This window comes from Marinobacter sp. LQ44, assembly GCF_001447155.2.
Taxonomy (GTDB): Bacteria; Pseudomonadota; Gammaproteobacteria; order Pseudomonadales; family Oleiphilaceae; genus Marinobacter.
The window spans coordinates 340,203-798,928 of sequence record NZ_CP014754.1; the positions used below are offsets into that span (position 1 = coordinate 340,203).

408 protein-coding genes, 13 tRNA genes, 3 rRNA genes and 8 pseudogenes (2 of these 432 cut by a window edge) are annotated in these 458,726 nt (G+C 56.6%); 181 read left to right on the forward strand and 251 right to left on the reverse strand.

The features are described 5' to 3' along the window. Nucleotides 1-195 (forward strand): annotated as a pseudogene (locus tag ASQ50_RS01620) (transposase); its annotated part reaches 102 nt to the left of the window's first position; the annotation flags it as partial. 106 nt (nt 196-301) lie between these two features. On the opposite strand, the gene ASQ50_RS01625 reads toward ASQ50_RS01620, so the two are convergent. From ASQ50_RS01625 to ASQ50_RS01690, 16 genes and pseudogenes are all read right to left on the reverse strand, one after another. Beyond that, nucleotides 302-1,405: an ABC transporter permease gene (locus tag ASQ50_RS01625; RefSeq protein WP_058091967.1), complete on the reverse strand. Its 1,104-nt coding sequence runs from the start codon at nt 1,403-1,405 to the stop codon at nt 302-304. Continuing rightward, the gene (locus ASQ50_RS01630; protein ID WP_058091966.1) at nt 1,405-2,499 is read right to left on the reverse strand and encodes an ABC transporter permease; all 1,095 of its coding nucleotides are present in this window, start codon (nt 2,497-2,499) and stop codon (nt 1,405-1,407) included. Before ASQ50_RS01630 ends, ASQ50_RS01625 begins: the two co-directional genes overlap by 1 nt. After that, nucleotides 2,496-4,226 carry an ATP-binding cassette domain-containing protein gene (locus tag ASQ50_RS01635; RefSeq protein ID WP_058091965.1) on the reverse strand — a complete coding sequence of 577 codons (1,731 nt, stop codon included), beginning with the start codon at nt 4,224-4,226 and terminating at the stop codon, nt 2,496-2,498. The genes ASQ50_RS01630 and ASQ50_RS01635 overlap by 4 nt, the downstream gene beginning before the upstream one ends. A gap of 6 nt (nt 4,227-4,232) precedes the next feature. Next, the gene (locus ASQ50_RS01640) at nt 4,233-5,195 is read right to left on the reverse strand and encodes an HlyD family secretion protein (protein WP_058091964.1); all 963 of its coding nucleotides are present in this window, start codon (nt 5,193-5,195) and stop codon (nt 4,233-4,235) included. Nucleotides 5,196-5,370: 175 nt separating this feature from the next. After that, nucleotides 5,371-6,726, reverse strand: coding sequence for an MBL fold metallo-hydrolase RNA specificity domain-containing protein (locus ASQ50_RS01645; protein WP_058091963.1), 1,356 nt, complete (start codon nt 6,724-6,726; stop codon nt 5,371-5,373). Beyond that, nucleotides 6,723-7,643 (reverse strand): ribose-phosphate diphosphokinase, encoded by a 921-nt coding sequence (locus ASQ50_RS01650; RefSeq protein WP_058091962.1) that lies wholly within the window; start codon nt 7,641-7,643, stop codon nt 6,723-6,725. The genes ASQ50_RS01645 and ASQ50_RS01650 overlap by 4 nt, the downstream gene beginning before the upstream one ends. Then, nucleotides 7,640-9,154, reverse strand: coding sequence for a thymidine phosphorylase family protein (locus ASQ50_RS01655; protein ID WP_058091961.1), 1,515 nt, complete (start codon nt 9,152-9,154; stop codon nt 7,640-7,642). The genes ASQ50_RS01650 and ASQ50_RS01655 overlap by 4 nt, the downstream gene beginning before the upstream one ends. Nucleotides 9,155-9,200: 46 nt before the next feature. After that, complete coding sequence (locus tag ASQ50_RS01660) at nt 9,201-9,659, reverse strand: hypothetical protein (RefSeq protein ID WP_058091960.1); 459 nt, start codon at nt 9,657-9,659, stop codon at nt 9,201-9,203. Between the two features lie 169 nt (nt 9,660-9,828). After that, complete coding sequence (locus ASQ50_RS01665; RefSeq protein ID WP_058091959.1) at nt 9,829-12,183, reverse strand: heavy metal translocating P-type ATPase; 2,355 nt, start codon at nt 12,181-12,183, stop codon at nt 9,829-9,831. A 178-nt stretch (nt 12,184-12,361) separates the two neighbouring features. After that, nucleotides 12,362-12,647, reverse strand: a pseudogene (locus tag ASQ50_RS01670) (mercuric reductase); the annotation flags it as partial. A 156-nt stretch (nt 12,648-12,803) separates the two neighbouring features. Further along, nucleotides 12,804-13,526, reverse strand: coding sequence for a cytochrome c biogenesis CcdA family protein (locus ASQ50_RS01675; RefSeq protein WP_008173719.1), 723 nt, complete (start codon nt 13,524-13,526; stop codon nt 12,804-12,806). A 784-nt stretch (nt 13,527-14,310) separates the two neighbouring features. Continuing rightward, nucleotides 14,311-14,532: pseudogene (locus ASQ50_RS21295) on the reverse strand (transposase domain-containing protein); the annotation flags it as partial. A 24-nt stretch (nt 14,533-14,556) separates the two neighbouring features. Then, nucleotides 14,557-14,754, reverse strand: a complete 198-nt coding sequence (locus ASQ50_RS01680) for a hypothetical protein (RefSeq protein WP_058091958.1) — start codon at nt 14,752-14,754, stop codon at nt 14,557-14,559. Between the two features lie 211 nt (nt 14,755-14,965). Beyond that, nucleotides 14,966-16,204, reverse strand: a complete 1,239-nt coding sequence (locus tag ASQ50_RS01685; RefSeq protein ID WP_227513242.1) for an alginate export family protein — start codon at nt 16,202-16,204, stop codon at nt 14,966-14,968. 459 nt (nt 16,205-16,663) lie between these two features. Further along, nucleotides 16,664-16,816, reverse strand: a complete 153-nt coding sequence (locus tag ASQ50_RS21300) for a hypothetical protein (protein ID WP_227513243.1) — start codon at nt 16,814-16,816, stop codon at nt 16,664-16,666. Further along, nucleotides 16,791-17,768: an OprO/OprP family phosphate-selective porin gene (locus ASQ50_RS01690; RefSeq protein ID WP_227513244.1), complete on the reverse strand. Its 978-nt coding sequence runs from the start codon at nt 17,766-17,768 to the stop codon at nt 16,791-16,793. The genes ASQ50_RS21300 and ASQ50_RS01690 overlap by 26 nt, the downstream gene beginning before the upstream one ends. 281 nt (nt 17,769-18,049) lie before the next feature. Between ASQ50_RS01690 and ASQ50_RS01695 the strand changes: the two genes are divergently transcribed. The 3 genes from ASQ50_RS01695 to ASQ50_RS01705 all read left to right on the forward strand — a co-directional run bounded on the left by ASQ50_RS01695 (nt 18,050) and on the right by ASQ50_RS01705 (nt 21,812). Beyond that, nucleotides 18,050-18,778: a TorF family putative porin gene (locus ASQ50_RS01695; RefSeq protein WP_058091072.1), complete on the forward strand. Its 729-nt coding sequence runs from the start codon at nt 18,050-18,052 to the stop codon at nt 18,776-18,778. A gap of 383 nt (nt 18,779-19,161) precedes the next feature. Next, nucleotides 19,162-21,027, forward strand: coding sequence for a copper resistance system multicopper oxidase (locus ASQ50_RS01700; protein ID WP_076657112.1), 1,866 nt, complete (start codon nt 19,162-19,164; stop codon nt 21,025-21,027). Nucleotides 21,028-21,047: 20 nt separating this feature from the next. Further along, nucleotides 21,048-21,812 (forward strand): copper resistance protein B, encoded by a 765-nt coding sequence (locus ASQ50_RS01705; RefSeq protein ID WP_197492716.1) that lies wholly within the window; start codon nt 21,048-21,050, stop codon nt 21,810-21,812. Nucleotides 21,813-23,000: 1,188 nt separating this feature from the next. On the opposite strand, the gene ASQ50_RS21600 is transcribed toward ASQ50_RS01705, so the two are convergent. The 5 genes from ASQ50_RS21600 to ASQ50_RS01725 all read right to left on the reverse strand — a co-directional run bounded on the left by ASQ50_RS21600 (nt 23,001) and on the right by ASQ50_RS01725 (nt 25,970). Beyond that, nucleotides 23,001-23,132 carry a hypothetical protein gene (locus tag ASQ50_RS21600; RefSeq protein ID WP_264754029.1) on the reverse strand — a complete coding sequence of 44 codons (132 nt, stop codon included), beginning with the start codon at nt 23,130-23,132 and terminating at the stop codon, nt 23,001-23,003. Between the two features lie 74 nt (nt 23,133-23,206). Continuing rightward, complete coding sequence (locus tag ASQ50_RS01710; RefSeq protein WP_053113939.1) at nt 23,207-23,509, reverse strand: hypothetical protein; 303 nt, start codon at nt 23,507-23,509, stop codon at nt 23,207-23,209. 660 nt (nt 23,510-24,169) lie between these two features. Then, on the reverse strand, nt 24,170-25,327 hold the full coding sequence (locus ASQ50_RS01720) for a porin (RefSeq protein WP_176443068.1): 1,158 nt from the start codon (nt 25,325-25,327) through the stop codon (nt 24,170-24,172). 195 nt (nt 25,328-25,522) lie between these two features. After that, nucleotides 25,523-25,624, reverse strand: a complete 102-nt coding sequence (locus tag ASQ50_RS21765) for a hypothetical protein (protein WP_227507882.1) — start codon at nt 25,622-25,624, stop codon at nt 25,523-25,525. After that, the gene (locus ASQ50_RS01725; RefSeq protein ID WP_053113947.1) at nt 25,587-25,970 is read right to left on the reverse strand and encodes a di-heme oxidoredictase family protein; all 384 of its coding nucleotides are present in this window, start codon (nt 25,968-25,970) and stop codon (nt 25,587-25,589) included. The genes ASQ50_RS21765 and ASQ50_RS01725 overlap by 38 nt, the downstream gene beginning before the upstream one ends. Nucleotides 25,971-25,994: 24 nt before the next feature. Here ASQ50_RS01725 and ASQ50_RS01730 point away from each other — a divergent pair, with 24 nt between their 5' ends. The 4 genes and pseudogenes from ASQ50_RS01730 (at nt 25,995) to ASQ50_RS01745 (ending at nt 30,292) form a co-directional block, all read left to right on the forward strand. Beyond that, nucleotides 25,995-27,311, forward strand: a complete 1,317-nt coding sequence (locus ASQ50_RS01730) for an IS1380 family transposase (RefSeq protein ID WP_053113071.1) — start codon at nt 25,995-25,997, stop codon at nt 27,309-27,311. A 238-nt stretch (nt 27,312-27,549) separates the two neighbouring features. Further along, nucleotides 27,550-28,899 (forward strand): annotated as a pseudogene (gene hxsB, locus ASQ50_RS01735) (His-Xaa-Ser system radical SAM maturase HxsB); the annotation flags it as partial. Between the two features lie 2 nt (nt 28,900-28,901). Further along, a complete protein-coding gene (gene hxsC / locus ASQ50_RS01740) occupies nt 28,902-30,107 on the forward strand; it encodes a His-Xaa-Ser system radical SAM maturase HxsC (protein ID WP_058091026.1) in 1,206 nt (401 codons plus the stop codon). Next, on the forward strand, nt 30,107-30,292 hold the full coding sequence (locus ASQ50_RS01745) for a hypothetical protein (RefSeq protein ID WP_058091027.1): 186 nt from the start codon (nt 30,107-30,109) through the stop codon (nt 30,290-30,292). The genes hxsC and ASQ50_RS01745 overlap by 1 nt, the downstream gene beginning before the upstream one ends. Nucleotides 30,293-30,597: 305 nt before the next feature. Here ASQ50_RS01745 and ASQ50_RS01750 read toward each other — a convergent pair whose 3' ends face one another. Both ASQ50_RS01750 and ASQ50_RS01755 read right to left on the reverse strand, forming a co-directional pair. After that, on the reverse strand, nt 30,598-32,313 hold the full coding sequence (locus ASQ50_RS01750) for a protein adenylyltransferase SelO (protein WP_058091028.1): 1,716 nt from the start codon (nt 32,311-32,313) through the stop codon (nt 30,598-30,600). Nucleotides 32,314-32,382: 69 nt separating this feature from the next. Further along, nucleotides 32,383-32,922 carry a pyridoxamine 5'-phosphate oxidase family protein gene (locus ASQ50_RS01755; RefSeq protein WP_227513245.1) on the reverse strand — a complete coding sequence of 180 codons (540 nt, stop codon included), beginning with the start codon at nt 32,920-32,922 and terminating at the stop codon, nt 32,383-32,385. A 169-nt stretch (nt 32,923-33,091) separates the two neighbouring features. Here ASQ50_RS01755 and ASQ50_RS01760 point away from each other — a divergent pair, with 169 nt between their 5' ends. Further along, complete coding sequence (locus tag ASQ50_RS01760) at nt 33,092-34,519, forward strand: PLP-dependent aminotransferase family protein (protein ID WP_058091030.1); 1,428 nt, start codon at nt 33,092-33,094, stop codon at nt 34,517-34,519. Here the strand turns inward: ASQ50_RS01760 and ASQ50_RS20355 are convergent. Then, nucleotides 34,516-34,737, reverse strand: coding sequence for a WYL domain-containing protein (locus ASQ50_RS20355; protein ID WP_082888428.1), 222 nt, complete (start codon nt 34,735-34,737; stop codon nt 34,516-34,518). The two genes, ASQ50_RS01760 and ASQ50_RS20355, sit on opposite strands and share 4 nt — an antisense overlap. A gap of 137 nt (nt 34,738-34,874) precedes the next feature. On the opposite strand from ASQ50_RS20355, the gene ASQ50_RS01765 reads away from it, so the two are divergent. Continuing rightward, entirely contained in the window at nt 34,875-35,510 is a 636-nt protein-coding gene (locus tag ASQ50_RS01765; protein ID WP_058091031.1) for a glutathione S-transferase family protein, read from the forward strand. A gap of 37 nt (nt 35,511-35,547) precedes the next feature. On the opposite strand, the gene ASQ50_RS01770 is transcribed toward ASQ50_RS01765, so the two are convergent. Continuing rightward, nucleotides 35,548-36,468 (reverse strand): LysR substrate-binding domain-containing protein, encoded by a 921-nt coding sequence (locus ASQ50_RS01770; protein WP_058091073.1) that lies wholly within the window; start codon nt 36,466-36,468, stop codon nt 35,548-35,550. A 163-nt stretch (nt 36,469-36,631) separates the two neighbouring features. Here ASQ50_RS01770 and ycaC point away from each other — a divergent pair, with 163 nt between their 5' ends. The 3 genes from ycaC (at nt 36,632) to ASQ50_RS01785 (ending at nt 38,864) form a co-directional block, all read left to right on the forward strand. Continuing rightward, nucleotides 36,632-37,252, forward strand: a complete 621-nt coding sequence (gene ycaC / locus ASQ50_RS01775) for an isochorismate family cysteine hydrolase YcaC (protein WP_058091032.1) — start codon at nt 36,632-36,634, stop codon at nt 37,250-37,252. Between the two features lie 90 nt (nt 37,253-37,342). Beyond that, the gene (locus tag ASQ50_RS01780; RefSeq protein ID WP_058091033.1) at nt 37,343-37,915 is read left to right on the forward strand and encodes an antibiotic biosynthesis monooxygenase; all 573 of its coding nucleotides are present in this window, start codon (nt 37,343-37,345) and stop codon (nt 37,913-37,915) included. 34 nt (nt 37,916-37,949) lie between these two features. Next, nucleotides 37,950-38,864 (forward strand): pirin family protein, encoded by a 915-nt coding sequence (locus ASQ50_RS01785; RefSeq protein WP_058091034.1) that lies wholly within the window; start codon nt 37,950-37,952, stop codon nt 38,862-38,864. 10 nt (nt 38,865-38,874) lie between these two features. On the opposite strand, the gene ASQ50_RS01790 is transcribed toward ASQ50_RS01785, so the two are convergent. Both ASQ50_RS01790 and ASQ50_RS01795 read right to left on the reverse strand, forming a co-directional pair. Further along, nucleotides 38,875-39,336 carry a methyltransferase family protein gene (locus tag ASQ50_RS01790; protein ID WP_156509969.1) on the reverse strand — a complete coding sequence of 154 codons (462 nt, stop codon included), beginning with the start codon at nt 39,334-39,336 and terminating at the stop codon, nt 38,875-38,877. 21 nt (nt 39,337-39,357) lie between these two features. Beyond that, complete coding sequence (locus ASQ50_RS01795; protein WP_058091035.1) at nt 39,358-40,821, reverse strand: malate:quinone oxidoreductase; 1,464 nt, start codon at nt 40,819-40,821, stop codon at nt 39,358-39,360. A gap of 155 nt (nt 40,822-40,976) precedes the next feature. On the opposite strand from ASQ50_RS01795, the gene ASQ50_RS01800 reads away from it, so the two are divergent. The 7 genes from ASQ50_RS01800 (at nt 40,977) to ASQ50_RS01830 (ending at nt 47,542) form a co-directional block, all read left to right on the forward strand. Beyond that, nucleotides 40,977-41,258, forward strand: coding sequence for a YebG family protein (locus ASQ50_RS01800; RefSeq protein WP_058091036.1), 282 nt, complete (start codon nt 40,977-40,979; stop codon nt 41,256-41,258). A 137-nt stretch (nt 41,259-41,395) separates the two neighbouring features. Then, the gene (locus ASQ50_RS01805) at nt 41,396-42,451 is read left to right on the forward strand and encodes an NAD(P)-dependent alcohol dehydrogenase (protein ID WP_058091037.1); all 1,056 of its coding nucleotides are present in this window, start codon (nt 41,396-41,398) and stop codon (nt 42,449-42,451) included. Nucleotides 42,452-42,583: 132 nt separating this feature from the next. After that, nucleotides 42,584-43,552, forward strand: a complete 969-nt coding sequence (locus tag ASQ50_RS01810; protein ID WP_058091038.1) for a beta-ketoacyl-ACP synthase III — start codon at nt 42,584-42,586, stop codon at nt 43,550-43,552. A gap of 122 nt (nt 43,553-43,674) precedes the next feature. Next, nucleotides 43,675-44,679 (forward strand): thiosulfate ABC transporter substrate-binding protein CysP, encoded by a 1,005-nt coding sequence (cysP, locus tag ASQ50_RS01815; RefSeq protein WP_058091039.1) that lies wholly within the window; start codon nt 43,675-43,677, stop codon nt 44,677-44,679. Nucleotides 44,680-44,688: 9 nt separating this feature from the next. Continuing rightward, nucleotides 44,689-45,561 (forward strand): sulfate/thiosulfate ABC transporter permease CysT, encoded by an 873-nt coding sequence (cysT, locus tag ASQ50_RS01820; protein WP_058091040.1) that lies wholly within the window; start codon nt 44,689-44,691, stop codon nt 45,559-45,561. After that, complete coding sequence (gene cysW, locus ASQ50_RS01825) at nt 45,562-46,419, forward strand: sulfate ABC transporter permease subunit CysW (RefSeq protein ID WP_058091041.1); 858 nt, start codon at nt 45,562-45,564, stop codon at nt 46,417-46,419. 1 nt (nt 46,420) lies between these two features. Then, complete coding sequence (locus tag ASQ50_RS01830) at nt 46,421-47,542, forward strand: sulfate/molybdate ABC transporter ATP-binding protein (protein ID WP_058091042.1); 1,122 nt, start codon at nt 46,421-46,423, stop codon at nt 47,540-47,542. Nucleotides 47,543-47,545: 3 nt separating this feature from the next. Here the strand turns inward: ASQ50_RS01830 and ASQ50_RS01835 are convergent, their stop codons facing one another. Together ASQ50_RS01835 and ASQ50_RS01840 are read right to left on the reverse strand one after the other, a co-directional pair. Further along, nucleotides 47,546-49,939: a YbcC family protein gene (locus ASQ50_RS01835; protein ID WP_058091043.1), complete on the reverse strand. Its 2,394-nt coding sequence runs from the start codon at nt 49,937-49,939 to the stop codon at nt 47,546-47,548. Beyond that, the gene (locus ASQ50_RS01840; protein ID WP_058091044.1) at nt 49,936-51,546 is read right to left on the reverse strand and encodes an NADH-quinone oxidoreductase subunit L; all 1,611 of its coding nucleotides are present in this window, start codon (nt 51,544-51,546) and stop codon (nt 49,936-49,938) included. The genes ASQ50_RS01835 and ASQ50_RS01840 overlap by 4 nt, the downstream gene beginning before the upstream one ends. Nucleotides 51,547-51,662: 116 nt before the next feature. Here ASQ50_RS01840 and ASQ50_RS01845 point away from each other — a divergent pair, with 116 nt between their 5' ends. The 4 genes from ASQ50_RS01845 to ASQ50_RS01860 all read left to right on the forward strand — a co-directional run bounded on the left by ASQ50_RS01845 (nt 51,663) and on the right by ASQ50_RS01860 (nt 55,885). After that, nucleotides 51,663-52,571 carry a LysR family transcriptional regulator gene (locus tag ASQ50_RS01845; RefSeq protein ID WP_058091045.1) on the forward strand — a complete coding sequence of 303 codons (909 nt, stop codon included), beginning with the start codon at nt 51,663-51,665 and terminating at the stop codon, nt 52,569-52,571. 74 nt (nt 52,572-52,645) lie between these two features. After that, complete coding sequence (locus ASQ50_RS01850) at nt 52,646-54,130, forward strand: flavin-containing monooxygenase (RefSeq protein ID WP_058091046.1); 1,485 nt, start codon at nt 52,646-52,648, stop codon at nt 54,128-54,130. Between the two features lie 79 nt (nt 54,131-54,209). Further along, nucleotides 54,210-54,890, forward strand: a complete 681-nt coding sequence (locus tag ASQ50_RS01855) for a FadR/GntR family transcriptional regulator (protein ID WP_058091047.1) — start codon at nt 54,210-54,212, stop codon at nt 54,888-54,890. After that, nucleotides 54,887-55,885, forward strand: coding sequence for a bile acid:sodium symporter family protein (locus ASQ50_RS01860; RefSeq protein WP_058091048.1), 999 nt, complete (start codon nt 54,887-54,889; stop codon nt 55,883-55,885). The genes ASQ50_RS01855 and ASQ50_RS01860 overlap by 4 nt, the downstream gene beginning before the upstream one ends. Here the strand turns inward: ASQ50_RS01860 and ASQ50_RS01865 are convergent. After that, nucleotides 55,862-56,536 (reverse strand): J domain-containing protein, encoded by a 675-nt coding sequence (locus ASQ50_RS01865; protein WP_058091049.1) that lies wholly within the window; start codon nt 56,534-56,536, stop codon nt 55,862-55,864. The genes ASQ50_RS01860 and ASQ50_RS01865 overlap by 24 nt on opposite strands. Before the next feature lie 123 nt (nt 56,537-56,659). Here ASQ50_RS01865 and ASQ50_RS01870 point away from each other — a divergent pair, with 123 nt between their 5' ends. From ASQ50_RS01870 to ASQ50_RS01880, 3 genes are all read left to right on the forward strand, one after another. After that, the gene (locus ASQ50_RS01870) at nt 56,660-58,879 is read left to right on the forward strand and encodes a TonB-dependent receptor plug domain-containing protein (protein WP_058091050.1); all 2,220 of its coding nucleotides are present in this window, start codon (nt 56,660-56,662) and stop codon (nt 58,877-58,879) included. Nucleotides 58,880-58,995: 116 nt separating this feature from the next. Then, the gene (locus tag ASQ50_RS01875; protein ID WP_058091051.1) at nt 58,996-59,910 is read left to right on the forward strand and encodes an ABC transporter substrate-binding protein; all 915 of its coding nucleotides are present in this window, start codon (nt 58,996-58,998) and stop codon (nt 59,908-59,910) included. Beyond that, on the forward strand, nt 59,907-61,838 hold the full coding sequence (locus tag ASQ50_RS01880) for a response regulator (RefSeq protein ID WP_058091052.1): 1,932 nt from the start codon (nt 59,907-59,909) through the stop codon (nt 61,836-61,838). The genes ASQ50_RS01875 and ASQ50_RS01880 overlap by 4 nt, the downstream gene beginning before the upstream one ends. 13 nt (nt 61,839-61,851) lie before the next feature. On the opposite strand, the gene gorA is transcribed toward ASQ50_RS01880, so the two are convergent. From gorA to gspE, 11 genes are read right to left on the reverse strand one after another with little or no spacing between them, the layout of a single operon-like run. Continuing rightward, nucleotides 61,852-63,213, reverse strand: coding sequence for a glutathione-disulfide reductase (gorA, locus tag ASQ50_RS01885; protein WP_058091053.1), 1,362 nt, complete (start codon nt 63,211-63,213; stop codon nt 61,852-61,854). 26 nt (nt 63,214-63,239) lie between these two features. Next, the gene (locus ASQ50_RS01890) at nt 63,240-63,917 is read right to left on the reverse strand and encodes a GNAT family N-acetyltransferase (RefSeq protein WP_058091054.1); all 678 of its coding nucleotides are present in this window, start codon (nt 63,915-63,917) and stop codon (nt 63,240-63,242) included. Nucleotides 63,918-63,965: 48 nt separating this feature from the next. After that, nucleotides 63,966-64,499 (reverse strand): type II secretion system protein GspM, encoded by a 534-nt coding sequence (gene gspM / locus ASQ50_RS01895; RefSeq protein WP_058091055.1) that lies wholly within the window; start codon nt 64,497-64,499, stop codon nt 63,966-63,968. A gap of 4 nt (nt 64,500-64,503) precedes the next feature. Further along, the gene (gene gspL / locus ASQ50_RS01900; protein WP_058091056.1) at nt 64,504-65,811 is read right to left on the reverse strand and encodes a type II secretion system protein GspL; all 1,308 of its coding nucleotides are present in this window, start codon (nt 65,809-65,811) and stop codon (nt 64,504-64,506) included. A 2-nt stretch (nt 65,812-65,813) separates the two neighbouring features. After that, complete coding sequence (gene gspK, locus ASQ50_RS01905) at nt 65,814-66,824, reverse strand: type II secretion system minor pseudopilin GspK (protein ID WP_058091057.1); 1,011 nt, start codon at nt 66,822-66,824, stop codon at nt 65,814-65,816. Beyond that, the gene (gene gspJ, locus ASQ50_RS01910) at nt 66,821-67,582 is read right to left on the reverse strand and encodes a type II secretion system minor pseudopilin GspJ (protein WP_076657117.1); all 762 of its coding nucleotides are present in this window, start codon (nt 67,580-67,582) and stop codon (nt 66,821-66,823) included. The genes gspK and gspJ overlap by 4 nt, the downstream gene beginning before the upstream one ends. Further along, the gene (gene gspI, locus ASQ50_RS01915; protein WP_058091058.1) at nt 67,582-67,959 is read right to left on the reverse strand and encodes a type II secretion system minor pseudopilin GspI; all 378 of its coding nucleotides are present in this window, start codon (nt 67,957-67,959) and stop codon (nt 67,582-67,584) included. Before gspI ends, gspJ begins: the two co-directional genes overlap by 1 nt. Next, nucleotides 67,953-68,489 (reverse strand): type II secretion system minor pseudopilin GspH, encoded by a 537-nt coding sequence (gene gspH, locus ASQ50_RS01920; protein WP_374786585.1) that lies wholly within the window; start codon nt 68,487-68,489, stop codon nt 67,953-67,955. The genes gspI and gspH overlap by 7 nt, the downstream gene beginning before the upstream one ends. Continuing rightward, nucleotides 68,490-68,942, reverse strand: a complete 453-nt coding sequence (gene gspG, locus ASQ50_RS01925) for a type II secretion system major pseudopilin GspG (protein WP_058091059.1) — start codon at nt 68,940-68,942, stop codon at nt 68,490-68,492. It abuts the gene before it with no gap. A 54-nt stretch (nt 68,943-68,996) separates the two neighbouring features. Then, nucleotides 68,997-70,211: a type II secretion system inner membrane protein GspF gene (gspF, locus tag ASQ50_RS01930; protein ID WP_058091060.1), complete on the reverse strand. Its 1,215-nt coding sequence runs from the start codon at nt 70,209-70,211 to the stop codon at nt 68,997-68,999. A gap of 3 nt (nt 70,212-70,214) precedes the next feature. After that, nucleotides 70,215-71,705, reverse strand: coding sequence for a type II secretion system ATPase GspE (gene gspE, locus ASQ50_RS01935; protein ID WP_230714764.1), 1,491 nt, complete (start codon nt 71,703-71,705; stop codon nt 70,215-70,217). A gap of 237 nt (nt 71,706-71,942) precedes the next feature. Between gspE and ASQ50_RS01940 the strand changes: the two genes are divergently transcribed. The 7 genes from ASQ50_RS01940 (at nt 71,943) to ASQ50_RS01970 (ending at nt 79,383) form a co-directional block, all read left to right on the forward strand. Beyond that, entirely contained in the window at nt 71,943-72,608 is a 666-nt protein-coding gene (locus ASQ50_RS01940) for a type II secretion system protein N (RefSeq protein WP_058091061.1), read from the forward strand. 8 nt (nt 72,609-72,616) lie between these two features. Continuing rightward, complete coding sequence (locus tag ASQ50_RS01945; RefSeq protein ID WP_058091062.1) at nt 72,617-73,276, forward strand: transglutaminase-like cysteine peptidase; 660 nt, start codon at nt 72,617-72,619, stop codon at nt 73,274-73,276. Between the two features lie 109 nt (nt 73,277-73,385). Continuing rightward, entirely contained in the window at nt 73,386-74,990 is a 1,605-nt protein-coding gene (locus tag ASQ50_RS01950; protein WP_058091063.1) for an FAD-binding oxidoreductase, read from the forward strand. Nucleotides 74,991-74,997: 7 nt separating this feature from the next. After that, nucleotides 74,998-76,584, forward strand: a complete 1,587-nt coding sequence (locus tag ASQ50_RS01955) for a glycerol-3-phosphate dehydrogenase/oxidase (RefSeq protein ID WP_058091064.1) — start codon at nt 74,998-75,000, stop codon at nt 76,582-76,584. Nucleotides 76,585-76,589: 5 nt separating this feature from the next. Next, nucleotides 76,590-78,149, forward strand: coding sequence for an FGGY-family carbohydrate kinase (locus ASQ50_RS01960; protein ID WP_058091065.1), 1,560 nt, complete (start codon nt 76,590-76,592; stop codon nt 78,147-78,149). A gap of 77 nt (nt 78,150-78,226) precedes the next feature. Continuing rightward, entirely contained in the window at nt 78,227-78,592 is a 366-nt protein-coding gene (locus ASQ50_RS01965; RefSeq protein WP_058091066.1) for an MbcA/ParS/Xre antitoxin family protein, read from the forward strand. After that, on the forward strand, nt 78,589-79,383 hold the full coding sequence (locus tag ASQ50_RS01970) for an RES family NAD+ phosphorylase (RefSeq protein ID WP_058091067.1): 795 nt from the start codon (nt 78,589-78,591) through the stop codon (nt 79,381-79,383). The genes ASQ50_RS01965 and ASQ50_RS01970 overlap by 4 nt, the downstream gene beginning before the upstream one ends. Here the strand turns inward: ASQ50_RS01970 and ASQ50_RS01975 are convergent. The 4 genes from ASQ50_RS01975 to ASQ50_RS01990 all read right to left on the reverse strand — a co-directional run bounded on the left by ASQ50_RS01975 (nt 79,361) and on the right by ASQ50_RS01990 (nt 86,349). Beyond that, nucleotides 79,361-80,779: an efflux transporter outer membrane subunit gene (locus ASQ50_RS01975; protein ID WP_068351323.1), complete on the reverse strand. Its 1,419-nt coding sequence runs from the start codon at nt 80,777-80,779 to the stop codon at nt 79,361-79,363. The genes ASQ50_RS01970 and ASQ50_RS01975 overlap by 23 nt on opposite strands. Nucleotides 80,780-80,783: 4 nt before the next feature. Beyond that, nucleotides 80,784-82,724, reverse strand: a complete 1,941-nt coding sequence (locus ASQ50_RS01980) for a MacB family efflux pump subunit (protein ID WP_058091068.1) — start codon at nt 82,722-82,724, stop codon at nt 80,784-80,786. After that, nucleotides 82,721-83,872, reverse strand: a complete 1,152-nt coding sequence (locus tag ASQ50_RS01985; protein ID WP_058091069.1) for an efflux RND transporter periplasmic adaptor subunit — start codon at nt 83,870-83,872, stop codon at nt 82,721-82,723. Before ASQ50_RS01985 ends, ASQ50_RS01980 begins: the two co-directional genes overlap by 4 nt. Before the next feature lie 104 nt (nt 83,873-83,976). Then, nucleotides 83,977-86,349: an EAL domain-containing protein gene (locus tag ASQ50_RS01990; protein ID WP_058091070.1), complete on the reverse strand. Its 2,373-nt coding sequence runs from the start codon at nt 86,347-86,349 to the stop codon at nt 83,977-83,979. 436 nt (nt 86,350-86,785) lie between these two features. Between ASQ50_RS01990 and ASQ50_RS01995 the strand changes: the two genes are divergently transcribed. Continuing rightward, nucleotides 86,786-86,992, forward strand: coding sequence for a cold-shock protein (locus ASQ50_RS01995; protein ID WP_058091071.1), 207 nt, complete (start codon nt 86,786-86,788; stop codon nt 86,990-86,992). Between the two features lie 96 nt (nt 86,993-87,088). Here ASQ50_RS01995 and ASQ50_RS02000 read toward each other — a convergent pair whose 3' ends face one another. Together ASQ50_RS02000 and ASQ50_RS02005 are read right to left on the reverse strand one after the other, a co-directional pair. Further along, nucleotides 87,089-88,573 (reverse strand): IS1182 family transposase, encoded by a 1,485-nt coding sequence (locus tag ASQ50_RS02000; protein WP_076657121.1) that lies wholly within the window; start codon nt 88,571-88,573, stop codon nt 87,089-87,091. A 108-nt stretch (nt 88,574-88,681) separates the two neighbouring features. After that, entirely contained in the window at nt 88,682-89,482 is an 801-nt protein-coding gene (locus ASQ50_RS02005) for an SDR family NAD(P)-dependent oxidoreductase (RefSeq protein ID WP_058091141.1), read from the reverse strand. Nucleotides 89,483-89,585: 103 nt separating this feature from the next. Here ASQ50_RS02005 and ASQ50_RS02010 point away from each other — a divergent pair, with 103 nt between their 5' ends. Continuing rightward, entirely contained in the window at nt 89,586-90,950 is a 1,365-nt protein-coding gene (locus ASQ50_RS02010; RefSeq protein ID WP_058091142.1) for an NAD(P)/FAD-dependent oxidoreductase, read from the forward strand. Between the two features lie 186 nt (nt 90,951-91,136). Here ASQ50_RS02010 and ASQ50_RS02015 read toward each other — a convergent pair. Together ASQ50_RS02015 and ASQ50_RS02020 are read right to left on the reverse strand one after the other, a co-directional pair. Beyond that, nucleotides 91,137-91,210: transfer RNA gene (locus tag ASQ50_RS02015), tRNA-Cys, on the reverse strand. Between the two features lie 54 nt (nt 91,211-91,264). Beyond that, nucleotides 91,265-91,340 (reverse strand) — tRNA-Gly (locus ASQ50_RS02020). Nucleotides 91,341-91,580: 240 nt separating this feature from the next. Here ASQ50_RS02020 and ASQ50_RS02025 point away from each other — a divergent pair. Continuing rightward, on the forward strand, nt 91,581-92,285 hold the full coding sequence (locus ASQ50_RS02025; protein ID WP_058091143.1) for an START domain-containing protein: 705 nt from the start codon (nt 91,581-91,583) through the stop codon (nt 92,283-92,285). Nucleotides 92,286-92,291: 6 nt separating this feature from the next. On the opposite strand, the gene ASQ50_RS02030 is transcribed toward ASQ50_RS02025, so the two are convergent. Next, nucleotides 92,292-93,023, reverse strand: coding sequence for a murein L,D-transpeptidase catalytic domain family protein (locus tag ASQ50_RS02030; protein ID WP_058091144.1), 732 nt, complete (start codon nt 93,021-93,023; stop codon nt 92,292-92,294). A 302-nt stretch (nt 93,024-93,325) separates the two neighbouring features. On the opposite strand from ASQ50_RS02030, the gene ASQ50_RS02035 reads away from it, so the two are divergent. Genes ASQ50_RS02035 through ASQ50_RS02050 form a run of 4 tightly spaced genes read left to right on the forward strand, consistent with a single transcriptional unit; the run spans nt 93,326 to nt 96,842 of the window. After that, complete coding sequence (locus ASQ50_RS02035; protein WP_082888532.1) at nt 93,326-94,456, forward strand: MlaE family ABC transporter permease; 1,131 nt, start codon at nt 93,326-93,328, stop codon at nt 94,454-94,456. Nucleotides 94,457-94,459: 3 nt separating this feature from the next. Further along, nucleotides 94,460-95,284 (forward strand): ABC transporter ATP-binding protein, encoded by an 825-nt coding sequence (locus ASQ50_RS02040; protein ID WP_058091146.1) that lies wholly within the window; start codon nt 94,460-94,462, stop codon nt 95,282-95,284. Then, nucleotides 95,284-96,222 (forward strand): MlaD family protein, encoded by a 939-nt coding sequence (locus ASQ50_RS02045; RefSeq protein ID WP_058091147.1) that lies wholly within the window; start codon nt 95,284-95,286, stop codon nt 96,220-96,222. Before ASQ50_RS02040 ends, ASQ50_RS02045 begins: the two co-directional genes overlap by 1 nt. Continuing rightward, nucleotides 96,219-96,842: an ABC-type transport auxiliary lipoprotein family protein gene (locus tag ASQ50_RS02050; protein WP_058091148.1), complete on the forward strand. Its 624-nt coding sequence runs from the start codon at nt 96,219-96,221 to the stop codon at nt 96,840-96,842. Before ASQ50_RS02045 ends, ASQ50_RS02050 begins: the two co-directional genes overlap by 4 nt. 11 nt (nt 96,843-96,853) lie before the next feature. Here the strand turns inward: ASQ50_RS02050 and pgsA are convergent, their stop codons facing one another. From pgsA to ASQ50_RS02075, 5 genes are all read right to left on the reverse strand, one after another. After that, a complete protein-coding gene (gene pgsA / locus ASQ50_RS02055; RefSeq protein WP_058091149.1) occupies nt 96,854-97,408 on the reverse strand; it encodes a CDP-diacylglycerol--glycerol-3-phosphate 3-phosphatidyltransferase in 555 nt (184 codons plus the stop codon). A gap of 7 nt (nt 97,409-97,415) precedes the next feature. Beyond that, complete coding sequence (uvrC, locus tag ASQ50_RS02060) at nt 97,416-99,275, reverse strand: excinuclease ABC subunit UvrC (protein WP_058091150.1); 1,860 nt, start codon at nt 99,273-99,275, stop codon at nt 97,416-97,418. Beyond that, nucleotides 99,259-99,918, reverse strand: a complete 660-nt coding sequence (gene uvrY, locus ASQ50_RS02065) for a UvrY/SirA/GacA family response regulator transcription factor (protein ID WP_058091151.1) — start codon at nt 99,916-99,918, stop codon at nt 99,259-99,261. The genes uvrC and uvrY overlap by 17 nt, the downstream gene beginning before the upstream one ends. A 109-nt stretch (nt 99,919-100,027) precedes the next feature. Continuing rightward, nucleotides 100,028-100,288: a hypothetical protein gene (locus ASQ50_RS02070; RefSeq protein ID WP_058091152.1), complete on the reverse strand. Its 261-nt coding sequence runs from the start codon at nt 100,286-100,288 to the stop codon at nt 100,028-100,030. An 85-nt stretch (nt 100,289-100,373) separates the two neighbouring features. Then, nucleotides 100,374-101,981, reverse strand: coding sequence for a methyl-accepting chemotaxis protein (locus tag ASQ50_RS02075; RefSeq protein ID WP_058091153.1), 1,608 nt, complete (start codon nt 101,979-101,981; stop codon nt 100,374-100,376). Nucleotides 101,982-102,138: 157 nt separating this feature from the next. On the opposite strand from ASQ50_RS02075, the gene ASQ50_RS02080 reads away from it, so the two are divergent. Both ASQ50_RS02080 and ASQ50_RS02085 read left to right on the forward strand, forming a co-directional pair. Further along, nucleotides 102,139-102,843 (forward strand): AzlC family ABC transporter permease, encoded by a 705-nt coding sequence (locus tag ASQ50_RS02080; RefSeq protein WP_058091154.1) that lies wholly within the window; start codon nt 102,139-102,141, stop codon nt 102,841-102,843. Continuing rightward, on the forward strand, nt 102,836-103,171 hold the full coding sequence (locus tag ASQ50_RS02085) for a branched-chain amino acid transporter permease (protein ID WP_058091155.1): 336 nt from the start codon (nt 102,836-102,838) through the stop codon (nt 103,169-103,171). Before ASQ50_RS02080 ends, ASQ50_RS02085 begins: the two co-directional genes overlap by 8 nt. Nucleotides 103,172-103,212: 41 nt before the next feature. On the opposite strand, the gene ASQ50_RS02090 is transcribed toward ASQ50_RS02085, so the two are convergent. Both ASQ50_RS02090 and ASQ50_RS02095 read right to left on the reverse strand, forming a co-directional pair. Beyond that, the gene (locus ASQ50_RS02090; RefSeq protein WP_058091156.1) at nt 103,213-103,617 is read right to left on the reverse strand and encodes a DUF1330 domain-containing protein; all 405 of its coding nucleotides are present in this window, start codon (nt 103,615-103,617) and stop codon (nt 103,213-103,215) included. Between the two features lie 163 nt (nt 103,618-103,780). Further along, nucleotides 103,781-103,871 (reverse strand) — tRNA-Ser (locus tag ASQ50_RS02095). A gap of 167 nt (nt 103,872-104,038) precedes the next feature. Between ASQ50_RS02095 and ASQ50_RS02100 the strand changes: the two genes are divergently transcribed. Beyond that, the gene (locus ASQ50_RS02100) at nt 104,039-104,569 is read left to right on the forward strand and encodes an isochorismatase family protein (RefSeq protein ID WP_058091157.1); all 531 of its coding nucleotides are present in this window, start codon (nt 104,039-104,041) and stop codon (nt 104,567-104,569) included. A 94-nt stretch (nt 104,570-104,663) separates the two neighbouring features. Here ASQ50_RS02100 and ASQ50_RS02105 read toward each other — a convergent pair whose 3' ends face one another. The 5 genes from ASQ50_RS02105 to ASQ50_RS02125 all read right to left on the reverse strand — a co-directional run bounded on the left by ASQ50_RS02105 (nt 104,664) and on the right by ASQ50_RS02125 (nt 109,009). Beyond that, nucleotides 104,664-105,029, reverse strand: a complete 366-nt coding sequence (locus ASQ50_RS02105; protein WP_058091158.1) for a hypothetical protein — start codon at nt 105,027-105,029, stop codon at nt 104,664-104,666. A gap of 94 nt (nt 105,030-105,123) precedes the next feature. Further along, complete coding sequence (locus ASQ50_RS02110; RefSeq protein WP_058091159.1) at nt 105,124-106,020, reverse strand: LysR family transcriptional regulator; 897 nt, start codon at nt 106,018-106,020, stop codon at nt 105,124-105,126. A gap of 9 nt (nt 106,021-106,029) precedes the next feature. Beyond that, nucleotides 106,030-107,211 carry an MFS transporter gene (locus ASQ50_RS02115; RefSeq protein WP_058091160.1) on the reverse strand — a complete coding sequence of 394 codons (1,182 nt, stop codon included), beginning with the start codon at nt 107,209-107,211 and terminating at the stop codon, nt 106,030-106,032. Between the two features lie 3 nt (nt 107,212-107,214). Then, complete coding sequence (locus tag ASQ50_RS02120) at nt 107,215-108,042, reverse strand: CheR family methyltransferase (RefSeq protein WP_058091161.1); 828 nt, start codon at nt 108,040-108,042, stop codon at nt 107,215-107,217. A 37-nt stretch (nt 108,043-108,079) separates the two neighbouring features. Beyond that, entirely contained in the window at nt 108,080-109,009 is a 930-nt protein-coding gene (locus ASQ50_RS02125) for a chemotaxis protein CheV (protein ID WP_058091162.1), read from the reverse strand. 192 nt (nt 109,010-109,201) lie between these two features. Here ASQ50_RS02125 and flgA point away from each other — a divergent pair, with 192 nt between their 5' ends. The 3 genes from flgA (at nt 109,202) to ASQ50_RS02140 (ending at nt 110,836) form a co-directional block, all read left to right on the forward strand. Continuing rightward, nucleotides 109,202-109,903, forward strand: coding sequence for a flagellar basal body P-ring formation chaperone FlgA (gene flgA / locus ASQ50_RS02130; RefSeq protein WP_227513246.1), 702 nt, complete (start codon nt 109,202-109,204; stop codon nt 109,901-109,903). A 128-nt stretch (nt 109,904-110,031) separates the two neighbouring features. After that, complete coding sequence (gene flgM / locus ASQ50_RS02135) at nt 110,032-110,358, forward strand: flagellar biosynthesis anti-sigma factor FlgM (RefSeq protein WP_058091164.1); 327 nt, start codon at nt 110,032-110,034, stop codon at nt 110,356-110,358. 7 nt (nt 110,359-110,365) lie between these two features. After that, on the forward strand, nt 110,366-110,836 hold the full coding sequence (locus tag ASQ50_RS02140; protein WP_058091165.1) for a flagella synthesis protein FlgN: 471 nt from the start codon (nt 110,366-110,368) through the stop codon (nt 110,834-110,836). Nucleotides 110,837-110,907: 71 nt separating this feature from the next. Here the strand turns inward: ASQ50_RS02140 and ASQ50_RS02145 are convergent, their stop codons facing one another. Further along, on the reverse strand, nt 110,908-111,654 hold the full coding sequence (locus tag ASQ50_RS02145) for a hypothetical protein (protein ID WP_058091166.1): 747 nt from the start codon (nt 111,652-111,654) through the stop codon (nt 110,908-110,910). Nucleotides 111,655-111,856: 202 nt separating this feature from the next. Between ASQ50_RS02145 and ASQ50_RS02150 the strand changes: the two genes are divergently transcribed. The 3 genes from ASQ50_RS02150 (at nt 111,857) to ASQ50_RS02160 (ending at nt 115,076) form a co-directional block, all read left to right on the forward strand. Then, nucleotides 111,857-112,453: a peptidylprolyl isomerase gene (locus tag ASQ50_RS02150; protein WP_058091195.1), complete on the forward strand. Its 597-nt coding sequence runs from the start codon at nt 111,857-111,859 to the stop codon at nt 112,451-112,453. A 5-nt stretch (nt 112,454-112,458) separates the two neighbouring features. After that, complete coding sequence (mnmC, locus tag ASQ50_RS02155) at nt 112,459-114,330, forward strand: bifunctional tRNA (5-methylaminomethyl-2-thiouridine)(34)-methyltransferase MnmD/FAD-dependent 5-carboxymethylaminomethyl-2-thiouridine(34) oxidoreductase MnmC (RefSeq protein ID WP_058091167.1); 1,872 nt, start codon at nt 112,459-112,461, stop codon at nt 114,328-114,330. 113 nt (nt 114,331-114,443) lie between these two features. Next, nucleotides 114,444-115,076 (forward strand): CBS domain-containing protein, encoded by a 633-nt coding sequence (locus tag ASQ50_RS02160; RefSeq protein WP_058091168.1) that lies wholly within the window; start codon nt 114,444-114,446, stop codon nt 115,074-115,076. 18 nt (nt 115,077-115,094) lie between these two features. Here ASQ50_RS02160 and ASQ50_RS02165 read toward each other — a convergent pair whose 3' ends face one another. From ASQ50_RS02165 to ASQ50_RS02185, 5 genes are all read right to left on the reverse strand, one after another. Then, nucleotides 115,095-117,782, reverse strand: a complete 2,688-nt coding sequence (locus tag ASQ50_RS02165; protein ID WP_058091169.1) for a hypothetical protein — start codon at nt 117,780-117,782, stop codon at nt 115,095-115,097. A 149-nt stretch (nt 117,783-117,931) separates the two neighbouring features. Further along, nucleotides 117,932-119,968 (reverse strand): NAD-dependent DNA ligase LigA, encoded by a 2,037-nt coding sequence (ligA, locus tag ASQ50_RS02170; RefSeq protein ID WP_058091170.1) that lies wholly within the window; start codon nt 119,966-119,968, stop codon nt 117,932-117,934. A gap of 24 nt (nt 119,969-119,992) precedes the next feature. Continuing rightward, nucleotides 119,993-121,045 (reverse strand): cell division protein ZipA, encoded by a 1,053-nt coding sequence (gene zipA, locus ASQ50_RS02175; RefSeq protein WP_058091171.1) that lies wholly within the window; start codon nt 121,043-121,045, stop codon nt 119,993-119,995. Nucleotides 121,046-121,166: 121 nt separating this feature from the next. Further along, entirely contained in the window at nt 121,167-124,658 is a 3,492-nt protein-coding gene (gene smc / locus ASQ50_RS02180; RefSeq protein ID WP_058091172.1) for a chromosome segregation protein SMC, read from the reverse strand. A 1-nt stretch (nt 124,659) separates the two neighbouring features. After that, nucleotides 124,660-125,340 (reverse strand): GntR family transcriptional regulator, encoded by a 681-nt coding sequence (locus ASQ50_RS02185; protein WP_058091173.1) that lies wholly within the window; start codon nt 125,338-125,340, stop codon nt 124,660-124,662. A gap of 284 nt (nt 125,341-125,624) precedes the next feature. On the opposite strand from ASQ50_RS02185, the gene ASQ50_RS02190 reads away from it, so the two are divergent. Then, complete coding sequence (locus ASQ50_RS02190) at nt 125,625-126,551, forward strand: GGDEF domain-containing protein (protein WP_058091196.1); 927 nt, start codon at nt 125,625-125,627, stop codon at nt 126,549-126,551. Nucleotides 126,552-126,566: 15 nt separating this feature from the next. On the opposite strand, the gene rluB is transcribed toward ASQ50_RS02190, so the two are convergent. From rluB to sdhC, 13 genes are all read right to left on the reverse strand, one after another. After that, nucleotides 126,567-127,589 carry a 23S rRNA pseudouridine(2605) synthase RluB gene (rluB, locus tag ASQ50_RS02195; protein ID WP_058091174.1) on the reverse strand — a complete coding sequence of 341 codons (1,023 nt, stop codon included), beginning with the start codon at nt 127,587-127,589 and terminating at the stop codon, nt 126,567-126,569. Nucleotides 127,590-127,627: 38 nt separating this feature from the next. After that, nucleotides 127,628-128,296, reverse strand: coding sequence for an SMC-Scp complex subunit ScpB (scpB, locus tag ASQ50_RS02200; protein WP_058091175.1), 669 nt, complete (start codon nt 128,294-128,296; stop codon nt 127,628-127,630). A 14-nt stretch (nt 128,297-128,310) separates the two neighbouring features. Further along, the gene (locus ASQ50_RS02205; RefSeq protein WP_058091176.1) at nt 128,311-129,138 is read right to left on the reverse strand and encodes a segregation and condensation protein A; all 828 of its coding nucleotides are present in this window, start codon (nt 129,136-129,138) and stop codon (nt 128,311-128,313) included. A gap of 37 nt (nt 129,139-129,175) precedes the next feature. Beyond that, complete coding sequence (locus tag ASQ50_RS02210; protein ID WP_076657123.1) at nt 129,176-130,390, reverse strand: tryptophan--tRNA ligase; 1,215 nt, start codon at nt 130,388-130,390, stop codon at nt 129,176-129,178. Between the two features lie 195 nt (nt 130,391-130,585). Beyond that, the gene (sucD, locus tag ASQ50_RS02215) at nt 130,586-131,458 is read right to left on the reverse strand and encodes a succinate--CoA ligase subunit alpha (RefSeq protein ID WP_058091178.1); all 873 of its coding nucleotides are present in this window, start codon (nt 131,456-131,458) and stop codon (nt 130,586-130,588) included. Beyond that, nucleotides 131,458-132,624, reverse strand: coding sequence for an ADP-forming succinate--CoA ligase subunit beta (gene sucC / locus ASQ50_RS02220; protein WP_058091179.1), 1,167 nt, complete (start codon nt 132,622-132,624; stop codon nt 131,458-131,460). The genes sucD and sucC overlap by 1 nt, the downstream gene beginning before the upstream one ends. 195 nt (nt 132,625-132,819) lie before the next feature. Further along, nucleotides 132,820-134,262, reverse strand: coding sequence for a dihydrolipoyl dehydrogenase (gene lpdA, locus ASQ50_RS02225; protein WP_058091180.1), 1,443 nt, complete (start codon nt 134,260-134,262; stop codon nt 132,820-132,822). Nucleotides 134,263-134,297: 35 nt separating this feature from the next. Beyond that, entirely contained in the window at nt 134,298-135,515 is a 1,218-nt protein-coding gene (gene odhB / locus ASQ50_RS02230) for a 2-oxoglutarate dehydrogenase complex dihydrolipoyllysine-residue succinyltransferase (RefSeq protein WP_058091181.1), read from the reverse strand. A gap of 25 nt (nt 135,516-135,540) precedes the next feature. Continuing rightward, a complete protein-coding gene (locus tag ASQ50_RS02235; RefSeq protein WP_058091182.1) occupies nt 135,541-138,378 on the reverse strand; it encodes a 2-oxoglutarate dehydrogenase E1 component in 2,838 nt (945 codons plus the stop codon). Between the two features lie 317 nt (nt 138,379-138,695). Then, entirely contained in the window at nt 138,696-139,400 is a 705-nt protein-coding gene (locus ASQ50_RS02240; RefSeq protein WP_058091183.1) for a succinate dehydrogenase iron-sulfur subunit, read from the reverse strand. Between the two features lie 15 nt (nt 139,401-139,415). Next, on the reverse strand, nt 139,416-141,188 hold the full coding sequence (gene sdhA / locus ASQ50_RS02245) for a succinate dehydrogenase flavoprotein subunit (protein ID WP_058091184.1): 1,773 nt from the start codon (nt 141,186-141,188) through the stop codon (nt 139,416-139,418). Between the two features lie 3 nt (nt 141,189-141,191). Further along, complete coding sequence (gene sdhD / locus ASQ50_RS02250) at nt 141,192-141,536, reverse strand: succinate dehydrogenase, hydrophobic membrane anchor protein (protein WP_058091185.1); 345 nt, start codon at nt 141,534-141,536, stop codon at nt 141,192-141,194. Continuing rightward, nucleotides 141,530-141,904 carry a succinate dehydrogenase, cytochrome b556 subunit gene (sdhC, locus tag ASQ50_RS02255; RefSeq protein WP_058091197.1) on the reverse strand — a complete coding sequence of 125 codons (375 nt, stop codon included), beginning with the start codon at nt 141,902-141,904 and terminating at the stop codon, nt 141,530-141,532. Before sdhC ends, sdhD begins: the two co-directional genes overlap by 7 nt. A 477-nt stretch (nt 141,905-142,381) precedes the next feature. Between sdhC and gltA the strand changes: the two genes are divergently transcribed. After that, on the forward strand, nt 142,382-143,656 hold the full coding sequence (gene gltA / locus ASQ50_RS02260) for a citrate synthase (protein ID WP_058091186.1): 1,275 nt from the start codon (nt 142,382-142,384) through the stop codon (nt 143,654-143,656). 33 nt (nt 143,657-143,689) lie between these two features. Next, nucleotides 143,690-144,631, forward strand: a complete 942-nt coding sequence (locus ASQ50_RS02265; RefSeq protein ID WP_227513311.1) for an NAD(P)-dependent oxidoreductase — start codon at nt 143,690-143,692, stop codon at nt 144,629-144,631. Nucleotides 144,632-144,668: 37 nt separating this feature from the next. Here the strand turns inward: ASQ50_RS02265 and topA are convergent, their stop codons facing one another. The 3 genes from topA to fadB form a co-directional block, all read right to left on the reverse strand. After that, nucleotides 144,669-147,308 carry a type I DNA topoisomerase gene (gene topA, locus ASQ50_RS02270; RefSeq protein ID WP_058091188.1) on the reverse strand — a complete coding sequence of 880 codons (2,640 nt, stop codon included), beginning with the start codon at nt 147,306-147,308 and terminating at the stop codon, nt 144,669-144,671. 264 nt (nt 147,309-147,572) lie between these two features. Further along, entirely contained in the window at nt 147,573-148,748 is a 1,176-nt protein-coding gene (gene fadA / locus ASQ50_RS02275; RefSeq protein WP_058091189.1) for an acetyl-CoA C-acyltransferase FadA, read from the reverse strand. A 32-nt stretch (nt 148,749-148,780) separates the two neighbouring features. Continuing rightward, on the reverse strand, nt 148,781-150,928 hold the full coding sequence (fadB, locus tag ASQ50_RS02280; RefSeq protein WP_058091190.1) for a fatty acid oxidation complex subunit alpha FadB: 2,148 nt from the start codon (nt 150,926-150,928) through the stop codon (nt 148,781-148,783). Nucleotides 150,929-151,242: 314 nt separating this feature from the next. Between fadB and ASQ50_RS02285 the strand changes: the two genes are divergently transcribed. Together ASQ50_RS02285 and ASQ50_RS02290 are read left to right on the forward strand one after the other, a co-directional pair. Next, the gene (locus tag ASQ50_RS02285) at nt 151,243-152,061 is read left to right on the forward strand and encodes a hypothetical protein (protein WP_058091191.1); all 819 of its coding nucleotides are present in this window, start codon (nt 151,243-151,245) and stop codon (nt 152,059-152,061) included. Between the two features lie 130 nt (nt 152,062-152,191). After that, complete coding sequence (locus tag ASQ50_RS02290) at nt 152,192-152,623, forward strand: universal stress protein (RefSeq protein WP_058091192.1); 432 nt, start codon at nt 152,192-152,194, stop codon at nt 152,621-152,623. A gap of 49 nt (nt 152,624-152,672) precedes the next feature. Here ASQ50_RS02290 and ASQ50_RS02295 read toward each other — a convergent pair whose 3' ends face one another. Genes ASQ50_RS02295 through ASQ50_RS02305 form a run of 3 tightly spaced genes read right to left on the reverse strand, consistent with a single transcriptional unit; the run spans nt 152,673 to nt 156,078 of the window. Next, a complete protein-coding gene (locus ASQ50_RS02295) occupies nt 152,673-153,341 on the reverse strand; it encodes a DUF6901 family protein (protein ID WP_058091193.1) in 669 nt (222 codons plus the stop codon). Then, nucleotides 153,338-155,275 (reverse strand): ATP-binding cassette domain-containing protein, encoded by a 1,938-nt coding sequence (locus ASQ50_RS02300; protein ID WP_058091198.1) that lies wholly within the window; start codon nt 155,273-155,275, stop codon nt 153,338-153,340. Before ASQ50_RS02300 ends, ASQ50_RS02295 begins: the two co-directional genes overlap by 4 nt. Before the next feature lie 5 nt (nt 155,276-155,280). Further along, nucleotides 155,281-156,078: an MOSC domain-containing protein gene (locus ASQ50_RS02305; RefSeq protein ID WP_058091194.1), complete on the reverse strand. Its 798-nt coding sequence runs from the start codon at nt 156,076-156,078 to the stop codon at nt 155,281-155,283. Between the two features lie 198 nt (nt 156,079-156,276). Between ASQ50_RS02305 and ASQ50_RS02310 the strand changes: the two genes are divergently transcribed. Next, the gene (locus ASQ50_RS02310) at nt 156,277-157,761 is read left to right on the forward strand and encodes an IS1182 family transposase (RefSeq protein WP_076657121.1); all 1,485 of its coding nucleotides are present in this window, start codon (nt 156,277-156,279) and stop codon (nt 157,759-157,761) included. 87 nt (nt 157,762-157,848) lie between these two features. On the opposite strand, the gene ASQ50_RS02315 is transcribed toward ASQ50_RS02310, so the two are convergent. Both ASQ50_RS02315 and ASQ50_RS02320 read right to left on the reverse strand, forming a co-directional pair. Continuing rightward, a tRNA-Gly gene (locus ASQ50_RS02315) sits at nt 157,849-157,924 on the reverse strand. A gap of 107 nt (nt 157,925-158,031) precedes the next feature. Then, nucleotides 158,032-158,634: a DUF924 family protein gene (locus ASQ50_RS02320; protein WP_058091079.1), complete on the reverse strand. Its 603-nt coding sequence runs from the start codon at nt 158,632-158,634 to the stop codon at nt 158,032-158,034. A gap of 92 nt (nt 158,635-158,726) precedes the next feature. Here ASQ50_RS02320 and ASQ50_RS02325 point away from each other — a divergent pair, with 92 nt between their 5' ends. The 3 genes from ASQ50_RS02325 to ASQ50_RS02335 all read left to right on the forward strand — a co-directional run bounded on the left by ASQ50_RS02325 (nt 158,727) and on the right by ASQ50_RS02335 (nt 160,199). Next, nucleotides 158,727-159,104, forward strand: a complete 378-nt coding sequence (locus ASQ50_RS02325; RefSeq protein WP_058091080.1) for a sirohydrochlorin chelatase — start codon at nt 158,727-158,729, stop codon at nt 159,102-159,104. 28 nt (nt 159,105-159,132) lie between these two features. After that, the gene (locus ASQ50_RS02330) at nt 159,133-160,038 is read left to right on the forward strand and encodes a TIGR01777 family oxidoreductase (RefSeq protein ID WP_058091081.1); all 906 of its coding nucleotides are present in this window, start codon (nt 159,133-159,135) and stop codon (nt 160,036-160,038) included. 85 nt (nt 160,039-160,123) lie between these two features. Then, nucleotides 160,124-160,199: transfer RNA gene (locus ASQ50_RS02335), tRNA-Glu, on the forward strand. A gap of 33 nt (nt 160,200-160,232) precedes the next feature. On the opposite strand, the gene ccoM is transcribed toward ASQ50_RS02335, so the two are convergent. Further along, complete coding sequence (gene ccoM, locus ASQ50_RS21770; protein WP_172972268.1) at nt 160,233-160,382, reverse strand: cytochrome c oxidase subunit CcoM; 150 nt, start codon at nt 160,380-160,382, stop codon at nt 160,233-160,235. A 256-nt stretch (nt 160,383-160,638) separates the two neighbouring features. On the opposite strand from ccoM, the gene ASQ50_RS02340 reads away from it, so the two are divergent. The 3 genes from ASQ50_RS02340 to pta are packed head-to-tail and all read left to right on the forward strand — an operon-like array spanning nt 160,639 to nt 166,449. Further along, nucleotides 160,639-163,059, forward strand: coding sequence for an EAL domain-containing protein (locus tag ASQ50_RS02340; protein ID WP_058091138.1), 2,421 nt, complete (start codon nt 160,639-160,641; stop codon nt 163,057-163,059). A gap of 21 nt (nt 163,060-163,080) precedes the next feature. Further along, entirely contained in the window at nt 163,081-164,268 is a 1,188-nt protein-coding gene (locus ASQ50_RS02345) for an acetate/propionate family kinase (protein ID WP_058091082.1), read from the forward strand. 27 nt (nt 164,269-164,295) lie between these two features. Beyond that, on the forward strand, nt 164,296-166,449 hold the full coding sequence (gene pta / locus ASQ50_RS02350; RefSeq protein ID WP_058091083.1) for a phosphate acetyltransferase: 2,154 nt from the start codon (nt 164,296-164,298) through the stop codon (nt 166,447-166,449). Between the two features lie 36 nt (nt 166,450-166,485). Here the strand turns inward: pta and der are convergent, their stop codons facing one another. The 13 genes from der to trmJ form a co-directional block, all read right to left on the reverse strand. After that, nucleotides 166,486-167,907, reverse strand: coding sequence for a ribosome biogenesis GTPase Der (gene der, locus ASQ50_RS02355; protein WP_058091084.1), 1,422 nt, complete (start codon nt 167,905-167,907; stop codon nt 166,486-166,488). A gap of 63 nt (nt 167,908-167,970) precedes the next feature. Then, entirely contained in the window at nt 167,971-169,134 is a 1,164-nt protein-coding gene (gene bamB / locus ASQ50_RS02360; protein ID WP_058091085.1) for an outer membrane protein assembly factor BamB, read from the reverse strand. Continuing rightward, complete coding sequence (locus ASQ50_RS02365; RefSeq protein WP_058091086.1) at nt 169,134-169,790, reverse strand: YfgM family protein; 657 nt, start codon at nt 169,788-169,790, stop codon at nt 169,134-169,136. Before ASQ50_RS02365 ends, bamB begins: the two co-directional genes overlap by 1 nt. A 42-nt stretch (nt 169,791-169,832) precedes the next feature. After that, the gene (gene hisS / locus ASQ50_RS02370; RefSeq protein ID WP_058091087.1) at nt 169,833-171,086 is read right to left on the reverse strand and encodes a histidine--tRNA ligase; all 1,254 of its coding nucleotides are present in this window, start codon (nt 171,084-171,086) and stop codon (nt 169,833-169,835) included. 71 nt (nt 171,087-171,157) lie between these two features. After that, a complete protein-coding gene (gene ispG / locus ASQ50_RS02375) occupies nt 171,158-172,276 on the reverse strand; it encodes a flavodoxin-dependent (E)-4-hydroxy-3-methylbut-2-enyl-diphosphate synthase (protein WP_058091088.1) in 1,119 nt (372 codons plus the stop codon). A gap of 33 nt (nt 172,277-172,309) precedes the next feature. Next, nucleotides 172,310-173,293 (reverse strand): RodZ domain-containing protein, encoded by a 984-nt coding sequence (locus ASQ50_RS02380; RefSeq protein ID WP_058091089.1) that lies wholly within the window; start codon nt 173,291-173,293, stop codon nt 172,310-172,312. Further along, nucleotides 173,283-174,053 (reverse strand): type IV pilus biogenesis/stability protein PilW, encoded by a 771-nt coding sequence (gene pilW, locus ASQ50_RS02385; RefSeq protein WP_058091090.1) that lies wholly within the window; start codon nt 174,051-174,053, stop codon nt 173,283-173,285. The genes ASQ50_RS02380 and pilW overlap by 11 nt, the downstream gene beginning before the upstream one ends. A 72-nt stretch (nt 174,054-174,125) precedes the next feature. Beyond that, entirely contained in the window at nt 174,126-175,235 is a 1,110-nt protein-coding gene (gene rlmN, locus ASQ50_RS02390) for a 23S rRNA (adenine(2503)-C(2))-methyltransferase RlmN (RefSeq protein WP_058091091.1), read from the reverse strand. 62 nt (nt 175,236-175,297) lie between these two features. After that, a complete protein-coding gene (ndk, locus tag ASQ50_RS02395) occupies nt 175,298-175,726 on the reverse strand; it encodes a nucleoside-diphosphate kinase (RefSeq protein ID WP_058091092.1) in 429 nt (142 codons plus the stop codon). A 66-nt stretch (nt 175,727-175,792) separates the two neighbouring features. Beyond that, nucleotides 175,793-176,941 (reverse strand): IscS subfamily cysteine desulfurase, encoded by a 1,149-nt coding sequence (locus ASQ50_RS02400; protein WP_058091093.1) that lies wholly within the window; start codon nt 176,939-176,941, stop codon nt 175,793-175,795. 19 nt (nt 176,942-176,960) lie between these two features. Further along, nucleotides 176,961-177,458 (reverse strand): Fe-S cluster assembly transcriptional regulator IscR, encoded by a 498-nt coding sequence (gene iscR, locus ASQ50_RS02405; RefSeq protein ID WP_058091094.1) that lies wholly within the window; start codon nt 177,456-177,458, stop codon nt 176,961-176,963. A gap of 78 nt (nt 177,459-177,536) precedes the next feature. Continuing rightward, a complete protein-coding gene (cysE, locus tag ASQ50_RS02410; RefSeq protein ID WP_058091095.1) occupies nt 177,537-178,316 on the reverse strand; it encodes a serine O-acetyltransferase in 780 nt (259 codons plus the stop codon). Further along, nucleotides 178,309-179,169, reverse strand: coding sequence for a tRNA (cytosine(32)/uridine(32)-2'-O)-methyltransferase TrmJ (gene trmJ / locus ASQ50_RS02415; protein WP_058091096.1), 861 nt, complete (start codon nt 179,167-179,169; stop codon nt 178,309-178,311). The genes cysE and trmJ overlap by 8 nt, the downstream gene beginning before the upstream one ends. Before the next feature lie 191 nt (nt 179,170-179,360). On the opposite strand from trmJ, the gene ASQ50_RS02420 reads away from it, so the two are divergent. Next, nucleotides 179,361-180,161 (forward strand): inositol monophosphatase family protein, encoded by an 801-nt coding sequence (locus ASQ50_RS02420; RefSeq protein WP_058091097.1) that lies wholly within the window; start codon nt 179,361-179,363, stop codon nt 180,159-180,161. 91 nt (nt 180,162-180,252) lie between these two features. On the opposite strand, the gene secF is transcribed toward ASQ50_RS02420, so the two are convergent. The 18 genes from secF to ASQ50_RS02510 all read right to left on the reverse strand — a co-directional run bounded on the left by secF (nt 180,253) and on the right by ASQ50_RS02510 (nt 198,139). Then, nucleotides 180,253-181,206 carry a protein translocase subunit SecF gene (gene secF / locus ASQ50_RS02425; protein WP_058091098.1) on the reverse strand — a complete coding sequence of 318 codons (954 nt, stop codon included), beginning with the start codon at nt 181,204-181,206 and terminating at the stop codon, nt 180,253-180,255. Then, nucleotides 181,199-183,073 carry a protein translocase subunit SecD gene (secD, locus tag ASQ50_RS02430; protein WP_058091099.1) on the reverse strand — a complete coding sequence of 625 codons (1,875 nt, stop codon included), beginning with the start codon at nt 183,071-183,073 and terminating at the stop codon, nt 181,199-181,201. The genes secF and secD overlap by 8 nt, the downstream gene beginning before the upstream one ends. Before the next feature lie 93 nt (nt 183,074-183,166). Then, nucleotides 183,167-183,529 carry a preprotein translocase subunit YajC gene (gene yajC, locus ASQ50_RS02435; RefSeq protein WP_058091100.1) on the reverse strand — a complete coding sequence of 121 codons (363 nt, stop codon included), beginning with the start codon at nt 183,527-183,529 and terminating at the stop codon, nt 183,167-183,169. A 42-nt stretch (nt 183,530-183,571) separates the two neighbouring features. Next, nucleotides 183,572-184,693 (reverse strand): tRNA guanosine(34) transglycosylase Tgt, encoded by a 1,122-nt coding sequence (gene tgt, locus ASQ50_RS02440; protein ID WP_058091139.1) that lies wholly within the window; start codon nt 184,691-184,693, stop codon nt 183,572-183,574. A 14-nt stretch (nt 184,694-184,707) separates the two neighbouring features. Continuing rightward, nucleotides 184,708-185,793, reverse strand: a complete 1,086-nt coding sequence (gene queA, locus ASQ50_RS02445) for a tRNA preQ1(34) S-adenosylmethionine ribosyltransferase-isomerase QueA (protein WP_058091140.1) — start codon at nt 185,791-185,793, stop codon at nt 184,708-184,710. Between the two features lie 40 nt (nt 185,794-185,833). Next, nucleotides 185,834-185,920: transfer RNA gene (locus ASQ50_RS02450), tRNA-Leu, on the reverse strand. Between the two features lie 82 nt (nt 185,921-186,002). Next, entirely contained in the window at nt 186,003-187,274 is a 1,272-nt protein-coding gene (gene flgL, locus ASQ50_RS02455; protein ID WP_058091101.1) for a flagellar hook-associated protein FlgL, read from the reverse strand. A gap of 16 nt (nt 187,275-187,290) precedes the next feature. Next, complete coding sequence (gene flgK, locus ASQ50_RS02460; protein ID WP_058091102.1) at nt 187,291-189,321, reverse strand: flagellar hook-associated protein FlgK; 2,031 nt, start codon at nt 189,319-189,321, stop codon at nt 187,291-187,293. Nucleotides 189,322-189,327: 6 nt separating this feature from the next. Continuing rightward, entirely contained in the window at nt 189,328-190,323 is a 996-nt protein-coding gene (gene flgJ / locus ASQ50_RS02465; RefSeq protein ID WP_058091103.1) for a flagellar assembly peptidoglycan hydrolase FlgJ, read from the reverse strand. A gap of 8 nt (nt 190,324-190,331) precedes the next feature. Continuing rightward, nucleotides 190,332-191,426, reverse strand: a complete 1,095-nt coding sequence (locus ASQ50_RS02470; protein ID WP_058091104.1) for a flagellar basal body P-ring protein FlgI — start codon at nt 191,424-191,426, stop codon at nt 190,332-190,334. Beyond that, a complete protein-coding gene (gene flgH, locus ASQ50_RS02475; protein ID WP_058091105.1) occupies nt 191,423-192,124 on the reverse strand; it encodes a flagellar basal body L-ring protein FlgH in 702 nt (233 codons plus the stop codon). Before flgH ends, ASQ50_RS02470 begins: the two co-directional genes overlap by 4 nt. A gap of 3 nt (nt 192,125-192,127) precedes the next feature. After that, complete coding sequence (flgG, locus tag ASQ50_RS02480; protein ID WP_058091106.1) at nt 192,128-192,916, reverse strand: flagellar basal-body rod protein FlgG; 789 nt, start codon at nt 192,914-192,916, stop codon at nt 192,128-192,130. A 78-nt stretch (nt 192,917-192,994) separates the two neighbouring features. Then, nucleotides 192,995-193,747 (reverse strand): flagellar basal body rod protein FlgF, encoded by a 753-nt coding sequence (locus ASQ50_RS02485; RefSeq protein ID WP_058091107.1) that lies wholly within the window; start codon nt 193,745-193,747, stop codon nt 192,995-192,997. A gap of 73 nt (nt 193,748-193,820) precedes the next feature. Further along, nucleotides 193,821-195,722, reverse strand: coding sequence for a flagellar hook protein FlgE (locus ASQ50_RS02490; protein ID WP_058091108.1), 1,902 nt, complete (start codon nt 195,720-195,722; stop codon nt 193,821-193,823). A 28-nt stretch (nt 195,723-195,750) separates the two neighbouring features. Then, entirely contained in the window at nt 195,751-196,428 is a 678-nt protein-coding gene (locus tag ASQ50_RS02495; protein ID WP_058091109.1) for a flagellar hook assembly protein FlgD, read from the reverse strand. 17 nt (nt 196,429-196,445) lie between these two features. Beyond that, nucleotides 196,446-196,898 (reverse strand): flagellar basal body rod protein FlgC, encoded by a 453-nt coding sequence (gene flgC, locus ASQ50_RS02500; RefSeq protein ID WP_058091110.1) that lies wholly within the window; start codon nt 196,896-196,898, stop codon nt 196,446-196,448. 32 nt (nt 196,899-196,930) lie between these two features. Next, nucleotides 196,931-197,329, reverse strand: a complete 399-nt coding sequence (flgB, locus tag ASQ50_RS02505) for a flagellar basal body rod protein FlgB (RefSeq protein WP_058091111.1) — start codon at nt 197,327-197,329, stop codon at nt 196,931-196,933. A gap of 234 nt (nt 197,330-197,563) precedes the next feature. Then, complete coding sequence (locus ASQ50_RS02510) at nt 197,564-198,139, reverse strand: nitroreductase (protein WP_058091112.1); 576 nt, start codon at nt 198,137-198,139, stop codon at nt 197,564-197,566. 222 nt (nt 198,140-198,361) lie between these two features. On the opposite strand from ASQ50_RS02510, the gene ASQ50_RS02515 reads away from it, so the two are divergent. Then, nucleotides 198,362-199,801, forward strand: coding sequence for an adenylate/guanylate cyclase domain-containing protein (locus ASQ50_RS02515; RefSeq protein WP_058091113.1), 1,440 nt, complete (start codon nt 198,362-198,364; stop codon nt 199,799-199,801). Here ASQ50_RS02515 and queF read toward each other — a convergent pair whose 3' ends face one another. From queF to ASQ50_RS02530, 3 genes are read right to left on the reverse strand one after another with little or no spacing between them, the layout of a single operon-like run. Next, nucleotides 199,802-200,620, reverse strand: coding sequence for an NADPH-dependent 7-cyano-7-deazaguanine reductase QueF (queF, locus tag ASQ50_RS02520; RefSeq protein WP_058091114.1), 819 nt, complete (start codon nt 200,618-200,620; stop codon nt 199,802-199,804). It abuts the gene before it with no gap. Between the two features lie 18 nt (nt 200,621-200,638). Then, the gene (locus tag ASQ50_RS02525; protein WP_058091115.1) at nt 200,639-201,412 is read right to left on the reverse strand and encodes an ABC transporter permease; all 774 of its coding nucleotides are present in this window, start codon (nt 201,410-201,412) and stop codon (nt 200,639-200,641) included. Next, nucleotides 201,409-202,359, reverse strand: a complete 951-nt coding sequence (locus ASQ50_RS02530; protein WP_058091116.1) for an ABC transporter ATP-binding protein — start codon at nt 202,357-202,359, stop codon at nt 201,409-201,411. Before ASQ50_RS02530 ends, ASQ50_RS02525 begins: the two co-directional genes overlap by 4 nt. A gap of 259 nt (nt 202,360-202,618) precedes the next feature. On the opposite strand from ASQ50_RS02530, the gene ASQ50_RS02535 reads away from it, so the two are divergent. Next, nucleotides 202,619-203,737 carry a hypothetical protein gene (locus ASQ50_RS02535; RefSeq protein WP_058091117.1) on the forward strand — a complete coding sequence of 373 codons (1,119 nt, stop codon included), beginning with the start codon at nt 202,619-202,621 and terminating at the stop codon, nt 203,735-203,737. On the opposite strand, the gene ASQ50_RS02540 is transcribed toward ASQ50_RS02535, so the two are convergent. The 3 genes from ASQ50_RS02540 to ASQ50_RS02550 all read right to left on the reverse strand — a co-directional run bounded on the left by ASQ50_RS02540 (nt 203,727) and on the right by ASQ50_RS02550 (nt 206,160). Further along, nucleotides 203,727-205,034 (reverse strand): HD-GYP domain-containing protein, encoded by a 1,308-nt coding sequence (locus tag ASQ50_RS02540; RefSeq protein WP_058091118.1) that lies wholly within the window; start codon nt 205,032-205,034, stop codon nt 203,727-203,729. The two genes, ASQ50_RS02535 and ASQ50_RS02540, sit on opposite strands and share 11 nt — an antisense overlap. Nucleotides 205,035-205,211: 177 nt before the next feature. Further along, nucleotides 205,212-205,808, reverse strand: coding sequence for a hypothetical protein (locus ASQ50_RS02545; protein WP_058091119.1), 597 nt, complete (start codon nt 205,806-205,808; stop codon nt 205,212-205,214). A 73-nt stretch (nt 205,809-205,881) separates the two neighbouring features. Further along, complete coding sequence (locus tag ASQ50_RS02550; protein ID WP_058091120.1) at nt 205,882-206,160, reverse strand: PilZ domain-containing protein; 279 nt, start codon at nt 206,158-206,160, stop codon at nt 205,882-205,884. Between the two features lie 180 nt (nt 206,161-206,340). Here ASQ50_RS02550 and ASQ50_RS02555 point away from each other — a divergent pair, with 180 nt between their 5' ends. Both ASQ50_RS02555 and ASQ50_RS02560 read left to right on the forward strand, forming a co-directional pair. Next, a complete protein-coding gene (locus tag ASQ50_RS02555; protein ID WP_058091121.1) occupies nt 206,341-207,354 on the forward strand; it encodes a Fe(3+) ABC transporter substrate-binding protein in 1,014 nt (337 codons plus the stop codon). Nucleotides 207,355-207,534: 180 nt separating this feature from the next. Then, nucleotides 207,535-209,223 carry an ABC transporter permease gene (locus ASQ50_RS02560; RefSeq protein ID WP_058091122.1) on the forward strand — a complete coding sequence of 563 codons (1,689 nt, stop codon included), beginning with the start codon at nt 207,535-207,537 and terminating at the stop codon, nt 209,221-209,223. Between the two features lie 87 nt (nt 209,224-209,310). On the opposite strand, the gene ASQ50_RS02565 is transcribed toward ASQ50_RS02560, so the two are convergent. Then, nucleotides 209,311-210,978 (reverse strand): AMP-binding protein, encoded by a 1,668-nt coding sequence (locus ASQ50_RS02565; protein WP_058091123.1) that lies wholly within the window; start codon nt 210,976-210,978, stop codon nt 209,311-209,313. Nucleotides 210,979-211,231: 253 nt separating this feature from the next. On the opposite strand from ASQ50_RS02565, the gene ASQ50_RS02570 reads away from it, so the two are divergent. From ASQ50_RS02570 to ASQ50_RS02580, 3 genes are all read left to right on the forward strand, one after another. After that, nucleotides 211,232-212,206: an ABC transporter substrate-binding protein gene (locus ASQ50_RS02570; protein ID WP_058091124.1), complete on the forward strand. Its 975-nt coding sequence runs from the start codon at nt 211,232-211,234 to the stop codon at nt 212,204-212,206. Nucleotides 212,207-212,272: 66 nt separating this feature from the next. Continuing rightward, entirely contained in the window at nt 212,273-213,175 is a 903-nt protein-coding gene (locus ASQ50_RS02575) for an ABC transporter permease (protein ID WP_058091125.1), read from the forward strand. A 9-nt stretch (nt 213,176-213,184) separates the two neighbouring features. Further along, a complete protein-coding gene (locus tag ASQ50_RS02580) occupies nt 213,185-213,979 on the forward strand; it encodes an ABC transporter ATP-binding protein (protein ID WP_058091126.1) in 795 nt (264 codons plus the stop codon). 63 nt (nt 213,980-214,042) lie between these two features. Here ASQ50_RS02580 and ASQ50_RS21605 read toward each other — a convergent pair whose 3' ends face one another. Then, on the reverse strand, nt 214,043-214,171 hold the full coding sequence (locus ASQ50_RS21605) for a hypothetical protein (protein WP_264754030.1): 129 nt from the start codon (nt 214,169-214,171) through the stop codon (nt 214,043-214,045). A gap of 455 nt (nt 214,172-214,626) precedes the next feature. Between ASQ50_RS21605 and ASQ50_RS02585 the strand changes: the two genes are divergently transcribed. From ASQ50_RS02585 to ASQ50_RS02595, 3 genes are all read left to right on the forward strand, one after another. Beyond that, the gene (locus ASQ50_RS02585) at nt 214,627-216,765 is read left to right on the forward strand and encodes an adenosylcobalamin-dependent ribonucleoside-diphosphate reductase (RefSeq protein WP_058091127.1); all 2,139 of its coding nucleotides are present in this window, start codon (nt 214,627-214,629) and stop codon (nt 216,763-216,765) included. Between the two features lie 30 nt (nt 216,766-216,795). Further along, complete coding sequence (locus ASQ50_RS02590) at nt 216,796-217,494, forward strand: NrdJb (RefSeq protein ID WP_058091128.1); 699 nt, start codon at nt 216,796-216,798, stop codon at nt 217,492-217,494. 299 nt (nt 217,495-217,793) lie between these two features. Beyond that, complete coding sequence (locus ASQ50_RS02595) at nt 217,794-218,348, forward strand: hypothetical protein (RefSeq protein WP_058091129.1); 555 nt, start codon at nt 217,794-217,796, stop codon at nt 218,346-218,348. A gap of 352 nt (nt 218,349-218,700) precedes the next feature. Here ASQ50_RS02595 and ASQ50_RS02600 read toward each other — a convergent pair whose 3' ends face one another. Continuing rightward, complete coding sequence (locus tag ASQ50_RS02600) at nt 218,701-219,726, reverse strand: IS110 family transposase (RefSeq protein WP_058091130.1); 1,026 nt, start codon at nt 219,724-219,726, stop codon at nt 218,701-218,703. Nucleotides 219,727-219,844: 118 nt separating this feature from the next. Between ASQ50_RS02600 and ASQ50_RS02605 the strand changes: the two genes are divergently transcribed. From ASQ50_RS02605 to ASQ50_RS20750, 5 genes and pseudogenes are all read left to right on the forward strand, one after another. After that, a complete protein-coding gene (locus ASQ50_RS02605) occupies nt 219,845-220,774 on the forward strand; it encodes a hypothetical protein (protein WP_058091131.1) in 930 nt (309 codons plus the stop codon). Between the two features lies 1 nt (nt 220,775). After that, a complete protein-coding gene (locus ASQ50_RS02610) occupies nt 220,776-221,270 on the forward strand; it encodes a hypothetical protein (RefSeq protein ID WP_058091132.1) in 495 nt (164 codons plus the stop codon). A gap of 28 nt (nt 221,271-221,298) precedes the next feature. Next, nucleotides 221,299-222,252 (forward strand): hypothetical protein, encoded by a 954-nt coding sequence (locus ASQ50_RS02615; RefSeq protein WP_058091133.1) that lies wholly within the window; start codon nt 221,299-221,301, stop codon nt 222,250-222,252. Nucleotides 222,253-222,360: 108 nt separating this feature from the next. Next, nucleotides 222,361-222,903, forward strand: coding sequence for a DinB family protein (locus ASQ50_RS02620; protein WP_058091134.1), 543 nt, complete (start codon nt 222,361-222,363; stop codon nt 222,901-222,903). A gap of 528 nt (nt 222,904-223,431) precedes the next feature. Then, nucleotides 223,432-224,818: pseudogene (locus tag ASQ50_RS20750) on the forward strand (IS5 family transposase). Nucleotides 224,819-224,895: 77 nt separating this feature from the next. Here ASQ50_RS20750 and ASQ50_RS02635 read toward each other — a convergent pair. Both ASQ50_RS02635 and ASQ50_RS02640 read right to left on the reverse strand, forming a co-directional pair. After that, nucleotides 224,896-225,939 carry an IS110 family transposase gene (locus tag ASQ50_RS02635; protein WP_058091137.1) on the reverse strand — a complete coding sequence of 348 codons (1,044 nt, stop codon included), beginning with the start codon at nt 225,937-225,939 and terminating at the stop codon, nt 224,896-224,898. A gap of 395 nt (nt 225,940-226,334) precedes the next feature. Beyond that, nucleotides 226,335-227,636: an IS1380 family transposase gene (locus tag ASQ50_RS02640; protein ID WP_068351333.1), complete on the reverse strand. Its 1,302-nt coding sequence runs from the start codon at nt 227,634-227,636 to the stop codon at nt 226,335-226,337. Nucleotides 227,637-227,774: 138 nt separating this feature from the next. On the opposite strand from ASQ50_RS02640, the gene ASQ50_RS02645 reads away from it, so the two are divergent. The 10 genes and pseudogenes from ASQ50_RS02645 to ASQ50_RS02685 all read left to right on the forward strand — a co-directional run bounded on the left by ASQ50_RS02645 (nt 227,775) and on the right by ASQ50_RS02685 (nt 234,202). After that, on the forward strand, nt 227,775-228,272 hold the full coding sequence (locus tag ASQ50_RS02645) for a hypothetical protein (protein ID WP_058090590.1): 498 nt from the start codon (nt 227,775-227,777) through the stop codon (nt 228,270-228,272). Between the two features lie 161 nt (nt 228,273-228,433). Beyond that, a pseudogene (locus tag ASQ50_RS21705) lies at nt 228,434-228,667 on the forward strand (IS1182 family transposase); the annotation flags it as partial. Between the two features lie 57 nt (nt 228,668-228,724). Next, entirely contained in the window at nt 228,725-229,258 is a 534-nt protein-coding gene (locus tag ASQ50_RS21710; RefSeq protein WP_058090597.1) for a GNAT family N-acetyltransferase, read from the forward strand. Between the two features lie 60 nt (nt 229,259-229,318). Further along, nucleotides 229,319-229,705: a tautomerase family protein gene (locus tag ASQ50_RS02655; RefSeq protein WP_058090589.1), complete on the forward strand. Its 387-nt coding sequence runs from the start codon at nt 229,319-229,321 to the stop codon at nt 229,703-229,705. Nucleotides 229,706-229,837: 132 nt separating this feature from the next. Next, nucleotides 229,838-230,563: a hypothetical protein gene (locus ASQ50_RS02660; protein ID WP_058090588.1), complete on the forward strand. Its 726-nt coding sequence runs from the start codon at nt 229,838-229,840 to the stop codon at nt 230,561-230,563. A gap of 18 nt (nt 230,564-230,581) precedes the next feature. Further along, nucleotides 230,582-231,484 carry a class A beta-lactamase gene (gene bla, locus ASQ50_RS02665; RefSeq protein ID WP_412535702.1) on the forward strand — a complete coding sequence of 301 codons (903 nt, stop codon included), beginning with the start codon at nt 230,582-230,584 and terminating at the stop codon, nt 231,482-231,484. Between the two features lie 102 nt (nt 231,485-231,586). Then, nucleotides 231,587-232,048 carry a hypothetical protein gene (locus ASQ50_RS02670; protein WP_058090586.1) on the forward strand — a complete coding sequence of 154 codons (462 nt, stop codon included), beginning with the start codon at nt 231,587-231,589 and terminating at the stop codon, nt 232,046-232,048. Nucleotides 232,049-232,103: 55 nt separating this feature from the next. Continuing rightward, the gene (locus tag ASQ50_RS02675; RefSeq protein WP_058090585.1) at nt 232,104-232,646 is read left to right on the forward strand and encodes a DinB family protein; all 543 of its coding nucleotides are present in this window, start codon (nt 232,104-232,106) and stop codon (nt 232,644-232,646) included. Nucleotides 232,647-232,717: 71 nt separating this feature from the next. Beyond that, on the forward strand, nt 232,718-233,608 hold the full coding sequence (locus ASQ50_RS02680) for a glycosyltransferase (RefSeq protein WP_058090584.1): 891 nt from the start codon (nt 232,718-232,720) through the stop codon (nt 233,606-233,608). 57 nt (nt 233,609-233,665) lie between these two features. Continuing rightward, nucleotides 233,666-234,202 (forward strand): zf-TFIIB domain-containing protein, encoded by a 537-nt coding sequence (locus tag ASQ50_RS02685; protein WP_058090583.1) that lies wholly within the window; start codon nt 233,666-233,668, stop codon nt 234,200-234,202. A 55-nt stretch (nt 234,203-234,257) separates the two neighbouring features. Here ASQ50_RS02685 and ASQ50_RS02690 read toward each other — a convergent pair whose 3' ends face one another. The 3 genes from ASQ50_RS02690 to ASQ50_RS02700 are packed head-to-tail and all read right to left on the reverse strand — an operon-like array spanning nt 234,258 to nt 235,498. Beyond that, entirely contained in the window at nt 234,258-234,494 is a 237-nt protein-coding gene (locus tag ASQ50_RS02690) for a tautomerase family protein (RefSeq protein WP_058090582.1), read from the reverse strand. 3 nt (nt 234,495-234,497) lie between these two features. Continuing rightward, nucleotides 234,498-234,872 (reverse strand): nuclear transport factor 2 family protein, encoded by a 375-nt coding sequence (locus tag ASQ50_RS02695; protein ID WP_058090581.1) that lies wholly within the window; start codon nt 234,870-234,872, stop codon nt 234,498-234,500. Further along, nucleotides 234,869-235,498: a glutathione S-transferase C-terminal domain-containing protein gene (locus tag ASQ50_RS02700; RefSeq protein WP_058090580.1), complete on the reverse strand. Its 630-nt coding sequence runs from the start codon at nt 235,496-235,498 to the stop codon at nt 234,869-234,871. Before ASQ50_RS02700 ends, ASQ50_RS02695 begins: the two co-directional genes overlap by 4 nt. A gap of 124 nt (nt 235,499-235,622) precedes the next feature. Between ASQ50_RS02700 and ASQ50_RS02705 the strand changes: the two genes are divergently transcribed. From ASQ50_RS02705 to ASQ50_RS02760, 11 genes are all read left to right on the forward strand, one after another. After that, nucleotides 235,623-235,985 carry a winged helix-turn-helix transcriptional regulator gene (locus tag ASQ50_RS02705; protein ID WP_058090579.1) on the forward strand — a complete coding sequence of 121 codons (363 nt, stop codon included), beginning with the start codon at nt 235,623-235,625 and terminating at the stop codon, nt 235,983-235,985. Nucleotides 235,986-236,106: 121 nt separating this feature from the next. Further along, nucleotides 236,107-236,850, forward strand: a complete 744-nt coding sequence (locus tag ASQ50_RS02710; RefSeq protein ID WP_058090578.1) for a hypothetical protein — start codon at nt 236,107-236,109, stop codon at nt 236,848-236,850. Between the two features lie 72 nt (nt 236,851-236,922). Continuing rightward, nucleotides 236,923-237,606, forward strand: coding sequence for a DUF899 domain-containing protein (locus tag ASQ50_RS02715; RefSeq protein WP_058090577.1), 684 nt, complete (start codon nt 236,923-236,925; stop codon nt 237,604-237,606). Between the two features lie 530 nt (nt 237,607-238,136). After that, nucleotides 238,137-238,757 carry a hypothetical protein gene (locus ASQ50_RS02725; protein WP_197492717.1) on the forward strand — a complete coding sequence of 207 codons (621 nt, stop codon included), beginning with the start codon at nt 238,137-238,139 and terminating at the stop codon, nt 238,755-238,757. 166 nt (nt 238,758-238,923) lie between these two features. Beyond that, entirely contained in the window at nt 238,924-239,382 is a 459-nt protein-coding gene (locus ASQ50_RS02730; RefSeq protein ID WP_058090575.1) for a carboxymuconolactone decarboxylase family protein, read from the forward strand. 115 nt (nt 239,383-239,497) lie between these two features. Further along, nucleotides 239,498-240,148: a helix-turn-helix domain-containing protein gene (locus tag ASQ50_RS02735; protein WP_227513249.1), complete on the forward strand. Its 651-nt coding sequence runs from the start codon at nt 239,498-239,500 to the stop codon at nt 240,146-240,148. 90 nt (nt 240,149-240,238) lie between these two features. Next, the gene (locus tag ASQ50_RS02740; RefSeq protein ID WP_058090574.1) at nt 240,239-240,733 is read left to right on the forward strand and encodes a hypothetical protein; all 495 of its coding nucleotides are present in this window, start codon (nt 240,239-240,241) and stop codon (nt 240,731-240,733) included. 154 nt (nt 240,734-240,887) lie between these two features. After that, nucleotides 240,888-241,331 carry a hypothetical protein gene (locus tag ASQ50_RS02745; protein WP_058090573.1) on the forward strand — a complete coding sequence of 148 codons (444 nt, stop codon included), beginning with the start codon at nt 240,888-240,890 and terminating at the stop codon, nt 241,329-241,331. Between the two features lie 206 nt (nt 241,332-241,537). Next, the gene (locus ASQ50_RS02750) at nt 241,538-242,485 is read left to right on the forward strand and encodes a serine hydrolase domain-containing protein (protein WP_227513250.1); all 948 of its coding nucleotides are present in this window, start codon (nt 241,538-241,540) and stop codon (nt 242,483-242,485) included. 3 nt (nt 242,486-242,488) lie between these two features. Then, complete coding sequence (locus ASQ50_RS02755) at nt 242,489-243,400, forward strand: histone deacetylase (RefSeq protein ID WP_058090571.1); 912 nt, start codon at nt 242,489-242,491, stop codon at nt 243,398-243,400. Nucleotides 243,401-243,578: 178 nt separating this feature from the next. Next, nucleotides 243,579-244,064: a GNAT family N-acetyltransferase gene (locus ASQ50_RS02760; protein ID WP_058090570.1), complete on the forward strand. Its 486-nt coding sequence runs from the start codon at nt 243,579-243,581 to the stop codon at nt 244,062-244,064. 51 nt (nt 244,065-244,115) lie between these two features. On the opposite strand, the gene ASQ50_RS02765 is transcribed toward ASQ50_RS02760, so the two are convergent. After that, nucleotides 244,116-244,994 carry a metal-dependent hydrolase gene (locus ASQ50_RS02765; RefSeq protein WP_058090569.1) on the reverse strand — a complete coding sequence of 293 codons (879 nt, stop codon included), beginning with the start codon at nt 244,992-244,994 and terminating at the stop codon, nt 244,116-244,118. Nucleotides 244,995-245,122: 128 nt separating this feature from the next. Continuing rightward, nucleotides 245,123-247,177 carry a dehydrogenase gene (locus ASQ50_RS02770; protein ID WP_058090568.1) on the reverse strand — a complete coding sequence of 685 codons (2,055 nt, stop codon included), beginning with the start codon at nt 247,175-247,177 and terminating at the stop codon, nt 245,123-245,125. 147 nt (nt 247,178-247,324) lie between these two features. Between ASQ50_RS02770 and ASQ50_RS02775 the strand changes: the two genes are divergently transcribed. Then, on the forward strand, nt 247,325-248,344 hold the full coding sequence (locus tag ASQ50_RS02775; RefSeq protein WP_058090567.1) for a class I fructose-bisphosphate aldolase: 1,020 nt from the start codon (nt 247,325-247,327) through the stop codon (nt 248,342-248,344). Nucleotides 248,345-248,350: 6 nt separating this feature from the next. Here ASQ50_RS02775 and ASQ50_RS02780 read toward each other — a convergent pair whose 3' ends face one another. The 8 genes from ASQ50_RS02780 to ASQ50_RS02815 all read right to left on the reverse strand — a co-directional run bounded on the left by ASQ50_RS02780 (nt 248,351) and on the right by ASQ50_RS02815 (nt 257,169). After that, nucleotides 248,351-249,157 carry an MBL fold metallo-hydrolase gene (locus ASQ50_RS02780; RefSeq protein ID WP_082888431.1) on the reverse strand — a complete coding sequence of 269 codons (807 nt, stop codon included), beginning with the start codon at nt 249,155-249,157 and terminating at the stop codon, nt 248,351-248,353. Nucleotides 249,158-249,251: 94 nt separating this feature from the next. Next, complete coding sequence (locus ASQ50_RS02785) at nt 249,252-250,229, reverse strand: tRNA dihydrouridine synthase (protein ID WP_058090566.1); 978 nt, start codon at nt 250,227-250,229, stop codon at nt 249,252-249,254. A gap of 133 nt (nt 250,230-250,362) precedes the next feature. Then, nucleotides 250,363-252,534 carry a catalase/peroxidase HPI gene (gene katG / locus ASQ50_RS02790; RefSeq protein ID WP_058090565.1) on the reverse strand — a complete coding sequence of 724 codons (2,172 nt, stop codon included), beginning with the start codon at nt 252,532-252,534 and terminating at the stop codon, nt 250,363-250,365. A gap of 387 nt (nt 252,535-252,921) precedes the next feature. Continuing rightward, nucleotides 252,922-253,140, reverse strand: a complete 219-nt coding sequence (locus ASQ50_RS02795; protein WP_058090564.1) for a DUF2835 domain-containing protein — start codon at nt 253,138-253,140, stop codon at nt 252,922-252,924. 13 nt (nt 253,141-253,153) lie between these two features. Beyond that, nucleotides 253,154-255,046, reverse strand: a complete 1,893-nt coding sequence (gene htpG, locus ASQ50_RS02800) for a molecular chaperone HtpG (RefSeq protein ID WP_058090594.1) — start codon at nt 255,044-255,046, stop codon at nt 253,154-253,156. Nucleotides 255,047-255,508: 462 nt separating this feature from the next. Beyond that, nucleotides 255,509-255,943, reverse strand: a complete 435-nt coding sequence (locus ASQ50_RS02805; protein ID WP_058090563.1) for a PaaI family thioesterase — start codon at nt 255,941-255,943, stop codon at nt 255,509-255,511. Beyond that, nucleotides 255,940-256,410: a PaaI family thioesterase gene (locus tag ASQ50_RS02810; RefSeq protein ID WP_058090562.1), complete on the reverse strand. Its 471-nt coding sequence runs from the start codon at nt 256,408-256,410 to the stop codon at nt 255,940-255,942. The genes ASQ50_RS02805 and ASQ50_RS02810 overlap by 4 nt, the downstream gene beginning before the upstream one ends. A gap of 18 nt (nt 256,411-256,428) precedes the next feature. Beyond that, the gene (locus ASQ50_RS02815; RefSeq protein ID WP_058090561.1) at nt 256,429-257,169 is read right to left on the reverse strand and encodes a DUF599 domain-containing protein; all 741 of its coding nucleotides are present in this window, start codon (nt 257,167-257,169) and stop codon (nt 256,429-256,431) included. Nucleotides 257,170-257,398: 229 nt separating this feature from the next. On the opposite strand from ASQ50_RS02815, the gene ASQ50_RS02820 reads away from it, so the two are divergent. The 4 genes from ASQ50_RS02820 (at nt 257,399) to ASQ50_RS02835 (ending at nt 261,481) form a co-directional block, all read left to right on the forward strand. Next, nucleotides 257,399-258,634 (forward strand): M48 family metalloprotease, encoded by a 1,236-nt coding sequence (locus ASQ50_RS02820; protein ID WP_058090593.1) that lies wholly within the window; start codon nt 257,399-257,401, stop codon nt 258,632-258,634. Between the two features lie 161 nt (nt 258,635-258,795). After that, nucleotides 258,796-259,341 (forward strand): hypothetical protein, encoded by a 546-nt coding sequence (locus ASQ50_RS02825; RefSeq protein WP_058090560.1) that lies wholly within the window; start codon nt 258,796-258,798, stop codon nt 259,339-259,341. Continuing rightward, nucleotides 259,341-260,528: an iron-containing alcohol dehydrogenase gene (locus ASQ50_RS02830; RefSeq protein WP_058090559.1), complete on the forward strand. Its 1,188-nt coding sequence runs from the start codon at nt 259,341-259,343 to the stop codon at nt 260,526-260,528. The genes ASQ50_RS02825 and ASQ50_RS02830 overlap by 1 nt, the downstream gene beginning before the upstream one ends. Nucleotides 260,529-260,701: 173 nt before the next feature. Beyond that, on the forward strand, nt 260,702-261,481 hold the full coding sequence (locus ASQ50_RS02835) for a substrate-binding periplasmic protein (protein WP_058090558.1): 780 nt from the start codon (nt 260,702-260,704) through the stop codon (nt 261,479-261,481). Between the two features lie 4 nt (nt 261,482-261,485). On the opposite strand, the gene ASQ50_RS02840 is transcribed toward ASQ50_RS02835, so the two are convergent. Together ASQ50_RS02840 and ASQ50_RS02845 are read right to left on the reverse strand one after the other, a co-directional pair. Next, complete coding sequence (locus ASQ50_RS02840; RefSeq protein WP_058090557.1) at nt 261,486-263,972, reverse strand: ABC transporter permease; 2,487 nt, start codon at nt 263,970-263,972, stop codon at nt 261,486-261,488. Further along, nucleotides 263,972-264,691: an ABC transporter ATP-binding protein gene (locus ASQ50_RS02845; RefSeq protein WP_058090592.1), complete on the reverse strand. Its 720-nt coding sequence runs from the start codon at nt 264,689-264,691 to the stop codon at nt 263,972-263,974. The genes ASQ50_RS02840 and ASQ50_RS02845 overlap by 1 nt, the downstream gene beginning before the upstream one ends. A 69-nt stretch (nt 264,692-264,760) precedes the next feature. On the opposite strand from ASQ50_RS02845, the gene ASQ50_RS02850 reads away from it, so the two are divergent. Beyond that, a complete protein-coding gene (locus ASQ50_RS02850) occupies nt 264,761-265,420 on the forward strand; it encodes an arylesterase (protein ID WP_058090556.1) in 660 nt (219 codons plus the stop codon). On the opposite strand, the gene ASQ50_RS02855 is transcribed toward ASQ50_RS02850, so the two are convergent. Then, nucleotides 265,363-266,241, reverse strand: coding sequence for a YheT family hydrolase (locus ASQ50_RS02855; protein WP_076657128.1), 879 nt, complete (start codon nt 266,239-266,241; stop codon nt 265,363-265,365). The two genes, ASQ50_RS02850 and ASQ50_RS02855, sit on opposite strands and share 58 nt — an antisense overlap. 168 nt (nt 266,242-266,409) lie before the next feature. Between ASQ50_RS02855 and ASQ50_RS02860 the strand changes: the two genes are divergently transcribed. After that, a tRNA-Asn gene (locus ASQ50_RS02860) sits at nt 266,410-266,485 on the forward strand. Between the two features lie 53 nt (nt 266,486-266,538). Here ASQ50_RS02860 and ASQ50_RS02865 read toward each other — a convergent pair. After that, nucleotides 266,539-267,828 (reverse strand): M18 family aminopeptidase, encoded by a 1,290-nt coding sequence (locus ASQ50_RS02865; protein WP_058090554.1) that lies wholly within the window; start codon nt 267,826-267,828, stop codon nt 266,539-266,541. A 115-nt stretch (nt 267,829-267,943) separates the two neighbouring features. On the opposite strand from ASQ50_RS02865, the gene ASQ50_RS02870 reads away from it, so the two are divergent. Both ASQ50_RS02870 and ASQ50_RS02875 read left to right on the forward strand, forming a co-directional pair. Continuing rightward, nucleotides 267,944-268,429 (forward strand): hypothetical protein, encoded by a 486-nt coding sequence (locus ASQ50_RS02870; RefSeq protein ID WP_058090553.1) that lies wholly within the window; start codon nt 267,944-267,946, stop codon nt 268,427-268,429. A 105-nt stretch (nt 268,430-268,534) separates the two neighbouring features. After that, nucleotides 268,535-269,140 (forward strand): outer membrane beta-barrel protein, encoded by a 606-nt coding sequence (locus ASQ50_RS02875; protein WP_058090552.1) that lies wholly within the window; start codon nt 268,535-268,537, stop codon nt 269,138-269,140. Nucleotides 269,141-269,312: 172 nt separating this feature from the next. Here ASQ50_RS02875 and rlmKL read toward each other — a convergent pair whose 3' ends face one another. Next, a complete protein-coding gene (rlmKL, locus tag ASQ50_RS02880) occupies nt 269,313-271,493 on the reverse strand; it encodes a bifunctional 23S rRNA (guanine(2069)-N(7))-methyltransferase RlmK/23S rRNA (guanine(2445)-N(2))-methyltransferase RlmL (protein ID WP_058090551.1) in 2,181 nt (726 codons plus the stop codon). A gap of 325 nt (nt 271,494-271,818) precedes the next feature. Between rlmKL and rmf the strand changes: the two genes are divergently transcribed. Beyond that, nucleotides 271,819-272,031: a ribosome modulation factor gene (gene rmf, locus ASQ50_RS02885; RefSeq protein ID WP_058090550.1), complete on the forward strand. Its 213-nt coding sequence runs from the start codon at nt 271,819-271,821 to the stop codon at nt 272,029-272,031. Between the two features lie 179 nt (nt 272,032-272,210). On the opposite strand, the gene ASQ50_RS02890 is transcribed toward rmf, so the two are convergent. After that, nucleotides 272,211-273,236 carry a quinone-dependent dihydroorotate dehydrogenase gene (locus tag ASQ50_RS02890; RefSeq protein ID WP_058090549.1) on the reverse strand — a complete coding sequence of 342 codons (1,026 nt, stop codon included), beginning with the start codon at nt 273,234-273,236 and terminating at the stop codon, nt 272,211-272,213. Between the two features lie 403 nt (nt 273,237-273,639). Here ASQ50_RS02890 and ASQ50_RS02895 point away from each other — a divergent pair, with 403 nt between their 5' ends. Further along, nucleotides 273,640-274,803, forward strand: coding sequence for a cation diffusion facilitator family transporter (locus tag ASQ50_RS02895; protein ID WP_058090548.1), 1,164 nt, complete (start codon nt 273,640-273,642; stop codon nt 274,801-274,803). A gap of 13 nt (nt 274,804-274,816) precedes the next feature. Here ASQ50_RS02895 and ASQ50_RS02900 read toward each other — a convergent pair whose 3' ends face one another. Continuing rightward, entirely contained in the window at nt 274,817-276,316 is a 1,500-nt protein-coding gene (locus ASQ50_RS02900; RefSeq protein WP_058090547.1) for a RimK family protein, read from the reverse strand. 198 nt (nt 276,317-276,514) lie between these two features. Here ASQ50_RS02900 and rimI point away from each other — a divergent pair, with 198 nt between their 5' ends. Beyond that, entirely contained in the window at nt 276,515-277,630 is a 1,116-nt protein-coding gene (gene rimI / locus ASQ50_RS02905; protein WP_058090591.1) for a ribosomal protein S18-alanine N-acetyltransferase, read from the forward strand. On the opposite strand, the gene uvrB is transcribed toward rimI, so the two are convergent. Then, a complete protein-coding gene (uvrB, locus tag ASQ50_RS02910) occupies nt 277,631-279,688 on the reverse strand; it encodes an excinuclease ABC subunit UvrB (RefSeq protein ID WP_058090546.1) in 2,058 nt (685 codons plus the stop codon). Nucleotides 279,689-279,879: 191 nt separating this feature from the next. Between uvrB and ASQ50_RS02915 the strand changes: the two genes are divergently transcribed. Next, nucleotides 279,880-281,064: a pyridoxal phosphate-dependent aminotransferase gene (locus ASQ50_RS02915; RefSeq protein ID WP_058090545.1), complete on the forward strand. Its 1,185-nt coding sequence runs from the start codon at nt 279,880-279,882 to the stop codon at nt 281,062-281,064. A gap of 71 nt (nt 281,065-281,135) precedes the next feature. Next, a tRNA-Asn gene (locus tag ASQ50_RS02920) sits at nt 281,136-281,211 on the forward strand. 521 nt (nt 281,212-281,732) lie between these two features. On the opposite strand, the gene pyrF is transcribed toward ASQ50_RS02920, so the two are convergent. From pyrF to purU, 12 genes are all read right to left on the reverse strand, one after another. After that, nucleotides 281,733-282,443 carry an orotidine-5'-phosphate decarboxylase gene (pyrF, locus tag ASQ50_RS02925; protein WP_058090544.1) on the reverse strand — a complete coding sequence of 237 codons (711 nt, stop codon included), beginning with the start codon at nt 282,441-282,443 and terminating at the stop codon, nt 281,733-281,735. A 30-nt stretch (nt 282,444-282,473) separates the two neighbouring features. After that, nucleotides 282,474-283,643, reverse strand: coding sequence for a lipopolysaccharide assembly protein LapB (lapB, locus tag ASQ50_RS02930; protein ID WP_058090543.1), 1,170 nt, complete (start codon nt 283,641-283,643; stop codon nt 282,474-282,476). Further along, the gene (locus ASQ50_RS02935; RefSeq protein ID WP_058090542.1) at nt 283,643-283,945 is read right to left on the reverse strand and encodes a LapA family protein; all 303 of its coding nucleotides are present in this window, start codon (nt 283,943-283,945) and stop codon (nt 283,643-283,645) included. The genes lapB and ASQ50_RS02935 overlap by 1 nt, the downstream gene beginning before the upstream one ends. Nucleotides 283,946-284,015: 70 nt before the next feature. Continuing rightward, a complete protein-coding gene (locus ASQ50_RS02940; protein WP_058090541.1) occupies nt 284,016-284,312 on the reverse strand; it encodes an integration host factor subunit beta in 297 nt (98 codons plus the stop codon). Nucleotides 284,313-284,444: 132 nt separating this feature from the next. Beyond that, nucleotides 284,445-286,136, reverse strand: a complete 1,692-nt coding sequence (gene rpsA, locus ASQ50_RS02945) for a 30S ribosomal protein S1 (RefSeq protein ID WP_058090540.1) — start codon at nt 286,134-286,136, stop codon at nt 284,445-284,447. Between the two features lie 131 nt (nt 286,137-286,267). Continuing rightward, on the reverse strand, nt 286,268-286,948 hold the full coding sequence (gene cmk / locus ASQ50_RS02950; RefSeq protein WP_058090539.1) for a (d)CMP kinase: 681 nt from the start codon (nt 286,946-286,948) through the stop codon (nt 286,268-286,270). Then, a complete protein-coding gene (locus ASQ50_RS02955) occupies nt 286,948-289,176 on the reverse strand; it encodes a bifunctional prephenate dehydrogenase/3-phosphoshikimate 1-carboxyvinyltransferase (RefSeq protein ID WP_156509970.1) in 2,229 nt (742 codons plus the stop codon). The genes cmk and ASQ50_RS02955 overlap by 1 nt, the downstream gene beginning before the upstream one ends. Nucleotide 289,177: 1 nt before the next feature. Then, entirely contained in the window at nt 289,178-290,302 is a 1,125-nt protein-coding gene (gene hisC, locus ASQ50_RS02960; RefSeq protein WP_058090537.1) for a histidinol-phosphate transaminase, read from the reverse strand. 32 nt (nt 290,303-290,334) lie between these two features. After that, nucleotides 290,335-291,432: a prephenate dehydratase gene (pheA, locus tag ASQ50_RS02965; RefSeq protein WP_058090536.1), complete on the reverse strand. Its 1,098-nt coding sequence runs from the start codon at nt 291,430-291,432 to the stop codon at nt 290,335-290,337. A gap of 2 nt (nt 291,433-291,434) precedes the next feature. After that, nucleotides 291,435-292,517, reverse strand: a complete 1,083-nt coding sequence (gene serC / locus ASQ50_RS02970) for a 3-phosphoserine/phosphohydroxythreonine transaminase (protein WP_058090535.1) — start codon at nt 292,515-292,517, stop codon at nt 291,435-291,437. Beyond that, nucleotides 292,514-295,087, reverse strand: coding sequence for a DNA gyrase subunit A (gene gyrA / locus ASQ50_RS02975; protein WP_058090534.1), 2,574 nt, complete (start codon nt 295,085-295,087; stop codon nt 292,514-292,516). The genes serC and gyrA overlap by 4 nt, the downstream gene beginning before the upstream one ends. Nucleotides 295,088-295,213: 126 nt before the next feature. After that, nucleotides 295,214-296,068, reverse strand: coding sequence for a formyltetrahydrofolate deformylase (purU, locus tag ASQ50_RS02980; RefSeq protein ID WP_058090533.1), 855 nt, complete (start codon nt 296,066-296,068; stop codon nt 295,214-295,216). 215 nt (nt 296,069-296,283) lie between these two features. Here purU and ggt point away from each other — a divergent pair, with 215 nt between their 5' ends. Genes ggt through ftsH form a run of 3 tightly spaced genes read left to right on the forward strand, consistent with a single transcriptional unit; the run spans nt 296,284 to nt 300,163 of the window. Continuing rightward, nucleotides 296,284-297,972 carry a gamma-glutamyltransferase gene (gene ggt / locus ASQ50_RS02985; RefSeq protein ID WP_264754040.1) on the forward strand — a complete coding sequence of 563 codons (1,689 nt, stop codon included), beginning with the start codon at nt 296,284-296,286 and terminating at the stop codon, nt 297,970-297,972. Between the two features lie 44 nt (nt 297,973-298,016). Next, on the forward strand, nt 298,017-298,265 hold the full coding sequence (locus ASQ50_RS02990) for a YkoF family thiamine/hydroxymethylpyrimidine-binding protein (protein ID WP_058090531.1): 249 nt from the start codon (nt 298,017-298,019) through the stop codon (nt 298,263-298,265). Continuing rightward, complete coding sequence (ftsH, locus tag ASQ50_RS02995; protein WP_058090530.1) at nt 298,262-300,163, forward strand: ATP-dependent zinc metalloprotease FtsH; 1,902 nt, start codon at nt 298,262-298,264, stop codon at nt 300,161-300,163. Before ASQ50_RS02990 ends, ftsH begins: the two co-directional genes overlap by 4 nt. Before the next feature lie 14 nt (nt 300,164-300,177). On the opposite strand, the gene ASQ50_RS03000 is transcribed toward ftsH, so the two are convergent. The 3 genes from ASQ50_RS03000 to yghU are packed head-to-tail and all read right to left on the reverse strand — an operon-like array spanning nt 300,178 to nt 304,306. Further along, nucleotides 300,178-301,035 carry a universal stress protein gene (locus ASQ50_RS03000; RefSeq protein ID WP_058090529.1) on the reverse strand — a complete coding sequence of 286 codons (858 nt, stop codon included), beginning with the start codon at nt 301,033-301,035 and terminating at the stop codon, nt 300,178-300,180. After that, the gene (locus ASQ50_RS03005) at nt 301,025-303,424 is read right to left on the reverse strand and encodes a Lon protease family protein (protein ID WP_058090528.1); all 2,400 of its coding nucleotides are present in this window, start codon (nt 303,422-303,424) and stop codon (nt 301,025-301,027) included. The genes ASQ50_RS03000 and ASQ50_RS03005 overlap by 11 nt, the downstream gene beginning before the upstream one ends. Nucleotides 303,425-303,433: 9 nt before the next feature. After that, nucleotides 303,434-304,306 carry a glutathione-dependent disulfide-bond oxidoreductase gene (gene yghU / locus ASQ50_RS03010; protein WP_058090527.1) on the reverse strand — a complete coding sequence of 291 codons (873 nt, stop codon included), beginning with the start codon at nt 304,304-304,306 and terminating at the stop codon, nt 303,434-303,436. A 161-nt stretch (nt 304,307-304,467) separates the two neighbouring features. On the opposite strand from yghU, the gene ASQ50_RS03015 reads away from it, so the two are divergent. The 3 genes from ASQ50_RS03015 to ASQ50_RS03025 are packed head-to-tail and all read left to right on the forward strand — an operon-like array spanning nt 304,468 to nt 308,805. Beyond that, on the forward strand, nt 304,468-305,193 hold the full coding sequence (locus ASQ50_RS03015; protein ID WP_058090526.1) for an ABC transporter ATP-binding protein: 726 nt from the start codon (nt 304,468-304,470) through the stop codon (nt 305,191-305,193). After that, nucleotides 305,156-307,576 (forward strand): ABC transporter permease, encoded by a 2,421-nt coding sequence (locus tag ASQ50_RS03020; RefSeq protein ID WP_227513252.1) that lies wholly within the window; start codon nt 305,156-305,158, stop codon nt 307,574-307,576. Before ASQ50_RS03015 ends, ASQ50_RS03020 begins: the two co-directional genes overlap by 38 nt. A gap of 23 nt (nt 307,577-307,599) precedes the next feature. Continuing rightward, nucleotides 307,600-308,805, forward strand: a complete 1,206-nt coding sequence (locus tag ASQ50_RS03025) for an efflux RND transporter periplasmic adaptor subunit (RefSeq protein ID WP_058090524.1) — start codon at nt 307,600-307,602, stop codon at nt 308,803-308,805. Between the two features lie 125 nt (nt 308,806-308,930). On the opposite strand, the gene ASQ50_RS03030 is transcribed toward ASQ50_RS03025, so the two are convergent. Together ASQ50_RS03030 and ASQ50_RS03035 are read right to left on the reverse strand one after the other, a co-directional pair. Further along, the gene (locus ASQ50_RS03030; protein WP_156509971.1) at nt 308,931-309,143 is read right to left on the reverse strand and encodes a hypothetical protein; all 213 of its coding nucleotides are present in this window, start codon (nt 309,141-309,143) and stop codon (nt 308,931-308,933) included. Between the two features lie 129 nt (nt 309,144-309,272). Then, a complete protein-coding gene (locus tag ASQ50_RS03035; RefSeq protein ID WP_058090522.1) occupies nt 309,273-310,232 on the reverse strand; it encodes a calcium/sodium antiporter in 960 nt (319 codons plus the stop codon). 471 nt (nt 310,233-310,703) lie between these two features. Here ASQ50_RS03035 and ASQ50_RS20360 point away from each other — a divergent pair, with 471 nt between their 5' ends. Then, nucleotides 310,704-310,859 carry a type II toxin-antitoxin system CcdA family antitoxin gene (locus ASQ50_RS20360; RefSeq protein ID WP_264754041.1) on the forward strand — a complete coding sequence of 52 codons (156 nt, stop codon included), beginning with the start codon at nt 310,704-310,706 and terminating at the stop codon, nt 310,857-310,859. Next, nucleotides 310,859-311,176, forward strand: coding sequence for a CcdB family protein (locus tag ASQ50_RS03040; protein WP_058090521.1), 318 nt, complete (start codon nt 310,859-310,861; stop codon nt 311,174-311,176). Before ASQ50_RS20360 ends, ASQ50_RS03040 begins: the two co-directional genes overlap by 1 nt. A 66-nt stretch (nt 311,177-311,242) precedes the next feature. Here ASQ50_RS03040 and ASQ50_RS03045 read toward each other — a convergent pair whose 3' ends face one another. Both ASQ50_RS03045 and ASQ50_RS03050 read right to left on the reverse strand, forming a co-directional pair. Then, complete coding sequence (locus tag ASQ50_RS03045; protein WP_058090520.1) at nt 311,243-311,545, reverse strand: type II toxin-antitoxin system RelE/ParE family toxin; 303 nt, start codon at nt 311,543-311,545, stop codon at nt 311,243-311,245. Next, complete coding sequence (locus tag ASQ50_RS03050) at nt 311,533-311,790, reverse strand: type II toxin-antitoxin system Phd/YefM family antitoxin (RefSeq protein ID WP_058090519.1); 258 nt, start codon at nt 311,788-311,790, stop codon at nt 311,533-311,535. The genes ASQ50_RS03045 and ASQ50_RS03050 overlap by 13 nt, the downstream gene beginning before the upstream one ends. Before the next feature lie 185 nt (nt 311,791-311,975). Between ASQ50_RS03050 and ASQ50_RS03055 the strand changes: the two genes are divergently transcribed. The 5 genes from ASQ50_RS03055 (at nt 311,976) to ASQ50_RS03085 (ending at nt 315,026) form a co-directional block, all read left to right on the forward strand. Beyond that, entirely contained in the window at nt 311,976-312,287 is a 312-nt protein-coding gene (locus ASQ50_RS03055; protein ID WP_058090518.1) for a BrnT family toxin, read from the forward strand. Further along, nucleotides 312,280-312,534: a BrnA antitoxin family protein gene (locus tag ASQ50_RS03060; RefSeq protein WP_227513253.1), complete on the forward strand. Its 255-nt coding sequence runs from the start codon at nt 312,280-312,282 to the stop codon at nt 312,532-312,534. The genes ASQ50_RS03055 and ASQ50_RS03060 overlap by 8 nt, the downstream gene beginning before the upstream one ends. Nucleotides 312,535-312,668: 134 nt before the next feature. Next, on the forward strand, nt 312,669-312,920 hold the full coding sequence (locus ASQ50_RS03065; protein ID WP_058092924.1) for a type II toxin-antitoxin system Phd/YefM family antitoxin: 252 nt from the start codon (nt 312,669-312,671) through the stop codon (nt 312,918-312,920). Next, a complete protein-coding gene (locus tag ASQ50_RS03070) occupies nt 312,917-313,171 on the forward strand; it encodes a Txe/YoeB family addiction module toxin (protein WP_008938367.1) in 255 nt (84 codons plus the stop codon). The genes ASQ50_RS03065 and ASQ50_RS03070 overlap by 4 nt, the downstream gene beginning before the upstream one ends. Before the next feature lie 829 nt (nt 313,172-314,000). Beyond that, nucleotides 314,001-315,026 carry an IS110 family transposase gene (locus ASQ50_RS03085; protein WP_068351341.1) on the forward strand — a complete coding sequence of 342 codons (1,026 nt, stop codon included), beginning with the start codon at nt 314,001-314,003 and terminating at the stop codon, nt 315,024-315,026. A 336-nt stretch (nt 315,027-315,362) separates the two neighbouring features. Here ASQ50_RS03085 and ASQ50_RS03090 read toward each other — a convergent pair whose 3' ends face one another. From ASQ50_RS03090 to ASQ50_RS03105, 4 genes are all read right to left on the reverse strand, one after another. Continuing rightward, nucleotides 315,363-315,626: a Txe/YoeB family addiction module toxin gene (locus tag ASQ50_RS03090; RefSeq protein WP_058092927.1), complete on the reverse strand. Its 264-nt coding sequence runs from the start codon at nt 315,624-315,626 to the stop codon at nt 315,363-315,365. Further along, entirely contained in the window at nt 315,623-315,865 is a 243-nt protein-coding gene (locus tag ASQ50_RS03095) for a type II toxin-antitoxin system Phd/YefM family antitoxin (RefSeq protein WP_058092928.1), read from the reverse strand. The genes ASQ50_RS03090 and ASQ50_RS03095 overlap by 4 nt, the downstream gene beginning before the upstream one ends. Nucleotides 315,866-316,016: 151 nt before the next feature. After that, nucleotides 316,017-316,451, reverse strand: a complete 435-nt coding sequence (locus ASQ50_RS03100) for a competence protein ComJ (RefSeq protein ID WP_058092929.1) — start codon at nt 316,449-316,451, stop codon at nt 316,017-316,019. Between the two features lie 169 nt (nt 316,452-316,620). Then, a complete protein-coding gene (locus tag ASQ50_RS03105) occupies nt 316,621-316,908 on the reverse strand; it encodes a hypothetical protein (RefSeq protein ID WP_058092930.1) in 288 nt (95 codons plus the stop codon). Nucleotides 316,909-317,028: 120 nt separating this feature from the next. On the opposite strand from ASQ50_RS03105, the gene ASQ50_RS03110 reads away from it, so the two are divergent. Then, nucleotides 317,029-318,054, forward strand: a complete 1,026-nt coding sequence (locus ASQ50_RS03110; RefSeq protein WP_068351341.1) for an IS110 family transposase — start codon at nt 317,029-317,031, stop codon at nt 318,052-318,054. Between the two features lie 391 nt (nt 318,055-318,445). On the opposite strand, the gene ASQ50_RS03115 is transcribed toward ASQ50_RS03110, so the two are convergent. Then, nucleotides 318,446-318,679: a hypothetical protein gene (locus tag ASQ50_RS03115; protein ID WP_058092921.1), complete on the reverse strand. Its 234-nt coding sequence runs from the start codon at nt 318,677-318,679 to the stop codon at nt 318,446-318,448. Nucleotides 318,680-319,622: 943 nt separating this feature from the next. Between ASQ50_RS03115 and ASQ50_RS03130 the strand changes: the two genes are divergently transcribed. Together ASQ50_RS03130 and ASQ50_RS03135 are read left to right on the forward strand one after the other, a co-directional pair. Beyond that, nucleotides 319,623-319,874, forward strand: a complete 252-nt coding sequence (locus ASQ50_RS03130) for a type II toxin-antitoxin system Phd/YefM family antitoxin (RefSeq protein ID WP_058092924.1) — start codon at nt 319,623-319,625, stop codon at nt 319,872-319,874. Beyond that, nucleotides 319,871-320,125 (forward strand): Txe/YoeB family addiction module toxin, encoded by a 255-nt coding sequence (locus ASQ50_RS03135; protein ID WP_058092925.1) that lies wholly within the window; start codon nt 319,871-319,873, stop codon nt 320,123-320,125. Before ASQ50_RS03130 ends, ASQ50_RS03135 begins: the two co-directional genes overlap by 4 nt. A gap of 679 nt (nt 320,126-320,804) precedes the next feature. On the opposite strand, the gene istB is transcribed toward ASQ50_RS03135, so the two are convergent. The 7 genes and pseudogenes from istB to ASQ50_RS20935 all read right to left on the reverse strand — a co-directional run bounded on the left by istB (nt 320,805) and on the right by ASQ50_RS20935 (nt 327,108). Then, nucleotides 320,805-321,560: an IS21-like element ISSpu5 family helper ATPase IstB gene (gene istB, locus ASQ50_RS03145; RefSeq protein WP_058092926.1), complete on the reverse strand. Its 756-nt coding sequence runs from the start codon at nt 321,558-321,560 to the stop codon at nt 320,805-320,807. Nucleotides 321,561-321,571: 11 nt separating this feature from the next. Then, a pseudogene (locus tag ASQ50_RS03150) lies at nt 321,572-322,480 on the reverse strand (Mu transposase domain-containing protein); the annotation flags it as partial. Nucleotides 322,481-322,567: 87 nt separating this feature from the next. After that, nucleotides 322,568-323,584 (reverse strand): tyrosine-type recombinase/integrase, encoded by a 1,017-nt coding sequence (locus tag ASQ50_RS03155; protein WP_058092803.1) that lies wholly within the window; start codon nt 323,582-323,584, stop codon nt 322,568-322,570. Then, nucleotides 323,581-324,570 carry a tyrosine-type recombinase/integrase gene (locus ASQ50_RS03160; protein ID WP_058092802.1) on the reverse strand — a complete coding sequence of 330 codons (990 nt, stop codon included), beginning with the start codon at nt 324,568-324,570 and terminating at the stop codon, nt 323,581-323,583. The genes ASQ50_RS03155 and ASQ50_RS03160 overlap by 4 nt, the downstream gene beginning before the upstream one ends. Next, entirely contained in the window at nt 324,567-325,829 is a 1,263-nt protein-coding gene (locus ASQ50_RS03165) for a site-specific integrase (protein ID WP_068351350.1), read from the reverse strand. The genes ASQ50_RS03160 and ASQ50_RS03165 overlap by 4 nt, the downstream gene beginning before the upstream one ends. A 165-nt stretch (nt 325,830-325,994) precedes the next feature. Next, nucleotides 325,995-326,633, reverse strand: a pseudogene (gene istA / locus ASQ50_RS03170) (IS21 family transposase); the annotation flags it as partial. Between the two features lie 70 nt (nt 326,634-326,703). Next, nucleotides 326,704-327,108, reverse strand: a complete 405-nt coding sequence (locus ASQ50_RS20935; protein ID WP_068351353.1) for a hypothetical protein — start codon at nt 327,106-327,108, stop codon at nt 326,704-326,706. A 385-nt stretch (nt 327,109-327,493) separates the two neighbouring features. On the opposite strand from ASQ50_RS20935, the gene ASQ50_RS03180 reads away from it, so the two are divergent. Beyond that, entirely contained in the window at nt 327,494-328,480 is a 987-nt protein-coding gene (locus ASQ50_RS03180) for an integron integrase (protein WP_058090291.1), read from the forward strand. On the opposite strand, the gene ASQ50_RS03185 is transcribed toward ASQ50_RS03180, so the two are convergent. Beyond that, nucleotides 328,477-328,812, reverse strand: coding sequence for a 4a-hydroxytetrahydrobiopterin dehydratase (locus ASQ50_RS03185; RefSeq protein WP_058090292.1), 336 nt, complete (start codon nt 328,810-328,812; stop codon nt 328,477-328,479). The genes ASQ50_RS03180 and ASQ50_RS03185 overlap by 4 nt on opposite strands. Nucleotides 328,813-328,938: 126 nt before the next feature. Here ASQ50_RS03185 and imuA point away from each other — a divergent pair, with 126 nt between their 5' ends. From imuA to ASQ50_RS03200, 3 genes are read left to right on the forward strand one after another with little or no spacing between them, the layout of a single operon-like run. Next, nucleotides 328,939-329,628 (forward strand): translesion DNA synthesis-associated protein ImuA, encoded by a 690-nt coding sequence (gene imuA, locus ASQ50_RS03190; protein WP_058090293.1) that lies wholly within the window; start codon nt 328,939-328,941, stop codon nt 329,626-329,628. A gap of 5 nt (nt 329,629-329,633) precedes the next feature. After that, nucleotides 329,634-331,052, forward strand: coding sequence for a Y-family DNA polymerase (locus ASQ50_RS03195; protein ID WP_058090294.1), 1,419 nt, complete (start codon nt 329,634-329,636; stop codon nt 331,050-331,052). Beyond that, nucleotides 331,052-334,168 carry an error-prone DNA polymerase gene (locus ASQ50_RS03200; RefSeq protein WP_058090295.1) on the forward strand — a complete coding sequence of 1,039 codons (3,117 nt, stop codon included), beginning with the start codon at nt 331,052-331,054 and terminating at the stop codon, nt 334,166-334,168. Before ASQ50_RS03195 ends, ASQ50_RS03200 begins: the two co-directional genes overlap by 1 nt. 351 nt (nt 334,169-334,519) lie before the next feature. Here ASQ50_RS03200 and ASQ50_RS03205 read toward each other — a convergent pair whose 3' ends face one another. The 4 genes from ASQ50_RS03205 to dbpA all read right to left on the reverse strand — a co-directional run bounded on the left by ASQ50_RS03205 (nt 334,520) and on the right by dbpA (nt 339,524). Next, complete coding sequence (locus ASQ50_RS03205) at nt 334,520-335,842, reverse strand: sodium ion-translocating decarboxylase subunit beta (RefSeq protein WP_058090296.1); 1,323 nt, start codon at nt 335,840-335,842, stop codon at nt 334,520-334,522. Between the two features lie 13 nt (nt 335,843-335,855). Beyond that, a complete protein-coding gene (oadA, locus tag ASQ50_RS03210; RefSeq protein WP_058090297.1) occupies nt 335,856-337,634 on the reverse strand; it encodes a sodium-extruding oxaloacetate decarboxylase subunit alpha in 1,779 nt (592 codons plus the stop codon). A gap of 41 nt (nt 337,635-337,675) precedes the next feature. Next, nucleotides 337,676-337,927, reverse strand: coding sequence for an OadG family protein (locus ASQ50_RS03215; RefSeq protein ID WP_058090298.1), 252 nt, complete (start codon nt 337,925-337,927; stop codon nt 337,676-337,678). 223 nt (nt 337,928-338,150) lie between these two features. After that, nucleotides 338,151-339,524, reverse strand: coding sequence for an ATP-dependent RNA helicase DbpA (dbpA, locus tag ASQ50_RS03220; protein WP_058090299.1), 1,374 nt, complete (start codon nt 339,522-339,524; stop codon nt 338,151-338,153). A 104-nt stretch (nt 339,525-339,628) separates the two neighbouring features. On the opposite strand from dbpA, the gene ASQ50_RS03225 reads away from it, so the two are divergent. Beyond that, nucleotides 339,629-340,165, forward strand: a complete 537-nt coding sequence (locus tag ASQ50_RS03225; protein WP_058090300.1) for a DUF2058 domain-containing protein — start codon at nt 339,629-339,631, stop codon at nt 340,163-340,165. Nucleotides 340,166-340,275: 110 nt separating this feature from the next. Here the strand turns inward: ASQ50_RS03225 and ASQ50_RS03230 are convergent, their stop codons facing one another. From ASQ50_RS03230 to alaS, 7 genes are all read right to left on the reverse strand, one after another. Continuing rightward, a complete protein-coding gene (locus ASQ50_RS03230; RefSeq protein WP_058090301.1) occupies nt 340,276-340,467 on the reverse strand; it encodes a hypothetical protein in 192 nt (63 codons plus the stop codon). A gap of 190 nt (nt 340,468-340,657) precedes the next feature. Continuing rightward, a tRNA-Arg gene (locus tag ASQ50_RS03235) sits at nt 340,658-340,734 on the reverse strand. A gap of 20 nt (nt 340,735-340,754) precedes the next feature. Then, nucleotides 340,755-340,831: transfer RNA gene (locus ASQ50_RS03240), tRNA-Arg, on the reverse strand. Nucleotides 340,832-340,889: 58 nt separating this feature from the next. Beyond that, nucleotides 340,890-340,979 (reverse strand) — tRNA-Ser (locus tag ASQ50_RS03245). A 125-nt stretch (nt 340,980-341,104) separates the two neighbouring features. Then, nucleotides 341,105-341,302, reverse strand: a complete 198-nt coding sequence (gene csrA, locus ASQ50_RS03250) for a carbon storage regulator CsrA (protein WP_022989559.1) — start codon at nt 341,300-341,302, stop codon at nt 341,105-341,107. A gap of 171 nt (nt 341,303-341,473) precedes the next feature. Further along, nucleotides 341,474-342,712, reverse strand: a complete 1,239-nt coding sequence (locus ASQ50_RS03255; protein WP_058090302.1) for an aspartate kinase — start codon at nt 342,710-342,712, stop codon at nt 341,474-341,476. Nucleotides 342,713-342,819: 107 nt separating this feature from the next. Next, nucleotides 342,820-345,450 carry an alanine--tRNA ligase gene (gene alaS / locus ASQ50_RS03260; protein ID WP_058090303.1) on the reverse strand — a complete coding sequence of 877 codons (2,631 nt, stop codon included), beginning with the start codon at nt 345,448-345,450 and terminating at the stop codon, nt 342,820-342,822. A gap of 159 nt (nt 345,451-345,609) precedes the next feature. On the opposite strand from alaS, the gene ASQ50_RS03265 reads away from it, so the two are divergent. Further along, complete coding sequence (locus ASQ50_RS03265; RefSeq protein WP_058090304.1) at nt 345,610-346,167, forward strand: RDD family protein; 558 nt, start codon at nt 345,610-345,612, stop codon at nt 346,165-346,167. Between the two features lie 19 nt (nt 346,168-346,186). Here the strand turns inward: ASQ50_RS03265 and lptG are convergent, their stop codons facing one another. Further along, nucleotides 346,187-347,248 carry an LPS export ABC transporter permease LptG gene (gene lptG, locus ASQ50_RS03270; protein WP_058090305.1) on the reverse strand — a complete coding sequence of 354 codons (1,062 nt, stop codon included), beginning with the start codon at nt 347,246-347,248 and terminating at the stop codon, nt 346,187-346,189. Continuing rightward, nucleotides 347,241-348,344 (reverse strand): LPS export ABC transporter permease LptF, encoded by a 1,104-nt coding sequence (gene lptF / locus ASQ50_RS03275; RefSeq protein WP_058090306.1) that lies wholly within the window; start codon nt 348,342-348,344, stop codon nt 347,241-347,243. The genes lptG and lptF overlap by 8 nt, the downstream gene beginning before the upstream one ends. Before the next feature lie 226 nt (nt 348,345-348,570). Between lptF and ASQ50_RS03280 the strand changes: the two genes are divergently transcribed. The 5 genes from ASQ50_RS03280 (at nt 348,571) to ASQ50_RS03300 (ending at nt 355,193) form a co-directional block, all read left to right on the forward strand. Continuing rightward, a complete protein-coding gene (locus tag ASQ50_RS03280; RefSeq protein ID WP_058090307.1) occupies nt 348,571-350,061 on the forward strand; it encodes a leucyl aminopeptidase in 1,491 nt (496 codons plus the stop codon). Beyond that, nucleotides 350,051-350,560 carry a DNA polymerase III subunit chi gene (locus tag ASQ50_RS03285; RefSeq protein WP_058090308.1) on the forward strand — a complete coding sequence of 170 codons (510 nt, stop codon included), beginning with the start codon at nt 350,051-350,053 and terminating at the stop codon, nt 350,558-350,560. The genes ASQ50_RS03280 and ASQ50_RS03285 overlap by 11 nt, the downstream gene beginning before the upstream one ends. Before the next feature lie 310 nt (nt 350,561-350,870). Further along, nucleotides 350,871-353,723: a valine--tRNA ligase gene (locus ASQ50_RS03290; RefSeq protein ID WP_058090309.1), complete on the forward strand. Its 2,853-nt coding sequence runs from the start codon at nt 350,871-350,873 to the stop codon at nt 353,721-353,723. Between the two features lie 4 nt (nt 353,724-353,727). Further along, nucleotides 353,728-354,612, forward strand: coding sequence for a ketopantoate reductase family protein (locus ASQ50_RS03295; protein WP_058090367.1), 885 nt, complete (start codon nt 353,728-353,730; stop codon nt 354,610-354,612). 23 nt (nt 354,613-354,635) lie between these two features. After that, on the forward strand, nt 354,636-355,193 hold the full coding sequence (locus tag ASQ50_RS03300; protein WP_058090310.1) for a cob(I)yrinic acid a,c-diamide adenosyltransferase: 558 nt from the start codon (nt 354,636-354,638) through the stop codon (nt 355,191-355,193). Nucleotides 355,194-355,224: 31 nt separating this feature from the next. Here ASQ50_RS03300 and ASQ50_RS03305 read toward each other — a convergent pair whose 3' ends face one another. From ASQ50_RS03305 to ASQ50_RS03320, 4 genes are all read right to left on the reverse strand, one after another. Continuing rightward, the gene (locus tag ASQ50_RS03305; protein ID WP_058090311.1) at nt 355,225-357,255 is read right to left on the reverse strand and encodes a methyl-accepting chemotaxis protein; all 2,031 of its coding nucleotides are present in this window, start codon (nt 357,253-357,255) and stop codon (nt 355,225-355,227) included. 116 nt (nt 357,256-357,371) lie between these two features. Next, the gene (locus ASQ50_RS03310; protein ID WP_058090312.1) at nt 357,372-358,259 is read right to left on the reverse strand and encodes a hypothetical protein; all 888 of its coding nucleotides are present in this window, start codon (nt 358,257-358,259) and stop codon (nt 357,372-357,374) included. Beyond that, nucleotides 358,260-358,808 carry a 1,6-anhydro-N-acetylmuramyl-L-alanine amidase AmpD gene (ampD, locus tag ASQ50_RS03315; RefSeq protein ID WP_227513315.1) on the reverse strand — a complete coding sequence of 183 codons (549 nt, stop codon included), beginning with the start codon at nt 358,806-358,808 and terminating at the stop codon, nt 358,260-358,262. Between the two features lie 168 nt (nt 358,809-358,976). Then, nucleotides 358,977-361,298 carry a DUF1631 domain-containing protein gene (locus ASQ50_RS03320; RefSeq protein WP_058090369.1) on the reverse strand — a complete coding sequence of 774 codons (2,322 nt, stop codon included), beginning with the start codon at nt 361,296-361,298 and terminating at the stop codon, nt 358,977-358,979. Between the two features lie 224 nt (nt 361,299-361,522). Between ASQ50_RS03320 and nadC the strand changes: the two genes are divergently transcribed. After that, complete coding sequence (nadC, locus tag ASQ50_RS03325) at nt 361,523-362,362, forward strand: carboxylating nicotinate-nucleotide diphosphorylase (protein ID WP_058090313.1); 840 nt, start codon at nt 361,523-361,525, stop codon at nt 362,360-362,362. Nucleotides 362,363-362,383: 21 nt separating this feature from the next. Here nadC and ASQ50_RS03330 read toward each other — a convergent pair whose 3' ends face one another. Genes ASQ50_RS03330 through ASQ50_RS03350 form a run of 5 tightly spaced genes read right to left on the reverse strand, consistent with a single transcriptional unit; the run spans nt 362,384 to nt 366,066 of the window. Then, entirely contained in the window at nt 362,384-362,719 is a 336-nt protein-coding gene (locus tag ASQ50_RS03330) for a YqcC family protein (protein WP_058090314.1), read from the reverse strand. A 10-nt stretch (nt 362,720-362,729) separates the two neighbouring features. Next, a complete protein-coding gene (locus ASQ50_RS03335) occupies nt 362,730-363,527 on the reverse strand; it encodes a ParA family protein (RefSeq protein WP_058090315.1) in 798 nt (265 codons plus the stop codon). Between the two features lie 39 nt (nt 363,528-363,566). Next, nucleotides 363,567-364,265, reverse strand: coding sequence for a DnaA regulatory inactivator Hda (gene hda, locus ASQ50_RS03340; RefSeq protein WP_058090316.1), 699 nt, complete (start codon nt 364,263-364,265; stop codon nt 363,567-363,569). Further along, nucleotides 364,262-364,822 (reverse strand): CDP-alcohol phosphatidyltransferase family protein, encoded by a 561-nt coding sequence (locus ASQ50_RS03345; RefSeq protein ID WP_058090317.1) that lies wholly within the window; start codon nt 364,820-364,822, stop codon nt 364,262-364,264. The genes hda and ASQ50_RS03345 overlap by 4 nt, the downstream gene beginning before the upstream one ends. 20 nt (nt 364,823-364,842) lie before the next feature. Beyond that, nucleotides 364,843-366,066, reverse strand: coding sequence for a DUF2066 domain-containing protein (locus ASQ50_RS03350; protein WP_227513255.1), 1,224 nt, complete (start codon nt 366,064-366,066; stop codon nt 364,843-364,845). Nucleotides 366,067-366,335: 269 nt separating this feature from the next. Between ASQ50_RS03350 and purM the strand changes: the two genes are divergently transcribed. From purM to ASQ50_RS03365, 3 genes are all read left to right on the forward strand, one after another. Beyond that, complete coding sequence (gene purM / locus ASQ50_RS03355; protein ID WP_058090319.1) at nt 366,336-367,400, forward strand: phosphoribosylformylglycinamidine cyclo-ligase; 1,065 nt, start codon at nt 366,336-366,338, stop codon at nt 367,398-367,400. Beyond that, nucleotides 367,397-368,059 carry a phosphoribosylglycinamide formyltransferase gene (gene purN / locus ASQ50_RS03360; RefSeq protein ID WP_058090320.1) on the forward strand — a complete coding sequence of 221 codons (663 nt, stop codon included), beginning with the start codon at nt 367,397-367,399 and terminating at the stop codon, nt 368,057-368,059. The genes purM and purN overlap by 4 nt, the downstream gene beginning before the upstream one ends. 72 nt (nt 368,060-368,131) lie before the next feature. Continuing rightward, on the forward strand, nt 368,132-368,881 hold the full coding sequence (locus ASQ50_RS03365; RefSeq protein ID WP_058090321.1) for a DUF3108 domain-containing protein: 750 nt from the start codon (nt 368,132-368,134) through the stop codon (nt 368,879-368,881). 25 nt (nt 368,882-368,906) lie between these two features. On the opposite strand, the gene ASQ50_RS03370 is transcribed toward ASQ50_RS03365, so the two are convergent. The 4 genes from ASQ50_RS03370 to apbC form a co-directional block, all read right to left on the reverse strand. Further along, the gene (locus tag ASQ50_RS03370; RefSeq protein WP_058090322.1) at nt 368,907-370,178 is read right to left on the reverse strand and encodes a valine--pyruvate transaminase; all 1,272 of its coding nucleotides are present in this window, start codon (nt 370,176-370,178) and stop codon (nt 368,907-368,909) included. 65 nt (nt 370,179-370,243) lie between these two features. Beyond that, entirely contained in the window at nt 370,244-370,843 is a 600-nt protein-coding gene (locus ASQ50_RS03375) for a YjaG family protein (protein ID WP_058090323.1), read from the reverse strand. Next, nucleotides 370,840-371,406 (reverse strand): dCTP deaminase, encoded by a 567-nt coding sequence (gene dcd, locus ASQ50_RS03380; protein WP_011784457.1) that lies wholly within the window; start codon nt 371,404-371,406, stop codon nt 370,840-370,842. The genes ASQ50_RS03375 and dcd overlap by 4 nt, the downstream gene beginning before the upstream one ends. A 315-nt stretch (nt 371,407-371,721) precedes the next feature. Continuing rightward, nucleotides 371,722-372,822: an iron-sulfur cluster carrier protein ApbC gene (gene apbC, locus ASQ50_RS03385; protein WP_058090324.1), complete on the reverse strand. Its 1,101-nt coding sequence runs from the start codon at nt 372,820-372,822 to the stop codon at nt 371,722-371,724. Between the two features lie 180 nt (nt 372,823-373,002). Here apbC and metG point away from each other — a divergent pair, with 180 nt between their 5' ends. Genes metG through nth form a run of 8 tightly spaced genes read left to right on the forward strand, consistent with a single transcriptional unit; the run spans nt 373,003 to nt 381,213 of the window. After that, on the forward strand, nt 373,003-375,039 hold the full coding sequence (gene metG / locus ASQ50_RS03390; protein WP_058090325.1) for a methionine--tRNA ligase: 2,037 nt from the start codon (nt 373,003-373,005) through the stop codon (nt 375,037-375,039). 24 nt (nt 375,040-375,063) lie between these two features. Further along, on the forward strand, nt 375,064-375,645 hold the full coding sequence (gene rsxA / locus ASQ50_RS03395) for an electron transport complex subunit RsxA (RefSeq protein WP_058090326.1): 582 nt from the start codon (nt 375,064-375,066) through the stop codon (nt 375,643-375,645). Nucleotides 375,646-375,660: 15 nt separating this feature from the next. Next, nucleotides 375,661-376,239 carry an electron transport complex subunit RsxB gene (gene rsxB / locus ASQ50_RS03400; RefSeq protein ID WP_058090327.1) on the forward strand — a complete coding sequence of 193 codons (579 nt, stop codon included), beginning with the start codon at nt 375,661-375,663 and terminating at the stop codon, nt 376,237-376,239. Further along, nucleotides 376,239-378,056, forward strand: coding sequence for an electron transport complex subunit RsxC (rsxC, locus tag ASQ50_RS03405; protein WP_058090328.1), 1,818 nt, complete (start codon nt 376,239-376,241; stop codon nt 378,054-378,056). Before rsxB ends, rsxC begins: the two co-directional genes overlap by 1 nt. Before the next feature lie 21 nt (nt 378,057-378,077). Beyond that, nucleotides 378,078-379,130: an electron transport complex subunit RsxD gene (rsxD, locus tag ASQ50_RS03410; protein ID WP_058090329.1), complete on the forward strand. Its 1,053-nt coding sequence runs from the start codon at nt 378,078-378,080 to the stop codon at nt 379,128-379,130. 3 nt (nt 379,131-379,133) lie between these two features. Next, entirely contained in the window at nt 379,134-379,835 is a 702-nt protein-coding gene (rsxG, locus tag ASQ50_RS03415) for an electron transport complex subunit RsxG (protein WP_058090330.1), read from the forward strand. A 2-nt stretch (nt 379,836-379,837) separates the two neighbouring features. Beyond that, nucleotides 379,838-380,554, forward strand: coding sequence for an electron transport complex subunit E (locus ASQ50_RS03420; protein WP_058090331.1), 717 nt, complete (start codon nt 379,838-379,840; stop codon nt 380,552-380,554). 20 nt (nt 380,555-380,574) lie between these two features. Then, nucleotides 380,575-381,213 (forward strand): endonuclease III, encoded by a 639-nt coding sequence (gene nth, locus ASQ50_RS03425; RefSeq protein WP_058090332.1) that lies wholly within the window; start codon nt 380,575-380,577, stop codon nt 381,211-381,213. Between the two features lie 56 nt (nt 381,214-381,269). Here nth and ASQ50_RS03430 read toward each other — a convergent pair whose 3' ends face one another. The 17 genes from ASQ50_RS03430 to ASQ50_RS03510 form a co-directional block, all read right to left on the reverse strand. Next, on the reverse strand, nt 381,270-381,845 hold the full coding sequence (locus ASQ50_RS03430) for a chalcone isomerase family protein (protein WP_058090333.1): 576 nt from the start codon (nt 381,843-381,845) through the stop codon (nt 381,270-381,272). A 196-nt stretch (nt 381,846-382,041) separates the two neighbouring features. Then, nucleotides 382,042-383,040, reverse strand: a complete 999-nt coding sequence (rpoS, locus tag ASQ50_RS03435) for an RNA polymerase sigma factor RpoS (RefSeq protein WP_058090334.1) — start codon at nt 383,038-383,040, stop codon at nt 382,042-382,044. Nucleotides 383,041-383,233: 193 nt separating this feature from the next. Next, the gene (locus ASQ50_RS03440; RefSeq protein WP_082888535.1) at nt 383,234-383,986 is read right to left on the reverse strand and encodes a peptidoglycan DD-metalloendopeptidase family protein; all 753 of its coding nucleotides are present in this window, start codon (nt 383,984-383,986) and stop codon (nt 383,234-383,236) included. A gap of 312 nt (nt 383,987-384,298) precedes the next feature. After that, nucleotides 384,299-385,276 (reverse strand): DUF368 domain-containing protein, encoded by a 978-nt coding sequence (locus ASQ50_RS03445; protein WP_058090335.1) that lies wholly within the window; start codon nt 385,274-385,276, stop codon nt 384,299-384,301. Continuing rightward, nucleotides 385,276-385,932 carry a protein-L-isoaspartate(D-aspartate) O-methyltransferase gene (locus ASQ50_RS03450; RefSeq protein WP_058090336.1) on the reverse strand — a complete coding sequence of 219 codons (657 nt, stop codon included), beginning with the start codon at nt 385,930-385,932 and terminating at the stop codon, nt 385,276-385,278. The genes ASQ50_RS03445 and ASQ50_RS03450 overlap by 1 nt, the downstream gene beginning before the upstream one ends. Then, the gene (surE, locus tag ASQ50_RS03455; RefSeq protein WP_058090337.1) at nt 385,929-386,699 is read right to left on the reverse strand and encodes a 5'/3'-nucleotidase SurE; all 771 of its coding nucleotides are present in this window, start codon (nt 386,697-386,699) and stop codon (nt 385,929-385,931) included. Before surE ends, ASQ50_RS03450 begins: the two co-directional genes overlap by 4 nt. Before the next feature lie 11 nt (nt 386,700-386,710). Continuing rightward, a complete protein-coding gene (gene truD, locus ASQ50_RS03460; RefSeq protein ID WP_058090338.1) occupies nt 386,711-387,775 on the reverse strand; it encodes a tRNA pseudouridine(13) synthase TruD in 1,065 nt (354 codons plus the stop codon). Further along, entirely contained in the window at nt 387,772-388,251 is a 480-nt protein-coding gene (gene ispF / locus ASQ50_RS03465; protein ID WP_058090339.1) for a 2-C-methyl-D-erythritol 2,4-cyclodiphosphate synthase, read from the reverse strand. Before ispF ends, truD begins: the two co-directional genes overlap by 4 nt. 45 nt (nt 388,252-388,296) lie before the next feature. Beyond that, nucleotides 388,297-388,998, reverse strand: a complete 702-nt coding sequence (gene ispD, locus ASQ50_RS03470; protein ID WP_058090340.1) for a 2-C-methyl-D-erythritol 4-phosphate cytidylyltransferase — start codon at nt 388,996-388,998, stop codon at nt 388,297-388,299. 144 nt (nt 388,999-389,142) lie between these two features. Beyond that, on the reverse strand, nt 389,143-389,415 hold the full coding sequence (locus tag ASQ50_RS03475) for a septum formation initiator family protein (RefSeq protein WP_022990067.1): 273 nt from the start codon (nt 389,413-389,415) through the stop codon (nt 389,143-389,145). Between the two features lie 199 nt (nt 389,416-389,614). Next, nucleotides 389,615-390,910, reverse strand: coding sequence for a phosphopyruvate hydratase (gene eno, locus ASQ50_RS03480; RefSeq protein ID WP_022990066.1), 1,296 nt, complete (start codon nt 390,908-390,910; stop codon nt 389,615-389,617). Between the two features lie 206 nt (nt 390,911-391,116). Beyond that, nucleotides 391,117-391,962, reverse strand: a complete 846-nt coding sequence (gene kdsA / locus ASQ50_RS03485; RefSeq protein WP_058090341.1) for a 3-deoxy-8-phosphooctulonate synthase — start codon at nt 391,960-391,962, stop codon at nt 391,117-391,119. A gap of 2 nt (nt 391,963-391,964) precedes the next feature. Then, nucleotides 391,965-393,593: a CTP synthase gene (locus ASQ50_RS03490; protein WP_058090342.1), complete on the reverse strand. Its 1,629-nt coding sequence runs from the start codon at nt 393,591-393,593 to the stop codon at nt 391,965-391,967. 88 nt (nt 393,594-393,681) lie between these two features. Then, entirely contained in the window at nt 393,682-395,019 is a 1,338-nt protein-coding gene (gene tilS / locus ASQ50_RS03495; protein ID WP_058090343.1) for a tRNA lysidine(34) synthetase TilS, read from the reverse strand. Then, nucleotides 395,003-395,956 carry an acetyl-CoA carboxylase carboxyl transferase subunit alpha gene (accA, locus tag ASQ50_RS03500; RefSeq protein ID WP_058090344.1) on the reverse strand — a complete coding sequence of 318 codons (954 nt, stop codon included), beginning with the start codon at nt 395,954-395,956 and terminating at the stop codon, nt 395,003-395,005. Before accA ends, tilS begins: the two co-directional genes overlap by 17 nt. Nucleotides 395,957-396,058: 102 nt before the next feature. Further along, nucleotides 396,059-399,541 (reverse strand): DNA polymerase III subunit alpha, encoded by a 3,483-nt coding sequence (gene dnaE, locus ASQ50_RS03505; protein WP_058090345.1) that lies wholly within the window; start codon nt 399,539-399,541, stop codon nt 396,059-396,061. Between the two features lie 2 nt (nt 399,542-399,543). Further along, nucleotides 399,544-399,975, reverse strand: a complete 432-nt coding sequence (locus ASQ50_RS03510; protein ID WP_227513256.1) for a TlpA disulfide reductase family protein — start codon at nt 399,973-399,975, stop codon at nt 399,544-399,546. Nucleotides 399,976-400,104: 129 nt separating this feature from the next. Here ASQ50_RS03510 and arsC point away from each other — a divergent pair, with 129 nt between their 5' ends. Genes arsC through ASQ50_RS03530 form a run of 4 tightly spaced genes read left to right on the forward strand, consistent with a single transcriptional unit; the run spans nt 400,105 to nt 403,318 of the window. Then, on the forward strand, nt 400,105-400,458 hold the full coding sequence (gene arsC, locus ASQ50_RS03515; protein ID WP_058090347.1) for an arsenate reductase (glutaredoxin): 354 nt from the start codon (nt 400,105-400,107) through the stop codon (nt 400,456-400,458). Between the two features lie 19 nt (nt 400,459-400,477). Further along, a complete protein-coding gene (wrbA, locus tag ASQ50_RS03520) occupies nt 400,478-401,083 on the forward strand; it encodes an NAD(P)H:quinone oxidoreductase (protein WP_058090348.1) in 606 nt (201 codons plus the stop codon). Between the two features lie 41 nt (nt 401,084-401,124). Further along, entirely contained in the window at nt 401,125-401,484 is a 360-nt protein-coding gene (locus ASQ50_RS03525) for a DUF2069 domain-containing protein (RefSeq protein ID WP_058090349.1), read from the forward strand. A 28-nt stretch (nt 401,485-401,512) separates the two neighbouring features. Continuing rightward, nucleotides 401,513-403,318: a GspE/PulE family protein gene (locus tag ASQ50_RS03530; RefSeq protein ID WP_058090350.1), complete on the forward strand. Its 1,806-nt coding sequence runs from the start codon at nt 401,513-401,515 to the stop codon at nt 403,316-403,318. 7 nt (nt 403,319-403,325) lie between these two features. Here ASQ50_RS03530 and ASQ50_RS03535 read toward each other — a convergent pair whose 3' ends face one another. The 8 genes from ASQ50_RS03535 to smrA form a co-directional block, all read right to left on the reverse strand. Continuing rightward, entirely contained in the window at nt 403,326-404,387 is a 1,062-nt protein-coding gene (locus ASQ50_RS03535; RefSeq protein ID WP_058090351.1) for a DUF3080 domain-containing protein, read from the reverse strand. A gap of 11 nt (nt 404,388-404,398) precedes the next feature. After that, on the reverse strand, nt 404,399-405,091 hold the full coding sequence (gene mtnC / locus ASQ50_RS03540; RefSeq protein ID WP_058090352.1) for an acireductone synthase: 693 nt from the start codon (nt 405,089-405,091) through the stop codon (nt 404,399-404,401). Beyond that, the gene (locus ASQ50_RS03545) at nt 405,088-405,648 is read right to left on the reverse strand and encodes a 1,2-dihydroxy-3-keto-5-methylthiopentene dioxygenase (protein ID WP_058090353.1); all 561 of its coding nucleotides are present in this window, start codon (nt 405,646-405,648) and stop codon (nt 405,088-405,090) included. The genes mtnC and ASQ50_RS03545 overlap by 4 nt, the downstream gene beginning before the upstream one ends. Then, a complete protein-coding gene (locus ASQ50_RS03550) occupies nt 405,645-406,271 on the reverse strand; it encodes a methylthioribulose 1-phosphate dehydratase (RefSeq protein WP_058090354.1) in 627 nt (208 codons plus the stop codon). Before ASQ50_RS03550 ends, ASQ50_RS03545 begins: the two co-directional genes overlap by 4 nt. Nucleotides 406,272-406,359: 88 nt before the next feature. Continuing rightward, the gene (locus ASQ50_RS03555; protein WP_058090355.1) at nt 406,360-408,558 is read right to left on the reverse strand and encodes a xanthine dehydrogenase family protein molybdopterin-binding subunit; all 2,199 of its coding nucleotides are present in this window, start codon (nt 408,556-408,558) and stop codon (nt 406,360-406,362) included. A gap of 1 nt (nt 408,559) precedes the next feature. Then, nucleotides 408,560-409,048, reverse strand: a complete 489-nt coding sequence (locus ASQ50_RS03560; protein WP_058090356.1) for a (2Fe-2S)-binding protein — start codon at nt 409,046-409,048, stop codon at nt 408,560-408,562. 39 nt (nt 409,049-409,087) lie between these two features. After that, nucleotides 409,088-409,291 (reverse strand): hypothetical protein, encoded by a 204-nt coding sequence (locus tag ASQ50_RS03565; protein ID WP_227513257.1) that lies wholly within the window; start codon nt 409,289-409,291, stop codon nt 409,088-409,090. Between the two features lie 45 nt (nt 409,292-409,336). Continuing rightward, entirely contained in the window at nt 409,337-409,918 is a 582-nt protein-coding gene (gene smrA / locus ASQ50_RS03570) for a DNA endonuclease SmrA (protein ID WP_058090357.1), read from the reverse strand. A 197-nt stretch (nt 409,919-410,115) separates the two neighbouring features. Between smrA and ASQ50_RS03575 the strand changes: the two genes are divergently transcribed. The 9 genes from ASQ50_RS03575 to ASQ50_RS03615 all read left to right on the forward strand — a co-directional run bounded on the left by ASQ50_RS03575 (nt 410,116) and on the right by ASQ50_RS03615 (nt 422,394). Next, nucleotides 410,116-412,032, forward strand: a complete 1,917-nt coding sequence (locus tag ASQ50_RS03575; RefSeq protein WP_058090358.1) for a putative nucleotidyltransferase substrate binding domain-containing protein — start codon at nt 410,116-410,118, stop codon at nt 412,030-412,032. A 14-nt stretch (nt 412,033-412,046) separates the two neighbouring features. After that, nucleotides 412,047-412,754: a PolC-type DNA polymerase III gene (locus ASQ50_RS03580; protein ID WP_058090359.1), complete on the forward strand. Its 708-nt coding sequence runs from the start codon at nt 412,047-412,049 to the stop codon at nt 412,752-412,754. A 210-nt stretch (nt 412,755-412,964) separates the two neighbouring features. Further along, entirely contained in the window at nt 412,965-413,228 is a 264-nt protein-coding gene (locus ASQ50_RS03585; RefSeq protein WP_058090360.1) for a DUF4212 domain-containing protein, read from the forward strand. Between the two features lie 6 nt (nt 413,229-413,234). Next, a complete protein-coding gene (locus ASQ50_RS03590; protein ID WP_058090361.1) occupies nt 413,235-415,004 on the forward strand; it encodes a sodium:solute symporter family protein in 1,770 nt (589 codons plus the stop codon). A gap of 103 nt (nt 415,005-415,107) precedes the next feature. After that, nucleotides 415,108-415,614: a hypothetical protein gene (locus tag ASQ50_RS03595; protein WP_058090362.1), complete on the forward strand. Its 507-nt coding sequence runs from the start codon at nt 415,108-415,110 to the stop codon at nt 415,612-415,614. Between the two features lie 27 nt (nt 415,615-415,641). Next, nucleotides 415,642-419,160, forward strand: a complete 3,519-nt coding sequence (locus tag ASQ50_RS03600; protein ID WP_058090363.1) for a PAS domain-containing hybrid sensor histidine kinase/response regulator — start codon at nt 415,642-415,644, stop codon at nt 419,158-419,160. Further along, on the forward strand, nt 419,157-420,800 hold the full coding sequence (locus tag ASQ50_RS03605; protein WP_058090364.1) for a response regulator: 1,644 nt from the start codon (nt 419,157-419,159) through the stop codon (nt 420,798-420,800). The genes ASQ50_RS03600 and ASQ50_RS03605 overlap by 4 nt, the downstream gene beginning before the upstream one ends. Then, nucleotides 420,797-421,477 carry a sensor histidine kinase gene (locus tag ASQ50_RS03610; RefSeq protein ID WP_058090365.1) on the forward strand — a complete coding sequence of 227 codons (681 nt, stop codon included), beginning with the start codon at nt 420,797-420,799 and terminating at the stop codon, nt 421,475-421,477. The genes ASQ50_RS03605 and ASQ50_RS03610 overlap by 4 nt, the downstream gene beginning before the upstream one ends. A 164-nt stretch (nt 421,478-421,641) precedes the next feature. Next, nucleotides 421,642-422,394: a response regulator gene (locus tag ASQ50_RS03615; protein WP_058090366.1), complete on the forward strand. Its 753-nt coding sequence runs from the start codon at nt 421,642-421,644 to the stop codon at nt 422,392-422,394. 57 nt (nt 422,395-422,451) lie between these two features. Here the strand turns inward: ASQ50_RS03615 and rrf are convergent. From rrf to ASQ50_RS03660, 9 genes are all read right to left on the reverse strand, one after another. Beyond that, nucleotides 422,452-422,565, reverse strand: a 5S ribosomal RNA gene (rrf, locus tag ASQ50_RS03620). A 106-nt stretch (nt 422,566-422,671) separates the two neighbouring features. Next, nucleotides 422,672-425,563 (reverse strand): 23S ribosomal RNA (locus ASQ50_RS03625). A 297-nt stretch (nt 425,564-425,860) separates the two neighbouring features. Further along, a tRNA-Ala gene (locus ASQ50_RS03630) sits at nt 425,861-425,936 on the reverse strand. A 96-nt stretch (nt 425,937-426,032) separates the two neighbouring features. Further along, nucleotides 426,033-426,109 (reverse strand) — tRNA-Ile (locus tag ASQ50_RS03635). Between the two features lie 111 nt (nt 426,110-426,220). Beyond that, a 16S ribosomal RNA gene (locus tag ASQ50_RS03640) occupies nt 426,221-427,761 on the reverse strand. The 16S, 23S and 5S rRNA genes sit together here with 2 tRNA genes alongside, the layout of an rRNA operon. A gap of 496 nt (nt 427,762-428,257) precedes the next feature. Next, nucleotides 428,258-429,460, reverse strand: coding sequence for a formate-dependent phosphoribosylglycinamide formyltransferase (purT, locus tag ASQ50_RS03645; protein ID WP_058090200.1), 1,203 nt, complete (start codon nt 429,458-429,460; stop codon nt 428,258-428,260). A 22-nt stretch (nt 429,461-429,482) separates the two neighbouring features. Continuing rightward, complete coding sequence (locus ASQ50_RS03650; protein WP_058090201.1) at nt 429,483-429,665, reverse strand: DUF1289 domain-containing protein; 183 nt, start codon at nt 429,663-429,665, stop codon at nt 429,483-429,485. 2 nt (nt 429,666-429,667) lie between these two features. Next, complete coding sequence (locus tag ASQ50_RS03655; RefSeq protein WP_058090202.1) at nt 429,668-430,195, reverse strand: gamma carbonic anhydrase family protein; 528 nt, start codon at nt 430,193-430,195, stop codon at nt 429,668-429,670. Nucleotides 430,196-430,212: 17 nt separating this feature from the next. Continuing rightward, nucleotides 430,213-430,794, reverse strand: coding sequence for an NUDIX hydrolase (locus tag ASQ50_RS03660; protein ID WP_058090203.1), 582 nt, complete (start codon nt 430,792-430,794; stop codon nt 430,213-430,215). Nucleotides 430,795-430,889: 95 nt separating this feature from the next. Between ASQ50_RS03660 and ASQ50_RS03665 the strand changes: the two genes are divergently transcribed. After that, nucleotides 430,890-431,438: an NUDIX hydrolase gene (locus ASQ50_RS03665; RefSeq protein ID WP_058090204.1), complete on the forward strand. Its 549-nt coding sequence runs from the start codon at nt 430,890-430,892 to the stop codon at nt 431,436-431,438. On the opposite strand, the gene ASQ50_RS03670 is transcribed toward ASQ50_RS03665, so the two are convergent. Beyond that, nucleotides 431,439-431,750 (reverse strand): YqfO family protein, encoded by a 312-nt coding sequence (locus ASQ50_RS03670; RefSeq protein ID WP_058090205.1) that lies wholly within the window; start codon nt 431,748-431,750, stop codon nt 431,439-431,441. 435 nt (nt 431,751-432,185) lie between these two features. Beyond that, the gene (purL, locus tag ASQ50_RS03675) at nt 432,186-436,091 is read right to left on the reverse strand and encodes a phosphoribosylformylglycinamidine synthase (RefSeq protein ID WP_058090206.1); all 3,906 of its coding nucleotides are present in this window, start codon (nt 436,089-436,091) and stop codon (nt 432,186-432,188) included. Between the two features lie 253 nt (nt 436,092-436,344). Between purL and mltF the strand changes: the two genes are divergently transcribed. Next, nucleotides 436,345-437,877 (forward strand): membrane-bound lytic murein transglycosylase MltF, encoded by a 1,533-nt coding sequence (gene mltF / locus ASQ50_RS03680; protein WP_058090285.1) that lies wholly within the window; start codon nt 436,345-436,347, stop codon nt 437,875-437,877. A 22-nt stretch (nt 437,878-437,899) separates the two neighbouring features. On the opposite strand, the gene ASQ50_RS03685 is transcribed toward mltF, so the two are convergent. Continuing rightward, nucleotides 437,900-438,394, reverse strand: coding sequence for a regulatory protein RecX (locus tag ASQ50_RS03685; protein ID WP_058090207.1), 495 nt, complete (start codon nt 438,392-438,394; stop codon nt 437,900-437,902). Nucleotides 438,395-438,538: 144 nt separating this feature from the next. Here ASQ50_RS03685 and ASQ50_RS03690 point away from each other — a divergent pair, with 144 nt between their 5' ends. Next, nucleotides 438,539-441,004, forward strand: a complete 2,466-nt coding sequence (locus tag ASQ50_RS03690) for a DUF349 domain-containing protein (RefSeq protein ID WP_058090208.1) — start codon at nt 438,539-438,541, stop codon at nt 441,002-441,004. A 2-nt stretch (nt 441,005-441,006) separates the two neighbouring features. On the opposite strand, the gene ASQ50_RS03695 is transcribed toward ASQ50_RS03690, so the two are convergent. Next, the gene (locus ASQ50_RS03695; protein WP_058090209.1) at nt 441,007-441,270 is read right to left on the reverse strand and encodes a late competence development ComFB family protein; all 264 of its coding nucleotides are present in this window, start codon (nt 441,268-441,270) and stop codon (nt 441,007-441,009) included. Nucleotides 441,271-441,460: 190 nt separating this feature from the next. On the opposite strand from ASQ50_RS03695, the gene ASQ50_RS03700 reads away from it, so the two are divergent. The 4 genes from ASQ50_RS03700 (at nt 441,461) to ASQ50_RS03715 (ending at nt 448,056) form a co-directional block, all read left to right on the forward strand. After that, a complete protein-coding gene (locus ASQ50_RS03700; protein ID WP_058090210.1) occupies nt 441,461-442,669 on the forward strand; it encodes an acetyl-CoA C-acetyltransferase in 1,209 nt (402 codons plus the stop codon). Nucleotides 442,670-442,700: 31 nt separating this feature from the next. Further along, nucleotides 442,701-444,851, forward strand: coding sequence for a 3-hydroxyacyl-CoA dehydrogenase NAD-binding domain-containing protein (locus ASQ50_RS03705; protein ID WP_058090211.1), 2,151 nt, complete (start codon nt 442,701-442,703; stop codon nt 444,849-444,851). Between the two features lie 266 nt (nt 444,852-445,117). Continuing rightward, the gene (locus ASQ50_RS03710) at nt 445,118-447,292 is read left to right on the forward strand and encodes a carboxy terminal-processing peptidase (protein WP_058090212.1); all 2,175 of its coding nucleotides are present in this window, start codon (nt 445,118-445,120) and stop codon (nt 447,290-447,292) included. A 5-nt stretch (nt 447,293-447,297) separates the two neighbouring features. Then, a complete protein-coding gene (locus tag ASQ50_RS03715) occupies nt 447,298-448,056 on the forward strand; it encodes a helix-turn-helix domain-containing protein (RefSeq protein ID WP_058090213.1) in 759 nt (252 codons plus the stop codon). Here ASQ50_RS03715 and mtnA read toward each other — a convergent pair. Then, a complete protein-coding gene (gene mtnA / locus ASQ50_RS03720) occupies nt 448,045-449,100 on the reverse strand; it encodes an S-methyl-5-thioribose-1-phosphate isomerase (protein WP_058090214.1) in 1,056 nt (351 codons plus the stop codon). The genes ASQ50_RS03715 and mtnA overlap by 12 nt on opposite strands. Before the next feature lie 194 nt (nt 449,101-449,294). Between mtnA and ASQ50_RS03725 the strand changes: the two genes are divergently transcribed. From ASQ50_RS03725 to rdgC, 8 genes are all read left to right on the forward strand, one after another. Next, complete coding sequence (locus ASQ50_RS03725; RefSeq protein WP_058090215.1) at nt 449,295-450,623, forward strand: TRZ/ATZ family hydrolase; 1,329 nt, start codon at nt 449,295-449,297, stop codon at nt 450,621-450,623. 23 nt (nt 450,624-450,646) lie between these two features. Continuing rightward, the gene (ubiG, locus tag ASQ50_RS03730; RefSeq protein WP_058090216.1) at nt 450,647-451,363 is read left to right on the forward strand and encodes a bifunctional 2-polyprenyl-6-hydroxyphenol methylase/3-demethylubiquinol 3-O-methyltransferase UbiG; all 717 of its coding nucleotides are present in this window, start codon (nt 450,647-450,649) and stop codon (nt 451,361-451,363) included. Next, nucleotides 451,353-452,018: a phosphoglycolate phosphatase gene (gene gph, locus ASQ50_RS03735; protein ID WP_058090217.1), complete on the forward strand. Its 666-nt coding sequence runs from the start codon at nt 451,353-451,355 to the stop codon at nt 452,016-452,018. The genes ubiG and gph overlap by 11 nt, the downstream gene beginning before the upstream one ends. Before the next feature lie 65 nt (nt 452,019-452,083). Continuing rightward, nucleotides 452,084-452,836 carry a YciK family oxidoreductase gene (locus tag ASQ50_RS03740; RefSeq protein ID WP_058090218.1) on the forward strand — a complete coding sequence of 251 codons (753 nt, stop codon included), beginning with the start codon at nt 452,084-452,086 and terminating at the stop codon, nt 452,834-452,836. Continuing rightward, complete coding sequence (locus ASQ50_RS03745; RefSeq protein WP_058090219.1) at nt 452,836-453,069, forward strand: glutaredoxin family protein; 234 nt, start codon at nt 452,836-452,838, stop codon at nt 453,067-453,069. Before ASQ50_RS03740 ends, ASQ50_RS03745 begins: the two co-directional genes overlap by 1 nt. 12 nt (nt 453,070-453,081) lie before the next feature. After that, on the forward strand, nt 453,082-453,852 hold the full coding sequence (yaaA, locus tag ASQ50_RS03750) for a peroxide stress protein YaaA (RefSeq protein WP_058090220.1): 771 nt from the start codon (nt 453,082-453,084) through the stop codon (nt 453,850-453,852). A 26-nt stretch (nt 453,853-453,878) separates the two neighbouring features. Further along, nucleotides 453,879-454,079 (forward strand): DUF2788 domain-containing protein, encoded by a 201-nt coding sequence (locus tag ASQ50_RS03755; RefSeq protein WP_058090221.1) that lies wholly within the window; start codon nt 453,879-453,881, stop codon nt 454,077-454,079. 99 nt (nt 454,080-454,178) lie between these two features. After that, the gene (gene rdgC, locus ASQ50_RS03760) at nt 454,179-455,105 is read left to right on the forward strand and encodes a recombination-associated protein RdgC (RefSeq protein ID WP_058090222.1); all 927 of its coding nucleotides are present in this window, start codon (nt 454,179-454,181) and stop codon (nt 455,103-455,105) included. Nucleotides 455,106-455,119: 14 nt separating this feature from the next. Here the strand turns inward: rdgC and ASQ50_RS03765 are convergent, their stop codons facing one another. Next, on the reverse strand, nt 455,120-457,867 hold the full coding sequence (locus ASQ50_RS03765; protein WP_058090223.1) for a GNAT family N-acetyltransferase: 2,748 nt from the start codon (nt 457,865-457,867) through the stop codon (nt 455,120-455,122). Between the two features lie 207 nt (nt 457,868-458,074). On the opposite strand from ASQ50_RS03765, the gene ASQ50_RS03770 reads away from it, so the two are divergent. Beyond that, nucleotides 458,075-458,726 carry the 5' portion of a histone deacetylase family protein gene (locus ASQ50_RS03770; protein ID WP_058090224.1) on the forward strand. Its footprint extends 275 nt past the window's final position, so the window shows 652 of its 927 coding nt (coding positions 1-652); its start codon is at nt 458,075-458,077; the stop codon falls past the right edge of the window.

Sequence of the window (458,726 nt, forward strand, 5' to 3'; positions counted from 1 at the left end):
GACGTGGTCGAGGAACTGGATCTGAGTGCCTTCTACGCTCGGTATGAAGGGAGCGGTCGGCGCAACTCGCCTTTCGATCCGCGGATGATGTTGAAGGTGTTGATCTATGCGTACGCGACCGGCGTGTTTTCATCACGAAAGATCGCCCGGAAGTTGGAAGAAGATGTCGCCCTTCGGGTCCTGGCGGCTGGCAATGATTCAGGTTACTGATGAAAATGAATAATCACGGTAATCCTGATGCCTATGCGCCGTATCCTCTTGGCCGCGTAGCGACAAACGTCAGGCACTCACCCAACCGATCTCATTGTACCCGGCGTCGAAAGACCCAAAGGGAGAAAATAAACAGCGTGACACCGATTACCAGCAAGGCGAGAGCCTCATCCCAGAGAACCGCCAGGCCGGCGCCTTTGAGGAAAATACCGACGATGATATCCATGTAATAACGCAGTGGACTCAGCAGGGAGAGGCTTTGCAGGAAAGGCGGCATGGTTTCTACCGGTGTCAAACCGCCCGACAGGAACATCAGCGGGAAAAGTCCGAAAAAGGAGAGCAGCAACGCCTGCTGAAGGGTCCGGCTGTAGGCGGCAATCAGTACGCCCAGCGCAATCGCACTGAGCAAAAAGATGGCGGTCAGCACCAGAAATAAAAGCAGACTGCCCTGAAGGGGCACATCAAAGACTCTAACAATCACCAAACTCGGAAAGATGGACAGTACGCCCATGATCAGCGTGGGTGTGACCTTGGCCAGGAACAGTTCCAGGGTGGAAATGGGCGTCACCAGCAGCTGCTCGATAGTGCCTCGCTCCTTTTCCCGGACAATAGAGGCGGCCGGGTGAATAACGCCCACCATCATACCGGCCAGAGCAATCATCGATAACACGATAAAACCCGATGTTGTCAGATCGGGGTTATACCAGATACGGATCAGGGGTACCGCGACCCCCTTCTTCCCGGCAGCAGGGAGTGCTTCGCGCTCCTGGCGCTGGACGATCTGCAGAGCATCATTGACGGCATTGGCGGCAATGTTGGAATTGGTGCCGTCCTGGAGCAACTGGAGCTGAGCACTCTTGCCAGCGAGAAGAGCACCTTCGAACCCGGCGGGAACGACCAACACCATGGTGGCATCACCTTTCTCCAGGAGGTCAGTGGCGGTTGCCACACGGGTTTCCTGAAATTTCAGGTCGAAGGTTTCGCTCACCGCAAATTTCTGGATCAACGAGCGACTCAAGGCGCTGCGATCCTCGTCCACCACCGCCAGGGGCAGGTGGCTTACATCAAAACTGAGCGCAACGGCACAGATGACGACTTCAATGGTGTAAAGCCAAAGTATCAGGGTCAGTATCAACCGGTCACGAAAGAACTGCACGAGCTCCTTGCGCAACAAACCAAATAAGGCAATTCCCATCAGGCCACCTTCTGCTTCATTCGCCAGGCCGCGAAGACAAATACCAGGACCGTATAGACGATCAACATCATCAGATTTGGCAGAACGGCTTCAAGGCCGGCTGATTTCAGTACGATGCCCCGGGAGATTTCCATAAAATAACCGGCAGGGAAAAGCCAGCTATACAGTTGCAGGGCAAGAGGCATGGTGAACAGAGGGAACAGAAAACCGGAAAACAAAAACGACGGCATCAAGGTGACAATCAGCGTTATCAACATGGCCGCCAACTGGGTACGGACCAGGGATGAGACCAACAGGCCGATACCCACCGTGGTCAGCACATAAACGAAAGCGGACGTCAGCAGCAGTATCGGGCTGCCGGCAATGGGGACCTGAAACCAGGCAAACCCCACCACCATGACCATAAGAATCTCCAGGAAAGCCACCAGACCGTAGGGCACCAGCTTGCCAACAACAAACTCGGTTGAGGTGACCGGCGATGCATAGATCTGCTCAATCGTACCGGTCTCTTTCTCACGCACGATCGCCAGGGCGGTCAGCAGGGGTGGGAACGCCATCAGGATCACGGCAAATAACCCGGGGATGACGAAATTGACGCTGCGCAGGGAGGGATTGAACCAGACCCTGGCCTGGACCCGGACGGCGCTCTGACGCGGGGCGGGGAAATTTGCGATTACCGCCTCGGCATAGGCCGATGCCAATCGACCCAGAACAGGATAGCCGCCGTCCACGATCACCTGGACAGGCGCCTCGTCGCCTCTGAGCAGTTGCCGGGCCAAGCCGGCTGGAATCACCACGCCCATGCTGATGGTCGAGCTTTGCAGTGCCGACTCCAGATCGCGGAGATCGGTCGTTTTCTGCTCTAATTGAAAATACCGCGAGCTTTCGAAACGGGCTGACAGGTCGCGGCTTGCCGGCGTGTTGTCCAGATCGTAAATGCCCACGGCAACCTGTTCCACATCCAGATTGACCGCATAGCCGAACAGAAAAAGCATGATCAGCGGCATGATCACGGCCAACGCTATGGTAACCGGGTCGCGAATCAGCTCGCGACTTTCCTTGACGATGAGGGCTCCAAGCCGATGAGCCTTCATGGTCCCAACGCCCGGGAATTGGCCGTTCCCGCCTGTTCTATGGCCGCCGTGAAGAGCATCTCCACCGTGGCGTCGGCTTCGAGGCCGAGCGAATGATTCAGCGATGATCGGCTACCGTGTGCAAGCAGCCGCCCGTCCAGCATTAACGCCAAACGATCACAATAGGCCGCTTCCTCCAGGTAGTGGGTAGTGACCAGCACGGTCATACCGCTGGCGGCCAGCTCACGGATAACCCGCCAGAAACGGTACCGGGCGACGGGATCGACACCCGAGGTGGGCTCATCAAGGAACAAGACCCGGGGCCTGTGAAGCAGGCTGCAGGCCAGCGCCAGACGCTGGCGCAAGGCACTTGAAAGATCACCGGTGAGCTTGTCGGGAATATCTGTCAGCCCCGTTACTTCCCTGGCCCAGTCGATCGCAGCCCGCGCCGCGCCTCCGGCCAGGCCGTAGGCATTGGCAAAGAAGCGGAGATTCTCCCAGGGGGTCAGTTCCAGATAGAGTGAAAACCGTTGTGACATATAACCAATTTGCCGGCGCAATGCGGTGCTACCCCCGCCGGAGCTCACCCCGGCCACCCGGGCGTTGCCCTCATCGATGGCCACCAGCCCGCACAAGGCCCTGATCAGGGTTGTCTTGCCCGCCCCGTTGGGCCCCAGCAACGCAAGCAGTTCGCCAGATGGCGCCTCGAAACTCACCCGGTCAACGGCCTTGAAATGTCCGAAGCGGACGCTCAGGCCGGTGGCCACCAGCCCTTCCTCTTTTCCCCTGTCTTGCCGGGCCAATTCCGGAAACTGCTGCTCGCCGGCCCTCCTGTCCGTCCGCAGCACAAACAGATCCTCGAGCCGGGGCTCGGCCGCCGCCAGGTGGGTTCCCTCGGGCAATAACTCGGCGAGCTGGTTTTCAGCGATGTCCGCGTTCATCACCAGTCGCAGGTGATCCGGCAACCACTGCACTGAATGGACGCTGTCAATTTGAGCCAGGATGCCGGACAACTCCCGCAAGCCTCGTCCGGTATCTCCAGCATTTACAGTGAACACCCTTCCGGCGGCGGGCCTCAGCAGCTCTTCCAGCGACCCATCCGCAAGAACGCGGCCCTGTTCCAGCAGCAGTATCCTGTCGCAGCGCTCCGCCTCGTCCATGTAGGAGGTAGCCACAACCATGGTCAGGCCCTGCGACCGGAAGCGGTCGAGCATGGTCCAGAGATGGCGCCGGGACAGGGGGTCGACGCCGAGCCCCGGTTCGTCAAGGATCAGCAGCTCCGGTTCATGGACCAGATTGGTACATAGCGACAACTTTTTCTGCATGCCACCGGACAGTTTGGCGGCGGGCCTGTCAGTAAAGCGGCCAAGCCCCGACATGGATAGCAACCTTTCTGAACGCTCCCGATAGAGTTCGTCGGGCACATCCCGGATGCGAGCGGCAAAGCTCAGGTTTTCCTTGACGCTGAGTCGATCGTAAAGCGTAAATCCCTGGGACATATAGCCAATCTGGGCAGCAACCTGCTTGGCCTCACGACGGGTATCGAAGCCCAGGACCCGGCATTCCCCCACAGTGGGGTCCAGGATGCCAGCCAACATCTGTAACAGCGTCGTCTTGCCAGCGCCATCAGCACCGACAATGCCCACTCGTTGGCCGCGATCAACGGAAACATCCAGTGGCTCGATGACAACATTGTCTCCGAATTGGCGGCCAAGGCCTTTGGCGACGATGGGTTCCGGGGAAGACATGACGGCTCAGCGCGCCGGAACCGAGAGGGTCGCTGGCCACTCGGCGTCCGGATCCCAGCGAATCCAGGCATCTGCCGGCATACCCGGTTTCAGAGCATCGGCCGGATTATCCAGCACCAGGGTAACGCCATAGACCATCCGAACTCTCTCGTCGGGCATGTGGACATCGCGGGGGGTGAACTGGGCGAAATCGTCAATCCTGCCGACTTTGGCGGAAAAGTCCCCGGGCAAACCGTCCACGCGGATTCTGGCGGGATCCCCCAAGCTGATCCGGTTGAGGATATCACCGGGGACATAGACCTTGAGTTCGAGCTGCTGCAGATTCACCATCGTGGCCAGCGGCTGGCCGGTATCGACAACCTCTCCCGTCTCCACCGCCCGGATCAGGATGGTTCCGGAGAGCGGCGCGGCAACCTCCGCTTTGTCCAGTTGCGATTCAGCCAGTGCCACCTGCGCCGCCCTTGCAGCCACCTGTTCTTCGGCGGCATCCTTCTGCCGCTGGAGAGACTCAAGTCGGCCCCGGGCCTCACTGACGGCATTTTCCGCCTGATCCAGATCACTCGAGCTGGCCAGATTGCGGGACCGCAAGTCCCGGATCCGCTGCCGTTGTTTCTCGGCATTCTGGAGATGATGACGCCAGGTGGTGATTTGGCTGTCGAAGCCGTCACGGACTTCCCGCGCCGAGGCCAGCTCGGCCTGTGCCGAGCGCAGGCGGTCTCTGGCATCGGCGGGGTCGATCACGGCTACCGTGTCGCCAGCCGAAACCTTGCTGCCTTCCGCGAGATGGTGCTCGATGACCCGACCGGCCACTTCGGCCGCGATCCGCACTTCCCGCCCCTCAATATGGCCATTGCCATAGACGATTCCCTGCGGCAAGGGCTCTTCCCCAAACAGAACAAAAACCCCATAAGAACCGCCGGCGAGCACCAACACCGCTATCAGAGACCAGAGCCAGGATTGGGATTTCACCAAACACTCCTTATGACATTACTGTTCAGGTTGGAGCTGGGATCAGGGCCACTGCCTCTCACTCCAGCCAATGAGATCGCCCACTCTAGCACTCGGCAGCCGCCGCGACCAAGGTCGTTGCCGGATCTTAAGCGGCTCATTCAGGTCGCCCTCGAAGATGGCCGTCAGGGCATCGTCAAAGAGGCAAAATGGATTGGTAGCTTGCCACCTCCACCTCAAACCGGGTGTTCTGACGCAAGTGATCCTTCATGGCCTCCAGCGCATCAGGGTCTCCATGAATCAAGTTGATCGGCGTTTCGGGGGCTAAGTCACTTTGAGCCAGCCACTGTTCGATCTCTGTGAAATCTCCATGTCCGGAAAGCCCACTCAACACCTCCAGCCGGGCCTTGACCGGAATCCAGTCGCCGTGGATCTTGATCCTTTCCGCTCCATCAACCATTTTGGCGCCTCGTGTCCCCCCTGCCTGATAACCGGCAAAGATAACGGTTGTACGGTGCTGGCCGAGGAGACGTTTGAAGTGATGAAGAATGCGACCGCCCGTTGCCATACCGCTGCCTGCAATAATTACGTGCGGGTAGGCCTGGTCAGCCAGCGCCTTGGAGTCCTGGACGCTGCGGCTATAATGAACGGTGCTGCACATTTCGTGGCATTCTGAACTGCTCAACCGATGCTGATCTTCGTAGCGGCAGTAAATCTCAGAAACATCAATCGCCATGGGGCTATCCAGATAAACTGGCAACCTTGGAATTCGTCCCGCCTTCATCAGGTCGGTGAGCATATGCTGCAAGACCTGCGCTCTGCCCACGGCAAAGGCCGGAATCAGTATATTGCCCCCTTTGTCGACGGTTTCATTAACGATGTCTGCCAACTGCGACAACGGGTCCGCATCGTCGTGGCGACGATTGCCATACGTTGACTCCAGCATCAGCATGTCCAGAGCTGGCAGAGGCGCAGGTGGCCTCATGAAAATATCATTGAGGCGGCCCACATCGCCGGAAAAACCGACGCGTTTACCTTCCGCCTCGATGATGACACAGGCCGCCCCGAGAATGTGCCCGACCGGTCGCAGATGAAAGCGTATATCACCGAGCTGGATCACTTGGTGAAAGTCCACCGACTGAAACAGCTCCATGCAGGCTTCTGCATCCTCCTGATCATACAGGGGCTCCGGATTCTCATGCCTGCTCAGCTTATGGCGGCCGAGGTAATGTGCCTCCTCTTCCTGAAGATGGCCGCTATCGGCCAGCAATATGCTGCATAGCTCTCGGGTGGCATGATGGGTATAAACCGCCCCCCGGAATCCCTGCTTGTACAACACGGGGATGTAGCCTGAATGATCCAGATGGGCATGGGTCAGAAGCACGGCATCCAGCGAGGCAATATCGAGCGGCAACGGTTGCCGGTTGCGCTTTCTCAGCCACTTGTACCCCTGAAACAGGCCGCAATCGACCAATACACGTGTCTGGCCGGTTTCAACCAGGAACTTGGAGCCGGTCACGGTTTCCGTGCCACCCAGAAATGTAATGTTCATCGGCGCTCACCCTCCACCTGATTGAGAAAATGCCTGACCGGCGGCACCAGCAACTCGCTGACATCGATCTCATTGCTGCTGTGTGGAACCGTGTTGGTGGTCACCAGCGTCTGCAGGCCGGTACCCAGAAGGTAGGTGTCCGAGGCCTCCGCAAAAATGCCATGCACCGCCGCACACAGGATGGCCTCCGTGCCTTGCGCCTTAAGTGCCCTGACACACTCGCCAATGGTGCGTCCGCTGGAAATAACGTCATCAATGATGACGGCTTTCCGGCCGTTATACGCCGAGATATCCGGCAAGGTGACTTCAACGCGCCGGTCACCCAGACGCTGCTTGGTGCCAATGACATAAGGATGGTTACTGGCCTGCGCGATACTTGATACCCATTGCTCACTTTCCGCGTCCGGACCTACCAGCAACAGACCGTTTTGCCCCCGTAGCCAATCCGCCAGCGCCGGTGCTCCCTGAACAACTTGCGTGGGTATGCTGTAGATTTCGTCAAGAGACTGGTACCTGTGCAAATGTGGATCAACAGTGATCAGCCAGTCGATATGTAAAGACAAAGACTGGGCAAACACCCTGGAGGTGACCGCCTCCCCTTCTTCGAAGCGTCGATCCTGGCGCATATAGCAAAGATAGGGCGCCACCAACCCAATCGACCTGGCACCGAGTTCCCGGAGAGTTTCAAAGAGAAACAGGAGAGCAAGGTATTTGGTGTCTGGATGCGTTAGGTCGGCCAATATTACGCAGTTCGCACCTTTGACTGATGTGAGCACACGTAAGTAGGACTCACCATCAGGGAACCTCCGCACCTCCAAACTTCCCGGCTCCAAGTTAAGCTGATCACAAAGCTTCTCCTGTAATGGGTGCGGGGTGAGGCTAAACAGCACATTTTTTTCAATAATGCCCACAGTCATTCCTCTTGCGATACAGTGAAGATTGCCGGCCCCATATCGTTAAACGCCAGCGCATAATCCTGCTGTCCCGGACTGTCACTGAGCAATTCATAGAGAGGCTCTCCCTTAGTGACTCTATCACCGACGGTCGCCAGTAGCCGCAGCCCTGCGGTAGAGCTGGCAGGTGCGCCTGCCAGCTTGGCGACACGGGCAAGCCGACGATTGTCGATAGACACGATTGTTCCGGATTCCGAGCACAGAACTGGGCGCCTAAAACGGGCTTCACCTAAGCTCTTCAGTCCCCCCTGAGCCTTTGTTATGCGCTTGAACTGCTCCCAGGCAGAGCCGTCTTGAAGTAATCGCTCTGCTTTGATCATCCCCTCTTTCACGCCAAGACCATCGGCCAGATCGAATAAATGGCCAGCCAGCAAGATGGCGCGGCTCCGTAGATCCTCTGGCGCACCCCGCTTTCCCTGCAACACGGCCAAAACATCACGGGCCTCCTCTGTCGGCCCGATCCCTGCACCAACCGGCTTGCTGCCGTCTGTCGCGATGCAGCGTACCTTCAGCCCACAGGCCGCCCCAACGCTTGTGAAAAGAGAGGCCAGCCGGTCGGCATCGCCGGGCGTTCGAACCTTGGCCGTCTCCCCCACCGGAATGTCAATCACCGCATGGGTGGAACCGGCAGCAATCTTCTTGGACAGCACCGAGGCCACGAGCTGGCCCTCACCATCAAGGTCCAGCGCTCTCTCGATGCGAATCAACAGGTCATCAGCCGGGCTGAGGTTCATCGCCCCACCCCAGGCGAGACAGGCACCGGTTTCTCTGACCACACGGCGAATCTCGTTCAGCCCAAGCCTCACATTGGTCAGCGCTTCCATGGTGTCCGCTGTTCCCGCCGGTGAGGTGATGGCACGGGAGGAGGTTTTAGGCATTACTAAGCCTGCTGCGCTGACGATCGACACAACCAGCGGCGTGGTCCGGTTGCCCGGCAGGCCTCCAACACAGTGTTTGTCGAACACACGATCCACGCCTGGCCAATCGAGCTGTTGTCCGCAATTCACCATCGCCTGGGTCAAAGCAACAATCTCATCGAAACCTAATCTGCCACCCGCACAAGCGCTCAGGAAACAGGCTATTTCGACATCGCTGTATTTGTGTGCGGAGATATCGGAGACAATGCGGGCCATCTCAGCCGGAAGCAAGCTGTGTCCGAATACTTTCCGACGAACCAGACTCAAGGATTCGATATAGGGCGCATGATGTACTGAAACCAGGTCAGACTGAGCCACCCCGAGCCGCTCTATGGCGATATCTGAAAGCCCCGCATACCCTTTGGGAACCGTTTCATCAGACGAAATATTGAGAGTTGCGATGATGGAACGTCCCTGCGAGGAAATTCCCACCCTGGAACTGGCGGCGAATCCTTCTGAAAGGCACACATCACAATCATCACGCATGTAGACGACAGGCTCCTGATGAGTATTGATACCCATCTTGAAAACCCGTAACTGACTGGAAGACGCCACCATGTATCAACATCCTTTTCTGCGTCGAAGAATAATTTCAGTGCTCTGATCAGAGGTCGTTCATACGCCCTACCTGCCTGGCCAATCGCATAGCTTCGTTCTCTTCCATGGTTAGCAACGATTGCAGTAATTCTTTCGCCTCGGGAATCTCGGCTTTGTCGGCCATGGTGCGATAAAGGTCCTCTATCTGATCATGGAAATCGAATACTTCTCTGCATATGCCCTCAAAATCCAGCTGTGCGTAGGGCTCATCGCAGGTTCTGTGGGTCTTAATGGGATGGTGAGACAGGTAGTCGTAGACCCTTGTCTCCAATGCTTTGAAATCGCCCTGCGACTTGAATTCATTCACGATACGTTCCATTTCCGATTCATGGGTCGCCAGATAGTCCAGCAGCGCCCGTGCTCGCTCCTCTTCATTCTTCGTAGCGCAATGTGACATACACCTTGCAAGGTGAGCATGCAAATCCCGTGTCCAGCTAATAAGTTCTCCAAAGGTTTTGATGTCCATTTACCCGTTCCCCCTTGTTGTCATTAATCATGTCAGCAAACAGCAATTACCTACCACTTAAACTCATAAGCCTGAATTCACACTGAAAAACCCCAACAAAAGATGCAAAAAGAGTCGCTCAATAGCGTGGGCTTGATGAACATCAATTTTTCCAATTGGAAGTGTTCGTCTACCCTAAGCCGTCCAGTTGGGTGCGCTTTAACAGGAGTGCATTTACCGCAACAAGAGCGGAGCTTCCAGACATTGCGAGCGCCGCTACTTCTGGGCTTATCACCAACGGATAGAACACGCCTGCCGCCGCGGGAAAGGCGATGACGTTATAGCCCACCGCCCAGAACAGGTTCTGGTGCATCTTGCGCAGGGTAGCGCGCGACAGCTCGATGGCTCCCAGCACATCGTAGGGGTCGCTCTTCATCAGCACCACGTCAGCGCTCTCAATGGCCACATCGGTGCCGGCACCGATGGCGAAACCCACCTCCGCCTGGGTCAGTGCCGGGGCGTCATTGACACCGTCGCCCACCATGCCAACCTTCTTGCCCTGAGCCTGGAGCTCCTTGATCTTGTCTGCTTTCTGCCCCGGAAGGACATCGGCGATCACCATCTCAATGCCGAGTTCCCGGGCGATGCGCTCGGCGGTGGCCTGGTTGTCGCCGGTGAGCATCGCCACCTCCACCCCGCGTTCACGCATCTTTTTGACCATTGCAGTAGCGGTGGGGCGCGGCGCATCGGCAATGGCGATAAGGCCGACCAGCTTCCCGTCCTGGGCGACGTGCACCACGGTCTGCCCCGCACTCTGCAGACGCGCGGCCTCGTCCTTCAGGCTCGCCATGTCGACCTTCTCTTCGTCCATCAGCCGGCGGTTGCCGAGCAGCACGGTCTTGCTGCCAATCTCCGCCCGCGCGCCCTTGCCCTCGATGTTGGTGAAGCCGGTCAGCGGATCAAGCTGCAAGCCTTCGGCCTTACTTTGTATCGCCTGGGCCAGAGGATGGTCCGAGCCCTGCTCCACCGTCCCCGCCAGTGCGAGGACCGCCTCCTCGGTGCTGCCCGCCACCACGACCACCTCGACCACCTGCGGCTCGCCCATGGTCAGGGTGCCGGTCTTGTCGAAGACCACAATATCCAGCCGGGTGGCATCCTCAAGTGCAGAGGCATTCTTGAACAAGATGCCGTTCCTGGCACCGAGGCCGGTGCCCACCATCACCGCCATGGGCGTTGCAAGGCCCAGGGCGTCCGGGCAGGCGATCACGAACACGGTGATAGTCAGGGTCACGGCAAGCAGCAGGCTTTGGCCAATCCACCAGAACCAGACGGCGAAGGTGAGCAGGCCGATTACGATGGCAATCACCACCAGCCACTGTGACGCTTTGTCCGCCAGCAGCTGCGCCGGGGCCTTGGAGTTCTGCGCCTCCTGCACCAGCTTGACGATCTGCGCTAACGCGGTGTCGGAACCTACCTTGGTGGCGCGATACCTGAAGCTGCCGCTCTTGTTAATGGTGGCCCCGATCACCTTATCGCCGGGCTTTTTTTCCACCGGCATGGACTCGCCAGTGAGCATGGACTCATCCACCAGGGACTCGCCCTCCAAGACCTCACCGTCCACCGGAATCTTATTGCCGGGGCGGATCACGACGATGTCGTCCTTCAGAACCTCAGCGGTGGGAACCTCCCGTTCCTGGCCATCACGCAACACAGTGGCCTTGGGCGGCGCGAGATCCATCAGCGAGCGGATGGCGTCCGAGGCACCGGCACGGGCGCGCATCTCCAGCCAATGGCCGAGCAGGATGAACACCAGCAGCACCGCCACCGCCTCGAAAAACTGCACACCCGGGAAAAAGAGCGTGGAACCGACGCTGAACAGGTAGCCAGTACCCACCGAGAGAACGACCAGCACAGCCATGTTGAGCACGCCGTTTTTCAGCGCGCGCCAGGCGGCAACAAAGAACGGCCAGCTTGGCCAGAGCACCGCGATGCTTGCCAGTAATAGCAACCACAGGTCTAGCCGCAGCCCGAAGGGCGGTGCTGGCGGTTCGAACAGCCCACCCATGGGCGAATAAATGAAAATCGGGAGGCTGAAGATCAGGCAGACCCAGAAACGGTTGCGCATGTCGCGCACCATTGCCTGCATGTCCATGCTGCCGCCGTGGCCCATCTCGTGAGCCATCTCGTCCTTTGCGCCAGTATGTTCGCCGTGTTCAGCAGGATGCGCGGTATCGTCGTGGCCGGTGTGGGAGGCATGGCCATCGTGGACGGGCATGGACACAGCCCCGGCTTCGGTCGGCGGGTCCCCCGGGTCGCAAACGTGCCTGGGCAACTGTTCTCCGGAACAGTGATAGCCGCACTCGTGTATCCGGGCCTTGATAGCCTCAAGGTCCACCGTCGCCTCATCATAGGTGACGGTCGCGCTGCCGGCCACATAGTTGACCTCGGCCTTCTTAACGCCGGGCAATCTCAATAGCTGTTTCTCTACGCCCCGGGCACTCAGTGCCGATAGCAAGCCGCGGATCTCCACGACGGTATTTTTCATTCCTTGGTCCCCTTTCCTTAATTGGCCAACCGGAGCTTTTATCAGGCAGAAGAACACCCAGCATAAGCGCCACCCAGATCATCAGAGCATATCTACCTGAATCCAAAATGAATCACCGGCTTAAACCGAATCAGATTGTGATCTCGGTCAAGAAACCCCAGAGCCGCGTTCAAATCATTTATCCGGCACAGCATGACAACTGTTTTACATCCTTGGTGAACGTTTGCGCACAGAGTTTGAGTCCTTCAACCATGGTCAGATAAGGGAACAAGTCATCGCCGATTTCCTGAACGGTCAAACCTGCTCGTAACGCCATCACCGCCGTTTGGATAATTTCACCGCCTTCCGCTGCGACAACCTGCACCCCGAGCAACTGCTTCGGCTTCAGAGAGGCCAACGGTGGCGACTTGAGGATCGGTAAACATGACCGCGGGCATGGCACTGAGGTCGAGCCTGGCCTCGCCTTCCTTACAGGAATATCCCATCTAACACGTAATCCTGAACACCGGCAGACTCGCTCAGCGCCCAGGGCCGGATAGGCTTTTTACACTCAGCTACACTGGCTGCGTCAGGATAGCACCCACTGAAACGATCCCCACAAATTAAAGAATTAGAGAGGATCAGCCAAGCCTTCCAAGAACTGGAAACGTCGACAACATCCACGAGGCGAATAGAGTCATCTGACCGGTGAGCACCAACACGCCCATGACAACGAGTACCAGGCCTGCAAACACTCTCAGCAGTCGACTCCAGCGACTGAACCAGCGCACTCGTCGGCGAAAGTGCTCAATGAATAGGGCAGTTCCCAGGAAGGGAAGAGCCAGCCCTAACGAATAGGCAGCAAGATACAACATACCTGCCTCGGCGTTGGCATGGGTGGAGCTGAGCGCCAATATAGCCCCGAGTATGGGACCTATACAGGGTGTCCAGCCGATGGCAAATGCTATCCCCAGAAGAAAGGCGGCAGTGGGACGTCCGCCTTCGAGTGACTGTCCAATGCGCCATTCGCGCTGCAACGCCGGCATGCTCCACCAACCCAGCATAAACAGACCCATTAGAATGATGAGCACGCCGGCCACCAGGTTGGCCTCTTCACGATAGGCCATCAACCATTGTCCTAAAGCACTTGCGCTTGCTCCCAGGGCAATAAAGATCAGACTGAACCCCATCACAAAACACAGGCTCAGCCAAAGGGCCTTCAACCGATTCGAAGCCTCGGTCAGGGCACCTCCAGTCACGACCGACAGGTAGCCGGGAACCAGAGGTAGCGTGCAGGGTGAAAAAAACGATATGAGACCACCGGCAAACGCGGCGGCAATTCCCCAAGTTGCAAGATCAGGCATTTAGCCCTCCAAGTTCGGTGAGTCTGTCAAATTGCCCAGAAATCGAATTTGATGCCTTCCCTGGACCTGCCGTTATTGATAATGGCCCGTGCCCGCCATAGCATCTTGCCAGTACCGCACCGTGGCGGAGTTCAGGCGAAAAGGCATCACTTTCACAGAGCTGACCTCAGTAATCCTTGTGTTCGCGGAAAACACGCTGCTGGCCGTTGGCGTTGAAGGCGATGACCTGATAATCGTCCTTCCGGCCCGTTTCCATGCCCCTGCATCATTTTCATGCACGCCTCAGTCATGGCTTTACGGTCTTCGGGGGACATATCAGACATCATATTCATCATCCCCCTCATGCCTTTTCCTTCGTCCTCGTGGGCCAATGCAGAGAAGGATCCAATGGTTCCGGCCAGAAGAATCGCTGTGATGGTGAGCCTGGTTTTTGAATTGCGCATTTGATTCACTCCATATAAAGCCCCGTTACGAATGAACCGAAGGACGAGACTTTGTTGCAAGAACTAACGTTAATGAGTTTGCCGCGATGGGCAAAAACCGGTTAAGACTCAGGAGTAATGTTCTGGAGGGGGTGTAATAGAAGCCAGGAAGGGATCCTGGTAGTGGGCCGCCTGTGCGGCAAAAATCAGCTGGGAACCGGTATCGGTAAAACTTGTGAAGTTCCCCGGCGGCAAGGCAAAGCAAACGCAGGCCCGCTGAACACCAAAAGCAGTGACAGCAACACAACAATAGTGGGGCGATTCTTTGCGGACATCCTGCTTTCAAGCACCAGTCTGTGACATTAACAAATTAAGGCATACGATCGACCGATACGTTCCCAACAGACCAACACTATTTTATTCCGTTGTAAGCGTCCGCCGATGGCGCTGCTCTTCTGTGTCGGCAGTCGGGTTAGAACATCCCTTGGATACCCATAGGGATCATGCCCTTTCCGCATAGCCGACTGGATCAGCGTCATGACCGCAGCCGCGCGTTGACCACTGCGGAGTGATCCCAGGAACAGCCCAACGCACAGGGCCACGAGCCTTCACTTATACCTGACGCCGTGTCGATCGAAGATCTCATAAACTTCCCCGGCCTCCTCCTGCGGCAACATCACCCGGATCGTCTGCTCTTCCTTATCAATAAAGATCACTTCCTGTGGGATTTCGCTGCCAATAAGATCGTCTCGCGTATTGCGTGCCTGATCCATGTTCTCGAACTTACCATTAATAGCTTTACCCATCGTGCTTCTCCTTGTTGTTTAGATTCCATCCAAAGCATAGCTAACACATCAATTTCTGTAAATTTACGACGTTTCCAAGAGCCAAACGCTGCCTGAGACCTCCTCAACCGCAGCGTTCGTCAGCGACCCTTATCCTTCGGATTGTCTACCCCCGGTCGGGGCGACCCGCCCTCTATCAGGCGAATGTCTGTTCACCGCAACAGTGATAAGGTCAGAACTTGACCTCTCCCCACAACCAGGCCTTGTCCGTATCCACGCCACGACCATCGGCGGCATAGCTGGCGAACTTGGCACCCACCGTGTAGTGCTTGTTGATCGGGTAGACAGCCAGCAGCCCCAGCTCGGAGCCATAGCTCAGGCTATTGATGTCACTGCTGTAGTCATGATAAACGGCCAGCCACTTGACCCCCTTTGCTGAGGCACCCGCCGATACGTATAGATCCTGCAGGCCATCGTCCGGGGTGACCAGGAACTGGTCGGCCCAACCGTTCATCGCGTGAAGCGTCGCCAGAGGCGTCTGGAATGACCGGCCGTCGTCCGACTCCAGAGTCTCCATACCCACCTTAAAGGTCAGGCCGTAGACTGCGAGCCCCACTTCCGCCAGCCAATAAGCGGCCTCAAAGCTTTGCGGGTTGTCTGCATAGTCTTTCTGGATTGCGTACTCCAGGGTGTACAGGACCCTGGCGTCTTCCGATACATCGGTGCCACCTGCGAACCGCAAACCAAAATTCTGGGTTGAGTTGACGTCTGCGTTGGTAAAGTCGAAAAGATAACCGTAAGTGGTCAGGGTTCCGGCAGCCAAGCCATGATACTGTGCGTTGAAAATCGGCGACTGCATTGGGAAATTGCCATTAGGGCTGGCATCCGAGAACACCCGGTTAGCATTGTAAAGATAGCCCGCTGTGATCTTCGTGTCCGGAAGCGACTCGTTGGTGCCGACAAAGGCATCGAAGGTTTGTTCATTCTGGCGCCAGCCAACCGTACCGATAAACCGGTGATTGTCCAGAGCAAAGCGCTGACGGCCGTAGGTCAGGCTGGTATCCGAAAAACCTTTGTAACGCACGTAAATTTGGTTGACTTCGGTTTCCGTCGGATCAGCGACTACTGAGTGATCGGTTATGCCATTGATGGTGCTATTGTAGTTCTCATTCCCCACAGCGGACACATCTTCCGCCTCGGCAAACACCTCAAACCCCTTAAAATCACCAGTCCGGTACCCCAGTCGGGTTCGAACGGTAGAAGCATGGGCTTGATCAAGAGGGTTGTCCTGATCCACAAATTCGTAACGGTAACGAACATCAAGCGAAACCTTTCCCCCGGTTAAGGCTTCGGTAAAGGTCATGGACAGGACAGGCGTTGCGGCAGAGGCCAGAACCGAACCAATGGCAAAGACAAGCAACGACTTCTGGTTTTTTTGGCCATTCCTGGCAGTGAGCGGAGTTAGCATCATTTTCATCCTCGAGTGGTACCTTCAGCGGCCGTATAAACGGTTGAATGGAGTCAATATTTCATCGATAAGTCGCTCGTTCAGTTTAGGGCGCCAATGTCAGCGACAACCTTGATATCGGTCAGATTGAACCTGACTCTCAAGGGGTACCTCCATAGGCTCACAGGCAAAAAGAGCTGAACAACGCGCCACCACCTTATACGTCTCGCAAAGCCGTCCATACGGGTCTCATTTTTTCAGGAATACAGCCGGATCAGAGCTTAACTGCACCTTCAGGCTGACCAACTGATGGGTGTCCACCTCAATGTACACCAGAAACCTCAGATGAACTTTAACTTAGGGGGTGGGGGCGGGGGGGGGCGGGGGGGGGGGGGCAGACAAAAGCAATGGGCAGATTAATATCTGCCCAAAACCTGAGTATTTCATAACTCTCAAGAACTATATCAAAACCGCAAAACTCATTCAAGCGACCTCCATGCGGTCAAAATGCATATTGTAACCTCGCACGCACTTCATCTCCGCTAGCGCCATGGCTTCTTCGCCATCCATGTAGCTCATTCCAAGTCGAACATTCTTGTTGGCGTAATAGTTAACGCCCAGTGTTTGTTTGCTCACCGTCGGTCGTGGCCAGCCCCACATCACTGTATTTTCCGTCACCATCCTCAAAGCGGGCAACAACTTCCCAGGCCCCTTTGGGCGATGCCGGTTTTACCCGCTTGAATGCTCCGGCTTTGTAAGGACGGCTTTCGCCGGTGATGATCCAGCCAAGCTGTACGTAATAACCATCAACATCCACCTGGCCTTCCTCGGAATCGAAATATTCGGCCTGGGCATGGAAGGGCCCGGAAGCGCCGGCGAGCTCCAGATTAAACGTATCGACCTCATCGGCCTGAGTGTCGGCATCACGCGTGGTATAACCCGCACCAAGATGAACAACCATATTGTTCGTTTGAATCGGTGCAACCGTGCCCCGTGCGGTTACTGCCGTGTTATTGAAGTCGTCGCTGCCATTGCCGCCTGCCTCGAAGTAGCCGATACCGTAGGTCCAGTTGCTGCCTTTGCCGCTGAGCTGGATGCCGCCGCTGCGACCGGGGGCATAACGCTCGGTCATGGCAGATCGCTCAAGCGCTGAGATGTCTTTTGAGCTCGTTAATTCTTCCAGGCCGAATGGCTCTTTCTGTTTACCGATAGTCACGGTTGCAGCTGAGCCAAATCCCATGTAACGAATGTACAGGTCTTCAGCAGTACCGCCGTCGGCGCCATCACTTTCAGCCACGTTGAACTGGGTCTTGTACGCCCAGTCGCCAAAGTGGCCCTTGGCGTAGAGGCGTGCCCGGCGCACATCGAAATCGGTAGTGTCAACACCGTTGTCGTCAGACTGCGTGGCGTCGTAATCCCACTGAATGCGCCCGCCGAGCTGAAAAGACGCAGAGTTATCCGACACTTTCACTTTGATACCGCTGTCGGTATCGATCACAAGGTCTTCGCCGCTGGTCGTAACGTTTCCGGCCTGTGCAGCAGAAGCGGCAGAAATCGCCAAAGCCAAGCCCAAATATTTCTTGCTCATGATCTGTCTCACCTTTTTCGGTTTGCTTGTGTGTGTTGAAGCGCTATTAAAGTCTATTTGGCAAAGATTACAGAATGGTTACAGAGAATGCATCAAAACAGGGCGCTGGTCCGGGCCGGTGACAGGTTCTGGGGCGCTAGGTGTTGCGGTCGTTTTTCGGGGGCAAGCTCAGAATGTGCCGATTTGTCTCTATAATTATGATAAACAAGAATAAATAAGATATGGCAAGACTTTTGCTGAATCATATTTGGAGCAATGAAACCCAACCGAAGGTATCCATTATGAAGAAGCAGTTTTTCACCAAATCCGGATTTATCAGTATCACTTTGCTTGCAGCACTTCAGGCTGCGCCCGCCATTGTTAGCGCTGACGTCAGCTCAAATGTGAGCGCCAGCAGCAACTATCTGTTCCGGGGCGTCACCCAGACAGACGGGGCTGCGGCTGTCCAGGGAGGGTTGGATTATGAGCATGCGTCGGGCTTTTACGCCGGTGGTTGGGGCTCCAATGTCGATTTTGGTGACGGCACCAGCTATGAGCTTGATCTTTATGCCGGATTCTCCGGCTCTGTGGAAGAACTGGGTTATGACGTTGGGTACATTTATTATGCGTATCCTGACGCGCCGGACTCCATTGATTTCGGCGAACTTTACGGCGAGATCAGCTATGGCATTGCTGCTGTAGGCCTAGCCTACACGATCAACAGCGACACCAGTGGTGATGGGGTGTTCGTGCAAGGAGATGCCTATTACTACGCCTCTGTTGGGGTGCCTCTGCAGGACAGCTACAGTGCCGGTGTTACGCTTGGCTATTATGACTTCGCTGATGACGGCAAGGCTTCTGTCGGTGAGGCAAGTTATTCACACGTCGCCGCCAACGTTACAAAGGATGCGGGAAACTTCGGTTCCTTCAGTGTTAACGTGGAGTACGCGGACATTGAGTCAACCGACGCGCTTGGCTCTGTCAACTCGGATGACCCGAAGTTCTGGCTGGGTTGGAACAAGAGTTTTTGATCGGCCTAGCGATGGTTAGCTGCTCAATTTGAGTATTGTAAAGCTGGTTCCGTGACGGGCCAGCTTTTTTTATCTGTAATTGTCTCGTCAAAATCCACAATTGCACGCCTGTAGATAAAGCGGATGAATCGCCATCTTCATTCTCGCCATCGCCCTTCCCTTCTTTATCGCAGGACTTGCAACCGTTCTTGCTAATCCGCACTCACTCGCCCAAAAGGGAGGCTGGCGTAGGGCCATTGCGCCTCTCCCCCCCTGCCCGCCAAACAAATGGTGATAGAAAGGCGGATACAGACTTTTCAGTTTGATTTCAGTTACACCGGGTAGGATCAATAATCGAGTCACGAACGCAAGAAGCTGTATATACATGGTTTTAGGAGCAACCTATGAGCGATAGACATTTCTATGCAGGTGTGTCCAGGCGGCGCCTTATCCAAGGAGCTGCCACGATGGGACTTCTTGCCGGTTTCGACAGCTTGTTGCCGGCCTATGCTAGAGGACAACTGGACAACACGAACGCATTTCACACCGTGCGTAATGGCGCTGACATCTACGACCTGACCGTCGCGAGAACACCTCTCAAGATAGGGGGCACAGTCTCGGAACAGCCCATCACCATCAACGGCACTCTGCCAGCGCCTCTGGTGCGCCTCAAACAGGGGCGCGAGGCAATCTTGCGTGTCACCAATACGCTACCGGAGGCAACATCCATTCACTGGCACGGTCTGATTCTGCCGTACCAGATGGATGGCGTTCCTGGCGTCAGCTTTCCCGGCATCATGCCCGGCGAAACGTTTGAGTACCGTTTCCCGGTCGAACAGCATGGCACCTACTGGTACCACAGCCACTCTGGCCTTCAGGAACAGCTAGGCCACTATGGGCCGATTATCATTGATCCTGCCGAGCCCGAATCGGTGGCCTATGACCGCGAATACGTTGTGGTTCTATCTGACTGGACCTTTGACTCTCCCGAGGACGTATTCCGCAACCTGAAAGTGGCAGAGGGCTACTATAACTACAACCAGCGCACCGTTAGCGACTTCTTCAAGGATGTTGAAACCATGGGCTGGGATGCCGCGTGGAGCAAAGCCGGCATGTGGGGCAGAATGCGAATGAGCCCCCGGGATATCCTGGATGTAACCGGTTCTGAATACACCTACCTGATGAATGGATCGCCTTCCGCCAGCAACTGGACCGGGCTGTTCCGTCCCGGCGAGAAAATTCGCCTGAGATTCATCAACGCCTCGGCGATGACCTACTTTGATGTCCGTATCCCGGGACTTCCGATGACGGTTATTTCCGCTGACGGCCAACCAGTGCAACCCGTTGAAACGGATGAATTCCGCATTGGCGTGGCGGAAACCTACGACGTGATTGTACAGCCAACCGACACGGCTCACACCGTGTTTGCCCAGTCACAGGATCGGTCGGGGTATGTGCGCGGAACGTTGGCTACCCGCAAGGGAGTGGAGGCGCCAGTGCCGCCCATGTATCCGCGAACCGAGCGCGGTATGGCCGCCATGGGCATGGGCGCGATGAGCATGGGCGCCATGGGCAAGGACGGCGATATGAACATGGAGAGCGGCATGGACATGGGTGGCAAGATGGAAATGATGTCAGGCAGCAACGACAAAGCCCATGGCCAAATGATGATGAATGGCGCCGACTCGGGAATGAACAAGATGAGCTCGGACAAAGCAACGATGAATGAGGTCCCGACGGCGGGTCGGCCGATATCCCATGGCCCTGATAATCACGGTCCCGGGGCGGCCATGGTGGCTTCCAGCCCGCAATCGCGTCTGGATGACCCTGGTGTAGGCTTTGAAACAGCCAACCATCGGGTGCTGACTTATTCCCAGTTGCAGAGCATTGAGGGCTGGCCCGACAAGCGCCCGGCCGAACGCGAGGTGGAACTGCACCTTACCGGCAATATGGAACGTTACATGTGGTCGTTCGACGGCAAAAAGTTCTCTGAAGTCGATGGCCCGGTCAAGTTCTACCATGGCGAGCGCCTGCGATTGATCCTCGTCAACGACTCGATGATGGATCACCCCATTCACCTGCATGGCATGTGGATGGAACTGGAAACCGGTGCAGGTGAATATCGTCCACGCAAACACACGATTTCCGTCAAACCCGGCGAGCGTGTATCCGCGCTGATCACAGCGGATGCACCGGGTGACTGGGCTTTCCATTGCCACCTTCTGTACCACATGGACGCAGGCATGTTTCGTGTCGTGTCGGTCGTTTAACGGGATAGGGGATGAACATTATGATGAATCGCATCAAGTGGGTTGTGGGTGCCTCAGCCTTAACGCTTGCCTCGGGAGCCGGCGCCGCTGGTACTGGCGTTCAGGCCGAACCGGACTGGACACTGCCAATACATGACAACCAGGTGTTTGGCCAGGTTCTGTTTGACCGGCTGGAATACCAGCGTGACGGCAACAACGAAATGGCCCTGTGGGATGCCCAGGGATGGATTGGCAAAGATCGCAATCGGCTCTGGGTCGAAACGGAAGGTGAGACCGATCTATCCAGCGACAGCGGCGACATCGAAAATTTTGATGTGCAGTACAGCTATCGCTTCGATCGCTTCTGGGATATACAGACAGGATTGGGTGCCCAGACAACGTTTGGCCCCAGCCCTAATAAGGAACGCTATTCTGCCATCGTTGGATTGCAGGGACTTGCCCCGTACTGGTTTGAGGTAGACACCAACTTCAGAGTGACCGACGACGGTGACGTGTCATACGATCTTGAAGCCGAGTACGACTGGCTGCTGACCCAAAGGCTCATTTTGCAGGGCCGCGGCGAAACGCTCGTCGCCTTCAGCGATGTCGAGGAATGGGGCGTCGGTAGTGGCATCAACAATGTGGGCCTGGGGCTCCGCCTGAGATACCACTTTTCGAGGGAGTTTGCACCCTACGTGGGTGTTTCTTACACCCGCTTTCTCGGCAATACAAAGGACCTTCGTGAGCGCGAGGGAGAAGACGTCGAGTCCTCCAGCTTCGTGGCAGGCGTCCGGTGGTGGTTTTAACACCATAAAGCCCTAATCGGGATAGGGGGGAGCCACTAGGCTCCGCCCCTCCCACACCACCCGGCAAGCGGGTCCGCACCGGGCGGTTCGCGACGTTGAGGTATCACGAGAGACGCGGCACGCCCAACCGATCAAAGTAGGCAATCGTCAGCACGTTGTGAATGGCAGACCGACTGTTATGCCACCAGCGACGGCTCAGGGCCGCCACGGATTCCACAACCCAGGGACTCGCGCCAAGGCGCAGCAGTTCCCGTTCACTTCCGTCCGGTTTCGGGATGCCTACCCGCCGCTCCCTTGTTGGCCTTCACGCGCTTCCATGCCCGTTGCATATTCTCTCGTGCGAATACCTGCTCAAGCAGGCCTCGCCCTGCGCCCTCCGATTCTCGTCGCGGGAGTCCTGTTTCATCGCTGGTCACATCTGGCAAGGCTTCACCTTTCCGCTCCGTGTTGCCACGTTGCCCTTTCAGGCATAAGGCGAGATATCCCCGGGTAAGAACACACTCCTTCACCGCACAACCGCCGGATTTACGCCGCATCGCCTTGGCCACAAGAGCTTCGCGGCTTCTGGCCCGCTCGCCCTGCTCGGCAGTGCCTCATATCCGATTCTTGTTCATCGGCTCACGGTTTACGCTCCACGCTTCCTCTCAACAGTTGCTCGCCCTTCCGCAGTTGCGCTTCACTTCGTTCGCTGTGGCCAGCTTACGGGAGGACTTGCACCTCCAGGAGTGCGCCCCTGCCGGGCGCACAAAAAAAGGGGCAGAGTGTTCTGCCGTCGCCTCTGGTTAACCATCAAAAGACATACTGGACTCTTCCGCGAAGTTCGTCGCCGCCATTGTTATTCGCGTCTTCGCCGTCCATGTAATTTATACCAAGACTGGCCAACTGTAAGGTAAATCGCTTTTGAGCCCTTGATGTCGGACTGCAGCTCATCAATCAGCTTTATGCTTTCAGAGGTGACTGAGCCCAGCACCAGTTTTGCATCGAAGAGAAAAACCAGCCGGCCGGGGTTGTCCTGCGCTGATGTAGGCAAGGACGACACCCTCTACGGATTGAAACCCGATGGCAGAGGCAGAATCCTTCGCGGGGATGTAGCAGTATCGAACGCGGGCTTCGTATCAGCAACCCGCTCGACCTCTCCGGCCTTATCAACCAGTGTTGAAAACAGGTATTTCCGGGAGTCAGCGGATTTCATGGAGATGGCGAGATTGACGCAAGGTTGCCGGAGCTTCCGACCGAAAGCATGATCTGCCCCGGGTTGTTACCGGTACCGGCGTTGGAGATCGCACCATAACCGGCTCCGTCCAGGGCCCGGACGTTCATAACTCCAATGTTTCCAATGTACTCGACACCGAAATAGGTCGCCTGCGCGGTCTGCTGTTGGTTATCGCTATAGGTCAGGATGGGGAAACCCGGCTGTCGTTGCCAAGGTCAGTATCAAATTTCGATGCGTAAACGTCCCTGTCGGGTTCCCCGTTTGCCACGTTCGCAGTCGGCCGGCTCGGGTCGGTAGAGTTTGAAATCAACCCATCGTTAATTGGCATCCAGTAAACATCGTAGCTACCGAACGAAGTCTCGCCGGTGGCAGCGTCTTCTTTGCTGCTGTCCAGATCGAAGTTTCCGAAGTATGTGGGCTGAAACTTGCCCTGGGTGATTATGTCCAGTCTCACTCCCGATGCCGTGGTAACCTCAACAGCCATGGCGGCGGGTACGCCGTTTACAGCGATCAGCGCTCCCAGGCATCCCTAACCAATGCACTTTGGTATTGTTTTCATTATTCCTCCGACGTCTCTGATTTGAGATTTTTTGTAGGTATCGTCGACCAAGCCAATCCAGCGACAAGTAGTTATAGCAGAGATGGCAGAAAAGCGACAAGCATCTACCAGATAAAGGAAAGTTGAGCGGGGCTTGGTCATAACAGTCGGCACGGGGCACGGTAGAGTTTTTCACCCCCGAGCCTCATTGCTGCCGGGATTTCCACTGGCGAAACTGTTTCCATTCCAGCCATTTCTGAAATTCCCTGTATTCTTGTGAGTCTGGATCCATCCGCCTGAAGGCTTCGAAGCTTCTGTAGGTGTCAGAGTCCGGGGCCGCCTTCCCTCCGGCGCGTTGACTGGTCGCACAATCCGAGCAACGACCCGACAGGATAGAATATCCCTCCCGGGCGCTGTCATCGGGACTGCTGGCAAACAGGCCTGGTCCATCAGGCAGGCGGTCTTCTCCCGGCATCGTCGTCGTGTCAGCGGGTCGGACCACATTAAGTCCGCAGCCCGACAGAGCCACTACCAGCACGGGAATTATCCATAACCGCAGTTTGTGCATATTTTATTCCTGTCCGTTATTCAGGTCAGACCCGTTGGTTAAAAGGCGACCCGGATACCGGCATAGAGCTGGCTGATATCGTTGGCATCGCCCCATCCTTCAGCGGTCTTGACCGACGAAGGCAGGTCAAGCGAATACAGGTGATACGAGGAGAACAAGCGGACCGCGCTCGACCAGTCGTACACGTATGCCAGACCAATCTGGCTTCCCTTGGTTCCCTCAACAATCAGATCTTTGGTCTCGCCATAGTTGACTGCAAAGTGATGGGCGCCAGTCAAGTAGCCTACCTGACCGAATAGGTTGGTCGCATCAAAGCCTTCTTGATTAGCCTGCCCCGCATTGGCCATTGCGTCGGTTTTATCATTACCGTAGGAGACGGTAAAGTTCAGGCCACCGTCCAGCAACAAAGACGCCGAAGCACTAAGGACTTGCTTGGCTTTGAATTCCGAACCGGGGGTGAGTGGCTGACCATTGGTGGGCGAGGCCTCAATATTCAGATCATTAGTATCAACCCAGCTCAGCCCCGTGGCCAGTTTGGCTCCCGGCAAATCTACGTGGTAGCGGGCCGCCAGTTCATAGGCATTGCCGTTGTCGAGACTGGTCGACAGCACCAGACCGCCGATCGACGGGCTGTCGTAGCGGATACGCTCTTGTCGACCAACGGCATTGAAGACGCTGTTGGTTTGACCAATTTTGTAAAGTTGGTTGCCGTTATCATCGACAAAACTGATGCCGGAAGAATAAAGGGTATACCAGGCACCGCCACCGTAGTAGAGCGTTCCGGAGTAATCCATCATGTTGGCGTAGTAGCCAGCACCATCGCCTTTGCCGAAGCTCACCTTACCAAAGTCACCCTCGAGATAGATGTCAATTTTCCGGGTATCCAGGTTAACGTCACCCCCCCCGGAATTTTTGCCGATATCGAACTCCGTGGATCCGAACTGAACAACTGACATTTCATAGATAAAACCGACGTTCATGCCGTTGGCCATCTTCTCATTGCCAGTGAACCGGAAACGTGAGTTGGAACCGATGTTGTCGACACTCGCGTAATCAGTCTCATTCCCGTTATCCGCGACGGTGAACGCACGATCCAGCTGGCCGGACACCTTGAACTCCATGGCGTGACCCGGCGAAGATAACCCCGCCATCACCAGTGCGAGCGCTGAACTCAGTGCCGCTTTTCTATTTGTCATTAGCATCATAAACCCCTAATTATTATTGATTTATTACTGAACGTGTCATGCGTACTACGTCCATTATCATAAAGTGCTGCGCCCTCTTGTCCCGAAACTCAAGTGGCTTCAGGTCTTGCGTCAGCGCTGGGCACAGCAACAATATTAACCACACTGATCGTAGCACAAGCCCGATGACTGAGAAGCCAATTAACATTAGACTTTAGTGCAACCGGGAGCCTCTTCAGGCACTTTCAGGAAGGCAATCAGCACCGCACGTTCAGTCCTGAATCGTGCCTTGAACTGTTCCCTGGATATCTCGGCTTCGCCCCCGTGCCACAAAATGGCTGGGCCAGATCGTCTGGTCGCTGAGGTCTGGCCGGTCAGCGACCAGACCGGTCGTGTGCTTTGGTGTGTGGCAGGCGGCACACCCCGTGTTGCTAACGAGTCTGGCGCCTTGCTGCACTTCCGGGTTTTCCATGGCGCGACGGGCGGGAACTGCAAGGCTGCTGGCGTAGAAGGTGATAAAGCCTGCCACTTTGTCGCTGACTTCGGGGTCGCCGCCATTAGCAAACTCCTGAATCCGTGAGTTCAACCGGCTGAAACTGTATCCAAAGCCTGCAATAACAAAGCCTTGGGCGATATAATAGCACCTGACATCCATTCACCCAGTCAGTGCATTTAGCTCATGCGTACTTTCACTCTCCAGCAATCCCGAACCGAAGTCTATACACCCCACGGCGGACTGGCCCTGGTGGGCCACTGCCTGAACCGGCACACGTCGCTGATCAAAACCGCTCGCACAGTCGTCAAGCGGCACGGTATTCCGAACATTGAGCTGATCCGCACCTACCTGGGCCTGATCACGCTGGGCAAGAGCGATTTCGAGGCGGCCGAGCCGGTACGAACAGATCCGTTCTTCAAATCGGCGATGGGCATCAAGCAGTCGCCATCTTCAGCCCGTTTGCGCCAGCGATTTGATGAAGATGCCCAAGCCCTGACGCCATTGCTGGAGGATGCCAGCGTTGAATTTCTTCAGTCCGTCGAAGCGCCGGTGTCACCACTGGCGATGGGCCATGTTGCCCTGGATATGGATGTCTTTCCCATGGACAACAGCCAGACCCATAAAGAGGGTGTCAGCTACACCTACAAGGGTTACGACGGCTATGCACCCATTGCCGCGTATCTGGGCCAGGAAGGCTGGTGCCTGGGTTGCGAGCTACGCCCTGGCAGCCAGCACGCCAATAACGGTTTTCTGGATACCCTCAAACGGGTTTTGCCCCGGGCCCGGTCACTGACGGACAAGCCCATCCTGCTGCGTCTGGACAGTGCACACGATGCCCGTGACAATCGCGACTTCCTGCGCGAGCAGGACCAGATCGACTTCCTGATCAAGTGGAACCCTCGCAAGCAGGATCCCTTGGCTTGGGCAAACAAGGCCCAGGCCAAGGAAGTCTGGTCGCTGGACCGCGACGGCAAGATGGAAGCGGTTCTGTCAGAAGACCTTCCCGATGAACCCGGCCTGCGTCGCATCGTCAAGGTCACCGTTCGCACCAGCGATGCCTCCGGTCAGCTGTACCTGGAGCCAGAAGTTAGCATCGAAGGCTGGATTACCTCCTTGCCCGCTGACGTGGCCAGTGAGCAACACATCATGGCGCTGTACAGCGACCATGCCACCAGTGAACAATTTCACAGCGAGTTCAAGACCGACCTGGACCTGGAGCGCCTGCCCTCCGGCAAGTTCGACACCAACAACCTGGTCATGGCCTTCGCCACCATGGGTTACAACGTGCTGCGCTGGATGGGCCTGAGACTGACCGCCCCAGATGCGCCAGTGCGCCATCCGGCCAAGCGCCGCCGCCTGAGAACGGTGATGCAGGAACTGATGACCATGGCCTGCCGCCTGGTGCACAGCGGCCGGCAGTGGATTCTGCGCTTTGGTCGGCACTGTCCGGGCTTTGCCGTTTACCGCGACCTCTATGGAAGCCTTGCCGCCTCCGGTTAAGCAAGTCCGACAACAGCCGCTACCTTAAAGCCACCCGGAAAACCAGCCCGGGGCAACCCGCTATTGCCTGACGACCAGAAGTTGATCAAAACGCGCCCAAATTTGGCCGCTGATCGACGTCAGACTGCACGTTCCGGCATTATCAACCTGCTTTTGACCAAGTGATGGCTCCCGTTAGCGCCGATGGCGCTTTGCGGAGTATACTGGCCTGCAAAGTCACTGATTCAGGTACCTATTAACAAACGAGGTCGGGGAATATCTCTTTATCAGCGGAGAGGACTTACACTCTCTCGTCCACGAGACGCTCGACCCGAAGTCTGATGTCTACAGCTCACTAAAATCCCGCCATTTCTTATACGAAGTTGGTTCTGAGAGTGCAATTGAGCTTTTATCACTGAAATTGCGAACGAAACACGCAGTTTTTCGCCAATTCACCTCGCTTCATATCTTCGTTGTCTCACTGAGGTGCGACTATTCATGCCCATATTGTCAAGTCTCTCGACAGACTGAAGATGCCGATAGATATGACATGGATGAAGAGACAGCGCTGCGCTCCCTTGACTTTGTTTTTCGAACCCCGTCAGAGCATATTAAGATAGAGTTTCAGGGGGGCGAACCTCTGCTCAATTGGGAAATCATTGAATTTACCATTCTTGAAGCTGAGAAAATAAATAAAACAGAGAAAAGAGATTTAGCTTTTGTCATTGCCACCAATTTAACTTTGATATCTGACGAAATATTAGAATTTTGTTATCAGCACGATGTTTTCATTTCGACCTCGCTCGATGGGCCAGCCCATGTTCATAACCGCAATCGCCCGAGGCCGGGGAAAGACGGACACCAAATTGTACGAGACCAGATTGAACGGGTTCGTGAAAAGTTGGGTCCGGATCGCATCAGTGCCCTTATGACGACCTCTGAGTTAAGCCTGTCTCATCCACGCGAAATCATTGATGAATACCTAGATGCCGATTTTAAAGGCATTTTTCTCCGCCCCCTCTCGCCATATGGGTTTGCGGTAAAAACTCATCAGATTGAAAAGTACGACTTCGAGAGATTCTTCGAGTTCTACCAGGATTCAATGGAGTACATCTTTGAAATCAATGAAGCTGGTATTCCGTTTGTAGAGGAATTCTCCGCGCTTTTACTGCGAAAGATCTCCTTGCCCTACCCGACCGGCTATGTAGACCTCCAATCTCCGGCGGGAGCGGGAGTATCGGCCATCGTTTTCAACTATGATGGTGACGTTTATGCGTCAGATGAGTCACGCATGCTTGCTGAGATGGGCGACCATAAATTTAGACTAGGCAATATTCTTTCTAATACTTATGAAGAAATTTTCCTCGAATCTGGATTGCTTGAAATTCTTGAGGAAACCTTAACCGACAGCGTTCCTGAGTGTTACCAGTGCGCCTACAAGCCTTTTTGTGGAAGCGAACCGGTGTATCACTATGCAACCCAGAAGGACCCTGTCGGCAATAAAGCTCTCAGTGGTTTCTGCACGAAGACCAAGACGATCACAAATTACCTATTGGACATCATGGAAAATGATCCCGCTAGACGGCAAATTTTGCAGAGCTGGATATAAAAATGATTAGTCTCTACTCCAAAACCTGTGAGTTTATTAACTGGGAAGAAGGGGCTGAGCCGCTCATCTTGCCCGTTACGGAGAATCCAAGTCTGCCAAAGGTGGTTGCAAAAAAATACGCCCTCGTTTGCGATCGAATTCCAGACAAACCCACTGACTCCTTGGCCAGTTATGGGGCCATCCTGAGTCGAGGTTCGGTAAAAAGTGGAAGTTTGTATAGAGTTATTCAGCTTCCTGCTGAGTTGTCTTACGTAAAAAGCTCTGACGTCGTCCGCCTGAATCCAGTGGGCGGGGAGGTTCGAATGCTCTTTAGATCGGACTCGGATCACAACAGCATTCTAGTAACAGAACGATGCAACAGTTTTTGCCTCATGTGTTCGCAGCCTCCCAGGGAAATTGATGACAGCTATCTTATCGAAGATGCATGCGAGGTTATCAAGAATGTGCCAAGAGGCACTGCATCTTTGGGAATCACGGGCGGAGAACCAACACTTTTAGGCGACGGTTTTCTGCGCATAGTTCGAAGTGCAGCACGTTACTTGCCCGAGACCCACCTACACGTTCTTACCAATGGCCGTTCATTTTCAGAGCGGGCTATTTCAGCCGCTCTGAAGGATGTTGGGCACCCCAATTTAGTCTTGGGCATTCCTTTGTATTCCGACCTCCCCGAACGACACGATTTCGTGGTCCAGGCAGCAGGAGCGTTTGAGGAAACCATTCGCGGAATTGTGAACTTACGGCGTGATGGACAGAAGGTTGAACTACGGGTGGTAATCCATAAGCAAACTTATGCAAGGCTGCCCGAATTGGCGCGCTTCATTGTTCGAAATTTAGCCTTTGTGGAACATGTCGCGTTCATGGGGTTAGAGCTCACGGGATTTACAAAGGCTAATTTTGGTGCTTTATGGATAGACCCTTATGAGTATAGGAGCGAGCTAGACGAGGCTTGCCGAATTCTGCAATCCGCACGCGTTAAAACAATGGTCTATAACCATCAGTTGTGTGTTTTGTCACCTTTTGTTCGAGAACTTTCTGTTAATAGCATCTCTGACTGGAAAAATGATTACTTGGAGAAATGCACCCCTTGCGAGCGGAAAAACGATTGCGGTGGTTTCTTTAGTACAGGCTTTAGCTTAGAAAAAACAAGCGATCATATTTCTCCGTTTGTCTCTTCCAATAGAATTATCCCCTCTGAGGAAATCGCGTAATGAGCACAGCTGATAGAGACGATGCTGGTATTTACCGTGTACTAGATTCGGCTCTAGCCCAAGAGATCATCACCATTAACGAATTCCGGAGTAAGCTCGGTCTCCCGGATGTTATGGGCGGTGACGTTACTATTAAGGGAAACTCCATTGAGTCAGTTCTACAAAAAAAGAAAGAAAAACGCTGAAGCCTTCTTCATGCCTTTTTAAAGGAATGCGTAAAACAGCCTTCCTTCCTCAGGGGCTCTGTTGACCCTGACCCCGTATTAGGTCCACCCACAGTTCGGAAATCCCGGCTCTTGAGCTGGACGACAGATTTAGTACTTTGTGTGGACGCCCAGGCCAGCGCCCTATTCTAGAATCTACTTTAAGTTTGTTTAGCACTTTGTGTGGAAATCGTACTGTAACCTATTGATTCGTAGTCGGGCTGATTTAGCACTTTCTGTGGTCGTCCATATGGACAGTCCCAATAAATGGCGAGGCTGGCCCCCCATCACGACGAGCAGCTATAGTGTGACCATCCACCAACCGCGAAAAGCTCCAGCGGCTTCAGCCGGTAGTATTTGTTCTCCACGTCTTTCGATTGCTCGGCATATGGCTGGGTCATAATGTCCTGCAGTTCTCGCAGCAACTCGTAATTTCCTTCCGCCGCTTGCTGATAGGCAGGTACAACGTACCACTCCCGCAAACTGTACTTCGGATTGACGAGTTTCATCCGGCGGGAAAGCACCTCACGGTCAACAGATCCAGTGAGCGATCTCCAGTTTGCGAGCCATGTTGACCAGCATTGTTCCAGTCCCTCGGGATCCGCACCATTGGTCACGTTTCTATAGAAGCTTTTCTTAAGTGGCACGATATCGTCAGGCACTGAAGACAGCTCCCGAAAGAACACCGTGTAATCGACGGGCGTGTGCACCATCAAGGTTGCGAGCTCCCGGAACAAGCCCTCGTCGAAAGCCTCTAGCCCAAGTTTGGCCGCCCACATCTTTTCTATTTCTGCCTGCATGACCAGCGGAAAATCGCTTTGGATTTTGTCGAGTTGCTGCAAGCAATCCGGATGCGCCTCTAACAACGGCCGCAACGCCGTGCAGAACGAATGAAAATTGCGCTCTGCCGCCGCTGGTTGGTTGAGGAACGAAAAGTGCTGCCCGCCGCCGGTCCAAGGCTGGTATTGCGGGTTGAATAGATCGATGAATCCAAAGGGACCATAGTCGAGGGTGAATCCGCCGGCTGCACAGTTGTCGCTGTTGAAGTTGCCCTGGCAGTAGCCAACGCGAATCCAGCTCGCCACCAGCGACGTCAGGCGGCCGCGGAACTCACGGGCAAGCAACACGACCTTTTCGGCGGTGGGTAATGTCTGGTCGATAAGGCCACCGTACTCACGATCGATCAGGTGCAAGACGATCTTTTCTAGTTCCTCCATGGCCTTAGGGTGTTCGTTCTTACGGGCCCGGCGCCCGAAGAGTTCGAGTTGCCCTACCCGGATAAACGACGGTGCAACGCGGGTGGAGATGGCAACGGGCTCGGATACAAGCACGTCCGGGTCAATCGAGCCCGAGCCCTCAGAATACCAAGGGCGCCGAACTTTCTCGGTTTTGGACACGTACAGGCTCAAAGACCGTGATGTGGGCACACCCAACGCCCGCATGTGTTCCTGAGCCAGGAACTCACGAACGCTGGAGCGAAGAACGGCCCGGCCGTCTGCGCCACGGCAGTAGGGTGTGCGCCCTCCCCCTTTGAGCTGCATTTCCCAGCGCTGGCTGTTGATGACGGCTTCAAGCACGGAGATGGCGCGTCCGTCACCGTATCCGTTGCCAGTCTGGAACGGGCATTGCTGGTAGAACTCGGTGCCGTAGATAGAAAGTGCGTAGCCACACGCCCAACCGACGTTGCGCATCGGCTCTGGAACCTGCGTTAAGTCGCCGGAAAACATCCGCACAAAGTCTTGTGACTGCGCCAGAGTGTCGGCGAAGCCCAGTTCGCGAAACAGACTCTTGCTGTGGGCCACGTATTCCGGGTGTTCAATGGGCGTGGGGCTGACCGGAACATAGTGTCCTGAAAACACCTGCCGGGGCGCATGGTCATCACCATTCGCTTTTCCCTCAGGATCGCAGTTGAGGGTGTCCATGAGCGAATAGTCCGCCATTGCTGCGAGATCGTTTAGGTTCGTGATCATCGGGGCTGTGTGGCGGGGTGTTCGCTTTGGCATAGGGGCTCCTCATGCGTGGATTGGGGTTGGGAAACAACGCTGACAGAGGGCGCGTTCCGTAGCAACAGTTTAAAGGCGAGCGGGGAGCACTCCATGCCAAACAGGCAAAGCCAAATCCTCCGGGTCGTCATTCGGGCCACCGGTCCGCCTCTTGAATGAACCTTCCTCAATGGGGATCCGGTATAACGCAGTCGCCTTACGCTCTTTGTGGTTGGGCGCGCGAACCTGTTCCCAGCGCCCTGGCTCAATCTGGTTGATGATGGCCCGAAACGCGGCATCAAACTCGGCGTCTTCCGTCACCGGTGAAGCCTTCCCGAACAATACCAGCGATTCGTAGTTCGCACTATGATGGAAGGCGGACTTGGTCATCACCCATTCATTTGTCACCGCAAATGATATGCATAAGAGGTCCCCTGCATTCAGGCGTTTTGACAAACGCCCTCCGTTCAGCGTGTGCAGGTAGAGGTTATCACCCATCCGCCAAACCGTTAGTGGCACAATGCGTGGTTCACCTTGCTCCACAAACGCCACGTGGGCCGTTTTCAGGCGATCAATCAGCGCATAGGCCGGAGCGCGTTCATAGCTTGCCCGCTTAGGTGCGCGCTTCACCTGGCTGCGAGGGCAGCACGTTAGTAGGGATGAGTTTATCGTCGGTTCGTTTGTTGCCGTCATCGTCTGCTCCTGAAGGGCTGTGCGTCCAAAAAGTACCCCGCTATTGAAAGCCACTTCTGATACCATCAGAAGAGCCAGATTATGATTTTTGTTAGGACCAGTTGGTATGATCGATGATATTCGCCTGACCAGTGAGGCACCGCTCCAAAAGCAGCTTTACCTGCAACTGTCCGAGCGCATTCTGACGCAGCGATTTCCAGCTGGGAGCCGTCTCCCTTCTAGCCGACAGATGGCTCTGGATCCTGGGATTAGCCGGAACACCGTGAACGCCGTGTATGATCAGCTCAAGGCTGAGGGATTCCTTACAAGTTCTGCTGGCAGGGGTATCTTTGTACATGAAGACATCAAGGCCGCGGTAAAACCGGCTGGACCAGGGCTGAAACAGCCAATAAAAAATGCTACTTCCCTTCCCCCATTGCCCGCTGTTCCTCGCAACAGGCTCAAAGCAGTGGAAGACGCAAGCCTGCCGTTTCAGCCGGGGCTACCTGATCTGGATGCCTTCCCCATTCGAGCCTGGAACCGGATTCTCCATCATCAGGAGAGCCGTCGTGCCCTGAGAGGTTATGACACCATTCAGGGATATCAGCCACTTCGGAGTGCCATCGCCAGCTACTTACGGGCCTCTCGGGGCGTTCGCTGCGAAGAACATCAGATAATCATTACCAATGGTGCCCAGCAAGCGCTGTCCCTCATCGCCGATGTGTTTCTGCAACCTGGCGATCGTGTCTTTTGCGAGAACCCTGGATACAGGGGCGCCCGTAACGCACTGAGTCGTCACAACAATCCCTTGGTTCCGGTCCCTTTGAGGAACCAGGTTCTGGATGTAAACGCACTCTCTGACCTGGGTCCTGCGAAACTTTTCTTTTGTACCCCTACTCATCAGTATCCGATGGGTGGCATCCTCGACCTGTCCCAGCGCATAGCGCTTGTACGGTGGGCGCAGCAAAATAACTGCTGGATTATCGAAGACGACTACGACAGCGAGTTCCACTTTTTCAACAAACCCTTTGCCGCCATTCAGGGGATGTTCGACAACGCCCCGGTGCTCTATGTGGGTAGCTTCAGCAAAACGCTGATGCCCTCCCTGCGGGTAGGCTACCTGGTGGTGCCAGAGTCCGTTGTCGAACCCTTGCTCTGGGCAAAACAAATTAATGGCGGGGAATCCCCGTTGATGACTCAGGCCACCATCGCCGAGTTCATCGAAAGCGGTCAGTTCACGCGGCACCTGCGCCGCATGCGCCAGCTTTACCGGGACAAATGGCAGCTTTTCCAGAAGCGATTAACGCAGGAACTGGGAGGCCTGGTGCAACCTGTGGCGGAAAGCGCCGGCATGCATCTGGTGATTGAAGGAGATTTCGACGATGTATCCCTCAGCCAGTGGCTGAAAACCCGAGGGTTTGGCAGCACGCCCCTGAGCGCCCACTTCATCGGACAACAATCCCGGAGTGGCCTGGTGATGGGGTTTGCCAGCGCCAATGAGCACCAGATTGAGGAGTGTGTGGTGGCGTTAAGAGCGGGATTGGCGAACTTCTAGCCGCCCCAGGACCGCAAACTCTCAGTCAGGAAATCTGCAGCATCGAAATCCGGTGGCCGCTGGAAGGTGGTATCCAGTAATTGCACGTCGCTGATGCGGTCCAGCCGGAACGAACGCATGGCCTGCCTGAGGTGGCAGAACCCGGTGACATACCAACGCCCCTGCTCCGTCGTTATCGGGATTCCGAGTTCTTCTAATACCGTGATGTAGCGCCGGATTGTCCGCCGGTTCCGGTGTTTGCATTAAAGATGCATTGTCAGGTTTATTTAGGACAGTTTCTCGCCTACATATAAATTAATCTGGCCCTGCTGTAACTCACATTACCTGCAATACTGACTTGAGAAGGAGATCAAACATGTCAGAACTTACCTTTTACACCCACCCTATGTCCCGCGGCCGGGTAGTACGCTGGATGCTGGAAGAAGTTGGCGTTCCCTACACGGTAGAGACCATGCAATTCGGCCCGGAGATGAAAACCCCGAAGTACCTGGCCATCAACCCCATGGGTAAGGTGCCTGCGATCAAACACGGCAACACCGTCGTTACCGAAGTGGCGGCCATCTGCGCCTACCTGGCGGACCAGTTCCCCGAGAAGAATCTGGCGCCACCGCCGCACTCGATGGAACGCGGCCCCTACTACCGCTGGCTTTTCTTTATGGCAGGGCCCTTTGAAATGGCCACCAGTGCGCTGGCCTACGGCTGGAAAATCGATAGCAGCAACCTGCAGGCTGTCGGCTGTGGCCGCGTGGAGGACAGTGTCAATACCCTGGAAAAAGTACTCGGCCAAAGCCCTTACATCTGCGGCGATCACTTCACCGCGGCGGATGTGCTGGTCAGCAGTTACCTGTGGTGGGAAACGATGCAGAAAAATATTCCGCAGAATGAGGTATTTCAGGACTACATCAAACGCACGGAAAACAGGCCCGCCGCCCAACGTGCCAATGAACTGGACGATGCGCTGGCAGAGCAGATGGGCGTCACGCCGGTGTAGGATCAGGCGAAGGGCTCGGCTAGGTTGAGCCCTTCGTTTATGACTGATCCATCAGTGCGAAGTCCACCTCATCCATGGATTCTCCGAGGAAGTCCAACAGTGCCCTGACCGCAGGCAACAATCCCCTGCGGGACGGAAATACCGCGTGAAGTATTCCGCCCCTTGGCTGCCAACCCGGTAGCACATTAATTAATCGCCCTTCGACCAGGTCCCGACCACCTACAATCAACGGCATACGCACCACTCCCAAGCCCTCCAGGGCCGCCTGTCTGAGTGTAAACACATCGTCAGTGACAAGCCTGGGCGAATGCCGCACCTGCGCCGTGGCGCCACCCGGTCCATCCAGGCACCAGATGTGTTTGCCGTCGGATTGTTCAAAATCCAGGCTCGGCAGATTTGCCAGCTCATCCGGATTCTCAGGTTTGGTGTAATGGTTGAAGAAATCCCTGGACGCCATCAGACATTGCGGGCTTTTCGACAGCACCTTCATGGTTAGCCCGCTGTCTTCCAACGGAGGAAATCGGACCCGTAGCGCCAGGTCCAACCCCTCTTTCAGGACATCCACCCGGCGGCTGGTGGCGTCAATCTCGACTTTCACCTCCGGGTATTTGGCCATAAAGCGCACTAACAGCTGGCCAACATGAAAATAGATCAAGCCTGGCGGGCAACTCATCCGGATTACCCCCCTGGGCTCCGCCCGTGATCGATCTATCACCTCCTGGGCCGCCTCTGCCTCCACCAACATGGCCACACAGTGACGGTAATACTCCTGCCCCAGCTCTGTGATGGTAAAGCGTCGTGTAGAGCGATTGATCAATCGGGTGTCCAGGCGGTCTTCCAGCATCGGGATGCGACGGCTCAGTTTCGATTTGGGCACGCCTAGTGCCCTTCCCGCCGGCGCGAAACCACCGTGGTCCACCACCTTGACGAAGTAAAAGAGATCGTTGAGGTCCTGCATATCGGCCATCGTCCTGAAATTGGAACGGTGAGTATAGATTTACAACCTACTCAGGCCAAAGGGCCCGGACTATTCTGGCACCTCACGACAACATTGGCATAGACCCCAAGGTATCCGGGGCAACCGATGCTTATGTGCCGAAAACTAAAACAGGAGAATGGATATGGCGTTTAAATACAATCGTTTGAACAAGGACGATGTTGCTCTGCTCATGGTAGACCACCAGTCCGGCCTGTTGTCGCTGGTTCGGGATTTCTCGCCAGACGACTTCAAGAACAATGTGCTGGCGCTGGCAGACATTGCCAAGTTCTTTGATATCCCGACCATTCTGACCACCAGTTTCGAAAATGGGCCTAACGGCCCGCTGGTGCCGGAATTGAAGGAAATGTTCCCGGATGCGCCGTATTTTGCGCGGCCCGGTCAGATCAACGCCTGGGATAATGAGGACTTCGTGAAGGCGGTAAAAGCCACCGGCAAGAAACAGCTGTTGATTGCCGGCGTGGTGACCGATGTGTGTGTTGCTTTCCCCACGCTCTCAGCCCTGGAAGAAGGCTACGAAGTGTTTGTGGTAACCGACGCCTCCGGCACCTTTAACCGGACCACCCGTGATGCTTCATGGAGCCGAATGGAACAGGCCGGCGCACAACTGATGAACTGGTTCAGCGTTGGCTGCGAACTGCATCGTGACTGGCGCAATGACATCGAAGGCTTTGGTGGCATCCTGGCCAAGCACCTGCCCCATTATGCCAACCTGATGCAAAGCTACGGCGCCCAGCAGGGGTAATCGCCTGAAATTACAACCCACAGGGATCGTGGGTTTGGGTTGGCCCACCTGATATTGCCAACTGACTGAACCGCGCTGCGGGGTACCCCCATGTCTGACGCCACACCCAACGTGCACTATAGTAGCGGGAGAACGATTTATATTCGGCACTCTGTTAAGGCCGACCAGAGAGACCGTTATGAAACCTGGCTAAGACAGATCATCAATGCGGCAGCCGAGTTTCCAGGTCATCAAGGCGTGCATATCGTTCGCCCGCCTACAGGGCGACACACTTTTGAAATTTCTGTACGATTTTCTGGCCGGGCCGAAGCTGAAGCGTGGTTAGATTCTGATATTCGGAAGGAATTGATCAGTGAGATACGTACGGCGCTCGAATCTCAGGAGCAGGTTGAGATCAAAACGGGTATCGATTTCTGGTTTACGCCACCAGCATCCACTGCGCCACAGCCTACGCGCTGGAAACAGTGGGCACTGACCACTGCCGTGATCTGGCCACTAACCATGGTTGTTCCCGCCGTTTATAGACCAGTATTTGATTTAATACCGGTTCTGGGGGCCTGGGGCGTACGACATGGTATCGTAGCCGCCACCATTGTCGGTCTCGTTGTTTATCTGATTATGCCAAGGCTGGTTCGCCTGGTGGCGGGCTGGTTGTTCCGCTAATCACTCACAATACATTTATAAACTGGAGCCGATTATGAGCAATCTCTCACCACAAACCGAATTCGACTGCCCAATCACCAAAGAATGCGGCGCTCTGGTTCAACTCCTGCAACCTCGTGAACGAGACCTCGGCGGCTTTTCAGTGCGGCGAGTACTTCCGGTAGTGGGGCAAAAGATGATCGGGCCGTGGATTTTCTTTGATCATATGGGGCCTGCACACTTTCCTGCCGGCGACGGCATCAATGTGCGCCCTCACCCGCATATTGGCATTGCTACCGTCACTTACCTGTTTGAAGGCGAAATCCTGCATCGTGATTCCCTTGGGAGCCTGCAAGCCATCCGCCCGGGCGATATCAATCTGATGGTGGCCGGGCACGGTATTGTGCATTCAGAACGGGAACGCCCGGAGATCACGGCAACTGACCACACGCTCCATGGCTTGCAGCTATGGCTGGCGTTGCCTGAGGCGGAAGAAGAAACAGATCCCGCCTTTTACCACTACCCGGAGAGCACCGTGCCCTCCGTGTCGGTAGGTGATGTGCCAGTTCGCGTGATGATGGGGACTGCCTATGGTGAGACCTCACCGGTGAAGGTGTTTGCCGACACCCTGTATATAGAGGCCTGGCTGAAGCCTGGTCAGAAGCTGACCTTGCCGGACGCCCAGGAACGCGGTCTCTATGTGGCGAAGGGGCGGCTTCTGGCAGGCGGAACGGAGATTCCCGAGTTCTCCATGGCCGTTCTGTCAGAGCAGCAAGGCGTCATCGTTGAAGCCTTGGAAGAAACGCGGCTCGCACTGATTGGTGGCGAGCCTCTTGGCAAACGGTTTATCGAGTGGAACTTCGTTTCCAGTCGCAAGGAGAGAATTGAAGAGGCTAAACGCGATTGGGAAAACGGCCAATTTCCCTCCGTCCCTGGCGATGAGGATGAGTTTATCCCTCTCCCGGGCTAACCAGAGGTTCTTACAACCAGCGCCGAACTCTCTCAACGTAATGATTGAACTGGTCTCCAAACAGGTCCCGCATATTGCGCTCCTCAGGCTTGATCTGGAAACGGTTCATATAAAGCACATAAAGCGGAAGCAATAACGCAGCGAAGACGCTGCCGAGATATAACCACCAGGCTGCCAGAATCATCAGGAACCCCAAATACATGGGGTTTCTGGTGTGGCGATACACGCCATTGACCACCAGAGTTGTCGTCTGGTGTGGCGTGCGAGGGTCCACCGTTGTGCCTGCGCGCCTGAAAGCGAGAACGCCCATTAGTGCGATGACCACACCGGCAACCAAAACAACGGCAAACAACAGAACCCTTCCAGGAAACGCGAAGTATCCGGAAGGCAGCAGCCGGGACACTGCCCACATGACAGCCCCAAAGAGTAGCGTCAGGATAACCGGTGGAACCTTTAGCTCGAGCGCTTTCACTTGTTTTTCCCTTCCACATTCTTAGCTGGACAGTTTTGAACTGATGCCAAGGGATTTGTTGGCAGCATCCCGCACTTCCCGATACCGTTCCGGGTTGTTGATCAGCGTGTCCAGATTATCCTCCGGGAACATGGCTTTCAGTTTCGTTTTGGCGTCTTCGTTGTCAACGATGGCGGGCATTAACTGCTCAAGCGCCCGCAGCATCGCCTCCGGAGATACCGAAGCGCCCGGGGATGCCCCCAGGATGGTGCCGTAGGTTTTATCGGAAGACACGATAATCTCTGTACCCATCTGCAGATCGCCGTCCTTGATGATCTGAACCCGCTGCCCCGCCTCTATCGGCTTCCAGTCAAATTTCTTGCTCAGGCCGGGGGCAAACTTGTCGAGGGCCTCCAGCATGCTTTTGTCGCCTTTGAAGGTTTCGGAGATCAGATACTTGACCAGCGGGAAGTGCTCAAGGGCCACATTCAGCAGTCCCGGAATATCGTGCAGCCGCATGGCCCGGACGTAATCGACAAAGCCCCTGCCTTTTTCCAGTACTGGTTTAAACGAGGCAAACGGGCCGAACAAAAGGTAGTGCTGGCCGTCGGCCACCCGTAAATCCAGATGCGGTACCGACATCGGCGGGGCCCCAACCTCGGCTTTGCCATAGGTCTTGGCCCGGTATTGATCCGCCTGTTCCGGAGTGATCCTGGCTTGCAGAAATCGTCCGCCGACGGGAAACCCGGTAAACCGGCGAGCGAACGGTAGATGGCTCTTCTTCAAAATCGGAAAGGCTCCCCCGCCGGCACCCACAAACAGAACGTCCGCCCGGTGTTGTAGTGGCGCGCCCCGGGTTTGGGTTTCCACCAGCCAGCTCCCTGCCGGGCTGCGACGCACTCGCTTAACATGGACGCCATATTCGATCTTTACACCCAGCTCATTCACGGCGTACTCAGCCATAAGCTCGGTCAAGGCGCCAAAGTTGACGTCCGTACCAGTCTCGATAACGGTAGCGGCCATTTTCTCATGGCGAGCGCGACCTTCCATGGTGAAGGGAATCCAGCTTTTGATTTCATCGAAGTCTTCGGAGTACTGCATATGATCGAAAAAATGATGGGCAGACATTTCTTTGAATCGCAGTTTCAACTCCTCGATGGAGGGTTCAGAGACAATGGTGCAATGTTTGGTCTGGTTGATGAAGCTGGTCGGCTCTCTAATGGCACCCTTGTTGACCAGGTACGCCCAGAACTGTTTGGCAACGTTGAACTGGGCGTGAATTTTCAGCGCTTTCTCAACGGAAATAACCTCTTCGTCCACCGGGGTGTAATTAAGCTCACAGTTGGCTTCGTGACCGGTGCCGGCATTGTTGAAGGCCCAGGAGTTACCCGCACCCGCCCGCTCAAGGCGCTCCAGAATGGTGACATCCAGTTCCGGGGCCAGTTCCTTTGCCAGTATGGCAAACGTCGTCCCCATAATACCTGCGCCGATGATGGTTACTTTCATAGAGATAGCCGCCAGTGTCCGTTTGAGTGTCTTTAACTGAAATATCTTCCTCAGAACCTAACATAATTCCAGAGGGCTCGATAACGACATCAGAATAGGCTACTATTAGCCTGTATATTTATACAGTCATCCATAAACAGCGAGGAATCTTCTTAATGGCTGTTCAATCTTTGTTCTACTCAGACCGCGACGGACTCGAAATGGCACTCAAGAATCCCGACTCGATGCTTTTCACTTCCAAAGCCGAAGCTGATGCCCGCGATAAAATGCTGGAGCTCTCGGAGAACATCCAGCTCTGGTTTGAGAAGAAGATCCCTGACATGCCTGAGCAACTGGCGGAGCAATGCGCCCTGCTGATTGCCGAGAACAAGGACCTGTTCCAGAAAGCACTGAAGAAGCCAGAGATCCTGGCAGAAGCGGAGATTCCGGCTGACTAGAAACGAACGCCTGGGCCGCCCCCAGTCAGGAATTCCCTATTTTTCCTCAGTTGGTATTGATTCGTACACTGGTCTGAAAATCGATGGTAACGTAACAACTCCCGTACCTCGGAATACCATTCATCAAGGAGTCTCTAATGGCCAACACCCGCGCATACGCTGCCACAAGCCCTACTTCCGGCATGGCGCCCTACTCCTTTGACCGGCGCGAGCTGAGACCAGACGACGTCGCCATTGAAATTGATTACTGCGGCGTTTGCCACAGTGACCTGCATACCGTCGAGAATGACTGGGGCGGCTCTCAGTATCCCGTTGTTCCTGGCCACGAAATCATTGGCCGTGTCACTGCCGTAGGCCGTGATGTTACCCGCTACCAGCCAGGCGACCTGGTGGGAGTAGGTTGCATGGTTGATAGCTGCCGCACCTGTTCCGCCTGCGATTCCGGGCTGGAGCAATACTGTATTGAAGGCTCCACCATGACGTATGGCAGCCTGGATCGCCACGATGGCACCGTCACCCATGGCGGTTACTCCGAGAAAATCGTGGTAAGCGATCGTTTCGTGGTCAGGGTACCGGCAAACCTGGACCCGGCCAGCGCGGCACCGCTGCTGTGTGCCGGCATCACCACGTACTCACCGCTTAAACACTTCAACGTTGGCAAGGGCCATAAAGTGGGCGTTCTTGGTATGGGTGGCCTTGGCCATATGGGTGTGAAGCTGGCCAAGGCTATGGGTGCAGAAGTCACCATCTTCACCCGTTCGGAAAGTAAAGTGGCAGAGGCGAAGAAGCAGGGTGCTGATCACGTCATCATTTCCACAGACAAGGCCCAGATGAAGGCCGCTGCGGATTCATTCGACTTCCTGCTCGACACCATTCCCGTGGCCCACGATCTCAACCCTTACCTGAAGTGCCTGAAATACGATGGCACCCATATTCTGGTAGGGCTGCTGACGCCTGTGGAGCCCGCACTCCAGGCAGGCCTGCTGGTAACCAAGCGGCGGGTGGTTGCCGGTTCGTTGATCGGCGGCATGCCGGAAACCCAGGAAATGCTGGATTTCTGTGCGGAACACAACATTACCTGTGATGTAGAGATGCTGGACATCCGCAACATCAATGACGCCTACGAACGACTAAAAAAGAGCGACGTGAAGTACCGCTTCGTGATCGACATGGACACGCTCAAGCAAGGCTGATTGCACCTCATCCAAGACCCCGGGCTGGCATTGTGTCGCCCGGGTGGTCTTTGACAATCCGCTAATAACCATTCCGGTTGCAAAGGGTTAGCATGGGTCTATTGTTATCGTAATCGACCCTGGATACAGCGCATGACCTTTGCACGCATTGCCGGAACCGGTTCCTACCTGCCGGACAACATCGTTACCAATCGCGACCTGGAGCAGAAGGTGGACACCTCTGATCAATGGATTCGCGAGCGCACCGGCATTGAACAACGTCACATCGCCCTGCCCGGCCAGTCCACCGTGGATCTGGCCGAGCAAGCCGCACTGCGGGCCATCGAAGCCGCCGGCATTGAGGTAACGGATATTGACCTTATTGTCTTCGCCACCACCACTCCGGATAAGGTTTTTCCGAGCTGTGCATGCATTCTCCAGGCCAGGCTGGGTATTCAGGGTTGCCCGGCCTTTGATATCCAGGCGGTATGCAGCGGTTTTGTCTATGCCCTGGCAACCGCTGAGAAGTTCATAAAAACTGGCTCCAGCAAGAAGGCACTGGTCATTGGCGCTGAAGTATTCTCCAGAATCATCAATTGGGAAGACCGCGGCACCTGCATCCTGTTCGGTGATGGTGCCGGTGCGGTGATTCTAGAGGCCAACGAAGAGACCGGAATTTTGTCCACTCACCTGCACGCCGATGGCCGCTACGAGGACCTGCTACACGTTCCTTGCGGCGTATCTAACCACTTCGATGCCATCAAGGCAGGCAATGCGTTTGTAGAAATGAAAGGCAACGAGGTGTTCAAGGTTGCGGTAAACACCCTTGGCCAGATTGTGGATGAAACCCTGCAGGCCAACCAGATGCGAAAGTCCGACATCGACTGGCTGGTACCGCATCAGGCAAACCTGCGTATCATCGCTGCCACGGCCCGGAAACTGGATATGTCCATGGACCAGGTTGTGGTGACCGTTAATCGCCATGGCAACACCTCGGCCGCGTCCATTCCGCTGGCGCTGGATGAAGCGGTTCGGGATGGTCGAATCAAACGGGGTCAAACCGTGCTATTGGAGGCCTTTGGTGGAGGATTCACCTGGGGTTCAGCGCTTCTTCGGTACTGATCAGTCACGGCGTCGAAATTACCTGAAGTGCTATTATTATTTTCTTTTAGTATTTTTGGTTCTTAAAAAATTTTGTTAGATTGCTTCTCAGATTCACAATTTCTGGTTCTGAGGAGTGTCTGATGAAACAACTGCTTAAAGGGTTTGCACTGGGCGCAGCCCTGCTTTCCGCCCAGCCTGCGCTGGCCGCCGACAGAGAGCTTCTCAATACCTCCTACGATATCGCCCGGGAACTGTTCGCGGCCTACAACGTGGAGTTCCAGAAACACTGGCAGGAAAAAACCGGCGAAACGGTCAACATTCGCCAATCCCACGCAGGCTCCTCTCGCCAGGCTCAAGCCATTATCCAGGGTCTCAAGGCTGATGTGGCAACCTTTAACCAGGTCACCGATATCGACATCCTGCATGAACGCGGCGGCCTGATCCCGGAAAACTGGGCCGAGCGTTTGCCGAACAACAGTTCTCCCTACTATTCCACCATGGCTTTCCTGGTACGAAAGGACAATCCCAAGAACATCCAGAACTGGGATGATCTCGTTCGTGAAGGTGTGTCTCTGATCATGCCAAACCCGAAAACGTCTGGTAACGGCCGCTACACCTATCTGGCAGCCCTGGGCTATGCCCAGGATACCTATGGTGATGATGAAGCGAAAATCGACCAGTTTATGGCCGATATGCTCGGCCAGGTTCGAGTCTTTGACAGTGGCGGCCGTGGCGCCACTACCACTTTCGTTGAACGCGGCATTGGCGATGTGCTGCTTACCTTTGAATCCGAGGTTCTGAACATCGCGGATCGTTTCGAAAACGGCGAGTATGAAGTGGTCACGCCCAAGGTCAGCTTCCTTGCAGAATTCCCGGTCACCTGGATTGACGATTACACCCGCCAGAATGGCACCGAAGAACTGGCAAAAGAGTACCTGAGCCATCTTTATGCTGAAGAATCCCAGCGCTTGCTCGCCGGGTTTAACTACCGGGTTCACAACGAAACGGTGATCGAAGAAAACGCAGACCGGTTCCGTGAACTGAAGTTGAAATCCATCGACGAGATTGCCGGTGGCTGGGAAAACGCCATGAGCAAACATTTCAGCAGCGGTGGCAAACTCGACCAGTTACAACGGCGTCGGTAAGAAGCTGAGATGTCTGCTCCCGCTCAAGTGAGCGCCGCCCCAGCGCGGCGCTTTTCAGGTCGTAGCAAACGGGTATTGCCGGGGTTCGGTTTGAGCCTCGGCATTTCGCTGTTTTTCGTCAGTCTGGTTTTACTACTCCCGTTATCTGGCCTGGTGGTGGAAACATCCGGCATGACCTGGGATCAGTTCTGGTTCACGATCACCGATCCGCGGGTGGTCGAATCCTACAAAGTGACCCTCTGGACGGCTCTGGCGGCGTCGCTCTTTAACGGCGTCTTTGGCTTGTTGCTGGCTTGGGTCCTGGTGCGTTATGACTTCCCTGGCAAGCGTATCCTTGATGCCTTTGTAGACCTTCCATTTGCTTTGCCTACTGCGGTTGCGGGTATCACGCTGGCTACCCTGTTTGCTCAGAACGGCTGGTACGGCCAATGGCTGGCCAAGCTGGGCATTGAAGTAGCGTTCACCCCGTTGGGCATTGTTGTTGCCATGGCGTTCACCAGCATTCCCTTTGTGGTGCGCACAGTGCAGCCGGTACTCGAGGAATTGTCACCGGCGGACGAGGAAGCCGCGGTCAGCCTTGGGGCCTCCGATGGCCGGGTGTTCCGCAAGGTGATTTTTCCGTCATTGTGGCCTGCACTGGTCACCGGTATTGCGCTCTCCTTCACCCGCAGCCTGGGTGAATTCGGTGCCATTATCTTTATCGCAGGCAACACCCCATACGTGAGCGAAGTCACCAGCCTGATGGTGTTTATCCGGTTGCAGGAGTACGACTACGCCGCGGCCAGTGCCATTGCCTCGGTTGTACTGTTGGCCTCACTGGTACTGCTGTTTGCCATCAATCTCTGGCAGGGCCGATACCTGCGCCGCCTGGAGGGCCGATAGATGGCTGCCGAACATCATCGTGTTGGCGACCAGCCCTGGGTCCGTCGCCTGCTGATTGGTACCGCAGTTCTGGTGTCGCTCGTTCTACTGGTGATTCCAGTGGTGGTCATTTTCTTCCAGGCCCTGAGTGCCGGCTGGAGCACCTTTACCGGTAACGTGCTGGACCAGTTCACCCTGCATGCCATCGGGCTGACCTTGCTGGTTGCGGCGCTGACAGTACCACTCAATCTCATCTTCGGTACTGCCCTCGCCTGGGCCGTTACCAGGTTTCGGTTTCCAGGCCGGAAACTGCTGGTTACCCTGATCGACATTCCCTTTGCCGTGTCACCGGTAATCGCCGGCTTGCTGTATCTGCTGCTCTACGGCCGGAACGGCTGGCTCGGCGGCTGGCTGGCCACCCACGATGTCCAGTTGATGTTTGCCTGGCCGGGCATTGTCATGGTCACCGTGTTTGTCACCTGCCCGTTTGTTGCCCGCGAGCTGATCCCGCTGATGCAACAGCAAGGCAGTGAGGAAGAAGAAGCCGGCGTGGTTCTGGGCGCTTCTGGCTGGCGTATTTTCCGGAAGATTACCCTGCCTAACATCAAGTGGGCGCTGATCTACGGCGTAGTACTGACCAATGCCCGTGCCGTGGGTGAGTTTGGTGCTGTGTCGGTTGTCTCAGCCAATATTCGCGGCGAAACCAATACCTTACCGCTTCATGTTGAACTGCTTTATCAAGATTATAACGTGGTAGGCGCCTTCGCCAGTGCCGCCCTGCTGGCAACCATTGCCATCCTGACGTTAGTGGTTAAAGCCTTTGTAGAGTGGCGCCAATCCCGCCCAACGATCCTGACCCCCGAGAAAGGAGGTGCCTGATATGAGCATCACTATCGACCAGATTTCCAAAACCTTCGGCCGTTTCCAGGCGCTGAAAGACGTTTCTCTGGAGATTCCTGAGGGTAAACTGACCGCGCTTCTGGGCCCATCCGGCTCGGGCAAAACCACGCTGCTGCGGATTATTGCCGGGCTTGAATCTTCGGACTCTGGCCGAATCCTGTTTGGCGGCGATGACGTCAGCAACCTGCACGTTCGGGATCGTAATATTGGCTTCGTGTTTCAGCACTACGCCCTGTTCCGTCATCTTACCGTGGCCGAGAACATCGCATTTGGCCTTGAATCGCTGCCCCGCAAACAGCGGCCGACAAAATCCGAGATACGCCAGCGGGTGGCCAAACTGCTGGAGATGATCCAGTTACCGCAACTGGCCGACCGATATCCGGCGCAATTGTCCGGTGGCCAGAAGCAACGGGTGGCCCTGGCCAGGGCCCTGGCAACTCAGCCCCGTATACTGCTGCTGGATGAGCCCTTTGGCGCCCTGGATGCGAAAGTGCGCAAAGACCTGCGTCGCTGGTTACGGGCGCTGCATGACGAGTTTCATTTCACCAGCATCTTTGTCACCCACGACCAGGAAGAAGCCCTGGAGCTGTCCGATCAGGTGGTGGTCATGAGCCAGGGACAGGTGGAACAGGTCAACGAACCTACCGATCTGTATGCACGGCCCGAAAGCCGGTTTGTGTTCGACTTCCTGGGCCATGTCAATGTGATCTCCGGCGTCGTGAAAAATCATAAGCTGGTTCAAGGGGATGCCTGGGTGTCTCTGCCCGGGCAGAAGTCTGACCAGGAAGCCCAGCTGTACTTGCGCCCCCATGAGGTCCACCTTGCCCGGGCGCCAGCGATTCATGCCCGTTTACCGCTCCGTATCGAAGCCATCAGTCTGATCGGCTCAGAAGTGCGGATAGAGCTCGTGCCGGTGGGCTGGAACAGTGACGAGATCTGGGAAGTTGGCATGAGCCACAACGAATTCGCCCGCCACAACCCAAGCCGGGGTGAACTGTGGTACGCGGTACCAGACATCGGCCACCTGTTCGTTGCCGATAGTGCCCAGCCACGATCCGTCGACTGGGCCTATACCACAGCGGCTAACGCCAGTAATATGTAATTCTCAGGCCGCCACCCAGCGGCCGTCGGAATAGTGCTGCAAGCCGCTGTCATCCACCCGCCATAGCCAGAGCCACCGGTTTTCAACCAGGGCTCTGACGTCTTCCTGGGCCTGCAGTACTTGCTCAATTCGCTCTGCTGGCGCGTCGATCACCACGGTCAACCGCATCGGTTCGTGGCGCAAACGTTCACCATCGTGAACGGATTGCCAGGGTAATCCGATGCGCAGATCGGTGCCGTTGCCCTCAACAACCCCAATGTTGCCTCCCACCACCGAATGCAGCAGTTTGTTGCCCGCGCCATAGAGCGATGGCTGGGTAACCGATCCGAAATACTGCAGGTTAATCCAGTTAGCCACCACCATCGGGGCCGACATCAGCGCAGACAACACCGAACCTGTGTCGTCCAGTTCTGGTCTGTATTCGTGAAGGAAACACCGGCCGGCAAGATTGGTTGAACGGCTGCGGTGCCGGGGCGCAATAATCATGGCGGCGTTGTTTGCCAGCCCCCATTCGGGCCTGACTTCCGCCCAGTTATGGGTACGCTTGGTGAGTTCTTCCAGAAGAGCCTCATCGGAGTAACCATTCAAGCCGAGTGTTCCAGCCCGTTCGCGACGAGTGGCCGCCGAGGCTTTTTCAAAGCTCTGCAATAGTTCATTGGCAATCCGTTGATGGCTTGCCGGTATGGCCGTGTCCCCCAGCAGGCGCACCTGGTCCGTCACTGTGCAGTGCTCCGCGGCCACCACCAGGGTGCTTTCGGGCAAAACAATGCCCCGCTCTGCCAGCCCTACGCGCACACTGCGGTCGTTAAGCAACTGTGCGGCAATGCTGGCATTAACGTCGCCGTTTTTACCACCGCAGGCTCCGCAGGCAAGTCCAGCCTGGTTCGGATTGTTATCGGTGTGAGCGCCGTGGCCGACCAGCACCAGCAATGGTGCAAAATTGCCTGTCAGGGACATGGATCTCAGCAGCCCCTCAGCAAGGTTAACCCGCTCTGGATCTGATAAGGGATCTCCACCATAGCGGTGGAACAGGCGACCTTCCGGAGTGGTCTCTCTGGTTTTTCGGTTCTTGTGCAAGCCATCTCGAATGAGCTTCCATGCCCATGCCAGACCGGTGGTTTCCACCAATGTAAAGGTTGAAAGGCTACCGTATTTCGAATGTCGAACCGTTTCCCGCACCTGTTCCCGCCCATCCAGCCGCCTGTTGCGATCCAAGTCCGCCGATAGACTGCCGAGGGTATCAACATAGCGATAGGCGGGGGCGAGCAAGCCCGGCAACCGGGCTTCATCGTCTGACGGGCCAAGTTTTTGATGCATCACGGGCAGCCCAAAGAACCCGGCAACACCCAGGGTGTCTATCTGCGAAGAAGCATTTTCCAGATGCCGCCTTAGCACTTCTGACCGGACATCAATGCAGAACGCCGCCTGGACTTCAGGGATTCTGCTTGCCGATTCTTCCGGTTGTTCCGCCGGGCGCCGCAAGCAGTCCCTGAACTGGCGCTGCCATGCCATTTCATAGGCGCGATGCCAAACCCAAACCAGCGCATCATCACCATGAGCGTGCCTCGCCAGCTGCCCACCAGAGACCGCCTGTTGCCATTTAGCCCGCTCATCGGCCGACAGAGCAGACGCAGCCATCCACTCACAGGCCAGTAAAACCGTAGCCAACTGGTCGCACAAGTGGGATGGCTGGCCATCAAGGGCCGCTCGCCAATCTTCGCCGCGGCACCATGACGCCCAGCCCGGAAAATGCAGCAACAAGGAGTGTACCGCCGCCGTGAGCTGATCTGGGGTATAGGGCAGAGCTTGAGCAAGGAAATCGGCCGCACTCTGCCAATCATCCGGAAGTTGTGCCGCCAGCGCTTTTGAAACCAGGCCCCTGGGACCGGCCATGGATAACCAGTAACAATACAGGTCGATTTCCTTGGTATTCGTCAGCCATTGTCCCTGCCGATGATCAAAATACCGACCACAGAGCAGTCCAAGGAATTGCGTGGCTTCTGACAGCGCATCACCGTCACCCGATGGCTTGAACCGTTGTAACGCCAGCCCCGGTTTTGCATCACGTGGCCGTAAGCGGGACAACTGCTCAAGTAATAATTCCGCCGGCCTGTCTAGCCCCTGCGCCCGGGCTGCAGCTATCAAGTCGCCTTCCTGAATACGGCCCCCGTGCCAGGCCTCCAGATAGAATTCCGGCGCCATTAACATGCCCTGCCCCCTGCGGGAAACCAGTTCGATGGCGGCTTCCTCGATACCTTGATGCCTGTGGCCCCACCAGGGATTCACCGCTATCCACCGGTCCAGAGGCCAGCTGGGAGCAATCCGCTCACAGGCGATGGAAACCTGATCAACAGCCTGGTTCTGATCGACATCCGGCACGCGTAAAGTGGCACTCATGATGGTTCTCCTGAAGACAGAACGTAACGGGCATTCTTCGTTTCTTCGGTGCCATCCTGAAGCCATTGCCTGGCCCACCGTCGGGTAACCCGTTCGAACGGTTGATCAAGATACAGGCCCTGGCTGAGCGGCAGGTTCAACCGCTGCAACCAGGCCCAATCCGGCCGGAAAAGCACAAGTAGTGACATCCCGGCCAGAAGACCCAGCATTACCCAGGCCACCGCAGTGGCCGCCGGCCAGAGCACAAAATTATCTGCGCCCGCAACCGAAGGCCCCAGTACCAGGTGGAGAAGACCATATAGCGGTACCAGACTGATCGCCATGACGACAACCAATACCCGGGCACGGGCCGTGCTACCCGATGGAAGTCCGAGAACCGATGCGGCAACTGCCAGCACCAGTAACGCCGCCAGTATCGCTTTGCCCTCCACAAGCTCAGGCAGCATCCACAGCATGGCTGCCGCCAAACCTGATGCCACGCCGGCAAGCACCAGCTGCGATGCCCCCGGGCAACCGGAGAAGTAGACCGCCGTGGCCTTTACCGTCCGGCCAGACGCCAGCAATGAGTGCGCTTTGTACAGTGAGTGGGCAAGCAAATGTAGTAATGCCAGGGTGTAGGCGCCCAACGCAATCTCAAAGAGCATAAAACCCATCTGAGCGTTTGTGGACCAGACCAGCGCGTGTTTTACCGAGCTCTGAGTCATCATGGCAAACACTGCCACGATGGCGGTCACGCCGCCAGCGACAAGCAACAGGAGGTGACCCGCCGTAAAACCCTCAAACACCGGGAATAACCGCAGCCAGAGGAACCCGCCGAGGTTGATCACGCCAGCATGAAGCAGTGCCGATACCGGTGTAGGCGCTTCCATCACCCGGATCAACCACCCGTGAAATGGAATCTGTGCGCATTTGAGCACAGCGGCAACGGCAAGCAGTACTGACGCGGTCGTCAGCTCGGGGGACGAGCCACCTATTTCCCCGGCCAATGCGTAGATTTCGGGAATGTGAAAACTGCCGTAATGGCGCCAGATAGACACTACTGCACCAATAATCGCCAGATCACCCAGGCGACTGGTAATGAACTTCTGTGCAGCGGCCAACCGGGCTTCCGACCGTTCCGGGTAGAGTGTCAGCAACTGGTGTAAGGCCAGGCTGACACCAATCCAGGCAAATGCCATAACCAGAAGATGATTGGTGAATACCAACACCAGCACACTGGCCACTGTGGTGAGGAACCAGGGCAAGAACACCGGGAAGGCGGCATCGCCGCGCAGATAATCCCGGGAATAACGTAGAATCACCCAGGAGACAAAACTGACCATCAGCGCCATCCATACCGACAATCCATCGGGATACAGCCCAAGGGGTGCACCTAATTCCGGCAATCGCGTATCCAGCCCGGCCGACTTCTGCAAAAGCAAAATGCCCACCACACCGGTGACCACAATCAGCGTTTTCAGCAAAAACTCCGCCAGGCGCCAACAATGGGCAATTTTGGTTTTTGATCGAGTCCAGTTGACGAAGCCGGCCAGCGCCAGGAGCAGGATAGGCAAGGCCAGCCAGGTAGCCAGGACGGAGGTAGAAACTACGCTGGTGATTGTCGGCATAACGAACTCCTTTTGCGAACAGAGCTACTTTGCCGATTATGAATTCATAGATAAAATGGTTTATAAAGATTAAATTGTTCGCCAAAAGAGAACAAAGGCAAATCCGGGGAATATCCATGCGCCTGAACTATCATCATTTATACTATTTCTGGAAAGTAGCCAGCACAGGCCATTTGACCCGCGCAGCGGATGCGCTGCATATCTCCCAGTCTGCGCTGTCCGGTCAGATCCGGAAACTCGAGGACAGTCTTGGCCATGAACTGTTCATCCGGGAGGGGCGACGGCTAAAACTATCCGAAGCCGGCCGCGTTGCCTTTACCTATGCGGAAGATATTTTTCGCCAGGGCGCGGAACTGGAAGCCCTTTTCCGAACCGGGCGCCAGACCAATCGGGAGGTGCTCAAGGTTGGCGCGGTAGCAACTCTGTCAAGGAACTTCCAGGAAGGCTTCCTTCGGCCATTGCTCGGCCGCCAGGATCTGGGGCTCAAGCTCCAGAGCGGTAGCCTGGAAGATCTGCTACGAAGATTATCAGCCCACCGTTTGGATCTTATTCTGTCCAATCAACCCGTTCACGGTGACGACGAAACTCCCTGGCTGTCCCGGCGTATTGCCAGGCAACCTGTCAGCATTATCGGGCCGGCGACCGCCGAATCCCGGGTCGGCTTTCCTGACATGCTGCGTGACCAACCATTGATCGTGCCGGGCCAGGACAGCAATATCCGGCAGGCTTTTGATCAGCTGTGTGAGTATCACCAGATTCACCCGATTATTCTGGCTGAGGTGGACGACATGGCGATGATGCGCCTGCTGACTCGAGACAGCGGGCATTTCGCCATCCTGCCCCCGGTGGTTGTGCGTGACGAACTGCGCAAAGGCGAACTCAGGGATTACGGTGCGTTGCCGGGCGTGTTCGAAGAATTCTATGCCATTCGTATTCGCCGGCAATTTGAGTCTCCGGCCCTGCAGGAGCTAATGGCTCAACCTCCGGAACGACTATTGACCTTTCCGGACAATGATTCTGGTTGAACTGGTCTTTTGATGCGGCGCCGGGGCCGTTATAGTCATAGGGAGTAAAAATACAACAAGATCAGGAAGTAGCCATGACATCACGCGCCCCTCAAAAACCTTCTGTCATCATAATCGGCACCGGATTTGGCGGGCTCGGCATGGCTATTCAGCTAAAAAAAGCCGGCTATGAGCACATCACATTGCTGGAAAAAGAAGGTGCAGTTGGCGGAACCTGGCGAGACAACACCTACCCCGGCGCGGCCTGTGATGTTCAGTCGCACCTTTACTCCTACTCCTTTGAGCCCAAACACGACTGGAGCCGGAAGTTTGGCCTCCAGGCCGAAATACTCGGGTACATGGAGCATTGTGTTCACAAGTACGACCTGGCGCGCCATATTGAGTTCGACCGTGCCGTAGCCACGGCCAGCTTTGACAGCCAGTCGAATGAGTGGGTAGTGGGTACAGAATCGGGCCATGAATATCGCGCTGATGTGCTGATCACGGCTACCGGGCAGTTGAACCGCCCTGCCATACCCGCCATCCCCGGCATTGACCGTTTTAAGGGCACCTGCTTCCATTCTGCGCGCTGGAACCACGATTATGATGTGACCGGCAAGCGGGTTGCGGTGATCGGCACCGGCGCCAGCGCCATCCAGTTTGTTCCGGAAATTACTCCAAAAGTTGCAGCGCTGGACCTGTATCAACGCTCCGCTGCCTGGGTTCTGCCGAAAGCCGACCGCCCATTTACCGCGCTTGAGCAATCACTGTTCCGGAAACTGCCGGCCTGGGACAGGCTCTACAGGGCCATGATCTACTGGAAGAACGAGTCACGCGGGCTTGCCTTTACCAGGTTCAACCGGCTACTGGATATCTTTGCCCGACAGGCCAGGAGGGAAGCACAGACATGGGTGACCGACCCCCACAAACTGGAGCACATCATTCCGGACTATCGTATCGGCTGTAAACGGATTCTGATCTCCAACGACTGGTACCCGGCCATTAACCAGCCGCACCTGAATCTGATCACTGAAGGAATTTCTGAGATCGATGAAACCGGCGTTGTGACCGCCACCGGAGAACACCGTCCCGTCGACGCCATTATTTTCGGAACCGGCTTCAAGGCGACGGAGTTTTTGTCACCCATCAAGATCACTGGTCGACAGGGTGTTGCGCTGAACGAAGCCTGGGCAGACGGCAGCAAAGCATTCAAAGGCATTACCGTGAATGGCTTTCCGAATCTGTTCATGCTGTATGGGCCCAACACCAATCTGGCCCACAATTCGATTCTGTTTATGCTCGAATCCCAGTTCCGCTATGTCATCAGCTCACTTGATTCCCTGGCCAGATACCCCGGGGCTGCCATGGAGGTGCGGGAAGATCGGCAATCCCGCTATTGCCAAGTGGTCCAGCACAGCCTTGAGAACAGCGTCTGGGATTCCGGATGCACCTCATGGTATCTGGATGAACATGGCCGTAACACCATCAACTGGCCAGGGTTCACGTTCAGTTATCGCTTCTCTACCCGCGCTGCAGACACCGCTGATTACCAGTTTCTAGAGCCTGAAGCAGGCCGTTAGTCCTCTGCTGTAACCAATCGGTTGCAGTTCAAGGCTAATCATAGGATGATTGGTTCATCATTTGTCTGGGTGATCGGAAATGTTAAAGCCAATCAAAAAAGGCTCCCTGGTGGAGACCGCTATCGAAAGCCTGAGGGGCGCCATCGAAAACGGCCAATGGCCTGTTGGAAGCCGACTTCCGATCGAAGCCGAGCTGTCTGAAGCCCTGGGAATCAGCCGCAACACCATCCGCGAGGCTGTGCGGGTGCTAGTGCATGTGGGTATGCTGGAAACCCGCCAGGGTGATGGCACCTATGTAAGAGCCAATCGTGATGCAGGCGAAACCCTGAGACGTATCGCCCGCAGCCAGCTGGCGGAACAGCTCGAGGTGCGACTGATGCTGGAAACCGAGGCGGCGAGATTGGCGGCCACCCGACGCACAGATAGCGATCTGAAAGCGATGAGCGACGCGCTGGATGCACGGGCAAGCGCTGGCGACAACCTCACCGATCGAATCCACCATGATGAATGGTTCCACCATGCCCTGGTGCGCGCTTCCCACAATTCAGCTCTGATCGAGCTCTATGATTATTTTTCGCACGCTGTCAGCCAGACAATCGAACGTACGGAGCGCGATGACGACCTGCCAGAACCCAGCCAGGAGGACCACGAGCTCCTTTTGGCGGCTATTCGCCGTAAAGATCCGGCCAGGGCGGAAGCGCTTTCACGCGCCCTGCTCTCCCCTAGCCTTGACGTGATTAACCGGCAGAATCAGCCATGAAATTCCGTCTCGATACGTTCACCCTTCTATTGCTCGGTGCCATCGTCCTGGCATCGTTCCTGCCGGTTACCGGGCAAGCCGCGGACCTGCTTGCCACCACCGGTACCATTGCTGTAGCCCTGTTGTTCTTTTTCCATGGTGCAGCCCTATCCCGGCAACAGATTATCGACGGCGCCACCCATTGGCGCCTGCACATCCTGATTACCGCCCTGACCTTCGTGTTCTTTCCCCTGGCAGTATTGCCCATTAATGGTCTCAGCAACCTGGTGCCGGAATGGATGCCGAGGGATCTGGGATTGGGATTTCTCTATCTGGGCGTACTTCCTTCAGCGGTGTCGTCATCCATTGCCTACACCGCCATGGCCAGAGGCAATGTGCCTGCCGCCATATGCAGCGCTGCAGCGTCCAATGTGTTTGGAATGATGCTCACTCCGTTCTTGCTGCTTTTGCTGGTTTCGACTTCGGGAACCGGGGAGTTTGCAGTGGCTGAGGCATTGAAAGACATTGTTCTGCAACTGTTGCTGCCCTTTGCTGTAGGGCATGCCTTCAGGCCCATGCTGGGAGGTTTTCTTTCACGCAATGAATCATTGATGGCCCGGTACGACCAGTGTGTCATCTGGATTATCGTCTATTCGGCATTCTCACACTCGGTGGTCAGCGGCCTATGGCAGAACCTGCCGCTTCAGGCCGTGGTGTTGACCATTCTTCTATGCGTCGGTTTGCTTGGATTGTTCATGCTGGTGGCGATGGTGATGGTCAGAAAGCTGGGCTTCAGCCTGGAAGACGAAGCTGCGGTGGTGTTCTGTGGCTCGAAGAAAAGCTTGGCATCCGGTTTGCCAATGGCCAAAGTGCTGTTCTCTGGCCATCCGGGCTTCGGCATGATTGTGCTGCCGATCATGTGCTACAACCAGATTCAGGTCATCGTCGGAGCCATCCTGGCCCAGAAGTATCGAGCGAAAATCGATCGGGCGTCAGCCGCCCATGCCTCCGAATAGGGTTGCCAGGATAACCAGGCCGACGATCCACCCAATAACGGCAGGCCAGAAATTCACCATCTGCGGTGGCTGGTCTGCCTGATCGGCACTGGCCTGCTCCCTGGACACCTCTTCATCCGGGTAATTTCGTGGGTCTGGCTCATGGCTTGCTTCCCGAACGCTGAACCAGTCAAACCAGTCACCCAGAAACTGCGCCACCGGACGGGGAAAACTGCCGTTCTCTGCCATCGGGCGGATCTGGGGCTCAAGGCTTTTGGCGATTTCCCTGCGTAGCGGCAACTGGTCTGCAGGCGGTTCGCACAAGATGGCCTTCCAGATACCAGCATCCTGCTGGCGCTGGTTGTCGTTCATCAGGGCTTTAATCTGAATCACCACTTCGCGGACAACCTGGGCTTCGTGGGCGTCCAGCGCCCGCTCTGCGTTGCTCTCAACCCCGGATTCCTCAGTCTGCTCTCGGCGGACTTCTCGGGCGACTGGCTCAGGTTGGGCGGCAACGCTGGCAGCCGGCATGCCACCGGTCGCCTCCCTGAAAGCCTGCTCCAGCGCCTGGGCCTCGTTGTCCGAGGCAAATTTCATCTGTCGCTCGTAAGCCTGCCGAATGCGTTCGCGATCTCCGGTTGGCTCGATGCCAAGGATGTCCCAGCAATTCATAAAACAGTCACTCCGGATCTGTAAAATATGTAATCTTTATAGAGACAAATCAATCGTTCTCCCCTAGGATTCAGGGAGAATCACAAAAAATCAGTCCGCTCGGCAAATTATAGAACGACACCCATGCGCATTACGAATTACCTGTCAGAAAATCGCGCTAACCGGCTCCGCATGCGCAGAACCTTCGGGCATTCCCTGCTTGCCTCAGCTATTTTCGCCCTGTCGACCAGCACTGCCGGTGCAGACACCAGTGTTCCTGAATTCAGCAATGGACTGGTGGCGTTTGGCGATGACATTCCAGAGGTGCTAACCACCTCCCGGCTGCGCCAGCCCAAAACCCGGGTTCCCGGAAGTACCACCGTGATCACCGGTGATATGATTCGGGACCTTGGCATCCAGAACCTGTACGAGGTGTTCCGCCTGGTTCCGGGCATGGTGGTCAATTTCGTTGGTAGCCACCAACCGGTTACCACCTACCATGGCACTGTGCATTATGAACAGCGCCGTATGCAGGTCCTGGTAGACGGCCGAACTGCGCATAAGGCAACCCTGTCTGATATGGACTGGGAAACCATGCCGGTGCCTCTTGAGATGATTGAACGCATCGAAGTAGCCCGGGGGCCGAACTCGGCTGCCTACGGCATTAATGCCTTCCTGGGCACCATCAATATTATTACGCGGGACCCGGCCGATACCGCAGGCGTTGAGGCGCGAGTGGTTCGGGGCTCCCGGGGTCACGTACGTACCTTTGGCTCCGTGGGCAACGCCGACCCGGATATGGATTGGCGATTAACCTATGAAAAGCGCAAGTTCGATGGCTTCGACTACCAGGTAGACGGCGGCGAGCGCTTTCCATTTCACGACGGCCACGACATCAACTCCTTTACCTATGATTCCCGCGTCAAGATCAACGACCGCACGGATGTTGAGCTGCGGGGCGGCGTTGTGGATGGCATCAATTACCAGGACAAGGGCAAAAGCGGCGAGCTGAATCCAAACGAGAATCCGGATATTGATGTTCGGGACTACTATCTGCAATCCAAACTGAACGTGATTGCGTCCGAGCGCCATTTTTTCCATGTTATGGCCAGTGTGCAAAATTTTGACCGTCGGCAACAGTACACCGTTGGCTTTCCGGATAGCACTGTGCAGTGCCTCAGAGACAACACACCGCTGTATCGGTACACCTATTTCCCGGATGGGAGTCGAGAACGGCTCTGCTTTGTTGACGGGGGTGGCGCGCCCGCCATTGCCCAGGTAGACGCGAATTCAGAGGATACCCGCCTGGAACTGGAGTTTCAGGACACCATTCTGCTCAGCGACGACCTGAGAATTGTGTCCGGCGCGGGATTCCGGAAAGATACCTTCCGCTCTGAAACCTATTTCAACGGCCGCGGTAACAATTACCAGTCCCGCTTCTTCGGCAACGTGGAATATACGCCGATCAACTGGCTGACCCTTAACGCAGGCGGTAACTGGGAACGAACAAGCACAACAGACGATCACTACTTCTCACCTCGGTTGGCTGCTAATTTCACGCTCAACAGCCGGCACGCCCTCCGCTTTGTCTATTCCCAGGCGGTGAGAACCCCGGATGGTTTCGAGCAGAATCCGGACTGGGGCTACACCCTCCGCAATGTCCGCCCTGCTATTTATTCCGATCTTGAGGGGCGCAGGGTAACAACCGCGGATGCATACGAAGACCTGGGGTGGCTTACGCTCGGCAAAGACCTGAGGGAAGAACGAATCATTTCCCGGGAAGTCAGCTACTTCGGCCAGTTCCCGCTGGAGCGGGCCATGCTGTCTCTGGAAGTACGGGGCTTCAAGGATGAAATGCGGGACATGATCAGCGGTGTCATCCAGCTCAAGGACTGGAGCATCGACAACAACGTTGCCGTGGATCAGCAAGGTTTTGAAGTGGAAGCGATGATTGAATACCCGGGCACAACCTTCCGTGCCAGCTACGGCTACCTGGATCAGGATACCTGGTACACCGGTCGGCCAATCATCAATCAGGACGGCGAACTTGATACCGGAAAACAGGAGCAGGCTGTCAGCTTACTAACTCGGCTTTCGATAAGACACTCCGGCAGTCTGGCGCTGATTCAGGATCTGCCCTGGGGTCTCAAGGCCTCATCGGCTTTCTACTGGGCGGACGAATTCAGGCGCAGTCAATTCGAGCGCATTGATGCAAGAGTTGCCAAGCGCTTTTATCAACCGCGTTATACGGCGGAAGTTGCCCTTACCATGCAACACTATCTGAACCGGGAACCGGAACTGAGCCCTGATAACAACATCAAAGACCACAACCAGTTCTTTGTGGAGGCGGGAGTCCGGTTCTGACACTATGCTAAAAGGATTGACCAACGGGATAGCACACCAATTGGGACGGTATGATCTCATCCAGACACTCTGTTACTGACCAGCCACGATTCCAGCAACGGTTCAGTGGATGCCTGATGGCGCTGGCACTGATACTGTTGTTGCCATGGCCCAGCATTGTCTTCGGGCAAAACGGTCAGCCCGCGCTACCGAGTGTGTACATTGCCGGTTCCGGTAACACCGCCCTGGATCAACACGTGACCCGACTATTACGTTCAGAACTCGGAGAATCGGTTGAACTGGTATTTCTGTCAGAGGGCCAGGAAACTCTTGTATCGGCCAGCCCAGTGATCACCATTGGCCCGGCCGCATTCACTCGTATTCGTCAGATCAACAGAAACGCACAGATACTGGCATTGCTGGTAGAACGCAAGTTTATCCAAGGCTATGTTAACCGCTCCCCTGGGCTGGTGTCTGCGGTGTTTTATGACGTTCCCCTGTTGCGGCAGGCACTGACCGGTAAAGCGATACTGCCTCAGTCCAAGCGCATTGCCTTGCTGGCTTCCACGGAGTCTGTCGAGATCTATGAAGATTTGATGGATCAGCTGGCGGAGTACAGTCTCGAAGCGCGCGTATTCGTCACGGATAGCGACGACCAGTTGATTCCTACCCTTATCAGGGCCCTGAACTACGGTGATTTTCTGCTCGCCGGCCCTGACGACGTCATCTACAACCCAAGAAATATCAAACATATTCTGCTGACCGCCTATCGGCGAAACCGTATCGTCATCGGGCCAAGCCAGGCCTATGTGAAAGCCGGAGTGCTGGCCTCAGGCTATGCCCCCTTCCCGGCCATGGCGGCGAAGGCTGGCGAGTTACTTCAGACATACTTTGATACAGGTAGTTTTCCTGAACCCGTCTATCCGAATGAGTTTCGTGTCGAGGTCAACGAACAGGTGGCCCGATCACTCAATATCCCACTTCCCAGCCGTGAATGGATATCGCAATACCTGGACGACCTGATGCTTTCCAGCCAGGAGGATTCCGAATGAACAGGCAGAATGCATCCCTGTCCAGAAAACTTCTGTTGCTTGGCGCCCTGCCTGCGGTTGTCATGTTTGTTGCCCTAATGGCGTTTTTTACCTCGGCCCGGCTGGAGGACGCGCGTACCGACCTGGCTGAAAGCAGCCAGATGCTGGCGGACAGCCTGGCCCCGGCACTCGAGTACGCTGTGGTTTCCGGCAATATCGCGGCCCTTGAGCAGACACTGAATCAGTCGCTACGGCGTAGCAAAGCCGAGTGGATACGCGTAACCGATGTGATCGGAAAAGAGCTCGGCTTTGTCAGCAATAGTCTTGACAGCTCCTCACAGCGACACCACAACTTCGATATTTACTCTGCGGAAATCCTTCAGGAACCCCTGGAACTTGGAGCAGGCACTGACTGGTTTAACCCCGGCTATGGGTTCAGTTCTGGTTCCTTGCGGGTTGGTGCAGTTGAAGTCGGTGTTGAACCGCGCGTGCTGGCTGATCGCCAGCAGAGTATTCTGTGGTCATCTAGCGCAGTTGGTGTCGCCATGCTGCTGTTCACCATCGTTCTGGTTAACCATTTCCTCAATAATATCCTGCAGCCCATTCGCAGGGTGGCAAGCCGGGTTGATCAACTGATTACCGGTGATTATGACGCCCAGCCCGTGACCACCAAGGGAAACTCCAAAGAGATCGTCGCCATACAGAAACAACTGAACGAGCTGGGGCACCATCTGGAGAAGCTCAGAACCACCCGCGACCAGACCCTGGCGGTGTCGGAAGAGGCCCGGGAAAAGGCCGAACTGGCAAGCCATGCCAAATCTGAATTCCTTGCAACCATGAGCCACGAGCTCAGAACTCCGCTCAATGGGGTACTGGGAATGGTTGAGTTGATCCAGGAGGAACCGTTAACCAAGCGACAGCGGGATTACCTTGGCACTGCCCGGCAGGCAACAGAGGACCTGCTTACCGTCATCTCCGATATTCTCGATTATGCCCGTATGGACAGCGGCACTCTGGAGCTGGAACACCAGGAGTTTGATCTAAGGTCCATTCTGGCCAACTGTGCGGCTTCCTATCGCCATGCAGCAGAGCAGCAAGGCCTGGCACTGGACATCAATTTTCTGGGGGACTGGCCAGACAAACCGGTGGTGGTTGGCGACGCACCTCGAGTCCGACAGATTCTGGCAGGGCTACTGGATAATTCGATTAAATATACCACGAACGGTTTTGTCAGTGTTCGCGCAAGTTGGCTGTCGCTTGAAAGCGGTTGCGTACTGTTCGGCTGTTCCGTCAGTGATTCCGGAGCGGGTATTCCCAGTGACCGCCTTCACAATATTTTCCACACATTCGAACAAGTTGACTCAGGCAACACCCGCGCCCATGACGGCGCAGGACTTGGGCTCTCCCTGATTCAGCGGTTGGTGGAGCTGATGGGTGGGCATATTCAGGTGGAATCGGACCTCGGCGAGGGATCATCGTTCCGCTTTGAACTGCCATTTGAGCTGTCGGATGCCCCGGCCCAGGTTCAAACGGAGCTCCCGGATATCCCGCGGGAGCAGTTGGGACGAAAGTCCTGGGCCCTGGTGGTCGAGGATAATGAGGTAAACCAGAAGGTCTCCACCACGCTACTGAACAAGCTCGGTTTTGAAACCGATACCGCGAATAACGGCCAGGAGGCGGTCGACAAAGTAAAAAACAAACACGAAGGCTACGATGTCATCCTGATGGATTGCCAGATGCCAGTGATGGACGGCTATCAGGCAACCCGAATGATTCGCGAATGGGAACAGGGGAATGGGCAATGCGGTACGCCGATCATCGCCCTGACGGCTGATGTCTCAACAGAAACCGAGGCCACCTGCCGGGCCAGCGGCATGAATGATTACATACCCAAACCGGTACGCCGCGAGACCCTCAGGGAAGTACTAAGCCGCTGGATTCGATTGTAAAGAACCGGAAAGCTTACGCTACCGGTTCACGCATGGTGACAAATTCTTCCGCTGAGGTCGGATGAATACCCATGGTTGAGTCAAACTGCGCCTTAGTGGCGCCGGCCTTGATGGCAACGGCCAGCCCCTGAATAATCTCGCCGGCGTCTGGCCCGACCATATGAGCGCCGAGCACCTTGTCGGTCTCATCGTCCACCACCAGTTTCATCAGGCATCTCTCGTCCCGTCCGCTCAATGTGTACTTCATCGGCCGGAACTCTGAACGGTAAATGCGCAGCCTGTGACCCGATTCCCTGGCCTCTTCCTCAGTCAGACCAACGGTACCGATATTCGGCTGGCAAAACACAGCGGTCGGAATAGCGCTGTAATCCATATCGCCCTGACCGTCACCAAACAGCCGACGCGACAGCACCATGGCCTGGGCCAGTGCCACTGGAGTGAGCTGCGGTGTGCCGATAACATCGCCCAGCGCGGTGATTGAGGGTACCGAGGTCTGGAAATGGTCGTCCACAACGATGTGGCCCGAAGCGTTGAGTTCAATACCCAGCTCCGTCAGGCCAAGGCCGTCAACCAGGGCTCTCCGTCCGGTTGCTGCCATGACAAGACCGGTCTCCAGGCGTTCTCCGTCAGACAACATGACCTGATAGTGGGCGCCTTGAGTCTCAATGGATTCGATGGTGGCGTTGAAACGCAAGTCGACGCCCTTTTTGCGCATCTCCTGCTCGGTGAACCGGCGCACATCGTTATCAAAGCCCCGCAGGAACAAATCACCCCGGTACAACAAGGTGGTTTCCACACCAAGCCCGGCCAGTATGCCGGCGAACTCTACCGCGATATACCCGCCACCCCAAACCACCGCATGACGGGGTAATTGCGGAAGGTAGAACATTTCATTGGAGGTAAGGATGCAGTCTTTACCGGGAACATCCGGCACTACCGGCCAGCTTCCCGTAGCGACTGTGATGTGTTTTGCGCTATAGCTCCGCTCGCCTACCGTAACGGTATTGGCATCGCTGATGGTTGCCGTGCCATTGATGATCTCAACTCCGGCATTCTCGAGCAGGCGACCATAGATGCCATTCAGGCGCTCAATCTCAGCGTTTTTGTTTGCCACCAGAGTGGGCCAGTCGAAGCTGACCTGATCCAGGGGAACTCGCCAGCCATAGCCTGCGGCATCTTCCAGCTCATCATGAACATGGGCGCCGTACACAAACAGTTTTTTCGGAACACAGCCAACGTTAACACAGGTGCCCCCCAGGTAGCGGGACTCCACCACGGCAACCTTCGCGCCCCGCTGTGCCGACATTCTAGCCAGGCGGACCCCACCGGAACCGGCACCAATTACGATCAAATCAAAATCATGGCTGTCTGACACATTCACTCCTGATGACAAATACTGTGTTAATGCGGCGCTGCCTCGTTCCGGGCGTCATTAGCTCCAGATCCAATTTCCCGGAACAGGACATGATCTTCAAAATCACCCAGGCGTATCTTACCCAGGCTGCGGAAGCCCTCGGATTCGTAAAACGGCAGGTATCGGCTGTTACCGGTATCCAGTACCAGCCCCTTGCCCCGGGGATTTTCCTCACAAAGCTTCTCGACCGCCTTTAGCAAAATCCGACCATACCCCTGATTCTGGTATTTCGGGTTGACCCCCATCAAAGGCAACTGATGAGCCTGCGGGTGCGGCAACAAGTCGCGGATTTTCTGATGGTAATCCAGGTATCGGCGAGTCGAGGCAAACCCCGCCGTCAGCACCATGCGAATCCGCCAGCTAAGCTGCTCGGCGAGGTTCATCCGGAGTTCCGGGTCGCCGATGAAGGCCACGGCAATCAGGGTATCCTCTTTCATCACACCAACGGCGTCCTGATTGAGCTCAAGGTACAAGTCAATCAGCTCTCTCACCGTGGCTCTTACCCGCTGGTCATAACCGGCCCTGCGATGATCAAAGAGGTACTGGAACGTTGGATCTTCCCGGTACGCATGGCAAAGAATTGACTGGGCCTCGTTGCGGGCAGTCTCATCAAGACGAACCACGACAGCATCAGAATTATTATTATTTTCCTGCTTATCACGCATTTACTCGCGCTCCTCCGGAATGACCGGTCAGCTTGGGGCATGCCCCTTTCAAATCGTCAGTGTCAGCCGCACGGATACCCGCCCCGGCTCATTTCCCCTGTCCATGGCAGCCTGATCTACAATCACCCCATGCCGGGCATCAAGCTGCTCCAGCCAGGCCGCCACCTCTGCGAACGGTGCCGCTTCAAGCCATACCCGGATGGCAGACTCACCGCTTGGCTCAAATCGCTGCAGCGAAAGCCCCGCTTCGCCTGCGGAGCGGGTAACCAGGGCCATCAGAGCCCGTCCGTCCTCGGGCTTTTCAACGCCGGCCCCCGCCGATGAACCGGAACCTGCGCCACCAAGGCGACGAATGGTTGCCTGGTTTGCCTGCATCCAGGCCAGAAGTTGCTCGGCATTTTCACGACTGGCTTCCGCCTGGTTGCTGAAATCAGCCACAGGCCGCCAGATGCCAAAATAGAGAATGGCCAACAGCAAGGCAATGCCCAGCATCACCAGCGCCTGTCTATCCCGCACCGGCAGTTGATCGTATCTCGCGATAAGCTTGCCGACCGCCGGCTGGTCTTTGATTCGTGCCCACATGGCGTTAGCCTCCCGAAACCGTCAACCGGCCACGGGAGCCGGAGCTTTCATTAACCACAGACCCAATCTGCGCACGCAGTCCCTGATTGGCCAGGCCATTTCTCAGATTACTCATCCGTTCATAACTGTCGGCCCGGACGTCTACCACCAGCTCTCCCCTGTTCCGGCTGTAGTTAATGGAATTAAAGGTAACCGCCTGGGCATTCGCAACCCGGCTGTACTGATCTCCGGTGTATTTCATAAGGGTGATGAAATCCAATTCTTCCTGGCCAGCGCCGGCCACCCTCAACTGGCCCTCAATCACCCGGCGCACATTGCCCGCGTGGGTACGGCGGTCAGCGGGAAAGGCGTCACGGTAGATGGCCATGGCCTGGCTTTGCAGCTCCTCGGCCTCCTGGTTGTGATACACACCCATACCAATCTCAAGCCCCAGCTGAATCACAAACCAGACGGACGCAACTGCAATCAGTGGCTTCCAGGGCTTCAACGGGCTGCTGCCGCTCGTTTTAACGGAGAAGGCGCCCTGGCATAGATTGACCGGGTGACACATATGATGATGGTGGGACCACGCCAGCAGCTCCAGCGCCGTAAATTCCAGGGGCTTCTGCGCCAGATGTACCCGGCCATCGGCACCGCTCAGTTCCAACAATGCCGGCTGCCAGAGTTCCAGCTCGGGCTCGGTTCCATAAACTGTGACCGGTATCTCCGCGACCACCTCTTCAGTGGCTGGCGCGGCCAGGGTAACCCCCAACATGCCTAGATTGGCGGTCTGCAGTCGCAGCCACTCGCCTCGATGACTTACCAGCATGGCCCACTCGCCGTCGAGGCAAGCGGTCCAGCCGTTATCAGTTGTCGGCAACAGGGAGGCATCCGGGTAAATGGCATCCAGGCGCACATGCTCCCAACCTGTAAACAGCTCTAACCACTGCCCCATTTGGGATTGATCTATTGCCGCGACATGGTATCCATCCGAGGTATGACGGCCAAGCGCCAAGTGCACGCTCTCGATGTCCTGGGCAATCTGTTCTTCCACCGCGTATGGCAGCGCCTGGTGTACGAACCGGCTTTGCTTGGCGGGAATGTCAGCCAGGCAAAACAGGGCTTCGTCACCCGGAATAAGGCCAATCAGCAGCACTTTTTCCAATGCATTCTGGCCCAGGGTCTGCTCAATCGCATCCCGGGTATCTGCCGCACCACTGGCCTGGGTATCGCCACTGGCATCCTGTAATAGCCAGCTGAACAGCTGTGATTCCGGGTTCTGGTCCAGGTCTGCGAAGGGCGGGACCGGCCGAACAAAAAGGCGGTAAGACATGGCTATCCTTCTGAGAATGTATATGGCTCTTTGGTGATGCGATTCTTTTGCCCGGAATCCCTGTGCACCGTCCGGACTTCACCCTCCGGACTCCTGAATACCGTGCTGACCATATTAACGACACGATTATCGTAGGTAATCCGTGAAACAACTTCAAAAAAACGGGTTTGCAAGGTCAACCCGGTGGTTTTCAGCCCCATGCCGGAAAACTCGGGCAAAGCGAGGAAATCCTGCAAATTCTCAAACCGCTCTTCTTCTCTCTTGGCCAGAACTGACTCTGCCTGAGCTTCCGTCATGTCATCGTGCAACGACATCAACACCGCGCCAGTGGCGGTATTCACGTTGATCCCGATACCACTGACCGGCAGCGTACTGACATGAGGCCGGAGCGCCACATAGATTTCCTCGGTCATCCCATCGATCAGGCGTAATTCGGTGATTGACACAAACGGCTGATTGGCCGCCCGATACGCCGGCTCCGCTATCAGGTACTGGCCATCTTCGGCGCCATAGGCACTGATGGTCTGGTCATCTGCATCAATCCAGTCAATCAGTGCGTCGACTGAAACAGCGGTAATGCCGAGAGCCCGGAACAGCCGCACCAGTCTGTCGCGGGTCAAAGGGTCTACCTGGCCGTTTGGGGTAACCAGATCATTGAGATTGATGCGCCCTGCAAGGTCATCTATCTGAACCTCCGCCACGCCGTTGTCGTCCAGTGGCAGGATGGCAGCATATTGAGCCCAGAATTCATCGGGGCTGTCCACCATCACGCCGTCCTCCCGGTCCTGCTCAAAATCGCGTACCAGAATCCGGCGGGCGAACTCTTCGGCGCCCAGTGCAATGCTGTGCCCCTGCTGCTGCGCCAGGTAATGCCCGGCCTTGAACACCTGAACACTTTGTTGCCTGCTCATGCCTGTGGCCAGCATCACCACCAGAGCCATGGCCAGCAGCACCATGATCAGCGCTACGCCCTGCTGTCCGGACGGTTTACTCCTGACCGGTTGCCGTTTCATGTGCCGGCCCCTTGCTGGGTATCCTGAACTTCCTGAGATTCTTCTTCATCGGTATCCGAGTTGCCCGTCGCCCCCTGCTGCTGGTTAACCACGGCCTGTGCCTGGGCAAGGTCAAAGTCAGCCAGGGCAAAGGTTCTGACCAGTTCTCCGAACAGTTCATGCTCCAGAGTAATTTCAATGCCCCTCGGCATGGGCAGGACTGGCCTTGCACCGGGCGACAGGCTGGCGAGGTCCTGATCTGACGGCCAGTCGTCCTGCCAGTTCAGTTGACTGTTCAGAAAGCGAATTTCGAGCGACACCACGTTGTCCAGTAACAGCAGATCCTGGCTGTTATCTTCCTGCCCCTGGTCAACCGTCGGCCAGTAGCGGCGCCGGAGCTCGGTCCCGGTGTATTCCCAGGCAACCCGTTGCAGCCCACTGCGCCTCAGGCCAAGGGGGTTGCGCCAACCCTGGCGGGTTAATACCAGTTCAAAAGCGTCCTCACGACTGCTGAGTGCGGGCCGGAAGTCGCCGTAGACATCCCGAATCGGCCGGTTAACCAATTGGTTCAGGTCCCTCTCCAGCAGTAACATGGTTTTCTGGAGGTTTTCGAACTCGCCAGACACATCATTTACCCGGTCCCGCGCAGTCACCACGCCATTGATCACCTGCCATACGCCGAGGCCGATAACAGCGGTGATGGTCACCGCAATCAACACTTCCATCAAGGTAAAACCGGAACTGGTGTGAAGACCTGAATAGCCTGAACGGGAGCGCATCACTTCTCCCCAAGAAATGCTGACAGGGTATGCACCGGAACCGGGTCGCCCCCACTGTCAGTGTAGCGGGCAACGGTTACTTCCACCCGACGCATGCTCGGCTCGGCGGTGCCTTGAACAACCGTGGTGACCCGCCACCGGTACTGGCCGAAATCCTGATCATCGGAGTTTTCGGAAATGCCCGGCAACGCCTCTTGCAAACGGAGTTCATTAATCCGGTTATCGGCCACCCAGCCGGCCAGGGTTTTATCGCGAACCCGTTCGTAGCTTGCGATGTACTGGCTACCCACCTCCGCTGCGGCGGTGGCGATCAACCCGAACACCAGCAAGGCAATCAGCACTTCAAGCAGCGTGAAACCTCTGACTGTGTTTACCATGCCTCATCCTCACTGCCCGGCTTTCGCCACTGAAGCGGGGATACACCGTCAGATTCGATTACGTGCATGTCGTCGGTGTTGTTGCCGATGGTGAACTCAATAATAAAGGGTGTGGTTTCGCCACTGGAGAAAAACACCACATCCGGGCGCAGACGATCTTCTGCCGAGGTCAGGCGGGGCGCGTCGTTCTCAATGTAATCAGTGAGGGTTAGCCATTCAGGCAAGGGCCTGGCACGGAACAGCCGCTCCCCGGACAACTTCCATTCACCGGTGTCATCCTGATACGACACGAATCGGTAGTTGTCGTCCTCAATTAACAGCCCAAGCTCCAGATTGTTCAGGATCGCCTGTTCCGATGCGGTTTGCATCAGCAGGAACAGGTCCTGAACGGTATTCTCCAACTCTCGCTTCTGGGAACTTCCGGCCATGTTGAACACCGCCAACGCGGCCAGAAGCCCGACAATAATCAGGACAACCAGAATTTCAATCAGCGTAAAACCGATTTGGTTCGCCCTGCGTTTCACAATCAATCAGTTCCCGGTATTCCAGACGCTGATATCGGCGGCATCGCCTTCACCACCTTCCTGGCTGTCAGAGCCGAAGGAGTAAAGATCGTAGGGACCCTCCGTTCCGGGGCTCACGTACTGGTACTCGTTACCCCAGGGATCTTCCGGGACGCTTTTCAGGTAGCCGTCTGCGTTCCAGTTACGGGGTTCGGGTGACCCACTGGGCCGGCGCACCAACGCTTCCAGACCTTGCTGTGTAGACGGGTAATGGCTGTTATCCAGGCGGTAGAGGTCCAGGGCATTGGCAATATTGCTGAGCTGGGTTTCCGCCACCGTCACTTTAGCCTGGTCGCTACGGCCCATGATGTTGGGTGCCACAATCGCTACCAGCAAGCCAAGGATGACCATCACCACCATGATTTCAATCAGCGTGAAGCCTTTGTTACGGGCCTGGTTCGGGTTCTGTTTCATACTCATCGTTCCACTCATCATTGACCTGGGTCTTGGGTTAGTCAGTCTTCAAGGCAGGCATCAGCCCACCAGATTGCTCATGTTCAGAATGGGCAGCATGATCGCCAATACGATGATCAGCACCACAACGCCCATCACCAGCAGCATCAACGGCTCAAACAGGCCGACAATGGCGGCAATTTTCGACTGCAGGGTGTTCTCCTGCATCCGGGCGGTGCGCTCCAGCATGCCGTCCAGCTCACCACTGGCCTCGCCGCTGGCAATCATGTGCAACATCATTGGCGGAAAATAGCCGGTCTGGTCCAGCGACCGATGCAACGAACCGCCCTCACTGACTTTACGTGCTGCATCTTTCAGCTCTTTGCGCAGGTAGTCGTTTGACAATACCTCACCGGCGATTTTCATGGCCTCCACCAGAGGTACACCACTGGTGGTCAGGATGCTCAGGGTGCTTGCATAACGCGCAGTGTTCACACCCCGAACCATGCCCGAGAACAACGGAAGATGTAACAACTGCTTGTGAAATTTCATCCGGAACCCGGGTTTGTTCAGGGCAACCCGAAAACCAACCAGTGCCAACATCAACAGGATAAAGAGATAGACACCATAAGTGCCGAGAAATTCCGACACCGATAACATGGCCATGGTCAGCCCGGGCAAGTCCTGTCCTTGCCGGACAAACACCTCGATGATATCCGGCACCACGTAGGTCAGCAGGAAGACCACGATAGCGATAGCAACCACACTGAGAATGATCGGGTAGATCGCGGCCAACTGAATTTTCTGCCGGGCTTCCTGGCGGTTTTCGGTGTAGTCCGCCAGCCGGTTCAGCACCAGGTCCAGGTGGCCGGCGTGTTCACCGGCAGCAACGGTGGATCGATAAAGCCGGGGAAATGCTCTTGGAAACTCACCAAAGCTGTCCGCCAGCGTGTAGCCTTCCATCACTTTGGCCCGAATCGCGATTAACATGCTGCGGATGCGGGGCTTGGTGGATTGCTGCGCGGCTGCACTGAGTGCCTGTTCGATGGGAATGCCTGACTGAATCAGGGTGGCCAGTTGGCGGGTTACCAGGGCGAGGTCCGCCGCACTCAGGGAGCCTCGATTACTGAACGGGTTGGTTCTGGCCTGCTGTTTGTCAACGGCTGGTTCAACGGTCAGCGGGGTTAACCCTCGCTCCCGCAATTGCTGACGAACAGCACGGGCAGCGTCTGCCTCCAGAACACCCTGCTTCTGCTTTCCCCGTTGGTCCAGCGCTTTGTAAACGTAGGCTGGCATGGATTACTGGCTCCGGTGGGTAACGCGCAGAACTTCTTCCACGGTGGTAGTGCCTTCAAGGATCTTTTTGACCCCATCCGCATGAATACTCGGGCTACGAAGGCGAGCGGCTTTCTCCAGGTCCATCTCCCCTGCCCGTTTGTGAATCAGCGTGCTGATTTCTTCGGTAATTTCCACCACCTCATAGATACCGATACGCCCACGGTATCCCAGCTGGTTGCAGTGTTCACAGCCTTTGGCCCGATAAATGGTGGGCGGATTGGCCGGGTCCTGCTGCAGGAATTCGCAATGTTCTTCGGTCGGCGTATAGGGTTCGCGACAATGGGTACACAACACCCGCACCAGACGCTGGGCAACAATACCCACCAGGCTTGAGGAAATCAGGAAGGGTTCAATGCCCATATCCATCAAGCGGGTAATGGCACCCACTGCAGTATTGGTATGCAGGGTTGAGAGCACAAGGTGACCGGTCAAACTGGCCTGAACGGCAATCTCCGCCGTTTCCAGATCCCGGATTTCACCAATCATGACCACATCCGGGTCCTGGCGCAGGATAGCCCGAAGCCCCCGGGCGAAGGTCATATCCACCTTGGTGTTGACCTGGGTCTGGCCGATACCAGGCAGGTTGTATTCGATGGGGTCTTCGACGGTCAGAATATTGCGGCTTCGGTCGTTGATCTCCTGCAATGACGCGTACAGGGTTGTCGACTTACCGGAACCGGTCGGGCCAGTAACCAGAAGAATCCCGTAAGGGCGGTAGATGAGTTTGCGCAGGATCTTGAGGTCATTTCCCGCCATGCCCAGGGATTCCAGCCGAATGGTACCCGCCTGTTTATCCAGCAAACGCAGCACCACCCGCTCGCCACTGGACGACGGCATGGTGGACACCCGGATATCCACTTCCCGTCCTGCCACCCGGAGCGCTATACGGCCATCCTGGGGTACCCGCTTTTCAGCGATATCCAGTTTTGCCATAACCTTGATGCGGGAAACCAGCAAAGGCGCCAGAGCCCGTTTCGGCTGAACCACCTCACGCAGCACGCCATCAACGCGGAAGCGCACTACCAGGTGCTTTTCATAGGTTTCGATATGCACGTCCGAAGCGTTGGTCTTCACCGCCTCAGTGAGAATGGCGTTGATCAGGCGAATGATCGGGGCGTCGTCTTCCTGCTCCAGAAGATCTTCGGTCTCCGGCACGGAATCCGCCAGCGATGCCAGGTCCATGTCATCGCCAATACCCTCCACCATCTGCATGGCTTCGGCCGAATCGTTCTGATATGCAGCGTTCAGGGCCTGGTCAAAACGGTTTGCTTCAATTGTGGTAAAGCGGGCCCGACCACCACTGATCCGGTTTGCTTCAGCAAGTGCAGAGTGGGACGCACCCGGTCGCACCAGGATAATCGCTTCACCGTCTTCATTGCGGGTAAGAATGACACCGTTGCGCTTGGCAAAGGTGAACGGAAGACGGCCCAGCGGCGCATCCTGCGGCTGCATTTCGGTTTCGGTGGTCAAGGTCTTCCTCGTTGTTTCCGTCAGATCATTCATTATTCTTCTGGGACTTTCCGGCGCTGGAAAAATCCTTTATTTCTTTAGCCATACAAAGGCACTAAAAAAGGCTACCACAGGAATGGGAACCACTGAACAACTCTATACACTATACTGCCACTAATTCATTTCAGTCTGATAACCTGTGAGCTTTTTACGCCTACGATCATTCACTCAGGAAACTCGATGCTCGCTCTTGATCAAAGGATCCCATTATTACTTGCGCTGACTGCGGTTGTAGCCATGCTAGGGCTGACCAGCTGGCAGGCATACCAGTTCTGGCAAACTGAGTCGCAGCGTGCCCTGCCCCAGATGCAGGCAGCAGGCAATAGCACCGACGCACCAAGGCAGAACGTGCCTGAAGTACAACTGGCTAACCTGACCCTGTTCGGCACAGCCGCGGACACTGGTAGCGCGGTGGAGGTGGATACCGAGAATCTTCCGGAAACCAACCTCAGGCTTTCGCTGCGCGGTGTGCTGGCTGCTGACGGCGAGTTTCCGGGCAGCGCACTTATCGAGGATGACAAAGGCAAGACCGAAGCATATCTGGTGGGCAGCGAACTCCCGGGCAACGCCAAACTCCGTACGGTCTTCCCGAACAGGGTCATCATTGAACGCGCAGGAAAGCTCGAAAACCTCTATTTCCCGGAGCTTGATGATCGCTCGGGTGTTTCACTCGCCAGTACCAGTGCAGAAGCGCTCGACCGAGAGATTCAGCAACGGCAAACACCCCAGCCCGCACAACGTGCATCGTCCAGCGGCACGGCAACGCCCGCGGGCGAACAACAACGACGAGAGGAGATCAGGCAGCGACTGGAGCAATTACGCCAACGGCTACAGAACAGTAATTGAGGCCTGATATGGCAACGGCAACCTGGTCTGCGCGTCGCCATTCGATTTTACTGCCTCTGGTATTTGCCATTTCCCTGGCAGGCGCCATAGAACTCAGTGACCGACTGATGACCTACGTCCTCAGCGAGTTCGGCCAGGAAGCTCATCAAAGGCTGCAAGACTGGCAGCGACTGCATCAATTGGCCCGTAATGCCCCCATCGACCGACAGCTTCGCCTGGTCAATTCGTTCTTTAACCGGATCCCTTTTGTCAGTGACATCCAGCATTGGGGGGAGGAAGACTACTGGGCCACGCCCGTAGAATTGCTGACCACCAACGGCGGAGACTGCGAAGACTTTTCCATCGCCAAGTACCTGACACTCCGAGCCATGGGCGTTCCCGACGAAGAGCTGCGCATTATCTATGTGAAAGCCCTGGAGCTGAACCAGGCCCATATGGTTCTGGCCTGGTACAAGACCCCGGATGCCGATCCATTGATCCTCGACAACCTGATAAACGACATTAAGCCCGCCTCTCAACGAACTGATCTTGAACCGGTTTATAGTTTCAACGGTGAAGGCCTCTGGCTCAACCGTTCTTCTGGCGAGCGGTCGAGGATTGGCGACGCCCAGAGGCTTGAACACTGGCAGGACCTTAACCGGCGGTTAACGGAGTCGATGCGGCATTAGCGTTTGGTCTGGCGGCAAATGACAAAGCCAATGTCGTACTCTGCCACTGGGTTTTGGCGCCAACGCTATAGAATGCCGACACTTTTCATGAAATCGGGAGTTGTGGTCGATGCGACGCTGGAACGGATGGGGTGATGATAAGTTCAACCTGGAGCTGCCAATGCAGGGCCAGGCATTTCTTGAACAACGAGTTGGTTCTGCCAATCCGTTGCCGGACGCCACCCTGGAGAAAGTCTGCCTGAAGGTACCGGCCACCCGCCTGCCCGCCGACGCCAAGGTTGAGGATCTGATCGATACCAGCGCGGAGGTACGAGTGCGCCACGCCCGGGGCCAAAGCCTGGTGGACTGGCTCGCGCTTCGCAGTGGTGAGATTGGCACCTTCCCTGACGGGGTTGCATTTCCAGACTCCAATTCGGATGTTCGGGCCTTGCTGCGCTACGCACAAGATCACGACCTGCATCTGATTCCCTACGGTGGCGGCACCAGCGTGGCGGGCCATATCAACCCCATCGACCAGGGCAAACCGGTGCTGACCGTCAGCCTGGCCAAAATGAACCGCCTTCTGGATCTGGACCGGGAAAGCCAACTGGCTACGTTTGGCGCCGGCACGCCAGGCCCCCTGGTTGAGTCGCAGTTACGTGCCCACGGGTATACCCTGGGCCACTTCCCCCAGTCCTTCGAGCTCTCGACCATAGGCGGCTGGGTGGCCTCCCGCTCCAGTGGGCAACAGTCCCTTCGCTACGGCCGAATTGAGCAGCTGTTTGCCGGCGGCCGAATCGAAACCCTGCAAGGTACCCTCGACCTGCCCACCCTGCCCGCTTCCAGTGCGGGGCCGGATATCCGGGAGATGATTCTGGGCTCCGAAGGTCGGCTGGGGCTGATCACTGAAGTTAAAGCCCGTGTCAGCCACCTGGCTGACCAGGAAGCCTTTTATGTGGTGTTCTTCCCAGGCTGGGACCAGGCAAAAACGGCTTGCCGAAAACTGGTTCAGAACCGGATTCCCCTGTCCATGTTACGGTTAAGCAACGCCATAGAAACCGAAACCCAACTGGCATTGGCCGGCCACCCCCAACTGATCGGTATGTTGGAGAAATTCCTGTCCTTCAGAGGGGTGCGCGAAGGCAAGTGCATGATGACCTTCGGCATTACCGGCAGCAAAGCCCAGTGCCGTTCCACCCTGGCTCAAGCCAAGAAAGTGTGCAGCGCCCATGGTGGTGTTTATACAGGCACAAAACTTGGCGCCAAGTGGGCCGAAAAGCGCTTCACCATGCCCTACTTTCGGGAGGCCCTCTGGCAAATGGGCTATGCGGTAGACACCCTGGAAACGGCTACAGACTGGGATAACGTCGATAACCTGCTCAATCGAATTGAGAGCAATCTGCGAGAAGGCCTCAGTAAGGACGGAGAAAGAACCCACGTGTTCACCCACCTGTCCCATTTCTACGGACAGGGTTGTTCCATCTACACAACCTATGTGTTCCGCGTGGCCGATACCTACCCGGAAACCGTGGCCCGATGGCAGCATCTGAAAAACACTACCTCGGAACTGATCGTCCGCAACCGGGGAACCATCAGTCACCAGCACGGGGTTGGCAAGGACCACGCCCCCTTCCTGCCGGTAGAAAAAGGCGAACTGGGCATGCGCGCCATCCGTGCGCTGACGGATAGCTTTGACCCAGACGCCCGCCTCAATCCCAAAACCCTTCTGGACTGAGGTCGGTATGACACGACAACAGATTCTCGCAGAACTGAAAAGCGGTAATGCCCGATTCGATGTGGTGATTGTCGGTGGCGGCATCACCGGCGCAGGTGCTGCCAGAGAAGCCGCGGGGAGCGGCCTGAGAACCCTTCTGGTGGAACAGAAAGACTTTGCCTGGGGCACGTCCAGTCGGTCCTCAAAAATGGTTCATGGCGGATTACGCTACCTGGGCAGCGGCCATATTGGCCTGACCCGGGATGCCGTCAGGGAGCGCCAGCGCATGATGGAGGAGGCCCCGGGTCTGGTTGACCCGCTCCGGTTTGTCATGCCCCATTACCGGGGCCAGTTCCCCGGCCCCCGACTGTTCCAGACTTTGTTATCGGTATACGACCGGCTTGCCGGTGTCCGCAGCCGGCAATGCCTGACCCCCTCACAAAGCCAGCAGTGGGCGCCCGGTCTGAGCCAGGCCGGGCTTCTGGGTGCCAGCCTGTTTACCGACGCCCTCACCGAAGACGCCCGACTGGTGCAAAGGCTGATCGCCGAGGCGAGTCGGGACGGCGCCTTCTGCCTCAACTATGTATCCGCCAACCGGATCACCCGGAATGAGGCCGGCAGGGTTAATGGTGTTGTTCTGGTTCCGGAGGGGGAACCACTGGAAGCTGGTGTTTCCGTATCAGCCAACATGGTTATCAATGCCACTGGTGCCTGGGCAGACAAACTGCAACAGCAGGGCCCGTCAGAACAACCACTGAGCATTCGCCCGCTCAGAGGCAGCCACCTTGTCGTGCCCTGGCAACGGCTACCGGTAACCTGTGCTGTGTCTTTGTTCCACCCCGAGGACAAACGCCCGGTGTTTGCCTTTCCGTGGGCCGGCACAACGGTACTGGGCACCACCGACCTGGACCATCCGGGTAGCCTGGACCAGGAACCGGTTATTAACGACCAGGAGGTTCGCTACCTGTTGCAGGTGGCTGAACACCTGTTCCCCAGCGCCAGCCTGACCGCCCAGGATGTGATCTCCACCTGGGCTGGTGTCAGGCCGGTGGTCACGGATGGTCAGGGCAAAGCCCCCTCCCGTGAGAACCGTGAACACGCCCTGCGCCGGGATAAAGGCCTGATCAGTGTCGCCGGCGGCAAACTCACGACCTTTCGCCAGATTGCCCGGGAGGCTCTGGAAGCCGCACTCGGGCCAGATGGCAGCCACAGGCTCCGGGCCGATGACCAGCCAGTGTTCACTCCACCGGACGACTTTCCGCGGCCCACTCAGGTTCGCCACCGAAGCTGGCACCGTCTCAAGGGCTACTACGGACCGGCCCTGGGCGAACTGTGCCGCGATGCGGATTTCACCGAAATCGCCGATTCCGGCGTGCTCTGGGCTGAACTGGAATGGGCCTGCCAGCATGAGCAGGTACAGCACCTGGATGACCTGTTACTGCGCAGAACCCGCCTGGGGCTTATCTGCCCCGCCGGCGCGAGAGCCCTGCTGCCAGACATCCAGAAGCGATGCCAACGCCTGCTGGAATGGACTGACGACCACTGGCAGCGGGAAGTGGAGCGTTATCTGTCGCTGTATCAGCAGGCTTATGCCCTGCCATCCGGGGGCAGGTAAACGGTATGGCCAACACACCGCTTATTCTGGCGATCGACAATGGCACCCAGAGCGTCCGGGCGCTGCTGTTTGACCAACAGGGCAATCTGCATGGCAAGGGCAAGCAGGAAATCGAACCCTATTTTTCAGAACACCCGGGCTGGGCCGAGCAGCATCCAGACTACTTCTGGGCCAATCTCGGGCTGGCCTGCGAGGCGCTCTGGCAGAGTACCGATGCAACACCGGACCAGGTCGCCGGCGTCACCGTCACGACCCAACGGGGCACGGTGATCAACCTGGACAAACACGGGCAACCGTTGCGCCCGGCCATTATCTGGCTGGATCAACGCCATGCCCGGGTGGATGGCCCGGTAAAGGGCCCCTGGGGACTTCTGTTCAAGCTGGCCCGGCTTGAAAACACCATTGAGCGTTTCCGGGAGAAAACCCAGGCCAACTGGATTGCCCAGAACCAACCGGATCTCTGGGCACAAACCCACAAATTTTTGCTGCTCTCCGGTTACCTCAATTACCGGCTGACTGGCCAGTACAAAGACTCCACCGGCAGCCAGGTGGGCTACCTGCCTTTTGACTACAAAAAACAGCAGTGGGCCGGTAACCGCGATTTCAAATGGCAGGCCATGCCCATAACCCGTGACATGCTGCCAGACCTGGTGCAACCCGGTGAAACCATCGGCCAACTGATTCCCGACGCAGCCCATCACCTGGGCCTGCCAGCGGGCCTGCCGGTAATAGCGGCAGCGTCAGACAAGGCCTGCGAAATACTCGGCTCCGGCGGGCTCAGCCCGGACATCGGCTGCATGAGCTACGGCACCACCGCGACGATCAATACCACCAATCATCGGTACGTTGAGCCCACCCGGTTCATGCCACCTTATCCATCGGCCCTGCCCGGTCACTACTCAACGGAAGTAATGATTTACCGGGGCTTCTGGATGGTCAGTTGGTTCAAGAAAGAGTTTGGTCTGCGGGAGCAAAAGCTGGCCGAACAACGGGGAATTGAACCGGAGGTCCTGTTCGACGAACTGGTCAATTCGGTACCGCCTGGTTCCATGGGTCTGATGCTACAACCCTACTGGAGCCCGGGCGTGCGCCAGCCGGGCCCCGAAGCCAAGGGGTCGATCATCGGGTTCGGCGACGTCCACACTCGGGCACACCTGTATCGCGCCATTCTGGAAGGCCTTGCCTACGCACTCCGCGAAGGCAAGGAGCGGATCGAGAAACGCGGCGGACAGAAAATTCGCCGGCTCAGGGTGGCCGGTGGCGGCTCACAAAGCGATGCTGCCATGCAGTTGACCGCCGATATTTTCGGACTGCCTGCCGAGCGACCGCATACCTATGAAACCTCCGGCCTGGGCGCGGCGATAGACGCCGCCGTGGGCCTGGGCCTGCACCCGGATTTTGACACCGCAGTGCGGGAAATGACTCGTGTCGGCCAGGTATTCACCCCGTCTGGGCAAGCGACTGAGCTCTACCAGCGCCTGTATTCCGAGGTGTATCTGGACATGTACCCGAGGTTACAACCGCTGTATCGGAAAATCAGGAGTATCACCGGCTACCCCAAGTAATGATTGACGAGCACCGAATGATGTATTTTCGCCATATTGGTATATAATGGTGAAAAATGCACAAAGGAGCCCTAGCCATGAACGAGCCGGCTACCCTGGCCGCCCAAACCAGCGACAAAGCCCTGCTGGCCAAAGCCTTGCTGAATTCCGCCAAGGCTTTTGGTCTTTCCCAGGCCGAAGCCGCCGCCATTGTTGGCCGAAATCGCAGCGGTTTGACCCGAGACGGCATTGATCCGGACAGTAAGTCCGGAGAACTGGCGCTGCTGTTCGTGCGCCTGTATCGGAGCGTTTATGCCCTCACCGGTGGCGACAACCAGGCCATGGCCCACTGGCTCAACACGCCAAACCACTACTTTGAAGGCACCCCCAGGGATATGATTCAGTCAACGGAGGGGCTGGTTCGGGTGATTCACTATCTGGATGCCATGCGGGGAAGGATTTGAACTACAGGGAACGTATTAAAAACACCCTGGGCAGCCCACAGGGCCAGCTCTTTCGGGTAGTAGAGAGTCAGGAAGACATCGCCACCACCCAAATCGTTGATAACATGCAGGAACAGGCTCGCCTGGAGCAACTGCTCGATGCCAGCAAACCGACGATCCCCGAGCAGGCCAACAAGCTGCATTACCTGCTGGCGACGCCCTTTCGATACCCGCCACTCAAATACGGCTCTCGGTTCGGCCGCAGCTTTGAGCCCAGCCTGTTCTACGGCGCCATGAGCATTCCGACAGCCCTGGCAGAAACCGCTTTTTACCGGTTTGTGTTCACCAGCCACGTGTCAGAACCGTTCAAGCGCCCTTTGACCACCCTGCACACGGTCTTTACCGCCCGCTTCCGTTCAAGTCGGGGGGGTCGGCTTCAGGCCACAGAGTGGCAAGATCTTCAGGAAATCCTCACTGATCCGGTCAGCTACCGGGAATCCCAGGCGCTGGGCAGCGACCTGCGCCAGTGCGGCGCGGAAGCGTTTCAATTTCTCTCGGCCCGGGCTCTGCAGGCCGGTTTGTACCAGCTACCCTGGCAAACCGGAAGCGGAATGGATGGACTCAACGTGGCGCTGTTCAGCCCCCGCGCTCTGCGAGACACGGCGCCAAGGTCGTACCACAAACTCATCGTTGCCACCTCAGACCAACAAGTATCCATGAGTCTGACTCTGGCGGATGGCAGCAAGCAGGTTCACAACTTCGGCCGGGAAGCTTTTCTGGTAGAGGGCGTTATTCCTCAACCGGCCCTGTAGCCACCACCTCGTCATCCCGCTGCCAACCTCCGCCCAGGGCTTTGTAGAGGTCAACAGCGGCAATCAGTCGGTTCAGGCGCATCTGGCTCAGCTGCTGGCGGGCGTCGAACACACTGCGCTGGCTCTCCAGCAAGGTCAACAAATCGTCCGCGCCCTCCCGATAACGGACTTCTGTCAGCCTGAGCGTCTCTTCAGCCCGTGCCAGGATCTCTTGCAGGCGCTGCTCCTGAAGCTCAAACAGAGAATCCCGGTCCAGGGCATCGCCCACTTCCTGGAACGCCGTCAACAGACTACCGCGATAGCTTTCCAGCAGGGCCACCCGCCTGGATTCTGAAATCGCCAGGGCGTTTCGCCGCTGGCCGCCGTCAAACAACGACTGACTTAAACCCAACAGACCACTCACGCTTTGAGTCGGATCAGCAAGGCTGAGAAAACTGTCAGTGGATAACCGCACCGCTGCACTCAGGGAAACCGACGGCAACAGCGCCGCCCTGGCCTGTTCGATATCGGCACTGGCAGCCACCAGTCGAGCCTCCTGAGCTGCCAGATCAGGCCGACGGGTGACCAGGCTGGCCGGAGCCAGGGGGCTGATCACCGGTATGCTGACCGCCGCGATGTCTGCCCCTGGCGTGTCGCCCTCAAATGGTAATTCTCCGGTCAGCACCCGTAGTGCTGCCAGCCGTTGCCGGGCCTGATATTCCAGTGGTGGCACCGCGTTGCGCAAACTCAAAACCGAGGTTTGTTGGCGTGCCAATTCAGCCCGACTGGCAGCCCCATTGCGGAAGCGGGCCTCCACCAAGGCCAGAGTGCGTTCGCCAATCGCCAGGTTGTTACGGGCAACCTCTACCCGTTGCTGCAACTCCAGCCATTCAAACCAGGTACTGGCGACCGAAGCAACCAGAGTGATTCTGGCCGTGTCGTAATCGAATCGGGTGGCCTGAAAGTTCGCCAGGGCGCCGCCTTCAACGGCAGACAACCGTCCCCAGAGATCCAGTTCATAGTCCACGGATAACCCGGCACTGGTTGAACCACCGGTGTTGGTATCGCCACCGGACACTCGCGAAGCCTGCCGCCCGGTACTGGCCGACGCCCCTACCGAAGGCAGCAGGCCAGCACCGGCGGACTGCAGCTGCAAATCGGCCTGAATGACAGACTCGGCAGCGGCCGCCAGGCCTGGGTTAGCCTCGAGGGCCTTGTCTATCAGCCGGTTCAAATTGTCATCATTAAAAGCCTGCCACCAACTGGCATCGATGCCCTGCCCCTCACCGGATTGGACCGACCATTGCTCCGGTGGAGCAACTGGCAAAGGCACCAGCTCCGGCTCCGGCGTGAACGTGGCGCACCCGGCAACCAGGAGAGCCGGCAGTAAAACCAATATTCGGGCGGTCAAAGTCATAGTCTTATTCCGACGCCAGGGCATGGACCGGGTCCAGGTGAGCGGCTTTGCGGGCTGGCAGAAAACCGAAGATCAGCCCGGTGGCAAAGGCACAGGAGAACGCTAATACCATCGGCAACACGGTCATGTGGACCGGCGTGCCAAACGAGCCGATCAATTGGGTGGCGGTGATGCCCAGCGCGACACCGATCAGCCCACCAATGGCCGAGACCAGCCAGGCCTCGGTAAGAAACTGCTGCAGGATGTTCCAGGCCCGAGCTCCTGTTGCCATACGAATACCAATTTCCCGCGTGCGTTCGGTCACGCTCACCAGCATGATGTTCATCACACCGATGCCGCCGACCAGCAGCGAAATGGCCGCAATGGAGCCAAGCAGCCAGGTCAGGGTATTCTGGGTTTCGGAGATGGTATCGATCAGCGACGCCATATTGCGGATGGTGAAGTCCTCAACACCGCCATGACGCGCCAACAGGGTTTCATGGATGATCGCTTCGATTTCATTCATCCTGCCCAGGTCAGCCACGGCCACCGTAATGTTGCGTAAGTGGGTTTGACCAAAAATACGCAAACTACCCGTTGTGTAAGGGACTAGCACAACGTCATCTTGATCCTGGCCCATGGGCGATGCGCCTTTCTCCCCCATCACGCCAATCACCTGGAACAACACATTGTTCACCATCAGGTGTTTGCCGAGCGGGCTTTCGCCGGGGAACAGTGTGTCGGCCGTCGTTTTGCCCAACACGGCTACTGCCGCATAGTTGAGCTCATCCTGTTCAGAAAAGAAGGTGCCTTCAATCACCGGCCACTGCCTGGCCACCGGAAACTGGTATGAGGTGGCGTTAATTTCTGCACGGTGGTCAAGGTTAAAGTACCGAAGCGTTTGCGAACCGGTTAATTCAGGTATCGCTGCAAGAACCCCTTCTACTTCATTGATTGCACGATAATCTTCTGGGGTTAGCGTCGTCACTGACCAGCGACCTCCACGCTGATCCGGGCCGCCGGGGCGAATCAGCAACAAGTCACTGCCCATGGTACTGATTCGATCAACCACGTCTTTCCTGGCCCCCTCCCCGATAGCCAGCATGGTAATCACAGACGCCACGCCAATCACGATGCCCAGCAACGTCAGTGCGGTTCTGAACAGATTGCTATGCAACGAGCGCATGGCACTTTTCAGGGCCTCCTGCCAGTCACTCAACACCACGCCATGGCGACCTGCTTCGATCGCCGGTGAAGACACTGCAGCGCTGTCATCCTGGCCGGTATCTCGAACCACTTCGCCGTCGGCGATATGGATTTGCCGGCGGGCAACATCGGCCACATTCTGGTCATGGGTGATCAGAATAACGGTATGCCCCTTGCCAGACAGCTCCGTCAGTAGCCGGATAACCTCTTTACTGCTTTTGCTGTCAAGTGCGCCGGTCGGCTCATCGGCGAAGATCACCTGGCCACCGTTCATTAATGCCCGGGCAATTGAAACGCGCTGCTGCTGACCACCAGACAACTGGTTGGGGCGATGGGTAAGCCGCTCTCCCAGCCCCAGTTCGGTTAACAGTTTCTCCGCCCGCTCCCGGCGTTGGGCGGGGGCCCTGCCTGCATAGATGGCCGGAATCTCAACATTCTCCCGAGCGGTCATGCCCGGCAGCAGGTTGTAGCTCTGAAAAACAAAGCCGAAAGCCTCCCGGCGCAATAACGCCAGGTCATCCCGACTGAGCGCGGAAACGTCACGGCCGTCATACCAGTATTCCCCCAAGGTTGGCTGGTCCAGGCAACCGAGGATATTCATCAAGGTGGATTTACCGGACCCGGAGGGGCCCATGATGGCAACGAACTCACCCGGATAAATTTTCAGGTCAATGCCCTTGAGTACCGGTACGGCCAACTCCCCCTCCCCGAAAGAACGGGTAATGCCTCGCAACTCGATCAGAGGCCGGCTTGCGGTCATCGCAGCATACCCCGGAAATTGCTGGTGTTACTGGAACCAGAACGTGGATCCCGGGAAACCAGCACGACCTTTTCGCCTTCTTTTACGCCGGAGACCACTTCCGTATGTACCCGGTTACTGACGCCGGCCACAATGTCCCGCCATTCAACCTGGCCTGCCTGGGTCAGCACCTGCACCCGGCCCCGTTGAACCGAGGACACTGGCACCCGCAGCACATCCAGGGCTTCGCTCTGAATAAAGAACACCTGGGCCGTCATGTTCGGTAGCAGTTTGCCTTCATCGTTATTGGCATCGAACAGGGCGTTGTACAGTACAACATTGTTGGTCACTTCCGGTGTCGGCTCTATGTATAGCAACTCGCCGTACACCTTCCGTTCCGCATCACCCAGCGTGGTGAAGTAAACGCGCATCCCAGGCTCGAGTTTGCCCACATCAGCTTCCGATACCTGTGCCCGCACCCGCATGGTGGCCAGATCAGCAATACGCATCAGAACCGGGGCTTGCTGGGTTGCATTCAGGGTCTGGCCCTGGCGGGCTTCAATGGACACGACAGTGCCCTCCATGGGTGCATAGATTCGTGCATACCCGAGGTTGGCCTCTTCCGCACGCAAGGTGGATGAGGTTTGTTCGATCTGTGCTTCCAGCATTGCCAGTTGCGCTTTGGCGGAGGCCAGTGACGCCTCGGCAGTCTGCAGCGATTCCCGTGTAGTGGCTTCTTCTTTGAACAAATTGCTCTGGCGCTGGAACTGGATTTCCGCCAGCCGCAACTGCGCCTTTCGGTCATCCAGTTGCGCCCGTTGATTCTTGAGCTGGGCCCGGGTGGCGTCGACCTTGGCCACGTATACGGTCGGATCAATCTCCGCCAGCAAGTCACCCTGGGAAACCGTTTGCCCAACCCTTACATGGATGGTTTCGAGCTGGCCTGATACCTGGGCACCAACGTCCACGTAGTTGCTGGGCTCCAGCACGCCGGTAGCGCTGACCAACTGCTGGATGTCGCCGCGGGAGACTTCGATGGTGTTCAGTGGCGGCTGTTTGTTTCCGCCGTTCTGGAAATACCACCAGCCTCCGGCTGCAAGAATCACCAGACCTGTGAAAACACCAAACCAGGTTGGCCAACGCCGGCGGTTGCGGGGAGCAAGTGCCATTCAGAAGTTCTCCATACGCTCTGATCAGCGGCAACCATAGAGAACGCCAGCGAGAAAAAAAAGAGTTTGCTCAGGGTTTTGCCAAACCTTTACATACCCCCGGTTCAGCTACCAACTGCGGTAACCGCAACCGTTTGCCAGCGGAAATTCGCGGCCCATTCATAAGCCTGTTGGTAAGGCATCGGCCTCGCATAATAGAACCCCTGCCCAAGATCGCACCCGAGTTCAATCAGACGTATGTGAGTCTCAGCATTTTCAATGCCCTCAGCCACCACCCGTCGGCCAAAGCTGCGGGCCAGGCCCAGTATTGCGGTGACCACCATCTCACTCTCCGGATCATCCAGCATGTCATTGACAAAAGAACGATCAATCTTGATCTCGTGGGCAGGAAGCTTGCGGAAGTAGTCCAGAGAGGAATAGCCGGTACCAAAATCGTCCAGCGACACCTCCACCCCCAAGTCCCGACACCGCCGAAGCGTGTCAATTACCAGGCTGGCATCATCCATGGCGGTGGTTTCAAGCAGCTCCAGAATCAGGCGGTGGCGGAGCCCGCGGGGCACACGCTCCACTGCCTGGGCCAGGTCTTCCGGGAAGGTTTTGCCCAGAAAGTGGGATGGGCTGAGGTTCACGCTCAGGGAATAGGCCAAACCCTGACTATTGAACAGCAACAGTTTGTCGATGGCTTCGTTGATCACCAGGTTGCCAACGGTGCGGGCGTATTCGGTGTACTCAATATGTTCCAGAAAGTGCCCCGGGCCCAGCAAGCCATCGTCCGGATGATTCCAGCGAATGAGCGCTTCGAAGCCTTCGATGACCCGGCGCTTGTAATCGACCTTGGGCTGGTAATACAACTCCAATTCGGCAAGACTGACGGCCTGGCCAATCTGCTCCAGAACCCTTACTCGCTCTTTCCGGGTAAAATGGGACTGCAAATCAAAGATTTTGTAGGCGTTCTTGCCGGATTCCTTGGCTGCATACATTGCCTGGTCCGCGTGGCGAAGCAGTAAATCGGTGTCGGCGTCGTCATCCGGATAAACGGTGACGCCCATGCTGCCAGACAGGTGTAAAACAAAGTGCCGGTAACTGATAGGCTGGCGGATGGCTTCCAGAATACGGGAATACACACGCTCATCGTCTACATCCCGCAGTATCGCCACAAATTCGTCACCGCCAAGCCGGGCAATCACATCGTGGCCCCGCACGGTATTCTTCAGCCGGTCTGCAATCGACCTGAGAACAGCATCGCCAACCGAGTGGCCGTGCTCGTCATTGATCTCCTTGAAACCATCGAGGTCGATAAAGCAAACCGCCACGGTGCCGCTACGCTGCTTGGCCTCAAACAGCTCCTGTTCAAACAGTTCCGTTAACCGTCGTCGGTTTGGCAACCCGGTCAGGGCATCAAAATTTGCGGCCTGTTCCAGGCTGAGTTGATGCTCACGTTTTTCCTGATAAAGACGCTTCCGTTCAATCAGGGTGCCGACGGTCTGCAACAGCGGGGCAAGGTCGTCGGCCATGCTTTCTTTGTAGCCGCCCACCCGGTTGGCCAGGCCAACCAACCCGATCAGATTCCCCCCACTGTATACCGGCAACCCGATATAACTGGCGATTGGAGGGTGACCAGGTGGCAGGCCACCGCGGCGGGCATCGTTTGCATAGTTGTTGGTAAGCACAACACCACCAGATACCATTCCTGCCCCCAAGAGGTTATCCAGCCTTTCGAACAGCATGCCCCTGCGCTCTACCTGCTGGAACAAGGCCTGGGTTTCCGGGCTCCAGGCGATGTTGGTGATGGCGCCTACCTTGAGGTATGGCGTGCCATCGTCGTGATACAGCACCTCACCAATAAACCCGAACTGGCTGCCCGTAAGAGCCAGTAGGTCCGCCAGCATCAACTCGAAGGCCGCCCGCTCGTTGTCGTTAGTCAGAAAGACATTCTGGGCCCGCTGGATGGCTCGACTGAGGTGCGACACCGTGACGTCACCCTCGTCTCCTCCGCTGAGATAAGCACATTCCAACTCGTCCTCGATGAGACTGGCCAATGTACGAAGTACATCCAGCTCTACTTCCTGGATCTGGCGCGGCTTATCATCAATGATGCAAAGGGTTCCGAGCTTGAAGCCACTGGGCTCCCGAACAGGAATGCCCGCATAAAAACGGACGTGGGGTTGGCCGGTAACCAAGGGGTTGGATTTGAAGCGGGGGTCTTTGCTGGCATCCTCGACGATAAAAGCCTTGTCCTGACGGATCGCATAATCGCAGAAAGCCACTGAGCGTGGTGTTTCCTTAGCATCGATGCCGTCTTTGGATTTAAACCACTGGCGTTTATCATCCAGAACGGTGAACAAGGCCGTTTTGACTCCATAAAACTGGCGGGCAATTCGAACCAGCCTGTCAAACCGTTCCTCTGGTGGCGTGTCCATAATCCCTAACTTCTCGAGCGCAGCGAGGCGCCTTTTCTCCATAGGGTCCAGGGGCATACAGGTTTTGCTCCGCGTAAGGAAACACCAGACCAGGCCTTTTGGGCGTATTAATTCTCCAGAAGAGGTACGAACAAATCCCTCTATCTTTCTGACATCAGTGTAGATCAAGGCAGGAATCAGAGTTACCAGATTTTAGTAACCAGACAACAATGCGTTTAGGGGCCGTACGCTGTATGTCGAATAGGCAATACCCCCTGTGGGTAAATGCCTATGAAAAAAAGCTTTCTATTCTCAACCGGCAAGAGTACAGTGACCGTCGTTGGAAAGATTTAGCAAAGCACTCATCAATAAGACGCATCTCTGTTGTAAGTTGTAACAAGTAGCTTTCGTCCTGTTTTTGATCACGCCAGTTTTTTGTTTCCGCACACCGCTGACCCAACCTCACAATGACGTTTGGCAGCAAATAAAATGATTGAATTCAGGATTTATAAATATGTCTACTGTTACCGGTACTGTTAAGTTTTTCAACGAATCAAAAGGTTTTGGCTTTATCACTCGTGAAGGCGGCCCGGACGTTTTCGTTCACTACAGCTCCATTCAGGGCGGCGGCTTCAAGACTCTGGCAGAAGGCCAGCAGGTTGAATTTACCGTTTCTCAGGGCCAGAAAGGTCCTCAGGCGGATAACGTAGTAGGTCTGTAATTTTACAGCCCTGATACGATAGAAAAAGGCAGCTTCGGCTGCCTCAGATTGCTGACGAACCCCGGTTTTTCCGGGGTTCGTTGCGTTTGGACGCTGTTAAATTCCGTTGGCGATGGATTGAGTCCAATAATCCCGACCGGATTCCCAACACTCCAGATCGGCCAGTTTTTGGGCCCATTCCCGGATGGGCCTCTGTAACCCAGGTATACCAAGGGATTTGAGCCATAAAAGACGCGCCAGGATCTGCGCGATCTTCTTCATATTCTGGGCAGCGGCGGCCAACAGGCACTGTTCACGCACTTTCGAGAGCCCTCGCAATCGAGCGTAACGATGACCATGCAACTGTTTGGCATCGGCGAACGACCGCTCCACGGTTTCCTGTCGTCGTTTGTAGAGCGCCTTGCCCCACGGGGTTAACCGGTAACTATCTGTTCGGTCTTTGCTGTCCTGCCAGACATGCCGGGTAAGCACTTTGACGTGGTTGGCGCTGCGCGTGCATTGGCTTAATAGTGGGCAGTCTTTGCAGTGAGCCGGATTGGACTTGTACTCACGGTAGCCCAGCCGATTGGTCGTGGCGTAGATCAGTTGCTGACCTTGCGGGCAGCGATACGTATTCGCTTCAGCGTCATAGGTGAAGGCCCGCTTTGGGAGATAGCCCTTGGGCTTGTTTGGTCGCCGGTAACCCATGACCCCATAGATGCCCCGGTCTTCCAGGCCCTTGCAGATACCTGCCGTGTAGTAACCCGCATCCAGGCCTACACCCCAGACATCGAAGCCAAATCGCTCACATTGTCGATCGAGCCGGTCGAGGTAGGGGCGGCTGTCGTGCAGGTTGGCCGGCGTGGCGTAGCTGTCGGTGATGATGGCGTTGCGGCCATCGACGGTGCGGTGATCAAGGTAGAAGAAGCCCTTGGGCTTGCCTTCCCGAACCATATAGCCACTGTCCGGATCGGTACGGCTGATCTTGGTGTCTTTGGTCTTGGCTGGCTGCTCGGACAGCTTCGTTTTCAAGGGCTTTTTGCCCTGGGCTTTGCGATCGCCTTCGATGGCATCTTCCAGGCTGTTCAGGTAGGCCGCCACCTTCTCCTCCGCCTGTTTCAGATCGTACTTGTTCTTGTTGGCGTTGGCCTTGAGGTGCGTGCTGTCGGTGTACAACACTTCGCCGCCCACGAGGCCATAGCCCATGGCTTGGAGCACGATCTCATCAAAGATGTCCTGATAGATGGTAGTGTCCTGGAACCGCCGCCGGCGGTTCTGGCTCAGAGTAGAGGCGTCCGGAATCTTGTCGGTCAGGTTGAAGCGCAAGAACCAACGATAGGCCACGTTAACCTGTATCTCCCGCACCAGCTGACGCTCACTGCGAATGCCGAACAGATAGCCCAGAAACAGCATCTTGAACAGCACCACCGGATCGAGTGCCGGCCGACCATTGTTCGAGCAGTACAAATGTCGAACCCGGTCACGAATAAATTCGAAATCGATGTACTGATCAATGTTGCGGAGAAGGTGGTTGTCGGGGACCAGCGATTCGAGACTGACCATCTCGAGTTCGTGTTGTTGCGGGGACGGCTCTTTGAGCATGGGGCAGCCTCTGAAAAGTCGATACCCCAATTACAACAAACCCCCGCCGAAATGGCGAGGGTTTGTCAGCAGTCTGAGGCAGCTTCGGCTGCCTTTTTTCGTTTCTGTTCACTGGCGTGCTTTCTGCCCCAACTTTTTATCCATCAGTCTGAACAACGGCTGGGTGTAACGTGTAACCGGACCAGGTAACGCCGCAAGCGCAATGCTGCCGGCAGTCCCCATCAGGCTACCAACCCGTGCCGGCCCTTCATCCACCGCCTTGACGATCCAGCCCGCGGCCTTGTCCGGAGTCATCATCGGCATGTGTTTGTAAATGCTGGTTTGCGACGACATGGGCGTGCGAACCATCGGATAGTACACCACGGTTACGTCTATCCCCTGATCACCCATTTCCGCCAACAAAGAGCGTGAGAAAGACTCCAGCGCGGTCTTGCTGGCCAGGTAAGCGGAAAACAAGGGAATCGGAACCTGGGAGGACAAGGTGGAGATGTTCACCACCTGCCCTCGGCCCTGGGCCAACATCCGCGGAAGCAGTTTCAGTGTTAAGCCTACAGCCGCAACATAGTTGATATTCATGGTGCGCTGGTAATCGTGCAGCCGGTCCAGAGCCTGGGAGATGGGGCGGCGGATGGAACGGGCGGCATTATTGACCAACACATCTACCCTATCGTGCTCGGCCAGTATCCGGTCTGCAACAGACTGCAAACCGGCTTCATCCGTCAAGTCCGCCGGGTATACCCAGGCTTTACCGCCCTCGGCGATAATCGCCTGCTGCACTCTCTTTAATTCATCCTCCCGACGAGCCACAAGGCAAAGACGCGCCCCTTTTCGGGCCAATTGATAGGCAGCCTGTTCACCAATACCGCTGGACGAGCCCGTCAGAACAATGGTCTTGCCGCTCACACTCATGAATACACCCCGGTTTCTTGTCTTGTTTTTATAACGCCACCTTGATACACCTTGGCGCACTGCCGCGCCGAAAGGCTTCAAGTATAACAACGTGATAAACGCCATGGGCATAGACTACAGCAAACTTGGCTCACCGGAGACCCGGTCTTTCTGGCTTAATCAATTTGGCCCCTACTCACCTAACCCGCCGCTAATTGAAGACCACCGGACCGACATTGTGATTATTGGCGGTGGATTCACCGGCTTGTCCTGTGCAGCGCACCTGAAGGAACTGGACCCATCAGTCGAAGTCACCGTTCTGGAAGGCAGTGCCGTTGGTTTTGGGGCCTCAGGGCGCAACGGCGGGTTTTCAATGACCCTGTTCGGCTTTGAGCCCGAGATCACCTGCCTGCTGCACGGCAAGGAAAAGGCCCGGGCCGCCCACCAGTACATGGAAGATGCCGTCGACTACGTGCGTGATTGTGTTACCCGATACGACTTCGACAGCGATTACGAACACAATGGCTTTCTGCGGATTGCACTGACCAACAAACATCGTGGGCGCCTGCAAAAACAGCAGGATCTCTACCATGAACTGGGGTTCTCAAGCTCCTTTGATTGGTGGGGCGAAGACCAGCTCTCGCAACGGCTTCACAGCCCGCTGGCTAAAGCCGGCCTGTTTGAGCAACGGTGTGGCATTCTGAACCCGGCGAAGCATGTCCGGCACTGGAAAGCCATCTGCGAACAACTGGGTGTCCATATCTATGAAGACACCCAATGCCGGGCCATCACCTATCCTCAGGGAGGGGTTACCGTGCAAACGTCCGGCGGCACCGTTAACGCCAGCAAAGTGTTACTGGCAACCAACGCATACAGCCATCTACTGCCGGAAATGGGAGCGTTTCGTCGTAATCAGACCCCCATCTGGACACATCAGATCGTCACCCAGCCCCTCACTCCAGAGCAGTGGCAAGCCATCGGCTGGGCCGGACGCTACGGTATAGAGACCAACCGGCACCTGGTTCACTACCTGAGGCCAACGGCAGACGGGCGCATTACCTTTGGCGGCGCCAACGTGGTGACCACCGCGGGCCAGAACATGAGCCTCGACCACCACAAACCAACATGGCGGACACTGGAAAAACACCTGAAAACCCTGTTCCCGCAACTGGCGGAGATTGGCATTGATTATCAGTGGGGTGGCCCGGTGTCGGTCACCCTGGACATGGTTCCCAACCTTGGATTCTACAAAGATGATCGCACGCTGTACCTGTGCGGATGCACTGGCCATGGTGTATCCCTGACGCAATACAGCGGGAAAACCCTGGCGGAGCTGGCTATTGGCCGGGAGAGTAAACGAACCCAGGCCTGGTTTGTTAATCGAACACCGGTGCGCTGGCCTTTAGAGCCATTTAGACAACTGGGTATAGCGGCGGTTAAGGGAGCTCTTAAAGCTGAGGATTATTGGTGGGAGCGGAAGCTTTGGTAGAGCCCTCACGCATTCGATGGAGTCATCTCCTCCGTTACTGAGGAACACCTATTATGGGCCAGCACGAACCGACGCTAAATTCGCTGACAGACACGAACAAACACGAAAAATATGTTCGCAGAACCTTCCCAGCACATACGCCGGTTAATGCTCTGGATCCTAAGGTACAAAAAGATATGGTAAAAATGGAGGCGCGGGTCGGAATCGAACCGGCGTACACGGAGTTGCAGTCCGCTGCATAACCACTCTGCCACCGCGCCGGGTAAGCCTGGATTCTGGCTTATGCTCTCAGGAGGCGTGAGAGACTTGGAAATTGGAGCGGGAAACGAGATTCGAACTCGCGACCCCAACCTTGGCAAGGTTGTGCTCTACCAACTGAGCTATTCCCGCTCTTCGTCTAGAGGCTTTGCCTCGTCAACGGCTGCGTATTCTACGGATTCCGCCGGGGGCGTCAACACCTTTTTTTCAAGTTTTTGTTTTTACGGCAATTGTGAACAAACTTTAGCCAAAACCACCGGTTTTTGTCATTTCCGGCCAACCCATCAGAACCGTTATCTGCGCAATGGTTTATCGCCCCCACATCTTTCAGAATCCATGACACCCAATCACATTATCAGGCAGACCAATACCATGCGCGTTCCCGCAACCGTCATCGCTACCCTCTTTACCCTGTCAACCATGGTGGCCAGCCACGCATCTGGCGAAGGATGGGCGCCCAAGCAGCAAGGCAAGGAACGGTCTGACATCAACACCTATGTCAGGACCGTTTCGGATACACCAATCAAACAGTTCCGCGGTGTGGTTGAAATCCAGCACTCTATGGTGGCTGCGCTATCGGTGATTGATGACATCTCCCTGTGCCAACAGTGGATCTACAACTGCCAGGAAGCCAACTACCACGTTACAGATGACGGTGAGCGGCTACTGTGGATGAAATTTGATGGCGTTTGGCCAGCCTCAGACCGGGATGTGGTGATGAAGTCCGTATTCCTTCAGGACGAACCGGGTGGCGCTGTCACGGTGCAATCCACGGGCCGCCCGGATGATGCCCCGCAGCAATCCGGTTACGTGCGCATCCCCATGCTGGATAACAGCTTTTTGGTAGAACCGCTTGAGGATGGCTGGATACGGGTAACATTCACCACCCATATGGATCCGGGAGGTCTCGTGCCCGCCTGGGTGGCCAATATTGTGGCTACCGATGCACCAATTCGAACACTGGAAGGGTTAAAACGGATGATGGAAACATCACCCTATCGTGACTATTCAACGAGCGCGCCGCCGAAAGAATTGGTCGAGAAGCACAACCTGCGCTTCCCGACCGGCGATTCCTGAGCTACCTCAGCTATTGCCACCACGGGCCGCGCGATTGCCTGCCACCTGGGTAGCACTGTCGCAGTTAAGGAAGCTGGAGGTCTGCAGCCAATTCTGGTCCGGGTAGTATTTGAAGACCAACTGGCCACCTTTGAGGTTGTCCACCACGGTTTGCACCACTTTCTGGTCTACCGCCGGGCAGCCATGACTGCGGCCGATGCGCCCGTATTGATCCACCCAGTTGCTGTTTACATAGTCTGCACCATGAATCACGATGGCCCGCTGCCTTGCGAGATCGTTAATGCCTGGCTCCAGGCCGTCCAGTCGCAAGGAGTATCCGTGCATACCACGATAGGATTCACTGGCCTTGAACAGCCCGATGCTAGACTGGTAACTGCCCTCAATGTTCGAGAAGGCGGTTGCCTCTTCGTTGCCTGAGTTTCTACCGTGAGCAACCAGGTCCCGCAGCAGTAAATCGCCCTGCTCCAGATCAAAAATCCACATCCGTTCCTGGCTCGAATGCAGTGAGAAATCAATCACCGCAAGCCGTTCTGGCATGGCAACGCCGTTAGCGATGGCGCAGTGTGTGGCTTTGAAGGCTGCCTCAAGCACTTCCGGGTTCAGCTTGGGTGCAACACTGGCGAGACGGGCAAGCAACTGGTCATCCAATGACTGGGCCTGGGCCGGTATGGAAATGGCTAAAGAAACCGCCAGGCCGGAAAACAATGAAAAAACGCGTCGATTGTGATGCTTGGGCATGCACGTTACCTCAGGATTCAGGAAGATAAGCTACCTGCTTGAAAAGATGCCTTATTCTAACAGAGAATTTTGAGACGCCGTTCATTCCGTACAATTTTTAACCGTTCCCATACAAATCGTGGGCGCTTGATCCTCCCTTCCCGCCGCATAACAAGACCGAAACGTGACTGGTCCGATCACCGGCAAGGTTACGGAAAACCAAAGATACTGGCAGACCTGGTCCGGAATCTTTAAGCTTGAGAGTATCTTTTCTGGATACCGGACAAGGATTAACGGCACCTGTGGCGACTGATTCCGGCTATTTGACGACAGCACACCGCGACACCCCCGGTAACCTTGACTGCAACGGTGACACCCTGACCCTATCCGGCAGTTGGACCCTCTCCCATTATTCAGTACTCAACCAGCGGGTTACCGCGGTTCAGGCCAGCGGTGCCACGATCAACAACATTCAGTTCGACGAGCTAAGCCGGGTAGATACGGCAGGGGCGGCGCTTATCGCCCGATTAACAGGCCCGGAACAGGCACTGAGGTTTCTGCAGAATGCCAACCTGCCATATGAACAGCGGGAACTTCTGATCACCGTTGCCGAGGCGATGGCAGGCGCACCCTGGCAGCCCGCCCGGAAAAACGCTCTGCTGGATTTTCTGGCCGACGTCGGAGAGAAAGTGACCGCCATTGCCCGCCTGCTCTGGATGCTTGCAGGCTTTATCGGGCAAACCCTCGCCACCCTGTTTTATATCCTGCCCCGGCCAAAGCGGTGGCGCATCACGCCGATTGTGGCTGCAGTGCATGACACCGGGCTGAATGCCCTGCCCATTGTTGCACTGCTGACCTTTCTGGTGGGCGCCGTTGTCGCCTTTCTGGGAGCTACAGTGCTGGAAGATTTTGGCGCAACGATTTACACCGTGAATCTTGTGGCTTTTTCGTTCCTGCGGGAGTTTGGCGTTCTGCTGGCAGCCATTTTGCTCGCCGGGCGCACCGCCAGCTCGTTCACCGCTCACATCGGCGCGATGAAGGTCAATGAAGAGCTCGACGCCATTCGTACCCTGGGTTTGAATCCGGTGGAACTGCTTGTAGTCCCGCGAGTTCTGGCCATGATGGTCAGCCTGCCAGTGCTCACCTTCATTGGCATGATCTCCGGAATGGTGGGCGGTGCCGCCGTCTGCGCACTGGTACTGGATATTCCACCAAGTCAGTTTATAGCCATCGTGGAGCGGGATATTGCCCTGAAGCACTTTCTGGTAGGTATTGGAAAGGCCCCTGTATTTGCCTTCCTGATTGCAGTTATTGGTTGTCTCGAAGGCTTCAAGGTGGCGGGCAGTGCCCAGTCGGTGGGCGAACACACTACCTCCAGCGTGGTTCAGTCGATCTTTATGGTGATCCTGCTGGACTCCATAGCGGCGTTGTTTTTCATGGAAATGGGCTGGTAAAACATGGCGGAAAAGAAGCCGCTCAGCGGCCGGAACTCATCGACACCCGTGATCAAAGTGCGAGGGCTCTGCAATCAGTTTGGCGACCATGTGGTTCATAAGGATCTGGACCTGGACCTGTATCCCGGCGAAATTCTTGGGGTTGTTGGCGGGTCCGGTACGGGCAAATCGGTTTTACTGCGCAGCATCGTGGGCCTCAACACGCCTTCAGACGGCCACATCCAGCTGTTTGATGTCGATCTCACAGAGCTTCCAGGCGCACAGCGGTCACTCTACGAGCAGCGGTTCGGCGTGCTTTTTCAGGGTGGCGCCCTGTTTACCTCGCTGAATCTGATGCAAAACGTTTCACTGCCACTGGTCGAGCACGCGGGTCTTACCCGAACGGAGGCCGAGGAACTTGCCCGGATGAAGCTGGCACTGACCGGGCTGCCAGCAGATGCCGCCCTGAAATACCCGGCCGAGCTTTCCGGTGGTATGGTGAAGCGAGCCGCCCTGGCCCGCGCCCTGGCGCTGGACCCGGAAGTGCTGTTTCTGGACGAACCCACAGCGGGGCTGGACCCGATCGGCGCGGCAGCGTTCGACGAACTGATCGTGACCCTGAGGAACGCCCTTGGGCTGACAGTATTTCTTGTTACCCACGATCTGGATACGCTGTACACAACCTGTGACCGGGTAGCCGTATTGTCCCGTAAACAAGTGCTGGTGGCAGACACACTTGAAAACGTAGCCAGGACAGATGACAAATGGATACAGGAATACTTTCATGGCCCCAGGGGGCGGGCCGCAATCGATGCACATAACCGGCTGACCAGACAGGAGCCCGTTTAATGGAGCCAAAGGCCCATCACGTTATTATCGGACTGTTCACGCTGGCTGCAGTGACGGCTGCTTTACTGTTTGCGCTCTGGCTGGGCAAGTCCACCGCAGACCGCGAGTGGGCGTACTACCAGATAGGTTTTGATCATCCTGTGGGCGGGCTGTCAAAAGGCAATCCAGTGTTATACAGCGGCGTTCCGGTTGGCGATGTTCTCGAGCTGTCCCTGGCACCAGACAATCCCGCCCATGTTCGGGTGCTGGTGCGTGTGGATCGCGACATCCCGGTACGGGAGAACACCCGGGCGGAGCTGGTTCTTGCCAATATTACCGGCAGCATGAGTGTCCAGTTCACCGGCGGCACAACCGACAGCCCGGTACTTCAGGGTAACCGTGATAACCCACCGCTCATCAACGCACAGCCATCGGCGTTTTCCAACCTGCTGAACAACGGTGAGGCCATGATCTCCAGTGCAGAACAACTGTTAACCAGCATGAACCGCTTGCTTGCGTCAGAGAATCTGGAGAACGTCTCGGCCATTCTGGACAACACCCGCCTGGCAACGGAATCATTGCTCGCCAATCGGGAAGAGTTACTTGCCCTGATGGCTCAGTTCGACACGGCCGCTATCCGCGCCGAGGAAGCCGCGATCAAGGTTTCTGATACATCGGACCGGGCGCGCCAAACCCTGGAGCAGGAAATTGCGCCGGTTCTGGAATCCATGACCCAGGCCCTGTCCACCTTGCAGCCTACCCTGAGCCGGTTAGACCGACTGACCGAAGACAATGAACAGGTGTTGGATGCAGGGATTCAAGGCCTGGGTGACATAACACCGGTACTCCGCGAAATGCGCAACACTCTTCGCAACCTGAATTCCTTTACCCGCAGACTCGACGCAGACCCAATAGGCACCCTTCGTGGCGGCCCCAACCTCCAGGAATTTGAGCAATGACAATCGGCCTCCGCCGGCTGGCGGTTTATATCTCCGCAGCCACGCTAACGACTGCCTGCACCGTGTTCCCAACACCAGAACCACCACGGGCTCTGGATCTCGCCCCTTACGCCTCAGAGCCCATGCAGGAAGCCCCCCGGCCGGTTTCACTAAGAATTGATACCCCACTGGCTTCAGACCCGCTGGACAGCGCAAGGGTCTTACTTAAACCTTCGCTTTATGAGTTCCAGGCGTTACCTGCAGTTCGCTGGCGTGACAGCATTCCGGTGGTGGTCCGAGACTATCTGATACAGAGTTTTCGTTTCAACGGCGGGTTTGACAATGTTGTCACTGACACCAGTCCGGCGTTCGCCAGCCATACCCTGATTTCCGAACTATCGGCCTTTCATGCAGAGAACAGGCAGGATCAGGGTGTTACGGTGGTGATGGAGTTACATGCAGAGATCATGGGCAATCGCACCCGGAGAAGCCTTTGCAGCAAAAGCCAACGGGTGGAGCAGCGAGCTGAGAGCGCCTCAGTGGATGCCTTGATGGAGGCTTTCAGTGAGAGTTCCCGGGCGCTGGCCGAAGCCGCGAATCGCTGGGCGTACGCCTGTCTGGCCGAAGCCAGACAACGCTAGTACCGGAAACGTCAGTGATCGTTATCCGGGAACAGGTCGGGCCAGGCCGCCCGCAGGTAAAGAAACATCGACCAGAGCGTCAGCACAGCCGCCAGATACAACAGCCCGATCGAAACATACGCCAGCAGCTGCCCTGGCGGGAACGCCAAAAGCCCAACAATGGCGACCATCTGGGCGGTGGTTTTTATCTTGCCGATATAGGAAACTGCAACACTGGCCCGACTACCCATTTCCGCCATCCATTCCCGCAACGCTGAAATAACAATCTCCCGCCCGATAATAATCGTAGCGGGAATGGTCATCAGCACCGCAGCATGTTCTTCAATCAATACCGCCAATGCCACCGCCACCATGAGCTTGTCTGCCACCGGGTCCAGAAACGCACCAAATGGCGTGCTCTGGTCAAGCTTTCGGGCCAGGTAACCATCCAGCCAGTCGGTAATTCCCGCCAGCGCGAAGATAACGGCACTGGCCATGTAGCTCCATTGCATGGGCAGATAGAAAACAACCACGAACACCGGAATCATAACGATGCGAGACATGGTCAGTACGTTGGGTAAATTCATGGTGTTCCTATTCATCGTGCAATGCTGCGTATATGGATTCAGCCAGTGACTTGCTGATGCCTTGCACTTTGGTCATTTCATCCACACTGGCTTTGCGAATTTCCTGTATGCCGCCAAAGTAACGGATAAGTTCCCTGCGGCGCTTGGGCCCAACCCCTTCGATACCTTCAAGGGTGGACTGCCGACGCTTTTTGTCCCGGCGAGCGCGATGGCCGGTAATGGCAAACCGGTGGGATTCATCGCGAATATGCTGAATCAGATGCAGGGCCGGTGAATCTGCCGGTACCCGAAAGACGTCGCCGGTCATGGCATCAATCAGCTGCTCCATTCCCGCCCGGCGGGTCACACCTTTGGCGACGCCAATCAGCGGAATGTCAGAGATCCCAAGTTCTTCAAACACTTCCCGGGCAATGTTCAACTGCCCTTTACCACCATCGATAAACACCAGGCTCGGGCGCTTGCCCTCACCGCTAACCAGCCGGCGATACCGGCGTGTCAGTACCTGCCGCATTGCGGCGTAGTCATCACCAGCGGTCACGCCTTCGATGTTATACAGCCGGTAATCACTCTTCAGGGGCCCATTCTCGTCGAAAACCACACAAGATGCGACGGTATTTTCCCCGTGGCTGTGGCTGACGTCGAAACACTCCATGCGCGCCGGGGTTTCTGCCAGTTCCAGCAGGTCCCGAAGGGCAAGCAATCGCCGGTACACGGTTTCTTTGCTGGCCAGGTGGGTCAGCAGAGTCTGGCGGGCATTGGTCATGGCCAGTTCCAGCCAGCGGCGGCGCTCACCACGTACATTGCCACGGATACGGGTTTCCCGATTGGCGGCCTCACTCAGGGCTTCTGCCAGCAGCGCCTCACCTTCAACCGCCACGGGCACCAAAATATCCCTTGGAATCTCCCGGCGGGTATCGCCGCCAAAATAGTACTGGCCCAGAAACGCCGCCAGCAACTCACCCTCGGACTGCTCCAGTGAAAAGCGGGGAAAATAGTCCTTGGTACCCAGAACCCGGCCACCGCGCACGATGATCACCACCACACACACCACACCGGCATCCTGGGCAATCGCAATAACATCGGCATCACCACCCTCACCGTCGACCGACTGCTGCTCCTGTACATGGCGCAGATGGTTGATCTGATCCCGGTAAGCGGCAGCTTTCTCGAATTCCAGATTCTTCGATGCCGCTTCCATGGCATTCATCAGGTCATGGATGATGGCCGGGTTCTTACCCTCCAGAAACATGCTGGCGTGGCGAATATCCTGCTGGTAGTCCTCGGGGCTGATGTACTCCATGCAAGGCGCGGTACAGCGGTTTATCTGATATTGCAGGCAGGGACGATTCCTGTTTCTGAAATAGCTTTCACTACAGGATCTTATACGAAAAACCTTCTGTAGAACATTAAGACTTTCCTTGACCGCCCCGGAGCTAGGGAACGGGCCAAACCAGGTGCCACGACCCTTCTTGGTACGCCCCCGCCGGAACGTCAGCGACGGGTAGTCACTGTGGGACGACAGATAGATATAGGGGTAGGACTTATCATCCCTGAGCAGGATATTGTAGGGCGGCCTCAGGGATTTGATCAGGTTTTGTTCAAGCAGCAGTGCTTCGGTTTCACTGCCGGTAATGGTGACTTCGATGGAGGCAATCTTGCCCACCAGGGCCTCGGTTTTCGGGGCCAGGCCGGTTTTGCGGAAATAACTGCTGACGCGTTTCTTGAGGTTGCGGGCTTTACCCACGTAGAGCACGCCGCCGGTGTCATCGTACATACGATAAACGCCGGGGCGCTCGGTCAGTTGCTTCAGGAAGTCTTTGCTGTCAAACATCCCGACGGTATCTTCGGGTTCAGACCTTGTCGGCATCCAGCAATCCAAGCCGTACTGCCATCAGCGCCAACTCGACATCGCTGGAGATCTCGAGCTTCTCGAAAATACGATAGCGGTAACTGTTGACGGTTTTCGGGCTCAGGCAGAGCTTGTCGGAAATGTCCTGCACTTTCTGGCAATCCACCACCATCATGGCGATCTGCATCTCCCGCTCAGACAACCGCTCGAACCGGGACAGCTCCCCGTCTTCCTCACGGTCACCACCCAGCGTTTTGAGTGCCATTTTCTGGGCGATCTCCGGGCTGATGTACCGCTGGCCGGAGTGGGCCTTGCGAATAGCTCGCACCATCTCCTGAATATCAGCACCTTTGGTGATATAAGCGGTGGCACCACTCTGCATGACACGGGCGGGGTATGGGTCGTCGGCACAGGCCGTTACAACAATCACCCGAATGGAATCATCAATACGCAATATTCGCCGGGTTGCTTCGAGGCCACCAATGCCAGGCATCCGAATGTCCATCAGGACAATATCCGGGCGGTCCTTGCGCACAAACTCAATCGCATCCTCACCGGATGAGGCCTGGCCAATCGCTTCAATATCGGGATTGTCAGCCAACATGCGGGTTATACCGGAGCGCACCAGCTCGTGATCATCAACAACCAGTACCCTGATCAAATGTCACCTCGCCATCAGGTATGAAAAAAAACAAACTGATTGTAACGTTTAGCAAAGCCTACGGGTAGGCACCGCAGGCAAAAGCCTGCAGACAAACCAATAAAAGCTTTCAGACTTCGGCGGAAGGGCTGCCAAGGCCAGCCGTGTTCTCGACCGGATCAAACCAGACCACCAGATCGCCCCGGCGCACGGCAGACAGTACACGCTCCCGCTCTGCCAGTGGATTCTCGGTGTCATTCAACCCGTGGTAACGCGTGCAGTACTCCTCAGCCAGCCCTTGCAGCTGGTCTTCGGTCAGCAGCCCGGCGTCCACCACAAATTTCTCTTCCCGGGGGTCCGCTTCCGGCTGCTGCGCTGCTTCGTCACTCATAAAACCTCCAATCAGTCGCTGTATGTTACGGTTTTATGGCGACGATCAGAACCCCCGTTGTTGGAGACACATGCTATTGATCCGCCTACCGGGTTCGAAAGCCGGAGGCCAGCTGCCGCATAGACACAGACTCCTGCCTGAGCGACTCACTCACCCGACGCGCATTGTCCACGTTCTCCGTCAGGGTGTCAGCGCTGGCAGACAATGAGACAGCCCGGCGGCCTACCCTGCCGATTTCTTCGTGCTGAAGGGCAATGGAACTGCGGATATGATCGCTGTGCTGCTCCAGCTCATCGAACTGGTTTTTCAGTCGCTCCAGGTGAGTTTTAAGCGCTAAGAGGTTGGTCTGGTTCAATTCCCCCGCCTCTCGCATTTCCGCCAGAAGCCCATCGACACTACCAACGCCTGTTACAAGGTCCTGCACCCACTGGCGGATGTTGCTGGTAGACTCCGCCGTCCTTCGGGACAGTGTGCGCACCTCGTCTGCCACCACCGCAAATCCCCGACCGTGCTCACCGGCCCGCGCGGCTTCTATGGCGGCGTTAAGCGCCAGCAAATTGGTTTGTTCCGCAATATCGGCAATCACACCGATTACCTGTTCGATCTTGCCCGTCGAGTCATTGAGGGCGTGAATAGACTCGGAAACCCGCGCTATCACCTCAACCGTATGCTCTGCGGCCTGCTCGCTGTTCCGCAAACCGCCCTGCACTTCCACATTGGCAACCACGGCCTGCCTGACGGTGACTGCCGAAAGCTCTGTGGCTTGCTCAATCTGTGATGCCTGATCAGCAATTGAAGTCATCGACGCACTGACATCACTGATCTGTTGCCCCGTTTCCTCTGAGGCACGCTGCAAGGCTTCGGCTCCTTCATCGAGCGCCGCAGAACGCTCATCCAGGCCGGCCGCTGCACGACGGATATCGCCAATGAAACCCTCAAATCGGCGCACGAGGCTTTCCAGCGCACCGGCAACGCCCGCCACTTCGTCGCGGCCGCTCACCTCCGGCGTTCGTGACAAGTCAGACTCGGCCTCCATTGCCATCAATTCCCGCTCCATGTATTGCAGCCGCAAAATGACCGAATGCCTGAGCCACAGGGTCATGGCCACGACCACCACAAGGAACGCCAGGGAACCCCCAAGAAGAATAACTCTCTGCCCCGAGAGGAACGCCAGCAAATCGTCCGCGCCAGCTGCCACATCGTCCCGACTGGCAGCCTGTTGCTGGTTTATGGCCTCCAGCATTGGCTCCAGCGCAGGAAACAGCTGAAAATCGACCACCTGGCCTACCCGGTAGTAACTTTTCTCTTCAATACCCTTGTCCATGTCGCCCATCAGAGCCAACACCCGATCAAACTCGCCTTGATGATCGACAGCCCAGTTGCGCAAACGCTCAGCCCCTTGCACGCGCTTCCAATGGTCACGCAAAGCGGTGTCCAGATAGTCAAACTCCGTCTCGATCTCATCCCATAACAGTAACTGCGACTTTATCTTGAAAGCCAGGTCCTGAAGCCGGCGATGATCCTGCTCAAGATCCATCAGCACCCAGGTGTCCTGAAGATTGTTGCGCATGAGATTCTCGGAGGCATCCTCGGCCTTGAGAATAATCATCCAGGAAAGAACCGCCAGGCCTGTGACGGCAATAAGAGAAAGGACAGCAAAGAACAGGATGCGGGCTCGAACGGTGGACAGCATGACAACTCCAGACGGGAAGGTACCCGTGGAGGTTATGCCTGTTTTATGACACTTTTATTTCGGATTTCGCGTCAAATACTTGATTGCGCCTTTTTGCGCACTTCAAAACCCTGTTCCAATTCACTATCATCGCCGCTTTCATAACGTTTGGATACTAATGAACCAGAACGCCTTCCGACTGACACTGCCAATCCTGTTTGGTTATCTGCCATTGGGCATGGCCTTCGGCGTGCTGTTCACCACGCAGCTGGACTATGCCTGGTGGGTCGCGCCCCTGATGGGTCTGGTTATTTATGCAGGGTCTGGCCAGATACTCGCTGTTAGCCTGCTGGCCGCAAGTGCCGGACTGCTGGAAGTGGCTGTGGCCATGTTCGTGCTTAACGCCAGGCACCTGTTTTATGGGCTTTCTCTTTTGGGGCAGTTCCGCGGTGCCGGTTGGCGCAAGGGCTATCTGATATTCGGTCTCACCGATGAAACCTACTCGCTGCTTACCAGCAGGCCGAGGACACCTGATCGCCAACACGAGCAAGCCATTGATTTCAGAATTACGCTGTTCAACCAGCTTTACTGGATAACGGGCTGCGCCATTGGTGCCCTGCTTGGTGAGCTGGTCGCTTTCGACAGCACCGGTATTGAGTTTGCACTGGTAGCGCTGTTCATCGTTCTGACCATTGAGCAATACAAGGCCTTGGGCAACACTTTTCCGCTCTGGGCGGGCGCACTGGCGGCGGGCCTGGCCATGTTGCTGGTACCGCCAGCCCATCAGTTGATTGCAGCGATTATCTTGGTCACAACCACCCTGCTGCTCCACTACTGGAAGCTACACAAACGCACAAACGGCAGTGAGGTGAGCCATGGCTGAGCAATATTATCTGGCGGCCTTCATTGCGGTGTCTGCCGGTGCAACCTTTGCAACCCGTGTGGTGCCGTTCCTGTTTTTCGAGCGCCACACCGAGCACCCCCTGGTAAAGCATATCGGGCGCTTTCTACCGGCAGCTGTCATGGCGTTGCTTGCGGTGATTTTTCTTCAGAGGTCGGCAAACTGGAGCGCCAGCGCGCCAGGGTTGGACGCCTTAGTTCCAGGGTTGTTGGTGGTCATCATTCACTTGTGGCGGCGTAACGCGCTTCTCTCCATAGCCGCGGGTACTGCCGCATACATGACCATTCAGCAAGCAGGCTGGCTTACGTAGTGTCCCGTCTGGCTAGTTCCTTAACCAGACGGGATACCAGATCAGGGCGTACCTTCAACATTGGCAACCAGCCTGGAATCTTCCAGCGCCGCCGTGCGGTGCTTGACCACACCTTTATATTCCGGGCTCTCAATCATGGCCAGAAAGGCATTGATCGACGGGTAGCGCACCAGCAAGACCTGATCCCAGGACTCATCGGGCGGAGCAATCAGCGAACCTACAGAGCGGCCCGACCAGATCACTTCAGCACCAACGGTGCGAACACATTCCGCAGCTTCTTCCATATATCGCTTGTAGGCATCACGGCCTGAACAATCGTGAGCGTCATCCTGGTAAGCAGCCCGGTCGCGAAACCGTAAAAGATTCAGCATCACAACGGGCTGATCTTTGGGGGTTTCCTGCAAAACTTTGCGGAGCTCTTCCTGAGATGGATTGATGGTCGCCATGCTTGTCCCTGTTCATGAGTGTGAAAACGTTACGGAACATCGAACCCGTGTAACGAACAGTAAACCAATTTACTGAAATTTGCACTCGTTCTGGATTAACACAGAGCTCAGGATAAACGACAGAAAAATAAAAAACCCCAGCATTTCTGCTAGGGTTTCATATTGGCGGAGAGGGAGGGATTCGAACCCTCGATACGCTATTAACGTATACACACTTTCCAGGCGTGCGCCTTCAGCCACTCGGCCACCTCTCCAATAAACTGTTTCAAATCAGCGATGTCGTCGCTCATTTGAGGGCGCAAACTTTAATGGTTTTGGGGGCGTTTGGCAACTGTCTGCTATGAGATTCCTGAAAAATTTGTTTGAACCGAGATAATTGCGCATTCTTGTAGCCAGATCCATTCAACCGGAGTGATGAATCATGCTGATGAAGGCGGAACAATCCACGCTGCTGCTCGTTGATGTCCAGGAACGCCTGATGCCCGCCATAAGCCAGGGCGCTGAAGTGGCTGATCGTTGTACCTTGCTGGCCACCATTGCGGGGTTGCTGGAGGTACCGGTGGTGGGCACGGAGCAGCTACCCGAGAAGCTGGGACCGAATGTTGAGTCAGTGCGGGAACTGTGCAACGTCACCGTGGGCAAACATCACTTTGATGCCTGCCCGGACGGTTTGATTGATCAGCTACCGGAGGGGCGCCAGCAAATTGTCATCGGTGGCTGCGAAACCCACGTATGTATGCTGCAAACGGCACTGAGTCTGCTTGATGCTGGCTATAAAGTATGGGTGGTAGCGGATGCCACCGGCTCCCGTAACGACTTCGACCGGGATGTCGCACTTGACCGCCTGCACCAGAGTGGCGCCCGGATTGTCACTACCGAGATGGTGGCCTTCGAGTGGATGGTACATTGCAAGCACCCCCGTTTCCGGGATATTCAGGCGCTGATCAAATAATCTCCCCCATGGTTGGATTTAACCAAAAGCGGCCCCTCCAGAGGGGCCGAAAAAGAGTGTTATCCCGACGACAACATGATCAGATGTTACCTGGCTAGGAGGCGAGATTGTTACGCCAACCAGACTGGCCAAACTCATCACTGCCGAATCGTTCGTGGCCATTACCAATAGCCATCCCTTCACCAGCCGGCACTTCGAATACGTGGTAGGCTTCTGGTCCGAACGGATCGAGTGCGGTATCCAGGTACTCATAGGCATCTGGCACCGGCTCGCCGGACATGGCAACCCTGAACTGCCGCTCCACCATCGGGACCGTAACACTCAGAGGCTGCTGCACCCAGAGAAAAACAGCCTTCTGGGCGACCAGATACTCGCACCGAACCACTTTGCATCCCTCACGTAGGGTCAACGTGGTCGGCTCTTTTCCAGGCTCAAGACGGAACTTGTGAATGGTTTTCATGGCGATACTCCTTCAGAGGTTGCCAGACACAATTCCATCATGCACCGCCGAAGACTTCGAGAAAACAAGATTTATTGAGCAAAAATCATCGATATTATCGAGGTAAGTCAAAGCCGCTACAGATTGCCCGCACACCTTCATGGGCAACCTTCCGGCTTCGGGTGATGGCGTACAGTTGATCGGTTACCGCTTTGACAGGCGCAATTTCCTCCACCTGATATTGGCGGCACACCTCCTCCTTGATTGCCGTTGGCGCCGCAAACACGCCCAACCCTTCCCGCCCGAACACTTTGATAAGCGCACTGTCGTCTACCCGGGCCACCAGGTCCATCCTGACATTGCTGATGGTCAGCCAGTTCATCAGCTTCTGGAAATACGGCGCGTCCGTGGCGTTGGCCAGCAAGGGCTGATGATTGAGAGAGGCCGGAAAGTCGTCCCGAAGCCGCCCAGCCATCTCCGGGGCGGCAAACAAACTGATGGTAGACGATGTCAGGGGATGAACCGCGAAGCGATCTGTGACCGCTTCGGTCTGAGGCATACGGTCTGTCAGCACGACGTCCAGTTCTTTGCGTTTAAGACTGAGCAGCAAATCTTCGGCGCGGCCTGTTCGGCAATCCATGTTGACTCGCCTGTTCAGCTTCAGGGCCGGCTGCAATAACTGAAAAGCAATCAGCTTATGAATAGACGCCGAAACGCCGGCCGCTAATCTCAGCGGGCGATCAGCGGGGGCCAGACGCAAGGTTTCAGACAGCTCCCCAGTCAGTGCAAAAATGTCGTTGGCGTAGGACTGAACCAATTGCCCCAGTTCGGTCAGGACCAGACGCCGCCTTTCCCGGCTGAACAACTGCCCTCCGACCGATTCCTCGAACGTGGCAAGCTGGCCACTCAGGGTTTGCGGCGCAAGATCAAGTAGCTCGCTGGCTTTGGCAATCGAGCCCTCACGGCTGATGACCCAGAAATAATACAGATGCCTGAGATTGAGCTGATCCATCGCGCAGACCTAGTTTGTGGTGGCACTTCGTGATCGCAGTAACCAAACCGACATCAACACACTGTGCAGCAACAATAATGGTAACGCCACCAGTAGCAGGCTTGCCCAGCCAACCGAGGCAAGCACTGCGCCGGCACTCAATGCCGCCATCGCCTGTGCGGTGAACACCATCATGTCATTCAGGCCCTGAACACGGAAGCGCTCGGACTGCTGGTAGCCCTGAGGCAACAGGGTTGTGCCGCCAACGAACAGGAAGTTCCACCCCACGCCCAGTAATAGGAGGGCCCATAGATAATGGTGAAAACTGATACCGCTGGCCGCCAGCAGAATGCACGCCAGGTAGGCCAACAATCCCACCGTCATCATCAGCGGGATACCGACAACCCGGGTCAACCAACCGGATACAAGCGACGGAAGATACATCGCCATGATGTGCAACTGGATAACGCGTTTGGCATCGTCAAGTTCATGCCCGGCCAACTCGGTCATGCTTAAAGGAGTGGCGGTCATGATGAAACTCATCACCGCATAACCGATGGCGGCACCACTGATGGCTGTCCACACCAACGGATTTGCCAGAATCTCCCTGAGCGGCCGGCCTCCGCCCACCAGGGTTTCGGGCACCAGCTCTGCCTTTGCCCGGTAGCCAAATACCAGGATAAAAAACGCCAGGACCTGCACCACAGCCAGCCCGAGCCAACTGTACAAAAACGGGTAAGACTCAGATTTTCCGCTGCCCAAGCCGGCCACTTCTGGCCCCAGCCATGCGGCAACCAGCCCACCCAGCAGCACTCTCGCTGCCGCTGAGCCGGCCATATCCTGCGCTACCGACTCCATCGCAGCAAAACGGTACTGGTGCACCACCGCCAGGCCCGCCCCGCCCAGAACGGAAGCAAGACACATCAGCGTGAAGTGCGATTGCCAGGAAGCGTAGGCCCCCAGCAAACCGGCAAGCATGCCTGTAAGGGCACCCAGAAGCATTACCTGCTTTCGCCCTATCCTCTCCATCAACCAGGTAGCCGGCTTGATAGCCAGAACCGTGCCGACCACCACCAATCCGACCGGCAAGGTGGCCAGTTCCGGCACGGGCGCCAGCAACCGTCCCTGGATGGAGCCAATGAATACGATAAACGGCGCGGTGCACATGGCCAGCGCCTGGGCCGCCACCAGCACCCAGACATTCAATGGCATGAATTATTTCTTCCTGTAGATAATGCCGGGGTGGCACTGAACCATTTCGTACAGATCAGGCAGACCGTTCAGGGATTCAGAGGCACCCAGAATGAGATAACCACCAGGGTTGAGAGCCCCATGCAATCGAGTGAGGATGTCTTTCTTTAGGTCCGCAGAGAAATAGATCAGTACGTTTCGGCACATGATGATGTCGAACTTGCCAAGCATATACCGTTCAAGCAGATTGAGTTCCTTGAACTCCACCATGGCCTTGATTTGCGGTTTTATCTGCCAGCCACCGTTGGCAGATGGCGAGAAGAACTGCTTCTGCCGCTCAGGCGAAAGTCCACGGCCGATGGCGATCATCTCATACTCGCCCCGCCGGGCCACTTCCAGAACGCTTTTGGAGATATCCGTCGCAGTAATTTTTACGTCCCGCAACTTTCCGGGCCGATTACGCCGGAACTCATCTACCACCATACCCACCGAGTAGGGCTCCTGCCCGGTGGAACAAGCGGCAGACCAGATGCGAAGTGGCTGCAGCGAATTGCGCTCGGCAAATTCCGGTAACAGCTTATCCTGCAGAATGCGAAACGGATGGTTGTCGCGAAACCAGAGGGTTTCATTTGTGGTCATGGCGTCAATGACGAGTTCTCGCAGCCCACTGCGCCCCACTCGCTTGAGGCGATCGAGAAGTTCACCCAGCGAATTCAGATTGTTTTCTTCAAGAATCCTGCGTAATCGGCTCTTCACCAGGTACTGCTTGTTGTCACCCAACAGAATGCCACAAGCGTCCTGCAGGAATGTCTTGAAGGCTTCGTATTCCTGAGGCGTAATTTCCGCTTTCATTGGATCTCTATCGTGGGTAAGTCCATGAGCCAAGGCATCAGTTCTGGTCAATAATTTCCATTACCCGCTCGGCAAGCTCGTCAGGGCTGAATTTCGCCATAAAGTCATCGGCACCGACCTTCTGAACCATCGCCCGATTAAAGACCCCGCTCAGGGACGTATGCAGCATCACATACATGCCACTCAGCGCAGGATTCTCCTTGATTCTGGTCACCAGGGTATAACCGTCCATTTCCGGCATTTCCACATCAGAAATGATCAACGACAAATGATCGCGGGCAGTGGAACCATCCCCTGTAATTTCCTTGAGATAGTTCAGTGCCTGTTTACCGTCGTTCTTTGTGACCACTTCCATGCCGATCGCGGTCAAGCAGCGCTCAATCTGGCGTCTTGCAACGGATGAGTCGTCAACCACCAGCACTGGCAAATGCCCAGGTACACGTTCGGCACTGCGAGTTTTCAGCTCTTCGGTGACATCTTCCCTGAGCGGAGAAACTTCTGCAAGAATCTTTTCTACATCTATGATTTCTACAAGTTTGTCGTCAATCTTGGTGACCGCCGTCAAATACACATCCTTGCCGGCGCCCTTGGGTGGCGGCAGGATATCTTCCCAGTTCATGTTCATGATCCGGTCGACACCGGTCACCAGAAAGCCCTGGGTTTTGCGGTTGTACTCGGTGATGATGACAAAGCTTGTTGCCAACTCTTCCTGTGGAATGCCGGCCATGCCAATAGCCATGCTCAGGTCGATGATGGGAATGGTCTCGCCACGAATATGGGACACGCCCCGAACCACCTGGCGGCTGTTAGGTATAGATGAAAGCTTGGGGCATTGCAGGACCTCTTTCACCTTAAACACGTTAATCCCGTACAACTGCCGGCCCCGCAAACGGAACAACAACAGCTCTAGCCGGTTCTGACCAACCAGCTGTGTGCGCTGGTTAACGCTGTCCAACACCCCTGCCATAACTTTCCACTCCTGGCGTGCCTTCAGTCGGCACAGAATTTGCTGAGTCACTATAGAACAGCTTGCTTACGCGAGCCTGGGCCAAAACATTGACGCCCGGTGTCCGATCAGGGTTAACGGCCTAAGTGCCGTTTTCCTTAACGGAACTCGCATAAAAATGCCTAACTGACAGCATAGGACAAAGCAGTGCAGATGCGAACCATCTTTTTAGCGACCTTTTGCCTATATATGGTGGGCCTGAATAGCGCCGCTGCGGCCACCACTGCAACTGAGATACGGGACGCCGCCGGCAGGTTTCTGGCAGCCTGGGCCGAAGAACAACGCCAGAACCAGTACGATGTCCGATTCACCGTTGGCAGCATAGACAGCCGACTGAGTCTGACGGCCTGCGAACAGCCTCTTGAAACCGCCTTTACCAATGATCCCCTGCGGACCACATCGCCATCGGTGATGGTGTCCTGTGCTGGGGAGCGCCCTTGGCGCATGTATGTTACTGCCTCGGTTGAAGTGCACGGCCCTGCCTTGGTGGCTGCTCGCCCCCTGGCCCGCGGTGAGCGCATCAGCAGTGAACTGCTGCAGGAACAGCAGGTGCAGATCAACGCCAGCCGCAGGGGTATTCTCACAGATACTGAACAAGTATCCGGCATGTTGGTGAGGCGCCCGGTTAATGCCGGATCGGTGCTCACGCCGGACCTGCTCGAAGCTCCCAATGCCGTTGAGCGGGGCGATCATGTTATCATCACCGCCAAATCCGCAGTGTTCTCGGTCAGTTCCCGAGGCAAGGCGCTGGCCAGTGCCAGTGTCGGCGAGCAAGTAATGGTTGAGAATCTGCAATCAGCACGCACGGTTCGGGCAACGGTCACGGCTCCTGGCCGGGTGGAAATTGCCATGTAACGGCAAATCCGTGCCCAGCGGCAAATTTTTTCCGTTTTATTCTAAAGGTCGGCTAAACGCTGCCGATAAACAGACATAAACTCGATTCCGCCACCTCTGAAGGTGGCCACAGGCAAGCAGGTACCCTTATGTCAGTTGACTTAAATGGAATTGGCCCCGGCCAGGTCAACACCACCAGAACCACGGCCGACAAAGCAACAGGCAGCCAGAGTGCGCCCTCCACGGCTGGAGAGCAGGCAAAGGCTCAAAGCACGGCTGCACGCGGCGACAACGTCAGTCTCAGTAATCAGGCCAAAAACCTGAAGCAGCTGGAACAGAAACTGGGCGATTACCCGGAAATGGACGACGACCGCATTGCGCAGATTCGCGCAGCACTGGAAGATGGCACCTACAAAATTGATGCAGAGAAACTGGCCCAGAAAATGCTTGAGATGGATAAAAGCATTTTCGGGTGAGTAAAACATGGCTGCAATCATTGAATTGAAGACCCTTCTCTCAGAAGACATCCGCCAGCTTGAAACCCTGGCGGATCTTCTCAACCAGGAAAAACAACTCCTGGCGTCCTCCGACATCGCTCCGCTCCAGGAAATCACCACTCAGAAAAACAACATCCTGACGGATATCCGTGAGCGTGCGAAACAAAAGATCCGCCTGTTGGTGAACATGGGGTACCGACCGGATGCCGGCGAGCCCTCCAGATTTATCCGTGCCGGTGGCATGGAAGACCTGTACCAACTCTGGAAAACCGCCGATGGGCGCCTTCGTGCTTGCCAGGAACTGAACCAGAACAACGGTCGTGTTGTCGGACACCTTCAAAAACGCCTGACGAGGCTCACGGACATCTTCCGTGGCACCTCTGCCCAACAGAAGCTTTATGGTGCCAAGGGCGAACAAACCAGTGTATCCAGCGGCAACATTCTAGCCAGCGCCTGACCGACCCGGCAAACAAAAACGCCCGGATGGGCTATCCGGGCGTTTTTCGTCAGATTCACCTTACCCGTGCATTAACGGGTGTAGATCGTCATTTGGGAATCCGGATGAAACCGTATGTTGTGAATGCTCACGTTCCCCATGGATGGACTCTGATTGCCGCTCACGCGGATGTTGTCCATCCGGATCTCCTCAATCCGTTCGGGAAACGCCAGCCTCAAGGCACCATCCTCTCGAATGGAATATCGAGGCTCACCCTCCCTGTAGTGAACACCAGAGATGGTCAGGTCGGAATCGAGGAAACTGAGCACTGGCACAAAAATGTTGGCGGCCAGTTTGATTCCCTCTACTGAATCGAGTCCGGCGAGTTCCGGATCATCAACAACGCCGCCAGCATTTCCCGGCATTGCGGCAACCGTTTCAATACGCTCCAGCAAGCCCACACTGCTTTGAGCCGTTACGCCGGCCATATCGCTGTCAGACAGGGGCGCAAAGCCCCCCTTTTCATATAACTGACCGACCTGCGCAGGCATGGATGCCGCGCTGGTATTGCCAGCCGCCAGCGACACCAACGGCTGAAACGGCAACGTCACCATGGTAACCAGCGCTGCCGCATTACGATAACGGGCCTGGTGCTTGAGAACACGATGCAGTTCCTTGTCAGTCACCCAGCCAGCGGTGATCAGCACTTCGCCCAGGCGCTGCCCGGTTTCCCGCTGCAACAACAACGCCTCGTCCAGCTGACCTTCCGACAAATAGCCGCGATTGATCAACAACCGGCCAAGCCGGGACTTTTCTTCAAACCCCTTACGGATTCTCACTAGGCTCCTCCCGCATTCAGAGTGATCACCGTACAACCAGGCCCGGTATTGATAATGATTAAAGCGTAGCCCAATCCCCTGGCCTACGCTGTTCTGATTTGCACTTATTCAGGTAAGGATCTGTTAAGATCTTCGCTAATTTTGTTCTATCCGGATTGTCTCAGGATTCCTGATAACAACTGAAACTGTGAGAGCCTCTGAAATGACAAATATCGTAAAACCCGTATCAACTGTGATGTCAGTCCTGTTTGCCGCCATCGCTGCCCTGATGCTGGCCACTCCGATTCAGGCCGAAGAACTGCCGAAGGTTCGCTTTGTGACCTCTGAAGGGGCCTTTGAGCTTGAGTTGCGCCCTGACGTAGCCCCGAAAACCGTGGAGAATTTCCTCTCCTATGTCGAAGACGGATTCTACAACGGTACGATCTTTCACCGGGTGATTCCCGGGTTTATGATTCAGGGCGGCGGATTTACCGACACCATGGCCCGTAAACAGACCAAGAACCCCATCGTTAACGAAGCTTCAGCAACCCTGCCTAATCTTCGGGGCACCGTGGCCATGGCCCGAACCAGCTCTCCAAATTCAGCAACCTCTCAGTTCTTCATTAATGTCTCTAAAAACGATTTCCTGAATGCTGGTGTGCGTGGTGCGGGCTACGCGGTCTTTGGCAAAGTCACCGAAGGCATGGGCGTGATCGACAAGATTGCCGGCGTACAAACCGGACATCGCCAGGGCATGGCGGATGTTCCGGTTCAGGCCGTCGTGATCGAGAAAGTGACTCTGGTTAACACTGAAGACTGAGCACCATGCATTCCCCCGGCCTGCCGCCGGCCATGGAGCCGGCAGAACTTGTCTGGCGCGACGGCGTGCCCGAATCCACCCGGTTTGGAGACGTATATTTCAGCAGGGACAACGGCCTGGCAGAAACCCGGTATGTTTTTATCGGGCATAACCAGTTGCCGGAGCGGTTCCAGCAGGTGCCAGACGCCGGCCACTTTGTGATTGCTGAAACCGGTTTTGGCACGGGCCTGAATTTTCTCGCCGCCTGGGCGGAATGGTTAAAGTGGCGCTCGGCCGATGACAGCGCCATTCTGCACTTTGTGTCGGTAGAGCGATTTCCCCTGCGCCGTCAGGGCCTCGAAAAGGCCCTGTCGTACTGGCCCGAGCTAACCCCCCTGGCAGCGGAGCTTATCGAACAGTACCCTCCACTGATCAAGGGCACTCATCGGCTGGTGCTGGCCGGAGGTCGGGTTCGGCTTACCCTGTATTTTGGAGATGTCCTGGACGCCTGGAAGGATCTCACTTTTACAGCCGATGCCTGGTTCCTTGACGGCTTCGCCCCGTCGTTAAACCCGGACATGTGGCTGGATGAAGCCATTGGTCTGATCACCCGCCACAGCAAGCCCGGAACGACCCTGGCCACGTTTACCGCCGTTGGCCGTGTGCGGCGCAGCCTTGCAGAGGCCGGCTTCGAGATCGCAAAAGTCCCCGGCTTTGGCCGCAAGCGGGAAATGCTTGCAGGAGTTTACCCGCCGGAGACGGCGCCTGGCCAGAAGACGAGAACTGGCACGGTTGCCGTTATCGGTGCAGGGATTGCCGGCGCCCTGCTCGCCCGTAACCTGGCGGAACGCGGCGTTCAGGTGCTGCTGCTGGACCAGGCGCCCCGCGCCGGTTCTGCGGCATCGGGCAATCCCCAGGGTGCGCTCTACGTAAAACTCGGCGTTGAGTACAACGCACAGACTGAGCTTGCTGCCACTGCCCTGAGTTTCAGCCAACGCTTTTATCGGCCATGGCAAAACTGCTTCTGGCACCCCACAGGGCTGCTGCAACTGGCAACCGGCGATCATGAAGCCGATCGCCAACGGCGGTTCTGTGAGCGCAATGATTACCCGGATGACCTTCTGGAACCCGTGGATGCAAGCCGTGCGAGCAAACTGGCAGGCATTTCCGTCAATACTGGCGGTCTCTGGTTTCCTGGCTCTGGGTGGCTTGAGCCTGCAAAGGCCTGCGAACATCTGGTGGAGCACCCGCTGATTGAAACACGATTCAGTTATCAGGTCGCCAACCTTCTGCCATGTAACAACCAATGGTGTATCCGAAATCACTCTGGCGAAGACAGCCGCGCAGACGCTGTGGTCATTGCCGGAGGTCACGAAAGCCCCGCCCTGGTGCCCGTAGGCGGGCAGCTCCGTTTGAAAGCGATCCGAGGTCAGGTTACTGAACTACCGGAGGCAGACTTCAACCTGCCTCAAGCCGTAATCTGCGGAACCAAGTATGTCAATCCGGTTCACGGCGGCCGTGCGGTTACTGGCGCGACGTTCGACTTGAAGGACGGCACCCGGCACCCTACCCGCGCCGGCCATCAGGAAAACCTCGATGAGCTGCAACGCTCACTGCCATCTGTCGTTAAAGGGTTGCTGCCCGATCCGGATCAGCTGCAAGGGAGAGTGGCCTTTCGCTGCACCACCCACGATTACCAGCCGGTCGCCGGCACCATGCTGGATACCGAGGGGAACAAACTGAACGGTCTGTATCTGCTCACCGGCCTGGGTAGCAAAGGGCTCGCCTGGGCCCCCTTGCTGGCAGAATACCTGGCAGATGTTATCAGCGGCGAACCCCGGTGCCTGCCTGCACCACTGGCGAAGAGACTGGAAACCGGGCGGCTATACCGAGCCTGACACTTACTCAGGCGTAATGAAGGTGGCCTACAGTTTTATGACATTCTGCCGTTACCATAAAAAGAGCTGCTCTGCATTGGGATGTTGCAGCAGTCAGATGGGAGAGTGAGCAAATGTCTATTTTCGTCAGTGAGCCGGGCCGCCCAATCGGAACCCGATTACCGGAAGCCTTGCGAAGTCGTCGCGTTGGTGATGTCACCGAGCTGACAGAGTCTGGCGCTATCTCACCGGGCCACAGCGAGGCCACAGACGCGGAATTTCAGCAGGCCGCCAACAGCGGCAGGCACCGTGCGCTCCAGGAGTATGGCACGGCAGCAGCCGGAGAACGGCGCGAGGAGCGCGTGTATCTGCCTGTTTCGGCAATCTGCTCACCAGCGCTGTACTCAGTGCCCGCCACGGCTTCCATGGGTGAGGCCATGTCCTGTATGGAAGATAACAATGTACACCACCTGGTTATCCTGGCCGACCACAATGTTGCTGGCCTGATCGACCTGCGCTGGCTGTTATCCTGGCTCCACGACAACCCACCGCAAGCGGTAAACCAGAGCCTGGCTCAGATTGAACTGCCAGCTTTCCTGACCGCCTCTCCGGAAACCGATGCCCACCAGCTCGCACGGCTTATGCTCGCCCATCAATTGAATGCTGCACTGGTTGTTGACGCAAAAGGTCAACCATCGGGCATTGTGACCAGCACCGACTATCTGAAGCTGTATGCCAACGCTAGCCGCCACCAAGGGTCCGTTTGAGGGCTCGCACCTGAACCTTTACGGGCCCTCGGAGGTCAATCCCCCACCCTCTGGCCCAAACAGGCGAATTGTCCGTTCACCCCCCAGGTCTACCAATGCGGTAATTTCATCATCCCGGTAATTTTTCAGCCTTAACACGCTCAAGCCCTCTTCCTCAGGCTGTAGGCGCCAGCTCCGATAAGCCGCCTCTTCCTCACCACGATTCAGCCTTGCCAGGATGGCATGCCGAGTGGAGGGATTCGCCGACGCTTCCGCGAAGATCCCATCAGTGGAGCCAGCAACGACCATATCGCCGTTAAACAGCAGGCCCTGGCTCAGCTCCACGATGGCAGTGTCATTCTCATCATTGGCCGACAACGCCGTACCAATGGCACCCGAGGTACTGTAACCGAGGGCGAACCCGGCCTGGCTGTTGACACGTGTGCGAATAAGTTCGTCAGCATCGTCGTCGTTGACTTCCACCCGATACTCAAAGGGGCCGTCACCAATCAGCCAGGCACTGCCATCACCATAAAACCCGTGCCGAAGTATCTCCGCAGACTCTTCTCCAACCTGGTAAACCGCCACCGTTCCTGTGGCGCTGCCACTGAAGAAGAAGGGACCGGTAACCGCCGTGCCGTCGATCGATGATGGCGCAAAGCCAAACAGCAGGGGGCTGAGAGCGGCCACACTGCCGCCGACCACATTGTCATCCCCCCCAGAGCCCACCTGGCGCGCCCAGGCGACCGTTGGCACCAGTACATCGCCATCGGGTATGGTATCGATTCGTGTAAGGAATGCGTCGATACCGCCGGCCGACGACTCTCCATCCCATACACCGTCGGTTTCACCAGCGATCGCAACATAACCACTGCCAGGGTTGAGCCCAATCCATCGAACACGGTCATGTCCGGCGGTGCCCACCCGGAACAGGTCGTCCCAGCGCAGCTGGTACTCGCCCTCGCTCAGTCGATAAACACCCACAATCACGTTATCACCGGCCCCGGCATCGCCTGATCCGATCAGCTCATCAGTAGTGAATGCGACGGCCATTTCATATCGGGTTACCCGGACGGTGTCCTCAGTCACCCGGCGCTCCGCCACATCCACATAGACCTCGGGGCGAGCTGAAGCATCTGCAAGATCCGCAACAACCACGGGGTCGCCAAGCAAGGCGCCAGTCTGATCATAAATCCGCACCTGCACCTGACCGTTGTGAGTCCCGGCCACAAAGTAGCGGCCGCCATGACCAATGGTAAAGTCCGTCGCGACAAACCCGTCATTCCAGACAATGGACTCTGTCAGGCGATTGAAGCTGAGTCTCAACAGATTATCGCTGGCACCTCTGGCATACCCTTCCCGGCCCGCCTGGAACCGGCTATCAACCGCCAGGTTCGAAAACCGGTCGTGCAGGTCATCCGGCGCAGCATAGCTGCCACTGGCGCGAACCTCGAAAAGCAATTCATTCTGGCCAACGGGGAAGCTTAACGTATCGTTTTCCACGCCCTCCTGTTCAATAACGAACTCGGTGCCCAGCCGTGCCGTAGAGCCTTGGGCGTGCGTTAAACGCACCTTGATGACGTCTTCCCGGTCACCGGACAGCGTGGCACGATATTGACCGGTAGTACCGGTGTTCAGTGTGTCTCGCGGGCCACCGTTGAGCGTTTCAATGGCGACCGTCGGTTCATTGTCACGAATGGTCAGGTTGGCTCGCACCCCGTTATCCGAGGCACCCAGAGCGGCAATGCCCGTGCGCACCTCGGTTAAATGAAGCTGCGCCAGTTCGGAAGGCTCAGGGATGGTGTCGTCAATGACTTCCAATGGAATGTAGCACTCAGTGATACCTGGCTCGAGGGTAATCAGCCCCCGATCCTTGATGCCGGCGTCGTTCTCGTAGTACTCGATGTACGTCAGCTCCTCGCCCTGTTCATCCACCGGGAACGCGCTGTTGCTGCCCTGCGCAACAATGTCGTTACCGATAATGGCACGGCCGAGGTTGTCACTGCTGTATTCGCACCGCTGGTGCGGCGGACTCTGCTCGTCGTCACAGTTATTCTCATCGAATTCCGAGCGCAGCTCGAACGCGATGGAAACCCTTGTCACGGAGGGTTGGTCCAAAAGAACCTTTGCAAACACGCGATTGGTTGGAGAAGTGACTGCCTTGGACTCCTTAAACGAGCCATCGTCGTTGTACAGGTCAATCTCATAGTCATGCTCGCCGACCACATCCAGGGCGGGCAGCTCACAACGGGTTCGGGAGCTGTCGGAAATGTCCGGGCTTTCGCCCTCGGTGAACGACGGCGCCTCCAGCGACACTACATTCCGTTTGACTTCAACATCGAATGGCTGGAACCCGGCCATGCGGCCATCGGTGGTGACGATGTCGATGTTGTCGTTTCTGCCCAGATCGGCCTCACCTCTCGCGCCCCCGGAAAGACCAGGAACGCCGCGCATGATGATGCCCTGGCGGGCTTTGTTGCTGGTATCCTCCAGCGCCAGCCAGGACGGAGCGTTGGTCAGCGAGTAATCCAGTATGCTCTCACCGCCATAAGCTCCCCAGTTGTAATAATACTCAACCCCCAGGTAAGCCGTGGTGGGCGGCGCACCCAGCAGCGTGGGCTGGTCGGGGTCTTTTTCGGTTTTACAGCCGGCAGACACCAGTGCAATCAGGGCCAGGCCAAGGAGACGGCCAGAGCAGAAGGTGCGGGGGAGCAGATCGGCGCGCATGCAAAAATCCGTTTCATGACGTTGTTGTTATGGCGGTGCCAGGGGGCGTAAAGCACCCCATTTACACACCGTTACAGATCAACGCCATGTTAGCCAATTTGTACGCTGCCGGATCTGCGCGAGTTCTCAGATTCACCGGCCGGGCCGCATCAGCCTTCTATGCCATGCTCCTTCAACAGAGCGAGAAGCCCATCTTCATCCAGCACAGGCACTCCCAGTTGTTCCGCCTTGGCCAGTTTGGAGCCAGCGGCCTCGCCGGCCACCACACAAGCGGTTTTCTTCGAAACACTGCCGGCCACTTTGGCCCCCAGCTTTTCCAGTTTTTCCTTCGCCTGGTCCCTTGTCATTTGTGACAGAGTGCCGGTCAGCACCCAGGTTTCCCCGGCAAGGGGTTTGGCCTCGGCAGGGACCACCTGCTCTTCCTGCCAGCTTACCCCTGCGTCTCTCAAAGCCTGCAGGGTTTCCTGGTTGTGGGGCTGGTCGAAGAAACTATGGATATGGCCCGCCACGATAGGCCCCACGTCTGGGACTGCCTGTAGGGCCTCATCGTCCGCCTCGGACACGGCTTCCAGGGTACCGAAATGTGAGGCAAGCGACTTCGCCGTAGCCTCCCCGACTTCCCGGATACCCAGAGCGTACAGAAAACGCCACAACACCGGATGGCGGGCGCGATCAATCGCGGCAACCAGATTAGCAGCGGATTTATCGCCCATCCTATCCAGGCTGGCCAACTGGAACCGGGTAAGCCGATACAGATCCGCCACGGTGTTCACCATGCCTTCATCCACCAGCACTTCAATGAGCCGGTCACCCAGACCTTCGATATCCATGGCCTTGCGGGAAGCGTAATGACGAATAGCTTCCTTGCGCTGAGCGGGGCAGTACAGCCCCCCGGAACAACGAGCGACCGCCTCCCCTTCTATCTGGACGATGTCCGAGTCACAGACCGGGCACTGGCTCGGCATAACCACTTCAACTGCGCCTTCGGGGCGTTTTTCCGGAACCACCTTCACCACTTGCGGAATGACATCGCCAGCGCGGCGTATGAACACCGTGTCGCCGATGTGCACATCCAGCCGGCGAATCTCGTCCATGTTGTGGAGTGTTGCGTTGGAAACGGTCACGCCACCCACGAACACCGGCTTGAGCCGGGCAACAGGCGTGACAGCGCCAGTCCGGCCCACCTGGAACTCCACATCTTCAATAACGGTCAGTTCTTCCTGGGCGGGAAACTTGTGGGCAATCGCCCACCGGGGCGCCCGCGACACAAAACCCAGTTGTTGCTGCAACTCCAGACGGTTCACCTTGAACACGATGCCATCTATTTCGTACGGCAGGGTGTCGCGCTTGGCCATCAACTCCTGGTAAGCCTCAAGGCAGGCTTCAACCCCCATGGCCTTACGCATTTCCGGATTAATGCGGAACCCCCAGCCTCGAACCTGCTGCAGGCTTTCCCAGTGGGTTTCTGGCAGCAGGCTTTCGTCAGTGACGGCCATGCTGTAGGCACAAAGTTCCAGGGGACGCTTGGCGGTGACCGTTGATTTCTTCTGGCGCAGGCTGCCGGCAGCGGCGTTTCTGGGGTTTACAAAGGTCTTTTCACCTTGCTCAGCGAGGCGCCGGTTCAGTTGCTCAAACCCGGCCTTGGGCATATACACCTCACCCCGGACCTCCACCAGGTCCGGGAAGTCGTCGCCTCGTAAGGTCAGGGGAACTGACGGAATGGTACGGATATTGGCAGTGATATCCTCCCCGGTATAACCATCGCCCCGGGTGGCCGCCCGAGTCAGTACACCCCGCTCATAGTGCAGGCTGACCGCAAGGCCATCCAGCTTCGGCTCACAGACATATTCCACCGGATCTTCGGTTGCCAGACGGTCACGCACGCGGCGGTCGAAATCACGGAGCTCGTCGTCACTGAACGCATTATCCAATGACAACATGGGCAACCGATGGGTAACTTCTTCAAAACTGGTTTCCGCAGCACTGCCAACCCGCCGGGTGGGCGAGTTATCTGAAGCCAGCTCCGGGTAGTCTGCTTCCAGTGTCTGGAGTTCGCGGAACAGCCGATCGTATTCGGCGTCGGGTATCCTGGGGTCATCGAGAACGTAATAATAGTAGTTATGATCGTCCAGGGCGGCGCGCAACTGTTCCACGCGCTGCTGGATATCGGCAGAAACCTGGCTCATCGGATCGAATGTCCTGATTAAGTGTTATGCCCGATGGGAACGCTGTTTACGTTCGAATTCACGGATGCGCTGCCGGCAGTGTTCAATGGTCTGTGGTGTCATGACGCTGCGGCGCTCGTCTTTCAGTTCACCACCCATGTTCCGTACAACGCACTGAGCGGTTTCGAGCATGAATTCGAAGGCCTGCATGGCATTGGATGGCCCGGGCAGGCTCATGAAGAAGCTGATTCCAGGTGTACTCAAAGCCGGCATATCCTGGGGCCGAAAGGTTCCCGGCTCCACCGCGTTGGCAACACTGAACTGTACCGGTGTGGTGGTGTCAGCGCCTTCATGGCGGTGGTAGATGTCCAAGTCACCATGTTCAAGGCCGCAGGCCTCGAACAGCTTTTTCAGGGTCGTTCCGGGGAACTGTTCTCCGTTACGGGCCAAAACGTTAATCACCAGCACTTCTCTGGCTTCCGGGCGATTGGCCCCCGCCAACGGCTGGTTCTTGCGTGGGCTTGGTGCGGCTTCCCGGCGGGCGGTGTCTTCCTCTACCTCCGTGGTCACCACCGGGGGTTCGTTCGCCCGAGCCTTGGCAGCAGGGACAGGTTCGGGCTCCAGCTCGGGTGCCGGTTCCGGTTCTGGCTGCGCCACCGGTTCTGAAGAGCTTGCGGCGAGCTCGTCTTCATCAACCTCAGGAGCCTCATCCGCCGATGGTTCCACTGAACGCTCGGTGCGGCCGCTCACTACCCTTGGCTCGCCCAGGATACCATCGTCGGTGTTGTCGTCAGTCGCGCCCCACCCCGACTCCAGCATCACGTCTTCATCATCCGAACTGCCAAACTCTTCGGATGTGTCTCTCTTCAGGTAACCCCGGGCTTCGAGGGTTCCCCTGGATACTGTCCGGGCGCCACCGTTGGGGAGTTCGGGGTTATAATCGTCATCCAGCGGGGAATCCTTCAGATCATCCGCGCCCATTCCAGAGGATATCGCCATGGATTCCTTACGGGCGCGGCGCATCCGCCGTACACCGTCAATGACGATTCCAAGAATAACCAGGGTACCTATGGCAATTAACCATTCCCTAAGTGACATAGTGCTGCTGTCCTGTTTGCAGTTCAGAACGTTGCTACTCTAAGAAAAGCCCGTAATGAATACAACGCACTCCGGGCCGAGATGGCGTTATTGTCATGGTTGACGGCTTTTTCGCCAACCCTCAGGCCTCAGCCAGCGCCGCTGCCTCGTCGACATCCACCGAAACCAGCCTCGAACAACCCGGTTCGTGCATGGTTACGCCCATCAACTGGTCCGCCATTTCCATGGCAATCTTGTTGTGGGTAATGTAGATGAACTGTACCTGTTTGGACATCTCTTTCACCATATTGGCGTAGCGGCCAACGTTGGCATCGTCCAGCGGGGCATCTACCTCATCCAGCATACAGAAAGGTGCCGGATTGAGCTGGAAAATAGAGAATACCAGGGCAATTGCGGTCAGGGCTTTCTCGCCGCCAGATAGCAGGTGGATCGTGCTGTTTTTCTTACCAGGCGGGCGCGCCATGATCGCCACGCCGGTTTCCAACAGGTCCTCGCCGGTCAGCTCCAGATAGGCGTTACCACCACCAAACACCTTCGGGAATAACGCCTGCAGGCCACCATTAACCTGATCAAAGGTCTCCTTGAAGCGCTGGCGGGTTTCACGGTCTATCTTGCGAATGGCGGTGTCCAGGGTTTCGAGGGCTTCCATCAGGTCATTATGCTGCTCGTCCAGGTAGGTCTTGCGCTCACTCTGCACCTGGTATTCCTCAATTGCAGCCAGGTTAATCGCCCCCAACCGCTGGATACGGTTACCAATCTTCTCCAGCTCTTCGGCCCAGCTTTTCTCATCAGCATCTTCCGGTAACTGGCCCAGCACTTCCTGGAGCTTTACATCCAGCTCTTTGAGCTGCTCAATCTGGTTACCTGACCGGATTTCCAGCGCCTGGGATTCCATCTTGAGTTTTTCCAGCCGGGCCCGAACCTCACCCACCACATGCTCGGTGCGGCTTCTGCCCTGCTCCCGCTCCCGTACTTCGCGGTCAATGTCCTCCAGGGCGTCCCTGGCGGCCGAAAGCTTGTCCTCCTCCGCCAACCGGCGCTCCAGAAGCCCCTCGAGCTGAAGTTGAAGGTCTTCCAGTGGCTCCTCTGCGCTCTCTCGGGTTTCCCGAAGCATATCCAGGCGCTCTTCCAACCGTTCTTTCTGCATTTGCATGCGTTCAATGGTCTGTTTCAATCCATCGCGCTGGCTTTGCAGAGATTGCAGTTGCAACTGCAACTGGTGGGCATGGTCCCGGTCGTGGCGGGCTTCCTGGCGCAGCCTGTCGAGATTCTCCCGCAAGGTATCGCGCTGTTCCAGCAGGCGCTCTTTCTCTTCATCGCTGTCTTCTGTGGAAGCCAGCGCCATGTTCCATTCTTCCCTGGCGGATTCGAGATCTTCCTTCTGCTGTTCCAGGCTTCCGACCACATCTTCAATGTCATCCCGGATGCGCGCAAGGCGGGCATCAATTTGTTCAGCCCGAGCCTTCAGACCACTGACTTTCGAAGACAGGGCACCGAGTTCTCGCTCAGCGTCACTCAGACAGCTTTGAGCTGCTTCCCTTGCAGCCTCGGCGCGCTCTCCCTGTTCCTGAAGCAACTCAAGCGCTTCTACCGCCTGTTCAAGTCGCTCTTCTGCTTCCTGCAGCTGTACCTCAAGCTCGCTCACCTTCTTCTGGCGCTCAATCACGCCGATTTGACCTGCTTCGGAATCCGGCATCAATACCCAGTCACGGGCAACCCAGACCCCCTCAGGAGTAATCACGCTGTCACCAGCGGCAAAGTGGGCCCGCTGGGCCAGTGCATCTCGGGTCGAGTCTGCCGTCCCAATACCGGCAAGCAGATGACTGATGGCATCCACGCCATCCACCTTCGCCGCCAACCCGCCAGAAGGTCTTGCTTCAGTGCCCGAAGACACCAGCGCAAGGCCTTTTGGCGCGCTGTCCAGAGCGTCAACAAGGTGGTCAAATCCCGGCAATGCAAGCCCCTGGCTGAACCGGCCAATCACCTGCTCTACCGCAAATTCCCAGCCATCTTCAATCCGCAATGCGGCGGCGACCCTGGGCGCATCCGACAAACCGTTGTCCCGCAACCAGCCCTGCAGGGTATCGTCATGACCACCCATCTGCTCATCCAGCAAGGCCGTTTGGGAGTCCAGGGCCGCTTTCAGGCTCTGAACCTGTTGCCGCCGCTCGGCAACAGCCTGCTCTGATTCCCGCAGCTTCTGGCGGCTCTGGTAAACGTCATCCCGCAGCGCCTGAATGCGCTCCGCAGCCTCTTCACGCTGTAACTGAAGGGTTTCCTGCTGTTCAAGCAGTTCGTCGAGCTCTGCCCGGTCCAGCTGCTCGTCCAGCAACGCCTGTTCGTCTATTAATTTGCCATGACGATTGTGCAGCTGGGCAATAGCGTCTTCCAGCGAACGGATTCGGGACTGGGCGAGTTCTGCCTGACGCCTGGCGTCGGATGAGCGGGTACTGAACTCCTCCCACCGGTGCTGCCAGTCACTCATGGCGTCTTCGGCCAGTTGGAGTTTTTCTCCAGACTCCTCCGAGCGCATGGCGAGGGCTTCCTGCTCCGGCTCGATCATGTCGAGTTCTTCCTGAATGCCTGCCAGCTTTTGCTCATCCTGCTCAAGCTCGCGGCCGAGCTCACGCTGGTTAGCCATGGCCTGATCCAGCTCTGCGGCGGTCTGACGGCTTCGCTCCCTCTGGTGCTCCAGGCTTTGTTCAATCCGGGCAATATCAGCGCCGGCTTCGTAGTATCGGGCCTGGGCCCGATTGAAATGTTCGGTGCGTTCGTGGTGATCTTCCCGAAGCGATTCCAGGGAGGTTTCCAGATTGACCCTTTCGGTCAGCAGCTTTTCCAACTCGAGCTCGGTGTCCCGAATCTTTCCGCGCCAGGACTGTAAGTCATTATCCAGCGCCTGCCATCTCAGCACGGTGAGCTCTGCCTTTTTCTGCCGTTCTTCCTGCTTGTAGGCCTTATACTTCTCAGCCGCGGCCGCCTGCCGCTCCAGATGTTGCAACTGGCGCCCCAGCTCTTCGCGGAGGTCGGTGAGCCGTTCCAGGTTTTCCTGCGTCCGCTTGATCCGGTTCTCGGTCTCGCGCCGCCGCTCCTTATACTTCGAGATCCCGGCGGCTTCTTCGATATAAACCCGCAATTCTTCCGGCTTGGCCTCTATCAACCGGGAAATCATGCCCTGCTCAATAATCGCATAGCTGCGCGGGCCAAGGCCGGTGCCGAGAAACAGATCGGTAATGTCCCGGCGGCGGCACTTGGCGCCATTCAGGAAGTATTCCGATTGCCCCTCACGTGACACCCGGCGCTTGACCGAAATTTCGTTAAACTTGACGAATTCACCGGGCGCGGAGCCATCACCGTTATCGAACACCAGTTCGATCGACGCCTGGCCAACAGGCTTGCGGGCACTGGAGCCGTTGAAGATGACGTCGGTCATGGATTCGCCGCGCAGATACTTGGCGGAACTCTCACCCATCACCCAGCGCACGGCGTCAATGATATTGGATTTACCACAACCGTTAGGGCCCACCACCGCCGTCATATTGGACGGGAATGGCACCGTCGTGGGATCAACAAACGACTTGAAGCCAGCCAGTTTGATGGACTTGAGCCTCATATCAGGCGCTCTCCTCCGTGAGAATGCTCAAAACCTGTGCTCTCTGGTGTTCACCGAAATCCTTGATAACCCGCTCCAGGAGAGCCGAATCGCCCTTAACCGCCGCATCCGCCAGATGCCGGAAGAAAGTGCCTGTTTCGGCGATCTCGCTTCTGAAATGCTCAAGGGCAACGTAATAGGTGCGGCTGATGGCGGGCCTGAAATTCTCAAGGGTTTCTTCAAGAAACGGATTTTCGACCAATCGGTAGGCGTAACGCATGACGCCGAAGCCGGCGTCTATGACCTGTTCTGCGGCATCGCTGGCGTTGGAATTGAGAGCATCAATGACCGCCTGTAGCTCCTTGACCTGGCTCATCACGCCACCAAGCTCGGAACCGGACCAGCGCTCCAGCACTTTTCGCCCAAGCATGCATAGCAGATCGATGTAGATATCATAAAGGGCGTTGACCGAACCCGGTGTCAGGTCAGACACTACCGCCCCCCGGCGCGGAAAGATTTCCACCAGGTGGCGGCGCTCGAGTATGAGCAGCGCTTCACGCACCGAGCCACGGCTGACATTCAGCTCGCCGGCCACCTTCAGTTCCTGAATCCGCTCCCCCGGCTTGAGATCACGAATGATGATCCGTTGCCCGATATGCTGCGCGATTTGCTCCGAAAGGCTCTCCGGTGCCTGAAATCTCATAAACCTGATGCTCTCTTGTTATGACAGGACATGGTCAAGCGCAGAAGTTTATCACAGCCTCTGGCCAGCCCCACCCCTTGTCTGACATTTTGATTGCAGGTTTTGCACCAGCGGCAATGCCCTGCCGGAAAAATGGCGCTTCCGGACAATCTGATCAGAAAAACCTCAAAAAGAAATGAATAAAGCACCATAGCGTGCTGTTTATATTGATGTTAATTCCGGTGGCATGGTTCGTGCTTATACCTCTGAAACTATACCCGATTCCAGAAGCAGAGCGAGCCATTGTGAAAAACCTGACTTCGATTCAGCAGCCAAAGACGCAGCCGGCCAGGCTTGCCGCCCTGAAGCAGTCGTTTCATGACTGGAATCAGTCCCCTGATGTTCTCACTAAGCTGTCCAAACGGCTGTCTACCACCCTGTCACTGGAAACCCAACTGGGTATCATCGCAGAGGAGATTGCCCAAACCATTCCGTTTGATGCCCTTAACTACCGGCATCGGATTGCCCGACAGGATTTTGTGTTTTCAACCGGCATGGGTGGCCCCCATCGCTGCGAATACCGTCTCACGCTGGAGGGTAGTTACTATGGCACGCTCGCCTTTCACCGCCGGCACAAATTTACCGACGAAGAACTTAATGGCCTGGAGATGATGCTCTCGGCAGCCATCTGCCCACTGCGCAATGCCTGTCAGCACATCGCCATTGAGCAAGCCGCGCTGACCGACGCCCTGACCGGCATCGGCAACAAACGAGCCCTTGACGAAGCGCTGCTGCGGGCAAGCGCCCTGGCCGACCGGCACGGCGCACCCTGGAGCCTGATTCTGTGCGACCTGGACCACTTCAAGTTGATTAATGATAACCACGGCCATGTGGTTGGGGATCATATCCTGACCAGAACCGCAGAGAAGCTGGAACAAGCCATTCGAAATTCAGACACAGTGTATCGATTTGGCGGGGAAGAGTTTGCCGTATTACTACCACACACCAATGAGCAGGAAGCAAGGGAGGTTGCCGAACGTATTCGCCTGGCGATCGAGACGATTCGAGTGGACGGTGGTGAGACGCCGCTGACGGTTACCGGCAGTTGCGGTGTGGCAACCCACCTTGTTGACGAGCCGCAGGAGCAGTGGCTGGCCCGTGCGGACGAAGCCCTCTACCGGGCGAAGGCCCAGGGCCGAAACTGCACCCGGGTTTTCGCCAGCATTTCCTGACCGAAAATCGGGTGCTTAGTCGCCCCGATTGTTACGAGCCGGCTTCTTTGCGCCTGACCTTGCTTTACGATCATCGCGCTTGGGCCTGGCGGGTGCAGAGTCACTGACCTGCCAGGTCCCCTTACGGGCACGCTGCAGGGATTTCCCGGGACTTTTTCGCCGCCTGCGATCGTGAGCCGCCTGCTCACCGGGGGTCTTTTGCGGGATATCCACCGCAGACAGCCCGACAGCCTTACTCAGGGCATCCACACCTTTCTGATCCAGCTCTTCCCATTTGCCCAGGGTAAGACGGCTTGGCAGGAAAATTGGCCCATAGCGCACCCGCTTGAGCCTGCTGACCCTAACTCCCTGGGACTCCCACAGGCGCCTGACTTCTCGGTTCCGCCCTTCCATCAGGGTCACGTGGAACCACTGGTTGATGCCGCTGCCGCCAGCGGGAGCCAGGTCGGAGAACTTGGCCATGCCGTCATCCAGCAACACGCCTTCCAGCAAACGCTGCTGCATGGCGTCGTCTACCTCACCGAATACCCGCACGGCGTATTCCCGGTCAATCTGGCTAGACGGGTGCATCAACCGGTTGGCAAGCTCGCCGTCGGTTGTGAACAACACCAGGCCGGTGGTATTGATATCCAACCGCCCGATGGCAATCCAGCGCTGGTCCTTCAGGCGCGGCAAGCGGTCAAATACCGTTGGCCTGCCTTCCGGATCTTTCCGGGTGGTGACTTCGCCCTCGGGCTTGTTGTAAATCAGCACCCTACGAACCACCTGGGCGGCGGCTGACACATCCAGCTGCTCTCCATCCAGCTCAAAACGGTCGTCCGTAGTGGCTTTCTGGCCCGGCTCCGCCGGCTGGCCGTTAACCTGTAACCGCCCGGATTCCATCCACCCCTCAATCTCCCGGCGCGACCCAACACCCGCTCTTGAGAGCAGTTTCTGAATACGTTCAGGGCCAGCGCCCAGGGATTTGTCGCCCTGTGACGCTCGGGATCTGGTACCTGGCTTTCCAGGGCCTTGTTTTCCGGGGCTAGATGCCGCCATGTAATACGTCCTTACCGATTAACCGATGTCTTCTGACATCAGTGAAGTGTCTGTTCCGATTCAGCAGTCTGGTTGTCTCCGGGTTGTCCGGGGTCGTCACTGCTGCCATTTTGGGATGATTCAAACTGAATCTCCCCCTGTATATTTCGTTCGATCTCCCGGCCAATTTCCTCGAGATCACGAACCTCAGACAGCGGTGGCAACTCATCCAGCCCTGTCAGGTTAAAGTAATCCAGAAACTGTCGGGTGGTGGCGTACATTGCAGGGCGACCCGGCACGTCACGATGGCCAACAACCCTTACCCACTCTCGCTCAAGCAGGGTACGAATGATATTGCTGCTTACCGTAACACCGCGAATATCTTCAATTTCACCCCGGGTGATTGGCTGCCGATAGGCAATCAGGGCCAGGGTTTCGAGCAGTGCCCGGGAATACCGCTGGGGTTTTTCCTCGAACAAGCGACCAACCCAGGGTGCCAGTTCTTCCCTCACCTGTAGGCGGTAGCCGCTGGCCACCTTCTTCAACTCAAAACCTCGCCCCTCGCAGGCTTTGTCCAGCTGCACCAGCACGTGCTCCATCACCTGGCGGGATGGCCGCTCGTCTTCCACAAACAATTCTCTGAGCTGTTCCAGCGACAGGGGCTTTCCAGCCGCCAGCAGGGCCGCTTCGGCAATCGCCTGAACACGCGCAAGATGTTCTTCGTTCATAATCTGGCCTTCACCTAGCTGGCAGCCCGGGCACGCACGTGAATCGGGCCCAGCACCTCTGCCTGTACAATTTCAATCAGCTGCTCTTTCACCAGTTCAAGCGTTGCGAGGAACGTCACCACCACACCAAGACGCCCTTCCTCTATGGTAAACAGGCTTTCGAACGTGACAAACCGGTCGCCCTGGAGCACCGAGAGAATGTGGGACATTCGCTCGCGGGTAGACAACCGCTCTTTCTCAACATGGTGACTGGTGAAAAGGTCTGCCCGTTTCAGAACGCCATGCAAAGCCAACAAAAGCTCCCGCATATCCACTTCCGGGTGGGGCTGAGACGAAGGCAGCTTCGGCAAGGCAGCTGACGCTGCAAAAATCTCACGCTCCATACGCGGCATTTCATCGATATCTTCGGCAGCCTTCTTGAACCGCTCATACTGCTGCAGGCGACGAATCAACTCGGCCCTTGGGTCGAGTTCCTCGTCGTCGTCTGTTTCATGGCGGGGCAGCAGCATTCGAGACTTGATCTCTGCCAACGTGGCCGCCATCACCAGATATTCCGCCGCCAGCTCAAAGCGCATGGCCTCAACGGCGCCGATGTAGTCCATGTACTGGCGGGTAATTTCACTCACATCAATATCAAGGATGTTCATGTTTTGCCGGCGTATCAGATACAGCAGCAAATCAAGGGGCCCCTCGAAAGCCTCCAGAAACACCGCCAGAGCATCAGGAGGAATGTAGAGATCCTTGGGAAGATCCACCAACGGCTTTCCGGAAACCAGAGCCAGAGGCACCTGCTCGCCGGCCTCGGCCGGGGCCCGTGTCAACTCGTCAGTCTCGTCCGTCATGGTCTCTCCAGCCGTTGGCAGTGGCAACAGGGGAAACTCAGCGGTAGCTGAGTCCCATGGCAGCGCGAACTTCTTCCAGGGTGTCGCGGGCGGCATCCCGTGCGTGTTCTCGACCTTCTTCCAGAATGGAACGAACCACATCCGGATTTTTCTCGTATTCCCGAGCCCGCTCGTGGAGCGGCCGCTGCTCTTCAATCACCGCATCAATCAATGGCTTTTTGCAATCCAGACAACCAATGCCTGCACTGCGACAGCCTTGTTGTACCCACTCACAGGTCTCGGCATCTGAGTACACTTTATGCATACTCCAGACCGGACATTTTTCAGGATCTCCCGGATCGGTCCGGCGCACGCGCTGCGGGTCGGTCTGCATGGTGCGGATTTTCTGGGAAACGCTGTCTGGCTCTTCGCGCAGGCCGATGTAGTTGTTGTAGGACTTGGACATCTTCTGGCCATCCAGCCCCGGCATCTTCGATTCCGGGGTCAACAACGGCTGGGGCTCTGGCAGGATTACCTTGCCGCCGCCTTCGATATAGCCGTACAAACGCTCCCGGTCGCCCAGGGAAATGTTCTGCTGCTCTTTCAACAGTGCCCGTGCGGTTTCCAGGGCCTCCATGTTGCCCTCTTCCTGATAGCGCTTCTTCAGATTGCGGTAGAGTTTGGCGTTTTTCTTGCCCATTTTGACGATGGCCGCCTCGGCCTGCTCTTCAAAGCCGGGCTCGCGACCATAGATGTGGTTGAAACGGCGAGCGATTTCCCGAGTAATTTCCACATGGGACACCTGATCAGCACCCACCGGTACCTTGCCGGCCCGATACATCAGGATATCCGCGGTCTGAAGCAACGGATAACCGAGAAACCCGTAAGTTGCCAGGTCTTTCTCCCGCAGCTTTTCCTGCTGATCCTTGTACGTGGGAATACGCTCCAGCCAGCCCAGCGGCGTAATCATCGAGAGCAACAGGTGCAGCTCCGCATGCTCAGGCACCTGAGACTGAATGAACATGGTCGACGACCCCGGGTTGACACCCGCGGCCAACCAGTCGATAACCATGTCCCACACGCTTTGCTGAATTCCGGAGGTGTCATCGTATTGCGTGGTCAGGGCATGCCAGTCTGCCACGAAGAAGAAGCACTCATACTCGTGCTGGAGTTTCACCCAGTTTTTCAGCACACCGTGATAGTGGCCGAGGTGAAGCTTGCCGGTCGGTCGCATACCGGACAAAACCCTTTGCTGGGAATCTACAGAACTCAAAGCACGAACTCCTTATTTCTGTTTATTAGGCGCCCGGTTTCACCACCGGAGGTGGTTCGGGAAATCAGGCTGACCGGGCATTATAGTCTTTACACCTCGCTGCGTTAAGCAAAGCGGTAGAAAACACCGGTGCCATAACGCAAAACCCCCGGAATTCTCTCGAATCCGGGGGTTTTGGTGAAGCTTATGGCAAGTTTACCAGCCAGTCACTTCCTTCAGGGCCTTGCCGATATCGGCCAGACTACGCACGGTTTTAACACCGGCATCTTCCAGGGCGGCAAACTTCTCGTCTGCGGTGCCCTTGCCACCAGAGATGATGGCGCCGGCGTGACCCATACGCTTGCCAGGAGGTGCAGTAACACCAGCAATGTAGGAAACCACAGGCTTGGTGACGTTCTCTTTGATGAACGCAGCCGCTTCTTCCTCAGCGGTACCGCCGATTTCACCGATCATCACGATGGCTTCGGTTTCCGGGTCTTCCTGCAGCAGCTTCAGAATGTCGATGAAGTTGGAACCAGGAATCGGGTCACCGCCAATACCGATACAGGTGGACTGACCGTAGCCGAAGTCCGTGGTCTGCTTGACCGCTTCGTAAGTCAGGGTGCCTGAACGGGATACGATGCCAACCTTGCCCTTCTTATGGATATGGCCAGGCATAATGCCGATCTTGCACTCGTCCGGAGTGATCACACCCGGGCAGTTCGGCCCGATCATGCGAACGCCTTTACGGTCAACGTATTCTTTGGCGTACAGCATGTCGATGGTCGGGATACCCTCAGTGATACAAACGATCAGCTGAATACCGGCATCGGCCGCTTCGATGATGGCATCTTTACAGAACGGAGCCGGAACATAGATAACGGTCGCTTCTGCACCGGTCTTCTCTACCGCTTCACGTACCGTGTTGAATACCGGCAGACCCAGATGCTCAGTTCCGCCCTTACCGGGGCTGACACCACCAACCATCTTGGTACCGTAGGCAATCGCCTGCTCAGAGTGGAAGGTGCCCTGTGCGCCGGTAAAGCCCTGGCAGATAACCTTGGTGTCTTTGTTGATCAGGATGCTCATTATTTACCCCCTGCGGCTTTAACGACTTGCTCTGCGGCGTCTGCCAGACTGGTCGCGGCGATGATGTTCAGGCCGCTGTCCTTGAGCACCTTGGTGCCCAGTTCGGCATTGTTGCCTTCGAGACGAACCACAACCGGCACTTTAACGCCCACTTCCTTGACCGCACCGATGATGCCCTCGGCGATCATGTCGCAACGCACGATGCCGCCGAAAATGTTGACGAGAACGGCCTGCACAGCATCGTCAGACAGGATGATCTTGAACGCTTCGGAAACACGCTCTTTGGTCGCGCCGCCACCTACGTCCAGGAAGTTAGCGGGCTGGCCGCCGGACAGCTTGATGATGTCCATGGTACCCATGGCCAGACCAGCGCCATTAACCATACAACCGATGTTGCCTTCCAGCGCTACATAGTTCAGTTCCCACTTTGCCGCTTCCGCCTCGCGAGCGTCTTCCTGGGAAGGGTCACGCATTTCGTGGATCTTCTTCTGACGGTAAAGCGCGTTGCCGTCGATGCCGATTTTGGCGTCCAGGCAGTGCAGATCGCCAGCCGGAGTAATAACCAACGGGTTAATCTCTACCAGTGCCAGATCACGCTCTTCAAACAGTTTGGCCAGGCCCAGGAAAATCTTGGTGAACTGCCCAATCTGCTTGCCTTCCAGGCCCAATTTGAAGGCCAGTTCACGGCCTTGGTAGGGCTGAGCGCCTACCAGCGGATCGATTTCGGCTTTCAGGATCTTCTCCGGAGTTTCTTCAGCAACCTTCTCGATTTCAACGCCACCCTCGGTGGAGGCCATGAAAACGATACGGCGGGTGCCACGGTCAACCACCGCACCCAGATACAGCTCCTGATCGATGTCAGTCAGGGATTCAACCAGAATCTTGCTTACCGGCTGGCCATTTTCGTCAGTCTGGTAGGTTACCAGCTGCTGGCCCAACCACTTCTGGGCAAACTCACGGATCTCTTCCTTATTCTTGACCAGCTTTACACCGCCGGCCTTACCGCGGCCGCCCGCGTGAACCTGAGCCTTGACAACCCATGCGTTACCGCCAATTTCAGTAGCAGCGTCGACAGCTTCTTGAGGCGTATCGCAGGCAATACCCTGGGATACTGGCAGGCCATACTCAGCGAAAAGCTGCTTGCCCTGATATTCATGCAAATTCATAGTTAATGTCCCGTCTATTGATGGAGGATAACCACGTACGGAAATGAACCCGCTGGCACGCCGCCCTTGGCATACCAATCGCGAATTCGTTCTGGCGGGCAAGGGATCGCCTGAACCCGCCGGTTACGCACACAGAAAGCTGCCTTTATGATGGCAGCGGGGCGCCGACATTGGCGCCCCGATTCCGGTGTTGCGTTACTTCTTTTTGCGACGGTTGGCGACGTGAATCGCACCGCCAGCAACAGCCAGGGCCGCCTCGTGCACTGACTCCGACAGAGTCGGATGCGCAAAGCAGGTCAGGGCCAGATCTTCTGCACTGGAACCGAATTCCATGGCAATCACGCCCTGGGCAACAATTTCAGATGCCTGAGGACCAACAACGTGGAAGCCCAGGATGCGGTCCGTCTTCGCGTCTGCGATGATCTTGACCATACCGGCGGCCGCATTCGCCGCCATGGCACGGCCGTTGGCGGCAAACGGGAAGCTGCCCACGTTGTACTCTTCACCTTCGGCCTTCAGTTGCTCTTCGGTTTTGCCGACCCAAGCCACTTCCGGGAAGGTGTAGATCACGTTCGGGATGCAATCGTAGTTTACCTGCGGCTTATGACCGGCAATGCGTTCGGCAACCATCACGCCCTCTTCAGACGCTTTGTGTGCCAGCATGGGGCCACGAACGATGTCACCTACCGCCCAGACACCCGGCGCTTCGGTTTTGCAGTTATCGTCTACGAAAATGAAGCCACGCTCATCCATGGTTACGCCGGAATCCTCGGCCAAGGCGCCGTCGGTGTAAGGACGACGACCAACAGCAACGATCAGCTTGTCGAACTTCGCTTCCTGCTTACCCTTGGAATCCTCGTAGCTGACGTTCACCAGCTTGCGCTTGACCTCAGCACCCGTCATGCGGGCACCGGTGATAATGTTCAGGCCCTGCTTCTTGAACTGCTTGAGCGCATCTTTGGCGACCTGCTGATCCACCGCCGGGAGGAAGCTGTCCTGCGCTTCCAGAACAGTTACTTCTGACCCCAGACGGGCCCAAACGCTGCCAAGCTCAAGACCAATCACCCCGGCGCCAATAACGCCAAGACGCTTGGGTACTTCAGTGAACTCCAGCGCGCCCTCGGAGTCGACGATGTATTCGCCATCAAACGGCGCAGGCGGAATTTCAATCGGCTTGGACCCCGTAGCCAGAATAACGTTGTCAGCTTCGTAGGTCTTGGTCTTGCCGTCTTTATCGGTCACTTCTACCTTGCGACCAGCCAACAGCTTGCCGTGACCATGAATGGAAGTCACGCCGTTGGCCTTGAACAGGCCGGCGATACCGCCGGTCAGCTGCTGCACGATGCCGGCCTTACGCTCCATCATCTTTGCCACATCGATATCAACACCTTTGGTCATGATACCCATGGACTCGTAATCGTGGCTGGCTTCCTCAAATTTGTGAGTCACCTCAAGCAGTGCTTTGGACGGAATACAGCCCACGTTCAGGCAGGTGCCCCCCAGAACCTGGCTTTTACCGTCTTTGCTTGTCCAGGACTCCACACAGGCCGTTTTCAGGCCAAGCTGGGCCGCCTTGATAGCTGCAACGTAACCGCCGGGGCCGGCACCAATGACAATAACATCGAACTTATCGGACATAATCTTTCCTGTTATCAAATTCGTTGAGTGTCAGCTTACACGTCCAGCAGGATACGGGCCGGGTCTTCCAGCATTTCCTTGATCGCAACCAGGAACTGCACCGCTTCCTTACCGTCGATCATACGATGATCGTATGACAGCGCCAGGTACATCATCGGCAGGATTTCAACCTTGCCGTTCACCGCCATCGGGCGCTCCTGGATCTTATGCATACCCAGAATCGCAGTCTGCGGCGGGTTCAGGATCGGCGTGGAGATCAGGGAACCGAAAATACCACCGTTGGTGATGGTGAAGGTGCCGCCGGTCATTTCTTCTATGCCCAACTTGCCTTCCTTCGCCTTGGTACCGTACTCGACAATCTTCTTCTCGATGTCGGCCAGGCCCATGGCGTCGGTGTCGCGCAGAACCGGAACCACCAGGCCGCGGTCTGTGGAAACGGCAACGCCTATGTCCTGGTAGCCATGGTAAACCATGTCGTTACCATCGATGGACGCGTTCACGGCCGGGAAGCGCTTCAGGGCTTCGGTCGCCGCCTTGGTAAAGAACGACATGAAGCCCAGCTTGATGCCGTGGCGCTTCACGAAGCTGTCCTGGTACTGCTTGCGCAGTTCCATGATCGGAGCCATGTTCACTTCGTTGAAGGTGGTCAGCATGGCCGCAGTCTGCTGGGCCTCCACCAGGCGCTTGGCGATGCTGGCACGCAGGCGAGTCATCGGAACACGCTTCTCCGGACGCTCACCATGGGCAACATTTACCTCAGGCATGGCTGCCGGCTTGGCAGCGGCACCACCGGAGGACTTGCTGCTATCCACAAAGTTCTGCACGTCTTCTTTCGTCACACGGCCGTCTTTGCCGGTGCCCTTGACGGAGGCCGGGTCAACGTTATTTTCTTCGGCCAGCTTACGGGCAGCCGGGCTCAGGATGGCGTCGCCGGAAGTTGCAGCCGGGGCTTCTTCTTTCGGCGCCTCAGCCTTGGCTTCAGGCTTGCTCTCTGCCGGCTTGGATTCACCCGCAGCACCTTCCTTGAACTTGCCGATCACCTCACCGCTTTCGCAGGTGTCGCCTTCGCCTTTGATAATCTCTTCAATCACACCATCAGCCGGTGCAACCACTTCAAGCACAACCTTGTCGGTTTCGATATCGACAATCAGCTCGTCACGGGAGCAGGCTTCACCGGGCTGCTTGTGCCAGGTCGCGACGGTGCCTTCGGCAACCGACTCAGGGAAAACGGGGGCTTTAATCTCAGTTGACATTACAAATCCTTAGTTCGGTAGCTCGTCAGATTCCAAACGCGTCGTTAACCAGTTTCTTCTGCTCTTCGATGTGAACAGACATGTGTCCACAAGCAGGAGCAGCAGAAGCTTCACGACCGGCGTACTCAAGGTGCAGTTTCGGGTTCAGGCGCTGCAGTGCGTGCCGCATGTGATGCTGACTGCAGTACCAGGCGCCCTGGTTCATAGGCTCTTCCTGACACCAGACTGCGCTCTTGAGCTTGGTGTACTGGCCCAGAATCTCGTCCAGATCGTCGGCCGGGAACGGATACAGCTGCTCGATACGTACGATAGCGACATCGTCACGCTCGTCGGCTTTCTTCTTCTCCAGAAGATCATAGTAGACTTTGCCGCTACACATGATCACCCGGGTGACTTTCTTCGGATCAGAAGGTTCTTTCTCGGGCAGCACGGTCTGGAAGGTACCTGAAGTCAGGTCGTCCAGGCCGGAGATCGCTTCTTTATGGCGCAGCAAGCTCTTCGGCGTAATGGCAACCAGCGGCTTGCGCAGCGGCCGCTTCACCTGGCGGCGCAGCATGTGGAATATCTGGGACGGCGTAGTGGGCACGCACACCTGGATGTTGTGCTCCGCACACAGCTGCAGGAAGCGCTCCAGACGGGCTGAACTGTGCTCCGGCCCCTGGCCTTCATAGCCATGGGGCAGCAGCAGCGTCAGGCCACACAGGCGGCCCCACTTGTGCTCACCACTGGTCAGGAACTGATCAATAACTACCTGGGCGCCGTTGGCGAAATCACCAAACTGGGCTTCCCAGAGAATCAGTGCGTCCGGCGTGGTGGTCGAATAGCCATATTCGAATGCCATCACGGCTTCTTCGGAAAGCAGCGAGTCGTAGATATCGAACTTGGGCTGGTCGTCTTTCAGGTTCTGCAGGGAAATGTGGGTAGACCCGTCTTTCTGGTTATGCAGAACAGCATGACGATGGGAGAAGGTGCCCCGCCCTACATCCTGACCGGTCAGGCGGATCGGGTGCCCTTCATTCAGCAAGGTGGCGTAGGCCATCATCTCGCCGTAGCCCCAGTTCAGGGAGAGTGCGCCGGCCGTCATCTTTTCGCGATCATTGACGATCTTGGAAACCTGGCGCTGAATACTGAAGCCTTCAGGCACCTCGGTGATCTTCTTACCCAGTTTCTGGATGGTCTTGAGAGGCACACTAGTCTTGCACTTGGCGGTCCACTCATGACCAAGGTACGGAGCCCAATCCACATAGAGTTCCTTGTTGGGCTCCTTCACCAGCGATTTGACCACGTGATCGCCCTTATCGAGCGCATCGCGGTAGTCGGTCTCCATCTGCTTGGCTTCTTCTTCAGTAATCACGCCAGCTTCAACCAGTTGGTCTGCGTACAGGTTGCGGGTGGTCTTGAGCTTGCGGATCTTTTCATACATGAGCGGCTGGGTAGCCGCCGGCTCATCGGCTTCGTTGTGACCGCGGCGGCGGTAGCACACCAGATCAATGACAACGTCCCGCTTGAATTCGTTGCGGTAATCCATGGCCATCTGGGTAACAAACATCACCGCTTCAGGATCGTCTGCGTTTACATGCAGAATCGGCGCCTGAACCATTTTGGCGACGTCTGTGCAGTATTCAGTCGAACGCGCATCTTCCTGCCGGCTAGTGGTAAAACCAACCTGGTTGTTGATCACGATGTGAATGGTACCACCCACGCCGAAGCCCCGGGTCTGGGACATCTGGAAGGTTTCCATCACAACACCCTGACCCGCAAACGCTGCGTCACCGTGCATGACAATTGGCACAACCTTGCTGCCGTCGGTATCGCCACGGCGATCCTGACGGGCGCGTACAGAGCCCACCACTACAGGAGATACAATTTCCAAGTGCGACGGGTTAAACGCCATGGCCAGATGGACTTCGCCACCGGGTGTCATCACGTTGGAAGAGAAACCCTGGTGATATTTCACATCACCGGAGCCCGAATCTGCGAGCTTCTTGCCCTCAAATTCATCAAACAATTCTTTCGGGTTTTTGCCGAGAGTATTAACCAGCACGTTGAGGCGGCCACGGTGGGCCATCCCCAGAACAATTTCTTTGGCGCCGTATGAGCCGGCACGCTGGATCAGCTCATCCAGACATGGAATCAGGCTCTCGCCACCTTCCAGACCAAAGCGTTTTACGCCCGGGTAACGGGAGCCCAGGTACTTCTCCAGACCTTCAGCGGCGGTCAGGCGCTCCAGGATATGCTTGCGGGTCTGAGCTTCATACTCAGGACGCGAGCGCACAGGCTCCATACGCTGCTGGAACCAACGCTTGATGCGAGTGTCTACAACGTGCATGTACTCTGCGCCAATGCTCTCGCAGTAGGTTTGGCGCAGGCCTTGCACGATGTCGCCGAGCTTCATCGTTTCGGAACCGAAGTTCAGGGAACCGGTCTGGAATTCCAGATCAAGATCCGACTCGCCCAACTCGTGGAAAGACGGCTCAAGATCTTCAACAGGCTCACGCTGCCAGACACCCAGGGGGTCAAGCTTGGATTCCTGATGTCCGCGGAAGCGGAACGCGTTGATCAGCTGAAGAACACGAATCTGCTTCTTATCGGCATCTGAGGTGACACTGGCGGGTACGCCACTGCTGGCCAGGAAGCGCTGATTGCGGGAGATATGTTCAAACTGTTCGCGGATGGTTGAGTGGACGATGTCACGGCCATGATAGCCATCAACACTGGGAAGCTTGTCGAAGTAGCTTCGCCACTCTTCAGGAACGGCGTTGGGGTCTGTCAGGTAGGTTTCAAAAAGCTGTTCAACATAGGCCTGATTGCCACCTTGCAGGTGGGAAGTCTGCCATAACTGCTCCATGATGCTTTCGTGCATTTTGAATAGCTCACCTTGGGCTGGTGCGGGGGAGCCGGTATGGTCGGCCAGGGGTAATTCACAGTCAATACGGGTTATTACGGCATGACTTTGGCCACCACACCCAGCAAGGATGTTTTCCGTCCCCAGTGATTTTTTATACTCGGCAACACTGCCCGGCATCCTGGATAAGTCAACCGAAGCAGCGGGCCTAAGTTTGCACTCCATTAAGACCTTTGACTATAAGCCTTTGGTTGAAGGCCCCGCGTAATGCGAGGCCTTCGGGGTACTAAACTGGTGCCGAAACACCAGTATAGCTGGTGCTACAGAATTTGCGCTCAGGTAGCGCGCTGCAGCAACAGGTTCCGAATGTGGCCAATTGCCTTCGTGGGGTTCAGGCCTTTCGGACATACACTGACACAGTTCATGATACCCCGACAGCGGAAGACGCTGAACGGGTCATCCAGATTGGCCAGACGCTCCGCCTGTGCGGTATCACGACTATCCGCAAGGAAGCGATAGGCCTGCAGCAGGCCAGCCGGGCCGATGAATTTGTCCGGGTTCCACCAGAACGACGGGCAGGACGTGGAACAGCAGGCACAGAGAATACACTCGTACAGGCCGTCCAGCTTCTCACGATCTTCCGGAGACTGCAGGCGCTCAATGGCGGGTGCCGGGGTGTCATTCACCAGGTACGGCATCACCTTTTCATACTGCTTGTAGAACAGGCTCATGTCGACCACCAGGTCCCGGATCACCGGCAAACCAGGCAGCGGGCGCAGAACCAGCTTGTTGTTCTTGACCACATCCGACACCGGAGTGATACAAGCCAGGCCGTTCTTGCCATTCATGTTCATACCATCAGAGCCACAGACACCTTCCCGACAGGAACGGCGATAGCTCATGGAAGGATCCCTCTCCTTCACCAGATTCAGAACATCAAGGACCATCAGGTCTTTACCTTCCGGAATCTCAACCTCTACATCCTGCATGTAAGGGGCATTATCGGTTTCCGGATTGTAGCGATACAGGCTTACCAACATTTTCAGGATACCCCCTTAGTAGGTCCGGACTTTCGGCTGGAAAGTCGGAACCGTTTTCGGTGCAAAGTTCACGTCACGCTTGCCAACACGCTTGTCCAGCGGGAAGTACATGGAGTGCTTGAGCCAGTTCTCGTCGTCACGCTCAGTGAAGTCGTTACGGGCGTGGGCACCGCGACTTTCCTTACGCTCGATCGCAGACTTGGCGGTGGCGTAAGCCACTTCGTACAGGTTATCCAGCTCGAGCGCTTCAATACGCGCGGTGTTGAATGCCTTGCTGGTATCGGCCAACTTGGTTTTGCGTACACGCTCACCGATTTCTTCCAGCAGCTTGATACCCTTCTCCATGCTGTCGCCATCGCGGAACACGCCGAAGTAGAGCTGCATGCAGTTCTGCAGATCCTTACGGACCTTGGCCACATCTTCGCCTTCGGAAGCACTATCCAGACGCTCCAGACGGGCCATGGCGCGTTTGATATCTTCTTCGCTGGCACCATCAACCTCGAAACCGCCGCGCAGCTGCTCTTCAATGTGCAGGCCAGCCGCACGACCGAAGACCACCAGATCCAGCAGAGAGTTACCACCCAGACGGTTGGCGCCGTGTACCGATACACAGGCAGCCTCACCGCAGGCAAACAGGCCGGGAATCGGTTTATCGTTGCCGTTTTCATCCTGAGTCAGTGCCTGACCACCTACGTTGGTGGGAACACCACCCATCATGTAGTGACAGGTCGGAACGACCGGGATCGGCTCTTTCACCGGATCAACGTGCGCAAAGGTACGGGACAGCTCACAAATGCCCGGGAGGCGCAGGTTCAGGGTTTCTTCACCCAGGTGATCCAGCTTCAGCAATACGTGATCCTTCTCGGGACCACAACCACGGCCTTCCAGGATTTCCAGAACCATGGAGCGTGCAACCACATCACGGCCAGCAAGGTCTTTGGCGTTCGGAGCATAACGCTCCATGAAGCGCTCACCCTCGGAGTTGATCAGGTAACCACCCTCACCCCGACAACCTTCAGTAACCAGTGTGCCAGCGCCGTGGATACCGGTCGGGTGGAACTGCCACATTTCCATATCCTGCACCGGGAAGCCGGCTCGCAGCGCCATGCCAATACCGTCACCGGTATTGATCATCGCATTGGTGGTAGACGCATAGATGCGGCCAGCACCGCCAGTGGCAAGGACAGTAGCCTTGGATTTGATGTACGCAACTTCACCGGTTTCGATCTCGATGGCTACGACACCAACCACTTCATCCTTGCTGTTTTTGACCAGATCAACCGCATACCACTCATTAAGGAAGGTGGTACCGCCCTTCAGGTTGGCCTGATAAAGCGTGTGCAGCAGGGCGTGACCGGTACGGTCCGCAGCAGCACAGGTACGAGCGGCCTGGGTGGGGTTATCCGGACCCTTGGACTGTCCACCGAACGGACGCTGGTAGATACGGCCCTGCTCGGTACGGGAAAACGGAAGACCCATGTGCTCCAATTCAAATACTGCCTGGGGGCCCACAGAACACATGTACTCGATGGCGTCCTGGTCACCGATATAGTCGGAGCCTTTGACGGTATCGTACATGTGCCAGCGCCAGTCATCGTTAGGATCGGCACTTGCGATCGCACAGGTAATACCGCCCTGGGCGGATACGGTGTGCGAACGGGTCGGAAATACTTTTGTGATACACGCAGTTTTGACGCCAGTCTCGGTCAACTGCAGGGCGGCTCGCATACCGGCACCGCCGCCACCGATAACAATCGCGTCGTAAGACATGGTCTTGATGTTAGCCATCGATTAAAGCCCCCAAAGAATCTGAATGCCCCAGATCAGGTACACAAACATGGTAAGACCGCACAGCGCCTGAACAAGGAAACGGGGCGCCATGGATTTGAGATAATCAGTCGTCACAGTCCAGAGACCAACCCATGCATGGGCACCCAGGGAAAACAGTGCCAACAGGGTAAAAATACGGAACCAGGCCTGGTCGAACAGCGCGCTCCAGGTTTCGTAGTTGATGTCTGTCATCACCATGAAGCCCAGCAGAAACACTGTATAAATAGCCAGTACGTAGGCAGTGACACGCTGGATCAGCCAATCAAAAACGCCACTGCGGCCGAGGTTAGTTACGCTGCTTACCATACCCAGACTCCTGCCAGAATGATGAGAACAATGGAAACCACAACAGTGATCTTCGCGGCGAGGCGACCGCTCTCAAGCTCTTCTGCAATACCCATATCCATCAGCAGGTGCTTAATGCCCGCAACCAGGTGGTACAACAGGGCAGACAGGATGCCCCAGATAATCAGCTTCGCCAGGAAGCTGTCCAGCAGTTCGCTAACCCGGGCGAAACCATCTTCTCCGGACAGGGAGAGATCCAGGCCGTACAACAGGAAGGCAACACCAACAAAAATGATGATGCCGCTGATACGATGCAGGATCGACGTGATGGCAGGCAGCGGGAAATGGAACTTGCCGAGATCGAGATTTACTGGTCGTTTGCTATTCACAGCGCTCTCACACTCTCTCTTGGTTCCGCAGGACCGAAAACCGGCTGCGGATGGTTGGTATGTTGGGATCGGAGGATCGATACGAGACCGATAACCGATTGGTTCAGGAGGGCGGATGGTAACCCGGTAGCTTGCTATGCTGAAGCGTGCATTGAGGTTCATCCCCGATTCCGGGCTACGGATTATAAGGAGACACCCCGGTAATTACAAACTTGCAACAACGCCCAAAGCCTTGGCCACAGGCGCCTCACACCCTCTATAAGCATTATTGACAAATTCAATTTCACCCGTTTGGCACCGTTATTCCGGATATCCCTCATTTACACGCGAAATTTAAATTGCCGCTTTTCGAGACTTGTGCATTGACAAAAAAGGCTGACGCCCTATATTTTGCCGCCAGTTTTGCGATAATACGCGCTTTCTGGCGCATCTACATATGCAGAAAAGCTGTTACAGCTAATCAAACAGGAGAGCACCATGACCGACAGGAAAGCCACGCTCTCGGTGGGAGATAAGTCCATTGAGCTACCGGTTTATTCCGGCACCGTCGGCCCTGACGTTATCGACGTACGCGGCCTAGTCCAGGAAGGCGTTTTTACCTACGATCCGGGTTTTGTATCCACTGCAGCCTGCGAATCCGCCATCACCTACATTGATGGCGCTAAAGGTGTGTTGCTGCACCGCGGTTACCCGATTGACCAGCTGGCCGAGCAGTCTGACTTCCTTGAAGTGTGCTACCTGCTCCTGAACGGCGAGCTGCCCAGCGAAGACGAAAACAAGCGCTTCCACGAAACCATCAAAAACCACACCATGCTGCACGACCAGATGCGTAACTTCTTCAACGGCTTCCGCCGTGACGCGCATCCGATGGCTATCATGTGTGGCGTTGTTGGCGCCCTGTCTGCGTTCTACCACGACCAGATGGACGTAACCGATCCCAAACAGCGTGAAGTAACAGCTCATCGCCTGATTGCCAAGATGCCAACCATCGCGGCCTGGTGCTACAAGTATTCCGTTGGTCAGCCATTCATGTATCCGCGTAACGATCTCTCTTACGCTGAAAATTTCCTGCACATGATGTTTGGCACTCCATGTGAAGAGTACAAGCCGAACCCGGTTCTTGCCAACGCGATGGACAAGATCTTCATTCTGCACGCCGATCACGAGCAGAACGCCTCTACCTCCACCGTCCGTCTGGCCGGCTCTACCGGTGCTAACCCCTATGCCTGTATCGCTTCCGGTATCGCAGCACTCTGGGGGCCCGCCCACGGTGGCGCGAACGAGGCCGTTCTGGACATGCTGGCTGAAATCGGTGACGAGTCCAACATTGAGACGTTCATCGCCAAGGCCAAGGATAAAGATGATCCTTTCCGCCTGATGGGCTTTGGCCACCGGGTGTACAAGAACTTCGACCCGCGCGCCAAGGTTATGGCACAAACCGCTCACGAAGTGCTGAGCGAACTGGGCCTGGAGAACGATCCACTGCTGAAGATCGCCCAGCGCCTGGAAAAGATCGCCCTGGAAGACGAGTACTTCGTGCAGCGCCAGCTGTATCCGAACGTCGACTTCTACTCCGGCATCATCCTGAAAGCTATCGGTATTCCGACTTCCATGTTTACCGTTATCTTTGCGATGTCCCGCACCATTGGCTGGTTCTCACACTGGAACGAAATGGTCAGCGGCAACTACCGCATCGGCCGCCCGCGCCAGCTGTATACCGGCTCGCCAAAGCGCGACTATCCGAAGAAGTAATCCGTTCGGATTGCCCGGAAATGAAAAAAGCCGCTGACCCAGCGGCTTTTTTCGTATCATGGCAATACAAAACTCTCCCAATCCAACGATGACAAGGAGCAGACCATGGCAACCATCGCTTTTATCGGGCTCGGCGTAATGGGCTATCCGATGGCCGGTCACCTGTCGCGAGCAGGTCACAAGGTATCTGTGTGGAACCGCACCGGCGCAAAGGCTCAGCAATGGGCGAAACAGTACCCAGGAAAAGCCTGCAACAGTATTGCAGAAGCGGTCAACAATGCCGATGTGGTACTGACCTGCGTTGGTGCCGACAAAGACCTCGAAGAAGTCTACACAGCCCCTGAGGGGATCATCAGCAATACGCCGGCCACCGCCATTCTGGTAGACCACACCACAGCCTCTGCCGGCATTGCCGAGACCTTGGCTGAAGCCGCGCAGGCCAAGGGTCAGGGTTTCATTGATGCCCCGGTATCCGGCGGCCAGCAAGGGGCTGAAAACGGACTTTTAACCATTATGTGCGGCGGCAGTGATGACGATTTCCGGAAGGTCCAACCGATACTCGAATGCTACGCCCGGGCACTCAACCTGATGGGCCCGGTGGGTAGCGGCCAGAAAACGAAGATGGTCAATCAGATTGCCATTGCCGGCCTGGTTCAGGGTCTGTCAGAAGCCCTGCACTTTGCCGAACAGGCAGAGCTCGATGCACGCAAAGTGGTTGACGTGATTTCCAAGGGGGCGGCGCAGTCATGGCAGATGGAAAACCGTTCCGGCACCATGATTGACGGCGAATTTGAGCACGGTTTTGCGGTGGACTGGATGCGCAAGGACCTGGCCATCTGCCTGGAAGAAGCCCGCAAAAACGGCTCCAGATTGCCGGTAACGGCGTTGGTAGACCAGTTTTACGGAGATGTGCAGGAGATGGGCGGCAACCGCTGGGACACCTCTTCGCTGATTCAGCGGCTTCGCAAGAAGTAATGATTAGCCACGGACACTCGCGCCCGTGGCTAAACTATCACTTCTTCTTGTCCCGCGGCACCCAGCGGCCGTTTTCGTACCAGGCGGACCAACCGGTGGCTTTGCCATCCTGTTCCGACATCACGTACTGCTCTTTGGACTTCCGGCTATAACGGATCACCGTCGGGTTACCCTCGGGGTCTTTCTCCGGGGCGTCCATCAGGTAATCGTATTTCGGATCGATTTCCTTCCGGTGTGGTTTGATTTCCATCACCAGCGGTGGACGGGTTTCCCGGTTTTTCGGGAACTTGCTGGCAGCCAGGAACAGGCCGGAAGCACCATCACGGAGCACATAAGTGTCATCCACTTTCTGGCACTGAAGCTCTGGCATGGGTACCGGGTCCATTTTGGGCGGTGCTGGCTCGCCGTTCTTGAGCAATTTGCGCGTATTCTTGCACTCGGCATTAGTGCAACCGAAGTACTTGCCGAACCGGCCGGTCTTGAGCTGCATCTCGGAGCCACACTTGTCACACTCCAGCGTCGGCCCATCGTAACCTTTGATACGGAACGTACCCTCTTCAACCTCGTACCCCGAGCAGTCGGGATTGTTACCACACACGTGCAGCTTGCGCTTCTCGTCGATCAGGTAGCTGTCCATGGCCGTACCACATTTCGAACAGCGGCGCTTTTTCCGGAGCAGCCGGGTTTCGCCTTCCCCTTCCACGTCGTCGTCAGCGCTCACCACTTCGTCACCAGACACCAGGTTAATGGTGGTCTTGCAGCGCTCCTTGGGTGGCAGCGAATAGCCGGAGCAGCCTAGGAACACGCCGGTACTGGCCACCCGGATCTGCATATTCCGGCCACAGCTCGGGCACGGTATATCGGTTTCCGTGGGGGTATTGGCGCGCATACCGCCATCCGTCTTTTCAGCGCTTTCCAGCTGATTACGGAACTTGGCGTAGAAATCGTTCAGAACTTTTTTCCACTGAACTTCACCCTCGGCGATCTGGTCCAGCTCATCTTCGAGGCGCGCGGTGAAATCGTAATCCATCAGGTTCGGGAAGGACTCCGCCAGCCGCTCGGTCACGATTTCGCCCATCTTCTCCGCGTAGAAGCGGCGATTCTGAAGCTTTACGTAGCCCCGATCCTGAATAGTAGAAATAATGGACGCATAGGTGGACGGCCGGCCGATCCCCTGTTTTTCGAGCTCTTTGACCAAGCTTGCTTCGGTGTACCGGGGTGCCGGCTTGGTAAAGTGTTGGGTCGGATCCAACTTCCTGAGATCCAGAGGCTGATCCTCCTTGATATCCGGCAACGCCACGTCCTCATCTTTCTTGGTGGACTGAGGAGCAGCCTTCAGGAAGCCGTCAAACTTGACGATTCGACCCCGTGTGCGCAGCTCGTAGTCGCCGTTAGCCACCACAATCGAGGTACTCAGGAATTCGGCATCTGCCATCTGGCAGGCGATAAACTGACGCCAGATCAGGTCGTAGAGCTTCTCTGCGTCCTTTTCCAGGCCGGTAATATCCGTTGGCCTGCGAGCAACATCGGTCGGGCGAATCGCTTCGTGAGCTTCCTGAGCGCCTTCCTTGCTGCCGTAGACCCGCGGTTTCTCAGGCAAATAACGTTCGCCGAACTGCTTCTGGATGAACTCACGACAGCTGGCTACAGCATCCTGGCTGAGATTGGTGGAATCCGTACGCATGTAGGTAATAAAACCGGCCTCGTACAATCGCTGGGCCAGCATCATGGTTTTCTTGACACTGAACCCCATGCGGTTACTGGCCGCCTGCTGCAGCGTGGAGGTAATAAATGGTGCAGACGGACGGGATCGGGTCGGCTTGTCTTCGCGCTTGGCCACCTTGAAGCCGCCAGCCTTGAGCCGCTCAACGTGCTCCTTGCTCTGAGCCTCGTTGACCGGGCGGTAGGGCTTGTCGTTATAACGGGTGACTTCGAACCGGACCGGGTCTTTGGCGCCCTCGGCAGCAAGGTCTGCATGCAATTGCCAGAACTCTTCCGGCACAAACTTACGGATCTCCCGCTCCCGTTCCACAATCAGTCGTACGGCGACGGATTGCACACGCCCCGCAGACAGGCCCCGGGCAATCTTTGCCCACAACAGCGGCGAAACCATATAACCCACAACACGGTCCAGGAACCGGCGGGCCTGCTGCGCATTCACCCGGTTGTAATCCAGATTGCCCGGATCCTTGAAGGCTTCCTGAATCGCCCGTTTGGTAATCTCGTTGAACACCACACGACGGTATTTGTCCGGCTCGCCGCCAATTGTCTCCTGAAGGTGCCAGGCAATCGCTTCCCCTTCTCTGTCCAAATCCGTTGCCAGATAGATATGGTCAGCAGACTTGGCCAAACGCTTGAGCTCGCTGACCACCTTTTCCTTGCCGGGCAAAATCTCGTAACGGGCGCTCCAGTCATGGTCGGGATCGACACCCATACGGGCAACCAGCTGCTCCCGTGCCTTACGCTTCTTGTGCTCGGCTTTTTCTTCCGGGCTCATCTTGCGGGTGGCTGCGGCCTGCTTTGCCCGTTCTTTCGGGTCTGACTGGCTGCCACTACCACTGACAGGCAGGTCACGAATGTGGCCAACACTGGACTTCACGATAAAATCCGAGCCCAGGTACTTGTTGATGGTCTTCGCTTTCGCTGGTGACTCGACAATAACGAGACTTTTACCCATATCGGAGATCTGTATCCTTGGCGATAATTCGGTTAATAGCTGAACAAACCGCAAACTCGCATAAAAATCAGGCAACTGGAAAACATAGAGCTGCCATTGTGTATAGGCTCACTGTTTTACAGGGTCAAGAATTGCAAGACAACCCATTCTTTGATTTCAGTCAGCCTTTTTTTCAAATATCAGCAGCAGACACCAGGCCCTGAAACAGGAAGGCCCGGCAAAAGCCGGGCCTCCTGATGAGCGTTACTGATTCGGATCAACCGATCAGAGGCGCTCCCACACAGTGGCAATGCCCTGGCCAAGACCGATGCACATGGTGGAAACACCAAGCTTACCGCCTTTGGCCTGCATAACATTCAGCAGTGTGGTGGAGATACGGGCACCAGAGCAGCCCAGCGGATGGCCAAGGGCAATCGCGCCGCCGTTCAGGTTAACCTTCTCTTCCATGACGCCCAGCAGTTTCAGATCTTTCAAAACCGGCAGGGATTGGCCAGCGAAGGCTTCGTTCAGTTCCCAGAAGTCGATGTCTTCGACTTTCAGGCCAGCACGCTTCAGCGCCTTCTTGGTAGCCGGAACCGGACCGTAGCCCATGATCGCGGGATCACAGCCGGCAACTGCCATGCTGCGAATCTTGGCGATCGGCTTCAGGCCCAGGGCTTCTGCCCGCTCGGCTGACATCAGCACCATCGCAGCGGCACCGTCGGTCAGCTGCGAGGAAGTACCAGCAGTCACGGTACCGTTCTTCGGATCAAACGCCGGACGCAGCTGGCTGAGGGACTCAGCCGTGGTTTCTGGACGAATGGTCTCGTCTTCTTCGATCAGCTTCACAAAGCCATTTTCGTCATGACCTTCAACCGGAACGATTTCGTTCTTGAAGCGGCCTTCAACGGTAGCTTCGTGAGCCAGGCGATGGGAACGGGCACCGAACTCATCCTGTTGCTCACGGGTAATGCCGTGCATTTTCGCCAGCATTTCTGCAGTCAGGCCCATCATGTTGGAGGCCTTGGCAGTGTACTTGGACGCAGCCGGGTTGTGGTCAAAGCCAGCGGTCATGGGTACGTGGCCCATGTGCTCGACACCACCCACCATGAACACATCACCGTTGCCAGTCTGGATAGCCTGGGCAGCTGTGTGGATAGCGCTCATGGCGGAACCACACAGACGGTTAACGGTCTGGGCAGCAGACTCGTGAGGGATACGGGTCAGCAGGGAAATCTGCCGTGCCACGTTAAAGCCCTGCTCTTTGGTCTGGTTTACACAGCCCCAGATCACATCTTCTACTTCTTTCGGGTCGAGCTTCGGGTTGCGCTCAAACAGTGCTTCAATCAGCGCAGCGGACAGAGTCTCGGCGCGAACGTTGCGGAAACAGCCGTTTTTGGCACGACCCATCGGAGTCCGCACGCAATCGACGACGACAACGTCTCTCGGATTAAGGCTCATAGATCTTTCTCCGTTCGGAAATCTCGTTAGGGTTAGCCAAAGAACTTCTTGCCAGTCTTGGCCATTTCACGCAGCTTCTCGGTCGGCGCGTACAGCGGGCCAAGATCTGCGTACTTGTCTGCCAGTTCGACGAACTTGTCGACGCCCATGTCGTCGATGTAGCGCAATGCACCACCACGGAACGGAGGGAAGCCGATACCGTAGATCAGGCCCATGTCTGCATCGGCCGGGTCTTCAACAATGTTGTCTTCCAGGCAGCGAACGGTTTCCAGGCACAGAGGAATCATCATGCGGGCGATGATTTCTTCTTCGTCGAAGTCCTTGCTGCCGTTAACCACAGGCTCGATAAGCTTGTAGGTTTCTTCGTCGACAACTTTCTTCGGCTTGCCCTTCTTGTCTTCTTCGTACTTGTAGAAGCCCTTGTCGTTCTTCTGACCGTAACGGTTGTTCTCGAACATCACGTCAATGCCAGACTTGAAGTCGGCCTTCATGCGATCCGGGAAGCCCTCTGCCATCACCTCGTTGGCGTGCTTGGCAGTGTCCATACCTACAACGTCGAGCAAGTAAGCCGGGCCCATGGGCCAGCCGAACTTTTCCATCACCTTGTCGATCTTCTGGAAATCAGCACCGTCACGCAGCAGCGCGGCAAATCCACCGAAATACGGGAACAGAACACGGTTAACCAGGAAGCCCGGGCAATCGTTGACCACGATCGGGGTCTTGCCCATGGCCTTGGCGTAAGCAACAGTGGTCGCGATGGCGCGGTCACTGGTCTTCTCGCCACGGATAACCTCAACCAGCGGCATCATGTGCACCGGGTTGAAGAAGTGCATGCCACAGAAGTTCTCCGGACGCTTCAGGTTCTTGGCCAGAAGGTTGATGGAGATGGTAGAGGTGTTGGACGTCAGGATGGTGTCCTCGCGAACCGCGTCTTCAGTTTCACGCAGAACCGCATCTTTAACCTTCGGGTTCTCAACAACCGCTTCAACAACCAGATCTACGCTCTTGAAATCACCGTAGTTCAGGGTCGGCGTGATGTTGTTCAGAACGTCGCCCATCTGGCCGGCGTCCATCTTGCCCTTGGCAACACGCTTGGACAGCAGCTTCTTGGCTTCATTCAGACCCAGCTTGATGCCGTCCTGATTGATGTCCTTCATAACAATCGGCGTGCCTTTCAGTGCAGACTGGAACGCCACACCGCCACCCATGATACCGGCACCCAGTACAGCGGCCAGTTTCACGTCGGAGGCTTCTTTTTCCCAGGCACTGGCTTTCTTCTTCAGAGCCTGGTCGTTCAGGAACAGACCAACCAGACACGCGGCAACGTTGGTCTTGGCCATCTTGGCGAAGCCTTTGGCTTCCACTTCGATCGCCTTGTCGCGGGTCATGCCGGCATGCTTCTGCATGGTCTTGATGGCTTCCACCGGCGCCGGGTAGTTCTTGCCAGCCTTGCCGGCCACGAACGCCTTGGAAATCTCAAACGCCATCATGCTTTCCATGGCGTTCAGCTTGATCTTGCCCTTCTTCTCTTCACGACGGGCCAGGTTATCCAGCTTGCCTTCGTTGCACTGGTTGATAATGGCAACAGCGGCAGCTATCAGCTTGTCTGCTTCAACCACGGCATCAACAGCACCCACTTTCAGAGCGGCATCGGCGCGGTTTTCAGTACCACCGGCAATCCACTCAACGGCGTTGTCCACACCCACCAGACGGGACAGACGTACAGTACCGCCAAAGCCCGGGAAGATACCCAGCTTCACTTCCGGCAGACCAACCTTGGCCTTGGGAGCCATAACACGGTAGTCGGTGGCCAGACACATCTCAAAACCACCGCCCAGAGCGATACCGTTGATAGCGGTAACCGTCGGGAACGGCAGATCTTCGATGGCGTTGAAAACTTCGTTCGCCTTCAGGTTGTTAGCAACGAGGTCTTCCTCGGAACCTGCAAACAGCTCGGTGAACTCGGTGATATCCGCACCGACAATAAAGCTGTCCTTGGAGCTGGTGACTACCAGGCCCTTGAGGTTCTTCTGGGATTTGAGTGCTTCAGCTGCGGCGCCCAGCTCTTCGATGGTGAGACGGTTGAACTTGTTAACTGACTCGCCCTGCAAGTCAAAGTCCAACTGAGCGATCCCGCCTTCGATCTCTTTAACCGTGATGGCTTTACCTTCGTAAATCATCAACTGATCTCCAGTCTGTGTTTGGAACTGCTGACAACCGGTTGGCGAAACGCCGAGCCGACTGCCTGTGCAGCGAGATTTCGGTCACTGCCCGATCATTCGATCCAAAAAATTCATACAGTCGTTTGAATCGTGAGGACACACGATGAAAAAAAAAGACGCGTTTGTCAATTTGTTTCTTGATGAAACCTGAAGAAAAAAGGGAGTACAGCCTGTAAGAGCCGGAAACTACTTGATTAGCCGGCAGAGTTACTTTAACTTCGAGATGCGACTTTAGTCCACAATAATAAAACAGTATTACGGAGACTCATCCGATGAAAGACGCTCGCCTGCGCATTCAGTCACTGCTTGCCGCACTGCTACTACTATCCCTGACCGCGTTTGGCGCCCAGGCACAGGACACCGGCGCAGACTTCCTGTCAGATCTGCACGATTTCCGCATCAACAATTATCTGGCCCTGGACTCGTTCTACGCATTCAGCGCCAACGGCGACACGGAAGCCCTCAATCGTATCGTGGGCAGTATCAATGCCTCCAATAATGCGATGAACGCCGTGATCGCCAGCACCAGTGGCGTTCTGTCGCCACAACAAGTAGAAGGACTCAATCAGGATTTCGATCAGTTCAAGGATCTCATGCGCGGAAACATCAACGAAGTCCGGGATCGCGGCTACCCTGACCTCCGCCTGATGGCCGATCTCGCAAACAAGGCGTCAAGCATGAACGAGCGTGCTACAGAGCTTTATGGTGTTGCCCAGGAGAACAGCGGCACCCAGGCTGACGCGCGTATTGAGTCTGCACGCTCCGCGGCCGTGGTGATGGCACAAATGATGGCAAGGTACTCCGCGCGCACCCACTCGTCCGTGGCCCAGACGTTCCAGGGCGCATCAGACGAAGCGTCGCTGGACCAGCAGGCTCTGATGTTTGACAGCTTGCTGGCCCAGGTACAATCAGGCTCCGCCAGTGCTGAGCTCAAGGCCGCCATTGATGATGTCAGCTCCAAATGGCAGTTCATCCGCAGCTCCTACATCAACTACAACGAAAACAACGTCAGCTTCGTCATTGACCGCTATTCCAAAGGGATCATTCGCAGCCTGACCACCACCATCGAAATCCTCGAAAGTAACGCCTGATGTGTCTTCGGGCGGATTAACGATCCGCCCGAAGTTTCCCTTCCTGTTGATGCCCGTCAGAATCCCGCTACACTTTCTCGTATAAACTGTTGATACTGACTATTACCCCAATTCGCAAAGGAGTGACTGAATGTCGACCTACAACAAGATGCTGGTTGCCATTGACCTGACAGAAGAAGCCCCGCAGGTTCTGAACAAAGCGAAAGCCATCTGCGACGCCTATGGTGCCGAGCTTTTTCTCGTCCATGTTGTTGAGCCGGTGGGTTACGCTTACGGTGGTGATATCCCGATGGACCTGACCGAACTTCAGGACCAGTTGGACAAAGCCGCCCGCGAGCAGCTGGCGAAGTACGGTGACCAGCATGGCGTGCCGAAAAGCCACCAGATCGTCACGGTTGGCCGTCCGGAATCCGAAATCCATCGTCTGGTAAAAGACCAGGGCGTTGATTTGGTGATCGTTGGCAGCCATGGCCGCAAGGGGTTTCAGTTGCTTCTGGGCTCAACTGCCAACGGCGTACTGCACGGCACCCAGTGCGACGTTCTGGCAATCCGAATTCATTGACGCGTTTTGGCGAAGGCCAGCTCGTTGTGATGCACCGACAAAGGGAGGCTTAAGCCTCCCCTTTCATTCTTGCCTGCAACTTCCTGAGCTGACTTTCCAGTGAAACACTGACACTCGACGCCATCGAGAAGAAATTCAGCAGCGCCTTAAGGTTGCTGTCGCCTTTGCAGACTGCGTGAATCCGTTGCCAGAGCGCCTGATTCACCAACTGAAGCCTCTGATTCCGCTCTACCAGCCCTTTCAGCTCCCAATCAGCCTGCTCCTGGTTCCGCTGGGAAAACAACTGCTGCAGTAGATAGTAGCCGACGCTCCGCATAACGAATTCATCGCTGTTGGCGAATGGGAGATGATGCAGCGCCATCGGCTTGAGTTCTGACAGCACCGGGCAGCCACTGGTTGCCATCTTCAGCCCAAGCAATGAACGCAGCGCTTCCTCAAGCGTTGTCTGCTTGGAGTAAGTACGCCGCTCGTCGGTGACCTCCACATTCACCTTCTGGTAAGCATCTTCGGCCTGAAACGCTTCAACTACCGGCAGGATTTCAACCGCCGCCGGGCAGTATTCCACCTCGCCCGCTTTCAGGGGGCAATTAGAGCACTTGCAATGCTCAAGTCTGACCCAGGAAGGGAATCCCGAGGCCGGTGGCTTCGCCGCTTCACCGGTGACCTTGAATTCGATGTTTCGTCCATCATGAAATTTAAAATTATAATTGATGTTCATTGACTCGCCTGTTCTTCCAGCTCCATCCACCGCTCGATGACCGACTCCAGCCGGGTTTCCGTTTCCGACAACTTCTCAAGAGTGGTTGAGACTTCGTCCGGTGGGCCTGAATAAAATTCCGGGGCAGAAATTAGTTCCTGAAGTTCTGCCACCTCACGTTCCAGCGCCTCAATCTTGCCAGGCAGCTGTTCCAGTTCCAGTTTAAGCTTGTAACTCAGCTTTGCGGCCTTCGGTTTTGCCGACTGCGACACAGTCTCTGACACCGGCTGCGTATTTTTGTCCGAACTGTCGGATTTATCACGCTTGTCCTGCTTGTCGAGGCGACTTCCGGAGGTCTCCGAGGGAAACCTGCCGCCCTGCCGACGCCAGTCTGTGTACCCGCCAACGTACTCCCGTACCGAACCGGAGCCATCCAGAAAGATGGTATCCGTCACCACATTATCGAGAAATTCCCGATCGTGACTAATGACGATGACTGTACCGTTAAAGTTCCCTAGTTGTTCTTCCAGCAATTCAAGGGTTTCGACATCCAGGTCATTGGTAGGTTCATCCAACACCAGTATATTGGCCGGCTTGCTGAAAAGCTTGGCCAGCAACAAACGCGCGCGTTCGCCACCGGAGAACACCCTGACCGGGGAACGGGCACGCTCAGGTGTAAACAGGAATTCCTGGAGATAGCCCAGAACATGCTTGCTCTGGCCGTTGATATCGATGAATTCGCGGCCTTCAGCCAGGTTATCGAGGGCATTACGTGAGAGATCCAGCTCTCCCCGAAGCTGATCAAAGTACGCCACTTGCAGGTTGGTCCCCAGGCGGATACTACCCTCAGTAGGCTCAAGCTCACCAAGCAGCAACCTGACCAGGGTGGTTTTACCGGTGCCGTTCTCCCCCACCAGACCAATCTTGTCGCCCCGGATCACCGTCAGGTCCATATCGCGCACAACCTGTTGACCGCCCGGGTATGAGAAGCCAGCCTGTCGCGACTCTGCCACCAGCTTGCCGGATTTCGCCGCCTCTTCCACGGAGAAGTTTGCCGTACCTCCTCGCACCCTACGCTGTCGATGCTCCTCGCGCATAGCCTTCAAAGCCCGCACGCGCCCCATGTTCCTGGTGCGGCGGGCCTTGATACCCTGTCGAATCCAGGCCTCTTCCTGTTTCAGGCGCTTATCGAACAATGCGCTCTGGCGCTCTTCATCTTCCAGCGCCTTCTCCTTGAGCTCGAGATACCGGTCATAGCTGGCAGCAAAACTGATCAGCTGCCCACGGTCGAGTTCAACCACCCGCGTGGCCATGCGCCTGATAAATGCCCGATCATGACTGACAAACAGCATCGCCCCGCGAAACTGGGTCAAGGCCTCCTCCAGCCAGGCAATAGCGGGCACATCAAGGTGGTTAGTTGGCTCGTCCAGCAACAGGATATCCGGCTCTGCCACCAATGCCTTTGCCAGCAAAACCCGGCGTTGCCACCCACCTGAGAGGGTGTTGAGGCGGCGGTCCGGGTCTATGCCATATTGCCCCAGAATGGTGTTCACCTTTTGATCAAGGCGCCAGCCATCCAACGACTCCAGGCGCTCCTGGACCTTCATCAGACTATTCATCGAGGCCTCGTCAGCGTGTTGGGACAGCCGATGAAATTCCGCCAAGAGTTCGCCGGTTTCCGGAAACGCCGAAGCCACAACGTCATAAGCCGTCCGGACATCGTCTGCTGGCAGGCTCTGAGGCAATACCGCAAGCACCGAGCCTTCCTCAAGACGGACAACACCCGCATCCGGGGTGACGTCACCACTGACGATTTTCAGTAGGGTTGACTTGCCCTCGCCGTTACGCCCGAGAAGGCACACTCGCTCCCCGGGATCAATCATCAGGGTTGCCTCATCCAGCAATGGATGCATGCCGAAGGCCAGGGATATTTTTTCCAGTGTTAACAAAGGCACCTTGATCAAGACTCCTGTTGGGAAATGTCTACGGCATCGCCGACCGAAAGGCGCCCGCTACCCTGGTGAACGATGTTCTGGCCGAAAATCACACCATCCCCGGTTTTGCGATAACGGGAGAGCGTTCTGAGGGGCTCGGTATCCGGATCTTTCAGGCCAGTATCCGGGTCTACCGTGGTCATGACGCACCGGGAACAGGGTTTTGCGACCGCAAACCGGGTTTCGCCGACGGTAATACTTTGCCAGCCATCTTCAGACCAGGCCTCAGCCCCTGAAATGACAACGTTCGGCCGAAAACGTCGCATTTCCACGGCTTTGGCCAGCCGGCTATTGAGCTCATCCAGGGATGCCTGATTGGTTATCAGCAAGGGGAACCCATCGGCAAATCCGACCCGGCGGTTTTCCGGCACCCGCAACGGGTCTACACGACGAAAACTCTCATCGGGCATGTACACAAAACGAAGGGACTGGCCAACGTAACGGCTGATCGCTGCATCGGCTGCCTCAGGGCCGGTTACGGCGTCCACTGTATCGCGCCATACCTTGACCACCGTTCTGCCATTGCCGGGCTTGAGGACGAAGTCACCCTGCCCCGGAATACCGATCTCAACACCCTCAGGCCCCAAACGGGTCGCAACATTTGCCAACACAGGTAGCTGTCGCTGGGTTATAAACTGCTCCTCATCGTTCACCAGCATCCAACGCCGGTCCCCGGCGGGTCCGAACTCATCCAGTTCGAATGACGACACTTCGATGCCAGCCAGGGACTTGACCGGGTATATAAAGAGGGATTGAACGCGCATGATGACCCCCCTTGCAAGTCACAGGTTTGGGATGGAAGTGAGCGAGTATAACCGACGAAACCTTGTCCATGGGGGAGAAATGCGGAACAGGAAACAAAAAAACCCGGCCTTGTGGGCCGGGTCAGACTGCTGACAAACCCTCGCCATTTCGGCGGGGGTTTGTTGTAATTGGGGTATCGACTTTTCAGAGGCTGCCCCATGCTCAAAGAGCCGTCCCCGCAACAACACGAACTCGAGATGGTCAGTCTCGAATCGCTGGTCCCCGACAACCACCTTCTCCGCAACATTGATCAGTACATCGATTTCGAATTTATTCGTGACCGGGTTCGACATTTGTACTGCTCGAACAATGGTCGGCCGGCACTCGATCCGGTGGTGCTGTTCAAGATGCTGTTTCTGGGCTATCTGTTCGGCATTCGCAGTGAGCGTCAGCTGGTGCGGGAGATACAGGTTAACGTGGCCTATCGTTGGTTCTTGCGCTTCAACCTGACCGACAAGATTCCGGACGCCTCTACTCTGAGCCAGAACCGCCGGCGGCGGTTCCAGGACACTACCATCTATCAGGACATCTTTGATGAGATCGTGCTCCAAGCCATGGGCTATGGCCTCGTGGGCGGCGAAGTGTTGTACACCGACAGCACGCACCTCAAGGCCAACGCCAACAAGAACAAGTACGATCTGAAACAGGCGGAGGAGAAGGTGGCGGCCTACCTGAACAGCCTGGAAGATGCCATCGAAGGCGATCGCAAAGCCCAGGGCAAAAAGCCCTTGAAAACGAAGCTGTCCGAGCAGCCAGCCAAGACCAAAGACACCAAGATCAGCCGTACCGATCCGGACAGTGGCTATATGGTTCGGGAAGGCAAGCCCAAGGGCTTCTTCTACCTTGATCACCGCACCGTCGATGGCCGCAACGCCATCATCACCGACAGCTACGCCACGCCGGCCAACCTGCACGACAGCCGCCCCTACCTCGACCGGCTCGATCGACAATGTGAGCGATTTGGCTTCGATGTCTGGGGTGTAGGCCTGGATGCGGGTTACTACACGGCAGGTATCTGCAAGGGCCTGGAAGACCGGGGCATCTATGGGGTCATGGGTTACCGGCGACCAAACAAGCCCAAGGGCTATCTCCCAAAGCGGGCCTTCACCTATGACGCTGAAGCGAATACGTATCGCTGCCCGCAAGGTCAGCAACTGATCTACGCCACGACCAATCGGCTGGGCTACCGTGAGTACAAGTCCAATCCGGCTCACTGCAAAGACTGCCCACTATTAAGCCAATGCACGCGCAGCGCCAACCACGTCAAAGTGCTTACCCGGCATGTCTGGCAGGACAGCAAAGACCGAACAGATAGTTACCGGTTAACCCCGTGGGGCAAGGCGCTCTACAAACGACGACAGGAAACCGTGGAGCGGTCGTTCGCCGATGCCAAACAGTTGCATGGTCATCGTTACGCTCGATTGCGAGGGCTCTCGAAAGTGCGTGAACAGTGCCTGTTGGCCGCCGCTGCCCAGAATATGAAGAAGATCGCGCAGATCCTGGCGCGTCTTTTATGGCTCAAATCCCTTGGTATACCTGGGTTACAGAGGCCCATCCGGGAATGGGCCCAAAAACTGGCCGATCTGGAGTGTTGGGAATCCGGTCGGGATTATTGGACTCAATCCATCGCCAACGGAATTTAACAGCGTCCAAACGCAACGAACCCCGGAAAAACCGGGGTTCGTCAGCAATCTGACCCGGCCTTGTGGGCCGGGTTTTTTTTGTGAATCTGGAGCGGGAAACGAGATTCGAACTCGCGACCCCAACCTTGGCAAGGTTGTGCTCTACCAACTGAGCTATTCCCGCTTGCTGCCAGAGGGCGTTGCCTCTCAACGGCTGCGTATTCTACTGATAAGCGATCAGCCGTCAACAATTTTTGTTAAAAAATTGTGATTACCCTCAGCCATAGCGTTTTACTGGCCAAATCGACGCCCACCAGCCAGGTAGGCCTGCTCTGCCTCCGTGGATGTTCGCCCCAGCGCCTTGTTTCGATGCGGGAAACGGCCGTATTGCCGCACAATATCCCGGTGGTCAATAGCTGACTGCAGGAAGCTCCCAAGAAACTCGGCGAGCAATCCGTCGGCACTGGCAACCAACTGCTCGTAACATGCCACTGACAAATCCTGATCTTTCTTAAGCTCAGAGTGCTGCATGGGCATGTAAAGAAACGCCCTTTGAATCAGCGGCAACTCAAGATCCTGCCCCCTGTCCATTGCCTGCCTGGTCAGATTGCGGGCCAGCCGATCACTTTCAAACGCCAGCGCAGCGCCACGGAAGATATTACGGGTAAACTGATCAAGCAGCAGTATTTCGGCCAATGCGCCTCCCGCTTCATTTCGCCAGTGCTCCAGACCCTGTTCAGAGGCGAACAGCACCAGAGAAAGGAAGCGTCTCCGAATTTCCTGGTCAAACTTTCGATCGGACCGAAACCAACGGTTTCGATGTTCCGCATCCGGCAGCCCATGCTCATCCAATTCACCAAACCAGAAATCCAGAAGCTCTTTCCAATCGAACATTTACCGACTCCCTGTTACATTTAACTCAGCGGGGGGACAGGATCTTATTTGATTACGACCGAATCATTCCATTTGACCACCCAGGAGCAACCATGACCCATTCTCACCGAATTATTCTGCTGGCCCACGGCAGCAGCGACCAACGCTGGTGCGAAACCTTTGAAAAGCTGGCAGCACCTACACTCAAGTCGGTAGAGAATGCGGCCATCGCCTATATGGAACTGGCCGAACCCTCGCTGGAAACCATCGTCAGCCAGGGCAAAGCAGAGGGCACCCAACACTTTACCGTGGTTCCTCTATTTCTGGCAGCAGGCCGGCACCTGCGCAAAGATGTACCGGCAATGATCGCAGAGCTGGAAAGCCTGCATGGCGTCCGGATCAAACTGGCACCACCCATCGGCCAGAATCCTCAACTGGGCGATGCCATCCGCGATGTTGTACTTCAGGAACTGGAGAATAGCGGATCCTGAACCCATCAGCCGACTGGAGAAGCTGACCATGGAGCAAAAAATCCTGATTACCGGTGGTACCGGTTTTATCGGCACTATTCTCTGCCGCGAACTGGCCAATAAAGGATACGGGCTGACCGTTCTCAGTCGTCAACCGGAAGAAACGGTTCGAGCACTTTGTGGCCGGGTAGAAGTGACCTCAGACCTGAAACTTCTTAGAGGGCACCAAGGGTACCATGCCGTCATCAATCTGGCCGGCGAAGGCATCGCCGATAAGCGGTGGACGTCAGCCCGAAAACAGGCTCTGCTGGACAGTCGCATTGGCGTAACCCGGACGTTGGTAGATGTATGCAGAAGCTGGCAAAGCGCCCCTGAGGTTCTGGTATCCGGCTCCGCCGTCGGTTTCTATGGCGACCAGGGGGATCATCTGGTGACAGAGGATTCCCACCCACATCCTGAGTTCACCCATGAGCTATGTCGTGACTGGGAGCAGGCGGCGCTGTCCATGGAGGAACTGGGCACCAGGGTGTGCCTGTGTCGCACCGGCATTGTGACTGGCAGAGGTGGCGGATTCCTGCAAAGAATGATCCTGCCCTTCCGGCTTGGCCTTGGCGGTCGCCTCGGCAACGGGCAACAGTACATGCCCTGGGTGCACAGGGATGATGTGGTATCAGGGCTTATCTGGATGCTTGAGAACCACCATGCGAAGGGAGCCTACAACATGGTCAGCCCCAATCCGGTCACCAACCGGGAGTTCACCAAAACCCTCGGCAAGGTTGTTCACCGGCCCACGGTATTCCCGGCCCCCGCGCCGGTGCTCAAACTGGCACTGGGTGAAATGGCAGGGCTGTTACTCACAGGGCAGAAAGCAGTTCCGGCGAAATTGCAGCACGAGGGCTTCCGGTTCAAATACGCCGAATTGGAACCAGCACTGGCGGACAGCGTGGCGGGGTAATTTTTTCAAAAAAATCGTTGACAGGGCAAAAGCCCTTACTTAATATACGCGCCACCTCGACGAGGCAAGTTGTTGAAAACGTTGCGTCCCCTTCGTCTAGTGGCCTAGGACTCCGCCCTTTCACGGCGGCAACAGGGGTTCGAACCCCCTAGGGGACGCCAATTTTTTCAATCGGTTAACCGACTTCTTTCCGGTTATCCGCCCTGTCCTCTATGTTGACCATTGTGACCTTTTCCTCCGTGGGCTTTCTGGTCTTTCATTACGAAAATCCCAACCCCCACAAAAAAGCCAACCATCAGCAACACGGTTGCGATACCTGCGATAACGACTGCATCCATATACATAGCGTTAACTCCTGTTCTATCTGAAACTTGATTAAGCTCAGGTTACGCCCGGGCGACCAACCCCGTATTGATCTGTGTCAAAGACAACTATCACCTCTTTCATTTCTCAAACTGCGAAACACCGCCCGAATTATTCCGTTATTTCCTGTATTTGCAGCGCATTCAACATAAACTACTGCTATAGTCGTTAACAGGATAAGCACCCACTTTTGCGCATCTTATGTCCGATATCCAATGTGATAGCGAAGTTCGCAACATGCCAGCATTCATGCCCCGATTGAGGCGTATTCGCAAAGCCTCTCCGCTTTCGTTCAGGCTCCTGGCATGGATCCTATTGTTCAGTACTGCCTTCACGCTTCTGGCAGCGGGCGTGCAGATCTATTCTGATTACCGTAAAGACCTGTCACTGATCGAAGAACGGATGGAGGTGATTGAATCCGGCTACGCCTCAAGCCTGGCCCGAAGCCTCTGGGCCCTGGATCAGAAACTGCTGCAAACCCAGATGGAAGGCATCCTCAGCCTACCGGACATCATCCACCTCCGACTCCGAATTGAGCCTGACTCCGAACTTGTGATGGGCGAGATCCCGAGGCACGCAGACACCCTTGTCCACCGGTTCGAACTCGTTCAGCGAGATGGCAATGAATTCCTGCTTGGGGAACTTGAGATTACCGCCAATTTGGAGCGGGTGTATGGTGAACTCCAACGAAAGGTCGGCGTTATTCTCGCCACGCAGTTCCTGACCGTCTTTGTTGTTTCCGTGCTTATCCTGTGGATATTCCAGCATCTTGTAACCCGCCACCTCACTGCCATGGCTGACTACACCAAGGATCTGTCCCTGAAAAACCTGTCCCGGCCCCTGGTACTGGACCGTCCTGACAGTGCAGCCAATGGCAAAGACGAACTGGGCATGGTGACAGACGCCATCAACCAGATGCAGGAAAGGCTGAACGAGGATGTTGCCCGGCGTGAGCGAGACGCAGCCGACATCCTGAAGTTTTCCAAGGCCATTGATCAAAGCCCCTCCTCGGTTCTGATCTGTGATCGCCAATGGCGGATCGAGTACGCTAACCGTAAATTCAGCCAACTCACTGGCCACACCATCGACGACATCATCGGCAAACATCCGTCACACCTGATCGAAAACAGTATGGACATCCAGGATGCCCGCCACCTTTGGCAGTCCATCAGGCTCCAGGTGCAACGGGTTGGTGTTTGGCAAGGCGAAGTCAACAGCGTCCGGCGCAATGGTGAGCGCTACTGGGAGCAGCTGGTGGTCACCCCTATCCGCGATAATAACGGTGACACCACCGGCTACCTGATCCTCGGTGAAGACATCAGCATCCGTAAGCGTTATGAACAGCAACTGTTGCGCCAGGCCAATTACGACATATTGACCGGCCTGCCAAACCGGATGCTGGCCCTGGATCGCCTCAAGCTGGCGCTGGCCCAGGCTCGCCGAGACAATTCCCAGGTTGGGGTCATGTTCCTGGACCTCGACAACTTCAAACACATCAACGACACCCTCGGCCACGATGCCGGCGATACGCTGCTGGTTGAGGCCGCCCGTCGCATATCCAGCTGCCTCAGGGGCACCAGTACCGTAGCCCGCCTGGGTGGGGATGAGTTTCTGGTTATCCTGCCGGGCCTCACGGGAACTGAGTCCTCATGCCAGGTCGCGGAGAGGATCCTTAAAACCTTTGCCCCCGCGTTTATGCTCAATGGCCAGGAAGTCTTCGTGACAACCAGTATCGGGATCGCCATCTTCCCTACCGACTCCGATAACAGTGGCACATTGCTCCAGCATGCAGATGCCGCCATGTATCAAGCCAAGCATAAAGGAAAGAGCTCCTACGCCCAGTTCACGCCGGAAATGACTGAAGTGTCCCATGAACGGCTTCAGATGGAGTCCCACATGCGTAAGGCGCTGGAGCTTGGAGAATTCGAGCTGTATTACCAGCCGATAGTGGACACCGCTTCTGGCTCATTGGTCGGTGCCGAGGCGCTGCTGCGCTGGAATAATCCGGCCATGGGCATGGTTATGCCCGACCGGTTCATTCCGCTGGCTGAAGAAACCGGCCTGATCATCCCGATCGGTGAATGGGTTATCGAGGAGGCCTGCAAGGCCGCTGTTGCCTGGCGAGCCATGACCGGCCTCGAATCACTTTCGATTGCTGTCAACGTATCCCCGCGTCAGTTTAGAGATCCCGGCTTTACCGATGCAGTCATGCGTTCCCTCAACGCCAGCGGCCTGCCGCCGGAATGCCTTGAGCTGGAGATTACCGAAAGACTTATTCTTGATAACACCATTGAAACTGCTGATATCCTGAGGCAATTGGATAGAACCGGCATCCGGCTGTCGGTTGACGACTTCGGAACCGGCTATTCGGCCCTCAGCTATCTGAAGTCGTACCCGTTCGACACACTCAAGATCGACAAGTCCTTTATTCAGGATGTGTTGAACGAAAGTGGAGACGCCTCACTCGTGCGCGCTATCATCAACATGGCCCACAGTCTTGGACTGAAAGTCATCGCCGAGGGCGTCGAAGAAGAGGGGCAAACCCACTTCCTCAAAAATGAAAACTGCGACTATTCCCAGGGCTACTTCTACAGTCGCCCGATGCCCGAGCAGGATTTCATCTACTGGCTGGAAACCAATCATCGGGCCAATCTCTGAATCATCAAAACGGCACCAAGCATGAACGAAACAATACTGGTCGTGAACTGCGGCAGTTCCTCTATCAAACTCGCGCTGTTCGACAGCAACCTCGAGAAACAAGCCTCTGCACTGGCTGAACGGTTGAACAACCCTGACTCAATGGCAAAGATTTCCGGCGATAGCGTACCGGTGGCCTTACCGGCAAACGCTTCCCACGACCATGCCCTGCAGGCCCTGGTGAACGCTTTCTACGATCGCAACCTGATGAGCCGAGAGCCTGCCTCCATCGGTCATCGGGTGGTTCATGGTGGCGAGGCCTTTCGGGAGGCAGCACTGATCGACAAAAACACCATAAAAGCCATTGAGGATTGTGCCTCACTGGCGCCACTTCACAATCCGGTCAACCTGATCGGCATCAACGCTATGCAGCGCCTGTTTCCGGATGTACCGCAGGTGGCGGTTTTCGACACCGCTTTCCATCAGAGCCTGCCAAAACGGGCCTTCCTGTATGCCCTGCCTGAACACTATTACCGGGAATGGGGTATCCGGCGCTATGGGTTTCACGGCACCAGCCATCAATTTATGGCCCATGAGTCTTCGCGCCGACTGGGGAAGACTCCGGCGACAACGTCCATCATTTCAGCGCATCTCGGGAATGGCTGCAGCATTACAGCCATTGATAACGGCATCAGCAAAGATACCAGCATGGGGCTGACGCCACTGGAGGGGCTGGTAATGGGCACCCGAAGTGGCGATGTCGACCCGGGGCTGTTTGACTACCTGGCCGGGCGCGGCATCAGCGCCAGTGAAGTTCATAGGGTATTGAACCAGGACAGTGGCTTGCTCGGGCTGTCTGGCCAGACCAACGATATGCGTTCGCTGTGCGAGCTGGCTGACCATGGCCACGAACCTTCACAACTGGCCATCGATGTATTCTGCTTCCGCCTGGCGAAGTACTTTGGGGCCATGACGGTGTCCCTGAGCCATCTGGATGCCCTGGTGTTTACCGGTGGCATCGGAGAGAACAGCGCGAGGGTCAGAGCCCGGACGATCGAACACATGAAATTGCTGGGCGTTACTCTCGATCCGGACCTGAACAGCCATCACGGCCATTACAGTGAAGGCCATATTGGCGACGCGGATTCGCGTTTTCCGGTACTGGTCATCCCGACCAATGAAGAACTGGTGATTGCCAGAGAAGCGAGCCGGCTCGCTAACCTAAACTGACATTCAAGGACGTAATCAGGAACCACTATGGCTAAGAGTCTGTTTATTGCCCCGACTTCCCTCGATTCAGGCCTCACTTCCGTATGCCTGGGCCTGCTGAGGGCCCTGGAACGGGAAGGCGTAAGCGTTGGGTTTTACAAGCCTTTCAGTCAATCCGTGCATCACGGTGAGGCCCGGCACAATGAAGGCAAGGACTCCTCCGTTGAGTTCGTCCGCTCCCGCAGTCACCTTCAGACACCTGATCCTCTACCCCTCAAACAGGCCCAACAGTTATTGAACCACGGCAAGGCAGACTTGCTGCTGGAAACCATCGTAGGCGAATACCAGAAGGTTGCTAAAGACTTCGACGTTGTCATCATCGAAGGCTTGGTGCCAGATCGTAGCGAGGCCTACATTGCCCGTCTCAATGTCGAGGTGGCCCGAAACCTGAATTCCGAGGTCATTCTCGTCAGCACGCCCAGAACCTGCACCGCCTCTGAGCTTGATGAAGAACTCGACTTCTCTGCACGGATATTTACCGCCCCCTCAGACCCGGATGTGATCGGCGTTATCCTCAACAAAGTGGGCGCCCCCGAGAAAACAGGTATCGCCCTGGACCAGCAGCCAGACCATCAACATCAGGAAATCAACTATCAGGAAGCCTGTTCGGTGTTTAATTCCGGGCGTTTCCGCCTGTTAGGTGAAATCCCCTGGCAACCGCATTTGCTGGCACCCCGCGTTTCCGACGTGGCCAGAGAGCTCGCCGTGCCGGTACTCCATGAAGGTCAGATGCACGCCCGCCGGGTTCAGCGTGTCTCCGTGTGCGCCCGAACCATCCGGAACATGACCGACATCTTGCGGCCGGGTACCCTGCTGGTCACTCCGGGTGACCGTGAAGACATTGTTGTGACCACGGCCGTCGCAGCACTCAACGGTGTGCCACTCGCTGGCTTGATGCTCACCGGTGGCCTGATGCCCGATGACAGGGTGATTAACCTGTGTCGGCGGGCCCTCGCAACGGGCCTGCCAGTGCTCAGCTCCTCAACCAACACCTATGAAACCGCCCATATGCTTGCCAACCTGTCGGCCACCATTCCCATCGATGACCCCGACCGGATAGAACAGGCCATGGAGTCAGTCGCGACACGAATTGATACCGACTGGCTGCAAGAGCACCTGAAGGTGCAGCGCCAGGGGCGCTTGTCGCCACCTGCTTTTCGTTATCAGTTGTCTGAGCGCTCTCGGGCCGCCAACAAGCGAATTGTGCTGCCAGAAGGTGCGGAGCCCAGAACCGTTCAGGCGGCCATTATTTGCCATCAGCGTAAACTTGCCCGCTGCGTTCTGATCGGTGATCCACGAGAAATACAATCGGTTGCCAGCTCCCAGGGCGTTGAACTGCCTGAAGACCTTGAGATTCTTGATCCTCAGTCGGTCCGCCATCGCTATATCGCGCCCATGGTGGAACTTCGCAAACACAAAGGACTAACTGAAGATATGGCGGAAGCCATGCTCGAGGACAACGTGGTACTGGGAACCATGATGGTTGCCATGGATGAAGCCGACGGTCTGGTGTCAGGGGCTATTCACACCACCGCCAATACCGTTCGACCGGCGCTGCAGCTGATCAAAACCCACGATCACGCCAAAGTGGTTTCATCGGTGTTCTTCATGCTCCTGCCCCAACAGGTACTGGTTTACGGTGACTGCGCCATCAACCCGGACCCCAATGCTGAGGAATTAGCGGATATTGCTATCCAGAGTGCCCAGTCCGCCGAGGCCTTCGGCATCGAGCCAGTGGTTGCCATGATCAGCTACAGCACCGGGGAATCCGGTACCGGTGCCGACGTGGACAAAGTGAGAGAAGCCACCCGCATTGCCAGAGAACGGCGACCTGACCTTCTGATAGATGGGCCATTGCAGTACGACGCCGCAGCCATCGAGAGTGTCGGCAAAGCCAAGGCGCCCGACAGCAAGGTAGCCGGCAAGGCAACCGTATTCGTGTTCCCGGACCTCAATACCGGCAACACCACCTACAAGGCGGTTCAGCGCAGTGCCAATGTGGTCAGTGTGGGTCCGATGTTGCAGGGCCTGAGAAAGCCCGTAAACGATCTGTCACGTGGGGCGCTGGTGGAGGATATTGTCTTCACGATTGCGCTGACGGCAGTGCAGGCACGCCAGGTAGAGAGTGCCGGGTTGGCATAACGCCAACCCGTTACAGAAGGGGCACAGCCCGGCAGATCAGCGCTTGACGCTCTTTTGTCGGGTTTTACGCACCCGGCGCCCCTTCTTGATATCGTTATCTTTTTTCACTTTCTGGCGCGGTGTAAGTCGGTCCACTTTGGTAGCAAAGGGATTTTCACCGGACCGGAATTCAAACCGGATGGGCGAGCCCACCACCTTCAGCACCTTGCGGAAGGTATTCTCCAGGTACCGTTTATAAGCACCGGGCAACGAATCCACCTGATTACCATGCACCACCACCACCGGCGGGTTGGAACCACCCTGGTGGGCATAGCGCAGCTTGATACGACGACCATGGACCATCGGGGGCTGATGCTGGGCCACGGCATCCTGCAGGATGGCGGTCAAGCGATTGGTTGGCCACTTGGCCATTGCGGACTCATAACAGGCCTGCACAGACTCGTACATGGTGCCCACACCGGTACCGTGCAAAGCCGAGATATAATACTTGTCGGCGTAGTCCAGGAAGTCCAGGCGGCGCCCCACCTGCTCTTTCACCTTTTCGCGGTCTTCCGGATCCATGCCATCCCATTTGTTAATGGCAATCACCAGGGAGCGGCCCGCATCCAGAACAAAGCCGATCAGGTGCATATCCTGGTCAACGAGCCCTTCCCGGGCATCAATCACCAGAATAACCACATGGGCATCGTCTATGGCCTGAAGGGTTTTGATGATGGAGAACTTCTCCACCACTTCTTTCACGTTCTTCCGGCGCCGCACACCTGCTGTATCAATAAGGGTGTACTGATGGCCGTGCCGCTCATAGGGGATGTAAACGCTGTCCCGCGTGGTACCTGGCATATCGTAGACAACGACTCGTTCCTCGCCCAGCATCCGGTTGACCAGGGTCGATTTGCCCACGTTGGGGCGACCGACCACACCAATTCGAATACCCGGGTACCGATCAGCCCGGTCCTGCTCTTCAATATCCACTGGCTCAGGCAGCAGCACTTCCAGTAGCGAGCGGATACCCCGGTTATGGGCGGCCGCAATCTGGAAAGTGGACTCAAAACCCAGGGAATAGAAATCGGCGGCGGCGACATCCGGGTCCTGGCCATCGGTCTTGTTCACCACCAGGTGCGCCTGCTTGCCGGAGCGGCGCAGATGATCTGCAATCATCTCGTCACCGGCTGTCAGCCCTGCCCTGCCGTCAACCAGAAACAGGACGATATCGGCTTCCTCAACGGCCTGCATGGACTGCCGGGCCATCTCTGCGTCCAGCCCCACCTCGTCCCCGGTCAAACCACCGGTATCAATGACAATGAACTTCTGCCCTTCGTACTGACCCTCTCCATATTTCCGGTCACGGGTCAGACCCGGAAAATCCGCCACTAGCGCGTCGCGGGAACGGGTCATCTGATTGAATAGAGTGGACTTACCCACGTTGGGGCGTCCGACCAGGGCAATAACTGGGGTCATAATTTTCTGCTATATAAAAAGGTCAAAAGCCCGGCTCATGCCGGGCTGATCATGGGAGCGGTGTTACTTTTTTGGTCTCAGGCTATAGACCGCCATTCGCCCACCGTTACCGTAAACCAGCAGGTTACCATCTTCGATCACCTGAACCGGTACGCGGATACCGTCACTGTCAAACTCCAGCTGGCCCTGCAGGCTACCATCTTGCCGTGACAACGCATGCAGGTAGCCCTCGTAATCCCCGGTAACCACGTAGTCACCGCTGGCCACCGGCCGGGTGACCTGACGCCAGGACAGCCGGTCCTGAACCCAGAGTTCGCGGCGATCGCTGCCACGGTAGGCAATAATGTCGCCGTTCGCCGCCGCCAGGAAGATACTGCCACCACCGATACTCGGCGAGTAGAAACTCGAAGCACGGCGACTCCAGATTTCCTGCCCGGAGCGAATATCAACCAGCGCCAGCTTGCCCTGATACCCGGCCACCATAATGGCTGACTCCAGGACCAGCGGTTGCCCGCCGATATCCACCAGCCGCTCCAGTTCCGTGCGGCCCTGTGGTTGCCCGACTTCGTATTGCCAGACCGGCTGGCCAGCACCCGCAGTCAGCGCAATAACACGGCCGTTCGCGAAGGAAGCAATCACGATATCACCGCCCACCAAAGGGGCCGCCGCTGTGCGCATGGATAGAACCGGCACCTGACCATCGTACTGCCAACGGCGCTCGCCATTTGTGGCATCAAATCCGATCACCCGGCCATCGGTGGTTTGCGCAACCACCAGGGAGCCATTGGACTGGGGCGCAGCCAAACCTTCGGTCGGCAATGATGCCCGCCATAACTCCTCGCTGGTTTCCCGCGACAGGGCAACCAGTTCGGCATCGCGGGTGATGTAGTAAAGCTGGCGCCCGTCACCGCCGATGCCAGCAAATATCCGGTCTTTCGACCGCCGCTGCCAGCGGGCCTTACCGTTCTCTGGTTCGACCGCCACCAGCAGGCCATCGGCAGAGGCTGCATAGATCACGTCGCCGGCATACAACGGTGCCAGGTGCAAAAACTGATCGTCGTGTCCCTTCCCGACTGACATGGTCCAGATACGCTTGAACTCGACCGTGGCATCAATTTCAGGAACCGGCACCGGCTGTTCGAAGGTGTCCTTGGTGCTGCAGCCCACAAGCAGCAACATCAAGGATGCCAGAGAAAAATGAACGAACCTGTTGCGAGTTACCCGCATCAGGCCCCCTCCCCGACACCGAGGTCAGAGAGCTTCAGTTCCAGGATACCGCTGCGGCCCTGTTGGTTTTGCTCCCGTGCCGTTATATAGGCATCACGGGCACCTTCGGTGTCACCCTGTGCGAGCAGAATATCACCACGCAATTCTGAGAACACACCGGTAAAGGCATCGGCATTGGCGGCACCATCCAGGGTTGCCAGGGCATCCTCGTACCGCTCAGCCGCAAACTGGGCACGGGCCAGGCGGTTGCGTACCACCAGACTCAGGGCCGGATAATCCGCCGCCTTGTCCAGGGCCCAGCTCAGTGACTCAATGGCGGCCTCGGCGTTGCCGTCCACCATCATCTGTTGGCGAGCCAGTACCAGGTTGCCATAGATGGCGTAGGCGCTCTTGCCATAGTCGTTGCGAAGCGTCTCGGCAACAAATGCGACGGTTTCGCTGGCATTCTCGTCGGATTCATCGGCAAACGCGTTGAGCAGAGTGGCAAACTGATTAGCCGCTTCCGCACGCTGCTGAGCCTGGTGGTTCTGCCAGGCCTGCCAGCCGAACACGATGGCCAGGGCGGCACCGATACCAATCAGTAGAGAACTGCCGTTCTTCTTCCACCAGTCCTTGATCGCCTGGATCTGTTCCTCTTCGGTGCGCAACTCAGCCATGTAAACTCCTGTTCATCAATAATGTTGCTGTTCTTGTGAAATTCATTGTGCAAGCCGGCTGCCGAGCGCCTGGGCAAGTTCACTGCGGGCAATGTCCTGCTGCGGCTCATCGTCGCGCAACGGCTTAAGGCCGACACTGCCACTGGCCAGCTCATTTTCGCCGAGGATGACCGCGTAGCGTGCGCCACTGCGATCGGCCTTCTTCATCTGGCTTTTGAAACTGCCACCGCCGCAGTGAGTGACCACCACACTGCCGGGCAACGCGCTGCGAAGTTCTTCGGCAATCGCCATCGCCGGAGCGATGACCTTGTCACCCATGGCAGTCACGTATACGTCGGCATGGTTGTTAACGTAATCAGGCACCAATTCCAGGGTTTCCAGCAACAGGATCAGTCGCTCCAGCCCCATAGCAAAGCCCACTGCCTTGGTTGGTTTGCCACCCAACTGCTCTACCAGTCCATCGTAACGGCCACCAGCACATACCGTGCCTTGTGCACCGAGGCTGTCGGTAATCCACTCGAAAACCGTTTTGCCATAGTAATCGAGACCTCGAACGAGGGCCGGGTTCACGCTGTATTTCACGCCGGCGGCGTCCAACAGCCCCTTCAATCGCTCAAAGTGGGCCCGGGATTCGTCATCCAGGTAATCATCCAGGCTTGGCGCCCCTTCCAGGATTTTCCGGGTTCCGGCATCTTTGCTGTCCAGAATCCGTAACGGATTGGTGGTCAACCGGCGCTTACTGTCGTCATCCAGCTGATCCTGGTATTGCCCAAGATAGTCAACCAGAGCCTGACGGTAGACCTTACGGGCGTCACTGGTACCAATGGAGTTAATCTCAAGACGCGTATGCCCGGCAAGGCCAAGGGCCTGCCACAGCCGCGCCGTCAGTATCAGTAACTCGGCGTCTATATCCGGTCCGTCCATGCCGAAACATTCCACGCCGATCTGGTGAAACTGGCGATAACGGCCTTTTTGCGGGCGTTCGTGGCGGAACATCGGGCCGGTATACCAAAGCCTGCGGGTCTGGTTGAACAGTAAACCATGCTCTTCCGCTGCCCTGACACATCCTGCGGTTCCCTCCGGACGAAGCGTCAGGCTGTCTCCATTGCGATCATCGAAGGTATACATTTCTTTCTCAACGATGTCGGTCACTTCACCAATGGAGCGCTTGAACAGCTCGGTTTGCTCAACCACCGGCATCCGGATTTCCTGGTACCCGTATTGCCCAAGTACCTGACGGACCGTCGCCTCTACATACTGCCAGACGGGGGTCTGCTCCGGCAGAATATCGTTCATTCCGCGGATTGCCTGAATCTTAGCCAAGTTAAAACCCTGATACTTTGATGAATGATGTCAGAATGGACAGCTCAGTCCGCAGACCGGGCAATCACGGATTCTTCCTGCTGCTGACGCTCTGCGACTTTTTCCCGGATGATTCGCTCAAGGTCATCCGTCAACGTCGCATTGTCCAACTTCTGATTTGGCTTTCCGTCCAGATACAGAAGGTTTTTCGGTGTACCGCCCGTCAACCCGAGGTCCGCTACCTTGGCTTCTCCCGGGCCATTCACTATGCAGCCAATGATGGCGACGTCCAGGGAGGTATTCACGTCTTCGAGGCGGGCCTCAAGATCGTTCATGGTCTGGATAACGTCGAAATTCTGTCTGGAACAGCTGGGGCACGCGATGAAGTTGATACCCCGGCTGCGTAACCGGAGGCTCTTGAGAATATCGAAGCCAACCTTGATTTCCTGCACGGGGTCTGCGGCCAGGGACACCCGAATGGTGTCGCCGATTCCGTCCATCAGCAACATGCCAAGGCCGATGGAGGATTTCACTGTGCCAGAACGAAAACCACCGGCCTCAGTAATGCCAAGGTGCAGGGGCTGTATGATCTGGGAGGCAATTTTCCGGTAGGCGTCAACGGTCATGAATACCTCTGACGCCTTCAGGCTGACCTTGAAATCCTGGAAATCGTGTTTATCCAGAATATCGATGTGCCGCATGGCAGACTCTACCAGGGCTTCTGCGGTGGGTTCACCGTATTTACGCTGCAGGCTCTTTTCCAGAGACCCGGCGTTCACACCAATACGGATCGGGATGTTACCATCCCGAGCGGCGCTGATGACCGCGTTGACACGATCGTCCCGACCAATGTTGCCGGGGTTGATGCGCAAACAGTCAACACCAAGCTCGGCCACTCGCAGGGCGATTTTGTAATCAAAGTGGATATCGGCAACCAGCGGCAGTGATACGCGCTTACGTATCTGCCCGAACGCTTCAGCGGCCTCCATCGAGGGCACCGAAACACGGACGATATCGGCGCCGGCCTCCTGCAACGCTGCAATCTGGCCAACCGTCGCCTCTACATCACAGGTGTTTGTGTTGGTCATGCTCTGAACCGCAATAGGTGCATCGCCGCCAACAGGCACATTGCCCACCATGATCTGGCGGGATTTACGTCTTTTGATCGGGGATTCGTGTTTCATTTGCTGGAACCAACAGTTATTCGGGCGTTCGGATCAAAGCTCGAGCGTGAACTCTGACCGGTTGTTCACTACGCGAAAATCACCAATATTCAGGGCCTCACCCTGGAATCGAATGGACTCAACGGCGCTTACAGCACCAAGAACCACTGTCAAGGGTGCCTCTCCAGTTACATCCAGTTGTTCTCCGCTGCGTCGCAAGCCGCTGACCAACCGGCTACCATCAGCGTCTGTCACCTGAACCCAGCAATCTCCTGAAAAGGCAATCTGAAGCCTGGCCTGGGTTGTCGCTGCGGGTGCGAGCAGTTGTTCTTCCTGCAACGCAGGCTCGGTCGACGGGGTGACAGCAGACACCCGATCAGCCGGAAGCTCATCCAGCTCCGCACCGATGGGTTCAGGCTCCAGCGGCTCTGCCGGGGGTACACGTTCACTTTCCGGAACCGACGCGCCTTCTTCAGGTAACGGCTGTTCTGCAGCGCCGAACTCGTCATTCGGCTCGTTAACCGGCTGCACGTCCTGACCATCGGCCGCCAGGCCCTGTTCCGGCGTCACTGTCTCGGCCGGGGTTTTCGCCTCTGGAGCTGCCTCGCCGTCCTGTCCCTGCTCCGCAAGATATCCTGCGATCAGGTAGGCCACTAACGCGACGACCAACAGCACCAACAACAGTTTTGCAACCTGACGCTTGCGGCGCTTCTTGCGTTCAATAGAAACCAGGGGGCTTGCCTGGTGTTCCAGTTCTCTCTGCTGGCGAGCCGGCTCCAGCTCCCGATTCAGGTCGGCAATCACCGCGTCTGCGTCGAGCCCCACCTGGCGGGCATAGGCACGCACATACCCTTTGAGGAAAAGCTCACTGTCTATTTTGCTGTAATTGCCGTTTTCTATAGCCTGAATCACAGACGGCCGGAGATGCTGTTCATCAGCAATGGCTGAGACGCTCAATCCGAGACGTTCACGACCTTGCCGAAGCTGCTCCCCGACAGGCTCCGCCGTCACCTGATCTGGCTCCACGTCACCGGTCATTGGCAATCAACACCCTGTATTGTTGGTATTCCAAAGAATCTGAGTAATCATTTCGGAGCAACATCGCCAGGCTCACTTCCTGATCACGATCATTAAAATGCCGCGCTATCCGAATACCCGTATACAGGCTTTCCGCCGAGTGTGACAAGCGGGTATTGCGCTGGATCATGGTCTGGAGGCGGCTGTAATAACGGGAAGCCTCGGTAAAATCCTCCTGTTCAACCAACACCCTGGACAGAGAAAGCAAGGTTCTTGCTTCACCGCGAGTCAGTTCCACCGCTCGTCGGTAGGCCCCCGCGGCAGCATCCAGGTTACCAAGCCGCTCCTCAGTCATGCCCAGATTATAGAATACCGCTCCGCGCTCCCGGTAACCGGTATCGCGTGAAGCAACACTGAACTGATCCCGGGCTTCGGAAAACCGCTCGTTACTATATAGAAAAGCACCGTAGTAAACCCGCGCCCGGGAGTAACTGGAATCCTGACTGATGGCGCGTTTGAAGTTACGCTCGGCCAGTTCCGGCTCACCCTCAGCGTTATAGACCAAACCCATGGCAGCCAGGGCTTCAGAACTATTCGGGGAGAGTTCCAGGGCACGTTCAAGGTGGTGGCGAGCACGATCAAGATTGCCCTGACCGATATAGGCCGTGGCCAGCTGTACATAGTTACTGACCGCTTTGTCGCGGTCCGCTTCCCGGGAAAAGCGACTGTCGGTTGTGGTTACACAGCCAGAGAGAACAAGACCGAACAAAAGAACAGCCATTGTAAACAGATGCGAGCCTTGTGCTTTTCCTTTCACGAAACACCTTACCTTAGTCGCTTCCGCGTTGTTAAATCAGGGGTTTACCTGCTGTACTGCAATATATCTCTGGCTCCTGCGAGTTCGGTCCTCCACCCGCCCGACCAATTGCCCACAGGCAGCGTCGATATCGTCACCACGGGTGGTACGAATGGTGGTTACGTATCCGCCCTCGTTGAGTACCGTCTGGAATCGTCGCGTTGCGTTCATGCTGGGCCGCTTGAAATCGCTTTCCGGGAACGGGTTGAACGGGATCAGGTTAATCTTGCAAGGCAGACCTTTCAACAGGGCCACCAGCTCCCGCGCATGTTCCGGTTTATCATTAACGCCTTCAATAACCGTATATTCAATGGTGGCCTTACGTTTATCCGGCAACCGGGCGAGATAACGCCGCGTCGCCGCCAGAAGTTCCGCTATGGGATACTTTTTATTCAATGGAACCAGCGTGTTGCGCAGCTCATCATTGGGTGCGTGGAGCGAGATGGCCAGTGAAACATCGGTAACCTCACCCAACCGGTCCAAGGCAGGCACCACGCCAGACGTGCTCAGGGTCACCCGCCGTTTGGAGATACCATAGGCCAGATCTTCCATCATCAGGTTCATGGCATCGACGACGTTGTCGAAGTTAAGCAGCGGCTCACCCATGCCCATCATCACCACGTTGGTGATCGGGCGATCATTGGGATCAAACGGCATGAAGGCTCTTCGGGCAACCCAGACCTGACCGATAATCTCAGCGGCAGTCAGGTTACGATTGAAGCCGCGCTTGCCAGTGGAACAGAACGTGCAGTCAAGGCTACAGCCAATCTGCGAAGACACGCACAGGGTGCCCCTCTCGCCGTCCGGAATCAGCACGGTTTCAACACTGTTGCCGTTGTCCATGCGCATCACCCACTTTCGGGTGCCATCTTTGGAGGTCTCGTCATAAACCACCTCCGGACCACGAACTTCGGCGATTTCCTTGAGCCGTTCACGCAGTACGCGGCTCATATTGGTCATTTGATCGAAGTCATCAACGCCTCGCTGATGGATCCACTGCAGCACCTGCTGCGCCCGGAAGCGCTTTTCGCCCAGGGTCTCAAAGAACGCCTCAAGCTTGGCTTTGGGCATCCCCAGGAGATTGATTTTTTCGGCAGTGCCAGTCATGCAATAACCTCGATCAGATAACCAATTCAGGGGTGGTTTTCACCACCCCTGAACCAACAACATCAACCGCGCGGGCAGATCTCGTTGTCATTGAAAAAATACGCCACTTCACGCTCAGCGGAAGCTGCTGAGTCTGAACCGTGAACGGCATTGGCATCAATGGATGATGCAAAGTCGGCACGGATAGTGCCGGCCGCCGCTTCTTTCGGGTTGGTAGCACCCATCAGATCGCGGTTCTTGAGGATGGCGCCTTCGCCTTCCAGCACCTGTACAACCACCGGGCCAGACGTCATGAAAGCAACCAGATCGTTGAAGAACGGGCGCTCTTTGTGCTCGGCGTAGAAACCTTCTGCCTGCTCCTGGGTCAGGTGCATCATCTTGGCAGCGACGATTTTCAGGTCAGCTTTCTCGAAACGGCTGTAAATTTCGCCGATAACGTTCTTGGCGACCGCGTCGGGCTTGATAATAGAGAGCGTGCGCTCGTTTGCCATGGTATTTCTCCAGTCAGGTTCATGAAAATTCAGAGGTGCGATTATACGCAGTCCGGGTGCAACTGCCTACCGCACGGCACGAAGTCGGGTAACAACATCAATAATTTGCGAACAGGCAAAATCCATTTCCTGCTCGGTGCTGAACCGGCCAAACGAAAACCGAAGGGCACGGTGCGCCAACTCATCGCTCAAGCCTATGCCCCGCAACACAAACGAGGGCTCTACAGTCGCCGAGGCGCAGGCGGAACCGGACGATACCGCGAGATTTCGCAGCCCGAGCATTAAAGACTCAGCCTCCACACCCTCGAATGACAGATTGACAATACCAGGCACCCGATGTTCCCGACTGCCGTTAAAGTGCACCCCTTCGAGCCCTTCCAGCCCTGTGAGAAATCGTTCGCGCAGCGATTCAAGCCGGGACAGTTCATCATCAAGGCCCGCGCCGGCCAGCTCAAACGCCCGCCCCATGCCAACAATCTGATGGGTTGGCAGGGTACCAGAACGCATCCCCCGCTCATGGCCACCGCCATGCATCTGGGCCTGAATACGCACATCGGGAGAACGGCGCACATAAAGCGCACCCACGCCCTTGGGGCCATAGACCTTGTGCGCTGACAACGACAGGAGATCAACGTTTAGCTGCCCCACAACCACCGGGATTTTACCCGCAGCCTGGGCGGCATCAACATGCAGCAGGATGCCACGCGGGCGAAGCTGCTCACCGATGGCGGCAATATCAGTCACACACCCCAGCTCATTGTTCACCATCATCAGACTGACCAGCACGGTGTTATCACGCAGAGCGGCTACCACCGCCTGGGGGGTGATCCGGCCGTCAGACTCGGGGTGCAGCCAGGTAACGTCAACTCCGTTTTGCTCGAGCCATTTGCAGGTATCCACAACCGCCTTGTGCTCGATCACCGAGGTTACAATGTGAGGCGACTCGTGGCCGGCAATCGCACCCTTGATGGCCAGGTTGTCGGACTCGGTAGCGCCGGAGGTCCAGACAATCTCCCTTGGGTCGGCGTGAATCAGGTCAGCGACCTGGCGTCGAGCGTTTTCAACGGCCGCTTCCGCTTGCCACCCGTAGCCATGGGAACGAGAAGCAGGATTACCAAACACTCCGTCAAGGGTCAGGTAGTTCATCATGTCTGAGGCAACAGACGGATCAACGGGCGTCGTGGCCGCGTAGTCCAGGTATACGGGCTTTTTCATAATCACAGGATGCTGTTTATCAGGCAGTGGCCTGGTCGGTCAGGCGTTGGGTATTAATCGCGTCAGGGTCATCATCCGAGTGCTTCCGGTTCTGCCGATCCGCCACCTGACGGATCTCGCGCTTCCGCATCAAATCCCCCAGACTGATCTCACTCAGGAACTGGTGGATCTGATCACTCAAATCAGACCATAAATGGTGGGTAAGGCACTTCTCGCCATTCTGGCAATCGCCCTTGTTGCCGCAGCGGGTGGTGTCGAGCGATTCACTGACTGCATCCACCACTTCAGCAACAAACACGTCGTCGGCAGGCCGGCTCAGACGGTAGCCACCGCCCGGACCGCGCACACTCACCACCAGGCGCTGTCGACGCAAACGCGAAAACAACTGTTCCAGATACGAGAGGGAAATTTCTTGCCGGGCTGAAATATCCGCAAGACTTACCGGCCCCTGGCTTCCGTGCAGAGCCAGATCAAGCATCGCCGTCACAGCGTAGCGGCCTTTGGTGGTCAGCTTCATATTCTCAGCCCCAGTGATGGGATTGAATCTCGATTCGCAGGGCTGAGTATGAATTGACCCACCAAAACAGTCAAGTATTCAACCCCTGCCCTCGTTGTCCGCCTCATCGCGCACGCAGTCAAAGTCTTCTTCATGCAACGGCGGCAGCTCTCCGTTCTGATATTCACTGTTCACCTTACGGAGTGCTTTGCACATGGTTTCAATTCGATCATCCACCGCATGCATGTGGTCGAGGAGCGAACGCATGGCCCGGGCAACCGGGTCTGGCATCTCTTCCGTCACACCATAGGCGTCAAAGCCCATGCGCTCTTCCATCTCCTTGCGCCGCACGTCATCGTCGGAGTGGCGCTTCACAATCACCCGGCCCGGAATACCCACCACTGTAGCGCCGGCGGGGACGGCTTTGGTAACCACGGAATTGGAACCAATCTTCGCACCAGGGCCCACTTCGAACGGCCCAAGAATCTTTGCACCTGCACCGACAACCACGCCATCACCGATAGTCGGGTGGCGTTTGCCTTTGTTCCAGCTGGTTCCGCCCAGGGTAACGCCCTGATAGAGGGTGACGTCATCGCCGATAACCGTGGTTTCCCCGATCACCACGCCCATGCCGTGGTCGATAAAAAACCGCCGACCGATGGTCGCACCCGGATGAATCTCAATACCGGTGAACCAGCGCGCCAACGTGGAGATGGTCCGTGCCAGCCACTTCAGCCCAAGATTCCAGAGCCAATGGGAAAACCTGTGAAACAGCAATGCATGGAGGCCCGGATAATTGGTAAGCACCTCGAAGGTGTTCCGCGCCGCCGGATCCCGGTGAAATACGCTTTTGACATCTTCCCTTAAACGCTCAAACATGGCCTTTTTCCTGCCCCTCATCCGCAGTATTTTTCTGCTTGTCGCTCCCCGGCAGGGTTCCGGCAGCCTTTTGTACGGATGTCAGAATGCCCCTAAGGATATTGATTTCCATCTGGTCAAGACGTGCGCGCTGAAACAGGCGTCGCAGGCGGGTCATCAGTTGCCTGGGGTTGTTACGACGATGGAAATCCACATCCACCAACACCTGTTCCAGATGCCCGAAGAAGCCTTCCACCTCCTGCACTTCTGCCGGCGGCACATCCCAGCCACGGTCGCCCGGTCCAACCATGGCCTCAAGATTGGGACTCGCCTCACCTTCTTCAAGGCTGCGCAGGTAATGCATGCGCAATTCGTAGCAAACCACCTGCACCGCCATGGCCAGATTCAATGAACTGTAGTCCGGATTCGACGGAATATGAATGTGATAGTGGCAACGCTGAAGCTCATCATTGGACAAACCGTGGTTTTCACGCCCGAACACCAGCGCAACCCGACCCTGCCGGCTATATTCGCCCGCCGTCGCTGCCGCCTGGGGCGGAGCAATCACCGGCCAGGGCACCTTCCGGCCGCGGGCACTGGTACCCATCACCAGAACACAATCCGCCAGCGCGTCGTCAAGCGTGGCAACCACCTGGGCCCTGTCCAGAACATCTGAGGCACCGGCAGAACGCGCGTAAGAGGCCTCATCCGGGAACGAAGCCGGGTTAACCAGCCATAAGTTGCCCAGCCCCATGTTTTTCATCGCCCTTGCGACCGCACCAATATTGCCGGAATGCGAAGTTTCAACCAGGACGATCCTGACCTGATCATTGAACGTGTCAGAACCTTCCTGTGGCAATGCGGGCTTGTGCATGGTTTTCGGGCCTATGAATTAACAGACGTTAAATATTGGAAGGGAATGATAGCAGAAACCCGGGCCGCCCTGCTCTCCGGAGTTGCCGAAACCCATGGTATCCGTGCATTTGCTGAGCCAAAAAACGTACAAGCGCGGGTTGTTTTTGCTATCATACCGGGCCTTCACACACCCGGATAATGAACACTCAGATGCAACCAGCAATTAAAATGGCCCTGCGCGTTGCCCGCCAGGGATCAGATTACCTGAAAGCACATTTCGAGCGACAGGAACCCAACGGCAAGGACGAGGCCGAGCGCTACCGCCAGCTCGAACGGGTTGAGAAATCCATTTATGACAACTTCACCGAGCAACTGGAAAAGGCATATCGGGATCACACCATCGCACCGATGGGCGAGGCCGACGCCGCTGGCAGCGAGCGCAGCTGGCACATCTTCCCCGTGCTTGGCCGCGAAAACTTCATTCGTGGTATTCCGGAATTTGCCCTGGCACTGAGCCAGAAAAAGAACAACCGGACAGAAAACCTGTTGCTGGTCAATCCGATCACAGGTGAAGAATATTCTGCCAGCCGCGGCCATGGGGCAGCCCTCAACAGCCGCCGTGTGCGCACGTCTGAAATCAAGTTACCCGGCAAGGCGGCATTTGCCACCAACCTGCTGGATCAGGCTCGCAAAGGCGACGACCCGATGATCTGGGGCGAAATGGCCGCAGTGCTGGCGCGTGAGAGCGCCATGTTCCGCACCTCCGGCTGCGTTGTTCTGGATATTGCCCGCGTTTCTGCAGGCCTTCTGGACGCCGCTGTAATCTTCCGGCCGGAAGCCTCAGACCTGGACCTGGGTGTCACCCTGGCCATGGAATCCGGCGCACTGACTGGCGATTTCTCCGGCAACCCGTCTGCTGGCAATGCCAAACAGCTGGTTGTGGCCAATCCAAAGCTGTTCCGCGAAGTGCTCAAGGTATTGCACCCGTTCCGCGGCCGTCTGCCCAGGTAGACTTCCCGGTACAAAAAAACCGCCACTCCCTCACGGGACTGGCGGTTTTTTCATGCCTCGGAAAGCGGGAGGCCCGGGCCTCCCCACCGGATCACATCCGGTTAAGCCACTCGGGCGGCTGCTCTTCTTCGGCTTCTTCACCGGTGCCTTCCTTCGCCGGTACCATCAGGTCTTCACGGGTAACACCCATCACCATCAGCATATTGGCAGAGACATAGATGGAGGAATAGGTACCCACAACCACGCCAATAATGAGCGCAAGGGCGAAGTTGTTGATGGCCTCACCACCGAAGAAATACAACGCCAGCAACACCACCAAGGTAGTACCAGAAGTATTGATGGTACGGGTGATGGTCTGGTGAATGGACTCGTTGATGATATCCCAGGGCTCGCCTACCCGCATTTTCCGGAAGTTCTCCCGGATACGGTCCGCCACAACGATGGTATCGTTCAGCGAGTAACCTATTACCGCCAGCAACGCTGCCAGCACGGTCAGGTCAAACGTCCACTGGAACAGCGCAAACACGCCCAGCACAATAATGACGTCGTGAGCCAGCGGTATCACAGACGCGATACCGAACTTGAACTGGAAGCGCATGCCCACGTAGATCAGCACCACCGCCAAGGCAATCAACAGCCCGAGACCACTGTCTTCTTTGAGCTCATCGCCAACCTGAGAACCGACGAACTCGGACCCCACCAACTCGAGCTCGGCGCCGGAGGCAGCCAGCATGCCAGCCACCTCACGGGCTAACTGATCGTTCTCAGCTTCCGCCATGCGGATCAGGATGGTGGTATCCGCGCCGAAGTTCTGAACGACGAACTGCTCATAGCCCGCTTCTGCCAGCTGGTCCCGGATAGCGTCAAGGCTCGGCGCCTCGGCGTACTCCAGCTCTACTGAGGTACCGCCGGTGAAGTCCATGCCAAAGTTCAGGCCGCGAACACCCAACAAAGCCAGGGAAATCACCACCAGTGTGATCGAAAGCACGGAAGCAATCTTCCGCAACCCCATGAAATCAAATGGTTGTTTCTGTGTATCAGCCATTAGCCAGCTTCCCCCCGATCGACAATTTCTCGACCCTGCGGCCGCCGTAGACAACGTTCACAATGGCGCGACTGACCACCAGGGCACAGAACATCGAGGTCAGGATGCCGATGCTCAGTGTTACCGCGAACCCTTTGACCGGGCCGGAACCCATGGCAAACAGGATCACAGCGACCAACAGAGTGGTTATGTTGGCATCAAAGATAGACACAAAGGCTCGACCATACCCCGCGTTAATCGCACTTTGAGGGGGCGCCCCGGATTTCAGCTCTTCCTTTATTCGCTCAAAGATTAGAACGTTGGCGTCAACCGCCATACCCACTGTCAGAACGATACCGGCAATACCTGGCAAGGTAAGCGTGGCAGACAGAATGGACATACACGCCAGCAGCAACATCAGGTTCAGGGTCAGCGTGACATTCGCCACTACCCCGAAGCCACGATAGAACACCAACATATAAATGAGCACCAAGGCAAAACCAAAGGCAACAGAGGTTACACCAGCGTCGATGTTCTTCTGCCCGAGGCTTGGCCCAATGGTCCGCTCCTGAACAAAGTACATGGGTGCCGCCAGTGCACCTGCCCGCAACAGGAGCGCCAGCTCTGCAGCTTCCGGTATCGAATCCAGACCAGTAATGCGGAAACTGCTACCCAGCGCTGACTGCACGGTTGCCAGGCTGATCAGCCCCTTTTCCACAATCCGCTTTTCGACTTCCCGAATCTCACCGTCTACTTCCTGGGCTTCAGTCTCGGTGCGGAACTCGATAAACAGCACCGCCATGCGGCGCCCCACATTATTGCGGGTAGCGCGGTTCATCAGGTCGCCGCCAACCGAATCCATGGTGATGTTAACCTGCGGCTGACCATTCTCATCGAAGGCCTGCTGGGCATTAGCCACATTATTACCGGTGGCAATCACGTCCCGCTCGAGGCGAGCTGTTCGCTGGGGGTTGTCACGGAAACCGAACTGCTCGGTTTCTGCTCCCGGGGTATCCTGGCGGGCTTCCATCCGGAATTCCAGATTGGCTGTTGCGCCGAGAACCCGCTTGGCCTGGGCGGTATCCTGCACACCTGGCAGCTCAACGATAATACGATCTGCGCCCTGGCGCTGAACCAAAGGCTCCGCCACGCCGAGTTCGTTGACACGATTACGGATGGTGGTCAGGTTCTGTTCCAGGGCATATTCCTGGATATTCCTCACTTCAGCTTCAGAGAGGGTCAGTGCCAACAGGAATTCGCCTTCCCGGGTGCTTTCATTGAGCAGAAACTCATTGTACTGCCGACGAATCAGATCAAAGGCTGCACTGCGAGACTCAGAATCCCGGAAGCTAAGAACAATCTCCCGGTTGCCTTCAACATCTCCACCCCGATAGCGAATACGCTCATCCCGAAGCTCTCTTTTGATCTGCCCGGAAAACGCCTCCAGACGCTGGCTGACAGCCGTGTCCATGTCTACTTCCAGCAGGAAGTGAACACCACCTCGCAGGTCAAGGCCGAGCTTCATCGGGCCTGCACCGAGGCTACGCAGCCAACCAGGAGTTGAGGGAGCCATGTTCAGAGCCACCAGGTAATCGTTACCAAGGGCGGCCTGCACTGCCGGGCGAGCCCGCAACTGCGCGTCGGAACTGTTCAGGCGAATCAGGGCATTGCGGTCTTCAAGAGAACTTTCCTTGACTTCGATCCCGCGGCTTTCAAGGGCGCCGAGGGCACGGTCCAGCACACGCTGGTCTACCTCGGTGCTGCCCCGGGCGCCGGTAACCTGTATGGCAAAATCATCGGGAAAGAAATTCGGTAACGCGTAAATGAACCCGATGACCAGTGCGAACACTATGATCAGGTTCTTCCAGAGAGGATACTTGTTCAGCATGAGAATCCTTCGAGCCAGCTATGGCGCCGGCCTTGGTGTTTCAGCAAGTCAACACAAAACGGGCGACCATAGGCCGCCCTGCGCACAACTGGCTCAGATATCTTTCAGTGTGCCCTTGGGCAGCGCCGCGGCCACCGCCACTTTCTGAATCTTGATCTCGACGTTATCAGACACTTCCAGCACGATGAAGTCGTCAGACACCTTGGTGATGCGGCCGGCAACGCCACCGGAAGTCACCACTTCGTCGCCCTTGTTCAGGCCGGACATCAGCGCTTTATGCTCCTTGGCACGCTTGGACTGCGGGCGCCAGATCAGGAAGTAGAAGATCAGGATAAAGCCGGCGAAGAAGATGATCTGACCCATCACGCTCATGCCCTGGGCACCGGCATCCTGCGCCATGGCAAGTGCAGGCATCAGAGACAGCAGACCAACGATGAGCAGTTTGATTGATTTCATTCAGGTTCTCCGTTTATTGACTGATATTGAGGTAAAAATTGCTCAGGATTCACCCAGCGGCGGCACAGATTCGCCACGTAAGGCATAGAATTCGCTTATAAAGTCGGACAATGTACCTGCTTCAATGGCGCCACGCAATCCACTCATCAGGTTCTGATAGAAGCGCAGATTGTGGATGGTATTGAGCTGCGCGCCCAGCATTTCACCACACTTATCCAGATGATGCAGATAGCTCTTTGAGAAATTCTGACAGGTATAACAGTCACAACGTTCATCCAGCGGGCCGGTATCGTGACGATTCTTCGCATTACGAATCTTGACGATGCCGGTCGAGGTGAACAGGTAGCCATTCCGGGCGTTACGGGTGGGCATAACACAGTCAAACATGTCTACCCCCCGGCGAACTGCCTCAACAATGTCTTCCGGACGTCCAACCCCCATCAGGTAACGAGGTTTGTCTTCCGGCATTTTGGAAGGCAAATGGTCCAGAATGCGAATCATGTCTTCTTTCGGCTCGCCCACCGACAGACCACCAATGGCGTAGCCATCAAACCCGATATCGGTCAGTCCCTGCAGGGATCGGTCCCGCAAGGGCTCGTACATGCCACCCTGGACAATACCAAACAACGCCGCCGGATTGCCCTCATGGGCCTTCTTGCTGCGTTCCGCCCAACGAAGTGACAGCTCCATGGATTCTTTTGCCTGCTTCTCGGTAGCAGGATACGGCGTGCATTCATCAAATATCATGACAATGTCGGAACCGAGGTCACGCTGCACCTGAATGGCTATTTCCGGCGACAACTCCACCTTTGAGCCGTCTACTGGGGAGCGGAAGGTCACGCCCTGCTCGGTGATCTTGCGCATCTCGCCCAGGCTGAACACCTGAAAGCCGCCGGAATCCGTCAGTATTGGCCCTTGCCACTGCGTGAAATCGTGCAAATCGCCGTGGGCCTTGACCACTTCCGTGCCCGGGCGCAGCATCAAGTGGAAAGTGTTACCCAGAATAATTTCCGCGCCGATTGCCTCGATATCTCTTGGCAACATCCCTTTAACCGTGCCGTAAGTGCCAACCGGCATAAACGCAGGCGTTTCAACCGTTCCACGGGGGAAGGTCAGCCGGCCCCGGCGGGCTCTGCCGTCTTCGCCCAGCTTCTCGAACGACATAAAACAGGAATTGCTCACAAGGATTCTCCACGGGATTCGGTCTGGTTTGCCCCGGCCAGCATGCCCCGGCTTGGCTCCTGGGCGGTCAGGAACATGGCGTCACCGTAACTGAAAAAACGATACCGCCGTTCAACGGCTTCCTGATAGGCAGACATGATATTACGGTAGCCGGCGAAAGCACTGACCAGCATGATCAGCGTGGACTCCGGCAAATGGAAATTGGTGATCATGGCGTCAACCGTCTGAAAACGGTAGCCAGGGTAAATAAAGATATCGGTTTCGCCACGGAAGGCATTCAGGCGCCCCCCCCGACTGGCCGATTCGAGCGAACGAACGGAGGTAGTGCCAACCGCTACTACCCGGCCTCCCCGGGCCCTTGTGCGCTCAACCGCATCCACGGTTTCCTGGGGCACGTTGGCCACTTCGCTGTGCATCAGGTGGTCTTCGATCTTGTCGACCCGCACCGGCTGGAAGGTTCCCGCACCTACATGAAGGGTTACATACGCAAACTCAATGCCGTTGCTTTTGAGGACCTCAAGTATGTCGTCGTCGAAATGCAGCCCTGCCGTTGGCGCCGCCACAGCGCCTGCTTCTTTGGCATAGACGGTTTGATATCGCTCCCGGTCAGACAGGTCATCATCCCGCTCCATGTACGGCGGCAACGGCATGTGCCCGAGTCGTTCCAGCACATCCAGAACAGGCTCACGGCCCTCGTATACAAATCGGAAAAGTGCGTCCTCCCGGCCCACCATGCGCAGAGCAGAGCCATCTTCCAGGATGACCTTCTGGCCTTCTTTAACAGCCTTTGAGGCACGGGCGTGGGCCAGCAATTCATACTCACCCAACAGGCGCTCCACCAGGACTTCAACACGACCACCGGTTTCCTTCTGGCCAAACAAGCGGGCCGGAATCACACGGGTATTGTTGAATACCAGAAGATCGCCAGGCTGTAACATGCCGGGGAGATCGGTGAAGTTCAGGTGTTGGGTCTGGCCGGTAAGACCTTCGAGTGCCAGCAGTCGGGACGCACTGCGTTGCTTGAGCGGGTAACGGGCGATGAGCTCGTCCGGCAGGTCAAAATGAAAATCGGAGACGTTCATGGGCCGGCTATTCACGATGCCGCAGGTTGCGGCCAATAAGTGGTAGCGGCGGGCGGACTCGAACCGCCACGGGTTTTACCCCAACGGATTTTGAATCCGTCGTGTCTACCAATTTCACCACGCCGCCATCGGAGAGTGGGAGGATTATACTGAGCCTGAATCTGAAAGCAACCGGGCGGGGAGTAAAAATCTCCTACCGCCTCAGCCAATTACAGACGATCAAATAAAGAGAGCCTGGAAATCTGTGCAAACGACTGTTGTGCCGCCTGTAAAACAAAGCTCTGGAAGCTCAGATTACTGATCGCCTCGGCATAATCCACGTCTTGCAACTGTGAACGTATTTCCTTGGTGTACAGCCCCGAATCCTCCAGAAATGACGAAGTGGATTCGATGGCATTCAACCGGCCACCCAGCTCAGTTTGCTTGAGAATGATGGACTCCTGGCCGTTGTCCAGGTTAGTCAACGATTCCGCAATGAGCGCATCGTATTCGGCGCTGGATTTCGGTGTCGCCTTGTCGATGCTGTCCAGGCCGGCGATCAGTTTCTCAATAGTGCCGAAAATGGATTGCTTGTCGCTGATACCCAGAGTGAACTCATCACCATAGGCTCCGTCGTTAACGGTGAGCCGGACGCCGGCAACCACGAACTCTTCACCGACCACCGGAGCAGGTGTTGGAGTCAAGTCCAGTGGGTCTCCTGCCGCGTCCACCGCAGTGGGGTTTCCATCAGCGTCAACCGCCGTTATGGACAGAACGCCACCTGCACCTACAGAGATCGTAAAATCATTAGGTACGTTAGGGGTAGCGGCACTGAAAGCATCTTTCAAGTCCTTTGGCGCGACCAATTCCAGGTCTGAAATGAAGCCATTGGCCGACTGTCCAGCACCATCGCCAGAGCCTACCACCGATACAGCCGCCGGCACGTTCACAAAAATGCCTTTGCCGTGGTCGCTGATGGGCACTGTCACGCCGTCATCTATTTCAAGTACCCGCTGCCCCTCATCACCCTGATATTGCCAGGCACCAAAGTCGTCCTTGGCAAACGCCGGTGTACTGCCCTGAAAGCCGCTGAAAATGTATTCACCGGAGGCATCCCGCGTGTTGGCTATGTTTGCCAGCTGGCCCAGCCGCTCCTTCAGCTCTGCTGAAATGGATTGGCGATCGTTGGCAGATAACGAGCCGCTACCCGCCTGAACCGTCAGTTCCCGCACCCGCTGGATGATATCCACCGCACTGGACAGGGTGCTCTCCTCCTGCTTGATGCGGTTATCGGCGAGGTTGGCGTTGCGCTCGTAGGTCTCAATTCGCTTGACCTCCTGGTTGAGCTTCAGGATGCGCGCGGCGGCCACCGGGTCATCGGACGGCCGGTTAACCTTTTTGCCCGTTGAAATCTGCTCCTGGGTTTTCACCAGATTGCTGTTCACATCCTGCATCCGGCTGATGCCGCCAGAGAAAATCTGCTGAGATGAAATCCGGATCATTTTCGTTTACCTCGCCTTACCGGAAGCTCTGCAACAATGTGTTGAACAGATCCTGCGCTACAGACATAACCTGAGCCGATGCGTTATAGGCCGCCTGATACTGAATCAGCTTGCCGGCTTCTTCATCCAGGTTCACACCGGATATCGATTCACGCTGGTTATTGGATTGCTCAAGCAACGTTTTACCAGCTTCTTTATCCAACTGGCTCTGGCGTGTTTTGACGCCGATATCCTCAACCAGGCCCGCATAACCCTCGGTGAAGCTTTGCCGGCCACCGTTCAACGTATTGGCGGTACCCAGGGCAGCCAGCAGCTCAGCATTTCGGTTGTCGGAGATGCCGTTGCTGTTATAGCCAATGGTGAACACATCACCGTCGGCCGGCTCGCCGGTCATTTCAAACTGGTAACCCTGGTAGAGGTCGCCAGCGGTCGGGTCGTTACTGAAAATGGTGTTGATCCGCTGCGGATCATAGGCCAGGTTCGCAGGATTCAACGGGTCACCATTACCATCGAATATGGTGTAGGTAACGTCGGTGCCATCATTGCTGAATCGTATCTCCAATGGCCCGTTCGCCAGCTCGCCCCGGGTTTCAAACCCCGGCAACAGGGCATTGGTGTTCGGGTTGCGAACGTTCAGCATGTTGCCCTGATTGATCTTCGCCGTACCCAGGTTGGCATCATCCGCGTTAGCACGGATCGGGCTGGCGAATGCGAGGTCTTCTTCCCGCAGAACATTCAGATTCATATTCTCAGCGGCATTTCGGCTCGGCTGAATGAGGTACTTGTCACCTGCGTTGAACTGCCCTCCTTCCACCCGGATATTGAAACCGGGCATGGAAATCTCGGACTGAACCGGGTCCGGCAGTCGGCCCTGGTTGACGGTTTTGCCAGTGGCGGAATCGATCAGCTCGAAGTTCCTGCCGTCGCCACTGAACTGCAATGTCCAGGTGCCCGCCGGTAACAGGCTGCTATCAGTAATCTCTACCGCAAGCTGACCATTCTTGGGATCTGCATTGTTAGCGTTGGGCACAACCCGGCTGCGCTGAAGCCCGATGTCGTTAACATCCGTAAAGAAGTTACCGCCCAGATCACCCTCAAGATCCATCCCGATTTCATGCTGATGGTTGATGGACGCTGAAATCGCAACGGCCAACCGCCCCAACTCATCGAACGCGGGTTTCAGGGCCTCCTGGTCAAACCGGCGCAGCCCACCGAGTTTGCCGCCATTGATCTGTTCATCCACCTGCAGGGTGCGGCCACTGGTGGTCAGGGTGAACTCCAGGCGGGTGGGGTCTTCTGCACTGGTGCGGGTGGCAAACTCGGAGGCATTGGCGCCGGTTACCAGCGACAAGCCATTGGCCAGTGATACATTCACCTGGCTACCCTCTGCCTGGGTAACCCGAATGCCCACCAGCTCCGACAACTCCTTGAGTTTCTGGTCTCGCTGGTCCATGAGCTCCAGGGGCATCTTGCCCTGGGCCAGGCCCGGAGACTCAGAAATAGCCAGGTTCAGATCGGCGATGCTTTTGAGCAGGGAATTGGCGTCCTTCACACCCTGCTGCATCTGGGTTTTGACCGATTCCCGTTGCTGTATAAACTCCTGGTTGAGCGCCTGGAAGCGGTTAACCACCTGCTGGGCCTCACTAAGCACCAGCTGGCGTTGAGGCAGTGAGGCCGGGTCTTCCGCCGCATTCTGCAAGGCCGCGAAGAAATTGTTCAGGGCGTTATTTAACCCGGTGCTTTCGCCCCCCAGCAGGTTATCCAGCCGGGTCAGCTCAGCGTTCAGGGCGTTCTGCTCTCCGAACAGCGTGCTGTCTTCCCGCAACTGCTGGGTCAGGTACTCATCCGCCAGCCGGCGAATGTTGGAAATGGACACCCCACTGCCAATGGTACCGGCACCAGTACGGCGCCCTTCCTGGGTATCGAACTGCACTTCCTGCCGGCTGTAACCGGGTGTGTTTGCATTGGTGATGTTATTGGCGGTGGTGTTCAGCGCTGTCTGATGACTGAGCACCCCGGTCAAACCGATTCCGATCAACCCTGCCATGATGCTTTACTCCCTCGGCACGTCGCTGTTCATGGACAGCGTCATCAGAGAATCCCTGTTCATAATCCGGCGAATCTTGGAACCATACTCCGGATCAGTTGCATAACCGGCTTCCTGAAGTTTGTCTGCAAAGACCTCAGGCTGGTCGGCTGACGACAGCACATCCCGGTACCGGGGGTTGCTGTGAAGGAAATCCACGTAATCCCTGAAGCTCGCCTCGTAATCCGGGTAGGCCCGGAAATCCGCTCGCTCCTTCATGGGCACTCCCCCACGAAACTCGGTGGTGGTAATGGTCACGGCGTCACCGCCCCAGCGGGTATCGGCCTTGATACCGAACAGATTGAAACTGGGCTGGTCGCCATCCCCTTTGATCATGTGGCGCCCCCAACCGGTTTCCAGCGCCGCCTGGGCCACCATCAACCTGGGGTCGATACCGCTTTCCTTACCGATGCGCTCGGCAAATGGCATCAACTCAGCGACAAAGTGCTCCGGTGATTCAAAGGTCAATGGTAACTCTGCCGCCGTCATGGTTTGCTCGGGCTGCTTCTGTTCGGCCGCCCGAGTCATTTCATCGATGGCCTTCAGCTGCTCCGGCAAGTTGCGGGATATCGCCGGCATACTGCGGTCATAGTCCGCCAGGGTGGCCTTGTGCCCCGCCAGCCGCTCGCCATTACTGGCCATGCCGGGCACATCGCGGCTCAGTTGCCGGACCAGCGCCTCAGCAAGACCTGTTCCACTGCCGCGAGACATGCTTAAACTCACCTGGCTGTCGAACATGTCCCGGTAGAACTCGGATTCGTTGCTGTTGAGGTAATTTCCCTCGGCAAAGGCCTCGCCGGCCTTACGCATAGATTTCAGCATCTCCGCCAGAAACAGACTTTCAAACTGGCGAGCCACCTGTTCCAGGGCTGCCTGTTTATCCGATCTCGCCTGGGTCTTCAGGGCGTTCAGCCCACTGAAGTCGGTGTAGATCTCAGCCTGTTGTACGCGATAGTCCTGCATGGCTACACCTAGATCACGATCAGCTCGGCACGCAGAGCGCCGGCTGTTTTCAGGGCTTCGAGTACGGCCATGACATCCCCGGGGGCCGCTCCCACCTGGTTAACGGCCTGAACGATCTCATTAAGTGTGGTGGCAGGGCCAAACTGGAACATTCTGGCCGGGTCTTCCGTCACCGCTATCTGGGTGTTTTGCTGCAACGCAGTGTCACCCTGGGCAAACGGGTTGGGCTGCACCACTTCCGGGTTTTCCTGAATCGTCACGGTCAGATTGCCGTGGGTGACCGCCGCCGGGCTGACCCGCACATTCTGGCCAACCACAATGGTTCCGGTGCGGCTGTTAATGACCACCCGCGCGGCCTCTTCAGCCGGCTCCACTTCAATGTTCTCGAGAATCGACAGGAAGCTGACCCGCTGGGAAGGGTCCCTCGGTGCCCGTACGGAAATCGCGGTTGCATCGTGGGCGTAAGCCATATCCGGCCCAAGCGTATCGTTGATGGCTTCCACTACCCGGCGGGCGGTGGTGAAGTCGGCTCTCATCAGGTTGAAGGTTATGGTGTCGCCACGGGTAAACGGCGATTCCACTTCACGCTCGATGGTGGCACCGTTGGGAATCCGGCCAACACTGGGCACGTTCACCGTAATCCGGGAGCCATCCTGCCCCTGGGCACCAAAGCCACCCACCACCAGGCTGCCCTGGGCCATGGCATACACCTGGCCATCAGCGCCTTTGAGCGGCGTCATCAGCAGCGTGCCACCCCGCAGGCTGTCTGCGTTACCGATGGAAGACACGGTGATGTCCAGCTCCTGGCCAGATTTGGCAAAAGGCGGCAAAGTGGCACTGACGGTAACCGCCGCCACATTAGCCAGGTTCGGGTTAACGCCATCCGGCAGAGTGATGCCGAACTGATTCATCATGTTGCGGAAGGTCTGGTTGGTGAACGGCGCTTTATCGCCGGTACCGTCCAGGCCCACCACCAGGCCGTAACCGATCAACTGGTTGTTACGGACACCTTTTACCTTGGCCAGATCCTTCAGGCGGTCAGCCATCACCGGAGAGGCACACACTGCCAGCAACGCAAATACAGCAATTATTCTGCGCATCATAGCGGCCACCACTCACTGTTGAAGAACCGGGCCAGCCAGCCCATCTGGTTAGCCTGGTCAAAGTCGCCGGTGCCGCCGTAGGCGAAGCGCGCATCTGCCACCCGGGTGGAAGCCACCGTGTTATCCGGTGCGATATCCTGAGGCCGAACCATGCCGGTCAGGCGGATATACTCGTCCCCATTGGTCAGCGACAGCCATTTCTCGCCACGGATGCGAAGCACACCGTTCGGCAGCACTTCGGTGACAGTGACCGTAATACTGCCCGCCAGACTATTGCTTTGGTCTGCTTCAGCAGCACCGTTGAAATCCCGCTCAAAGTTCGCCCTGGCATTCAGGCCAATGTTGGCCTTACCAAAAATGCTCGGCTCAGGAATGTTCAGTTCCTGGTCTTTGGTAATACTGGTTTCGGCGCTCTTGCTGGCCCGGGTTGATTCCTGCAGGGTCACCGTCAACACATCACCGATGTTCAGGGCCTTGGTGTCACCGTACAGGTTGTAGTTACGGGCCGGCTGGAAGATTGCCCCGGAATCTGGATCCCGCTGCATCATGGCCTGAGCGCGTACCGGTGCAAATGCCGGATCATCCGGCATGGCCCGAGGCCGGCTCATGGCAGTGCAGCCTTGCAGAACAATCAGCACACCCACCAGTGCCAGGGTGGCGAACCGTTCTTTCTTGAAGGTGTGATGAATGGTGTTCATAACTTACCCGATGTTATTGGTAATGAACTGGAGCATCTGATCGGTGGTGGACACCACCTTGGAGTTCATCTCATAGGCCCGCTGGGTGGTGATCATATTGACCAGCTCTTCCACCACTTCGACGTTGGATGACTCAATGGTGCCCTGCTCGATATTTCCCAAACCAGCCAGCCCTGGCTCACCCTCTGCCGGGTCGCCACTGGCATTGGTTTCCTTGAACAGGTTGTTGCCGATGGCCTGCAAGCCCTGAGGGTTGATGAAATCCACCAGGGTGATCTGGCCAAGGTTGATCGGCGCGGCCTGGTCATCGGTCACCACGGTTACGGTGCCATCCTTACCAATCGTGATGTTGGTCGCGTCTTCCGGCACGTTGATGTTGGGTTCCAGCGGGTAGCCATCGGGCGTTACCACATCGCCGTCGGCATTCAACTGGAACTGGCCATCGCGGGTATAGGCGATCTGGCCATCCGGTAGCTCAATCTGGAAGAAGCCACGGCCATTAACGGCCAGGTCCAGCGGCTGATCGGTAATCTGCAGGTTGCCCTGGCTGAACTGCTTGGCAGTGCCAACCACCCTCACCCCGGTACCCAGTTGCAGGCCAGACGGAAGCTCGGTGTTCTCAGTGCTCAGACCACCCGGCTGCCGGTTGATCTGGTACAGGAGATCCTGGAATACCGCCCGGTCACGCTTGAAGCCGGTGGTGTTCACGTTTGCCAGGTTGTTTGAGATGGTGGACATGTTGGTGTCCTGTGCGCTCAACCCGGTTTTGCTGACCCAAAGTGCTGGATGCATTGCTCTACTCCTTACCCGCCGGCTGCAGCGGCGATTCTTTGCCGCTTGTGGCCAGTGGATGATCTGATCTCAGTGTTATCAAAGGTTCTGCAACAGTCGTGCCGCAGCCTCGGAATTCTCGTTAGCAGTCGACATGACCTTCACCTGCATCTCGTACTGACGGGATAACTGCAGGTTGGCAATCATTTCTTCCACAGCATTAACGTTCGAACTTTCCAGAAAACCAGTGGCGACGCGCATAGCGGCATCCGGCGGCTCCGGGCCATCCAGGGCCTGATCCGGCTTACGGCGGATGAATCCGTCCAGCCCCTTCTCGAGGGCATTGCCGGGCGGGTTCACCAGTTTCAGGCGGTCCACTTCAACCAGCTGATCCGGCGGGCCACCCACGGGCACAATAGAGATGGTGCCATCTGCCCCCACCTGCAGGTTGTCAAAGGGCGGCAGGGCCACGGGGCCACCATTGCCCAGCACCAGCTCACCGCTGGCGAGGCGAACCAGGCCGTTTACATCCACCTGGAGGCTGCCGCTGCGGGTAAACACCTCTTCACCCAGATCGTTCTGCACTGCCAGCCAGCCATCGCCCTCTACGGCAACGTCCAGCTTGCGACCGGTGTCCATCAGGGCGCCGGCAGAGAGATCGGTGCCGGGGCGCTCGGTCATGGCGTAGGCGCGGGTGGGGTGGTGTTCACCAAAGACAGGCATACTGCGGGCCTGGGCAAAATCCTTTTTGAAACCGGTGGTGTTCACGTTTGCCAGGTTATTGGCATGGGCACGCTGGGCCAGCATGTTCTGCTTGGCGCCAGACATTCCAATATATAGGGCTTTGTCCATGGGCAAACTCCTGCCGGAATTTTGACTGTTTCCAGTCATCCTGCAGGAGTCATGCCATGTTTATGGAGGGACGTTACCGGAGGTTGATGATGGTCTGGGTGACCGCATCAGAGGTTTCAATGGTCTTGGCGTTAGCCTGGTAATTGCGCTGGGCAATGATCAGGTTCACCAGCTCTGCGGAGAGGTCCACATTGGACTCTTCCACCGAGCTTGCCTTAATGGAACCCAGGGTACCGGTATCCGGCGCGCCGATAATCGGCTGGCCGGATTCAAAGGTTTCCACCCAGGTAGTCTCACCCACCGGCGACAGCCCGTTGGTGTTGTTGAATGAGGCCAATGCTACCTGCCCTAGGGATTTGGATTGCCCGTTGGTATATCGTGCAAAGATCACACCCTGATCAGACACGTCCAGGCCAGACAAACGGCCGGTGCTGTAGCCGTTCTGGCGCTGGTCGTTGACACCAAACGCAGCGCCATATTGGGTGGTGTTCCCAAGATCTACGACAAAGGCGGACGTCGTTGGCGGCTCCGGAATGGGAGTAACCACTTCCTCGCCGGCCAATGGTGGGCCGTCTGCACCATTCGGCTCTCCGTTCGGGTCCTTCGGAACCCAGTCGGTAACCACAATCTCACCGTTCGGGTCACCGTTGATGGACTGCAAGGTGCCGTCTTCGTTGAAGCGCGCAGTGTACGGAGAAGTATCTGTACCGGCCACGAGCTCACCATCAATCTGAAGGTAGACCGACCATTCACTGACACCCACGCCGTTACCCGGCGAAGGATTCTTGACGAAGAACTGGGTCAGTTCGTGGGAATTACCCAGGCTGTCAAAAATGGTGGTTGAGGTAGCATGGTTGTAGGTTCTCTGATCCAGGGGATTGAAGGAATTGGTAATCCGCAGGTCGCCACCTGCAAAGGCATCGGCAATCTCGCTGCTCGCACCAGCCGGAAGAATGTCCTGAACCGTGCGATCAGACTGAATGTTCACATCACCCTGGAACACCTCAAGAGGCTGGTTGACCCCCGCATCGGTGCTGGCAAAACTGATACCCACATCAGAGCCTCGGTTATCAATAATCCGGATGTCGCTTCCACCATCAACCAGGGAGGCAGACAGGCTTGTGGCGCTAGAGGCGTTGATAGCGTCTACCAGCCCCTGCAATGAACTGACCCCGCTGAGTGAGATAGGCACATTCTGGCCGTCCAGCTCTATCCGGAATTCAGTATCGCCGGCCGCTAATGCATCTTCCAGATCAGTAATCGAGAATTCCTGGCCCAGGCTGACCGCCGTGGTGGCAGAGGCAGACAGACCACGCTGCTGGTTGATGATGCCCGCCGCATCCCGTGCGGAGGTGCCAGCGGGAATAGTGATGTCTGGCGAGTTGGTACCATCCGAGTAGGCAACACGGAACACATCATCTACGGTGATATCCCCCATAGACACCGCCTGGAAATCCACCACTCGGCTCTCCAGCACAGATTGCCGGGAATCCAGGTTCAGATCGGATCGCAAATTGGTGGTACGGCGTGGCGCCAGGTTGTCGGTTTCAATCTGAAGATCACCCCGAATACCAGACAGGTTGCCGTCGTTATCTGCAGTAAAACCCTGAACCCGCATGTTCTGGTTATTGGTCACAAAACCGTCTTTATCGATTCCAAACTGGCCAGCCCGAGAGTAGCGGATCTCGCCATTGTTATTCAGGATAAAGAAACCATCACCACTGATGGCCATGTCCAGGCCATTATCGGTAAAGCTGATGTTGCCCTGGCCAAAGGACTGCTTGACGTCCTGAACGCGCACACCATCACCGATCGGGTTAGTGCCGCCACTCAGAAAGCCGCTGGCGTACAAATCACCGAACTGTACCTTGCTGCCTTTGAAGCCCACCGTGCTGGCGTTGGCAATGTTGTTGCCGGTGACATCCAGATCGACCGAAGCTGCCCGAAGGCCGCTCAAACCTGTATTAAATGCCATGACTTATACCTCCTGGTCTGACACCGGATCAGTTAATTTGTTTGACGTCGGACAGGGCAATGGAACCCATACCGGCAAGATTGAGGGTAATGGAACCGCCCTTACCCAGGGACACACTGTCCACATTGGCGCTAACCATGGTGCCGAGCTGTTCAGGACCGGACGGATAAGAGCCCTGCGCGACAATCTGGTACGGTCCAGGCGGCAAAGGATTGCCGTTGCCGTCCTCGCCATCCCAACGGAACGACACCACACCGGCCTGGCTACTGCCCATATCAATCTGGCGAACCAGCTCACCACTCTGGTTCATTACCGACAAGCGCAGCCCACCGGTAGATGCTGGCACTTCGATGGTTCCGGTAATCTCGCCATCATTACCCAAAATTCCCACATTGGAAGGAGCAAGAACGGTCTTGCCAACCATTGCAGACGCCTGCAGCGCCTGGCTGGAACGGAACTGTCCGGCCACATCCTCAACGGTACTCGACAGGTTCTGCATTTCTTCCAGAGAGCTGAACTGCGCCAGCTGAGCGATGAAATCACCGTTGTCCTGAGGGTCAAGCGGGTTCTGGTTCTTCAACTGGGCAAGCATCAGCTCCATGAAAGCATCTTTGCCAAGCTCGCTGCCGCCACGGGCTTTGTCGTCCTGCTTGATCTGATACTGGCTCAGTACGTCTGAGGCCGATGCGGAATTCACTGCACTCATGACTCACTCCTCACTATTTACTGCTGACCCAGCGTCAGGATTCGTTGCATCATGGACTTGGCAGTGTTCATGACGTCCACATTCATCTGGAAGCTGCGGGAGGAAGACATCATGTCTGCCATTTCCTCAACCACATTCACATTCGGGTAGAACACGTAACCGTCTTCATTGGCAGCGGGATGGTTGGGCTCGTAGCGCATCTGCAACTCTGCATCGCTCTCCAGGATTCCCTCAACCCGTACACCGGCACCGGGGCCGTCGTCCAGGCTGGTGCCGAAGCCCTGCTGTTGATCCGGGTTCAGCATGGCCTGCTGAATGGCGGCGAAGACTGGTTTGCGTGCCCTGTAAGCATTCTCGGTGCTGGAACTGGCAGTCTCGGCGTTCGCAATGTTGGAAGCCGTGGTATTCAGCCGCAGGGATTGTGCGGTCATGCCGGAACCGGCGATGTCAAAAATGTTGCCCAGTGACATGGCAATCTCCTCAAATCGTAAATGACTGCGGCTTACTCACCCTTCAGGGCTTTGGTCAATCCGGAAAACTTGCTGCTCAGAAACTGGAAGCTGGCCTGATAGTCCATGGCATTGCGCATGAAGCGGCTCTGCTCTTCCTGGGCATCCACGGTATTACCATCGACAGACGGCTGGTGCGGATTGCGGTAAAGCAACTCGCCGTCACTGCCGGGGCTGGAGGTGTCCATGTGGCCTTGGTGAGTGGTCGCCATTTGCAGACCACTGACCGACTCCTGGGCTTTCTGCATCATCGCCCTGAAATCGATATCCCGTGCCTTGTAGCCCGGGGTATCGGCATTGGCCAGGTTGTTGGCGAGTACTTCCGCACGCTGCACCCGGGCCTGAAGTGCGTGCTCGTGAATACCCAATGCCTTATCAAATGTAATTGCCATGACTGCCTCCGGAATTCTGCACCGGCACCGCTTGAACGGCGGCTTGCCGGATTTGCGTTCTGGAAGAGTCAAAGCAAAGGTGGTGCCAGTTTTCGAGAGTGCTTGGGCGCCAGGGCTTCTGGAGGGATGCGATCAGATTTTGAGCGGCAACGGAGAAGGGTTCAGAGCAAAGGCGGCAAACCATTTCCCTTGGCGGTTAAACGGTTTGCCGCTATCAAAACATCAGCGGGAAGCTCACCAACTTTCCTGGCGCCCGGGCCCACGCCATACCTTTACAAAATCCCCGGTAGCCGGGCGTGGCACTGAAGGTTTCTCAACCGACACCGTACCGGTATACAGGAAGCCGACGACCGTTTCCCCGGGCTCTAAACCCAACCCTTCAAGCACATCGGGATGGTAGGCCACCCCCCCGGTGCGCCACATCACGCCGAAACCAGCATCTTGTAGGGCAAGGCCGAGAAAGCTCATGCCCGATGCGGCAGACATAAGCTGTTCGACCTCCGGCACTTTCGGGTGGGATTTGGGCGTTGCGATTCCTACGATCACCATCGGTGCCCGCAGCGGCGCCCGCCGGGCTTTCTCGATTTCCTGCTCACTGGCGCTATCAGGACATGCCTTGGCGAACAGGTCTCCCAGGGCCTGCCGGGCATCCCCTTCCACCACAAGATAGCGCCATGGCCTCAGTAAGGCATGGTCCGGTGCCCTGGCGGCACACTGAAGGGCCACATCAACTATACTCCGCGGCGGTGCCGGGTCTTCTAATCGTGGTTCGGATGCTCTTTCGAGTAAAAATCGGGTTACAGACGTCATACTGGCTCACAGTCAAGATGGCTGTATCTGTTGCCCTAAGGGCAAAGATGCCTCAGCGAATTGTGGGTTATACGTAATACTGTTAACCTTTAGTAGTAACTACACATAGAAAAATAACCACCAACAACGATAACGTGTTCGGCGGCATACAATGAGTGACCAACAAGCTTTTCGCAACTGCAGGGCCCTGTATTCCTGCCACCGGGAAGACTCGGTTCTGACATGATGAGCGCACAGGCCGATTTGCGCAATGTCGCCAGCAGCGCGGGTAAGCTCGCTTCCGCGGACATCCACGACCACACCGTGGCCATTCCGCCCATGCCGGATTACAACGGCCGAATCATCGCCTACACCGCAACGGCCGCGATTATTGTCGCCGGAATCCTCCAGGGCGTGTTTCAGCAATGGTTGCTGTGGTTTGTGGCCGGCGCACTTACCTGGCCGCACATCGCCCATTTGCTGACCAGGCGTACGTTTCTTCGCCGCTCACCACGAATCCGGCAGAAGATGCTGTTTCTCGACTGCGTTATTGGTGGCACCTTCATCGGCCTTATCGGCCTGATTGCCATTCCCTCGGTGTCCATATTGTTAATGCTGATGTTCAGTTGCCTGATTGTGGGCGGTATCCGCCAGTGGCTGTTCGGCACCGTACTCATGCTCGCCTCACTTGCGGCGTCTGCAGCTACCTTTGGCGTTGCCGACAGCCTGCAATCGCCACTGCTGACCAGCATCCTGGCCCTGGCCTCTACCGGCGTCTATATTTGCGTAACCGCCTACTATTCCCACCAGCAGGCCCGCACGCTACTGCTGGCAAAAACCCAGATCCAGAACCAGCGCGAACAGTCCATCGCACTCTCCCACAAGCTATCCAAATACCTGTCCCCGCAGGTCTGGCAATCCATTTTTACCGGCGAGCGTGACGTTCGCCTGGAAACCCAGCGCAAAAAACTGGCCGTGTTCTTCTCCGACATCAAGGGCTTCACCGAACTGTCTGAAGAAATGGAACCCGAAGCCCTGACCGAACTGCTCAATCACTACTTCAATGAAATGTCAGAAGTCGCTCTCCGATACGGTGGCACCATCGACAAATTCGTTGGCGATTCCATCATGATCTTCTTTGGCGACCCGACCAGCCGCGGCCAGCGAGAAGATGCTTTCGCCTGTGTGTCGATGGCCATCGACATGCGCAAGCATATGAAGATCATGCGCCAGAAATGGCGAAGCCAGGGTATCAAAACCCCGCTTGAGATCCGTATGGGTATCAGCACCGGATACACCACGGTGGGCAACTTCGGCGCCGAAAACCGGATGGACTACACCATTATCGGCAAGGAGGTGAACCTGGCCAGCCGGCTGGAAAGCCTCGCAGAACCTGGCGAGATTCTGGTGTCCTACGAGACCTTCTCTCTGATCAAAGATCGCATCATGTGCCGGGACAAAGGCGAGATCACCGTGAAGGGCTTCGGCAAGCCGGTGCCCATTTACGAAGTGGTGGACTTCCGCCGGGACATGGGCCCGAACCGTAGCTTCCTCGAGCATGAACACAGCGGCTTTGCCATGTACCTGGACTCCGACAAGATCACCGAAAGGGAACGCAGAGACGTACTCGCCGCCCTGGAAGACGCAGCCGACCGGCTGCGTCAGGAAGACGACGCCGACTAACTACTGCCGGACCAACCTCGGTCCGGCATCACCCTCTGCACGGGTACTGCGCCACGGGTTGATATCCAGCCCTCCACGCCGCATGTACCGGGCACAAACCATCAATTCCGTTGGCTGGCACCGGGCCATCAAATCCGTAAACACGGTTTCCACACAGTGCTCATGGAAATCCTGCTTCTGGCGGAAGCTGACCACGTAACGCAGCAAACCCGCACGGTCTATCTTCGGGCCGGTATAACGAACGAACACGCTGGCCCAGTCAGGCTGACCAGTGACCGGGCAATTGCTTTTCAGCAGGTGGGAACACAGCTGCTCGCTGACCACTTCCTCGCCTGCGCTGAGTGAATCTGCCGAGTATTCGTAAACCACATCGTCTACCGGCTCGTCATCAATCAGCTCATAGCCCTGCGGCCGACCTTCCGCAGGCGCGGATTCGTCGACACTGAACAGCCGCACAGTCACGGCGGCACCACAGGCACTGGACAAGTCTGCGGTAATGGTCTCGGCAACCTGATCCGCCGATGAGAACACCGCCTGGTTCAGGGAATTCAGGTAGAGCTTCAGGGATTTGCTTTCGATAATCGACGGCGACGCCGCCGGAAAACGGATCTCCCCCCAGGCAACTGCTGGCACGCCGCCCGGGCGCAACCAGGATATCTCCCACGCCTGCCAGAGGTCCTCACCAAACCATGGCCAGCGGCCATCCTCCAGCCCGATACGGCGGCGGTTTTCCTCACGGGCAACCGGGAACAACAGGGACGGATCGTACTGATCCGGATAGTCGCTGGACTTACCCAGCGGCGCATTGTGCAAAGCCATAGTTTTTCCTGAAACCTGTCAGTGGCGGATACCCTTGCCCCGGGCAAGCATACGCAGTGCAATGGTCGCCAAAAGGACAATGAAAACCAGAATCATACCAAGGGAGACGAACGGATTAACGTCTGAAACACCCAGTATGCCGAAGCGGAAACCATTCACCATATAGAGTATAGGGTTGGCCATCGACACGCCCTGCCAGAACCCCGGCAACATATCGATGCTGTAGAACACCCCACCAAGGTACGTCAGCGGTGTCAGCACAAACGTGGGCACAATGGAAATATCATCAAACTTGGTGGCCAGCATGGCATTGATAAAGCCCCCCAGGGAAAACAACGCCGATGTCAGGAATACCGTCATTACCACCATGGGCAGGCTGTGAATCGATAACCGGGTAAAAGCAAGAGACAGCAAGGTAACCACCAGGCCAATACTCAGCCCCCGGGCCATACCGCCCGCAACGTAACCGGCCAGGATAGTCCAGTTGGGAACCGGCGACACCAGAAGCTCCTCAATGCTGCGCTGAAACTTCATGGAAAAAAACGATGACACCACGTTGGCGTAGGAGTTGGTGATCACCGCCATCATGATCAGCCCCGGCACAATGAACTGCATATAGTCGAACCCGCCCATTTCACCAATGCGCGAGCCGATCAGGTTGCCGAAGATAATAAAATACAGCGTCATGGTGACCGCAGGCGGCAACAGAGTCTGGGGCCATATCCGGGTAAACCGGCGAATCTCCCGAAGTACAATGGTACAGAACGCGGTCCACAAAGCATGCAAGGTCACGCCGTCACCTCCGCCTGCCGGTTGGTCTCACGGGCGTTATCTTCCACCATGCGCACGAACAACTCTTCCAGCCGGTTGGCTTTGGTGCGCATGCTGATTACCTTGATGCCCTGCTTTTCCAGCTCAACAAAGAGGGCGTTCAGGCCCTGCCCTTTGGCCACCTCGGCCTCCAGTGCCCCGTCGTCGTTGAGTTCGCAAGAAAAGCCTTCGAGCTCCGGGGCGGCATCAACGGGCTGCTCGAGATCCAGCACGAATGTTTCCACACTCAGCTGTTTAAGCAGCTCGCGCTTGCTGGTGTGCCGGATAATCTCCCCGTGGTCAATGATCGCAATATTGCGGCAAAGCGCCTCGGCTTCTTCAAGATAATGAGTGGTCAGAATGATCGTGGTGCCCTGGCGGTTCATTTCTTCCAGGAACTGCCACATAGAACGGCGCAGTTCGATATCAACGCCGGCGGTGGGCTCATCGAGAATCAGCAGGCGTGGTTCATGCACCAGCGCACGGGCAATCATCAGCCGCCGCTTCATACCGCCAGACAGCATCCGCGACGGGGTGTCTCGCTTGTCCCACAAGCCCAGTTTCCGGAGGTACTTCTCCGCCGAGATCCTGGCCTGCTTGAGTGGAATGCCGTAGTAACCGGCCTGAGTGGTGACTATGTCGAAGACCTTTTCAAACTGGTTGAAATTGAACTCCTGTGGCACCACGCCAAGGTTCAGCTTCGCGGCGGACAGTTCGGTATCGATGTCATGGCCGAACACCTTCACCCGCCCACCGGATTTGTTCACCAACGAAGACACAATGCCCAGGGTGGTGGATTTTCCAGCACCATTCGGGCCCAAAAGTGCGAAAAAATCGCCTTCCTGTACCTGAAGATCAATCCCCTTAAGCGCCTGAAAGCCACTGCTGTAGCTTTTGACCAGCCCTTCAATTTCCAATGCGTAGGTCATAACCAAACCGTTATCTGAGAGGAACGTGTGCCGAAACCGGCAAATAGGTAGAGAGCTAGGTGATTGTGGCGATCTGACGAAAATCAAGGGGGGGGGGGTGAGCACAACCAGGCAGACCACCGGCAAACGCAGAAACTGCGACAGGTTTCCCGATATACCTCGGCCGCCCTCCCTATAATGCTGTTACAACAACTTACAAAAAGCCTGACACCCGGCACCGGATGCGCCAGGCCAACGCGAAGGGATTGTACGACACACTATGAGATTCGTTCACCTCACCCGCCTGCTCTTACCTTTTTCCGCTGCGTTTGTTCTGGCAGGTTGCCTGGACAGCGGTGGCAGTTCCGGCTCAGACGACACCAGTACCGGGCGTGTGCACTTTCTGGGGGTTAGTGGTCTCGATTACCAAACCGCCAGCCAGACCGGCACAACCGATGATCAGGGCCGGTTCCGCTACTATCCCGGCGAAACCCTGTCGTTCAACGTTGGCAATCTGCCCATTGTCTCTGACGTTCCGGCACGGGAATACGTAACCTTTCTCGAATTTCTGCCAGAGACCCGGGACGCCCTCAACACCCCCGGCGTAAATGACGAGGAACTTCGGGATCACACCATCAGCGAACAACAGCAGCTCAACAACATCACCCTGCTGAACATGACGCGGTTTCTGATGGCCCTGAACTGGACAGAGAATGTACCTGAAGGCTCAGGCATTGATATACGCACAAGAGTCGTCGACCAGTTAAACGCCGCCCTGGACAACCCGGACCTGCCCAAGGCCCTGAATTTTAACGTCAACCAGGCGGAGTTCACCGCAGAAGACTCACCCGCCAATCAACTACTGGCGCAGATCTGCTTCTACCCGGAGGACGACGAGCTTTGCTCCGCCCCACCCACAGACGACGACATCAACAACGCACCGCCACGGCCGGAAAACGACGACGACATTGATCCGGATACCGACTACCGGGAAGACCTGGAAAACCTGCGTAACCGGATTCTCCAGGCCGTACGGACCCTGGAAGATGCAGACAACGAACGGGCCAGAACCTATCTACGCCGGGAGCTGAATGCCATCACCCGGGAAATCGGGCGCCGCTATTACCTGGCAGACCATAAAGCCAACCATGCCGCCAGCGACACCGAAATCAAGACGGTTGCAATCCGAAAGATCGGTGGGGAGCCAGAACTAGCTCAGTTGGAGGCAATCAGCAAACGGGAGCAGGATGTCGTTGTCCACTCCTGGAGCTGGCAAGACGCAGACGTAGACTACTTTGTGGCCGGGCCCAGTGGCGGAGAATCGGAGCTGCTGATCAACTTCAGACCAGGCAACACCTACCGCTGGGTACGCAAACAATTGCGGGTTGTTATCGATTGATCAGACTGTTCAGCGACCACCGGAATTCGCCACCGGTAACATCGTAAAGGGCTGGGTCCAATCCCTCTGTTCCGTGGGGCAGGCAGTCCCTTACAGTCACCGCTTCAGAGGCCGGACGGGATTGGTTGAATTTCGCCAGATCAATAATCCTGGCGGTTTTCAGGGGCTGGCAATCCGGGCCTTGCATCACCATCACCCGGGGCCATAGACGACGCTCTGGCGAGTGGGAAACCACCACACCCCGCTGGCCGTCGGACAGCTCCACCAGTGAACCGGTCGGGTAGATACCAATGGCCTGAATAAAGGCCTCAACCAGGTCCTCCTGGAATTCGATATTGCGCATGTCGTACAGCAGGGAAACCGCTTTAGCGGGGGTCAAGGGCTGCTGATCATCACGGGGTGCCGTCATCGATTCAAAAAACTCAGCGATGCCAGCCACCTTGGCCAGCAGCGGAATACGGTCTCCACGGATCCCCTGCGGGAAACCGGAACCGTTGTGACGTTCCCGATGCCCCTGCACCACACTCATCACCGCACGTGACAAGCCGGCGTGTTCAAGCAGTTTCACGCCCCGGGTTACGTAGCTACGATACTCCGCGTATTCCTCCGGCCCGAGTTGATGCTCGCGCATCAGCAGGTCTTTCGGCAGCTCGGTCTTGCCCACCTGAGACAGCAAACAACCGGTGCCAAGATGGTTCAGCAGGCCCTCATTCAGACCAAGCTGACGACCACAGACCAACGCCCAAACGGCGGTATTGATCGCATGGCGATAGATGTAATCGTCATACTGACGGGTGCGGCTCAGCCACAACAACGCATCCGGCTGGCGGGCAACACTTGCCACCATTTTACGGGCCACCTCGGCAGCCGGCCGAAGATCCGGCATCTGGCCAGATTGGGCTGTCGCGAATGTCTCCTTAAGCGCTTTCTCGGCATCCGCTAGCAAACGGCGGGAAGCCTTTACTTCTCTCTTGAGCGTGGTGGCGGTCTGGTAGATGACTGGCTCACGAATACTCAACGGAGCCAGTTGCAGCTCCTCCCGGCCGTTGGTACGGCTGGTGGACGCCTTACGGAAGGATTTTCCGGTCTCTTTACTCAGGGCGGCAGAATCCCGGCTCTCAGCCACATCGACCATCACCCACTTGCAGTGGGAAACCAGCGCCCGAATGTCGTTCTGGGAGCGGATATAGAAGCCCTGAATGGGGAACGGGGTCTGATGCCACGGCCGATCCAGGTCAGACACGAACATGCCGACCTCCAGATCATGAACCGCGATTTTCTTCTGCTGGACTCCCACCGCACACCTCAGAAAACTGGATTATTGGATATCAACCAGTTTGCCACTCTGGTTAAAAGACACCATTACAGTTTGGTATCCAAACACCACAGAAAGGAAACAAAGAGTAACGCAAGTTATCAAACCGCAACGAAATGTAGCATCGTGAACGGCATCACAGGCTGAATGCCACACTCGTCAGTCTTCTTTACACTCACTTTCGTTGAACGATGGCAGGCGGGCGCTGAGCGTGCCCCTGGGAACTTTTCTGGCGTGAACGGTATAAGCAACCGGCGACGGACGCAGATAATCCATGTTTACCTCGTCATCACCCCGCTTAACCACTACAGATTCCGGCCGGCAGCTCACCAGCAGGCCGAAACTCGACCCTATATCGGCGACACCCTGCAGGGTCGCTCCCTGCTCAACCGCTACACACACATCCTTGCCCGTAGCCGGCTGGCCAGTGGCTGCGATTCGGTCTTTCCCAGGCTCACCACAGGCCCTGATACCCTCGGCACAGGCGCCGCTGTCACTGTGGTTCTGGTCAGTGATACGCCACACCCTTTCGCTGCACTGGGTTTCCAGCCGGATAGGCGTCGCCTTGTTGTTGGCCAGCCACCAGCCGGGGTATTCGGCACTTTGCCAGGACACCCTCACCTGGCGGGTTTCGCCTGCGGAGGTCTCGGCCGGGAACATCGCATAGTGTGTGTAGTAACTGGCGCAGCCGTTCAACACAAGCAATGAACACAACATCGCCACTAACCCGGAACGCCCTGAAAAAGCGAAAGTCATCAGTAAAGCCGTCCTTTCAAAACTCAGACTCGAAGGCTTCCATTATCGGGATTGGGCGGGGACATTCCACGGACTATTCATCATTCTGGTCAAACTGCAGACCAAAACCGTCGTTGGTCTGCCGCACCACCACCATATCGAGTGTAGGTGCCGGCACCGGCAAACCCTGCACCTGCACGGTTACCTTGTCGCCTAACTGCGGCGCAAAAGGCTCGTCGTTGAGTACGATGAATACGCCTCCGTCCGAGATATCCCGGGTTGAAAACACGAATTCACCAAACTGTTCGTGTACCACCTTAACTTTCGCACTCAAAGCGGTGCGGCTGTGCACTCTGCGATCGTTGTCTACCATACCCCGGGAACCCTGCTTTTGGCCTGTTTTTTATAGTGTTATCAAGCATAACACCATTTTTACACAAATATCCCTCCGGCGTTATTGACTCAAACCGTGATAGCAATGAGAATAGTTGTCGTTTTTAACTGCCTGTGAGTTTATCTATCAGGTGAGCCAGACAAAAGGAAGGAAAACACTATGCGAATGAAACTAGCCGCTGCCGTTGCCATCGCCCTGACCGCTACACCAATGGCTGCCACCGCCGATGGCGAAGTAAACATCTATTCCTACCGTCAGGCTTATCTGCTGGAGCCGCTGTTAAACGCCTTTACCGATGAAACCGGCATCAAGACCAACGTTGTCTTCGCCAAGCAGGGTCTGGCAGAACGTCTGGAACGTGAAGGCCGTAACAGCCCGGCCGACGTGGTTATGACGGTCGATATCTCCCGCATCAACGAGCTGGTTGAAAAAAACCTGGTCGCGGAAGTAGACAGCGACACCGTTAACAAGAACATTCCGGAAAACCTGAGTCACCCGGACGGCAAGTGGTTTGCCCTGACCACCCGTGGTCGCCTGATCTTCACCTCCAAAGACCGGGTTGAAGAAGGCGAGATCAGCACCTACGAAGACCTGACCGATGCAAAATGGAAAGGCCGTATCTGCACCCGTAGCGGCAAGCACCCGTACAACGTAGCGCTGGTGTCTTCCATGATCGCCCATCATGGCGAAGAAAAGGCTCAGGAGTGGCTGCAGGGCGTTAAAAACAACCTGGCACGCAAGCCTCAGGGCGGTGATCGTGACCAGATCAAAGCCATCGCAGAAGGCGTATGCGATGTTGCCCTGGGTAACAGCTATTACTACGGCAACATGCTGATGGACGAAAACCAGCGCCCGACCGCCGAGCAGGTCAACCTGGTGTTCCCGAACACCAATGATCGCGGCACCCACGTTAACATCAGTGGTATTTCACTTACCCAGAGCGCGCCGAACAAGGACAACGCCATCAGGCTGATCGAGTTCCTGTCCTCACCGAACGCACAGCGCATCTACGCCGAGGCCAACTCTGAGTACCCGGCAAACCCGGAAATCAAACCAACTGGCATGGTTGCTGAGTGGGGCGAAATGAAGCCGGACAGTCTGTCGCTGCAGGAAATCGCCAACAACCGCAACGCAGCCGTTCGACTGATTGACCGCGTCGACTACGACGGCTAACCGGAACGGCCGGCCAATTGGCGCCGACTCCGGGCGCTTATAAGAAAGGGTACCAACAGCACGCTGGTACCCTTTTTAGTGTCTTTTTCAGAGACAGAAATGACCCCCGTCATTGCAGTGAGCCCCCTCAGTATCTAAAATCGCAATTCTTCTCATCACCACTTTCATAACGGGACAAGCATGACCGAGGTCGTTTCCAGTGCCAATCCGGGGCTTTCGCAACCACTTCTGGCCAAACGCACCTCGAAACGATGGATGATCAGTGCCCTGATCACCACGGCCATTGTCGCTTTACCGGTCTTCTCTGTGCTTTACCTGGCCTTGTTCCCTGATGAGAACATCTGGCCACACCTGATGGAAACCACCCTCCCCCGCTACCTCACAACCACCATCAAACTGATGATTGGCGTGGGCATTCTCACATTGATCATCGGGCTTTCCACCGCCTGGGCGGTCACCATGTGCGAGTTCCCGGGGCGAAAATTCTTCGAGTGGGCCCTGCTGCTGCCCTTTGCGGTGCCGGCCTACGTGATTGCCTACGTTTATACCAGCCTGCTCGACTACGCTGGGCCGGTCCAGAAAGCCCTACGGGAATGGTTTGGCTGGCAAAGCGCCGCAGACTACTGGTTCCCGGAGATTCGCAGCCTGGAAGGGGCGGTCCTGATGATCGGCCTGGTGCTCTACCCTTACGTTTATCTCCTGGGCCGCGCCGCCTTCATGGAGCAATCGCCGTCACTGTTTGCGGTCAGCCGCAGTCTTGGCCATTCCGCCATCAGTACGTTTTTCCGGGTAGTATTGCCCATTGCCCGCCCTGCTATCGCGGTAGGTTTGTCACTGGTGTTGATGGAAACCCTGAACGACTTCGGCACCGTCGACTTCTTTGCCGTACAAACCCTCACCCTGGGCCTGTTCGATACCTGGATGAACCTGGGCAACCTGGGCGGAGCGGCCCAGATCGCCACCACCATGCTTATGTTCGTGGTGATCCTGGTTACCCTGGAGCGATACTCCCGCAGGCGCCAGCAACAATTTGCCGCCCGCGATAACCGCGACCCCATCCACCGCTTTACCATGTCTTTTCCGCGCCAGATGATTTGCCTGGCCGTATGCGCCGTCCCTCTGATCTTCGGTTTCATTATTCCGGGCGCCACCCTTGGCTACTACGCATGGGAATACTTCGATGAAAGCTGGAACCCGAACTTCATTCGCAACACCTTTAACAGCCTGTTCCTGTCTGGTACCGCAGCGCTGACCACCCTGCTGATTGGCGTTACCCTCGCCTACAGCCGCCGGCTGCACAATACCCGAGGCATGCAAGTGCTGATGCGCCTTTCCAGCCTGGGTTACGCCATGCCCGGCGCGGTGCTTGCGGTTGGTGTGATTATTCCTTTGGCCGGTTTCGACAACTGGTTCGATGGCCTGATGCGGGATTACTTTGGCTTCAGCACCGGCCTGCTGCTGAGCGGCACTGCGTTTGCCCTGGTGTTTGCCTACACGGTTCGCTTTTTGGCGGTTTCCGCTGGCAGTGTGGAAAGCGCCCTGCAAAAAATCACACCGAGCATGGACATGGCCTCGCGCTCGCTGGGTCACACACCCGGTAAAACCCTGGTGAAGGTGCATCTGCCCATGCTCAGGGGCACCCTGGTGACCGCGGCCCTGGTGGTGTTTGTAGACTGCATGAAGGAACTGCCCGCCACCCTGATACTGCGTCCATTCAACTACGAAACCCTGGCCACCTATGTGTACCAGTTTGCTTCGGATGAGAAGCTGTACCACAGCGCACTGCCCTCCCTGATCATCGTGCTGGCGGGCATCATTCCGATCATTCTGATGAGCCGGTCCATCTCCAATTCCAGAACCATGACCTGATTTCGGCGGGCTCCGTAGCGGATTCAGAAACAGGAAGGCCCGGCAATTTGCCGGGCCTTCCTGTTTACCGCGTAGAGCGTTCTGCCATTACTGCCAGATAACCGGCTGCTTCTTCGCGTACCAGCTATCCACTTTCTCCTGGTAAGCGTCTTCAACCACGTTACGCTTGAGTTTCAGCGTCGGGGTCAGGAAGCTGTTCTCGATGGACCACTCATCGCTGACCACAGTAATGAACGCCAGTTGCTCGTGGGGATCAACGGTCTTGTTCACGTCTTTGATCAGCTGAGTGAAGCTCTCTTCAATTTCCTTGCGGAAGCTTTCATCGGCCATCTTCGGGCGAATCTCCTCACCCAGCAGCACCAGGGCATGGGGCTGGGTCTGGTTGGCACCAGACACACATACCATCTCGATGGCGTCGTGCGACATCAGGCGATTCTCAATCGGCGCAGGGGCAATGTACTTGCCCTTGCTGGTTTTGAAGATCTCCTTGATGCGGCCGGTCAGCTTCAGGCGGCCCATCTCGTCGATCTCGCCCTTGTCGCCAGTCTTCAGGAAGCCATCTTCGGTGAAGGCTTCCTTGGTTTTCTCTTCATCTTTGTAGTAACCCATCATGGTGGCCGGGCTCTTCACCAGCACTTCGCCCTGCTCGCTGATTTTTACCTCAACACCTGGCAGCGCCTCGCCCACGTAACCGGTGCGGGTACGGCCCGGCTTGTTCATGTGCGAATAGGCGAAGTTCTCAGACATGCCGTAGCCTTCCAGCAGCTCCAGGCCCAGGTTGCGGTACCAGTCCAGCACATCGTTGGACAACGGCGCAGAGCCGGAGCCAGCCAGCTTGACCTTGTCGAGGCCAAGGCCTTTGAGGACTTTCTTCTTGATCAGCTTGTTGACCAGCGGAATCTTCAGCAACCGCTCCAGCTTCTCCTTGGGCACCTTCTGCAACACGCCGTGCTGGAACTTCACCCACAGGCGAGGCACAGACAGGAACAGCGTCGGCTGCGCCCGCTGCAGATCCTGAACAAAGGTATCCAGGGACTCAGCAAAGTACAGATGGAAGCCGGCATACAGAGAGCCCAACTCCACAAAGGTACGTTCGAACACGTGGGCCAGCGGCAGATAAGACAGCATGCGCTCCTCGGGGCCCACACCCAGAGTCTCAATGCCACCAGCAGCGGCAAACGCCATGTTTTCGAAGCTGAGCATTACACCCTTGGGCCGACCAGTACTGCCAGAGGTGTACACAATGGTTGCCAGCTCTTCCGGCTCACGGTGTACCTGGCCTTCCAGCGGCGGGTACTTGGCCACGATGTCGTCCCAGGTCTCGAAATCGTTGGGCGGGCTAAGAGGGTAGGAAATGCAACGCACGGAATCCGGAACGCCCGGTTTCATGCTGTCCCAGTCGTCCAGCTTGCCCACAAACAGAACCTCGCATTCGGCGTGGTTCAGGATGTAGTTGACGGTATCCGCATTCAGGGTCGGGTACAGGGGTACGGAAATATGGCCAGCCAACCAGATCGCCCAGTCAGTCATGATCCAGTGCGCGCAGTTCTTCGAAATAAGGCCAATACGGCTCTTTTCCGGCAGGTTAAGGGACTTCAGGTAGGATGCCATCCTGCGGGCTTCATCAATTGCCCGGCCCCAGGTGTATTCAACCACCTTGCCGTTGCCAATCGGCTGAGTCATGTAAGGGGAATCAGCTTTCGTGGCTTCCCAGTGGTACAGCATATCGAGGGGAAGTTTCTTTGTTGTGTCCATGGACCTTCCTAGTTTGTCTTTATAGTTGGGGGGGTATCGTATTATTAGACTTTCGTAGCCTATTTCAACACACCCCTGCACGTCAAAACGTGACAAAACCAAAATATCTGCATTTCAGACAAATGCGCAATAGCAACTGATAAAGTATCGCCCATCCCTACCCCGAAACCTGTATCCCTGTGGTAAACTTGCGCACTTTCATTTTTCCGCCCCGGCAAACGGGGAAATCAGTCACTGACTCGGAGATGGGCATATGGCCAAGAAGACCTTGCGCACCCTGATCGGCGCTTCGCTGCTGGCAGCAGCAAGTCTGGTTCAGGCTGAAGAAACCCGTGTAGTTGCCATCACGCAGATTGTTGAGCACCCGGCGCTGGATGCCGCTCATGAAGGCATTAAAGATGAACTGGCCGAGCGCGGCTACCGCGTGGGTGAAAACCTTCGCCTGATGCACGAAAGCGCCCAGGGCAACTCAGCGATTGCCTCCCAGATTGCCCGCAAGTTCGTGGGTGAAAGCCCGGACGTGATCGTTGCCATTGCTACCCCATCTGCCCAGACCGTGGCCGCCGCGGCCCGTAACATTCCGGTTGTGTTCTCAGCAGTAACTGACCCTGTGGCCGCCAAACTGGTGAAAAGCTGGGAAGCTCCCGGCGCCAACATCACCGGCGTAAGCGACATGCTGCCCATTGAACAGCACCTGGACATGCTCCAGCGCGTCATGCCGGATGCCAAGCGCATCGGCACCGTTTACAACCCCGGTGAAGCGAATGCCGCCGCGCTGATCGATCTGCTCGAAGAGCGCCTGGCGGCCCGCGACATGCAACTGGTTAAAGGTGCTGCCACCAAGACCTCTGAAGTGCTGGGTGCGGCCCGCTCGCTGGTCGGCAAGGTAGATGCCATCTACCTGACCACCGACAACACCGTGATCAGTGCTGCCGAAGCGGTCATTTCCGTTGGCGAGCGGTCCAAAATTCCGGTATTCGCGGCAGACACCGCCACTGTTGAGCGTGGTGCGGTTGCCGCTCTTGGTTTCAACTACTACAACCATGGCCGCCAGACCGGCGCCATGGTTGTGCGCATTCTGGAAGGTGCCAGCACCGCCGACATGCCCGTTGAAACCATGGAAGAGCTGGACCTTTACGTAAACCCGGCCGCCGGTGAGCGCATGGGTATTACCCTGTCCGAAGACCTCATCCAGGACGCAAAAGAAGTCGTCAAAAGCGACAAGTAACGCCTGACCAACACGGGCGGACCCCAAAAGGGCCCGCCCGTTTTCTTTCACGGTGATTAACTACCCATGCTCAGTGAAATCGCATTCTACGGTGCTCTTGAAACCGGCCTGATCTACGGCCTGGTTGCCTTTGGTATTTACCTCTCTTTCCGTGTTCTCGACTTCCCCGACCTGACAGTGGACGGCAGCTTCCCCCTGGGTGCCGCCGTAGCCGCCGTTCTGATCCTGGAAGGCTGGAACCCGTGGGTCGCCACCGGCTTCGCCGCGCTGGCAGGCATGGCGGCAGGTGCTGTGACAGCCATCCTGAACGTCAAACTCAACATCCTGAACCTGCTGGCCTCCATCCTGACCATGATTGCGCTGTACTCGGTAAACCTGCGCATCATGGGCCGGCCGAATATCGCATTGCTATCAGAAGAAACGGTGCTGACGCCCTGGTATTCCCTCGGCCTGGAGTTCCATCAGGTACCGGTGATTCTGTTCCTGATCGTTGTGGCGGTATCCCTGGTGCTGCTGTGGCGTTTCATGAAATCGGAGACCGGCCTGGCCATGCGCGCTACCGGTTCCAACGCCCGCATGGCGCGGGCACAGGGCATCGCCACTGGCGGTATGATTATCCTCGGCGTAGCCCTGTCTAACGGCCTGGTTGGCCTGGCCGGCGCCCTGTTCGCCCAGAGCCAGGGCGCCGCCGATGTCACCATGGGTGTGGGCGTGATTGTTATTGGCCTGGCGTCCCTGATTGGCGGCGAGGCGGTACTCACTCCGTCTACCGTTATGCGCGCCCTGCTGGCCTGCGTGATCGGCGCCATCATCTACCGTTTGGCCATTGCCTTCGCACTGAATGCAGACGTTCTTGGCCTGCAGGCCCAGGATCTGAACCTGATTACTGCGGTACTGGTTACCCTGGCGATTGTACTGCCTGGCGTTCGTACCAATCTCACTAACCGCTTCAGCCGCAACAAAGCCTGAGGAGACACTATGATCAGCGCTACCGATCTACGGCTCACCTTCGGCAAGGGTACGCCACTGGAAAACCCGGCGTTGCGGGGTATGAGCCTGACCGTTAACCAGGGTGAGTTTGTGACCGTTATCGGCAGTAACGGGGCCGGCAAATCCACCTTCCTGAACGCCCTCTCGGGCGAGGTGATGGTGGACAGCGGCCAGATTATTGTCGACAACCAGGACGTTACCCGCCTGCCCACCCACAAACGGGCGGCGCGAGTGGCAAGGGTGTTCCAGGACCCCCTGGCCGGCACCTGTGAGAACCTGTCCATCGAGGAAAACCTGGCACTGGCCATCAAGCGCGGCCAGCGCCGTGGCCTCACCACAGCGGTAAAAAGCAAGTACCTGCCACAGTTCCGGGACAGCCTCGCTACCTTGAAACTGGGCCTGGAAAACCGCCTGGGCGACAAAATGGGCCTGCTCTCCGGTGGTCAGCGCCAGGCCGTCAGCCTGCTGATGGCCAGCCTCACACCCTCCAGCATCCTGTTGCTGGACGAGCACACCGCAGCCCTGGACCCGAAAACCGCCAACTTTGTTCTGGAACTCACACAAAAGATCATTGAAGAACAGAAGCTGACCGCCCTGATGGTCACCCACAGCATGAAACAAGCGCTGGAAGTGGGAAGCCGCACAGTCATGCTGCACCAGGGGCAGGTGGTGTTCGACATTGCCGGTAAAGACCGGGAAGGCCTGGAAGTAAAAGATCTGCTTGGCCTGTTCGAGAAACAGCGCGGGCTGGCAGTGGACGACGACAGCCTGTTGCTGGGCTAAGCCATTTCCGCAATAGAAAACGGGGCCACGAAGGCCCCGTTTTCTATTGCACCGTTAAAGCCGTTAGTGGCCGTAAATGCGCATCGAGGTATTGGTAATCGCCAGGTCGTCAATGGCGAAATCCGCTAACAGCCTCAGGGTATCCGTGGCGGTATCCACCCGGATGGTGGCAGAGCCAATCAGCATGTCCATCTATCACAACAATTTTCACTGAACGCTTTTTAACCACAACATCTAGTGATTCCCCCGAAACCGCGCTGAACGCCCACACAACAGGCATTTTGCGCGTTGCAAGTATTCTTCCATTGATTTTCTTTGCACTCAAAGCTCATTCAATAGTTGCTCTCTTATTCACAGACCACTATATCCTGTTATACTCCACGAACAAGAAGCCCATATATAGGGCAAATAACAATCACACAGCCCGCCGCGCGGGCGCCGGGAAAGCCGGCAAAAGCAACTCCGACAGCAAGATAACGGCAATCCACCGGCTCTGAACAGGCGGCACCTTCCGCCAGGTAAATACCACATCTAGTGTTTTTGACCCAAAAACAGGCCGGCAGTAAGAACGCAACACCATTAAAAAAGGGGCATGGCGCCGGCGACGGCACCATCAAAACGAGACATACTGGAAACCGAGGGTGGCAATGAACGCTAAGGCACAGGCAGTGATCACAACGATTCCCATGCAGGAAGCGTCGCTTGATATCTGGCACAGCAAGTACCAGCTGAAGACCAAGACAGGCGAAGCGGTCGACAAAGACATCAACGCAACTTACGAGCGCGTTGCCAAGGCCTTGTCGGAAGTGGAGAACAAGAATGTACGCAACAAGTACATGAAGGAGTTTCTCTGGGCCCTGCAGAACGGTGCCATTCCGGCTGGCCGGATCACCTCCAACGCCGGTGCGGAAGCTCACAAGCCTGCCACCTCCACCATCAACTGCACGGTATCCGGCAGTATCCAGGATTCGATGAACGACATCCTGGAGAAAAACCACGAAGCGGGCCTTACCCTCAAGGCCGGTTGTGGTATCGGTTATGAGTTCTCAACCCTGCGCCCCCGCGGTGCCTACGTCGCCGGCGCCGGCGCCACCACTTCCGGCCCGCTGTCGTTCATGGATATCTTCGACCGCATGTGCTTCACCGTATCGTCTGCCGGTGGCCGCCGCGGTGCCCAGATGGCCACCTTCGATGTACACCACCCCGACGTCATCGAATTCATCCAGGCCAAGCGTGAAGACGGCCGCCTGCGCCAGTTCAACCTGTCTCTGCTGATCACCGAAGACTTCATCGAAGCCGTACGCAACGGCGACGACTGGCACCTCTCCTTCCCCGTCACCAAGAAGGAAGTGGAAGACGAAGGCCTGGACCTGAACAACGCCGAGCAGTTCCTGTACCGCGATTTCCCGGTTCAGGACGGCTACGTGGTAAACGAAGAAGGCAAAGTGGCCTGCCGCATCTACAAGACGGTGAAAGCCCAGTTCATCTGGGACACCATCATGACCAGCACCTACGACTACGCCGAGCCAGGCTTCATCCTGATCGACAAAGTTAACCAGATGAACAACAACTGGTTCTGCGAAGACATCCGCGCCACCAACCCCTGTGGTGAACAGCCCCTGCCCCCATACGGCAGCTGCCTGCTGGGCTCCGTGAACCTGACCAAGTTTGTGGACTACCCGTTCACCGACAAAGCCAGCTTCAACTACGAGAAGTACCGCAAGGTAGTGGGCATCTTCACCCGCATGCTGGATAACGTGGTGGAAATCAACGGCCTGCCGCTGGCCGAGCAGCGCCATGAAATCACCTACAAGCGCCGCCACGGCATGGGCATCCTGGGCCTGGGTTCTACCCTCGCCATGCTGCGCATGCCCTACGGCTCTGACGATTCCGTGCAGTTCACCGAAGACGTGGTACGGGAAATGGCCGTGGAAGGCTGGCGCCAGTCTCTGGCCCTGGCTGAAGAGAAAGGCCCGGCGCCCATCATGGAAGACGAGTTTGAAATCACGCCCAAGATGATGAACAAGTGCCCGGACCTGGCCAAAGACGGGTACAAAGTGGGCGACATCCTCAAAGGCAAGCTGCTGCACGCCAAGTACAGCCGCTACATGCAGCAGATTGGCCACGTTGAGCCGGAACTGGTGAAAAAGCTGGCCGAGAAAGGTGGCCGTTTTACCCACCACACCTCCATCGCGCCTACTGGCACCATCAGCCTGTCGCTGGCCAACAACGCCAGTAACGGCATTGAGCCAAGCTTCTCGCACCATTACGCCCGGAACATCATCCGTGAAGGCCGTAAAACCAAAGAGAAAGTGGACGTATTCAGCTTCGAGCTGCTGGCCTACCGCCATCTGGTCAATCCCGGCGCTATGCCCTTCTCCGAAGACGAAGACAAAAAGCTGCCCAGTTACTTCACCACCTCCGATGATGTAACCCCCACGCAGCACGTGGATATTCAGGCAGCGGCACAGAAATGGGTAGATTCCTCCATTTCCAAAACCGCCAACGTGCCCACAGACTTCGCGTACCAGGACTTCAAAGGCATTTACCTGTACGCCTACGACAAGGGCCTGAAAGGCTGCACCACCTTCCGCTTCAACCCGGAAGCCTTCCAGGGCGTACTGGTTAAAGAGAAAGACCTTGAAAACACCCTGTACGAATTCACCCTGGACGATGGCAGCAAAGTGACCCTCAAGGGCAACGAACAGGTAGAGTACGACGGCGAAACCCACACCGCCGCCAACTTGTTTGATGCGCTTAAAGAAGGCACTTACGGAAAATATTGATCCCGGGAACCGACAGACAGGACAACGAACATGACAGTGAAAATCAGCAACAAGATTGTCGGCTACCGAGTCAAGAAAGCCGACACGGAAACCCCGAACGAGCATCAGGCACCGGTGATAGCTGAAACCAAGCCGGTGGAGATGAACGAAAACATCGAACGGCCGGATTTCTTGCTGGGCACCACCTACAAGATCAAACCGCCGGTGGCTGAGCACGCGATGTACATTACCATCAATGACATCCTGCTGAACGAAGACACCGACCACGAAAGCCGGCAGCCGTATGAAGTGTTCATCAATTCCAAATCCATGGAACACTTCCAGTGGGTTATCGCCCTCACCCGCGTAATCTCGGCGGTATTCCGCAAAGGCGGCGACGTAACCTTCCTGGTGGAAGAGCTGCGCAGCGTGTACGACCCCAACGGCGGCTACTTCAAGAAAGGCGGCGTGTTCATGCCATCACTGGTTGCCGAAATCGGCGCCGTGATCGAGAAACACCTGAAGGCCATCGGCCTGCTGGAAAGCGACGAGCTGAGTGAAACCACCAAGCGCATCCTCGCCGAGAAACGCGCCGAGTTCGAAGCCAGCCAGAACAAAGCCACCAACGACGACAGCGGCAGCGACTACCCCGCCAACGCCACCATGTGCGGCAAGTGCAGCACCAAAGCGGTGATTGTGATGGACGGATGCGCCACCTGCCTGTCTTGCGGCGACAGCAAGTGCGGTTGAGGTGATTGACCGCTGAGTGATGAAAAGGCCTGGTTGCGGAAGCTGCCAGGCCTTTTTGTTGGTTGGCAGATTTTTTAGCGCGTTGTAATTGGCGAAAATGCGACTGCGTTGATATTGCTAAGCGGGATCTGGCTTGCTTCTTTTTGGGGCTTGTAGTTATATGATCTTACGGTATTTTTGGAGCGCCGTTGGCCAGCAAGCTTTATTTTCGGTGCGTGATGATAATGAAGCGGTCAGATAATCGCAATAATGAAGACTGCTATCCAATACGCTGTTAGCTTTGAATCTAGGGAGCGGAAATGTCTGTCAATGACGACAAAATTATCTATCTCGACTTGGAGTTTGTCTCGAGAAAGTACGAGCAAAAAATTGGCGGTGATCCGGCTGCAACTATCACCAAGCAGCAAGGCGGAAACGCCGGAATTAACGCCTTATTTGCTCACGCGGGTGTTACGACCCAGGAATCGCGTACTTTTTCAGTCACCTCGCGACAGATGTTCCAGTCTATTTGGAACCAGTTGATAGATGAATACGATAACTTCTCAGAGTTTGAAAACTACTCAGGTACCAAGGTTTTATGGCTGGAAGGAGAGCTAACTCTCGGCGAATGGAAGAGCTCTGGTAGCAAAGAGGCCGGATACCAGTTCTATCAACTTAATCATAATGGCGAGCGTACGGCTTTTGTAGCTAACCAAAGCTATTTGGCCCCGGGGTTTTCTGAGATATTCGGTGCGTCTTCGGCCTTAAAGGGAAATATTGGTATTCCAGTGAAATGCCTGGCCCGAGTGATGTGGCACGTAGATGATGCAAAAAATTACGTAGCCTGTCCGTATGTTATTGTCGAACAAAGCTAACAAAACGCATCAGTACGCGGCCGATGGCCGCCGGACGCCCTTTACGTGGCTCCTTCGTCGCCACTCCAAGGTCGCCGCTGTGCTTCGGCTACATGGACTCCCCCTGCGGTCAAGCAACGCCATTTGATTCCGAAGCGGTTTGAGACTGCAGCTCTACATTCGGCCTCTGTGTGGGCGTTTCAGCCCGGGCCAGGATGATGATGCGTGTGAGTGATGACCTCATTCGTTAGTCGGCTTGTATCAGCCGCAAAGCACAACAGGTTCAATCACTCTCGGTCTGACCGTTCCGTCATCGCTTGCCGTTGCAAGACTCGGCTGGCAGGCGTGTTCTGCCTGTCGTTGTTGCCCGTTATCAGCCCTCTGCAGGCTGTGTTTTAAACTCAGTTTGGTTCATCAACAGTGCCCAGATAATCCGGGCATTCTTGGCGGCCAATGCCACGGCGGCTCGTTTGTAGCCGCGGCGTTCCACCAACCCTTTGGCCCACTCGCTGAGTTGATCGTGTTTGTCGTCGAGTTTGGCAATCACCGCTCGAGTGCCGTGGATTAATAGTGTTCGCAGGTACTTGTCCCCGCGCTTGGTGATTCTACCCAGCCGGGGCTTGCCTCCGGTCGAGTACTGCCTGGGCACGAGCCCGAGCCAGGCGGCAAAGTGTCGTCCGCTTTTGAACTGTCTGGGATCCGGCGCACTGGCCAATATCGCAGTGGCTGTTTGTGGGCCGATGCCGGGAATGGCCATCAACCGTTTGGCCTGCTCGTCGCGCCGGGCCATGGCTTCGATTTCCCGGTCATAGGCCAGGATCTCTTCATCGAGCTGGAGAATGCGCTGGTTGATGTTGTTGAGTAAACGCCGGGCCAGCATGGGTAAACCGTTTTCGGCATCTTCCAGGATTTCGGGAATCCGGTGTCGGGCATGATAGCGCCCCTGGGGGATGATCAGTCCGAACTCGGCTAACAGCCCGCGAATCTGATTGATCTGGGCTGTGCGCTCTTTGGTTAACCCACGGCGAATGCGGTGAAGGCACAGTACCGCTTGTTGGTCCTCAGTCTTAACTGGAACAAAGCGCATATTGGGCCGGCTGACGGCTTCGCAGATGGCCTCGGCATCGTTGTCGTCGTTCTTGCTGCTCTTGCGATACGGAGCGACAAAGCGGGGCGCAATGATCCGGGCATCGTGGCCGAGTTTGGTTAACTCCCGAGCCCAGTAATGGGCACCGGAACAGGCTTCCATGCCGATCAGGCACGGCGGCAGTTGTGCGAAGAACGCCAACAGTTTGGGGCGATTGAGCCGTTTGCGAACCACGACCTTGCCGTGTTGATTGGTGCCATGAATACTGAACACAGTTTTCGCCAGATCGATGCCAATGGTTGTAACATTCATGATGACTCCTCCTGCTTCGGATTGAAGATGTCAGACACCTTCAATGTGGCACATGACTGATGCCGTGGGAGCAGGGGGAGTCCATATCATTCGTTATATTTAAAAGGATCTCATGCTTATGGATCAAGAACGACCCTTCGTAGTTCTCAGATACTTTCTGATTGAAGAGGACCAGCGCTCGATTAATCCTAAGCCATTGCCAGCGGTAAAAGGTGCGGCCGTTCTTGACGCCCTTGTTCCAGAACGGGACTGGATCAAGAATGGAGTCAAATATAGCTTTGTTGGTTTTGCCCCTGTTAACCCAAGCCGCAACGAAACCTTCCCCGAAAATCGTTTCTTTGTCGGTAAGATCGCAAAATTGCGCAAAGCTCACGTAGGCGAGAAAGTGCCTGGAGACATAATTGAGCATGAGGAAGATGATTGGATTCCGCTTGTAGCGGTATTCGATTCTGTGAGTCAGACTGTTTTCGTCCAGAAGGATTGGCGGTTTGGGACCCCATCTCAAATATGTACGGCTATTGAGGCCGGTCTGCGTGAACCGACTCTTGCAGTTTATAACCATAGAGTTTTTGTGGAGCCCAAACCTACGGAAGGTAAATTCTGGGAAATCGTAGGCACTCACAATAAACTATATAATTTAGAGCTTCGACTAATATCGCCCAATATATTGCAGACGAACGTCAAGGCAAGAGAGGCTTTAGCGGCATTAAAAGACCTGTTCGGTCAGGATGAAATTATCTTAAAAATGAAAAACGATTCAGGTTCTTTAGAAGTACCAAAAGAGCCTACGTCAGATTACATTGAATATATAGAAGAGGGCGAAGGGACGTGGAGAGTGACCACTGAGGGAGATCACGGGGGCAAAAAATCTCACAGTAGCGCTGATACTGCAGAAACCATAGAGTTAGAGGTGCCGACACACAATGGCGATGAGGAGGAGGGCCAGCTAGATCTTGAGACCGGCGAGCCCTCCTCAACTCGCGGCGAAAGAGATAAGCGAATGGTGGAGAGGGTATTTCGCTACATAGCCGGTAAATTTGGCACATGATATGCTCAAGCTGATTATTGCTTTTCTAATATCTAGCGGGCTATCCTTTGTCGCACTTTACTTTTCGTGTGGCATGGCTACCCCTGTATTTGAAAATACTCTTTCTGCCTTTGTGACTATTGCAATATTGTTTGGCGCCCTTTCCTTTGCTTTATATAATTATCTTGACGGCATAACTAAGGATATCCCAAAAGAACTTTCAAAAAATAAGCCAAATAAGTATAAGCATGCATTAAAGGCCTTGAGCGATCTGAAGCGTGAAGTTATCTATAATATAGCATTGATAATATTGCTGCTTCTCTTGGAAAGAACGCTTTTTGGCATTAGCGAAGTTATCTATGGCGCGAGCTCAAGTCTCCCAATATGGGTAGGTTGGGCAATCATTTCGGCAAGGGTTTCTTGTCTGGTTGTTGGAATATATGCAGCGATAGTCCAATTTCGAGGCTTCCTCACGGCGAACGATCTAAGAACCATCCTTATGGAAAACGGTGACTAATTGCTGTGATATTTGGAGGAGTTGAACGTTGTCTTTAGATGTAGCCTATAGCATTGAAGCTCGGGATTACCTTGATCCTGATAGAGCATATGATCTTTATTGGTCTGGAAATATAACCGACAAGAAAAAATTCATATGCCCAGGCACTGGCTGCATGGCCCAAGTTACGTGCGCTAACTTGGATGAAGACATTCAAGATATGAAAGTGGTACCTCATTTTAGGGTTTATGGGGATCACTCAAGAGACTGTGAGATAAGCAAAAATATACCACTGAACCTCCACTATGAAGACGGCACTCCGGTGAAGGAGGAGCGTCTTAGCGTTGACCAGTCCATCGTTGACGTTTTTGAGCTTGATCGCCCTGAATCCTATTACGACGAGCCACGAGAAAGTGATTCGCCAAAGGCACAAGGCGCTAATAAGCCAAAATGTGCAAGGAAAACGAAGGAAACGAGGCTTCGGGAAAATGGCAGTATTGGCACAGTGTACTCTGTGCGTTCAGTCGTCAGCAGATATATACGTTATAAGAAAGATGGTTCTATAAAGTTCCGAAGAATAAATATTTCAGGTAAGGATGTTTACTACAGCAGTATATTCAAATGTATTTGGGAGCAAGACCTGGATGACCTTCCAGATTTTCCGGTCATATACTACGGTTGGGCGTTCGTTAATAGGCTTCCATCTGATCGCGGCTACCAGATAAAATTTAAGAAAAAACTAAAGCAAAGGGATGATGAACTTACGACCACTGTAATGATTGCTGATAGCACCATAGATAATTATAAGATAAAAAAGCTAATGGCAACTAGGCTGGAGAAGATTTATCAAAAAGACACACCCACTGCCTTTGTTTTTATATACGCTCAACCTGAAGTAAATACCTCAAAATCTGACATAAAGTATGCCAACTTTAGCTTGAAAAACTTGGATATGATTGATGTTAACTATGAGTGTCCGCTACCAAAAGAATATAACAAATAGTTCCAGTATGTTCCGGGCCTGGCGGCCCTCCACCGGACGCCCTTTTCTCCGCTTCGCTGCAAAAAGGTCGCCGCTGAACAAAAGCGTTATACATGAGAGGGAACTCAGGTGAGCCTGAAAGATCACTTTGAATTGTTGTCCATTTACAATCAATGGATGAATTCCAAAATTTACGAGTCTGCAAGTTCGCTCCCTGCAACAGACTTAACTCAGGATCGCGGAGCTTTTTTCGGCTCTATTCTTGGAACTCTGAATCACATCGTCGTTGGTGACACCATCTGGCTGAAGCGGTTTGCTACCCATCCATCCTGCGAGGGTTCCTTGCAGGAGGTCGCCAACCTTCCAAATCCGACAAGCCTAAGCCAGATAGTATTTGAGGATATTAGTCGCTTATCTGAACATCGGGCTTGGCTTGACCGACAAATTACCAGCTGGGTAGCCGGGCTAACCGAAGGCGATCTGGATTTCATTCTCAGCTATCACAACACCAAAGGGGTTCCGGCCAACAAGCGATATTCGAGCCTTGTTCTTCATTTTTTTAACCATCAGACTCACCATCGAGGGCAAGTTTCTGCTTTGCTATCACAGGCAGGCGCGGACGTTGGGGTTACCGACCTATTGACTCTGATTCCGGAGGAAACTCATGTATAACACATATGAGCCTTCTCTGAGTCAACAGGCAATAGTATTTTTTTGGCCGCGCCAGCGGCCAACCTAAACCCATGAGCGAGAACGCCTGCTTCGTCAGTCTCGCGGAGCTGTCAGGCACTTACAGCAAACACATATAGGGGCTCTCTTACGTGGCTTTAGACCACAGCCTGACCGGTTGTTCCATCGGTGGGTCAGGGGCACCAGACATTCATCGGTTAACCGGCCACTGGCACTATTCAAGGATCTGGCTGCGTAGCTCCAGTTAGCGTCAGGCTCAGGGCCGGTGTAAGCGCACTGGCTCATAGCATTAAGGCACGCCCACGGGGCGGCTAATCAAGGCGACTGGCTTCAACGACGGTGATAGAAAGCCGGTTCGGTATCAGGTACCAGTCAGCAGACACCCGGCTTTTAGTTAGTCGGCCCTGCAAAAGATAAAAACACCAATGATGCCAGCAGGTTGGCCTGATTTCAGGGTATAATTTCCACCACAAATCTCCCCGTTTCGCCCAAAAACCGGAAGAAAAGCCCATGATCCCACGGGATAAACGCCAAGCACCGCAGCGAGACCTGCTGGAAACCTACCTCGAAGACATCCTCAACCCCCGGCACGAACTGGTGCAGATGGGCAAGCGGATCGACTGGACGGCTTGCGAGCAGCATTTTGGTCAGCTGTACGCGGTGGAGGCCGGGCGTCCTGGGCTTCCCATCCGCTTGCACGTGGGCTTGCAGCTTCTCAAGCACATGTACGCTTTGTCCGACCGGGATATTCTGGATCGCTGGGTGGAAAACCCCTACTGGCAACAGTTCTGCGGCGAAGTGATCTTCCAGCACCGGTTCCCGATGGACGAAACCACCATGATGCGGTTCCGCCACCGCATTGGCGAAGACGGAGCCCGTGAACTTCTGACAATGAGCATCGCCCTGGGCCAGGATACCGGTGTCATCGCTCCGGAAAGCCTGAAAGTCGCAGTGATCGACACCACGGTCATGCCCAAGGCCATTGCCTACCCCAGTGACGCCCGGTTGGCGGGCCGCTGCCACCGGCAACTGGTGGCGCTCGCTGGCCAAGGACGAAGGCATCAAATTCCGCCAGACCTTCTGCAAGCGGCTGCCGGGAATGATCTGGCAAGTGGGCCGCTATGCCCATGCCCGCCAGTTCAAGCGGATGCACCGGGTGCTGCGCCAGATGCACTGGAATCTGGCCAAAGTCTGCAACGCCATCGTTGAACAGCGTCCGATGGAGCAGCGCTCCGAGCGCCTGAACCACAAGCTCCACCAGGCACTTCAACTGCTGAATCAGTATGGCGACCGCACCGTCAAACCCCGGCTTTACAGTCTGCACGAACCAGAGGTGGTGTGTATTGCCAAGGGCAAGGCCCGTACCCGGTATGAGTTCGGCGCCAAGGTCAGCGTGGTGACCACCGCCAAAGAGGGCTTTGTGCTGGATTGCCAGGCCCTGACCGGCAACCCCTACGATGGCCACACCGTCGACACGGCGCTCAAACGGGTCCTTCTGCACACCAGCAAGATGCCGGAGCATCTGCTGGCCGACCGGGGGTACCGTGGCAGTGAGAGCACATTTCTCGCGAAAATTCATATCACCGGCAAGCGGCGAGGGCGCGGCAAGGCCCACCCTGACCAACAACACCGACGAAATAGTATCGAGCCGATCATCGGCCACCTGAAAAGCGATGGCCTGATGTTCCGGAGCTTCCTCAGAGGATTCCAGGGCGACAAGATACACGCGGTACTGTGCGGCGTGGGCCTGAACCTGAGGAAGGTTCTGAGGAAGCTCGCCGAGCTTCTTTGGCCTTATGAAAATGGACGGTATTTGCGGATGATTTTGGCTGTTTTATGGTCAATTCCGACATTACCGGATGAATCAACAGAGACCGGTGAATTGCTGGTTATCTGAAAACGGCGTTTTTGCAGGGGCGACTAGTTATCATCCTGTTTGATCCAGTTAGACGTCATGCTCACCCCGTGGCGTGACTAACCCTTTAGGAATCGTTGTTCATCGAACACCCTCTGATGCTTGAGCATGAAGTAGGCGGCCCGGCCGAGCTTGTGGGCCAGCGCGGACAGCGCCTTGGGTTTGTTCATGCGTTTCTGGAGTTTCTGCAGGTAGCGCTGGGCTTTGTCATTGCCCCGCAGGTACAGCACCGCTGCTTCTGAGAAGGCCCACTTCAGGTGGGCGTTGCCGATCTTGTTGCCCTGAGTGCCGTAGACTTTGCCAGCAGATTCGGCTTTGCACTTGATGAGCCGAGCGTAAGAAGCAAATTTCTGCACCGTCTCAAATCGCTGGATGTCGCCGATTTCGTAGAGCATCGTCAGGGCTAGAATGCGGCCTACGCCAGGAATGGTTCGCAATACACTCAGGGAGGTAGGGTCGTGTTGCTTGGCCTGCCGTTCGAGGTGTTCTCCCAGCTTGCTGAGTTCCCGGTGATAGCACTCGATGATGGCCAGGTCGAGATCGATGTTGTGTTGGACATCCCGGTCGGCAAACGTCGCCCGGACTTGCTCCCGGGCCCCGACGTTCTTTAGATTTACCTTATTGGGCGGCAGGTTGTATTGGCTGGTGGTGTTGACCACATGGGCCTTGAGCATGGCCCCGTGCTGGACGATGCGGGTGCGTCTGCGAAGCAAGTCCCGGGTTGCTCGCATCTCCTTGGGATACACGTAGGCCAGCGGGAAGTTGCCGCCCTTCATGAGCATGGCGATTTTGAAGGAATCGATGCGGTCATTCTTAGTTTTACCGCCGTGAATGGCCTTCATATACAGGGCGTGGCCCAGGATAAAGTGGATGCCGTGTTCTTCACACAGATCCGAGATCCAGTACCAGCAGTGCATGCATTCAACACCAACCACAAGGTCATCTCGAAAGGGTTCGAGCAGTGTCAGTAGCGGTTCCGGTCTGGCCTTGATCTCTTTGTGCAACAGCACCTCGCCTTGCTGGTCGAGGATGCAAACGTACAGGCTGCGGGCGTGCAGGTCGATTCCACAATAGTGACGGTGAGTGCTATGGTAAAAGTTCATGAGTCTTCTCCCTTGTAGTGCTTGGTCGCCTTCCAGCTTAGCGGGTAACCGCCGGGCTGGGGAGAAGGCTCAATCAGTATCAAGGGCATCCAGCCGACACTGCATTGGCGGTGCGGCTGATGCCTGGCGTTAGGGCCCGTCAGTAAGGATTACTATGATAAAAAACGACATAACCTATGAGCGTCCCGAATTAGATGCAGAGTATGACTATGTAGGGATTGTGGATGGCCTTAGCCCGGATTTCTCATAGGTCCCCGGCAAGTCTCGCAGACTGTGCAGGTTACCGCCATTACCGCTCATTTGCGGCCGAGATTGACTAATAACCGATCAATTTCTGTTGTCCGGACACACGACCCCCTTTCCCCCATTGCATCGGGCCGGGGGAGCCCGGGCTTCTATCCCGGAACCAGTTGACGTACCAGGTCAGAGAGTTCGTCTTTGTAAGGATAGGCATCGCTCATCAACACCCGTATGCGCCGAGTGTTGCGAATGATGACCGCGCCCACCTTGATCAGTTTCAGCCGCAGGTTACTGGCGCTCATTCTCTCGAAGGGCGTCTTCTTCAAGTGGGCCCGTAATCGCTCGAACAACGTGTAGGCAAAGCCCGATAGGAGCAACCGCCACTGATTGGTCCACCACCGCGTGCTGGAGGTGCGATCTGCGAACAGACACAACTGCTGATCCTTGATCCGGTTTTCCATATCGCCACGGGCGCAGTACTGCTCGTAGTAGAGCTTGAGGCCGTCGTCATAGCGGGAACTGATCACGAAGCGAGGGTTCGAGCCAAACTCACCTTCTTCCAGGCGAGCCACCACCCAGCGAGGGTATTTCCAGGTGTGGGCCTGGTACTGGAACCGGTAGGTGGCAGAGACTTTTTCTCCCAACTCCCCGTGAGCCCTGCGAACCAGCATCGAGGGCACGTCCACCTCCTTGAGCAGCCGGCTGTTTTTGCTGATGCCCACAAGGTAATCCACGTTATTCCGGTCGCACCAGCTCAGCAATCGGGGGCGATAGAAGCCGCTGTCACCCCGGAACACGATGCGGGTATCCGGCCAGTACTGCCGGATGAACTTCACCAGCAGGGCCAGAATGGCCCAGCTGTGGCGGCTGTCGCTTCGATTGCTGGTGCGCAGGTAGCTCACCAACAGGTGACGGCCGCAGAACACGTACAGCGGGAAGTAACAATGGTGATCGTAGTAGGCGTTAAAGAACTTGCCGGGCTGGTCGCCATGCACTGGAATGTCAGTGCCATCAAAATCCAGCACAATTTCCTTGGGTGGAGTCTCGTGCTGTTCAATGAAGTGATGCCACAGCAGTTCGTGGGCGTTGATCACCGCCTGCCGGTCCACGCGCTGTTCCATCCGGCACAAGGTCGATTTGCCCGCCAGAATGGCATCTTCACCGGTTGCGGTCTGAAGTGCCTGATCAGCGCGTAGCGCCTCGTGATCGTTGAGGTCTTCGTACCCGGCAGCCACGCCAAAGACCCGCTGCCGGACCATGGTTTGAAGCTTGTGGCGAACCAGCACGGGATTACGGGCATCGTCCAGCACCGTAGCCAGGCGCTGAGTGAGCTGGTGTTGTTTGTCGACTTCGCGAAGCAGGAGCAATCCGGCATCGGAGGTGATGTGGCCACCGGAGAAATCGGCTTCAATTTGGCGGCGAGAGAGTGGCGAGAAGGTCAGTTTTTCAGGTACCATTTCGGATAGCGGCTGTTGGTGCTTAGTGAACGGTGTAAGGTCCTGAAATTATACCGCTTTCAGCCGCTTTCTTTTATCCCCTCGTGAGAAATCCGGGTTAGTGAGGCTGACAGGAACGAATTCCGAATCACAGAACAGTTGAAAAATTTGCTTTTGGGTGAGGGGCTAACCACTGTAACAGCTTTAGTCCACACAGCATCACAACTCTTTGGTGCATTAGATATATTCTATGATAAAGCTTTAGCTGGTGAGCGCTTTATGATCCACTTTGTGTCTCATGGAAATGATGACGGCATTCAAGTAGGAGACGATTTTGTTACTTGGAGTATGCTGCGTCCATATCTACAAAAAATTAATGTGGCTACTGATCAAACGCTTTTATTGAACATGAGTACTTGCAAAGGGCTTCATGGCGTTAAGATCGTGGATAAAGACGGTGATTATCCGTTCTTTGGCTTGATTGGAGCCAAGGTAGACCTACTTGTAACTGATGCGCTTGAAGCAAATAAAATAATGTATCGAAAGTGGCTCAATGATATGCCTGTACAAAAACTTGTTCCTGAAACTAACCAAGAATTAGGCAGAAATGTCCTTTTTAATGTGTCCGCAGAGGGATTTCGAAAAATAAAACTATGATTACCTTTCATTCAAGCCCTAACAATCGGCTGCACAGCGACCGATTTTCCGCTGCTTCGCAGCTCCAAACCGGCGCGTGAGCCGGGCGTTGAGGCTGTAGAAAAACCCCGAAATCACCCTGTGTTTTGATAGGATCAGGCAAACGGACAAGGAGTGGTCAGATGCCCCTCTTCAAGCACTACAACTACGACCAGGACACTATGGTCGTCATCAACTACCAGGAACAGCTCCAGCCCGGCACCTTTGAACACGCGGTGGACTACCTGATCGAGCACAAGCTGGACCTGGCGGTGTTTCATCCCAAGTACCGCAACGAAGACACTGGCCGGCTGGCCTACGATCCGGCCATCCTGCTGAAGATCATCCTGTTTGCCTACTCCAAGGGCATCACCTCGGTAATCCCCCCATCGAGAACAAACGCCGGCCCCACGAGACTGCACAGGGAAAAATCAGTGCCATTGTTTGAAACAGAGAGGTTGGTTGTAAGAAAGCTCTCCCATCAAGACATTCCGGTGCTCACCGCAATGCTCAGTGATCCGGAAGTCATGAAGTTTTCCGTTCGAGGAGTTTGCAACGAAGAAGCTACCCGAAAGTTCGTTGATTGGTGCCTTGAGTGTTACGCCTCTCATGGAATCGGGCCATGGGCTCTGTATGAGAAAGAATCAGGCGAATTTATCGGCTTCTGTGGCGTTGGGCCGGAGTTGGTTGGCGAAGTTGAAGAAATCAATCTGGGTTATCGCCTGGCGCGCAGGTTCTGGCATCATGGGTATGCGACAGAGGCTGTCAAAGGTGTTCTCCGGTATGCTTTCCGGAAAAAACACTGTGAGTCGGTCATTGTTATTATCGAGCCGGAGCATATAGCCTCCGTTAGGGTGACGGAGAAGGTTGGGTTCCGAGACTACGCGCTTCAAGAGTTTCACAACCGACCGGTGCGGGTGTATCGAATGACTTGCGAAGATTGGGCATTGCACAACAAATTGTTGTAGTGCGCCCATTACCACTGGTTTTGGGAGATAAGGACATCCGTAAACATTGCAGGAGGCATCATGATAGTCATCTATGGAATCAAAGAACATCTTAATCCGATCAAGGCTCAGCTCTCCGAGGTTATTCACGGATGTATGCAGTCCGTACTCGGTATGCCGGAAGACAAGCGGGCTCATCGTTTTATCCCCATGGAACCCGAGGACTTTTATTACCCCGGGGGCCGGACGCCCGCCTACACGGCCATCGAGATTAATATGATGCAGGGCCGAACGCCCGAGACCCAGAAAGCTCTGATCAAGGAGCTCTTCAGCAAGATTGAGTCCGTGATTGGCATCTCACCCGTGGATGTTGAGATCATGATCAAGGAACAACCGCCCCACTGTTGGGGCTTTCGGGGCATGACTGGAGACGAGGTGCGTGACCTTAAGTACTCGGTCAATGTGTAACAATGTTGTCAACGTGAAGTCATTGCTAGTAAGGCTTCACCGCCAGTAGTGGCGCGCATTGACAGGCGAAAATGGGACTGCGTTGATTTTACTTATCGGAGTTTCGTCAGCCAATTTAACGGAGAGGACTGCATGACAAGGATCAGTTTAATAATCGGTATGACCTTTACCTTCCTGCAAGGTTTTGGTTTAGCTGTATCAGCTGAAGAAAACATCAAAGCTATGCCAATAATTATGGCTATAAAAGAAACCGAGTCCACAGAGAATAGGATTGCTCGGCTAGGAAGAATTGATAATCTAGTGGAGAAATACAAATTAAACCTAAATGAAAAGTACATTTATACTGGTGAAGGCTTAGCTGGCAGTCTTCATAATCTTGGAGTGGTATATAAAATATCGGACAACGGATCTTCGAGCAATGTCATACAACTAAATTTTCGAAACGGCTTTGGCAGAAAAAAAGTCGTAGCTAATTCTAAGTTGATACCCGAGGCCAGCTTATCCAGAAATGATTACAATCAAAGAATTGCATCTCGTGTAATACTGAAAGACGAGCCAGGATCTAAGGCCAGGAAATACTATAAAGATTGGTATGATGAATATTTTTCCTTGAGAGCTACTCTAGCTAAAAAGGTCTTGGATACGGGCAGGTGTGATACGGTTGTCAGCGCAGATATGTACCTAGTCAATGGAAATTCCTTCACAGCGTTTTGCGGTAATGGTTTTCATTATAGCCAGAACGAAAACCAAATAAGGAATGATAAACCGTTAGATAGCGAGGTAGTATATTGGACTGCAACAGGGATCACTGTGCCTGATCAAGAACCCCATCCAAATCCAGACTTATACACCCAATAAACTGGGCGCGCATAGCCTATGATGAAGGTTGAACCGTTGATGAAATTTCATACGCTTATCGCGGCTACTTTACTTACCTTGTTCACCTCAGTTGCCGCTGCTGACCAACATAACTCCCTGATTAAAACTGTCGAGAAAGTCGCTGACGACCTGGAGGCCCATGTTGGCTTTGCTGCTTACGACGTGGAATCGGGCCAGAGGTGGGAATATCACGCTGATCAGCGGTTTGCGATGTCCAGCACGTTTAAAACCCCGGCTTGTGCCGCCCTGCTCCATCGGGTCGATACGGGACAGGCGAACCTCAGCAGAAAGGTGCATGTTTCAGAATCCGATCTCGTGACCTACTCCCCCATCACAGAGAAGCACGCTGGTGGTGAGGCGATGACCCTTTCAGATCTTTGCGAGGCCACACTGACAACGAGCGATAATACCGCCGCAAATCTGGTTTTACGAGAATTGGGCGGGCCAGAAGCAGTAACCTCGTTTGCGAGGCATTTGGGAGACGATGTAACGCGTCTCGACCGGTGGGAAACGGAACTGAATGAAGCGTTACCAGGCGATAACCGAGATACCACAACGCCAAATGCGATGGTCAGGAATCTTCAAACCTTGCTGTTGGGTGATGCCTTATCCGAACCGTCCAGAGAGCAACTACGTGATTGGCTCGAGGGCAACCAGGTTGCGGACGGGCTTTTTCGGGCTGCTGTACCAGAGGGCTGGACTGTCGCAGATCGAACCGGGGCGGGAGGTTTCGGGTCGAGGTCTATTACGGCCGTCATCTGGCCACCTGAGCGCCAACCTATAATTGTGGCGCTGTATCTGACTCAGACGGAGGCTTCCTTCGAAGAGCGGAATGCGGCAATTGCCGAGATAGGTAAAGCAATCGTGTTGACGGTGCCGTTTGACCCCAGCCGCCGCTAAGGGTTCATCTATGGAGCTAAGTAAGCGGGCTTGATAGAATTTTCGTGACATTGGGATAATGCCAAAGAGTCATCCGCGAACCGGCAACAGGAAAAGGAATTCATGGCAACAGATTGGAAATTGGTTCGTAGGCTCGTAAATTCTGCGCTTGATGCCTGCGAAGCTTTGGATCACTTAGAAATTACGGATGATGAACGAAGCACCCCTGTTCGAGCTACCAACGGACAGACCACCGGCACTGTATGGGACGCTTTACAGAGTGCGCATATCTTCCCGGAAAACGTTCGGTATATGGTTATTAGGGGCCGAGGGCAGTTAGGCGACTCCGCCCCATTTGTTCAACCGGTCAGCCGCGTACTCCAACAAACGGGATTGCTGGCAGCTGAACTCGTTGGTTCGCAGCAGCTGCAAGCACCAATAAAGGGTATCGACTTCTACTCACCAGAAAGGGAACAATCCCTGGAATCGGTAATCGAGAACCTTGCAACATGGTACAAGAGCCATCTGGTGCCCAATGTTGAGATCGCGCTTGCCAATGCGCGTGGCGGTGACCACTCGTCATAACGGGCGTTGCAACCTGATGCAGTAAAGTTGGCACTTTGAATGAAACGGAATTCCAATGAACGTGAAAAACCATTTTGAATTGCTCGCCACATACAATCAGTGGATGAACGCAAAGGTCTATGAGGCGGCGGGAAAGCTGTCGGCCGACGAATTAACGAAAGACCGCGGCGCTTTCTTTGGCTCGATCCTGGGCACCCTGAACCATATTCTCGTTGGCGATACCATCTGGCTCAAGCGTTTTGCTACTCACCCGTCGTGCCAGGAATCGCTGCGCGGAGTCACAGACCTTGATACTCCGACTAGCCTGGACCAAGTTCTCTTTGGTGATATTGAACACTTAACTGAGCATCGAATCTGGCTGGATCGACAGATCATCGATTGGATAGCTCAGCTTACCGAAGAAGACCTGGATGTAGTTCTCTCCTACCACAACACCAAAGGGGTTCCGGCAAAAAAGCGGTTTTCGAGCCTGGTGCTTCATTTCTTCAACCACCAAACTCATCATCGTGGGCAGGTGTCGACTTTGCTGTCCCAGGCAGGGGTGGATATCGGGGTGACTGATCTATTGGTTCAAATTCCAGAAGAGTCTCAAGCATGACCCATCGCTTCAGTTCCGCGGCCTCCCCTGCGGCACCTCAGCCCCGCGATGGACACCAATAAGGACAGCTTGTGCCTGCGTCAGCCCCCCTGGTCAGCATCATCACACCCACCTTCAACCGTGAGCGCACCATCACGCAAGCGGTCGAGTCTGTGTTGGCCCAGTCATATCCCCACTGGGAGCTGATCATCGTTGATGATGGCTCCCAGGATGGCACCAGCGAGAGTCTGGCCAGTTACCTGGATGATGACCGCATCCACTACCATTTTCAGGAGAATCAGGGCCAGAGCATTGCCCGGAATCTGGCGCTTCAGTACGCCCAGGGAGAGCTAATATGTTTTCTCGATTCTGATGACCTGTGGGTGCCCGATAAGCTGGAACGGCAAGTGGCGCTGATGGAGGCTCACCCGGAGGTGGACGTGCTTCACAGTGATGAAATCATGATCGACGAACAGGGCCGGGAGTTGTCCCGCAAGAATATGCGCCGGTACTCGGGCCGGATTGCCCGGCAGATGCTGGTGGACAACAGCGTGAGCATCAACACGGTCATGGCGCGGCGGGAATGTTTCGATACCATGGGCGGGTTTTCCGGCCGTTACGGCGTTGCCGACGATTACGACATCTGGCTGCGTTTTTCGGCCCGGTTTACGTTCCTTTATGTACCCGAATATTGGGGCTATTACCGGGTGATGGCAGATCAGATTTCCAGCGACAAACAACGACGCTTTGCAGCGAACGAGTCGATTATTCGGGATTTTATTGAGGAACACGGGAGCGCGCTTCAACCCTGGGAGATCCACTGGGGCCTGGCCCGCTTCTATTGCCGCAAAGCCCGTTATTTTGCGTCGGCGGGGAAAACGGCCATCGCCTGGGGCGCAATTGCCCAGGCCCTGCGATATGCTCCTCTGGACTCGGTAGTATGGCGCGCTGTTTATCGAGTGATAGTCCCCCGCCATGGGTGATACAGGATTGACATTGGTAGCCTCTCAGATTGGCTTTCATCAAAAAAAGGAATGACCATGAAATGCCCCAAATGCAGAACCACTGACCTGAAACCCACCAAAATTGAGGATGGCCTCCCTGTTATGGGTTGTCCAGGCTGTGACGGCGCCTCTCTGTCACTGCTCTACTACCGCGACTGGGCGGAAAGAAATGAGCCCGTCGAGCAGAGCGATAGCTTTGATGCGGATGTAACCGTCGAGAACGATGCTAAAACCGCCCTATCCTGCCCCAAGTGCAGCAAGCTGATGACCAAGTACTCGGTATCCAGCGAGCACAAGAACCGTATTGATCTTTGCGGTTTCTGTGATGAGGCCTGGCTGGATGGCAGTGAATGGACATTGCTCAAATCCCTCGAACTGGCACACAAACTTCCCAAGGTCTTTACCGACCAATGGCAGCGGAAAGTGCGGGATGAAAAAATGGAGAGCAAAAAAGTCGACCGCTTGAAAAGGCTGGTTGGGGAAAGCGATACCGCAAAGGCCGTCGAGATCAGAGATTGGCTGAAGAACCACGATCGAAAGGTGGCTATTGTTCAGTTTATTGGCTCGGAATAACGGTGGCGCGGTTACCGCGCCACCTTGAGCACACTCGTTGTGAAGGAGTCATGACTCATTGATCGGTGGTCTTCGTGTCACCATCCAGGTTAGCTATCCTGCGCCTGTATTCATTTACCGGAAGACCGCCGATACCCCAGTTCTCCATGTCGACCTCATCAATGACAACCATCGTGGCTGCCGGTGATTTTTGCAGCACGTCAACAAGAAGATTAGTTACTCCTTCAATCAGGGCCGCTTTCTGTGATTCTGTTACGCCTTCACGTGTAACCTTGATATTAACGTATGGCATTGCTCACTCCTTCTTTTCGATGATTTGAAATACTTTGGCAATAATAAGCCAGCGACCGTCAGTACGGACCAGTGACAGCATGTCCAGAAAGTCCCGCTCACCGATGGAGCAACGAACACGGGCAAACGCTGTGTTTTCTCCTGCAACCTCAATGGCCTCCACGATGTCTCTACGCTGTTCTTTACGAGACGCCGGCGAACGGCGTGTAGCAATTACCTTGCGGTATTCGGGCATGCTCCTGTGGAGCAACGGCGCCTCGTCAGCCGTGGCGTATATTGCCTGGGGGTGGAAAACCGCATCGAATTTTTCAAGGTCACAGAAATACAATGTGTCGAAGTACTGGCTTAGCACCTCTTGGATGTCAGAGAAAGCACTCATTGTGCCGCTCCCTCAGGCAACAACCCTTCCGCCTCAAGCGCCTTTACTACACTCGGATGTGTGCCAAGCCTCTTCCAGAAAGAGTAAGTAGAGGGCCATGGGCTTAGCGAGAAAGAAATGAATTGGGACCAGTTGAGAATTACGAATGCATAGAAGTCCGCAACACTGAGTTGCCCGCCTAGAAGGTTGGCACCGGTATGCGAGAGCCGAGCTTCGATACGGTCGATCCGCTTCGCTATTTTGGATTCTGCCACCTGCCGTTCTTCTACCGTAAGCTCCTCGCCTGAAAAAAACGGGCTGAATGCCTTATGTAACTCTGAGGACAAAAAGGCGAGTAATTCACGCAGGCGCGTACGTTCGAAAGAGCCTTCCTGCGGGGCTAAGCCTTGCGCTGGAATAAGATCCGCGAGGTACTCAAGAATTGCGGGATTCTCAGTGAGTACCACGCCGGGCTCCAGTTCCAAGGCGGGCACGTAGCCGTTCGGATTGATATCACTGTACTTCAGCCCATTCTCTGTGACGCCCTGAGCGGTATCGGTTCGCTCAAGAGAAAAGGCAATGCCCAGTTCGTTGAGTACGATGTGCGAGGCCATGGAGCAGGCACCAGGTTTGTAGTAAAGCTTCATGCGTTGTGATTCCTTATGTTTCGTGGTCGACACACCAAGGATATCCATTGGTTATGTAATTACTAGAAGTAACCAGGCATTTATAGATAGAATTGGGTTACCTCAAGGAAACCTGGTTACTCTCATGTCGCTGAAAGTTCGTCTAAACAAAAGCCCGGAACCACCGGAGCCGTGCATGCTGACTGAGTGCATGGCTGTCATCGCAGGGGCTTGGGCGCCGAATGTAATCTGGTGTTTGCGCGCCGGGCCACGGCGCTTCAATGAGCTCAAAATCGACATTCCGCCTGTTTCGGCAAAGGTGCTTTCTACCCGGCTGGCCGAGTTGACGAAACGCGGCGTGGTCCAACGTAACGTCCGGGATACGTCACCACCGTCGGTTGAGTACGAGTTAACGGAGCTTGGTCAGGAGCTGGTCCCTGCTCTGGATGAAATCGTTAAGGTTGGTCACAAACTGAAGGCCAAGGGGTATCTTCACGGCAATGAATGAATAGTTGCTTAAATGGCGTTTTGCTCTCTGAAATTCCCACGAATCGCAATCACCTTCTATAGTTAAAGTTGCCACTAGCGCGGAGATTGACCACCACAAAATATCTGATCAAGGATTGATAATGGACAGCGTTATTGACCTTCTCAACGAACGAGCAACAGAACTTCTAGAAGGTGCACGCGCATTAGACACTGAACTTAGCGACAGTGACAGCGAACCAAGCATTGAAGTAGCGGCCGAACAGTTCCGACACCTCTGTGAAACTCTGACTTTCATCGTATCCCAACTTGAACAAAGGGATTCACCGCTCCATCAATTGGTTCGCACGATCGACGGTGTGAAACTAAGTCATTCAATCGAGAAGCTATCAAAATATCTCGCGGATCATCGCGCAACACTCATCCGCCTTCAAGTTCCGGAACATCTCGTTTCAGGAACTATTGATGCGCTCTCATTCGAAGCCTCCAATGGAGAAAACGCCCTCGACCAGCCGCAATCACTGGGAATTGATGATGCACTGGAGCCACTACGACAGCTCCGCAATGTGGTTTGCGAGATCGCGAACTCAGCCGAGGTGGCAACGATAGTTGCGGATCACCGTATTCTCAAACAAGTGGCTGCTGGCTGTATTGGAGCCGCAACCGTCATATTGGATATCACGGCGGCAATCACCGCCGCACCAAGCGACCCAAGCGCTTGGGTTCTCTTCAAGGCTGTGAAGTCCATTTGGGGCGGTGGTAATTCCATTTATAAAGCCGTTCGTGAGTTGCGCGGAATGTTGACAACAATCCTGCAGCATTCAAAGTCTGAAAGTAACCAAGAAAGGCTCAGGCGTATCAGGCCCAGAAGACTCAAGGGGGAATGACGAAGTTAACTGCATCCAGCGGGCAACCGCCAGATTGGGGGGAAGGCTCATCCAGCAAGAGGGACCTTACATATGCCAGACACCAAACAAGCATTGCCACCAATTGTCTCGAATGAGGAATGGGAAGCCGCCCTCAGCCAGTTACTCGTTAAAGAAAAAGAGGCCACCAGAGCGCGGGATGCCTTGAGCGCTGAACGCCGAAGACTACCGATGGTTAAGGTAAAGAATGATTACCTGTTCCAGGGCGAAGAAGGCAGTGTGTCTTTTCTTGACCTGTTCAGCGGGCGCCGCCAGCTCATTGTTTATCATTTTATGTTCGCACCCGACTGGAAGGCCGGTTGCGACGGATGCTCCTGGCTCGCCGACGCCATGACTCACCCTGCCCATCTGCATGCCCGCGATACGTCGCTTGTGATGGTGTCACGCGCACCTTACGAGAAGCTTGCGCAGTACAAAAAGCGGATGGGCTGGTCGATGCCCTGGTACTCGTCTTTCGAAAGTGACTTCAACTATGATTTTGGCGTAACGACAGCTGACGGAGAACGGCACGGCGCAAGCGTATTTCTCCGTGACGGGAATGATGTATACCGCACTTACTTTACGGGTGCCCGTGGCGTCGAGTACCTGGGTAGCCTCTGGACGTATCTGGATTTGACGCCGTATGGTCGCCAGGAAACCTGGGAAGATTCGCCGGAAGGTTGGCCTCAGACAAAGCCGTATGTGTGGAATCGTCGTCACGATGAATATGACGTGTGAGGATGCACGGCAAACAGGATACCGGTGTCAGGTAATGGCCATAATGACATTGATCGTTTTTATCCTGGGGGCTTTACCTGCCATTGGATTAGCCGAGACTGAACAGCACTTTTACTTATGCTCGTCCTACGTGGAAACCTCTGCAGTTGGTGAACAGACAGCTCTCGGTTGGCCGGTTTACATCAAATTGACAGCGGTTGGATCCCGGAGTTTTGAGGCATACACGGAAGCCAATGTCGGAACCATTCTCCGCATTATGGTTGGCAGTCGTGAGTTTGAGAGGGCAACAATAAGGGCGCCAATTTCAACGGGAAGTATTCAACGGGCATTCGAATCCCAGGATGAAGCTTTAGCTTGGCAAGGAACGTTGGCCGGCAAACTTCCCGCGGCCCCTTGCGGTATAAGGAATTGATGGAGAAATGGCCATCGACCAGCTCACCTGTTCACGGCAGAAACCGTATCTAGGCCTTTTCGATTCCCCCACTCTCGCGGCGCCGTCTGCTGCGCGTTAAATTTGGAGGCGCACCCTCATGGCAGGCATGATGACCGAAAACAGATGGCAAACCCTGATGAACGCTATGGGGCTTCCGCCTTCAAAAGAGTGTTATGTCGCGCTCCACGCCGCCTACTCAGAGAAGCGCCGGTTCTACCATACGGTCGACCACATTGATGCCATGCTCACCCACTTTGACGGCGTAAAGCACATCGCTAAAAGACCGGAAGAGCTGGAACTGGCGATCTGGTTCCACGATGCCATCTACAAGTCCCTGTCAAAGACCAACGAGCTGGACAGCGCAAACTGGGCACAGGCGTTTCTTGCCTCCCATGGTTACGGTGAGGCGGGTATTGAGCGCGTGCACAACCTGATCATGGCCACACTGCACAACGGCAGTGTAAAGAGCCACGATGAGCAACTCATCGTCGATATCGATCTCGCCATTCTGGGTGCCCCGCCCGCGGTGTACGATCAGTTTGAACGGAACGTGCGAAAGGAATACAGGCTGGTGCCGTGGTTTATCTACCGCAAGAAGCGAAAGGAGCTGCTTCAGTCGTTTCTCAGCAATGCCAGTATTTACAACCTTGATCCGTTCAAGGAAAACTACGAGAGCACCGCGAGATATAACCTCGGCAGAGCCATCGATATGCTCTAGGGTGGATGGCGGCGTGCTCGCCGGTTCCGCTGCAAGCCCTGGCGCGTCCTCGTAGATTTCGATTGGAAGCCACCACGGTAACGCCGTATCGATGTCGAAAATCTTCAATACCGATCCCAGGCCATTCATTACCGTGTAACTCCACAACAATTGGAGGACATGGATCATGACGGCACGCGCGAACTACATCGGTCTGGCGCCGAAAGCTATGCAGATTCTGATGAATCAGGAAGCGTATTTGAGGGAGCAGTTCCGGACATCAGACACCCTCAGCACGGCTGCCTGGGAGCTGGTGAAGCTGAGGGTGTCGCAAATCAATCAGTGCGCCTTCTGCATCGACATGCACAGCAAAGATGCCACGGCGCAGGGTGAAACCCCGGAGCGAATGTTGGGCTTGAGCGCCTGGCATGACATGCCTTTCTATTCTCCCGCAGAACGAGCTGCGCTTGATTGGGCGGAGCATCTTACCTATGGCAGGCCGGTAGACGACCAGAAATATCAGAACGCGGTGAATGCGCTGGGTGAGCAGGCTCTGGTAGATTTAACCATCGCGGTTAACGCCATCAACAGTTGGAACCGGATCGCCAAAGCCTTCAAGCCAGAGGTAGGCAGCTATAAACCATAATAGCCTTTCCAGACCAGCGTTCGATTTTCAGCTGTCCTGCCCGTCAGGACAGTTGTCGGCGTTTGTGCAAGGGATTTGGTCAGCGTCAGTATCCGAGCTGGCAAACGAGCCGGTGGTGAAGTTATTGCATTCTGAGGCCTGCAGCAGCATCTGGTTTAATCTGGCGGGTAACGTGACGATCGGCGACACCGCCATTCCGGAGGGTGTCATTCTGCTGCCGGTTGAGAAGGTATCAGAGACTGTTTCCCTGTCTCCCAAATCGCAGCTCGCGGGTATTCGGTTTCAACCCGCGATTGGCTATGGGCTAATCGGGCAACACTTTGACCAGCCCACAGCCCTGACCGCAGACCCAGCGCATCTAGCCGGCCTCAGCCAGCTCTACTCCAACCTCAAGTCAGACCATGACAACGTAAGCCGGGTGAACACTCTGCAACGATGGCTGAGCAGGCATTTCCGACTCACGAAGACCATTCCCGGGCCGCTGAAGCAGGCCCTGGACAGCTTCAACGAAACCACAACACCGGGGGCGCTTAACGAACAAATCGGCGTCAGCCAGCGGCATGTGGAGCGGCTTTTCAAACACTGGATGGAAATGACACCCAAGCAGTACCAGCGCATCCTGCGAGTGAAACGAGCCATCGACTATATCCGCGAGCACAGCCGGGCAAACCTGGCAGAGGTTGCCCATCAGTTTGGCTTTAGTGATCAAGCTCATATGACGAGGGAGTTCCGAGCCATTGCGCGCATTACGCCTGGGAAGGTGTGAGGTATAGGTAAAGAACCAGGCGACCTTGAGTTGGGATTCAAAACAGAATAACTTGGGCGTTTCTGGGTAATCACCATATGGAGTTCAATCATGCAAAGGATCGCATCATCCGTTGTCTCTCTACTTGGCCTTACCGCACTGGGACTGGTTCCCGGATTTACACATGCCGGCGGCCCAACTCCCGAACACTTCCTTAATAGCAGTTCGATGATTTTGGAGATTCGCTATTGCGAATGCCAAGCCACAGAGCCCGATGGCAGCCCTTCGGAACTGCGCCCGGAATTTCTGGAACGTTCTCACCTCTTGCGGGTAGGTCTTGCCGACGAAGGCCGGGGGTACGCGTCTTCACCGGAACTGACTATTGGCTTCAAGTTAACTCCACTGCCGGAATCCCATGGCGCTTTCGCCTTCAATTTTGCCGGCCGTTATGGGGCTGGAAATCAGAGCAGCACTGGTAGCGGAGAAGTGTTGCTAAGCCGCGACCAGTGGATCAACCTTTTCGGTTCACATCATGAGGCCCAGCAAGGCTCGCAACTCAGTGGTGTTGCGGTGAGATTGGTCGAGGCGAATACTTTGATCAATTAGGTGGCATGCCTGTGGTAAAGTTCGCCACACAAGTTGGAAAGGGAATTTTCAATGATGTAGAGGTTTATACTGTTCACAATATTATCGTTCTTTTCCATCCGCTCCGTTTAGCAACCTGCAATTGCCGGTTTCGTATACATCAGGGATAGATGCTATGAAAACTCAAATTCTACGTGGTCTTTCTTTAGCCACATGTGTAATCGGCGTAGTCCTTTCGATTTCAACGTTTGTAGGGCTTCCCGACACCCTCCCGGAGTTCGCCGCCGGACTCATCATGATGATGGCGGGTTATGGTAGCTTCAGGTGGGTTTCCAACACCAGCTCACATACTGAACAGCCAAACGCTAAACCGTCTTCCACCGTTCGTTTTGTTGGGTTGCTGTTTATTATTGTCGGCAGTTTGCTTTTACTACGCGGGATGTTTGGCGTTTTGAGTACTGCGTTTCTGTTGGTGCAAGGAGGGCTAGATCAGGAGGGTGTGATCATCCTGCTGAAGGTTCTCGTAACTGGCGCAGTTCCGGGCTTATTACTTGTCTTCGCGGGTCGCAAACTTCGTATGGCGGGCTTGGGACATTTGGCTGGAGCCAGCCAAAATTAGGTTCCAAACAGCAAGAGCCGGGGGAGCATGATGAATCCTGCGAGTTCCAGTCGGACCAACTCTCTGTGCATGTGAGCCTGTACGAGTTTCTTGGCGTATCGTGGTTATAGGTTGAATGCGTCCACTACCGCACGGCCACGAATAAAGGGAACTCTATGCAGCGGTTTTTCAATTGGCATCTCGCACTTTTACTCCTTTTCGTACCTATGCTGTCCCAAGCACAGCCCTCGGATTGGCAAGCCCAGGTCGAGCAAGAAGCCGTACAACTTGATCGCCTGCACACCCTGATCGTCACCCATCAGGGCGAAGAAATTCTGGCACTGGATTTACGTGGCCAGGGTCTGGATACGCCCGTTAACATCAAGTCTTTGTCTAAAACGGTGCTGGCTGCACTGGTGGGTATGGGTATCAAGAACGATGTACTCGAGGGCACCGATCAGCCTGTGGTAGAAACTCTGGGCAACCGGGTGCCAGCATCGGCCACCGAGGGTGTTGAGCGCATTACGCTCGGCCATTTGTTGTCCTTGCAAGCGGGGTTACAGCGTACCTCTGGTGGCAACTATGGGCCCTGGGTGGCCAGTAGTAACTGGGTCAGCCACGTGCTTACCCGGCCCTTTGTGGATGAACCGGGCGGGCGCATGTTGTATTCCTCAGGCAGCAGCCACCTGCTCTCGGCCGCACTCACCGAAAGCGCGGGCCGCAGCACCCTGTCACTGGCCCGGGAGTGGCTGGGGGAACCTCTGGACATAGATATCCCGCCCTGGGACCAAGACCCGCAAGGGGTTTATTTCGGCGGTAACAACATGCTGCTCTCTCCCCGTGATCTGGTAAAAGTCGGCGAGCTGTATCGCAATAACGGCCGTGTGGGCGGCCAACAATTATTCCCGGAGGACTGGGTGACTGAATCCTGGACCGGTCGCGGCGAATCCGCTTACACTGATGATCCCTATGGCTACGGCTGGTTCCTGCGGCCCATGGCGGGTGAGATGGGGTACTACGGGCGCGGTTTTGGCGGCCAGGTGCTCTATGTAGTGCCAACACTGGCACTGACCGTGGTGATGACCTCAGACCCTACCCCACCCTCGCCGGGGTCCCGTTACCTGCGGCGCCAGTTCCAGTTAATTGAAGACCACATTATTCCGGCCCTGCCCTAGCGAATGACCATACCTATCGTTCATCACCCGGATTACAGCTTCCCTTTCCCGCAGAAGCACCGCTTCCCCATGGAGAAGTTCGGTCTTCTGGCGGAATACATGCGTTCCACGGGGCTGCTCACACGCAGCAACAGCTTCCGCCCTGCCCCTTGCCGCCAGGGGTGGCTAACACAGACCCATTGCCCAGATTACCTTGCCCGTTTTGCGCAAGGCCGGCTGACGGCACGGGAACAACGGCAAGTGAACCTGCCGTGGAGCACCGGCCTGGTGCGACGTACGTTTCTGGCGCCCTCCGGCACCGTGCTTGCGGCGCAACTGGCCCTGCAACACGGCATTGCCTGCCATCTTGCCGGCGGCACCCATCACGCCCATTTCGATTACGCCTCCGGGTTCTGCATCCTCAATGACCTGGCGATTGCTGCCAACGTGCTGCTTGGGCAGGAGGGCATCAACAGGGTGCTGGTCTTCGATGTGGACGTGCATCAAGGGGATGGCACTGCAGCCCTGCTCGCCAACACGCCGGGGGCATTCACCTGTTCCATCCACTGCGAACGTAATTTCCCGTTTGAAAAACAAATGAGTGATCTAGACGTGGCGCTGCCCGATGGCCTGGGTGATGAAGACTATCTGGCGGTTGTTCACGAAACCCTGCAACAGGCCCTGGCGCAATCCAGACCAGACATCGTGCTCTACGACGCCGGCGTGGATGTCTACCAGGGCGATCCGCTCGGCAAGCTCAATATATCGGAGCAAGGTATTCGGCAGCGGGACCGGCTAGTGCTGGGGGAACTCAAGCGCCGGGGTATTCCTGTAGCCACGGTGATTGGCGGTGGTTACGATGACAACCGGGCCAATCTCGCGAAACGGCATGGGATTGTGGCCGAAGAGGCCTGCAGCGTGTTCGGCTTGGATTGATTGTCCGCGCCGACCAGACTCCACTGGCCCCATCAGCCCCTTTGACAAGCTGCAGACAAGGCGCTTGACTCAGGCAATTCTAAGGCTGGATTTTCCTGCGGTTGTCGGTATGCTGACTGGAGTAGCGGGTTTATGGGTTATTAACCCGCGCTCCAACACAGGTACACACTGAGTCATCATGAGCACAATCACGTCGATCACTATTCGCAAGTACCGTATCCAGGATTTGAGCCCGGTGGTTCGCCTGTTTACCGATTCCGTGCATGAACTCACGGCCGGCGCCTATGATGAAACCCAGCGGTTTGCCTGGGCCTCCCGTACGCCGCACCTGGATACCTGGCGGCAAAGGCTGGAGTCACTGGAAACCCTGGTGGCGGAGGAAGGCCAAGACCTGGCCGGGTTTATCTCCTACGATGACGACGGCACCATTGATCTGGTATTTACCGCCCCCAACTATGCCCGCCGTGGCATTGCCTCCACCCTGTACCATGAGGCTGAGCAACAGCTGATTGCCAAGGGCGCAAAGGAGCTGAAAACCGAAGCCAGCGTGGTGGCCAAGCCCTTCTTTGAGCGCCACGGTTTTGAAGTGGTGGATGAACAGCGGGTGACGGTTCGCGGTGCCCAGTTCCTGCGCTACAACATGCGCAAGGACCTGACAGCGTAATCAGGCGGGCAGCCTTTGCGGCTGCCCCTCGACGAATGCAAGTGGTGCTGCTCAGCCTTGAAGTGAGGCCGGCAACCAACGCTTCTTGGCCCTCTCCACCAGATCCCGGGCATCGTTGTCCCAGGGGTGGAAGTTCGGGCTGTAATACTTCAGGTAGGACGGGATCAGTTTGCGGAAGACCCCCGGTTTGCCCCACATGTAGTTCAGGCCCTTCGCCCAGGATTTCAGGTTGCCCAGCTGGCCATCGGCTTTCATCAGTTGTACCAGGTGAACGGTGCTGAATAGCGGGAACATCACGCTGACAAACATCATTTCGGTTACCCGAATGAACTCGCTGCCGCCCACGCTCTTGTACACATCAAATGCGACGGCCTTGTGCTCGGACTCCTCAATGGCGTGCCAGGCCCAGACCGGCGCTATGCGCGGGTCCATTTCTTCCAAGGCATCATATTTAAGCAGGAACTCCTCCGCCATCAGAGCAGTAAAGTGTTCCACCGCAACGGTGTGCGCCAGCTGGCGCTCCGGGGTGAAGCGTTTGCGCATCCAGTTCATGAACCACTGGACTTCCCGCTCAAGCCGGCTGAGGTTAACCCCCCGCTCTTCAAGGAAGCCGTTCATCATTTTATGCTCTTTCGAGTGGTGAGCTTCCTGGCCGATGAACGCGCGAATCGCTTTTTTCAGTTCGGGATCGGTAATCTGGTTCTGGTAGTGGCGAACGGTATCAATGAAGAATCTCTCTCCCGGCGGGAAGCTGGCAGACAACGCCGCCAGCAAAAGGGTTTTTGCCGGGTCGTTGTCCCACCAGTACCTTGGCAGGTCTTCCGGAAACTCGAAATCCGGGCTGCGTACTTCCGGTAGAAATCCAGGGGGCGTTGCGGTCCGGTAGGCTGCATTGCTGGTTTTCTTGATCTGTGACACTGGCGCGTTCATGGCAGAACTCTCCCGAAGCCATTCGTTTATTGCGTAGTCAACAGGCTACGCTGCTCCGGGAGTGGGCGGCAGGTGTTTGTGGGCCAAAATCCACCGTTACCCGCACACTTCACAGGCCTTTACCTGGTTCAGGCCGGTTCGGTGGCGTGGGCGGCCAAGGTGCGCACTCTCTCGAAATCTTCCTCGGTAAACACCCCGTTAACGCCGGATACAGCCGCAAGCTCCATGCCGTGTTTCAGGCCCAGTTTGTATATTTCCCGCACCTTTTCCCATTCAATGTTTCGGCCCAGGGTGAAATTCTCGAACCTTGCCTCCAGCGCCAGCACGATGGTTTCTGCCAGGCAGGCATAGGCAATGCCCTTGGGCAAGCCGATATCTTTCATTTTCACGATGCCAGGCAGTTTGATCTCTCCAGATTCAATCACCAGCACATCGGGCCGCTTGGCGACGTCTTCCGCCGGGATATCCAGGGGCCTGGCCACGTCTGTGATCACGCAGCCGGGTTTCACCTGCATAATGTCCAGAATACGTTTACCGGCACCGGAGGTGGCAGTGACCACCATGTCCATATCACCCAGATCACGGTTGGTGGTGGCGGCCACATGTACGATGGCGCCGGGGGTTTCCTGTTCAATGCTTTCTTTAAGGGATAACAACTTGGCGGCTTCCGGTGCCACCAGGTAGATTTCATCCACGGCCTTGGCCAACAACCGGGCGCAGACCGAGCCGATAGCGCCGGTGGCGCCGACAACCATGGCTTTGCCGGCCATCTTCCCGCTCTTGCCAATGCTGACACGGCCAATCCTCTTTGCCGCATCGTGGGCCGCCCAAAGTGCGCCCGAGGCGCTGTAGCTGTTGCCAGTAGTGATCGGCAGCGGTGCCCGCTTGGCCACGGTGATCCCCGCATCACCCACTACCTTGGTGAACGCCCCCAGCCCCATGATCTGGGCGCCCAGCTTTTTCGCCAGATTCGCCGCCGCCAGCAATCGGCTGTAGGTGAATACCGGATCGTGGGCCATGATTTCCCTGGGTGTGCCGCCTACGGTGATCAGCCAGCCTTCCACCTCATCGCCGGTGGGCGACTGGATGCCCGAAACCTTGGAGTAAACAAACGGAGGCGTGTAGGCAATGGCCTTTTCCACAAGGTTCATCACCGCCGGTGGCGACACGCTCGCTACCCAATCCAGGGGCGGGGTTTTGGTCAGGTATTGCTGCGACAACGGGTGAATCACAAAGGCAAAGCGGTTGATCCGACGGTAGCCGTTCGGGTACAGGATGCGGGGCTCTACCCCCAACTGTTCAATCACGTCCAGGAAATCGTCCGCACCCAGTTGCTCCGGTGTGCGAGACAGAGCCGCGCTGATCATGGCCTCCATCATGTTGACCCCCACGGGGCGACCTTCCAGCCAGGGGCTGTAATCCACCACCATGGCCACGCGCCGGGAGCGGAACCAGTCCAGGGCGGATGCGGTGACTCTGGAGGTAATCACAGTTTTGCCATCCAGTTCCTTCTCGGAAAACACTTCAAGATCTCCCATAGCACCAACGATCACATGGCAGTCTTTTACCGCCTCATGCAACGAGCCGCTGATCAGCTTCTCCCCCATGCGGTACAGGGGGCTTCGGTGCAATCGTTCTATAACCCTGACGGCGTTGGGGCTGAACATCACCGGGGCCGTGAGCTTGGTATAGGCTTCGAGCTGGTTCAGCGAATTGAGTAGCCGGGGCACGCCAAAGTCCAGGTATGGATCGGCGAAGAACAGATTGTCGGTATGCTCAGACAAGGCCCTGGCAATGCGGAATCCGGCCTGGCCATTGAGGAACAACACCCGGGCGTTATCGAAAAAGTGGCCCAGCTCTGTCTGGGTATGGCGAACCGCCCACTCCTGGAGGATGCCCCGCAATCCCGCCCCGGTGGTGATCGGTTTGTCTGGCACGCAGGCTTCCAGCCTGGCGGTATCCGGGTGTTCAAGCTGCTCACGGCCCACCTGGTAGTGGTCGTGAATCATGCTCAGGCCAATGGCATCAGCCTGTGCGCGAATCGAATCGAGAACAGCCTCGGCCCGATCAAGATTGCCATCGGTGCCCACTCGCACCACGCGAAACGTATGGCCCAGAAATTCGGTTTCCAGCTCATAGTCGTACTCAGACGATCCCTGGCTGACGCTGACGACGGTTTTCATGGCGGGCTCCAGTATGATCTTGTTATGCCTTAAGTCTAGAAGCTGCGATGCGTTCCCGCCTTAGCCCAGATCAAATAACAGCCGGGCTTTTTGAGACTACACTGAATACATCTCGACCACTGCAGAATCAGCAACCAAGGAGGAGCCATGAGCGTTAAACAGGAGCTGTTAGCCACCATTGCCGACCTGGTCCAGCCGGGCAAAGGTATTCTCGCGGCAGATGAGAGCGCCCCAACCATTGCCAAGCGGTTCAAGGCGGTGGGCGTTGAATCCACGGAAGCCACCCGGCGCGAATACCGCAGCATCATCTTTTCCACACCAAGGCTTGGAGCGCACGTAAGTGGCGTTATTCTGTACGAAGAAACGCTGGAGCAACTGAGCCTGGACGATGTGGCCATCCCCAAGCTGCTGGCCAGCCAGGGCATTGTTCCTGGCATCAAGGTGGACCAGGGTAAAGGCCCGCTGGTAAACGCCCCGGGCGATGAAATCACCTACGGGCTGGATGGCCTTGGCACGCGCCTCGAGCACTACAAATCCATGGGCGCGCGCTTTGCCAAGTGGCGGGATGTGTTCCATATCTCCGACACCCTACCCTCGTTCCAGGCGATCAAATCCAATGCCGAGGTGCTGGCCCGCTACGCCGCCGTATGCCAGTCCATGGGCATAGTGCCCATTGTGGAACCGGAGGTTCTGATCGATGGCAACCACAGCATCGAACGCGCGGCAGAAGTCAGTGAAGATGTGTTGCTGGAAGTGTTCAAGGCACTGCACCGCCACCGGGTGGACCTGGAAACCATGGTGCTGAAACCCAGTATGGTGACACCAGGCAAAGAAACGGGCAAAGCCAGCCCGGAACAGGTTGCCGAAGCGACCCTGAGCGTGTTCCGGAGGGTGGTGCCGGCGGCTGTACCGGGCATATTCTTCCTGTCCGGTGGCCAAACCCCGGAGGAATCCACCGAAAACCTGAACGCCCTGAACAGCATGGGTTATCACCCCTGGGAGCTTAGCTTTTCCTACGGCCGGGCCCTACAGGAACCAGCCCAGAAAGCCTGGGCCGGCAAACTGGACAATGCAGACAAAGCCCAGGCGGCCATGAAAAAACGGGCCAGGCTTAATGGCCTGGCCCGTTCCGGCAGTTACTCTCCAGAGCTGGAGAGCTCTGACTAAAGCGCCTCAATTACAGCCGCTGATGCAACCGGCCGCACCATTGAATGCCATGGTCCGGCCACTAAGGGGCACGTGTACGGCCGCAGACACCAGTTCGGTGAACCGGGCCGTGCGCGTGCCGGCTACCACCTTGCCGTTCTCCGTAGCGGCTTCATTGGCGTGCGAGGCGATCACCGCAGCCGGGCTGATCAGGTCGTTGATCACATAGGCAGCTTCCGTGGGCCCGGTGGTGAAGGTATCACCAATGTTCATAACCACCAGTTGCGCGCCGTAGTGCTCCTTCACCACAAGCTTCTGCTCTGCAGTAATGCCGGTGTCGCCAGACAGGTATACGACGAGCCCGTTAGAGAATGTCAGCACATAGCCAGTTGGTGGCCCAACACTGGCACTGACCCCGGCAGCGGCCAGGTAATCCGCCAGCGGGCCGGTCAGAAACGACGGCGAAACACCGTTGCTGTGCACGGCCGGAACCGTGGTAATGGAGACGCCACCCACATCCCGACTCCCGCCAAAACGAACCAGAAGTGACTTACCGGGATCACCGCCGCCCTCTTTCAGCTTGGCGGCAAAGAACGCGGGCATCTCACTGCCAGTGACGATGGTTGAATTCTTTTTCAAGGCGATATCAACGGTATTGGACTGGGGCAAGCTGGAAACCGAGGTCTCCGGGTTGCCACAGCTCCCTTGATTGGTTTTGTCGATTCGCTGGTCGCCCACGTGGTCCCCATGCATGTGGGACACCAGGATAATGTCGATATTACCCAGGCGTGGGTCGTCCGGGCCAAGGGCTATCTGGCGTTTCATTGTTTTCATCGTGCCATCCCTCTCGTTTTTCAAAACCGAAAAGATTTACGACAACTACACCGATTCGTACCAGTGTAGTCGAGGGGAAAGCACAAGGGATGAGTCAGGCAGCGTTGGTGCGCTGGGTAGGCAAGTCAACCGGCTGGCCCAGGCAAGCCAGCATGGGCGCCACGTCCCGGAGCTTCCGAGCCTGGGGCCAAAGCGCCTCGGCTTCGGCAAAGCCCTGGCGCAGGTAATTGAGCCATTGCTTGATGCGACCGGTCACGTATTTGTCTTCCAGGCGGGTTTGCAGGGCTGCGGCATATTCCCGCACAAGGCCCATCGCTTCCGGCCAGGTCATGGGTTCTATGGAGTCACCTTGCTGCGAGGCTTTGATCTGCGCCGCCAGGTCTGGTCGGGCAATCAGGCCACGGCCAATCATCACGTCATCACAGCCAGAGACTTTGCGGCAGCGCCAGTAGTCTTCCACGGTCCAGATTTCGCCGTTGGCAATGACATGGCTTTGGACCGCTTCGCGCACTTTGGCAATCTCTTCCCAGTAGGCGGGCGGTTTGTAGCCATCCACTTTACTGCGGGCGTGGATCACGATCTCCGATGCTCCGGCGGCTTCCAGTGCCTGGCCACAGGCCACACCCATGGAGCGGTCGTCGTAGCCCAGACGCATCTTGGCGGTTACAGGAATATTGGCAGGCACTGCTTTGCGCACGGCCGCGGTGATGTCATACATCAACTCTGGCTCCCGCATCAGCACGCAACCACCTTTATGCTTGTTGACGGTTTTGGCTGGGCAGCCAAAATTGATATCCACCTGCCTTGCTCCCAGTTCAGCGGCCTTGGCACCGTGGCGGCCCATCATTTCAGCGTTTGAACCCAGCAACTGCACGGCCACGGGCGTGCCCACTTCGGTCAGCGCGTTGTTATAAAGTTCCGGGGCGTACTTGTAGAAAATCCGGGGCGGCAGCATGCCGTGGGTCACGCGAATGAATTCGGTTACGCACCGGTCAATCCCGCCGACCTTGGTCAGGGTTTCGCGGATGGGTGCGTCGACCAGCCCTTCCATCGGGGCAAGGATGATTCGCATGAAAGCTCCAGATACTGAAAAGAAAAGATCAAAGACGGCTGATCAAAAATCAGGCGGAGCGGATTGTAAGGAATTCGGGGGCAAATAGGTAGCCGGGCATCCCGAAACAGGATGCCCGGCTGGTTACTGCGGCTTACTTCTTAACGTCGAAGCGGTCTGCGTTCATTACCTTGGTCCAGGCGGCTACGAAGTCTTTCACGAACTTGGCTTCGTTGTCGTCCTGGGCGTACAGCTCTGAGTAGGCACGCAGGATGGAGTTGGAACCGAACACCAGGTCAACACGGGTCGCGGTAAACTTGGTGTTGCCGCTCTTGCGGTCCACAATGTTGTAGGAGTTCTTGCCTGTCGGCTCCCAACGGTTGGCCATGTCGGTCAGGTTCACGAAGAAGTCGTTGGTCAGCTGGCCAACGCGATCTGTGAACACGCCGTGCTTGGTGCCACCGTAGTTGGTACCCAGCACCCGCATACCGCCCAGCAGAACCGTCATCTCCGGCGCAGTCAGGCCCATCAGCTGGGCGCGGTCCAGAAGCATCTCTTCCGGTTTGACCACATAGTCTTTCTTCTGCCAGTTACGGAAGCCATCCGCCAGCGGCTCCAGCGGCTCGAACGATGCTGCATCGGTCATCTCGTCGGTGGCATCGCCACGGCCTTTCAGGAACGGCACGTGTACATCATGGCCAGCGGCCTTGGCCGCCATCTCGATGCCCAGGTTACCGCCCAGTACGATGACATCAGCGATGCTCGCGCCGGTGTCGGCTGAGACTTTCTCATAAACCTTCAATACCTTGGCCAGGCGCTGCGGCTCATTGCCTTCCCAGTCTTTCTGAGGGGCCAGGCGGATGCGGGCACCATTGGCACCGCCGCGCATGTCTGAGCCACGGAAGGTGCGTGCGCTGTCCCAGGCCGTGGTGATCAGCTCGTTCAGGCTCAGGCCAGCGTCAGCGATTTTCTCTTTGACCACTTCCTCAATGTAGTTGGTCTCGCCTTGGGGAACCGGGTCCTGCCAGATCAGGTCTTCAGCGGGAACGTCAGGGCCGATGTAACGGGACTTCGGCCCCATATCCCGGTGTGTCAGCTTGAACCAGGCACGGGCGAAGCAGTCTTTGAAGTACTCCGGATCTGCCATGAACTTCTCACAGATGGCGCGGTACTTCGGGTCCATTTTCATGGCCATGTCGGCGTCGGTCATCATCGGCTTGACGCGGGTCTTCATGTCGGTCGGGTCAACCGGCATATGCTCTTCTTTGATGTCGACCGGCTCCCACTGGTTTGCGCCAGCCGGGCTCTTGGTCAACTGCCAGTCGTAACCGAACAGCAGGTCGAAATAACCCATGTCGAATTTGGTCGGGTTGGTGGTCCAGGCGCCCTCGATGCCGGAAGTAATGGCATTGGTGGCCTTGCCCTGCATGTTGGGGTTGATCCAGCCGAAGCCCTGATTCTCTACGTCTGCGGCTTCCGGCTCTGGCCCAAGCGCACCAGCGTCGCCGTTACCGTGCGCTTTACCCACGGTGTGGCCACCGGCGGTCAGTGCAGCGGTTTCTTCGTCGTTCATGGCCATACGGGCGAAGGTTTCGCGAACCTGCTCGCCGGTCTTGAGAGGATCGGGATTGCCGTTTACCCCCTCCGGGTTCACGTAAATCAAGCCCATTTGAACCGCGGCCAGCGGGTTTTCCATTGTGCTTGGCTTGTCTACGTCTTCGTAGCGGCTGTCGGACGGCGCCAGCCACTCTTTTTCGGCGCCCCAGTAGATGTCTTTCTCGGGGTGCCAAATGTCCTGACGGCCGTAGGAGAAGCCAAAGGTTTTGAAGCCCATGGACTCATAGGCAATGTTACCGGCAAGAATAAACAGGTCGGCCCAGCTTACCTTGTTGCCATACTTCTTCTTGATCGGCCACAGCAGGCGGCGAGCCTTATCAAGGTTGCCGTTATCGGGCCAGGAATTCAGAGGAGCAAAACGCTGGTTGCCGGTGCCACCGCCACCACGGCCGTCGGCCAACCGGTAGGTGCCTGCCGCATGCCACGCCATACGAATCATCAGGCCGCCATAGTGACCCCAATCTGCCGGCCACCAATCCTGGCTGTTGGTCATCAGCTCGTGCATGTCCTTTTCGAGCGCTTCGTAATCGAGTTTTTTGACTTCTTCGCGGTAGTCGAAGTCGTCGCCCATCGGGTTTGTCTTGCTGTCGTGCTGGTGCAGGATGTCCAGATTCAGGTTCTCCGGCCACCAGGCCGCCACATTGCCCTGCTCCTGCGTATTGGACCCGTGCATGACCGGGCACTTACCACCACTATTATTCTCAGACATCGTATTCTCCTGTTTCTGCGTCATTGGTAAAAAAACTTTTCACGATCAAGGGCATCACTAAATATAGATCATTCACAGGCCGCTGCTTGAATGTTTACTACCGCCTGTATAGTGAATCCCTATGGACTTCCCGCAGCCCGGGCAAAGCGACAGAACGATCACTGGGCGATTGCGTAATCCTGATAGTAGTCCACCAGAATCCCGAGCAAGTCCTTCCATGCTACCGATGCAAATTCGTTTGACACTGACATGGCGCAACTCCTTGATTGCGAGAACACCCTCACCTTATCGCGGGGGAGCGACCAACAGACAATTAATTAAAAATATACTTTTGAAAGGTTTTCTTTATCGATAAAGGCGCAGGAAGGTCAGCCTTGAAGGCGGGCGTTACAAACGCTCGATCGAGGCAAATTTGCCCTGATTGTCAAACAGAATGCGGAAACTGCCCTGAATGCCGTCTTTAAGGAAGAAACGAGAAAGGATACGGGCCGGGAAACGGACAGAGCGTCCGTCCCGGGCCGTGGTGCGAACATCGGTGGCAACGCCCTGATAGAGTTTGATCCACTCATCAGGACTGATGCTGATATCCACAATAATCTGCTGCATGGTCAGGGCCGGCTCAGTTAGCCAGCTCCAGCAGCAGACGGTTCAGGCGGCTGACATAGGCGCCGGGGTCTTTCAGTTGCTCGCCACTGGCCAGGGTGGCCTGGTCGAACAGCACGGCAGACAATTCCTTGAAGCGCTCTTCACCCTGCTCGGTTTCCAGCCGCTGTACCAGCGGATGGTCCACATTGATTTCGAAGATCGGCTTGCTCTCCGGCACCTTCTGGCCGGCGGCTTCCATGATCTTCTTCATCTGGGCACCCATATCGAACTGGCCCACCACCAGGCACGCCGGCGAATCGGTCAGGCGGTTGGTTACCCGCACTTCCTGTACCTGGTCTTCCAAGGCGGCCTTGATTCGCTCCAGCAGATCCTTGTGTTCCTTGGCGGCTTCTTCCTGGTGCTTCTTGTCTTCCTCGGTTTCTACCTCGCCCAGGTCCAGGTCACCACGTGCAACATCCTGGAACTGCTTGCCCTCGTATTCGTTCAGGTAACCCATCATCCACTCATCGATACGATCAGACAGGATGAGCACCTCGATGCCCTTCTTGCGGAATACTTCCAGGTGCGGGCTGCTCTTGGCGGCGGCAAAGTTGTCGCCGGTGATGTAGTAGATCTTGCTCTGACCGTCTTTCATCCGGCTGATGTAATCATCCAGGGACACATTCTGGGTGGCTTCACCGGTATGGGTGGACGCGAAGCGCAGCAGGCCGGCGATTTTCTCGCGGTTGCTGAAGTCTTCTGCCGGGCCTTCTTTCAGAACGGTACCAAATTCGTCCCAGAAGCCCTGGTATTCGTCGCCGCCTTTCTTGGCCAGCTTGGACAGCATATCCAGTACCCGCTTGGTCAGCGCTGTACGGATGCTTTCTACAGTACTGTCATTCTGCAGAATCTCCCGTGACACGTTCAGGGACAGATCGTTGGAATCGATCACACCCTTGGTGAAGCGCAGGTACAGCGGCAGGAACTGCTCGGCGTCGTCCATGATGAACACACGCTGCACGTACAGCTTCAGACCACGGGGCGCTTCCCGGTTGTACAGATCGAACGGCGCACGCTTGGGGATATACAGCAGGCTGGTGTAGTCCAGCTTGCCTTCCACCTTGTTGTGGGACCAGGTCAGCGGGTCTTCGAAGTCGTGGGCGATGTGTTTGTAGAACTCCTTGTACTCTTCGTCTGTGATCTCGGTACGGGGCAAGGTCCACAGGGCGGTGGCATCGTTAACCGTCTCTTCTTCGCCCTTCTTGTCCTCTTCCTCGGATTCAGACTTCATTACTACCGGGAAGGAGATGTGATCGGAGTACTTCTTGACCAGGCTGCGCAGCTTCCAGCCATCGGCGAATTCCTTGGCGTCGGATTTCAGGTGCAGAACAATCTCGGTTCCACGCTGCTCGCGGGTCACCGGCTCGATGGTGAACTCGCCATCGCCCTTGGATTCCCAGTGCACGCCGTTGTCGGCAGGCTCGCCCGCCTTGCGGGTGAACACTTCCACTTTGTCCGCCACGATGAACGCGGAGTAGAAACCAACACCGAACTGACCGATCAGCTTGCTGTCTTTTTTCTCGTCGCCAGACAGCTGCTTGAGGAACTCGGCGGTGCCGGACTTGGCGATGGTGCCCAGGTTGGCAATCACATCGTCGCGGTTCATGCCGATGCCGTTGTCGGCGATGGTGATGGTGCCGGCGTCTTTGTCGTAGTCCAGGCGGATTTTGAGTTCGGAGTCGCCTTCGTAGAGTTTGTCGTCTTTCAGGGCGGCGAAGCGGAGCTTGTCTTCGGCGTCTGAGGCGTTGGATATGAGCTCACGAAGGAAGATTTCCTTGTTCGAGTACAGAGAGTGGATCATCAGGTGAAGCAGTTGCTTTACTTCGGTCTGGAATCCCAGGGTCTCTTTGTTTGTTTCTACCGTCATGGCTGTGTTTTTCTCCTGCTCGGGTTTTAACTTTTGTGGAGCGGCCTGGGCCGGTAGGTTCTTCCAAAACACGCTGTGAATACGTCCATGTACGCTCTGCTCCGCCATCCATGGCTCCGCAAGGTTTTGGAAGAACCTACCGGCCCAGCCCACCCGACTTTTGAGTTAGGCCAGTGAAAGCACAATGTCTGGGCGAGCGGGTGGGGATGGCTTTCCGGAACCGTGCGGAGCCATGGGTGAAGAGCGAAAGCTCTTCACGGGCTGGCCATGGACGGCCAGCCCAGGACCCGCAGTGCGCCGCAGGAGCAATAAGCCCTGCGGGGCGGAGCCCGAGCCGCACAGGGACGTCTCGAGGCGTGTTTCGGAAAGCCATCCCCACCCGCTTGCCTGCACCAATGCTGAAATTTCTTGAACCAGAGATGGGGGGTCAGCCGGGGCATTTCAACCCCAGTCAAAACCAAATCAGTCTTCGAGCAGGAAGTGGGCCCGGGCCGTGGCGATGGGTTGGGAACGGGACTTTTGCCAGGCCGAGATCATCACATTGGCAACCCGGTTGCCCTGGCGGGTCAGGCGGCATTCTGCGTAGGTTTCGCGGTTAAGACCCGCACGCAGGTAATCCAGGGAAAAGTCGACAATTCTCGGCATCCGCAGTGTGTCCTGGGACATGATCAGGTAGATCGCTGCCGACATTTCCATGAAGCCACCAATCACACCGCCGTGAATCGCCGGCAAAATCGGATTGCCCAGGTTCTCTTCTTTCTTTGGCAACCGGAAAATCAGGTCGTCTCCAAAGCGGTCGCATTGCAAACCAATCCAGGTGGCGTAGGGAATGCTCTCCAGCATGCGGGAGAAGTCGCCGGTTTGTTGGGTGTATTTGAGGATTTCCGGGTCGGTCATTCCTCGCCTCCGGTGATCAGGTCTCGGTAGGATTTCGGGGTGGCTTCTTTGCCGATTCTCATGAACGTGCCAACACAGTTGGCAATGGTTTCACCGCCGTACTGATAGGCCTCGCAGCGGGTAAAGATGATATTCTTGGTGATCTTGTAGGTCTCGGCCCGGGCGTAGACAGGTTTGTGGGGTTCGGCCGGGCGCATGTAGTCCACCCGCAAATCCAGGGTCGGGCAAAGTTCGAAGTCTTCCAGGGCGCAGATCATGACCGACCCGGAGGCGGTGTCCATAAGGGTGGTAATGGCACCACCATGAATCACGCCGGTGTCCGGGTTACCAATGATCTTGTCGCTGTACGGCAGTTCCATGACCAGGTAACCCTCGCCCGCTTCCTTTGCACTCAGGCCCAGTTCACAGGCCTGGTTGAGGGTGTTCACAAACCGGTTAACCCGGTTAATTCGGGTTTCATCGTTCATTCAGGGATGTCCTGCAATTCAGCTTTTCGGAGTGGTTTCTGCAGCCTGCTTACCAGGCACGGGTTCTTCGAACACTTTCCCGGCACGCAGGGCAGCCAACGCATCAGACTGGAATTCCCGACGGTAGAGTACGACAACCACCAGGGTAGAAGCCGCGATAAACACCATGGGATGGATAAACCAGGCCACCACGGCCAGGGCGTAATAATAGGACCGCAACCCAAGGTTAAACGCGTCCCCTGCCAGGTTGCAGATGTTGCCGGCACTGCGGGCAAAGGCCTCCCGGGCGGCGGGGCTGGTTTTGGTGTCGTCCGGTAGGGGCGCGCTGCCTATCATCACCGCCACAAAGTTGTACATGCGCATGGACCAGGTGAACTTGAAGAAGGCATAAACGAACACCACCAGCAATACCACCAGTCGAAGCTCCCAGATTTCCCGGGTGGGCACAGGGCTGAAAGGCATGGTGGCGAACACTTCCATAGCTTCTCGGGTGTACCCAAGGGCGGTGATGATACCAGCCAGTATCAGCAGGCAGCTGGATGCGAAGAAGGCACCATTGCGCTCAAGATTACCGACCACGGAAGCGTCCGATATCCGGTTCTCCCGCTTGAGCATTACCCGCATCCAGTCTTCGCGGTACATATCCAGCGTGTTTGAGAGGCAGGCGCGAGTACTTGCCCGATTTCGGGAATACCAGGTGTAGCCTACCCAGCACACCAGAAACCAGAACAAAGCAATGAGTTCCAGGTAATAGCCCATGCGTGGTTGTCGATCCGTTGTAACGTATATGGCAGAGAGGTTGCGTGACAATGATACGCGAAGGTGCATGAACCGGCCACAACCCGGGTGGTCTGACACTAAAACACCGGTCGTACTGTGCTATATAATGAAACACCCAAATCAACAATTGCGCGTCCACGGAACCGGTCGCCCAAAGGAGTCGGATGTGAACCCCGGACAAATTCTGAGACTGACGTTACTCTCGGTGATGTTTCTTGCCATCGCGGGCTGTGCCGTAAACCCGGTCACCGGCAAAAAGCAGCTGTCTTTGATCCCTGAAAGCCAGGAATTGGCGCTCGGGGCCGAGCACTACACCCCAACCCAGCAAACCCAGGGTGGGCAGTTTTATCTGGACCCGGAATTGACAGTCTATGTTCGCGAAGTCGGCATGAAGCTGGCTCGGGTTAGTGATCGCCCCGATTTGCCGTACGAGTTTGTGGTACTCAATAGCAGCGTACCCAATGCCTGGGCCTTGCCGGGGGGCAAGATCGCCATCAACCGGGGCCTGCTGGTCAAGTTTGAGGATGAGGCCCAGTTAGCCGCTGTGATGGGGCATGAGATTGTCCACGCTGCGGCGCGGCACAGCGTGCAACGCATGCAACAGGGCATGCTGATCAGCGCTGGCGTCGCCGGCCTTGGTTTTGCGCTGTCTGATAACGAGTGGGCCGGGCTGATTATGGGCGGCGCGGCCGTGGGCGCCCAGCTGGCTCTCGCACAGTACAGCCAGGGTGATGAGCTGGAATCCGACCACTACGGCATTCGTTACATGAAAGCCGCCGGTTACGACCCTCAGGCAGCGGTTGAGCTGCAAGAGCTGTTTCTGGAATTATCCCAGGGCAGGCAGACAAGTTGGCTGGACGGCATGTTCGCCACCCACCCGCCTTCAGCCAGGCGGGTTCGGGAGAACCAGGCCCTGGCCTCAGAGCTGGGAACCGGTGGCTTCCGGGGCCGCGACATTTACCAACGGCGCATTGCCCTGCTGAAAGAACTCCAACCCGCCTATGACGCCCACGATAAAGCCATGGAACTGGCATCCAAAGGTGATATGAAAGCCGCCCTTGATTCCATCAACAAGGCGATCGAGCTGGAACCGCGCGAGGCCATGTTCTTCGCCCTCAGGGGGCGGATCTACAAAGAACAGAAGCAAACAGAGAAAGCCCAGGCGGATTTCGACAAGGCGGTGTCGCTATACCCGGAGATGTTCCAGTACCAGCTCTACAACGGCCTGAACTCACTGGCCATGAATAATCTGGACAAAGCCCGTGGGCACCTTGAGCGGGCCAATCAGGTGGTGCCTACCTCCATTGCCTATCTGCGGCTTGGCGATATTGCCAGCCGTCAGAACCGTCGGAATGACGCCATTGGCCATTACTCGAAAGCCGCCGAAGCCGGCGGCGATGTGGGCGAGGAAGCCAAAAGAAAACTAGCCGATCTGTCCCAATAGCAAACACGTGGCGGGGATAAAAACCGGGGGCTTAACGCTCCCGGTTTTTTTATGGCTAAAGCATTTGCCACGCTGACGCAAAAAAGCCGTCACAGATTGCATTGACATTTAGAGCAATAACTCTAAAAATCAGTCAAACAAACAACAATCGGATGGCGATCATGCTCGTAAAGCGACTTCAACCGATGATTTCCCACGCAAGGCGGTCCTATGTGGAACTGATGTTCCAGGTAATGGGCCGGGCCCTGCAGGCAATCAGCGAAGTAGACGAACAAACCCGGAACGAAACTCGCGCCCTGCCCGAAGGATTTCTGTTCGAGATGCAGGTGATGCCCAATGGCCCCAAGCTGATCGTTGAGCACACCGGAGATGGCAAACTGCATTTCCACGGCGACAGCGCTCCCCGGCCGGTGGACCTTTCCATTCAGTTCAAGCATATGGCCCATGCGTTCCTGGTACTGTCCTTCCAGGAAAAGACCTCGGTGGCCTTTGCCAACGACCGCATGCTGGTAGATGGTGATGTCAGTTACGCCGTGCGTATGACCCGTGTGCTCAACCGCCTGGAGTCATTCATCCTACCCAAGCTGGTCGCACAGCGAGCGGTCAAGGAATACCCAGCCAACCTGCATCTGCCTGAAAAACTGATCAGCGGTGCCCGCATCTACCTGAAAGTCGCCACCAACTTTGTCGAGACAGTGAGAGCATAATGACCAACAAATACTACGAGTTCTTCTGCCCGGTAAAAGTGATTGCCGGCAAAGCTGCCCTGGAACACATTCCGTTTGAATTGACCGGCCTGGCCGCCAAGCGCCCGATGATTGTTACCGATAAGGGTGTTCGGGCGGCAGGCCTGCTTGACCCTGTGATTGCCGCTTGCGAAGAAAGCGGACTGGAAGTCGTCTCTATTTATGACGACGTACCCCCGGATTCCTCCACAACGGTGGTTCGCGATATCGCCACGGTTTACCGCAAGGAAAAGTGCGATTCCATTATTGCCGTGGGCGGCGGTTCCGCCATTGATACCGGCAAAGCCGTCAACATTCTGGTTTCCGAAGGTGGCGATGACATCGCCAAGTACAGTGGCGCAGGTATTCTGAAGCATCCCCTGAAGCCCTTCTTCGTGGTACCAACCACAGCCGGAACGGGCTCTGAAGTCACATCCGTTGCCGTGATTACCGATGAGAAAAAAGGCGCGAAGCTGCCGTTCACCTCATCGTTCCTGTTGCCGAATGCGGCGATCATCGACCCACGGATGACGCTGACCCTGCCTCCCCATATCACCGCCGCAACCGCCATGGATGCCATGACTCACGCGGTGGAAGCGTTTACCTGCATGGCCAAGAATCCGCTGAGCGATGCCTACGCCACGGCTGCCATCAAAAAGGTGAGCCAGTCACTTCTGGCGGTGATGGACAACCCCAAAGACGAGAACGGGCGGCTTGAACTGGCCCAGGCCTCTACCATGGCCGGCATTGCCTTCTCCAACTCCATGGTTGGGCTGGTACACTCCCTGGGCCACGCAACCGGCGCGATCTGCCACCTGCCCCATGGCCTGTGCATGAGCCTGTACCTGCCGTATGTGCTCGAATTCAATATTGAAAGCATCCGTGAACCCCTGGGCGAACTGCTGCTCTACCTGGAAGGACCGGAAGTATACTCGGCAACCCCTGCAGCCCGCCGTGCCGAGGCCAGCATTTCTGCCATCCGCAAGCTCAGGGACGCACTGCATAAACGCTGTGAGCTGCCCCGTACCCTGAAGGAAACCGGCAAGGTGCTGGAGAGTCAGCTGGAGGCCATCGCCGAAATGGCGCTGGATGACGGCTCCATCATGTTCAACCCGCGGGAAGTCACCAAGGAAGACGCCCTTGCCGTGCTGCGGCGCGCCTGGGCCTGATCGCAGAGTTAGCTGGGCTAACCCATCGTTCGATGGGTTAGCCTAAAGCCAGATTCACAATAATTGATTTATAGTAGGAAGTCGTTACTATTTAGCAAGGTTCTGGCAGGGAGTTGGCCGGGTAAGTTTGATCGATATACCGCAGTGGCCTGCAACAACCTGAGTTTCTTTGAATGAAAGATCTATTGTCCAGAGCATCGCTTTTTTCACGCCGTAGCCTTGCCATCCTGACGGCGAGCCTGTGCCTGTCCATGGCGGCACACAGTGGCGAAGACCAATCCGGGACCTTCCGTTTCAACATATCCCCCAACGGCTATCCCCCATACCTGATTGTGGATGGTGAGAAGCCCTCCGGCATCATGTGGGACGTGGTCGCGCTGATCGTGCCGCGCCTCGGTTACGATCTGGAGTTCATGAAAATTCCAAGAAAGCGGGTCGACCAGATGCTGGCCGACGGTTTCCTGGACGGCACCCCCCGTGCCATCGAATGGACGGAAAAGCCCGAGCAGTATCTGTTCACCAACCCGGTTGTCCATGTAGAAGAAGTGTTCTTCTTCGCAAACGGTGCCGAATTTGAGTACAACCACCCGAGCGACCTGTTCGGAAAAACCGTGGTTACTCACCTGGGCTACATGTACCCTGCTCTTGATTCCTACTTCGAAAGTGAACAGATTCGGCGTTTTGACGTCTCCCGTGACCGGGATATGTTCCGGTTTCTGCTGCACGGCGAGCGCTTTGATACCGCCCTGGCTGATCGACTTGTCGGCCAGTGGATTCTGAAAACCGAGGGCATGGCAGAACATTTCAGCAGCTCCGAGACTGCCATCAGCCAGTATGGTTTCCGGATCATGGTTCGCCCGGAGTGGACGGAGTTCGTGCAGGCCTTCAACGAGGAGCTGCAGAGGGTTCGCGAGAACGGCGAGCTACAGGCCATTCTCGCGAACTATCGCTGACAGTTTATTCCAGCCGCCGCAACAGCAGCATGGGTGACACACTGAGAACCGGGCGCAACTGCCAGCGCCCGAACAACGCCAGCAGCATTGCGCTGATGAAAGGAATGGGCAGCATCACCTGCCAGTGCCAGCGGAAATTGCCCTCAAACATCCGGAGCTGTAGCGCATAGACCGCAGCCTCTGCCGCAAGAACCCCCATGATACCCGCCACAAAGCCCAGTAAGGCAAACTCCAGCATGGTACTGCGGGCAAGCAACGACTGCTGACCGCCCAGGGTGCGAAGCAAAGCGCCCTCCCGCTGACGATCCCGCAGGGTGGCGCTGACCACCGCCGCCATGACCACCAGAGCCGCCGCCAGGATTAACGCTAGAATGGCTTCAATGGCCTGGGTAACCTGGCGCACAATCTGCTGGATACGCTCGATGATATGGTCGATCTCCAGTACCGAGACGGTCGGGAACTGGCGTGAAAACTCGTTCAGCGCCACTTTGTTACCCTCATCCAGATGGAAACTGGTAATCCAGGTGCCAGGCATATCCGTCAGCCCACCGCCCGGCGGGAAGGCCATATAGAAGTTGGGTTTCATGCTGTCCCATTGCACCGTACGAATGCTGGTGACCGGCTCTGTGACTGTTTCCGAACCAATGGTGAAGGTCAGGCGATCCCCCATGACCAGCCCCATACGTTCCGCCAGCTCTGCCTCAACCGACACACCGATGGTGTCGCCGGGGGCAAACCACTCGCCGGCGACAATCTCATTATCTTCAGGCAGCTCCGCCATCCAGGTCAGGTTCAGCTCACGGTTCAGGGCACCAATGCGTTCATCCTTGCTCACGGCCTCCAGCACTGGCTGATCATTCAGTTCCGTCAAACGCCCGCGCACCATGGGATAGATTGTATCCAATGGGGCGTCACGCTCTGCCCAGAAGGCTTCCACGTCGTCCACCGCATCCGGCGCGATGTTGATCAAAAAGTGATTGGGGGCATTATCCGGTAACTGGGCCTGCCAGTCGTCCAGCAACGAGGTGCGCACCAGGATCAGGGTGGCCGCCAGCATCAGAGTCATGGCAAACACCGCCATTTGCGCCATGCTGGCCTGCCGATGCCGGTAAAGACCTACCAGGGCCAGGCGCCAGGCATTGCCGCCACCCCGTACACGGCGCAGAATCGCCACCATCAGGCCACCAACCAGCGCCAACACCGCCAATAAGAGAGCCAGGCCACCCAACAAGGCAAACACCAGTGCAACCTCGCCAGCGTATAACCACACCAAACCAAACACGGCCAGAATGGCAATCGCAATATCGGGGATCGCGTCTCGCCCACTTTCCCCGGGCTGCGCCCGCAAAACACGCATGGCAGCCACATTACGCAGCCGGCGAATGGGCGGATAGGCAAACGCGAACAGGGAAACCAGGGCCGTGAGCAAGGCCGGCACCAGGGCCGAAGGCGCCAGATGGAAATCGACCGGTTGCTCCAATACGTCACTCAACAGGCGAACCAGAATCCAGAACAGCGGCAGCGCCACCAGAAGACCGCCAATCACCCCGGCGATACCCCACAGCGCCAACCGGCGCAGGTAAAGGCCGCCAATTCCCCGGCTAGACAGCCCGAGGGTCTTAAGAAGTGCCACGGTATCCCTCTGAGACAAGGCGTACTGCCGGCTGGCAACCGCCACAGCCACTGCCGCCAGCAGAACCGCCAGGCTGCCACCGAGCAACAGGAAACGTTCAGCACGCTCCAGGGACCGGGAGAAGGTTTCGCCATCGCGTACGCTTTCCCATTCATGGCTTGGTTCCAGGCGCGGCTCCAGCCATTGATAGTAATCGTCAAGCAGGTTGTCCGGGCCGGCGAACAAGTACACGTACTCGGCACGGCTGCCTTCCTGTATCACGCCGGTGCCGGGCACATCGTCCACATGAATCATCACACGGGGTGCCAGGGAAGAGAGCCGGAAGCCGCCATCTGGCTCCCTAATCAGCAGGCTGGTGATCTCCAGTTCAAGATTACCCACCTCCAGCGTTTCACCAATCTCCAGCTCCAACAAACGCAGCAACCTGGGGTTGACCCAGATCTCGCCCCGCCCGGGGCCGGCGCCCACGGTTTGGCGAGCAGCATCCGCGCCTGGCTGAATTTCGATCTCGCCACGCAACGGGTATTCGTCGCTGACAGCCTTGACCGACACCAGCTGGAACCCGCCCTCACCAAAGACCATGGTGGAGAATTCAATCAGCTGGCCGGTTTCCAGGCCCCGATCACGAGCTTCGTCAATCCATTCACCTGGCACTGGCCGGCCATTTTCCGCCTCAAGCTGACGGTCCGCGGCCAGAAAGGAGCTGGCCGAAGACACCAGGGTTCGCTGCAGCTGGTTGGCGAACAGGGCAATGGTGGCCACGGTGGCCACGGCAATCACCAGGGCCACCAGCACAACCCGTACATCACGTTCGCGCCAGTCCCGGCGCACCGACATCAGTTTTTTTGCAGCTGCCATCAGTCAGCCAACTCCCGGGCCGCTTCCGGCTCTGTCAGCACACCGGCTTCAATGTGAAGTTGCCGGCCACACCGGGCTGCCAGGTGTTCATCGTGGGTGACCATGACCAATGTAGTGCCCTGCTCCCGGTTCAGATCCATCAGCAGATCCGACACCGCCTGGCCCGTGCGGTTATCCAGATTGCCGGTGGGCTCATCGGCAAACAGAATCACCGGGTCTGAAGCAAAGGCCCGGGCAATGGCGACCCGCTGCTGCTCACCACCAGACAATTGCCGTGGCGTGTGGCTCAGGCGCTCACCCAACCCTACACGCTCCAGTAGCTCTTTGGCCCGCGCCTCCGGCGATTCCATCCCCGCCAGTTCGAGGGGCAGCATGACGTTCTCCAGCGCGCTCAGCGCCGGCAACAGCTGGAATGACTGGAACACGAAGCCAACCCGGCTCGCCCGGAGCTGGGCGCGTTGGTCTTCCGTCAGGCTGCTGATTACAGCACCGTCCAGCTCTACTTTCCCTTCGGTCGGCGTGTCCAGCCCGGCAAGCAATCCCAGTAAAGTGGTTTTCCCGGAACCAGACCGGCCAACGATGGCTACGGACTCTCCCCGATTGATTTCCAGACTGACCCCCTGCAAGATCGTCAACGTATCAGTTTCCAGGCTCACCCGGTGGGTAAGATCGGTCACCCGTAACATCGGGTTTGTAGCGGCTAACTTGGGATCCGTCATCTGGTTCACGGTGGCTCCGTTGTCTGGTGCTGTGTTTTATTGAATCTGTAAAGGGTATACGAATTTACTATGAATACGGTATCGGCGTTGGTCAGATCATTTGCCCTCTCAGCACTGATGTTGCTGTCGCTCTCCGCCCTGGCCAGCCAGAACACACTGCTGGTAGTCGGCGACAGCCTCAGTGCCGCCTATGGCGTGCCATCCGAAACCGCCTGGGTTCAACTGCTGAGGGACAGGCTTGATGAACAGGGCCTGAACTGGAGCGTTGTGAACGCCAGCATCAGCGGCGAAACGACCGATGGCGGCCTTCGGCGGCTGCCTGACCTGCTTCAGAAAAACCAGCCAGACGTCGTGATCATTGAGCTTGGCGGTAACGACGGCCTGCGCGGCTTTCCACCGAATGTGATCGAATCCAACCTCGCCGACATGATCGAGCAAGTGCGGGATGTAGGTGCCATCCCGGTGCTGGTGGGCATGCAGATTCCACCGAACTATGGCCAACGTTATACCCGCATGTTTGCGGACATCTTCCCGAACCTGTCTGACCGCTACGACACCCCCCTGGTTCCCTTCTTTCTCGAGGGAATCTACAACGTCGATGGATTAATGCAGGAAGACGGCATTCACCCCACCGAAGCCGCCCAGCCGGTGCTGCTGGACAACGTATGGCCTCAGCTGGAGCCGTTAATTCTGGACAGGAACCCCAGCGCCCTGCGCTCAGACCAGTAATAACCATCACGGGCGTGTTCAACAAACCCCACATGCCCGCCCCACTTTGGCGCCTCAACGGTAACGTAGGCGCCGAGAACCTTACGGCCTTCCGGGAAACACTGGGCTGACAGGAAGGGATCGTCTACCGCATTAACCATCAACGCCGGTACCCGTATGTCCTTCAACCGAAACAGTGCCGAGCAGCTGGCCCAGTAGTCCTGGGCATCCCGGAAGCCATGCAGGGGTGCGGTGTAGCGTTTATCAAATTCGTGAAAGTTGCGGATGTTGTCGAACCCGGTTACGTCAATCAGGTCCGGAAACCGACGGGCCTTTTCCTGCATTTTGCCGTGCAGATCCCTCAGAAAGCGCTGCATGTAGATCCTGCGACTGGGCAGGGCCAGCATATCCGCGCTGCCAGCCAGGTCTGCGGGCACTGAGTAGGCAACGGCACCGCTGATGCGACTATCAACCCGCTCGCCCTGCTGGCCGAGGTAAAGCAGGGTGAGGTTGCCGCCCATACTGAAGCCAGACAGGAACAGGTTGCTGTAGTGTCCTTCCAGCGCGTGGGACACCACCGTATGCAGGTCTTCCGTGGCGCCGCTGTGGTAGAACCGGGGTTGGTGGTTCATCACCCCGCCGCAGGATCGGAAGTTCCAGGCCAGCACATCCCAGCCATCCGCCATTAATGCCCGCGCCAGCCCGAGCACATAGGGGCGCCGGCTGTGGCCCTCCAAACCATGGGACACGATGGCCAGGCGGTCACTGCCCTGACGGTACCAATCCAGGTGCAGTTCGTCGTTATCCGGCGTGGCCAGAACAGCGGTTTCCGGCTGTGGCATAGCCACGTTCCGGAACAGCGTTGGCCACACAGACTGGATGTGCCCGTTACGTAACCAGACCGGTGGGCGGTAGCCCGATTGACTGCGCTTGTGCAAATTTTGACCTTTCTTTTCAGGGGGTTGACGAACACTATTAAAGAACTTAATATGCCCGCCACTTGATGCTGTTCCCCGATAGCTCAGTTGGTAGAGCAACGGACTGTTAATCCGTTTGTCCCTGGTTCGAGCCCAGGTCGGGGAGCCACTTATTCCGAGAAAGCCGCTGATTCAACATCAGCGGCCTTTTTCATTTCTACCTCAGAAAACCTCTTCCCGCTGCATGAATTCCTTCAGAACCTGATACAGGGTATAGCCATCCTGACTACCGATCATTTCACGGATGGAATGCATGGCGAACTGCGGCACACCGATATCCAGAGTGGTCACACCCAGATTACCGGCAGTCAGCGGCCCGATGGTGCTGCCACAACCCATGTCACTGCGTACCACAAATGTCTGGTGCGGCAGGCCAAGCTCATCACTGATATGCCGGCACAAAGCGGCCGACCGGCTGTTGGTGGCGTAGCGTTGGTTGTGGTTCACCTTGATGACCGGCCCCTGGTTCAGGATCGGGCCGTGGTTTTCATCGTGTTTGTCCATGAAGTTGGGGTGCACGCCATGGGCGTTATCCGCAGAGATCATCATGGAGCGGGCAATCGCCCTACCCTTGCCAGCGCCACACCAACGCTCCAGAACGGCTCCCAGGAATGGCCCCTGGGCACCCTCCGCCGACATGCTGCCGACTTCTTCGTGATCATTGCACACCAGCAGCGCAGCTTCATCACCAGAGGTATTCAACAGCGACTGCAAACCGATATAGCAGCTCAACAGGTTATCAAGCCGGGCAGAAGCCAGAAACTCTTCACGCAGCCCCACGAAAGACGCGCCCTGGGCATCGTAGAAACTCAACTCATAGCCCAGCACCTTACGAATCTTCAGGCCGGATTCACTGATCAACTGCTCACGCAACAAGTCAGCGAATGACGTTGTATCGGTTTCCGGCAGTTGCATAACCAACGGAGGCAGGTCGGTCTGGGCATTCACCGACCGATTGCTGTTGGCTTCCCGGTCCAGGTGAATGGCCAGGCTGGGAATAATCGCCACCGGCTTACGGAAGTCCACCAAGGTATCCCGAACCTTACCGTCCTCATCCAGAACCGTGACCCGGCCGGCTAGCGACAGATCCCGGTCAAACCACGGGTTCAGCAACACACCGCCGTATACTTCCACACCCAACTGGAAAAAGCCCTTGCGGCGGATTTCGGGGTTTGGCTTTACCTTCAGGCAGGGGCTGTCGGTATGGGCACCCACCATCCGGATGCCGGAAGTCACTACGTCATTCTTACCGGTGCGGAGGGCAATGATGGAGGAGCCATTGCGAATGGCGTAATAGCCCCGGCCCTGCTCCAGCGCCCACTCTTCCCTCTCATCCAGCTGCTGAAAACCGGCGGCATCAAGCCGGGATTTCATGGTGCTTACTGCATGCCACGGTGTTGGAGAGGCATTCAGAAATTCAATCAAGTCATTATTAAATTCAGTGTGTTCCATGATCTTCCTGATTGCATGATAATGGCGGCTACAGTATGGCATGAAGCCGGCCCAGCTCCTACCAGGCTGCCGGTTAGTCCCTATACGCACCCACTGATCAACGCCGGAGCCCACTGTGTCGATACCCCGATTCCTGGACATCGAATACTGTCAGACTGACGACGCCCTGTTTCCCGTCGCCATGGCCTGGTCGCTGGCAGACGGCCAGATGAAAACCGTCGTTATTGCCCCGGAGGAAGCCTGGCTGCCAGACGACGGCGATTTGGGCGACTTTGACCTGCTGTACCTCGAAGAACAGGGCGTGCCACTACTCGAACTGGTTCAGGAACTCCATCAGGACCTTCCAGACCAGACCATATACGTGGATGGCATAGACCCGGATGAAATTCTGATCGACCTGATTTTCAGTGCCGTCAGCCAGGACGCCCCTTTCGAGATTGCCCCGATTTCCGAACTGATTTCCGGCATCGACAGCAACACCCTTGAAGACCGCCGTCGGCAACTGATGTTCGACGAAGGCCTGGAACCACAACTCCCGGAGAATGGCGTTTACGCCCTATTGATGCTCGCGCAGGAGGAAGGCCTTCTGGCTGACCTGTAAGCGGGCCGGCTGACACGGGGAAGTGTGACCGGCGTCTGCGTAACAAAGCGTTACACAAGGCAGAATCTGGCGTCAGCAACGTTACTGACAGGAAGCCGGATAATAATGAATAAGGTCGCACTACGTTTCCTCAGCTCCAGCCTGATGGCCATCAGCCTCGCCCCATTGGCGGCACAGGCACAAGATACTCCTCGTTCTGACAAGCGCTACGTTGGCCTTCTGGTGACCGCACTGGAGCACCGCTCTATCGGCGGGCGCACCAAGGAGGATGCCTGGGGCCAAGCCGGTACGCTGGTGATCGGTGGTCACCTGAACGACCTGATTCACGCGGAGATCCGCCTGGGTGGCGGGTTCAATGATGCCGATGTTTCCGGTGGCGACCTGACCCTGGCTGTCGATTACTTCGCCAGCTGGTACATGGGCCTGCACTACCCGATTACCGATTATGCCAACGTGTATGCGCAGGCCGGTTTTACCCACGTAAAAGGCGAGGCAACCCTGCCCAACCGTGAGGAAGGCTACAACGCGCAGTTCCGAGATATCGAGGGCGATTACCCGGACAGCAGTTTCAGCATCAGCTGGCTGGCGGGGGTGGATTTTGAGTTGGTGAGCAACACCTTTCTGGTGTTTGAGGGTGGGCGGTTGTTCAAAGACACTGGCAGTAGTGCCAATACGTTTCAGTTTTCTACGGGTCTACGTTACGAGTTTTGAGTGTGCTGCTTTCTTCGGTGCCGGTTAAGAGGGCCGGATATCCTTTCCTGGAAACGCTACGAGCACATCCATGTGCGCTTCGCTCCGGCCATCCATGGCCTCCGAGATTCCAGGAAAGGATATCCGGCTCTCTTAACGCATACTTGAGTGCAGGCCGCTGTTAATCCGACCTTTAATCGGTGAGCTTGTGCTGGATATGCCAGCAGTGGTGAATCTTCTGGTTGCGTTGAAAATCCTTGTCCAGAGTGCTTGCCGTTACCTCTTTGACTTCAAACTCTGCTTCAAGATCTTCGTCCAGTTTGAACTTCCGGAAATTGTTGGAGAATATCAACAGGCCGTCGCTGGATAACCGTTCCATACACTGACGAACCATGGTGCCGTGATCCCGCTGGATATCCAGAACCCCGGCCATTCTTGCTGAGTTGGAGAACGTGGGCGGGTCCATGAAGATCAGGTCGAAGGTCTGGTTGGCGGTTTTGCGGTCCGCCAACCAGGACAGACAATCCGCCTGCTCTACCACGTGCTTTCTCAGATCTGCGCCGTTCAGGGCCAGGTTGTCCTGGGCCCAGCTCACGTAGGTTTTCGACATATCCAGACTCAGGGACCGGCTGGCGCCGCCAACGGCTGCGTGTACCGTGGCTGCGCCGGTGTAGCAGAACAGGTTCAGGAAGCGTTTGCCTCGGGCGTGCTGCTGTATCCAGTGGCGCACCGGGCGATGGTCCAGGAACAGGCCGGTGTCGAGATAGTCTTTCAGGTTTACCTTCAGGGTACAGCCGTGTTCTTGCACGTTAAAGTATTCGCCGGTTGCGGCCTGTTTCTCATACTGTTTGGTGCCGGTTTGGCGCTGGCGTTGTTTGCAAACCAGATTCTCGGGGTCAACGTCCAGCACTTCCGGTATGACCGCCAGAGCCTCGGCCAGACGTTCCCGGGCGGCTTTTTCGTCGATAGACTTCGGAGCCAGGTACTCCTGCACGTGTACATTGCCATCGTATAGGTCGATGGCCAACGCGTATTCAGGCATATCGGCATCGTAAAGCCGGTAACAGCTGATACTCTGCTTCCGCGCCCACTGACCAATGGTTTTCAGGTTCTTCTTCAGGCGATTGCGTAGCATGTCTGCCCGTTCGGGGTTGGCAATGCGTGGCATAACCTGCCCTGGCGCAGCCGGGTCTCGCGGTGTTCGGGCATTTTCGGGCTGCACCTCGAACAACAACAGCTGCGCTGGCAGCTTGCCGTTGAACAATTTGTATTGTTTGAAGCTTCGCAGGCCAATGGACTTACCGAATTCCGGTACACCGGTGAACACGGCCAGGCGCCAACCCGGGAGTTCACGCAAGACGGTTTCACCCAGGGTTTGATAGAGCGCGGCCAGCTCTTTGCGCTCGCTCAAGCGTTCACCATAGGGGGGATTGGTCAGCACCAGCCCCTTATCCGCCCAGTCCGGTTGCCGCTCAAACGCAGATGCCGGCCGGGGCTCTACGCTTACGATGCTGTCCAGACCAGCCCGGCGCAGGTTGTTGCGGGCCGTTTCGATCACCCGGGCGTCCTGATCGAAACCGGCAAATGCCGGTATGCGCTTGTTTTTGCCTTCATGTGCGCGGCGCTCAACTTCCTGGCGTAATGCCAGCCAAAGTTCCGGCTGATGCCCTGGCCATTTTTCAAATCCAAAACGCTCTGTTTTCCGGCCCGGCGCAATGTCCAGCGCCATCAATGCTGCTTCAATCACCACAGTTCCGGAACCACACATGGGATCAACAAAGTCGCCGCCGGCGGCGGCAATATCCGGCCATCCGGCCCGCAGCAGCAACGCGGCCGCGAGATTTTCCTTCAACGGCGCAAGACCCTGTTCAGTACGGTATCCCCGCATGTGCAAGCTATGCCCGCTAAGGTCCAGCCCAACCGACAGCCGCCCTCGGTTCAGGCGGGCAGAGATGGTGACATCCGGATCTTTTGGCGCGACCGAGGGCCGTGGCAGGCCCGCGCCCCGAATGCTGTCTACGATACCGTCTTTAACTTTCTGGGCACCGAACTGTGTGTTCCGAATTTCTTCGTTCTGCCCCAGGAAAGTTACTCGAAAGCTGCCGTTGACCGGAATGTGCGATTGCCAGTCCAGAGCCACCACGCCCTCATAAAGTTCGTCAGCACTACGGGCATCCATCTCGGCAATGTGCAGGATGACCCGGTTGGCCAGCCGGGACCACAAACAGGCGCGATATCCGGCTTCCAGCTCCCCTTCTACCCAGACGCCCGCCGGCGCGTTGCGCACTTGAGCCAGGCCAAAGCTTTCCAGCTCATCGGCCAGGAGATACTCAACACCCTTGGGGCAGGTTACGAAAAAGACATGCTTGGACAAAATCAACTCCTGGTTTTCTGGATAGAGCCGGTAAGCCGCCGGAAAAGCAGCAAAACCCGAATTCGGGCCGTCATCGTTATTTCACAAACCTATAAGAAAAGCTTCATATAGATGAAATAAATAGTGTACATCCGCGCAAGGTTCGTCTTACCTTGTAGTTGACGCGTCGTTCTGGAAGCCAACATAACCGTGCTTCCGTTAACAGGATCCTGACTGCTCTGGCCGGAACTGGCAATAGTGGGTTATCCCGGATGGGTGCCTTCTTTACCAAGGCCACGGCAGATGTGTACACGCTTGTTCTGTTAATCCATCAGTGAGGAACGGCATGAAAAGACAGAAGAGAGACATGTACGCTCGTGCATTCAAGCGGGGTTATCTCGCTGGCGTGTCCGGCAAATCCAAAGACAGCTGCCCGTTAGACCAAGCAGAGGTGCGCCAGGAATGGCTGAACGGGTGGCGAGAAGGCCGCACAGATAACTGGGAGGGCATGACCGGCGTCTCCGGCATCCACAAACTTGCCAACGTAACCGCAACGTGACCGCGGTGTTGGCATACCCCGTTTAACCTGATCTCTTTTAGTTGTAGCTACACCACAATCTGACGCAGTAACCAGAGCAACCAAAACGGGGCCTCCCGCCCCGTACCATGCGAAGAAGCGCTACGGGGTTCGTTCCCCGCAAGGGCCCGCTCAGCGGGCCCACCTTCTTTCTGGCCTCACTACTTATGCTGTTCTTTCCTGATCGCTTCTACTGCTTCGTTAATCAAAGCTGGGCCTTTGTAAATAAAGCCGGTGTAGATTTGCACCAGTTTCGCCCCAGCCCGGATTTTCTCGGCCGCACTCTCGCCATCAGTGATACCGCCAACGCCAATAACCGGGATTCTGTCCCCCAACTCGGCGTACAACCCCTGAATAACCCGTAAAGACGCCTCGCGCACCGGTGCTCCGCTCAAACCGCCAGCTTCCTGCTCGTGCTTGTGTCCTTGCACCGCTTCCCGGCTGATGGTGGTGTTTGTGGCAATCACACCATCCAGGCCCGCCTCGAGTAATGCCCCGGCAACAAAGCGAATGCCTGCATCATCCATATCCGGGGCAATCTTCACGGCAACCGGTACATAGCGACCAATATTTTTTTCGCAGATCGCCTGTTCGTCTTTGATCGCGTGCAGTAGCTGCTTCAGCGAGTCGCCAAACTGCAGATCACGCAATCCCGGGGTATTCGGCGAGGACACGTTTACCGTGATGTAGTCGGCATGGGGGTAAACTGCGGCGATACCCTTGCGGTAGTCCTGTTCGGACTGCTCATTCGGGGTATCTTTGTTCTTGCCCACGTTAATGCCCAGGATACCGCGATAACGACGCTTCTCAACATTGCTCACCAGATGACCAAGGCCTTCATTATTAAAGCCCATGCGGTTGATGATGGCCCGGTGTTCGGGCAGGCGGAACATCCGCGGCTTGGGGTTGCCCGGCTGAGCCAAGGGTGTGACGGTGCCCACTTCAATGAACCCGAAACCCAGGGCTCCCAGGGCATCCAAGTGGTCGGCATTTTTGTCCAGGCCGGCGGCCAGGCCTACCGGATTGGGGAACTCCAGCCCCATGACATTAACCGGGCACGGCTCCGGGCGCTTTGAAACAACATTGAGAATACCGGTTTTGTAGGCCAGATCCAGGCCACTGAGGGCGACATTATGGGCCTGTTCCGGGGGCAGCCGGAAAAGTAAATTACGTAGAATGCTGTACATCTTGGAGCTCCTTGCCGAGGGGTGGCCGGAGTATACCGGAAGTTTTCCACACCATCCTCCCGAACCTTCAATGCAACGTAAAAGCCCATGCCTCAGCGGTTGGCGAGGCTTTTCCACGGAATCTGTGGATAACTCTGTTGAAAATGCCGGGGCAAGCGTCTCGACCCCTTGATAACTGCGCCAGCCTACAGATTGATCATTTTTTAATCAGTTAATTTTTAACTAAAAATCAATAACTTAAAAAGGCAGAATAACCATTTGACGACTTTAGTTACAAAGTGATAGCGGGTAACAACTTTGTCATCATGTGCATAAATCGACCTGCGTTCCCCGATTAATTCTCCCCAAATTTTCCATTCCTGCCGCTATACTGGCTACCAACAGAATTATCGGAGCCTGAGCCATGGATCAGCCCCCAAAGGCCCATTTACGGACTGACAAGCACTTGCAACAGGAAAAACACGCCGCCTCCCGGGTCACCATCATTGGCATGCTCCTGGATGCAATCCTTGGTGTGATGAAAATTATTGGCGGCACTCTTTTTCATTCCCACGCTCTGGTGGTGGATGGCATCCACTCGTTTACCGACGTTGTTTCAGACTGGGTTGTGCTTGCAGTGATGCGGCTGTCACGTAAAGGCCCGGATGATGACCACCCCTACGGACATCAGCGCATTGAGACGCTCGGCACACTTTTGCTGGGGAGCATACTGATTGCCGTGGGCGCTGCCCTTGCCTGGGAAAATATTCTGCGCCTGGTCTCCGGAGAGGATCTCGCGGTACCGGGCTGGCCGGTTCTGGTTGCTGCGGGAATATCGGTCGCCTCGAAGGAATGGATCTACCGTTATACCCGCCATGTGGGTATGAAAATTCGATCCGACCTGCTGATCGCCAACGCCTGGCACAGCCGGACAGACGCGTTTTCATCGGTCGTTGTTCTGGTTTCCACTGTCGGTGCCATGGTCGGATATGTTTGGCTGGATACCCTTGCCGCTGTGGTTATCTCCGGCATCATTATTCATATTGGCTGGAAATTCACCTGGGACAGCGTTAAGGAACTCGTCGATACCGGACTGTCTGCGGAGGATACCCGGGTGTTGCGTGCCATTGCCATGGACACAGACGGCGTGCGCAATGTTCACGAGCTACGCAGCCGGCGTATGGGTCACGACATACTGCTGGATGTCCATCTGGTTGTTCGGCCTGAGATAAGCGTTTCTGAGGGACACCAGATCGGCATGAAGGTGGTTTCCGGCATGAGGGATGCCATCGATAATATCCGGGACATCAACTTTCATATCGATGCCGAGAACGACGAACACACACCGCATCAGACCGACCCGCATTTACCCAGCCGCGAGGATATCCGCCACTTGCTGTCGCAGCAGCTCGGTGAGCTGCCGCCGCACAGCCGGCTGAGACTGCATTACCTCAAAAACCGGGTTCATATCGAAGTCTTCCTGGACGAACAGCATCCGGCACCCGCGTTGACCACCGAAAGCATTCGGGAGGTACTTTCCCCCTATCCCTGGTTTGGTTCAGTCCGGGTTTGGGTGTCCGCAAGCTGATCAAGCGCCGGTATTACCGGCGCCGGTTTTCTTCCATACGGGACAGGAACTCCTGCATGACCAGGGTATAAAGCTCGCCACCCAGGAATTTGTCTTCCACACCGGAATCGATGCTGGGGTTGTCGTTAACTTCAATGACGGCCACCCGGTTACCGGCCTGTTTGATGTCCACCCCATACAATCCATTACCGATCAGTCGGGTGGAGTTCAGCGCCGCCTGAATAACATTCCGGGGCACCTCATAGGTGGGCATGGTTTCAAACCCGCCACTTTCCACCGCCGCGCCACCGTGTTGGTAGATCTGCCAGTGCCCCTTCACCATCATGTATTTGCAGGCATAGATGGCGCGGCCGCCCAATACACCAATGCGCCAGTCGTACTCGGTGTAGAAATACTCCTGGGCCAACACCAGTGCTGATTGCTTGAACAACTCTTTAAGGCCGGCCCGCAGCTCTTTCTCATCCTTGGCTTTGGCCACGCCCCTTGAGAAGGCGCCGTCCGGAATCTTGATGACCACCGGGAAACCCAGCTCACTGACCACTTGATCAACCGCATCTTTCTGATCTTTGGACAGGATCAGTGTTTTTGGGGTTGGCACCTTGTTGTTCTTGAGCAGGTCCGCCAGGAACACTTTGTTGGTGCAACGCAGTATCGAGACCGGGTCATCAATAACCACCATGCCCTCCGCCTCTGCCTTGCGGGCAAACCGGTAGGTGTGGTGATCAATCGCGGTGGTTTCCCGAATGAACAGGCCATCGTATTCCGGCAACCGCATGTAGTCCCGACGGGTAATTCTCTCTACATTGATGCCCAGCTTTCGCCCTGCCCGCTCGAATCTTTTTAGGGCAGCCTCATCACTCGGGGGCATTTCCTCTTCCGGGTTCACCAGCATGGCCAGATCAAAACGATAGCGCCGACGCGTTCTCGGCTTACGCCAGATCATGCTGCTGAAACGATCCAGCGCTGCCGCAAACACGTCCTGTTCGCGCTCATCCAGATCGGCCGGGGCGGCCGGTTTCATGGATTCAATCTGCCATTGCTTGCGGTGGCGGAACACCACTTCCAGGATTGGGCAGGGAAAGCGCTCAAACAAGGCCCGGGCTACCGGCTTGAGATCCGCATGCTCCGCCTGGCCAAAATAGGTGCGAATGCGCACTTCGTGGGTGGCGTCCCGCTCATCAGTGGCCGGGTCGATTTCCCTGGCTTCCTGCTCCAGCCACTGAATGACGCTGTGATCCAGCTCCTCCAGTTCCAGCGAAAACAAGCCCTTGCGACTCAAATCGTTCAAGGTCATCACCGAGGGCACCACATGGTGGCCCCGGGCCTCTGCCAACAAGGAGCAGTAATAACCCCGGCTCAGGTATTTCGCGCTCTGGCAAAGGTTGATCACGCGCACCCGGCTATTGGCGGGGGCGGAAAAATTCAGATACTGATCAAAGGTCAGTACATCCTCGCTGGGGTAATAGGGTGACCAGTCTTTGGCACGGTCCACAACGATTAACAAACGGGACATTAAAGGCGTTCCTCCCTGAAAGGTTCAGCCGGGTAATGGGCGCAACAATACGCCGCTGTGACGCCTGGTACAATCCAGCCTGGATGCGTGCTTTTACGCATGATCGCCCGCTATCGAAACCAACCTGTCTCTACCATAATAGCTGCGGTGGAAGTGCTCGCCAGCTTCTGCGATTTTCGCGACCGGGATTTGTTAACCATGCATGATGTTTTGCTTCGACAAGCAGTCGCCGACGATCTGACTGCCCTGGTGCAGCTGGAAAATCGGTGTTTTACCGAGGACCGTATTTCCCGACGCAGTTTCCGACGGTTTCTGGAAATGCCAAGGGACCGCCTGATAGTGGCGGAGCAAGGCTCCGAGCTGGTGGGCTATTGCCTGGTATTGATGAATGCCGCCACCCGTTTGGCGCGGATTTATTCAATCGCTGTATCGCCAACCGTTCGTGGCAGAGGCGTGGGCGAGCAATTGGTGCGGGAAGCGGAGAAGGAAGCCGTAGAGGCAGACCGCATCATCATGCGCCTGGAGGTTCGGGAAGATAACGCCGGTGCCATCAATCTATACAAGCGATTGGGCTATCGCCAATTCGGTACCTACCGGGACTATTACGAAGATCATGGCGATGCCCTGCGCTTCGAACGGCGTATTCTTTACTACGAACCTTCCCGGGAGTATCTCCCGGTACCCTATTACCCCCAAACCACCGAGTTTACCTGCGGCCCCTCTGCCCTGATCATGGCCATGGCTGCCCTGGACGAAGATCAGCAGCTGAACACCCTGGAAGAATTGAAGATATGGCGGGAGGCCACTACCATTTTCATGCTCGCCGGTCACGGTGGCTGCGGGCCCCATGGCCTGGCCTTGTCAGCCTGGCACCGAGGCTTTGAGGCCAGCGCCTGGATCAGTCAGGAAGGCGCCCTGTTTAAGGATACCGTGCGCAACGACGATAAAAAGCGGGTATTGGAACTGGTGCATGAAGGCTTCCTGCACGATATTGGTCAGACCGGCATCCAGCTGCACCACGACCCACTGACCCTGGAAGCCATGGAAGCCGCACTGCACGAGGGCCGCATCCCGGTCATCCTGATCAGTACCTGGCAGCTCAACCGCAGTCGTGTACCCCACTGGGTGACCGTATGCGCCATGGATGAAGACTTTGTGTACCTGCACGACCCGGAAATCGACACTGATGTGGGCGAGACCGTCGCCGACAAACAATATTTGCCTGTCGACAAACGGGTATTTGGCAAGATGTCCAGCTACGGCCGCAACCAACCCTTGCAGGCGGCCGTGATCGTCGGGCCGAAACGGCCCTGATCAGCCGGTACGAATCGCCGCTTCCTTGAGTTCGGAAATCTGGTCCCGCAATCGCGCTGCGGTTTCGAAATCCAGGTCTGCGGCGGCCTTGTACATGTCGTCCTCCAGGCGCGTCACTTCCTTGAGCAACTCTTCCGGAGAGCGCTTGCCTGCCTTGACCATATAACCTTCCGCCTCTTCCGCGGCCTTCTGGCCCGGGCGTTCCGCCTTACGGCGACCGCGTCCACCGCCGGTGGCTCCCTCCATGACATCGGCGATCTTCTTGTTCAGGCCTTTCGGGGTAATACCGTGCTCTTCGTTATGGGCCGTCTGCTTCGCTCGCCGGCGTTCGGTTTCGTCAATGGCCCGCTGCATGGAGCCGGTGATGCGGTCCCCGTACAGAATGGCTTTACCATTGAGGTTACGGGCGGCACGGCCGATGGTCTGGATCAACGAGCGTTCGCTGCGCAGGAAGCCTTCCTTGTCTGCGTCCAGAATCGCCACCAGAGACACTTCCGGCATATCCAGGCCTTCCCGCAACAGGTTGATGCCTACCAGCACATCAAACTCGCCCCGGCGTAAATCCCGGATAATCTCGACGCGCTCCACGGTGTCGATGTCTGAGTGCAGATACCGAACGCGAATGTCGTGTTCCATAAGGAAATCGGTAAGGTCTTCGGCCATGCGCTTGGTCAGGGTAGTGACCAGCACCCGCTCCTCCACCGCCACCCGTGCGTGGATTTCCGAGAGCAGGTCATCCACCTGGGTAGACGCTGGCCGCACCTCGATCACCGGGTCCAGCAGGCCGGTCGGCCGAACCACCTGCTCCACCACCTGGCCGGCGTGCTCCGCCTCATAGTTACCCGGCGTGGCCGACACGAAGATCATCTGGGGGGCAATCCGCTCCCACTCCTCAAACCGCATGGGCCGGTTATCCAGTGCCGACGGCAGGCGAAAACCATACTCCACCAGCGTTTCCTTCCGGGACCGGTCACCTTTATACATGGCACCAATCTGCGGAATGGTCACGTGGGACTCGTCCACCACCAGCAATGCGTTGGGCGGCAGGTAATCAAACAGGGTGGGTGGCGGCTCGCCAGGCGCGCGGCCAGACAGGTAGCGGGAGTAGTTCTCGATGCCGTTGCAGTAACCCAGCTCCATCATCATTTCCATGTCGTAGCGGGTGCGTTCCTCAAGGCGCTGGGCCTCCACCAGCCGGTGGTTATCCCGCAACTGCTGCAAACGCACGTCTAGCTCAGCACGGATATTCTCGACCGCATCCAGCACCTTCTGCCGGGGCGTCACATAGTGAGACTTCGGATAGATGGTGACCCGTGGCACACGGCGCAGTACCTCACCGGTCAGCGGATCGAAGTAGCTGAGGTTTTCCACTTCATCGTCAAACAACTCGATGCGAATGGCCTCCCGCTCCGATTCCGCCGGGAACACATCAATCACATCGCCCCGAACCCGGTAGTTGGCGCGGTGGAACTCGATATCATTACGGGTGTACTGCAGCTCTGCCAGCCGGCGCAGAATCGAGCGCTGATCTATCTGATCACCCCGGTCCAGGTGCAGCATCATCTTCAGGTAGGATTCCGGATCACCCAAACCGTAAATGGAAGATACCGTGGCAACGATAATGGCATCCGGCCGCTCCAACAGAGCCTTGGTAGCAGACAGGCGCATTTGTTCAATGTGTTCGTTGATGGAGGCATCTTTCTCGATGAAGGTGTCAGACGACGGCACATAGGCTTCCGGCTGGTAGTAATCGTAGTAAGACACGAAATACTCCACCGCGTTATCCGGAAAGAACTCCTTGAACTCGCCGTATAACTGCGCCGCCAGGGTCTTGTTATGGGCCATGATGATGGTGGGCCGCTGCACGTCCTGGATCACATTGGCGATGGTGAACGTCTTGCCTGAGCCAGTCACCCCCAGCAACGTCTGGTGCGCCAGCCCGGAATGAATGCCATCCACCAGGCCGGCGATGGCCTTGGGCTGGTCACCGGCCGGCTGATATGGGGAATCAACTCGGAACACACCTTCACGGGAAGCGCTGGATGCTTTACTGGCCATAACTGGCGATTAACCTCCGGGTTCGGCGCCGGCCGCAATACGGCACAACCCCTACAAGAAATTTAGTGTTCTGGCTGCTTCATGATACCATCTGTGCGATCGACGGCTGGGAGAAAAACAGCCAGCACCTTTGGCTCCATAGTTGCCCGGCCGATCGCAGCCCATAAGACGCAGCTTTAAGGAGCTCAAGTTTGGACCTTCAACTTTCCAGCCGAGTACAGGCGATCAAGCCTTCCCCCACCCTCGCAGTCACCAACAAAGCCGCAGAACTCCGCGCGGCCGGCCAGGATATTATCGGCCTGGGTGCTGGCGAGCCGGACTTCGACACCCCCGAGCACATCAAACAGGCAGCCATTGAAGCCATTAACAACGGCCAGACCAAGTACACCGCCGTTGATGGTACGCCGGCCCTGAAGAAAGCGATTATTGCGAAGTTCAAACGGGACAACGGTCTGGATTATGAAGCCAATCAGATCCTGGTAAGCAGTGGTGGCAAACAGAGCTTTTTCAACCTAGCCCTGGCCACATTGAACGCGGGCGACGAAGCCATCATCCCCGCGCCTTACTGGGTTTCCTACCCGGACATGGTGCTGGTGGCTGAAGGCAAGCCGGTGATTATCGAAACCTCTGCTGAGACCCGCTTCAAGATCACCCCCGAGCAGCTGGAAAACGCCATTACCGAGCGCACCCGCCTGTTTGTGATCAACAGCCCGTCCAACCCCAGTGGCATGGCTTACACCCTGGAAGAGCTGCAGGCGATTGGCGAGGTGCTGAAAAAGCACCCGAACATCATGATTGCCACCGACGACATGTACGAGCCGATTCTGTGGACTGGCAAGCCGTTCTGCAACATCCTGAACGCCTGCCCGGAACTGTACGACCGTACCTTTGTGCTGAACGGTGTGTCCAAGGCCTACTCCATGACTGGCTGGCGTATCGGCTACGCCGCTGGCCCGGCGAAGATCATCGGTGCCATGAAGAAAATCCAGTCCCAGAGCACCTCTAACCCGGCGTCGATCTCCCAGGCCGCCGCCCAGGCAGCCCTGGACGGCCCGCAGGAGTGCGTTGGCGAAATGGTCAAGGCGTTCAAAGAACGCCACGACTGGCTGGTAGCCGCCCTGAACAAGTTGCCCGGCGTTGAGTGCCTGAACGGCGACGGTACTTTCTATGTGTTTCCGAGCTTCCAGGGCGCAATCGATGCCACTGACGGCGTGAGCACAGACGTAGAGTTTGCCGAGAAGCTGCTGACCGAAGCGGGCGTTGCCCTGGTGCCGGGATCTGCTTTCGGCACGCCTGGCCACATGCGCCTGAGCTTTGCGACCAGCATGGATAACCTGCAGAAGGCAGTTGAGCGTTTGCAGAAGGCGCTTGGCTAAAAATTTTTAGTCACAGGGTTGACGAGGCGGTATAGCCAACTTAATATACGCGCCTCGTCACATGACGACGTTCCCCGATAGCTCAGTTGGTAGAGCAACGGACTGTTAATCCGTTTGTCCCTGGTTCGAGCCCAGGTCGGGGAGCCACTATTCCGAAAGCCCGCTAGTTCTCTGAATTAGCGGGCTTTTTCGTTTGCTCTCGTTTGTTTCTATTGCCTGCAACTTTTGGCGGTTTTGCAGGACTCCTGCCCCAGCCTTTGAGTTTAGCGGGTGGGAACGGATGGATACCCCTCCCGAAAAACGCTACGAGCACATCCATGTGCGCTTCGCTCCGGCCATCCATGGCCTACGAGATTTTCGGGAGGGGTATCCATCCGTTCCTTTCTAAACTCGGTGGCATAGTCCGGTTGTTTGGTGAATGTCCAGTCGAAATCTTATGAGGTCTGGCAGACTGCCTTCCCATTCCACAGTGCTAGGCATCTACGTGACTATTCTTGCGCTGCCTGAATGGCAGTGTGGGACGGCCTTTCCAAAAATCTCGGAGGCCATGGATGGCCGGAGCGAAGCGCACATGGATGTGCTCGTAGCGTTTTTTGGAAAGGCCGTCCCACACTGCCGCCCCACCAAACCAAGCAGGCTAGGGCCACAGCTCGACCACCCGAACAAGGTCAGACCGAGATCACCTCAGCGTGAATAGCCTCCAAGGCGGCCAGAGGATCGGGCGCCTGGGTAATCGGACGGCCGATGACGAGGTAGTCGGAGCCGGCTTTGAGGGCATCGGTTGGGGTCATGATGCGCTGTTGGTCGCCTTTGTCGGCGGTCAGCGGGCGGATTCCCGGGGTGATTAGCTGGAAGTCGGCGCCCTGCTCTGCTTTCAGTCTGGGGGCCTCCTGGGCGGAGCAGACGACGCCGTCCAGGCCGCAGTTTTTCGTCAGAGTGGCCAGGCGGGAAACGTGGGCCTCTGCGGAGCCCGTAATGCCGATACCGGCCAGGTCCGCATCGGACATACTGGTCAGCACCGTGACGGCGATCAGCAGCGGCTTGTCCGCACCGAACGACTCCAGGCGCTCGCGGCAGGCGACCATCATTTTCTCACCACCCGAGGCGTGCACATTCACCATCCACACACCCAGATCCGCCGCTGCGGCAACCGCCGCCGAGGTGGTGTTCGGGATGTCGTGGAATTTCAGGTCCAGAAACACATCAAAGCCCCGGCCCTGCAGCGACTTGACCAACTCCGGGCCGGAACGGGTGAACAGCTCCTTGCCTACCTTCAGCCGGCACTTGGCCGGGTCCAGCTGATCAGCCAGAGCCAGGGCCGGGTTCTGGGAGGGGAAGTCCAGGGCGACGATGATTTTCGGATTATTAAGGTTTTGCACAGTCAGGTTCCGATTCAAAAGGTTAAAACATTATTCGGCTTCAACGCCCTGGATGGGACGCACCGTTTCCCACTGCTTACAGCTGGGGCAAAGCCAGTGAAGCTGCTGGCCTGAGAAACCGCAACTGACACAAAGGTAAACGGGTCGATTGGCGAGAATCAGGTGGCCAATACGGCTGACCAGGCGGCCTTCGTCTGTGGTCATGCCTTTTTCATAGCCGGCCATTTCCACCAGCCGGAGCAGGCCACGAACGGATGGCCGAATTTCCAGCTCCTGCCGGAGCAGATCAATAGCAGCGGGGCGACCAAAGGAACGCTCCACCGACTCCACCAGTGCCAGCAACAAACTGGTACTCGGATACTGTTCATAGAGTTTGCGGAGTTTTTTGACCAGCCTGCCTACATCACCGTGTTCCCGCTCGAGCTTCATCAGACGGTCGATGGCCTCCGGACCAAACTCCGGGTTCTGTTCAAACACCTTCAGGCTTTGATTGCCGGCTTCGCGGAAGTTGCCCTGGCGGATCTGCTGTTTCATCAGCAACAAGGTTGCGCGAACACAGGAGCGGTCGTAGTCGAGGGCTTTTTTGGCCAGTTTCTGGGCAGTCCAGCGATCGTCTTTAGCCAGGGCCGCATCGGACAACTCACAGGTAATGTACGCCAGTGTTTTGACCATCGCAGGATCTGCGTCGCTTCGGGTAAGGGTCTGCGCCACCTGGGCAGCCTTTTCCCACTCCCGCTCCTGCTGATACAGCTCAATCAAGGCCGTAGCTGCGCGGCGACCATACTCCCTGTCACCCATCAACTGGTGCAGCAGGGCTTCCGCCCGATCGTGGAGGCCGGCATTGAGATAATCCATTGCCAGTTCCAGGGTAACCTGGGGCGTATAGCGCGCCGGCAGTTCGGGCCGGGCCAGCAGGTTTTGGTGGATCAGAATGGCGCGATCGGTTTCGCCCTTATTGCGGAAATGGCTCCCGATAGATAAATGCAGACTAACGGTATCTTTATTGACGGCCAGGGACTGCACAAAGTTGTCGACAGCCTGGTCAGAGTAGTTTGTAAACAGAAATTGCAGACGGTCACGAACGGAATCTTCATCGGAAATGGCCCGGGAGCGGCGCTTGCCCTGGCTACCAAACCTGCCGACCACCCAGCCGGCAGCGACCGCTACCGTCAGAAGCAGCCACTGTAGAACTATTTCCATCAAATTGCCCGGTCGTTCTGTGCCCTGGATTTCTCTAATGCGTGCTCAGCACGCTCGAGTCTTTTCTTGAGAGCCCGCCGGGACACCGACGTACGGAATGTGGCAAGCAAGGCAATCAACACCCCCACAAGGGCGCCAATCACAAACGACATGATAATCCAGACAGCAACACCATGGGGCTGGGTTTCAAACAACAGGAAGTTGAGCGAAACGGCCATCTGATTGTTCAGAGAAAACACCAGCGCCAGGAGTATCAGAACCAGAACCAGAACGGTGATTAGGATCTTCTGCAGTCCTGCCATGTCAATATCTCTCCAGACGGGCGCCAGGCCCGATAGTGCGGTGTTCCATCAGCATTGCCTGGAACCGGGCTTAAAAACCCTTCTTCAAGCTGTCATTCACCTGCTCACGCAATTCTTTGCCGGGCTTGAAGTGCGGAACATACTTGGCAGGCAGCTGCACCGCTTCACCAGTTTTCGGATTACGCCCGGTTCGGGCTGCCCGGTGATGCAGGGAAAAGCTGCCAAATCCCCTGATTTCAATACGCTGACCATCGGCAAGGGCCTGAGACATATGCTCGATGATGGTCTTAACCGCTAACTCCACATCCTTGACGGAGAGCTGTGTTTGCTTGGAGGCAATCAGTTCAACCAGTTCGGACTTCGTCATGAGGCGTTTCCCTCTGTCATTATTATTCCGCAGTCAATTACCGGGTCCCAGTGCCTCTAGTTTAGCCAAACCAGAAAAAAACACAAAAAAAACGGGCTCTTAGAGCCCGTTTTTTTGATGCCAACCGGAAAATTAATCCTTGTTGGCGTTTTGCTGCTGCATCTGCTCTTTGATCAGATCACCGATGGTGGTCGCACCAGAGGATTCTGCAGTTTTGCTACGTACGTTTTCCAGAGCCTGCTTGTCGTCTTCAACGTCTTTGGACTTGACAGACAGGTTGATTACGCGGTTCTTGCGATCGATGCTGATGATCTTCGCTTCAACTTCTTCGCCTTCTTTCAGAACGTTACGCGCGTCTTCAACGCGGTCACGGCTGATTTCAGAAGCCTTCAGTACCGCCTCAACTTCCTCGTTCAGGGCAATGGTAGCGCCTTTGGCGTCTACTGCAGAAACAGTACCCTTAACGATGGAGCCCTTGTCGTTCAGCTGAACGAACTCGGCAAACGGATCGCTTTCCAGTTGCTTGATACCCAGGGAGATGCGCTCGCGCTCTGGATCAACAGACAGGATAACGGTTTCAACTTCGTCGCCTTTCTTGTACTCGCGAACGGCTTCTTCGCCAGTCTCGTTCCAGCTGATGTCAGACAGGTGAACCAGACCGTCGATGCCACCGTCCAGGCCGATGAAGATACCGAAGTCAGTGATTGACTTGATCTTACCGGAGATACGGTCGCCCTTGTTGAACTTGCCGGAGAAGTCTTCCCACGGGTTGGCAACGCACTGCTTGATGCCCAGGGAAATACGACGACGCTCTTCGTCGATATCCAGGATCATCACTTCAACTTCGTCGCCTACCTGAACAACCTTGGACGGATGGATGTTCTTGTTGGTCCAATCCATTTCGGATACGTGAACCAGACCTTCAACACCCTCTTCCAGCTCGGCAAAGCAGCCGTAGTCAGTCAGGTTGGTAACGCGTGCAGTAACCTTGGCACCTTCAGGGTAACGGGCCTTGATTTCTACCCACGGATCTTCACCCAGCTGCTTCAGACCCAGAGATACGCGGTTACGCTCGCGATCAAACTTCAGGACCTTAACATTGATTTCGTCGCCCACATTCACGATTTCGCTCGGATGCTTGATGCGCTTCCAGGCCATATCGGTGATGTGCAGCAGGCCGTCAACACCGCCCAGATCTACGAACGCGCCGTAGTCGGTCAGGTTCTTGACGATACCCTTGATTTCCAGACCTTCGGTCAGGGTTTCCAGCAGAGCTTCGCGCTGCTCGCTGTTTTCAGCTTCCAGAACGGCGCGGCGGGAAACAACCACGTTGTTACGCTTCTGGTCCAGCTTGATAACCTTGAATTCGAGTTCTTTGTTCTCCAGGTGCGCAGTGTCGCGAACCGGACGAACGTCTACCAGGGAACCCGGCAGGAAGGCACGGATGCCAGCCAGATCAACAGTGAAACCACCCTTGACCTTACCGTTGATGATACCCTTGACAACTTCTTCCGCTTCGAAGGACTTCTCAAGTACCTTCCAGGCTTCAGCGCGCTTGGCCTTCTCACGGGACAGACGGGTTTCACCGAAACCGTCTTCAACTGCATCGAGAGCCACATCGACAACGTCGCCGATAGCTACTTCCAACTCGCCTTTTTCGTTCAGGAACTGGGAGGCGGGGATAACGCCTTCGGACTTCAGCCCGGCGTTAACGGTGACCCAGTCGTTATCGACGTCTACAACGGTTCCCTGAACAATGGAACCTGGTTGCATATCGATTTCTTTCAAACTTTCTTCGAAAAGATCCGCAAAGCTCTCGCTCATTATGTGCCCTATATGATCAACGCAAGTGTGCTCCGTGCCGCCAGCAACACGGTCTGTTAACGATTTCCGGAATCAGCCAGCGGCTGGCAATTTAGCGCTGTTTCCGGCATTCCAACAACAAAAAGGTGTAGTCAGGCCTGACCTGCTGCGGCCATACACCTGTCTAACACCTCTTCTATACTCAAACCCGTAGAATCAATGACTTGCGCATCATCCGCAGGCTTGAGAGGGGCCGCTGACCGGTTCATATCCCGATCGTCACGCACCCGTATCTCTTCCAAAAGGGCGTCAATGTTAACATCGACCCCTGCTTGCTTCAACTGATTATAACGGCGCCGCGCCCGCTCCTCGGCACTGGCAGTCAGGAATATCTTTACCGGCGCATCGGGAAAAACCACCGTTCCCATATCCCGACCATCTGCCACCAGCCCGGGCAGCTGCCGAAAATCCCGCTGGCGTTGCAACAGTGCATCGCGCACCGGCTGTATCACCGCCACCTTTGAGGCATTGTCGCCACAGGTTTCAGTGCGGATTTCCGAGGTTACGTCCTCACCTGCCAGCACCACCTTGACCGGGTGGCCTTCGCCCGTGGGCTCGAAAGCCACATCCAGGGTAACCGCCACCTTTACCAAACCGGCTTCGTCATTCAATGCCACGCCCTGCCGCATAGCCGCCAATGCCGTCAACCGATAAAGTGCCCCGCTGTCGAGCAGATGCCAGCCAAGCTTTCTGGCCAGCATCTGAGTGATGGTACCTTTACCGGAACCTCCGGGACCATCAACGGCGATTACCGGTGCCTTGCTTTGGGTCATTAAAACTCGCCTTCTGTACTGATTTGAATGCCAGTCTGTTTGGCCAGGTCAACAAAGCCCGGAAACGACGTAGCCACATTTGCGCAATCGTTGATGCGGATAGGGCCAGTGGCTCGCAGAGAGGCAACGGCGAACGACATGGAGATCCGGTGATCTTCATGGCTTTCAACCGTGCCGCCGCCAATGGTCTGGCCGCCTTCGATGACAATGCCATCCGGGGTGACCGTGGTTTCAACGCCCAGAGCCGCAAGCCCGTCCGCCATGACCTGAATCCGGTCACTCTCTTTTACCCGAAGTTCTTCGGCCCCGCGCAACACGGTGCGGCCCTTGGCGCAGGTTGCAGCAATAAACAGCACCGGGAATTCGTCGATCGCCAGCGGCACCTGATCTTCCGGAATATCAATACCGCGCAGCTCTGCGGACCGAACACGCAGGTCAGCTACAGGCTCGCCGCCAATCATCCGCTCTTCGAGCACCTCAATGTTGGCACCCATCTGGCGAAGGATATTGATCACCCCTACCCGTGTCGGGTTCATGCCAACATGGCGCAGGGTCAGGTCGGAATCCGGGGCGATACTCGCCGCCACAAGGAAGAATGCCGCTGAAGAAATATCCGCCGGCACGTCAATGGCGCAGGCTGTCAGCTTGCCACCACCGGTGACGCTGGCTGTGGCTCCATCACGGTGAACGTGGTAACCGAAGCCCTCCAGCATTCGTTCGGTATGGTCACGGGTCGGTGCGGGTTCCGTTACCGACGTAACGCCTTCGGCGTACAGGCCCGCCAGCAGCAGGCAGGATTTGACCTGGGCACTGGCAACCGGCATTTCATAGTGGATACCGGTCAACGGGTTACCGCCGCGGATCCTGAGCGGTGGGCGACCACCCTCGGCGGTATCAATCACCGCACCCATCGCACGCAGCGGGTCGGCAACCCGGCCCATGGGGCGCTTGGACAAGCTGGCATCGCCGGTTAACTCGGAGTCAAAAGGCTGTGTCGCCAGCAGGCCAGAGAACAGGCGCATAGCCGTACCGGAGTTACCCAGGTATAGAGGGCCGCGCGGTGCCTGGAGCCCGTGCATACCCACGCCATGAATGCGCACGAAGCCGTCTTCCGGGCCCTCAATGGTTACGCCCATATCCCTGAATGCCTGCAAGGTGGCCAGGCTGTCTTCGCCTTCCAGAAAGCCCTTTACCTCGGTAATACCTTCGGCCAGGGCGCCCAGCATGATCGACCGGTGCGACATGGATTTGTCACCCGGAACCCGAATGTCACCCCGAACGGAACCGCCGGGCTGCATAGTAAAAATAACCTGCTTGTCGGTATTGTTAGTCACGTAAGCCTGTCCTGAAAGCATCTTCGAAAAATGTTCCCGCGCCGCTTTGGCGCGACTGAAAACCCGCATTAGGGTTGCACCATCGCCATTGGCAATGGCCGCCCTGAGCTGATCCAGGTCTTGGGTAAAATGATCAATCACGCGCAACACGGCATCGCGGTTTGACAAAAAAATGTCATGCCACATTACCGGATCACTGGCGGCAATGCGGGTGAAGTCCCGGAAGCCACCGGCGGCGTACCGGAAAATGTCCATATTCTGGTCTTCGCCCGCCAGGGTGTCCACCAGGGAAAAAGCAATGAGATGGGGCAAATGACTGGTGGCCGCCAACACTTCGTCGTGATACGCCACCGACATGGTCAGGACCGTTGCACCGGTGCCCTCCCAAAGAGCCGTTAGCCCTGAAAGCGCCGCCGCATCGGCATCGTCGGCCGGGGTCAGAATGACTTTGTGATTGGCGAACAGGTCCGGGTTGGCCGCCCGGATACCGCTTTTCTCCGAGCCAGCAATCGGATGCCCGGGGATCACTCTTGGCGGCAAGCTGCCGAATACGGCTTTAACATCTGCGACGAAACTGGACTTGGTGCTGCCGACATCGGTCAACACTGCGTCATTCGCCAGCCAGGGCCGTATCTGTTCCAGCACCACCCGCGTTGCCCGAACCGGCACGGCCAGGACCACCAGATCACTCCCTCTCACCGCCTGTTCGAGCGTGGCCGCCGCCTGATCAATAACACCGAGGTCCACGCCCAGTGCCGCGTCTTCCGGTTTTTGATCAAAGCCCACGACAACCCGCGCCAGGTTGTGGCTGCGAATGGCGCTTGCCAGGGAACCACCTATCAGCCCAAGACCAATGACAGCAACACGCTGAAAAAGAGGCTGGTTATCAGCCACCTCAACCCCCCTGCCCGGCAGCCGCCAGGGACTGGGACAAGGCATCCAGGAATCGCTCATTTTCCTCTGGGAGCCCCACCGACACCCGCAGGTGATACGGCATGCCATAGCCGGCGATCGGGCGAACAATCACACCATGAGACAGCAGCGCCTGATAGATTCCCTGGGCCTGATCGCCCACTTCAACGGCAATAAAATTACCCGCAGACGGAATATAAGGCAGGCCCATTAATTCAAAGGCTTCCGATAACTGACGCAGGCCAGCCTCATTCACTTCCCGGGAACGATTCAGATAGGCTTCATCCTGCAAAACCGCAGTGGCCGCCGCAAGGGCGACCGAGTCGACATTAAACGGCTGCCGCACCCGGTTCAGGATATCAGCAATGGCCGGCGAGCTGATGGCATAGCCAACCCGCAAAGCTGCAAGCCCCCAGGCTTTGGAGAACGTGCGGCAAACAATCAGATTAGGATAACGCTCAAGCAGTTTGATGCCGTCCGGGTATTCACTACCGCTCAGATACTCGCAGTAGGCTTCATCCAGAACCACCAATACCCGCTCCGGAATTTGATCCAGAAATGCCTCAATCGCCTTCGCCGTGTGCACGGTACCGGTAGGATTGTTGGGGTTGGCCACGAACACCAGCTTGGTGCGTTCGGTCACCGCTGCCGCCATGGCCTCCAGATCGTGCCCCCACTCTTTGGCGGGAACCGGCACCCCTTTGGCACCAATGGCCTGGGTAACGATGGGATAAACCGCAAAGGCATATTGGGAAAACACAACTTCACTGTCGGTGTCGGCAAAACAGCGGGCAATCACCTCGAGCACATCATTAGAGCCGTTACCCAGGGTAATCTGATCCATACCCACGCCGAACCGGTTGGCCAGTGCCTGTTTCAGCTCAAAGCCGTTGCCGTCCGGGTACAGGCAAAGTTCTTCCAGCGCTTTACGAGCGGCCGCCAGAGCCTTCTCGCTGGGGCCCAGAGGGTTCTCGTTGCTGGCCAGCTTGATGATCTCCGAGGGATTCAACCCCAGTTCCCGGGCAAGCTCCTCAATGGGCTTACCGGGCTGATACGGAGACAGAGCCTGAACACCTTTTACCGCAAGACTCTGGTAATCCACTGCCATTAAACTTTCCTCCGGTTGAGATCTTTCAGAAATCAAAGCACGCCGATGGGATAGGAGCCCAGGCGCTTCAGCTCCACGGCTTCCTGGTCGATTTCTGACAACACTTTCTTTACCTGCTCATCTTCCACGTGCCCCTCGAAATCGATGTAGAACACATAGGCCCAGGTACCACTGGGCGACGGCCGGGTTTCGATGCGAGTCAAGCTGATGCCATGGCGATGGAAAGGCTCCAGCACCGCATACAGGGCGCCAGGCTTGTTGCGCATGGACACCAGTACGGATGACTTGTCCTGGCCGCTGGCCGGCACCTCTTCGCGCCCGATAATAAGGAAGCGGGTGGTGTTGTCCGGGCGGTCCTCAATGCTGTTGGACAGTTTTTCCAACCCGTACAATTCTGCGGCCATATCGCCAGCAATCGCAGCGGAGCCGGGCTCTTCCGCCGCCCGGCGGGCCGCTTCCGCATTGCTGGACACGGTGATTCGCTCAATGCCGTAGCGGTGCGTATCCAGCCACTGGCGGCACTGGGCAAAGGACTGCTGGTGGGAATAAATCCGGGTAATTTCCTGGTCTTTGTGCTTGGGCGAGACCAGCAAATGATGGTGAATGCGCAACTGCACCTCGCCACAGATTTTCAGCGGCGAGGAAATGAACATATCCAGCGTGTGGTTGACCATGCCTTCAGTGGAGTTTTCCACCGGCACCACGCCGTATTGGGCCGCACCGGATTCCACTTCACGGAACACCGCGTCAATGGCTGGCAGCGGAACGCTGATAACCGAATGGCCAAAGTGTTTGAGCGCCGCCGCCTGGGTAAAGGTGCCCAAGGGCCCCAGGAACGCGATGTGCATCGGCTTCTCCAGAGCCAGGCAGGCAGACATGATCTCCCGGAACAATCGGGCCATCTCTTCCGCTGGCAGCGGGCCGGGATTCTGCTCCTTAATGCGGCGCAGCACCTGGGCTTCCCGTTCGGGACGGTAGAAGAACACGTCCTGGCCAGGATTGGCAGCCATCTTCACATTGGCCACTTCCTGGGCACACTTGGCGCGAGCGCTGATCAACTGCATGATCTGTTGATCAAGACTGTCTATTTCGTCCCGCAGTTCGCCCAGGCGGGTCTTCTCATCCGTCATGATCAGCCCCGCTCCTTCGCAAATTCCGCCATATAGTCAATCAACGCATCCACGCCCTCTTCCGGCATGGCGTTGTAGATACTGGCGCGCATACCACCCACCGAGCGGTGGCCCTGCAGGTTGAGCAGGTGGCGGGCCTCCGCGCCCTTCAGGAACTCACCGTTGAGAGCATCGTCCGCCAGGGTGAACGGCACGTTCATCCAGGAACGGAAACGCGGCTCGATCGGGTTGGCATAGAAATCATTGGCATCAATGAAGTCGTACAGCTTCTTCGACTTGCGGGCATTCAGCTCGCCCATGGCCTTTACGCCGCCCTGCTCTTTCAGCCACTTGAACACCAGGCCAGACAGGTACCAGGAATAGGTGGCCGGCGTGTTGTACATAGAACCGTTATCGGCGATGACCTGGTAGTTCATCATCGTCGGCGTTTCCTTGCGGGCCTTGCCCAGCAGGTCCTTGCGGATAATCACCACTACCAGGCCAGACGGCCCGATGTTCTTCTGGGCGCCGGCGTAAATCAGGCCAAACTTGTTGATGTCGACCGGGCGAGACAGCATGGTGGATGACATATCCGCCACCAGCGGCACACTGCCGCTGTCCGGAATGAAGTCGTATTCCAGGCCACCGATGGTTTCATTTGGGGTGTAGTGCAGGTAAGCGGCATCGGCACTGGTGTTCCAGGTTGACTGATCCGGAATGGTGGTAAACCCGCCATCCTCAGAGCTGGCCACCACATTCACGCTACCGTAGCGCTTGGCCTCGGCAATGGCCTTTTTGGACCAGATACCGGTGTTCACATAATCGGCCGACGACTTGTCACCAAGCAGGTTCAGAGGGATGGTGGAAAACTGACTGGAAGCTCCACCCTGCATGAAGAGTACGGCGTAATCATCTGAAATGCCTGCAAGTTCCCGAAGGTCCTTTTCAGCCGCATCGGCAATGGCCACAAACTCGTCACTGCGATGGCTCATTTCCATAACCGACATACCGGTGCCACGCCAATCCAGCATCTCGTCACGAGCCTGCTTCAGCACGGCTTCCGGCAAGGTGGCCGGACCGGCACAGAAATTAAACGCCCTGCTCATTCTTCGGTTTCCTCGCCTTCTACTTCGACGTCGTCGTCATCAGACTCTGCAATACGCTCCACACCCACCAGGCGCTCATCTTCCTGAGACAGGCGAATCAGGCGCACACCCTGGGTATTCCGGCTGAGCACGGAAACCTCGTCGGCACGGGTACGCACCAGGGTGCCCTTGTCGGAGATCAGCATCATCTCGTCGCCTTCAAACAGCTGAAGCGCCGTTACCAGATTACCGTTACGCTCGGAGCACTGCATGGCGATAACGCCCTGGCTGCCACGGCTGTATGCCGGGAACTCATCAATCGCGGTACGCTTGCCGTAGCCGTGCTCACTGGCAGTAAGAATCACACCGCCTTCCTGCGGGATAATCAGGGACACCACATGGTGGCCTTCCGGCATCTTGATACCACGTACACCACGGGCGGTCCGGCTCATCGGGCGTACCTGCTCCTCCTGGAAGCGAACGGCTTTGCCCGCAGTGGAAAACAGCATCACTTCGGCGGAACCATCGGTAATGGCCGCGCCAATCAGGGTATCGCCTTCATCCAGGTTCAAAGCAATCAGACCACTGCTCCGCGGACGGGAGAAGTTCGGCAGCGGCGTTTTCTTGACCACACCGGCGGAGGTGGCCATCAATACAAACTGATCTTCCGGGTAGTCCCGCACCGGCAGGAAAGTGGTAATCCGTTCACCTTCTTCCAGCGGCAGGATATTGACCATCGGCCGACCACGGGAACCACGGCTGCCACGGGGAATCTCAAACACCCGCAACCAGTACACCTTGCCCCGGTTGGAGAAACACAGAATGGTGTCGTGGGAGTTGGCCACCAGCAGCTTTTCGATGAAGTCTTCGTCTTTCATCGAGGTTGCTGCCTTGCCCCGGCCTCCACGGCGCTGGGCCTGGTAATCTTCAACCGCCTGGGTCTTGGCGTAACCGCTGTGGGAAATGGTGACCACCAGGTCTTCTTCATCGATCAGGTCAGCAATCGTCAGGTCGCGCTGCGAACTGGTGATCTCGGTACGGCGCTCGTCACCGAACTCGGCTACCACGGCTTGCAGCTCCTCACGGATGACCTGCATCAGGCGGTCCGGATCCGCCAGAATTTCCAGCAGGCCGGCGATCTTCTCGAGGATATCCTTGTACTCGTTCTGGAGCTTTTCGGTTTCCAGACCGGTCAGGCGGTGCAGACGCATATCCAGAATCGCCTGGGTCTGCTCCGGAGACAGGTAATACAGGCCATCACGCAGGCCGTAGATCTCCGGCAGATCGTCCGGGCGGCAGGCGTCTTTACCGGCACGCTCTAGCATGGCCAGAACATCACCCGGCACCCAGCCCTTGGACATCAGCTTTTCTTTGGCTTCCACGGAGCTCGGTGATGCTTTGATCAGCTCGATCATTTCATCGATGTTGGCCAGGGCAACCGTCAGACCTTCCAGGATATGGCCGCGTTCGCGGGCCTTGCGCAGCTCATAGATGGTCCGGCGCGTCACCACTTCGCGGCGGTGGCGAACGAACGCATCAAGCATTTCCTTCAGGTTCAGAATCTTCGGCTCGCCGTTGATCAGCGCCACCATGTTGATACCGAACACGGTTTGCAGCTGAGTGTGGGCGAACAGGTTGTTCACGATCACTTCGGGGTTTTCACCACGGCGAAGCTCGATCACCACCCGGATGCCTTCCTTGTTGGATTCATCACGCAGCTCGGTGATGCCTTCCAGGCGCTTCTCTTTAACCAGTTCAGCAATCTTTTCGATCAACCGCGCCTTGTTCAGCTGGTACGGCAGTTCGGTGATGATGATGGCGTCACGATTGGTTTTCTTGTCGTGCTCAATCTCGTGGCGGGCGCGGATGTAAATACGGCCGCGGCCAGTGCGGTAGGCTTCAACAATGCCGGCGCGACCATTGATAATGCCCTGGGTCGGGAAATCCGGGCCGGGAATAAACTCCATCAACTCGTCAATGGACAGGTCCGGATTATCAATCAGCGCCAGACAACCATTGACCACTTCCGTCAGGTTGTGGGGCGGAATGTTGGTCGCCATACCCACAGCAATACCGGAAGAACCATTTACCAGCAGGTTCGGTACACGGGTAGGCAGGACTTCCGGAATACGCTCGGTGCCGTCGTAGTTGTCGACGAAATCCACGGTTTCCTTGTCCAGGTCCGCCAGCAGCGAATGGGCAATTTTCTCCATGCGGATTTCGGTGTAACGCATGGCGGCGGCGTTGTCGCCGTCGATGGACCCGAAGTTACCCTGACCATCCACCAGCGGGTATCGTAAGGAGAACGGCTGAGCCATACGAACAATGGTGTCGTAAACGGCTGAATCACCATGGGGGTGATATTTACCGATAACGTCACCCACCACACGGGCGGATTTCTTGTATGCCTTGTTCCAGTCGTTACCCAACTCGGACATGGCGAACAGCACCCGACGGTGCACCGGCTTGAGGCCGTCACGCACGTCTGGCAGAGCCCGGCCGACGATAACGCTCATGGCGTAATCGAGGTAGGACTGCTTCAATTCGTCTTCAATATTGACCGGCAGGATCTCTTTGGCTAACTCACCCATCGAGAAAGGTTCCTTTGCGTTATCTGGAAGTCGTACCGGGGCCGTTTCCGGGCCCCGTCTTTATTCTTCAACAAGCCGCCAAGCATACCACAGTCCACTGCCCCGAGGGGCGACTGTGGCACAGCCTTAATCGAACACTACGGTCTTGTTTTCGTAGGTAATCACGCGGTCTTCGATATGAGACCGAAGGCCGCGGGCCAGCACGTTCTTTTCAACGTCTTTGCCCAGCCGAACCATATCTTCAATGGAATCGCTGTGGCTGATGCGAATCACGTCTTGCTCAATGATCGGACCTTCGTCCAGGTCCTGGGTCACGTAGTGGCAGGTGGCCCCGATCAGCTTCACGCCCCGGCTGTAGGCCTGGTGATACGGGCGGGCCCCGGCAAACGACGGCAGGAAGCTGTGGTGAATGTTGATCACCTTGCCAGCGTACTTTTCGCACAGCTCAGCCGGCAGAATCTGCATGTAACGCGCCAGCACCACCACGTCGGCATCGTACTTCTGGAAAAGCTCTTCAATGTGAGCAAAAGCTTCTGCCTTGTTTTCCTTACTGACCGGTATATGGTGATAGGGAATATCGTGCCATTCCACCATCCGGCGAAGGTCATCGTGGTTGGAAATAACCGCCACCATTTCGGCGTTCAGTTCCTTGCTGTGCCAGCGGTGCAGGAGGTCCGCCAGACAGTGTGATTCTTTGCTGCACATCAGGATGACGCGTTTGGGCCGGGCGGAATCGGCGATGTGCCAGCGCATGTTGAATTCGCGGGCAATCGGTTCGAACGCGGCGCGGAACTGATCAAGCCCGAAGGGGATCGACTCAGCCTTGATCTCGTGACGCATGAAGAACCAGCCAGACTGAGTGTCTGAATGGTGGCTCGCCTCGGTAATCCAGCCGTTGTAGGTGGACAGAAAATTACTCACCTTGGCAACAATCCCTACCCGGTCCGGGCAGGAAATAACAAGACGATAGGTATGCTCCATTAAGCCTTTCCTTAACTTGAATCCGGGAAAGCGGGTGCGCCGGAAAACCACAGCCATCCGCCTGCGGTGGCGTGCTTGGGCGCACCGGAAAAAATGATCGGCTATGATAGCCTATCTGGCAGCCAGAAACGAGGAATCCAATGACAGACAGAGTGATCCACAGCCCCCGGCCAAGAATTCCACTGAGGCGCCTGTGGGGCCTGACAACCGCACTGATGGCGTTACTGGCACTGAATGCCGCCTACGCCAGCAATCAGGCCATCCTTGAAGGCGAGCGATTCCACCCGGTTCAGGCCACCCAGGGCATGGTAGCCACCAGTCACACCCTGGCCAGCGAGGTGGCCCTGCAGGTTCTCAAAGACGGTGGCAACGCCATTGATGCAGCGGTCGTCGCAGGTTTTGCACTGGCGGTCACCCAGCCTCGTTCCGGCAATATCGGTGGCGGCGGCTTTCTGCTGTATGCACCCGGTGACGGCAGCGCGCCAGAAGCCATCGACTACCGGGAAACCGCCCCGGCCGGCGCCAGCGAAACCATGTTCCAGGATGACAATGGCAACGTCGTCAGTCAGCGCAGCCGGTTCAGTCACCAGGCCGCCGGCGTGCCTGGCACCGTCGCTGGCCTGGCCCTCGCGCTGGAACGGCACGGCACTCTGTCGTTAAGGGAAGCCCTGGCCCCGGCCATCCGGCTCGCTCAGGAGGGCTTCGTGGTTCCCCATCGTTTCACCGAAGGCCTGGAACAAGCCAGAGAGCGCCTGCAACGCTGGCCCGCTACCAAGGCGGCCTTTTATAAGGAGGACGGTTCGGCACCGCAACCGGGGGAAGTCTTCAAGCAACCTGACCTCGCCGACACCCTCAAGCGCATTGCAGAGCATGGCCCAGAGGATTTTTACCAGGGGAAGACCGCCGAGTTGATTGTTGATGAGATGCAACGCCACGACGGCCTGATCACCCTGGATGATCTCAAGGCCTATCGGCCCGCCGTCCGGCAACCGGTTCATGGCCAATACCGTGGATACGACATCTATTCCATGTCGCCACCCTCCTCCGGCGGCACCCATATCATCCAGATCCTCAACATCCTTGAGGGCTTCCCCATTACCGAAATGGGCCACAATTCCGCCGCGACCATTCATCACATGGCCGAGGCCATGAAACTGGCCTATGCCGACCGGGCTGAATACCTGGGCGATACCGATTTCGTGGAGGTTCCGCTGCGCGGGCTGACCAGCAGGGCCTATGCAGCAGAGTTGCGAAAAGGCATCAACCCGGACAAAGCACGGCCCGCCAGCGACATCAAGCCCGGCCATCCGGCTGCCTATGAAAGCCCCGAGACTACTCATTTTTCCGTGGTGGACCGCTGGGGCAATGCGGTATCCAACACCTACACCATCAACTTCAGCTATGGTTCCGGCATTACCGTGGCGGGCGCTGGCTTCCTGCTAAATAACGAAATGGATGATTTCAGCACCAAGCCGGGTGAACCCAATGCTTACGGCCTGATCGGCGGCGAGGCCAATAAGATCCAACCGGGCAAACGCATGCTCAGTTCCATGTCCCCGACCGTGGTGCGCAAAGACAACCGCAACTTTCTGGTAACCGGAAGCCCTGGCGGCTCCCGCATTATCACCACCACCCTGCAGGTTCTGATGAATGTGATAGACCACAACATGAACATCCAGACCGCCGTTGCCGCGCCCCGCATCCACCATCAGTGGCTGCCCGACGAAATCCGCATGGAACAGGGCATCAGCCCGGACACCGTGCGCCTGCTGGAGGCCAAAGGCCATGAGGTCACCACCAGCACCGCCATGGGCGCTAGCCAGAGTATTATGATTGGAGAAGACGGCACCCTCTACGGCGGTGCCGATCCACGCCGGAGCACGTCATCGGCGATGGGCTTTTAACCGGGCGGGAATTGACCCGCCTCAGACTGTTTGGGAGGCAAATCATGTACCTTTCTGTACAGCTGAGCTGTTATCCGCTTAAAGACGATTACAAGCAACCGATCTGGGATCTGATTGATCGCCTCAAACAAACCGGCCTGGAAGTCTATCCCGGGCGTATGAGCACCGAAATTTTCGGCGACTATGATGAAGTAATGAACGTGCTGTCCGATACCATGAAGTGGTCTTTCGAAACCTACGGAAAATCGGTGTTCGTGGCCAAGATCATGGAGGGCGACCGGAGGCCGAGATGACCAACCCGAACGAACCAGGCAAACCCGATAACAACGACAAGCCTCAGCCAGCCATACCGAACCAGTATTCATTCCTGTGGCTGAGCGCTGCCTTTTTCCTGATGTTTTTGTGGCTACAGGACACCGGTCGCCCGCAGCAGCAGGAACTGGCCTATTCCGAGTTTAAAGAAGCGGTGCTGAACGGGCAGGTGCAGGAAGTCACCCTGCGCAACGAAGAAATCCGTGGCCGGTTTACCGAGGCCGGTGCCGCCCGGTTCAGTTCCGATACCGGGCGCAGCACAGAGAATTTCCTGACGTTACGGCCACCGGTTGACGATCCGGATCTGCTGTCATTGCTGGAGCGGCAAGAGGTTGTCATTCGCGGTGCGCCGTCGGGCCGGCCCTGGTGGCAGGACCTGATTCTTGGCTTCCTGCCCTGGATACTGTTGCTGGCGCTGATGTTCTGGTTCTGGGGAGCGGCACAAAAACGCATGACCCAAGGTGGCGGAGCGTTTGATTACGCCAAATCCCGGGCCCGCCGGGCTCGCCGGGAAACCTCAACCACCACCCTGGATGACGTGGCAGGCATAGAATCCGCCAAGCGCGACATTGCGGAGATCATCGACTTCCTGAAGTCGCCCGATAAGTACCGGCGCCTCGGGGCGGTGATGCCCAAAGGCGTGCTGCTGGTGGGGCCGCCAGGCACCGGTAAAACCCTGTTGGCCAGGGCAATTGCCGGTGAGGCGGAAGTGCCCTTCTTCAGCATCAGCGCCTCCGAGTTTATTGAAATGTTCGTGGGCGTAGGCGCCGCAAGAGTTCGGGACATGTTCCAGAATGCCCGCAAGGAAGCACCCGCACTGATTTTTATCGACGAGCTGGATGCCATTGGCCGCTCCCGGGGCGCAGGCCTGGGTGGCGGGCACGATGAACGGGAACAGACCCTGAACCAGATCCTGACCGAGATGGATGGTTTCGAAGCCCACGAGAATGTTCTGGTGCTGGCAGCCACCAACCGCCCGGATGTTCTGGACAGCGCCCTGCTCCGCCCCGGGCGTTTTGACCGCAAGATTACCCTGGATCGCCCACACAAAGAGGCTCGGGAAGCCATCCTCAGGGTGCATGTACGCAAGGTGCCATTGGCGGCCGATGTCGACCTTGCGCAGTTATCGGCCCGCACCACGGGTTTCTCCGGCGCAGACCTGAAGAACCTGGTCAACGAAGCCGCCCTGACCGCCGCCCGGGAAAATCTGGACGAGGTTAACGCCCACTGCTTTGAGCAGGCCCGGGACCGACTGATTCTGGGCGAGGAGCGGGATGCCCAGCTAACGCCGGAAGAACGGGAAGTGGTGGCCTACCACGAGTGCGGGCACGCCATCATGGCCTATTACATGCCCAAGGCCGACCCACTCACCAAGATCACCATTATCCCCCATGGCATGGCCATGGGCGTAACCGAACAAACTCCCCGAGAAGACAAATACAACTACACCGAAAGCTATCTGCGGGACCGCATCAAAGTCATGCTCGGCGGCCGCTCCGCCGAGAAAATCATCTACGGTGAGGTCAGCACCGGCGCCCAGAACGATCTTAAAGAAGCCACAAAATTACTGCGCCGAATGATCGGCCAGTGGGGCATGAGTGAGAAAGTGGGCCCGCTGGGACTGGGTATTGGTGAGGAGCACGTGTTCCTGGGACGGGAGATGGGTGCCCCCCGGGAGTACAGTGAAAAGCTGGCCGACCTGATTGATTCAGAAATCCAGTCGCAACTCATGGACCTGGAATCCTACACCGTCAACTTCCTCAAGGAACACCGCAAGGAGTTGGACGCCTTGGCCAAGGCGGTGATGAAACACGAAACCCTCTCCACCGAGGAAATCACCGAGGTTTTAAACAAAGCCGGTAACCGGAAAATCGCCTGATTACCAGCCTGGCTTCAGGGCGTTACGATGATCGGCAGGTTCATCTCGATCAACAGGGAATCGGCGCCCTGCTCACGGAACAGTCTGCACTGCCGGCTAAGCACCAGTTGCGAGGCGCCTTCCTCCCTGATCACCCGTGCAACAGCTCCGGCACTGGCCATGGGCAAGAAACTGACCCGGGCGGTAATACCCTGGCTTTCCATATAGGCCAGCAAATCCTCGGCGATACGCTCATCACGGCCGGTTTCGGTTCGCACCAGAATCGTTAACGGCTGCCGGTTACGCCTTGCCAGCTCAGCGCCAACCCTGACAGCCCGATGGTTCGCCCCTTGATCGTGATTCAGCAACACCACAATGCGATTTCGGGACCGCATGGGCGGATCGGCCCACAACAACACATCCCCGAGCGCCTGGCTCACCAGAACCCTGGCCGTGGACCCAAGGCGAGAGCCCGGACTGCCAGACCAGCCCACGCGGCCTAACACCAGCAAATCCCCTGGCCGCGCCAGATTCAATACTTCATCTGCCACACGGCCGCGACACAAGGTGAGCGCCTGGGCAAGCCCCCGTTGCGCCATGGCACGCTCCAGCGATCTTCTCGCCTGCTCCGCCAGCGAGCGCATCCGGGCCTCAATAGCCGCAAGGTCCATTGGCCGGGTGACTCCGGAACTTCTGCCCACTTCCCTTGTGAACCCGTAGCCCGCGCTGCGCAACAGGTTCACTTCTTCCACGAACACCCCCAGCACTTCGGCCTTTCGCGCATGGGCAATGTCCGCCGCGGCTTCCAGAGCCGCCAAACTTAACCTTGAACCATCCAACAGAATCAGCACCCGGCCCACTGGCTCCACCGGTAGCTGTTGCTCAGCGGTCACCGTTCTTGCCTCCGCTGTCGTTATCCTGGGCGTCTTCCTTCTTTTGCCCTACCTTTGCATACTCCGCCAAACGATCGGCCACGCGACGGTTGAAGCTCCCTTCCGGATAACCGCCCTCATCATCAGGCGAGCCTGGCGCCATGCCGGTCATCAGCTCAATGGCCTGATCAATGTGGGTCATCGGGTAAATGGCAAACACGCCCTCCCTAACCGCCTTGCGCACCTCTTCATTCAACATCAGGTGCTCAACGTTACTGGCGGGCAGCAAAACGCCGTGGCCATTTACCCCACCGTTTTTCTTGCAGACATTGAAGAAACCCTCGATTTTCTCATTCACCCCTCCCACTGCCTGAACCTCACCGTGCTGGTTCATGGAGCCGGTCACCGCCAACGACTGTTTCAACGGCACACGGGTAATAGCCGATAACAACACGCAGGTTTCCGCTACCGAGGCGGAGTCGCCTTCCACGCCCCCGTAGGATTGCTCGAAGGCCAGGCTCGCAGACAGGGATAAATCACCCATGGGCGCATAGCGGCCTGCCAGAAAGCGGGACAAGATCATCACCGCCTTACTGTGAATGGGCCCGCCAAGTTTCGCCTCACGCTCAATATCCACCACCTGGCCTTTGCCGGGCCGGGCGGTGGCCGTGATGCGGGTAGGCTGACCAAAACGGGTGGCACCTATCTGCAACACAGACAAGCCGTTCACCTGCCCCGCCTGCTCACCGTCTGTGGCAATCATCACCACACCCCGGTAGATCTGCTCCAGGCTACGTTCCCGAATGCGGCTGGCGCGGAACTCGCGCTCATCAATCGCCTGCTGAATATGCCCGATGCCGATGTGCTTGCTGTCGGCACGTGCAGCCCAGTGATTTGCCTCGCTGAGCAGGTCTTTCAATACCCGGTCATGGGCGGTCAGTTTTTTCTGATCACCAGCCAGGCGACTGGCATGCTCAATCAAACGCCCCACGGCAGGCTTGTCCAACGGCCGGGCCTTTACAGATTTGGCCATGGTGGCAAGCATTCTGGCGTAGAGCTGATAGCTCTCTCCGTCCCGGTCCAGATCATCCTCAAAATCTGCCTCAACCTTGAACAGGTCCAGGAAGTCCGGGTCGTAGTGTGCCAACAGGTAATACAAGGTCCGGTCGCCCACCAGCACCACTTTCACTTTCAGCGGGATCGGTTCAGGCTGCTGACTGACGGTAGTGGCAAGGCCGTACAGGCGCTCCAGGGATTCAATACGAATTTCATTGGAAAACAGAATACGCTTCAGGCTTTCCCAGGCCATGGGCTGGGTCAGAATGCGGCGGGCATCCAGGATCAGAAAACCGCCATTGGCCCGATGCAGCGAACCGGCCCGGATCAATGTGAAATCCGTGTACAGGTTACCCTGGTGAGCACGATGCTCAATCTGACCAGTCAGGTGCTGGTGATTGGGCAGGTCCTCATACACCACCGGGGCGCCCTGCGTTTCCGAATTATCCACCAACAGGTTCACCCGGTAACGATTGAGCAACCCGGCGGGGGCGCCGTTTTCACTATCCTGGAAGGCTTCCGCGTGTTCTACCACGTCTTCCCGAACCGCATCCAGGTAGGCAACCACCTCCGGCAGGTGCGACCACTTCTCGCGCAATTCGCCAATGGGGCCGCCCAGGGTCAGCTGAACCATCTCTTCGTTCAGAGCGTGGATACGCTCTCGCACTTCCTTGCGCAGCCGCGGCACTTGCTGGATAGCCTGCTGCAGTTTCTTCTGCAGGTCTTCAACCTTGGCCTCCACCAGCGCCTTCTCATCATCAGAGAAGGTCTTGTATTCCTCCGGCTCAATCACTTCGCCGTTACGCATGGGCGCAAAGGTAAAGCCGGCCGGAGTTGTGATCATGGCAATGTTGTTGGCGTTGGCTTCTTCCTGAATGGCGAACAGGCCTTTCTGCTGGCGACGGGTCACCTCTTCCTGAAGCTCCTGAATGCGAGCCTGATACTCCTCACTTTCAAAGGTAGCCGGAATAGCCGTTTTAAGTTCTGCCGCCAGGTCACTCATATCACGCTTGAACTGCCGGCCTTCACCCGGCGGCAACTCAATGGCGTTCGGCTTGTCGGATTGCTGGAAGTTGAAAACATGGCACCAATCAGAAGGCACCGGCTGTCCTGAGGCATGTTTATCGAGGAACTGCCTAACCAGTTCATGCTTGCCGGCCCCGGACGGGCCGAGCACAAACAGGTTAAAACCATTGGCCTCCATGCTGGCGCCAAACTCCATCGCGCGCAGCAGGCGCTCCTGCCCAAAAGGAAGTTCCAGTTCCTCCAGCGTTGCCGTTGTCTCAAAGTTCAACTTGTCCAACGGACAACGGTGGTAAATCTGGTCTTCGGTTAACGCCGCAGGAATCGCCATTGTTTCCCCTTATTTTTCGCTGTCCAGCTTGTCCTGGGTACGCAAATCAAAGTCACTGGCATCATGCCGCTCGTGCAGCTGGGAAGACAGCTCACCCCAGGCCCGGTTTACCATGCGGCCACGTTGCACCGCGGGGCGCTTGGCCAGCTCATCTGTCCAACGCAAAATGTTCGTGTAGGTGTGGGCCTCCAGGAACTCCGCCGCCTCGTACACCGTGTTCTTCACCAGCGAGCCATACCAGGGCCAGATTGCCATGTCGGCAATGGTGTATTCATCACCGGCGATGTACTGGTTGTCCGCCAACTGGCGATCCAGCACATCCAGTTGCCGCTTCACCTCCATGGTGTAACGGTTGATCGGGTACTCGTATTTTTCCGGGGCATAGGCATAAAAATGCCCGAAACCACCACCCAAAATCGGTGCGCTGGCCATCTGCCAGAACAGCCAGTTCATCGTCTCTGTGCGCCGGGTCCGGTCTGTTGGTAAAAAGGCACCGAACTTTTCCGCCAGATAGAAAAGAATAGATCCGGATTCAAACACCCGCACGGCCGGGTTCTCGCTGCGGTCCAGCAACGCCGGAATCTTGGAATTCGGGTTTACCTCAACAAACCCGCTGCTGAACTGATCTCCTTCCATGATGTTGATCAGCCAGGCATCGTACTCTGCCTCTTTGATACCCTTCTCCAGCAACTCCTCAAACATCACCGTCGCTTTCACGCCATTGGGCGTGGCCAGGGAATACAGCTGGAATGGATGCTCCCCCACCGGCAACGCTTTGTCGTGGGTAGGCCCGGCAACGGGACGATTAATGTTGGCAAACCTGCCACCGTTACTGCTGTCCCATTTCCAGACCTTTGGAGGCGTATAGGTTGAATCACTCATGTTTGGTCTCCGATTGACGGTGAGTAAGCTATTGACCGACTTTACCTGATTGCCCCTGCCGTTAGCACCTGTGTTCGCATTGAGAATGCGCCGGATCAAATCCGGGAGTTCCCAACAGGCTATACTGGTCGTGATCTGTTGTTTACGAAGGGAGTCGTATTATGGCTGCATCCGCGCTATCAGGCGCTCCGGTATTCCACACCCGCGGCCTAACCAAAACCTACCAGCAGGGTGAAGTACAGGTGCACGCCCTGCGCGGAGTGGATCTCGACCTTTACGCCGGTGAACTGGTGGTCATGCTGGGTGCCTCCGGCTCTGGCAAATCGACACTGCTGAATATTCTCGGCGGCCTGGATATACCGACCAGCGGTGAAGTCCGGTACCTGGAAACGGACCTTGCCCGGGCCACCGACAAGGAACTCACCCGCTACCGCCGGGATTACGTGGGCTTTGTTTTCCAGTTCTACAACCTCATCCCAAGCCTGACCGCCCGGGAGAACGTCGTCGCTGTTACCGAAATCGCCCGCAACCCCATGGCGCCGGACCAGGCACTGGAACTGGTCGGGCTTGCCAACCGGGCCGATCATTTCCCGGCCCAGTTGTCTGGCGGCGAACAGCAACGGGTTGCCATTGCCCGGGCCATAGCCAAACAGCCTAACGTGTTGCTGTGTGATGAGCCCACAGGCGCCCTCGATTCCGCTACAGGTGTTCTGGTACTCGAGGCTCTGGAGAAAGCCAATCGGGAAACTGGCACCACCACGGTGATCATCACCCACAACGCCTCTATTGCCCTGATGGCAGACCGGGTGATCACCCTCTCAGACGGCCTGATCAGCGGTGAACAGCGCAATGCTCACCGGCAAGACCCAAAAACTCTCAACTGGTAGCGCCATGGCCCTCTTTGGTACCAGCATCCTCCGAACCAAGCTGCGCCGCGAAATCTGGCAGATGCGCGGCCAGATGCTGGCCATTGCCCTGGTGATTGCCGGCGGCATCGCGGTTTGCTTGTTATCACTGGTGAATTACGCGTCGCTCACCGCCACGCGGGACCAGTATTACCAGGAACACCAGTTTGCCGACGTCTTCGTAAACCTCAAACGAGCCCCCATACAGGTACTGGCGCAGGTTTCCGACATCCCAGGTATCACACGCCTAAGTGCGCGGGTGGAGGGCGTTGCCAAACTCGACGTGGCCGGTTATGAAGACCCGATATCCGCGCGGCTGGTTTCAGTGCCTGCCACCGGTCAACCCGCCGTCAATCAACTCTACCTGCGCCAGGGGCGGCTGCCGGATGCCAGCCGCACCGACGAAGTTGCGATTATCGGAAGCTTCGCCGATGCCCACGACCTTCAGCTGGATGATCGGATATTCGGCATAATTAACGGCCGCCAACAACGGCTCACCGTGGTTGGTATCGCGGAATCACCGGAGTTCATCTATGTCATTCCACCCGGCGGGATGTTGCCGGACTACGAGCGATACGGCGTGGTCTGGATGGCCGAGGAGGCACTGGCCTCGGCCATGGACATGCGGGGGGCCTTCAACAGCCTGGTGCTGCAAACAGCTCCTGATTACCCGGTTGAGGATGTGATTGACCGCCTGGACAGGTTACTTGACCGCTACGGCAGTGCCGGCGCCTTCGGCCGTGAAGACCAGTTCTCTCATCGTTTTCTGAGTGATGAGCTTGAGCAGCTCAAAGCCATGGCCACCATCTTCCCTGCCATTTTCCTGGGCGTTGCTATGTTTCTTCTGAACGTGGTGGTCAGCCGGTTGATCAGCACTCAGCGAGAAATCATCGCGGTGCTCAAGGCCTTTGGCTACAGCAATCGGCAAATTGGCTGGCATTACAGCCAGTTGGTACTCGTTATTGCCCTGATTGGACTGGCCATTGGCACATTAGCCGGGCTTTGGCTCGGGCGGGCGCTGGGTGAACTCTATATGGACTTTTACCGCTTTCCCGAACTGCTGTTCCGAATCAACCCACTATGGGTGTTGCTGCTCGCCGCCACCAGTTTGGGCGTCGCGTGGCTTGGCGGGTGGCGCTCCATCCGCGCCGCAGCCACGCTGCCTCCGGCCCAGGCCATGCAGCCGGAAGGCCCGGCCCGCTTTCAAATCAGTACACTGGAACGCCTGCTGGGCTGGGACCGGTTTACCCAGCCTTCTCGCATGATCGTACGGCACCTGTCACGGCGGCCAGGCCGAACCCTGCTCTCCATCACCGGGATTGCCATGGCCACCGCGATTGTGGTGGTGGGCAATTTTCAGTTCAGTTCGGTCTCGCTGATGGTACATACCCAGTTCGCCAAGGTTCAGAAACAGGACCTCACCGTCAGCCTGACAGACCCGGTAAGCCAGTCAGCTATGTACGGCTTAGCCCGGCTTCCCGGCATCTGGTACACCGAAGGCCGGCGGGTAACGGCGGTAGAGCTGATTCACGGCCACCGGCGCTGGCGAACCGCGCTGACAGGTATCCCTGAAGACGCCAAACTGCAATTTGTGGTCGACCACCAGCTTCAGGACGTCAGCATCCCCCAGGCCGGCATACTGCTGACCGATTTCCTGGCAGACTCATTAGGCCTGCGCCCCGGCGACACGTTGACCGTGCGTGTACTGGAAGGCCAGCGCCCTACCCTGAACCTGCCCGTTTCCGGCGTCACCAGCGAATTTCTGGGCGTGGGTGCCTATATGAACCTGGACGCCATGAACCGGGCGTTGAGAGAAGGCCCCGTCATCAACCAGATACTGATGAACCTGGACCCAGACCTCACCGAAACGGTTTACCGGGACCTGCGCGACACACCCAAAGTGATGGCCCTGAATCTACGCCAGGCCATGCTCGACAGCTTCTTTGAAACCCTGGCCAAAACCTTCCTGACCTACACCTTCATTATCAGCTTGCTAGGCGGCACCATCGCGTTTGGCGTGATCTACAACACCGCCCGAATCTCACTGGCAGAGCGAGCGCGAGATCTGGCCAGCCTGCGTGTGCTGGGATACAGCCATAACGAAGTGTCCCACATACTATTGGGGGAGCTTGCGGTATTGTTGATATTGGGCATACCACTGGGCTGGGCCGTGGGTACCGGGCTTGGCCAGCTCGTGGTAACAGCCATGCAAACCGAATTATACCGGGTGCCACTGATCATCACCGGTAAAACCCTGGCACTGGCAGCAAACGTAGTGATCGCCTCTGCCCTGATCTCCGGCTTCATCACCTGGCGCAGGCTACGTAAACTGGACCTGGTGGCCGTACTGAAAACCCGTGAATAAACTCAACTTGCAGGGAACAACCCATGGCCGAGCGTAAACAGATCACCGGCAAACGGCTTTTCTGGTCACTGATCGCGGTAGTGATTGTGGTCATTGTCGCCTTTATCCTGCGGCCGGAACCGGTATGGGTAGATCTGTCGACTGCACAACGGGGGCCGCTTGAAGTCACCGTTCTGGAAGAAGGTAAAACCCGGGTAAAAGATCGCTATCTGGTGTCTTCGCCTGTCACTGGCTTTGTCCATCGGCTCGAACTGGACGTGGGCGATACCGTTATCCCTGGGGAGCTTCTCACCCTGATAGACCCCATGCCCGCCAGCATTCTGGATGCCCGCAGCCGCGCCGAGGCAGAAGCCCGCGTAGCCGCCGCCCGCTCTGCGCTTCAATCCATCCGGCAGAAAGCCGCAGCGGCGGAAGCCGATGCAGACTTCAGCCAACAGGAATACCAGCGGTTATTGGCGCTGAAACCTTCCAGCTTCGTTTCGGAGGAACAACTACAACAAGCCAGAACCACCGCCGCCCGTGCCCAGGCTATATTACGCTCTGCCAGGTTTGATGAAGAAGTGGCCACCCACGAACTGGCGGCCGCCCAAACCCGGCTGCAGGTGTCCAGCGCCGCTAACGGAGGCAAACCGGCCGAACGCGTTGCCGTGCGCTCGCCCATTCACGGTGCTGTACTCGGGCTGGTCAGAAAAAGCGAAGGCATTGTCCAGGCCGGGGAGCCATTACTGGAATTGGGAGACCCAGGCACCCTGGAAGTGGTGGTAGACGTACTGAGTTTCGATGCGGTGAAACTGGAGCCCGGGCTGGCCACCCGCCTTACGGGCTGGGGCGGCCCCACACTTGATGCCGTTATCCGGCGAGTAGAGCCGGTCGGCTTCCAGGATGTCTCGGCGCTTGGCGTTGAGGAACAACGGGTAAAAGTCATCGCGGATATGCTCAGCCCCCACGAGCACTGGCAACTTCTGGGCGATGGCTACCGCGTGGATGCCGAGTTTATCCTTTGGCAAGCGGAGGACACCCTGCAAGTCCCCGCCTCCGCCCTGTTCCGCCATAACAATGGGTACGCGGTATTCAAGGTGACCGGAGACCGCGCCAACGTCCAGCCAGTGGAGACCGGCCCCGGTAACGGACTGAACACCGCTATCCTGTCGGGACTCAATGAAGGCGACCGCGTTGTAAGGCACCCGGGGCGTGGACTGAATGATGGAGATCGAGTCCGGGTTCGTTGAGCCGCTACATTGCTCCTTCTGTGCATAGCGCGCGGCGGAAAGCCGTCACCGCGCTGCCATTCGTTGGCATCTATGTTTTTCTCGCGACCAAGAATATCGATTCATGACTGGTCTGCCACTCTCGCTCAATAGTAAAACCTGATTTCAGTAGCTTGGAAGTCAGCTGACTCTCGGATAGCGGTAGCGCCACTGCCACATCCAAACTCGAGTACCTTCCAGTCCGATTTCAGGAACGCTTGAGTAATGGCCAACTTTTGCTGATATGTAGCTTCATCTTTGACAGGGCTTTTTATGTATTTCTCTACACAGTTATCCCAAAATTTCTTTGAATCTTTCATGACGCCTGTATCCCATTGGCACTTCGGAGCCATAAAAGAAATGGGTCCTGGGAACATGCCAGGCCGCATTAAAAACGATGCCCCCGTGCCTGCGACGGTTATGCATTTGGCTCTGACCAGACTGCATATTCATTGCCATTTGGTGAAACTCAGACCTACATATACACCGTAACCCAACAGGAGCAACCCTCCTTCGAGCCTGCTAAGCCGATTGCCCGTGTACAAAAAGAACAACAGAATTAACGATGTTCCCAACATGACCCATTGATCAAACTGCAGGATTCGCTCATGGACTGGAAGCGGTTGTAGCAACGCCGAAATGCCGAGTATTCCCAGAAGATTGAAGATATTACTGCCAAGAATATTGCCAATAGCAACATCCGCATGTCGGCGGAATGCCGCGATTACCGATATCGAAAGCTCGGGCAAAGACGTGCCAACCGCCACAAGGGTCAAACCTATCACAGCTTCTGAGACACCAAACGACTCGGCTATTCCCACGGCTCCGTTCAACATTACTTGTGATCCGGCGACCAAAAGGGCCAAACCCAATACCACCGCCATTACTATCCATAGAGTTGTTTTAGGCAGAGACGTGACTTCTTCCCCTTCAGCTATGTGTAGCCCTGCAGACGGCGCTTCTCCAGAGCGCTCGGTCCAATAGGCCCAGATCAGATAAGCGGCCAGTGCCAATAGGAATATGGCAGCGTCAGTCCTCACCAGAGCATCCCCACCGACAAGCACAAGAAACAAAATACTGGCAGCTACAACCGTGACACCATCCCGCCGCAAGACCAGCGGCTTGACAGCAAGAGGTGTGATCAATGCGCACAAGCCTAGAATCAGAAGGATGTTACCGATGTTGCTGCCCACAACATTACCGACTGCGATGTCGGGCCGTTCACTGAGAGCTGCCTCAATTGAGACCACCAGCTCTGGCGCAGATGTACCGAAACCGACGATTAGCAAGCCGCTGAGAAGCGGTGAAATACCTAGCCGATTTGCTGCTGCCAGAGACCCTCTGATAAGCGCCTCGCCACCACCCGTTAAAAGCAAAACTCCGATACCGACGAACAGCAGGTCCAACATAATTTTTAGCTTCCTGTTGAGAACTTGGTAGAAAATGGGTGCGTCCGGTGGAGGGCCAAAGGCCCGGAATGGTATTCGCCCCAGCCCATATACTCTTAATACTTTGTCATTGCGTCAAAATGGGAGTGTGCTTCGCAGGTTCAGACAAGCTTTGAGCCAGGTTCGAGCAGAGCCCGAGCATCATTTCCTTGCTCACCGGCAAGACACAAGGTTTCTAACCCGTCCTCGTCCATCCGCAGTTCATACTTCCCTTTGGACATTTAACGCTTGGCTTTGCAGCGTGCCGGAGGCCAGCGCAGGCACGTCCGACAACAGCCATTGGTTAAATACTTGCATGCGCATAAGATCAAGGCTTGTATTCTAAATCTTCTGGGAGGCCCTCATGGCCGAACTCTATAACTTAGCCGCCCCCAAAAGGCAGCGAACCTCTCAATCAATAGCGATCTTCTGCGTAAGACCCGGGAACTGAACATTAACTTGTCTGCCACTCTGGAACGAGCTCTGAAAGAAGAGCTTTCGAAACGCGAAGCCGCTCAATGGGTTGAAAAGAATCGTGCTGCGAGAAAAAGCTACAACGATTTCGTCGAACAACATGGATGCTTCGGCGACGAATTCAGGGAGTTTTGATGGCACAGTTCGATGTGTACCCCAACCCGAGCAAAATCAGCAAGGCTCACTATCCTTACCTTGTGGACGTTCAAAGAAGCCTTCTGAGCGATTTGACAACTCGCACTGTTATCCCTTTGGGCAAACGTTCTGCCTTCAATGGTGAAGCCATGCAAGGGCTCACTCCCGAAATAAGCTTTGCCGATCAAGAGCTGTTGCTGTTAACTCCGCAAATTTCCTCCGTGCCTGAAAAATATCGGAAGAGCCCTATTGGCTCTCTCTCACATTTCAGAGACCAGATTGTTGGAGCTTTGGACCTGGCTACCACCGGCATTTAACGCGAAGCGCACCGGTGACCTTGACGTAGCGAAGCGGAGACAAGGGCATGCGAGTGACGCGCCTGGTTAGCTGTTCCCAAGCATGTATGCACGAAGCTGCCGCTCCTCTCGCATGACATAGAGGACAAGAACCCGCTTCTCATCCTCACGATAAAAAATGCGACACGGTGGAGCAACCACTTCCCTGTATACCGAATTAGGGAGCTCTGGAGGAATCCGCCCGGATTGGGGAAAATCTTCCAAGCGGTCGATTTTTTCAAAAACTTCCTGGACCAAATGACTTGCGGCGGCAGGATTATCCAGGGCAATGTACTCAGCGATAGCATCCAGTTCCTGAAGGGCCGGCTCCGTCCAGACTACTTCAGCCATTTACTCATTTTCTCCCTGGCCTCACTTTGGCTGTACGTTCTTCCTTCAAGTACAGCACGCTCTCCTCGTGAGAGCCCCTCAAGCAGCTCAAGTCGGCGCTGCATAAACTCGTAATCCTGCACATCGACAAGGTATGCGGATGGCTGGCCATGCTCCGTGATCAGTACCGGCTCTTTAGTCAAGTGCAGATCTGCCAGAATCTTTGTGGCTTGGCGCTTGAGGTTCGTAACAAGCTCAACTTTCATGGGCTCACCCTGATCCAAATTGATAGTGACACTATAGTGTCACTTTGCAGGTGAGGCAATCACCGCTAGCGCCTGCAGCATGCGCGCCCTTGAAATGGAGCCGGAGGCGCAATGTAAAGGGCGTCGCCGTGCCTGCATTGGTTAGCACTTGTTGACGCCCGTGTATATGCTGATAATATACTTTTATGATCAACTGGGCACAAGTTACTGGCTTTGACTGGGACGAAGGCAACTCCCGCAAGAACGCGGAGAAACATGGCGCAAACCAGTCCGAAGCGGAAGAAATTTTCTTTAACGAACCACTTCTGGTGCTGGTTGACTCCAAGCACAGCCAGACTGAGGCCCGTTTTCATGCCCTTGGTTCAACGGATGATGAGAGACTGCTCCACATTACGTTCACACTAAGGCAGAACGGTACGCTGATTCGGGTGATTTCCGCTCGCGACATGCACCGCAAAGAGAGGGCTGTTTATGAGCAAGCTAAAAAAGATGCCTGAATTTAAAACTGAAGCAGAAGAGCGAGAGTTCTGGGAAACCCACGATTCCACAGATTACCTAGATTGGAGTCAGGCCAAGCCGGCATCGTTCCCGAAGCTGAAACCCTCAACCAAGACGATCTCACTCCGGTTGCCGGAAACCTTGCTTGATCGGATCAAAATCGAAGCCAACAAGCGGGACATGCCCTATCAATCACTGATCAAGGCTTGGCTTGCGGACGATGTGAACGACAGCCGTCGGACCTGAGGTGCTAACGCGAAGCTTTGCGGCAATTTTGGAGCCGCGAAGCGGCGGAAAATCGGTCGCTGTGCAGCCGATTGTTAAATCCTTTGGCGTACAGTATCCTGACCATGGTCAACATCCTGTACAGGAGCAACCTTATGGATGCCATTAGCTACACAGCCGCTAGAACCAATCTAGCAAAAACCATGGAGCAGGTCTGTGAAGACCATTCCCCTGTGATCATCACCCGGAGCAAGTCGCAGTCCGTGGTAATGATCTCCCTAGAGGACTACGAGGCGCTGCAAGAGACTGCATACCTTCTGCGCTCACCAAAAAACGCACGGCGTTTGCTGGAATCCGTTGCCGAGCTGGAGCAAGGCGGTGGTCAAGAAAAGGAACTTCTTGAATGAAACTCATCTTCTCCGAGAACGCCTGGGAAGACTATCTGTACTGGCAGAAAACCGACAAAAAGATTCTTAACCGAATCAACAAACTGATCAAAGAGACCAAACGAGAACCGTTCGAAGGTGTTGGCAAACCAGAGCCCCTCAAACACAGCCTCGCCGGGTACTGGTCCCGCCGGATCAACGAAGAACACCGAATAGTTTACAAAGTCACGGATGACGCTTTGCTTATCGCCCAGCTCCGGTATCACTACTGACTTAACGCCAGCCATCAACGCCCTGACAAGGGCGTCCCGTGGAGGGCCATCGGCCCGGAAAAGACTTAATGGCTTTGTTAATTTGCGGCTCCAAGCCGACTACGAACATGTGTTTATTTCCTGCGGCGTGTACGCCACAAACCCCACCCGCCAACAATGAGAAGAAAAAGGTTCGCCAGCAGTGAAGCTCCCCAAAACTGAATGTTAGCGGATTGCTGCTCCAACATTTCTGGCGTTGCATCCTGATAAGGAAGGGAGGCTCCTGACAATTCCAGGAAGCTGAAAAGAGCCCCTAAAAGCCCAATCACAACGAAAATGAAGCTCCCTACTCGCATGCTATTCCTGCAATTTAACGCCAGTGGTAATGGGCGGCAACGGAGCGCAGCGTAGTTGGCGTCCCGTTGACCACCTTGTTAAAAGGCCGGAATCGACGACTCAGAGTTATTCGAGATCCCCGAAGTAATATAGCGCCGCTGGCACTCCTCCCATCCCGGAGCCAAGAGCAAGCCCGAGAGCCAATCCCTCAAGTGGATCCCAAACAGTGAATCCAATCGCTGCACCGACACCAATGCCCGACCCCATTCCTCCAATGAGCCAAGCTACTGCCTTTTGTTGACCTGGTCGTTTCTGTTGCTCATTTTTGCCCATTGCTTAACTCCACGAACATTGGCTTGTCTCGAGTGAATTTAGCAGCCTTACGAAGGCATTGAAGCCGAGAGGTCTCAGTACAGCCTGTTAACGAATGATATGGACTCCCCCTGCTCCCACGGCATCTATGTGCCACATTGAAGGTGTCTGACATCTTCAATCAAAAGCAGGAGGAGTCACCATGAATGTTACAACCATTGGCATCGATCTGGCGAAAACTGTGTTCAGTATTCATGGCACCAATCAACACGGCAAGGTCGTGGTTCGCAAACGGCTCAATCGCCCTAAACTGCTGGCGTTCTTCGCACAACTGCCACCGTGCCTGATCGGCATGGAGGCCTGTTCCGGTGCCCATTACTGGGCTCGGGAGTTAACCAAACTCGGCCACGATGCCCGGATCATTGCACCCCGCTTTGTCGCTCCGTATCGCAAGAGCAACAAGAACGACGACAATGATGCCGAGGCCATCTGCGAAGCCGTCAGCCGGCCCAACATGCGCTTTGTCCCGATCAAGACCGAAGATCAACAAGCCGTGCTGTGCCTGCACCGCATCCGCCGTGGGCTGACCAAAGAACGCACCGCACAGATCAATCAGATTCGTGGGCTGCTGGCCGAGTTTGGACCGATCATTCCCCAAGGGCGCTATCATGCTCGCCATCGGATTCCGGAAATCCTGGAGGATGCCGAAAACGGTTTGCCCATGCTGGCACGGCGTTTACTTAACAACATCAACCAGCGCATTCTCCAGCTCGATGAAGAGATCCTGGCCTATGACCGGGAAATCGAAGCCATGGCCCGGCGCGACGAACAGGCCAAGCGGCTGATGGCCATTCCAGGCATCGGGCCACAAACCGCCACCGCCATACTGGCCAGTGCGCCCGATCCCAGACAGTTCAAAAGCGGACGACACTTTGCCGCCTGGCTAGGGCTCGTTCCCAGGCAGTACTCGACCGGGGGCAAGCCCCGACTGGGCAGGATTACCAAGCGAGGGGACAAATACCTGCGAACGCTATTAATTCATGGCACCCGGGCGGTGATCGCCAAGCTCGCCGACAAGAACGATCGACTCAGCGGGTGGGCTAAAGAGTTGGTGGAACGCCGCGGATATAAGAGAGCCGCTGTGGCGTTGGCTGCCAAGAATGCCCGGATTATCTGGGCGTTACTGATGAACCAAACCGAATTCAAAACCCAGCCTGTGGAGGGCTGATAACCAGGCAACAACGACAGGCAGAACGCGCCTGCCAGCCGAGTCTTGCAACGGCAAGCGATGACGGAACGGTCAGACCGAGAGTGATTGAACCTGTTAAGCTTTGCGGCTGATAAAAGCCGACTAACGAATGAGGTCATCACTCACACGCATCATCATCCTGGCCCGGGCTGAAGCGCCCACATAGAGGCCGAATGTAGAGCTGCAGTCTCAAACCGCTTCGGAATCAAATGGCGTTGCTTGACCGCAGGGGGAGTCCATGTAGCGAAGCTTTGCGGCAATTTTGGAGCCGCGAAGCGGTGGAAGAATTGTCCGATAACAGCGGCTGGTTATGCATTATTCGTAGTGACTCCAGAGCCTGAGGACTTTCACCACTCGCTCGTTCTCGAGCACTTGGTAGACCAGACGATGCTGAATATTGATGCGGCGAGAATAGGCCCCCGCAAGATCACCAATAAGCTTCTCAAACGGCGGCGGCTTGCAGTATGGATCTTCCGCTATCAGCGCTAACAGTTCCTGGGCTTTCGGTTTGAGGCCACTGGAGGCCAACTTCTTTGCATCTTTCTGGGCTTGCTTGGTGTAAACCAACTTCCATGTCACCAGTCCAGCTCCTCATCGCATTCATCCACGGGGGTATCCATCCCCTCACGAATGGACTCTCGCATACCAGGCACGGAGAGCAGGTAAAGTGTTTCCTGAATTGCAGACCAGTCTTCCTCGGATACCAGAACGGCTTTGTTCCGCTTACCCATAATGACGATTGGCTGGTGGGACTCGGCAGTTTCATCAATCAACCGATAAAGGTTGCTGCGCGCCTCAGTTGCTGTGATTCCGGTCATGACGCACCTCTTGCGTGTTCAAACTTCCATCAAGTGTACGCCTATAGGTACGTACGTCAAGACGAACGCTTTTGCATAACGCTTGCAGCATGCGCGCCCACGAAATGAAGCCGAAGGCGCAATGTAGTGGGCGTCGCCGTGCCTGCACTTGTTAACTGAATATATTGGACTGCTGCTTAATTACGTTTATATCCGCTAAGTCTGACTTAATAAACTCGATCCGATACTCACCACTTTCCCCGACCTTCTTTACGCTCCAGCGTAAGGCATACTTGCCTTTCGGTAACGCTATACTCTCTTCTGCTATGTCGACCGAACCTGATAGACATTCAAATGGGAACTCAACAATATGATCCCATTTTTCTATTTCGGCTTCGGGAGCAGTGTCGTGAATCGATACGGGTATTTTATGATCATCATTTTCGATAACCCCGAGCGCAACTACCTGCGGACAGTAACATCCAAATTTTGAGATAGCGTCATCATCCCAGTCTAACTCGGCATCGCTCTCACAAGGATCAAAATCACCATCAAATACTTGTATTTGGCCAAAATCAGAGAAAACCTCTAACTCGATTACGTCCATGTCTATCTCCTTACTTTTACCAGTTAACGCCAGCGCACAACGGCGCCCTTGTAATGGAGGCGCAGCCGCAATGAAAAGGGCGTCCGGCGGCCACCGGCCGCGTATTGATGCGCCTTGTTATGTTTACGTTAGCTGAAAAGCCAGCCAAGGATATGCTGGAAACGAATACCTATTTCTTATCGCTATCCAAGAATATCAGGATGGCTCCGACAACCACTGAAACAGAAGATACAAAGAAAATTGCCGAAAAGGGCAAACGTGTACCACCGAACAGGCTGTTGGGATCCTTATATATGGTGATATATGAATGCTTTATATTCCAAAGCAGACTCAAATCCGCTGCCCACCTATCAGTCAACAGATAACCAGCGGTACATAGAATCACCCCGAAACCAATGAGCCAAGTACCTTTTGCCTTGGTCGTCATCTTCTTGAAAATGTCTTCAAGGTCATTCATGGGAAACCTCTGATTGAATTCACAACATAACGAATGATATGGACTCCCCCTGCTCCCACGGCATCTATGTGCCACATTGAAGGTGTCTGACATCTTCAATCAAAAGCAGGAGGAGTCACCATGAATGTTACAACCATTGGCATCGATCTGGCGAAAACTGTGTTCAGTATTCATGGCACCAATCAACACGGCAAGGTCGTGGTTCGCAAACGGCTCAATCGCCCTAAACTGCTGGCGTTCTTCGCACAACTGCCACCGTGCCTGATCGGCATGGAGGCCTGTTCCGGTGCCCATTACTGGGCTCGGGAGTTAACCAAACTCGGCCACGATGCCCGGATCATTGCACCCCGCTTTGTCGCTCCGTATCGCAAGAGCAACAAGAACGACGACAATGATGCCGAGGCCATCTGCGAAGCCGTCAGCCGGCCCAACATGCGCTTTGTCCCGATCAAGACCGAAGATCAACAAGCCGTGCTGTGCCTGCACCGCATCCGCCGTGGGCTGACCAAAGAACGCACCGCACAGATCAATCAGATTCGTGGGCTGCTGGCCGAGTTTGGACCGATCATTCCCCAAGGGCGCTATCATGCTCGCCATCGGATTCCGGAAATCCTGGAGGATGCCGAAAACGGTTTGCCCATGCTGGCACGGCGTTTACTTAACAACATCAACCAGCGCATTCTCCAGCTCGATGAAGAGATCCTGGCCTATGACCGGGAAATCGAAGCCATGGCCCGGCGCGACGAACAGGCCAAGCGGCTGATGGCCATTCCAGGCATCGGGCCACAAACCGCCACCGCCATACTGGCCAGTGCGCCCGATCCCAGACAGTTCAAAAGCGGACGACACTTTGCCGCCTGGCTAGGGCTCGTTCCCAGGCAGTACTCGACCGGGGGCAAGCCCCGACTGGGCAGGATTACCAAGCGAGGGGACAAATACCTGCGAACGCTATTAATTCATGGCACCCGGGCGGTGATCGCCAAGCTCGCCGACAAGAACGATCGACTCAGCGGGTGGGCTAAAGAGTTGGTGGAACGCCGCGGATATAAGAGAGCCGCTGTGGCGTTGGCTGCCAAGAATGCCCGGATTATCTGGGCGTTACTGATGAACCAAACCGAATTCAAAACCCAGCCTGTGGAGGGCTGATAACCAGGCAACAACGACAGGCAGAACGCGCCTGCCAGCCGAGTCTTGCAACGGCAAGCGATGACGGAACGGTCAGACCGAGAGTGATTGAACCTGTTAAGCTTTGCGGCTGATAAAAGCCGACTAACGAATGAGGTCATCACTCACACGCATCATCATCCTGGCCCGGGCTGAAGCGCCCACATAGAGGCCGAATGTAGAGCTGCAGTCTCAAACCGCTTCGGAATCAAATGGCGTTGCTTGACCGCAGGGGGAGTCCATGTAGCTGAGCTTAGCGGCGCCCTTGCAATGGAGGCGAAGCCGCAATGTAAAGGGCGTCCGGCGGCCATCGGCCGCGTACTACAGCGACTGGTTAAGTACGCCAAGCGACAAAGCCCAAGGTCGGCAACTGTCAGATTGCATCATTGCCTACAAAACCGCCATCTTCGAACCGGGCAACAAAGTTTTCCTTATTGCAGCCAGTCATCTTGCCGCAGTGCGGACACTGCGCCTGATTGCCGGTCAACGTTGCGGTACTGAATGATGCATACGGTGTCATGAATATTGGGGAGGGGAATTTGCCGCCACAATTCAGACACTTGATAGTGATGCTCTGGGTTTCCGCGTCTGGACGAATATCACTCATTTCTGACTCCTTTTGGCTACTTAACGCGAAGGTAACCGGCGCCGAAGCGCAGCGGAGGGAACCAAAAGCTGTAAGCTTTTGGCGTCCGGTTGACCGCCTGGTTAGTGGCCGGTCACCACCAAGGTCTCCCTTGGCACCCAACGCTGAATGCCCTCTCCCGAACAGCTTGCACCAACCAGACGGATGGCGAAAGGAACCAGAACGCAAACCGCACCAACCCGATTACTGTTTGAACTGGACGGCCCCGCGACTGGGGCACGCCATGAATAACCATGCTGCGGGTGACTTTGGCAACCAACCCCGACAGCCACTTTTCCGGCCTTGGCCATCACCACCATAAGCGGCTTTGCAGCCAAACCTGGTGCCAAGGCCTTTGCACTGAGCCCGCCAAAAATGAAGACGGCCTGGGCCATTAACGCCCTGGGTAAGCTGCCGGTACGGAGCGCAGCGTAGTACCGGTCAGCTTCACCCACTGGTTAAAGGTCTGAAGCGGGCTACTGGATTGTGGCGATACCAACAATTTGCGCCCCACTCATGAGTCTTATTTTTGTACCTGACACAAACTGGTCAGATAAGTCTCTCGGATAGCTAGCATTTAACCATCCATCTTGCGTGCTACCCGGGTAAGCCAAAGTCTCAAAATCGATTTGCCCCCAAAACTGGCGGTCACTTTGAGACAGATACATGTCGGGGCGCCAATTCTCGCCAGGAACCACCGGATTAACGCGACCGCCACTATTCGTTTGTGTTAGCTCAACCAACACCTTCATAGGTTGGCGGATCTTTTCAAAATCCTCTGATCTCATATGACCTTTAACGCCCGGCTCACGCGCCGGTTTGGAGCCGCGAAGCGGCTGAAAATCGGTCGCTGTGCAGCCGATTGTTAAATCTTTTGGCGTACGGTATCCTGACCATGGTCAACATCCTGTACAGGAGTAACCTTATGGATGCCATTAGCTACACAGCCGCTAGAACCAATCTAGCAAAAACCATGGAGCAGGTCTGTGAAGACCATTCCCCTGTGATCATCACCCGGAGCAAGTCGCAGTCCGTGGTAATGATCTCCCTAGAGGACTACGAGGCGCTGCAAGAGACTGCATACCTTCTGCGCTCACCAAAAAACGCACGGCGTTTGCTGGAATCCGTTGCCGAGCTGGAGCAAGGCGGTGGTCAAGAAAAGGAACTTCTTGAATGAAACTCATCTTCTCCGAGAACGCCTGGGAAGACTATCTGTACTGGCAGAAAACCGACAAAAAGATTCTTAACCGAATCAACAAGCTGATCAATGAGACCAAACGAGAACCGTTCGAAGGTGTTGGCAAACCAGAGCCCCTCAAACACAGCCTCGCCGGGTACTGGTCTCGCCGGATCAACGAAGAACACCGAATAGTTTACAAAGTCACGGATGACGCTTTGCTTATCGCCCAGCTCCGGTATCACTACTGATTTAACGCCAGCTATCAACGCCCTGACAAGGGCGTCCCGTGGAGGGCCATCGGCCCGGAAAAGACTTAATGGCTTTGTTAATTTGCGGCTCCAAGCCGACTACGAACATGTGTTTATTTCCTGCGGCGTGTACACCACAAACCCCACCCGCCAACAATGAGAAGAAAAAGGTTCGCCAGCAGTGAAGCTCCCCAAAACTGAATGTTAGCGGATTGCTGCTCCAACATTTCTGGCGTTGCATCCTGATAAGGAAGGGAGGCTCCTGACAATTCCAGGAAGCTGAACAGAGCTCCTAAAAGCCCAATCACAACGAAAATGAAGCTCCCTACTCGCATGCTATTCCTGCAATTTAACGCGAAGCTGAGCGGCGCCCTGAAAAGGGCGTCCGGTGGAGGCCGCAGGCCGGAACAAACTCAAGCGCCTTGTTATGCACTCTCAAACCTGGGACTCCGTTTTTGATATACCTTCAGTCCGATTAACACACTGGGCACAAAGGATAATACTGCAAAGATGAGGACCCAGCCCGGAAGACCCGATAAGAAAAGCATGCAAATGATGACGTAGGGAATGAATCCTGCGTAAACCGCTGAAGGTTGCCACCCATTCCACGTGAAGCCTGCCACCCGGACCGGAGCAAGGCTGCCACCCATCGGAGCGTAGCGACGCGGGGTTTCTCTTCTTACTCCGAAATCTCAGTGTCCGTCAACTTTGCTTGCCGTTTTCGCATGGATTCGCCTCGGAGATTGATCTTGTAGGCGTTATGAACGAGCCGGTCCAGGATGGCGTCGGCCAGAGTGGCGTCACCGATTACACCATGCCATTCCTCGATGGGTAATTGGCTCGTGGCGATGGTGGAGCGCCTGCCATGCCGGTCTTCCAGTACCTCCAGCAAGTCTCGCCGATTTTCGGCGCTCAGCTTCATCAGTCCCCAGTCATCCAGGATCAGGACGTCGACTTTGGCCAGGTTGGTCAGGAGTTTGGCGTACTGGCCATCGCCCTTGGCAATGGTCAGCTCCCGTAGCAGCCGGGTCAGGCGCACATACTGTGCGGTGTAGCCTTCCCGGCAGGCCCTGTGTGCCAAGGCACAGGCCAACCAGGTTTTGCCAACCCCGGTGGGACCGGTGATGAGCACGTTCAGGTGCTCTTTTACCCATTGGCAGCCGGCCAGTGACTGCACCAGCCCTTTATCCAGGCCCCGTGAGTTCCGGTAATCGATGTCTTCGAGGATGGCATTGTGCCGCAGCCTGGCACGGCGCAACCGGCTGGTCATGCGCCGGTTATCTCGCTCGGTCATTTCCCGGTCCACGAGTAGCCCGAGGCGCTCCTCGAAGCTCAGATCGGTGATGTCGGGGGTGGCTGACTGATCCGCCAGGGCGGCGGCCATGCCGGTCAGCTTGAGGGCGTGGAGCTTATCCAGTGTGGGATGTTTTAGCATGTCAGATTCCTTCAGTGGTAGTAGGCAGGGCCGCGGATGTTGTCGTGTGTGTCGGGCAAGGCCAGTTCCTGTTGTTCTTCCAGAGGCTGCTGATCCAGACGGTGTTTGAGGATGGATTCGATGCTCTTGTAACGGCAACTGCCCAGCATCAGGGCACGCTGGCAGGCGGCTTCCAGCCGCGACTCACCGTAGCTCTGCCCCAGCCGTAGTATGCCCAGACAGGAGCGATAGGCCTGTTGCGGGTGCTTGCGGGCTCCGAGGGCCGTGCGGATGAGCTTCTCGGTAGCCGGGCCGGTCTTGGCCGCCCAGGCGATCAGACGTTCTGGTGACCAGTCACCAGCGTGGCGATGAGACTCAGGCATGTGAGCGGCGATGGTGGTGTGTCGTCCCTTCTGGTCGGAGCGCCGGTGACTGGCGATCCGGTTGCCCCGGTAAAAGCATTCGATGGTGTTGTGGGTAATCCGGACTTCTACCTCTTTCTTGATCAGGGTGTAGGGCACCGAGTAGTAATGTCCGTCGATGGCCACATGGTAGTCGATGTGCACCCGGGCCTTCTTCCACTCCGCGTAAACATACGGCTCTGCGGGCAATGGCTGTAGAACGGGTTTATCCAACTGCTCGAAGTGGTCGCGCCGACAGCCGGGCAACTTGCGGAAGGGCCGGCTGTTGAGTCGCTCCAGCAGCTCGCGGATGGTGGCGTTGAGTTGCCCCAGTGAGAAGTGCTGACGATGGCGCAACGCCGCCAGGATCCAGCGTTCGACGATCAGTACTCCACCTTCCACCTTGGCCTTGTCGCGGGGCTTACGGGCCCGTGTGGGGACAACGGCCACGCCATAATGGGCGGCCATGTCCTGATAGGTTGGATTTAGATCCGGCTCGTAGCGGTGAGCCTTGGTAACGCCGGAGCGGAGGTTGTCCGGATTATGTTCCCTATCCCATTATGTTTCGTTCACTTTGGAAGACCTTGAAACCATAGGGAGGCCCCCTTGCACTGGGGCACATAACGATCACAGGGATTCCAGCCATTGCAGCAGCTCGGAATTGGATCGCCATACTGGCTTTCGGTGGGACTCCGCCGGAGAATCCCAAATAGGCTCACAGGTGCGGAGCGCGTCCACTTTCATTCGGAGGGTGATCTCGGCGTATCGGTTGGTGGTCTCCAAACTGACGTGTCCAAGCCAGGCGCGGATGACGTTGACCTCGACACCTGCTTCAAGCAAATGCACGGCCGTCGTGTGGCGTAAGACATGGGGTGAGATGTGCCGCACTGTGCCATCTGCGCTTTTCTTCACCACCTTGACGGTATGACGCCGCACGATCTTGTAGATACCAAATCTGGTCAGCGGCGCACTGTTGCGGGCTAGGAAGACAGCGTCATTGGAGTGGCGTCGTTGCCGATTTTGCTCCAGTAAGTCCTGCATCAGACCCGCCGTTCGCGTCCACAAAGGACAGGTACGCCATTTGTCACCTTTACCATGCAGCCGTACTCGGGGCTCAGAACCGAGTTCCAGGTGCGTTGCGCGCAGATCCGCTACCTCCTGTACGCGTGCTCCGGTGTTATAAAGGAAGCGAAGCAAGGCTTGGTCGCGCAGAGCCTGAGGGTGGTCGGTGGGCAAGGCAGCGAACAGAGCATTAATCTCGTCGCGTTCGAGATACAGAGTCTCGCCCGGTTGCCAGCGTTTGACGGGAATGGAAGCAATTTGCTGTGCTTCCCCGAGCACGCAGGGCTCACGGCCGGCAAGATACTCGAAGAAGGTATGCAGCGCCGCCAGGCGCTGGTTTCGGGTTCTAACCCCATTACCACGTTCCTGTTCAAGGTGTTGCAAAAAATGGCGCACTCGCTCGCCAGTGAGATCAGCCAGTTCCAAGCGGGTGATCCGGCAATGCTTATCCTTTGCAGCGAATTGCAAGAACAGGCGCAGGCTCTCCTTATAACTTCGGATACTGGCCGGGCGCAGCCCCCGTTGGCATTTAAGGTGATCCTCTACGAAGGCAAAGACGAGACGCCCCAATTGATCCGTCATGATAGCTCCTCCTCTCTGCGGGGATCGGCGAATCGCTCGAACCGTTGGCTCGCCTCCCGGAGCAGTGCTTCGGTGATGGTCAGATACCAGGCAGTCGATGCCGGGTCGGCATGGCCCATGAAGGTTGATAGATGAAAGAGCCGTTGATTGGGATCCACGCCGGTGCGATACCAGCGGAGCAGAGTTGCGACCGCGAAGGAATGGCGCAGGCAGTGCAGATGAGGTTGGCGTACGCCAGGTGGCACGTACGGATCCATCTTCAGTATCAAGTGGTGAAATGTCTGACTGACCGTCTCAATACGCATTGGCTTGCGCTCTGGGAAAAAGCTGAAAGAAAATACCGGATCATCCGGCTGCCATGGCCCATACCGATCAACGCCAAACTGTAGATAGACAGCGATCTGTTGCGCCATGCGCGGGCCAAAGGGGACCAAACGCGTCTTGCCAAACTTGCTCTTGTCGATCACCAGAAGGCTGCGCTGGCAATCGACGTCGCGATACCGAAGATGCACAATCTCGCCGACACGCAGGCCCAAACCGTACATCAGCGAGAAGATTGTTCGGTAGACCATGCCACGACAGGGTGCCCGGGAATTGTCCGGAAGCTGTGACGCCAACGTCAGGATGTCTTCCACCTGAGCCGGTTCGAACAGGAAGGGTTTAAGCTGGGAAGTCACCGGCTGAGGGTGAGCACGAACCGGAGAATGCGCTAGCCGCTCCTGGGCCACCTGCCAGGCAAAAAAGCAGCGGAGCACCCCCAAGAGGTGGTTATAGCTGCGTGGGCGAGTGCGTGGCCGCGAAGCGAGAAAGGCCTCAATCAACGCCGGTTGCACTAACGCCGCATCACTCACCCGTTCCTCGACCAAAAAGCGATCGAATAATTGCAAGGCGAGCTCTTCAGTATCAAATTTTCGGCCCAGCGCGCGCTTGTAACTCAAGTAAGCCGAAAAATCCTTGCCCAGTACGCTGTGGAAGGAGGCGGTCATGGCAGCACCTCCTCGTGGCCCAGCGCCACCATGCGCAGGGTTTCCACGTCCACCTTGGTATAGATGCGGGTGGAACTTGGCGATGCATGACCAACGTAATCGCCGATGACCTTGAAGTTGAACTCGGCATCGACCAATCGCTGTACGCAAGTGTGGCGCAAGGTGTGCGAACCTGGGCGACGGACATTAATACCCGCTTTGCGCAGGTAGTGCGTCGCGCGGCTGGACACAGTAACCGCCGTCACAGGTCGGACGGGCGCCAGAACCCGGAAAAACAGCCTTCGCTCCTCGACGTGTGGGCGTGCATTTTTTAAGTAGTCGAGAATAGCTTCGCCTACCACTGAAGAGAGAGGGTACGCAGTGGTGTGTCCCGCCTTGCGCTGCGGCACCAACAGGCGTTCTCTCTTCCAGTCAATATTCTCCAGTGTCAATCCGGCCACCTCATGGCCGCGCAGTCCATACGTGACGAGCAAAAGTAGAATGGCATAGTCGCGCTTGCCCAGAGCACTGCGCCGATCAACAACATCTAGCATGCGCCGGACGTCGTCCCAGGAGATCGAACGCGGGAGATCGGCCAGCTGATACCGACGCGGGGACTCTACGGTAGCGCCGAGATCGCGATTGATCAGCTGCTCGCGGTACAGGTAGCGCAGGAAGACTCGCAAGGAGCTGCACAGCCCCGTCATAGAATGCGGGCTCAATCGGCGACCGCTCTCCACCACAAATGCACTGAGTATGGCTGGAGTGAGCTCGGACAAATGCAGCAGGTTGATTCGCGCCAGGTAGGCTTCCAGGTTATGCAGATAATGGCCATAGTGCCGGAGAGACAGCTCGCGCAGGCCCCGTTCTTCACGCAGATAAACAAAGAACCCCGGTGCCTGAACCAGGAAGGGATCTTGACTGGTCCGTCTCCGACCTGTTCCGCGGAAATCGGGCAACATCAGGGACAGCAATTGCTCGATCGGTGTACGAGCATCATTAGCCACCCATCGCTTTGCCTGGTATGCGTTCTTGGCGTGAACCTTTACCCAGTGCTTTACATAAGGCTCGACATGAGTCGGAAGCTCGCTCCACTGCGTGGCACCATGATCGCGAGCAAACTCGCCAAACTGCCTCAGGAGTGGGACTCGCCGCAAGATTACCCTGGGCCTGTATCCGTGCCCGGCTAACCACGCAACGTACTGCTCAATCGGTTCCGCGATCCAGGAAGCGCGGATCGCATCGATGGTATCGGGCTTAACGAAGTAATGTTCTAACATGACAATCTCCTTTCTGGATGTAGGAAAGGAAATCATGCGCCCAAACGGCATCTGTCGTTATGTGTCCTTTTACACGGGATCCTCCCTATGGATTCAAGGTCTTCCAAAGTGAACGGAACATAATGGGATAGGGAACATAATCCGGATTATGTGTCCCGGCACATAATCCGGAACCACCAGTTCCGGCACGCCGCCCAGGAACTCGAAGGCCCGGATATGGGAGCCAATCCAGTCTGGCAGCGACTGGCTCCAGGTGGCTTCGGCATAGGTGTAGTTGGACGCGCCCATAACGGCCACAAAGACTTGCGCCTCGTGGATTTCTCCAGTGGTGCGATCAATAATGGGCACGGTCTGGCCCGCATAGTCCACGAACAGCTTCTCACCGGCCCGATGGTCCTGGCGCATCACCAGATCCAGCTTGCCCCGCCAGGCCCGGTAGTGCTCGCAGAACCAGCTGTACTGATAGCCATCGGGGTTGGCTTGCCGATATTCCTGCCAGAGCAGGAACAGTGTGACGTTCTTGCCCCGGAGCTCATCGTGGATCCGCTGCCAGTCCGGAATGCCTCGGGCCTGTGCCGGCAGATCCGGTGGTGGCGGGAACAGCCGTTGCTCCAGTTGGGCCTCGTCCAAGTCCGCTGGCAACGGCCAGCTCAAACCGGCCTCAGCTGTGCGGCGCAGGTATTCGCTCACGGTCGGGCGGCTGACGCCGCAGGCCGCCGCAACCTGACGATTGCTCAGCCCTCGCTCCCACTTGAGGCGAAGGACTTCTTTGATTTTACGCATGGATAACCTCTTCGCTGGCATCTGGCCCTCTCCGGATGAAAAGGAGCAGAGTACCGTTAGTTATCCCGCGCCGGACGTTTTGATGGGGAAATCAGGCAGCCTGCCGGGGTGGCAGCTTTGCCGTGGAATCAGTGGCAGCTTTCGCGTGGAATGGGTGGCAGGCTTCGTCTGGAATCAGTGGCAACCTTGGTCTGGAATACGCAAATCCGACACCCGCGACGATTTTAGCGTTCATTGACGAAGTATCTTCTGTAGTTCTCGCCGCAGTGTATCCAGCAATAAGCGCCAGAAGGGGCAACGCCAATACACTCGCGAATTGATAAACCAAGGATGATGGAATGAGGGACAGCAAATAAAGCACGGAGGCAACCCCCGCCGTTGAAACGAAAAAGCCAGCCCCGCAAGCAGCGGGACTTTGGGGCGGATTGGGTTTCATCACTGCTTTATACAAGCCAACCAAAACTGCGCCAGACGCGGCAACGATAATCACGTTCATTCGATTAGTTACTCCCTTAACTTAAAGATGCATAACAGCTAATTATACGAACACGTTCGTATATCCCGCGCTCGTATAACTCCACCCAGAACGCGCCCCAAGTTTCATTCTTTTCCGAACAAAAACAGAAGGATAAAAGCATTTCACCACGGCTACCGCCGGAGTTATACGCCCTCTTCCGGCCACCCCAGCCCCTGCATAGGGGCGTATAACTCCACCCCTGAAAATCCTAGTTTCTAACCATATCAGAAGGTTACAAACATTTCCTATCCATTTTTCCGGAGTTTTGCGAACGCGTTCGTATAACTACGGCTCCAATCAGGGATTGACAAATCCCTACACCAATATACTGTATATCCATACATGCAAAGAGAGAGTTCAGGATATGGATATCCGCATCCCTATTTCACCGCAATCTACTCGCTTTCTGGACAAGCTCAGGAACTTTATCCGGCTACGGGGTCTGGCCTATAAAACCGAGATAACCTACGTTTTCTGGATTAAACGCTTTATCCGGTTCCATGGCCGAAAACACCCGGGAACGATGGGCACTGAGGAGGTAGAGGCATTTTTGTCACATCTGGTACTGCAGGCAAATGTCAGCGTGGCTACCCAGCGAGTCGCACTGAATGCCCTGATTTTCCTGTACCGGGAGTTTCTGGGCACACCCTTGGAAGAGCTTCAGTATGAGGCAGCCAGAAAACCCAAGAAGCTGCCCGTTGTCTTCAGTCCGGATGAGGCCCGGCGGGTCATTGCCAACCTGGAGGGCGAGTATAAACTGATCGCCATGCTACTTTACGGTTCTGGTTTACGGATAAGTGAAGCGCTTCGGCTACGGATCAAAGATATCGATTTCGGGATGCAGCAGTTAATTATCCGCGAAGGCAAAGGCGGTAAAGACAGGATCACACTGCTTCCAGACCGGCTGATTGAGCCTCTCCAGAAGCAGATCCACTCAGCCCTGCTGCAGCACAAGGTAGATATCGCCCGTGGCTGTGGCTCGGTGTATATGCCGGCTGGTCTGGCCAGAAAATACCCCAGTGCCAGTCAGGAACCAGACTGGCAGTATGTATTTCCGGCACCGGATCTTTCTATTGATCCGCGTGCTGGAATACGGCGGCGCCACCACATGCTGGACCGAACGGTACAGAAGCACTTCAAGATTGCCATTCGCGCTGCGGGCATTCACAAGCCCGCCGGGAGCCACACCTTCAGGCACAGTTTTGCTACGCGGCTTCTGGAAGCAGGCTACGATTTACGCACTATCCAGAAGCTACTCGGCCATTCCGATGTCCGTACCACCGAAATCTACACCCATGTTGTCCGTAAAGGCGGCTTTGGTGTGCGCAGCCCGGTGGACGAGGCCTTTTAATAAAGCTCGTCTGTTCTGGCGGCCATAATGAAATCATTTTTGTGCAAACCGCCGATTTTGTGAGTCCACCAGCGCACGGTGGCTTTGCCCCACTCCAGCAGAATCGCGGGGTGATGGTTTTCGGCTTCGGCCAGGTCCGCCACTTTGTTGGTGAAGGCTTGCGCTTCCACAAAGTTCTTGAAGGTGAAAACCCGGCGTAGCTGTTCCTCGCCGTCTACCATCACATCTTCCCAGCCTGGGATCACGCTCAGCAGTTCCTGCTTCTCCTGGCCGGTCACTTTCGGTGCGCCTGAACGACAGGCTTCACAGGCGTGTTGGCTCAATTTTGTCATGGCTGTTTCTCCTCTCCTGGTTACTGTGTCCAGCGTGGGTGGCGTGAGCGGTTTTATCAAGTGGGTAGTTGAAATTCCGCCTTCACAATAATACTGTATATATAAACAGTATTCAGAGATTTCCCCATGAGTGACCTTCTCAGCAGTCTTCTGCAGGATGCCCGCGTATGGCAGGGCCACAAGCACAGAAAAACTACGCAGCCAGCAGAACCGACAGGTTACCAGGTTCTGGACAATCAACTGGGTGGCCTGGGTTGGCCCCGGGGCGCGTTGAGCGAATGCCTGCTGGATGCCCTCGGCATTGGTGAGTTGCACCTTGTTTTGCCATTAATGCAGCGCTTGTCTGAGCAGGGCAAGACCATTTTCTGGCTGAACCCGCCACACACGCCCTATGCCCCTGCCCTGGCCCGGGAAGGCGTGAATCTGGACCATCTGGTGGTGATCAACACAGACGATCAGGGTGATTTCCTGTGGACACTTGAGAACTGCCTGCGCTCATCGGTAACCGGGCTGGTGCTCGCCTGGCCTGGCAAGCTTGCCAGCCGGGATATCCGCCGGCTACAGCTGGCATCAGAAGCCGGAGGCAATGTGTGCGTGCTGTTCCGTAGCCGCCGGCAGGCGGATCACAACTCACCGGCGGCTTTGCGCCTGGAACTGGTGCCAGGGGATCACCAGGACCTCAAAGTAAACATCATCAAGCGCCGTGGCAGTTGGCCTGGCCAGCGTTGTTCCCTGGCGTTAGGGCACCGGGCAGACATCACCACCCAGGGCTCATCCCGCATAGTTCAGGGGCCATGGCCCCGCTCGCAAGGGTAAGCTGCATGCTCTGGCTTTACCTGCACTTCCCGCATCTGCTACTGGACCACATCCACCGGAACCAGCCATCCACAGGAGCCCTGGCGATTGTGGATGGCGCCGGGTATACCGTGGTTCAGGCCTGCCCAAACGCCAGGGATCTTGGTATTGAAGCCGGTATGCGCCTGAAGACTGCCCTGGGCCTGGCACCAGAACTGAGTATCATGCGTACCGAAGCCAGGCAGGAAGCCTGGCTGTTGGAAGACCAGGCACGCTGGCTATACCGCTATGCGGCACACATTACCCTTTCACCGCCAGACGGTATCTGGGCAGAAGTCAGCAGCCTGCAGAAACTGTATGGCGGTTTGCCTTCTATCTGGCAAACCGTGGAGCAGGCGCTGGCCGAACGTAAACTGACCGCCTGGGTCGCCATTGGCCATACGCCCCTGGCCGCACAGTTACTGGCCCGGGCCGGCAAAGGGGAATGCACGGCAGACAAACGCCACATTCTTACATCGGTGGGAAGCCTGCCCTTGCCGGCCGCAGGGTTTGATGAAAAGTCCTGTACCCGTTTACAACGCCTGGGGCTGAACACCCTGGCAGAAGTGTTTGCCCTGCCCCCCAAAGAGCTGGCCCGGCGACTGTCGCCGGAACTGCTGGCCATGGTCCAGAAAATCCAGAGCACCCGGCCAGACCCAAAAGCCCCCTGGCAACCGCCCCACAGCTTCCGGCAAAAGGCAGATTTCATTCACGAAGTGGAGCACACCGAGGGGCTGCTGTTCTCATTACAGCGGATTCTGTCAGAGCTGGAAGAAGATCTGTGCTGGCGACAACAAGACACGGATACCCTGTTACTGATTCTGCAACACCGGCATCAGCAAGCCACCCGTTTACGCATTCGCACCACCGGGCCGGAACACCGGGCCGAGATGTTTCTGAAACTGATACGCCTGAAGCTGGACCAACACCCCCTGAGCGCACCCGTCACCGGCCTGATTCTGGCAGTCAAACGCTTCACCGGCCGGGAAGCCCCCGTAGGCCGGGATCTGTTGGGTGAAACGGAAGACCTGGACGAAGCCTGGCACACACTGATCAGCCGCCTGCAGGCTCGCCTGGGCGAACAGTCCCTGAAACGGCTGGCGGCCAGGGCTGATCACCGGCCCGAATGTGCCTGGTCTGCCAGCAATCCAGGCAAACCCGGTAAAACCTGGCCACAGGCTTCAGTGACATTACCCCGGCGCCCCCTGTGGCTCCTTAAGGCCCCCCGGCCTCTGGAACAGCCCCCGTTGTCCTGGCACTCCGGCCCGGAGCGCATCAGCGGTGGCTGGTGGGATGGCCAGCGGGTTCACCGGGATTACTATATCGCCCAGCTGCCGGGCGGCGAACTGGCCTGGGTGTTCCGGGACGTTCAGGGTGGCTGGTTCATACACGGATGGTTTGGCTGATGACTACCGGCTACGCAGAGTTGTTCTGCTTCAGCAATTTCACTTTTCTGACCGGAGCTTCACACCCCCACGAGCTGGCCGAACGTGCCCTGGAGCTGGGCTACAACGCTATCGCCATCACCGATGCCTGCTCCGTTGCCGGCATTCCCAGAGCCTGGGCTGCCCTGAAGGACAGCCCGGTAAAACTGATTACCGGCAGCTGGTTTGAACTGGAAGACGCGCCCCCCGGTGGTGCAACTCCCCGCTTTATCCTGCTGGCCCGTAACCGCAAGGGCTATGGCCAACTCTGCCAGTTGATCACAACCGGCCGGCGCCGGGCAGACAAAGGCCAGTACCAACTGTTTACACAAGACCTGGAAACGCACGATCTGGATAGTTGCCTATGCCTCTGGTTGCCGCCTTCAACGGCCATGGCAGATGCAGGCCAGGCCCTGGCCTGTGGTGAATGGCTTAACCAGGTGTTCCAACAAAGCCTTCGTATAGCCGCTTCCCGCACTCTGGAGGCCGGGGAAGAACAACAACTGGCCCGCGTACGCTGGCTGGCTGAGCAGTTACGCTGCCCGGTGGTAGCTACCGGTGAAGTGCACATGCACCTGCGCGAGCGCCAGCCTCTGCAAGACGTACTCACCGCCTTGCGTAACCACACCAACCTCGAGAACGCCGGCCACTGCCTGTTCCAGAATGGTGAACGCTATCTTCGCCCGGTTCCGGTTTTGCAGCGGCTTTTTCCCAGGCCCTGGTTACAGGAAACCCTGAACATCGCAAACGCCTGCAGCTTCGAACCCGGCAGCCTTCGTTACGAATACCCCCCAGACCTGGTCCCGGAACAGGAAACGCCTGCCGCTTACCTGAAGCGCCTTACCCGTGAAGGCGAGCGGCGGCGATATCCGGAGGGCACCCCTATGCGGGTGCAGGCGTTAATCCGCAAAGAACTGGCGCTGATTGCAGAGCTGAATTACGAGCACTACTTCCTGACCATTCACGACATCGTTGCCTTTGCCCGCAGCCGGGGGATTCTATGCCAGGGCCGAGGCTCAGCGGCCAACTCCGCCGTCTGTTATTGCCTGGGCATTACAGAGGTAAACCCTGCCAAAGTGGACTTACTGTTCGAGCGCTTTATCTCCAAAGACCGGGACGAACCACCGGATATCGATGTGGACTTCGAACACCAGCGCCGGGAAGAAGTCATCCAGTACATCTATCAACGTTATGGCCGGGAGCGGGCGGCACTGGCGGCCACCGTCATTCGCTACCGCCCCCGCAGCGCCATCCGCGATGTCGGTAAGGCGCTGGGATTCGATACAGCTCTGGTAGAAAAACTGCTCGATGGCATCGACTGGCGCGACAAGGCCACCAACTGGCGCCAGCAAATTCTGGATAAAGGGCTCACCCGAAACCCGAAAGTAGCAGGCCAGTTCTTTACCCTGGTCAACACGATACTGGGTTTCCCTCGGCACCTGTCCCAGCATGTGGGCGGGTTTGTGATCAGTGCCGGGCCATTGGCCGAACTGGTACCGGTAGAAAACGCCGCCATGGAAGGCCGTACCGTGATTCAGTGGGACAAAGACGACCTTGAAAGCCTGGGATTGATGAAGGTGGATGTGCTGGCCCTGGGCATGCTCACCGCCATCCGTAAAGCACTGGCGTTAATCAGCGAGGAAAAGGGCCAAACCTTTACCATTCAGGACGTGCCCCAGGAAGATCCGGCCACCTACGCCATGCTACAAAAAGGCGACAGCATCGGCGTGTTCCAGGTGGAATCCCGGGCCCAGATCAACATGCTCCCGCGCCTGAAACCGGAAACCTATTACGACCTGGTGATCGAAGTCGCCATCGTCCGCCCCGGCCCTATTCAGGGCGACATGGTGCACCCTTACCTGCGCCGAAAACACGGCCTGGAACCGGTCGACTACCCCAACGACGCCGTCCGCCAGGTGCTGGAACGCACCCTGGGCGTGCCGATCTTCCAGGAACAGGTCATCAAACTGGCCATGGTGGCCGCCGGCTTCAGCGCCGGCGAAGCCGATAAACTGCGCCGCGCCATGGCCGCCTGGAAATCCCACGGCGACCTCACCCCGTTCCGGGACAAACTGATCAGCGGCATGCTCGAACGGGGCCACGATCCGGACTTCGCCGAACGCTTATACCAGCAAATCTGTGGCTTCGGCGGCTATGGCTTCCCGGAATCCCACGCCGCCAGCTTCGCCTTACTGGTATACGTCTCCGCCTGGATCAAACGCTACCACCCGGCCGCCTTCTACTGCGCCCTGCTCAACAGCCAGCCCATGGGGTTCTACTCCCCCAGCCAGTTGGTACAAGATGCCCAGCGCCACCAGGTAACCGTGCTGCCACCGGATGTGAACCACAGCGCCTGGGAACACACCCTGCAAAGCAAGAAAAAACACCTGCGCCTCGGCCTCAGAATCATACAGGGCCTGTCCTCCAACGGTGCCGAACGCATTCACCAGAACCGCCCCGCCAACGGCTACCAAAGCGCCGCCGAACTGCGCACCCGCGCCGGCCTCAACCAGCGCGACATGGAACTCCTCGCCGGCGCCAACGCCATGCCCAGCTTCACCAGCAACCGCCACCAGGCTTACTGGCAGTTACTCGAACACGAAGAACCCGCCGAACTCTTCGCCAACGAAGCCATGGCCGACTACACCCCGGAGCCCTGCCACCTGCTCCCCGAACCCACCGAAGGCCAGAACGTACTGGCCGACTACAGCAGCCAGGGCCTAACACTACAAAGACACCCCCTCGCCCTGCTTCGCGAACAAGGCCACCTACGCTACTGCCTCACCGCCGACCAACTCAAAACCACCCGCCCCGGCATCCCCGTACAAGTCGCCGGCCTCGTCACCGGCCGCCAACGCCCCGGCACCGCCTCTGGCGTTACCTTCGTCACCCTCGAAGACGAAACCGGCAACGTCAACGTCGTCGTCTGGCTAGACACCGCCCGCCGCCAACGCAAACCGTTACTCACCGCCCGGTTGTTACACGTAAAGGGGATTATCGAAAAAGAGGGAGATATCGTTCATATCATGGCCGGAAAGCTGTCTGACCTGAGCCACCTGATTAACGCGTTACCGGTTAGTTCCAGAGATTTTCACTGACCACCACAAATACCAACAACACGAATTTATAAACGTTAACAGCGGCTAGCTCAGAGGTTAGAAGCGCCAGTATGGGACTGCTTTCCAAAAATCTCGGAGGCCATGGATGGCCGGAGCGAAGCGCACATGGGTGAGGCAAGCGTTTATGAAGCGAAGCTTCATGCGCAGCCGAACGACAGCAATCTGTGATTGCTGGCTGGACCCGCTTGCGGGTGCTCGTAGCGTTTTTTGGAAAGCAGTCCCACACTGGTGCCGCCCCCAAAACTCTCAGGCTACTAGACACAAACTCCAAAGCTAAAAAAAGAAAACCCCGCCGAAGCAGGGTTCTCTCAATACAGCAGCGAACAACAATCAGCCAAGCAGCTTGATCATCACACCCGCTGCAACCGCAGAGCCGATAACACCAGCCACATTCGGGCCCATCGCGTGCATCAGCAGGAAGTTCTGCGGGTTCGCCTCCAGGCCAACCTTGTTGGACACCCGCGCCGCCATCGGCACCGCAGACACCCCGGCAGAACCAATCAACGGGTTGATCGCTTCCTTGGTCACCTTATTCATCAGCTTGGCCATCAAGATACCGGCCGCTGTACCAACCGCAAAGGCCACCATGCCCAGCACCAGAATACCCAGAGTCTGGCCATCCAGGAACTTGTCCGCCACCAGCTTGGCGCCAACAGACAGCCCCAGGAAAATGGTCACAATGTTGATCAGCGCGTTCTGGGCCGTGTCGCTCAAACGCTCAACCACGCCACACTCACGCATCAGGTTACCGAAGCAGAACATACCCAGCAGCGGAGCCGCATCCGGCAGGAACAGAACCACCGCGATCAGTACCACGATCGGGAAGATGATCTTCTCTTTCTTGCTCACCGGGCGCAGCTGCGACATCTTGATCGCACGCTCTTTCTGGGTGGTCAAAGCCTTCATGATCGGCGGCTGAATCATCGGCACCAGCGCCATGTAGGCGTAGGCAGAGACCGCGATGGCACCCAGCAGATGCGGAGCCAGAACGCTTGATACGTAGATCGACGTCGGGCCATCCGCACCACCGATAATACCGATGGCGGCTGCTTCAAGGATGGTGAACTCGAGAACACCGGTCCAGTCCAGCAGCGCCGCACCAATCACGGTACCGAAGATACCGAACTGAGCGGCGGCACCAAGCAACAGCGTCTTGGGGTTAGCCAGCAGAGGGCCAAAATCGGTCATCGCGCCAACGCCCATGAAGATCAGCAGCGGGCCAACGGTAGAACCGATAATCACCATGTAGAAGCTATGCAGCATGCCGTGGCTGTAACCAAGGCTCTGAGCAATGGAATCTGCGGCACTCACCGTGCCGTAGCCAGCCGACTCATAAGCTTCCTTGAAGGCCGCTTTCACCTCGGGGGTGACAGTCTGGCCAGCCTGATAGGCCACATCCAGGGTGCTCGCCAACGCCGCATACACTTCCGGCTTCGCAAAATGGATGGCGTTCTCAGCCGCAGACAAAGCAAGCCCTGCCTCCGGAATATTCGCCAAAATGCCACCGAACCCGATGGGTACCAGAAGCAATGGCTCAAACTTCTTGTTGATCGCAAGATAGAGAAGCACAAGGCCGACGATGATCATCACCAGCTGGCCCGGCTCTATGTTGAACAGGCCACTACCTGTCCACAACGTCAATAACTTTTCCATGGAATGCTGGCCCTTATCCGATTGTCAGCATTTCATCATCAACGGAGACGGCGTCCCCCTCCTTGATGAAGACTTCACCGATGGTACCGGCCTTGGGTGCGCGAACCTCGGTTTCCATTTTCATGGCTTCGAGGATAATCAGCACATCGCCCTCTTCCACGGTGTCACCCGGAGAAACGTGAACCTTCCAGATGTTACCACCCAGAGGCGCCACCACAGGCTCGCCCTCACCGGCTGCCGGAGCAGGCGCTGCAGCAGGTGCAGAGGCACCACCCTGGCCTTCAATCTGGCTGATCTCACCACCTTCGTTAACAGCAACCACGTACTTCTTGCCGTTAACTTCTACGGTGTAGGTCTCGGGGCCGGCGGCTTTCTTGGCGGGGGCAACGTCGTCGGCACTCGGTACCGGCTCAAATGCATCCGGGTTGCCACGGTTTTCCAGGAACTTCAGGCCAATCTGCGGGAACAGGGCGTAGGTCAGAACGTCGTCGACTTCCTGCTCGGCCAGTTTGATGCCCTTCTCTTTGGCGATGTCCTTCAGCTCAGCGGTCAACTTGTCCATTTCCGGTTCAAGCACATCCGCCGGGCGGCAGGTCATCACTTCCTTGCCATCCAGAACACGATCCTGCAATTCTTTGTTCATGGGTGCCGGCGCAGCACCATACTCACCCTTCAGGATCGCAGCGGTTTCCTTGGAGATGGACTTGTAACGCTCGCCGGTCAGAACATTCAGTACCGCCTGGGTACCGACAATCTGGGAAGTCGGAGTCACCAGCGGAATGAAGCCCAGGTCTTCGCGAACCTTGGGTATTTCTTCCAGAACCTGGTCAAATTTGTCGCTGGCGTTCTGCTCACGCAACTGGTTTTCCATGTTGGTCAGCATGCCGCCCGGCACCTGGGCAATCAGGATGCGGGAATCGGTGCCACGCAGGCTGCCTTCAAACTTCGCGTACTTCTTACGCACTTCACGGAAGTAAGCGGCAATTTCTTCCAGCAGGTTCAGGTCCAGGCCGGTGTCACGGTCAGTACCTTCCAGAATGGCCACAACTGCCTCGGTGGGCGAGTGGCCGTAGGTCATACTCATGGAGGAGATGGCCGTGTCCACGTTATCAATACCGGCTTCCGCAGCTTTGATGGCGGTGGCAGTAGACATACCGGTGGTGGCGTGGCACTGCATGTGGATCGGGATATCCAGCTCTTTCTTCAGACGACTGACCAGCTCATACGCCACATAAGGCTTGAGAATGCCCGCCATGTCTTTGATGGCGATGGAATCGGCACCCATATCCGCGACTTCTTTCGCCAGCTCAACCCACATGTCGATGGTGTGCACCGGGCTGGTGGTGTAGGCAATGGTACCCTGGGCATGTTTGCCGGTTTTACGAACCGCCTTGATGGCGCGGTCCATGTTGCGAGGGTCGTTCATCGCGTCGAAGATACGGAACACGTCAACGCCATTTTCGGCGGCACGCTCACAGAAACGGTCAACCACATCATCCGCGTAATGGCGATAGCCCAACAGGTTCTGACCACGCAACAGCATCTGCTGTTGGGTGTTGGGCATGGCTTTTTTCAGCTCGCGGATGCGCTCCCATGGGTCTTCGCCCAGGTAACGGATACAGGAATCAAAGGTAGCACCACCCCAGGATTCCAGAGACCAGAAACCGACTTTGTCGAGTTTCTCGGCAATGGGCAGCATGTCATCAAGCCGCATACGGGTGGCAAGCAGGGATTGGTGGGCGTCACGCAGAATTACGTCCGTAATCCCCAGCGGTTTCTTGGTATCAGTCATCGTGTCAGCCTTCTGTTAAAAGGTTCTAATCGTGCAACGGGTCACTTCTTGTGGCGTGCCCGGTATTGTGCAATCGCCTTCTTGATGGCCTCGGCGGTGTCAGGATCAACCGACGCGGGCGCCTTCGGCTTGGCACGTGGCGTTTTGGCCGGGGTTGCCGGCTCTGGCGGCGCAAACCGTCCAATGAGTTTGGACATGAGCAGTGTCGCGAATACCAGAATGATCAGGAACGCGAACACAAAGCCCATACCAGCAATCATCAACTCGACGGCTTGTGACATCAGCTCATTCATATCGAATAGCTACCTGTATTGATTTGTGTGATTTCCCCGTTTCGCCGCTTTCAGCCGTCAGACCAAAGTCTAATGGCTGGAACAAACAAATCGGGAGGCAAAATCCTGCGTAATTTACCGTTTTCATTGATCAGGAGCAACCTGAAGTAAACATTTCTATAGGGACTTTCCGAGCTTCCTGGCCTGATCTGACACTCACCCGACGTGTTCTCAACAACCGGAATCAAGCATAACGAACCCTGATTTTGCGGCCTTTGACCTTACCTTTCTCAAGCCGGGCCAGAGCTTTATCTGCCCAGGCTTCATCAACGGCCACAAAACACTGGAAATCGAACAGGTCTATTTTTCCCACTGCCGTACCCGGAATACCCGCATCCCCGGTCAAGGCGCCCAGCACGTCGCCCGGGCGCACTTTGTCTTTTCGGCCACCGGCCAGGCACAGGGTTTTCATGGCCGGGCGTACCGGGCGCAATGCTTGCGCCAGCAAGCTTTCGGAATCGCCCCAAACAACAGACTCACCCCGGGCTGATTCAAGCCGCGAAACTTTATGGCCCTGACTGGGCGCGCACAGTGTAATCGCGTGCCCCTGTTCACCGGCACGCCCGGTACGACCAATTCGATGGGTGTGCACTTCCGGGTCGCGGGCGGGTTCCGCATTGATCACCAGGGGCAACGCCTTGATATCCAGACCGCGAGCAGCCACGTCGGTGGCCACCATAACGGTGCAACTCTGATTGGCGAACTTCACCAGCGTGCTGTCCCGGTCTTTCTGCTCCAGATCCCCATGCAAGGACAAAGCAGCAAAGCCGAGCGCCTCAAGCTCCCGCGCCAGTTCGTCGCAGTCCCGCTTGGTCGTGCAGAATACCAAAGAGGATACCGGCTGATACTCAGACAACAAGGCTGCAACTGCACGAACCTTCTGATCAGGCGATATCTCATAGAACACCTCAGAAATACTGCTGGTCGCGTCCTTTGCCTCAACCCGCACATCCACTGGCTCAACCTGGAAGCGCTCGCTCATAGCCCGAATGGGTTCCGGCCAGGTTGCCGAGAATAAGAGGGTTTGCCGAGCTTGCGGTGTTTGCGCAAGAATGGACAAAACCACCTCCTCAAAACCCATATCCAGCATCCGGTCTGCTTCATCCAGCACCAGCGTGTTCACCCGATCCAGCGCCAGCGTCCTCTTGCGCAGGTGATCCTCCACCCTGCCCGGTGTGCCCACTATGATATGAGCGCCATGACTGAGCGAGCCAATCTGGGGTCCTATGGGAACACCACCACAAAGCGTGAGCACTTTGACGTTGTCTTTTGCCCGCGCCAGTTCTCTCAGAGCTTTGGCCACCTGATCCGCCAGCTCCCGGGTTGGGCACAACACCAGCGCCTGCACCGCGAAATGCTTTGGCTTCAGGCGCTCCACCAGCGGAATGCCGAAAGCAGCCGTCTTGCCACTGCCGGTCTGTGCCATGGCAATCACATCCTTGCCGCCCAGGGCTGATGGCAATGCCTTGACCTGTATGCCGGTTGGCTGCTCAAAACCTAACCGCTGCAGATTCGCCTGCATGGCCTGAGACAGCCCCAGCTCTTTAAAAGAAGACATAGAAAAATCCACGAGGTAAATGTTTGTGGGTTATTGCGGGAATAACGTCGGCGTATACTAGAGGTTCATAATATGCAGTTTATCACGAATCCACGGAGTCACTGATGGCGTCTTTGCAGGAACAACTACTCAAGGCCGGGCTGGCCGACGAAAAGAAAGCCAAAAGCATACGCAACGAAAAGCGCAAACAACGCAAACAGCAACCCAAAGGGGCCGTTCAGATAAATGAAACCGAGGAACGCGCTCGCCAGGCTCGCGCTGAAAAGGCCGAGCGGGACCGCCAGCTGAATCTGGAACGGCAGAAAGAAGCGGAAAAGAAAGCCATTCAGGCTCAGATTCGGCAACTGGTAGACAGCAACAAACTGAATCGCAGCCGCGCAGAAACCTCGTACCAGTTCGTTCACGACAAGAAAATCAAAAAGATTTTTGTAGACGACACCATGGTGGACCAACTCTCCCGAGGCCGCCTCGCCGTGGTATTTGTCAACGGTGAGTATGAAGTGGTTGCCGAGGGTGTCGCCCGCAAAATCATGGAACGGGACGAGCTGGCAGTGATTGTACTGCACGACCGTAGCCAGAATGATCAGGGCGATGACGACCCCTATGCAGGATACGAAATTCCCGATGATCTGATGTGGTAAATACCCGCCTCACCACGAAAGCCGGTAGCGCCCTAGCGCTGCCGGCTTCAGTTTTTTTGCCACCGTTCTAATGACCTGGCAACGATCTCAAGACTGCAAGTTCACGCCTGTTAGTGGAGCTTGTGCCGATCAAAAATCTCCTTCACTTCCCGCTCCGCTTCCTCTGGCACGATCACTTTAACCAGCTTGTTTTCTTCATCGATATAAACGTTGTCTCTCGGAATACCCGTGGCTATCAGGTCATCCCAGGTGTTCTTGGCTTGATCGTGGTTATCGTAACCGCCATTCATTGTCTTGTTCATCACTGGCACTCCCTGGCAAATGATTGGGCGTCACCAGAAAGAATAGGAGGAAGATGCGGGATTGTACAACTTTTAACCAACGTGCAGGCGGGCTTCGGTCAAACCTCTATCGGTTCAAATTCTCCCAGCTATACAAAGCAAAACGCCCCAGCTTGTGAGGTATACAAGCTGAGGCGTTTTGGTCTTTATTTGGCGCGGCTGGGAGGATTCGAACCTCCGACCGCCTGGTTCGTAGCCAGGTACTCTATCCAGCTGAGCTACAGCCGCTAAAAACGGTTTTGCGATAGTGGCGCGGCTGGGAGGATTCGAACCTCCGACCGCCTGGTTCGTAGCCAGGTACTCTATCCAGCTGAGCTACAGCCGCGCATCTTTCGCATTGGTTGAATGCTGCTTCAACCTGTTCTCATTTCCCCAAAAGGAAATGGCGGAGAGGGAGGGATTCGAACCCTCGGTACGATTGCTCGTACGGTTCCTTAGCAGGGAACTGGTTTCAGCCACTCACCCACCTCTCCTTGAGAACGGGGCGTATACTACCATAATTTTTCTGTTTTCATAGGGTTGACACGAGTTTTTTCTACTCGATTTTCCCCTCCATCAAAAAAGCCGCTCAGGTTTCCCGTGAGCGGCTTTTTATTGATCAACGATTGCCCGGTTCCGGCTCGTCTGAGCCTTTTTCGGACTGAATCCGCTGATAGATTTCTTCACGGTGAACCGCGACGTCTTTGGGCGCGTTAACACCGATACGTACCTGGTTCCCCTTCACTCCAAGAACGGTAACGGTAATCTCGTCACCGATCATCAGAGTTTCGCCAACACGGCGGGTCAAAATCAACATATCCCTTTCTCCCTATTCCAAACCAACCTGTTCCGACAACAGAATGTTGTACTTATAGCTTTTATAAAGAGATCACCGATCATACTAAAGACGCAATAATACTTATACCCCTTCGCATCTCGATAGCTATTATCAATGACTCAAAAAGGCGCGCTTGCGAGCATCCTGCTGTTAAGCGCCCTCGTCCACCCCGGCCTGATCCAGCTCAAATGCACTGTGCAGTGCACGAACCGCCAGCTCGAGATACTTCTCATCGATCACCACCGAAATCTTGATTTCAGAGGTGGAGATCATCTGAATATTAATACCTTCTTTGGACAGCGCCTCAAACATTTTAGTTGCTACGCCAGCGTGCGAGCGCATGCCTACGCCCACAATGCTCACTTTCGCAATCTTGCTGTCGCCACCCACTTCGCCAGCGCCAATTTCGCTGGAGGTGCCACGCAGAACTTCCTGGGCCCGCTTGAAGTCGTTACGGTGAACAGTGAAGGTAAAAGCCGTTTTGTTGTCCTCACCCACGTTCTGAACAATCATGTCCACTTCAATATTGGCATCGCTAACCGGCTTCAGAATCCGCAGGGCGCTACCCGGAGTGTCGGGCACACCTGAAATGGTCAGTTTGGCTTCATCACGATTGAAAGCAATGCCGGAAACAACCGGTTGTTCCATGGCGTTCTCATCCTCAAAAGTAATCAGGGTGCCTTCACCTTCCTGGAAGCTGGAAAGCACTCTTAATGGAACATTATATTTACCTGCAAATTCGACGGCGCGAATCTGGAGCACTTTCGAGCCCAGGCTGGCCATCTCAAGCATTTCTTCAAATGTAATTCGATCGAGCCGGCGAGCGCTGTCTACCACCCGCGGGTCGGTTGTATAAACGCCGTCCACATCTGTGTAGATCTGGCACTCATCAGCTTTCAGGGCAGCCGCCAAAGCCACAGCGGTGGTGTCTGAACCGCCGCGACCGAGTGTGGTAATGTTGCCGTGCTCGTCGATACCCTGGAAGCCCGCAACCACCACTACCCGGCCGGCTTCCAGGTCTTCACGCATGCGCTGCTCATCAATCTGCTTGATCCGCGCCTTGGTGTGGCTGCTATCTGTCAGGATGCGCACCTGTGAGCCGGTGTAAGACCGGGCATCACAGCCACGCTTCTGCAGTGCCATAGACAACAGCGCGATGGTTACCTGCTCACCGGTAGACACCAGTACATCCATTTCCCGAGGTACCGGATCTTCCATAATGTCGTTGGCCAGGGCGATCAGCCGGTTGGTTTCTCCGCTCATGGCAGAGACCACAACCACCACATCGTGCCCGTCTTTACGGAACTGACACACCTTGTCAGCGACCGCCTCAATCCGCTCGGTTGTACCAACGGACGTACCACCAAATTTCTGAACCAACAGAGCCATGTTTTGCCAAACTCCGAACCGGGGACTCAAAGCGGAACACCGATTGCCCGCCCATCAAATAAAGCGGGCGGAATTATAAACCTCCGCCCGCGTCCAAAAACAGTTGCTTAACCGATATTTTGTTCAACCCAGGCCGGAACGCCTGCCAGGGCATCCGCCAGCTTGGACGGGTCGTTACCGCCACCCTGGGCCATATCCGGTCGGCCACCACCTTTACCGTCCACTTGCGCCGCCAGATGCTTCATCAGATCGCCGGCTTTGATACGGCCAGTGGCAGACTTGGTAACCCCGGCAACCAGGGTAACCTTGCCGTCGTCCACGGTGGCCAGAACCACCACACCCTCGCCCAGTTTATTCTTCAACTGGTCGGCGGTTTCCATCAGTGCCTTGCGGTCAGCGCCTTCCAGCTCTGCCGCGACCACTTTGAGCCCGGCCACCTCTACGGCATTTCCAGCAAGATCACTGCCTGCGGAACTGGCGAGCTTGGCTTTCAGTGCATCCACGTCTTTTTCCAGCTGGCGGTTGCGGTCGAGAACCTGCTGCACTTTGTCCACGACGGTCTCACGGGTGCCTTTGACCAGGCGGGCCGTTTCGCGCAGGGTTCGTTCAGTAGCGTCCAGCCATTCCAGCGCACCAAACCCGGTCACCGCCTCAATACGGCGAACACCGGAGGAGATACCGCTCTCCGAGGTAATCCTGAACAGACCAATATCACCGGTGCGAGACACGTGGGTGCCACCACAAAGCTCAACAGAGTAGCTGTCGATTCCCATGCTCAACACGCGAACCACATCGCCATACTTCTCACCGAACAGAGCCATGGCACCTTTCTCTTTGGCGGACTCCATGTCGGTCACGTCAACCTGAACCGGCGTATTCTCCAGAACCTGTTCGTTTACCTGACGCTCAATCTCTTTCAACTGTTCCGGGCTAACCGCTTCAAAATGGGAAAAATCGAAACGCAGTTTGTCCGGGTCAACCAGTGAGCCCTTCTGGGTGACATGCTCCCCCAGAACCTTGCGCAGCGCCGCGTGCAACAGATGGGTGGCAGAATGGTTGCGTTTGGTGCGCTCACGCCGGGCGTGATCAATGCGGGCGTCTACTTCCAGGCCCGGGAACAACTCGCCCTCTACCAATGTGCCCACGTGCAGGTGGTTATCGCCTTCCTTGCGGGTATCGGTAACCTGGAAGCGGCCACCACTCCAGGTCAGCAGGCCGGTGTCGCCCACCTGGCCGCCGGATTCCGCGTAGAACGGCGTGCGTTCCAGCACCACCACGCACTCGTCACCGGCCTCGGCGGTTTTCTCTTCGCCGTTCACCAGAACCGTGCGGATGCGCTCATGGCCGTCAATATGGTCGTAGCCGGTGAACTCGGTCTTGCCTTCGATGGTGATGCCGGCGGCGTTGTAATCGATACCAAACTTGCTGGCCGCACGGGCACGGTCACGCTGGGCATCCATGGCCTTCTCATAACCTTCATAATCCAGGGTCAAACCGCGCTCTCGAGCAATGTCGTTGGTCAGATCTACCGGGAAGCCGTAGGTGTCATACAGGGTAAATACGGTTTCACCAGGAATTTCCGTACCCTTCAGTTCAGCGATGTCCTGCTCCAGCAGACGAAGGCCCTTGTCCAGGGTCTTGGCAAACTGCTCTTCCTCCTGCAGCAGCACTTTCTCGATCTGCTTGCGGCTGCTGACCAATTGCGGGTATGCATCGCCCATCAGTTCCACCAGGGCGCCCGTCAGTTTGTAGAAGAACGGCTGGGTTGCGCCCAGCTTGTTACCGTGGCGGGCTGCACGGCGGATGATCCGGCGCAGTACAAAGCCGCGACCTTCGTTTGACGGCATCACACCATCGGCAATCAGGAAGGCACAGGAGCGAATGTGGTCTGCCACCACCCGCAGAGACGCTTCGGTGGTCGCCGCACCGCCCAGAATTTCGGATGCAGCCTTCAGCAGATCCTGGAACAGGTCAATCTCATAGTTGCTATGAACGCCCTGCAGCACAGCCGCAATCCGCTCCAGCCCCATGCCGGTGTCTACCGAAGGCTTGGGCAGGTTCAGCATTTCGCCGTCGGCGGTGCGGTTGTACTGCATGAACACCACGTTCCAGATCTCGATGTAACGGTCGCCGTCTTCCTCGGGGCTGCCAGGAGGTCCGCCAGCCACGTCCGGGCCATGATCATAGAAAATCTCGGTGCAGGGGCCACAAGGGCCGGTATCGCCCATCTGCCAGAAGTTATCGGAGGCGTAGCGGCCACCTTTGTTGTCGCCAATGCGGATAATCCGCTCAGCCGGAACACCGACCTCTTTGTTCCAGATATCAAAGGCTTCATCGTCTTCCGCGTACACGGTTACCCAGAGCTTTTCCTGGGGCAGATTCAGGTGCTGCTCGCCGGTCAGGAAGGTCCAGGCAAAATTAATGGCTTCACGCTTGAAGTAATCGCCAAAGCTGAAGTTACCCAGCATTTCGAAGAACGTGTGGTGGCGGGCGGTGTAGCCAACGTTTTCCAGGTCGTTGTGTTTACCACCGGCGCGCACGCACTTCTGGGATGAGGTCGCTCGGGTGTAGTCGCGCTCTTCCCGGCCAAGGAAGGCATCCTTGAACTGGTTCATGCCAGCGTTGGTAAACAGCAGTGTGGGATCGTCTGCCGGTACCAGTGAACTGCTCGGCACGATGGTGTGACCCTGCTGCTTGAAATATTCCAGAAACGCCTGTCGCAACTCTGCGGTTTTCATAGACCTTTGATACCTTTCGACCTTAAACACCTTGCCTGAAACCCGCCGGAACAACCGGCAAGTCTGCGATTGAAATACCAATACTTACATGCGCGTGCAAATCCGCTACTCTAGCACACGCCGAGAACAGGAAAAACGTGAAACCTCACAGGAGACTCCATGCCCCGACGCTTTCATAACGCCGAGGAACTTTTACCGCCAGCCACCGCACTGAAGCGGGCCCTGGCCATTATCTACGATGGATTGATCAGCATTGCCGTGCTGCTGGTGGCCACCTGGGCTTACACCATGATTGCTGGCTGGATTACCGGCTGGGAACAGTATGAACAGATGGCGGAAGCCGGCGAACTGGAAGGCGGCCCCGGCCTTACCTTTACCTTGTTCCTGGTGCTCTACCTGTTCTTCGCCTACTTCTGGACCCGTATCGGCCAAACCCTCGGCATGCAGGTATGGCGCATTCGCATCGAGAACCTCGATGGCACTTCTGTCAGCTGGACCCAGGCCTTGCTCCGTTATGGCAGTGCTGCGGCAGTCATCGTGTTGACCATGATCGCAGCCTACTACGTTGGCTCCCTGACGCTCCTGCTCACCGTGCCCGCTGTGATCGCCCTGTTCTACCCGATCAACGGCTTGTCGCTGACCGATCGCGCATCCAATAGCGTGGTTGTGGCCGTGCCCGCACCAGACAAATCAAAAACCGCCAAAAACAAAAAGTAATGCGCCCGGGCCGGCCATCTCAGCCGGCCCGCCGCATCAACACAGCCCCCACCAAAGCACTCACCAGAATCGGTACCAATACCGCCAGGAGCGGGTTAAAGCCGTATACCATGCTCATGGGCCCCAACAAATCCTGCATGTACTTGAACAGCAAGCCCACCAGCAGGCCGGTGAACACGCGGAACCCCATGGTCACGGAGCGCAAAGGGCCAAAGATAAAGGAAATGGCCACCAACACCATCACGGCCGTACCCAACGGCATCAACGCCTTCTTCCAGAATGCGAGCCAATAACGGGCAGCCGTCAGCCCCTGTTCGCCTAGATAGGTGGCGTAGGTGTACAGGCCGGCCATCGAAAGGTTTTCTGGTTTAACGATTAACACACTCAGCACTTCCGGTGACAGCCCGGTCTCCCAGCGCAAAGCAGCGTGTTCATTGCGCAGGGTGCGCTCTTCCTCGATGCGAGTGGACACCACCTTCTCCAGCAACCAGTGATCGCCCTGAAAAATCGCCCTTTCAGCAAAACTGGACACCTCCAGCTGCCGATCGTCTCCAAAACGGAACAGCGACACGCCATGCAATACACCGTTTGGCTGAACGGCATTCAGATGCATGAACGTGTTCCCTTCCCGATGCCAGACACCATGGGCCGACGCAACATTCCTGCTCGCCCCCAGGGCCACAGCTTTCTCGCTCTGCGCCATGCGCTCCGTGGTCGGCGCCACGTATTCACCGATGACCAGCCCCAACACCACCACAACCAGGGCCGGTTTCATCGCCGACCAAACGATCCGGCGGATGGACACACCGGCCGCCCGGATGACCGTCAGCTCCGAAGAACTGGCCATGGCCCCCAATCCAACCAGGCACCCCATAAAAGCACCCAGTGGTAAGTAATCGTAAATTCGCCTTGGCAAGGTCAGAAATACATACCAGAGCGCCTGTAGGGTCTGGTAATCGTTGCGGGTGTCGTCCAGCTCGGCAATAAAGGCAAAAATCACATCCAGTGACAGCACCACCATCATCACCAGGAACATGGCACCCCCCACGGTGCGCATGACGTAGCCGTCAATTCTACGCATGGGCACCGGCCTCCTTTTCCAGGCGCCGCCGGTACAGCCAGGCCGGGCCAAACTGCAACCAAAGCCCCAGCGCCAGGAAAATCACATGCACCCACAGCATGCCTATCCACTCCGGCACCTTGCCGTCCGCCAGGGCGTCTCGCGCTACAATCAGCAAACCGAGGTAGGTGATGTAAACCAGCATCGCCGGTAGCAGATGGAAGAAACGGCCCTGGCGCGGGTTAACCCGACTTAGACGGACCGCCAGCAGAGTCACGATCGGCACGATCAACGGTAGCGAGAAACGCCAATGCAGCAGCGCCCGGTCCTCCGGGTTATCCGATTGCCAGAGCGCCTTGGTGCTGACGCCCTCCTCAAGTTCGCGGTTACCTGCTTCTCCGCCCATAACCTTGAGGCCATAGGCTTCGAACCGGGTAACATTGTAATCAAGCCTGCCGGGTTGCCCCTGAAACCGCCCGCCGTTCTCCAGAATCAGGAACCGGCTACCGGTTTCCTGATCGATCAACTGAGAACCAGACTCGGCGGTGATCAGGGTCACGCCTTGCCCGTTTCGATCATACTCTGCGATGAATACTCCCTGAAGCTGCCGCTTATCTTCGCTCAGTGCCTCTGTGTAAGTCACCCGGCTACCAGACGTAAAATCCTGAAATCGGCCCGGCGCCAGCATCTCGAATTCTGTGGCGGTGCGCGCTTCGTTGAAGATAGCCTCCACCTGCTTCATGCCCCACGGCGACACGTACAGGCTCATGCTGGCCACAACCAGCATCACCGGCACACAGCCAATCAGGGTTTTCGCGAGCAACTGCCTGTCGCTGACACCACAGGCAAACAACACCGTCATTTCGCTTTCAAGATACATCCGCCCGTAAGCCAGCAGAATGCCGATAAACAAGCCCAAGGGAAGAATCAGCTCCAGAAATCCCGGGAAGCGATACGCCATGATGGAGAGCAGAACGCCGGCAGGAATCTCGCCCTCGGCAGCATTGCCCAGGTACTTGATAAAGCGCCCACTCATAAACACCAGCAACAGGATGCCGGAAACAGCAAACATGCTGACCATGATCTGGCGAATGAGATAACGGAAAACGATGCTCAAATCGGTCTCTCTGGCAGCGCCGAAGCGTGAGATGGTCGATAACGGAAACTGCGGCTATTCTATGTAACCTTGGCGATGAATGACAGTACAAGCCCGATACGATAAAGCCATCGTAACGATATAAGCCTGCCGCTTGATTAATAGAGCTTTTGCCCCAATCCTATTGGCATCGGATGAACAACGCCTACCACATGCAATAAAGCACAACCTTACAACGGGAGTTGCCATGAATTTCAGCCTGAGCAGCAAAGCCATCACCGCCACCAAAACCGACTGCCTGGTGATCGCGGTGCCCGAAAAGGGCGAGTGGCCGGAAACCACAAAAGCAGCAGACGAAGCACTGGGAGGGCTGATCAAGCAACTTGAAAAAGCAGGCGACCTGACTGGCAAGAACGCGTCTGTCAACACCCTGCCCCTGGTAGACCAGCCATGGCACCGCGTAGTCGTGGTCGGCACCGGCAAAGACAGCGACCGCACGCCGGCGAGTTTTCGCAAGGCACTGATCGCCATGATGGGCACCCTGAAAGACGGCCCCTCCAAGAGCGCACTGATCTGCCTGGCCGACACCAGCCTGCAGGGCGAGGATGCCGTCAGCTCCGAAGAAGCCCGCCTGAACCTGATCGGACGTATTCTGGAAGACCAGCTGTACACCTTCAACGAGTTCAAGAGCGAGAAACCGGCTGCCCGCAAACTCAAGAAAGTGGTGGTTCAGGCCTCCGGTTCCGCCAAACCCCTGAAAGACGCCTTTAACCAAGGCCTGGCTACCGGGCGCGGCATGAATTACACCAAAGATCTGGGCAACACCCCGCCCAACATCTGCCACCCGGTCTGGCTCGCCGAGCAGGCCAAGACCATGGCCAAGGAATACGACTGCATCAAGACTGAAGTACTTGATGAAAAGCAGATGGAAAAGCTGGGCATGAACACCATCCTGGCGGTGGGCAAGGGTTCCAAACAGCCCCCGCGCCTGATCGTAATGGAATACCGTGGCGGCAAAGCCAAAGACAAACCCTACGTGTTGGTGGGTAAAGGCATCACCTTCGATACCGGCGGCATCAGCCTCAAGCCCGGCGAAGGCATGGATGAAATGAAATACGACATGGGCGGCTCCGCCAGCGTGTTCGGCACCATGAAAGTCCTGGCTGAAACCAAACCCAAGATCAACGTAGTGGCAGTGATCGCCGCAGCTGAAAACATGCCCGACGGCGGCGCCTCCCGCCCCGGTGACATAGTCACCACGTTGAGCGGCATGACCGTTGAAATCCTTAACACCGACGCCGAAGGCCGCCTGGTGCTGTGCGACGCCCTCACCTACGTGAAGAAATTCGACCCGGAAGCTGTGGTCGACATGGCCACACTCACCGGCGCCTGCATCATTGCTCTGGGCAACCAGGCCACCGGCCTGCTGTCCAATAACGACGAACTGGCGAACGAACTGTTGGCCGCTGGCGAACGCACCGGCGACCGTGCCTGGCGCCTGCCGCTCTGGGACGAATACCAGAGCCAGCTCGACAGCAACTTCGCCGACATGGCCAACATCGGCGGCCGCCCCGCCGGCACCATCACCGCGGCCTGCTTCCTGAGCCGCTTCGCCAAAGACTACCGCTGGGCCCACCTGGATATCGCCGGCACTGCCTGGAACTCCGGCAAAGCCAAAGGCGCCACCGGCCGCCCGGTCCCCCTGCTGGTCGACTACCTGATGACCCATGCAGGATAACCAACCGACCCCACCGGAACCCGGCAGCCCAGCTGCCGGCCCCTCCGGCCGGGAAGACAAGAACCAGCGCTACTGGTTCCACATCCTCGCCCAGAACACCCCAGCCGCCCGCAACCTCCACGCCGCCAAACTCGTGGACAAAGCCTGGCAGCAGGGCGACCGCGTGTGCATCCTCTGCGACACCGAAGAACAGGCTGAAGAACTGGACGACCTGCTGTGGAACATCACCCCCGATGCCTTCATCCCCCACAGCATCGCCCAAGACCCAACCACCCCCTGCCCCGACCCAGTAGGCATCCTCCTCTACCCACCGGCCGCTGTAGACTGGGATACCGTTATCGTCCTGTCCGCCAACCTGCCAGACGATGCCACTCAATATCGCCGCCTGGCCCTGGTCGCCCACAACGACCCGGCCGTACTGAACCAGGCTCGGGGACACTACAAGCAACTGCGGGCGATGGGGATTGAAGCGCGTGTACACGACATGCGAAAGCGCTAATTTTTATTAGCCACGGACACCCACTGACTTACACGGACAAAAAAACTCACCGGCGGACAGCACGAATTCCGACCTGTGGGGTTGGGGGTCGGCTTTCCAAAAATCTCGTAGGCCATGGATGGCCGAAGCGAAGCGTCACAAGGATGTGCCGCCAGGAGCGTTTTTTGGAAAGCCGACCCCCAACCCCACACGGCACTATACCAGCAGGCTACGTTTCACAGAGGTTCGCCGCATCAACAGCGACCATGTATAATCGGCCAATTCAAAATTTCCCTATGTGAATCAACCAAAACGGTCACTGCATAATCCCATGGAAAAAACCTACCAGCCAGAAAACATCGAGCGCCAGTGGTACGAAAACTGGGAATCCAAAGGCTATTTCCGCCCCAGCGGCGAAGGCGATTCCTACAGCATCGCCATCCCGCCACCCAACGTGACCGGCAGTCTGCACATGGGCCATGCGTTCCAGCACACCATCATGGACACCCTAACCCGCTTCAAACGCATGCAAGGCCGTAACGCACTGTGGACCGTCGGCACCGACCACGCCGGCATCGCCACCCAGATGGTGGTCGAGCGCAAACTGGCCGCAGAGGAAGACAAAACCCGCCACGACCTGGGCCGGGAAGAGTTCATCAAGCGCATCTGGGACTGGAAAGAACACTCCGGCGGCACCATCACCCGCCAAATACGCCGCCTCGGCAACTCCGTGGACTGGGACAACGAACGCTTCACCATGGACGACGGCTTCTACAAAGCCGTACAGGAAGTGTTTATCCGCCTGTACGACGAAGGCCTGGTATACCGCGGCAAGCGCCTCGTAAACTGGGACCCGAAACTCCACACCGCCATCTCCGACCTTGAAGTAGAGAACAAGGAAGAGAAAGGCTATTTCTGGCACCTGCGCTACCCGCTGGCAGACGGCCAAAAGACCCAGGATGGCAAAGACTACGTCATCGTGGCCACCACCCGCCCGGAAACCATGCTGGGCGACACCGCCGTGGCCGTACACCCGGACGACGAGCGCTACCAGCACCTGATTGGCCAGCACGTTTTGCTGCCACTGGTCAACCGCCGCATCCCCATCGTGGCCGACCACCACGCCGATCCGGAAAAAGGCTCCGGCTGCGTGAAGATCACCCCGGCCCACGACTTCAACGACTACGCCGTGGGCAAGCGCAACAACCTGCCCATGATCAACGTCATGACCCAGGATGCCAACATTCGCGAGGTGGCCGAAGTCTTCAATGCCGACGGCACCGAAAACACCGACATCGACGGCACCTTGCCCGCCGCCTACGCCGGCCTGACCCGCGAAGCAGCCCGTAAGCAGATCGTGGCCGACATGGAAGCCGAAGGCCTCGTCGAGAAGATCGAAGACCACGTACTGAGCGTACCCCGGGGCGACCGCTCCGGCCTGATCATCGAGCCGATGCTGACCGACCAGTGGTTTGCTGACGCCAAAACCCTGGCCAAGCCGGCCATTGAAGCGGTGGAAGACGGCCGCATCCAGTTCGTGCCCAAACAGTACGAGAACATGTACTTCGCCTGGATGCGTGACATCCAGGACTGGTGTATCTCCCGTCAGCTCTGGTGGGGCCACCGGATTCCGGCCTGGTACGATGCCGAAGGCAACATTTACGTGGGCCGCAACGAAGACGAAGTACGCCAGAAGCACAACCTGGCTGCGAGCCTGGAACTGAAACAGGACGACGATGTTCTGGACACCTGGTTCAGCTCCGCCCTGTGGACTTTCGGCACCCTGGGCTGGCCGGAAATCACCGAACGCCTGAAAACGTTCCACCCCACCGACGTGCTGGTGACCGGTTTCGACATCATCTTCTTCTGGGTTGCCCGGATGATCATGATGACCATGCACTTCATGAAGAACGAAGACGGCACACCTCAGGTGCCCTTCCATACCGTCTACGTGACCGGACTGATCCGGGACGAGCACGGCGACAAGATGTCCAAGTCCAAGGGCAACGTCATCGACCCACTCGACATGATCGACGGTATCAGCCTGCCCGAGCTTCTGGAAAAGCGCACCGGCAACCTGATGCAGCCGAAGCTCGCCGAAAAAATCGGCAAGCGCACCGAAAAGGAATTCCCGGAGGGCATCGCCGCCCACGGCACCGACGCCCTGCGCTTCACCCTGGCGGCCATGGCCACCACCGGCCGTGACATTAACTGGGACATGAAGCGCCTGGAAGGCTACCGTAACTTCTGTAACAAGCTGTGGAACGCCGCCCGTTACGTACTGATGAACACCGAAGGCGAAGACTGCGGCGTGAATGGCGAGCCGGTAGAGCTGTCTCTGGCCGACCGCTGGATCATCAGCGAACTGCAGCACTGCGAGCAGGAAGTCATCCGCCACCTGGACCAGTACCGCTTCGATCTGGCCGCCTACGCCCTGTACGAGTTCATCTGGAACGAGTACTGCGACTGGTACCTGGAGCTGTCCAAGCCGGCCCTGGGCGACGACAATGCCAGTATCGAAGCCAAACGCGGCACCCGCCGCACTTTGGTGCGCGTGCTGGAAGCTGTGCTGCGGCTGGCGCATCCGATGATGCCCTTCATTACTGAGGAAATCTGGCAGCGCATTGCCCCGCTCGCCGGCAAACAGGGCGACAGCATTATGCTGCAGCCTTACCCCCAGCCGGATGCCAGCAAGCAGGATGCTGCTGTAGCCGCCGATATCGAATGGCTCAAGGGCGTGATCGTGGCCGTACGCAACATCCGTGGCGAGATGAACATCTCTCCGGCCAAACAGGTTCCGGTACTGCTGAAAGGCGGCAATGTTGATGATGAGCGCCGCCTGAACGACAACCGCCAGTTCCTGATGTCTCTTGCCAAGCTGGAGAAGCTGGAATGGTTCGAGGGCGACAAAGCTCCCATGAGCGCCACCCAGCTGGTGGGCGAAATGGAAGTGCTGGTGCCCATGGCTGGCCTGATCGACAAGGATGCCGAACTCAAGCGCCTGGACAAGGAGCTGGAGCGCCTGAACAAGGAAATCGGCCGCCTGGAAGGCAAGCTGAACAACGAGAAGTTTACCGCTAAGGCGCCGGCTGAAGTGGTCGAGAAAGAGCAGGAAAAGCTGAAGGATGCGCAAGGCAGCCTGCAGCGGCTCAGCGCACAACGGGCTGAAATCGAGGCCATGTAAGGCCATGATTGCCATCCTAGGTGCCGGCTCCATGGGCCGGCTCTGGGCCGCAACGCTACCTGCCGGGCAGGTAGCGTTTGTGCCCCGCCCGGGCCAGGCGCCCGAACCCGCGAGCTACCGTTTTCAACCCCTTGAAGGCGAATCCTTCAGTGTCACGGTTCCCTGGCTACAACGCGGTCAGTCACCTGAATTGTTATTGGTGACCACCAAAGCCGGCGATACCCTCGAAGCCCTCAAAGGTGCCGTGTCCTCTATTGCCAGTTCGACACCCATTGTGTTGTTCCAGAATGGGCTGGGCAGCCAACAACAGGTTTCAGAAGCCTGGCCGCAACGCCCGGTGCTGGCAGCCTCCACCACCGAAGGCGCCAACCGGCCCGAACCGGGCCTGACCGTTCACGCTGGCCGCGGCGCCACCTGGTTAGGTGCTTTAAACCCTGCAGGGCAACCCCTGGTGGTCTGGGTCGCCCGGCAGCTTGGCGACAGTGGCCTTGCAGTCCACCCGGAACAGGACATACTTGGCCGGCTCTGGCAGAAGCTCGTCATCAACGCGGGCATCAACGCCTTTACCGCCATTCTGGACTGCCACAATGGCGAAATACTGGAGCAGCCGTATTACCAACAGTGGATAAACCCGTTGTGCGAGGAAATCAGCAGCCTGCTGGCTGCCGCCGGGCAACCGCAACAAACGCCGGCAGCTCTGCGCGAAAGTATTGAGGTGGTCGCCCGCAAAACCGCTGCCAACACCTCCTCAATGCGCGCGGATGTGCTGGCAGGGCGACCCACGGAAATCGACTTCATAAACGGTTACCTGGCACGACTGGGTCAGCAACACGGTATTCCGACCCCGGTGAACCAAATGCTCACTGAACAGGTACAACAACTGAACTGACTTTTACCAAAGGGAGCAACCGCATGGGCAACCGCCTGTCGAAAATCTACACCCGCACCGGCGACGACGGCTCTACCGGGCTGGCCGATGGCAACCGTATTGCCAAGAATGCGCAGCGCGTGGAAGCCATGGGCATGGCGGATGAACTGAATTGTCATATTGGTGTGTTGATCGAGACGCTGCCATCCGACGATGGCCTGATTGAGACGTTTCGCCGTATTCAGCATCACCTGTTTGATCTTGGCGGAGAGTTTGCCATCCCCGGCAGCAAGGTGATCAGCGACGACCACATCGAGTGGCTGGAACACACGTTGGACCAGTACAACGCTGACCTCCCACCGTTAAAGAATTTCATCCTGCCCGGAGGCTGTACTGCCGCAGCACAATGCCACCTGGCGCGGGCCGTTTGCCGTCGCGCGGAGCGTGTGGTAGTTGCGCTCGGCCACGAAGACTCCATCAATACCGCGTCCCGCCACTATCTGAACCGGCTGTCTGACCTGCTGTTTGTTATTGCCCGCGTGTTAGCCCGCCGGGATGGCAGCCAGGAAATTCTCTGGGAGCAAAAAAAATCCGGCCTCTGAGGGCCGGATTTTTTGATCACAGGTAAGAACTCTATACCTTGAACGCCTCTACCAAACGCTGAAGCGATGCCGTTAACTCAGACATCTGGCGGGACGACGCCAGCGTTTCCTCGGCGTTGGAAGCGGTGCTCTGCCCCAACTCGCCGATACGCTCCACGTTGGCATTCACGTTCTTGGCCACCGCGGACTGCTCTTCCGCGGCCTGGGCAATCTGGTGGCTCATATCCACAATCTCAGAGATGCCCGAAGCAATGCGGTCCAGCGCTTCGGTCACTTCACCAGACTTCTGAACCGTTTTCTCTGTAGCATCGTGGCTGGAGGTCATGGCGGAAACCGCTTCTTTGACACCACCCTGCAGGCGGGAGATCATGCCTTCAATCTCTTCAGTCGATTTGTGGGTGCGTTGAGACAATGAACGCACCTCATCAGCCACCACCGCAAAACCGCGACCCTGCTCACCGGCCCGGGCCGCTTCAATGGCCGCGTTCAGAGCCAACAAGTTGGTCTGCTCGGCTATGGCCTTGATTTCAACCAGCACCTGGCTGATGTTATCGCTGTCTGAACTTACCCGATTGATTACCTCTACCGCACCGGCGATTTCCGCCGCAAGACGGTTAATGGTTTGCACGGTAGCTGCCACAACCTGTCGGCCGGTCTCAGTATCACGCTCAGCACTGCCTGCGCTGTCCGCTACCCGGTGGGCACTTTCCGTGACCTCATTAACCGCCTCTACCATCTGCCCCATGGCTTCGTTAATCTGGCCTGTTTCTTCCATCTGGCGAGCCACCGCTTCACTGTTGGCTGCTGCCGTCTCGTTAACCCTCACCGCCTGACTGTCAACGTCATTCGTGGTCCCGCTGACAGAGCGGATCAATTCGGCAATCCGATCCGTCATGTTGTTAAACTCGGTGGTCAGCTCACCCAGCTCATCACGATTGTTAAGCTGGATGTGTGCCGTCATGTCACCAGCGGCGACGCTGCGGGCCGCCTCACTGAACCGGTTGATGGCGGTTCTTACTGACATAAAGAAGCCCACGTACAGGTACACCACCAGAAGCATCACACCGATCAGGGCACCTAAAATCAACCTGCGCTGGCCGGTCTCCCGCTGCAGGCGTTGTTCGAGGTTGCCGGAAACCACATCGAAAATGCTGTCATTAAGTGAATCGTAGTATTCCAACTGGGTGGTAACAGAGGCATCAAACTCCTGCCAGGGCTGCTCCAGACGCATTGGGGTGATGATGTTCAGGTCCAGCTGCTCGCGCAGCGCCATCAGGCTTTCATCAACCCGTTTCACAGCACCACCGGCCCGGTTTGACAGTTTGGGAGAGGTCTCAACCGCAACCGACAACGCCGGCGACAGCAGGGAACTGCGGTTGGTCAGCTGGTCATAGATTTCATTCAGGATTTCACTGAGGTTATAACCCACCTGGCCATCTACCAGCGCAAAGATGCCGTAAGAACGGGCCCTGCCGACAACGGTCCGCGCCTCAGGCAGCGCATTGCGGACCAGCCCGAGCAGCAACAGGTTTTCCCGGGAGGCATCCTGCCCCAGGCCGGAAATCTCAATGGTCGCCGGCAACAGGGCCAGCACTTTCTGGACAAACTCGTGGTAATACTTGAATTGAGGATCTATGTTGCCCTGGTAGTTGTCGTCCTGCTTTAGTTGTTCCCACTCTGCCTGCAAGGCCAGAACCTGATCCTTCCAGGAACCCGAAGAATCGAACGAACGGTTGTTTCCAGCAAGATCTGAAAACAGGCCATCGATCTGCTCCGCCGCTGCACCTGCCTTACCCAAAAGTTCGTCTTCATCCTTTAGCACACCCGGTGCCTGATAGTCGCGATACGCCATAGACGCAGACAATAGCTGGTCTACCTTGCGAAGATCGGCAAGGCCCTCGATACCGCGGGTCATGGTTTGAACGGATTGATTGAGGCTGGAAATAACCAACCACGACAGGACAATGATCGGGCCCAGGAACAAGATACTGATAAGGCTGAACTTGTAGACCATGGGCAGCCGATTCATCAGGCTAACAGCTGGATTGATCAAATATTTCACGGTGCCCTCTCGCTGATTCTAATAAATGAATCTTGATTGTTTGTTTGATTATCGCCCAAGGTCGGAAAAACTTAATCACCTTTAAGTGTTATTCTGTAATGTCTCTTTACAGTTGCTCAGACCACGCCGGCAATGACCAGCAATGCGGCAGCGCAGATCCACACCAGCATGCTTCGGTTTAACAGTCCCCGTATAGCCGCCAGGCTGCGCCCACCAAAACTTGTCCACTCATCCGGGTGCAACCGCGCAAACTGCGCTGGATCCATTGCATACCCGGTTAACGACCCGTTTGCGGAAATCATGAGGACTTCTGAGGTTTTTCTTCCAAAACCGGGAAGGACTCTCTTCGCTTCCCTCGACCAGCCGGCAAGATCACCGGCCAGCCCCAGGGTGCAGGACAGCAAGCGTGCAGGAATCCAGCTGGCCAGATTGGCCAGGGCTCGGAATCGGGCACGAGCTGCCTGTTGCGGCCATTGTTCAGACAACGCCACCAGCCCGCGGGCAACCAGTGCAGCACCTATTCCACCCACCACGTACCAGAATGCCACCAGGAAGAACCGTTCAAATACGCCGATCACCAGAGCCTTGGATAACGACAGATGCATAGCCTCTGGTGACAGCGCGGCGCCCCGTTCTTCTGGAGGCAAGCGGTTCTGGATCTGCCGCCAGGCAGCCTGCATGTCACCCCGGCTCCAGGCTGCCGAATAGTCACTTAGCTGGCGCCGCCAACCCGGCGCCCCCATCAGCAACACCAGCACAATCAGTTCCAGCGGATAGGCCGCCAGCCGGTACCCATACCATTCCAGTAGATACACCGCGCCCACCAACCCCAGGCCGGGCAGCAAAACCCAGATCAGTCCTGAGGTAATCGCATCCTCCCTTCCCGCCTGAATTTTTGCGCCCCGGTGAAACCAGGCACGCCAAAGCACGTCGCCATCCAGCCGGTTTCGGCTATCCAGTTGGCGCCGAATAAGGTAGGCCAATAGAAACACGACAAACACCATTCAGGCGATCTCCTCATGTGCCAACAGCTGGGAAAAATACGACCAGTCGAAAGCTGGGCCAGGATCGGTTTTCCGGCCGGGCGCAATATCGCAGTGGCCGGTAATGCGCTCGGCGCTGATTTTGGGCCAAGCCATCATGGTCAACCGCGCCATGCCTGCCAGCGTACGGTACTGTTCGGGCGTGTAGGGAATATCGTCCGCTCCCTCCAGTTCAATACCGATGGAGAAGTCGTTGCACTCTTCCTGCCCGTCAAAACAGGACCGACCGGCATGCCAGGCCCGGTCCAGGCAACTGACAAACTGCAACACTGAACCATCGCGACGCACCAGGGCATGAGCGGAGACCTGCATGGCGGCGATGGTTTCAAAATAGGGATGGGCGGCTGGGTCGAGCCGGTTGCAGAAAAAGTCTTCAATCTCCGTTCCCCCGAATTGTCCCGGAGGCAGGCTGATGTTGTGCACCACCAGCAGGGAAATGGCAGTGCCTTCAGGTCTTGCACCAAAATTCGGCGAGGGCACCCATCGGCTGTCAGGGTAACGACCAGTCAGCCTTAACTGTTCAGCCTGACTAGAGAGAGAGTCGTTGTTATGCTTGCTGTCTTGGTTGAAAGGGTCAGAGATTGGCAAGGCGTATCCACTGTCGCTTTATGATGTTCAATCGATTGAATCACAAAGCGACGGTGGATGCTATGGATGGAACGGGACGGAATCGCGCCTTCAATCTTTTCGACTATGGCGGAGGTTATCGATGATGGATTCCAGCGCCCGGTCAAAAATCAGGCCGTCGTCCAGAAGCGTAATAACGCCGTCCTGCAGCGCCACCGCCAGGTCATCCCGATGGTATTCTGCCACCTTGGCGCCGCTGCGGTTGACAAAAATGTACTTGCCGGTTGCCTTGATAAAAGCCGCCAGCTTGCAGCGCACACGAGTATCATCGCGCACCATCTCGATCCACGAGCCAACCCGCAGCTGATCGGCCCGGGCCAGCCATTCCGCAGCAACAACGGGAGCAGACGGCGCTTCTTTCTCAGCCGCAGGTGGTTCCGTTGCCGGCTGCGCGTCACTTTGAACGCTTTCCGCCACGACCGGCTCGCTGTCAGACTGCGCAACATCCTCTGGAACATCGGCATTCACCTGAGGCTCTTCCTGCGCCAGCATCTGCTCCGGCTGATCCAGTTCCTCTGCCGCCGGGGCATGCTCCTCCGGCGCCTTCCCGACATCACTGACCGGTGCCGTTACCAGCTTCTGGAAGACATCAACATGGGCCAGTTCCAGGTCGCGAATGGCAGCGTCGGTTGAGAATGGGTCCCAGGAAATTTCCTGCAAAGCACTGCGGAGGTCCTCAACCACTTCCGGTATTGCCCGAAGCAGCTCAGAGCGGGTTTCATCCGTTACCGGCCTTGGATCCACGCTCCATATCAGGCGCTCGGTCACTGTGCAGGCGGACTGCCATTGCTCGCTTTCTTCGCCCTGACGCAGTACCACCCACTGCAGATAACGCGTCCAGGGCTCGCTGAGAATCTGCATCACCGCAGCCGGTATATCACGCCCGGCCGTCTCTTCCTGAATGAGGTTGGTGGCCGCCTGGCTTGCACGTTCCTGACGAGCCCGACCTTCTTCGGCGTCTCGAAGACGCTGCTCAACCAGCTCACGACGGCGCCGGTCCAGATCCATAAAGTGACCGAAATCCTTGAGCAATTCCTCAAACAATCCGACATTGTCGGTAAACTCGTTCAAGACACGATCGACCACTTCTTCGATTTTTTCCCGGAGCGGGTCCCGCATACCCTCGCGCTTTTCGGACCAGCCAATCGCAGACAGCGCCAGCTCATTCAACAGCTTGCGAACCGGATGACCGCCACGATTGAAGAAATTGCGATCGCTCAGAGCAACCTTCAGGACCGGAATCTGCAAACGCCCGATCAGCGCCTTCATCACCGGATGCAATTGCCGATCTTCCAGTATGAAATCGAACAGCATCGAGACGAGATTGACAACATCGCCGTCCACTTGACCCAGAGTAGCTTTCTTGCCGCCAGGCTCCTGCAGGACCGAGACAATCTGCTGGCGCAGTGGCACCACTTCCACCCCGGATACCTGCGTAAGAGAACCTTGCAGATCACTGAGCCGGGCCATCAACCCGCCGGTATCGAGTGTCACAACACCCCCAGGCAGACTGCCTGCACCGGGAGATGCCTCCCCCTGATGCAACAGCGCACTCAATTCCGAAAACGTGGGGAAACTGGCAGTACCGCTCGCCCCGGATTCGACACCCGCCTGTCCTGGCGACAAAGCCGGGGCTCCAGCCTGTGGCGCCGGCCTATTTGCCTGGGGCGACGAACCGCCGACCGGTGCCCGGCGCATATCTGGCAACACCCCTTCGGCTACCAGAGTTTTATTGGCTTGGTCATACAGGGCTGCAAGCTTATCCACCAGCAGGCGTTCAAAAAGCTTGAGCACAACCAGCTTGGCACGAATATCGATATCCAGGTCCGAACAGGCCTCAGCAATTCCGCCACAGATAACCTCGGGGCTCAGGGGCATCTGATCATCAGACATCTGAATCTCGGGCATTAGGTGGCGCACGCGCGCCGCCAGCATCCGGGCCGGCTCCTGGTAACGATTACGCAGCTTGGTCACCAGGTTATCAATGGCAACCTGCTGCTCCAGTTCGGAATGGTCTAAAAGGCTCAGGGAGTCCTGGTCGACTTCCTCCAGGGCCGAGCCGGAGCGCAGCGGCTTGAAGCGCCCAAAGTCATTGAACGCCTGGCTGACATACTGAAGCATCGAGACCGCCATGGATTTGCGGCGCAGCCTTAGCTCCCGCATGGCATCGAAGTAAGCTGTCTGGTCCTGATTAGAGCCAGCCCGATCCGCAAGGGCAAACAGACTGTCGTCTGCCTGCTCGAAGAACGACCCCAGCACAGATTTCAGAGACTGACCGGATGCGTCACGTAACCGTATCAAAGCAGGCGGAAGCGAAAACCGGCCCACCGGTTTCTGGCCGGATAAATGGACAACCTTGTTATCGTGCGCCATGGAGATGCTCCGGTGTTGATCGGCAATATCGCTGGGAATTTCGACTAATGCCATGATACGGCCGATCATCGTCACCTTGTGTCAGAATTTGTCACCTTTTGTGTAACAACGACCTGCGTCACATTTTAGCAGTTATTGGCCAGGGCATTTTGCGAAACGGCAGGCTGGCAGTAGAATTGCCGGGCTCGCAGATTTCAACTCATCCAGACCGCCGGAAACCCGACATGATTTCCCCTGAACTGCTCCGCCAGGCCCGAATTGAATCCGTTGCCCAAAGCCTTCGCGAGGACATTGGTGATGGCGACATTACCGCCATGCTGATTCCGGCGGATAAAACCGCAACCGGCCGGGTGATCACTCGCGAACCGGCACGCCTGTCAGGGCGCGCCTGGGTTGAAGAGGTGTTCCGTCAGGTGGACCCGGCAGTGGAACTGACCTGGTTTTTCAAAGACGGCGATGATCTGGCGGCCGATGACGTTATCTTCCGGATGGCTGGCCCAGCCCGATCACTCCTGACCGCAGAGCGAGCCGCCCTTAACTGGCTACAAACGCTGTCTGGCGTTGCCACCACCTGCGCGGCCTATGCAGCGAAGGTCGCCCACACCCGTGTGCGATTGCTGGATACCCGGAAAACCCTGCCAGGCATGCGGCTAGCGCAAAAATACGCGGTCACCTGCGGCGACTGCGACAATCACCGCCTGGGCCTGTGGGATGCCTTTCTGATCAAGGAAAACCACATTGCCGCCTGCGGCTCGATTGCCAGCGCCATCAGTGAAGCCCGGCGCATTGCACCGGGCCGCCCGGTGGAAGTGGAAACGGAATCGATGGACGAACTGAATCAGGCCCTGAGCGCAGGGGCAGACATCATCATGCTGGATGAATTCTCGCTCGACGACATGGCTGAAGCCGTGCGCATTACTGCCGACAACGCAAAGCTGGAGGCCTCAGGCGGTATCAATGCCCAGACATTGGTACCGGTGGCGGAAACCGGGGTGGATTACATCTCCATCGGCGCCCTGACCAAAGACGTCAGGGCCATCGACCTCTCCATGCGGCTGGATTGACCCCACCGCCTGGAGCCGAATTCAGCTACCAGACAACAACCGGTCCATTTCTTCGAGGGCCAGGATCAGACCCTGGCCAGACTGTGCCCGCCCCCGAAAATGCTCTTCCGCCATGGGCGCAATGCCAGACACTGAGGGTAACGGCTGCCCCGCCTCCACCAGCGCTTTCATTTTCTGCAAGAAGACAAATTGAAGCCACTGAGTGAACTCCATAGTGTCCAGGCAGAACGGCTGAGTGCTTCGGAACGCATGCTCCGGCGGTGGGTTCACCTCCCAAACGTCCAGCCGCCGAAGCTCAATCTCGATTCTCAGCAGGCTGTCGGTTACCAGGCCCACTTGGTGCGCTCGATTACTCATGGTCACCTGATCAATCGGCCAAGGGCTCAAGTTCAACCGACTCACCATGCAATACCCGATACAGATCTTCAAACTGTCGGGTTAACGCGTGCTTCGGCGCCAAATGAATCAACGGTTGCCGGCTTTGATGGGATTCTTTCATTTTCACCGAGCTGGATAGCCGCACTGGCAACACTGGCAGCCCCTCTTCCATGAGCTCTTTCACCAACTGCTTGGGCAGACTGGCACGCGGCTGGAACTGGTTGGCGATGATGCCCTCCACTACCAGCTCCTGGTTGTGATCTTCCTGCAGCTCTTTGATTTCATGCAGAATGTTGTACAGCGCCTGGCGGGAGAAATCATCACAGTCGAAAGGAATCAAACACCGCTGAGCGGCAATCAAAGCCGAACGAGTGTAAAAATTCAGGGCAGGCGCGGTATCGATATAGATCTCGTCGAACGAATCGTTGAGTTTTTTCAGGAATTCACGGAGCTTATAGATCTTGTGCTTGGCTTCGAGTTTGCGCTCCAGAAAATCCAGCTCCGGGCTGGACGGCAGAACGAACAGATTGTTGAAAGATGAGGCATGCACAAACTCATCCGGGCGGCGGGTGAACATACTGAAGGCAACGGTCTGCTCCAGAAGATCCGCGGCGGTGTCTTTGAGTTCAGACGCCGGCTTACCCAGCAGGTAATGCGTTGAGTTACCTTGCGGGTCCAGATCCACCACCAGGGTGCGCTTGCCCCGGGCCGCGCTGATCGCCGCCAGGTTACAGGTAATGCTGGACTTACCCACACCACCTTTTTGATTGAATACAACCCGTCTCATGTCGTCTCTCCAATGGCCTTTATCGTTATAAATCCGTCACTACCACCCCATTACCGACTTCACAAACGGAATGGTTAATCTCCGCTGCGCCTGCAGGGAGTTCTCATCCAGTGTGTCCAGAATCCCAAGCAGTTGACCAAGGCGGCGCGGAGCCCGGCGCATAATAAAACCGGCCACATCATCGCTCATCACCAGACCACGCTGCTCGGCCCTGGCCATCAAAATTCTTGATCGGTCTTCGTCCCGGTAAACCCCAAGCTGAACCAGTAAGCCGTGTGCAAGCCGGGAACCAAGATCAGCCAATCCGAACGGCAACGCCGCCGGCACCTCCGACAGAGTCACCATCAACAGACCCTGGCGGTCCAGAATCCGGTTGTACAGATGGAAAACGGCTTCCTCCCAGTGAGCATCACCCGCTATCAGGTCAAGGTCATCCAGGCAAACCACGTCATGCCCTTCCAATCCCGCAAGCGCCTCCGGCCCAAACGGCATCAACTCACCGATACTGATGCAAACGGCACTCTGGCCCCGCTGCTCGGCAAAATGACAAACCGCTTGCAACAGATGACTTTTACCAGTGTCGGAGTCACCGCAAATCACCACAACAGGTGCTCCGGCCGGTTGCGTGCAAACTGCCTCCAAACGAAGCGCCGCGTCATGATTGCGGTCGCCATGGAAGTTATCAAACCGGGCGTCGTCACGGAGCTTCACCCCGAGAACCATCTGTGACGTGGTCATGAGCGTTTGGCTCTCCAGGCGCGCGCACCCCAAATCAGAATGTAATGGCAGCCGCTGAATATCGCCGAAATGGCCACGAGCAATAGACCGACCTCCATCACCCAGGCTTGCATTGGCAGATCAGCCATCAGGATGATAATGGCCAACGCCACGAGAATCTGGATAAAGGTATTGATTTTGCCTGGAATGCTCGGCTCCATCTCGAAACGGCCAACACCATAGTGATACATCAACGCACCGCAAACAATGACCAGATCGCGGCCCAGCACCAGTGCGAATAGCCAAAGCGGAATGATACCGGTGATGGTCAACATCAGGTAAGCAGTGATCAGCAATGCCTTGTCAGCCAGCGGATCGGCAATGGCGCCAAGCCGGGAACGCCAGTTAAACTGCCGGGCCAGAAAGCCATCCATAGCATCAGTTGCGGCGGCAAGAAAGAAAATCAACAACGCCTGGCGATAGTTTCCTTCCAGCAATGCCCACGCGAACGGAACAATCAACAATATCCGCAGGAATGTCAGGGCATTGGGAATCCATCGCCAACGCTGCAAAGTCACGCGCAGACCTCCGCCGTCGCCTAGTTGCCGCCACCACGGACAACCGGAGCCGGCTGCCAGCGGTAGTAAAGCACCTGGTACAGGGATTCGAACGCCTGCTCGGCATCCTGTTCGTCGCCGTCATCGAGCGGCTGATACACGAACATGGCGCCCTCCGGGGACTGGTCGCCGGCCTCGCCCGGCTCCTCAGCACCGTTCGGTTCGGCAACTGGCGCTGCTGCGGTCGCACTAAGCGGTGCAGGTACGGTTTCCTCTGGCTGCCCGTCCATGACCACGAAGCGGGGATCAAGCGCAATGTACTCTTTCAGCTGGTCCAGTTCGCCTGTAAAGGTCACCTGAACGGTCATACGCTCGTTACGCACTCGGGAGGCGCCGACAGACACCACTGGCGTAAAGCTGTTCAGAGCCTTTCCAACATTGCCGTAGTCGGCAAGGGAATTAACTCCCTCCAGCACGATATCCACTCGCGGCGCCTCACTTACCTCGCCGGCAGCGACCGCGTAGCGGCTGGCATAGGCATCGGCCCAGCGGCCAACAGCACGCCGTGCGAGTTCTTCCGGGTCTGCTGCGGTCACCGATTGTTCCGAGGCATCCATGCTCATACCGTCAAACACCCAGCCCGCTCGCCATTGACCACCAGAGCGACTGACACGCATGAGTGCCAGGGCATCGTGAGACAGGTCCGACGATGCTTCCTTAATGCGGCCCACAAACTGGCCCCAGAGATCCGACAGCAGCGCCCGGTCTCCCTGGACACTCTGCGGCGGAAAGGCCAGGGGTAAGCCACGCTCTTCCGCTGCCGCCAGGAACGCCCTGCGCCACTCAGCAACGGTGCTGTCGCCGCGTTCACCGTCATCCGCTGCTGCAGTCAGCAGCTTGCGTTCACCACGATCTTCGATCGCAGCCCAAACCAGTGTTAGCGGGCGATTCGCGCCCCAGACCGGGGCATTGATCGACGCCAGGGCGCGATTGACGCCAACCGCCCCGAAGCTCATCTGCAACCTGGAATCCCCCCCCTCTCGACGCACCTGGTAGGCCAGCAGCAGGGACTCCGCATTCTTAAGCAAATCGTCTACGCCCTCACGCTGCAGCACGTCCCGACTACCAGAAACCCTGACCATTACGCGCCGGAGCCCCTCAGCGTAACCTGCCTTGAGATCATTCGAGCCGGTTCCGTCTACCGCCACCTCAACGTTATACAATCCCGACACCGTGACTGCCGACGCAGTCCCGGCCCACAGCATTGACAATGCTCCGGCCAATACCAGCCAAAGAGCCATTGCCCGGAAAGTCCGAACGTCATTTTTTTCCGTTCCAGTCATGTAACACCCTGCCGTTCCCATGATTGGCGCACAGGATACACCATCACCACAAACGAGAGTAGCAAGGCCCCGTTGCAGGTTGGCAATGATGTACCCTGAATATTTGCACGCTTTACCGAATTCCGGTTGGAGCGCCCGTGCGCACCTGTTAAAATCCGCCGCCTGACCCACAGGCCAACGGTTACATTTCCATGAGCGAACAGAAGCCTTCCCTCACCTATCGCGATGCCGGCGTTGATATCGACGCAGGTAACGATCTGGTCAACCGCATCAAGAACACGGCAGCCCGTACCCGCCGCCCTGAAGTCCTCGGCGGGCTTGGCGGCTTCGGCGCCATGGTTTCCATCCCGGCCGGTTACCGGGAGCCGGTGCTGGTCTCGGGCACCGATGGCGTTGGCACCAAACTGCGCCTGGCCATGCAACTTGAAAAGCATGACAGCATCGGTATTGATCTGGTCGCCATGTGCGTGAACGATCTGATCGTGGGCGGCGCAGAGCCCCTGTTTTTCCTGGATTACTACGCTACCGGCAAGCTGAACGTGGACATTGCCGCCCAGGTCGTGGACGGCATCGGCAAGGGCTGCGAGTTGTCCGGCTGTGCACTGGTGGGTGGCGAAACCGCCGAAATGCCCGGTATGTACGAAGGCGAAGACTATGATCTGGCCGGTTTCTGCGTCGGCATTGTCGAGCGCAGTGAAGTCATCGATGGCAGTCGCACCCAGCCGGGTGATGTGATGCTGGCCCTGGGCTCCTCCGGCCCCCACTCCAACGGCTACTCACTGATTCGCAAGATTATCGAAGTCAGCGGTGCCGACCTGAGCCAGCCAATGGGTGACACCACCCTGGCTGACGCACTGATGGCGCCCACCCGCATTTACGTGAAGAACATACTGCAACTGATTCGTGAAGTGGACGTGCGGGCACTGTCTCACATCACCGGCGGCGGCCTGCCGGAGAATATCCCCAGGGTGCTGCCGGCTGGCACAGTTGCCGCCATCGACACCCAGAGCTGGGAACTGCCACCGGTGTTTCAGTGGCTGCAAAACTCAGGCGGTGTTGCCTGCGAGGAAATGTACCGCACCTTTAACTGCGGTATTGGCATGATTATCTGCGTTCCTGCCGAACAGAAAGAGCTGGCCATGGATGCCCTCAACGCCATGGGCGAGCATGTATGGCAGGTAGGTGTCATTGAGGCAGCCGGCGCAGCCGATGATGAGCCGAAAGTGCGCTACGCACCGGGGTTACTCACGGCATGAAGGCTGATCCCGCGCCACTCCCAACCATCCTGGTATTGGCTTCCGGCAGCGGCACCAACCTGCAGGCATTGATTGACGCCTCGCGGGAAAGGGACTTCCCGGGCGACATTGTCGCTGTAGGCTGCAACAAACCGGGAGCCTTCGCCCTCGAGCGGGCAGCCCAGGCCAACATAAAAACCTTTGTGATCAATCACAAAGACTATGGCAGCCGGGAAGAATTCGATGGCGCCCTGATGGCCGAAATCCGCCGCCATAACCCGGACCTGATCGTGCTGGCAGGCTTTATGCGGATTCTGACCGAAGACTTCGTTCGTGCCTTCCGCGGCAAGATGCTGAACATTCATCCTTCCCTGCTGCCCGCCTACACGGGCTTGAACACGCATCAGAGAGTGCTGGAAGCCGGCGACAAGGTGCATGGTGTATCCATCCACTTCGTGACCGAAGAACTGGATGGCGGGCCGGTGATCGCCCAAGCCGAGGTAGCCGTTCAGGACGGCGACACGCCTGAATCACTGGCCGAGCGGGTGCAGCAACAGGAGCACGTGTTATACCCGATCGTGGTTCGCTGGTTTTGCGAAGGCCGGATTCAACTGGCAAGTGACGGCGTGCTGTTTGATGGCGAACCCCTGTCACAACCCATGAGGTTACCCGCGAGCTGAACAGATTGTCATCTCCCTCGGGCTTCTGGGAAGCTACACTGTCGCAAACACCTACAGTGAAAGAGGCTCCGGATGAAGACACTCAGAGCATCCTTGCGCATCGTTACCTGGTTGGCCGGACTCTGGTTCGGCCTGGTCTCGGTAACGGTTGCCGCCGCCGATACTCAAGACACAACCCCAGCCCTTTTCCCTCACGAGGCCACCTACTCTGCGTCCATGTCAAAAGGCATCAGCCTCAGTGGTGCTGGCACGCGCAGCCTGACCGATCAGGGTAATAATGTCTGGCTGTATCGCACACAGGTGAGATCGTTCATCGCTGACATCGACGAATCGGTGGTCTTGCTCTGGGAAGACGACCGCGTGGTTCCGCTGCGTTACCGCTACAGCCTGAAAGGCCTGATGATTCGTAACCGGGAGCAGTCCATAGATTTTGACTGGCAGGCTGGTATTGCCAAAGGTAAATACCGCGGCAAAGCCTTTGAGCTGGAACTCAAGGACGGAGCGCTGGACCCACTGGGCTTTCAGCTGCAAATGCACCAGGATCTGAAAGCCGGCAAACGGGACCTGACCTACAACATCATTGATAAGGGCCGCTATAACGAGGATCGTTTTGCGGTGGTAGACGACGACAGCACCATCAATACCAATGGCCAGACAACACAAACCCTGAAGGTGGAAAAAGTGCGTGGCGAGGATTCCAAGCGCCAGACCTTGATGTGGATAGATCCAAACCAGGGCCACCTGCTGCTCAGGCTACTGCAGATAGAGCCGGATGGCAGCGAGTACGAGCTAAAATTGAAAGACGCAACCATTCGCGACTGATTACCCGTCGGGCGACTCTCCGGCTCTAACGGCCGGACTCCGCCCAGACCGTTTTTACCTCATCGGCGATAATCCTTAACCCTTCTGCCACCTGTGCGTCATCCTGGGAGTAGGTAACTCGCAGGCACTCGTGGCGGTGGCGCCAATGATCATCTGCCAGGCCCGGGAAGAAATAGTGGCCAGACACCACCAGCACCCCTCTCTGCTTGAGCCGCTGATACAGCTCCAGGCTGGAAATCGGAAGATCCGGAAACCACAGCCACAGGAACATGGCGCCCTCTGGCTTGTGGATGTACCAGCGGCAACTGTCCTCACCCATGGCGTCACGAAACGCCTCCACAGCTCTTTCCATCTTGGCTTTATAGAACGGACAAACCACATCACGGCTCAGTGACAGGATCTCACCAGAGCGCACCAAAGGCTCGGCCAGCATGGCACCAAAACTTCCGGTCGCCAGGTTCATGATGGCGTTAATGCCAGACAACGCCTTGATGATCGGCTCCGCCGCAATCACGATACCAGTGCGAGCCGCCGGCAAACCCAGCTTGGACAAACTCAGGCACAGAATAATCTGCTCGTTCCAGGTGGGCTGGGCGTCCACAAATAGCAGGCTCGGAAAGGGAGTGCCGTAAGCGCCATCTACAATCAACGGAATATCGTGTTGTCGGGCCATCCCCTCCAGCCTCGCCAGCTCTTCATCAGTAATCACATTACCGGTCGGGTTGGTGGGCCGGGATACGCAGATAGCGCCGGTTTCACCGGTCACTTCCACCGCATCAAAATCCACCCGATACTTGAACTCATGGGCATCGGTAAAAGAAATATCCGGCCGCACGGCCTGAAACAGACCGGGCTCGATACCAGCATCGGCATAGCCAATGTATTCCGGCGCCAGGGGCAGCAGGATGTGTTTGCGGTGACCATCGCCGTAGTCGCCACCAAACATGTTGAACAGCATGAAGAACGCCGCCTGGCTGCCATTGGTCAGGGCGATGTTCTCGGGCTTCAGCCCCCAGTTGTATTCCTTGTTCAGCAATTCCGCCAGCGAGGCGATAAATTGCTTCTCACCCTGGGGGGGATCATAAATCCCGACCAGCCGGCGCATCTGCCCCTCATCTGCCGCGATACCCGCCAGAATTTCCTGCACCCGCTCCTGAATCTCGGGAATATGCCCGGGATTACCGCCTCCCATCATGATCATCCCCTCACCGGAGGCCATGGCGTTACCCAGGTCATCCATCAGGGAGGTGATACCGGCGTCGGCGGTGAACTTACGACCAAAAGCAGAGAGTTTCATGGCACTGATCCGTTCTACGGGCAATTCAATAGGTAGCTGATAAGTGTAGCGTGAACCGGAGCGGCTCAGCTATCGAGTGAAATACCGAGATTGCTGACGCCTTCGTTGGCGGCATCCGCCTTGAGTTCGGCGATAAAGTCTTCAAGTGGCGTGCGCTGGCGCTTGAGGGCAAGCACGGTGTCGCGTTGGAAGATTTTATCTTCCTTGAGCAGCGGATGCTGTTCAAACAGGCGCACCAGCTGGTCTTCATCCAGTTCTTCGCCCTCAGACATTTCCACAAAGTCCATAATGGTCCTGGTGGCCAGCTGGGATGCGTCGGTTGCGCGGTGTTTGTTGGGGTTCAGGCGGTTGAGCAGCGCCTGTTCCAGCAATTGACAGAAGTCGAAGGCCGGGTAAACACCGTAGGCGTCGTAGTCGTCAACATTGGGGCACAGGCTCTCGAGCTTGGTCAGCAGCTGGGGGATGGCCGCTTCGGTGGCCTCCTGCTGGAGTGTGTCCCAGGCCAGGTCAAGCAGCTGGCGCATTTTGCCACCGCTTTTCATGCCGACGGCATCAGCGAACAGCGCGTAGTTGGGAAAGGCCCTTTCGGCCAGGGCCAGCAGGAAGGCGCATTCGCGCCAACCCTGCAGTTGTGAGACGGCTTTAAGAAACTGGTTGGCGTTCATGTCCTGGGCAGGGTCACGCCGGTCTGGCCAAGGTACTTGCCGCCTCGGTCTTTGTAGCTGGTTTCGCAGATTTCGTCGGATTCGAAGAACAGCATCTGGGCGACGCCTTCGTTGGCGTAGATTTTCGCTGGCAGGTTGGTGGTGTTGGAGAATTCCAGGGTGACCTGGCCTTCCCACTCGGGTTCCAGCGGGGTAACGTTGACGATGATACCGCAGCGAGCGTAGGTGCTTTTGCCCAGGCAGATGGTGAGCACGCTTCTGGGGATGCGGAAGTATTCCACGGTGCGCGCCAGGGCGAAGCTGTTCGGGGGGATGATGCAGACGTCGCCGGTGTAGTTGACGAAGCTGTTTTCATCGAAGTTCTTTGGGTCTACGGTGGCGCTGTGGACGTTGGTGAAGATTTTGAATTCGTTGCTGCAGCGTACGTCGTAGCCGTAGCTTGAGGTGCCGTAGGAGATGACGCGGCCTTTTTCGCTTTCCCGAACTTGGCCGGCTTCGAAGGGTTCGATCATGCCGTGTTGTTCGGACATCCGGCGGATCCACTTGTCGGATTTGATGCTCATGGTGAATTCTCGTTTCCAGCTGGGAAAAATTGGGGCGTAGTTTACCTTGTCCCTCGGTGCCTGTCGAAGGTCTGGCGCCTGACTCTCCTAGCCTTCTTGGTTTTGTGCGGGGCAGCGGCAGGGATAGCTTTCCAAAAAACGCTACGAGCACATCCATGTGCGCTTCGCTCCGGCCATCCATGGCCTACGAGATTTTTGGAAAGCTATCCCTGCCCCTGCCAACAAAACTCTGGTGGAATCGCCGCCAACAGAGCTGCACCACATACGAGGTATATTCTTACTCGCCTGACTCCAACTACCTATTGGCTTAACTCGTTAGTGCTCGGTGACGGAAACACTAGAAATAGTCCCACCAAGATTCCGCTCCCGGGTAGACAACTCCGCCCCCACTCTTCTGGCGATATCCAGATAGCGCCGGGCCACTTCGGAATCCGGTTCAGCCGCGACGGTCGGGGCGCCGCTGTCGGTTTGTTCGCGGATGGTCATATGCAGGGGTAGCTGGCCCAGGAGGGTGGTTTCGTATTCTTCTGCGATGCGTTCGCCGCCGCCGTGGCCGAAGAGGGGTTCTTCGTGGCCGCAGTTGGAGCAGATGTGCACGCTCATGTTTTCGACCACGCCCAACACCGGGATGTCGACTTTGCGGAACATTTCGATGCCTTTTTTGCCGTCCAGCAGGGCGATGTCCTGGGGGGTGGTGACGATGACGGCGCCGGTGACCGGGACTTTCTGGGCCAGGGTGAGCTGGATGTCGCCGGTGCCGGGGGGCATGTCGATGATGAGGTAGTCGAGTTCATCCCAGAGGGTTTGCTGGAGTAGCTGCATCACCGCACCGCTGACCATGGGGCCGCGCCAGACCATGGGGGTTTTGTCGGTGGTGACGAAGGCCATGGAGTTGGCTTGCAGGCCGTGGGCCTGCATGGGGACGAAGTATTTGTTTTCTCGCACGTCCGGGCGTTTGCCTTCGGGTACGCCGAGCATCATGCCGATGCTCGGGCCGTAGATGTCAGCGTCGAGGATGCCAACCCGGGCGCCTTCGGCCTGCAGGGCCAGGGCGAGGTTGACGGCGGTGGTGGATTTGCCCACGCCGCCTTTGCCGGAGGCAACGGCGATGATGTTTTTCACGCCGGGTACGGCCGGGAGGTCTTTGTTGGTTTTGTAGCTGTGGATTTTCTGGGCTACGTGGACTTCGGCGCTTTCAACGCCATCCACAAATTCCAGGGCGTTGGCTACGATCTGTTTGAGGCCTCCAGCGATGCCTTTGGAGGGGTACGGCAGTTCCACCATCAGGGTGACCTTGCCGTTGTCGTCGGCGGTCAGGTTTTTCACGGCACCCAGTGCGTACAGGTCCTTGTTGAGATAGGGGTCTCGGTATTCTTTAACGGCGGTTTCTAGGGCCTGTTGGGAAATCTGGGTCATCGGGGTCTCCGGAATAAGCTCATAAGCTTGAATGCAGGTGAAAAATGATGGCTTGGAAGGTATCATCTGTGCCCGTTTCTGACCATATGGGGTCTTTACCTGAAACAATCAATTGCGATTGCCACCGGAACCCCGTTTTTGTCTTTCCAACCCGACTCAACATAAGGTTCGGACATCACCATGACGCAAGCGAGCAAGCAACAGCGCGATATTCTGGTTACCAGCGCCCTGCCCTACGCCAACGGGCCCATTCATCTGGGGCATCTGCTGGAATACATTCAGACCGATATCTGGGTGCGCTATCAGAATATGCGTGGCCACAACTGCTACTACGTTTGCGCCGATGATGCCCACGGCACCGCCATCATGTTGCGGGCCGAGCGTGAGGGGATTACCCCGGAAAAACTGATTGACCGCATTCGCCAAGAGCATCAGGAAGATTTCGCCGGCTTCCACATCCGTTTCAATAACTACTACTCCACCCATTCGGAGGAGAACCAGTTTTTCTCCGAATACATTTACCGCCAGATTCAGCAGAACGGTCATATTGCCACCCGCAATATCACCCAGTTCTATGATCCTGAAAAGCAGATGTTCCTGGCGGACCGTTTCATCAAAGGCACTTGCCCCAAGTGCAAGGCGGAAGATCAGTACGGCGATAACTGCGAGGCCTGTGGCGCCACCTATACCCCTGCCGAGCTGATCAATCCGCGCTCTGCGGTGTCCGGCGCTACGCCGGTTGAGAAAGAGTCCGAGCACTATTTTTTCAAGCTGCCGGAGTTCCACGATTTCCTGAGCAAGTGGACCCGCAGTGGTACCCTTCAGCCGCAGGTGGCCAACAAGCTCGCCGAGTGGCTGGATGCGGGCCTGCAGGAGTGGGACATCAGCCGGGATGCACCCTATTTCGGGTTTGAGATTCCGGACGCGCCTGGCAAGTACTTCTACGTGTGGCTCGATGCGCCTATTGGTTACCTGGCCAGCTTCAAGAACCTGTGTAACCGCGAAGGCATTGATTTCGAGCATTTCTGGAAGAAAGATTCCACCGCCGAGGTGTACCACTTCATCGGCAAGGACATCATCAACTTCCACGCCCTGTTCTGGCCGTCGATGCTGCACGATGCCGGCTTCCGTACGCCAACGGCGGTCTGGGCCCATGGCTTTGTCACCGTGAACGGCAAGAAGATGTCCAAATCCCGCGGCACCTTCATCATGGCCCGCACCTACCTGGACCATCTGGATCCGGAATACCTGCGCTATTACTTCGCCGCCAAGCTGACCGGTGGCGTGGATGACATGGACCTGAACCTGGAAGACTTTGCTGCCCGGGTGAATTCGGACCTGGTGGGCAAGGTGGTCAACATCGCCAGCCGCAGCGCCGGGTTCATCACCAAGCGCTTTGACGGCAAGCTGGGCAAGGTCACCGAGCAGGACAAACTGAAAGCGTTTATTGATGCTGGTGAGCAGATTGCCGAGTTTTACGAAGCCCGCGAGTTCGGCCGAGCGATGCGCCGGATCATGGAGTTGGCCGACATTGCCAACCAGTACGTGAACGACGAGCAGCCGTGGGTGATCGCCAAGCAGGACGGCCAGGACGACAAGCTACAGGCCATCTGCACCAACGCCATCAATATGTTCCGCCTGCTGATCACCTATCTGGCGCCGGTACTGCCCAGGATGGCCGAAGCCTCCGAGTCTTTCCTGAATGACCGGCTTCACTGGAATCGCCGCCATGAACTTCTGGAAAATCATGGTATCGACAAGTTCAAGCCCTTGATGAACCGGGTCGACATGGTGCAGATCGAAAAAATGCTGGATGCCTCGAAAGAAGAGCTGCCAGCGGCACTGGGCGACACCAATAAACAGCCTGCCCAGGATCTGGAGCCGGTTGCCGATGAAATTGAGTTCCCGGATTTCGCCAAAGTGGATCTTCGGGTGGCAAAGATTGTCAAAGCCGAACATGTGGAAGGCGCCGACAAGCTTCTTCGCCTGACGCTTGATGTGGGGCATGGCGAGCGCAATGTGTTTGCGGGTATCAAGTCAGCTTACAAACCGGAGGACCTGGAAGGCCGCATGACCGTGATGGTGGCCAACCTGAAACCCCGTAAGATGAAGTTTGGCATGTCCGAAGGCATGGTCCTGGCGGCGGGCCCCGGGGGTAAAGAGATTTTCATTCTGTCGCCCGATTCCGGTGCCACGCCCGGCATGCGGGTGATGTAAGCAGCAACAGGCAGAGACACTCCGATGACAGAGTATTTGCTGATACTGGTCAGTACCATTCTGGTGAACAACTTCGTGCTGGTGCAGTTCCTGGGGCTGTGTCCGTTCATGGGGGTTTCCGGCAAGCTGGAAACCGCCATGGGTATGTCCCTGGCCACCACGTTTGTGCTGACACTGGCATCGGTGTGCAGTTACCTGGCTTATACCTATTTGCTGGAACCCCTTGATCTGGCGTTCCTGAGAACCATCACCTTTATTCTGGTGATTGCCGTGGTGGTTCAGTTCACCGAAATGGTGGTCCGCAAGACCAGCCCCCTGCTCTACCGCGTACTGGGCATTTTCCTGCCGCTGATCACCACCAACTGTGCGGTGCTTGGCGTGGCCCTGTTGAACATCAACAAGAACAACAACTTCGTGGAATCCGTGCTGTACGGTTTTGGTGCTGCCGCCGGGTTTTCCCTTGTGCTGGTGCTGTTTGCTGCCATGCGCGAACGCATTGCCGTGTCTGACGTGCCAGTGGCCTTCCGGGGCGCGTCTATCGGCCTGATCACCGCAGGCTTGATGGCGCTGGCGTTTCTGGGTTTCACTGGCCTGGTGGCGGTCTGACGGAGCGGTTGATTTATGTGGACAAGTTTCCTGATTGCCGTTGTGGTATTACTAGCCCTGGCACTGGTGTTCGGCGGATTACTGGGCTTCGCTTCCGAACGCTTTAAGGTCGAGGGTAATCCACTGGTTGAGCAGATAGATTCGTTGTTGCCGCAAACTCAGTGCGGCCAATGCGGTTTTCCCGGCTGCCGCCCCTACGCCGAAGCCATTGCCAACGGTGAAGCCATTAACAAGTGCCCACCCGGTGGCGAAACCACCATAAAGGCCCTGGCCGATTTACTGGATGTGGAACCCCAACCGCTGGACGCCGAACACGGCGTGGAGCAGGCCAAGCGGGTGGCGGTCATTCGTGAAGACGAGTGTATCGGGTGCACCAAGTGCATCCAGGCTTGCCCGGTTGACGCCATCCTCGGTTCCGCCAAGCACATGCACACTGTTATCGAGAGCGAGTGCACAGGCTGTGACCTTTGTGTCGAACCCTGCCCTGTGGATTGTATTGATATGATCACCATTGAGCCGGATATCCGCAGCTGGACCTGGTCGCCTCCGAAACCAACCCTTATTGCTACTGATCGCCAGGGAGCCCGCGCCTGATGACGCAACTATGGGATTTTTCCGGCGGCGTTCATCCGTCTGAAAACAAACACCAGTCCACCAGCCGCCCCATTCGCATGGCTGGCATACCCGAGCGCCTGGTACTGCCGCTACAACAGCACATCGGTGAGCCAGCCGAAGTCATTGTTGAGGTCGGTCAGCGCGTGCTCAAAGGCCAGAAGATTGCCGATGTCACCACCGGTATGGGCGTTCCGGTACATGCCTCGACTTCCGGCGTGGTTGAGTCGATAGAGCGGCACCCGGTGCCGCACCCCTCGGGCATGTCTGACTGGTGCGTGGTGCTAAAACCCGACGGTGAGGACCAGTGGTGCCAGCTTGAGCCCATCAGCGATTACCATAAGCTGGATCGGGAGAGAGTGCTGGACCTGATCCGGGAAGCCGGTATTGCCGGCATGGGCGGCGCGGGCTTCCCTACTGACATCAAACTGCGCCCTCCCCGGGATCGTAAAGTCGAAACCCTGATTCTCAATGGTGCCGAATGCGAGCCTTACATCACCGCCGATGACATGACCATGCGCGAACACGCCGAAGAGGTCGTCAATGGTCTGAAGGTCATGGCCTGGATTCTTCGGCCGTCCCGCTGTGTGGTTGGTATCGAAGACAACAAGCCGGAAGCGATTGCCGCCATGCGGGAAGCGGTCCAGGGCACCCAGATTGAAATTGCGGTGATTCCCACCAAGTATCCATCCGGCGGGGAGAAACAGCTGGTCCAGATCCTGACGGGACTGGAAGTGCCCAGCGGCGGCATTCCCGCCGATATCGGGGTAATGTGCCAGAACGTCGGTACCGCAATGGCGGTGTCCCGGGCTATTTTTGAAGGCAAGCCGTTGATCTCCCGCATTGTCACGGTTACCGGCAAGGCCGTTCGTGAGCCGGGCAACTTCGAAATACTGGTAGGGACACCGGTCAGCTACCTACTTGAGAGTGGCGGGCTTCAGAAGAGCCAACTGAACCGGCTGGTGCTCGGCGGGCCGATGATGGGGTACACCCTCACCACAGACATCATACCGCTGGTTAAAACGTCCAACTGCATCATTGCCGCCACCGCTGACGAATTACCCACACCGCCACCGGAACAGCCCTGTATCCGCTGCAGCCAGTGTGCAGAGGCTTGCCCGATGGAACTGCTGCCCCAGCAACTGTTCTGGTACTCGAAGGCCTCCGAATTCGAGAAAGCGGAGCACCTGAACCTGTTTGATTGCATCGAGTGTGGCGCCTGCTCCTACGTATGCCCAAGCTCCATTCCACTGGTTCAGTACTATCGCTACGCCAAGGACGAGATCCGCAAGCAGCGCGCCGAGCAGCTGAAATCAGACCATGCCCGCGAGCGCTTCGAAGCCCGCCAGGCCCGCCTGGAGCGGGAACAGCAGGAGAAAGAGCTGCGGCGCAAAGAACGGGCAAAGGCGGCCGCCGAAGCCCAGGCCCAGAAACAGGCCGAAGCGGAACAAACGGTTGCCGAGGGTGAAGCCACCGATGAGCGGGCGGCAAAGGCGGCGCTGGTGCAACAGGCCCTTGAGCGCAAGAAAGCCAAGGCTGCCCAGGCAGCAGAACCGGCGCCCGCTGCGGTTGAGCAGCCGGACATCGAAACGCTGGAAAAGCAGCTGATGCAGGCCGAAACCAAACTCAGCACTATGCAGGGCATGCTGGAGGAAGCCAGGGCCCAGCAGGCCGACAACGTGGAGAAGCTGGAACGGGCTGTGGCCAAGAATCACGACCGGGTGGAACGGGCGCGCGAGGCCCTGGCCGAGGCCCGGGGCCAGATGGCCACCAACACCTCGGATGCGTCCTCCGAGTAACCCACTGCAGGCTTATCGTTTATGGCATTAATTCAACAGTCATCACCCCATGCCCGAAATGCCCGGCCGACATCCCGGGTTATGCTCTGGGTTATTCTGGCGGCCATCCCCGGCCTGATCGCCCAGACCCTGTTTTTCGGTTGGGGCAACCTGATCAATGTGGCCTGGTGTATCGCCCTGGCCCTGGCGTCGGAAGCGGCGATCCTGAAATTGCGCAACAAGCCTGTTTCATTTTTCCTGAAAGACAATACCGCCGCGGTAACCGGACTGCTGCTAGGCTTGTCGCTGCCACAGTTCGCGCCCTGGTGGGTTTCCGCCATCGCGGTAATTTCCGCCATTGTCGTGGCCAAACAGCTCTACGGCGGGCTGGGCTCCAACCCATTCAATCCGGCCATGGTGGGCTATGCCCTGGCTCTGATCTCCTTCCCGGTAGCCATGACCACCAACTGGGCCCAGGCGGCAACCCTGTGGGGCGGCGCACCGGGTTTCGGTGAAACCCTGGCCACTATTTTCTCCGCCAGCCAGACCACCATTGATGCCTGGACCATGGCGACGCCGCTGGACGAATACAAACACAAGATCGCCACCCATACCGCCACCGAAGTGCTGCAGCATCCCACCTTTGGCGACCTGGTTGCCCGTGGCTGGGAATGGGTTAACCTGGCGTTCCTGGCCGGCGGCCTGTTGCTGGTCTGGCTCAGAATCATCACCTGGCATATACCCGTCGCTTTCCTGGCCGCCATCGTTGTGATGAGTCTGGCGTTCGGAAGCAACGCAGACTTGTATGCGCCATTGCAGATTCATCTGCTGGCCGGCGGCACCATGTTGGGCGCGTTCTTTATCGCCACCGACCCGGTTTCCGCCGCCACCAGCCATCAGGGCAAGCTGATCTACGGGGCCGGGATTGGCGTGCTGGTTTACCTGATTCGAACCTGGGGCAATTACCCTGATGCTATAGCCTTTAGCGTCTTGCTGATGAATTTCGCGGTGCCGTTTATCGACCACTACACCCCGCCCAGGACCTATGGTCATCACAAGGCCAGGCGCGGCGTGCCCAGCAAGAGTGGGGGTTAGAAGATGAATGCCATTACAACCTCTATTCGTCGAAGTGCCATCGGTCTCGGGCTGTTTGCCGTCATTACCGGCGGCACTATTGCTCTGACCCAGGGCATCACCAAAGACCGCATCCAGGAACAGGCCGAGCGGGCCGAGGCACGCGCCCTTTTTGAGATTATCCCCGAACACCAGCATGACAACGATATGCTGCGCGATGTCATCACCCTGCCTGCCAACGCTCGCCAACCAGGCAGTGAACCGGTCAACGCCTGGGTGGCCCGGCGCGATGGTCAGCCCATTGGTATGATCCTGCCGGCGGTTGCTCCGGATGGTTATTCCGGTGAAATCCGGTTACTGGTGGGCGTTGATCTGGACGGTCGCGTGCTGGGTGTGCGAGTCACCAACCATCGGGAAACCCCGGGGCTTGGAGACCGAATTGAAACCCGGAAATCCGACTGGGTGTACAGTTTTAATGGGCGGTCGCTGGGAAATCCGCCCCCAGACCAATGGAACGTGAAAAAGAACGGTGGTGTGTTCGACCAGTTTACCGGTGCCACCATCACCCCCAGGGCTGTGGTCAAGGCGGTACAGCATTCGCTGGTCTACTTCCGCCAAAACCGGGATATTATCCGGGAGCAACTGAACGAGCCGCCAGCCCCGAGAAACCGAACCCTGACCCCGGAAGCCATTGCCGGTGAATCCACTCCTGCGGAGCATTCCTGATCATGGCCACAAAAACTTCCGCCGACATCATCAAAGAAGGCCTGTGGAGCAACAACCCCGCCCTGGTTCAAGTCCTTGGCCTGTGTCCACTGCTGGCCGTGACCAGTACGGTGGTTAATGCTATCGGCCTGGGTATTGCCACCCTGATGGTACTGATTGGCTCCAATCTGTCGGTCTCCATCATCCGTAACTTCGTCAACGAATCTGTGCGCCTGCCGGCGTTTGTGATGATCATAGCGTCGTTTGTGACCTGTGCCGAACTGCTGATGCAGGCCTTCACCTACGAGCTTTACCAGATTCTTGGCATTTTCATTCCACTGATCGTGACCAACTGCGCCATTCTCGGCCGTGCCGATGCCTTTGCATCCAAGAACCCGCCGCTACCGGCCCTGCTGGACGGCGCGATGATGGGTCTGGGCTTTCTGGCGGTGCTGGTGGTACTGGGCGGAATGCGGGAGCTCGTAGGCCAGGGCACCCTGTTTGCTGACATGCACTTACTGTTCGGACCAATGGCAAGTAATTGGGTGGTCCGCCCCTTTGAGCACTACCCGGATATGCTGTTCATGGTGCTGCCGCCAGGGGCTTTTGTTGGTCTCGGGCTATTGATAGCACTCAAGAACGGCATTGATCACCAGATCAAAGAGCGCCGGAAGGCAGCAGAGCCTGTAAGCGCCAGCGCTGGCAGCAAGCGGGTGCGGGTAACCGGCACCATTTCCTGAACAGTGAATTCTGAACCGCGATGAACAAACAGAAGCGTATTGAGATTTTCACCCGGCTCCGGGATGAGAACCCCAATCCAACTACCGAACTGAACTACAGCACGCCGTTTGAACTGCTGATCGCCGTGATTCTGTCTGCTCAGGCAACCGATGTGGGAGTCAACAAGGCCACCGACAGGCTGTATCCCATCGCCAACACACCCGAGGCCATCTACGCCCTGGGTGTGGACGGCCTGAAGGACTACATCAAAACCATCGGCCTGTTTAACAGCAAGGCCGAGAACGTGATAAAAACCTGCAAGATTCTGATCGAGCAGCACAACAGTCAGGTACCGGATACCCGTGAGGCCCTGGAAGCCCTGCCCGGCGTTGGCCGTAAAACCGCCAATGTAGTGCTCAATACGGCGTTCCGACAGCCTGCGATGGCGGTGGATACCCATATTTTCCGGGTTTCCAACCGCACCGGTATTGCGCCAGGCAAAAACGTGGTCGAAGTTGAGAAACGACTAATGCGGCTGGTACCTGAAGAATTTCTGATGGATGCCCACCATTGGCTGATTCTGCATGGCCGATACACCTGTACCGCCCGCAAGCCCAAGTGTGGTGCCTGCCTGATTGAAGATCTGTGCGAATTCAAGCAGAAACGGGACTACCAGTAACCCGCAATCAAAAAAGCCGGCAATCGCCGGCTTTTTTATAGGTAGAGCGGGTTGCTTCAGCGTTTGCCCAGCATCTTCTCTTTCAGGTCTTTCTGGGCCGGCTTGTCAGACAGCCAGATACCGAATAAGGCTTTCTTGAACTCCAGGTCGCCCACGGTGTCGCGCTGTTCACCGTTTTTAAGCACCTGAACGCCCTGCTCCGGCACATAGACCAGATCAAAGACATCGCCTTCTTTGATCTCTTCCTGGAACACCGCCATGAACTGGTCCACTTCAGCCTGAATACCCGACAGGTCACCGCCGGTGGAGGCCTGGAATCCTTCCATGGTGGCTTCTGTCATCCGCTCGCTGGTAATCATGCCAGAGGTGATATGAAGGGTAATGGCCTGGGGTTCATCGGCGTCAATAACCGCTTCAGCGTCGGCCACTTTCTCCGGCACATAAAGACCACCAACGTACAGATTCATAAACCACTTGGAGCGCGTGCCCGCACCATTAAGCTGCAACTCCTGCCCCATGGCAGAGTATGTATCCGGCACATCGACACCGCCCACGTTCAGGGCGTAAGCCGGTGCGGCCAGAGCGCCTGTCAGCAGCAGAGATGCGAAACCTGTGATGAGCGTCTTCTTCATAGTCCTTTCCTTTCGATCATTATTATTGAATGTTTCATTCGTCCCCGGATTCGACACCCTATTCCCGCCGGGAGACAACATTCTAACAATGAAAATTAGAGACCTATCGCCACCTGGTTCTCAATTGCTGCCACAATTAACAAAAAAGCCGGCCCTGTTGCCAAGGCCGGCTTTCACGCTTTCCCTCACGTCGGGATTATTTGAACAGCAAGCTCCCGGACAGGCCTTCTTTATCCAGGATTTCTCTGAGACGCCGCAACGCCTCAACCTGAATCTGGCGCACGCGTTCTCGGGTCAATCCGATTTCCTGGCCCACCTCTTCGAGGGTGCTGATGGGGTAACCGCGCAACCCAAAACGGCGGGAAAGCACTTCCTGCTGTTTGTCGCTCAGCTGGTCAATCCACTTTTCCAGGCAGGAACACATGTTGTTGTCCTGCAGCAGATCCGCCGGGTCCAGGGCGCCCTCGTCGGCGACCGTGTCCAACAGGGATTTGTCGCTGCCGGCACCAATGGGCGTGTCCATGGAAGCCACGCGCTCGTTAAGGCCAAGCATGCGTTTCACATCCGCCACCGGCTTGTCCACCATACGCGCGATTTCCTCGGCGGTGGGCTCGTGGTCCAGTTTTTGGGTCAACTCCCGAGCGGCCCGAAGATACAGGTTCAGCTCCTTGACCACGTGGATGGGCAGACGGATGGTGCGGGTCTGATTCATGATCGCCCGCTCGATGGTCTGGCGAATCCACCAGGTGGCGTAGGTTGAAAACCGGAAGCCCCGTTCGGGATCAAATTTTTCAACAGCCCGGATCAGCCCGAGGTTACCCTCTTCAATCAGGTCCAGCAGGGTGAGACCGCGATTCACGTAGCGCCGGGCGATCTTCACAACCAGTCTCAGGTTGCTTTCAATCATGCGCTTGCGACCAGACTCTTCGCCTTTGCGGGCCAGCCGCGCGAAGTAGACTTCTTCCTCAGGAGTGAGCAGTGGTGAGAAACCGATTTCATTAAGGTACAGCTGGGTGGCGTCGAGCTGTTTCTGACTGGTGAAATACTTTCCCTGGGTGGGAAAGTCGTCTTCCGATTCCGCCATCGCGTCGTCTGCTGATGGCTTTTCAGGTTTGTCTTCCGCTAACAGATGATCGTCTGCGTCATCCAGATCTGCAACACGATCAATAATGATGTCTTCTTGCTCTGCTGACATGGTGTACCCCGCCTCTCAATAATCCTGTTTCGCCCGATACTTCTTGTTATTGCGGGCTGGTTCCGGTTGTGGTTTTCTTCAGGACATTAGCTTGTTGGCTGGCAATCGCAGTTGCCGTTTTTATTTTTTACTTTGCGGTTTTCTGTCAGGCCTTACTGGCAATCGCTTCAGAAACATCCAGCTTTCTGATCAATCAACGCCTTGGCAGGTATCTGGCCGGGTCAACCGGGTTGCCGTTCTTGCGAATCTCGAAATGCAACATGGGTTTGTCGGTACCAGAACTGCCCAGTTCCGCGATTACCTGTCCGGCTTTTACCTCCTCTCCTTCCTGCACCAAAATCTTCCGGTTATGGGCGTATGCGCTCAGGTAGTGCTCATTGTGATTTACGATAATCAGGTTTCCGTAACCCAGCAACCCGTTACCGGCATACACCACACTTCCATTCGCCGCCGCCTTCACAGCATCACCGGGATTCCCGGCAATATCAATACCTTTATTGACTTTTCCTGACTCTGAAAAGTTTGCAATAACGGTGCCAGAGTGCGGCCAGTTCCATCGAATGTCTGACGCCAACTGACTACTCGTGCGTGCCTGAGGTGTTGGAGCCGGTGCTCTGGAAGCCGGTTTGGAGGCCGTGGGCGCGGGTGCCCTGGTGCTGGTGGTGGGCCTGGGAGCCGGCGAGGATTGTCTGGGCGGAGAGGACGCCTGGGCAGTCTGGCGAATGGTGCCCTTCCTGTCCAGCCGCAGTACCTGCCCGGCTTTGATGTTCCAGGGTGGGGCCAGGCCATTGGCATCTCCCAGCTCCCGATAGTCCCGGCCATAACGCCAGGCAATGCCGTACAGGGTTTCCCCGGATTTCACAACATGACTCCCCCAATACACAGGGGGGTTGTAGAGGTCGTCGCCATAGATCGCGTTGGTGTTGCAGCCGGATAAGCCAAGCATTGCCAACAGCAGCAGGACAGCAGATACCACAACGGGCAGGCCAGTGCGCCGCCGGCAGAACGCTTCCGTAGCAGGCGGGAGCCTGGTCGGAAGAACAGCTTGAATGTGCCGGCTAAAGAGAATCACGTAATAACAAACGCCTGATTATGATAAATCTATCTAAGAAACTGATCACTTTCGATGCAATTTCTCATGTTTCAGGACTAACTTACTAATATATTGCACATTTTATAATCAATTCCAAGTTACTCTGCGCACAGGTTTGTTACCGTCCGGAACGACATTTTGTGCGTCAGGTAACACTTTTATCGGTCAGGGCACGACATTCTGGTGCCGTCGGGCCGATATCCGCCCAAACCATTCCAACGCAAGCACAACGACCAAACCCGCAATGGCCATGGCGATGGCCAGCATTATCTGCGGGTCCTGGCCATACAGGCTGGCCCAGGTTTCCGGGCCTACCGGAGACTGGCTCACAGCGACTTGTTCACCAGCACTGTTAGTGCGCCAACTCAGGGTTTGCTGCCATGGCCATACCTTGCTCAGAGCCCCCACCATAAAGCCCGTCAATAGCGCTAATACGGTGTCGTGAAAATGCCGGAACGCCAGGGTGATTATCCGGGCAACAGACAGAAGTCCGATCAGGCATCCGGCAGCAAACAACCCCAGGTGGGCCAGCTCAACAGATTTTATGGCAGCCAGAACTGGCGCATACATCCCGATAATCAACAACAAAAAACTGCCAGAGACGCCGGGCAGGATCATCGCACAGATAGCCAGTGCCCCCGCACCCAGGAAGGCAATGCCCGTTGGCGCCAGCTCACTGGCGGGCAATGTGGTTACCCACCAGGCAAACACGATGCCGCACGCCAGCGGGACCAGCAACACCGGTACTACCCGGCGAACCTGCTGCCCTACATGCCAGACAGAGGCAACAATCAAGCCGAAAAAGAAGCTCCAGATTAACACCGGGTGGGTATCCAGGAGCCAGGTGATCAACGAGGCCAGGCTCACAATACTGGTCAACACACCGGCCAGCAGGCACACCAGGAAGGTACCATCCACCGAGCGCCAGAAGCCGGCTACGTCCCCTTTCAGCAGTTTCCGGACAAAGGCCACCGGCGTGGCGCTGATCGCTTCGAGCAAGCGAAAATAGATTCCGGTTATGAACGCGATGGTGCCGCCAGATACCCCTGGCACGATATCGGCTGCACCCATGGCCATGCCCCGCAGGAATACCGCTGCCGGATGATGTTCACGGTTCGTTTCGCTATCGGGTATCGGCTTCATCAACGAACAACCCCACCCAGCAAGGGGACAAAATGAACCGGTTCCAATTCGCGCCGCTCGAATCGGTCACCACGGCGGATAATCTCCACCAGAACCTGCTGGTGTTCGCCGACCGGGGCGATCAGTACACCACCGTCGGCCAGTTGATCGAGCAATTCCTGTGGCACGTCTACCGGCGCAGCGGTGACAATAATGCCGTCAAACGGCCCCCGCTCGGGCCAACCCATACCACCATCTGCATGCTTGAGCATGACATTACGAATATTGAGCTGCCGTAAGCGTTCCCGGGCCCGCTCCTGCAACGGGCGTATGCGTTCAACGCTGTAGATGTCATCGAACAACTGCGACAACACCGTGGTCTGATACCCGGAACCGGTGCCCAGCTCCAGCACCCGGGCCGGCTGATGCGCCAGCAGCAGCTCCGTCATGCGGGCAACAATGTAGGGCTGGGAAAGGGTCTGGCCATAGCCGATGGGTAGTGACGTATCCTCGTAGGCGCGGTGTGCAAGGGCTTCATCCAGGAAAATATGGCGGGGTACCTGGCCGATAACTTCCAGTACCCGGTCTGATTCAATGCCAGCTTCCCGTAACCGCTGCACCAGTCGCAGGCGCGTGCGCCTGGAGGTCATGCCAATACCTTCAAGTTGAGCGATCACGATGTCGCCCCCCTGGCACCTTCCAAACCATCTACCCAGTCCCGCAGCCCTGGCAGTGCTTCGTAACGGGTCATATCAACGTGGACAGGGGTAATGGAAACATAACCCTCACGTACCGCATGGAAATCCGTGCCAGGCCCGGCATCGCCGCCCCGGCCCGCGGCACCAATCCAGTAGCGCTGCTTGCCTCGGGGGCAGGTCATCGGAACCGCCCCTTCTGCCCTCTCCCGATGGCCCAGCCGAGTTACCTGAATGCCGGAGAGTTCATGCCAGGGTAGATCCGGTACATTGACATTGAGGATAGAGCGCGGCCCCAACGCCAGGGCCCGCTTGTCCTCCAGCAGCAACCGAACCACCCGTGCGGCGGTGTCATAATGGAAATGGCCATCGTTAACGAGCGATACGGCAATAGCCGGCAGCCCGAGGTGCCGACCTTCAGTGGCCGCAGCCACGGTTCCGGAATAGATAATATCGTCGCCCAGGTTGGCGTGGGTGTTGATACCGGAGACCACTCGATCAAAGGGCTGATCGAACAGGCCGTTCACCGCCAGATGCACGCAATCGGTGGGCGTGCCATCAACCGAGTGAAACCCGTTGGGATGCTCTTCCACCGTCAGCGGGCGGTTCAGCGTCAAGGCATTACTGGCGCCGCTGTGATCACGGTCCGGTGCCACCACCTCCAACACACCAAGGCCCCCAAGGCCTTCAAACAGGGCCACAAGACCCGGCGAATGCACGCCATCATCATTGGACAACAAAATACGCACAGTGTTCTCCGCTAGCTTTCTTGCTTATTATCACGGCTGAGGCTCATGTCCTGCAGCTCAAAAATATCTCCCAGCACCGTGGTGGCATACTGCCCCGGTGGCAGGAAAAACTGTAACCGCAGGGCATCGTCATCCAGCCACTGCCAGCTCATTTGCTCAGGCCGGGTTACCAGGGCCCGACGCTCCGGTTTCATGCGAGTACTGAGAAACAGCCGTTCAAACTCCGGGTGTTCTGACACCACCGCCCTTTCAAGCTCCGCCTGTTGTCCAGTTGCCAGAGTGCCACCATCGCCCCACAGTGGCCCGGTAGGCTGGCCGTCTTCCGAGGGTTCTCCGGGCAAACCGTTAACCCAGTTACCTGATTCAACCCGTAACGCGAGTACTTCATTGAACAACCAGGAGCGTGCCGCCGAAAAGTACAATACGTTTTTCGAACCGCTTCCGCCACCGCCACGGCGGCCGCCTTTCTTCCGGTTCAAGCGGGAAGGGTCAAGATTCACCGCCCGCTCCAGATTGCCGCCGCCAATGCCAAACCGCTGCGGCCCGAAGTAATTCGGGGCTCCCCGCTCGCCAAGCAACGTCAGCGTCTGCTCAATGTCCACTCTATTACCGTTGACTTGCCTTAACACCAGGTCAAATTCATTGCCCAGATGCTCGCCCCGGCGAAGCTTGCGGGCATGGCGGCCACTCGCCAGCACAGGCCACCGGGCACCTATGGTTTGCAGCAGCGCGGCATCCTCGGACTCCCGGCCCGGGCAGTAGAGACTGAACCATTGCACGGTAACCGCATGGCGATCCTTCAGGCCGCAAAAGCCCACCTCAAATGCCTTGCAACCCGCCATGGCCGCCAACTCGCGAGCAACAAACTCGGTATTGTCGCCAGACTTCTCAAGACGCACGCACAAGTGCTCGCCGGCTCCCCCATACACGGAACCCGGCAATTCAGAATCGGGCCAGAGTCTCTCCGTAACCCGGAAATCCTCTGGAACCGACTTTAACTGCGCCTTACCCGGGCGCTTGCCTGAAGACGTGGGCCACTCAAGCCGCCAGCGGGGCGCACCGTTATCCTGACTCACATGGCCACCGGTTCAAGCAAACACACTGCCTGGCAGGCAATGCCCTCACCGCGCCCGGTAAAACCAAGCTTCTCCGTGGTGGTGGCTTTCACACTCACCCGATTTACCGGCACCCCCAGATCCTCGGCAATATTCAGGCGCATCGCCTCCACATGAGGTGCCATCTTCGGCGCCTGGGCAATAATCGTGGTGTCGACATTCACCACCGCAAAGCCCTCTTCCAATATCCGCTGCATTACCCGCCGCAGTAGATCCCGGCTATCGGCCCCGGCCCATTCGTCGCTGGTATCCGGAAAAAAATGCCCGATATCACCCAGCGCCACGGCACCAAGCAGGGCATCCGCCAATGCATGGAGCAGCACATCGCCATCGGAATGGGCTTTCAGGCCATGACTATGGGGAATCTCAACGCCACCCAGAATGACAGAACTGCCCTCACCAAAGGCATGGACATCAAAGCCCTGACCAATGCGCATCATCGTCTCCGAGAAAAACAGAAATAGACAAGAGGCGGGAAAACCCTACAGCCGACCCAGAATAAACTCGGCCAGCGCAAGGTCCGACGGCACCGTAATCTTCAAGTTATCCGGCCGCCCTTCCACCAGAACAGGCATCTTACCGGAAAACTCCATCGCAGAGGACTCATCGGTAACCGGCTGGTTATTTTCGAGACAAAACTCCAGGGCCGCCCTGAGCGCACCAAACCGAAACATCTGCGGCGTCAACGCCCGCCACAACCGGCTACGATCCACCGTTTGCGCCACCTCTGGCGGAACGCCGTCGTCCGCCAGCTTCAAAGTATCCGCCACCGGCGCCGCCAAAAGCCCGCCAACCGGGTGGCCAGACAGCGTATCGAGCAGATTGGAAAGATCATCGGCATGCAAACACGGCCGCGCCGCATCATGCACCAGCACCCAATCGGAATCATCCGCCTGCCCTTCCAACGCATGCAACGCCGAAAGCACCGAATCCGCCCGCTCCTTGCCGCCGGTACAGGTCTGGATTCGATCATCCTGAGACGACTCACTATCCGACCACCAGTGATCCGCCGGACTCAACGGCACCATACAGCCCTTGAACGGCGCGTTATCCAGTAAACGGGAGAGCGTGATATCTAGGATAAAACGGTTATTGATCTTGAGGTACTGCTTGGGACATTCAGCTTTCATGCGCTGGCCGATACCAGCGGCAGGAACAACAAGCCAAAGTTTCAAATCAGTCATAGGAAGGTCTGCACATTGCGTGGAGAGTGGCGGGGTAGTCCTTTTCAGGACTGTCTGTGGCCATGGATGGCCACAGTCAAGCGCACATGGATGTGCTCGTAGCGTGTCCTGAAAAGGACTACCCCGGCGCTCTGTGCTCCGCTATCAGTTTTCCACTACCAGAAAGAAGGTTTCGTCTTCACGAATAAGCCCAAGATTCATGCGGGCACGTTCCTCCACGGCTCCCTGCTCGTTACGAAGATTCCGCACCTCCGCATAAAGCCGGTCATTACGCCCCGCCAACCCGGCATTCTCCGCCCGCTGCTCAGCAATCGCCTTCTCCAACGACCAAACCTGCGCAAAGCTACCCTCCCCGACCCACAGGCGAACCTGCAGCAGGAGAATCAGCACTACCAGAATGGCCCAAAGCGTTTTCATGCCAAATCAGCTCAGAAAATAACCAGATTTATCGAAAGAGTCGAAGGTCAAGTATAGACCTTATAGTAGATTAGCAACAAATTCTTGTAAGTCACTGTACAAAAAGGCCATCGTGTCCGAATTTTCATCCGGAACGCGATGGCCTTAACATTTTGTTACTCACCAGCGAGCGCTGGCAGGCTCAAAAATGTCGCAGATATTAACCCTGACCCTTGATCTCGCTCAGGCCACGGTAAGGTGCCTTACCTTCCAGCGCCTCTTCAATACGCAGCAGCTGGTTGTACTTGGCAACCCGGTCTGAGCGGCACAGAGAACCTGTCTTGATCTGGCCGGCGCAGGTAGCCACCGCCAGGTCAGCAATGGTGGTGTCTTCAGTTTCACCGGAACGGTGAGAAATCACCGCTGTGTAGCCGGCGTCCTGAGCCATCTTGATGGCATCTAGAGTTTCAGACAGGCTACCGATCTGGTTGAACTTGATCAGGATGGAGTTACCAACACCCTTCTCGATGCCCTGCTTCAGGATCTTGGTGTTGGTGACAAACAGATCATCACCAACCAGCTGCACCTTGCTGCCGAGCTTGTCGGTCAGGATCTTCCAGCCATCCCAATCGCTTTCGTCCATGCCATCCTCGATGGACACGATCGGATAACGCTCACACAGGCCAGCCAGGTAATCGGCAAAGCCTTCGGAATCAAAGCTCTTGCCTTCACCAGACAGCTGATACTGACCGTCTTTGTAGAATTCGGAAGAGGCACAATCCAGCGCCAGGGTCACATCTTTGCCCAGCTCATAACCAGCGTCTTCAACAGCTTGCTTGATCGCAGCCAGGGCCGCTTCGTTGGACGGCAGATTAGGCGCAAAGCCACCCTCGTCGCCTACGGCTGTGTTCAGGCCCTGAGACTTCAACACTTTCTTCAAACTGTGGAAGATCTCGGCACCAACACGCAGAGCCTCAGCAAAGCTCTTTACAGCGACCGGCTGAACCATGAACTCCTGGATGTCCACGTTGTTATCCGCGTGCTCACCACCGTTCAGGATGTTCATCATCGGTACTGGCATGGAGAATTCGCCGGGAGTGCCGTTGATATCAGCAATGTGCGCATACAGCGGCTTCTTCAGAGAAACAGCAGCCGCCTTGGCCGCTGCAAGGGAGACTGCCAGAATGGCATTGGCGCCCAGGTTTGCCTTGTTCTCGGTGCCGTCCAGATCCAGCATAATCTGGTCCAGACCACGCTGATCCGCAGAATCTTTACCGACCAATGCATCACGAATCTTGCTGTTTACCGCATCAACCGCTTTCAGGACGCCCTTACCCAGATAACGAGAAGCATCACCATCACGCAGCTCCAACGCCTCGCGGGAACCGGTGGATGCACCAGAAGGCGCACAAGCGGTGCCGATGGTGCCGTCTTCCAGAATAACATCGGCTTCAACGGTGGGGTTGCCGCGGGAATCCAGAACCTCACGGGCTTTGATGTTGGCAATCTTGGTCATTCGGATAGTTCTCCAGATTTACTGTATCTAAACGGTTCAATTTGTAAGTTCAGCCTAGAGCAGGTGGGGGATGGCTTTCCGAAACTGTGCGGAGCCATGGATGGCGGAGCCCAAGCGTCACATGGATGTGCCGAAGGAGCGTGTTTCGGAAAGCCATCCCCCACCTGCTCGTACTCCCGAACAGGACAAAAAACGAACACGGCCAATCAGGCGGTGTCGATAGGTTTAAAACTTTTCACCAGGTCGTCTACAGCTTTCACCCGCTGCAGGAACGGCTCCAGCTGGCTCAGGCGCAGAGCGCACGGGCCGTCGCACATGGCCTTATCCGGGTCCGGATGGGCCTCCAGGAACAAGCCTGCCAGGCCTTGAGACATACCCGCCAGCGCCAGGTCGGTGACCTGCGCACGCCGGCCACCAGCTGAGTCTGCTCGTCCGCCAGGCATTTGCAACGAATGGGTCACATCGAACATCACCGGCACATTCATCGATTTCATGATGCCAAAGCCCAGCATGTCGACCACCAGGTTGTTGTAGCCGAAGCTGCTGCCGCGCTCACACAGGATAACCTTGTCGTTGCCGGCTTCTTCACACTTGGTGATGATGTGCTTCATTTCCTGGGGCGCCAGGAACTGGGCTTTCTTGATGTTAATGACCGCGCCAGTTTTGGCCATGGCCACCACCAGGTCAGTCTGTCGGCTCAGGAAGGCGGGCAACTGGATGATGTCACAGACTTCCGCCGCCGGCGCTGCCTGCTCCGGCTCGTGCACGTCAGAAATGATCGGCACGCCAAACTTGCTTTTGATGTCCGCCAGGATCTGCAGCCCCTTCTCGAGGCCGGGGCCCCGGAAAGAGTTGATGGACGAGCGGTTGGCCTTGTCGAAGGAAGCTTTAAAAACATACGGGATGCCAAGACGACCGCAGACATCCACGTACTTTTCAGCAACCTCAAAGGCAAGTTCACGGGACTCAAGTACGTTCATTCCACCGAACAATACGAACGGGTTGTCGTTGGCAACCTCAATGCCCGAGACGTTTACCTTGCTCTGCGCCATGCTCAGGATCCTTTCCGGTTGGCCAGTGCCGCCTCAACAAAGCCTTTGAACAGCGGGTGGCCGTCGCGCGGTGTTGAGGTGAATTCCGGATGGAACTGGCATGCCACGAACCAAGGGTGGTCCGGCGCCTCAACGACTTCCACCAGTTTGCCATCGGCAGAGCGGCCGGAGATCTGCAAACCGGCTTCTTCCAGGCGGGGCAGGAAGTGGTTGTTAACTTCATAGCGGTGGCGATGGCGCTCGCGAATGGTTTTCTTGCCATAGCAGGCAGCGATGGTAGAGCCGTCTGTCAGAATGCAATCCTGCGCGCCCAGGCGCATGGTACCGCCAAGATCAGAAGCTTCGGTGCGCGCTTCGGTAGCACCACTGGCATCCAGCCATTCGGTGATCAGACCAACCACCGGCTCCGGCGTATGCTCGCGGAACTCGGTACTGTGGGCATCTTTCAGGCCGGCCACGTTGCGGGCGTATTCGATAACCGCCACTTGCATGCCCAGGCAGATGCCCAGATACGGAACCTTGTTTTCACGGGCGTACTGAACGGTGCGGATTTTGCCTTCCACGCCACGCTCGCCAAAGCCGCCCGGCACCAGGATGGCATCGGCGGATTCCAGCACACGGGTGCCGTCACGCTCGATGTCTTCGGAGTCGATGTAGTTGATATTAACCTTGGTGCGGGTCTTGATGCCGGCGTGCAGCAGGGATTCAATCAGCGACTTGTACGCGTCCAGCAGCTCCATGTACTTGCCGACCATGGCAATGGTGACTTCCTGCTGCGGATTCATCAACGATTCCACAACGTCATCCCACTCGCTCAGGTCTGCTTCCCGGGCATCCAGGCTGAAACGCTCGATAACCAGCTGGTCCAGTCCATATTCATGCAGCATGCGCGGAATGGCATAGATGGACTTGGCGTCCTGCATCGGGATAACCGCCCGCTCTTCCACGTTGGTGAACAAGGCAATCTTGCGACGGGAGCTGGCGTCCACTTCATGCTCGGAACGGCACAACAGGATATCTGGCTGCAGGCCAATGGAGCGCATTTCCTTTACCGAATGCTGGGTCGGCTTGGTTTTGATTTCACCAGCGGTCGCGATGTAAGGCACCAGGGTAAGATGCATAAACAATGCGCGCTGTGAGCCGACTTCCACCTTCAGCTGACGACAGGCTTCCAGGAACGGCAGGGATTCGATGTCACCTACCGTACCACCCACTTCAATCAGAGCCACGTCAGAGCCGGCTGCGCCTTCCACCACACGACGCTTGATTTCGTCAGTAATGTGCGGGATTACCTGCACGGTACCGCCAAGATAATCACCACGACGCTCTTTGCGGATAACTTCTTCGTACACCCGGCCGGTGGTGAAGTTGTTGCGCTTACTCATGGGGGTACGAATAAAGCGCTCGTAATGGCCCAGGTCGAGGTCGGTTTCCGCACCGTCTTCGGTGACAAATACCTCACCGTGCTGGAACGGGCTCATGGTGCCGGGGTCCACGTTGATGTACGGGTCCAGCTTGAGAATAGTGACCTTCAGGCCGCGTGCCTCGAGGATGGCTGCCAGTGAGGCAGACGCAATACCTTTGCCTAAGGAGGACACGACACCGCCGGTGACGAAAATATAACGCGTCATGCAGATTCCGTGATTATCTGGTTCGGTGAAGGAGGGAGATTGTTCATCTCAAGATGGGTCGCCAGACTACCAGAAAGCCCCCCTGTACTCAATCACAATCCCTCTCCACAATCAGCCGCCAGCCGGCGGCAGGGGCGCTTCCCGAGTATTGTTCAGAACACCACAAATCGCCAACGGCAATCAGCTCACTGGCACCGGGGGTCTCGTGGTAAACAAGCGGTAGTAAAGCTCTCTCCCAGGGTGGCACTCCCTGCTCCTGCAACCATGTTTTCAACGATCGCGAGTGCCCACCCGCGTCAAAGCGAAGCCTTTCGCCGCCCTGCCTCGTAGATACCCGTATTGGCGGGGGCACAGTTTCCGGTGTAACCATTTCGGGAGTGAGCCTCAGTGTCCAGGGACCCCAGTGCAGCGGGCGGCCGGGTTCAAGGCCAGCTGCATGCGCCGGCACTTCGATATTTGGCACCAGGTACAGGTAGCCCCGATACCGTCTTAAACTAAAACCGTCGCCACGAATCTCCGGCGCCCGGTCTGCGCCGGCCTGAGTCAACTCCGCCAGCGACCGGTCCCAATCTGCAAGGGCCGGCATGTTCCACCCCTGCCGACGAATCCACCACCGGACCAGGTTCCTCTGCTCTAACGGACTCAGAGCCTGAAGCGCCGCGATCCGGACCTGACCTGCATCGGAACACGCCTGCCACTGCAACTCCGCCAACCGCTGATTGAGCGCATCGCTTTCGGCACAGGCCCGGGCACTGTGCTCTATCCGTTTCAGCAAGCCTGGCCAGCGCTGCTTGAGTCCCGGCAGCACGGTATGGCGCAGGTAGTTGCGATCGAACGCCAGGCTGGTATTGCTCGGGTCTTCCATCCATGTCACGTTGCCTCCCCGGGCAACCTGCTCCAGCCGGTCTCGGCTTACCGCCAGCCAGGGACGAAACAACACCCCTTGGCCAAGGGAACGGTGTTCGGGCATGCCCGCCAGCCCCGTCACTCCGGTGCCCCGGAGCAACCGAAACAGCACCGTTTCGGCTTGATCATCTGCGTGGTGGGCCATCAACAACAGGTCGCCGGCACCAAGCAGCCGCCGGAACACGTCATATCGGGCCGTTCTGGCCGCCTCCTCCAGACCACCGGAGCCAGACTCGCCGACCGCAACGTCCACATGCTCAACCAGAAGGGGCACAGCCAACTGCTCGCACAGCGACCGGCAGAACTGCTCAGTCTGATGGTGATTAGGCTGTAATTGATGGTTGACGTGCAGAGCACAGACGTTGCGGTGGCAGGCTGCCGCCACATGCAATAACAAAACGGAGTCCAGGCCACCACTGAGGGCGACCAGGATGCGGGAGCAGTCAGGAAGTGCGCTGACCGGCCCGCACAGGTCGCCGGGCCAGCCAGATTCCCGGGCGGCGTTACCGCCCGCTTTCATATTTGGTTAAGCGCTCGTACCGGCGGGACACCAGTTCGTCCAGAGGTAACCGGCTCAGTTCCGCGACACCTTTGGCCAGCCTGGCCTTGAGGGTTTCAGCCATTTTCTCCGGGTTACGGTGAGCACCGCCCAGGGGCTCCTTAATCACATTGTCTGCAACGCCCAGCTCTTTCAGGCGCTGTGCGGTGACACCCATGGCTTCGGCAGCCTGGGCCGCATACTCGGCGCTTTTCCAGAGAATGGACGCGCAACCTTCTGGCGAAATCACAGCATAGGTGGAGTACTGCAGCATATTCAGCTGATCACACACACCAATGGCCAAGGCACCACCGGAACCGCCCTCTCCGATCACCGTGGAGATAATCGGCGTTTTCAGCCGGGACATGACGGCCAGATTAAAGGCAATCGCCTCACTCTGGCCGCGCTCTTCGGCACCGATGCCGGGGTAGGCGCCCGGCGTGTCGATGAAGGTGAGGATTGGCATCTTGAACCGCTCGGCCATTTCCATCAGGCGCAGGGCTTTGCGGTAGCCTTCCGGGCGAGGCATGCCGAAGTTGCGCTTGACCTTGTCACGCACTTCGCGGCCTTTCTGATGGCCGATCACCATGACCGGCTTGTTGTCCAGTCGGGCAGTGCCACCGACAATGGACAGATCGTCGGCGTAGCGGCGATCGCCATGCAACTCATCAAAATCATCGAAAATCAGGTCGATGTAATCCTGAGTGTAAGGTCGGCGCGGATGCCGGGCCAAGCGGGCGACATCCCAGGACTGTAGATCAGCAAATATGCTTTCTGTCAGGCTGACACTCTTCTTCTTCAACCGACTGATTTCATCGGTAATATTGATGTCGGTGTCGTTGCCTACCATGCGAAGCTCTTCAATTTTGGCTTCCAGGTCGGCGATCGGCTGTTCGAAATCAAGGTAATTAGGGTTCATGATGTTCCATCATTTGATTGCCAGGCAGGTTTCACCCCACCAAAACCAGAATTTGGGACAAAGATAGCAGTGCAAACGGCACAGCTAAAGCGGACATTGGTATTAATCATAGACCAGTTCCACGGACTTCTCGCCTACCAGGTGCCTGAGCTCGAACAACAGGTTGTCATCCGGCTGTACTCGCCAAGACGCCCCCAGCTCAATACGGGTTCTGGCCTCGGCACTGCTGTACTCAATCCACACCGGGCTGCCTTCGTTGCGGAACGGGCGCAGGGTGTCGTCCAGTTTGTCCAGCAGCCCGTTCTGCAACTGTTCCGCATGCAGCGCCAGCCGGATGCCACGGCTGAACTGCTGGCGGGCGGTGGCCACATCCATCACCGAGCTGACGCGCATTTTCATTTGCCCGGAGTAGTCATCGTGGCTGACCTGCCCCTCGACAACGATCACCTGATCAGACTGCAACAGCTCCCGGTTCTCGAAAAACGCCTCGGAAAACAGGGTGGCTTCAATCCGAGCGCTGCGGTCATCCAGGGTGATAAAGCACATGGTGGAACCCGTGCGAGTTTTCATGGTGCGTTGGGCAACCACCAGACCAGCCACCCGCTGAGGTGACTTGTTGGGCTTCAAATCGGCGATTGAGTTACGGACAAAGCGCCGGACTTCCCGCTCGTATTCATCAAACGGATGGCCCGTAAGGTAGATACCGAGGGTATCCTTCTCGCCCTTGAGGCGCTCTTTCTCCGGCCACTCCCGCACATTGGCGACATCGGCGTACGGGTCTTCACCCTCGCCGCTGCTCTCCAGCATTTCGCCAAACATATCGATCATGCCGGCGGCATCGTTGCGGGACTGCTGGTCTGCTTGCTGCACAGCCTTGTCGATACTGGCCATCAGCTGTGCTCGGCCGGCACCGAGCTTGTCCATGGCTCCGGCCCGGATCAGCGCCTCCATGGCACGCTTGTTGACCTTCTTCAGGTCAACCCGGCGGCAGAAATCAAAAATATCCTGGAACGGGCCGTCTTTGGCGGCCTCCACGATGCTATCAATCGGTCCCTCGCCCAGTCCCTTGATGGCGCCCAGACCATAAACAATCTGCCCGTCGCTGTTTACGGTAAACGTGTAGGCAGAACGGCTGACGTCCGGCACCAGCAGGTCCAGCTTCATGTTCCTGCATTCTTCCACCAGCGTGACCACCTTGTCGGTGTTCTGCATATCGGCGGTGAGTACCGCGGCCATGAACTCTGCCGGGTAATGGGCCTTGAGCCACAGGGTCTGATACGACACCAGAGCGTAGGCGGCGGAGTGGGATTTGTTGAAACCGTAGCCGGCGAACTTCTCCACCAGATCGAAGATGTTCTCCGCCAGGGTTTCATCGATGCCATTATTGGCACAACCCTCCAGGAAGAATGCCTTCTGCTTGGCCATCTCTTCCGGCTTTTTCTTACCCATGGCCCGGCGCAGCATGTCGGCGTTGCCGAGGGTGTAGCCCGCCATCACCTGGGCAATCTGCATGACCTGCTCCTGGTAGAGGATAACCCCGTAGGTGGGCTCCAATACCGGCTTCAGGCCTTCATACTGATAATCCGGGTGTGGATAAGACAACGGCTGGCGGCCATGCTTACGGTCAATAAAGTCGTCTACCATGCCCGACTGCAACGGCCCCGGGCGGAACAGGGCCACCAGGGCGATCATGTCTTCGAGGGAATCCGGCTGCAGACGGCGGATCAGGTCTTTCATGCCGCGGGATTCCAGCTGAAACACGGCGGTGGTTTCAGCTTTTTTGAGCAACTCGAATGAGCGCTTGTCGTCCAGCGGGATGGTGGCGATATCCAGTTCAGACTGCCCCTGCGCCTGCCGGCGCGGGTTAATCATGTGCAAGGCCCACTTGATGATGGTCAGGGTACGCAACCCCAGGAAGTCAAACTTCACCAGGCCAGCGTCTTCCACATCGCCCTTGTCAAACTGGGTGACCAGGCTGCCGCCTTCATCGTCGCAGTAGAGCGGCGAGAAATCGGTAATCTTCGTAGGTGCGATCACCACGCCACCGGCATGCTTGCCGGCGTTACGGCATACGCCTTCAAGCTTGAGGGCCATTTCCCAGATTTCCTGGGCTTCTTCATCCTGCTCCAGGAATTCTTTAAGTTGGGGCTCCTGCTCGACGGCTTTGTTGAGGGTCATGCCCACTTCAAACGGAATCAGCTTGGACAGCTTGTCTGCCAGGCCATACGACTTGCCTTGCACCCGCGCCACATCCCGCACCACCGCCTTGGCCGCCATGGTACCGAAGGTAATGATCTGTGAAACCGCTTCCCGGCCGTATTTCTCAGCGGTGTATTCAATCACCCGGTCCCGGCCTTCCATGCAGAAATCGACGTCAAAGTCGGGCATGGACACCCGTTCCGGATTCAGGAACCGCTCGAACAGCAGGTCGTACTCCAGTGGGTCAAGATCCGTAATCAGCAGCGCGTAGGCCACCAGGGAACCGGCACCGGAACCCCGGCCGGGCCCTACCGGCACACCGTTGTTCTTGGCCCACTTGATAAAGTCCATAACGATCAGGAAGTAGCCGGGGAAGCCCATCTGAATGATGATGTCCAGCTCGAACTTCAGGCGCTTGTAATATTCTTCCCGCTTCTGGTCATACTCCGGATCATCCTTGCTCAGGATGGTTGCCAGGCGCATCTCCAGACCTTCCTCGGACACATGCCGGAAGTACTCGTCCATGGTCATGCCATCGGGAATCGGGTAGTTCGGCAGGAAGTATTCGCCCATCCGGACCTTCACCGAACAGCGGCGGGCAATCTCGACCGTGTTTTCAACGGCCTCCGGGATGTCCGAAAACAGTTCGATCATCTCTTCGGCGCTGCGAAGATACTGCTGATCGCTGAATCTCCGGTCCCGACGGGGGTCATCCAGCGTGCGGCTCTCACCGATACAGACCCGGGCCTCGTGGGCTTCGAAATCATCAGCGGTCAGGAAGTGCACATCGTTGGTTGCCACCACTGGCAGCCCCAGTTCAGCCGCCAGCTCAACACTCAGGTGCAGACAATCCTCATCACCTGCCCGCTCGGTACGCTGCAGTTCCAGGTAGTAGCTGCCCGGATACAAATTCTTCCAGTACTGAGCCCGCTCCCGAGCCAGTTCCGGCTTGCCCGCCAGCAGGGCCTTACCCACATCGCCCATTTTGGCGCCGGAGAGCGCAATAAGTCCCGCCGCGCGGGCTTCCAGCCAGGCCTTCCGGATAATCGGCTTGCCGTAGCGCTGGCCCTCGGTGTAGCCCAGGGAAATAATTTCGGTAAGGTGCAGGTAGCCTTTCTCATCCCGCGCCAGCAAGGTGAGCCGAAACGGGTTTTCCGGCTCGTCCGGGTTTTCCAGCCAGAGATCGGCACCGATAATTGGCTTGACGCCAGCGCCCATGGCCGCCTTATAGAAGCGCACCAGCGAGCACATGTTGGATTGCTCGGTGAGACCCACGGCCGGCATGCCCAGCTCGGCCACACGGCCAATCAGTGGCTTGACCCGCACCAGGCCATCCACCATGGAGTATTCGGAGTGTACGCGAAGATGTACGAACGTCTTTGCCATGGTCAGCTACCGATCAGTTGCATCAGATCTTCTTCGGTTTGGGGACCAAAGCGTGTTTCTATCAGTTTACCCGAAGGGTCCACCACGAACGTGGCGGGCAGCGCCATCGGCATCTTCCAGCCGAAGTCGGGGCCCGGATCCTGGCCCAGCATGGTGAATTCGATGCCCATTCTCTGGCCCAGATCCACCAGCGCGGCACCTTCAACGCCGTCAAAATTCACACCCAGCACTGAAATCCTCGGGGACTTGTCGAGGTGATTCAATTCAGGAATTTCCTCCAGGCAGGGCTTGCACCATTCAGCCCAGTAGTTCACCAGCACCCACTGGCCACGGTAGCTGTCCCAATCGACCGCCACACCATCGGCCCTTTGCAGCTCCGTTCTCTCGCAACCGGCCAGGGCCAGCACCATAATAGCAGCTGGAATCAGCAGCAAGCGCCTGGGCCATTTAGAAAAATTGGGACGGGGAACGGACGGGTACCAAGGGTACTGCAAGGTGAATCCTCCTGTTAGACTACGGCCCTCATTACAGACCGCAATCATCACTGTTAACCGGGCATGACCATGACAGAACCAACCCGCATTTTCCACAACCCACGGTGTTCAAAATCACGCCAGACCCTTGAGCTGCTGCAGCAAAAGGGTATCGAGCCAGAGATTATACGCTACCTCGAGACACCACCAACAGAGCAGGAACTGTTACACATTCTTGATCTCATCGGCTGCGAACCGCGCGAGCTGATGCGCACCAAAGAATCCGAGTACAAAGAACTTGGCCTGAACGCCCCGGAACTGACTCGGGAAGAACTGGTCAGGGCCATGGTAAATACCCCGAAATTGATTGAACGCCCTATCGTTCTGGCCAATGGCAAGGCAGCCGTCGGGCGGCCTCCAGAGAACGTACTGGATATTCTTTGAGGCCCCCCCTGGAGCAGCCATGAGCAACGCAATACCGTACATTCTTGTGCTTTACTACAGCCGCAACGGCCAGACCGCAGAAATGGCCAATCAGATTGGCCGGGGTGTCGCCCGGGCGGAGGGCATCGAGGCAAAAATCCGTACGGTTCCACCGGTATCACCAGACACCAGCGCCAGCCTGCCCCCGGTGCCAGACAGCGGGGCCCCTTACGCCACCCGTGAAGACCTCGCCAACTGCGCCGGGCTGGCCCTGGGCAGCCCGACCAGGTTTGGCAACATGGCAGCCCCGCTCAAACACTTTCTCGATGGTACCGGCGATTTGTGGCTTAACGGCAAGCTGGCTGGCAAACCCGCGGGCGCCTTCACCTCCACCGGCAGCCTGCATGGCGGCCAGGAAACCACGCTGCTGACCATGATGATGCCGTTACTGCACCACGGCATGGTACTGTGCGGCTTGCCCTACTCCGAAAGCGCCCTGAATGAGACCTCAACCGGCGGCACTCCCTATGGTCCGACCCATTGGGCAGGCACCGGGGCACAACAGGCGCTGAGCGACCATGAAAAGACCCTGTGCCAGGCCTTCGGTGAGCGCATCGCCCGGTTGGCGATCAAACTCGACCGTTAATCGCCATTGACTGCCCAATTTTCAACCACTCGGACCCTTTTATGATCAAGAATGAGAAAGCAAAAACCACGGCCCGCCTTACCATTGGCCTGTACCTTGCCGTCTTGGCCACCCTGCTGGTAACGACTTTCTATCCGGCGCCGGTCGAAGGCGTTTCCATTCCGCTGATGCTGACAGTCAAACTGCTGCCGCTGCTGGCCTTTGCGGTACCAGTCCTCAAGGGGCATAACCGCGGCTACATCTGGATGGCCTTTGTGGTGATCTTCTACTTCACCCAGGCTGTTGTCTCCGCCTGGCTGAGCGAGGGAGCACCGGGGCCGATGATTCTCACCGTGCTTACATTTCTGCTGTTTACCGTGGCCATGGTTCACCTGAAAGTAAACCGCCCGGTCGCCAACTGAGTGCCCATGATACCCGGAGAGCACAACGATGGCTGATCAGACGCACCCCATGCCAGCACCACCGCATCGGCACACCCTCACCCTGCGAGACATCTGCTCTGCCTTGGTGGAAAGTGGCGAAATCAGCCAGCAGGATGCTGAGAAGGTACTTACGGCCAACCTGGGTGCCGCTACCCAGGGTAGCCGAACGTCTCCGCGGCATCCCCTGGAACTGGTTGCCATTGCTGGCATTACCAGCCTCAGGGATGACCGAACCCTGGACCTTGATCGGCTGACCAACTGGCTGGCCCGATGGGCGGGCCAGGATTACTACCATATAGACCCGCTCAAGATCGACACACCGGCCATCGCCCGGGTGATGTCTTACGCTTTTGCCCAGCGCCACGGCATTCTGGCGGTAGAGATACGCCAGGATGAAGTGCTGATTGCCAGTACAGAACCGTTCAAGAACGAATGGGAAAACAATCTGCGGCAAGCCGTTCGCAAAGATATTCGCCGTGTCGTTGCCAACCCGGAAGACATCCGCCGCTACACGGTGGAGTTCTACCAACTCGCCAATTCCGTGAGCAAAGCAAGTGGCAGCCAGGCACCGGGTGCCGCCAGCAATCAGAACTTCGAACAGCTGCTGGACATAGGTTCCAACGAAAACCCGGATGCCAACGACCAGCACGTGGTCAAGATTGTCGACTGGCTGTTGCAGTACGCCTTTGACCAGCGCGCCTCAGACATTCACATTGAACCGCGCCGGGCAGTCACTCAGGTGCGTTTTCGTATTGATGGTGTGTTGCACAACGTCTATGAGTTCCCGGAACATGTCGGGGTGGCTGTCACCAGCAGGCTGAAAATTCTGGGCCGCTTGAACGTGGCCGAGAAACGACGCCCTCAGGACGGCCGGATAAAAACCCGAAAACCGGATAACAGCGAGGTTGAATTACGCCTGGCCACCATGCCCACCGCCTTTGGCGAAAAGATGGTGATGCGGATTTTCGATCCGGAGGTGCTGCTGAAATCCTTCGAACAACTGGGCTTCAGTAAAGAAGATCGGGAGCGCTGGCAGTCCATGACCGCCCGCCCCCATGGCATTGTACTGGTGACCGGCCCTACCGGTTCCGGCAAAACCACCACCCTGTACTCCACCCTGAAACAGCTGGCGTCGCCGGAACTGAACATCTGTACCATTGAAGACCCCATTGAGATGGTGGAGCCAGCGTTCAACCAGATGCAGGTGCAAACCAATATCGACCTGACATTCGCCCATGGCGTGCGGGCGCTGCTCCGCCAAGACCCGGACATCATCATGATCGGCGAAATCCGCGACCTGGAAACCGCCGAGATGGCGGTACAGGCAGCGCTGACCGGCCACCTGGTGCTCTCCACCCTGCACACCAACGACGCCCCGAGCGCCATTACCCGACTGATGGAACTGGGCATCCCGCCCTACCTGATCCGGGCCACGGTGCTTGGGGTGATGGCCCAGCGCCTGGCCCGCACCCTGTGCCCCCACTGCAAGGCGCCGGGTGAGGCCGACGAGCAGGCCTGGCAAACACTGACCCGCCCCTGGAAAGCGCCGGTTCCCCGTCAGTTCTATCATCCGGTGGGCTGCCTGGAATGCCGCAATACCGGCTATATGGGCCGCGCCGGAGTCTACGAAATCATGACACTTTCCGACCACCTGACCAGTCAGATCAATGATCACTGCGAACTTGAGCAGTTAAGGCTGGACGCCTACAAAGAAGGCATGAAATCCCTGCGCCTCAGTGGCGCACAGAAGGTGGCCGCCGGCCAGACCACGGTGGAAGAGATCCTGCGGGTGACCCCGGAAAGCCAGCGCTGAACCCGCATCAACCCGGGCGCAGACCGCACTGCTCCAACAGTTCCTGCCAGTGCCGGGTGTGCTGCATCATGGCCTGGTCCAGCTCCCACCAGAGGCTGGCTTCCGCATCGGCTGATAAATGGCGCTGGTACCAGCCCTGAAAGCTATCAGGCATAACCGCCGCCTGCTGGTCCGCCAGCTCGGCCAGAGCCCCGATCAACGAATCCCGGGCGCGGCTGACATCGCTCATGTAGGGCTGGATTTCACCGACGTACACGTTGAAGAAAAAATTTCGGACGATTTCTGATTGATTATTCGGCCGGCCGTTCAGACATAATGGACGCTCATCAAGGCGCGCTTTCAGGGTCTCTGTTCCTGCGTTGAGGGTTGCGATCAACAGCCGGGCGCTGTTGATCACCTGCCCGGCACGAAATTCCGATTGCCAGCGTTGGTGCACACCGCCAAGCGCATCAAGAGGCACGTCCAGCTGCTGGTCCGACAAATCCGATACAGCCTGATTCAACTGGCCCAGGTCCCGCACCAGATCAGACACCGGGTTGCCGTCGGCGGCCACCGGATAAAAGCCTTTGGACAGGGTCAACAAGCGCTCAATCTCTTCCGTTCCCCAGGTCGCATTCCATATGGCCACCGGCAACGATGCCCGCTTGCTCTCGACCGCATCCTGAAGGGTTTTCTCCAGGCGCTCGTCGTCGATCTCTGCCATGCAGTCTTCCGCGGCTCGGATAAACCGGACTTCATAACGCAGCCGATTAAGAGGCTGCATAACCCGGCCCATCACCGAATTTCGCTCGCCAACCACATACTGAAGTTCACACCCGTACAGCGACAGAAAGTCCAGCATGCCCAGATCCAGCTCAGGCATATCGAGTACACGTTCGCGGCGACGGGGAACGGTGGAGGCAGGGGGAAGATCAGAGGGAACCGATACCGATGGCGCATCCAGTACCCGGGCAAGGCGCTCCAGGTACTCTTCCATCATCGGCTCGGCTTCGGAGAACGGATTGCAGCCGGCCAGAAACAAGGCACAAACACCCGGAATAAGCCATTTCAGACATGAACTACCGGGCATTCGACCACCTCCTAACGTTTACGCAGTAGCGCGTCTACCTCCGCAAAATCACGGGCAACAGGCCGACCAGTGTCAGGAAGCTCCCCATCACGCACCAGCCAGACGGTTTTAAGCCCAGCTTCCTCAGCCGCCGCAAGCTCGTCTTCCACGTCCGACAGGAACAGAACGGTCGCCGGCTCTACCCCCAGCTCGGCAAGAATATTGCGGTAAGACTGCGCCTCTTTTTTACCGCCCACACCGGTATCGAAGTATCCGGAGAAAAACGGCGTAAAGTCGCCTTCGTTACTGAATCCGAAAATCAGTTTCTGTGCCTTCACGGAACCAGAGGAATATACGAACAGCCTCAGCCCCCGATCATGCCAACGCTGAAGATAATCCGCTGCATCCGGGTAGAGATCACCTTTCAACTCACCACTGTGATAGCCCTGCTCCCACACCATGCCCTGCAATGCCTTCAGCGGACCCTCTTTGCGGTCCTCGGATATCCAGGTCTGTAGGACCTCAATCAGGCCTTCCACATCTTTGCTGTCGACACCACTTTTTTCAGCAACCAGGGCCAGCTGTTCAGCCACAGCCGGCGTGGTGTGATGGTTGGCACGGATGAAGTCCGGCAAGTGTTTGCTGGCGTAGGGAAACAGCACATCGTGCACGAACGAGATCGAGCTGGTCGTGCCCTCGATATCGGTCAGAACTACCCGAATCATCCCGCCACTCCCGCGAGCCCTTCATAGCGGGGCAGTCGACTGGCGATATCCTCACCGGTAAAGCTCGCCACCCAGCCTTCCGGGTTGGTGAACAACCGAATACAGGTAAATTGCGGCTCTGGCCCCATATCAAACCAGTGGCGTGTGCCATCTGGCACACTGATCAAATCGTTCTGCTGGCACAGCAAGGCATACACCTGGTCGCCAAAGTGCAGATAGAACAGGCCCTGGCCCCGCACGAAAAACCGCACTTCATCCTCGCTGTGGGTATGCTCGTCCAGAAACTTCTGGCGGAAGGCTTCCTTTTGCGGGTTGTCCGGGTTCAGGCTGACCACATCGGCGGTCTGGAACCCGCATTCCTGCTTCAGGTGCTCAACCTCCTCACTGTAGGCCTCCAGAATCTGCTCCTGGCTGGCATCTGACGGCAGGTCCCGGGTTGGCCACTGCTCGAAACGAACACCGTGGCGGGCCAACGCTTCACCGATAGCCCCCGGGTCGGTCATCACGGTGTGGGCCTCGTCCGGCTGGCCTTGGTGGAATATGCTCAGGGTAGTCATGGGCGGACCCTCATGGTTTCAAGTTCACATTCAAAGAGAAATTCAAAGGCTTCAACATGGCGCAGGCAATCCGCCATAGTCTTACCCCAGGTATACAGACCGTGCCCGCGAATCAGGTAACCCGGTTGCTCAGGATGGGCCAGAAACCAGGCCCGGGTGTCCTCGGCCAACGCCGGAATATCCTGAGTGTTGTCGAAAACCGGAACGCTCAGCGCACCCTCATGGGTCTCAACGCCGGAAAACGCCTTCTGCAATTCGTAGCCTTCCAGCTCCAGCGCCTGACCCGCTGCAATCAGCCGACTCAATACTGTGGCTTTTACGGAATGAGTGTGTAAAACCGCACCAACCTCCGGGAAAACCTGATAGAGCACGGTATGCAAAAGGGTTTCTGCGGAGGACTTACACTGGCTTTGAACCGCCCGCCCGTCAAGATCAACCACCATCACATCTGCGGTAGTCAGCTGCCCCTTGTGGCGGCCAGACACGGTGATGGCCACATGATCCGTGTCGATCCGCGCAGAATAATTACTGCTGGTGGCCGGCGACCAGCCACGGCTGTAGAGGAACTGACCTGCATCCACAATGGACTGGGCCGCTGTGGCGTATCGGGTTACATCAAACACTCGCAATCTCCCGGTTGAAACGTGCCCTGCCGGGCAAGCGATGAGCGCCATTATAGGACGGCCACCGCTCCCGGAAAACCGATTTGGTTCAGGCCATCAACGGCAGGCGGCGCTGGCGCTTTCCGGTCAGGGCAAACAGGGCATTACCCAGGGCGGGAATCACCGGGGGCACGCCTGGCTCACCGACACCGGTCGGGTCTGCTTCACTGTCAACAATGTCCACCACCACGTCGGGCGCCTGGTGCATCTGCATCAGGCGGTAGTCGTGGAAATTGCTCTGCCGGATCTCGCCGTTGTCGAAGTTGATCTCGCCGTAGAGCGCGGCGGTCAGGCCAAACAGGATGCCACCCTCGATCTGGTCTTCAACAATCCTGGGATTAACCACCTGGCCGCAATCCACGCTGCAGATCACCTTGTACACCCGTATTTCACCGTTCTCGATTCCGGCTTCAACCACTTGGGCCACATAGGTACCAAAGCTCTTGAACAAGGCGAGCCCCCGGGCCCGACCTTCCGGCGCTGGCTGGCCCCAATCCGCCAGCCGGGCTGCGCGCTCTAGCACCTCGCGATGGCGCGGCTCGGCATCCAGCATTTTCAGGCGGAACTGCAACGGATCTTCACCGGATTCATGGGCCAGCTCATCCATGAAGGTTTCCACTGCAAACCCGTTGTGGGAATAACCCACCGAACGCCACCAGGTAATGGGCACACCGGGATCGGTGTGGGTATGACGAACGGTGACGTTCTGCACCTGGTATGGGTATTCAATGGCCCCTTCAATGGCCGAAATATCTTTCGGTGTGGCAATGCCCTCGGCCATCAGCCCTACCCGCCCCAGGGTGTCGTAGAGGAACTTGGGCGCCCAGGGATACTGTGCGGGTGCGGCATTGCGCACGTACCAGTCCAGAACCTGCGGGCCGACGATCTGATGGTGCCAGCCGGTCAACTCACCGTCGTTCAGGCTGCCTTTCATCCGGTGCAGCATGGCGGGGCGCAGGAAACCGTGGCGGGTATCTTCTTCCCGGGACCAGATCAACTTGACCGGAACCTTCAGTTGATAGGCCACAGCGGCAGCTTCTTCGATATAGTCCTGGGTGAGGCGACGGCCGAACCCGCCGCCAAGGAATGTGGTGTGAATAGTGATCTTGCCCGGTGACAGATCGGTATGACGGGCCGCCGCAATGCGACCCAGGTCTGGCGCCTGGGTGGGTGCCCAGACATCCATTCCACCATCGCGGTACCAGGCCGTGGCATTCATCGGCTCCATGGTGGCATGAGCCAGGTAGGGCTGCTCGTACTCGGCCTCTACCACCTGTTTTGCACGCTCGGCTGCCTTTTCTACATTTCCCTCACTGCGCTCTTTGACCCCGGGGTCTTTACTGGCAGCCTGCCGGTAACTGTCAAAAACAGCTTCTGTATTGGTGTCCAACGCACCGGAGAAGTCCCACTCTACCCGCAATTTCTGCTGGGCCTTTCTTCCCTGCCAATAGCGCTGGGCAACCAGGACAACGCCGCGTTCCGTGATAAATGCATCGGTCACACCTGGCATACCGATAACGTCATCCCGGTTGAAGCTGCTGGCCTTACCGCCATAGCGGGGGCTGCGGGTCATCACCGCATAGACCATGCCCGGAAGCTCAACATCCATACCGTAGACGGCAGTACCCGTCGCCTTGGCACGGGCATCCAGCTTGCCGCCCTTACGGCCGATGTACTTCCACTCAGAACGGGGCTTGAGGGGCACCTTGCCCCGAATAACCTCCCGGTCTGCCAATTCAACCAGTTGGCCGTAACGTAACGAATCCAGTCCGTTAGGATGCACTACCCGGCCATCCTCGGTAGTGCACTGGTCCGCGTCTACTTCCCAAACGCGGGCGGCGGCCATCATCAACATCTGCCGCGCTTGCGCACCCGCTACCCTCAGTGGCTCCCAGTTCGTGGCCAGGCTGGTGCTGGCACCGGTCAGTTGCAAGCCGAACAGGGGGTTTCGGTATTCCGGCGCCACCGGCGCAAATCTGACTTTAATCCTGCCGGGCTCCACGTCGAGCTCTTCAGCCACCAGCGTGGTCAAACCGGTGTAGGTGCCCTGCCCCATTTCAACCCGAGCCAGGGTGAAGATGATGTCCTCATCACGGGTCAGTTCCAGCCAGATATCCGGCTTCCACTCACCAGTCTCTGGCTGGTAGCCGGTCTGGACAGAGGCACACCCCGGGATAGACACCGCCAAGATCAGGCTACCTGATGCACCTGTGCTGACTTTCAGAAAATCGCGACGATTCATGGTCATATCAGGCGTCCTCCCCGGCAGGCTGGTAATGGCCAACCGAACCTGCAACCGCCTCGACGGCGGCGACAATGCGGGAATAGGTACCGCACCGGCACAGGTTTCCGGTCATGGCGGTCACAATGTCCTGACGGGATGGCGCCGGATTGTTGTTCAGCAGGTGCGCTGCGGTCATAATCTGGCCCGACTGGCAGTAACCACACTGGGGAACGCCCTGATCAATCCAGGCCTGCTGCAACGGGTGCAACTGGCCATCGTCGGACAGCCCTTCGATGGTGGTCACTGTCGCGCCGTCTACCGACGCCACCGGCGTTGAACAGGAGCGCGCAGGCTGACCATTGACATGAACCGTGCAGGCGCCGCACAAGCCCGCGCCACAACCAAACTTGGTCCCCTTTAGTCCGACTTCATCTCGAATTACCCACAATAGAGGTGTATCGGAATCAACATCAACGGTGTGCCTTTGGCCATTGATCGTCAGGCTGAATGCCATGGGCCGTTCCTTTTGTTATTTGCTCGAAGACGAATTCAGTTACTTGATGACTTCTTTGCCATCCTGGTCTACCCAGATCTTGCGGTCGCCAGTATTCATTTTGCCATTGGAATCCCAGACTTCACGATCTTTGGTAGCGCTCTCCACCTTGCCGTTGTCGTCCCAGATTACCCGGTCTTTGCAACCCGCCAGAGTGAACAGGCCGGCCAGAACAATCACCACCAGAGAAGCCTTTTTCATCATCAATAACCTCATCAGCTGTTTGAATACAGTACGGTGATCCCTTGATCACCGGCTGCCATGCAATTCCCTGTTATTCTGTTTGTCCCTGTCGCTCTTGCGAACCATGACATAGACCGCACCGGTTCCACCATGGTGTTTCTGGGCCGAGTGAAAGGCCAGTACACTGTCCAGTTCCGGCAGCCACTTCGCCAGGTAGCTTTTCAACTGGGCAATGCCATCGGGGTTGCGCTCACCCTTGCCATGCAGAATGATGACTGAACGCAAGCCGTAGCGCACGCAATCGTTGATAAACGCAAAAACCTCCCGGCGGGCTTCTTCAACGGTCATCCGATGTAAATCCAGCCTGGCCTCGATAGGGTATTGGCCAAGCCGGAGCTTGCGGAACACACCATGCTGAATGCCAGGGCGCATCCAGCTCAGCACGTCATGGGCGGTTAGCGGCTCAACCATGTCCGAGGTCAGCGGGTTCAGGTCTCGAACCGGCTTTTCAACCGCCGCTTTCTGCCGCTCCAGATGTCCGGGCGTCAGCTCCCTGGGGGCCGACACTTCAGCCCTGTTGGGCTTGCGGATTCGCCGGACATCCTTCATCTCTTCAAGAAACGCCAGGCGTTCATCTTTACTGGTCATGAGCTATCTGTTTCTGGATTGACGAATGTCAGAACTCTACCACCGTGCCGGGCTACCATAAAGAAAAGCCCTCAGACACGTTTCGACCAAAATCGTAGGGCATAACATGGCTCCGCTGAACTACACTGCAAGCGGATAACAATAATTACGGAACAGCGGCGAAGGCCGACCAACTCCGACCCAAGACGGATTGCGACATGGCAGCAGCGAACCAGGACACATCGCGCCCCCAGAACACACGGGCCATCATGACATTTCTGCGGGAACATGCACCTTTCTCCAGCATGGATGACACCCACCTGGCCCATTTCGCTGAACATGCCACCCTGAGATTCTACGCCGATGAAGACGTGGTGCTGTCGCCGGATGACGGCGTGGTAAAGCGCTTTTACATCGTGAAACAGGGCCGCATCCGGGGCGAACGCCACAACGAAAAAGAAGATCGGGCAGAAACCACCTTCGAAATCAGCCAGGGCGAATGCTTTCCGCTCGCGGCACTGATTGGCGAGCGCCCTACCCGTACCCTACACCGGGCCTCCGGAGACACCTTCTGCCTGAGCATTGAACAAAAAGCCTTCATCACTCTGTTCTCCGAAAGCGAACCCTTCCGGGATTTCTGCCTGCGCGGCGTCAGCAGCCTGCTGGATCAGGTCAACCAGCGCATCCAGTCCAAGGCGATGGCCTCCATTGGGTCCAGCAATAGCCTGGATACCCCGCTTGAGCGTTACGCTCTGCGCAACCCCATCGTTTGCTCGCCCGACCTGCCAGTGCGCAAGGCAGTGGCCCGCATGCACGAGAACAATGTCGGCAGTATCATCATTACGGATGACAACCGCCACCCCAAGGGCATATTCACCTTGCGCGATTTACGCACCATGATTGCCGAGGAACGAGGCCCTCTGGACACCCCTATCCGGCAGGTCATGACGGCAGATCCCTGCTGTTTACCCGCAACGGCCGATGCTTTTGAAGCAGCCATGTTGATGGCCGAGCACCACTTTGCACACCTGTGTGTGATCGATGAGGAAAACCATCTGATCGGGGTGGTCTCCGAGCGGGACCTGTTCTCCCTCCAGCGCGTGGACCTGGTCAACCTGGCCCGGACTATCGGCACTGCCACCCACCTCCGTACCCTGGTCAGCCTGCGCACCGACGTTTCCCGCCTGGTGGATTCCATGCTGGCCCACGGCGCGGACTCCGGGCAGGTGGTCAAGATCATTACCACGCTCAACGATGTAACCGTCCGGCGGGTACTGGAATTGAACCTGAAGAAAAACGATCCGGGTATCCCTTTCACCTGGCTGACCTTTGGCAGCGAAGGCCGGCAGGAGCAAACCCTGCTGACCGACCAGGACAACGGCATTCTGTTCGAGACGCCCGAGGGCATGACCGAGGACCAGGTCCGGGAAAAATTGCTGCCGTTCGCGCGCAAGGTGAACGACGAATTGGCGGAGTGTGGCTTCACCCTGTGTAAAGGCAACATCATGGCAAGCAATCCGAAACTGTGTCTGAGTGATCGGGAATGGGATGACTGGTTCGTTCGATTCATCGATGCCTCCACACCCCAGAATCTGGTGTACTCGTCCATCTTCCTCGACATGCGCTCGGTATTCGGGCCAACGGAACCGTTGCACCGATTGCTGGAGAAAGTTCTGGACAGGATTCGCAAGAATGCCCTGTTCCAGAAGATGCTGGCGGGCAATGCGCTGCAACGTAAACCACCGCTCACCATGTTCAGAAATTTTCGATATCTGAAAGACGAGAAAAAGCATTCCCTCGACCTGAAACGGCAAGGCCTGGCGCCTTTTGTTGAATCGGTTCGGGTGTTCGCCCTGGCTCATGGGGTGGAAGCGGCCAATACGCTGGAGCGAATGGACGCCCTGTCCCGCAAGGGGGTGTTTGATGCCAAGGATGCAAACGCCTGGAAAGAGGCGTATAGCCTGATCCAGGCCATCCGTATGCGCGCCCACCAGGAGATGCTGGACAGGGGCGACGAACTGACCAACTACATTGATCCGGACGACCTGAACCCACTCGACCGCCGTATCTTGCGGGAGTCTTTCCGTCAGGCGCAAAGGCTGCAGCAGAAACTGGAAGTCACTTACCAACTCTAGGTACCGGAAACACCATGCTCGACTACATCAAGCAATGGCTGGCCCAGCGTAGAGGCGGCGTTACCGGTCACCACGACCCGGACAATCTGCCCAGCCCGAAAACGGTGAGTGACCAGCCGCTGTCCCGTTGCCGTCTGATTGTGCTGGACCTTGAGACCACCGGACTGAATGCTTCGAAAGATGAAGTCATCGCCATCGGCGCTGTGGCTATTGAAGGCGGAGTCATTCACCTGAATGATCAGTTTGATCTGATCCTGCGACGGCCGGAGCTCGATATCCGTGAAACCGTGCTGATCCACGGTATCGGGCCTGAGGCCCTGACCCAGGGCCACGAAACCGAAGATGCCCTGCTCTATCTCCTGGAGTGGATGAACGGCGACCCAATCCTTGCTTACCACTCCGCGTTCGACCAGAAATTCCTCGAAAAAACCCTGAAAGCCCAGCTTGGCTACACCGTCCCGCACGTCTGGATGGATGTTGCCGAACTGCTACCGGCGATATTCCCGAAAGCGGAAACCAAGGGGCGCAGCCTCGACCACTGGGCCGACTTTTTCAAACTCGAAGTCAGTGAACGACATCACGCTGCCGCCGATGCCCTGGTGACCGCAGAACTGACGCTCATGGCCCTCAACCGGGCGCAAAAAAATGGCGTCAAGAACCTGAAAGAACTGGCTGAAAAGCTGCATTATCAGCGCCGTTTACAGAACATGCACCGATTCTGACAACCCGCTTTGGCGCCTGATGTCCTTGACCAATTACAAGGCAAGTTACTGAGAGTTAGACCATTTGCCAATATCCATAATTCCATTGACCAGTAAAGTCGGAGAAGACAACAAGTCGGAGAAGTACTACATGAATAATAAATTCTCTATCCGCAACACCCCACAAGTAATCCACCCAACCTCCACAACAACAATACAGGAGTGATGTGTATGTCAGGTCATAGCTACGACGCTGAAAACTACTGGAAGGCGAACCTGCGCCTGATATTTGGGAGCCTGATTATCTGGGCCCTGGTATCCTATGGCTTCGCCATTCTGCTACGTCCCATGCTGGCGGGAATTCCGGTCGGCGGCACCGATCTCGGTTTCTGGTTCGCTCAGCAAGGCTCCATTCTTACCTTCATTGCCCTGATCTTCTTCTATGCCTGGCGCATGAACAAGATCGACGAGCAATTCGGCGTACATGAGGAGTAAGACACCATGAGCCAATTTGCAATCAACCTGCTTTTCGTCGGGGGTTCCTTCCTCCTGTATATCCTGATTGCTGTGTGGGCGAAAGCCGGCAGCACCAGCGATTTCTACGTTGCCGGCGGCGGCGTTCACCCGGTCACCAACGGTATGGCGATCGGCGCCGACTGGATGTCTGCAGCGTCCTTCATTTCCATGGCGGGCCTCATCGCCGCCGGTGGCTATGCAAACTCGACATTCCTGATGGGCTGGACCGGCGGCTACGTCCTGCTGGCCATGCTGCTGGCTCCTTACCTGCGTAAGTTCGGCAAGTTCACGGTTCCCGAGTTCATTGGCGACCGTTACTACAGCGCCAACGCACGCTTGGTCGCCGTTATCTGTCTGATCGTTGCCTCCGTCACCTACGTTATCGGCCAGATGGCCGGTGCCGGCGTTGCCTTCTCCCGCTTCCTGGAAGTAGACGCTACCAACGGCCTGATGATCGCAGCGGTTGTGGTCTTTATCTACGCCGTACTGGGTGGCATGAAAGGCATCACCTACACCCAGGTTGCCCAGTACTGCGTACTGATCATTGCCTACACCATTCCGGCAGTGTTCATCTCCCTGCAACTGACCGGCAACCCGATCCCGATGTTCGGTATGTTCTCAACCCATACCGAATCCGGTCTGCCGCTGCTTGAAAAGCTGAACTTGGTGGTCACCGACCTTGGCTTCCGGGAATACACCGCGGACATCGACAATAAACTGAACATGGTTCTGTTTACCCTGTCGCTGATGATCGGTACGGCGGGCCTGCCCCACGTCATCATCCGCTTCTTCACCGTTCCCAAGGTAGCTGACGCTCGCTGGTCCGGCGGCTGGGCACTGGTCTTTATTGCCCTGCTGTACCTGACCGCTCCGGCTGTTGCTTCCATGGCGCGTCTGAACCTGATGACCACCATCTATCCGGAGGGCACTGCAGCCGAGCCCATCGAGTACGATGCGCGCCCTGCCTGGATTGCCACCTGGGAAGAAACCGGCCTGATCAAGTTCGAAGACAAGAACAACGATGGTCGCATCCAGGTGTATAACGACGGCAATGCCGATTTCGCAGCCACCGCCGCTGAGCGCGGCTGGGAAGGCAACGAGCTGTCCGTTAACAACGACATCCTGGTACTGGCCAACCCGGAAATTGCCAACCTGCCCGGCTGGGTTATTGGTCTGATTGCTGCCGGTGGTCTGGCTGCGGCTTTGTCCACTGCGGCAGGTCTGTTGCTGGCCATTTCCTCGGCGGTGAGTCACGACCTGATCAAAGGCCGAATCAACCCCAACATCACCGATAAAGGCGAACTGTTGGCGGCACGGATCTCCATGGCCGTTGCCATCGTGGTGGCGACATGGCTCGGTGCCAATCCGCCCGGGTTCGCGGCACAGGTGGTCGCTCTGGCCTTCGGTATCGCTGCCGCCTCCCTGTTCCCGGCGCTGATGATGGGCATTTTCTCCAAGCGCGTGAACAACGTGGGCGCAACCCTGGGTATGTTGGCCGGTCTGATCTTCACCCTGGTCTACATCTTCATCTACAAGGGCTGGTTCTTCATTCCGGGAACCAACAACCTGCCGGATACCGCCGAGTTCTGGGTACTGGGTATTTCCCCGCTGTCCATCGGTGCGGTTGGTGCTCTGGTCAACTTTGCGGTAGCCTTCGGGGTATCGAAAGTGACCGCCGAGCCGCCTGTTGAAATCCAGGAGCTGGTCGAGAGCGTCCGTTACCCACGCGGTGCCGGTAGCGCTCAAGACCACTAAGCTGAAAGACAACCTGATTCATTGAAACTAATGACGGGTTGAGACCGAACGGGCTTCCTCACTGAGGGAGCCCGTTCTTTTTTGAGTTAAGGAATCCAATCCTATGTTCTGGACTTTTGTTGCCACCATTGTTTGCGGTCTCGGGGCCGCAGGCATCGCCATGGGCATTCGCGCCGCCACCGCAAAGCGTGCACCGCGATGGATCATTCCAGTGTTTGCAGGCGCCGGCATGCTCGGCTACCTTGTTTATGGCGAATACACTTGGTATGACCACAAGCGATCACTGCTCCCTGAAGAGGCGGTTGTCGTGGCGACTGAGCAGGAGAAGATCTTTTTCCGCCCCTGGACCTTCATATTCCCCTACGTCACCGCCTTCTCCACCGTCGACACCAGTGATTTCCGTCGGGATACCAGCGACGGCGATATTGTTCGCTTCACCCTCTACCGTTTTGAGCAAACCGTGACAGACGCAGTGTCACACCGGGCTCACCTGATCCATTGCCAGAGCCGGGAGCTGGTTCCGTTGGGTTCAGATGGGGTTCCACGGGTAGACAATATGAAGTTGCTGACCGCCAACGATCCTCTATACAGAACCGTGTGCGGTAACTGACATCGGATAACCGGATAACAACAAAGCATGATTAGCGCCTGGCTGCTGATAGTTATATCCATTAGCTACATTTCCCTGTTGTTTGTCATTGCCTGGGCTGGCGACCGACACCCGGGATTGTATCGACGCAGGCTGGCGCGAACCCAGATCTACGCTCTATCACTGGCCGTCTACTTTACCTCCTGGACATTCTACGGTGCCGTTGGGCGCGCCACCCAGGAAGGCTTTGCCTTTCTCCCCATCTACCTGGGGCCGCTGCTGGTCTTCCTGTTCTTTGCACCGCTGCTGCGGCGTATTATTTACATCAGCAAACGCAACAACAGCACCTCCATCGCCGATTTTATTGCTTCCCGTTACGGCAAGTCCCAGGTGCTGGCGGCCATGGTGGCTATTTTTGCCCTGATTGGCAGCGTTCCCTACATCGCTCTGCAACTCAAAGCTATTGCGCTGGGCTTTAACGTACTGACAGAAGGGGGTACCGGCTATCAGGAACTGAGCACCGCTGCCTGGAACGATTCCGCCTGGTACATCACCCTGGCGCTGGCGGTCTTTACCGTGTTATTCGGCACCCGACACCTTGAATCAACCGAGCATCATCGAGGCATGATCCAGGCGGTCGCCTTTGAATCACTGATCAAACTGGTGGCCTTCATCGCCGTTGGTCTGTTTGTGGGCTACGGCCTTTATAATGGTTTTGGCGACCTTTTCAGCCAGGTAAAACAGGCCGACCTGGTCGGCACCCTGACCACCAACTCCCTTGAGACACCAGCCTTTCTCACTCAAACACTGGTCGCCATGCTGGCGATCGTGTGCCTGCCCCGACAATTTCACGTCATGGTCGTGGAAAATGCCGATCACCGTGATTTTGAAACAGCGCGTTGGGCCATGCCGATCTACCTGGTCATTGCCAGCGCCTTTGTGCTGCCCATTGCAGCTGCCGGACTATTGAACTCAGACCTCGCCGGCGGTGATCCCGACATCATCATCCTGCAACTGCCCATCGTTGCGGGTGAGCAATGGCTGGCCGTGCTCGCCTTCCTCGGCGGCGGCTCAGCCGCAGCCGCCATGGTCATTGTCTGTTCTGTGGCCATTGCCACCATGGTCAGCAACGAAATCATCATGCCCGGGCTGTTGCGTTTTTTCCGGCCCGGCATGAACCGCAGGACCGACTTGAGTTTCCTTCTGCTCACCATTCGCCGGGTGGCCATCTTTGTCGTGCTGTTTACCGCCTATGGTTTTTACCGGATGGCGGGCGCCGATTACAGCCTCACCGCTTTCGGCCTGCTCTCGTTTGCCGCCGCTGCCCAATTTGGGCCGGCCCTTGTGGGCGGCATCATCTGGCGGCGCGGCAACTTTACCGGGGCAGCCTGGGGTCTCGGTCTTGGCTTCCTGATGTGGTGTTATACCCTGCTGCTGCCAGCCCTGGTGTCCACCGGCTGGATTGCTGACACGCTGATCGAACAGGGGCTGTTTGGCCTCAACTGGACCCGCCCGACGGCCCTCTTCGGTTCTGAGCTGGACCAGATCAGTCACGGCATCATCTGGAGCCTTGGCATAAACACCGGCACCTATATTCTGTTGTCACTGTTAACCCGGCAGCGCATCCGCGAACGAATCCAGATTGCCGCCTTCTTCCATGAAGCCCAGCCAAAACCGGAAAGCGCACAACATCAGAGCTGGCAGGGTGAGGTCCTGACCTCCGATCTCCAGGCCCTGACCGATCGATTCATGGGTGAAGAGCGTTCCGAGAGTGTCTTTCGCAATTACGAGCGTCGCAACGCCATCAGACTGTACCCGCACCGGCCAGCCTCTACCCACCTGATGAAATACATCGAGCGCCAACTGGCCTCGGTTATTGGTGCATCCACCGCCCGTGTGGTCCTGGAGTCCACCCTGACCGGTAGGGATATGCAGATCGAAGATGTCGTCAGCATCGTTGATGAAGCGTCCCAGGCCATGACCTTCAGCCGCGAACTGCTGCAATCCGCCATCGAGAACATCAGTCTGGGTGTATCGGTGGTCAACCATCAACAGCAGTTGGTGGTGTGGAATCATCGCTACCTGGAGCTGTTTAATTACCCCAAAGGATTTGTCCGGGTTGGCCGGCCGGTGGAAGACCTGATGCGCTACAACCTGACCAATGCCAATCTGTCAGCCCGGAGGATCGATGACATCATCGACAACCGCTGCAACAGCATGCGCGAGGGTAAACCCATGTCCTACGAACGCCAGCGCCCGGATGGCACCGTGGTCCGAGTGGATGGCAGCCCCATCCCCGGGGGTGGCTATGTCACCACATTCCAGGACATTACAGCCATGCGTCGTACCGAGCAGGCCTTGAAGGAAACCAATATCTACCTGGAGCAACGAGTGCGGGAGCGTACTCAGGAACTGCAGGTCATCAACGAGCAGATGCTGAAAGCAAAATCGGTCGCGGAACAGGCCAACCAGAGCAAAACCCGCTTTCTTGCGTCGGCCAGCCATGACCTTCTTCAACCATTGAATGCGGCACGACTGTTCACCTCCGCCCTGTCAGGCAAGGTTATTGAGGGTGATACCCGTGAACTGGTTGAGCACATCGACAGCTCACTTGGCGCGGCTGAAGAGATCATCAGCACCTTGCTCGATATCTCCAAGCTGGACGCCGGGGCACTGGAGCCAGATATCGGCGTTTTCCCGGTCAACGAACTGCTCCGCCACCTGGCAACGGAGTTCTCTGCTATCGCCAAAGACCAGGAATTGGACCTGCATGTTGTTCCCAGCAGCGCCTGGGTACGATCAGACGTCAAGTTGCTACGCCGGGTAGTCCAGAACTTCCTGTCCAACGCCATTCGCTACACGGCCAGTGGCAAGATATTGATGGGCTGCCGTCGGCTCAAAGGCTACCTGCGAATTGAGGTCTGGGACACCGGCCCCGGAATGTCCGAAGACCAGCTCACCCATGTCTTCGAAGAGTTCCGGCGTTTCCAGCACGGCCGCGACAAGAAGGGCCTGGGCCTGGGCCTGGCCATTGTCGACCGCATCAGCGGCATGCTGAACCACCCGGTCACCGTACACTCGGTGCAGGGTAAAGGGAGCGTCTTCGGTATCACCGTACCACTTGCGCCGCCAGACCTGAGCCGCGCAGAGTCCAATAAACCCGCCTCCAGCACCAGGCGGGTATCCAGTCTGGGTGGCTTGCATGTTCTGTGTATCGATAACGATCCAGCCATACTTCAGGGTATGGTCGCGTTACTGGGTAATTGGAAGTGTGATGTGACAGCAGCCGAAAGCCTCGAAGACGCCCTGGAAAAACTGGCAGACCGCTTACCGGATATTATACTTGCCGATTATCAGCTTGATGATAACCGCAATGGGCTGGATGCCATGGACAGCATCAGAGACAAACTTGGCCATGGCATACCGGGCATCCTGATTACCGGTTATATGGCGCCGGAGGTGCGCGAAGACGCTGGAAACCGCGGCTATCAGGTTCTCTACAAGCCGGTTAAACCGGCGGCACTGAGAGCGCTTGTCAACAAACTACTGAAACAGAAGCGCGCATGAATCAGACCGACAAGAAAGACACGATCAACCCCTTTGGAAAACTCACGTTCCTGGTGGTTGATGATTTCGAGAATTTCCGTCTATCGATGCGCCAGATGCTCAGAAGCTGCGGCGCAGACAAAATCGAGTTGGTGGCCCACGCCACCCCGGCCATCCAGTACTGCACCTACAACCACGTGGATGTTGTCCTGTGCGACTACAACCTGGGGGAAGGCAAAAACGGCCAGCATATTCTTGAAGAGCTCAGACACAAGAAGCTTCTTAGCCGCTCCTCCCTGTTCTTGATGGTGACCGCCGAAACGTCCAAAGAGATGGTCATGGGCGCCCGTGAATACCAGCCTGATGCGTACCTGACCAAGCCGCTGAACCGCGCCATGCTGGAGAAGCGCCTTGGCGCTCTGGTTCAGCAACGCAACGCCTTGCTACCGATTACCCGTGAAATGGATCGGGAGAACTACCCTGAGGCCATTTCGCAATGCCTGCAGCTTCTGCCCAAACAGCCAAGGTACAAAACCTGGCTGATGAAAACCCTGGGCGAACTGTATTCCATCGTCGGCGATCTGTCACATGCCCTGAAAGTGTACGACGAAGTACTTGCGCAGCGGGAGCTTTCCTGGGCTCGACTGGGCCGTTGCAAGGTATTGTTGGGTAACAGAAACTTTGACGACTCTGTGGAAGGCTTGAAAGCACTGATCGCCAAACACCCGGATTACATGGAAGCCTACGACCTGTTGGCTGAAGGGCTGGAAAAACAAGGCAAAGCAACACAAGCCCAGCAGATCCTGGAAAAAGCCGCAGAACATTCACCAAACGCCCTGCTCCGCCAGAAACACCTGGCGCAACTAGCCACAACCAACCAGGACATAGACACCGCCTCACAGGCCTGGCGGCAGACTGTGACGCTGGGAACCTATTCGATTCACGATAACTCCGAGCATTACCTGTCGCTGGCCCAGAGCCTCTCCGATCTCAGCGAAGGGCATCCGGACGCCGAAGGTGCGGAACATGCGGCAGAGGCGCTGAACGTGCTGTCTAAGATGGAAAAGCGTTTCTCCGACGACGACAGCATTGCCCTGAAAAGTCGTATCGTGCAATGCCGGGTTCACGCCGGACAGGGCAACCAGAACGCCGCAGAAAAGCTGCTGGGCGACTTACGGGCAGAATTGGAAGAGCTGGAAGACATCCCGGCAGATCTAGGCCTCGATTATGCCAAGACCCTGTTCAGGTTGGGGCGTGATGAAGAGGCTAAGTCGCTGCTGTCGGATCTGGCGGCCCGTTACGGTGACAACCCAGAAACTCTACAGAAAATTGAAAACCTCCTCGATGAACCCGTTGGCTTCCGCCAGAAAATAGAAGCCCGTGGTTACAACCGGGACGGTATCAAAGCATTCGAATCCGGCGATCTGGACGGTGCAGTGGAGGCTTTCAACCGAGCCCTGGCGATCGTACCGGATCATGCCGCCCTGAATCTTAACCTGATCCAGGTGTTACTGCGAAAGTATGATCAGGCTCCTGACGATCATAGCCTGCTCACTCGCTGTCAGGAATGCCTCAGGCGGCTCGAAGGTCTGCCTGAACAACACAGACAGCACCGCCGTTACAGTGCACTGGCCAGAAAACTGAAAGGACTGACTGCATGACTGACCACAATATCGACTTTTCAATGGTACTGGCGTCAGCCGTGCATGACATGAAAAACTCCCTGGGCATGCTGCTGAACACCCTTGATGAACTCCGCACCGAACATGAAGAGTCACTGTCCGGCTCCAGCAAGTTCAATATGCTGCAGTACGAGGCCGAACGCATGCACAATGACCTTGTGCAGCTGCTGGGTATCTATCGGCTGGGTGAGAACAATCTGTCAGCCCATATCGACGAACACTTCGTACCGGATTTTCTCTCCGAACATATGGCTAGACACGTTCCCCTGCTTGATGGCCTGGGCATCGATTACGCCATCGAAGCCGATGACATTAATGGTTTCTTCGACGACGATCTGCTTACCGGGGTGCTTAACAACACCATCAATAACGCTATCCGTTATACCAAAACCAGGATTCGCCTGACCGCCCGGGAACAGGATGGCTACCTTGTGCTTGGTGTGGAAGATGACGGCACAGGCTATCCGGAAAGCATGCAACATACCGGAACGCTCAGCTTCAAATCCCTCGACTTCAATAGTGGTAGTACAAGCCTCGGTCTTTTCTTCGCGTCTTCCGTGGCCAAGCTGCATACGGAAGGAGACCGCACCGGCTCGATAAAGCTGCACAATGGTGGAAAATATGGCGGCGGGGTGTTTGAAATCTGGCTGCCCTGATCGTGCCCTCCTCAAAAATCAAATGAGCGTCGCAAAACAGACTCTCTGGCTCCCTCGCCCCTGTTTATTTTTTGAACTCCGCTTATAGTGCGACAAGCAATCCTGCATTACCAATGCAGCTACAGAATCGTGATGGCGGAGCAAGGACAGGGAGCACACATACAATGGCACGGGCGCACGCACTGATTATCGAAGATTCGTCAACTGCCAGGATCATCCTGGCCCGACTCCTCGAACGATCAGGCATCAGTAGCAAAGGAGTCTCAACTGCAGAGGAAGCATTCTCGCTACTCCAGCACGAGTCCTATGACGTTATCTTTCTGGATCACCTTTTACCGGGCATGAACGGATTCCAGGCTCTGGAACAACTCAAAAGCCAGCCTCACACACGCGACATACCTGTTTTCATGTACACCTCACAGAACGCCGAGCGCTACATTGATGAAGCAAAGACCCTTGGCGCTGCCGGAGTTATTCGTAAGCAGATTGATCGAGAGCAGCTGCAGAAAACTCTGGATACCTTACTGGTAAACAGCCCGGAACCCGAGTACAGCGAAGCTTTCAGAATTGCTGTGGAGGAAACTGGCAGAACAGCACAGGAGAATACCGAGCAGGCTACCCGTAAACTCACCGGTCGGATGTCGACCCTGGAAGTAGCCTATGAAGAGCTTGAGGAAGAATTAAGGGAGCTCAGGCAAGCCAGCGAAAACGCCGAGCGCCAACACACCGATCGTATCAACCGTCAAAGCCGAAGCATCCGATGGCTGATGGTTGCAGCAGTGTTACTGGTCGTAGCGCTGGTATGGGTTAGCAGCTGGCAGGCCAACATCCTGGGCAATCACATTCAGCGTACCAATGAACAATTTGAGTTGATGCACAGCATTGTAGGTGGGGTGATCGAATTGATCAGCCGATAACGGGCCCAAAATAAAAAAGCCCCAGCATCAAGGATGCTGGGGCTTTTGGTATTAAGAGCCTGACGATGACCTACTCTCACATGGGCGAACCACACTACCATCGGCGCTGGTCTGTTTCACTTCTGAGTTCGGGATGGGATCAGGTGGTTCCAGACCGCTATGGTCGTCAGGCAAAACGGATGATCACTGGGAAGGACGAGATGGAACGTGATGTTGATTTCGTTTGAGCGTGGCTTTCGCGTTGCTCTGCGTTATCCGCAATTGTCTTGGGTGTTATATAGTCAAGCCGCACGAGCAATTAGTACTGGTTAGCTCAACGCCTCACAGCGCTTACACACCCAGCCTATCAACGTCCTGGTCTTGAACGGCTCTTCAGGAGGCTCAAGGCCTCAGGGAGATCTCATCTTGGAAGGGGCTTCCCGCTTAGATGCTTTCAGCGGTTATCCTGTCCGAACATAGCTACCGGGCAATGCGTCTGGCGACACAACCCGAACACCAGAGGTTCGTCCACTCCGGTCCTCTCGTACTAGGAGCAGCTTTCCTCAAATCTCCAACGTCCACGGCAGATAGGGACCGAACTGTCTCACGACGTTCTAAACCCAGCTCGCGTACCACTTTAAATGGCGAACAGCCATACCCTTGGGACCGGCTTCAGCCCCAGGATGTGATGAGCCGACATCGAGGTGCCAAACACCGCCGTCGATGTGAACTCTTGGGCGGTATCAGCCTGTTATCCCCGGAGTACCTTTTATCCGTTGAGCGATGGCCCTTCCATACAGAACCACCGGATCACTATGACCTACTTTCGTACCTGCTCGACGTGTCTGTCTCGCAGTCAAGCGGGCTTGTGCCATTACACTAACCGCACGATGTCCGACCGTGCTTAGCCCACCTTTGTGCTCCTCCGTTACGCTTTGGGAGGAGACCGCCCCAGTCAAACTACCCACCACACAGTGTCCTCAACCCCGATAAGGGGCCAGAGTTAGAACCTCAAACATGCCAGGCTGGTATTTCAAGGTTGGCTCCACCGGAACTGGCGTCCCGGGTTCAAAGCCTCCCAGCTATCCTACACAAGCATGCTCAAAGTTCACTGTGAAGCTATAGTAAAGGTTCACGGGGTCTTTCCGTCTAGCCGCGGATACACCGCATCTTCACGGCGATTTCAATTTCACTGAGTCTCGGGTAGAGACAGCGCCCCCATCGTTACGCCATTCGTGCAGGTCGGAACTTACCCGACAAGGAATTTCGCTACCTTAGGACCGTTATAGTTACGGCCGCCGTTTACCGGGGCTTCGATCAAGAGCTTCGCACGAGTGCTAACCCCATCAATTAACCTTCCGGCACCGGGCAGGCGTCACACCCTATACGTCCACTTACGTGTTTGCAGAGTGCTGTGTTTTTAATAAACAGTCGCAGGGGCCTGGTATCTTCGACCGGCTTCCGCTCCACCCGCAGGGGCTTCACGTACACACCGGCGTGCCTTCTCCCGAAGTTACGGCACCATTTTGCCTAGTTCCTTTACCCGAGTTCTCTCAAGCGCCTTGGTATTCTCTACCTGACCACCTGTGTCGGTTTGGGGTACGGTCTCGAATAGCCTGAAGCTTAGAAGATTTTCCTGGAAGCAGGGCATCAATGACTTCGCGCCCGTGGGCACTCGTCGTCGCGTCTCAGGATTGTGGACCCGGATTTGCCTAAGTCCACTCCCTACTCGCTTAAACCGGGACAACCGTCGCCCGGCTCACCTAGCCTTCTCCGTCTCTCCATCGCAGCTATCCAAGGTACGGGAATATTAACCCGTTTCCCATCGACTACACCTTTCGGTCTCGCCTTAGGGGCCGACTCACCCTGCGCCGATTAGCGTTGCGCAGGAACCCTTGGTCTTCCGGCGTGCGGGTTTTTCACCCGCATTGTCGTTACTCATGTCAGCATTCGCACTTCTGATACCTCCAGCATGCTTCTCAACACACCTTCGCAGGCTTACAGAACGCTCCCCTACCCCGCATACAATGTATGCAGCCGCAGCTTCGGTGACCAGTTTGAGCCCCGTTACATCTTCCGCGCAGGCCGACTCGACTAGTGAGCTATTACGCTTTCTTTAAAGGATGGCTGCTTCTAAGCCAACCTCCTAGCTGTCTGAGCCTTCCCACATCGTTTCCCACTTAACTGGTACTTTGGGACCTTAGCTGGCGGTCTGGGTTGTTTCCCTCTTCACGACGGACGTTAGCACCCGCCGTGTGTCTCCCGGATAGTACTCACAGGTATTCGGAGTTTGCATCGGGTTGGTAAGTCGAGATGACCCCCTAGCCGAAACAGTGCTCTACCCCCTGTGGTATTCGTCCGAGGCGCTACCTAAATAGCTTTCGGGGAGAACCAGCTATCTCCGGGCTTGATTAGCCTTTCACTCCGATCCACAAGTCATCCCCTGGCTTTTCAACGACAGTGGGTTCGGTCCTCCAGTGCCTGTTACGGCACCTTCAACCTGCTCATGGATAGATCGCCCGGTTTCGGGTCTATGCCCAGCGACTAATTCGCCCTATTCAGACTCGGTTTCCCTACGGCTCCCCTAAACGGTTAACCTCGCCACTGAACATAAGTCGCTGACCCATTATACAAAAGGTACGCCGTCACAGAACAAGTCTGCTCCGACTGCTTGTACGCATACGGTTTCAGGGTCTATTTCACTCCCCTCACAGGGGTTCTTTTCGCCTTTCCCTCACGGTACTGGTTCACTATCGGTCAGTCAGGAGTATTTAGCCTTGGAGGATGGTCCCCCCATGTTCAGTCAACGTTTCTCGTGCGCCGACCTACTCGATTTCACTGGACTCAGGTTTCGGATACGGGGCTATCACCCACTATGGCGGCACTTTCCAGAGCCTTCTCCTACCAGTTGTCCAGCTTAAGGGCTGGTCCCCGTTCGCTCGCCGCTACTTAGGGAATCTCGGTTGATTTCTTTTCCTCGGGGTACTTAGATGTTTCAGTTCCCCCGGTTCGCCTCTTACACCTATGGATTCAGTGTAAGATACCTAGCCGAAACTAGGTGGGTTTCCCCATTCAGAGATGTCCGGATCACAGCTCGTTTGCCAGCTCCCCGAACCTTATCGCAGGCTTCCACGTCTTTCATCGCCTCTGACTGCCAAGGCATCCACCGTATGCGCTTAGTTGCTTGACTATATAACCCCAAGACAACTGATCACGATTCAACATCCTTCACCAGGCAAGCCTGATAAAGAACCCTGTTTCGAGACAGCCACTTGAAGCAATAGAACAACCACTTCAACGACAACACCGGATAACGCTTGAAATCGCTATCACTTTGAACAGTTTCTCTCGGAGATAATGAGAGAAATCTATTCGTGTTCTATCTCGTCCAATTTGTTAAAGAGCAAATCTGACCCAGTGATCAGAAAGGAAGGCTTCATCGATATGAAACATTCGTTTCTGTACACTGACTTTCGTCAGTAAAGTTTGGTGGAGCTAGGCAGGATCGAACTGCCGACCTCCTGCGTGCAAGGCAGGCGCTCTCCCAGCTGAGCTATAGCCCCAAGAAGCTATCTACAAGAATTTTGCTGATCTAGGCGTCGAAGTGCGCCGCATAGCCTGCTATGCAAGTGCTTCGACAACGACGAGCAGCGAAATTCTGGTGGGTCTGGGTGGACTTGAACCACCGACCTCACCCTTATCAGGGGTGCGCTCTAACCACCTGAGCTACAGACCCGGTTTTGCTTGTCTTAGAACAAGCCAAGTCGGGCCTGAAAGACCCTTTTGCTCTCTTTATTAGCCAACCAAGTAATTCGTGTGGACTCTGACCGAAGCATTCGGCTTCGTTTAAGGAGGTGATCCAGCCGCAGGTTCCCCTACGGCTACCTTGTTACGACTTCACCCCAGTCATGAACCACACCGTGGTAATCGTCCTCCCGAAGGTTAGACTAACTACTTCTGGTGCAATCCACTCCCATGGTGTGACGGGCGGTGTGTACAAGGCCCGGGAACGTATTCACCGCGACATTCTGATTCGCGATTACTAGCGATTCCGACTTCACGGAGTCGAGTTGCAGACTCCGATCCGGACTACGACGCGTTTTAAGGGATTGGCGCACTCTCGCGAGTTGGCAGCCCTCTGTACGCGCCATTGTAGCACGTGTGTAGCCCTGGCCGTAAGGGCCATGATGACCTGACGTCATCCCCACCTTCCTCCGGTTTGTCACCGGCAGTCTCCCTGGAGTTCTCAGCATTACCTGCTAGCAACCAGGGATAGGGGTTGCGCTCGTTACGGGACTTAACCCAACATCTCACGACACGAGCTGACGACGGCCATGCAGCACCTGTCTCAGAGTTCCCGAAGGCACCAATCCATCTCTGGAAAGTTCTCTGGATGTCAAGGCCAGGTAAGGTTCTTCGCGTTGCGTCGAATTAAACCACATGCTCCACCGCTTGTGCGGGCCCCCGTCAATTCATTTGAGTTTTAACCTTGCGGCCGTACTCCCCAGGCGGTCAACTTAGTGCGTTAGCTGCGCCACTAAGACTTCAAGAGTCCCAACGGCTAGTTGACATCGTTTACGGCGTGGACTACCAGGGTATCTAATCCTGTTTGCTCCCCACGCTTTCGCACCTCAGTGTCAGTGTTGGTCCAGGTAGCCGCCTTCGCCACTGGTGTTCCTTCCTATATCTACGCATTTCACCGCTACACAGGAAATTCCACTACCCTCTACCACACTCTAGTCAGACAGTTCGAAATGCCGTTCCCAGGTTAAGCCCGGGGCTTTCACATCTCGCTTATCAAACCACCTACGCGCGCTTTACGCCCAGTAATTCCGATTAACGCTTGCACCCTCCGTATTACCGCGGCTGCTGGCACGGAGTTAGCCGGTGCTTCTTCTGTGAGTAACGTCAATCCCAAAGGGTATTAACCTTTGAGCCTTCCTCCTCACTGAAAGTGCTTTACAACCCGAAAGCCTTCTTCACACACGCGGCATGGCTGGATCAGGGTTGCCCCCATTGTCCAATATTCCCCACTGCTGCCTCCCGTAGGAGTTCGGGCCGTGTCTCAGTCCCGATGTGGCTGATCATCCTCTCAGACCAGCTACGGATCGTCGCCTTGGTAGGCCTTTACCCCACCAACTAGCTAATCCGACTTAGGCTCATCCAGTAGCGCAAGGTCCGAAGATCCCCTGCTTTCTCCCGTAGGACGTATGCGGTATTAATCCGGGTTTCCCCGGGCTATCCCCCACTACTGGGCAGATTCCTAAGCATTACTCACCCGTCCGCCGCTCGTCAGCGGGGTGCAAGCACCCCCTGTTACCGCTCGACTTGCATGTGTTAAGCCTGCCGCCAGCGTTCAATCTGAGCCATGATCAAACTCTTCAGTTTAAATCATACAAGAACCCGTAAGCTCTTAATTCTTGCTCAAGACAAAACTCAATTTCGACGAGTCACTGTCCTGATATTTCGTATCCGAAATACCTCGGCCAGCGCCCACACGAATTACTTGGTTAACTTTTTAAAGAGCGTTTGAGCTGTTGCTCAATCAAGGCCGCGTATTCTACATCGTTCCGCCACCCTGTCAACCGTTTATTTTTCGCTGTTTCCGCTTCCGAAAACCGCCGAAAAACTGCCCGGCTTACTGCTTGTTTCGAGGCGCGCATTCTACACTGAACCGCTTCCCTGTCAACCGCTTTCTGAAGAATCTTCAAAACATTTTCTTCAGCGCTTTCAAGCAGTTATCACTAAGGTTTTGCCTCTTCTCAGTGGCCAGCCCCTCAAGCGAGATGCGCATTCTACAGACCTCTGCTGAGGAGTCAACGGGGTCTTTGAACTTTTTTTAGAAAGCCGTTTTCCAGTCCACCGACACCCCTCATCCAGCCACTCAGTTTAGCTCCACTTTAACCTGCTGCGCTACCTTGATCGCACGTTGGCGAGCCTCTTCTATCGTGCGCCCTTTTGCAAGGGCCACACCCATACGCCGACGCCCCTTCAATTCCGGCTTACCGAACAGACGAACCTGAGTATCAGGCTCTGACAGGGCATGCTCCAGCCCGGAGAATACCACGTTACCGGAATCTCCCTCCGGCAGGATGACCGCCGAGGCGGTTGGGCCCTGCTGGCGAATGGCAGGAATGGGCATACCCAAAATGGCGCGGGCATGCAGCGCGAACTCTGAAAGGTCCTGGGACATCAAGGTGACCAGGCCAGTATCGTGGGGTCTGGGAGAAACCTCCGAAAACCATACCTGGTCGTCCTTAATGAACAACTCAACACCATAGATACCGTAGCCACCCAGATTCTCGACCACCGCCCGAGCAATCTCGGTTGCTCGCGCAAACGCGGCATCGGACATAGGGTGTGGCTGCCATGACTCACGGTAATCGCCGTCTTCCTGCCTGTGACCAATCGGATCACAGAATGAAACACCATCGCGATGCTTCACTGTCAGCAGCGTTATTTCATAATCGAAGTCCACAAAGCCTTCGACGATTACCCTACCCTTACCAGCCCGTCCACCGGTTTGGGCATATTCCCAGGCAGCTTCTACCTCCGCTGCACTCTTCACCGTACTCTGACCTTTACCGGACGAGCTCATAACCGGCTTCACCACCAATGGCAACCCGACCTCATCAATGGCGGCCAGATACTCTTCCCGGGTACCGGCAAAACGGTACTTTGATGTACTTAGCCCAAGCTCCTCAGCCGCGAGCCGGCGAATGCCCTCTCGATTCATGGTCAGGTTAACCGCCCGGGCGGTGGGCACCACGTTGTAACCTTCTTCTTCCAACCGAACCAGCTCAGCGGTGGCAATTGCCTCAATCTCCGGAACGATCAGGTCCGGCTTCTCCGCTTCAATGATGGCGCGCAACGCTGAACCATCCAGCATATCGATAACGTGGCTCCGATGCGCAACCTGCATGGCAGGCGCATTCTCGTATCGGTCGACTGCAATCACCTCTATGCCGAAACGTTGCAGCTCTATAACAACCTCTTTACCGAGCTCTCCGGCGCCGCAAAAAAGCACACGGGTGGCCGATGGCTTCAGAGGCGTGCCGATACGCACCGTTCTATTTGAACCAGTCATATAGTTTGATGTCCTGTTACTGTCAGAGTGCGACCTGCTTTTCCCGTTCCGCCACTTTGCGCAGAACCTCTCGTCGCTCGTCATTACTCATGGTGGTCCAGCGGAGGATTTCATCTCCTGTGCGCTGGCAACCGATACAAATGTCATTTTCGTCCAGCGCGCAAACATTCACGCACGGCGATCGAACCTTGTCGGCCACCTTCATCTTCAGATATCCACCTTGGTCAGTGTCGCCAGGTAGCGCTCGGCATTTTTTACATAGTGCATTGCGCTGAGCTCAAGCATCTTTTTCTGGTTATCGTTGAGTTCGCGGCGAATTTTCCCCGGAGAGCCCACCACCATCGAGCCATCTGGTACCTCCATACCCTCCGGAATCAACGTGTTTGCTCCAATCAGGCAGTGTTTGCCAATCTTCGCGCCGTTCAGAATCACCGCATTGATCCCAACCAGGGAGTAGTCGCCGATCTGGCATCCGTGCAGCATGGCTTTGTGGCCAACCGTCACCCCACGCCCCAGGGTTAGCGGAATGCCCGGGTCGGTATGCAGTACTGAGCCATCCTGTACGTTCGTTTCGGGGCCGATCGTAATCAGTTCGTTATCACCACGAATGACAACATTGAACCAGATACTCGATTTTTCCATCAGCTTTACGCGCCCGATCACCGTGGCGTTGTGGGCGACAAACTGGCCATCGCCTTCCTTTTCTGGCTGATATTGATCAATTCTGTAAAACATCAATCTCTCCGGCTAGTTCAACGGGGTGGCTCGAGAATATCGATTCCGGCATCGTACACAGCATTCAGAAAATCGACCAGCACCACCGCCGACAACCCCCATATCTGATACTGCTGCCAACGATAGCAGGGCACGTACAGAGTGCTGTTCAGAAAACTGAGCGTGTCGGTACGCTCCCTTTGATCTTCCAGGAACCAGGAGATCGGAACACGGAAGACACTTTCGATCTCGTGGGGGTTTGGCTCCAGGGGATGATCGCCTGGCACAACGCCCACGTATGGAGTGACAAGGATACGGTGCAGCGACATAACCTGGCTTAACGGCGCAATGACTTTTACCTGATCCGGGGGCAGACCGATTTCTTCGTGGGTTTCACGCAGTGCGGTTGCAATCAGGGAGGCGTCGTCAGGATCCCGCTTGCCGCCAGGATAGGCCACCTGCCCCCGATGCGTTTTGAGGTTGGATGACCTCAGGGTAAAAATCATCTCCGGATCACGCTCGTTATCCGTAATAGGCACCAGGATACCGGCTTCAGGGTAGTCCAGTGCCAGTTGTCTGGGCGCGTAATTCGACAATCGCTCGGTTAACAGGTCTTGCACTCTTTACTCCGGCAACTTCCTGATATTGAGTGAGACACAGGCAGTCCGGATCGTTAAACTGACTACCAACGGACACTCAGTATACGGGGAAAACGATGAAGTATTGCAGCACTTGCGGCCAACCGGTTGAGCAACGCATTCCTGAGGGCGACAATCGGCACCGTTATGTTTGCATAAGCTGCGAGACCATACATTACCAGAACCCACGGATTGTTGCCGGTACGGTTCCAGTGTGGGAGGGCAGGATCCTGCTGTGTCGCAGAGCCATCGAACCCCGGTATGGCTATTGGACTCTGCCAGCAGGCTTCATGGAAAACGCGGAAACGACGATAGAAGCGGCAGCCCGGGAAACCCGTGAAGAAGCACTGGCGGAAGTGAACATTCAGGGGCTCTACTCCATCATTGATGTACCGCACATCAACCAGGTCCACATGTTCTACCGTGCCACACTCAAAGACGGTCTATTCGGCGCCGGAGAAGAATCCCTGGAATCAAAGCTGTTCGAACCCGGCGATATTCCCTGGGATGAGATATCTTTCCCCACGGTGCGCAAGACGCTTGAGCTGTTCCTTGCGGATATGAAGTCTGAATCCTACAACGTCCATGTCACCGATATTCGCCACCCAATGGCGAAAAAAGCCTGATCAGAACGTTTCAAGGCGATACACCTCATAGGCGGGCTCCTCGTAAGGATGGGCCTGCTTGAGTGCATCGACGGCAGGCTTGATAAGCTCGTCGCTGCACACCAGTTCCACCTTGAATTCCCTAACACGCTCAAGCTCTCCCTGGCTTCCCAGAAACGGATCGCTCCCCGCCAGGGGGCGGAACTGCCCCTCGCCTTCGCACTGCCATGCACAGCTGTCGTAATCACCGATTTTTCCCGCGCCAACATCAAATAATGCCTGCTTGGTTTGCTCAATATGGCTCGCCGGTACGAAGTAGCAAAGCTTGTACATAGTCACCCTCAAATTGGTCAACTTTTATCCGGAACAAGGCATTACAAACTTACCCACAGAATCTGTGGATAACTCTGGGGAAAGTTTTTGGGAATCCGCCTCCAACCCCCACAGTTACTGACCTCCCCTCAAATTGGCGACAAAATCGCCCATTTGTTTTTATTTATATTTTTCAATGCCTTACAGCCTTCGACCAAAAAATGAACGCAATTCTTGGACTTTGTTCACAGTTCAGCCAGCAAAGCACCAAGAATGTGCATAAAGTTCTCCAGTCAAGGCCTTGACTGACAAATTTCAGAACTTTTTAGCGATTTTATTTGCTCACTTTTTGCGCAGCAAGCCTCATCATTGAGCACAAAAAAACCGGTCCGAGAAATGCCCCGTCAGGGACACTCTGCAGACCGGTTTCCACCACGCCTGGATTGGCTGATGTAATCAGCCAATCCAGCGCCGAGCATTTCTGAACATGCGAATCCAGGGACCATCTTCCTGCCAGCCATCAGGCCGCCAGGAATGCTGCACCGCCCGGAATACCCGCTCTGGGTGCGGCATCATGATGGTCACCCGGCCATCCCGGGAAGTAACACCAGTGATGCCAGCCTCTGAACCGTTCGGGTTATAGGGATACCGCGTGGTCTGCTGACCCCGGTTGTCCACATATCGCATGGCCACCAACTCGTTGTCCGCAAGCGACTGAGCTGAATTACCAGAGGCAAACTCCACTCGCCCCTCACCGTGGGCAACGGCAATCGGCATGCGGGAGCCGGCCATGCCATCAAGGAACGCAGACGGTGACGGCGCCACTTCCACCATGACCAGACGGGCCTCAAACTGTTCGGACTGGTTACGCACAAAACGCGGCCAGCCTTCGCTTCCCGGAATCAGTTCATGCAGATTGGAAAGCATCTGACAACCATTGCAGACGCCCAACGCAAGGGTGTCCTGACGGTTGAAGAAGGCCGCAAACTGATCACGCACCCGGTCATTGAACAGAATGGACTTCGCCCAGCCCTCGCCAGCGCCCAGCACATCGCCGTAGGAGAAACCACCACAGGCAACCAGGCTCTGGAACGCCTCCAGCGTAATGCGGCCAGACAACAGGTCGCTCATATGAACGTCTATCGCCTCGAACCCAGCCCGATCAAACGCCGCGGCCATTTCAACCTGACCGTTAACGCCCTGCTCCCGAAGCACCGCAACTTTCGGCCGTGCACCGGCATTGATAAATGGCGCCGCAACGTCTTCATTGATATCGAATGCAAGATCGACGCTCAGCCCCGGATCGCTCTCATCCAGCAGGTTGTCAAATTCCTCCTGGGCGCAGTCCGCGTTATCCCGCAGGGACTGAATTTGGTAACTGGTTTCCGCCCACAGCCGCTGTAGTTCACTGCGGGATTCATCCACCACAGTGTCACCGCCGAATGTCAGGCGCACACGGTCCTTGTCATTCAGTGTGCCCACAACACTGGTATGGTCGCCCAGGCCGGCGGCCGAGAACTGCTGCAGGACAAAACTGGTGTCGTCACGGCGAACCTGGATCACAGCGCCCAGTTCCTCGTTGAACAGTTCACGGGCAAACTGGGAGCTGTCTTCAGCAAGACCATCCAGTTTGATGTCCAGACCGGTCCGGCCTGCAAACGCCATTTCGGCCAGGGTGACAAACAGACCACCGTCGGAGCGATCATGGTAGGCCAGCAGTTTGCCGTCGGCGTTCAGGCCCTGGACAACTGCAAAGAAAGCCTTGATATCTTCCGGATCATCCAGGTCAGGCGCGACTGCTCCAACCTGACGGTATACCTGCGCAAGCGCCGAGCCACCAAGACGATTCTGGCCTGCGGCCAGATCAATCAGAATAAGGTCTGTTTCACCAGCATCCGATCGCAACTGGGGGGTAAGTGTGCGGGCAACATCGGTTACCGGCGCGAAACCACTGACAATCAGAGACAGCGGTGCGGTCACACTCTTCTGCTCGCCGTTGTCCTCTTCCCAGGTGGTTTTCATCGACATGGAGTCTTTGCCCACGGGAATGGTAATACCCAGGGACGGGCACAATTCCATACCAACGGCTTTGACGGCCTCGTAAAGATTCTCGTCTTCACCGGGGTGACCGGCTGCAGCCATCCAGTTCGCCGACAGGCGAATGTCAGAAAGCTTGCCGATCGCTGCCGCCGCCAGATTGGTAATCACTTCACCGACGGCCATGCGGCCAGAGGCGGGGGCATCTATTACCGCCAGGGGTGTGCGCTCGCCCATGGCCATGGCCTCACCTGTGCGCACGTCGAAGGACGCCGCAGTAACAGCCACATCGCTAACCGGCACCTGCCAGGGACCAACCATCTGATCGCGGGCGACCAGCCCGGTAATGGTGCGGTCACCAATGGTAATCAGGAAGCTCTTGGAGCCCACCGATGGCAAGCGGAGTACGCGTCGAATTGCGTCGTGCAAATCGATCTTGGTGGAATCGAAGATCGGCTTGGTAAACGACGAACGCGCAACGCTGCGATGCATTCTCGGCGGCTTGCCAAACAACACTTCCATTGGCAGGTCGACGGGCTTGTCATCAAAGTAGGAGTCGCCCAGTTCCAGGTGGTGCGACTCGGTAGCTTCACCGATCACGGCATAAGGACAGCGCTCACGACGACAAAGGGCATCGAACAAGTCCAGATTTTCCGGCGCCACAGCCATCACATACCGTTCCTGGGATTCGTTACACCAGATCTCCAGGGGCGACATGCCGGGCTCGTCACTCGGGATATCACGCAATTCGAACTTGCCGCCCCGGCCACCGTCTTTGACCAACTCAGGCATGGCATTGGAGAGACCACCGGCGCCCACATCGTGGATAAAGCAAATTGGGTTGTCCTCCCCCATCTGCCAGCAACGGTCAATCACTTCCTGGCACCGGCGTTCCATCTCCGGGTTGTCCCGCTGAACCGAAGCAAAATCCAGATTTTCGTTGCTGGAACCGGAATCCATAGAGGACGCAGCGCCACCACCAAGTCCGATCAGCATAGAAGGGCCGCCCAGCACAATCAGTTTGGCACCAACCGGGATATTGCCCTTCTCGACGTGATTCTCACGAATGTTACCCAGGCCGCCGGCGATCATGATGGGCTTGTGGTAACCACGCACTTCTTCGCCTGCCGCACCGGGAACCTTCTCTTCAAAGGTCCGGAAGTAACCTGCCAGGTTGGGCCGGCCAAACTCGTTATTGAAAGCGGCACCACCTATAGGACCTTCAATCATGATATCCAGCGGCGAGGCGATCCGTTCCGGCTTGCCATAACCAAACTCCCAGGGCTGCTCGTCGCCCGGAATATTAAGGTTGGAAACGGTAAAGCCGGCAAGGCCCGCCTTGGGCTTGGAGCCACGACCGGTCGCCCCTTCATCACGGATTTCGCCACCGGAGCCTGTCGCAGCACCGGCAAACGGTGAGATAGCCGTCGGGTGGTTATGGGTTTCCACCTTCATCAGTATATGCACTGGCTCCCGGTGATAACGGTAAACGCCGGTTTCCGGCGCCGGGAAGAAACGGCCCGCCTCGCTGCCGGTAATAACTGCAGCGTTGTCCTTATAGGCAGAGAGCACACCTTCGCTGTTCATCTCGAAAGTGTTCTTGATCATGGCAAACAGGGATTTTTCCTGACCTTCGCCGTCAATATCCCAGGAAGCATTAAAGATCTTGTGGCGGCAATGCTCCGAGTTCGCCTGGGCAAACATCATCAGCTCGACGTCGGTGGGGTCACGCTCAAGGTCGGTAAACGCTGTTACCAAGTAATCGATTTCATCGTCCGCGAGGGCAAGGCCCAGGCGCCCGTTTGCTTCAACCAGAGCACTCCGGCCACCAGCCAACACTGGCACCCGTCCCAGTGGCCTGGGCTCGTCATGGCTGAACAGCAACTCTGCCCCGCCCATCTCATGGAACACCTTCTGGGTCATCCGGTCATGCAGCAGAGCGGCGATTTTCTCGCGCTGCTCAAGGCCAAGTTTGCTGGAAGACCGCACGTAGTAGGCAATGCCGCGCTCGATTCTGCGAATCTGCCGCAGGCCACAGTTGCGCGCGATATCGGTGGCCTTACTGGACCAGGGAGAGAGTGTTCCCGGGCGCGGGACCACCAGGAACAGAACACCATCTGGCTGCTCCAGTTCAACGCTGGGCCCGTAAGTCAGAAGGCGATCAAGTATTGCCTGTTCCGAATCGGAAAGGTCGGCATCGAGATCCACAAAGTGCATAAATTCCGCGTATACATGCTCCACATCAGGAACAAGTTTCTGAATGCGGGAGTGCAGCTTTCTGGAACGGAAAGGCGAGAGCGCGGGAGCGCCGCGAAGTTCAAGCATGATATCAACCTGTATCGCGCGAATCGGGGGACGTCTGAAAGGCCGCCATGATACTTGAAACCGAACGCAGGATACAGCGCAAGGTAGGTTCTTTAACGCGTGTACAATTAACATTGTTTTGCACAGTAATTAATCAGTTTGATTGACCCCGCCGACGGCTCAGGGGATCATTGGGTGGCAGCAAGGAAAGCCTCAGGCATCATAAAACAGGAAAAACAGTGACCCGGTCACAACCTCCTGAACATTGAGCTATATGGAGATCAGGGATTTGTCGCGATTTTTCAGGCATCTTCGTAGTACCAGTCTTCCGCTGGCGTTAGTGTTGACCACCGCATTGTCCGCGACCGGATGTTCCCGCCCGACCACGTTGCAGGAGGTTAGGGACGTTGGTGTGCTTCACGTGATTACCCGCGTAGCGCCCTCTATTTATTACGAGGGTCGAGACGCACCGACAGGATATGATTACGAGCTTGCCCGCCGGTTCGCTGAAGAACTGGGGGTTGAACTCCGTGTGCGGGTGGCCGAAGACAACACCGAGATTCTCTCCGTTCTCTCGCGGAACTACGCCCACATCGGCCTCGCCGGCATGACAGAGCAACCCGATTTCGAAAGCCGGTATCGCGCCGTTCCCATCGGCGTGCAAGCGCAATCGGTTGTGGTTTATAACCGGGACTATTCCCGCCCCAGCTCGCTGGCCGACCTTGGCGGTGAAACCCTGCACCTGCTCGCTGACAGCAACCATGAGCACCTGATTGCCGATGACCCAGAGGGTGCCCAGATTCAACGGCACGTGCATCCCGGACTGGATGCTGCGGGGCTGTTGGCGAGAGTGGAAACCGGAGACATTGCCTACGCCGCGGTTTCATCCAATGAGCTGGACCTCAACCACGTTTACTTTCCCATGGTTAAGGAAGGGTTTGCTCTGGGTGAGCCCAGAGACCTGGTGTGGCTGTTTCCGATCGCCCAGGATGAAACACTGGCGAACGCTGCCACAGGTTTTCTGGAGAGGGCCCGGGATAATGGCTCGATGGCACAATTGGCGGAACGATTTTACGGCCATCTCGACCGTTTAAACTATGTGGGTGCACGCACATTCATGCACCACGTGGAAAATCGCCTGCCAAAGTACCAGTCGCTGTTCCAGGACTACGCAAGAGACATTGACCTTGACTGGCGACTGCTCGCTGCGATCGGCTACCAGGAATCCCATTGGCGCCCGAATGCCGTGTCACCCACCGGGGTTCGGGGCTTGATGATGCTCACCCGCAACACCGCCAGCTACATTGGTATCAACAACCGCCTTGACCCCGAGGAGAGCATTGAAGGTGGCGCCCGCTATTTCAAGATGGTGCACGCCAAGATTCCCGAGCGTATTCCAGAGCCTGACCGCACCTGGTTCGCCCTGGCATCTTACAATGTCGGGTTTGGCCATCTGGAAGATGCGCGAAGGTTGACGGAGTCCGCCGGCAGAGATCCGGATCGCTGGATGGATGTAAAAGAGTTTCTGCCGCTGCTGGCCCAGAAAGAGTGGTACACCAAAACCCGCTTCGGCTACGCCCGTGGCCACGAACCTGTGGTGTACGTGCAGAATATTCGTCGGTATTACGATGTACTGACCCGCATCACGGAGCCCGACCAACCCAAACCTGACGCTGATCAGGAAGTGGTGTGGCTTGATCGGCAGCCTGAAGAAAAAGCAGTACTGGCAGAATCACCTGAGGCGCCAGGTCCGGATTTGCGGGCAGCCTTGCCGCCGGAACTGGGGGTGATTCCGCCCACGCTGTAAGTGGGCAAGCGCCTCCCGAGACTCACCACGTGCACTCATCGCCACAATCTTCCTCACGCGCTTCCAGCGCTCGTTCTACCTGAGTCGCGGAGAAACCTCTGCGACTCAGGAATCGAGCCTGCCGCAGTTTCTCCGGCAAATCGTCATCCAGTCGCCCCAGGCCGTACCGTTTGGCACGTAAGCGGACAGCCCGCTGACACCAGCCCTCTTCCGAGACCACCTCGAGACATTCCGGTGTGAGATGAACGCCCCGCTGTTGCAGCTCTGCCAGGATCCTCAACGGCCCATAGCCGAGGTCCATTCTCTGCCGGGCATAGACATCGGCAAAGCGCTGATCGTCCAACCAGCCTTCGCGCTCATACTCATCCAGGACAGAATCAATCAGATCGCCTGCAATACGCCGCTGCCGCAGTTTTAGCGCCAGCTCGTAACGACTGTGCTCTCTGCGGGCGAGCAGGCGCAATGCCGCAGAGCGGGCTTTGTATTCCGGGTCCTGCTCTTTTTCGTGTTTTGCCATAAAGCCCCTTCCCGCAAATGCATCCAAAACGCTAGACTATCGCCCGTCTTCTAACTACCCGGCCCACGCCTGTGAGCCGATGAACAGTGGCGGCCCACTTTGCCGCCACTGCTGACTGGTTTCAATCCCGAAGGATACCTTTGTATGGCTGCATTCATTCAGAAACTGTTCAAGTCCCGCAAGGCCAACCCGGCAACCGCACCACGGAAACCGGAAAAATCTGAACCCAGTCAACCCTCACAGGAAGAAACCAGGCAACTCCTAAAAGAGCAACAGGAACAACAACTGGACAGTAATCCAGACCAAGCCCTACTGGCCACATTAGCCATTGACGGGTTGACCGCAGCCATCCGCCTAGAAGCTGCCGCCGCTCTCACAGATGAGCACCAGCTACAACAGGTCCAGAAACAGGCCAAGGGCCGGGACAAGAGCGTTTACCAGACCGTCAAGCAGGCCCTTCAAGGCCTGAAGGAACAGCAAGCTGCCGAAGCAGCTGTGCGCCAGAGAATCCAAACTCTGATCGGCCAGGCTGAAGATCAGGCCGCCAGTGAAGACCTCAAACTCTATCAGGCACGGCTGGAAGCACTGCAGGATAGCTGGAGTGAGGTCCAGGCAAATGCCACAGCAGAGCAATCCCAGCAGTTTCTGGAGGCCGTGCACCGGTGCCGGGAGCGCCTGAAACAGATGGCACAAGCGCGGCAGGAACAGGCTCGCCACCAGGAGCAGGCGATTCAACGCTCAGAGACACTGGCCCTGCTTGAGCAGACCCTGAACGACCTGACTTCCCAGGAATCCAGCACCCTACCCTCCCTCTCCGCCCTGGACGCCCTGCAAAAAACCCAGGAAAACCGATGGCTGGAAGCCACCCGGGATACCCAGGTAGAGAAGCAGGAGCAAAAAGATTACGAATCGCGAATGCTGGCGCTGCGCAACTATCTCAGCGCCGTTCGCAGGTTTACCCAGGCCAGGGACGCTCTTTCTGAGCTGACACAGGTAGCAGGTACTGAAGAGGCTGACGATGGCCATCGTCAGAAAGCTCTGGAGCTGCTGAAAGAAATTGAGTGGCCATCCGACTTCCCCCAGCCAGCTGAGCTTGCGCCGGTTCGCAAACTGGCGGGCAAACCACGGCCAGCGCAACCGGCCGGCGGCAACCGGGACAAGCAGAAAGCCGTCGCCGAGGCGCTGCATGACACGCTGCCAAAGCTGGAGGCCGCCCTTGAGGCCAAGCAGTTCAAAGAGTCGAAACAATTACTCAAGCTCGCCCAGAACCAGTTCCAGCAATTGGACGATCGCCAGCGCAAACACCTTCAGGCTCGAATGCAACTGCTCACCGGCCAGTTTCGGGAGCTGAGCGACTGGCAAGGGTTTGCCACGGAACCCAAGCAACTCGCCCTTTGCGAGCAAATGGAGCATCTGGCGGATCAGCCTATTGAACCGGAAGCCAAGGCCGAGCGAATCAAAGCCTTACAAAACGAGTGGCGTGAACTGGGCGGTTCATCCGATCGTTCCCTATGGAGCCGTTTCAAGGCGGCATCCGACGCAGCCTACGAGCCCTGCAAAGCTTACTTTGAAGCAAAATCCGACCTGAAACAGGCCAACTTGCACACGCGGGAAGCGATCTGTGTCCAGCTGGAGCACTTCCTGGCCAATGCCGACTGGTCGACCATCGACTGGAAGGCGGCAGAGCGCATTCACCAAACTGCCCGCCAGGAATGGAAAAGCGCCTGGCCGGTGGATTTCAAGGACAACCGCCAGGTACAAAAGCGTTTCGACGAGCTTCTCAAACAGCTGGAGCGCCCCCTTGACGAGGAACGCCTGAAGAACGAAGCCCTGAAACAGGCCATTGTTGACCGCGCAAGGGCACTGATCGAGCACGAACCCCTGCAGGAAGCCATGGAGCAGGCGAAGGCACTGCAAACCGAATGGAAAGCCATCGGCATTACCCGTCACCGGGAAGATCGCAAAATGTGGCAGGCATTCCGCAAAGCCTGTGACCAGATTTTCGCGCGCCGGGATGCCCAGCGTTCAGCGCGCCAGCAGGCGACAGAAGAGGCGGACCAGGCCGCACAGGCCGTGCTGGCCCAATACCAACACCTAAACGCAGAAGCCGATGACGCCGTGCTGAGTGAAGCCCGGGGTGCGGTAAAGCAGATTGCCGGCGGCGCGCTTTCGGGCGAGGTTAAAGACCGGGTTCAACAGCTGCGGCAACGGCTGGACAGGATTACCCAGGCCAGAGCAATGGCCAATACCCTCGAGTCCTGGAAAACGCTGATCACCGACAAGGCCCAGGGACGCCTGGCCGACGATGCCCTGCCGTCCCATTGGGCCAAATTGAGCAACGGGACCGACCGATTAGCTGGCAAAGATCTGGCCATACGGGCCGAAATTCTGGCGGGCGCACCCACTCCGGAACAGGACCAGCAGCGCCGGATGGAAATTCAGGTTCAGAGGCTGGCCGAGGGGCTCGGTAATGGCGAGACCGAAACGCCCCTCAAAGAACTGGAAAGACTGGTGGCCCTATGGTGCAGCCAGCCTGGCGGCGATGATGTAACGCCGGAAAATGCCGACCGTCTGAACCGGGCGCTGGACGCCATGCTTGCGTCAGACTGAACTCAGTCCCGCTGGTGCTCACTGACAAAATCCCTGGCCTGCTTCACCGCGGCCAGGGATTTTTGTTTCATCTCTTTCAACTCTTCATCCGCCAGATAAAACATCATATCAATCGTATGCCGATAGTAGCGGGCGGGCAACCGGTTCAAAGCCACACACATCACGTCTGTCAGGTAATCCGCCGTGTCCGTTTCCTGCCGAGTGGCATCAATGGCGTCCAGCACCAGCCGTTCGTAGAAGTTGTCGATCGCGTCTCTCAGTGACATAACCACACCTATGCCTGCTTGCTGATGATCTACTCTTCAACATAGAAGGCGAACCGCCTGCTGTCATTGTGACTGAGCAATTTAGCCAATGGGATTGGCAGCGCCTGTCATTACCCAGCGCAGCGAGTAACCGCTATGGTTACTGCTCTGAATCTAACGTGCCCGGAAAACAATCAACAGAGGAACAACCATGACAACCGAGGCGTACATCTTCGATGCCGTCCGCACGCCACGCGGCCGCGGAAAGAAAGACGGATCTTTGCACAGCGTCAAACCCATCTCCCTGCTGACCACCGTGCTCAAGGCCCTGCAGGAGCGTAACCAGCTCGATACCGCCCAGGTAGACGACATCGTGATGGGTTGTGTCACCGCCGTGGGCGATCAGGGCGCGGATATCGCCAAAACTGCCGCACTCGCAGCCGACTGGGACGAAAAAGTGGCCGGCGTCACCTTGAACCGTTTCTGCGCCTCCGGCCTGGAAGCCGTTAACCTGGCTGCCATGAAAGTGCGTTCCGGCTGGGAAGACATGGTGGTTGCCGGTGGTGTCGAGGCGATGTCTCGCGTTCCGATGGGCTCCGATGGCGGCGCCTGGGCAACCGACCCGGAAACCAACCTGCACACCGGTTTCATGCCTCAGGGCATCGGTGCCGATCTGATCGCCACTCTGGAAGGCTTCAGTCGCGAAGATGTCGATGGCTTTGCTGTGAAATCCCAGCAAAAAGCGGCCAGCGCCTGGGATAAGGGCTACTTTGCGAAATCCATTGTGCCGGTCACCGACCAGAACGGCGTGGTCATCCTGGACCGGGACGAGCATGTACGCGGTAACACCACCGTAGAATCCCTTGCCGGCCTCAAGCCCTCGTTCCAGATGATGGGCGAAATGGGCTTTGATGGCGTCGCCCGAGAGAAGTATCACTACGTAGAGAAGATCAATCACGTGCACCACGCCGGCAATTCCTCCGGCATTGTCGACGGCGCCACCGCCATGCTGATCGGCAGCGAAGCCAAAGGCAAAGAACTGGGCCTGAAGCCCCGCGCCCGCATTGTCGCCACTGCGGTTACCAGCACCGACCCCACCATCATGCTCACCGGCCCGGCCCCTGCTGCCCGTAAGGCGCTGGAGAAAGCCGGCATGACCGTGGACCAGATCGACCTGTTTGAAGTGAACGAAGCCTTCGCCTCGGTGGTGATGCGTTTCCAGAAAGAACTGTCCGTTCCGGACGAGAAAGTGAACGTCAATGGCGGCGCCATCGCCATGGGCCACCCGTTGGGTGCTACCGGCGCCATCATCCTCGGCACCCTGCTGGATGAACTGGAACGCCGTGAACTGCGCTACGGCCTGGCCACCCTGTGTGTGGGCGGCGGCATGGGCATTGCCACCATCATCGAGCGCGTCTGAACGCCACTTTCACCCAATAAAGGAACCGACCATGAGTGCCATCCAATACGAACTGGGTTCAGACCAGATTCTGACCCTGACCATCGACATGCCAGGCCAGTCCGCCAATACCATGAACGGCGAGTTTCGCACCGCACTGACCGAAACCGTCAATAAGGTCAAAGGTGACCTGGACAACATCAAAGGTATCATTCTCGCCTCCGCCAAGAAGACCTTCTTCGCCGGCGGCGACCTGAACGAACTGTACAAAGTCACCCGCGAGCAGGCCAAAGAATTCGAAGACATGGTCAACGGCCTGAAAGCCGACATGCGGGCGCTGGAAACCTGTGGCAAACCTGTGGTGGCTGCCATCAACGGCACCGCTCTGGGTGGTGGCCTGGAACTCGCCCTGGCCTGCCATCACCGCGTCGCCATTGATGACGACCGCACCCAACTGGGCCTGCCGGAAGTCACCCTTGGCTTGCTGCCTGGCGGTGGCGGTACCCAGCGCCTGCCCCGGATGATCGGCCTGGAAGCCGCTTTCCCGTTCCTGATGGAAGGCAAGAAGGTGAATCCGAAATCGGCCCTGAAAGCGGGCATCGTGGATGAATTGGCCAATTCACCGGAAGACATGATTGCCAAGGCCCGGGCCTTCATCGAGGCTAATCCCAAGTGCCAGCAGCCCTGGGATCAGAAGGGCTTCAAATTCCCCGGTGGCGCCCCGCACCACCCTGCCATGGCGCAGAAACTTGCTATCGCGCCCGCCATGCTCAAGCAGAAGACCAAAGGCTGCTACCCAGCGCCGGAGCGAATTCTGGCCGCCGCCGTGGAAGGCGCCCAGGTAGACTTTGACAATGGCAGCCTGATTGAAACCCGCTACTTCGCCGAACTGGCCACCGGCCAGGTTGCCAAAAATATGACCGGCACCTTCTGGTTCCAGCTCAACGCCATCAAGGCTGGCGGCAGCCGCCCGGACGGTGTCGCCCCGGAAACATTCAAAAAAGTGGGTGTACTGGGTGCCGGCATGATGGGCGCAGGCATAGCCTACTCCACTGCCAGCCGCGGCATTGAGGTGGTTCTGAAAGACGTCGCCACCGAAAACGCCGAGAAAGGCAAAAGCTACTCCGAGAACCTGCTGGCCAAGAAAGTCAGCCGCGGCCGCATGACCGAAGCCCAGAAAGACGAAGTTTTGGCTCGTATCAAGGCCACGGCTTCCGCTGACGATCTGGAAGGCTGCGACCTGATCATCGAAGCCGTGTTCGAGGACAGCGACCTGAAAGCCAGGGTTACCCAGGAAGCCGAGCCAAAAATGGTGACCAACGGCATCTTTGCCTCCAACACCTCCACCATCCCCATTACCCAACTGTCCCAGGCCTCCTCCAGGCCGGAGAACTTCATCGGCCTGCACTTCTTCTCACCGGTGGACAAAATGCAGCTGGTGGAAATCATTGTCGGCGAGAAAACCTCTGATGACACCCTGGCCCGGGCGTTCGACTATGTGCAGCAGATCGGCAAGATCCCCATTGTGGTGAACGACAGCCGTGGCTTCTTCACGTCCCGGGTGTTCGGTACGTTCGTGAACGAGGGCATCAGTATGTTGGCTGAGGGTATTCACCCCTCCAGCATCGAGAATGCAGGGCTTTTGGCTGGCATGCCCGTGGGGCCGTTGGCCATCTCCGACGAAGTCAGCATGACCCTGATGCAGAACATCCGCGCGCAAAGCAAGAAAGACACCGAAGCCGCCGGTGGCACCTGGCAGCCGCATCCGGCCGAAGCCGTCATCGATGCCATGGTGGATACCCACGGCCGCAAGGGCAAAGCCGCAGGCGCCGGTTTCTACGAATACCCTGAGAAAGGTAAGAAGTACCTGTGGCCGGAACTGGAGAACCTGTTTGTGGACCAGGCCAAGGCCCGAAAGGTGCAGCTGCAGGATCTAAAAGACCGCATACTGTTCATGCAGGCGATCGAGACCATCCGCTGTCTCGAGGAAGGCGTGTTGAGAACCGTGGAAGATGCCAACATTGGCAGTATCTTTGGCATCGGCTACGCCCCCTGGACCGGTGGTGCCATCCAGTTTGTCAACCAGTACGGGGTTCGTGCTTTTGCCGAGCGGGCACAGCAGCTGGCTGACCACTATGGGGAGCGATTCACACCACCTGCACTGCTTCTGCAAAAGGCAGAAAACAACGAGTCCTTCGCCTGACCCTACCGGCCGGAGGGATTTCTCCTCCGGCCATTTTACACCCCCTCCTCTTTACTTCCTGCAACCTGCCCCAATCTTAAAAGATAGGCAGCAACGTATATGGACATATTGTCACGAAGCGATACCCATGGCCTATGGCAACAGGTGTAGCGGTTGCCTACAATAAATTTATTGAGGGTCAGAGCCGTCGTCAAAGTCATCGGTGTCTGAACATGTTAGGCTGAAACCAGATCGTTAAGCCGTCCAGTATCGTCAGGTATGCATTTATGGCCATTGCGGAAAAACTCATGCAGCGTCACGCCAAGCCATCCAGAGCCAGGAGGGTGGGCGCTTGCACAGCACTGACACTCTCTTTGCTGATGTCTGGCGTGTCCGTCGCGCAGGCAAAAATTGACGACACGGCGGTTTACCAGCCCGTCGCCCCGACCATAGACCAGGCCCGGGCCAACATACTGATTGCCCGCCAACTGCAATTCACACATTTCCGTAATCTCGGCATCAGTGATGAGCTGTCTGGCGACGTATTCGATGCGTACCTGAAATACCTGGATGGCCAGCGCATCTACCTGTCTCAGCATGATATCGACCTGCTCGCAAGAGCGAAGGCCCGGCTCGGTTCCGCCCTGAAAACAGGCCAGCTTCAGCCGGGGTTCGAGATCTACAACCTGGTTCAGCAGCGCATCATCGAACGACTTCAGTTTGCCCTGAACGTTATTGACAACGGCCTGGATGAGCTCGATTTCAACACCGATGAACGCATTCGGGTGGATCGCTCCAAGGCCGATTGGGAACCCAACCAGGAAGCCCTAGACGCACTGTGGATTAAACGAATCAAGAACGCCGTGCTGGCCCAGCGTCTGAACGGCACTGACGACGACACCATCAAAGACAATCTGCGTCGCCGTTATGAAGGCCAGCTCAAACGCGCCTACCAGGCGCGCAGCGAAGACGCTTTCCAGGCGTACATGAATGCCTTCGCTGGCATGTGGGACCCGCACACCTCCTACTTCTCTCCGCGTACCTCTGAAAACTTCAACATCAACATGAGCCTGTCGCTTGAGGGCATTGGTGCGGTCCTGCAATCCGACAACGAATACACCAAAGTGGTTCGCCTGGTGCCCGGTGGCCCCGCCGCCAAGCAGGGCCAACTGCAAACGGCAGACCGTATTATCTCCGTGGCACAGGAGGGCGAAAAGCCGGTCAACGTCATTGGCTGGCGTCTGGACGAGGTGGTTGACTTGATACGTGGCCCCCGTAACTCCACTGTCACTCTGGAAGTCATTCCGGCCAATGCCGCTGACGAGAGTGTTACCCGCTCAATCGCCATCAGCCGGGATGAAGTCAAACTGGAAGAGCAAAGCGCCAGCAAGGACGTCATCGAGCTGGACCGTTCCGGTGAAACCTACCGTGTTGGCGTGATCACCATTCCCACCTTCTACGCCGACTTCCAGGCCATGCAGGCCGGCGACCCCAATTACAAGAGCACTACCCGGGACGTTCGCAGGCTGCTGGAAGACCTCAAGCAACAGGGTGTTGACGGGGTCGTTATGGACTTGCGCAACAACGGTGGCGGTGCCCTGCATGAGGCCAATGACCTGGTAGGCCTGTTTATCGACAAGGGCCCCACCGTGCAGATTCGTAACGCCAATAATGATGTGCAGATTCTTAACGACGAAGACCCCTCGGTTGCCTACGACGGCCCCCTGGTGGTTTTGGTGAATCGCATGAGTGCCTCGGCCTCTGAGATCTTTGCCGGCGCCATTCAGGATTACGGCCGTGGCCTGGTGGTGGGCTCTCAGACGTTCGGCAAGGGTACAGTTCAAGCCGTGCGGCCACTGAACCATGGCCAGTTGAAGATCACCCAGTCCAAGTTCTATCGAGTGTCTGGGGGGGCTACCCAACATAAGGGTGTCATTCCGGATATCGAGATTCCGTCACGGGTCGATACGTCGCGAATCGGCGAAGACGCGCTGGATCATGCACTGCCCTGGGATCAGATCGAAGCCGTTCCCCACACCCGGTACTTTGATTTCAGCGGTGTGATTGACGAGCTGCGCAAGCGTCATGAAGCCCGGTTCTCTGCCAGCCCGGAATTCAGCCTGCTGGAGCAGGAAATTGAATTCCTGACCAAGCAACGTGAAATGACCTACGTCAGCCTGAATATGGATGAACGCAAGGCGCACCACGAACAGATCGAGCGGACTCGGCTGACCATTGCCAACGCACGTCGGGAACTGCGCGGAGAAGAGCCGTTCAAGACCCTGGATGAGCTGGAACAATGGCAGGACGAACAGGCCGCTGATCTCGACAGCACCGACGAAGAGCTGGACTTTGTGATCCGGGAAGGCGGCCATATCATGGCCGACCTGCTTGAGCTTGATCAGCGTACCGCGTCTATCCTGAAGCCAACGCAATTTGCCGCCAAGGCTGAAGCCAGATAATCGCCATGACTGACCCGGCAGCGAAGGATCAACCGGAAAGCAGCCAACGGGCCCGCGTCCTGCAGGATATGCTGCTGGACGCGCTCCATGCCATGCGCTCCATGGAACAGGTGGAGAGCATTGAACCGTCCGGCGGCCGGAATAAAACCTCCGATGGCATCCTCGACCGCATTGTAGGCTTTACCGGTTCGGCACTCCGGCTGGGTGCCCGGGCCACCGATACCTCCTTGCGGGTTGGCCGGGCACTGGTCAATTCCCAGGATCAGCTGCGAACCATGCTCGCCGCTGGTCAGTCCCTGAAAGACATCCGGGAGGTGGCCGGCCTCACCCTGTCTGAGATGAGCGAGGCGCTTAACCTCAAGGATAAGTCCCTGCTTGAGGCTATCGAAAACGGCACATCCACCCTTTCTTTCGAGCTCATCTTGCGTCTGGCGGCGTTGATCGCCAGGAACGATCCTATTCCGTTCATCATGCGCACCACCCGGAACTATAATCCGGAGGTCTGGCAGATTCTGAACGATTGGGGCATCGGCCGAATTCCCCTGCAGTTCGAGCGGGAGCGGGAATTTATCAATATCTTCCGGCGCCATGATGACGCCCGCAATCTCTCGGACGAAGGGTTCCGCAAGGTATTGGAGTTCACCCGCCATAGCTTCGAGATGTCGATGCACTTTATCGAACAGCAGGAAGCCGAGATGGAGGAACTGAAGGCAAGCCTGCAGCCCTCCGGGCCTACCGAGAAAAAAGCGCCCTCAAGCAAATAATGCACGCATACCGGTGATGTTCGGATTCCTGACCGCACCTTTTTCCGTAACAATCGCATCAATCAGGCTGGCTGGCGTCACATCAAACACCGGGTTGAACACCTCAACGCCAGCCGGTGCCAGCGGAATTCCCCGGATTTCCCGAACCTCGGTGCCATCACGCTCTTCAATGGGAATATCCTGGCCAGACGCCAACGCCATATCCACCGTGCTGGAGGGTGCCACCACCATGAAACCAACCTTGTGATGACGGGCCAGAACCGCCAGATTGTAAGTACCAATCTTGTTCGCCACATCGCCATTGGCGGTAATTCGATCGGCACCGACCACCACCCACTTCACCTTTCCCGACGCCATGATGGCCGCCGCAGCGCCATCGGCGTTCAGGGTAACCGGAATATTGTCGCGGGTGAGCTCCCACGCCGTCAGCCGGCTGCCCTGCAACCAGGGCCGGGTTTCGTCCGCGTACACACGGCTCAGCAGCTTTTCCTCGTGCAACCGGCGTATCACACCGAGCGCCGTGCCATAGCCGCCGGTTGCCAGGGCACCGGTATTGCAGTGCGTCAGCACCGACATGGCCTTTTCCGGCGCCATGACTTCCAGCGCATGGTCCGCCATAGCAAGGTTCGCCGCCAGATCTTCCTCATGAATGTGCACTGCCTCGGCGGCCAGCTGACGGGTGGCTTCAGCCAGGGATTCACAACGCTCAAAAACGCCTTTCATGCGCTCAAGAGCCCAGAACAGGTTAACCGCCGTTGGCCTGGATTGCGCCAGCTCGTCAATGGCCTTGTGCACCTCTGCCCGCCAATCGCCTGCGCCCGCGTGTCTGGCGGCCAGGGCAACACCATAGGCGGCACTGATGCCGATCGCAGGGGCTCCACGCACCACCATATCGGTAATGCACTGGGCGACACCGGAAGCGCCTTCAGCTTTAATCCAATGCTCTTCTGCGGGCAGCAGGCGTTGGTCCAGCAACTCGAGGCTATCGCCCTGCCAGCGCAGGGCCACGGTGCCCATCGATCGATTGGCAGTGTGTTTTGCCATAGTCAACTCCATTCCGGTGACTGAAAACCGCCAGTATAACGCCAAGGCGCCCGTTTGCCTGCCCGGTTTGAGCATCAATGCCCTTCCGGCAAGGCATGACCTTGCCGCCGGGGTAGTTCTGCCCTCGGCAGCTGGTTATACTTTGCAGCTGAATGTCAGGGCTTGGCCAAGCCCCACAACACAAAGGCAGGTTAATGACGGCAGACACCATCACTGCAGCCGATAGTCGAATCAACGCCCGCTGGCTGATTCCCGTTGAACCCTTCGGCGTTGTACTGGAGCACCAGGCGGTGATCCTGCAGGGCAGCCGCATTGCAGACGTGCTGCCACAATCAGAGGCAGACCAGAAATACCGCACCCGCGAAACGGTTAACCTTGACCGTCATGTGGTCATGCCGGGACTAATCAACCTGCACGGCCACACCGCCATGTCGCTGTTCCGGGGCCTGGCCGATGACCTGCCACTGATGACCTGGCTGAACGACCACATCTGGCCCGCCGAAGGCAGGTTCGTCAGCGAGCCGTTTGTGCTGGACGGCACGCGGCTGGCGATGGCGGAAATGCTGCGTACCGGTACCACCACCTTCTCCGACATGTACTTCTTTCCGGAAGTCACGGCCCTGGCGGCCCACGACGCCGGAATGCGCGCCCAGGTCTGTTTTCCGCTGATGGATATGCCCACGGTCTGGGGTTCCGGGCCGGACGAGTACCTGCGCAAAGGGGAGGCTCTGATCGAACAATGGCAGGGTGACGAATACATCATGCCGGCGATTGGCCCCCATGCCCCCTACACGGTTTCTGACCAGCCGCTGAAAGACGCCGTCGCCCTGGCCGGAAAAACCGGATCGGCCATCCAGCTGCACCTGCACGAGACCGCCTTCGAAGTAGATGAAGCGATGAAAGCCACGGGCTCACGCCCCGTTACCCGGATGGCAGAACTGGGGGTTCTTGGCAGGAATACCCAGTGCGTGCACATGACCCAGATTGACGATTCGGACCTGGAACAGCTGGTGCGCTCAGGCGCCCACATCGTGCACTGCCCGGAATCCAACCTGAAACTGGCCAGCGGCCTGTGCCCGGTGCAGACACTGATGGACCACGGTATCAATGTCACCATCGGCACGGATGGCGCCGCCAGCAACAACGATCTGGACCTGTTCGGTGAACTGAAAACCGCCGCCATGGTCGCCAAGGTAGTGGCTGGGGATGCCTCAGCATTGTCCGCCCACCGGGCGCTGGAAATGGCCACCCTGAGCGGCGCCCGAGCGCTTGGACGGGAACAGGAATTGGGTTCCCTGGTGGCCGGCAAGCTGGCAGACCTGATTGCCGTGGACCTGAGCGATCCCTTCCTGCAGCCGGTCTACGACCCGGCATCCCACCTGGTTTACAGCAACCATGGCCGGGCAGTAAGCCACAGCTGGATTCACGGCGTACCTCAATTACAGGACGGTCGCCTGACCCGTATCGACGTACCTGACCTGATGCTTCGGGTCAGTGAATGGCGGCAACAGATTCTCAGTTAACCTTTTCACCCAGGTGTAGCACCATGAGCAACCAGAACGTAGACCAGAACGAGATTGCCAAGTTTGAGGCCCTGGCCAGCCGTTGGTGGGACCCCACCAGCGAGTTTAAACCGCTGCACGACATCAATCCCCTGCGGTTGAATTACATTGACGAGCGGGTAGCCCTGGCCGGCAAAAAGGTGCTGGACGTTGGTTGCGGCGGCGGCCTGTTGTCGGAAGGCATGGCCCTGCGCGGTGCCCATGTAACCGGTATCGATATGGGTGAAGCGCCCTTGTCAGTGGCCAAACTGCACGGTTTGGAATCGGGCGTGAATGTTGATTACCGGCAAACCACCGTCGAAGAGCTGGCGCGTGATCCGGAACATGCCGGCCAGTATGACGCGGTCACCTGCCTGGAAATGCTGGAGCATGTGCCGGACCCCGCTTCGGTTATCCGTGCCTGCGCCGCCATGTTGCGCCCGGGCGGCCACATGTTTGTCTCCACGATTAACCGGAACCCGAAGTCTTTCCTGTTTGCCATCGTGGGTGCGGAATACGTGCTCAACATGTTGCCCAAGGGCACCCATGAGTGGAAAAAGTTTATCCGGCCTTCCGAGATGTCCGACTACCTGCGCCATGCTGGCCTGGAAGTCCAGGAACTCACCGGCATGACCTACAACCCGCTAACCAAGGTGTACAAACTGGGCCGGGATGTCGACGTCAACTACCTGATGCACGCGCGGGATATTCGTGAAGACTGACGCTCTCCCTTCAGCTGTACTGTTCGATCTGGACGGCACGCTGATTGATACCGCCCCGGATTTCATCCGCTGCCTGAATATGCTGCGACAACAGCACGAGCTGGCGCCCTTGCCGGCGGAGCATATCCGGCGTTCGGTATCTAACGGCGCCCGGGCGATGATCAGGGTCGGCTTTGGCCTGGAGCCGGAACACCCGGATTACCTGGAAAAGCACACGGCGTTTCTGGACCTGTATGAAGCAGGTGTCGCCATCGAAACCACGCTGTTCGAAGGCATGGACGAGTTGCTGCTTGATCTGGAACGCCGGTCTATTCCCTGGGGCATTGTTACCAACAAACCCGCCCGGTTTGCCATCCCCCTGATCGAAGCCCTCGGGCTTGCAGAACGATGCGCCACGCTGATTTGCCCGGACCATGTGGCCGAGCGCAAACCTCACCCGGAATCGCTGCTCCTGGCATGCCGGGAGATTGGCGCAGAGCCGAAACAGGCAGTCTACGTGGGTGACCACGAACGGGACATTGAAGCAGGCAGAAACGCCGGCATGCGCACCATCGCCGTTCGCTATGGCTACATCGAACAACCGGAGTCGGTTGACCTGTGGCAAGCTGATATCATCGTCGATACCGTCAGCGACCTGGCAAAGCTGTTACAATAGCCGCCAATTCATTTCCATCACCGGCCCCAAGCTGGCCAGTAACCGCCTGAACACGGAGACAGGTTATGCAAGATTACCAGGCACCCGCCGATCTTCTGAAAGACCGCATTGTCATGGTAACCGGAGCCGGTAGCGGCATCGGCCGCGCCGCTGCCAAAGCCTATGCTGCCCATGGCGCCACCGTCATCCTGGTTGGCCGCACCGTAGGCAAGCTGGAAGAGGTTTACGATGAAATTGAAGCCGCCGGGCATCCGCAGCCGGCCATCGTGCCGATGAACTTCGAGGGTGCGGCGGTCAAGGAATACGAAGAACTGGCGATGACCCTGGAAGAGAACTTCGGCCGGCTTGACGGATTGCTGCATAACGCCGGCATTCTGGGCTCCCGCAGCCCGGTAGAGCTTTATGATCCGGAAACCTGGAACAAGGTGATGCAGGTAAACGCCACGGCCCCGTTTTTACTCAGCCGGGCAATGATTCCCCTGCTGCGCAAATCCGATGATGCTTCCATGATTTTTACCTCGTCTGGCGTTGGTCGCCAGGCCCGGGCTTACTGGGGCGCCTACGCGGTATCGAAATTTGCGGTTGAAGGCCTGAGCCAGTTGCTGGCGGATGAACTGGATGACAACCGCCACAATATCCGGGTAAACAGCCTGAACCCCGGTGCCACCCGTACCAATATGAGAGTGCTGGCTTATCCGGCGGAAAACCCGAACCAGAACCCGGCTCCGGAAGAACTGATGCCGGTGTACCTGTACCTGATGGGCAAAGACAGCCAGGGTATCAACGGCCAGCAAATCGACGCGCAGCCGAAGAAATAATGGAACTCCTGTTTTACACCACTTCCCAGTGTCATTTGTGCGAGCTGGCGGAAGCGCTTTTGGTCAGCACACCCATGCCAGAGCCGATCCCTGTGGATGTGGTAGACATAGCCCAGTCTGAAGAACTGGTTGAGCGCTACGGCACACGCATTCCGGTGCTGCGCCGTAACGACACCGGCGCGGAGCTGGACTGGCCGTTCACCAGGGACCAGTTACTCACGTTTCTGCAATGAGGATCCGCTGACATGCTGATGATCATCTCCCCTGCCAAGACTCTGGACTACGACAGTCCGTTGGCGACGGAAACCTACACCCAACCGGACTTTCTGGACGACGCCTGCGAGCTGATCGACCAGCTCAAAGCACTGGAGCCGCATCAGGTCAGTAACCTGATGAGCATCAGCGACAAACTCGGCCAGCTTAACGCCGAAAGGTTCCGAACCTGGCATACCCCCTTTACACCGGACAATGCCCGTCAGGCGATCCTGGCCTTCAAGGGCGACGTCTATACCGGGCTGGACGCCGAAAGTTTCTCTGAACAGGATTTCGCCTTCGCCCAGAAACATCTGCGCATACTTTCCGGCCTCTACGGTTTGCTCAAACCACTGGACCTGATGCAACCGTACCGCCTGGAGATGGGCACCAGGTTCGAGAACCAGCGAGGCAAAGACCTGTACGCCTTCTGGGGCAGCAAGATTACCGACGCCCTGAACAAGCTACTGGCGCAAGACGACCAGGTTCTGGTTAACCTTGCCTCCAACGAGTACTTCAAGAGTGTGCAAAAGAAGCAGCTTGACGGCCGCCTGATTACCCCCCAGTTCAAGGACTGGAAGAACGGCCAGTACAAGATGATCAGTTTCTACGCCAAGAAAGCCCGGGGCCTGATGTGCCGTTACGCCATTCAGAATCAGATCACCCAGGCCGACGACCTCAAGGGTTTTAACCTTGAAGGTTATTATTTCAGCGAAGACCAATCCGATAAAAACAACTGGGTTTTCCTGCGGGATGAACACTAACCGTACCTGTTGATATCGGAGTAACCATGAACGAAGCAGTCTTCTCCCAGATCGCCATGCTGGTGTTTCTGACGGGCCTTATTGTCTGGATGGGTTTCATCGTTTGGGACCTGGCCAAAAAATCCCAGGCAGGAAAGTTCGGCACCATTGCCCTGTTTACCGTGCTGGGCGCCGGCGTTGTGGGGTTTATCGTGAAAACCGTGCTGGTAGAAATCATGCAGATCTGATCTGCCCGGATCGCCGTCACTTTACGGCCACCACCGTGTGGCCGTATCATCCCCTGCCCTTTTGCAACGCTCCGAACAAACAGCAAGGATTCAGCCCCAATGTGGTTTCGTAACGCCCGGATTTTCCGTTTCACCAAGCCTTTTGATATCACCGCCGAAGCCCTGGAAGAAAAGCTGCAGGCGGATGCCTTCAAGCCCTGCGGCCCCCAGGAAACCACCCGCCAGGGTTGGGTACCTCCCCTTGGAAAACACGGTGAGCAATTGGTGCACAGCGCTAACGGTTACCACCTGATCGCTCTGCGCAAGGAAGAAAAGATTCTGCCGGGCCCGGTAGTCAAGGAAGCCGTAGAAGAGCGCGCCGAGGCCATCGAGCTGGACCAGGGCCGCAAAGTGCGCAAGAAGGAAAAAGAGGAAATCAAAGAGCAGGTCATGCTGGAAATGCTGCCCCAGGCGTTTTCCCGCAACCGCCGCTGCTTTGCCTACCTGGCACCGCAGGACGGAGTGCTGGTGGTGGATGCCGGCTCTGCCAAACAGGCGGAAGACCTTGCCTCAACCCTGCGCAAGAGCCTGGGCTCGCTGCCGGTTCGGCCGCCGGCGGTGGAGCAGGCTCCTGCCTTCACCTTCACCGGCTGGCTGACAGAAACCATCGATCACCCTGCCCATATCGTGCTGGGCAGCGAATGTGAACTCAAGGATCCTTCCGAAGACGGCGGCGTGGTGCGTTGCAAGGGCCTGGACCTGAAAGCCGATGAAATTCGCAACCACCTCGAAACCGGCATGCAGGTGACCAAGCTGGCGCTTACCTGGGATGACAACGTCTCGTTTATTCTGGATGAAGAACTGGGCATTCGCCGGCTGAAGTTCGGTGAAACCCTGCAGGACCAGCTGGATGATGTGGATGTAGACGACGCCATGGCCAAGTTCGACGCCGCCTTTTCGCTGATGACCCTGGAACTCTCACGGATGATTCCCGGGCTGCTGGAAGCACTCGGTGGCGAAGACCGCTCCGCCATCGTCGAGGAATAAAACGGACGGGGGCCTTACAAGTGGCCCCCTTTCCCCAGCCGCTCCTTCTGCCAGTCTTTCACTGGTTCATTCAGCACCAACCGCAGATCCATCACTTCTTCTTCCGGGTTGTATTTGATTTCAAAGCCCAGATGCTCTGCCAACTTCAGCATGGGGCGATTGTCCGGCAACACGTTGCCGATCATTTCCATGGTGCCCCGGGCACGGCAGTAGTCGATCATCTTCTGCATCAGTGCCACGCCCAGCCCCTCGCCTTTCATCCGGTCGTCCACCATCACGGCAAACTCACAGCGCAGGTTGTCTGCGTCTGTCCAGGTGCGAACAGTGCCAAGGGTTTCCTCTCCCTCACCGTCCAGCCGCGGTGCATTGGCGATAAACACCATTTCACGGTCGTAATCGATCTGCACCATCTGGGCGACGTCTTCCCGGGAGAAATGCTTCCGATACTGGAAGAACCGGTAACGAATAGACTCCGGTGATTGATGCTCGTGGAACAAACGGTGGGCCGGCTCATCTTCCGCCAGGACCGGGCGGATAATCACCCGGCGTCCGGATTTCGGCAGCACAATCCACTCTTCCAGCTCTCTCGGGTATGGCTGGATGATGGGCTTGCCGGGCCGGTCGTCCAGATCGATGGCAATGTTCACCGCCACCGCGCCCTGCTCGTTGAACAGCAAGGGTGCGATCTCCAGGCCCCGAATCTCCGGGATGTCGATGACGATCTGGGACAGGGTAACCAATGTCTCCGACACAGCTCGAATGTCTTCCTCAGGCTTGAGGCTGTGTTCCTTCAACAGTTTGTACATGTAGGTGCGGCGCAACAGCTCGCGGGCCAGCACCATGTTCAGCGGCGGTAAAGCAATTTGCCGGTCGGTCATGATGTTGATCTGAGCCCCCGCCGCACCGCACACCACCAGTGGGCCGAACAAGTTGTCCCGGGTGATCCCCACACTGAATTCAATGCCGCCCACATGCTGATACGACCGCTGCACGGCAAAACCGAGAAATCCGCTGCGGGGGAAGTGCTCCCGGTACTCATCCATCAGGAAGCGGCAGCTATCAATAATCGCTTGCTCACTGTTGAGCTTTTTGACCGTGCCTTTGTATCGGCGCTGGGTAGGGCTCAGGTCCAGAAACGGAAAGCAGCCCTGTTCATGCACCACCGTAATATCAATGGGCCGGCGCTCCACCGCAAACACTTCGAGCACCTCTTCCACATCGTCACAGTAAACGGTGTCGATGGTGTTGATGCCATAATCACAGATCACCCGCCGGGCTTCGCGGTTGGACAGATGCCTCCGGCCATCGCTCAGTGCCCGGGCTACGAGTTTCCGGGTATTGGCACGGTCGGCGAAATGGTCGGTGAAGGATTCCGGTGTTTCTGTCAGCAGCCTCTGCACCCGCTGGTGACGGACGTGTTGCATAAAGGCCATGACCGCCTTCTCAGGATTGAAGAACGACGGCAGGCCGGCACGATAAAATTCTTCACGGGAATCCATCACCGTGCTCTGCCCCAGCCAGCAGGTGAAAATATTCAGCCGTGTGCCCTTGGAGGCCTGCACCACTGCATCGGCAATCTGCAGGCTGTCCTCGATCAGGGTTGGCGCATACATCACCAGCACGTTGGCCACGTTCGGGTCTTTGGCGAGAATCTTGATCGCCTTGCCATAGAGTTCTGGCGTGGCGTCGTAGTTGAGGTCGATCGGGTTTTTCCGGGTCCAGTAGGCCGGCAGCAACTCCGCCAGGGCATCAACGGACTGCTCCGACAGTTCCGCCAGCTCGCCGCCCAGGTCGGCCAACCGGTCCACCGCCAGCACACCGGGGCCAACCCCGTTAGCCATGATCGCCAACGATTCGCGCCGCAGCGGGCGCATTCGGGTCAGGGTTTCCAGGGCATCAAACATCTGGCCCAGGCCGTCCACCCGCAACACACCGGCTCTCTGCAGCATGGCATCGTAAATCGGGTCACTGCGCTTGATGCCGGCCGGTAACTCATGGGCGAACCACTCCGACTCCGGTACCCGGCCGGATTTCACCGCAATAACCGGTTTGGTTCGGGAGGCTACCCGTACCGCCGACATAAAGCGGCGGGGATTGGGAATATTTTCGATGTGTAAAAGGATAGCGCGGGTCTGGGTGTCCTGGGCCAGGTAATCGATCAGGTCGTCGTGATCAATGTCCATGCCATCGCCCAGTGTCAGGAAGTAAGAAAACCCGACACCCCGGGCAAAAGCCCAGTCAATCACCGAACTCGCAATGGTGCCGGACTGCCCCACAAACGCCACCCGTCCGGGAATGGCGCCCATGTGTGCATAGGTGGCGTTAAGATGACGTGCCGGCACCATCAGGCCGATGGTATTGGGCCCCAATACCCGAATGCCGGTTTCCCGGGCCGCGTCCCGCACCGAATACATCAACGGCTGCCCGGTTTTACTGTGGGTACGTGACATACCGCCGGTCATCACAATGGCAGTACGCACACCACATTCGCCGAGCTTTCGAATCATTTTCGGCACGGTATCCGGTGGCGTACAGATAATGGCCAGGTCCGGGCTGAAATCCAGCTTCGAGACTTTCTTGACGCAGGGAACACCGTGTACATTGTCGTAGTCGGTCTGGTTGACCACCACCAGACGGCCGGGATAACCGCCACCAAGCAGGTTACGAAGCACCATACCGCCAAGGTTGTTTGCCCGTTCGGATGCACCAATCACAGCAATGGATTCAGGATTGAACAGACTTTCCAGATAGCGGGTACTCAAAGTGATTCTCCCGGGCCATGAGCAACATATAGGTAGATAAGAATCTCAATAAAACAGGTTACTTATCAATGTATACCTTATCTTAGATGGGTATTTCCTGATGTAAATCGGCTATCACAACCATTAGACCAAAGAAATACGACAAACCTCGGTTTTCCCTGATAACATGGCCTGAATAATAAGCATATCCAGGTTCAGGCTAGACGTATGACCACGGCATTTTTCTCCCACGATGACTGCATGAAACACAACATGGGCCCGGAGCACCCGGAATGCCCTGAGCGAATCTCCACCATCCTCGCGTATCTGGCAGACACTCACCTGGAACGGGATCTGGACTGGGTTCGACCGGAAGAAATTACCCGTGACCAGCTGTTAACGGTGCACCCCGAGACTTACCTTCAACAGCTAGATATGATGCAGCCTACCCGGGGCCGGGTGTTTACCGATCCGGACACCGCCATGATGCCGGATACCCTGCGCGCCGCCCGACTGGCCGCCGGCGGCAATATCCAGGCGGTCGATATGGTAATGAGTAGTCAGGTGACCAACGCGTTTGTCTGCGCCCGCCCACCCGGGCACCATGCCGAGCGCTCCAAATCCATGGGGTTCTGCTTCTATAACAACGTGGCACTGGCAGCCATGCGCGCCCTCACCTTCCACCACCTGGAACGGGTTGCTATCGTTGATTTCGATGTGCATCAGGGCAACGGCACCGTGGACATCGTTAGCGGAGACGAACGCACCCTGATGTGCTCCAGCTTCCAGCACCCTTTCTATCCACACTCCCATGTGCATCGCCAGGCGGACAACATTATCAATGCGCCGATCGAGGCCAACTGCTCGGCTCTGGACTACC

What these genes read in the sequence shown, in the direction of transcription:
- katG (WP_058090565.1), bottom strand. Translation starts at nt 252,534, where the DNA reads ATGTCTGAGAATAATAGTGGTGGTAAGTGCCCGGTCATGCACGGGTCC.
- ASQ50_RS02580 (WP_058091126.1), top strand. Translation starts at nt 213,185, where the DNA reads ATGATCAGCGCTACCGATCTACGGCTCACCTTCGGCAAGGGTACGCCA.
- uvrC (WP_058091150.1), bottom strand. Translation starts at nt 99,275, where the DNA reads ATGCCGACAAGGTCTGAACCCGAAGATACCGTCGGGATGTTTGACAGC.
- ASQ50_RS03160 (WP_058092802.1), bottom strand. Translation starts at nt 324,570, where the DNA reads ATGACCGCCTCCTTCCACAGCGTACTGGGCAAGGATTTTTCGGCTTAC.
- gspK (WP_058091057.1), bottom strand. Translation starts at nt 66,824, where the DNA reads ATGAAACGGCAACCGGTCAGGAGTAAACCGTCCGGACAGCAGGGCGTA.
- ASQ50_RS03285 (WP_058090308.1), top strand. Translation starts at nt 350,051, where the DNA reads ATGCAGGATAACCAACCGACCCCACCGGAACCCGGCAGCCCAGCTGCC.
- lptG (WP_058090305.1), bottom strand. Translation starts at nt 347,248, where the DNA reads ATGCGTAGAATTGACGGCTACGTCATGCGCACCGTGGGGGGTGCCATG.
- ASQ50_RS03350 (WP_227513255.1), bottom strand. Translation starts at nt 366,066, where the DNA reads ATGCTGTGGGCCGGGACTGCGTCGGCAGTCACGGTGTCGGGATTGTAT.
- purT (WP_058090200.1), bottom strand. Translation starts at nt 429,460, where the DNA reads ATGACTGGTTCAAATAGAACGGTGCGTATCGGCACGCCTCTGAAGCCA.
- rluB (WP_058091174.1), bottom strand. Translation starts at nt 127,589, where the DNA reads ATGGCGGCATCTAGCCCCGGAAAACAAGGCCCTGGAAAGCCAGGTACC.
- ASQ50_RS02675 (WP_058090585.1), top strand. Translation starts at nt 232,104, where the DNA reads ATGAACGTGAAAAACCATTTTGAATTGCTCGCCACATACAATCAGTGG.
- ASQ50_RS03715 (WP_058090213.1), top strand. Translation starts at nt 447,298, where the DNA reads ATGACTGACCCGGCAGCGAAGGATCAACCGGAAAGCAGCCAACGGGCC.
- ASQ50_RS02850 (WP_058090556.1), top strand. Translation starts at nt 264,761, where the DNA reads ATGAATACGGTATCGGCGTTGGTCAGATCATTTGCCCTCTCAGCACTG.
- ASQ50_RS02775 (WP_058090567.1), top strand. Translation starts at nt 247,325, where the DNA reads ATGAGCGTTAAACAGGAGCTGTTAGCCACCATTGCCGACCTGGTCCAG.
- ASQ50_RS03535 (WP_058090351.1), bottom strand. Translation starts at nt 404,387, where the DNA reads ATGCCCGGTAGTTCATGTCTGAAATGGCTTATTCCGGGTGTTTGTGCC.
- ASQ50_RS02820 (WP_058090593.1), top strand. Translation starts at nt 257,399, where the DNA reads ATGTTTCTTGCCATCGCGGGCTGTGCCGTAAACCCGGTCACCGGCAAA.
- ASQ50_RS03740 (WP_058090218.1), top strand. Translation starts at nt 452,084, where the DNA reads ATGCAAGATTACCAGGCACCCGCCGATCTTCTGAAAGACCGCATTGTC.
- rimI (WP_058090591.1), top strand. Translation starts at nt 276,515, where the DNA reads ATGCATGATGTTTTGCTTCGACAAGCAGTCGCCGACGATCTGACTGCC.
- ASQ50_RS02290 (WP_058091192.1), top strand. Translation starts at nt 152,192, where the DNA reads ATGTCGACCTACAACAAGATGCTGGTTGCCATTGACCTGACAGAAGAA.
- rsxD (WP_058090329.1), top strand. Translation starts at nt 378,078, where the DNA reads ATGGCATTAATTCAACAGTCATCACCCCATGCCCGAAATGCCCGGCCG.
- ASQ50_RS02990 (WP_058090531.1), top strand. Translation starts at nt 298,017, where the DNA reads ATGTACCTTTCTGTACAGCTGAGCTGTTATCCGCTTAAAGACGATTAC.
- ASQ50_RS01680 (WP_058091958.1), bottom strand. Translation starts at nt 14,754, where the DNA reads ATGGGTAAAGCTATTAATGGTAAGTTCGAGAACATGGATCAGGCACGC.
- ASQ50_RS02185 (WP_058091173.1), bottom strand. Translation starts at nt 125,340, where the DNA reads ATGAGATTTCAGGCACCGGAGAGCCTTTCGGAGCAAATCGCGCAGCAT.
- ASQ50_RS03300 (WP_058090310.1), top strand. Translation starts at nt 354,636, where the DNA reads ATGGGCAACCGCCTGTCGAAAATCTACACCCGCACCGGCGACGACGGC.
- trmJ (WP_058091096.1), bottom strand. Translation starts at nt 179,169, where the DNA reads ATGCACAAGCCCGCATTGCCACAGGAAGGTTCTGACACGTTCAATGAT.
- ASQ50_RS03430 (WP_058090333.1), bottom strand. Translation starts at nt 381,845, where the DNA reads ATGAAGAAGACGCTCATCACAGGTTTCGCATCTCTGCTGCTGACAGGC.
- ASQ50_RS02805 (WP_058090563.1), bottom strand. Translation starts at nt 255,943, where the DNA reads ATGACCGACCCGGAAATCCTCAAATACACCCAACAAACCGGCGACTTC.
- ASQ50_RS02875 (WP_058090552.1), top strand. Translation starts at nt 268,535, where the DNA reads ATGAATAAGGTCGCACTACGTTTCCTCAGCTCCAGCCTGATGGCCATC.
- ASQ50_RS02420 (WP_058091097.1), top strand. Translation starts at nt 179,361, where the DNA reads ATGCAACCAGCAATTAAAATGGCCCTGCGCGTTGCCCGCCAGGGATCA.
- ASQ50_RS01650 (WP_058091962.1), bottom strand. Translation starts at nt 7,643, where the DNA reads ATGACTGTGGGCATTATTGAAAAAAATGTGCTGTTTAGCCTCACCCCG.
- ASQ50_RS02165 (WP_058091169.1), bottom strand. Translation starts at nt 117,782, where the DNA reads ATGCGCGCCGATCTGCTCCCCCGCACCTTCTGCTCTGGCCGTCTCCTT.
- mnmC (WP_058091167.1), top strand. Translation starts at nt 112,459, where the DNA reads ATGCATTCCCCCGGCCTGCCGCCGGCCATGGAGCCGGCAGAACTTGTC.
- hisS (WP_058091087.1), bottom strand. Translation starts at nt 171,086, where the DNA reads ATGAACGATATTCTGCCGGAGCAGACCCCCGTCTGGCAGTATGTAGAG.
- ASQ50_RS02610 (WP_058091132.1), top strand. Translation starts at nt 220,776, where the DNA reads ATGCTCAAGCTGATTATTGCTTTTCTAATATCTAGCGGGCTATCCTTT.
- ASQ50_RS01985 (WP_058091069.1), bottom strand. Translation starts at nt 83,872, where the DNA reads ATGGCACTTGCTCCCCGCAACCGCCGGCGTTGGCCAACCTGGTTTGGT.
- ASQ50_RS02685 (WP_058090583.1), top strand. Translation starts at nt 233,666, where the DNA reads ATGAAATGCCCCAAATGCAGAACCACTGACCTGAAACCCACCAAAATT.
- flgK (WP_058091102.1), bottom strand. Translation starts at nt 189,321, where the DNA reads ATGGCAGGGTTGATCGGAATCGGTTTGACCGGGGTGCTCAGTCATCAG.
- ASQ50_RS02495 (WP_058091109.1), bottom strand. Translation starts at nt 196,428, where the DNA reads ATGAGTGCAGTGAATTCCGCATCGGCCTCAGACGTACTGAGCCAGTAT.
- smc (WP_058091172.1), bottom strand. Translation starts at nt 124,658, where the DNA reads ATGAGGCTCAAGTCCATCAAACTGGCTGGCTTCAAGTCGTTTGTTGAT.
- gspL (WP_058091056.1), bottom strand. Translation starts at nt 65,811, where the DNA reads ATGTCTTACCGCCTTTTTGTTCGGCCGGTCCCGCCCTTCGCAGACCTG.
- ASQ50_RS02730 (WP_058090575.1), top strand. Translation starts at nt 238,924, where the DNA reads ATGACGGCACGCGCGAACTACATCGGTCTGGCGCCGAAAGCTATGCAG.
- purM (WP_058090319.1), top strand. Translation starts at nt 366,336, where the DNA reads ATGAGCGAACAGAAGCCTTCCCTCACCTATCGCGATGCCGGCGTTGAT.
- ASQ50_RS01870 (WP_058091050.1), top strand. Translation starts at nt 56,660, where the DNA reads ATGCGCATTACGAATTACCTGTCAGAAAATCGCGCTAACCGGCTCCGC.
- cysE (WP_058091095.1), bottom strand. Translation starts at nt 178,316, where the DNA reads ATGTTTGAGCGTTTAAGGGAAGATGTCAAAAGCGTATTTCACCGGGAT.
- flgH (WP_058091105.1), bottom strand. Translation starts at nt 192,124, where the DNA reads ATGAACACCATTCATCACACCTTCAAGAAAGAACGGTTCGCCACCCTG.
- ASQ50_RS03035 (WP_058090522.1), bottom strand. Translation starts at nt 310,232, where the DNA reads ATGTTGGACCTGCTGTTCGTCGGTATCGGAGTTTTGCTTTTAACGGGT.
- ASQ50_RS02510 (WP_058091112.1), bottom strand. Translation starts at nt 198,139, where the DNA reads ATGACGTCTGTAACCCGATTTTTACTCGAAAGAGCATCCGAACCACGA.
- secF (WP_058091098.1), bottom strand. Translation starts at nt 181,206, where the DNA reads ATGGCTGATACACAGAAACAACCATTTGATTTCATGGGGTTGCGGAAG.
- ASQ50_RS01965 (WP_058091066.1), top strand. Translation starts at nt 78,227, where the DNA reads ATGAACGAGCCGGCTACCCTGGCCGCCCAAACCAGCGACAAAGCCCTG.
- rsxG (WP_058090330.1), top strand. Translation starts at nt 379,134, where the DNA reads ATGAATGCCATTACAACCTCTATTCGTCGAAGTGCCATCGGTCTCGGG.
- ASQ50_RS02855 (WP_076657128.1), bottom strand. Translation starts at nt 266,241, where the DNA reads ATGCCACAGCCGGAAACCGCTGTTCTGGCCACGCCGGATAACGACGAA.
- ASQ50_RS01830 (WP_058091042.1), top strand. Translation starts at nt 46,421, where the DNA reads ATGAGCATCACTATCGACCAGATTTCCAAAACCTTCGGCCGTTTCCAG.
- ASQ50_RS03560 (WP_058090356.1), bottom strand. Translation starts at nt 409,048, where the DNA reads ATGGCATTCAGCCTGACGATCAATGGCCAAAGGCACACCGTTGATGTT.
- ASQ50_RS01625 (WP_058091967.1), bottom strand. Translation starts at nt 1,405, where the DNA reads ATGGGAATTGCCTTATTTGGTTTGTTGCGCAAGGAGCTCGTGCAGTTC.
- ASQ50_RS02710 (WP_058090578.1), top strand. Translation starts at nt 236,107, where the DNA reads ATGGACAGCGTTATTGACCTTCTCAACGAACGAGCAACAGAACTTCTA.
- ASQ50_RS01720 (WP_176443068.1), bottom strand. Translation starts at nt 25,327, where the DNA reads ATGACAAATAGAAAAGCGGCACTGAGTTCAGCGCTCGCACTGGTGATG.
- ASQ50_RS03670 (WP_058090205.1), bottom strand. Translation starts at nt 431,750, where the DNA reads ATGTACAAGCTTTGCTACTTCGTACCGGCGAGCCATATTGAGCAAACC.
- ASQ50_RS01750 (WP_058091028.1), bottom strand. Translation starts at nt 32,313, where the DNA reads ATGCCAAAGCGAACACCCCGCCACACAGCCCCGATGATCACGAACCTA.
- gspE (WP_230714764.1), bottom strand. Translation starts at nt 71,705, where the DNA reads ATGCAGCCGCAGGATGCGCCGCTGGGCCGTCTTCCGTTCACCTTTGCC.
- ASQ50_RS03575 (WP_058090358.1), top strand. Translation starts at nt 410,116, where the DNA reads ATGGCAGCAGCGAACCAGGACACATCGCGCCCCCAGAACACACGGGCC.
- ASQ50_RS03130 (WP_058092924.1), top strand. Translation starts at nt 319,623, where the DNA reads ATGGATGCCATTAGCTACACAGCCGCTAGAACCAATCTAGCAAAAACC.
- bamB (WP_058091085.1), bottom strand. Translation starts at nt 169,134, where the DNA reads ATGCGGGTAACTCGCAACAGGTTCGTTCATTTTTCTCTGGCATCCTTG.
- ASQ50_RS03375 (WP_058090323.1), bottom strand. Translation starts at nt 370,843, where the DNA reads ATGAACGCCAACCAGTTTCTTAAAGCCGTCTCACAACTGCAGGGTTGG.
- ASQ50_RS03585 (WP_058090360.1), top strand. Translation starts at nt 412,965, where the DNA reads ATGTCAGGTCATAGCTACGACGCTGAAAACTACTGGAAGGCGAACCTG.
- metG (WP_058090325.1), top strand. Translation starts at nt 373,003, where the DNA reads ATGACGCAAGCGAGCAAGCAACAGCGCGATATTCTGGTTACCAGCGCC.
- gltA (WP_058091186.1), top strand. Translation starts at nt 142,382, where the DNA reads ATGACCGACAGGAAAGCCACGCTCTCGGTGGGAGATAAGTCCATTGAG.
- ASQ50_RS02655 (WP_058090589.1), top strand. Translation starts at nt 229,319, where the DNA reads ATGATAGTCATCTATGGAATCAAAGAACATCTTAATCCGATCAAGGCT.
- ASQ50_RS01785 (WP_058091034.1), top strand. Translation starts at nt 37,950, where the DNA reads ATGAGCAATCTCTCACCACAAACCGAATTCGACTGCCCAATCACCAAA.
- mtnA (WP_058090214.1), bottom strand. Translation starts at nt 449,100, where the DNA reads ATGGCAAAACACACTGCCAATCGATCGATGGGCACCGTGGCCCTGCGC.
- ASQ50_RS03030 (WP_156509971.1), bottom strand. Translation starts at nt 309,143, where the DNA reads ATGAAAGATTCAAAGAAATTTTGGGATAACTGTGTAGAGAAATACATA.
- ASQ50_RS03110 (WP_068351341.1), top strand. Translation starts at nt 317,029, where the DNA reads ATGAATGTTACAACCATTGGCATCGATCTGGCGAAAACTGTGTTCAGT.
- ASQ50_RS02285 (WP_058091191.1), top strand. Translation starts at nt 151,243, where the DNA reads ATGAAAGACGCTCGCCTGCGCATTCAGTCACTGCTTGCCGCACTGCTA.
- pgsA (WP_058091149.1), bottom strand. Translation starts at nt 97,408, where the DNA reads ATGAATTTACCCAACGTACTGACCATGTCTCGCATCGTTATGATTCCG.
- flgG (WP_058091106.1), bottom strand. Translation starts at nt 192,916, where the DNA reads ATGCATCCAGCACTTTGGGTCAGCAAAACCGGGTTGAGCGCACAGGAC.
- pheA (WP_058090536.1), bottom strand. Translation starts at nt 291,432, where the DNA reads ATGACGGATGAGAAGACCCGCCTGGGCGAACTGCGGGACGAAATAGAC.
- ASQ50_RS03020 (WP_227513252.1), top strand. Translation starts at nt 305,156, where the DNA reads ATGCTCACCGGCAAGACCCAAAAACTCTCAACTGGTAGCGCCATGGCC.
- ASQ50_RS02840 (WP_058090557.1), bottom strand. Translation starts at nt 263,972, where the DNA reads ATGGCAGCTGCAAAAAAACTGATGTCGGTGCGCCGGGACTGGCGCGAA.
- pilW (WP_058091090.1), bottom strand. Translation starts at nt 174,053, where the DNA reads ATGGCTGTTCTTTTGTTCGGTCTTGTTCTCTCTGGCTGTGTAACCACA.
- ASQ50_RS03320 (WP_058090369.1), bottom strand. Translation starts at nt 361,298, where the DNA reads ATGGCGCACGATAACAAGGTTGTCCATTTATCCGGCCAGAAACCGGTG.
- ASQ50_RS02470 (WP_058091104.1), bottom strand. Translation starts at nt 191,426, where the DNA reads ATGATGCGCAGAATAATTGCTGTATTTGCGTTGCTGGCAGTGTGTGCC.
- topA (WP_058091188.1), bottom strand. Translation starts at nt 147,308, where the DNA reads ATGGGTAAAAGTCTCGTTATTGTCGAGTCACCAGCGAAAGCGAAGACC.
- gspG (WP_058091059.1), bottom strand. Translation starts at nt 68,942, where the DNA reads ATGAGTATGAAACAGAACCCGAACCAGGCCCGTAACAAAGGCTTCACG.
- ASQ50_RS01875 (WP_058091051.1), top strand. Translation starts at nt 58,996, where the DNA reads ATGGCGCTGGCACTGATACTGTTGTTGCCATGGCCCAGCATTGTCTTC.
- ASQ50_RS03610 (WP_058090365.1), top strand. Translation starts at nt 420,797, where the DNA reads ATGACTGACCACAATATCGACTTTTCAATGGTACTGGCGTCAGCCGTG.
- ASQ50_RS02320 (WP_058091079.1), bottom strand. Translation starts at nt 158,634, where the DNA reads ATGTTCGATTGGAAAGAGCTTCTGGATTTCTGGTTTGGTGAATTGGAT.
- ASQ50_RS03205 (WP_058090296.1), bottom strand. Translation starts at nt 335,842, where the DNA reads ATGGAAAAGTTATTGACGTTGTGGACAGGTAGTGGCCTGTTCAACATA.
- flgA (WP_227513246.1), top strand. Translation starts at nt 109,202, where the DNA reads ATGCGAACCATCTTTTTAGCGACCTTTTGCCTATATATGGTGGGCCTG.
- ASQ50_RS02745 (WP_058090573.1), top strand. Translation starts at nt 240,888, where the DNA reads ATGAAAACTCAAATTCTACGTGGTCTTTCTTTAGCCACATGTGTAATC.
- ASQ50_RS02725 (WP_197492717.1), top strand. Translation starts at nt 238,137, where the DNA reads ATGGCAGGCATGATGACCGAAAACAGATGGCAAACCCTGATGAACGCT.
- ccoM (WP_172972268.1), bottom strand. Translation starts at nt 160,382, where the DNA reads ATGTATATGGATGCAGTCGTTATCGCAGGTATCGCAACCGTGTTGCTG.
- ubiG (WP_058090216.1), top strand. Translation starts at nt 450,647, where the DNA reads ATGAGCAACCAGAACGTAGACCAGAACGAGATTGCCAAGTTTGAGGCC.
- ASQ50_RS02795 (WP_058090564.1), bottom strand. Translation starts at nt 253,140, where the DNA reads ATGCAGCAGATTATTGTGGATATCAGCATCAGTCCTGATGAGTGGATC.
- ASQ50_RS03115 (WP_058092921.1), bottom strand. Translation starts at nt 318,679, where the DNA reads ATGAGTGATATTCGTCCAGACGCGGAAACCCAGAGCATCACTATCAAG.
- ASQ50_RS02115 (WP_058091160.1), bottom strand. Translation starts at nt 107,211, where the DNA reads ATGCCATTGAATGTCTGGGTGCTGGTGGCGGCCCAGGCGCTGGCCATG.
- ASQ50_RS02235 (WP_058091182.1), bottom strand. Translation starts at nt 138,378, where the DNA reads ATGCACGAAAGCATCATGGAGCAGTTATGGCAGACTTCCCACCTGCAA.
- ASQ50_RS02705 (WP_058090579.1), top strand. Translation starts at nt 235,623, where the DNA reads ATGTCGCTGAAAGTTCGTCTAAACAAAAGCCCGGAACCACCGGAGCCG.
- ASQ50_RS01635 (WP_058091965.1), bottom strand. Translation starts at nt 4,226, where the DNA reads ATGTCTTCCCCGGAACCCATCGTCGCCAAAGGCCTTGGCCGCCAATTC.
- smrA (WP_058090357.1), bottom strand. Translation starts at nt 409,918, where the DNA reads ATGACCAGTAAAGATGAACGCCTGGCGTTTCTTGAAGAGATGAAGGAT.
- ASQ50_RS03475 (WP_022990067.1), bottom strand. Translation starts at nt 389,415, where the DNA reads ATGAAAACGCTTTGGGCCATTCTGGTAGTGCTGATTCTCCTGCTGCAG.
- mltF (WP_058090285.1), top strand. Translation starts at nt 436,345, where the DNA reads ATGGAGATCAGGGATTTGTCGCGATTTTTCAGGCATCTTCGTAGTACC.
- ASQ50_RS02545 (WP_058091119.1), bottom strand. Translation starts at nt 205,808, where the DNA reads ATGACTTTCGCTTTTTCAGGGCGTTCCGGGTTAGTGGCGATGTTGTGT.
- ASQ50_RS01990 (WP_058091070.1), bottom strand. Translation starts at nt 86,349, where the DNA reads ATGCCCCTGGACCCTATGGAGAAAAGGCGCCTCGCTGCGCTCGAGAAG.
- ASQ50_RS01890 (WP_058091054.1), bottom strand. Translation starts at nt 63,917, where the DNA reads ATGCGTGATAAGCAGGAAAATAATAATAATTCTGATGCTGTCGTGGTT.
- ASQ50_RS20935 (WP_068351353.1), bottom strand. Translation starts at nt 327,108, where the DNA reads ATGAACGTGATTATCGTTGCCGCGTCTGGCGCAGTTTTGGTTGGCTTG.
- ASQ50_RS02365 (WP_058091086.1), bottom strand. Translation starts at nt 169,790, where the DNA reads ATGGCTGAGTTGCGCACCGAAGAGGAACAGATCCAGGCGATCAAGGAC.
- ASQ50_RS03705 (WP_058090211.1), top strand. Translation starts at nt 442,701, where the DNA reads ATGAGTGCCATCCAATACGAACTGGGTTCAGACCAGATTCTGACCCTG.
- ASQ50_RS02575 (WP_058091125.1), top strand. Translation starts at nt 212,273, where the DNA reads ATGCTCAGTGAAATCGCATTCTACGGTGCTCTTGAAACCGGCCTGATC.
- ASQ50_RS01700 (WP_076657112.1), top strand. Translation starts at nt 19,162, where the DNA reads ATGAGCGATAGACATTTCTATGCAGGTGTGTCCAGGCGGCGCCTTATC.
- tgt (WP_058091139.1), bottom strand. Translation starts at nt 184,693, where the DNA reads ATGTCGTTCGAGAAGCTGGGCGAAGACGGCAGAGCCCGCCGGGGCCGG.
- ASQ50_RS03155 (WP_058092803.1), bottom strand. Translation starts at nt 323,584, where the DNA reads ATGACGGATCAATTGGGGCGTCTCGTCTTTGCCTTCGTAGAGGATCAC.
- hisC (WP_058090537.1), bottom strand. Translation starts at nt 290,302, where the DNA reads ATGGCAGTGGATTACCAGAGTCTTGCGGTAAAAGGTGTTCAGGCTCTG.
- rpoS (WP_058090334.1), bottom strand. Translation starts at nt 383,040, where the DNA reads ATGTCAGCAGAGCAAGAAGACATCATTATTGATCGTGTTGCAGATCTG.
- cysW (WP_058091041.1), top strand. Translation starts at nt 45,562, where the DNA reads ATGGCTGCCGAACATCATCGTGTTGGCGACCAGCCCTGGGTCCGTCGC.
- apbC (WP_058090324.1), bottom strand. Translation starts at nt 372,822, where the DNA reads ATGACCCAGATTTCCCAACAGGCCCTAGAAACCGCCGTTAAAGAATAC.
- ASQ50_RS01770 (WP_058091073.1), bottom strand. Translation starts at nt 36,468, where the DNA reads ATGCAGGACCTCAACGATCTCTTTTACTTCGTCAAGGTGGTGGACCAC.
- dcd (WP_011784457.1), bottom strand. Translation starts at nt 371,406, where the DNA reads ATGAGCATCAAATCCGACAAGTGGATCCGCCGGATGTCCGAACAACAC.
- ASQ50_RS03330 (WP_058090314.1), bottom strand. Translation starts at nt 362,719, where the DNA reads ATGAGTAATCGAGCGCACCAAGTGGGCCTGGTAACCGACAGCCTGCTG.
- ASQ50_RS03135 (WP_058092925.1), top strand. Translation starts at nt 319,871, where the DNA reads ATGAAACTCATCTTCTCCGAGAACGCCTGGGAAGACTATCTGTACTGG.
- ASQ50_RS02555 (WP_058091121.1), top strand. Translation starts at nt 206,341, where the DNA reads ATGCGAATGAAACTAGCCGCTGCCGTTGCCATCGCCCTGACCGCTACA.
- ASQ50_RS02890 (WP_058090549.1), bottom strand. Translation starts at nt 273,236, where the DNA reads ATGTACAGCATTCTACGTAATTTACTTTTCCGGCTGCCCCCGGAACAG.
- ASQ50_RS02025 (WP_058091143.1), top strand. Translation starts at nt 91,581, where the DNA reads ATGCGCGTTCCCGCAACCGTCATCGCTACCCTCTTTACCCTGTCAACC.
- ASQ50_RS02785 (WP_058090566.1), bottom strand. Translation starts at nt 250,229, where the DNA reads ATGCGAATCATCCTTGCCCCGATGGAAGGGCTGGTCGACGCACCCATC.
- ASQ50_RS01940 (WP_058091061.1), top strand. Translation starts at nt 71,943, where the DNA reads ATGCTCGCTCTTGATCAAAGGATCCCATTATTACTTGCGCTGACTGCG.
- lapB (WP_058090543.1), bottom strand. Translation starts at nt 283,643, where the DNA reads ATGGAAATAGTTCTACAGTGGCTGCTTCTGACGGTAGCGGTCGCTGCC.
- alaS (WP_058090303.1), bottom strand. Translation starts at nt 345,450, where the DNA reads ATGAAAACCGCAGAGTTGCGACAGGCGTTTCTGGAATATTTCAAGCAG.
- ASQ50_RS03665 (WP_058090204.1), top strand. Translation starts at nt 430,890, where the DNA reads ATGAAGTATTGCAGCACTTGCGGCCAACCGGTTGAGCAACGCATTCCT.
- ASQ50_RS01945 (WP_058091062.1), top strand. Translation starts at nt 72,617, where the DNA reads ATGGCAACGGCAACCTGGTCTGCGCGTCGCCATTCGATTTTACTGCCT.
- ASQ50_RS02240 (WP_058091183.1), bottom strand. Translation starts at nt 139,400, where the DNA reads ATGTTGGTAAGCCTGTATCGCTACAATCCGGAAACCGATAATGCCCCT.
- hda (WP_058090316.1), bottom strand. Translation starts at nt 364,265, where the DNA reads ATGACCACGTCACAGATGGTTCTCGGGGTGAAGCTCCGTGACGACGCC.
- ASQ50_RS01800 (WP_058091036.1), top strand. Translation starts at nt 40,977, where the DNA reads ATGGCTGTTCAATCTTTGTTCTACTCAGACCGCGACGGACTCGAAATG.
- ASQ50_RS01780 (WP_058091033.1), top strand. Translation starts at nt 37,343, where the DNA reads ATGTCTGACGCCACACCCAACGTGCACTATAGTAGCGGGAGAACGATT.
- gspF (WP_058091060.1), bottom strand. Translation starts at nt 70,211, where the DNA reads ATGCCAGCCTACGTTTACAAAGCGCTGGACCAACGGGGAAAGCAGAAG.
- ASQ50_RS03525 (WP_058090349.1), top strand. Translation starts at nt 401,125, where the DNA reads ATGATCAAGAATGAGAAAGCAAAAACCACGGCCCGCCTTACCATTGGC.
- ASQ50_RS03200 (WP_058090295.1), top strand. Translation starts at nt 331,052, where the DNA reads ATGACTACCGGCTACGCAGAGTTGTTCTGCTTCAGCAATTTCACTTTT.
- rsxB (WP_058090327.1), top strand. Translation starts at nt 375,661, where the DNA reads ATGTGGACAAGTTTCCTGATTGCCGTTGTGGTATTACTAGCCCTGGCA.
- ASQ50_RS02045 (WP_058091147.1), top strand. Translation starts at nt 95,284, where the DNA reads ATGGAGCCAAAGGCCCATCACGTTATTATCGGACTGTTCACGCTGGCT.
- ASQ50_RS01645 (WP_058091963.1), bottom strand. Translation starts at nt 6,726, where the DNA reads ATGAACATTACATTTCTGGGTGGCACGGAAACCGTGACCGGCTCCAAG.
- ASQ50_RS02695 (WP_058090581.1), bottom strand. Translation starts at nt 234,872, where the DNA reads ATGAGTGCTTTCTCTGACATCCAAGAGGTGCTAAGCCAGTACTTCGAC.
- sucD (WP_058091178.1), bottom strand. Translation starts at nt 131,458, where the DNA reads ATGAGCATCCTGATCAACAAAGACACCAAGGTTATCTGCCAGGGCTTT.
- ASQ50_RS02740 (WP_058090574.1), top strand. Translation starts at nt 240,239, where the DNA reads ATGCAAAGGATCGCATCATCCGTTGTCTCTCTACTTGGCCTTACCGCA.
- ASQ50_RS01810 (WP_058091038.1), top strand. Translation starts at nt 42,584, where the DNA reads ATGACCTTTGCACGCATTGCCGGAACCGGTTCCTACCTGCCGGACAAC.
- ASQ50_RS21600 (WP_264754029.1), bottom strand. Translation starts at nt 23,132, where the DNA reads ATGAACGTCCGGGCCCTGGACGGAGCCGGTTATGGTGCGATCTCCAAC.
- ASQ50_RS02535 (WP_058091117.1), top strand. Translation starts at nt 202,619, where the DNA reads ATGAGATTCGTTCACCTCACCCGCCTGCTCTTACCTTTTTCCGCTGCG.
- kdsA (WP_058090341.1), bottom strand. Translation starts at nt 391,962, where the DNA reads ATGGCGCAGAGCAAGGTAAACGTCTCGGGCATTGAGGTTGCCAACGAC.
- ASQ50_RS01805 (WP_058091037.1), top strand. Translation starts at nt 41,396, where the DNA reads ATGGCCAACACCCGCGCATACGCTGCCACAAGCCCTACTTCCGGCATG.
- ASQ50_RS02570 (WP_058091124.1), top strand. Translation starts at nt 211,232, where the DNA reads ATGGCCAAGAAGACCTTGCGCACCCTGATCGGCGCTTCGCTGCTGGCA.
- ASQ50_RS02120 (WP_058091161.1), bottom strand. Translation starts at nt 108,042, where the DNA reads ATGAAAGCGGAAATTACGCCTCAGGAATACGAAGCCTTCAAGACATTC.
- gyrA (WP_058090534.1), bottom strand. Translation starts at nt 295,087, where the DNA reads ATGGGTGAGTTAGCCAAAGAGATCCTGCCGGTCAATATTGAAGACGAA.
- sucC (WP_058091179.1), bottom strand. Translation starts at nt 132,624, where the DNA reads ATGAATTTGCATGAATATCAGGGCAAGCAGCTTTTCGCTGAGTATGGC.
- ASQ50_RS01675 (WP_008173719.1), bottom strand. Translation starts at nt 13,526, where the DNA reads ATGCCTGATCTTGCAACTTGGGGAATTGCCGCCGCGTTTGCCGGTGGT.
- ASQ50_RS03095 (WP_058092928.1), bottom strand. Translation starts at nt 315,865, where the DNA reads ATGACCGGAATCACAGCAACTGAGGCGCGCAGCAACCTTTATCGGTTG.
- ASQ50_RS03225 (WP_058090300.1), top strand. Translation starts at nt 339,629, where the DNA reads ATGGCGTCTTTGCAGGAACAACTACTCAAGGCCGGGCTGGCCGACGAA.
- ASQ50_RS02760 (WP_058090570.1), top strand. Translation starts at nt 243,579, where the DNA reads ATGAGCACAATCACGTCGATCACTATTCGCAAGTACCGTATCCAGGAT.
- fadB (WP_058091190.1), bottom strand. Translation starts at nt 150,928, where the DNA reads ATGATTTACGAAGGTAAAGCCATCACGGTTAAAGAGATCGAAGGCGGG.
- ASQ50_RS03710 (WP_058090212.1), top strand. Translation starts at nt 445,118, where the DNA reads ATGGCCATTGCGGAAAAACTCATGCAGCGTCACGCCAAGCCATCCAGA.
- ASQ50_RS03065 (WP_058092924.1), top strand. Translation starts at nt 312,669, where the DNA reads ATGGATGCCATTAGCTACACAGCCGCTAGAACCAATCTAGCAAAAACC.
- ASQ50_RS02085 (WP_058091155.1), top strand. Translation starts at nt 102,836, where the DNA reads ATGGCTGAGCAATATTATCTGGCGGCCTTCATTGCGGTGTCTGCCGGT.
- ASQ50_RS03605 (WP_058090364.1), top strand. Translation starts at nt 419,157, where the DNA reads ATGAATCAGACCGACAAGAAAGACACGATCAACCCCTTTGGAAAACTC.
- cysT (WP_058091040.1), top strand. Translation starts at nt 44,689, where the DNA reads ATGTCTGCTCCCGCTCAAGTGAGCGCCGCCCCAGCGCGGCGCTTTTCA.
- ASQ50_RS02345 (WP_058091082.1), top strand. Translation starts at nt 163,081, where the DNA reads ATGAACGAAACAATACTGGTCGTGAACTGCGGCAGTTCCTCTATCAAA.
- ASQ50_RS02605 (WP_058091131.1), top strand. Translation starts at nt 219,845, where the DNA reads ATGGATCAAGAACGACCCTTCGTAGTTCTCAGATACTTTCTGATTGAA.
- ftsH (WP_058090530.1), top strand. Translation starts at nt 298,262, where the DNA reads ATGACCAACCCGAACGAACCAGGCAAACCCGATAACAACGACAAGCCT.
- ASQ50_RS03370 (WP_058090322.1), bottom strand. Translation starts at nt 370,178, where the DNA reads ATGAAACTCTCTGCTTTTGGTCGTAAGTTCACCGCCGACGCCGGTATC.
- ASQ50_RS02810 (WP_058090562.1), bottom strand. Translation starts at nt 256,410, where the DNA reads ATGAACGATGAAACCCGAATTAACCGGGTTAACCGGTTTGTGAACACC.
- ASQ50_RS02105 (WP_058091158.1), bottom strand. Translation starts at nt 105,029, where the DNA reads ATGAAAACCATTCACAAGTTCCGTCTTGAGCCTGGAAAAGAGCCGACC.
- ASQ50_RS01745 (WP_058091027.1), top strand. Translation starts at nt 30,107, where the DNA reads ATGAGCACAGCTGATAGAGACGATGCTGGTATTTACCGTGTACTAGAT.
- rmf (WP_058090550.1), top strand. Translation starts at nt 271,819, where the DNA reads ATGAAAAGACAGAAGAGAGACATGTACGCTCGTGCATTCAAGCGGGGT.
- ASQ50_RS02765 (WP_058090569.1), bottom strand. Translation starts at nt 244,994, where the DNA reads ATGAACGCGCCAGTGTCACAGATCAAGAAAACCAGCAATGCAGCCTAC.
- ASQ50_RS02010 (WP_058091142.1), top strand. Translation starts at nt 89,586, where the DNA reads ATGGGCATAGACTACAGCAAACTTGGCTCACCGGAGACCCGGTCTTTC.
- ASQ50_RS02330 (WP_058091081.1), top strand. Translation starts at nt 159,133, where the DNA reads ATGGAGCAAAAAATCCTGATTACCGGTGGTACCGGTTTTATCGGCACT.
- mtnC (WP_058090352.1), bottom strand. Translation starts at nt 405,091, where the DNA reads ATGATTCGGGTAGTTCTGACCGATATCGAGGGCACGACCAGCTCGATC.
- ASQ50_RS03590 (WP_058090361.1), top strand. Translation starts at nt 413,235, where the DNA reads ATGAGCCAATTTGCAATCAACCTGCTTTTCGTCGGGGGTTCCTTCCTC.
- ASQ50_RS02485 (WP_058091107.1), bottom strand. Translation starts at nt 193,747, where the DNA reads ATGGACAAAGCCCTATATATTGGAATGTCTGGCGCCAAGCAGAACATG.
- ASQ50_RS02670 (WP_058090586.1), top strand. Translation starts at nt 231,587, where the DNA reads ATGGCAACAGATTGGAAATTGGTTCGTAGGCTCGTAAATTCTGCGCTT.
- flgM (WP_058091164.1), top strand. Translation starts at nt 110,032, where the DNA reads ATGTCAGTTGACTTAAATGGAATTGGCCCCGGCCAGGTCAACACCACC.
- ASQ50_RS03230 (WP_058090301.1), bottom strand. Translation starts at nt 340,467, where the DNA reads ATGAACAAGACAATGAATGGCGGTTACGATAACCACGATCAAGCCAAG.
- ASQ50_RS03060 (WP_227513253.1), top strand. Translation starts at nt 312,280, where the DNA reads ATGCCTGAATTTAAAACTGAAGCAGAAGAGCGAGAGTTCTGGGAAACC.
- flgC (WP_058091110.1), bottom strand. Translation starts at nt 196,898, where the DNA reads ATGTCACTGGGCAACATTTTTGACATCGCCGGTTCCGGCATGACCGCA.
- ASQ50_RS03580 (WP_058090359.1), top strand. Translation starts at nt 412,047, where the DNA reads ATGCTCGACTACATCAAGCAATGGCTGGCCCAGCGTAGAGGCGGCGTT.
- ASQ50_RS03445 (WP_058090335.1), bottom strand. Translation starts at nt 385,276, where the DNA reads ATGAAGCCGATACCCGATAGCGAAACGAACCGTGAACATCATCCGGCA.
- ASQ50_RS03040 (WP_058090521.1), top strand. Translation starts at nt 310,859, where the DNA reads ATGGCACAGTTCGATGTGTACCCCAACCCGAGCAAAATCAGCAAGGCT.
- ASQ50_RS02295 (WP_058091193.1), bottom strand. Translation starts at nt 153,341, where the DNA reads ATGAACATCAATTATAATTTTAAATTTCATGATGGACGAAACATCGAA.
- ASQ50_RS03420 (WP_058090331.1), top strand. Translation starts at nt 379,838, where the DNA reads ATGGCCACAAAAACTTCCGCCGACATCATCAAAGAAGGCCTGTGGAGC.
- ligA (WP_058091170.1), bottom strand. Translation starts at nt 119,968, where the DNA reads ATGAGCCAGGTTTCTGCCGATATCCAGCAGCGCGTGGAACAGTTGCGC.
- sdhD (WP_058091185.1), bottom strand. Translation starts at nt 141,536, where the DNA reads ATGGTAAGCAGCGTAACTAACCTCGGCCGCAGTGGCGTTTTTGATTGG.
- fadA (WP_058091189.1), bottom strand. Translation starts at nt 148,748, where the DNA reads ATGAGCCTTAATCCGAGAGACGTTGTCGTCGTCGATTGCGTGCGGACT.
- ASQ50_RS02585 (WP_058091127.1), top strand. Translation starts at nt 214,627, where the DNA reads ATGAACGCTAAGGCACAGGCAGTGATCACAACGATTCCCATGCAGGAA.
- ASQ50_RS03650 (WP_058090201.1), bottom strand. Translation starts at nt 429,665, where the DNA reads ATGAAGGTGGCCGACAAGGTTCGATCGCCGTGCGTGAATGTTTGCGCG.
- ASQ50_RS03185 (WP_058090292.1), bottom strand. Translation starts at nt 328,812, where the DNA reads ATGACAAAATTGAGCCAACACGCCTGTGAAGCCTGTCGTTCAGGCGCA.
- ASQ50_RS02515 (WP_058091113.1), top strand. Translation starts at nt 198,362, where the DNA reads ATGATGAGCGCACAGGCCGATTTGCGCAATGTCGCCAGCAGCGCGGGT.
- ASQ50_RS03310 (WP_058090312.1), bottom strand. Translation starts at nt 358,259, where the DNA reads ATGGTGTTTGTCGTGTTTCTATTGGCCTACCTTATTCGGCGCCAACTG.
- ASQ50_RS02600 (WP_058091130.1), bottom strand. Translation starts at nt 219,726, where the DNA reads ATGAATGTTACAACCATTGGCATCGATCTGGCGAAAACTGTGTTCAGT.
- ASQ50_RS02380 (WP_058091089.1), bottom strand. Translation starts at nt 173,293, where the DNA reads ATGACCGGTGACGTGGAGCCAGATCAGGTGACGGCGGAGCCTGTCGGG.
- ASQ50_RS02565 (WP_058091123.1), bottom strand. Translation starts at nt 210,978, where the DNA reads ATGGACACAACAAAGAAACTTCCCCTCGATATGCTGTACCACTGGGAA.
- ASQ50_RS03600 (WP_058090363.1), top strand. Translation starts at nt 415,642, where the DNA reads ATGATTAGCGCCTGGCTGCTGATAGTTATATCCATTAGCTACATTTCC.
- ASQ50_RS02310 (WP_076657121.1), top strand. Translation starts at nt 156,277, where the DNA reads ATGCTCAAAGAGCCGTCCCCGCAACAACACGAACTCGAGATGGTCAGT.
- yajC (WP_058091100.1), bottom strand. Translation starts at nt 183,529, where the DNA reads ATGAAATCAATCAAACTGCTCATCGTTGGTCTGCTGTCTCTGATGCCT.
- ASQ50_RS02530 (WP_058091116.1), bottom strand. Translation starts at nt 202,359, where the DNA reads ATGACCTACGCATTGGAAATTGAAGGGCTGGTCAAAAGCTACAGCAGT.
- serC (WP_058090535.1), bottom strand. Translation starts at nt 292,517, where the DNA reads ATGAGCAGGGCGTTTAATTTCTGTGCCGGTCCGGCCACCTTGCCGGAA.
- ASQ50_RS02070 (WP_058091152.1), bottom strand. Translation starts at nt 100,288, where the DNA reads ATGAGTGACGAAGCAGCGCAGCAGCCGGAAGCGGACCCCCGGGAAGAG.
- ASQ50_RS01660 (WP_058091960.1), bottom strand. Translation starts at nt 9,659, where the DNA reads ATGGACATCAAAACCTTTGGAGAACTTATTAGCTGGACACGGGATTTG.
- ASQ50_RS03565 (WP_227513257.1), bottom strand. Translation starts at nt 409,291, where the DNA reads ATGATGAAAAAGGCTTCTCTGGTGGTGATTGTTCTGGCCGGCCTGTTC.
- ASQ50_RS03655 (WP_058090202.1), bottom strand. Translation starts at nt 430,195, where the DNA reads ATGTTTTACAGAATTGATCAATATCAGCCAGAAAAGGAAGGCGATGGC.
- queF (WP_058091114.1), bottom strand. Translation starts at nt 200,620, where the DNA reads ATGGCTTTGCACAATGCGCCGCTGGGTAAGTCCAGCGACTATCCGGAT.
- ASQ50_RS01845 (WP_058091045.1), top strand. Translation starts at nt 51,663, where the DNA reads ATGCGCCTGAACTATCATCATTTATACTATTTCTGGAAAGTAGCCAGC.
- rsxC (WP_058090328.1), top strand. Translation starts at nt 376,239, where the DNA reads ATGACGCAACTATGGGATTTTTCCGGCGGCGTTCATCCGTCTGAAAAC.
- ASQ50_RS01705 (WP_197492716.1), top strand. Translation starts at nt 21,048, where the DNA reads ATGATGAATCGCATCAAGTGGGTTGTGGGTGCCTCAGCCTTAACGCTT.
- ASQ50_RS02815 (WP_058090561.1), bottom strand. Translation starts at nt 257,169, where the DNA reads ATGGGCTATTACCTGGAACTCATTGCTTTGTTCTGGTTTCTGGTGTGC.
- ASQ50_RS21605 (WP_264754030.1), bottom strand. Translation starts at nt 214,171, where the DNA reads ATGGACATGCTGATTGGCTCTGCCACCATCCGGGTGGATACCGCCACG.
- ASQ50_RS02590 (WP_058091128.1), top strand. Translation starts at nt 216,796, where the DNA reads ATGACAGTGAAAATCAGCAACAAGATTGTCGGCTACCGAGTCAAGAAA.
- ispG (WP_058091088.1), bottom strand. Translation starts at nt 172,276, where the DNA reads ATGAAACACGAATCCCCGATCAAAAGACGTAAATCCCGCCAGATCATG.
- ASQ50_RS03700 (WP_058090210.1), top strand. Translation starts at nt 441,461, where the DNA reads ATGACAACCGAGGCGTACATCTTCGATGCCGTCCGCACGCCACGCGGC.
- rlmN (WP_058091091.1), bottom strand. Translation starts at nt 175,235, where the DNA reads ATGACTGGCACTGCCGAAAAAATCAATCTCCTGGGGATGCCCAAAGCC.
- ASQ50_RS03745 (WP_058090219.1), top strand. Translation starts at nt 452,836, where the DNA reads ATGGAACTCCTGTTTTACACCACTTCCCAGTGTCATTTGTGCGAGCTG.
- cysP (WP_058091039.1), top strand. Translation starts at nt 43,675, where the DNA reads ATGAAACAACTGCTTAAAGGGTTTGCACTGGGCGCAGCCCTGCTTTCC.
- ASQ50_RS03025 (WP_058090524.1), top strand. Translation starts at nt 307,600, where the DNA reads ATGGCCGAGCGTAAACAGATCACCGGCAAACGGCTTTTCTGGTCACTG.
- ndk (WP_058091092.1), bottom strand. Translation starts at nt 175,726, where the DNA reads ATGGCAAACGAGCGCACGCTCTCTATTATCAAGCCCGACGCGGTCGCC.
- flgB (WP_058091111.1), bottom strand. Translation starts at nt 197,329, where the DNA reads ATGGCAATTACATTTGATAAGGCATTGGGTATTCACGAGCACGCACTT.
- istB (WP_058092926.1), bottom strand. Translation starts at nt 321,560, where the DNA reads ATGCTAAAACATCCCACACTGGATAAGCTCCACGCCCTCAAGCTGACC.
- ASQ50_RS01725 (WP_053113947.1), bottom strand. Translation starts at nt 25,970, where the DNA reads ATGGATGTCAGGTGCTATTATATCGCCCAAGGCTTTGTTATTGCAGGC.
- gspI (WP_058091058.1), bottom strand. Translation starts at nt 67,959, where the DNA reads ATGGTAAACACAGTCAGAGGTTTCACGCTGCTTGAAGTGCTGATTGCC.
- ASQ50_RS02935 (WP_058090542.1), bottom strand. Translation starts at nt 283,945, where the DNA reads ATGGCAGGACTGCAGAAGATCCTAATCACCGTTCTGGTTCTGGTTCTG.
- ASQ50_RS03070 (WP_008938367.1), top strand. Translation starts at nt 312,917, where the DNA reads ATGAAACTCATCTTCTCCGAGAACGCCTGGGAAGACTATCTGTACTGG.
- ASQ50_RS01860 (WP_058091048.1), top strand. Translation starts at nt 54,887, where the DNA reads ATGAAATTCCGTCTCGATACGTTCACCCTTCTATTGCTCGGTGCCATC.
- ASQ50_RS03695 (WP_058090209.1), bottom strand. Translation starts at nt 441,270, where the DNA reads ATGTCACTGAGAGACGCGATCGACAACTTCTACGAACGGCTGGTGCTG.
- flgJ (WP_058091103.1), bottom strand. Translation starts at nt 190,323, where the DNA reads ATGCAGGACTATCGCGTACAACAGGCTGAGATCTACACCGACTTCAGT.
- ASQ50_RS02835 (WP_058090558.1), top strand. Translation starts at nt 260,702, where the DNA reads ATGAAAGATCTATTGTCCAGAGCATCGCTTTTTTCACGCCGTAGCCTT.
- ASQ50_RS01950 (WP_058091063.1), top strand. Translation starts at nt 73,386, where the DNA reads ATGCGACGCTGGAACGGATGGGGTGATGATAAGTTCAACCTGGAGCTG.
- ASQ50_RS03105 (WP_058092930.1), bottom strand. Translation starts at nt 316,908, where the DNA reads ATGAATGACCTTGAAGACATTTTCAAGAAGATGACGACCAAGGCAAAA.
- der (WP_058091084.1), bottom strand. Translation starts at nt 167,907, where the DNA reads ATGACCCCAGTTATTGCCCTGGTCGGACGCCCCAACGTGGGTAAGTCC.
- ASQ50_RS02750 (WP_227513250.1), top strand. Translation starts at nt 241,538, where the DNA reads ATGCTGTCCCAAGCACAGCCCTCGGATTGGCAAGCCCAGGTCGAGCAA.
- lpdA (WP_058091180.1), bottom strand. Translation starts at nt 134,262, where the DNA reads ATGTCCGATAAGTTCGATGTTATTGTCATTGGTGCCGGCCCCGGCGGT.
- ASQ50_RS02305 (WP_058091194.1), bottom strand. Translation starts at nt 156,078, where the DNA reads ATGCGCGTTCAATCCCTCTTTATATACCCGGTCAAGTCCCTGGCTGGC.
- rsxA (WP_058090326.1), top strand. Translation starts at nt 375,064, where the DNA reads ATGACAGAGTATTTGCTGATACTGGTCAGTACCATTCTGGTGAACAAC.
- ASQ50_RS01685 (WP_227513242.1), bottom strand. Translation starts at nt 16,204, where the DNA reads ATGATGCTAACTCCGCTCACTGCCAGGAATGGCCAAAAAAACCAGAAG.
- ASQ50_RS01760 (WP_058091030.1), top strand. Translation starts at nt 33,092, where the DNA reads ATGATCGATGATATTCGCCTGACCAGTGAGGCACCGCTCCAAAAGCAG.
- ASQ50_RS01865 (WP_058091049.1), bottom strand. Translation starts at nt 56,536, where the DNA reads ATGAATTGCTGGGACATCCTTGGCATCGAGCCAACCGGAGATCGCGAA.
- ispD (WP_058090340.1), bottom strand. Translation starts at nt 388,998, where the DNA reads ATGACTGATTTGAAACTTTGGCTTGTTGTTCCTGCCGCTGGTATCGGC.
- ASQ50_RS02560 (WP_058091122.1), top strand. Translation starts at nt 207,535, where the DNA reads ATGACCGAGGTCGTTTCCAGTGCCAATCCGGGGCTTTCGCAACCACTT.
- yaaA (WP_058090220.1), top strand. Translation starts at nt 453,082, where the DNA reads ATGCTGATGATCATCTCCCCTGCCAAGACTCTGGACTACGACAGTCCG.
- queA (WP_058091140.1), bottom strand. Translation starts at nt 185,793, where the DNA reads ATGAACGTCTCCGATTTTCATTTTGACCTGCCGGACGAGCTCATCGCC.
- wrbA (WP_058090348.1), top strand. Translation starts at nt 400,478, where the DNA reads ATGAGCAACGCAATACCGTACATTCTTGTGCTTTACTACAGCCGCAAC.
- purN (WP_058090320.1), top strand. Translation starts at nt 367,397, where the DNA reads ATGAAGGCTGATCCCGCGCCACTCCCAACCATCCTGGTATTGGCTTCC.
- imuA (WP_058090293.1), top strand. Translation starts at nt 328,939, where the DNA reads ATGAGTGACCTTCTCAGCAGTCTTCTGCAGGATGCCCGCGTATGGCAG.
- ASQ50_RS02160 (WP_058091168.1), top strand. Translation starts at nt 114,444, where the DNA reads ATGTCTATTTTCGTCAGTGAGCCGGGCCGCCCAATCGGAACCCGATTA.
- ASQ50_RS02660 (WP_058090588.1), top strand. Translation starts at nt 229,838, where the DNA reads ATGACAAGGATCAGTTTAATAATCGGTATGACCTTTACCTTCCTGCAA.
- ASQ50_RS01710 (WP_053113939.1), bottom strand. Translation starts at nt 23,509, where the DNA reads ATGGCTGTTGAGGTTACCACGGCATCGGGAGTGAGACTGGACATAATC.
- uvrB (WP_058090546.1), bottom strand. Translation starts at nt 279,688, where the DNA reads ATGGCCAGTAAAGCATCCAGCGCTTCCCGTGAAGGTGTGTTCCGAGTT.
- ASQ50_RS03725 (WP_058090215.1), top strand. Translation starts at nt 449,295, where the DNA reads ATGACGGCAGACACCATCACTGCAGCCGATAGTCGAATCAACGCCCGC.
- ASQ50_RS03255 (WP_058090302.1), bottom strand. Translation starts at nt 342,712, where the DNA reads ATGGCTCTGTTGGTTCAGAAATTTGGTGGTACGTCCGTTGGTACAACC.
- ASQ50_RS03755 (WP_058090221.1), top strand. Translation starts at nt 453,879, where the DNA reads ATGAACGAAGCAGTCTTCTCCCAGATCGCCATGCTGGTGTTTCTGACG.
- ASQ50_RS01855 (WP_058091047.1), top strand. Translation starts at nt 54,210, where the DNA reads ATGTTAAAGCCAATCAAAAAAGGCTCCCTGGTGGAGACCGCTATCGAA.
- ASQ50_RS01695 (WP_058091072.1), top strand. Translation starts at nt 18,050, where the DNA reads ATGAAGAAGCAGTTTTTCACCAAATCCGGATTTATCAGTATCACTTTG.
- ASQ50_RS02140 (WP_058091165.1), top strand. Translation starts at nt 110,366, where the DNA reads ATGGCTGCAATCATTGAATTGAAGACCCTTCTCTCAGAAGACATCCGC.
- ASQ50_RS03335 (WP_058090315.1), bottom strand. Translation starts at nt 363,527, where the DNA reads ATGAGACGGGTTGTATTCAATCAAAAAGGTGGTGTGGGTAAGTCCAGC.
- odhB (WP_058091181.1), bottom strand. Translation starts at nt 135,515, where the DNA reads ATGTCAACTGAGATTAAAGCCCCCGTTTTCCCTGAGTCGGTTGCCGAA.
- ASQ50_RS02550 (WP_058091120.1), bottom strand. Translation starts at nt 206,160, where the DNA reads ATGGTAGACAACGATCGCAGAGTGCACAGCCGCACCGCTTTGAGTGCG.
- ASQ50_RS03100 (WP_058092929.1), bottom strand. Translation starts at nt 316,451, where the DNA reads ATGGACGTAATCGAGTTAGAGGTTTTCTCTGATTTTGGCCAAATACAA.
- ASQ50_RS03180 (WP_058090291.1), top strand. Translation starts at nt 327,494, where the DNA reads ATGGATATCCGCATCCCTATTTCACCGCAATCTACTCGCTTTCTGGAC.
- cmk (WP_058090539.1), bottom strand. Translation starts at nt 286,948, where the DNA reads ATGACCCAAAGCAAGGCACCGGTAATCGCCGTTGATGGTCCCGGAGGT.
- dbpA (WP_058090299.1), bottom strand. Translation starts at nt 339,524, where the DNA reads ATGTCTTCTTTTAAAGAGCTGGGGCTGTCTCAGGCCATGCAGGCGAAT.
- ASQ50_RS02900 (WP_058090547.1), bottom strand. Translation starts at nt 276,316, where the DNA reads ATGTCCCGTTTGTTAATCGTTGTGGACCGTGCCAAAGACTGGTCACCC.
- tilS (WP_058090343.1), bottom strand. Translation starts at nt 395,019, where the DNA reads ATGAAAGCGGGCGGTAACGCCGCCCGGGAATCTGGCTGGCCCGGCGAC.
- hxsC (WP_058091026.1), top strand. Translation starts at nt 28,902, where the DNA reads ATGATTAGTCTCTACTCCAAAACCTGTGAGTTTATTAACTGGGAAGAA.
- ASQ50_RS01630 (WP_058091966.1), bottom strand. Translation starts at nt 2,499, where the DNA reads ATGAAGGCTCATCGGCTTGGAGCCCTCATCGTCAAGGAAAGTCGCGAG.
- accA (WP_058090344.1), bottom strand. Translation starts at nt 395,956, where the DNA reads ATGAACCCTAATTACCTTGATTTCGAACAGCCGATCGCCGACCTGGAA.
- bla (WP_412535702.1), top strand. Translation starts at nt 230,582, where the DNA reads ATGATGAAGGTTGAACCGTTGATGAAATTTCATACGCTTATCGCGGCT.
- ASQ50_RS02110 (WP_058091159.1), bottom strand. Translation starts at nt 106,020, where the DNA reads ATGGATCAGCTCAATCTCAGGCATCTGTATTATTTCTGGGTCATCAGC.
- ASQ50_RS02400 (WP_058091093.1), bottom strand. Translation starts at nt 176,941, where the DNA reads ATGAAAAAGCCCGTATACCTGGACTACGCGGCCACGACGCCCGTTGAT.
- ASQ50_RS02125 (WP_058091162.1), bottom strand. Translation starts at nt 109,009, where the DNA reads ATGGCAGGGGTGTTGGACAGCGTTAACCAGCGCACACAGCTGGTTGGT.
- gspM (WP_058091055.1), bottom strand. Translation starts at nt 64,499, where the DNA reads ATGTGGGCACGAATCAAAGACCAGCCGGCGGTCGGCAAGCTTATCGCG.
- ASQ50_RS03055 (WP_058090518.1), top strand. Translation starts at nt 311,976, where the DNA reads ATGATCAACTGGGCACAAGTTACTGGCTTTGACTGGGACGAAGGCAAC.
- ASQ50_RS02325 (WP_058091080.1), top strand. Translation starts at nt 158,727, where the DNA reads ATGACCCATTCTCACCGAATTATTCTGCTGGCCCACGGCAGCAGCGAC.
- ASQ50_RS02100 (WP_058091157.1), top strand. Translation starts at nt 104,039, where the DNA reads ATGCTGATGAAGGCGGAACAATCCACGCTGCTGCTCGTTGATGTCCAG.
- ASQ50_RS01655 (WP_058091961.1), bottom strand. Translation starts at nt 9,154, where the DNA reads ATGGTGGCGTCTTCCAGTCAGTTACGGGTTTTCAAGATGGGTATCAAT.
- scpB (WP_058091175.1), bottom strand. Translation starts at nt 128,296, where the DNA reads ATGAACGAAGAACATCTTGCGCGTGTTCAGGCGATTGCCGAAGCGGCC.
- ASQ50_RS03215 (WP_058090298.1), bottom strand. Translation starts at nt 337,927, where the DNA reads ATGAATGAGCTGATGTCACAAGCCGTCGAGTTGATGATTGCTGGTATG.
- ASQ50_RS01880 (WP_058091052.1), top strand. Translation starts at nt 59,907, where the DNA reads ATGAACAGGCAGAATGCATCCCTGTCCAGAAAACTTCTGTTGCTTGGC.
- ASQ50_RS03595 (WP_058090362.1), top strand. Translation starts at nt 415,108, where the DNA reads ATGTTCTGGACTTTTGTTGCCACCATTGTTTGCGGTCTCGGGGCCGCA.
- ASQ50_RS02030 (WP_058091144.1), bottom strand. Translation starts at nt 93,023, where the DNA reads ATGCCCAAGCATCACAATCGACGCGTTTTTTCATTGTTTTCCGGCCTG.
- iscR (WP_058091094.1), bottom strand. Translation starts at nt 177,458, where the DNA reads ATGAAGCTGACCACCAAAGGCCGCTACGCTGTGACGGCGATGCTTGAT.
- rpsA (WP_058090540.1), bottom strand. Translation starts at nt 286,136, where the DNA reads ATGAGCGAGAGCTTTGCGGATCTTTTCGAAGAAAGTTTGAAAGAAATC.
- htpG (WP_058090594.1), bottom strand. Translation starts at nt 255,046, where the DNA reads ATGACGGTAGAAACAAACAAAGAGACCCTGGGATTCCAGACCGAAGTA.
- ASQ50_RS03195 (WP_058090294.1), top strand. Translation starts at nt 329,634, where the DNA reads ATGCTCTGGCTTTACCTGCACTTCCCGCATCTGCTACTGGACCACATC.
- ASQ50_RS03005 (WP_058090528.1), bottom strand. Translation starts at nt 303,424, where the DNA reads ATGGCGATTCCTGCGGCGTTAACCGAAGACCAGATTTACCACCGTTGT.
- ASQ50_RS03555 (WP_058090355.1), bottom strand. Translation starts at nt 408,558, where the DNA reads ATGACCATGAATCGTCGCGATTTTCTGAAAGTCAGCACAGGTGCATCA.
- secD (WP_058091099.1), bottom strand. Translation starts at nt 183,073, where the DNA reads ATGCTGAACAAGTATCCTCTCTGGAAGAACCTGATCATAGTGTTCGCA.
- sdhA (WP_058091184.1), bottom strand. Translation starts at nt 141,188, where the DNA reads ATGGCTAACATCAAGACCATGTCTTACGACGCGATTGTTATCGGTGGC.
- ASQ50_RS03045 (WP_058090520.1), bottom strand. Translation starts at nt 311,545, where the DNA reads ATGGCTGAAGTAGTCTGGACGGAGCCGGCCCTTCAGGAACTGGATGCT.
- ispF (WP_058090339.1), bottom strand. Translation starts at nt 388,251, where the DNA reads ATGCGCATTGGTCAGGGCTTTGATGTCCATGCCTTTGGTGAGGGCAGT.
- arsC (WP_058090347.1), top strand. Translation starts at nt 400,105, where the DNA reads ATGACAGAACCAACCCGCATTTTCCACAACCCACGGTGTTCAAAATCA.
- ASQ50_RS01765 (WP_058091031.1), top strand. Translation starts at nt 34,875, where the DNA reads ATGTCAGAACTTACCTTTTACACCCACCCTATGTCCCGCGGCCGGGTA.
- ASQ50_RS02075 (WP_058091153.1), bottom strand. Translation starts at nt 101,981, where the DNA reads ATGCTGTCCACCGTTCGAGCCCGCATCCTGTTCTTTGCTGTCCTTTCT.
- ASQ50_RS02940 (WP_058090541.1), bottom strand. Translation starts at nt 284,312, where the DNA reads ATGACGAAGTCCGAACTGGTTGAACTGATTGCCTCCAAGCAAACACAG.
- ASQ50_RS02755 (WP_058090571.1), top strand. Translation starts at nt 242,489, where the DNA reads ATGACCATACCTATCGTTCATCACCCGGATTACAGCTTCCCTTTCCCG.
- purL (WP_058090206.1), bottom strand. Translation starts at nt 436,091, where the DNA reads ATGCTTGAACTTCGCGGCGCTCCCGCGCTCTCGCCTTTCCGTTCCAGA.
- ASQ50_RS02640 (WP_068351333.1), bottom strand. Translation starts at nt 227,636, where the DNA reads ATGGTACCTGAAAAACTGACCTTCTCGCCACTCTCTCGCCGCCAAATT.
- ASQ50_RS02830 (WP_058090559.1), top strand. Translation starts at nt 259,341, where the DNA reads ATGACCAACAAATACTACGAGTTCTTCTGCCCGGTAAAAGTGATTGCC.
- ASQ50_RS02040 (WP_058091146.1), top strand. Translation starts at nt 94,460, where the DNA reads ATGGCGGAAAAGAAGCCGCTCAGCGGCCGGAACTCATCGACACCCGTG.
- ASQ50_RS03280 (WP_058090307.1), top strand. Translation starts at nt 348,571, where the DNA reads ATGAATTTCAGCCTGAGCAGCAAAGCCATCACCGCCACCAAAACCGAC.
- ASQ50_RS01980 (WP_058091068.1), bottom strand. Translation starts at nt 82,724, where the DNA reads ATGACCGCAAGCCGGCCTCTGATCGAGTTGCGAGGCATTACCCGTTCT.
- ASQ50_RS03490 (WP_058090342.1), bottom strand. Translation starts at nt 393,593, where the DNA reads ATGACGCGTTATATTTTCGTCACCGGCGGTGTCGTGTCCTCCTTAGGC.
- ASQ50_RS03440 (WP_082888535.1), bottom strand. Translation starts at nt 383,986, where the DNA reads ATGCTTGGCTTATCCGGCTGCAACACCAACGCGATCTATGGCGACGAC.
- ASQ50_RS01690 (WP_227513244.1), bottom strand. Translation starts at nt 17,768, where the DNA reads ATGAGCAAGAAATATTTGGGCTTGGCTTTGGCGATTTCTGCCGCTTCT.
- ASQ50_RS03015 (WP_058090526.1), top strand. Translation starts at nt 304,468, where the DNA reads ATGGCTGCATCCGCGCTATCAGGCGCTCCGGTATTCCACACCCGCGGC.
- ASQ50_RS02080 (WP_058091154.1), top strand. Translation starts at nt 102,139, where the DNA reads ATGAACCAGAACGCCTTCCGACTGACACTGCCAATCCTGTTTGGTTAT.
- ASQ50_RS03290 (WP_058090309.1), top strand. Translation starts at nt 350,871, where the DNA reads ATGGAAAAAACCTACCAGCCAGAAAACATCGAGCGCCAGTGGTACGAA.
- ASQ50_RS02700 (WP_058090580.1), bottom strand. Translation starts at nt 235,498, where the DNA reads ATGAAGCTTTACTACAAACCTGGTGCCTGCTCCATGGCCTCGCACATC.
- ASQ50_RS01665 (WP_058091959.1), bottom strand. Translation starts at nt 12,183, where the DNA reads ATGAAAAATACCGTCGTGGAGATCCGCGGCTTGCTATCGGCACTGAGT.
- ASQ50_RS01835 (WP_058091043.1), bottom strand. Translation starts at nt 49,939, where the DNA reads ATGAGTGCCACTTTACGCGTGCCGGATGTCGATCAGAACCAGGCTGTT.
- ASQ50_RS03050 (WP_058090519.1), bottom strand. Translation starts at nt 311,790, where the DNA reads ATGAAAGTTGAGCTTGTTACGAACCTCAAGCGCCAAGCCACAAAGATT.
- ASQ50_RS02090 (WP_058091156.1), bottom strand. Translation starts at nt 103,617, where the DNA reads ATGGCGACCATCAATCCATCTCAGGAAGAGCTCCGCAAAGTTTTGCAG.
- ycaC (WP_058091032.1), top strand. Translation starts at nt 36,632, where the DNA reads ATGGCGTTTAAATACAATCGTTTGAACAAGGACGATGTTGCTCTGCTC.
- ASQ50_RS02770 (WP_058090568.1), bottom strand. Translation starts at nt 247,177, where the DNA reads ATGAAAACCGTCGTCAGCGTCAGCCAGGGATCGTCTGAGTACGACTAT.
- ASQ50_RS03265 (WP_058090304.1), top strand. Translation starts at nt 345,610, where the DNA reads ATGCCCCGACGCTTTCATAACGCCGAGGAACTTTTACCGCCAGCCACC.
- ASQ50_RS02340 (WP_058091138.1), top strand. Translation starts at nt 160,639, where the DNA reads ATGCCAGCATTCATGCCCCGATTGAGGCGTATTCGCAAAGCCTCTCCG.
- purU (WP_058090533.1), bottom strand. Translation starts at nt 296,068, where the DNA reads ATGGAGCATACCTATCGTCTTGTTATTTCCTGCCCGGACCGGGTAGGG.
- ASQ50_RS01730 (WP_053113071.1), top strand. Translation starts at nt 25,995, where the DNA reads ATGCGTACTTTCACTCTCCAGCAATCCCGAACCGAAGTCTATACACCC.
- ASQ50_RS03085 (WP_068351341.1), top strand. Translation starts at nt 314,001, where the DNA reads ATGAATGTTACAACCATTGGCATCGATCTGGCGAAAACTGTGTTCAGT.
- csrA (WP_022989559.1), bottom strand. Translation starts at nt 341,302, where the DNA reads ATGTTGATTTTGACCCGCCGTGTTGGCGAAACTCTGATGATCGGTGAC.
- ASQ50_RS02715 (WP_058090577.1), top strand. Translation starts at nt 236,923, where the DNA reads ATGCCAGACACCAAACAAGCATTGCCACCAATTGTCTCGAATGAGGAA.
- ASQ50_RS02845 (WP_058090592.1), bottom strand. Translation starts at nt 264,691, where the DNA reads ATGACGGATCCCAAGTTAGCCGCTACAAACCCGATGTTACGGGTGACC.
- ASQ50_RS03295 (WP_058090367.1), top strand. Translation starts at nt 353,728, where the DNA reads ATGATTGCCATCCTAGGTGCCGGCTCCATGGGCCGGCTCTGGGCCGCA.
- pta (WP_058091083.1), top strand. Translation starts at nt 164,296, where the DNA reads ATGGCTAAGAGTCTGTTTATTGCCCCGACTTCCCTCGATTCAGGCCTC.
- ASQ50_RS02780 (WP_082888431.1), bottom strand. Translation starts at nt 249,157, where the DNA reads ATGAAAACAATGAAACGCCAGATAGCCCTTGGCCCGGACGACCCACGC.
- ASQ50_RS02690 (WP_058090582.1), bottom strand. Translation starts at nt 234,494, where the DNA reads ATGCCATACGTTAATATCAAGGTTACACGTGAAGGCGTAACAGAATCA.
- ASQ50_RS02895 (WP_058090548.1), top strand. Translation starts at nt 273,640, where the DNA reads ATGGATCAGCCCCCAAAGGCCCATTTACGGACTGACAAGCACTTGCAA.
- ggt (WP_264754040.1), top strand. Translation starts at nt 296,284, where the DNA reads ATGGCGTTACTGGCACTGAATGCCGCCTACGCCAGCAATCAGGCCATC.
- rdgC (WP_058090222.1), top strand. Translation starts at nt 454,179, where the DNA reads ATGTGGTTTCGTAACGCCCGGATTTTCCGTTTCACCAAGCCTTTTGAT.
- ASQ50_RS03545 (WP_058090353.1), bottom strand. Translation starts at nt 405,648, where the DNA reads ATGACTACCCTGAGCATATTCCACCAAGGCCAGCCGGACGAGGCCCAC.
- ASQ50_RS03365 (WP_058090321.1), top strand. Translation starts at nt 368,132, where the DNA reads ATGAAGACACTCAGAGCATCCTTGCGCATCGTTACCTGGTTGGCCGGA.
- ASQ50_RS03530 (WP_058090350.1), top strand. Translation starts at nt 401,513, where the DNA reads ATGGCTGATCAGACGCACCCCATGCCAGCACCACCGCATCGGCACACC.
- oadA (WP_058090297.1), bottom strand. Translation starts at nt 337,634, where the DNA reads ATGACTGATACCAAGAAACCGCTGGGGATTACGGACGTAATTCTGCGT.
- ASQ50_RS03690 (WP_058090208.1), top strand. Translation starts at nt 438,539, where the DNA reads ATGGCTGCATTCATTCAGAAACTGTTCAAGTCCCGCAAGGCCAACCCG.
- ASQ50_RS03165 (WP_068351350.1), bottom strand. Translation starts at nt 325,829, where the DNA reads ATGTTAGAACATTACTTCGTTAAGCCCGATACCATCGATGCGATCCGC.
- ASQ50_RS01995 (WP_058091071.1), top strand. Translation starts at nt 86,786, where the DNA reads ATGTCTACTGTTACCGGTACTGTTAAGTTTTTCAACGAATCAAAAGGT.
- ASQ50_RS02150 (WP_058091195.1), top strand. Translation starts at nt 111,857, where the DNA reads ATGACAAATATCGTAAAACCCGTATCAACTGTGATGTCAGTCCTGTTT.
- ASQ50_RS01960 (WP_058091065.1), top strand. Translation starts at nt 76,590, where the DNA reads ATGGCCAACACACCGCTTATTCTGGCGATCGACAATGGCACCCAGAGC.
- ASQ50_RS02205 (WP_058091176.1), bottom strand. Translation starts at nt 129,138, where the DNA reads ATGACGGACGAGACTGACGAGTTGACACGGGCCCCGGCCGAGGCCGGC.
- ASQ50_RS01975 (WP_068351323.1), bottom strand. Translation starts at nt 80,779, where the DNA reads ATGACTTTGACCGCCCGAATATTGGTTTTACTGCCGGCTCTCCTGGTT.
- ASQ50_RS02865 (WP_058090554.1), bottom strand. Translation starts at nt 267,828, where the DNA reads ATGGAACACACTGAATTTAATAATGACTTGATTGAATTTCTGAATGCC.
- ASQ50_RS02635 (WP_058091137.1), bottom strand. Translation starts at nt 225,939, where the DNA reads ATGAACTTTTACCATAGCACTCACCGTCACTATTGTGGAATCGACCTG.
- zipA (WP_058091171.1), bottom strand. Translation starts at nt 121,045, where the DNA reads ATGTCACTTAGGGAATGGTTAATTGCCATAGGTACCCTGGTTATTCTT.
- ASQ50_RS03615 (WP_058090366.1), top strand. Translation starts at nt 421,642, where the DNA reads ATGGCACGGGCGCACGCACTGATTATCGAAGATTCGTCAACTGCCAGG.
- ASQ50_RS02595 (WP_058091129.1), top strand. Translation starts at nt 217,794, where the DNA reads ATGTCTGTCAATGACGACAAAATTATCTATCTCGACTTGGAGTTTGTC.
- gspJ (WP_076657117.1), bottom strand. Translation starts at nt 67,582, where the DNA reads ATGCGCTCCCGTTCAGGCTATTCAGGTCTTCACACCAGTTCCGGTTTT.
- ASQ50_RS01955 (WP_058091064.1), top strand. Translation starts at nt 74,998, where the DNA reads ATGACACGACAACAGATTCTCGCAGAACTGAAAAGCGGTAATGCCCGA.
- dnaE (WP_058090345.1), bottom strand. Translation starts at nt 399,541, where the DNA reads ATGGCAAAGACGTTCGTACATCTTCGCGTACACTCCGAATACTCCATG.
- ASQ50_RS03685 (WP_058090207.1), bottom strand. Translation starts at nt 438,394, where the DNA reads ATGGCAAAACACGAAAAAGAGCAGGACCCGGAATACAAAGCCCGCTCT.
- flgL (WP_058091101.1), bottom strand. Translation starts at nt 187,274, where the DNA reads ATGATCCGGATTTCATCTCAGCAGATTTTCTCTGGCGGCATCAGCCGG.
- ASQ50_RS02490 (WP_058091108.1), bottom strand. Translation starts at nt 195,722, where the DNA reads ATGGCATTTAATACAGGTTTGAGCGGCCTTCGGGCAGCTTCGGTCGAT.
- ASQ50_RS02000 (WP_076657121.1), bottom strand. Translation starts at nt 88,573, where the DNA reads ATGCTCAAAGAGCCGTCCCCGCAACAACACGAACTCGAGATGGTCAGT.
- ASQ50_RS02050 (WP_058091148.1), top strand. Translation starts at nt 96,219, where the DNA reads ATGACAATCGGCCTCCGCCGGCTGGCGGTTTATATCTCCGCAGCCACG.
- ASQ50_RS02005 (WP_058091141.1), bottom strand. Translation starts at nt 89,482, where the DNA reads ATGAGTGTGAGCGGCAAGACCATTGTTCTGACGGGCTCGTCCAGCGGT.
- eno (WP_022990066.1), bottom strand. Translation starts at nt 390,910, where the DNA reads ATGACCAAGATTGCCAACATCAAAGCCCGTGAGGTTCTGGATTCCCGC.
- ASQ50_RS01840 (WP_058091044.1), bottom strand. Translation starts at nt 51,546, where the DNA reads ATGCCGACAATCACCAGCGTAGTTTCTACCTCCGTCCTGGCTACCTGG.
- ASQ50_RS01795 (WP_058091035.1), bottom strand. Translation starts at nt 40,821, where the DNA reads ATGAAAGTAACCATCATCGGCGCAGGTATTATGGGGACGACGTTTGCC.
- nth (WP_058090332.1), top strand. Translation starts at nt 380,575, where the DNA reads ATGAACAAACAGAAGCGTATTGAGATTTTCACCCGGCTCCGGGATGAG.
- nadC (WP_058090313.1), top strand. Translation starts at nt 361,523, where the DNA reads ATGATTTCCCCTGAACTGCTCCGCCAGGCCCGAATTGAATCCGTTGCC.
- ASQ50_RS01850 (WP_058091046.1), top strand. Translation starts at nt 52,646, where the DNA reads ATGACATCACGCGCCCCTCAAAAACCTTCTGTCATCATAATCGGCACC.
- ASQ50_RS02825 (WP_058090560.1), top strand. Translation starts at nt 258,796, where the DNA reads ATGCTCGTAAAGCGACTTCAACCGATGATTTCCCACGCAAGGCGGTCC.
- yghU (WP_058090527.1), bottom strand. Translation starts at nt 304,306, where the DNA reads ATGAGTGATTCAACCTATACGCCTCCAAAGGTCTGGAAATGGGACAGC.